This window comes from Niastella yeongjuensis, from assembly GCF_900110245.1.
GTDB lineage: Bacteria > Bacteroidota > Bacteroidia > Chitinophagales > Chitinophagaceae > Niastella > Niastella yeongjuensis.
In genome coordinates this window covers 57,196-518,568 of the sequence record NZ_FOCZ01000001.1, presented here as the reverse complement: position 1 = coordinate 518,568, position 461,373 = coordinate 57,196, and the positions used below count along the sequence as shown (strand labels likewise).

At 43.8% G+C, this 461,373-nt stretch carries 404 protein-coding genes, 10 tRNA genes, 1 pseudogene and 1 riboswitch (1 of these 416 only partly in view); of the genes and pseudogenes, 230 read left to right on the top strand and 185 right to left on the bottom strand.

All coding sequences use genetic code 11. The features are described 5' to 3' along the window. Together BMX95_RS02360 and BMX95_RS35800 are read left to right on the top strand one after the other, a co-directional pair. Positions 1 to 3,491: the 3' portion of a SusC/RagA family TonB-linked outer membrane protein gene (locus tag BMX95_RS02360; RefSeq protein ID WP_242673085.1), read on the top strand. It extends 7 nt beyond the left edge of the window; 3,491 of the gene's 3,498 nt are visible here — the last part of the coding sequence; its start codon lies beyond the left edge, outside the window; the stop codon is at positions 3,489 to 3,491. Further along, a pseudogene (locus tag BMX95_RS35800) lies at positions 3,478 to 4,975 on the top strand (SusD/RagB family nutrient-binding outer membrane lipoprotein). Before BMX95_RS02360 ends, BMX95_RS35800 begins: the two are co-directional and overlap by 14 nt. Before the next feature lie 95 nt (positions 4,976 to 5,070). Here the strand turns inward: BMX95_RS35800 and BMX95_RS02350 are convergent. After that, entirely contained in the window at positions 5,071 to 5,508 is a 438-nt protein-coding gene (locus BMX95_RS02350; RefSeq protein ID WP_081199024.1) for a nucleoside deaminase, read from the bottom strand. Between the two features lie 86 nt (positions 5,509 to 5,594). Here BMX95_RS02350 and BMX95_RS02345 point away from each other — a divergent pair, with 86 nt between their 5' ends. The 5 genes from BMX95_RS02345 (at position 5,595) to BMX95_RS02320 (ending at position 10,527) form a co-directional block, all read left to right on the top strand. Continuing rightward, on the top strand, positions 5,595 to 6,929 hold the full coding sequence (locus BMX95_RS02345; protein WP_081199025.1) for a GntP family permease: 1,335 nt from the start codon (positions 5,595 to 5,597) through the stop codon (positions 6,927 to 6,929). A gap of 616 nt (positions 6,930 to 7,545) precedes the next feature. Further along, complete coding sequence (locus BMX95_RS02335; protein ID WP_081199027.1) at positions 7,546 to 7,863, top strand: hypothetical protein; 318 nt, start codon at positions 7,546 to 7,548, stop codon at positions 7,861 to 7,863. 135 nt (positions 7,864 to 7,998) lie between these two features. Further along, entirely contained in the window at positions 7,999 to 9,381 is a 1,383-nt protein-coding gene (locus tag BMX95_RS02330; protein ID WP_090519289.1) for an aldehyde dehydrogenase, read from the top strand. Positions 9,382 to 9,388: 7 nt separating this feature from the next. Continuing rightward, entirely contained in the window at positions 9,389 to 10,021 is a 633-nt protein-coding gene (locus tag BMX95_RS02325) for a glutathione peroxidase (RefSeq protein WP_242673087.1), read from the top strand. Positions 10,022 to 10,170: 149 nt separating this feature from the next. Then, complete coding sequence (locus tag BMX95_RS02320; RefSeq protein ID WP_165758875.1) at positions 10,171 to 10,527, top strand: four helix bundle protein; 357 nt, start codon at positions 10,171 to 10,173, stop codon at positions 10,525 to 10,527. 39 nt (positions 10,528 to 10,566) lie between these two features. Here BMX95_RS02320 and BMX95_RS02315 read toward each other — a convergent pair whose 3' ends face one another. Further along, positions 10,567 to 11,550 (bottom strand): M28 family peptidase, encoded by a 984-nt coding sequence (locus BMX95_RS02315; RefSeq protein WP_081199030.1) that lies wholly within the window; start codon positions 11,548 to 11,550, stop codon positions 10,567 to 10,569. 26 nt (positions 11,551 to 11,576) lie between these two features. Continuing rightward, the gene (gene dusB, locus BMX95_RS02310; RefSeq protein WP_081199031.1) at positions 11,577 to 12,617 is read right to left on the bottom strand and encodes a tRNA dihydrouridine synthase DusB; all 1,041 of its coding nucleotides are present in this window, start codon (positions 12,615 to 12,617) and stop codon (positions 11,577 to 11,579) included. Between the two features lie 460 nt (positions 12,618 to 13,077). Here dusB and BMX95_RS02305 point away from each other — a divergent pair, with 460 nt between their 5' ends. From BMX95_RS02305 to BMX95_RS02290, 4 genes are read left to right on the top strand one after another with little or no spacing between them, the layout of a single operon-like run. Next, on the top strand, positions 13,078 to 13,695 hold the full coding sequence (locus tag BMX95_RS02305; RefSeq protein ID WP_165758876.1) for a CPBP family intramembrane glutamic endopeptidase: 618 nt from the start codon (positions 13,078 to 13,080) through the stop codon (positions 13,693 to 13,695). Positions 13,696 to 13,712: 17 nt separating this feature from the next. Continuing rightward, positions 13,713 to 14,609 carry a phosphatidate cytidylyltransferase gene (locus BMX95_RS02300; protein WP_081199033.1) on the top strand — a complete coding sequence of 299 codons (897 nt, stop codon included), beginning with the start codon at positions 13,713 to 13,715 and terminating at the stop codon, positions 14,607 to 14,609. Continuing rightward, positions 14,606 to 15,244 carry a M949_RS01915 family surface polysaccharide biosynthesis protein gene (locus BMX95_RS02295; RefSeq protein ID WP_081199034.1) on the top strand — a complete coding sequence of 213 codons (639 nt, stop codon included), beginning with the start codon at positions 14,606 to 14,608 and terminating at the stop codon, positions 15,242 to 15,244. Before BMX95_RS02300 ends, BMX95_RS02295 begins: the two co-directional genes overlap by 4 nt. A gap of 52 nt (positions 15,245 to 15,296) precedes the next feature. Beyond that, entirely contained in the window at positions 15,297 to 15,953 is a 657-nt protein-coding gene (locus tag BMX95_RS02290) for a phosphatidylserine decarboxylase family protein (RefSeq protein ID WP_081199035.1), read from the top strand. Positions 15,954 to 16,019: 66 nt separating this feature from the next. Here the strand turns inward: BMX95_RS02290 and BMX95_RS02285 are convergent, their stop codons facing one another. Further along, entirely contained in the window at positions 16,020 to 16,715 is a 696-nt protein-coding gene (locus tag BMX95_RS02285) for a YjjG family noncanonical pyrimidine nucleotidase (RefSeq protein WP_081199036.1), read from the bottom strand. Positions 16,716 to 16,759: 44 nt separating this feature from the next. Here BMX95_RS02285 and BMX95_RS02280 point away from each other — a divergent pair, with 44 nt between their 5' ends. Continuing rightward, the gene (locus BMX95_RS02280; protein WP_081199037.1) at positions 16,760 to 17,461 is read left to right on the top strand and encodes an SDR family oxidoreductase; all 702 of its coding nucleotides are present in this window, start codon (positions 16,760 to 16,762) and stop codon (positions 17,459 to 17,461) included. Positions 17,462 to 17,725: 264 nt separating this feature from the next. Continuing rightward, positions 17,726 to 19,453, top strand: a complete 1,728-nt coding sequence (locus tag BMX95_RS02275) for a BatD family protein (RefSeq protein ID WP_165758877.1) — start codon at positions 17,726 to 17,728, stop codon at positions 19,451 to 19,453. 18 nt (positions 19,454 to 19,471) lie between these two features. On the opposite strand, the gene BMX95_RS02270 is transcribed toward BMX95_RS02275, so the two are convergent. From BMX95_RS02270 to BMX95_RS02250, 5 genes are all read right to left on the bottom strand, one after another. Beyond that, positions 19,472 to 20,173: a response regulator transcription factor gene (locus tag BMX95_RS02270; RefSeq protein WP_081199039.1), complete on the bottom strand. Its 702-nt coding sequence runs from the start codon at positions 20,171 to 20,173 to the stop codon at positions 19,472 to 19,474. Continuing rightward, complete coding sequence (locus BMX95_RS02265) at positions 20,166 to 21,155, bottom strand: sensor histidine kinase (RefSeq protein WP_081199040.1); 990 nt, start codon at positions 21,153 to 21,155, stop codon at positions 20,166 to 20,168. Before BMX95_RS02265 ends, BMX95_RS02270 begins: the two co-directional genes overlap by 8 nt. A gap of 19 nt (positions 21,156 to 21,174) precedes the next feature. Beyond that, the gene (locus BMX95_RS02260; RefSeq protein ID WP_165758879.1) at positions 21,175 to 21,669 is read right to left on the bottom strand and encodes a gliding motility lipoprotein GldH; all 495 of its coding nucleotides are present in this window, start codon (positions 21,667 to 21,669) and stop codon (positions 21,175 to 21,177) included. A gap of 85 nt (positions 21,670 to 21,754) precedes the next feature. Beyond that, positions 21,755 to 22,630, bottom strand: a complete 876-nt coding sequence (locus BMX95_RS02255) for a YicC/YloC family endoribonuclease (RefSeq protein WP_081199042.1) — start codon at positions 22,628 to 22,630, stop codon at positions 21,755 to 21,757. Positions 22,631 to 22,735: 105 nt separating this feature from the next. After that, entirely contained in the window at positions 22,736 to 23,320 is a 585-nt protein-coding gene (locus BMX95_RS02250; protein WP_081199043.1) for a pseudouridine synthase, read from the bottom strand. A 529-nt stretch (positions 23,321 to 23,849) separates the two neighbouring features. Here BMX95_RS02250 and BMX95_RS02245 point away from each other — a divergent pair. Then, the gene (locus BMX95_RS02245; protein WP_081199044.1) at positions 23,850 to 24,797 is read left to right on the top strand and encodes a UDP-3-O-(3-hydroxymyristoyl)glucosamine N-acyltransferase; all 948 of its coding nucleotides are present in this window, start codon (positions 23,850 to 23,852) and stop codon (positions 24,795 to 24,797) included. Between the two features lie 138 nt (positions 24,798 to 24,935). On the opposite strand, the gene BMX95_RS02240 is transcribed toward BMX95_RS02245, so the two are convergent. The 6 genes from BMX95_RS02240 to BMX95_RS02215 form a co-directional block, all read right to left on the bottom strand. Continuing rightward, entirely contained in the window at positions 24,936 to 25,679 is a 744-nt protein-coding gene (locus BMX95_RS02240) for a LytR/AlgR family response regulator transcription factor (protein WP_081199045.1), read from the bottom strand. Beyond that, entirely contained in the window at positions 25,676 to 28,573 is a 2,898-nt protein-coding gene (locus BMX95_RS02235) for a sensor histidine kinase (protein WP_081199046.1), read from the bottom strand. The genes BMX95_RS02240 and BMX95_RS02235 overlap by 4 nt, the downstream gene beginning before the upstream one ends. A gap of 135 nt (positions 28,574 to 28,708) precedes the next feature. Beyond that, positions 28,709 to 29,791, bottom strand: a complete 1,083-nt coding sequence (locus BMX95_RS02230; protein WP_081199047.1) for a carboxypeptidase-like regulatory domain-containing protein — start codon at positions 29,789 to 29,791, stop codon at positions 28,709 to 28,711. A gap of 178 nt (positions 29,792 to 29,969) precedes the next feature. Continuing rightward, the gene (locus tag BMX95_RS02225) at positions 29,970 to 30,968 is read right to left on the bottom strand and encodes an NAD-dependent epimerase/dehydratase family protein (protein ID WP_081199048.1); all 999 of its coding nucleotides are present in this window, start codon (positions 30,966 to 30,968) and stop codon (positions 29,970 to 29,972) included. Between the two features lie 60 nt (positions 30,969 to 31,028). Further along, the gene (locus BMX95_RS02220; RefSeq protein WP_081199049.1) at positions 31,029 to 31,871 is read right to left on the bottom strand and encodes a 3-hydroxyacyl-CoA dehydrogenase family protein; all 843 of its coding nucleotides are present in this window, start codon (positions 31,869 to 31,871) and stop codon (positions 31,029 to 31,031) included. 19 nt (positions 31,872 to 31,890) lie between these two features. Then, a complete protein-coding gene (locus BMX95_RS02215) occupies positions 31,891 to 32,922 on the bottom strand; it encodes a phenylalanine--tRNA ligase subunit alpha (protein WP_081199050.1) in 1,032 nt (343 codons plus the stop codon). Positions 32,923 to 33,000: 78 nt separating this feature from the next. Between BMX95_RS02215 and BMX95_RS02210 the strand changes: the two genes are divergently transcribed. The 4 genes from BMX95_RS02210 to BMX95_RS02195 all read left to right on the top strand — a co-directional run bounded on the left by BMX95_RS02210 (position 33,001) and on the right by BMX95_RS02195 (position 38,088). Further along, positions 33,001 to 34,140, top strand: coding sequence for an arginase family protein (locus BMX95_RS02210; RefSeq protein ID WP_081199051.1), 1,140 nt, complete (start codon positions 33,001 to 33,003; stop codon positions 34,138 to 34,140). A gap of 85 nt (positions 34,141 to 34,225) precedes the next feature. Beyond that, positions 34,226 to 35,608 (top strand): D-alanyl-D-alanine carboxypeptidase/D-alanyl-D-alanine endopeptidase, encoded by a 1,383-nt coding sequence (gene dacB, locus BMX95_RS02205; protein WP_165758880.1) that lies wholly within the window; start codon positions 34,226 to 34,228, stop codon positions 35,606 to 35,608. Between the two features lie 156 nt (positions 35,609 to 35,764). Continuing rightward, positions 35,765 to 36,307, top strand: coding sequence for an RNA polymerase sigma factor (locus BMX95_RS02200; protein WP_081199053.1), 543 nt, complete (start codon positions 35,765 to 35,767; stop codon positions 36,305 to 36,307). A gap of 2 nt (positions 36,308 to 36,309) precedes the next feature. Continuing rightward, positions 36,310 to 38,088 (top strand): porin family protein, encoded by a 1,779-nt coding sequence (locus BMX95_RS02195; protein ID WP_133053890.1) that lies wholly within the window; start codon positions 36,310 to 36,312, stop codon positions 38,086 to 38,088. On the opposite strand, the gene mutL is transcribed toward BMX95_RS02195, so the two are convergent. Continuing rightward, entirely contained in the window at positions 38,074 to 39,999 is a 1,926-nt protein-coding gene (gene mutL, locus BMX95_RS02190) for a DNA mismatch repair endonuclease MutL (protein ID WP_081199055.1), read from the bottom strand. The two genes, BMX95_RS02195 and mutL, sit on opposite strands and share 15 nt — an antisense overlap. Before the next feature lie 271 nt (positions 40,000 to 40,270). On the opposite strand from mutL, the gene BMX95_RS02185 reads away from it, so the two are divergent. Both BMX95_RS02185 and BMX95_RS02180 read left to right on the top strand, forming a co-directional pair. Then, positions 40,271 to 43,198 (top strand): serine hydrolase domain-containing protein, encoded by a 2,928-nt coding sequence (locus tag BMX95_RS02185; protein ID WP_081199056.1) that lies wholly within the window; start codon positions 40,271 to 40,273, stop codon positions 43,196 to 43,198. Positions 43,199 to 43,378: 180 nt separating this feature from the next. Beyond that, the gene (locus BMX95_RS02180; protein ID WP_081199058.1) at positions 43,379 to 43,906 is read left to right on the top strand and encodes a DinB family protein; all 528 of its coding nucleotides are present in this window, start codon (positions 43,379 to 43,381) and stop codon (positions 43,904 to 43,906) included. On the opposite strand, the gene BMX95_RS02175 is transcribed toward BMX95_RS02180, so the two are convergent. After that, positions 43,890 to 44,747, bottom strand: coding sequence for a polysaccharide deacetylase family protein (locus BMX95_RS02175; RefSeq protein ID WP_081199060.1), 858 nt, complete (start codon positions 44,745 to 44,747; stop codon positions 43,890 to 43,892). The genes BMX95_RS02180 and BMX95_RS02175 overlap by 17 nt on opposite strands. A 360-nt stretch (positions 44,748 to 45,107) precedes the next feature. Between BMX95_RS02175 and BMX95_RS02170 the strand changes: the two genes are divergently transcribed. Further along, a complete protein-coding gene (locus BMX95_RS02170) occupies positions 45,108 to 46,964 on the top strand; it encodes a 2-oxoacid:acceptor oxidoreductase subunit alpha (protein WP_081199061.1) in 1,857 nt (618 codons plus the stop codon). A gap of 61 nt (positions 46,965 to 47,025) precedes the next feature. On the opposite strand, the gene BMX95_RS02165 is transcribed toward BMX95_RS02170, so the two are convergent. The 15 genes from BMX95_RS02165 to BMX95_RS02095 form a co-directional block, all read right to left on the bottom strand. Then, on the bottom strand, positions 47,026 to 48,135 hold the full coding sequence (locus BMX95_RS02165; protein ID WP_081199063.1) for an adenylate/guanylate cyclase domain-containing protein: 1,110 nt from the start codon (positions 48,133 to 48,135) through the stop codon (positions 47,026 to 47,028). Between the two features lies 1 nt (position 48,136). Further along, positions 48,137 to 49,390 carry a Pycsar system effector family protein gene (locus BMX95_RS02160; RefSeq protein ID WP_081199064.1) on the bottom strand — a complete coding sequence of 418 codons (1,254 nt, stop codon included), beginning with the start codon at positions 49,388 to 49,390 and terminating at the stop codon, positions 48,137 to 48,139. Positions 49,391 to 49,400: 10 nt separating this feature from the next. Then, entirely contained in the window at positions 49,401 to 53,051 is a 3,651-nt protein-coding gene (locus tag BMX95_RS02155; protein WP_081199066.1) for a BamA/TamA family outer membrane protein, read from the bottom strand. Beyond that, positions 53,048 to 53,905: an SdiA-regulated domain-containing protein gene (locus tag BMX95_RS02150; RefSeq protein WP_081199068.1), complete on the bottom strand. Its 858-nt coding sequence runs from the start codon at positions 53,903 to 53,905 to the stop codon at positions 53,048 to 53,050. The genes BMX95_RS02155 and BMX95_RS02150 overlap by 4 nt, the downstream gene beginning before the upstream one ends. A gap of 219 nt (positions 53,906 to 54,124) precedes the next feature. Continuing rightward, on the bottom strand, positions 54,125 to 54,778 hold the full coding sequence (gene nth / locus BMX95_RS02145) for an endonuclease III (protein ID WP_081199070.1): 654 nt from the start codon (positions 54,776 to 54,778) through the stop codon (positions 54,125 to 54,127). A 95-nt stretch (positions 54,779 to 54,873) separates the two neighbouring features. Further along, positions 54,874 to 55,107: a hypothetical protein gene (locus BMX95_RS02140; protein ID WP_081199072.1), complete on the bottom strand. Its 234-nt coding sequence runs from the start codon at positions 55,105 to 55,107 to the stop codon at positions 54,874 to 54,876. A gap of 174 nt (positions 55,108 to 55,281) precedes the next feature. Continuing rightward, entirely contained in the window at positions 55,282 to 55,584 is a 303-nt protein-coding gene (locus tag BMX95_RS02135) for an FtsB family cell division protein (RefSeq protein WP_081199074.1), read from the bottom strand. Positions 55,585 to 55,708: 124 nt separating this feature from the next. After that, positions 55,709 to 56,998 (bottom strand): phosphopyruvate hydratase, encoded by a 1,290-nt coding sequence (eno, locus tag BMX95_RS02130; protein WP_081199076.1) that lies wholly within the window; start codon positions 56,996 to 56,998, stop codon positions 55,709 to 55,711. Between the two features lie 38 nt (positions 56,999 to 57,036). Continuing rightward, on the bottom strand, positions 57,037 to 57,444 hold the full coding sequence (locus BMX95_RS02125; protein ID WP_081199078.1) for a DUF4259 domain-containing protein: 408 nt from the start codon (positions 57,442 to 57,444) through the stop codon (positions 57,037 to 57,039). 113 nt (positions 57,445 to 57,557) lie between these two features. Continuing rightward, complete coding sequence (gldA, locus tag BMX95_RS02120) at positions 57,558 to 58,484, bottom strand: gliding motility-associated ABC transporter ATP-binding subunit GldA (RefSeq protein ID WP_081199079.1); 927 nt, start codon at positions 58,482 to 58,484, stop codon at positions 57,558 to 57,560. 92 nt (positions 58,485 to 58,576) lie between these two features. Next, positions 58,577 to 59,212 (bottom strand): carbonic anhydrase, encoded by a 636-nt coding sequence (locus BMX95_RS02115; RefSeq protein ID WP_081199082.1) that lies wholly within the window; start codon positions 59,210 to 59,212, stop codon positions 58,577 to 58,579. Positions 59,213 to 59,308: 96 nt separating this feature from the next. Further along, positions 59,309 to 60,925 (bottom strand): SulP family inorganic anion transporter, encoded by a 1,617-nt coding sequence (locus BMX95_RS02110; protein ID WP_081199084.1) that lies wholly within the window; start codon positions 60,923 to 60,925, stop codon positions 59,309 to 59,311. A 185-nt stretch (positions 60,926 to 61,110) separates the two neighbouring features. Beyond that, a complete protein-coding gene (locus tag BMX95_RS02105) occupies positions 61,111 to 61,482 on the bottom strand; it encodes a hypothetical protein (RefSeq protein WP_081199086.1) in 372 nt (123 codons plus the stop codon). Between the two features lie 209 nt (positions 61,483 to 61,691). Continuing rightward, positions 61,692 to 61,931, bottom strand: a complete 240-nt coding sequence (locus tag BMX95_RS02100) for a DUF6814 family protein (protein ID WP_081199088.1) — start codon at positions 61,929 to 61,931, stop codon at positions 61,692 to 61,694. Between the two features lie 20 nt (positions 61,932 to 61,951). After that, positions 61,952 to 63,502, bottom strand: coding sequence for an MFS transporter (locus tag BMX95_RS02095; protein ID WP_081199089.1), 1,551 nt, complete (start codon positions 63,500 to 63,502; stop codon positions 61,952 to 61,954). Between the two features lie 254 nt (positions 63,503 to 63,756). Between BMX95_RS02095 and acs the strand changes: the two genes are divergently transcribed. Together acs and BMX95_RS02085 are read left to right on the top strand one after the other, a co-directional pair. Further along, entirely contained in the window at positions 63,757 to 65,673 is a 1,917-nt protein-coding gene (acs, locus tag BMX95_RS02090) for an acetate--CoA ligase (protein ID WP_081199091.1), read from the top strand. A 207-nt stretch (positions 65,674 to 65,880) separates the two neighbouring features. Continuing rightward, positions 65,881 to 67,911, top strand: coding sequence for a RagB/SusD family nutrient uptake outer membrane protein (locus BMX95_RS02085; protein ID WP_081199093.1), 2,031 nt, complete (start codon positions 65,881 to 65,883; stop codon positions 67,909 to 67,911). 447 nt (positions 67,912 to 68,358) lie between these two features. On the opposite strand, the gene BMX95_RS02080 is transcribed toward BMX95_RS02085, so the two are convergent. From BMX95_RS02080 to BMX95_RS02060, 5 genes are all read right to left on the bottom strand, one after another. Continuing rightward, on the bottom strand, positions 68,359 to 68,916 hold the full coding sequence (locus BMX95_RS02080) for a L,D-transpeptidase family protein (RefSeq protein ID WP_081199095.1): 558 nt from the start codon (positions 68,914 to 68,916) through the stop codon (positions 68,359 to 68,361). A gap of 240 nt (positions 68,917 to 69,156) precedes the next feature. Beyond that, a complete protein-coding gene (locus BMX95_RS02075) occupies positions 69,157 to 69,993 on the bottom strand; it encodes an outer membrane beta-barrel protein (RefSeq protein ID WP_081199096.1) in 837 nt (278 codons plus the stop codon). A 28-nt stretch (positions 69,994 to 70,021) separates the two neighbouring features. After that, the gene (locus tag BMX95_RS02070) at positions 70,022 to 71,149 is read right to left on the bottom strand and encodes an anti-sigma factor (protein ID WP_081199098.1); all 1,128 of its coding nucleotides are present in this window, start codon (positions 71,147 to 71,149) and stop codon (positions 70,022 to 70,024) included. Further along, positions 71,139 to 71,624, bottom strand: coding sequence for an RNA polymerase sigma factor (locus BMX95_RS02065; protein ID WP_081199100.1), 486 nt, complete (start codon positions 71,622 to 71,624; stop codon positions 71,139 to 71,141). The genes BMX95_RS02070 and BMX95_RS02065 overlap by 11 nt, the downstream gene beginning before the upstream one ends. 148 nt (positions 71,625 to 71,772) lie before the next feature. Then, positions 71,773 to 71,997 (bottom strand): hypothetical protein, encoded by a 225-nt coding sequence (locus tag BMX95_RS02060; RefSeq protein ID WP_081199102.1) that lies wholly within the window; start codon positions 71,995 to 71,997, stop codon positions 71,773 to 71,775. A gap of 253 nt (positions 71,998 to 72,250) precedes the next feature. Between BMX95_RS02060 and kbl the strand changes: the two genes are divergently transcribed. Further along, positions 72,251 to 73,456, top strand: coding sequence for a glycine C-acetyltransferase (gene kbl / locus BMX95_RS02055; RefSeq protein WP_081199104.1), 1,206 nt, complete (start codon positions 72,251 to 72,253; stop codon positions 73,454 to 73,456). A gap of 80 nt (positions 73,457 to 73,536) precedes the next feature. On the opposite strand, the gene BMX95_RS02050 is transcribed toward kbl, so the two are convergent. Continuing rightward, a complete protein-coding gene (locus BMX95_RS02050; protein ID WP_081199106.1) occupies positions 73,537 to 73,917 on the bottom strand; it encodes a RidA family protein in 381 nt (126 codons plus the stop codon). A gap of 76 nt (positions 73,918 to 73,993) precedes the next feature. Here BMX95_RS02050 and BMX95_RS02045 point away from each other — a divergent pair, with 76 nt between their 5' ends. The 4 genes from BMX95_RS02045 to BMX95_RS02030 all read left to right on the top strand — a co-directional run bounded on the left by BMX95_RS02045 (position 73,994) and on the right by BMX95_RS02030 (position 77,426). Further along, positions 73,994 to 74,629, top strand: a complete 636-nt coding sequence (locus BMX95_RS02045) for a 3-hydroxyacyl-CoA dehydrogenase family protein (RefSeq protein ID WP_081199108.1) — start codon at positions 73,994 to 73,996, stop codon at positions 74,627 to 74,629. Between the two features lie 149 nt (positions 74,630 to 74,778). Further along, on the top strand, positions 74,779 to 75,468 hold the full coding sequence (gene tsaB / locus BMX95_RS02040) for a tRNA (adenosine(37)-N6)-threonylcarbamoyltransferase complex dimerization subunit type 1 TsaB (RefSeq protein ID WP_081199110.1): 690 nt from the start codon (positions 74,779 to 74,781) through the stop codon (positions 75,466 to 75,468). A 105-nt stretch (positions 75,469 to 75,573) separates the two neighbouring features. After that, complete coding sequence (locus tag BMX95_RS02035) at positions 75,574 to 75,921, top strand: ArsR/SmtB family transcription factor (RefSeq protein ID WP_014222809.1); 348 nt, start codon at positions 75,574 to 75,576, stop codon at positions 75,919 to 75,921. 98 nt (positions 75,922 to 76,019) lie between these two features. Further along, positions 76,020 to 77,426, top strand: coding sequence for an MBL fold metallo-hydrolase (locus BMX95_RS02030; RefSeq protein ID WP_081199112.1), 1,407 nt, complete (start codon positions 76,020 to 76,022; stop codon positions 77,424 to 77,426). 93 nt (positions 77,427 to 77,519) lie between these two features. On the opposite strand, the gene BMX95_RS02025 is transcribed toward BMX95_RS02030, so the two are convergent. From BMX95_RS02025 to BMX95_RS01990, 8 genes are all read right to left on the bottom strand, one after another. After that, complete coding sequence (locus BMX95_RS02025) at positions 77,520 to 78,182, bottom strand: response regulator transcription factor (RefSeq protein ID WP_081199114.1); 663 nt, start codon at positions 78,180 to 78,182, stop codon at positions 77,520 to 77,522. A gap of 333 nt (positions 78,183 to 78,515) precedes the next feature. Beyond that, positions 78,516 to 79,400, bottom strand: a complete 885-nt coding sequence (locus tag BMX95_RS02020) for a lysophospholipid acyltransferase family protein (protein WP_081199116.1) — start codon at positions 79,398 to 79,400, stop codon at positions 78,516 to 78,518. Positions 79,401 to 79,499: 99 nt separating this feature from the next. Then, positions 79,500 to 80,963 (bottom strand): RapZ C-terminal domain-containing protein, encoded by a 1,464-nt coding sequence (locus BMX95_RS02015; RefSeq protein WP_081199118.1) that lies wholly within the window; start codon positions 80,961 to 80,963, stop codon positions 79,500 to 79,502. A gap of 137 nt (positions 80,964 to 81,100) precedes the next feature. Beyond that, positions 81,101 to 83,548, bottom strand: a complete 2,448-nt coding sequence (locus BMX95_RS02010) for a bifunctional YncE family protein/alkaline phosphatase family protein (RefSeq protein WP_081199120.1) — start codon at positions 83,546 to 83,548, stop codon at positions 81,101 to 81,103. Between the two features lie 143 nt (positions 83,549 to 83,691). Then, the gene (locus BMX95_RS02005) at positions 83,692 to 84,417 is read right to left on the bottom strand and encodes a nucleotidyltransferase family protein (protein WP_081199122.1); all 726 of its coding nucleotides are present in this window, start codon (positions 84,415 to 84,417) and stop codon (positions 83,692 to 83,694) included. A gap of 11 nt (positions 84,418 to 84,428) precedes the next feature. Then, positions 84,429 to 86,036, bottom strand: coding sequence for an L-aspartate oxidase (gene nadB / locus BMX95_RS02000; RefSeq protein WP_081199124.1), 1,608 nt, complete (start codon positions 86,034 to 86,036; stop codon positions 84,429 to 84,431). A gap of 62 nt (positions 86,037 to 86,098) precedes the next feature. Continuing rightward, entirely contained in the window at positions 86,099 to 86,881 is a 783-nt protein-coding gene (locus BMX95_RS01995) for a hypothetical protein (protein WP_081199126.1), read from the bottom strand. A 22-nt stretch (positions 86,882 to 86,903) separates the two neighbouring features. Continuing rightward, positions 86,904 to 87,866 carry an aldose 1-epimerase gene (locus BMX95_RS01990; protein WP_081199128.1) on the bottom strand — a complete coding sequence of 321 codons (963 nt, stop codon included), beginning with the start codon at positions 87,864 to 87,866 and terminating at the stop codon, positions 86,904 to 86,906. 62 nt (positions 87,867 to 87,928) lie between these two features. Between BMX95_RS01990 and galK the strand changes: the two genes are divergently transcribed. Beyond that, the gene (gene galK, locus BMX95_RS01985; RefSeq protein WP_081199130.1) at positions 87,929 to 89,074 is read left to right on the top strand and encodes a galactokinase; all 1,146 of its coding nucleotides are present in this window, start codon (positions 87,929 to 87,931) and stop codon (positions 89,072 to 89,074) included. A gap of 43 nt (positions 89,075 to 89,117) precedes the next feature. Here galK and BMX95_RS01980 read toward each other — a convergent pair whose 3' ends face one another. The 20 genes from BMX95_RS01980 to BMX95_RS01885 form a co-directional block, all read right to left on the bottom strand. After that, positions 89,118 to 89,618, bottom strand: coding sequence for a GyrI-like domain-containing protein (locus BMX95_RS01980; RefSeq protein ID WP_081199132.1), 501 nt, complete (start codon positions 89,616 to 89,618; stop codon positions 89,118 to 89,120). Positions 89,619 to 89,756: 138 nt separating this feature from the next. Continuing rightward, the gene (locus BMX95_RS01975) at positions 89,757 to 90,245 is read right to left on the bottom strand and encodes a DinB family protein (protein ID WP_081199133.1); all 489 of its coding nucleotides are present in this window, start codon (positions 90,243 to 90,245) and stop codon (positions 89,757 to 89,759) included. Positions 90,246 to 90,365: 120 nt separating this feature from the next. Further along, positions 90,366 to 91,319 (bottom strand): helix-turn-helix transcriptional regulator, encoded by a 954-nt coding sequence (locus tag BMX95_RS01970; protein WP_133053891.1) that lies wholly within the window; start codon positions 91,317 to 91,319, stop codon positions 90,366 to 90,368. A gap of 111 nt (positions 91,320 to 91,430) precedes the next feature. After that, on the bottom strand, positions 91,431 to 93,428 hold the full coding sequence (gene ispG / locus BMX95_RS01965) for a (E)-4-hydroxy-3-methylbut-2-enyl-diphosphate synthase (RefSeq protein WP_081199136.1): 1,998 nt from the start codon (positions 93,426 to 93,428) through the stop codon (positions 91,431 to 91,433). Positions 93,429 to 93,709: 281 nt separating this feature from the next. Continuing rightward, positions 93,710 to 94,327 (bottom strand): tetratricopeptide repeat protein, encoded by a 618-nt coding sequence (locus BMX95_RS01960; RefSeq protein WP_081199138.1) that lies wholly within the window; start codon positions 94,325 to 94,327, stop codon positions 93,710 to 93,712. After that, positions 94,324 to 95,322: a VWA domain-containing protein gene (locus tag BMX95_RS01955; RefSeq protein ID WP_081199140.1), complete on the bottom strand. Its 999-nt coding sequence runs from the start codon at positions 95,320 to 95,322 to the stop codon at positions 94,324 to 94,326. The genes BMX95_RS01960 and BMX95_RS01955 overlap by 4 nt, the downstream gene beginning before the upstream one ends. A 201-nt stretch (positions 95,323 to 95,523) precedes the next feature. Beyond that, positions 95,524 to 96,348 (bottom strand): penicillin-binding transpeptidase domain-containing protein, encoded by an 825-nt coding sequence (locus tag BMX95_RS01950; protein WP_081199142.1) that lies wholly within the window; start codon positions 96,346 to 96,348, stop codon positions 95,524 to 95,526. A gap of 125 nt (positions 96,349 to 96,473) precedes the next feature. Next, entirely contained in the window at positions 96,474 to 98,048 is a 1,575-nt protein-coding gene (gene treF, locus BMX95_RS01945) for an alpha,alpha-trehalase TreF (protein ID WP_081199144.1), read from the bottom strand. A gap of 117 nt (positions 98,049 to 98,165) precedes the next feature. Continuing rightward, a complete protein-coding gene (locus tag BMX95_RS01940; RefSeq protein WP_081199147.1) occupies positions 98,166 to 100,355 on the bottom strand; it encodes a TonB-dependent receptor family protein in 2,190 nt (729 codons plus the stop codon). Positions 100,356 to 100,380: 25 nt separating this feature from the next. After that, positions 100,381 to 101,937, bottom strand: coding sequence for a vanadium-dependent haloperoxidase (locus BMX95_RS01935; protein ID WP_081199149.1), 1,557 nt, complete (start codon positions 101,935 to 101,937; stop codon positions 100,381 to 100,383). Then, positions 101,934 to 102,902: a hypothetical protein gene (locus tag BMX95_RS01930; RefSeq protein WP_081199151.1), complete on the bottom strand. Its 969-nt coding sequence runs from the start codon at positions 102,900 to 102,902 to the stop codon at positions 101,934 to 101,936. Before BMX95_RS01930 ends, BMX95_RS01935 begins: the two co-directional genes overlap by 4 nt. A gap of 16 nt (positions 102,903 to 102,918) precedes the next feature. Further along, positions 102,919 to 104,007 carry a transporter family protein gene (locus BMX95_RS01925; RefSeq protein ID WP_081199152.1) on the bottom strand — a complete coding sequence of 363 codons (1,089 nt, stop codon included), beginning with the start codon at positions 104,005 to 104,007 and terminating at the stop codon, positions 102,919 to 102,921. A gap of 30 nt (positions 104,008 to 104,037) precedes the next feature. Further along, positions 104,038 to 105,375, bottom strand: a complete 1,338-nt coding sequence (locus BMX95_RS01920) for a vanadium-dependent haloperoxidase (protein ID WP_081199154.1) — start codon at positions 105,373 to 105,375, stop codon at positions 104,038 to 104,040. Between the two features lie 103 nt (positions 105,376 to 105,478). Next, positions 105,479 to 106,027 carry a hypothetical protein gene (locus BMX95_RS01915; RefSeq protein WP_081199156.1) on the bottom strand — a complete coding sequence of 183 codons (549 nt, stop codon included), beginning with the start codon at positions 106,025 to 106,027 and terminating at the stop codon, positions 105,479 to 105,481. 376 nt (positions 106,028 to 106,403) lie between these two features. Next, entirely contained in the window at positions 106,404 to 107,174 is a 771-nt protein-coding gene (locus BMX95_RS01910; RefSeq protein WP_081199158.1) for an SDR family NAD(P)-dependent oxidoreductase, read from the bottom strand. Between the two features lie 62 nt (positions 107,175 to 107,236). Beyond that, a complete protein-coding gene (gene fucP, locus BMX95_RS01905) occupies positions 107,237 to 108,517 on the bottom strand; it encodes an L-fucose:H+ symporter permease (RefSeq protein ID WP_081199160.1) in 1,281 nt (426 codons plus the stop codon). Positions 108,518 to 108,584: 67 nt separating this feature from the next. After that, complete coding sequence (locus BMX95_RS01900; protein WP_081199162.1) at positions 108,585 to 109,367, bottom strand: SDR family oxidoreductase; 783 nt, start codon at positions 109,365 to 109,367, stop codon at positions 108,585 to 108,587. Between the two features lie 5 nt (positions 109,368 to 109,372). After that, positions 109,373 to 110,263, bottom strand: a complete 891-nt coding sequence (locus tag BMX95_RS01895) for an amidohydrolase family protein (protein ID WP_081199164.1) — start codon at positions 110,261 to 110,263, stop codon at positions 109,373 to 109,375. A gap of 56 nt (positions 110,264 to 110,319) precedes the next feature. Beyond that, the gene (locus tag BMX95_RS01890) at positions 110,320 to 110,688 is read right to left on the bottom strand and encodes an L-rhamnose mutarotase (RefSeq protein WP_081199881.1); all 369 of its coding nucleotides are present in this window, start codon (positions 110,686 to 110,688) and stop codon (positions 110,320 to 110,322) included. Positions 110,689 to 110,695: 7 nt separating this feature from the next. After that, entirely contained in the window at positions 110,696 to 111,553 is an 858-nt protein-coding gene (locus BMX95_RS01885) for a fumarylacetoacetate hydrolase family protein (protein ID WP_081199883.1), read from the bottom strand. Positions 111,554 to 111,755: 202 nt separating this feature from the next. On the opposite strand from BMX95_RS01885, the gene BMX95_RS01880 reads away from it, so the two are divergent. The 5 genes from BMX95_RS01880 (at position 111,756) to BMX95_RS01860 (ending at position 120,726) form a co-directional block, all read left to right on the top strand. After that, positions 111,756 to 115,604, top strand: coding sequence for a methylmalonyl-CoA mutase family protein (locus tag BMX95_RS01880; RefSeq protein WP_242673089.1), 3,849 nt, complete (start codon positions 111,756 to 111,758; stop codon positions 115,602 to 115,604). 342 nt (positions 115,605 to 115,946) lie between these two features. After that, positions 115,947 to 117,278 (top strand): TolC family protein, encoded by a 1,332-nt coding sequence (locus BMX95_RS01875; protein WP_081199168.1) that lies wholly within the window; start codon positions 115,947 to 115,949, stop codon positions 117,276 to 117,278. 26 nt (positions 117,279 to 117,304) lie between these two features. Beyond that, the gene (locus tag BMX95_RS01870; RefSeq protein WP_081199170.1) at positions 117,305 to 118,618 is read left to right on the top strand and encodes an efflux RND transporter periplasmic adaptor subunit; all 1,314 of its coding nucleotides are present in this window, start codon (positions 117,305 to 117,307) and stop codon (positions 118,616 to 118,618) included. A gap of 119 nt (positions 118,619 to 118,737) precedes the next feature. Continuing rightward, positions 118,738 to 119,487 (top strand): ABC transporter ATP-binding protein, encoded by a 750-nt coding sequence (locus tag BMX95_RS01865; RefSeq protein WP_081199171.1) that lies wholly within the window; start codon positions 118,738 to 118,740, stop codon positions 119,485 to 119,487. A 15-nt stretch (positions 119,488 to 119,502) separates the two neighbouring features. Beyond that, positions 119,503 to 120,726, top strand: a complete 1,224-nt coding sequence (locus tag BMX95_RS01860; protein WP_081199173.1) for an ABC transporter permease — start codon at positions 119,503 to 119,505, stop codon at positions 120,724 to 120,726. A gap of 401 nt (positions 120,727 to 121,127) precedes the next feature. Here BMX95_RS01860 and BMX95_RS01850 read toward each other — a convergent pair whose 3' ends face one another. Beyond that, positions 121,128 to 121,322 carry a hypothetical protein gene (locus tag BMX95_RS01850; protein ID WP_081199175.1) on the bottom strand — a complete coding sequence of 65 codons (195 nt, stop codon included), beginning with the start codon at positions 121,320 to 121,322 and terminating at the stop codon, positions 121,128 to 121,130. A 145-nt stretch (positions 121,323 to 121,467) separates the two neighbouring features. On the opposite strand from BMX95_RS01850, the gene BMX95_RS01845 reads away from it, so the two are divergent. Then, positions 121,468 to 122,685, top strand: coding sequence for a DEAD/DEAH box helicase (locus tag BMX95_RS01845; protein WP_081199177.1), 1,218 nt, complete (start codon positions 121,468 to 121,470; stop codon positions 122,683 to 122,685). Positions 122,686 to 122,750: 65 nt separating this feature from the next. Here BMX95_RS01845 and BMX95_RS01840 read toward each other — a convergent pair whose 3' ends face one another. Beyond that, positions 122,751 to 123,968 (bottom strand): DUF763 domain-containing protein, encoded by a 1,218-nt coding sequence (locus tag BMX95_RS01840; RefSeq protein ID WP_081199179.1) that lies wholly within the window; start codon positions 123,966 to 123,968, stop codon positions 122,751 to 122,753. 773 nt (positions 123,969 to 124,741) lie between these two features. Here BMX95_RS01840 and BMX95_RS01835 point away from each other — a divergent pair. Together BMX95_RS01835 and BMX95_RS01830 are read left to right on the top strand one after the other, a co-directional pair. After that, positions 124,742 to 127,228 (top strand): TonB-dependent receptor, encoded by a 2,487-nt coding sequence (locus tag BMX95_RS01835; protein WP_242673092.1) that lies wholly within the window; start codon positions 124,742 to 124,744, stop codon positions 127,226 to 127,228. A 109-nt stretch (positions 127,229 to 127,337) separates the two neighbouring features. Beyond that, on the top strand, positions 127,338 to 128,168 hold the full coding sequence (locus BMX95_RS01830) for an N-acetylmuramoyl-L-alanine amidase (RefSeq protein ID WP_081199181.1): 831 nt from the start codon (positions 127,338 to 127,340) through the stop codon (positions 128,166 to 128,168). A 1-nt stretch (position 128,169) separates the two neighbouring features. Here BMX95_RS01830 and BMX95_RS01825 read toward each other — a convergent pair whose 3' ends face one another. The 3 genes from BMX95_RS01825 to BMX95_RS01815 are packed head-to-tail and all read right to left on the bottom strand — an operon-like array spanning position 128,170 to position 129,391. Continuing rightward, positions 128,170 to 128,382: a hypothetical protein gene (locus tag BMX95_RS01825; protein ID WP_081199887.1), complete on the bottom strand. Its 213-nt coding sequence runs from the start codon at positions 128,380 to 128,382 to the stop codon at positions 128,170 to 128,172. A gap of 28 nt (positions 128,383 to 128,410) precedes the next feature. Next, on the bottom strand, positions 128,411 to 128,797 hold the full coding sequence (locus BMX95_RS01820; RefSeq protein WP_081199183.1) for a hypothetical protein: 387 nt from the start codon (positions 128,795 to 128,797) through the stop codon (positions 128,411 to 128,413). 12 nt (positions 128,798 to 128,809) lie between these two features. After that, entirely contained in the window at positions 128,810 to 129,391 is a 582-nt protein-coding gene (locus tag BMX95_RS01815; protein ID WP_081199185.1) for an RNA polymerase sigma factor, read from the bottom strand. 83 nt (positions 129,392 to 129,474) lie between these two features. On the opposite strand from BMX95_RS01815, the gene BMX95_RS01810 reads away from it, so the two are divergent. After that, positions 129,475 to 130,410, top strand: coding sequence for a DUF72 domain-containing protein (locus BMX95_RS01810; RefSeq protein ID WP_081199188.1), 936 nt, complete (start codon positions 129,475 to 129,477; stop codon positions 130,408 to 130,410). Positions 130,411 to 130,727: 317 nt separating this feature from the next. On the opposite strand, the gene BMX95_RS01805 is transcribed toward BMX95_RS01810, so the two are convergent. Next, positions 130,728 to 131,162 (bottom strand): LexA family protein, encoded by a 435-nt coding sequence (locus tag BMX95_RS01805; RefSeq protein ID WP_081199190.1) that lies wholly within the window; start codon positions 131,160 to 131,162, stop codon positions 130,728 to 130,730. A gap of 73 nt (positions 131,163 to 131,235) precedes the next feature. Between BMX95_RS01805 and BMX95_RS01800 the strand changes: the two genes are divergently transcribed. The 3 genes from BMX95_RS01800 to BMX95_RS01790 all read left to right on the top strand — a co-directional run bounded on the left by BMX95_RS01800 (position 131,236) and on the right by BMX95_RS01790 (position 133,757). Next, the gene (locus tag BMX95_RS01800; RefSeq protein WP_081199192.1) at positions 131,236 to 131,850 is read left to right on the top strand and encodes a 2'-5' RNA ligase family protein; all 615 of its coding nucleotides are present in this window, start codon (positions 131,236 to 131,238) and stop codon (positions 131,848 to 131,850) included. 29 nt (positions 131,851 to 131,879) lie between these two features. After that, positions 131,880 to 132,491, top strand: coding sequence for a 2'-5' RNA ligase family protein (locus tag BMX95_RS01795; protein WP_081199194.1), 612 nt, complete (start codon positions 131,880 to 131,882; stop codon positions 132,489 to 132,491). 156 nt (positions 132,492 to 132,647) lie between these two features. Then, the gene (locus tag BMX95_RS01790) at positions 132,648 to 133,757 is read left to right on the top strand and encodes a PA0069 family radical SAM protein (protein ID WP_081199196.1); all 1,110 of its coding nucleotides are present in this window, start codon (positions 132,648 to 132,650) and stop codon (positions 133,755 to 133,757) included. Here the strand turns inward: BMX95_RS01790 and BMX95_RS01785 are convergent. Beyond that, positions 133,746 to 134,030, bottom strand: a complete 285-nt coding sequence (locus BMX95_RS01785) for a hypothetical protein (protein ID WP_090519264.1) — start codon at positions 134,028 to 134,030, stop codon at positions 133,746 to 133,748. The two genes, BMX95_RS01790 and BMX95_RS01785, sit on opposite strands and share 12 nt — an antisense overlap. A gap of 228 nt (positions 134,031 to 134,258) precedes the next feature. On the opposite strand from BMX95_RS01785, the gene BMX95_RS01780 reads away from it, so the two are divergent. The 19 genes from BMX95_RS01780 to BMX95_RS01690 all read left to right on the top strand — a co-directional run bounded on the left by BMX95_RS01780 (position 134,259) and on the right by BMX95_RS01690 (position 145,479). Continuing rightward, positions 134,259 to 134,771 carry a hypothetical protein gene (locus BMX95_RS01780; RefSeq protein ID WP_133053892.1) on the top strand — a complete coding sequence of 171 codons (513 nt, stop codon included), beginning with the start codon at positions 134,259 to 134,261 and terminating at the stop codon, positions 134,769 to 134,771. A 671-nt stretch (positions 134,772 to 135,442) separates the two neighbouring features. Further along, positions 135,443 to 136,189 (top strand): sensor histidine kinase, encoded by a 747-nt coding sequence (locus BMX95_RS01770; RefSeq protein ID WP_081199204.1) that lies wholly within the window; start codon positions 135,443 to 135,445, stop codon positions 136,187 to 136,189. Between the two features lie 15 nt (positions 136,190 to 136,204). Then, positions 136,205 to 136,876, top strand: a complete 672-nt coding sequence (locus BMX95_RS01765) for a response regulator transcription factor (RefSeq protein ID WP_081199206.1) — start codon at positions 136,205 to 136,207, stop codon at positions 136,874 to 136,876. A 759-nt stretch (positions 136,877 to 137,635) separates the two neighbouring features. Continuing rightward, positions 137,636 to 137,779 (top strand): hypothetical protein, encoded by a 144-nt coding sequence (locus BMX95_RS34805; RefSeq protein ID WP_165758881.1) that lies wholly within the window; start codon positions 137,636 to 137,638, stop codon positions 137,777 to 137,779. A 150-nt stretch (positions 137,780 to 137,929) separates the two neighbouring features. Continuing rightward, positions 137,930 to 138,002, top strand: a tRNA-Pro gene (locus tag BMX95_RS01760). Between the two features lie 5 nt (positions 138,003 to 138,007). After that, a tRNA-Gly gene (locus tag BMX95_RS34800) sits at positions 138,008 to 138,079 on the top strand. Between the two features lie 4 nt (positions 138,080 to 138,083). After that, a tRNA-Asp gene (locus BMX95_RS01755) sits at positions 138,084 to 138,155 on the top strand. 7 nt (positions 138,156 to 138,162) lie between these two features. After that, positions 138,163 to 138,236: transfer RNA gene (locus BMX95_RS01750), tRNA-Gln, on the top strand. A gap of 84 nt (positions 138,237 to 138,320) precedes the next feature. Beyond that, positions 138,321 to 138,391, top strand: a tRNA-Arg gene (locus BMX95_RS01740). Positions 138,392 to 138,536: 145 nt separating this feature from the next. Continuing rightward, a tRNA-Ile gene (locus tag BMX95_RS01735) sits at positions 138,537 to 138,609 on the top strand. Positions 138,610 to 138,629: 20 nt separating this feature from the next. Continuing rightward, positions 138,630 to 138,703, top strand: a tRNA-Lys gene (locus BMX95_RS01730). Positions 138,704 to 138,712: 9 nt separating this feature from the next. Next, positions 138,713 to 138,784, top strand: a tRNA-Asn gene (locus BMX95_RS01725). A 6-nt stretch (positions 138,785 to 138,790) separates the two neighbouring features. Then, positions 138,791 to 138,866 (top strand) — tRNA-Glu (locus BMX95_RS01720). A 251-nt stretch (positions 138,867 to 139,117) separates the two neighbouring features. Beyond that, positions 139,118 to 140,191, top strand: a complete 1,074-nt coding sequence (locus tag BMX95_RS01715; protein ID WP_081199210.1) for an AAA family ATPase — start codon at positions 139,118 to 139,120, stop codon at positions 140,189 to 140,191. 22 nt (positions 140,192 to 140,213) lie between these two features. Further along, on the top strand, positions 140,214 to 140,699 hold the full coding sequence (locus tag BMX95_RS01710; RefSeq protein ID WP_081199212.1) for a ribonuclease H-like YkuK family protein: 486 nt from the start codon (positions 140,214 to 140,216) through the stop codon (positions 140,697 to 140,699). 148 nt (positions 140,700 to 140,847) lie between these two features. Next, positions 140,848 to 141,594: a hypothetical protein gene (locus BMX95_RS01705; RefSeq protein WP_081199214.1), complete on the top strand. Its 747-nt coding sequence runs from the start codon at positions 140,848 to 140,850 to the stop codon at positions 141,592 to 141,594. Positions 141,595 to 142,197: 603 nt separating this feature from the next. After that, positions 142,198 to 143,298 (top strand): slipin family protein, encoded by a 1,101-nt coding sequence (locus BMX95_RS01700; protein WP_081199889.1) that lies wholly within the window; start codon positions 142,198 to 142,200, stop codon positions 143,296 to 143,298. Positions 143,299 to 143,441: 143 nt separating this feature from the next. Further along, entirely contained in the window at positions 143,442 to 144,005 is a 564-nt protein-coding gene (locus tag BMX95_RS01695) for a DinB family protein (RefSeq protein WP_081199216.1), read from the top strand. A gap of 10 nt (positions 144,006 to 144,015) precedes the next feature. Further along, positions 144,016 to 145,479, top strand: coding sequence for an RtcB family protein (locus BMX95_RS01690; RefSeq protein ID WP_081199218.1), 1,464 nt, complete (start codon positions 144,016 to 144,018; stop codon positions 145,477 to 145,479). Positions 145,480 to 145,522: 43 nt separating this feature from the next. Here the strand turns inward: BMX95_RS01690 and BMX95_RS01685 are convergent, their stop codons facing one another. Beyond that, on the bottom strand, positions 145,523 to 146,641 hold the full coding sequence (locus BMX95_RS01685) for a metallophosphoesterase (RefSeq protein ID WP_081199220.1): 1,119 nt from the start codon (positions 146,639 to 146,641) through the stop codon (positions 145,523 to 145,525). A gap of 213 nt (positions 146,642 to 146,854) precedes the next feature. On the opposite strand from BMX95_RS01685, the gene BMX95_RS01680 reads away from it, so the two are divergent. Then, entirely contained in the window at positions 146,855 to 147,388 is a 534-nt protein-coding gene (locus BMX95_RS01680) for a hypothetical protein (RefSeq protein ID WP_081199222.1), read from the top strand. Positions 147,389 to 147,396: 8 nt separating this feature from the next. Here the strand turns inward: BMX95_RS01680 and BMX95_RS01675 are convergent, their stop codons facing one another. Continuing rightward, the gene (locus BMX95_RS01675) at positions 147,397 to 148,575 is read right to left on the bottom strand and encodes an acyltransferase family protein (RefSeq protein WP_081199891.1); all 1,179 of its coding nucleotides are present in this window, start codon (positions 148,573 to 148,575) and stop codon (positions 147,397 to 147,399) included. 865 nt (positions 148,576 to 149,440) lie between these two features. Here BMX95_RS01675 and BMX95_RS01670 point away from each other — a divergent pair. The 41 genes from BMX95_RS01670 (at position 149,441) to idi (ending at position 189,745) form a co-directional block, all read left to right on the top strand. Next, positions 149,441 to 149,950 (top strand): UpxY family transcription antiterminator, encoded by a 510-nt coding sequence (locus BMX95_RS01670; RefSeq protein ID WP_081199224.1) that lies wholly within the window; start codon positions 149,441 to 149,443, stop codon positions 149,948 to 149,950. Continuing rightward, positions 149,947 to 150,957 carry a Gfo/Idh/MocA family protein gene (locus tag BMX95_RS01665; protein ID WP_081199226.1) on the top strand — a complete coding sequence of 337 codons (1,011 nt, stop codon included), beginning with the start codon at positions 149,947 to 149,949 and terminating at the stop codon, positions 150,955 to 150,957. Before BMX95_RS01670 ends, BMX95_RS01665 begins: the two co-directional genes overlap by 4 nt. Beyond that, complete coding sequence (locus tag BMX95_RS01660) at positions 150,954 to 151,415, top strand: acyltransferase (protein ID WP_081199228.1); 462 nt, start codon at positions 150,954 to 150,956, stop codon at positions 151,413 to 151,415. Before BMX95_RS01665 ends, BMX95_RS01660 begins: the two co-directional genes overlap by 4 nt. 33 nt (positions 151,416 to 151,448) lie before the next feature. Beyond that, positions 151,449 to 152,234, top strand: coding sequence for a polysaccharide biosynthesis/export family protein (locus BMX95_RS01655; RefSeq protein ID WP_081199230.1), 786 nt, complete (start codon positions 151,449 to 151,451; stop codon positions 152,232 to 152,234). Positions 152,235 to 152,305: 71 nt separating this feature from the next. Next, positions 152,306 to 154,690, top strand: a complete 2,385-nt coding sequence (locus tag BMX95_RS01650; protein ID WP_081199232.1) for a GumC family protein — start codon at positions 152,306 to 152,308, stop codon at positions 154,688 to 154,690. Positions 154,691 to 154,724: 34 nt separating this feature from the next. Next, positions 154,725 to 155,594: an ABC transporter permease gene (locus BMX95_RS01645; protein ID WP_081199234.1), complete on the top strand. Its 870-nt coding sequence runs from the start codon at positions 154,725 to 154,727 to the stop codon at positions 155,592 to 155,594. Between the two features lie 34 nt (positions 155,595 to 155,628). Beyond that, positions 155,629 to 156,912, top strand: coding sequence for an ABC transporter ATP-binding protein (locus BMX95_RS01640; protein WP_081199237.1), 1,284 nt, complete (start codon positions 155,629 to 155,631; stop codon positions 156,910 to 156,912). A gap of 1 nt (position 156,913) precedes the next feature. Next, complete coding sequence (gene rfbF, locus BMX95_RS01635) at positions 156,914 to 157,690, top strand: glucose-1-phosphate cytidylyltransferase (protein WP_081199239.1); 777 nt, start codon at positions 156,914 to 156,916, stop codon at positions 157,688 to 157,690. Between the two features lie 10 nt (positions 157,691 to 157,700). After that, positions 157,701 to 158,792, top strand: coding sequence for a CDP-glucose 4,6-dehydratase (rfbG, locus tag BMX95_RS01630; protein WP_081199241.1), 1,092 nt, complete (start codon positions 157,701 to 157,703; stop codon positions 158,790 to 158,792). Continuing rightward, positions 158,789 to 159,340 (top strand): dTDP-4-dehydrorhamnose 3,5-epimerase, encoded by a 552-nt coding sequence (rfbC, locus tag BMX95_RS01625; RefSeq protein WP_081199243.1) that lies wholly within the window; start codon positions 158,789 to 158,791, stop codon positions 159,338 to 159,340. Before rfbG ends, rfbC begins: the two co-directional genes overlap by 4 nt. A 2-nt stretch (positions 159,341 to 159,342) precedes the next feature. Beyond that, positions 159,343 to 160,569 carry a class I SAM-dependent methyltransferase gene (locus BMX95_RS01620; RefSeq protein ID WP_081199245.1) on the top strand — a complete coding sequence of 409 codons (1,227 nt, stop codon included), beginning with the start codon at positions 159,343 to 159,345 and terminating at the stop codon, positions 160,567 to 160,569. After that, entirely contained in the window at positions 160,570 to 161,058 is a 489-nt protein-coding gene (locus BMX95_RS01615; protein WP_081199247.1) for an acyltransferase, read from the top strand. It abuts the gene before it with no gap. Next, positions 161,058 to 161,885 (top strand): NAD-dependent epimerase/dehydratase family protein, encoded by an 828-nt coding sequence (locus BMX95_RS01610; protein ID WP_081199249.1) that lies wholly within the window; start codon positions 161,058 to 161,060, stop codon positions 161,883 to 161,885. The genes BMX95_RS01615 and BMX95_RS01610 overlap by 1 nt, the downstream gene beginning before the upstream one ends. Before the next feature lie 4 nt (positions 161,886 to 161,889). Continuing rightward, positions 161,890 to 162,570 carry an LbetaH domain-containing protein gene (locus tag BMX95_RS01605; protein ID WP_081199251.1) on the top strand — a complete coding sequence of 227 codons (681 nt, stop codon included), beginning with the start codon at positions 161,890 to 161,892 and terminating at the stop codon, positions 162,568 to 162,570. 34 nt (positions 162,571 to 162,604) lie between these two features. Next, a complete protein-coding gene (locus BMX95_RS01600) occupies positions 162,605 to 163,549 on the top strand; it encodes a glycosyltransferase family 2 protein (protein ID WP_081199253.1) in 945 nt (314 codons plus the stop codon). Next, positions 163,533 to 164,498, top strand: a complete 966-nt coding sequence (locus BMX95_RS01595) for a class I SAM-dependent methyltransferase (protein WP_081199257.1) — start codon at positions 163,533 to 163,535, stop codon at positions 164,496 to 164,498. The genes BMX95_RS01600 and BMX95_RS01595 overlap by 17 nt, the downstream gene beginning before the upstream one ends. Before the next feature lie 25 nt (positions 164,499 to 164,523). Beyond that, positions 164,524 to 165,591, top strand: a complete 1,068-nt coding sequence (locus BMX95_RS01590; RefSeq protein ID WP_081199258.1) for a glycosyltransferase family 4 protein — start codon at positions 164,524 to 164,526, stop codon at positions 165,589 to 165,591. 30 nt (positions 165,592 to 165,621) lie between these two features. Beyond that, the gene (locus tag BMX95_RS01585; protein WP_081199259.1) at positions 165,622 to 166,824 is read left to right on the top strand and encodes a glycosyltransferase family 4 protein; all 1,203 of its coding nucleotides are present in this window, start codon (positions 165,622 to 165,624) and stop codon (positions 166,822 to 166,824) included. Further along, positions 166,821 to 167,828, top strand: a complete 1,008-nt coding sequence (locus BMX95_RS01580) for a glycosyltransferase (protein WP_081199260.1) — start codon at positions 166,821 to 166,823, stop codon at positions 167,826 to 167,828. Before BMX95_RS01585 ends, BMX95_RS01580 begins: the two co-directional genes overlap by 4 nt. 61 nt (positions 167,829 to 167,889) lie before the next feature. Then, positions 167,890 to 168,852, top strand: coding sequence for a glycosyltransferase family 61 protein (locus tag BMX95_RS01575; RefSeq protein WP_165758882.1), 963 nt, complete (start codon positions 167,890 to 167,892; stop codon positions 168,850 to 168,852). A gap of 75 nt (positions 168,853 to 168,927) precedes the next feature. Then, on the top strand, positions 168,928 to 169,527 hold the full coding sequence (locus tag BMX95_RS01570) for a DapH/DapD/GlmU-related protein (protein WP_081199263.1): 600 nt from the start codon (positions 168,928 to 168,930) through the stop codon (positions 169,525 to 169,527). Positions 169,528 to 169,548: 21 nt separating this feature from the next. Beyond that, positions 169,549 to 170,433: a glycosyltransferase family 2 protein gene (locus BMX95_RS01565; protein WP_081199264.1), complete on the top strand. Its 885-nt coding sequence runs from the start codon at positions 169,549 to 169,551 to the stop codon at positions 170,431 to 170,433. Positions 170,434 to 170,443: 10 nt separating this feature from the next. Beyond that, entirely contained in the window at positions 170,444 to 171,385 is a 942-nt protein-coding gene (locus tag BMX95_RS01560) for a glycosyltransferase family 2 protein (protein WP_081199265.1), read from the top strand. An 11-nt stretch (positions 171,386 to 171,396) separates the two neighbouring features. Next, positions 171,397 to 172,662 carry a protoporphyrinogen/coproporphyrinogen oxidase gene (locus tag BMX95_RS01555; RefSeq protein ID WP_081199266.1) on the top strand — a complete coding sequence of 422 codons (1,266 nt, stop codon included), beginning with the start codon at positions 171,397 to 171,399 and terminating at the stop codon, positions 172,660 to 172,662. A 21-nt stretch (positions 172,663 to 172,683) separates the two neighbouring features. After that, positions 172,684 to 173,724: a glycosyltransferase gene (locus BMX95_RS01550; RefSeq protein ID WP_218149823.1), complete on the top strand. Its 1,041-nt coding sequence runs from the start codon at positions 172,684 to 172,686 to the stop codon at positions 173,722 to 173,724. Between the two features lie 20 nt (positions 173,725 to 173,744). After that, positions 173,745 to 174,890 carry a glycosyltransferase gene (locus BMX95_RS01545; RefSeq protein WP_081199267.1) on the top strand — a complete coding sequence of 382 codons (1,146 nt, stop codon included), beginning with the start codon at positions 173,745 to 173,747 and terminating at the stop codon, positions 174,888 to 174,890. Continuing rightward, positions 174,887 to 175,420: an acyltransferase gene (locus BMX95_RS01540; protein ID WP_081199269.1), complete on the top strand. Its 534-nt coding sequence runs from the start codon at positions 174,887 to 174,889 to the stop codon at positions 175,418 to 175,420. The genes BMX95_RS01545 and BMX95_RS01540 overlap by 4 nt, the downstream gene beginning before the upstream one ends. A 19-nt stretch (positions 175,421 to 175,439) precedes the next feature. Further along, positions 175,440 to 176,669 carry a glycosyltransferase family 4 protein gene (locus tag BMX95_RS01535; RefSeq protein ID WP_081199270.1) on the top strand — a complete coding sequence of 410 codons (1,230 nt, stop codon included), beginning with the start codon at positions 175,440 to 175,442 and terminating at the stop codon, positions 176,667 to 176,669. Positions 176,670 to 176,678: 9 nt separating this feature from the next. Then, complete coding sequence (locus BMX95_RS01530; protein WP_081199271.1) at positions 176,679 to 178,304, top strand: hypothetical protein; 1,626 nt, start codon at positions 176,679 to 176,681, stop codon at positions 178,302 to 178,304. A 9-nt stretch (positions 178,305 to 178,313) separates the two neighbouring features. Beyond that, positions 178,314 to 179,453 carry a glycosyltransferase family 4 protein gene (locus tag BMX95_RS01525; protein WP_133053893.1) on the top strand — a complete coding sequence of 380 codons (1,140 nt, stop codon included), beginning with the start codon at positions 178,314 to 178,316 and terminating at the stop codon, positions 179,451 to 179,453. Further along, positions 179,428 to 180,795, top strand: a complete 1,368-nt coding sequence (locus BMX95_RS01520) for an O-antigen polymerase (RefSeq protein WP_133053894.1) — start codon at positions 179,428 to 179,430, stop codon at positions 180,793 to 180,795. The genes BMX95_RS01525 and BMX95_RS01520 overlap by 26 nt, the downstream gene beginning before the upstream one ends. A gap of 21 nt (positions 180,796 to 180,816) precedes the next feature. Further along, the gene (locus BMX95_RS01515; protein WP_081199274.1) at positions 180,817 to 181,917 is read left to right on the top strand and encodes a glycosyltransferase; all 1,101 of its coding nucleotides are present in this window, start codon (positions 180,817 to 180,819) and stop codon (positions 181,915 to 181,917) included. Position 181,918: 1 nt separating this feature from the next. Then, entirely contained in the window at positions 181,919 to 182,479 is a 561-nt protein-coding gene (locus tag BMX95_RS01510; RefSeq protein ID WP_081199275.1) for a WcaF family extracellular polysaccharide biosynthesis acetyltransferase, read from the top strand. A gap of 1 nt (position 182,480) precedes the next feature. After that, positions 182,481 to 183,242 carry a glycosyltransferase family 2 protein gene (locus BMX95_RS01505; protein WP_081199279.1) on the top strand — a complete coding sequence of 254 codons (762 nt, stop codon included), beginning with the start codon at positions 182,481 to 182,483 and terminating at the stop codon, positions 183,240 to 183,242. Further along, positions 183,230 to 184,345 carry a GDP-mannose 4,6-dehydratase gene (gene gmd / locus BMX95_RS01500; RefSeq protein WP_081199280.1) on the top strand — a complete coding sequence of 372 codons (1,116 nt, stop codon included), beginning with the start codon at positions 183,230 to 183,232 and terminating at the stop codon, positions 184,343 to 184,345. The genes BMX95_RS01505 and gmd overlap by 13 nt, the downstream gene beginning before the upstream one ends. Before the next feature lie 54 nt (positions 184,346 to 184,399). Continuing rightward, positions 184,400 to 185,500: an acyltransferase family protein gene (locus BMX95_RS01495; RefSeq protein WP_081199282.1), complete on the top strand. Its 1,101-nt coding sequence runs from the start codon at positions 184,400 to 184,402 to the stop codon at positions 185,498 to 185,500. A gap of 64 nt (positions 185,501 to 185,564) precedes the next feature. Next, on the top strand, positions 185,565 to 186,503 hold the full coding sequence (fcl, locus tag BMX95_RS01490) for a GDP-L-fucose synthase (protein WP_081199284.1): 939 nt from the start codon (positions 185,565 to 185,567) through the stop codon (positions 186,501 to 186,503). 29 nt (positions 186,504 to 186,532) lie between these two features. After that, entirely contained in the window at positions 186,533 to 187,273 is a 741-nt protein-coding gene (locus tag BMX95_RS01485; protein ID WP_081199286.1) for a tyrosine-protein phosphatase, read from the top strand. 119 nt (positions 187,274 to 187,392) lie between these two features. After that, a complete protein-coding gene (locus tag BMX95_RS01480) occupies positions 187,393 to 188,271 on the top strand; it encodes a MerR family transcriptional regulator (RefSeq protein ID WP_081199288.1) in 879 nt (292 codons plus the stop codon). 209 nt (positions 188,272 to 188,480) lie between these two features. After that, on the top strand, positions 188,481 to 188,981 hold the full coding sequence (locus tag BMX95_RS01475) for an RNA polymerase sigma factor (RefSeq protein ID WP_081199290.1): 501 nt from the start codon (positions 188,481 to 188,483) through the stop codon (positions 188,979 to 188,981). A gap of 221 nt (positions 188,982 to 189,202) precedes the next feature. Beyond that, positions 189,203 to 189,745: an isopentenyl-diphosphate Delta-isomerase gene (gene idi, locus BMX95_RS01470; protein ID WP_081199292.1), complete on the top strand. Its 543-nt coding sequence runs from the start codon at positions 189,203 to 189,205 to the stop codon at positions 189,743 to 189,745. Positions 189,746 to 189,842: 97 nt separating this feature from the next. On the opposite strand, the gene BMX95_RS01465 is transcribed toward idi, so the two are convergent. The 5 genes from BMX95_RS01465 to BMX95_RS01445 form a co-directional block, all read right to left on the bottom strand. Further along, on the bottom strand, positions 189,843 to 190,040 hold the full coding sequence (locus BMX95_RS01465; protein WP_207631546.1) for a helix-turn-helix domain-containing protein: 198 nt from the start codon (positions 190,038 to 190,040) through the stop codon (positions 189,843 to 189,845). A gap of 167 nt (positions 190,041 to 190,207) precedes the next feature. Then, the gene (locus tag BMX95_RS01460) at positions 190,208 to 192,610 is read right to left on the bottom strand and encodes a hypothetical protein (RefSeq protein WP_081199294.1); all 2,403 of its coding nucleotides are present in this window, start codon (positions 192,608 to 192,610) and stop codon (positions 190,208 to 190,210) included. Positions 192,611 to 192,620: 10 nt separating this feature from the next. Continuing rightward, complete coding sequence (locus BMX95_RS01455) at positions 192,621 to 193,769, bottom strand: DUF4249 domain-containing protein (RefSeq protein ID WP_081199296.1); 1,149 nt, start codon at positions 193,767 to 193,769, stop codon at positions 192,621 to 192,623. A 10-nt stretch (positions 193,770 to 193,779) separates the two neighbouring features. Beyond that, the gene (locus tag BMX95_RS01450; protein ID WP_081199298.1) at positions 193,780 to 196,548 is read right to left on the bottom strand and encodes a TonB-dependent receptor; all 2,769 of its coding nucleotides are present in this window, start codon (positions 196,546 to 196,548) and stop codon (positions 193,780 to 193,782) included. 1 nt (position 196,549) lies between these two features. Continuing rightward, complete coding sequence (locus BMX95_RS01445) at positions 196,550 to 197,269, bottom strand: hypothetical protein (RefSeq protein WP_081199299.1); 720 nt, start codon at positions 197,267 to 197,269, stop codon at positions 196,550 to 196,552. Positions 197,270 to 197,790: 521 nt separating this feature from the next. Between BMX95_RS01445 and BMX95_RS01435 the strand changes: the two genes are divergently transcribed. From BMX95_RS01435 to BMX95_RS01425, 3 genes are all read left to right on the top strand, one after another. Next, positions 197,791 to 200,718, top strand: coding sequence for an FAD-binding and (Fe-S)-binding domain-containing protein (locus BMX95_RS01435; protein WP_081199302.1), 2,928 nt, complete (start codon positions 197,791 to 197,793; stop codon positions 200,716 to 200,718). Between the two features lie 624 nt (positions 200,719 to 201,342). Beyond that, positions 201,343 to 202,377 (top strand): sensor histidine kinase, encoded by a 1,035-nt coding sequence (locus tag BMX95_RS01430; RefSeq protein WP_081199895.1) that lies wholly within the window; start codon positions 201,343 to 201,345, stop codon positions 202,375 to 202,377. Between the two features lies 1 nt (position 202,378). Continuing rightward, a complete protein-coding gene (locus BMX95_RS01425) occupies positions 202,379 to 203,095 on the top strand; it encodes a LytR/AlgR family response regulator transcription factor (protein ID WP_081199304.1) in 717 nt (238 codons plus the stop codon). A gap of 87 nt (positions 203,096 to 203,182) precedes the next feature. Here BMX95_RS01425 and BMX95_RS01420 read toward each other — a convergent pair whose 3' ends face one another. Further along, positions 203,183 to 203,671, bottom strand: coding sequence for a hypothetical protein (locus BMX95_RS01420; RefSeq protein WP_081199308.1), 489 nt, complete (start codon positions 203,669 to 203,671; stop codon positions 203,183 to 203,185). Positions 203,672 to 204,016: 345 nt separating this feature from the next. On the opposite strand from BMX95_RS01420, the gene BMX95_RS01415 reads away from it, so the two are divergent. Then, entirely contained in the window at positions 204,017 to 207,238 is a 3,222-nt protein-coding gene (locus BMX95_RS01415; protein WP_081199311.1) for a TonB-dependent receptor, read from the top strand. Between the two features lie 150 nt (positions 207,239 to 207,388). Here BMX95_RS01415 and BMX95_RS01410 read toward each other — a convergent pair whose 3' ends face one another. Further along, positions 207,389 to 208,744: an MFS transporter gene (locus tag BMX95_RS01410; RefSeq protein WP_081199312.1), complete on the bottom strand. Its 1,356-nt coding sequence runs from the start codon at positions 208,742 to 208,744 to the stop codon at positions 207,389 to 207,391. 120 nt (positions 208,745 to 208,864) lie between these two features. On the opposite strand from BMX95_RS01410, the gene BMX95_RS01405 reads away from it, so the two are divergent. Both BMX95_RS01405 and BMX95_RS01400 read left to right on the top strand, forming a co-directional pair. Next, the gene (locus tag BMX95_RS01405; protein ID WP_081199314.1) at positions 208,865 to 209,362 is read left to right on the top strand and encodes an Lrp/AsnC family transcriptional regulator; all 498 of its coding nucleotides are present in this window, start codon (positions 208,865 to 208,867) and stop codon (positions 209,360 to 209,362) included. A gap of 238 nt (positions 209,363 to 209,600) precedes the next feature. Beyond that, a complete protein-coding gene (locus BMX95_RS01400) occupies positions 209,601 to 210,815 on the top strand; it encodes an IPT/TIG domain-containing protein (protein WP_081199316.1) in 1,215 nt (404 codons plus the stop codon). Positions 210,816 to 210,886: 71 nt separating this feature from the next. Here BMX95_RS01400 and BMX95_RS01395 read toward each other — a convergent pair whose 3' ends face one another. From BMX95_RS01395 to BMX95_RS01385, 3 genes are all read right to left on the bottom strand, one after another. Beyond that, positions 210,887 to 211,726, bottom strand: coding sequence for an oxidoreductase (locus BMX95_RS01395; RefSeq protein WP_081199319.1), 840 nt, complete (start codon positions 211,724 to 211,726; stop codon positions 210,887 to 210,889). 257 nt (positions 211,727 to 211,983) lie between these two features. After that, entirely contained in the window at positions 211,984 to 212,883 is a 900-nt protein-coding gene (locus tag BMX95_RS01390) for a helix-turn-helix domain-containing protein (RefSeq protein ID WP_081199321.1), read from the bottom strand. A gap of 152 nt (positions 212,884 to 213,035) precedes the next feature. Next, positions 213,036 to 214,415, bottom strand: a complete 1,380-nt coding sequence (locus BMX95_RS01385) for a serine hydrolase domain-containing protein (protein ID WP_081199323.1) — start codon at positions 214,413 to 214,415, stop codon at positions 213,036 to 213,038. 148 nt (positions 214,416 to 214,563) lie between these two features. On the opposite strand from BMX95_RS01385, the gene BMX95_RS01380 reads away from it, so the two are divergent. Both BMX95_RS01380 and BMX95_RS01370 read left to right on the top strand, forming a co-directional pair. Then, complete coding sequence (locus BMX95_RS01380; protein ID WP_081199325.1) at positions 214,564 to 217,461, top strand: triple tyrosine motif-containing protein; 2,898 nt, start codon at positions 214,564 to 214,566, stop codon at positions 217,459 to 217,461. A 497-nt stretch (positions 217,462 to 217,958) separates the two neighbouring features. Beyond that, entirely contained in the window at positions 217,959 to 219,710 is a 1,752-nt protein-coding gene (locus BMX95_RS01370; RefSeq protein ID WP_081199327.1) for a cellulase family glycosylhydrolase, read from the top strand. Positions 219,711 to 219,824: 114 nt separating this feature from the next. Here BMX95_RS01370 and BMX95_RS01365 read toward each other — a convergent pair whose 3' ends face one another. Next, positions 219,825 to 221,012 (bottom strand): M56 family metallopeptidase, encoded by a 1,188-nt coding sequence (locus tag BMX95_RS01365; RefSeq protein ID WP_081199329.1) that lies wholly within the window; start codon positions 221,010 to 221,012, stop codon positions 219,825 to 219,827. After that, positions 221,009 to 221,374: a BlaI/MecI/CopY family transcriptional regulator gene (locus tag BMX95_RS01360; RefSeq protein ID WP_081199897.1), complete on the bottom strand. Its 366-nt coding sequence runs from the start codon at positions 221,372 to 221,374 to the stop codon at positions 221,009 to 221,011. The genes BMX95_RS01365 and BMX95_RS01360 overlap by 4 nt, the downstream gene beginning before the upstream one ends. Before the next feature lie 228 nt (positions 221,375 to 221,602). Between BMX95_RS01360 and BMX95_RS01355 the strand changes: the two genes are divergently transcribed. Further along, positions 221,603 to 224,230, top strand: a complete 2,628-nt coding sequence (locus tag BMX95_RS01355) for a glycoside hydrolase family 3 C-terminal domain-containing protein (protein ID WP_081199331.1) — start codon at positions 221,603 to 221,605, stop codon at positions 224,228 to 224,230. An 85-nt stretch (positions 224,231 to 224,315) separates the two neighbouring features. On the opposite strand, the gene BMX95_RS01350 is transcribed toward BMX95_RS01355, so the two are convergent. Then, on the bottom strand, positions 224,316 to 225,068 hold the full coding sequence (locus BMX95_RS01350) for an SDR family oxidoreductase (protein WP_081199333.1): 753 nt from the start codon (positions 225,066 to 225,068) through the stop codon (positions 224,316 to 224,318). A gap of 156 nt (positions 225,069 to 225,224) precedes the next feature. Between BMX95_RS01350 and BMX95_RS01345 the strand changes: the two genes are divergently transcribed. The 8 genes from BMX95_RS01345 to BMX95_RS01310 all read left to right on the top strand — a co-directional run bounded on the left by BMX95_RS01345 (position 225,225) and on the right by BMX95_RS01310 (position 230,271). Further along, the gene (locus BMX95_RS01345; RefSeq protein ID WP_081199335.1) at positions 225,225 to 225,794 is read left to right on the top strand and encodes a Crp/Fnr family transcriptional regulator; all 570 of its coding nucleotides are present in this window, start codon (positions 225,225 to 225,227) and stop codon (positions 225,792 to 225,794) included. Positions 225,795 to 225,908: 114 nt separating this feature from the next. After that, positions 225,909 to 226,427 carry a YceI family protein gene (locus tag BMX95_RS01340; protein WP_081199337.1) on the top strand — a complete coding sequence of 173 codons (519 nt, stop codon included), beginning with the start codon at positions 225,909 to 225,911 and terminating at the stop codon, positions 226,425 to 226,427. Between the two features lie 28 nt (positions 226,428 to 226,455). Beyond that, positions 226,456 to 226,674, top strand: a complete 219-nt coding sequence (locus BMX95_RS01335; protein ID WP_081199339.1) for a tautomerase family protein — start codon at positions 226,456 to 226,458, stop codon at positions 226,672 to 226,674. 4 nt (positions 226,675 to 226,678) lie between these two features. After that, the gene (locus tag BMX95_RS01330) at positions 226,679 to 227,413 is read left to right on the top strand and encodes an SDR family NAD(P)-dependent oxidoreductase (protein WP_081199341.1); all 735 of its coding nucleotides are present in this window, start codon (positions 226,679 to 226,681) and stop codon (positions 227,411 to 227,413) included. Positions 227,414 to 227,486: 73 nt separating this feature from the next. Continuing rightward, on the top strand, positions 227,487 to 227,867 hold the full coding sequence (locus BMX95_RS01325; RefSeq protein WP_242673094.1) for a nuclear transport factor 2 family protein: 381 nt from the start codon (positions 227,487 to 227,489) through the stop codon (positions 227,865 to 227,867). Positions 227,868 to 227,877: 10 nt separating this feature from the next. Further along, entirely contained in the window at positions 227,878 to 228,966 is a 1,089-nt protein-coding gene (locus BMX95_RS01320; RefSeq protein ID WP_081199345.1) for an NAD(P)H-dependent flavin oxidoreductase, read from the top strand. A 10-nt stretch (positions 228,967 to 228,976) separates the two neighbouring features. Beyond that, the gene (locus BMX95_RS01315) at positions 228,977 to 229,819 is read left to right on the top strand and encodes an SDR family NAD(P)-dependent oxidoreductase (RefSeq protein ID WP_081199347.1); all 843 of its coding nucleotides are present in this window, start codon (positions 228,977 to 228,979) and stop codon (positions 229,817 to 229,819) included. Positions 229,820 to 230,037: 218 nt separating this feature from the next. After that, entirely contained in the window at positions 230,038 to 230,271 is a 234-nt protein-coding gene (locus tag BMX95_RS01310) for a hypothetical protein (protein WP_081199349.1), read from the top strand. 136 nt (positions 230,272 to 230,407) lie between these two features. Here the strand turns inward: BMX95_RS01310 and BMX95_RS01305 are convergent, their stop codons facing one another. Both BMX95_RS01305 and BMX95_RS01300 read right to left on the bottom strand, forming a co-directional pair. Then, positions 230,408 to 231,268, bottom strand: a complete 861-nt coding sequence (locus BMX95_RS01305; protein WP_081199351.1) for a glycoside hydrolase family protein — start codon at positions 231,266 to 231,268, stop codon at positions 230,408 to 230,410. A 119-nt stretch (positions 231,269 to 231,387) separates the two neighbouring features. Continuing rightward, entirely contained in the window at positions 231,388 to 232,092 is a 705-nt protein-coding gene (locus BMX95_RS01300; RefSeq protein ID WP_165758883.1) for a DUF481 domain-containing protein, read from the bottom strand. Positions 232,093 to 232,421: 329 nt separating this feature from the next. Here BMX95_RS01300 and BMX95_RS01295 point away from each other — a divergent pair, with 329 nt between their 5' ends. Both BMX95_RS01295 and BMX95_RS01290 read left to right on the top strand, forming a co-directional pair. Continuing rightward, positions 232,422 to 233,039, top strand: a complete 618-nt coding sequence (locus BMX95_RS01295; protein WP_081199355.1) for a DUF4231 domain-containing protein — start codon at positions 232,422 to 232,424, stop codon at positions 233,037 to 233,039. Positions 233,040 to 233,097: 58 nt separating this feature from the next. Next, entirely contained in the window at positions 233,098 to 233,643 is a 546-nt protein-coding gene (locus tag BMX95_RS01290; RefSeq protein WP_081199357.1) for a hypothetical protein, read from the top strand. A 57-nt stretch (positions 233,644 to 233,700) separates the two neighbouring features. On the opposite strand, the gene BMX95_RS01285 is transcribed toward BMX95_RS01290, so the two are convergent. Continuing rightward, positions 233,701 to 234,621 (bottom strand): hypothetical protein, encoded by a 921-nt coding sequence (locus BMX95_RS01285; RefSeq protein ID WP_081199359.1) that lies wholly within the window; start codon positions 234,619 to 234,621, stop codon positions 233,701 to 233,703. A gap of 151 nt (positions 234,622 to 234,772) precedes the next feature. Next, a complete protein-coding gene (locus BMX95_RS01280) occupies positions 234,773 to 235,069 on the bottom strand; it encodes a hypothetical protein (RefSeq protein ID WP_207631551.1) in 297 nt (98 codons plus the stop codon). Positions 235,070 to 235,526: 457 nt separating this feature from the next. Between BMX95_RS01280 and BMX95_RS01275 the strand changes: the two genes are divergently transcribed. Further along, positions 235,527 to 235,949, top strand: coding sequence for a DUF3592 domain-containing protein (locus tag BMX95_RS01275; protein ID WP_081199361.1), 423 nt, complete (start codon positions 235,527 to 235,529; stop codon positions 235,947 to 235,949). Positions 235,950 to 236,068: 119 nt separating this feature from the next. Here the strand turns inward: BMX95_RS01275 and BMX95_RS01270 are convergent, their stop codons facing one another. The 17 genes from BMX95_RS01270 to BMX95_RS01195 form a co-directional block, all read right to left on the bottom strand. Further along, on the bottom strand, positions 236,069 to 236,554 hold the full coding sequence (locus BMX95_RS01270; RefSeq protein WP_081199363.1) for a hypothetical protein: 486 nt from the start codon (positions 236,552 to 236,554) through the stop codon (positions 236,069 to 236,071). 379 nt (positions 236,555 to 236,933) lie between these two features. Then, a complete protein-coding gene (locus BMX95_RS01265) occupies positions 236,934 to 237,659 on the bottom strand; it encodes a hypothetical protein (protein WP_081199365.1) in 726 nt (241 codons plus the stop codon). A 201-nt stretch (positions 237,660 to 237,860) separates the two neighbouring features. Beyond that, a complete protein-coding gene (locus BMX95_RS01260) occupies positions 237,861 to 238,133 on the bottom strand; it encodes a hypothetical protein (RefSeq protein WP_081199367.1) in 273 nt (90 codons plus the stop codon). Positions 238,134 to 238,804: 671 nt separating this feature from the next. Beyond that, complete coding sequence (locus BMX95_RS35795) at positions 238,805 to 239,008, bottom strand: tyrosine-type recombinase/integrase (RefSeq protein WP_081199369.1); 204 nt, start codon at positions 239,006 to 239,008, stop codon at positions 238,805 to 238,807. 19 nt (positions 239,009 to 239,027) lie between these two features. Then, positions 239,028 to 239,798 (bottom strand): site-specific integrase, encoded by a 771-nt coding sequence (locus BMX95_RS01250; protein WP_165758884.1) that lies wholly within the window; start codon positions 239,796 to 239,798, stop codon positions 239,028 to 239,030. 58 nt (positions 239,799 to 239,856) lie between these two features. After that, positions 239,857 to 240,060 carry an Arm DNA-binding domain-containing protein gene (locus BMX95_RS01245; RefSeq protein WP_081199373.1) on the bottom strand — a complete coding sequence of 68 codons (204 nt, stop codon included), beginning with the start codon at positions 240,058 to 240,060 and terminating at the stop codon, positions 239,857 to 239,859. 273 nt (positions 240,061 to 240,333) lie between these two features. Further along, positions 240,334 to 240,405, bottom strand: a tRNA-Arg gene (locus BMX95_RS34795). Beyond that, positions 240,396 to 240,641, bottom strand: a complete 246-nt coding sequence (locus BMX95_RS35790) for a GIY-YIG nuclease family protein (RefSeq protein ID WP_081199375.1) — start codon at positions 240,639 to 240,641, stop codon at positions 240,396 to 240,398. Before BMX95_RS35790 ends, BMX95_RS34795 begins: the two co-directional genes overlap by 10 nt. A gap of 194 nt (positions 240,642 to 240,835) precedes the next feature. After that, on the bottom strand, positions 240,836 to 241,447 hold the full coding sequence (gene cobC, locus BMX95_RS01235; protein ID WP_081199377.1) for an alpha-ribazole phosphatase family protein: 612 nt from the start codon (positions 241,445 to 241,447) through the stop codon (positions 240,836 to 240,838). Further along, positions 241,444 to 242,256: an adenosylcobinamide-GDP ribazoletransferase gene (locus BMX95_RS01230; protein WP_081199379.1), complete on the bottom strand. Its 813-nt coding sequence runs from the start codon at positions 242,254 to 242,256 to the stop codon at positions 241,444 to 241,446. The genes cobC and BMX95_RS01230 overlap by 4 nt, the downstream gene beginning before the upstream one ends. Positions 242,257 to 242,307: 51 nt before the next feature. Beyond that, positions 242,308 to 243,384 (bottom strand): nicotinate-nucleotide--dimethylbenzimidazole phosphoribosyltransferase, encoded by a 1,077-nt coding sequence (cobT, locus tag BMX95_RS01225; protein ID WP_081199381.1) that lies wholly within the window; start codon positions 243,382 to 243,384, stop codon positions 242,308 to 242,310. A 23-nt stretch (positions 243,385 to 243,407) separates the two neighbouring features. Next, positions 243,408 to 244,136: a Dph6-related ATP pyrophosphatase gene (locus BMX95_RS01220; protein ID WP_242673096.1), complete on the bottom strand. Its 729-nt coding sequence runs from the start codon at positions 244,134 to 244,136 to the stop codon at positions 243,408 to 243,410. A gap of 61 nt (positions 244,137 to 244,197) precedes the next feature. Further along, positions 244,198 to 244,755 (bottom strand): bifunctional adenosylcobinamide kinase/adenosylcobinamide-phosphate guanylyltransferase, encoded by a 558-nt coding sequence (locus BMX95_RS01215; RefSeq protein ID WP_081199382.1) that lies wholly within the window; start codon positions 244,753 to 244,755, stop codon positions 244,198 to 244,200. Further along, complete coding sequence (locus BMX95_RS01210) at positions 244,739 to 244,966, bottom strand: cysteine-rich CWC family protein (RefSeq protein WP_081199385.1); 228 nt, start codon at positions 244,964 to 244,966, stop codon at positions 244,739 to 244,741. The genes BMX95_RS01215 and BMX95_RS01210 overlap by 17 nt, the downstream gene beginning before the upstream one ends. Beyond that, positions 244,959 to 245,897: an ABC transporter substrate-binding protein gene (locus BMX95_RS01205; protein WP_090519258.1), complete on the bottom strand. Its 939-nt coding sequence runs from the start codon at positions 245,895 to 245,897 to the stop codon at positions 244,959 to 244,961. The genes BMX95_RS01210 and BMX95_RS01205 overlap by 8 nt, the downstream gene beginning before the upstream one ends. A 118-nt stretch (positions 245,898 to 246,015) precedes the next feature. Next, complete coding sequence (locus tag BMX95_RS01200; RefSeq protein WP_081199388.1) at positions 246,016 to 246,585, bottom strand: DUF6580 family putative transport protein; 570 nt, start codon at positions 246,583 to 246,585, stop codon at positions 246,016 to 246,018. A gap of 129 nt (positions 246,586 to 246,714) precedes the next feature. Then, positions 246,715 to 246,914: riboswitch (cobalamin riboswitch) on the bottom strand. A gap of 63 nt (positions 246,915 to 246,977) precedes the next feature. Next, positions 246,978 to 249,044, bottom strand: coding sequence for a TonB-dependent receptor family protein (locus BMX95_RS01195; protein WP_242673097.1), 2,067 nt, complete (start codon positions 249,042 to 249,044; stop codon positions 246,978 to 246,980). An 89-nt stretch (positions 249,045 to 249,133) separates the two neighbouring features. Between BMX95_RS01195 and BMX95_RS01190 the strand changes: the two genes are divergently transcribed. The 5 genes from BMX95_RS01190 to BMX95_RS01170 all read left to right on the top strand — a co-directional run bounded on the left by BMX95_RS01190 (position 249,134) and on the right by BMX95_RS01170 (position 255,879). Continuing rightward, entirely contained in the window at positions 249,134 to 250,468 is a 1,335-nt protein-coding gene (locus BMX95_RS01190) for an APC family permease (RefSeq protein WP_081199390.1), read from the top strand. A 6-nt stretch (positions 250,469 to 250,474) separates the two neighbouring features. Next, positions 250,475 to 251,641: a trans-sulfuration enzyme family protein gene (locus BMX95_RS01185; protein WP_081199392.1), complete on the top strand. Its 1,167-nt coding sequence runs from the start codon at positions 250,475 to 250,477 to the stop codon at positions 251,639 to 251,641. 173 nt (positions 251,642 to 251,814) lie between these two features. Then, positions 251,815 to 253,269 (top strand): TolC family protein, encoded by a 1,455-nt coding sequence (locus BMX95_RS01180; RefSeq protein WP_081199394.1) that lies wholly within the window; start codon positions 251,815 to 251,817, stop codon positions 253,267 to 253,269. Between the two features lie 38 nt (positions 253,270 to 253,307). Further along, positions 253,308 to 254,678 carry an efflux RND transporter periplasmic adaptor subunit gene (locus tag BMX95_RS01175; RefSeq protein WP_081199396.1) on the top strand — a complete coding sequence of 457 codons (1,371 nt, stop codon included), beginning with the start codon at positions 253,308 to 253,310 and terminating at the stop codon, positions 254,676 to 254,678. Between the two features lie 163 nt (positions 254,679 to 254,841). Next, positions 254,842 to 255,879, top strand: coding sequence for an NAD(P)H-dependent glycerol-3-phosphate dehydrogenase (locus BMX95_RS01170; RefSeq protein WP_081199398.1), 1,038 nt, complete (start codon positions 254,842 to 254,844; stop codon positions 255,877 to 255,879). 381 nt (positions 255,880 to 256,260) lie between these two features. On the opposite strand, the gene hemW is transcribed toward BMX95_RS01170, so the two are convergent. Continuing rightward, positions 256,261 to 257,385 carry a radical SAM family heme chaperone HemW gene (hemW, locus tag BMX95_RS01165; RefSeq protein WP_081199400.1) on the bottom strand — a complete coding sequence of 375 codons (1,125 nt, stop codon included), beginning with the start codon at positions 257,383 to 257,385 and terminating at the stop codon, positions 256,261 to 256,263. 46 nt (positions 257,386 to 257,431) lie between these two features. Here hemW and BMX95_RS01160 point away from each other — a divergent pair, with 46 nt between their 5' ends. The 8 genes from BMX95_RS01160 to porN all read left to right on the top strand — a co-directional run bounded on the left by BMX95_RS01160 (position 257,432) and on the right by porN (position 268,645). Next, entirely contained in the window at positions 257,432 to 259,240 is a 1,809-nt protein-coding gene (locus BMX95_RS01160; RefSeq protein WP_081199402.1) for a BamA/TamA family outer membrane protein, read from the top strand. 61 nt (positions 259,241 to 259,301) lie between these two features. Further along, a complete protein-coding gene (locus tag BMX95_RS01155) occupies positions 259,302 to 260,375 on the top strand; it encodes a DUF4271 domain-containing protein (RefSeq protein WP_133053895.1) in 1,074 nt (357 codons plus the stop codon). A gap of 25 nt (positions 260,376 to 260,400) precedes the next feature. Continuing rightward, positions 260,401 to 261,198: a uroporphyrinogen-III synthase gene (locus tag BMX95_RS01150; RefSeq protein ID WP_081199905.1), complete on the top strand. Its 798-nt coding sequence runs from the start codon at positions 260,401 to 260,403 to the stop codon at positions 261,196 to 261,198. 335 nt (positions 261,199 to 261,533) lie between these two features. Beyond that, positions 261,534 to 263,621 carry a thioredoxin domain-containing protein gene (locus BMX95_RS01145; RefSeq protein WP_081199406.1) on the top strand — a complete coding sequence of 696 codons (2,088 nt, stop codon included), beginning with the start codon at positions 261,534 to 261,536 and terminating at the stop codon, positions 263,619 to 263,621. A gap of 154 nt (positions 263,622 to 263,775) precedes the next feature. Then, positions 263,776 to 265,050, top strand: a complete 1,275-nt coding sequence (gene porK, locus BMX95_RS01140; protein ID WP_177193671.1) for a T9SS ring complex lipoprotein PorK/GldK — start codon at positions 263,776 to 263,778, stop codon at positions 265,048 to 265,050. A gap of 132 nt (positions 265,051 to 265,182) precedes the next feature. Beyond that, positions 265,183 to 265,959: a type IX secretion system motor protein PorL/GldL gene (gene porL, locus BMX95_RS01135; RefSeq protein ID WP_081199409.1), complete on the top strand. Its 777-nt coding sequence runs from the start codon at positions 265,183 to 265,185 to the stop codon at positions 265,957 to 265,959. A gap of 77 nt (positions 265,960 to 266,036) precedes the next feature. Beyond that, positions 266,037 to 267,587 carry a type IX secretion system motor protein PorM/GldM gene (porM, locus tag BMX95_RS01130; RefSeq protein ID WP_081199411.1) on the top strand — a complete coding sequence of 517 codons (1,551 nt, stop codon included), beginning with the start codon at positions 266,037 to 266,039 and terminating at the stop codon, positions 267,585 to 267,587. Positions 267,588 to 267,613: 26 nt separating this feature from the next. Next, positions 267,614 to 268,645: a type IX secretion system ring subunit PorN/GldN gene (porN, locus tag BMX95_RS01125; RefSeq protein WP_081199413.1), complete on the top strand. Its 1,032-nt coding sequence runs from the start codon at positions 267,614 to 267,616 to the stop codon at positions 268,643 to 268,645. A 341-nt stretch (positions 268,646 to 268,986) separates the two neighbouring features. On the opposite strand, the gene uvrC is transcribed toward porN, so the two are convergent. From uvrC to BMX95_RS01105, 4 genes are all read right to left on the bottom strand, one after another. Continuing rightward, positions 268,987 to 270,807, bottom strand: a complete 1,821-nt coding sequence (gene uvrC, locus BMX95_RS01120; protein WP_081199415.1) for an excinuclease ABC subunit UvrC — start codon at positions 270,805 to 270,807, stop codon at positions 268,987 to 268,989. Positions 270,808 to 270,819: 12 nt separating this feature from the next. Beyond that, complete coding sequence (locus tag BMX95_RS01115) at positions 270,820 to 271,428, bottom strand: hypothetical protein (RefSeq protein ID WP_081199417.1); 609 nt, start codon at positions 271,426 to 271,428, stop codon at positions 270,820 to 270,822. Positions 271,429 to 271,578: 150 nt separating this feature from the next. Beyond that, positions 271,579 to 273,039 carry an outer membrane beta-barrel protein gene (locus tag BMX95_RS01110; protein WP_081199419.1) on the bottom strand — a complete coding sequence of 487 codons (1,461 nt, stop codon included), beginning with the start codon at positions 273,037 to 273,039 and terminating at the stop codon, positions 271,579 to 271,581. A 70-nt stretch (positions 273,040 to 273,109) separates the two neighbouring features. Further along, positions 273,110 to 273,724 carry an RNA polymerase sigma factor gene (locus BMX95_RS01105; RefSeq protein ID WP_242673099.1) on the bottom strand — a complete coding sequence of 205 codons (615 nt, stop codon included), beginning with the start codon at positions 273,722 to 273,724 and terminating at the stop codon, positions 273,110 to 273,112. 268 nt (positions 273,725 to 273,992) lie between these two features. Between BMX95_RS01105 and BMX95_RS01100 the strand changes: the two genes are divergently transcribed. Continuing rightward, positions 273,993 to 275,837: a cytochrome c oxidase subunit I gene (locus BMX95_RS01100; protein ID WP_081199421.1), complete on the top strand. Its 1,845-nt coding sequence runs from the start codon at positions 273,993 to 273,995 to the stop codon at positions 275,835 to 275,837. Between the two features lie 104 nt (positions 275,838 to 275,941). Here the strand turns inward: BMX95_RS01100 and gpmI are convergent, their stop codons facing one another. Further along, complete coding sequence (gene gpmI / locus BMX95_RS01095; protein WP_081199423.1) at positions 275,942 to 277,465, bottom strand: 2,3-bisphosphoglycerate-independent phosphoglycerate mutase; 1,524 nt, start codon at positions 277,463 to 277,465, stop codon at positions 275,942 to 275,944. Positions 277,466 to 277,479: 14 nt separating this feature from the next. Here gpmI and BMX95_RS01090 point away from each other — a divergent pair, with 14 nt between their 5' ends. The 4 genes from BMX95_RS01090 (at position 277,480) to BMX95_RS01075 (ending at position 279,498) form a co-directional block, all read left to right on the top strand. Further along, positions 277,480 to 277,995 carry a DUF4783 domain-containing protein gene (locus BMX95_RS01090; protein WP_081199425.1) on the top strand — a complete coding sequence of 172 codons (516 nt, stop codon included), beginning with the start codon at positions 277,480 to 277,482 and terminating at the stop codon, positions 277,993 to 277,995. An 85-nt stretch (positions 277,996 to 278,080) separates the two neighbouring features. Continuing rightward, on the top strand, positions 278,081 to 278,935 hold the full coding sequence (gene nadC, locus BMX95_RS01085; protein WP_081199427.1) for a carboxylating nicotinate-nucleotide diphosphorylase: 855 nt from the start codon (positions 278,081 to 278,083) through the stop codon (positions 278,933 to 278,935). 11 nt (positions 278,936 to 278,946) lie between these two features. Then, the gene (locus BMX95_RS01080) at positions 278,947 to 279,294 is read left to right on the top strand and encodes a translation initiation factor (protein ID WP_081199429.1); all 348 of its coding nucleotides are present in this window, start codon (positions 278,947 to 278,949) and stop codon (positions 279,292 to 279,294) included. Positions 279,295 to 279,312: 18 nt separating this feature from the next. Further along, entirely contained in the window at positions 279,313 to 279,498 is a 186-nt protein-coding gene (locus BMX95_RS01075) for a hypothetical protein (RefSeq protein WP_081199431.1), read from the top strand. A 68-nt stretch (positions 279,499 to 279,566) separates the two neighbouring features. Here the strand turns inward: BMX95_RS01075 and BMX95_RS01070 are convergent, their stop codons facing one another. Beyond that, complete coding sequence (locus BMX95_RS01070) at positions 279,567 to 281,018, bottom strand: isocitrate/isopropylmalate family dehydrogenase (RefSeq protein WP_081199433.1); 1,452 nt, start codon at positions 281,016 to 281,018, stop codon at positions 279,567 to 279,569. 243 nt (positions 281,019 to 281,261) lie between these two features. Here BMX95_RS01070 and apaG point away from each other — a divergent pair, with 243 nt between their 5' ends. After that, positions 281,262 to 281,648 (top strand): Co2+/Mg2+ efflux protein ApaG, encoded by a 387-nt coding sequence (apaG, locus tag BMX95_RS01065; RefSeq protein WP_081199435.1) that lies wholly within the window; start codon positions 281,262 to 281,264, stop codon positions 281,646 to 281,648. Positions 281,649 to 281,827: 179 nt separating this feature from the next. On the opposite strand, the gene BMX95_RS01060 is transcribed toward apaG, so the two are convergent. After that, positions 281,828 to 283,378 carry a peptide MFS transporter gene (locus BMX95_RS01060; RefSeq protein WP_081199437.1) on the bottom strand — a complete coding sequence of 517 codons (1,551 nt, stop codon included), beginning with the start codon at positions 283,376 to 283,378 and terminating at the stop codon, positions 281,828 to 281,830. 286 nt (positions 283,379 to 283,664) lie between these two features. Here BMX95_RS01060 and purD point away from each other — a divergent pair, with 286 nt between their 5' ends. The 8 genes from purD (at position 283,665) to BMX95_RS01020 (ending at position 293,357) form a co-directional block, all read left to right on the top strand. Then, entirely contained in the window at positions 283,665 to 284,945 is a 1,281-nt protein-coding gene (gene purD, locus BMX95_RS01055) for a phosphoribosylamine--glycine ligase (protein ID WP_081199438.1), read from the top strand. 25 nt (positions 284,946 to 284,970) lie between these two features. After that, positions 284,971 to 286,047 carry a tryptophan 2,3-dioxygenase gene (locus BMX95_RS01050; protein ID WP_081199440.1) on the top strand — a complete coding sequence of 359 codons (1,077 nt, stop codon included), beginning with the start codon at positions 284,971 to 284,973 and terminating at the stop codon, positions 286,045 to 286,047. A 462-nt stretch (positions 286,048 to 286,509) separates the two neighbouring features. Continuing rightward, a complete protein-coding gene (locus BMX95_RS01045) occupies positions 286,510 to 287,535 on the top strand; it encodes a rod shape-determining protein (protein WP_014223005.1) in 1,026 nt (341 codons plus the stop codon). Positions 287,536 to 287,618: 83 nt separating this feature from the next. Continuing rightward, the gene (gene mreC, locus BMX95_RS01040; protein ID WP_081199442.1) at positions 287,619 to 288,473 is read left to right on the top strand and encodes a rod shape-determining protein MreC; all 855 of its coding nucleotides are present in this window, start codon (positions 287,619 to 287,621) and stop codon (positions 288,471 to 288,473) included. Next, positions 288,470 to 289,003, top strand: a complete 534-nt coding sequence (locus BMX95_RS01035) for a rod shape-determining protein MreD (protein ID WP_081199444.1) — start codon at positions 288,470 to 288,472, stop codon at positions 289,001 to 289,003. Before mreC ends, BMX95_RS01035 begins: the two co-directional genes overlap by 4 nt. A gap of 154 nt (positions 289,004 to 289,157) precedes the next feature. Beyond that, positions 289,158 to 291,257 carry a penicillin-binding protein 2 gene (gene mrdA, locus BMX95_RS01030; RefSeq protein ID WP_081199446.1) on the top strand — a complete coding sequence of 700 codons (2,100 nt, stop codon included), beginning with the start codon at positions 289,158 to 289,160 and terminating at the stop codon, positions 291,255 to 291,257. After that, on the top strand, positions 291,254 to 292,591 hold the full coding sequence (gene rodA / locus BMX95_RS01025) for a rod shape-determining protein RodA (RefSeq protein ID WP_081199448.1): 1,338 nt from the start codon (positions 291,254 to 291,256) through the stop codon (positions 292,589 to 292,591). The genes mrdA and rodA overlap by 4 nt, the downstream gene beginning before the upstream one ends. 28 nt (positions 292,592 to 292,619) lie before the next feature. Next, the gene (locus BMX95_RS01020; protein WP_081199450.1) at positions 292,620 to 293,357 is read left to right on the top strand and encodes an MBL fold metallo-hydrolase; all 738 of its coding nucleotides are present in this window, start codon (positions 292,620 to 292,622) and stop codon (positions 293,355 to 293,357) included. A gap of 62 nt (positions 293,358 to 293,419) precedes the next feature. Here BMX95_RS01020 and BMX95_RS01015 read toward each other — a convergent pair whose 3' ends face one another. The 3 genes from BMX95_RS01015 to BMX95_RS01005 are packed head-to-tail and all read right to left on the bottom strand — an operon-like array spanning position 293,420 to position 295,545. After that, positions 293,420 to 293,854: a hypothetical protein gene (locus tag BMX95_RS01015; protein WP_081199452.1), complete on the bottom strand. Its 435-nt coding sequence runs from the start codon at positions 293,852 to 293,854 to the stop codon at positions 293,420 to 293,422. A 4-nt stretch (positions 293,855 to 293,858) separates the two neighbouring features. Next, the gene (locus BMX95_RS01010; RefSeq protein ID WP_081199454.1) at positions 293,859 to 294,959 is read right to left on the bottom strand and encodes a hypothetical protein; all 1,101 of its coding nucleotides are present in this window, start codon (positions 294,957 to 294,959) and stop codon (positions 293,859 to 293,861) included. A gap of 34 nt (positions 294,960 to 294,993) precedes the next feature. Continuing rightward, the gene (locus BMX95_RS01005; RefSeq protein ID WP_177193670.1) at positions 294,994 to 295,545 is read right to left on the bottom strand and encodes an RNA polymerase sigma factor; all 552 of its coding nucleotides are present in this window, start codon (positions 295,543 to 295,545) and stop codon (positions 294,994 to 294,996) included. Positions 295,546 to 295,767: 222 nt separating this feature from the next. Here BMX95_RS01005 and BMX95_RS01000 point away from each other — a divergent pair, with 222 nt between their 5' ends. Both BMX95_RS01000 and BMX95_RS00995 read left to right on the top strand, forming a co-directional pair. After that, positions 295,768 to 295,998, top strand: a complete 231-nt coding sequence (locus BMX95_RS01000; RefSeq protein WP_081199456.1) for a hypothetical protein — start codon at positions 295,768 to 295,770, stop codon at positions 295,996 to 295,998. A gap of 28 nt (positions 295,999 to 296,026) precedes the next feature. Next, entirely contained in the window at positions 296,027 to 296,596 is a 570-nt protein-coding gene (locus BMX95_RS00995) for a hypothetical protein (protein ID WP_081199458.1), read from the top strand. 72 nt (positions 296,597 to 296,668) lie between these two features. Here BMX95_RS00995 and BMX95_RS00990 read toward each other — a convergent pair whose 3' ends face one another. From BMX95_RS00990 to BMX95_RS00970, 5 genes are all read right to left on the bottom strand, one after another. Next, a complete protein-coding gene (locus BMX95_RS00990; protein ID WP_014223016.1) occupies positions 296,669 to 297,628 on the bottom strand; it encodes a transketolase family protein in 960 nt (319 codons plus the stop codon). Positions 297,629 to 297,727: 99 nt separating this feature from the next. Beyond that, the gene (galE, locus tag BMX95_RS00985; protein WP_081199460.1) at positions 297,728 to 298,783 is read right to left on the bottom strand and encodes a UDP-glucose 4-epimerase GalE; all 1,056 of its coding nucleotides are present in this window, start codon (positions 298,781 to 298,783) and stop codon (positions 297,728 to 297,730) included. A 20-nt stretch (positions 298,784 to 298,803) separates the two neighbouring features. Continuing rightward, positions 298,804 to 299,670: a glucose-1-phosphate thymidylyltransferase RfbA gene (gene rfbA / locus BMX95_RS00980; protein WP_081199462.1), complete on the bottom strand. Its 867-nt coding sequence runs from the start codon at positions 299,668 to 299,670 to the stop codon at positions 298,804 to 298,806. 266 nt (positions 299,671 to 299,936) lie between these two features. Then, positions 299,937 to 301,007 (bottom strand): inorganic phosphate transporter, encoded by a 1,071-nt coding sequence (locus BMX95_RS00975; protein WP_081199474.1) that lies wholly within the window; start codon positions 301,005 to 301,007, stop codon positions 299,937 to 299,939. A 35-nt stretch (positions 301,008 to 301,042) separates the two neighbouring features. Then, positions 301,043 to 301,672: a DUF47 domain-containing protein gene (locus BMX95_RS00970; RefSeq protein ID WP_014223020.1), complete on the bottom strand. Its 630-nt coding sequence runs from the start codon at positions 301,670 to 301,672 to the stop codon at positions 301,043 to 301,045. A gap of 371 nt (positions 301,673 to 302,043) precedes the next feature. Between BMX95_RS00970 and BMX95_RS00965 the strand changes: the two genes are divergently transcribed. The 3 genes from BMX95_RS00965 to BMX95_RS00955 all read left to right on the top strand — a co-directional run bounded on the left by BMX95_RS00965 (position 302,044) and on the right by BMX95_RS00955 (position 307,956). Continuing rightward, positions 302,044 to 303,369 (top strand): porin family protein, encoded by a 1,326-nt coding sequence (locus tag BMX95_RS00965; RefSeq protein WP_081199476.1) that lies wholly within the window; start codon positions 302,044 to 302,046, stop codon positions 303,367 to 303,369. 241 nt (positions 303,370 to 303,610) lie between these two features. Further along, entirely contained in the window at positions 303,611 to 306,415 is a 2,805-nt protein-coding gene (locus BMX95_RS00960) for a TonB-dependent receptor (RefSeq protein ID WP_133053896.1), read from the top strand. Positions 306,416 to 306,549: 134 nt separating this feature from the next. After that, positions 306,550 to 307,956, top strand: coding sequence for a hypothetical protein (locus tag BMX95_RS00955; RefSeq protein ID WP_081199480.1), 1,407 nt, complete (start codon positions 306,550 to 306,552; stop codon positions 307,954 to 307,956). A gap of 239 nt (positions 307,957 to 308,195) precedes the next feature. Here BMX95_RS00955 and BMX95_RS00950 read toward each other — a convergent pair whose 3' ends face one another. The 3 genes from BMX95_RS00950 to BMX95_RS00940 all read right to left on the bottom strand — a co-directional run bounded on the left by BMX95_RS00950 (position 308,196) and on the right by BMX95_RS00940 (position 312,271). Beyond that, positions 308,196 to 309,395, bottom strand: a complete 1,200-nt coding sequence (locus BMX95_RS00950) for a hypothetical protein (protein WP_081199482.1) — start codon at positions 309,393 to 309,395, stop codon at positions 308,196 to 308,198. 986 nt (positions 309,396 to 310,381) lie between these two features. Continuing rightward, positions 310,382 to 311,416 carry a glycosyltransferase family protein gene (locus BMX95_RS00945; RefSeq protein ID WP_081199484.1) on the bottom strand — a complete coding sequence of 345 codons (1,035 nt, stop codon included), beginning with the start codon at positions 311,414 to 311,416 and terminating at the stop codon, positions 310,382 to 310,384. 24 nt (positions 311,417 to 311,440) lie between these two features. After that, positions 311,441 to 312,271, bottom strand: coding sequence for a UDP-2,3-diacylglucosamine diphosphatase (locus BMX95_RS00940; protein WP_081199486.1), 831 nt, complete (start codon positions 312,269 to 312,271; stop codon positions 311,441 to 311,443). 388 nt (positions 312,272 to 312,659) lie between these two features. On the opposite strand from BMX95_RS00940, the gene BMX95_RS00935 reads away from it, so the two are divergent. Further along, the gene (locus tag BMX95_RS00935) at positions 312,660 to 313,940 is read left to right on the top strand and encodes a DUF5690 family protein (RefSeq protein ID WP_081199489.1); all 1,281 of its coding nucleotides are present in this window, start codon (positions 312,660 to 312,662) and stop codon (positions 313,938 to 313,940) included. Here BMX95_RS00935 and BMX95_RS00930 read toward each other — a convergent pair. From BMX95_RS00930 to BMX95_RS00920, 3 genes are all read right to left on the bottom strand, one after another. Then, positions 313,930 to 315,102 (bottom strand): choice-of-anchor E domain-containing protein, encoded by a 1,173-nt coding sequence (locus tag BMX95_RS00930; protein ID WP_081199491.1) that lies wholly within the window; start codon positions 315,100 to 315,102, stop codon positions 313,930 to 313,932. The genes BMX95_RS00935 and BMX95_RS00930 overlap by 11 nt on opposite strands. A 101-nt stretch (positions 315,103 to 315,203) precedes the next feature. Continuing rightward, a complete protein-coding gene (locus BMX95_RS00925; RefSeq protein ID WP_081199492.1) occupies positions 315,204 to 316,253 on the bottom strand; it encodes a sensor histidine kinase in 1,050 nt (349 codons plus the stop codon). A gap of 48 nt (positions 316,254 to 316,301) precedes the next feature. Further along, positions 316,302 to 316,979, bottom strand: coding sequence for a response regulator (locus BMX95_RS00920; RefSeq protein WP_081199493.1), 678 nt, complete (start codon positions 316,977 to 316,979; stop codon positions 316,302 to 316,304). A 481-nt stretch (positions 316,980 to 317,460) separates the two neighbouring features. Between BMX95_RS00920 and BMX95_RS00915 the strand changes: the two genes are divergently transcribed. The 8 genes from BMX95_RS00915 (at position 317,461) to BMX95_RS00880 (ending at position 328,743) form a co-directional block, all read left to right on the top strand. Beyond that, positions 317,461 to 319,578 carry a hypothetical protein gene (locus tag BMX95_RS00915; RefSeq protein WP_081199495.1) on the top strand — a complete coding sequence of 706 codons (2,118 nt, stop codon included), beginning with the start codon at positions 317,461 to 317,463 and terminating at the stop codon, positions 319,576 to 319,578. Between the two features lie 125 nt (positions 319,579 to 319,703). After that, entirely contained in the window at positions 319,704 to 321,524 is a 1,821-nt protein-coding gene (locus tag BMX95_RS00910) for an ABC transporter ATP-binding protein (protein WP_081199498.1), read from the top strand. Positions 321,525 to 321,745: 221 nt separating this feature from the next. Beyond that, a complete protein-coding gene (atpB, locus tag BMX95_RS00905; protein ID WP_081199504.1) occupies positions 321,746 to 322,915 on the top strand; it encodes a F0F1 ATP synthase subunit A in 1,170 nt (389 codons plus the stop codon). A 36-nt stretch (positions 322,916 to 322,951) separates the two neighbouring features. Beyond that, a complete protein-coding gene (gene atpE, locus BMX95_RS00900) occupies positions 322,952 to 323,191 on the top strand; it encodes an ATP synthase F0 subunit C (RefSeq protein ID WP_081199506.1) in 240 nt (79 codons plus the stop codon). Positions 323,192 to 323,297: 106 nt separating this feature from the next. Continuing rightward, positions 323,298 to 323,792, top strand: coding sequence for a F0F1 ATP synthase subunit B (atpF, locus tag BMX95_RS00895; protein ID WP_081199508.1), 495 nt, complete (start codon positions 323,298 to 323,300; stop codon positions 323,790 to 323,792). A gap of 117 nt (positions 323,793 to 323,909) precedes the next feature. Beyond that, on the top strand, positions 323,910 to 324,473 hold the full coding sequence (gene atpH, locus BMX95_RS00890) for an ATP synthase F1 subunit delta (protein ID WP_081199510.1): 564 nt from the start codon (positions 323,910 to 323,912) through the stop codon (positions 324,471 to 324,473). A gap of 33 nt (positions 324,474 to 324,506) precedes the next feature. Continuing rightward, a complete protein-coding gene (gene atpA / locus BMX95_RS00885) occupies positions 324,507 to 326,087 on the top strand; it encodes a F0F1 ATP synthase subunit alpha (protein ID WP_081199512.1) in 1,581 nt (526 codons plus the stop codon). A gap of 1,336 nt (positions 326,088 to 327,423) precedes the next feature. Further along, positions 327,424 to 328,743, top strand: coding sequence for a T9SS type A sorting domain-containing protein (locus BMX95_RS00880; RefSeq protein WP_165758886.1), 1,320 nt, complete (start codon positions 327,424 to 327,426; stop codon positions 328,741 to 328,743). Between the two features lie 78 nt (positions 328,744 to 328,821). Here BMX95_RS00880 and BMX95_RS00875 read toward each other — a convergent pair whose 3' ends face one another. Further along, a complete protein-coding gene (locus tag BMX95_RS00875) occupies positions 328,822 to 331,209 on the bottom strand; it encodes a T9SS type A sorting domain-containing protein (protein ID WP_081199516.1) in 2,388 nt (795 codons plus the stop codon). A gap of 218 nt (positions 331,210 to 331,427) precedes the next feature. Beyond that, entirely contained in the window at positions 331,428 to 331,682 is a 255-nt protein-coding gene (locus BMX95_RS00870; RefSeq protein ID WP_081199518.1) for a hypothetical protein, read from the bottom strand. A gap of 336 nt (positions 331,683 to 332,018) precedes the next feature. Here BMX95_RS00870 and BMX95_RS00865 point away from each other — a divergent pair, with 336 nt between their 5' ends. The 5 genes from BMX95_RS00865 (at position 332,019) to BMX95_RS00845 (ending at position 336,269) form a co-directional block, all read left to right on the top strand. Next, positions 332,019 to 334,289 (top strand): TonB-dependent receptor, encoded by a 2,271-nt coding sequence (locus BMX95_RS00865; RefSeq protein ID WP_081199520.1) that lies wholly within the window; start codon positions 332,019 to 332,021, stop codon positions 334,287 to 334,289. 45 nt (positions 334,290 to 334,334) lie between these two features. Next, the gene (locus tag BMX95_RS00860; protein ID WP_081199523.1) at positions 334,335 to 334,616 is read left to right on the top strand and encodes a 2TM domain-containing protein; all 282 of its coding nucleotides are present in this window, start codon (positions 334,335 to 334,337) and stop codon (positions 334,614 to 334,616) included. A gap of 33 nt (positions 334,617 to 334,649) precedes the next feature. Further along, complete coding sequence (locus BMX95_RS00855) at positions 334,650 to 335,288, top strand: hypothetical protein (RefSeq protein WP_081199526.1); 639 nt, start codon at positions 334,650 to 334,652, stop codon at positions 335,286 to 335,288. A 70-nt stretch (positions 335,289 to 335,358) separates the two neighbouring features. Beyond that, the gene (locus BMX95_RS00850; protein WP_081199528.1) at positions 335,359 to 335,955 is read left to right on the top strand and encodes a hypothetical protein; all 597 of its coding nucleotides are present in this window, start codon (positions 335,359 to 335,361) and stop codon (positions 335,953 to 335,955) included. A 20-nt stretch (positions 335,956 to 335,975) separates the two neighbouring features. Continuing rightward, positions 335,976 to 336,269: a winged helix-turn-helix domain-containing protein gene (locus tag BMX95_RS00845; protein ID WP_081199530.1), complete on the top strand. Its 294-nt coding sequence runs from the start codon at positions 335,976 to 335,978 to the stop codon at positions 336,267 to 336,269. A gap of 51 nt (positions 336,270 to 336,320) precedes the next feature. On the opposite strand, the gene BMX95_RS00840 is transcribed toward BMX95_RS00845, so the two are convergent. Beyond that, complete coding sequence (locus tag BMX95_RS00840; protein ID WP_081199532.1) at positions 336,321 to 337,733, bottom strand: Ig-like domain-containing protein; 1,413 nt, start codon at positions 337,731 to 337,733, stop codon at positions 336,321 to 336,323. Positions 337,734 to 338,203: 470 nt separating this feature from the next. On the opposite strand from BMX95_RS00840, the gene BMX95_RS00835 reads away from it, so the two are divergent. Continuing rightward, a complete protein-coding gene (locus tag BMX95_RS00835) occupies positions 338,204 to 339,139 on the top strand; it encodes an ABC transporter ATP-binding protein (RefSeq protein WP_081199534.1) in 936 nt (311 codons plus the stop codon). Further along, positions 339,117 to 339,989: an ABC transporter permease gene (locus BMX95_RS00830; protein WP_081199536.1), complete on the top strand. Its 873-nt coding sequence runs from the start codon at positions 339,117 to 339,119 to the stop codon at positions 339,987 to 339,989. The genes BMX95_RS00835 and BMX95_RS00830 overlap by 23 nt, the downstream gene beginning before the upstream one ends. Before the next feature lie 87 nt (positions 339,990 to 340,076). Here BMX95_RS00830 and BMX95_RS00825 read toward each other — a convergent pair whose 3' ends face one another. From BMX95_RS00825 to BMX95_RS00815, 3 genes are all read right to left on the bottom strand, one after another. Continuing rightward, positions 340,077 to 342,065, bottom strand: a complete 1,989-nt coding sequence (locus BMX95_RS00825; RefSeq protein WP_090519256.1) for a PAS domain S-box protein — start codon at positions 342,063 to 342,065, stop codon at positions 340,077 to 340,079. A gap of 216 nt (positions 342,066 to 342,281) precedes the next feature. Beyond that, positions 342,282 to 343,631, bottom strand: coding sequence for a Gfo/Idh/MocA family protein (locus BMX95_RS00820; RefSeq protein ID WP_081199538.1), 1,350 nt, complete (start codon positions 343,629 to 343,631; stop codon positions 342,282 to 342,284). 64 nt (positions 343,632 to 343,695) lie between these two features. Next, positions 343,696 to 344,658: a formylglycine-generating enzyme family protein gene (locus BMX95_RS00815; protein WP_081199913.1), complete on the bottom strand. Its 963-nt coding sequence runs from the start codon at positions 344,656 to 344,658 to the stop codon at positions 343,696 to 343,698. A 303-nt stretch (positions 344,659 to 344,961) separates the two neighbouring features. On the opposite strand from BMX95_RS00815, the gene BMX95_RS00810 reads away from it, so the two are divergent. From BMX95_RS00810 to BMX95_RS34790, 3 genes are all read left to right on the top strand, one after another. Then, on the top strand, positions 344,962 to 345,894 hold the full coding sequence (locus tag BMX95_RS00810; RefSeq protein WP_081199540.1) for a hydroxypyruvate isomerase family protein: 933 nt from the start codon (positions 344,962 to 344,964) through the stop codon (positions 345,892 to 345,894). A gap of 60 nt (positions 345,895 to 345,954) precedes the next feature. Continuing rightward, a complete protein-coding gene (locus BMX95_RS00805) occupies positions 345,955 to 346,668 on the top strand; it encodes a hypothetical protein (protein WP_081199542.1) in 714 nt (237 codons plus the stop codon). Positions 346,669 to 346,864: 196 nt separating this feature from the next. Beyond that, positions 346,865 to 347,011, top strand: coding sequence for a hypothetical protein (locus tag BMX95_RS34790; RefSeq protein WP_165758887.1), 147 nt, complete (start codon positions 346,865 to 346,867; stop codon positions 347,009 to 347,011). 342 nt (positions 347,012 to 347,353) lie between these two features. Here BMX95_RS34790 and pdxA read toward each other — a convergent pair whose 3' ends face one another. Beyond that, positions 347,354 to 348,454 carry a 4-hydroxythreonine-4-phosphate dehydrogenase PdxA gene (pdxA, locus tag BMX95_RS00800; protein ID WP_081199544.1) on the bottom strand — a complete coding sequence of 367 codons (1,101 nt, stop codon included), beginning with the start codon at positions 348,452 to 348,454 and terminating at the stop codon, positions 347,354 to 347,356. Between the two features lie 391 nt (positions 348,455 to 348,845). On the opposite strand from pdxA, the gene BMX95_RS00795 reads away from it, so the two are divergent. The 5 genes from BMX95_RS00795 to BMX95_RS00775 all read left to right on the top strand — a co-directional run bounded on the left by BMX95_RS00795 (position 348,846) and on the right by BMX95_RS00775 (position 352,285). After that, the gene (locus BMX95_RS00795; protein WP_081199546.1) at positions 348,846 to 349,277 is read left to right on the top strand and encodes a hypothetical protein; all 432 of its coding nucleotides are present in this window, start codon (positions 348,846 to 348,848) and stop codon (positions 349,275 to 349,277) included. A 172-nt stretch (positions 349,278 to 349,449) separates the two neighbouring features. Beyond that, the gene (rsmA, locus tag BMX95_RS00790) at positions 349,450 to 350,307 is read left to right on the top strand and encodes a 16S rRNA (adenine(1518)-N(6)/adenine(1519)-N(6))-dimethyltransferase RsmA (RefSeq protein ID WP_242673100.1); all 858 of its coding nucleotides are present in this window, start codon (positions 349,450 to 349,452) and stop codon (positions 350,305 to 350,307) included. A 21-nt stretch (positions 350,308 to 350,328) separates the two neighbouring features. Further along, on the top strand, positions 350,329 to 351,252 hold the full coding sequence (locus BMX95_RS00785) for an NAD(P)-dependent oxidoreductase (RefSeq protein ID WP_081199550.1): 924 nt from the start codon (positions 350,329 to 350,331) through the stop codon (positions 351,250 to 351,252). A 153-nt stretch (positions 351,253 to 351,405) separates the two neighbouring features. Beyond that, a complete protein-coding gene (gene greA / locus BMX95_RS00780; RefSeq protein ID WP_081199552.1) occupies positions 351,406 to 351,879 on the top strand; it encodes a transcription elongation factor GreA in 474 nt (157 codons plus the stop codon). A 16-nt stretch (positions 351,880 to 351,895) separates the two neighbouring features. After that, positions 351,896 to 352,285, top strand: a complete 390-nt coding sequence (locus tag BMX95_RS00775) for an HIT family protein (protein WP_081199554.1) — start codon at positions 351,896 to 351,898, stop codon at positions 352,283 to 352,285. A 24-nt stretch (positions 352,286 to 352,309) separates the two neighbouring features. On the opposite strand, the gene ruvC is transcribed toward BMX95_RS00775, so the two are convergent. After that, positions 352,310 to 352,882, bottom strand: a complete 573-nt coding sequence (ruvC, locus tag BMX95_RS00770; RefSeq protein ID WP_081199556.1) for a crossover junction endodeoxyribonuclease RuvC — start codon at positions 352,880 to 352,882, stop codon at positions 352,310 to 352,312. Positions 352,883 to 352,926: 44 nt separating this feature from the next. On the opposite strand from ruvC, the gene BMX95_RS00765 reads away from it, so the two are divergent. After that, the gene (locus BMX95_RS00765) at positions 352,927 to 353,916 is read left to right on the top strand and encodes a lysylphosphatidylglycerol synthase transmembrane domain-containing protein (RefSeq protein ID WP_165758888.1); all 990 of its coding nucleotides are present in this window, start codon (positions 352,927 to 352,929) and stop codon (positions 353,914 to 353,916) included. A 53-nt stretch (positions 353,917 to 353,969) separates the two neighbouring features. Then, entirely contained in the window at positions 353,970 to 354,764 is a 795-nt protein-coding gene (locus BMX95_RS00760; protein ID WP_081199559.1) for a DUF3108 domain-containing protein, read from the top strand. Between the two features lie 750 nt (positions 354,765 to 355,514). On the opposite strand, the gene BMX95_RS00755 is transcribed toward BMX95_RS00760, so the two are convergent. The 5 genes from BMX95_RS00755 to BMX95_RS00735 all read right to left on the bottom strand — a co-directional run bounded on the left by BMX95_RS00755 (position 355,515) and on the right by BMX95_RS00735 (position 359,894). Then, on the bottom strand, positions 355,515 to 356,354 hold the full coding sequence (locus BMX95_RS00755; protein WP_081199561.1) for an MBL fold metallo-hydrolase: 840 nt from the start codon (positions 356,352 to 356,354) through the stop codon (positions 355,515 to 355,517). Positions 356,355 to 356,397: 43 nt separating this feature from the next. Then, positions 356,398 to 357,756, bottom strand: coding sequence for an MFS transporter (locus BMX95_RS00750; protein WP_081199563.1), 1,359 nt, complete (start codon positions 357,754 to 357,756; stop codon positions 356,398 to 356,400). A gap of 45 nt (positions 357,757 to 357,801) precedes the next feature. Continuing rightward, complete coding sequence (locus BMX95_RS00745) at positions 357,802 to 358,602, bottom strand: undecaprenyl-diphosphate phosphatase (protein WP_081199565.1); 801 nt, start codon at positions 358,600 to 358,602, stop codon at positions 357,802 to 357,804. Positions 358,603 to 358,711: 109 nt separating this feature from the next. Next, positions 358,712 to 358,966 (bottom strand): DUF3098 domain-containing protein, encoded by a 255-nt coding sequence (locus BMX95_RS00740; protein WP_081199915.1) that lies wholly within the window; start codon positions 358,964 to 358,966, stop codon positions 358,712 to 358,714. A gap of 52 nt (positions 358,967 to 359,018) precedes the next feature. Beyond that, a complete protein-coding gene (locus BMX95_RS00735; protein WP_081199567.1) occupies positions 359,019 to 359,894 on the bottom strand; it encodes a cell division protein FtsX in 876 nt (291 codons plus the stop codon). Positions 359,895 to 360,130: 236 nt separating this feature from the next. Here BMX95_RS00735 and leuS point away from each other — a divergent pair, with 236 nt between their 5' ends. Continuing rightward, positions 360,131 to 362,902 carry a leucine--tRNA ligase gene (gene leuS / locus BMX95_RS00730; RefSeq protein ID WP_081199569.1) on the top strand — a complete coding sequence of 924 codons (2,772 nt, stop codon included), beginning with the start codon at positions 360,131 to 360,133 and terminating at the stop codon, positions 362,900 to 362,902. Here the strand turns inward: leuS and BMX95_RS00725 are convergent. Then, positions 362,899 to 363,969 (bottom strand): hypothetical protein, encoded by a 1,071-nt coding sequence (locus BMX95_RS00725; protein WP_081199571.1) that lies wholly within the window; start codon positions 363,967 to 363,969, stop codon positions 362,899 to 362,901. The genes leuS and BMX95_RS00725 overlap by 4 nt on opposite strands. A gap of 193 nt (positions 363,970 to 364,162) precedes the next feature. On the opposite strand from BMX95_RS00725, the gene BMX95_RS00720 reads away from it, so the two are divergent. Further along, a complete protein-coding gene (locus BMX95_RS00720; protein ID WP_081199574.1) occupies positions 364,163 to 364,645 on the top strand; it encodes a hypothetical protein in 483 nt (160 codons plus the stop codon). Between the two features lie 14 nt (positions 364,646 to 364,659). Here BMX95_RS00720 and BMX95_RS34785 read toward each other — a convergent pair whose 3' ends face one another. Then, a complete protein-coding gene (locus tag BMX95_RS34785; RefSeq protein ID WP_165758889.1) occupies positions 364,660 to 364,797 on the bottom strand; it encodes a hypothetical protein in 138 nt (45 codons plus the stop codon). A gap of 217 nt (positions 364,798 to 365,014) precedes the next feature. Between BMX95_RS34785 and BMX95_RS00715 the strand changes: the two genes are divergently transcribed. Together BMX95_RS00715 and BMX95_RS00710 are read left to right on the top strand one after the other, a co-directional pair. Beyond that, positions 365,015 to 365,725, top strand: coding sequence for a peptidoglycan DD-metalloendopeptidase family protein (locus BMX95_RS00715; protein ID WP_081199576.1), 711 nt, complete (start codon positions 365,015 to 365,017; stop codon positions 365,723 to 365,725). Positions 365,726 to 365,801: 76 nt separating this feature from the next. After that, positions 365,802 to 366,296: a DUF1203 domain-containing protein gene (locus tag BMX95_RS00710; RefSeq protein ID WP_081199579.1), complete on the top strand. Its 495-nt coding sequence runs from the start codon at positions 365,802 to 365,804 to the stop codon at positions 366,294 to 366,296. Here BMX95_RS00710 and BMX95_RS00705 read toward each other — a convergent pair. Beyond that, positions 366,291 to 366,575, bottom strand: coding sequence for a hypothetical protein (locus tag BMX95_RS00705; protein ID WP_081199917.1), 285 nt, complete (start codon positions 366,573 to 366,575; stop codon positions 366,291 to 366,293). The genes BMX95_RS00710 and BMX95_RS00705 overlap by 6 nt on opposite strands. A 14-nt stretch (positions 366,576 to 366,589) precedes the next feature. Further along, positions 366,590 to 367,237, bottom strand: coding sequence for an NADPH-dependent F420 reductase (locus BMX95_RS00700; RefSeq protein ID WP_081199582.1), 648 nt, complete (start codon positions 367,235 to 367,237; stop codon positions 366,590 to 366,592). A 111-nt stretch (positions 367,238 to 367,348) separates the two neighbouring features. Here BMX95_RS00700 and ruvB point away from each other — a divergent pair, with 111 nt between their 5' ends. Continuing rightward, positions 367,349 to 368,383, top strand: coding sequence for a Holliday junction branch migration DNA helicase RuvB (ruvB, locus tag BMX95_RS00695; protein WP_081199584.1), 1,035 nt, complete (start codon positions 367,349 to 367,351; stop codon positions 368,381 to 368,383). An 88-nt stretch (positions 368,384 to 368,471) separates the two neighbouring features. Here ruvB and BMX95_RS00690 read toward each other — a convergent pair whose 3' ends face one another. Beyond that, positions 368,472 to 369,173, bottom strand: a complete 702-nt coding sequence (locus BMX95_RS00690; protein WP_081199586.1) for a response regulator transcription factor — start codon at positions 369,171 to 369,173, stop codon at positions 368,472 to 368,474. A gap of 195 nt (positions 369,174 to 369,368) precedes the next feature. Here BMX95_RS00690 and BMX95_RS00685 point away from each other — a divergent pair, with 195 nt between their 5' ends. From BMX95_RS00685 to BMX95_RS00675, 3 genes are all read left to right on the top strand, one after another. Further along, entirely contained in the window at positions 369,369 to 369,740 is a 372-nt protein-coding gene (locus BMX95_RS00685) for a co-chaperone GroES (RefSeq protein ID WP_081199587.1), read from the top strand. Between the two features lie 60 nt (positions 369,741 to 369,800). Further along, entirely contained in the window at positions 369,801 to 371,363 is a 1,563-nt protein-coding gene (locus BMX95_RS00680; protein ID WP_081199589.1) for a helicase HerA-like domain-containing protein, read from the top strand. A gap of 134 nt (positions 371,364 to 371,497) precedes the next feature. Beyond that, a complete protein-coding gene (locus tag BMX95_RS00675; protein ID WP_081199591.1) occupies positions 371,498 to 372,058 on the top strand; it encodes an ester cyclase in 561 nt (186 codons plus the stop codon). Between the two features lie 53 nt (positions 372,059 to 372,111). Here the strand turns inward: BMX95_RS00675 and BMX95_RS00670 are convergent, their stop codons facing one another. Beyond that, the gene (locus BMX95_RS00670) at positions 372,112 to 374,013 is read right to left on the bottom strand and encodes a RecQ family ATP-dependent DNA helicase (RefSeq protein WP_081199593.1); all 1,902 of its coding nucleotides are present in this window, start codon (positions 374,011 to 374,013) and stop codon (positions 372,112 to 372,114) included. A 3-nt stretch (positions 374,014 to 374,016) separates the two neighbouring features. Continuing rightward, a complete protein-coding gene (locus BMX95_RS00665) occupies positions 374,017 to 376,137 on the bottom strand; it encodes a heavy metal translocating P-type ATPase (protein WP_081199919.1) in 2,121 nt (706 codons plus the stop codon). 144 nt (positions 376,138 to 376,281) lie between these two features. Here BMX95_RS00665 and tsaE point away from each other — a divergent pair, with 144 nt between their 5' ends. The 4 genes from tsaE (at position 376,282) to BMX95_RS00645 (ending at position 381,088) form a co-directional block, all read left to right on the top strand. Then, a complete protein-coding gene (gene tsaE / locus BMX95_RS00660; RefSeq protein ID WP_081199595.1) occupies positions 376,282 to 376,695 on the top strand; it encodes a tRNA (adenosine(37)-N6)-threonylcarbamoyltransferase complex ATPase subunit type 1 TsaE in 414 nt (137 codons plus the stop codon). Between the two features lie 189 nt (positions 376,696 to 376,884). Continuing rightward, complete coding sequence (locus BMX95_RS00655; RefSeq protein WP_081199597.1) at positions 376,885 to 378,099, top strand: alanine dehydrogenase; 1,215 nt, start codon at positions 376,885 to 376,887, stop codon at positions 378,097 to 378,099. Positions 378,100 to 378,434: 335 nt separating this feature from the next. Continuing rightward, on the top strand, positions 378,435 to 379,643 hold the full coding sequence (locus BMX95_RS00650) for a hypothetical protein (protein ID WP_081199599.1): 1,209 nt from the start codon (positions 378,435 to 378,437) through the stop codon (positions 379,641 to 379,643). Positions 379,644 to 379,825: 182 nt separating this feature from the next. Then, positions 379,826 to 381,088, top strand: coding sequence for a hypothetical protein (locus tag BMX95_RS00645; protein ID WP_081199601.1), 1,263 nt, complete (start codon positions 379,826 to 379,828; stop codon positions 381,086 to 381,088). 33 nt (positions 381,089 to 381,121) lie between these two features. On the opposite strand, the gene BMX95_RS00640 is transcribed toward BMX95_RS00645, so the two are convergent. The 3 genes from BMX95_RS00640 to BMX95_RS00630 form a co-directional block, all read right to left on the bottom strand. Beyond that, positions 381,122 to 381,787 (bottom strand): ABC transporter ATP-binding protein, encoded by a 666-nt coding sequence (locus BMX95_RS00640; protein WP_081199603.1) that lies wholly within the window; start codon positions 381,785 to 381,787, stop codon positions 381,122 to 381,124. Next, positions 381,768 to 382,631 carry an acyl-ACP--UDP-N-acetylglucosamine O-acyltransferase gene (lpxA, locus tag BMX95_RS00635; RefSeq protein ID WP_209138406.1) on the bottom strand — a complete coding sequence of 288 codons (864 nt, stop codon included), beginning with the start codon at positions 382,629 to 382,631 and terminating at the stop codon, positions 381,768 to 381,770. Before lpxA ends, BMX95_RS00640 begins: the two co-directional genes overlap by 20 nt. Before the next feature lie 171 nt (positions 382,632 to 382,802). Continuing rightward, on the bottom strand, positions 382,803 to 384,206 hold the full coding sequence (locus BMX95_RS00630) for a bifunctional UDP-3-O-[3-hydroxymyristoyl] N-acetylglucosamine deacetylase/3-hydroxyacyl-ACP dehydratase (RefSeq protein WP_081199605.1): 1,404 nt from the start codon (positions 384,204 to 384,206) through the stop codon (positions 382,803 to 382,805). Between the two features lie 179 nt (positions 384,207 to 384,385). Between BMX95_RS00630 and BMX95_RS00625 the strand changes: the two genes are divergently transcribed. Further along, the gene (locus tag BMX95_RS00625; protein ID WP_081199607.1) at positions 384,386 to 385,330 is read left to right on the top strand and encodes a c-type cytochrome; all 945 of its coding nucleotides are present in this window, start codon (positions 384,386 to 384,388) and stop codon (positions 385,328 to 385,330) included. Positions 385,331 to 385,481: 151 nt separating this feature from the next. On the opposite strand, the gene lpxD is transcribed toward BMX95_RS00625, so the two are convergent. Together lpxD and BMX95_RS00615 are read right to left on the bottom strand one after the other, a co-directional pair. After that, a complete protein-coding gene (lpxD, locus tag BMX95_RS00620; protein ID WP_081199609.1) occupies positions 385,482 to 386,531 on the bottom strand; it encodes a UDP-3-O-(3-hydroxymyristoyl)glucosamine N-acyltransferase in 1,050 nt (349 codons plus the stop codon). Between the two features lie 153 nt (positions 386,532 to 386,684). Next, a complete protein-coding gene (locus BMX95_RS00615) occupies positions 386,685 to 387,905 on the bottom strand; it encodes an HD domain-containing protein (RefSeq protein WP_081199611.1) in 1,221 nt (406 codons plus the stop codon). Between the two features lie 134 nt (positions 387,906 to 388,039). Between BMX95_RS00615 and porX the strand changes: the two genes are divergently transcribed. The 3 genes from porX to BMX95_RS00600 all read left to right on the top strand — a co-directional run bounded on the left by porX (position 388,040) and on the right by BMX95_RS00600 (position 390,922). Continuing rightward, on the top strand, positions 388,040 to 389,596 hold the full coding sequence (gene porX, locus BMX95_RS00610) for a T9SS response regulator signal transducer PorX (protein WP_081199613.1): 1,557 nt from the start codon (positions 388,040 to 388,042) through the stop codon (positions 389,594 to 389,596). Between the two features lie 197 nt (positions 389,597 to 389,793). Continuing rightward, entirely contained in the window at positions 389,794 to 390,126 is a 333-nt protein-coding gene (locus tag BMX95_RS00605; protein WP_081199615.1) for a hypothetical protein, read from the top strand. 19 nt (positions 390,127 to 390,145) lie between these two features. Then, positions 390,146 to 390,922 carry an MBL fold metallo-hydrolase gene (locus BMX95_RS00600; RefSeq protein ID WP_081199617.1) on the top strand — a complete coding sequence of 259 codons (777 nt, stop codon included), beginning with the start codon at positions 390,146 to 390,148 and terminating at the stop codon, positions 390,920 to 390,922. Positions 390,923 to 390,991: 69 nt separating this feature from the next. On the opposite strand, the gene BMX95_RS00595 is transcribed toward BMX95_RS00600, so the two are convergent. Both BMX95_RS00595 and BMX95_RS00590 read right to left on the bottom strand, forming a co-directional pair. Then, on the bottom strand, positions 390,992 to 391,222 hold the full coding sequence (locus tag BMX95_RS00595; protein WP_081199619.1) for a hypothetical protein: 231 nt from the start codon (positions 391,220 to 391,222) through the stop codon (positions 390,992 to 390,994). A 21-nt stretch (positions 391,223 to 391,243) separates the two neighbouring features. Further along, positions 391,244 to 391,876 (bottom strand): FIST N-terminal domain-containing protein, encoded by a 633-nt coding sequence (locus BMX95_RS00590; RefSeq protein ID WP_081199621.1) that lies wholly within the window; start codon positions 391,874 to 391,876, stop codon positions 391,244 to 391,246. Positions 391,877 to 392,038: 162 nt separating this feature from the next. Between BMX95_RS00590 and BMX95_RS00585 the strand changes: the two genes are divergently transcribed. The 3 genes from BMX95_RS00585 to BMX95_RS00575 all read left to right on the top strand — a co-directional run bounded on the left by BMX95_RS00585 (position 392,039) and on the right by BMX95_RS00575 (position 394,862). Beyond that, complete coding sequence (locus tag BMX95_RS00585) at positions 392,039 to 392,962, top strand: ComEA family DNA-binding protein (protein WP_081199623.1); 924 nt, start codon at positions 392,039 to 392,041, stop codon at positions 392,960 to 392,962. Between the two features lie 118 nt (positions 392,963 to 393,080). Then, positions 393,081 to 394,223 (top strand): acyl-CoA dehydrogenase, encoded by a 1,143-nt coding sequence (locus BMX95_RS00580; protein WP_081199625.1) that lies wholly within the window; start codon positions 393,081 to 393,083, stop codon positions 394,221 to 394,223. A 171-nt stretch (positions 394,224 to 394,394) separates the two neighbouring features. After that, the gene (locus BMX95_RS00575) at positions 394,395 to 394,862 is read left to right on the top strand and encodes a c-type cytochrome (RefSeq protein ID WP_081199627.1); all 468 of its coding nucleotides are present in this window, start codon (positions 394,395 to 394,397) and stop codon (positions 394,860 to 394,862) included. Between the two features lie 20 nt (positions 394,863 to 394,882). Here the strand turns inward: BMX95_RS00575 and BMX95_RS34780 are convergent, their stop codons facing one another. The 4 genes from BMX95_RS34780 to BMX95_RS00560 form a co-directional block, all read right to left on the bottom strand. Beyond that, positions 394,883 to 395,059 carry a hypothetical protein gene (locus tag BMX95_RS34780; RefSeq protein WP_165758890.1) on the bottom strand — a complete coding sequence of 59 codons (177 nt, stop codon included), beginning with the start codon at positions 395,057 to 395,059 and terminating at the stop codon, positions 394,883 to 394,885. Between the two features lie 89 nt (positions 395,060 to 395,148). Then, the gene (gene clpX, locus BMX95_RS00570; RefSeq protein WP_081199629.1) at positions 395,149 to 396,387 is read right to left on the bottom strand and encodes an ATP-dependent Clp protease ATP-binding subunit ClpX; all 1,239 of its coding nucleotides are present in this window, start codon (positions 396,385 to 396,387) and stop codon (positions 395,149 to 395,151) included. A 122-nt stretch (positions 396,388 to 396,509) separates the two neighbouring features. Next, positions 396,510 to 397,151, bottom strand: coding sequence for a ClpP family protease (locus BMX95_RS00565; RefSeq protein WP_081199631.1), 642 nt, complete (start codon positions 397,149 to 397,151; stop codon positions 396,510 to 396,512). Between the two features lie 70 nt (positions 397,152 to 397,221). Then, positions 397,222 to 397,917: a ClpP family protease gene (locus tag BMX95_RS00560; protein WP_081199633.1), complete on the bottom strand. Its 696-nt coding sequence runs from the start codon at positions 397,915 to 397,917 to the stop codon at positions 397,222 to 397,224. 610 nt (positions 397,918 to 398,527) lie between these two features. On the opposite strand from BMX95_RS00560, the gene BMX95_RS00555 reads away from it, so the two are divergent. The 11 genes from BMX95_RS00555 to BMX95_RS00505 all read left to right on the top strand — a co-directional run bounded on the left by BMX95_RS00555 (position 398,528) and on the right by BMX95_RS00505 (position 413,816). Then, a complete protein-coding gene (locus BMX95_RS00555) occupies positions 398,528 to 399,244 on the top strand; it encodes a phosphoadenylyl-sulfate reductase (RefSeq protein ID WP_081199635.1) in 717 nt (238 codons plus the stop codon). Positions 399,245 to 399,273: 29 nt separating this feature from the next. Next, a complete protein-coding gene (gene cysD / locus BMX95_RS00550; RefSeq protein WP_081199637.1) occupies positions 399,274 to 400,182 on the top strand; it encodes a sulfate adenylyltransferase subunit CysD in 909 nt (302 codons plus the stop codon). A gap of 32 nt (positions 400,183 to 400,214) precedes the next feature. Next, on the top strand, positions 400,215 to 401,453 hold the full coding sequence (locus BMX95_RS00545; protein ID WP_081199639.1) for a sulfate adenylyltransferase subunit 1: 1,239 nt from the start codon (positions 400,215 to 400,217) through the stop codon (positions 401,451 to 401,453). Positions 401,454 to 401,497: 44 nt separating this feature from the next. Beyond that, positions 401,498 to 402,325, top strand: a complete 828-nt coding sequence (gene epsC, locus BMX95_RS00540) for a serine O-acetyltransferase EpsC (protein WP_081199641.1) — start codon at positions 401,498 to 401,500, stop codon at positions 402,323 to 402,325. Between the two features lie 14 nt (positions 402,326 to 402,339). Further along, complete coding sequence (gene cysK / locus BMX95_RS00535; protein ID WP_242673102.1) at positions 402,340 to 403,317, top strand: cysteine synthase A; 978 nt, start codon at positions 402,340 to 402,342, stop codon at positions 403,315 to 403,317. 10 nt (positions 403,318 to 403,327) lie between these two features. Next, positions 403,328 to 404,191 (top strand): uroporphyrinogen-III C-methyltransferase, encoded by an 864-nt coding sequence (cobA, locus tag BMX95_RS00530; RefSeq protein ID WP_081199643.1) that lies wholly within the window; start codon positions 403,328 to 403,330, stop codon positions 404,189 to 404,191. Further along, positions 404,175 to 405,935, top strand: coding sequence for a diflavin oxidoreductase (locus BMX95_RS00525; protein WP_081199645.1), 1,761 nt, complete (start codon positions 404,175 to 404,177; stop codon positions 405,933 to 405,935). Before cobA ends, BMX95_RS00525 begins: the two co-directional genes overlap by 17 nt. A 43-nt stretch (positions 405,936 to 405,978) precedes the next feature. Then, complete coding sequence (locus BMX95_RS00520; RefSeq protein WP_081199647.1) at positions 405,979 to 407,667, top strand: NADPH-dependent assimilatory sulfite reductase hemoprotein subunit; 1,689 nt, start codon at positions 405,979 to 405,981, stop codon at positions 407,665 to 407,667. A gap of 15 nt (positions 407,668 to 407,682) precedes the next feature. Next, on the top strand, positions 407,683 to 409,200 hold the full coding sequence (locus tag BMX95_RS00515) for a TSUP family transporter (RefSeq protein ID WP_081199925.1): 1,518 nt from the start codon (positions 407,683 to 407,685) through the stop codon (positions 409,198 to 409,200). 255 nt (positions 409,201 to 409,455) lie between these two features. After that, positions 409,456 to 412,503, top strand: coding sequence for a TonB-dependent receptor (locus tag BMX95_RS00510; protein WP_242673103.1), 3,048 nt, complete (start codon positions 409,456 to 409,458; stop codon positions 412,501 to 412,503). Between the two features lie 104 nt (positions 412,504 to 412,607). Continuing rightward, entirely contained in the window at positions 412,608 to 413,816 is a 1,209-nt protein-coding gene (locus BMX95_RS00505; protein ID WP_081199649.1) for an MFS transporter, read from the top strand. Here the strand turns inward: BMX95_RS00505 and BMX95_RS34775 are convergent. Together BMX95_RS34775 and metX are read right to left on the bottom strand one after the other, a co-directional pair. Further along, the gene (locus BMX95_RS34775) at positions 413,813 to 413,980 is read right to left on the bottom strand and encodes a hypothetical protein (protein ID WP_165758891.1); all 168 of its coding nucleotides are present in this window, start codon (positions 413,978 to 413,980) and stop codon (positions 413,813 to 413,815) included. The two genes, BMX95_RS00505 and BMX95_RS34775, sit on opposite strands and share 4 nt — an antisense overlap. After that, a complete protein-coding gene (metX, locus tag BMX95_RS00500; protein WP_081199929.1) occupies positions 413,968 to 414,978 on the bottom strand; it encodes a homoserine O-acetyltransferase MetX in 1,011 nt (336 codons plus the stop codon). The genes BMX95_RS34775 and metX overlap by 13 nt, the downstream gene beginning before the upstream one ends. A gap of 70 nt (positions 414,979 to 415,048) precedes the next feature. On the opposite strand from metX, the gene BMX95_RS00495 reads away from it, so the two are divergent. From BMX95_RS00495 to BMX95_RS00485, 3 genes are all read left to right on the top strand, one after another. After that, positions 415,049 to 415,483, top strand: a complete 435-nt coding sequence (locus BMX95_RS00495; RefSeq protein ID WP_081199651.1) for an OsmC family protein — start codon at positions 415,049 to 415,051, stop codon at positions 415,481 to 415,483. A 136-nt stretch (positions 415,484 to 415,619) separates the two neighbouring features. Further along, positions 415,620 to 416,783, top strand: a complete 1,164-nt coding sequence (locus BMX95_RS00490) for an O-succinylhomoserine sulfhydrylase (protein WP_177193669.1) — start codon at positions 415,620 to 415,622, stop codon at positions 416,781 to 416,783. Between the two features lie 194 nt (positions 416,784 to 416,977). After that, a complete protein-coding gene (locus BMX95_RS00485) occupies positions 416,978 to 417,784 on the top strand; it encodes a CHAD domain-containing protein (protein WP_081199656.1) in 807 nt (268 codons plus the stop codon). Positions 417,785 to 417,832: 48 nt separating this feature from the next. On the opposite strand, the gene BMX95_RS00480 is transcribed toward BMX95_RS00485, so the two are convergent. After that, positions 417,833 to 419,119 carry a UDP-N-acetylmuramoyl-tripeptide--D-alanyl-D-alanine ligase gene (locus BMX95_RS00480; protein ID WP_081199658.1) on the bottom strand — a complete coding sequence of 429 codons (1,287 nt, stop codon included), beginning with the start codon at positions 419,117 to 419,119 and terminating at the stop codon, positions 417,833 to 417,835. A 100-nt stretch (positions 419,120 to 419,219) separates the two neighbouring features. Further along, entirely contained in the window at positions 419,220 to 420,803 is a 1,584-nt protein-coding gene (locus tag BMX95_RS00475; protein WP_081199660.1) for an SUMF1/EgtB/PvdO family nonheme iron enzyme, read from the bottom strand. A gap of 358 nt (positions 420,804 to 421,161) precedes the next feature. Between BMX95_RS00475 and porU the strand changes: the two genes are divergently transcribed. The 7 genes from porU (at position 421,162) to BMX95_RS00440 (ending at position 430,678) form a co-directional block, all read left to right on the top strand. Beyond that, entirely contained in the window at positions 421,162 to 424,533 is a 3,372-nt protein-coding gene (gene porU, locus BMX95_RS00470; protein ID WP_165758892.1) for a type IX secretion system sortase PorU, read from the top strand. 177 nt (positions 424,534 to 424,710) lie between these two features. Beyond that, positions 424,711 to 425,886: a type IX secretion system outer membrane channel protein PorV gene (gene porV, locus BMX95_RS00465; RefSeq protein ID WP_081199664.1), complete on the top strand. Its 1,176-nt coding sequence runs from the start codon at positions 424,711 to 424,713 to the stop codon at positions 425,884 to 425,886. A gap of 136 nt (positions 425,887 to 426,022) precedes the next feature. Continuing rightward, positions 426,023 to 426,499 carry a 2-C-methyl-D-erythritol 2,4-cyclodiphosphate synthase gene (ispF, locus tag BMX95_RS00460; RefSeq protein WP_090519251.1) on the top strand — a complete coding sequence of 159 codons (477 nt, stop codon included), beginning with the start codon at positions 426,023 to 426,025 and terminating at the stop codon, positions 426,497 to 426,499. 60 nt (positions 426,500 to 426,559) lie between these two features. Beyond that, complete coding sequence (dut, locus tag BMX95_RS00455; RefSeq protein WP_081199668.1) at positions 426,560 to 427,003, top strand: dUTP diphosphatase; 444 nt, start codon at positions 426,560 to 426,562, stop codon at positions 427,001 to 427,003. Between the two features lie 3 nt (positions 427,004 to 427,006). Continuing rightward, positions 427,007 to 427,825, top strand: coding sequence for a lipoprotein insertase outer membrane protein LolB1 (gene lolB1, locus BMX95_RS00450; protein WP_081199670.1), 819 nt, complete (start codon positions 427,007 to 427,009; stop codon positions 427,823 to 427,825). Between the two features lie 89 nt (positions 427,826 to 427,914). Next, complete coding sequence (locus BMX95_RS00445; protein ID WP_081199672.1) at positions 427,915 to 429,330, top strand: murein hydrolase activator EnvC family protein; 1,416 nt, start codon at positions 427,915 to 427,917, stop codon at positions 429,328 to 429,330. A 91-nt stretch (positions 429,331 to 429,421) separates the two neighbouring features. Then, positions 429,422 to 430,678, top strand: a complete 1,257-nt coding sequence (locus BMX95_RS00440) for a murein hydrolase activator EnvC family protein (RefSeq protein WP_081199674.1) — start codon at positions 429,422 to 429,424, stop codon at positions 430,676 to 430,678. 54 nt (positions 430,679 to 430,732) lie between these two features. Here the strand turns inward: BMX95_RS00440 and bshA are convergent, their stop codons facing one another. Beyond that, a complete protein-coding gene (gene bshA / locus BMX95_RS00435; RefSeq protein ID WP_081199676.1) occupies positions 430,733 to 431,872 on the bottom strand; it encodes an N-acetyl-alpha-D-glucosaminyl L-malate synthase BshA in 1,140 nt (379 codons plus the stop codon). A gap of 95 nt (positions 431,873 to 431,967) precedes the next feature. Between bshA and BMX95_RS00430 the strand changes: the two genes are divergently transcribed. Next, on the top strand, positions 431,968 to 433,335 hold the full coding sequence (locus tag BMX95_RS00430; protein WP_081199678.1) for a M20/M25/M40 family metallo-hydrolase: 1,368 nt from the start codon (positions 431,968 to 431,970) through the stop codon (positions 433,333 to 433,335). 58 nt (positions 433,336 to 433,393) lie between these two features. Further along, positions 433,394 to 433,768: a hypothetical protein gene (locus tag BMX95_RS00425; protein ID WP_081199680.1), complete on the top strand. Its 375-nt coding sequence runs from the start codon at positions 433,394 to 433,396 to the stop codon at positions 433,766 to 433,768. Between the two features lie 65 nt (positions 433,769 to 433,833). Here BMX95_RS00425 and BMX95_RS00420 read toward each other — a convergent pair whose 3' ends face one another. Both BMX95_RS00420 and BMX95_RS00415 read right to left on the bottom strand, forming a co-directional pair. After that, positions 433,834 to 434,508 carry an SAM-dependent methyltransferase gene (locus tag BMX95_RS00420; protein ID WP_242673104.1) on the bottom strand — a complete coding sequence of 225 codons (675 nt, stop codon included), beginning with the start codon at positions 434,506 to 434,508 and terminating at the stop codon, positions 433,834 to 433,836. Between the two features lie 146 nt (positions 434,509 to 434,654). Continuing rightward, a complete protein-coding gene (locus tag BMX95_RS00415) occupies positions 434,655 to 435,425 on the bottom strand; it encodes an EI24 domain-containing protein (protein ID WP_081199684.1) in 771 nt (256 codons plus the stop codon). Between the two features lie 151 nt (positions 435,426 to 435,576). Here BMX95_RS00415 and BMX95_RS00410 point away from each other — a divergent pair, with 151 nt between their 5' ends. Then, entirely contained in the window at positions 435,577 to 436,191 is a 615-nt protein-coding gene (locus BMX95_RS00410; RefSeq protein WP_081199931.1) for a DNA-3-methyladenine glycosylase, read from the top strand. 72 nt (positions 436,192 to 436,263) lie between these two features. Here BMX95_RS00410 and BMX95_RS00405 read toward each other — a convergent pair whose 3' ends face one another. Both BMX95_RS00405 and upp read right to left on the bottom strand, forming a co-directional pair. Continuing rightward, on the bottom strand, positions 436,264 to 437,286 hold the full coding sequence (locus BMX95_RS00405) for a PorP/SprF family type IX secretion system membrane protein (protein WP_242673105.1): 1,023 nt from the start codon (positions 437,284 to 437,286) through the stop codon (positions 436,264 to 436,266). A gap of 199 nt (positions 437,287 to 437,485) precedes the next feature. Continuing rightward, positions 437,486 to 438,136: a uracil phosphoribosyltransferase gene (upp, locus tag BMX95_RS00400; RefSeq protein ID WP_081199688.1), complete on the bottom strand. Its 651-nt coding sequence runs from the start codon at positions 438,134 to 438,136 to the stop codon at positions 437,486 to 437,488. On the opposite strand from upp, the gene BMX95_RS00395 reads away from it, so the two are divergent. Both BMX95_RS00395 and BMX95_RS00390 read left to right on the top strand, forming a co-directional pair. Continuing rightward, positions 438,135 to 439,337 (top strand): anhydro-N-acetylmuramic acid kinase, encoded by a 1,203-nt coding sequence (locus BMX95_RS00395; protein WP_342342279.1) that lies wholly within the window; start codon positions 438,135 to 438,137, stop codon positions 439,335 to 439,337. The two genes, upp and BMX95_RS00395, sit on opposite strands and share 2 nt — an antisense overlap. 195 nt (positions 439,338 to 439,532) lie before the next feature. Continuing rightward, positions 439,533 to 441,251, top strand: coding sequence for a M28 family peptidase (locus tag BMX95_RS00390; RefSeq protein WP_081199690.1), 1,719 nt, complete (start codon positions 439,533 to 439,535; stop codon positions 441,249 to 441,251). A 106-nt stretch (positions 441,252 to 441,357) separates the two neighbouring features. Here the strand turns inward: BMX95_RS00390 and BMX95_RS00385 are convergent, their stop codons facing one another. The 8 genes from BMX95_RS00385 to ade all read right to left on the bottom strand — a co-directional run bounded on the left by BMX95_RS00385 (position 441,358) and on the right by ade (position 448,346). After that, the gene (locus BMX95_RS00385) at positions 441,358 to 441,759 is read right to left on the bottom strand and encodes a hypothetical protein (protein WP_081199692.1); all 402 of its coding nucleotides are present in this window, start codon (positions 441,757 to 441,759) and stop codon (positions 441,358 to 441,360) included. 330 nt (positions 441,760 to 442,089) lie between these two features. After that, entirely contained in the window at positions 442,090 to 442,317 is a 228-nt protein-coding gene (locus BMX95_RS35785; protein ID WP_425311888.1) for a T9SS type A sorting domain-containing protein, read from the bottom strand. Further along, positions 442,299 to 443,039 (bottom strand): LytR/AlgR family response regulator transcription factor, encoded by a 741-nt coding sequence (locus tag BMX95_RS00380; RefSeq protein WP_081199694.1) that lies wholly within the window; start codon positions 443,037 to 443,039, stop codon positions 442,299 to 442,301. The genes BMX95_RS35785 and BMX95_RS00380 overlap by 19 nt, the downstream gene beginning before the upstream one ends. A gap of 44 nt (positions 443,040 to 443,083) precedes the next feature. Continuing rightward, entirely contained in the window at positions 443,084 to 444,121 is a 1,038-nt protein-coding gene (locus BMX95_RS00375) for a sensor histidine kinase (protein ID WP_081199696.1), read from the bottom strand. Between the two features lie 26 nt (positions 444,122 to 444,147). Beyond that, a complete protein-coding gene (locus BMX95_RS00370) occupies positions 444,148 to 444,507 on the bottom strand; it encodes a DUF4288 domain-containing protein (protein WP_081199698.1) in 360 nt (119 codons plus the stop codon). Between the two features lie 36 nt (positions 444,508 to 444,543). Next, positions 444,544 to 445,503 carry a LiaF transmembrane domain-containing protein gene (locus BMX95_RS00365; protein WP_081199704.1) on the bottom strand — a complete coding sequence of 320 codons (960 nt, stop codon included), beginning with the start codon at positions 445,501 to 445,503 and terminating at the stop codon, positions 444,544 to 444,546. A gap of 344 nt (positions 445,504 to 445,847) precedes the next feature. Further along, complete coding sequence (locus BMX95_RS00360; protein ID WP_081199706.1) at positions 445,848 to 446,543, bottom strand: Crp/Fnr family transcriptional regulator; 696 nt, start codon at positions 446,541 to 446,543, stop codon at positions 445,848 to 445,850. Positions 446,544 to 446,699: 156 nt separating this feature from the next. Continuing rightward, positions 446,700 to 448,346 carry an adenine deaminase gene (gene ade / locus BMX95_RS00355; RefSeq protein WP_081199708.1) on the bottom strand — a complete coding sequence of 549 codons (1,647 nt, stop codon included), beginning with the start codon at positions 448,344 to 448,346 and terminating at the stop codon, positions 446,700 to 446,702. A gap of 221 nt (positions 448,347 to 448,567) precedes the next feature. On the opposite strand from ade, the gene BMX95_RS00350 reads away from it, so the two are divergent. Both BMX95_RS00350 and BMX95_RS00345 read left to right on the top strand, forming a co-directional pair. Further along, on the top strand, positions 448,568 to 449,290 hold the full coding sequence (locus tag BMX95_RS00350; RefSeq protein ID WP_133053897.1) for a LolA-like protein: 723 nt from the start codon (positions 448,568 to 448,570) through the stop codon (positions 449,288 to 449,290). Positions 449,291 to 449,410: 120 nt separating this feature from the next. Next, positions 449,411 to 451,831 (top strand): TIM-barrel domain-containing protein, encoded by a 2,421-nt coding sequence (locus BMX95_RS00345; protein WP_081199712.1) that lies wholly within the window; start codon positions 449,411 to 449,413, stop codon positions 451,829 to 451,831. A gap of 271 nt (positions 451,832 to 452,102) precedes the next feature. On the opposite strand, the gene trmD is transcribed toward BMX95_RS00345, so the two are convergent. The 5 genes from trmD to BMX95_RS00320 all read right to left on the bottom strand — a co-directional run bounded on the left by trmD (position 452,103) and on the right by BMX95_RS00320 (position 457,601). Beyond that, complete coding sequence (trmD, locus tag BMX95_RS00340; protein WP_081199714.1) at positions 452,103 to 452,783, bottom strand: tRNA (guanosine(37)-N1)-methyltransferase TrmD; 681 nt, start codon at positions 452,781 to 452,783, stop codon at positions 452,103 to 452,105. Positions 452,784 to 452,966: 183 nt separating this feature from the next. After that, entirely contained in the window at positions 452,967 to 453,362 is a 396-nt protein-coding gene (locus tag BMX95_RS00335; RefSeq protein ID WP_081199717.1) for an RNA-binding S4 domain-containing protein, read from the bottom strand. 178 nt (positions 453,363 to 453,540) lie between these two features. Next, a complete protein-coding gene (locus tag BMX95_RS00330) occupies positions 453,541 to 454,902 on the bottom strand; it encodes a dipeptidase (RefSeq protein ID WP_081199935.1) in 1,362 nt (453 codons plus the stop codon). Between the two features lie 113 nt (positions 454,903 to 455,015). Beyond that, complete coding sequence (locus BMX95_RS00325; RefSeq protein ID WP_081199719.1) at positions 455,016 to 455,999, bottom strand: cation diffusion facilitator family transporter; 984 nt, start codon at positions 455,997 to 455,999, stop codon at positions 455,016 to 455,018. Positions 456,000 to 456,104: 105 nt separating this feature from the next. After that, positions 456,105 to 457,601, bottom strand: a complete 1,497-nt coding sequence (locus tag BMX95_RS00320; protein WP_242673107.1) for an LptF/LptG family permease — start codon at positions 457,599 to 457,601, stop codon at positions 456,105 to 456,107. Between the two features lie 45 nt (positions 457,602 to 457,646). Between BMX95_RS00320 and BMX95_RS00315 the strand changes: the two genes are divergently transcribed. Next, positions 457,647 to 458,279: a hypothetical protein gene (locus BMX95_RS00315; RefSeq protein ID WP_081199723.1), complete on the top strand. Its 633-nt coding sequence runs from the start codon at positions 457,647 to 457,649 to the stop codon at positions 458,277 to 458,279. Here the strand turns inward: BMX95_RS00315 and BMX95_RS00310 are convergent. Then, positions 458,276 to 458,656 (bottom strand): START-like domain-containing protein, encoded by a 381-nt coding sequence (locus tag BMX95_RS00310; RefSeq protein WP_081199725.1) that lies wholly within the window; start codon positions 458,654 to 458,656, stop codon positions 458,276 to 458,278. The genes BMX95_RS00315 and BMX95_RS00310 overlap by 4 nt on opposite strands. Before the next feature lie 313 nt (positions 458,657 to 458,969). Here BMX95_RS00310 and BMX95_RS00305 point away from each other — a divergent pair, with 313 nt between their 5' ends. Then, complete coding sequence (locus tag BMX95_RS00305; RefSeq protein ID WP_207631563.1) at positions 458,970 to 459,845, top strand: sigma-70 family RNA polymerase sigma factor; 876 nt, start codon at positions 458,970 to 458,972, stop codon at positions 459,843 to 459,845. 149 nt (positions 459,846 to 459,994) lie between these two features. Then, positions 459,995 to 461,311, top strand: coding sequence for a signal recognition particle protein (gene ffh / locus BMX95_RS00300; protein WP_081199727.1), 1,317 nt, complete (start codon positions 459,995 to 459,997; stop codon positions 461,309 to 461,311). Positions 461,312 to 461,373: the final 62 nt, after the last annotated feature.

Below are 461,373 nucleotides of genomic sequence, written 5' to 3'. Positions count from 1 at the left end.
TATCTATCCTGGCTATATTACTCACTTTTAGCGGACTGCTAATGGCCCGTTCGGGCAATGGTCAGGACCTTAACAAGATCATCATCTCCATCGATCTTAAAAACGCATCGCTGAAAGAGGCGATTAAAAAAATTGAATCCCTTACCCAACTGGCCTTTACCTATCGCACTGCCGATGTAGCTGAAGTTGATCATATCAATTACCAGGCGTCAAAAGCTTCTGTAAACAATGTGCTGGCAGATCTGCTGCAACATACCGGGCTACAGTACGACCAGGTGAATGGGAATATTGTTATTAAGAAAATAAATAAGCAGGAGCAATTAACCAACATAACTATTATAGAGGAGGCCACTTTTGAAGGTGGTATACGCGGCCGCGTAATCGATGAAACAGGTGCACCGCTGGCCAATGCTTCTATAGTGGTATTGGGCACCGATAGAGGCACGGCGGCCAATAAAGAAGGCGTATTTAATATAACCGGATTAAAAGCCGGTAAATACAAATTACAGGTATCGGCAGTGAACTTTACCTCCCAGATAACAGAGATCACCATTAAAGACAATGAAACGCTCGATGTATTGGTAGCGCTTAAAGAAGGGACTGGTAAACTGGAAGAAGTGATCGTTACGGCATTGGGTATTTCGCGGAAGGAAAGATCGGTAGGCTATTCAACCCAGGAAATAAAGGGCGATAACCTCACTGTAGCCAAAGAACAAAATGTATTAGGCAGCCTGGGTGGAAAGATAGCCGGGGTGCAGTTGAGCGGCTCCTCAGGTGCCAGCATGGGCGGTACGCAGAAAATACAAATAAGGGGTACGAATTTTTTAACCGGTGGCGGTGAGCCGTTGATCGTGGTAGATAATACGCCTATTTCCAATAGCAACTTTGCCATACGCAATGGACGTGATTATGGCAACCTGGCGCAGGACATAAATCCGGATGACATCGAGTCGATCAACGTACTGAAAGGACCTGCCGCTTCTGCTTTATATGGTTTGCGTGGGCAGTTTGGCGTTATTATGATCACCACCCGTAAAGGTAAAAATGCGCAAAAGCCTGCTGTGAATTTCAGCTCTGCCTATTCAGTGGAAAAGGCAGGCAACTTTTTGCCATTGCAGAATACCTATGGCGCCGGTTCCAGCTTATCGTTTCCGACAGTAGATATAAATGGCGTACCTACCAAGTTTGTAGATGGCACCTGGGATGAAAGCTGGGGACCGGTTATGGATGGTACACCCGTTCGGCATGAATACTCATTCTATCCGGGTGATCCTGATTTCGGGAAAGAAACGCCCTTTGTTCCGCACCCCAACAACATAAAAGATTATTTTGAAACCGGCCATACCTGGAACAACAGTATCTCTTTTTCAGGCGGTGGACAAAACACGTTATTCCGGTTATCGTATAATAATACCGATATGAAAGGTATTGAACCCAATACCTGGTTAAAAAGAAACAATCTTTCATTCAGTGGATCGCTAAATGTTACTCCCAACCTGGTAGTAAGTACCAGTTTGAATTATGCCAATAACAAGGCGCGGCGGCCATCGCAGGGGTATCAAAGTTTAGGTTCGCGCAACATGTATCAATGGTTCCAGCGTAACCTCGACATGAATAAATTAAAACAATACAAGTATGCCGATGGTACATTTTATCAATGGAATGTCGCCGCCCCTAAGAACGGAGTGTATACAAGCCGAACAAGTCCTATAGACTGGAACAATCCCTATTTTGATGCGTATGAAAATCCATCAAACGATTCGCGCGACCGGTTCTTTGGGAATATAGGAGTATCATATACCGTAATGCCAGGGTTGAAAGTAAACGGTTTTGTACGCCAGGATGGTTTTATTCAAAACATAGATGGCCGGAATGCAGAAGGCGGCCGCGGTGTTCCTTCCTTTTGGATAGGCAAGTATGAATCGAAGGAAATGAACTATGAATTTCTTGCTACCTACAATAAGGAGGTTGGGAATTTTTCATTTGGCGCCAACCTCGGTGGAAATTTAATGACCCAGCGGTATACTTATTTGCGCCAGGAAACACAAGGCGGATTTGTATCCCCCGGCTTTTATGATATCACCAATTCATTGAACCGGCCACTGGTGAAAAATATTTTAAGAAGAAAAGAAGTGCGAAGCGCCTATGGATCGGTAAACCTGGGTTATAAGAATACATATTTTATTGATGCCAGCTTGCGAAGAGATATTTCATCGGCATTACCTCCCGATAACAATGCCTATCTGTATCCATCGGTTTCAACAAGTATGGTATTCAGTGAACTGTTAAAAGTAGCACCCATTTCTTATGGCAAAATAAGGGCAAGCTTTGCCCAGGCTGGTTCAGATATAGATATCTATCAAACCACCAACTCGTACGCCATGCGTGAGCCATATGGTACCAATTTTCCCATGTATGTGCCTGATACTTTAAAGAACCCGGAACTTAAACCATCATTAGGCACAGCCTATGAAGCCGGTTTGGATATGCGGTTTCTGCAGGACCGGGTTGGGTTTAGCTTTACCTGGTATTATCAACAAAGTGAAAATGCGGTCATGAACCTCGATGTATCGGGTGTAAGCGGCTATTCGAAATATGTGATCAATGCAGGCAATATTCAGAATAAAGGCATTGAATTGACGGTCAGCGGTACGCCCATAAGAATGAAGAACCTGAGCTGGACCAGCAGCTTTAACATTGCACGCAATAAAAACGTAATAAAGGAATTATATCCCGGTATTAATTCGCTGATCCTCGATCAGAACCGGTATTCCAGTGTAGACATGTTCTTACTGGCGAATGTGAATGAATCGTTCGGTTCAATAGTTGGTAACGCTTATATGCGCGACACGGCAACCGGCAAGATCTTACTCGATGCCACCAATATGCCCATGTATGTAACCAATCACAATTTTGGCACCGTACTGCCCAAGTTCACAGGTGGTTGGCAGAATACCGTTACCTGGAAGAACTTTGATTTGAGCGCGGTAATAGATTTTCAAAAAGGCGGACAATTCTTCAGCTGGACAAAAATGCTGGCTGTTAAGAGCGGACAGGCGGCAGAAACGGCTGTTATAAATGAGAATGGTAAAAACATTCGCGATCCATTGACAGATGGCGGCGGTATAAAGATCAACGGGATCTCCAGTAGTTCAAAACAGGAAGTGACTGCATTTGTAAATGCAAGAACCTGGTACCGCAATAATCTGGGCACCCGGATCTATGAAGAATGGCTGTTTGATGCTTCGTATATCAGGATGCGTGAGATAAGGGTAGGATACACTTTTTCAAAGGCCAATATTGCCAAACTGCCGGTCAAAAGCCTCAACCTGGCATTTATTACCAGGAACCCATTTATGATTTGGCAAAAGGCGCCTAAAGGGTTGAACCCGGCCGAACTGGCAACCGGTGCTACCTCTTTTAACTGGTTAGAGACCGGTCAGCTGGCCACTACCCGTTCGTTTGGCGTTAACCTGAATGTTTCCTTCTAAAAAAACGATCATGAAAAAACTACTCTCTATACAATTGGTGGTTGCATTGTTGATAACAGGGACCGGGTGTACCAAGTTTAGTGATGACATCAATGTTGATCCCAATGCACCCAGCAAAGCATCCAATGCACAGTTGCTGACCTATTCCATTTCCCAGATGGCAAATGTAATTGAATCGGTTTCCGGTCTTTTATATGTACAGCACTGGTCAGAGAAACCTTATACAGATAACTCGCGGTATACGGTAGTGAATTTTGATTTTTATGATATCTACACGCAGCCGCTGCAGAATTTACAAACTATTTTGAATGCCCGGAACTTCGATATAAATGAAGGTTCGGTCAATAATCAAAAAGCGGTGGCCCGCATTTTAAAAGCCTGGTTCTTCTGGCATATGACCGACCGCTGGGGCGATATTCCTTACTTCAATGCGTTGAAAGGAAAGGATAATTTTTCAGCCGGCTATGATAAACAAAAAGATATTTATTATGATCTGATGAAAGAGCTGAAAGAAGCCGCAGCGCAAATAGATAATGGCAACAAAGTGGTTGGAGACCTGTTATACACTGATATGGCCAGCTGGAAACGTTTTGCTAATTCCATGCGGTTGTTGATGGCGTTGCGTTTATCAAAGGCAGATCCCGCCAAAGGCAAGGCTGAATTCCTGGATGCATTGAATAGCGGCGTGTTTACCGATAACAGTCAGAATGCTGTATATATTCACCTGGCTGATGCGGCCAACCAGAGTTACTGGTATTATGTGGCCAATGTGCAAAACGATCGTTGATTATATGAAGCCACTCAATGACCCACGGCTACCGATTTTTGCCGATAAAAACGGCAGTGGCGATTATAACGGTGTTCCTTATGGTTTGGATGGAAATGCAGTAGGGCTTATTCCCGATGCCAGCGTATCATTGACAGGTGTGCACGTACGTGCGCAGAATGCCCCCACCTATATAGTTACCTATGCCCAGGTGTTGTTTGCATTGGCCGAAGCCAATAAGTTGACCTGGTTGCCCGGTGGCGATGCAGAAGCAAAGGATAAATATGAGGCAGCTATAGAGGCTTCCATTCGCCAGTGGAACAGGAACAGTTTCAAGAGCTATGATCCTACTATCGATAAACAGGTGGAACGGGTTGCGTATACAGCCAGTGATAAAGGTGATACCACCGGACTGGCGGCATACAAGGTGCAGCCGGAGGTAGCATATAATAGTGCCGATGCCTTGAAAAAGATCGGTTATCAGCGATGGTTACACCTGTATATGAATGGGTACGAGGCCTGGGCAGAATGGCGGCGTACCGGCTTCCCTGTATTAACATCTGCGCCTAATAATGGCAATATACCTATCCCCAGAAGACAGGCTTACCCGGTTAAAGAACAAAATATTAATGGAGAAAACTACCGTTTAGCTATATCCTCACAGCCCTTGTTGGGTGGAAAAGACGACCTGAATGGCCGTGTTTGGTGGGACCAATAGAGGTGCCAGGTGTACCCTTTGCCCGGAAGTTCTAATGAGTAGTATATCTACTTATTGGAACTTCCTTTTTTATTGGGGGTGTTGAGATGGCCGGATCACCGCTTGCTACGGAAGAAAGCTTTCATCAACTCTGCGCACTCCTCTTTCAAAATGCCTTTAGTGACTTCCGTTTTGGGGTGGAATGGCCAGTTGGGTTCGGTGATGCGTTTATGCCCGTTCTTTTCATCATCGGCGCCCCAAACGATCTTGCTGATCTTGCTCCAGTAAAGCGCCCCGGCGCACATAAGGCAGGGTTCTACTGTAATGTATATAGTGCCTTCCGGTAAATATTTACTGCCCAGGAAATTGAAAGCCGAAGTAAGCGCAATGATCTCTGCATGGGCCGTTGGGTCGTTCAACCGCTCTACCTGGTTATGGCCACGGGCAATAATGCGGTTGTTCATAACCACTACTGCGCCCACCGGCACTTCACCATCGTCAAAAGCCCGCTGTGCCTCCTTCAGCGCCTGCTGCATGTAGTATTCGTCGTTCATAGATTTAATCAAAAATTACGATCAGGTACCTGTTTTGCAAAGGCAAGGTACGTATCTTAGATAATAATCACGCTAACGATTGGCATATGACAGCTTCCTTTGCACAGGTTATGATCTTTCTGGTAATGGGTATTGGCATTATTATTTTGCTGACCGCCGTATTTCGCATCCATGCTTTTTTTGCTTTACTGATTGCCTGCTTTGTGGTAGGGCTGGGGGTGCAAATGCCTGTGGCAAACATTATTACGGTAACCAAACAGGGGTTCGGCAACATCATGAATTCGCTGGGGTTCATCATTGTGTTAGGCACCACCCTGGGTGTTGTGTTAGAGCATACGGGCAGTACCAAGGTGATGGCTACCTATATCTTAAAAAGGATAGGCGAAAAGCAGGCGCCGCTGGCCATGAGCATCACCGGTTTTATTGTGGGGCTGCCCATCTTCTGCGATTCAGGGTACATTGTATTAAGCGGATTGAACAAATCATTGTGCAGGCGAACGGGTATTTCGGTTATCATTATGTCGGTATCGCTGGCAACGGGTTTATATTCCGTACACTGTTTGATACCACCACATCCCGGCGCCGCAGCAGCGGCGAGTACAATCGGCGTTGATTATGGAAAGCTCATCTTAGTGGGGATCGCTGTAGCTATTCCTGCCATGCTGGTAGGTCATTTCTGGGCCCGTTATGCAGGTAGAAAAATAGTAAATGAAGCGCCTTCAGAAGCACCCGTTATTGACCTGACCACCAATACGCCTTCGGTTTTGCTTTCTTTTTTACCAGTGCTGGTGCCCATTGTACTGATTGGAATAAAATCATTTCTGTCTATTGAAACCGGTAAATCGATCCCCGCCTGGATGCAGATTTTTATGGTGGCCAGTGACCCGGTGATAGCGCTGGCAATTGGAATTATACTGGCATTTTGTGCTATACATACCTGGAATAAAAATGTAGTTGGGAAACTGTTGCAGGAAGCTGCCGAAAAAGCCGGCGGCATACTGGTGATCATTGGCGCCGGCGGTGCTTTTGGGGCCATTCTGGCGGCAACGCAGGTAGGGCAGCACGTGAGTAATGCAGTCAATTTACAGGCGCTGGGAATATTGTTCCCGTTTATGTTAACGGCAATACTTAAAACCGCACAAGGTTCATCAACAGTGGCTATAATTACAGCCTCCTCCATTATACAACCTTTATTACCCGCCCTGGGGCTCGATTCAGAAACGGGTAGGTTGCTGGCCGTTTTGTCGATGGGTGCCGGCTCCATGACCTTATCACATGCCAATGACGCCTACTTCTGGGTGATTGCAAAATTCTCCGGCCTCGATATGCGCTCCATGTTACAGGTTTATAGCATGGCCAGTTTGTTTATGGGCTTAACTACCTTGGGAGTAGTATATATTTTATCGCTTGTAATGATGTAGTAAACGAAACTGAATTTTAAACTATGTCAAAGAGCTGTAACCGCGAATACAATACAAAGCTACATGGGTTTATTGGTTTGTACATCACAGGGATGTCTATCCTGGTCTACAATGGTCTATGTTTCCAATTTAAGTCTACAATGGTCTAAGACACAGTTAGGTAAAACCTGGCTGGCTCCGGTCTTCTGCCGGTCTTGATGCTGACTTTGTTCGGACTTTGTTCGAATTTTACCTCGGTACAGCCGAACATTTCCGAATGAAGTCCGAACAAACTGCGAACAACATGCGCAGTAATACCGGTACCATCCCGGCGCGTTCCCAAACAAAGCGAGCGCATTCGCTAAGATGTTATAGCTGTCTGGAATTAAGTAATTGCTTCTATTTTCGAATAGGAAATTGGAAAACTAGTGAAAGAAATTGCTAAAATATTTGGGAAGTCGAAAAAGTTGATCTACCTTAGAAGTGTTAAATGAAAAAGACAAATAGAGAATAGTGGTAATCGTTATACTACGATAGCATATTACAGCGAACGCTTACTCCATTTAGCATCTTGCACCGGTTACCGCACAAATAGTATATACTATTCTCAGAAATTAACCACACTTAAACTTTTTGTATGCGAAGCTGTAACAACCACCCGCTGTGGCACAATCAACCATTGCGCTTAACTGATGAAGAAAGAAACAATCCGTTCCTGGTTTTCCAGGATTTTTTTGAAAGCTTTCATTTAAATGATGTTCGTGAGCAATTGTGGAACTGGCTCATAGAAGTAGTGTCCAGTCCAAACAGTATTTCAAGCGAGCCGCTGGAGCGCAGTAATCACTTTTATTTATACGAAAAAATAGAAGCGGTCATTGAAGCATGTTATATAATTAGAAATCAGGAGCCTCCGCAATTGCAAAACGAAGAGGAAATATCAGTAGTGCCTGTGTGATTCCCGCTGAAGGGGCAGGGCCGGGCTACTGCTCCTTTCTTTTTTATTGGGGTATTAGGGTTAATAATATACATGCTGCTTCACCCGAAATGTGTAACTTACCTGTACCCCATTTATTGGGCAAACAGTATGCATATGAACCCTGATCTGCTGAAACAGCAATTGCAAGCCATGCGAACTTTTTACGAAAGCGGCGCTACCCGCACGCTGGCGTTTCGTAAACAACAATTGCAACAATTAAAAACGGCCATTCATCAATTCGAACAACCGTTGTATGATGCTTTACGTAAAGACCTTAAAAGAAGCGCTGAAGAAAGCTGGGTTACTGAACTGGGCGTAGTGATGGCAGATCTTAACCTGGCATTACGAAACCTGCGCCATTGGATGCGGCCCCAACGGGTGCCCACCAACCTGGTTAACCTGCCTTCTGCCAGTTATATTATGCGCGAGCCGTTGGGTGTGGTACTTATCATCAGCCCCTGGAATTATCCCTTTCAGTTATTATTTGCACCTTTGATAGGGGCCATTGCGGCAGGCAATTGTGTGGTACTAAAACCATCAGAGTTGGCGCCTGCCACAGTCAAAGTAATGAGCGATATTATCAGCAAAATATTCCCACAGGAATACGCTTTGTATGTGGAAGGCGATGGCGCCCAGGTAGTACCCGCCTTAATGAATTCATTCCGGTTTAACCATGTGTTTTATACCGGCAGTACAGCCGTTGGAAAAAGCATTTATCAATTAGCTGCCTCACAATTGGTGCCGGTAACGCTGGAATTAGGGGGTAAAAGTCCGTGTGTAGTGGAAAGCGATGCCAATATACAAGTGGCAGCGCGCCGCATTACCGTCACAAAATTTGCCAATGCAGGCCAAATGTGTATTGCTCCGGATTATATTCTGGTACATACTTCCAAAAAAAATGAACTGATCGCTGCACTGAAAAAAGCGATTGTATCCTTCTATTCTGAAAACCCCGCCACAAGTTATAATTACTGCAAAATCATCAATGAAAAGCAGTTTCAACGCATTATTGGTTATTTAGATCAGGGTACCATTGTACACGGCGGTAATCATGATATCAGCCAGTTGTACATTGAACCAACTATTCTTGAAAACGTATCACCAGATGCGCCCCTGATGAAGGAAGAAATTTTCGGTCCGTTTTTACCCGTACTTACTTTTAATACCCAGGAAGAAGCAAAAGCAATTATTCAAAACAATCCTGATCCTTTATCGTTTTATATTTACACCGCCGATACAAAAAAAGAGCAGCAATGGCTGCAATCGGTGCCATTTGGCGGGGGCTGTGTTAATAATTCAGGCTGGCATTTTACCAATCATCATTTGCCATTTGGCGGCCGCGGAAACAGCGGTTTTGGCAAGTACCATGGCAAATACAGTTTTGACGTATTCAGCAATGCCAAGTCCATAATGAAAACCCCAACCTGGTTTGATCCGGCAATCAAGTATCCGCCGTTTAATGGCCGGTTGAGATTGTTTAAATGGGTGGTAAAATAATTTAACTATGATGACCCTCAAACAAAGATTCTTAAAAACAGTGTATCCATTGTGGATCGCCTTTACAAAACTTATGGATAAGAATACCAACGTACTCATCAATTCAGATAACGCTCAACCTGCCGAATCTATTTACGCCCTGCAGATACCCCTTAATAATGGCAATACGATTTCCCTGGAAGCTTATAAAGGAAAAAAGATAATGCTGGTGAATACGGCCAGTAATTGCGGCTATACCAATCAGTATGATGACCTGCAAAAACTATATCAGCAATTCAACAATCAGCTGGAGATCATTGCCTTCCCGGCCAATGATTTTAAAGAACAGGAAAAAGGCAGTGACAGCGATATTGCTCAGTTCTGTAAAATTAACTTCGGCGTTACCTTTCCCCTTGCCCAAAAAAGTGTGGTAGTTAAATCAAACGAACAGAACCCGATTTTTAAATGGCTGACCAATAAAGCAAAGAACGGCTGGAATGAAAAAGCCCCTTCCTGGAATTTTTCAAAATACCTTATTGATGAGCAGGGAACACTTACACATTATTTTGATCCTTCGGTTTCGCCAATGGGAGAGGAGGTGGTAAAGGCAGTAGGTAGTGGTATGAAGGGCAGAGGGCAGAAGGCAGAGGGCAGAGAATGAAAGGCAGTGGGACAGTGATGAGAAGGGCAGAGGGCAGAAGGCAGAGGGCAGAGAATGAAAGGCAGTGGGACAGTGATGAGAAGGGCAGAGAATAGAAAACCGGTAGAGGCGATGGTTATAGCATAATTCAATCACAAAAAAACATGATTATGCTAAATATTGGACACAAGAATATGCAGGTTTATCCAATTGCCTTGGATATGGCAAAAGAAGTGTATAAACTAACGAACGATTTTCCTGCAGAGGAACGTTTTGGTCTTGTTTCGCAGTTACGAAGAGCATCTATATCTGTATGTAGCAATATAGCAGAAGGGGCCTCCAGAAAATCTACGGCAGATAGAAAAAGGTTTTATGAAATAAGCCGTAGTTCCTGCGTTGAAATTGACACCCAGTTTGAGCTTGCCTTACAACTTGGTTTTGTAAAACTCGATGAGATAAATGATCTTAAAGATTTTCTTAATTCTACTTTCGCGCTGCTTTCAACAATGATAAATAACACTAAATAGTGAAGCTATCTCTGCCCTCTGCCCACTGCCTTCTGCCCTTCAAGGAGCCACATACCCCTGATCCAACAGCGCAGTAACAGCCGTGATCATCGTACATACCTGATAGTAAAAACTTTTATTCACTTTGTCGAAGGTGTCGCTGGGGCGGTGGTAGTCGGCATGGTCTTCTACTCCAAAATACAGATACGGAATACTATTTTGATAAAAAGGATAATGATCTGATTGATTGGTCCAGTCGTCGGCGCCGGTTTTTTGGCCATCATGACCATAACGAATAAAAACCGGTGTGAGTGGCTGAATGCTGTCGACGTATTTTTTTAGAGAGGGATTGTGAAAAATACCGGTTGCATAGATCTCATTACTGTCGTTACGACTTACCATATCCATATTCACATTCAATAAAATATCTGATAACGGTACGGGTGAATGCGCAACAAAATATTTTGATCCCAACAATCCTTTTTCTTCCCCATCGAAAGCCACAAAGATCAGGGAGCGATAGGGTGGGTGTTGTTTAAAATAGGCCATCATGGTAAGCATTGCGGATGTACCGGAGGCGTTGTCGTCGGTTCCGTAAAAGATATTTCCATTACGCACGCCCAGGTGATCGTAATGGGCCGTAATGGCGAGGTAATGATTTTCATCATGACTGCCTTTTATAACGCCCACTACATTGGTGCCTTGCTGGTTCTCGTGCCCAAAAGGAAAGGGTTGTAAATAAGAATCACCCAACTTGCTTATTTGCAGGGAATCAAAAACATTTACAATATGTTCCCGCGCCAGCTGGTTACCAGGCGTGGCTATTTCCCTGCCAGCCATGGCGGCGGATGATAAATAAGCAAGGTGATTAATAAGGGTGGTGCTGTCGATATTGTACAACACATTGCGTTTGCCCGCTTTGTTCTTTTGGATTTCACTCCGTGGTGGACAACCAGTAAGTACAATCGCAGCTGCAACAATGGTCAAAGCAGCCATTGCCGCTCTGGGTAATTTTTTTCCAGCGGAAATAGTAAGGTTTAACATATATGGACAATATTATAAAATGCTGCTTAAACGGCGCAGGCAGGAAACTGGTCTTCCGATAAAGGAATAACCTGACGTTCCAGTACCACGTCGCTGAATTTTTCCCTGATCTCGTTCAGGATGCTGTCTACTTCAGCCAGCGTTTTTACTGTTACCAGCCTGGTACGGAATTCTTTAACGTGGGATAACCCTTTCAGGTAATTGGCATAATGGCGGCGCATTTCAAGAATACCCACTATTTCACCTTTCCACTCAACCGATTTATGGGCATGGGTACGGCAGATCTCTACCCGTTCTTCGATAGTGGGCAGTGGCAACATTTCGCCGGTTTGCATAAAATGTTTTATTTCCCGGAAGATCCAGGGATAACCGATGGCGGCGCGGCCTATCATGATGCCATCAACCCCAAAACGGTTTTTGTATTCAAGAGCTTTTTGCGGGGTGTCGATGTCGCCATTACCAAAAATAGGGATTTGAATACGGGGATTGTTTTTTACGGCGGCGATCAGGGTCCAGTCGGCTTCGCCTTTGTACAATTGTGCGCGGGTGCGGCCGTGTATGGTGAGGGCTTTTATGCCTGCATCCTGCAGGCGTTCGGCCACTTCTTCAATGTTTTTGCTATTATCGTCCCAGCCAAGGCGGGTTTTTACCGTAACGGGTAAGGAGGTTGATTTTACCACGGCCGATGTTAAGCGTACCATGGCATCGATGTCCTTTAAAACGGCCGCACCGGCGCCTTTGCTTACTACTTTTTTTACCGGGCAGCCGAAGTTGATATCTACCAGGTCGGGTTGAACCGTATCTACGATCCTGGCGCTCATGGCCATAGCTTCTTCATCGCCGCCAAAGATCTGAATACCAAAAGGGCGTTCAAATTCGTTAAAATCAAGCTTTGCCCGGCTTTTGATGGCATCGCGGATCAGTCCTTCACTGGAAATGAATTCGCTGTACATCAAATCGGCGCCATTTTGTTTGCAAACAAACCGGAATGGCGGGTCGCTAACATCCTCCATGGGAGCCAGCAGTAAAGGAAAATCAGGAAGCGGGATATCAGCGATTCGTACCATGAGTTTTTTGTTAATCGGTGCCGGGGTACGCCCAACCTAATGTGTAAGCAATTGATTGTAAATCACAATTGTACATAATCGGCTGAAAGCGAACCACAATCCTTATCTTGCACCTTTTGTAAGGATTTGCAAAGCTGCAAATTTACATACTAATCTTTGTTTACACCAGCCTATGAGCCGTCATTTACGTATAAAATCACCCGGGTCGCAATTAGGAGTTTTGTTAGGCGTTTTTTGCATGATGTTCATTTTAACGGCGATCGTTTCGGTCAGTATTTACAAGATCGGTGATGTTACAACTGCTGACTTCACTAATCCCTATTTTGTTAATTTATCAAAAGTTGTTCAGGCCATATCTTCGATTTTATTATTCATAGTTCCGCCTATCTTTTTCGCCCGTTTCACTTTCACCGGAAATTATGCTTGCTTTTTAGGCTTAAGGAAAGCTGGAAACGCAAATATGTACATTTTGGCCATACTGGGTATGTTAATGGCCATGCCTTTTGTGCTATGGCTGGGTCAATTGAATGAATTGATACCCCTGCCGGAATATTTAACGAAGATGGAAGGAGAAACTACCAAACAGGTGACTGCCATTCTTAAAGTAAGAAGTGTGTGGGATATTGTGGTGAATGTTTTCATTATTGCTTTATTGCCGGCTGTTGGGGAAGAACTGTTTTTCCGGGGCGCATTACAAAGAGTGGTGATCCATTTAACCCGTAATCCCTGGGTTGGCATTATTTTAACGGCTGTGTTGTTTTCTGCATTACACTTACAATTTTCGGGTTTTCTGCCACGTATGTTCTTAGGTATTGTGCTGGGTGCTTTTTACTGGTTCAGCGGTAGTATTTATACAAGCATGATAGCGCATTTTGCCAACAATGCCGTGCAGGTGATTGCCGCGTCTTATGCACCGGAGTATATAAATAAGAACCCGCAAACCCCGGTATTGGCTGCCGTTGCCAGTGGTATAGTGGTATGGGCCATACTGTGGTATTTTCAAAAGCAATCTACGGTTACCTATTCCAAAGTGTACGAAACAGAAGAGCTTACTTCTACCAATCAATTCATAGCATAAAAATAAGTGCTTCGTTTATGGCGCTCAATGTAAAAACATTAAAGACCAGATCGCTTACCGCAGCGGTGTTTGTAGTAGTGATGCTTACCGGACTGCTATGGAACCACTGGAGCTTTTTTGTATTATTCTCTATTGTTCATTTTGGTTGCTGGGCCGAATACCAGAAACTGATTGGCTTAATTGATCCTGATTATACAACAATTACTCCATTTCATAAATATGGCGTGAAATTAGCAGGGTGGTGCGTCATGTTGTATTTTACCAACGACCAGTTCAGCATTTTCGGCTTGCCGTTGCATGAGATCGGCTGGTTCCTTGGTTTGTTATTCATATTTATTTTACCCATTGTTGAGTTGTTGTTTGCGAAGGAAATAAAACCAAAGAACATCGGTTATTCCGCATTAGGATTGGTATACATTTCTTTATCGTGGGGTTTGATGATGGACCTGCGTTGTTCTTTTATTCCTCAAAGCAGGGAAGGGGTATTAATAAATCCGGATAGCTGGCAAAAGCTGATGCCTATTGCGCTGATCGTTTCTATCTGGATCAACGATACCATGGCATACATTGTTGGATCATTGATTGGGAAAACGCCTTTTTCAAAGATCTCTCCCAAAAAAACCTGGGAGGGCACCATTGGTGGCGCTATTCTGTGTGTGGTGGTGATTGCCCTGTTGGGGAACTTTACGGCCCCTGCATATGGCCATAGTGTAATTCACTGGATTTTCATTGCTGCCATTGCAGCGGTAGTAGGTACTGGGGGTGATTTGCTGGAAAGCAAATTGAAAAGGGTAGCCAATGTAAAAGACAGTGGGCATATTATGCCTGGCCATGGTGGTTTTTTAGACCGGTTTGATTCATTACTGTTAGCAATTCCATTTGTTTGGTTATATATTCAACTGGCACTAAAATGAAATTTTACCTATTTATCATTACCCTGGTTTACATTTTATTAAGCTGTACTCCTGCACCCAAAGAACTCCCGGTACCCTTGCTTGAATTCAAGCCTGGTATGATAGATAAGAAATTGTACAAAGGCAAAATAAAAGATGGCAAGCACTGGAAAGATAAACGGGGTGAAAACGTTGTAATTCTTACCCAAACCGGTGTATACTGGTCGAACGTATACGATGCTACCCGCGGCGCAAAAATATTTGCCTATCACTTCATAAAAACGGCCGATAATTCGTTTAAGGAAATATGGAAAATAAGTGAAGTAGTGGAAGCGTGCGCTTTTGAGGTGAAGCTCGATTTCTTTTACAATTCCCTTTCCATTACCGATCTTGACGGTGATGGCATGGCCGAAGTGGGTTTTATTCTTTCCAAAGGATGCAAATCTGAACCCGGTCCCGAGGAAAAGAAACTGGTGTTTTATGAAGGGCAAAACCTGTACACGATAAAAGGAACTACTTCAGTTATAAAAGGATCTCAAAAGATGGGTGGCGAAAAAGTGGTGGAAAAAAGGTTTGAAGAAGAGGCGCCCGGTGAGTTTCTGGATTTTGCCAACAAACAATGGAATAAATTCGGCGTTTCGCAGGCCATTAAATAATTGTTAACCGTAGTGCATACTATTTTGTAATTTAGACCCCTAAAATTTTTAAATGACCATCCATAAAGAAGGCTATAAGAGTATATTGATCAGCGCGATATTATTTGCTGTTATTAACCTGGCATCGTTTTATTTCATCAGTTTCTCCATGGCCTGGTTAAGCTGGTTAATATTTGTACTTACTCTTGGCTTAGTGTTATTCATTATTTCTTTCTTCCGGGTGCCCAACCGCAAACTGACCCAGGGCAGCAACCTGGTTATTGCACCTGCCGATGGTAAAGTGGTGGTTATTGAAGAAGTGTATGATGAAGAGTATTTTAAAGACAAAAGATTACAGGTTTCTATATTTATGAGCCCGGCTAATGTGCACCAGAACAGAACACCCGTGGCTGGTGAGGTAGTATATAACCAATATCACAAAGGTAAATACCTGGTAGCCTGGCACCCCAAATCATCAACAGAGAATGAGCGTCATTCCGTGGTGATCCGTTATGCAAAAGGCGAAGTACTGGTAAAACAAATTGCCGGCGCCCTGGCCAAAAGAATTGTAAACTACCTGAGCGTTGGTCAAAAAGTTGATCAGGCCGCTGAAATGGGCTTTATTAAATTCGGTAGCCGCGTAGATATGTTATTACCACTCGGTACTAAAGTGAATGTGAAATTGCAGGAAGTGGTGAAGAACGGTGTTACTGTTATTGCTACTGTGTAAAGGGCAGAAGGCAGAGATGAAAACTTATATAAGGGAGTCCCGACTGTAGAGTCGGGACTTTTTTATTTAAAAGATATTTTCCAGTTCTTTTAATGAATACACGGTATACGTTGGTTTTATGGCCGGTTCAATATGGAGGTGGTTTACATACACCTGGTCTATTCCGGCATTGATGGCGCCCTGGATATCGGCTTCTATATTATCGCCAATCATAATACTTTCTCCCGGTAAAGCTTTTGCTTTTTGAAAAGCGTAATCAAAGATCTCTTTGTTGGGTTTTACCAAACTGCTTCCTTCCGAAGTGATCACTTCAATAAAAAAGCTATCGATCCCTGAGTATTTCAATTTGCTGTGTTGTATTTGTTCAAAACCGTTAGTGATCAAATGCAGCTTGTAGCCTTTATTGGTGAGGTAGGTAAGTATTTCAACCGTATAAGGAAATAATAACTTGCGGGTAGGCAACAGGTCCAGAAAACGCGCAGCCATATCTCTGGCCAGTTTTTCTTCTCCTATTTTAAATTCGAGCAGGGTCAGCCACATCCGTTTCCAGCGCAGGTCGTCCATTTTTATAAACCCTTTTCTGAAGCGGTCCCACAATTTTTCATTGTGTGCAGTATAATGCTCAAAAAAGCTATCGAAACTGTGAACGCCTCTTGTTTGTAATTCGAAGGAAAGATAGAGGTCTTCGAGGGTTTGGCGGCTATTGGCATCAAAATCCCAGAGCGTGTGGTCGAGGTCGAAAAAGATATGCCGGTACTTCATCCGGCAAGTTACAAAATATGTGTTTTGTAATTAATTTAGCAATTATGAATGTTGTAATTACCGGAGCCTCAAGAGGATTTGGCAAAGCCATCGCCCATGTATTTGCACAAAACGGGCACAATCTTATTTTAACTTCCCGCAATGAAGTGGCATTGTACAATGCCGTGCAGGAATTCATGACTGTTTATCCAGCCATAACCGTAAAAGCCAAAGCATTTGATATTTCCATAAAAGAGCAGGCGCAGGCCTTTGGCCAATGGGTGCTGGGTTTGCAGCTTTCCATCGATGTGCTGGTGAATAATGCCGGTTTGTTTGATCCCGGCAGTGTATACAATGAGCCCGATGGCACGCTGGAGCACATGATGGCAGTGAATTTGTTCAGCGCGTACCATGTAACCCGCTCGGTGATCGATCACATGATTGCCCAAAAAAGCGGTCACATCTTTAACATGTGTTCCATTGCGTCGCTTAAAGCATATGCGAATGGCGGCGCCTATAGCATCAGCAAATATGCGCTGGCCGGTTTCTCTACCAACCTGCGCGAAGAAATGAAGCCCTTTGGAATAAAAGTTACCGCTGTTTATCCGGGTGCGGCCATGACCGATTCCTGGGCAGGCAGCGGCGTTGATCCCAAACGTATTATGGAAGCCAATGATATTGCGCAAATGATCTATACAGCGGCTCAGTTGTCGCCCCAGGCTTGTGTGGAAGAGATTATACTGAGACCACAATTAGGTGATCTTTAAGGCAGAACGCAGAGGGCAAAAGGCAGAGAAAAGAACCCGCTGGCGCATCTTTGCCTTCTGCCCTCTGCCTTTTGCCCCTCATCAATTAACGCACCTTTAACGCTACAATGTTTACCGGCCTAAACCGGCAAAATTTATATTTGTTACGGTTGTTAAGCAGATAATAAAAACATAAGTATCAGGAAATATCTACATATCATTTTTGCGGGGCTATTTTGCTGCCTGTTGAGCGGGTCTTTGATGGCGCAGGTGAAATTCTATACCATGGTTAGTGAATCTACCATTGCCATGCGTCAAACTTTTCAGGTACAATACATTATTGAAGGAGCCAACAACATCCGGCAATTTGAGGTGCCGCGGTTTAAGGACTTTGAAATAGCTGAGATGTTCGATTACAGCACAAGCAGTTTTGCACAGGGCCGGGCGCTCGATACCTATTCAAAAATCATTGTGCTGATGCCTTCCAAAAAAGGAAAGTTCGTTGTTCCTGGTGCTACGGCAGTGATCAATGGAAAACTAATGCGTTCCAATGCAGTACCTGTGGCCGTAAAGGCTGGTGTGCCAGGTATGAACAACATTAACCCCGACGATATCGACACGGAAGAAGAATCCATGTTGCATCCGGGTGATAATATCCAGGACAAAATAGAAAAGAACCTGTTTTTGCGGGTTGAAACCAGCAAGAACACCTGCTATGTTGGTGAACCATTGATGGTGACTTATAAAGCCTATTCCCGCCTGAATGCCAATTCGCAGGTTATGAAACGGCCTTCCCTAACCGGTTTTAGTGTTATGGAAATGGTTGACGCCTATGATGGCAAACCTGAGATCGAAAAACTGGACGGCCGGTGGTATTATACCAACCTGGTGCGCAAAGTTCAATTATTCCCCTTACAGGAAGGATCCTATACACTTGACCCCGCCGAAATTGAAAGTGTTGTTCACTTTGTAAAAACCGATGAGCCGGCTAACAAAAAGCGTTCGCCCTCCATGAATAACCTGAATGCCACGCCAATGTATCCCATGGCGGTAGACCATCGCACTATTTTACGAACCGGCCCGGTAACCATTACAGTAAAACCATTGCCTGCCGCCAACCAACCGGCTGATTATTCAGGCGCTGTTGGTCAGTTTACGCTGGCTGTTAAAGCGCCCACGGCTCCCATACACGAGGGTGATCTGGTAAAAATTCAGGTAACTGTAAGCGGTAGTGGAAACCTGTCGTTGCTCACGCCGCCCGTTGTAAAATGGCCCAAAGGCGTTGATACAGCTGAACCTTCGGTAAAAGAAAACCTCAATAAGTATGTTTTCCCCTTAAGCGGTTCCAAAACATTTGAATATTCTTTTGCCGCTCCCGATACGGGTAACTATGTAATTCCGGTGGTACACCTGCCTTATTACGATCCCAAAGAAAAGAAATACAAAACGGCCACCAGCGATTCCGTTACCATGCATGTATTGCCGGGTGTTAAGAAGACAGACCCCGCTGTTGGTACACTTGTTAGCCAGGACTCAGGTATTGAACCAAAGTATTACTGGTTTGGCGTTATAGTGCTGGCCATAATTGCTGCTATTGGCTATCAGGTTGTTTCCTTACGCAATGCGAAAAAGAAGGAAAAAGTAAAAGCTGTTGCACCCGCACCGGTGAAAGAAATACCTACGCCGCAACAAATAGTGGCCGGTCTGTTGAAAAATGCAAAGCTGGCACTGGAAGGGAATCAACAACAGGTGTTTTACCGGGAAGTACAACAGGCGCTTTGGCAAACCGTAAGGGATAACTGGCAGGTATTGCCATCAAAACTGAACAGGTATCATACTACTCAGTTACTAACTGAAAAAGGAGTGCCCGCCGATACCATTCACAACTTCTCGGCTGTGCTCGATGAATGCGAATGGGCATTATATACCCCCGATCAATCCACTAAAAGTATGGAAGCCCTGATAAGTAAGGCGGAAGGTTTGTTGACGCAATTGGCGGAAATGAAGGTGTAAGGCCATCAACTTGTCAAACTACTCCGTATACTTATAACCAACTCCACGAACCGAGTGAAAGTAGCGGGGATTACGGCTGTCAGATTCAAAATATTTGCGAAAGTTCAATATGAAGTTATCGATGGTGCGGGTAGTGGGGTACACGTTGTAGCCCCAAACCGTTTGCAGGATCTTCTCTCTTGGCACCACATCGTTCTTGTTTTCAAATAACAGCTTTAACAGCATGGCTTCTTTTTTACTAAGCTGAATGCGTTGTCCTTCTTTTGTAAGTGCTTCCTGGGCGTTAAAATCAATAGTATGGCCACCAAATTGATAAGTATCACCTACGGTGTCCTTATCCTGCATCTTTTTGTTCTTGTCAATGAGTTTCTGTACCCGTAATAACAGCTCTTCGAGGTTGAAGGGTTTGGTAAGATAATCATCGGCGCCTTTTTTTAAACCCAATACCCGGTCTGAGCTCGTGTTTTTGGCGCTGAGGATAAGAATGGGCACGTGGTTATTTTGCACGCGAACGGTTTCGGTTATGCTGATGCCGTCTACATCGGGCAGCATAACATCGAGTATAATGAGGTCGAAGTATTCACTTTGTATTTTTTGCAGGGCTTCGCTGCCTGTATAGGCAGAGGTGATCTCATACTGTTCCAGTTCAAGGTTCAGCTTCAATGCTTCGTGCAGATTTTCTTCGTCTTCAACCAGTAATATGGATGGTTTATTACTCATGGGCATGTTTTACAGTAAAACTTACCATAAAATTACTGCCTCTGGGTAAATTATCAGCGACCTTGATGTGTCCGTGATGATCTTCTACAATCTTTTTACAAAGGTAGAGCCCTAAACCGGTGCCTTTGGTGGTGCGGGTGGTTTCATTGCCTATGCGGTAAAACTTTTCAAACACCCGTTTCTTCTCATCATCGGGTATACCGGCCCCTTCATCCTGTACCTGAAACAGGATGGTTTTGTTCTTTTGGCTCAGTTTGCAGTTGATAATGCCTTCTTTGGGGGAATATTTGATGGCATTTTCAATGAGGTTGTTCACCAGGATCTGTAACAGTAAGGGATCACCGTCAATATCTATTTCCGGTTCTATTTCGCTGTGAAATGTTCTGTCGGGGAACCGGTTGAGGAAGTCGTTATAGGTAGTTTTTACCAGGTCTGAAAGGTCCAGTTCTTCTTTTGAAATGCGGTAGCGGCCTCCTTCGAGTTGCGAACTTACCAAAATGTTACTGGCCAGGGTATTCAGCCGGTTGGTTTCCTGCAGGGTGGCCTGCAGCATTTTTTGTTTCTTTTCTTCGGGCAGGGAATATTTAAGCAGGGTTTCGAGGTTCAGCTTGGCAATAGCGATGGGTGTTTTTAACTCATGCGTTATGGCCATCATAAAGTTTTCCTGCTGGTTTTGTAAGCGGATCTGGCGGCGTACGGCCTGGTAAACAAAAATGGAGGCGATTAATATAACAGCCAGAAAAATTGATCCTTCGCCAATGTTGCGTATTTCTTTGATGTGTTTTTCCTGAACCAGTAACTGGTATTTGGCCTGAAAGGTGGGATCATCCATTTTCAGTTCACTCATCTTATAACTGATCATCTGGTGATTTTGCCGTTGCAGGGCAATAAACCACCATACCAGTGCTACTACTATGTAACCCAGCAGCAACCAGTATACAATACTGGCAGCAGCCAATCGCTTTTTGGTAAATACGTCCATGGGGCCAACTTATGAATACCTATTTTGCTTTTTCGAGCCGGATACCAACATTCATTACGTTCTTCAAGGGGTCTTCCCGCATAATGTTTTCGAGTTTAAAGCGATAAGTACCTGCGCTTAACCGTTCGGGATTTTGCGGCGATGTAATTTGAATACGGTGTTCAAAGATATCATCCATACCACTGCCCAGCCAGCCTTTGTTATCGGTAGCCAGCTGCAGGTTAAGGGGCTGGTTATTTACAACACCACCGGGTGATTCGGTATGTACGTTGATCCAGATGTTTTTATAGCGGTAAGCATCTGTATGCCGGATAACAATAAAAATATTATAGCGGTTTAATGTGTCTTCGGGGTTTATTTTGAAGGCAATTTCAGGCTTAAAATTACTGCTCCAGGACTGCTGGGGTATGGTGGCATTCCTTTCAAAAACATCTACTTTGCCACAAGCGGGGAGCAGGAAGCAGGAAGTAAGAAGCAGGAGGTACGAACTATAGGTAACGATCCTTTTTTTCAAGCGAAAAATTTTTGTAAAGATAAGCAGATACAGGTTTCCAGTTGCCGGTTACCCGTTTTGCGGGATAACCGGTAACCGGTAACTTTTACAATACGTTCAACACCTGTTCTTTTGCTTTTTCCAACTCGTCTTTCATCAGTACTACACATTTCTGAATGGAAGAATCGTAGGCTTTGGCGCCGGTGGTGTTTATTTCACGGCCTATTTCCTGCAGTACAAACGACAGTTTTTTACCTTTTCCTTCTTCTGGTTCATTCAGAATGGCTTTAAAATATTCGCAATGGGTGGTAAGGCGAACCTGTTCTTCACTAACATCTATTTTTTCAATATAATAGATCAACTCCTGTTCCAGGCGGTTGGGATCGTAGTTTTCTTTCCCCACATTTTCTTCCAACACCTTGGTTAACCCTTCCCTGATCTTTGTTTTACGTAAAGGTTCCAGGGTAGCGATGATCTCCTGTTGTTTTTGAATATTGGTTATGCGTAATAACAGGTCAGCTTCCATTATTTTACCTTCTTCCAGGCGGTGCGTGGTAAGATTGGCCATAGCGGCTTCAATTACTTTTTCAAATTGCGCCCATTCATCATCGGTTAGGGTATCACCGGTAGGAGTGATCACCTCGGGCAGTTTAATAAGGGTGCTTAAGATATGGGAGGGATCGAGGTTCAATGCCTTTGATAATTCGGCAATGGGTTGATAATAGGCTTTAGCCAGGTCGGTATTTATGCTTACGGGTTTGGCGGCGCCGCTTTCTTTAAGGCTGATGGTACAATCAATGGTACCTCTTCCGAGTTTTTTAGATAACAACGTTCGGATATCAAACTCAAAGGGCTTCAGGAAAGCCGGGATCTTTAGCGACAGTTCAAATTGTTTTCCATTCAGTGATTTAATATCTACCAGGAAGGTTTTATCTCCCACGGTTTGTTCACTTCTTCCAAAGCCGGTCATTGATTTCAACATAACGTACCTTTTTTTAGCAAGGTAATGAAATAAAGGCAGAAGGCACCCGCCTTCGCTAAAGCTATGGCGGGCAAGGTCAAGGTTCCGCTGTTATAAATTGGCAACTCACCCAAAAAGACGGGTATAGATGTCATTTTTATTCATTTCACGCATTTCACCGGGTAATAAACCATCTAAAGTGATGCCACCAATACGATAACGGATCAACCGAAGGGTAGGGAAGCCGGTTTGGGCAGTCATTTTTCGAACCTGGCGGTTCTTTCCTTCTGTTAAAATCAATTTAACCCAACTGGTTGGGATCTCTTTTCGATAACGAATGGGTGGATTGCGTTCGGGTACTGGCGGTGTGTGGGCAAAACGCGTTGCTTTACATGGCAGGGTGCGGTATTTTGACCCGTTGATGGTTATTGTAACGCCCGATTGTAATTGTTGTATTGCTTTATCATGAATATCGCCATCGACCTGCACCCAATATTCCCGTTCGTGTGCGAAGGAAGGATTTAACAGGCGATTATTTAATGAGGTATCGTTGGTAAGTATCAATATTCCTTCACTGTCATAATCCAACCGGCCTACTGCATATACATCTGCAGGCACTGTAAAGAATGTTTTCAATGTGTGTTTACCTTCTTCGGAAGTAAACTGTGATAATACCTGGTATGGTTTGTAAATGATAAAGTAGCGATGCATACAAATGAAAATCTCCCGGTGAACCGGGAGATTTATTATATGGATGGGTTAGTAAGTACCGGGAAATAAATTTCCCTCCACAATATTAAAAATAATTTTTTCTATCTAAAAAAATATTCGAATAAATTTTATTCACATTTTTTTTATGTTATGGGGAAAAGCGATGGCTTATTTCATCGTTAAGTGCAATGTTGAACATGATTTTATACTTCGTCGATGATATACGCATGCATGATTTGATTTTTTACATCAGCTGAAACATGCATTGGCAGCGGGTTGTATAAGATGCGGTATGTTGAGTGATAACAACACATGTTGTTTATCGCACGTTTGCTTCACCATCAGATTATACATACATCACAGTAAGAAAATCCATTGATGAAGCCGGTAACTGTAATTTCTTTTTTGGCAAAAAGATCATTGAAATGGTTAAAAGGCGGGGATAATATATCATAAAACATGAAACTGAAAGGAATAATACCCCATCGGTGTGGTGATCGTGCGTTACTTTTGCGAAAATTAATCGGTTATGAAATTTCCTGCTCCTGTTTCGGTTAAATGGATAGCCAATTTGATTGGTGCTGAACTCTCAGGCAATACAGAAGGAATAGCTACTGGTATAAATGAGATCCATAAAGTAGAACCAGGCGACCTGGTTTTCGTTGATCATCCCAAATATTACAACAAGTGTCTGCATTCCGATGCCACTTTTATCATCATAAATCAAAAAACCGAGTGTCCGGAAGGCAAAGCACTACTGATAGTTGATAATCCATTCGAAGCTTATCAAACCATAGTACGTCACTTTCGCCCTTTTAAACCCGCTGCTAAGCCAATCAGTGATTCGGCAACCATCGGCGAAGGCACATATATAGCGCCTAACGTTTATATCGGACATGAAGTAAGCATTGGAAAGGATTGTTTTATTGGTCCCAATGTTACCATCATGGAACACTGCGTTATTGGTGATAATGTGATCATACAGGCGGGCACCGTAATAGGATCGGATGCTTTTTATTACAATACCAAAAAGGACCGGGCGGTTTGGTACAAGAAAATGGAAAGTGGTGGAAGGGTTGTTATTGAAAGCGATGTAGAGATCGGCGCCGGTTGCACCATCGACAGAGGTGTATCGCACGATACCCGTATTGGCCGGGGCAGCAAGCTCGATAATATGGTTCACATTGGCCACGATACGGTTTTAGGTGCAAACTGTTTGCTGGCTGCGCAGGTTGGCATAGCAGGCGCTACAACGCTTGGCAACGGGGTTATTCTTTGGGGTCAGGTGGGCGTTTCCAAAACACTGACCATTGGTGATAACGCGGTAGTACTGGCACAAAGTGGTGTGGGTACTACCCTGGAAGGTGGTAAAGTTTACTTTGGTACACCGGTTGAAGAGGCGAACAATAAAAAACGCGAGCTGGTTTGGGTGAAAAGAATACCGGAGATCTGGGAAAAGATAAAAGGAATTAAATAATCAGGTGAATAGGGTCGTTTTTTAAGCGGCCGGAGTAAGCGTTGACAGGTTGGAAAGTTGACAGGTTAAGAAGTCTATTAATAGCATTTTACCTTATCAACATATCAACCTGTTAACTTTTCAACCCATTCCTCCCCTCTATTTAAACTTCGACAGAAATTCATCCTTCTTGCGCATAGATACTTCAATGGTAGTTCCGTCTTCCATTTCAATAGTGCCGCCCCGGCCCCTGTTGTATTTTTTTATAAAGAAATGATTGATAATGTACGATTGATGCACCCGGGAAAAGTTTTCAAACGGTAATATGTCTTCAAACTCCTTCAACGTTCGCGAAACCATTATTTTTTGCTGGTCCTGCATATACACAAACGTATAACTGCCTCTGGCTTCCAGCCAAACCAGTTCATTGATGTTTACAAACACCAATCCATCGAGGGTAGGAAGGGCCACTTTTTGTAAAACCGGTTTGTTTACCGACAGGTTATACATCAGAGTATCTATTTTGCTGGTAATATTTTTTGTTTTAATACGATCAGCTGCTTTGTGTACGGCCGCCTGTAGTTCTTTTATATTCACCGGCTTTAACAAATAGTCCAGCGCAGAATATTTTATGGCATTGATGGCATAGTTATCGAAGGCGGTAACAAAGATGATCTCGAAATTCACGGGCGACAGGCTGTTCAACAGTTCAAACGCATTACCGAAAGGCATTTCAATATCCAGAAAAACCAGGTCGGGTTGGGTATGGATGATAAGAGCCTGCCCGGTACGGATGTTTTCGGCCACACCGATCAGTTCTACAAGCGGACAATACTTCAGCAGCAGCTGTTTGAGCGCTTCAATGTTATTGGGTTCGTCGTCGATTACAATGGTTCGTATCATTTTTTCACCGGTTTAAAAGTAAGGGTATAAGGAAAATACAAGGTGATCCTGGTGCCAGTGGCCTGATTATGCGCATCGGTGAGGTCAATTATTTCAATCGTTATAGGGTCTGATAATTGACGATTTAAAATATTTATTCTTTCTGCCGTCAATGACATTCCTTTTGACTGGTATTCAACATGCAGTTGTGATTTATATTCATTGGCTTTTTTTCGTCCGATGCCGTTATCCTGAATAATGCATATAAATCCTTCGGTGCTGTTAAGAAATTTTATGTCGATATAGCCACCGCCGTTCTCTTTATACCTGATGCCATGCCTGATGCTGTTCTCGATATAGGGTTGCAATATCATGGTAGGGATATGCTCCATATCAGGATCGAGTTCGGGATCTATTTCAATATTATAATCGAAAGAATGGCCAAAACGCATCATCTCCATTTCAAGGTATCGCTTCAGGTATCTTATTTCGTTAGTAATGGAAATGGTGCTTTTTTCTGAATTGTCGAGGGTTTGCCTGATGAGGTAGGCAAATTCACTCAGGTACAGATTAGTTGACTCCAGGTCGTTTGTTATTATAAAATTTTGTATACTATTAAGGCAATTAAAAATAAAATGAGGGTTCATTTGCGCCCGCAGGGCCATTTGTTCCAGCTCATTCAGCTTTTGCTGCATGGTTGTTCTTTCCAGTTCTTTTTTACGCAGCATACTAAACCGCCATGCTACCACCAGCCACGTGAGTAAAATAACCGTGGCTATGATCAGGATCTGAAAAGGCAATGTTTGCCAGAAGGGGGCATCAACAATAAATGCAATAGTTACCGGATCACTTACAATGCCCTTTTTGTTTACTGCAATCAGTTCAAATTCGTAATTACCCGGTGGCAGGGATGGGTACTCCAGCACATTTTGTGCGGTTGAATCCCAGCTATCGGTAAGGCCCTTTAACCGGTAACGATACCAAATGTTACCACCCGATTTAAAGGAGATGCCTGCGTAGGATATTTTCAAACTGTTGTCCTGGTAACCCAGCCGGTAGCTGTTTTTCATTGGCTGCGATTGGTTACCTACCGAAATATCGAGTATGCGCAAATTACATTGCGAGTAATGGCCTGTTTGGGTTTCGTTGAACCAGGTAACGCCGGCAGGTGAACCTACGTAAATGGTATTCCCATCAACATATACTGCATTAATAATATCTGTGGGCAAACCATCTGAGGTGCTATAGGTGGTGACGGGATAAGGTGTTTGACTGATATTGATCTTATTAAGTCCCTTATCGGTACCGGCCCACAGAAAATCATTATTTATAAAGATGGTTCTGCAGATATTACTTGATAAACCTTCCCGTGTGGTAATGCTGTGTACCACCTGGTCGTTTTTCAGGCAAAGGATGCCTCCGCCGTAAGTGGCAATGTACAACCCGCCATCGGGCGATTTACAGAATGAGCTGATGCGTTGTTTTAACGAAGGAATGACATCGCCCATATAACGGATCTGTTTATGAGTGTTCACCACATACAATCCATTTACCGTTCCTATGTAATAGTTGTTGTTGTAAAAACACACACAGGTGGTGCGGCTGGGAAAAATTGTATCTTTTACAGACAGATCGTTTGGTTGTATCACCATAGCCCGTCGGGCTGTACCTACCAGTACCAATCCGTTCGATAATTCTTCGATTGACTTTACTGCAAAAATACCGGTGTTGAAGGTATTGCCTTTACTGGTCTTTTTTACCAACAGGCCGTCGGAGCCCATCAACAGGGAACCATCTTTTAATTGCTGCAGGCAGGTTATGCGGTTGGTGCTTCCGTAGCCCAATGAAGTATTGAACTCTTTATTTGCATTGATGGTATCGATGATGTTTGCTTCGTGTAACTGGTATATTCTTCCGAATGCAGCGCCTGCATAAATTTTATCGTTGATCTTTGACAGGGAAAAGATCTCCTGCGACTGGCTCTTATAGAAATAATGGGTTTTAAATGCCCTTGATGCCAGTTTATAAACGCCTTCCCCCAGCGTGGTGAACCAGATGTTCTTTTCACTGTCAACCAGGGCATGGCTGATCTGTTTTCCCATCAGAAATGATTCTTCATAATGATCGAAGGTAACGGTATCGACCATGTAGCTTCCCGACCAGGTATTGGAAAACAATACATGATTAATAGCCGGATCACAATCCTCGGCAGTTACTTTTAAGGTGGCCCTTACTTTATTCAGCCTGGGATCGAGATCCATTACACCAAGGCTCCCGCAGGGAACTGATGTCATTTTCCCATTGGTAATTACATAGCAGGAGTCATCTACGTTTAACTGAAACCCTTTACCACGCGGGTTGCGCCGCAGAAAAATGCGGGTAACCTCATTGCATTTGAATTGGTAAATAGCGTTGTTGGCGCTGACTATGGTAACGGAATTGTTGGTATAAAAAGCCATGTCCTGATCAATGCTTTCCCGGAATAAGGCAATTACAGATGGAAGATTGATCTTTTTAAGTACAGCGTCATTTTCCTGGTTGTGAATTTTACCCTTGTAATAATAGCAGACATTGTTTTTGAAAGGGGCCATCCATATCCGGCCTTTTGAATCGGCAAATAATTTTAATATTTCCGTTTCGGGCAACCCGTCGCTGGTGGTGAAGTTTTTGAAATGAGTGCCATCGAACCGACTGATACCGGCTTCGGTAGCAAACCAAATGAATCCGTCTTTATCCTGGCAGAGGTCGTATACGGTAGAACCGGCCAGTCCGTCTTTTACATCGTAATGAATATAGTTATACTCCTGTGCACAGGAAGTATAAACAGTTATTAAACCGGCGAAAAGCAGTAGTGTCTGAATGATGCGTTTGGTGATCATAGAAAGTTCAGTTGCTATGAGGGCAGGAGTCCTCATAGACTAACAGTTTGCTATCATAACCGGTCGCGCCTCCAGTTTTGAAATTCCGTTTGAAGGTATAAAAAAAGGTTTTAGGCGGGTATTTTAAAATGCAAAGGTTTTATTAATACGCGTACGCCTTACAGGTATTGTTTATTGGTATATGTAATCGTAAGGCAACCCTTCAGATATTTTTTTCCAGGCCCAGTAACCTGAATTGATCACGTCGTACTGTTCGTAGAAGTAGCCATTCTTTTCAATAACGAACCCATTGGAAATGTCCAGCACTGTGATCTGGAAGCGGGTTGTTGGTGGCAGTTTGTATTCTTCAAGGAATTGTTTGTCGGGATATACCTTATCGTAACTGATGCGGTAGCGGCCATTCCAGCTTACTTCCACATCTCCGCTATCGACCATATAATCCTGCTCGTTATAAGGGTTGGTAATGAATGTGCCCTTTACGCTCTCCGGATCGTCGTTCAGTTTTTCAATTATAAACCCATCCTGTTTTAAGGTGCTATCGTAAAATGAACGCATAAAATGCAGGCGGGAACCCAGGTAGGTGCGCGCCCGGTTCTTTTTCCATTGCGCTTTTACTTCCTCGGTACTATCCATTTCCTGAAACAGGGGAGAACCGGTGTATTGCGAAATATTGCTGGTATAATCGTAGCTGAAGGAGTCGAGCTGGTACCTGATCTTATACCCCAGGGAGTAGTTCACTATGATGAGGTCTTCCTTGGCCATAATTTTCAGGCGGTTCCTTTTTTTAGAATAGAAGAAGTGCAACACCTCAGGGTTTTGTATGGTGCACTGGCCTGCATTATTGGAATTGCCGATAAAGTTCTGGTTAAAGAATTTGCCGTATTTGTTCAGGCCATCCGGGTCTTCGGTACTGGCTACTACTGCTACTTCTGATAATGATTTATCTTCTTTTGCGAGTTCTATCAGCATGGTATCGGTGGCCGGCTGACTGGCGCTGATGCGCATTATCTTTTTTTCGAAACCGGTATAGGTTACCACCATGTCGTAACCGCCGTTGGGCAGGCGCATAAAAAACAAACCCTCGCTATTGGTAATAGTTCCCTGTGTAGTGTTTTGACAGTAGGCTGAGGCTCCTACCATTGGTTGTTTTGTTTCTGCATCGATCACCTTTCCCAATACAACAAATGTTTTTTCCTGCGCCAGGGCAGCGGAATAACAGGTAACGGATAACAGCAGGATCATTAAATTTTTCATCTTGAACTATTATTTTTCAGATGGATATGAATAATTTCCAATATACAACCAGTCTGTAATTAATAAAACGTTTGGCTGGCTGTGAAAGTATTGAGATAGCCGGCTTCTGCAAACGGTCCCAGGTTAAATTTCTTTAACATATTAGCGGGGGCGGGCATGTATAACTGTTTTTTGCCAGTTATAGCGGTTGCAGATGGGCCAGGTATTGTTGGCAATCTTTTTTTATAGCTTTTTCCAAGGGTGTAAATGAAAATCCGGGGAGGGATTTTAATAATTTACTGTTGTCGAAGTAGGTAATGCTTTGCGCAATGCGGGCACTTTCACGGGTAAGGAGTGGTTTTTTTCCCGACATCATGGCTTTCAACTTTTCCATGCGCCAGGCTACGTTGCCCAGGAAGGGCGTCGCTTCTTTGTTCGGGTGTTTTTTACCCAGGCCATCGGCGATGGTATTGAATAATTGTTGAAAGGTCCAGTTATCACCATTTACAATAAACCGCTCGCTGCTTGCTTCGCTTTCCATAAGCAATACGGCAGCCCGCGCTACATCTGTTACTGCAACAAATCCATTTATCCCTTTTGTAAACCAGGGAAATTCCCGGTACACATTTTTGAAGATGGCACAGCTGGAAGTGTTCCAGTCGCCATAGCCCAGTACAGTGCTGGGATTTACGATCACCATGTTAAGGCCTTCAGCAGCGCCGCGCCATACTTCGAGTTCTGCGTGGTATTTGCTGATGGCGTAGGTGGTGTGTAATTTACCCGGGAGCCACTTTTTTTCTTCTGTTACGGTTTCTCCACTTGCGGTGCGGCCGATAGCGCCAACGGAACTGATGTGAACAAATCGTTTCACCTCTTTCTCCAGCGCAATGTTCACCACATTTGCGGTCCCTTCCACATTGATCTTGTTAATTGTTCTTCTGTCGGCACCGTGAAAGGATACTTTGGCGGCGGCATGAACAACAGCGTCTATCCCCTCCATGGCTTCATCGAGTGATACCACATCGAGCACATCGCCGGGCACCCATTCAACTTTGTTGTTGATGTGCGCCGGTATAAAAAAAGGGGTTTCCCTGCTGTGGCGGATGGCCCGCACAGCATATCCCTTTTCTACCAGTTCTTTAATGATGTAGGCGCCAATAAAGCCGGTACCGCCTGTAACGAGTATTTTGGTTAACAAGTGCAAAAATTAACAGGGCACGAAGATAACCTTTCTACAATGAAGAAGGGAGATTATTAGCTAGTATTCGTAATATCCAATACCGCTTTTGCGGCCCAGTTCTCCCTTTTCAACTTTTTCTTTTTGAATGCGGGATGGTTGCAGCCTGTCGGGTTTGCCCAGGGCATCGTATACCTGGCAGCTTACGGCGTAATTGATATCATTGCCAATGAGGTCCATAAGGCGGAAGGGGCCCATTTTAAATCCGGAGGCTTCCATCAGGGTATCGATGGTATTAAAATCGGTTACTCCCTGTTCTATCAGTTTCAGCGCTTCCAGATAATAAGGGCGGGCAACATGGTTTACAATAAACCCCGGTGCATCCTGGCACAGAACGGGGGTTTTATCCATCTGCCGGGCCGTTTCAGTTATAAGATCGATGGTTTCCTGATTGCTGAAGGGGGTGGCCACCACTTCAACCAGTTTCATGATGGTGGCGGGGTTAAAGAAGTGCATGCCGGCTACCCGGTGAGGGTTCACCACTTTTTTAGCTATTTCCGTAACCGATAAGGAGGAGGTATTGGTGGCAAAAACCACATCGCCGTGGTTTACTTCTGACAGCTGGTTGAACAAACTCACTTTTATTTCCGGTTTTTCAACGATGGCTTCAATGACCAGGTCGGCCAGGCAGTCGTTGGTATCGGAAGCAAACTGAATGCGGCTCATGATGCCGTTGCCGGCTTCAGCGGTGAGCTTGTTTTTTTGCACAAGGGTTTGCAGGTTGCTTTCCATAGCCGATCGGGCTTTGTTGAGCATTCCTTCATTTACATCGTACAATATAACATGAAAGTTGTGCTGGGCGGCTGCCTGGGCAATACCGCTGCCCATGGTGCCTGCGCCGCAGACGCAAATTGTTCGAACCATTTTAGTGAGTTGTGGGTGGTTAAGTTGCGCTCGTAAACTGTCGCAGGAACCGCACGTCGTTTTCGCTGAACAAACGAATATCGTTGATGCCGTATTTAAGCAGGGCTGGCCGTTCAATACCCATCCCAAATGCAAAGCCGGTGTACTTTTCCGGGTCGATATTACAATTCTCCAGCACTTTCGGGTGTACCATACCGCAACCTAAGATCTCCAGCCAGCCGGTGCGTTTGCACACGGGGCAGCCTTCGCCACCGCACAACAGACAGGTGATATCCATTTCTGCACTGGGCTCGGTGAAGGGGAAATAGGAGGGGCGGAACCGTACTTTTACATCTTTGCCGTACATTTCCTGCACAAAGAAATACAGGGTTTGTTTCAGGTCGGCAAAGGAAACATTTTCATCGATGTACAATCCTTCGATCTGGTGAAAGAAGCAGTGGCTGCGGGCGCTGATGGTTTCGTTGCGGTATACACGACCGGGGCATATAATGCGGATCGGTAACTGCCCTTTTTCCATAGCCCGGATCTGCGTATTGCTGGTATGGGTACGCAACAGCCAGTCGGGATTTTGCTGAATATAGAATGTATCCTGCATGTCGCGCGCCGGATGGTGCTCGGGCAGGTTCAATGCGGTGAAGTTGTGCCAGTCGTCTTCAATTTCAGGGCCTTCCGCTACAGAGAAACCCAGGCGGTTGAAGATGCTGATCACGTGGTTGAGGAACAGGTTGATGGGGTGGCGGGTGCCCAATGGCAGGGGATCGCCGGGAAGGGTTACATCAACGGCAGCTGCACCTGTATCCCCGGAGCCATCCAGTTGCTGTTTCCAGGTTTCGTATTTAGCCTCGGCCAGTTGTTTGAAATCGTTCAGGATCAACCCGAATTCTTTCTTTTTATCGGTCGGAACATTCCTCATTTCGGTAAAAAGGTTCTTTACAATACCCTTAGTACCCAGGAATTTAATACGGTAAGCCTCCAGGGAATCAGCTCCATTGGCGGGTGTGCTCTCAATTTCCTGTTTATACGCTGCTATTTGTTGTAACAATTCATCCATGCTCGTTGATTAACTTTACATTGCAAAGTTAAGCATTGTAAACTTAATATATCGTACCGTTGCTTATCTTGCGCTCAAATGTCGGATACATTAAATATTGGCGACTTTCTTCAACCTGTGAACCGGTACATGTTATCGGAAGATGAAGGTTATAAAGACGGGCAGATCGGTAAAAAAATAGTGGTATATGAAGACGAGGAGATCCCTGACCTGCGGTCTGCCGACATAGTACTGCTGGGTTGCAACGAGGTTAGAGGTAACCATTTACAACCCGGGATTTCGGGCCCCGACGCCATTCGCCGTCAGTTTTACGCATTATATCAATGGCATTCCGATGTAAACCTGGTTGATATAGGCAATATCATCCTGGGCTCTGGCTTGCAGGATACATATGCCGCCCTTAAAACCGTACTGGCCGAACTCACCGGTGCCGGCAAAACGGTAGTGATCCTGGGCGGTTCTCACGATCTTACCCTGGCGCAATACCATTCCTATACCAGCAAAAATCAGATCATAGAGGCCACCTGTGTAGATTCACTGATAGACCTGAGTATGGAATCGCGCAACCGGTCGGAGAATTTTTTAATGGAAATGCTCACCGGCGAACCCAATTTTATAAAGCATTACAATCATATAGGTTTCCAAAGTTATTATGTGCACCCGCACATACTTGAAACCATGGACAAACTGCGTTTTGATTGTTTCCGCGTGGGACATGTTAAAGAGCATATCGAGGAAATGGAACCGGTGATCCGCAGCTCGCAGTTGTTTAGTTTTGATATTGCGGCTATTGCCAACGCCTACGCCCCGGCCAATCATATTACACCCAACGGCTTAACAGGTGAAGAAGCCTGCGTGCTGATGCAATATGCAGGGTTAAGCGCCAATGTAAGCACCATTGGTATTTATGGCTATGCACCCAACCTGGATAAAAACCAGCTTACTGCCAAACAGATCAGCCATATGTTGTGGTATGTGGTAGATGGTTATTACCGCGGCCAGCGTGAAGCCAAAATGGAAGAAAAGGATTCGTTCAACGAATTCAATATTGTTTTTTCTGAAATAGAAACGGTTTTTTTACAAAGCAAAAAAACCGGTCGCTGGTGGATGCAAATGCCCGATAAAAAATTCATTGCCTGCTCGTACAAAGATTACCTGCTGGCCAGCAATAATGAAATTCCTGAACGCTGGTTTCGCGCACAGGAAAGGGGCATGTAGCCTGCTAATTGAATGTTGAACCCGCCAGGCGGGGTATGTATGGAATTTTGAAGTTTAGAAATCTTAATGGTATAATCTAATGGCTATGTGGCAAACTGATACCCTATTTAATAGAATTGGTAGTTTACTTCAACGTTCAACATTCATCATTCAATATTCCATATTGTTTGTCCTGGCTTCCTGTTCAACCCAACGCCAGATCTCCAAAACAGCCAATAAAGACCTGTTCACCGATAGCAGCGTGGCGCATGCGCATGTGGGCATTAGTGTTTTTGATGCATCAGCCAATAAATACCTGTATAATCACAATGGTGAAAAATATTTTGTTCCGGCTTCCAATACCAAATTGTTCAGCTGTTATGCAGCGCTGAAATACCTGGGCGACAGCCTGCCCGGTATCCGATATTGGGAGAATGACACCGCTGTATACCTGACAGGTACGGGTGACCCCAGTTTGTTACACAGCGATTACAGGAAACAACCGGTTATTGAGTTTCTGCAAAGAACAAAAAAACACCTGTATATCACCGACACCAACTGGAAAGAAGAAGCCCTGGGCGCCGGCTGGTCGTGGAATGATTACAACGATACCTATATGGCCGAGCGCAGTGCGCTGCCGGTATATGGCAATATGATCCACTGGGTACAGGAAATTGCAGAGGGCGTTAGTAATGAAAACCAGGAAGGACAGACCCCTTCTATTTATTCAATACCTGAAATAAACTGGAAAGTGCGGTTTGCCGGTATTACGCGTAAAGCGTTTTTTGTACAACGTGACCGGGCCGAAAACCTGTTTATGATCACCGAGGGAACCGAAAAGAAGAAAGAACAGGATGTGCCGTTTGTGACCCATGGCATTCAGTCGGCTATTGAACTGCTGCCCGATACAATAGGAAAACAAATTGGATATAAGGAGGTTTTTAGAAAGCAGCCGCCTGTACTCAATACCATTTATTCGCAGCCCCTCGATTCTTTGTTACAGCCGATGATGTACCGCAGCGATAACTTTTTTGCGGAACAAACGCTGTTGATGGTGAGCCAGGCTAAGCTGGGCGAAATGAATGACGGCAGGATCATAGACACCCTGTTAAAAACTGATCTGCGTGAGCTGCCACAAAAGCCCCGTTGGGTAGATGGTAGTGGCCTAAGCCGTTATAACTTGTTTACACCCAACGACTTTGTGATGCTGTTACAGAAAATGAAACAGGAAATAGGTATGAAGAGGCTGCAAGGGATACTGCCTACCGGCGGCAGGGGCACATTGAGTAATTTGTACAAACAGGATAGTAATTATATATTTGCCAAGACCGGTACCCTGTCGGGCGTTGTAGCGCTTAGCGGGTATTTGTATACTAAAAAGAACAAGCTGCTGATTTTCTCTGTTCTGGTGAATAACCACACTGGCAGCGCAGGCACCATCCGCAAGCGGGTTGAGGCTTTTTTGAATGGGATCCGGGACCGGTATTAACAAAGTTTTTCAATTTTCTCTTTTTCTCCCCAACCGTATTGTAACCCTACTCCGTATTATTATCAGCAACTGGCAACTGGCCGTTAAACTAAAGAGAAATTTAGCATTCAAAGAACAAGTCAGGTTTATTAGATCAACACCATACAACAGGCTTGATTGTCCACCAATGCTACTGATATAGAACTGATCAATGGTTGTATCAATAACAACCGCAAGGCCCAGGAACGCTTGTATAAGAAGTTTTATGGGCCCATGGCATCTATTTGCCTGCGATATACCCGCAACCAGGAAGATGCAATAGAGGTATTGCATAATGGTTTTTTGAAGGTATTCAAGAACATTCATACATATGATATGAGCCGTGCTTCTTTGTATACCTGGGTGAGGACCATTATCATCAATTCTGCTATTGACTTTGTACGGCAACGCAGCAAATTCCATACGCACATTGAACTGGAGAAAGTAGATGAACCAGCCATTGATGCAGACGCCATACAACGCATGTCTTCCCATGAAGTTTTATTGCTCGTACAAAAGTTATCACCGGCTACCCAAACGGTGTTTAACCTGTATGTAGTAGAAGGATACAATCACCGGGAAATTGCTAACCTATTGGGTATTAGTGAAGGTACCAGTAAATGGCACCTGAGCGAGGCCCGCAAACAACTGCAAAAACTATTACAAACCTTGCAAGTGTAAATGTGATGAACCTGAAACATCCATACGAAAAACACTTAGCGGAGAAACTGGTGCAACTACCGCCACCTGGCGACCCTGACCAAAACTGGCAGCAAATGAAGACGCTGCTTGATAACGATATGCCGCGTGGTGGAGGCGCTCCTGGTGGTTCATACCGCTGGTGGGTTGCCGGCACTGTTATAGTGGCCATGCTAGTGGGAACCTGGTTTGGCGGCAAACAGCTTATTACTAAAGAACAACGTAATCAATCTGTTGCCGGCACTATTAAAACCGTTAACAACAAAAACGCATCAGCCGTTGCTTCAACAGAAAAAAATGTTGAACAACCCGCTACAAAAAATAAAAAACTGCCAGGGGCAGCATATGCGGCTACTACTACCAGTACCCCTGCCGATGCTGCGGTTTCCAATAACCAGCAGCCGGATATTGTTGTTACTAACAATGGTAATAACGAATTGGCACCTGGTGACAATGCTGCCAAGGCGCGAAGTAGTGGAAACAATATCCTTGTGCCCCATTCGGAAACAACCAGTAAAGTCCCAAACAACCCGACCGATAACAATAAAATATCTCCTGATAGAAAAAATATTTACGCTGTTGATTCAAAAAATGATAATAAACGAACTGTAAAAAACCATCCATCAAACAGCAATCGCAAGCCCCGGTCAAACACCCACAGTGGCAAAAAGGCCGCAGCTGATGCGGGCGTAGTTGTAATGAGCGGTGCTGCTGTAAGCAAGTTTAAAAAACAAAAGGGTCAGCACCCCGTAAACCACCCTACGGCCGGGGCAAATAAAAACCGGTCACGGAAAGGCGCCGGGGAACAGGATCCCTTTAGGTATAAACCAACGATTCTGCCACCCCTTCGGTCGTTGCCATCGCTGCCGTCGGCCGGGTTAAAGGAATCGCCGGTTACTTATAAGATCAATTATACCGGCGGTGCTGTGATTTCGCCCTCGGGTATGGTACAACGGGATTTTAGTTACTATATGTTCCCTGATAAGGCCGTGGCCACGAAGAAATCGGGCCGTCGCAAATCTCCCTTTAGTACAAATGAGGATAAAACCTTTGCCTTTGGTTTATCGTTGCCCATGGGATTCCCTATTGGAGATCAGGAGCCTTTGGCCTACAACAGCAAGGCAGGCGTTAATACGATCTCTGATTATATTCCATCGCCGCATTTTCAGTATCATTTCAATAACAAAACCTATTTACAGGCAGGGTTGCAGTTTAAGGCACCCCAGTTTATACATCCCCTGTTGTTATACCAAAACCAGGTAAGGTACCAGCAAGGCCCCACTATTATGGAGCAGGTAACTAATATTACTGCCCGTAAATTGTATTACTTTAATATTCCGCTTACTATTTATCACAGTCCGCTCAAGAACTTTTATATGGGTACGGGGCTACAATATTCCAACCTGTTAAGTGGGGTGGCGCAATACGAACAAATTGAAAAGCGGTATAGTCCGCTGGGGCCGCCGCAGGAATACCTGGTGCAGAATTATTTTACCCAGTTTAAGAACGACTCGTTATCGAACCGGTTGAATGGGAGTGAAGTACGGTTACTGGTTGATATGAGCTATTACTGGAGCCGGTTTACTGTAGGGCTTCAATACAGCCAGGCTTTCAATAATTATGTCAGCATACAGGTAAACCCGCCGCTGTCGCCATATGTGTTCGATAAAAATAAAAGCCTTCAGTTTTACCTGCGGTATAATATCTGGGAAGATAAAAAAAGGAGGCAGCCTAAGGGACAGTCGTTGTTAACGCTTAAATAATTGCTCCAGGTAGTCTTTTTTAAATTCAATATAAGTGGGGTTGCCGCTGGCCGTTACATTGGGCTGTGCGCACTTAAACAGGTCGGTGGTAAGGCCACGCATTTCATCGAGAGAGAGTGAGGTGCCCGGTTTTATAGCCTGCTGCCAGGCCAGCGAACGGATCAGTTTTTCCCGGCGGGAGAACTTAAGATCGCTGCTGAAATGTTTATATTGTTCCAACAGATTCTCTATGGCCAGTTTTTCATTGCCTGTCGATACATCGGCTGGTGTGCCCTGTACCACAAAGGCATTGGTGCCAAAGGGTTCAATCAAATAACCCAGTTGGTTCAGGTCGCCGGCCAATTCCATTAACAATACTGCATCAGCGGCTGACAGCTGCAGCGTAACGGGGAACAGGCTGCGCTGGGCGGGGATGCTTTTGCCTACTGTAGCGGCGGCAAAGCGCTCGTATAAGATGCGTTCGTGCGCCAGTTGCTGGTGAATGAGCATAAAACCCCGGGCAGTTGGCGCTACAATATAGCTGCTGTGCAACTGGAACAACAGGGCGTTGTCATCAACCAGTTGTTTGGCAAAGGTTGTATAATTTTGGGCGGGGGGCACATAGTCACCAACGCCTTCCTGTTTCTTCAGTTTATCCAGTAATGATTCGAACTTCTCTTCTTTTTGACCGTAACCAGTGGCAGGCCTTTCTCCGCCCCCCTCCATTGGAGGAGGAGTACCATCTTTATCAAAGAAGTCTTTCCAGTGTTTCAGTTCTGCTTTATCGCTGGGATTGATAAAGTGGGCCTGGCCTCTTTGCGAGAAATTTTTAGCCAGATCGGAAGACCGGGCAGCCTGCTGTTGATCTTCCGTAAATGGTTTGTTTAGGGCATCCAGTTGTTGAATGGTAGGGTCGAGGTCAAACTCGAGGGTGGGGGTAATGCTGAACTGGGCCAGCGCATGTTTTACGGCCGCCTGCACAAATGCATATACGATCTTCTCATCTTCAAACTTGATCTCCTGTTTGGTAGGATGTACATTGATATCTACCTGGGCCGGGTCAAGGTCAATAAACAGGGCATATAAGGGAAAGCTGTCTGCCGGGATCATTTCCTTGAACGCGCTCATCACCGCATGGTTTAAATACGCACTGCGGATGAACCGGTTATTAACAAAGAAGTATTGATCACCACGGGTTTTTTTGGCAGTATCGGGTTTACCAACAAAGCCATAGATGTTCAGGTAATCGGTTTTTTCCTGAACGGTAACCAGCCGGGCATTGTAATGCTGGCCCATCACCTGAACAATGCGTTGTTTAAGACTGCCTTTTTCGAGGTGGAATATTTGTGTACCGTTATTGGTTAGAGAGAAAAATATATTGGGGAACGACAGCGCCACCCGCATAAACTCATCGATAATGTGCCGCATTTCGGCTGCATTGCTTTTGAGGAAATTGCGGCGGGCAGGCACGTTGAAAAACAGGTTCTTCATGGCAATGCTGGTACCATTGGTGGCGGCCACCGGCTCCTGCAGTTTTACCACGCTGTTCTCGATTTCCAAATAGGTGCCTGTTTCGTCGTCCGCGCGTTTGGTTTTCAGTTCTACCTGGGCAACGGCGGCAATGGAGGCCAGGGCCTCGCCCCGAAAACCCATGGTGCGAATGTGAAACAGGTCGTCGATATTACGGATCTTGGAGGTAGCATGGCGTTCAAAGCTCATACGGGCGTCGGTTTCACTCATGCCCTTGCCATTATCAATTACCTGTATCAGCTGTTTGCCAGCATCCTGGATAATTAATTTCACTTCAGTGGCACCGGCGTCGACAGCATTTTCCAGCAGCTCCTTTACGGCACTGGCTGGGCGCTGAATTACTTCTCCGGCCGCTATCTGATTGGCAATGTTGTCGGGCAATAAATGAATAATATCCGCCAAGGCTACTCTTTTGATTTTGGGTTCGCAAATGTAAGATTATTTGATTGCATATTTCAGCATACAAAAGCAGGCAATAAAACAAGTCTTATAAGCGGGGTTCTTTACCGCCAATTAGTAAAAACCTTTATCTTAAAGTGCCGTAAACACTGAGGTTGAAGGCTTTCGTCCGCACAAAAACGCACCCAATATTAGAAGAATTTTAATGGTTTAAACCCCCTATTAACAGTAAATTTGATACTCATTTCCGGCTTATAAAAATCAGTTCAAGTACATGAGGAACTCGTTAAAAACTATTGGTTTTATTCTTTTGATCGGTTTGGTTGGTAGCAAAGTTCAGGCGCAGCGCACAGTTAATCCCGCTGCTGATCATTGGGTGGACAGCGTTTTCAAAACATTATCAAAAAGTCAAAAAATAGCCCAGTTAATGGTGGTCAGGGTGTCGTCAATTGGCGCCGACAAAAAGGTGGTGTTTTATGATAAACAGGTGGAGGAAGCCATTAATAAATATAATATTGGCGGCCTTTGTCTTTTTCAGGGTGGGCCCATAAAACAGGCTACCGTGCTTAACCACCTGCAGGTCATTGCCAAAACGCCCTTACTGGTCACCATTGATGCCGAGAACGGTGTGGGCATGCGTGTAGACAGTGTATTGGGGCTTCCCCATCAAATGATGATGGGCGCCGTGCAGGACCGTTCCCTGATCTACGATTATGGCCGGGTTGTAGGCGAGCAGTGCAAACGGATAGGCATTCAGGTGAACTATGCACCCGTAGTTGATATCAATAATAATCCTAATAACCCGGTCATCAACGACCGGTCGTTTGGGGAAGATAAATACAAGGTAGCCGATTATGGCATTGCGTATATGAAGGGCATGCAGGATGTGGGTGTGATGGGTTGCGCCAAACACTTTCCCGGTCATGGTGATGTAGCCGTGGACTCCCACCTCGATCTGCCGGTGATCAATAAAACAAGGGCCCAGCTCGATTCGCTGGAGCTGTATCCTTTCAACCAGATTTTCAGAGCGGGTGTGGGCAGTGTAATGATAGCGCATTTGTCGATCCCCGTTATTGACAGTGCCGAGCATAAGCCCACTTCTATCTCGTATAACAATGTTACCAACCTGCTGCGCAAGGAGCTTAATTATAATGGCCTCACCTTTACCGACGCGTTGGAAATGAAGGGCGTTGCCAAGTATTACCCCGATGGGGAAGCATCGCGCGAAGCATTGATTGCCGGTAACGATATGTTGTGTTTGCCCGGCGATATCCCTGGCAGTATCAAGAAAGTACGTAAGGCTATCCGCAAGGGGAAACTGCATTGGGCCGATATCAATGAGCACGTAAAAAAAGTGTTATACGCCAAATATGAATACGGACTGGCTGACTTCCGTCCGATAGATACCACTAATTTGTTGAACGATCTTAACAGCAAGGTGGCTGCTACCCGGCGTACCATTGCTGAAAATGCGCTTACCCTGTTGCGCAACGACGATCCGGCCATCTTCCCGCTTACCAAGGGCCGCCGCATTGCTTATGTGGGTATGGGTTTAACGCAGGACAATGCCCTGGCCACCCAGGTTCGCAGGGGATTTGATGCGGAGGTATATTATTTCGATTATAAAAAAGACAGCAGCGCCGTAGCACCTTTATTGCAAAAGCTGAAAGATAGTTTCGATGTAGTGATTATCGGCGTGCACAAATTTGCCCGCTATCCTGCCAATAACTTCGGCATTAGCAATGCGGCGCTGCAATTGATACAGGGTATCCAGCAACAGCAAAAATCAATCACCGTGGTATTTGGTAATCCGTACGCCATCAAAAACATGTGCAATGCACCCGTGTTGATTGCCGCGTATGAAGATGATGAGGTTACCCAGGCCACCGCCAACGACCTGTTACATGGCCGTTTTCTTCCAAAAGGAAAATTACCGGTAACCGTGTGTCCGGAGTTCAAATATGGTGATGGTATTATTGTGCGCCGGTTGTTGCCTACAGTGCCAGCCAGTCAGCTGGGGTTCAATGCCGTTAAAATGAATGAAGCCATCGATTCTATAGTGAATGATGCCATTAAACAAAGGGCCATACCAGGTGCTGTAGTGGTGGTAGCCAAAGATGGCAAGATCGCTTATGAAAAAGCGTTTGGGTATTTAACTTATGACAGCACCGAAGCGGTTTATCCTGAAACCATCTATGACCTGGCTTCTGTAACGAAGATCATGGCTACTACTTTATCGGTGATGAAATTATACGATGAAGGCAAACTGGATATTCAAAAAACACTGGGCGATTACCTGCCGGTGGTTCGCGGCTCCAACAAAGCGCCGTTAAAGCTGTGGGATATTTTATTACACCAGGCCGGTCTGAAAGCATTTATTCCTTTTTATCGCGAAACGATGGATGCTTCCAACAATCCGCTGCCTGCTATTTATCGTACCAATCCCGATACCTTGTACAGCATACGGGTGGCTGCCAATTTATACATTCGTAAAGATTGGGAAGACACCATCATGAAGCGCATTTTGACCAGCCCGCTGGAGCCAAAGGGTAAATATATTTATAGTGATAACGATTATATTTTCCTGGGCAAGATCGTGGAAGCGATCACTAAAATGCCGCTCGATGTATACGTAAAGAAAACTTTTTACGATAAGCTGAACCTGTTGGAAACAGGTTTTAAACCTGCCGAGCGTTTCCCGCTTGATTATATTGCACCTACTGAAAAAGAAAAAGGTTTCCGCAATCAATTGCTGCATGGCGATGTGCACGACCCGGGGGCTGCCATGTTTGGCGGAGTGGCCGGTCATGCCGGTTTGTTCAGCAATGGTTATGAAGTGGCTGTGCTGGCGCAAATGTTATTGAATGGCGGCGTGCTGAATGGACAGAATTTTTTTAGCCGTAAAACGGTGGATTATTTTAATCAATATCATAGTGAGATCAGCCGTCGCGGGCTTGGGTTTGATAAACCTGAAAAGGACAACGCCACGCGTGCAGAACCTTATCCCTGCGCTTCTGCTTCACCCCAAACGTTTGGGCATACCGGTTTTACCGGTACCTGTTTCTGGGTTGATCCAAAGAATAACCTGATCTTTGTTTTCCTCAGCAACCGGGTGAACAGTCCTGAAGCAAACAAGTTCCTTCGGATGAGTATCAGGCCTAAGGTGCAGGAAGCCATTTACCAGTCATTGAAGCCTTATTAAGATTATATTGAACTAATTGAGGGCCTGATTGTAATTTAGAGCATGAAGTAAGAGATAAGAGGCAGGAAGTAAGAAATTAATGAAATTCTTACTTCCTGCCTCTTACTTCTTTTACCTATATCCTCAAAGGATTCATTTTATCATACATTCACTTTGAAAATAAGATAACTTCTTTCAGTTATGGCACAAACCAAACAACCCGAAGTATGGCTGCGTGGCGCATTGCCCGGCTTCCCGGCCCTGGTACAACCGGTAGCGCATGCTTTATTGCAGGCAAAGGATGAGATCCATAGCAAGATGGATAATTTTCCCGATGCCCTGCTTTGGGAACGCCTGGCGGGGGTAGCATCACCCGGCTTTCACTTAAAACATCTGGCTGGTGTGCTTGACCGGCTATTTACTTACGCTGCGGGCCAGCCTCTTTCACCAACACAACTGGAATATTTGAAAGCAGAGGAAGTACACGAGGAACAGGATACCGTAACCTCTCTGCTTGTTAAACTGGATACTCAAATAACCGCTTCACTGGATGCACTGAAAGCCATCGATGAAAATACGCTTACCCAATTCAGAGGCGTTGGCCGTCAGCAATTGCCTTCTACCGTATTGGGATTGCTTTTTCATGCCGCTGAACACACCATGCGGCATACCGGGCAATTGCTGGTAACGGTTCAGGTGCTGCGCAACAACTTTAGGGCAGGGCTTTAACGCCCGGATATTTACTTGCCACTACCAGTTCATATTCTTCCCGTTTTTTCAGGCATTTGATGAGCTCATGTAATTCGCAGCTGTCATCACTATCATCATACACCTGATCGTGGGCCAATAACACCAGGTTCTCGGGTGTCATTGTTTTGTTGTGCGCAAACAGGCTGTCTATCTCCTGCAACAGAAATTCTGATCTGTTTTTAAGGGTGAACGTTTTGTGATCATAATGCCATTCCAGGTCCCAACCCATAATGGTAAAACCTGCCTGTTGCAACGAGTCGGCAGCCGCCGCGCTTTTCTTCAGATCGGTAAAGGTGAGTGTATCGATCCGCCAGATGTTCCTGCCCGGCGTTCGTACAATGGTGTTAGTCAACTGCAGGCTGTCGTTGCAACGCCTGAAGTCCTGTACTACGGTATCGGGTTTTTGATAAAACTTTGCGTAATGATTGTGCGCATGCGTATAGCTGTGATTACAAATTTCAATAGAGTCGGTAATTTGCAGGCTGTCCCAGGTAGCATGTTGTGAGGTGCTGGCGAATACGTGTTCGCCAATAATAAAAAATGTAACGGGCACCTGTTCCTGTTGTACAATTCGTAAAACTTTGCGCGTGCCTTTGTTAGGGCCATCATCAAAGGTGAGGTAGATCTTCTTCTTTTTCTTTTTTGGGGGCGATGCCCTGACCGTTTCTTTTGGCGGGTCATTGGGCACATTGTTGAAAGTGGGTTTGATTTTACCCTCGCGGGTGGTTTTGGTGGTTGTTATTAATACCAGTAAGAGCATAAGGAGCCGATAAAAGAAGGCGGCGGTATTAGGATCGCCTTCCTCAGCATTTGTTTCCATAAATGTTGTGGGGATTTTTGTTGTATGAAATTATTAAGCGGGCGCTGGATTGTAAAATAGGCTTTGGTTAAAAATTGTCTAAATCGGGCATGGGGCAGAAGGCAGAGGGCAGAGACGGGAGAACCATAGATAGGTAAAAGCACCAAGGTGACAATAGCGGGAAAATACTAATATCATCCGAAATAGCGGATAATCAAATAGCTGCATCATTTTCCGCTTATCGTAAATGGGGGTAAATCCTTGCTGCACGGGCATCCGGGGGTGGGGAATGTACGTATATGCTTAAACCAATAGCAATTAAGTCAACAATCTGTCTTAACTTATAGTAATTTTGCAAATTAACTAGAACAACAGACTACAATGATTCGTAAAGAACAGGTCCTGCAGGATGTAGTGATCAAATTTGCCGGTGATTCCGGAGACGGGATGCAGTTAACAGGCACACAGTTCACTAACAACACTGCTTTGCTTGGCATTGACCTTGCCACTTTTCCTGATTTTCCGGCCGAAATACGTGCCCCCCAGGGAACCCTGCCTGGCGTAAGTGGATACCAGCTGCGATTTTCGAGCGACCGGGTTTTTACCCCCGGCGATGAGTGTGATGTACTGGTAGCTATGAATGCTGCCGCGTTGAAGGCGAACCTGAAAGCCCTTAAAAAAGGCGGTAGAATAATAGCCAATACCGATGGTTTTGATATCAAGAATTTGCGCCTGGCCAACTATCCCGACGGCATAAACCCGCTGGAAGATGGCAGCCTCGAGAACTATGAGGTCATTAAAATGGATGTGACCAAAATGACCCGCGAGGCGCTGAAAGAAATTACCATGGGCACGAAAGAAAAAGACCGTGCCAAGAACATGTTTGTGCTGGGTTTCCTGTACTGGATGTATAACCGGGATATGGAAAACACCATTCAGTTCCTGAAAGACAAATTCAATAAAAAGCCTGAGATCCTGGAAAGCAACGTGAAAGTATTACAGGCTGGTTATAATTTTGGCGATACTACTGAAACGTTTACTACCCGCTATAAAGTAGATAAGGCCCGGATGGACAGCGGTGAATACCGGTCCATTATGGGTAACCAGGCAGTGGCCTACGGCCTTATTGCCGCTTCGCAAAAAAGCGGTCTGCCTTTGTTCCTGGGTACTTACCCTATCACCCCTGCGTCGGATATTTTACATGAACTGAGCCGTCACAAAGGCTTTGGGATAAAAACCTTCCAGGCAGAGGATGAAATTGCCGGTATTTCTGCGGCTATCGGAGCGGCTTATGGCGGCAACCTGGGTGTTACAACTACTTCAGGTCCGGGTATGGCATTGAAAGGTGAAGCGATGGGTTTGGCAGTGATGCTGGAAATTCCATTGTTGATCTGCGATATTCAACGTGGCGGCCCTTCAACCGGCTTACCTACCAAAACGGAGCAAAGCGATCTGTTACAGGCATATTATGGCCGTAATGGTGAATGCCCTATGCCGATCGTATCTGCCAGCACCCCCAGTGATTGTTTTGATGCAGTGTATGAAGCGGTACGCATTGCCGTACAACATATGACGCCGGTGATCTTCCTGAGCGATGGCTATATTGCCAATGGCGCTGAACCCTGGCGTTTTCCTAAAGCAGATGACCTGCAGCCGATACCTGTTAAATTCAAAACCGAGCTGGGTCATGGGGAAGATAAATTCCAACCCTATTTGCGTGATGAAAAACTGGTGCGTCCCTGGGCTATCCCGGGTGTGCCCGGATTGGAACACCGGATTGGCGGCCTGGAAAAACAAAACAACACCGGTAACGTAAGTTATGATCCTGAGAACCACCAATTGATGGTGAAGATCAGACAGGAAAAAGTAGATAAAATTGCTGATTATATTCCCGAACAGACTTTAGACAGCGGTCCTGAAACCGGTAAGATCCTAGTGCTGGGCTGGGGTAGTACTTATGGTGCTATTAAAAGCGCAGTTGCTGAATTGCAAATACAAGGGTATGCCGTAAGCCATGCGCATTTACGTTATGTGCGTCCGTTCCCCAAAAACCTGGGCGCCATACTTAAAAATTTTGAGCAGGTGTTGATCCCTGAGATCAATAACGGCCAGTTGATCAAGATCATCCGTGATCAGTATTTTGTTGATGCAAAAGGATACAACAAGATCATGGGTGTGCCCATTACCAAAACCGAACTGGTAATGAAACTGCAGGAAATGCTGGGCCGCGTGAATTAAGATTGTAACTACTTCAAATAGATCTATAATCCCTCCTGATCCTTTCGGGAGGGATTTTTTATTAAAACTTCAAGGCATACAGTTCCATAGCCGATTCCTTCCCTTTCAGATCAACCAGGCCCAGGTTGGCCAGTTGCCAGTTCTTTAAATTGGTTTGGGAAACGAAGTCTTTCGATGTGATCACCTGCTGATTTAATTCGCTGGTAGCGGAACGAAGCCGGGCTGCGGTGTTCATGGTATCACCACTCATGGCCAGGTCTTTTTTAATAACGCCTATTTCGCCAATGGTTACCTCTCCGGTATGAATGCCTGCTCTGAATTCAGGAACAATCCCATATTGCCTTTTAAAATAGTTTCTGTTACGTTGTAATAGTCTTTTACAATCCAGCAAAGCCCGCAGGCATTTGCGGTTGGCATTGCGTTTTTTTACTGTCCATGATGCCACTACTTCATCGCCTACATACTGATAGATCTGACCGTCGTTTTCCAGCAAGGCTATTGAAATAAAGTAAATGAAATCACGAATAAAACGGAAATATTTTACATGACCCAATTGCTCTGCAATGGAAGTTGAATCAACCAGGTCGATGAAGATAATGGTACGCCTTTCGTTTTTGGGCGTTAAATACCGCCCGATCAGAATGTCGAAGAAAACGCCGGGGGAATATTTTTCATTTACTTCTATGATAAGGATGGTTATCAGGAACGTGATGAGCCACCGTACCCATTGGCTGAAGAACAGCGATGATTGGAATGTTTTATAGTAATTATGTCCCAGCTCGGTAGTGAGCGGCTCCTTTTCTATTAACCAGATATATGTGAAGTGCAAAATATAGTTCAATAAAAAAGCGGCGGCTACCAGTAAAATGCTTTTTATTAGCAGGCTTAACAATAAGGGAAGATTTCTGACCAAATGTTTTAATTGAAAGATAAGCAGGTAGGCCATAGTGAGGCAGATAATAAAGACGAGTCCGGTTCGCAACAACAGAACCGCCGAGGTATGCATATCGAATGGCCGCTCTGCCTGGTCAATACGGTCGCGGAAGAATTTATACAAATAAACACCCATGTCGATGATGGTCCAGAACAGACCGGTCATCAGCATCAGTTTTATCCGGTATCTGTTGATGGCGCCTAATCTGATCATTATGGGACGACCGAATGCTTTCATATTAAGAACTATAAGGTGAAATGGATGACGAATTTATCACGGGTTGTTGTGGTGTATGTACGGTAATAGCAACTATAAAGGCAATTACCGAAAGAAACAACCCGATCATAAACACGGTATAAGCCAGCCTGATGAGTTTATATTTCCGTGCCAGTACAACCCCTAACTGGTGAATATCCATTATCAGGGAGCTGTATAAATAATCCGGATCGCGCATCATGGTGTTCATGGCCCACTTGTACTCGCTTATTTTTGTTCTATAAAAGTTCCCAAAGAACAACAGATTGGTATTTTTATGAAGGATGTCCTCCCGGCTGAAATCCCCGGTTGATATTTTGGGCCGGGTGGCCATAATGGCGATGATGATGGTTGTAAGGGAAGATGCCAGGAACAGAAACGTAGGGATGGTTAAATGCCTTTCTACCTCTATCCGGCGAATGAGGACCGATAAGATCACGGAGATAATAATGGCATTCACACTGATCAGAATGCTTGCTTTTCCATCGGCCATTCTACTTAGTTCCACATGGTTTTCAGAGGTTAATCGTAACATGGTTTGTATGCCTCTTGCCACCAGTGAATTCTTTCGCTTGCTGATGGGGTCCTTTTCCACTTCCGGCATCAATAAGGTTTCACTGACGTTGATGCCTTCCGCATCTTTATTTATTTTTTTATTGAGCTTGCGCATATTCTTTTCCTTCCCTTTTTGCAATAGTCCGATGCAATAGGAGGTATAGAACTGGTGTTTCTCCAACAGGTTAAGGCTGTTCCTTTCCCAGTCCATAACCATGGTATTCATATTGCGCAGGATCAATTCTTTCTTCATCGCCTTATTCGTTTCCTTGAAATCCGGCAGGCCAAAATGATACGTGTCTGCATCGCAAATGATCATGTCCTGTAATGACTCCGGTCTGGGCGGAAATTTGGTTATGCGAATGAGTGCGGAGATCTTATTGATCAGCTCCGCATCATCTGTTTTTGTTGTAAGGAATTCCGTCATCAAAGCCACGCCTTTTTCTTCGTGATTGCTCGGGTCGCTGATGAGATGGCCAGTGTCGTGAAACCAGGCTGCTATGGCTAATTCAAGCAGCTCTTTATCGGGCAATTTATAATGCGCCGAAATTTCATACACCCGCTCTACAACGTTTAATGTATGTTGCAGGTTGTGAAACACCAGGTTGGCGTGGTTATGTTGTTTAAACAACCCTCTAACATAACTCTCTGTATCCAGTATTAGCGCATTATAAGTTGACATACGAACAGAATTAAAAGGTTAAATTCAATTTTGTGCCCAGTGTAAAATTCACAATGTGCTCTTCTTTTGAGAATCCAACGGTAGCAGACACCAGCACCATATTGTAGGGTACGTAATAAAATCCACCGCCATAAGCATAATGCCATCTGTGGCTATCTTCTCCTTTCAGCCATACACGGCCCACATCGTTAAAGGCAACCAGTCCTACCTGGCCGGGCAGTACATATGATTTGCTGTCGAACAGCTTTATCCGAAATTCCAGGCTGCCATAGGCCAGTGAGTTGCCTGAAAAACGGTTCTTTCTAAAGCCGCGTAAATAGTTATTGGCGCCCAGTGTGAGGGCCTGAAAGTATTCGAGGCTGTTACTAAAAATGTGGCCGCCACCCAGGCGTAAAACAGTTACCCATTTGGCAGGAAAGCTCATGCTCGCGTACACGGTCATATCCGATTCCAGCTTGGTAAGGGGCGAGCTGGCTTTGTTCAGTCCCTGTAATTGCGTAAAGGTTGTTAACCAGCTGATGCCCCGGGTTGGGAACAACTCGTTGTTGAGGTTGTAAATGAGGAACCCGGCTTTACCGCCTGCATAGGCTTTTACGGAATACACATCATTGGAGTCGAGGCCTATGTGCGAAGGTTTGCCCAGGATATAATCCTTGTTGTTCTCCTGATCATTCCAGTATCGGTAAATAGACGGGCCGGCAAATACACTGAACACAGAGGCTACTTTATACCTAAATAAAAAATCGCCTGCTATGTCTTTATAACGCGCCCGGTAATATTTTATAGTTGAATCGTTATTGATTGTTGTGTTGTTACCAAAACCAAAGAAATTACCTAATGCCGGATTCATTAATTCGGCATTGATCACGGCATCTGTTTTGGGCAGTACATCAACAAACAATGCCTTATATTTTGCCTGTATAGCTTTTTGACCTGCTGCAAACAATACGGAAAGCCGTTGCTCTGACGAGAAAGGTGTTTTTCGAAAAGCATATTTTCGATACCATAAGCCAAACCCGAACATGAAGCCATCATCGACATTATAGCCAAGGTTTATGCGGGGGAAGTGGAATATGTTATACTGGTATTGATCGGTAAAATCGTAATCATTGACATCGGTCTTACTGCTGAAGCGGTTCCGGGAGAACTTCCCTTTATCGACATAATTCTTTTCTGTGTTGAGATCGTACAGATAATTTTTTATGTTGCCGTTTATATGAAAAGTGTCATCACCTTTGCCACCAATAATTCGTACAAATGTTTTCTTAGGCGCATTGGCTGTGATATCAAACTTGTCGTTCCCGCGCAAACCGTATAAACGTATTTCTTTTGTTTTATTGGGATCAAACAGGCGGTCGTACATCACAAAGCCTGAATCTTTTCCTTCGTGGGCCAGCACTTGTACACGCACATTTTTTCCTTCATTGTATACTTTGAATAATTCAGTTTTGTTGCTACCCAGCACGGTTACCTGTTTGGCCAGAAAATCATAATACTTCATTGATTTTTTTCCCAGGTCGTTACGTCGGCCGATGAGTTTCTCAACGGTTTCTTTTCCATCAAGGGCATAGATCTCAGGCGGCATTTGTTTTACCGCCTTTTGAATGGCTGTGTCGGTCAACTCGCTCCTGAAAACGGTGGTTACTGAATCCCACTCTTTGCTATCGAGCTCATTCAGGAACAATCGGTCAAAATCTTTTGACACTACCGCCAGGTGTTTGATATCGGGGATCTTATATTTCAATCCCTTTAAAAAGGGCAGCCGTTTGCGTGATAAATAAGCGATCAATAAACCATCTGAATGAAAGAATGCCTGGTCACGGTCTTTGGGAATGGGATAATATAATTTACCACGACCGGTATCGCGAACACCCCATTTAAACTGGTCCATGTGACGGTCCCAGTCGGCAATCAAAAAATCAAGTAGCCGGGCTTTCAATACTTCCGTTTGTATAACGCGTTTATTATTGTCCTCCGTCATATCATTGAAGACCGTTATGGAACCTTTGGTATCGGTTCCATCCCAGCTGGCATCTTTGGGTTCAAGCATACAAACCTTGTTGGCAAACATGGGCCGGTAAACGCCAAAGGCCAGGTCCTCGGGCACCAGGAAAAACTTTGGTGTAGGATGGGCTATCTGGGCACTTGCAGCCAGGGAAGCTATTGGCAAGGGGGCATAAGGCTGGGCCGCAGAGATCATATCCTGCACAATTTCCGAGGCCATGGTGTTGCGCAGGTTTTCGGGCAGTGCCTGTTCGGGGTCTTTATCAATGGTGCGTAAAGCCCATTCCTTACCATTTTTATCTTCGAGGGTGAGCGACTTGGTTTGTTTACCACCGCCTATACTCTTGATCTTAAAGCCGCCTTGTTCTTCTTTAAGGCGGAATACTTTGAGTTTTACCGGTTGGCCCCAAACGTCCCGGTAATTGTTTCCCAATACCAACCGTTTTAAACCAGAAGCTTTTTGTTTATAACGCAGACCGGCTGCGGCTTCATAATAATCGGTGTAGGGTGGTATTTGTAATTTAGCGGTGTCTTCCTTTAAGGTAGGTGGCTTTGAAAAGTCGATGATGTTTTTTGAATAAGCTTCTTTGGGTGTTTCAGAGTCAATATCTACCGTATAGAATTTGCAGGTTACCGTTTTATTTTTTGAGATCTCCAGTACAGCGAAGCCAAGTGAATCGCTATTTATAAACAGGGAGTTCTTACTTTTTTCAGCGCGGCTGGTATGACAGCCGGACCCACTCACAATATAATAATGGCTGGTATCTTTGAGTAATTGTAAACTATGGTCGTGGCCGGTTGCATAGATAATGTTGGGATGTAATCTTGTTTCGGCCCGGATGGTATTCACCATATTGGTGTAAGCGGGATAGCTGATGTCCTGCGGACTGCCAAACACACCACGACTGATGGGATATATGGAACCTATTACCGGCAGTGGGATCCATAAATTCTTTTTCATGTCGGTAAAGGGGAACACGTGTTGTTTTAAGCCATAGTAACCGCCATGGATGCCATTGCTCATAAAAGGGTGGTGGCAGGCCATGATCACCAGTTTGTTGTAGTTCTTGCGCAGCATTTCTGAAAGCTGGATCATGAATTCATTTTGTGTTTTACAGGGGCAATCCCATTCAACACCGGGTTTATCGTTCTGATGCAGGAACCACTGGCTGTCGAAAACGATCATAACAACATCTTTTCCGATGGGCACTTCTACCGGTCCGGGACAACCTTCTTTTGGAATGAACTCAACGTTTTTTTCTTTCATCAGGTTTACATAGGCTTCCTGGCGTAACAGGGTTTCCCAGCCATAACTGCGGCCATTGGCCCAGTCGTGGTTACCGGGTATCATATACACGTGGGCAGGGGTATTGGCGGCTACCGCCATTTGCGAATCGAGCACTGTTCTCGATACATTATAATTCCTGTTACCTTCATCGGGCAGGCCAAACTGGTACAGGTTATCACCAAGGTAAACGATGGTTGTTTTTTTATCGGGATGCAGGTGGTTTTTGACTGCTGAAGCAACCGGATGTTTGCCATTGACCAATGCACCGGCGTCGCCAATTAAAATGATCCGTTCGGTTATCGAATCATTTGTTTGGGCTGATAGTACATGGACAATTAGTAGTAATAAAAGAGCAAACAAGTACTTCATGGTTTCGCTTTCTTGTTATATTTAAAAAATAGGATGTTAGCAACTCCGCTTTTTGCCGATTCGTTTGAAATGAGCATATGCCCCTCCGGGGTAAATGTAATTCCTTCCGGTTGTTTAAAAAGCCCTTCATCTATCGGATAAGCCTGTTTCGGGTTGCCATTACGGTCAGCTACCACTAACAATTTGTTGACCGACGATAGTATGTACAGTTCATCTGTAATGGGGTTAATGGCTGCGGCTGAGGGTTTGAATTTGATCTTTTTTTCTCCTATCATGTTGGCGATAGCCGTTACATCGATAGAAGCGGAATCATCGAAATGCTTATTAAGCAGGTTAAAATGGAAAGCGGTTAACGCTTTCTTTTTGTCGCTTTCACAATCCTTACAGATCATCGTCAGTTTATGCAGGTGCGGATCGTAATACAGGATCTCGAATTCATTGCCGGATGATGGAAATTCTTCCTGCTGGGACAGGATCTGATTATGTTCGTTGAACGTGAAGGCGGTTATATCGCCGTCGCTTTGCAATACATAAAATACCTTGTCAACCATTACCAGGTCTTCATAATCACCATCACCCGAAAACTTCCATTTGCGAATAGGTTTTCCTGCGGTTAAAGGTATTTTATACAGCCAGCCGAATTCATCCCCCACGGCAAATACGCTTGTATCCTTTGCATAAAAGGCTAAACCGGAGATTTCGTCCAGTTCTACTGGTAATTTTAGTAAGAAAGGCTTGTTGAGGTCGTAACCATCGGGACTTTTATATGCAGGGTTGCCATTGGCTGATGATGTGCAATGGCTGTTTATGATAGCAATGATCAAGCATAATAAACAAGTGGATCTGTAAAGCATAAAAAATCGGATGGCTCACTTATCATATGTCAAAATCTGATGCCATGGGAGGCGGGGGATTGTATATCAATGGAGTTATATATGTGGTGTGGAAATTAGTCTACAACGTTGCAGTGGAGTATAGAGCCCCGCCAGTTGACAGGTTAACGAGTTGACGGGTTGACAAGGAGGTAACTGGCTACCTCAGAGGTCCTATTAACCTGTCAACTTGTTAACTGATCAACCCTTCTTCGGCTTGACTTCTTTTTGATAATACTTACAGACCTCCGTAATGCCGCATTTTTCGCATTTGGGATTGCGGGCAACACAAGTGTACCGGCCATGTAAAATAAGCCAGTGGTGGGCTATATGCACCAGTTCTTTGGGAATGTTTTGGATGAGTTGTTTCTCGGCAGCGAAGGGTGTTTTGGCGTTCAGGGTGAGGCCAATACGAGCTGCCACGCGAAAGACGTGGGTATCTACCGCCATATTAGGCTGCTGGTCAACTACCGAGGTAATGACATTAGCTGTTTTTCTGCCAACGCCGGGGAGCGTAATCAGTTCATCGACCGTGAGCGGAACCTGCCCATTAAACTCCGTTTGAAGTTTTTGGGCCATCCCAATCAGGTGTTTGGTTTTGTTGTTTGGGTATGAGATACTTCTTATTAACGGGAACAGTTCATCAAAAGTGGCTTTTGATAAACTGGCCGCGTCCGGGTATTTTTCAAAAATAGCCGGTGTAGTCATGTTAACCCGTTTGTCGGTACATTGTGCCGACAGGATTACCGCCACCAATAACTGGTAGGGATTATCATACAGCAACTCCGTTTCCGCATCGGGTGCATGATGCAAAAAATAGTCGATTACGAACTGGTAACGTTGTTTTCTTGTCATTCTTTCTCTTAGAATGACTGCGAAATTAAGGGAGTGGATTAATGTAGCCCAATGATTGTTACATTATTGGGGGTACTTGTTTTCTGCCTGAAGCTTTAAGCAGTTGCAGTCACCGTTTCACGGGCGTATTGCAAGATGTTCATAATAACTTCTGTTCTGGGAGATTCAACGATCTTATCCAGGTTTCGGGCAGAGGCTTTCAAAACCTCTAATTTTTCGCGAAGCGTCCAGTCTTCCTCTAATGCGGCTTCAATAGCGGCATTCATTGCCGGTGAGGTTTCTTTGTACAAATAGCGTAAAAGGTCCTCCGGTGTAAAGAGAATAGTCATAGGCAAACCATTTATGTCCTTATAAAATTCCGAAAGAGTCAATTTCGGAGTCCGTCCGTGTTATAAAACGATATTAGGTTTCTCTTATTGTGCAGGAGATTGGATAGGAATGAGAGAATTCGATGACAATATATAAAAAGGCGGTGAATGATGCAATAGGAGGACCGAAACTACTTATTCAGGTGATATGAACAAATCTTCGTTATCCTTTTTCATGTGGTATTTCTCGCGGGCGTATTTTTCCAGCTTATCAGGACTTTGTTTCAGTCCTTCCAGCTCTTTTTTTGTAGTATCTATCTGTTGCAGGTAGTAGTCCCGGCTTTGTTCCAGCCCTTTGAGCTCGTTGCGGTATTTGAAGTGGGTGGTAATAATGTCGCGGTCGTCAAAGAACAACAACCATACTGTAAACACCAGGGCGGTGAGAAAGTATTTGTTCTTCAACCAGGTTGGAACGGGTATGTTTTTGAGGAGCTTCAAATTTTACATTTCAATATTACAGGTTGCCCCGGCTTGTCGGGGTTACAGGTCGCAGGTTACAGGTTGCAGGGAATGCTGAACTGTGATTCCCTGTAACTTGTAACCTGAAACTTGCAACTATTGGTTATTTGCCAAATTTAATTCTTCCTTTTGGATAAATAGCGTTTTCGCCCAGCGCTTCTTCAATGCGAAGGAGCTGGTTGTATTTTGCCAAACGGTCGCTACGGCTGGCTGAACCGGTTTTGATCTGTCCGCAATTTAAGGCTACGGCCAGGTCAGCGATGGTAGTATCTTCTGTTTCACCGCTGCGGTGGCTCATAATAGACGTATAACCATTTGTTTGTGCCAGTTGCACGGCATTGATGGTTTCGGTGATGGTACCGATCTGGTTTACTTTAACCAGGATGCTGTTGGCAATGCCTTTGTCAATACCTTCCTGCAGGCGTTTTACGTTGGTTACGAACAAGTCGTCACCTACCAGCTGGCATTTGGTACCGATGGCTTCAGTCAGTTTTTTCCAGCCATTCCAATCGTCTTCGGCCATACCGTCTTCAATAGAAACGATGGGGTATTTTTTAACCCAGTCAGCCCAATAAGCAACCATTTCATCGCTGCTGATGGTTTTGTTTGAGCTTTTATAGAACTTGTAAGTGTTGCTTTTTTCGTCGTACATCTCAGTGCTGGCTGCGTCCATAGCAATACCAATTTGCTCACCAGCTTTGTAACCGGCTGATTCAATAGCTGCCAGAACAGTCTCAATAGCCTCTTCGGGGCTTTGGATATCCGGAGCATAACCACCTTCATCGCCTACGTTGGTGCCGTAGCCTTTCTTTTTCAGAATAGATTTCAGGTGATGGAATATTTCAACGCCCCAGCGCAGGCCTTCGCTGAAAGAAGGAGCACCGATGGGAACGATCATAAATTCCTGGAAATCAATTTTATTATCTGCGTGTACACCGCCGTTCAGGATGTTCATCAGGGGCATGGGCAACACGGTAGCGTTAACACCGCCCAGGTAACGGTACAAAGGCAGGTTGGTTTCTTCTGCAGCGGCTTTGGCTACTGCCATAGAAACGGCCAGGGTTGCGTTGGCACCCAGTTTTGCCTTGTTTTCTGTACCATCGATCTTGATCAGCAGGTCGTCGATGTAGGCTTGTTTTACTACTTCAATACCAATCAGTTGATCTGCAATAATTTCGTTTACATTTTTTACTGCCTGTAAAACGCCCTTACCCATGTAGGTTTTTTTGTCGCCGTCGCGCAGCTCAACAGCTTCGTGTTTACCGGTAGAAGCGCCGCTTGGTACAGCTGCTCTTCCTACAAAACCACTATCGGTGACTACGTCTACTTCCACAGTGGGATTGCCGCGGCTGTCTAAGATCTGGCGGGCATGAATGTCTGCAATGTAACTCATGAGTTGGTATAGTTTAAATTATTGTCTATTGTATTATTTTAAGAGCTGATCCGGGTATTAAGGTCGTCCAGTACATTGTTCCACTTTTCGAAATCTTCGGTTTCTTCCCAAAGTTCTTTCAGTTCTGAATTGTGTTTGATACGGTCGATGGCCTTCTGACTTTTGGCAACAATGCCACGGAGGGTCAGCAGCTGGGCTTTGTGTGCCGTTACCCAATCTTCTGCATCTTCAGGAAAATCTTCTGCCATGCGGTCTTTTGCGGTAGCGATGTACTCGATGGCGGCCAATGCTTCTGTGGCCAGGTCTGCATCAACGTAAGCCTCTTCTTCTATAGAGTTGATTACGTCGATGGCCGAAACGATTCGGTCTATGCCCCCTTCCTCTACATCCCCTACAAAATCTTGGGCGGTATCATTATCGAAGTTTGTATGTCCCCAGGCTCCCATAATAAGGTATTTAATATTAGATTTAAAAGAAGGCAACGGGTGTTTGCCGAGGTGCAAAGAAACAAAGTTTGCAGTACAATCTACTTTTCAGGGCCTTATTTTTACGTAACCTGTCAGGCGTTAGTATTTGTGTTCGTCAAACTTCTGAAGACGTCTTCCAGGCTTTGTCCACCGGCCTGAAGGGAAATAATATTGAGATTTTCCTGCAAAGCGAGTTCCATAACCTGCCGTTGGGCATCTTTGGCATTGGTGCATACCAGTTCCCACTCGTGGGTGCTGATCTTGTTGACCGTTTGCACGCTGCTCAACCTGGTAAGCCAGGCCGCTTCCAGGGGTTCTTTAAAGGTAACGCGCAGCAGGTTGTTGTTATCTGCCTGCTGACGAAGATTACTTAATTTGTCGTTGGCAACCAGTTTACCCCGGTTTATGATGATCACCCGGTCGCAAATGGCTTCCACTTCCTGTAATATGTGTGAGGAGAATAATACGGTTTTGTTTTGCCCCAGGTTTTTTATCACTTCCCTGATCTCTACGATCTGGTTAGGGTCAAGACCGGTAGTAGGTTCATCCAGGATCAATACTTCGGGATCATGGATAAGGGCAGCGGCCAGTCCCACCCGCTGTTTATATCCTTTCGACAGCTGGCCGATCTTTTTATTGCTTTCCAGGCTTAACCCAACGGTTTGGATCACGCTTTCAATACGTTCTTTTTTTGATTTGGCCGGAACCCCATGCACATCTGCGATAAAATCAAGGTATTCGCGTACATACTGGTCGTAGTATAATGGGTTGGCCTCGGGCAGGTATCCGATGGTGGCTTTAGCCTGCAGGGGTTGCTCTTTTACGGCAATACCCGATACTATGGCTTCACCTCCATCTGGTTGCAGGTAACCGGTGATGATTTTCATAGTGGTGGATTTGCCGGCGCCATTGGGCCCCAAAAAGCCAACAATCTCTCCCTTATTCACTGTAAAGGTTACGTTATCGATAGCTTTTTGCTCACCGTATATTTTGGTGAGATTTTTTACTTCAATTGACATAATTACTGCGCAAATTAGGGAATTTAGTGGCATAAAAAAGCCCCAACATCAGGGTCGGGGCTTAGCGTTATCGTACTAAAGTGTGCCAAATCTTACAAATTGTCATACTCGTATAACGGATCTATATGGGTGCCGGCCCGCATTTCAAATACTGGTTTAATAATCCCATCTTTTAACCCGTATACCCAGCCGTGGAGGTCAGGTTTACTACCTTCCTTCCAGGCCCGTTGAATGATAGATGTTTTGGCCAGGTTATTAACCTGTTCGCGCACATTCAGCTCAACCAGTCTGTCGGCCTTTTTTTCCTCATCTTTTATCACATTCAGTTCTTCGCGGTGCAGGCGGTAAACATCTTTGATATTACGCAGCCACATGTTCAATACCGGCTTAAAGTCGTGTTGTGTAGCAGCTGCTTTAACGCCACCGCAACCGTAGTGACCACAAACAATAACGTGTTTTACTTTCAGGTGGTTCACTGCATAATCCAGTACACTCAGCAAATTCACATCGGTATTCACCACCATATTGGCAATATTCCGGTGCACAAAAATTTCACCTGGTTGTGTACCCGTAATTTCATTGGCCGGTACGCGGCTATCACTGCACCCGATCCATAAAAAATCTGGTGTTTGAATATGCGCCAGCCGGTTAAAATACTCGGGATCGTCATTTACTTTCTCTGAAGCCCAGGCTTTGTTTTCCAATAATAATTTTTCGTATGATTCCATGATCAGTCTTCTTTTAGGTCTTTATAAAATTAATTGTCCTTGCTATAATAGCCTCAGGTGTGGTGTTAACAAAAAAGCACAGGCCTTACTTTCTTTTTATGCTTCAGCCATTTCATTTTCAATTACTATGGGTTTTGCCTTTGCTACCACTTTACTGCCGTTGCCTGAAAAGCCCTGGTCTTTAAAGTGGCTTTTTTTCAATTCAACAGTAATGCCTTTCAGTGGTGCGTGTTTTAAGAAGTCTTCGATCACTTCCACTATATCCTTGTCAATAAAATCGGCACGGGTGGCATCGATCAGCACAGATGAATTGGCAGGCACTTTTTCAAGTCTGTTTTTAATGATTGGTTTATTCAGGAATGATACGTCTTTACGCAACCGGAATAAATATTTATTGGCGTCGCTTACTACTAACACAGCCGATTTAAAATTACTGCGGATAACAAAGAACAAACCAACTACGCAGCCTATCAGAATACCTTTTAACAGGTCTGTAAGCAAAATAGCAACAACGGTTAATACAAAAGGTAAGAACTGGTCCCAGCCTTTTTTATAGAACTTTAAAAACAGCGATGGTTTTGCCAGTTTGTAACCGGTAAAGATCAGTATGGCGGCCAATGCCGACAACGGAATAAGATTAAGCACTACAGGGATAAATGCTACTGACAGCAACAACAGCATACCATGGAAAATGGTAGACATTTTTGTTTTGGCGCCGCCGTTGATATTAGCGGAAGTACGAACCACCACGGAAGTGATGGGCAACCCGCCAATTAAACCGGAAAGCATGTTACCAGCTCCCTGTGCCATTAACTCACGGTTGGTGGGGGTTACCCGTTGGTACGGGTCAAGGTCATCGGCTGCTTCTATATTCAATAAAGTTTCCAGACTGGCCACAATGGCTATGGTTATAGCGGTTGTCCAAACAACCGGATTCAGAATATGGCTGAAATCGGGAAATGTAAAGAATGAAATGAACCCATTGAATGAATCGGCCACCGGTATTTTTACCAGGTGCGATTCTTTAATAACCATCTCCGGAGCTACTGATCTGAATGACTCATTGATGAGCACCGCGATCACTACCACCACCAATGGACCGGGAACCAGTTTCAGGAACCTGGATTTGGGGGCAACGTATTTTTCCCAAACGATCATAAGCAGCAGGGAAACAATACCAACCAGCAGCGCTCCGGGTAACAGGTGTCTTAATGAACCAAACAGGGCGCTGAAGGTATTATCGCCGGCAGCCTGCGAAAAGGTTTCATCGCCGGGATAATCTTTATCGTAGCCCACCATATGTGGGAATTGTTTCAGGATCAATATAAGACCGATGGCTGCCAGCATACCTTTGATAACACTCGAAGGAATGTAGTCGCCCAGGATACCTGCTTTTAAAGCACCCAGAATGATCTGAAAAATACCACCCAGCACTACGGCCAGTAAAAAGGCTTCGAACACCTGTAATTTACCAATGGCCACTACTACAATGGCCGTTAAACCGGCTGCGGGTCCGCTAACACTTAACTGGGAACCGCTTAATGAGCCAATAACAATACCGCCTATAATACCGGCAATAATACCAGAGAACAGGGGAGCTCCCGAACCCAATGCAATACCTAAACAGAGGGGCAGCGCTACCAGGAAAACTACTACAGAAGACGGGAAGTCGTATCGCAATGCGCTTGCGTACTGTTTAACTTTCTGAACCATATAAATTGTATTTATGAGAAGCACATGGCTTTCCCGGTTTGACAATAAGATACCAGGTTGAATACAAGGTTGGCATCTGGAAATGCGATCTTCAGCCAGATGTACAATTCATGTCACAAGCAATCAACCCCGATTTATCGGGGATAAAAAATTAAGCGATCAAATCAATTAAAAATGGGAAAATGTTAAGCTTCCGGAGGGGGTGAAAAGGATTCCGGGTGAAAGATGCAGAGTTTTTCAGCCTCATGAACTTTGTGCTGAAACAACATATTGACCCAATCCGGGTTTACCGGATTGTGATATTCGTGTATGAATTCTTCAGAAAGTGTAATGGGAGCGTCGGGCGATTTTTCATCGGGGCCGGCGGGGTTGTTGTTGCAATCACCGGAGTCTTCGTCACCATTTGTATCCACACAGGTAACCAGTGCCGAACCGGTGCTTTTTGATAAATACAAAAAATTGATACCGGTGATCCAGACCAACAGCAGCATCATGGCAATCGCCACAATCCTTTTGGTGGATGACACTGTATATTCTTTTTGTATTGTTTTTTTCATGATTACCGGTAACGATGCAAAAATAAGGTATCAAACCTCAGGTGACAAACGTTAAATTCCTTAACAATTGTAAGGTTAGTCCACAAAAATTATGCAATAAATACCATTTCGACAAACCGCCTGTAAATCTGTGTTCAAACTATATAAAAACCCCGCCTGTATACTATGGTTTACAAGCGGGGTTGAATATTGTTTGCAAATGCGAACCTTTAAATTTCTCCGGACCTTTCAGGCAGATGGTCGTATTCACCTTTAAACGCGTAATAGCCGAATATAATCAGGCCAATGGCAATTGGTATAAATATGATCACAAATACCGCCCATTGGATTATAGTATTGGCTACCGGGCTTTTTGCAATTTCACCGGCGGCAGTTTTAATAAGATAATATATAGCAACCGGCCCCAGCAGCATCCATACAATACCCAGCCATTTTTTTAATTGATTCATATGCTTGCTTTTAATATTATTTAATCGTTAACATCGGCATCTATGCGGTTAGAGATGTACACCGCGCCTATGAAAAAACATACCGCGCCAATGATAATAGTATACCACAAGCCCGATAATTTATCTGTTACATAAATAGTGGTGAGCAGGGTAGCGATAAAAGGTGTTAACCCGCCGAACACGCCATTGCCGATATGATAAGGCAGCGACATGGAAGTATACCTGATGCGGGTTGGGAACAGCTCTACCAGGAAGGCGGCAATAGGCCCATACACCATGGTCACATACAGGATGAGTACAAACATCCAGCCTACTATTTTTCGATAAGCCCAGGTATCGAGTTTTTTCTCATCGTACACGGTGGCTGTTTTTGTAACCGCAGCCCGCGTGGGGTCGGTCCACAAGGTGTCCTGTTTTATTTCATGAAACACGGCGCCATCGGTGTAATGCACTTCCCAGGTGCGCAACTGGATCGAATCGGTTTTACTCTTCGGCAGTAATACGGTCTTCTCACCCAAAAACTTCCGGTGTTCAGCCAGTTCGGTTTTGCCGGTTGGCTGTGTTATGTTGAGGAACTGTTTAAAGATGTATTGATAGGTGCATACAGCCAGCAGCATACCAATCAGCATGATCCATTTACGGCCAATTTTATCGCTCCAGCCACCAAATACCACAAAGAAGGGCGTAGCAAAAAGAATAGCCCAAATGATGATGGTACGTGACTGATCGAAATCTATACGACAAACAGTTTCCAAAAAACTTTGTGCATAAAACTGGCCGGTGTACCATACCACACCCTGGCCCATGGTGGCGCCAAACAAAGCCAGTAATACCATTTTGAGATTGGCCTTATGACCAAAGCTTTCTTTTAATGGATTAACAGATACTTTTCCTTCTGATTTTAGTTTGGCGAACAGGGGTGATTCGTTCATCCGCATCCGAATATAGATCGATACCACCACCAGCAGAATGGATGCCCAGAAGGGAATACGCCAGCCCCAATCGTTAAAGCGCTGAATGGAGGTAGTAAGATCGGCGGCCAGGTAGTGCCGGGTGATCAATATAACACCCAGTGAAAGAAATAAACCGAGGGTGGCGGTAGTTTGGATCCAGCTGGTATAATAGCCACGCCGGTGCGGGGGCGCGTGTTCCGCTACATAGGTAGCTGCGCCGCCATATTCACCGCCCAGTGCAAGGCCCTGTAACAAGCGTAACAGCAATACCAGCAGCGGGGCGGCAAAACCAATAGTGGCATAACCAGGAATTAAGCCAATGGCAAAAGTGGAACCACCCATTAGGATCAGGGTCAGCAGGAAAGTATATTTCCTACCGATCAGGTCGCCTAAGCGGCCAAATACCAGTGCGCCAAAAGGGCGAACTATAAAACCGGCTGCAAAGGTGGCCAGTGTTGAAAGAAGCGCAGCGGTTGGATTTGTTTTTGGGAAAAATTGTTCAGCAATAACGGTAGCCAGGCTACCAAAGATGTAAAAATCGTACCATTCAATTAAGGTGCCTACTGACGAGGCAGCAATCACCTGCCAGATTTTTTTTGATTCTGATGGTTGCGTCATATGGGAAGCGGGTTCTTTAAGCATAAATATAAGGCACAAGGTTCAAGATACAAGGCACAAGTTGAAAACAACAAACGATTGCCTGTAATTACTAACAGGTGTAAGGTAAAAAACATAAACTTTACGCTGTAAGCCGCAAGCTATGAGTCAATATAAAAGTGGAATAATTAAAAAATAGAACTAAGAACTCGGAATTAAGAACTGGTATTTTATTCGTAATTTGAAACCCTAAAATTAAAAGGGAACAGATTGTTATGTCATATCCTTATCAGATCAAAACAGCGGACCAATACAAAACGGCGTACGAAAAAAGTGTTAACGATCCCGAAGGCTTCTGGGCTGAAATAGCTGCCAGTTTTTACTGGCGTAAAAAATGGGATAAAGTGCTGGAGTGGGATTTTAAAACACCAACCATAAAATGGTTTGCCGGTGGTAAACTCAATATTACCGAAAACTGCATCGATCGTCACCTCGGCACCTTAGGTAATACGCCTGCTATTATTTGGGAACCCAACGATCCTGAAGAACATCACCGGGTGTTAACGTATCGCGACCTGCATGCCAAGGTTTGCCAGTTTGCCAATGTGCTTAAGAACAACGGCGTTAAAAAAGGCGACCGCGTTTGTATTTATATGGGCATGGTGCCTGAGCTGGCCATTGCAGTACTGGCCTGTGCACGCATTGGCGCTATACATTCTGTCGTATTTGGCGGATTCAGCGCGCAAAGCATTGCCGATCGTCTGCAGGATGCCAAAGCTGAATTTGTAGTTACCTGCGATGGAGCGTTCCGCGGTAATAAAGAAATTCCATTAAAAGGTGTAATTGACGATGCCCTGGTACAATGCCCCTTTGTAAAAAGGGTGATTGTTTTAACCAGAACACGCACACCGGTATCTATGATAAAAGGCCGCGACGTATGGTGGGAAGATGAGATCAAGATCGTGGAAACACAGGGCAACCCTGACTGTGTAGCCGAGGAAATGGATGCGGAAGACATGCTGTTTATTTTATACACCTCCGGTTCAACCGGTAAACCTAAAGGAGTAGTACATACTGTTGGCGGTTATATGGTGTATAGCAATTATAGTTTTGTAAATGTGTTTCAATACCAGCCGGGCGAGGTGCATTTCTGTACGGCAGACATCGGCTGGATAACCGGGCATAGTTATATTGTATATGGCCCATTAAGCGCCGGTGCTACTTCGCTGATGTTTGAAGGCGTGCCTACCTGGCCCGATGCCGGCAGGTTTTGGGAAATAGTAGATAAGTTCAAAGTAAATGTATTGTATACCGCGCCTACGGCTATTCGCTCTTTGATGGGCTTTGGGCTCGATCCATTGAAAGGCCGCAGCCTTACCTCCCTGAAAGTACTGGGGTCAGTAGGGGAACCCATCAATGAAGAAGCATGGCATTGGTTCGATGATAATATTGGAAAGAATAAATGTCCCATTGTTGATACCTGGTGGCAAACAGAAACCGGCGGCATTCTTATTTCCAACCTGGCTGGGGTAACACCGGCCAAACCCGCCCATGCCACCCTGCCTTTACCGGGCGTTCAGCCTGTGCTGGTAGATGAGAACGGGAAAGAGATCACCGGCAATTCAGTAAGCGGAAATCTTTGTATTAAATTCCCCTGGCCGGGCATCCTGCGTACCACGTATGGCGATCATGAACGTTGCCGCCTGAACTATTTTGCTACCTACGAAAACCTGTATTTCACCGGTGATGGTTGCCTGCGCGATGAAGCCGGCAATTATCGGATAACCGGCCGGGTAGATGATGTGCTGAACGTAAGCGGTCACCGCATTGGGACTGCCGAAGTGGAGAATGCCATTAACATGCACGCCGGCGTTGTAGAAAGCGCTGTAGTGGGTTATCCGCATGATATTAAAGGGCAGGGTATTTATGCCTTTGTAATTTACCAGGGAGCCCATGGCGGCGATGAAGCGCTTGGACGGAAAGATATTACCCAAACCGTTGCTCGCATTATAGGTGCCATTGCCAAACCCGATAAAATTCAATTTGTAAGCGGGTTGCCAAAAACAAGAAGCGGTAAGATCATGCGTCGCATCCTGCGCAAGATCGCCGAAGGCGAAGTTGATAAACTGGGTGATACCACTACTTTGCTGGATCCGGCAGTGGTGGAGGAAATTGCCAAAGGAAGATTGTAAGCAATAAATAGGAATTAATTAATATTCGTAAAGCCCCCCGATACATCGGGGGGCTTCGTGTTGCTATATACGATACTATATAGGTACTTATCCTGATGTGACAAAATACCATTTTACGGCTATTGCAAGTGCTGGGGCCTTACTATACATTTGCCCGTTTTACGACAAATGATCTTTACCTAAAATCTGATATAATAATTTAAACCTATGCTGAAGAAACAGATCCTTACTCTATGTACTCTTTTCACATTGGTGTTGGCTTGCTCTAAAAAGGACAAGGACGATTCACCTCCTGCAAATGCTGCTGTTAAAGCAATACAGGATTATCTTTCACAAACAGACAGTGTAAAAACCTTTGGCGCTTCGTTTCAGTCAGTAAAATTTGCTGACGCTGATGTGAGCGGGGGGCTTACCGTTTTTGCTCCTGTAGACTATGCTATTACCAGTTACAATCCCAATGGCCGGATAGAAGCTGCTTCCCTTACAGCAGATGAAGTAAAGGACCATGTGGTAAAAGGCATTATTAAAAAAAGCGACCTTACCAATGGTAAAAAACTGACTACCATAAGTGGAAAAGAGCTGTTGGTTACTGTTGACGGAGGTAACATCATGGTGAACGGAGCGCTTATTCTGAAAAGTAAAGAAGATGCATCGTTTGCGGTTTATAACCTGGACAACGTGCTTTGTAAAAAGCCAGGTAATGCCGAAATAACCGTGTTTGATGCCACGCAATGGTCAACTACCGATACCTTGGGTAAAGTAGCTGCGAATGCTGATGTTGCCCTGTACACCAGCCGTAAAGATTTTATAAACAACCCTACACAGCCTGCCTATACCGGTAAAACCGATGCCAATGGTAAAATAACTTTTACCAACCTGCCAGCTGGTACTTACTACCTGGTTACAAAAAAAGATGACAAGCTCAATTTTTTTGAACCGGCATTGATCAATGGTGAGCTGTTTGCTTATAAACCAATTGGCATTTTTCAAAATCAAAATCAGTTAAGTACATTACCACGTTTGGGGAGTCAGGGAGTTGGTGACTTTATTTTCCTGGATGCTAATTTCGATGGGATCGTTAATACAAACGATAAAACATGGGTACCTTTTGAAGTGGTAGTGGCCAGCAACAAAACGGTACAGGTAAAATCAATGGTCGGGTATCTGAAGAATCAGATCGCATTGCCATTTACCAGTAAAACGGATGCCCAACAATACCTTACCTCTGTATATCAGTCATTACTTGGCTGGCACCAGTTGCAGACAGTATTGGATGGTATGATGAGTGATGATGCCGATTGTAATACTTTACCTGATTTCTGTGCATTTGATAATTTTAGTTTTAATCCGGCAACCAGTAGCCAGATACTTCTCTTTTATCAAAATGGTTATAACTACATTGCTATGCTGAACAGGCTGATCAATAATGTTCCTGCCCTGAATCTGTCATCAGCAGAGACGAATGAGCTTGTTGGACAAGCCAAAGGTTTGCGTGGCTTTATATACTACGAACTGGCTACTTATTTTGGCGGGTTGCCTTTACAAACCGGTGGAACCGATTATAACCTGAGCCGTGCTCCTGTAGAAGCTACCTATGCCTTTATCAAGAATGATATTGGCGATGGCATCTCTCTTTTACCGGCCCGCTATGTTAATGCCGATCGTAACAAAATAAACGCCGATGCATGCCGCCTGTTGATGGCCCGTGTAGCCATGGCGCAAGGTGATTATACAAGAGCCAAACAATTCACCAACGATCTGATAGCAGGCGGTAACTATAATCTGATGCCGGCTGGCAGTATTTTTATCAGCGATGACAATATGGAGATCATCTGGAATATAGGATCTGGATTTATGACGGGTTATATTCCGTTTTTTAATGCAGGCAGCTCAAAAACTTTCTGTCCTGTTGGCCGCTTTACCGAAGTGTTGCTGATCAATACAGAAGCGCGGGTAAATCTAGGTGAACTCGATGCAACCTATGTAAATCTATTACAGGCTCGCAGCGGCGGGCAATCTGTTTCATTTAGTGATCCTGCCGGGGCAAGAGACGCTGTTCAGATGGTATGGAAAAGCGAAATGCCGCGCGAGGGACAACGATTTGCCAAACTGGTGAAATGGGGTAAAGCCGCTGCAATATTGGGTGCTAAAGGATACAAAGACTATAATGCTTTGTTGCCCATTCCAACTTCGGCGCTTGTAAGAAACCCAATGCTTACTCAAAATCCAGGATTCTAATGTTGTTTTAATAAACAGAATTCTGTCCACCAAAGGAGCAATTCTTTGGTGGATTTTTTTTGCTGAAAAATTGATGAAGAAGGGAAAAAGAAAACCCCACTGGCTGGAGTATGTGGGGTCTTCATAGAGACGGAAACATTGACCGTTTTCTAAAGCCAACGTCCTTTATGGATTGTTTTGTCTCACATATTAATGGTCCCGAAAAACGGAACTAGTTGCATATGCAATATACGGTCCAAATAGCAAACTAGGTTGGGCTAAACCCGCTAATAAATATCAACATGACAATAAAGTAACCCGGAATGTTGCTGCTGTCCCAAAAATAGAAGATAAACCAGTAATAGTACTATGCTGGTCTGCGTAAAAAGCCTTGCATATGCGTAGTGATAGACACCCGCCCACTGGGTGTTTACGAAACACATCAATGTTGTATATAATGAAATAGTTTTAACGCTGAATGATCACTTTGGTACCAATGGGCGTTACCTCATCCAGTTCATCGAGGTCTTCATTTTTTAATGCTACACAGCCATTGGTCCAGTTGGTAAAATCATCTACCACAAGGTCGTCATGTGGCCAGGTACCGTGTATGGCTATACCACCGCCAATTTTTGCGCTTTGCGGAATTATTCCTTTCGCTTTGCGGTCTTTGAATTTCGCATAGCTTTCTGCTGTAGGGTAATCCAGCATAAGCATCTTATGCCATTTCTGGTGAGGTCTTTTAGATAGTATTTTGAAGGTGCCTTCGGGTGTACGACGGTCGCCCTCGGTGAGTTTGTCGGAAAGATCTTTGTTGCCGAATACAACGGGATAAGTTGCATACCAGCCTTCTGCATCATACACCTTCAATTCATAATCAGATTTGTCAACGATCAAATACACGTCGCCCACAGGCTTCGATCTGAAAATATTCCTTTTAATAACCCTTCTTTCAATGGTTTTAAAAGCTGCTAATCCGGATACAACAATAACAATAAGGCCAGCTATAAGCCATTTAGATTTCATAAGTAAACCTGGTTTTAAGCGTAAAGACCAAGCAATGATTAATGGGTTTAAACCTGAATGAAAGATATTTCACCAATCACAACGGCATTGGTACCCATTTATTTTTTTTGCAGGGTCTTTTAACACAATTTTTTTCTGATTTTCGGATCGCAAAAATAGGGCCATTGAAAATCAAATAAAAAAAACGTCCTGATAAAAGTCAGGACGTTTTGCAGATCATGGCTATGTTACTTACTGTTATCAGTTGCTTAAACGCAATCCAAAGTTGTAGGGGCGCTGGTCGAGGCCTTTCGCAAACATGCTTTCTGTCGCATACGAACCGTATAATTTTACCGGGCCCAAAGCTAATTCAGCTATATAAGACAGTTTCCATTGCCTTAAATCAAAATCGTCGTGTTCTTTTTCTTTGCCATCGGTGTTGGTGATGGTTTTTTGCCGGCTCGAATACAGGTAGCCGGCGCTGGCACCTACGCTTAACCCAAATCCATGTTTACGATGTGGGGTAAAATTGAAGTTGAGCATAAGCGGAATGGTTACATAATCGGCGGCCAGTTTATTTTTTGAGTAGTTCCGCGTATTATCCAGCACCACCACGGTAGGGTTGGTTTGATACAGGATCGGGTCATCGTAGCGGTAATTGTTTAATTCTATCCCCAGGCCGTATTTAAGGTTTACAATGCCTTTAACGATATTCAGCTTTTGCATAAAGGCCCAGATGCTTACGTTCACTGATTTGCCGCTGCGTAATTTGAATTGGTCTTTGCCAAGACCGGGAGCGAACCCGTCGGGCCCCTGTATGGCGCTGCTTTTATAATCGGTTTGGTCGTTGTAGTTGGCAAAACCCAGGTCTATGATACACCAGTTGGTGCTTATGCGCGAAGGTTTGTGATCGCGGTGGTATGTTCTGACGTTACTGCTGTCGTTATTGTTGTTGCCTTTGTGTTTTTTAATAATGATCATCCCGCCTACACGAATGGTATCATTTTCATTATCGTTCCCTTTTGCGGTGGAATCGGTTTGGGCCAGGCCGGTTAAGCACATACTAATCCCTATCAGGAGTATAATTACCTGTTTCATCTTTGCTGATTTAACTATTTTAATTGTATTATTTTATGGCAAACTCAAGGTTGGCTATGCGGATGCCTGCCTTGCCATTATCATCGGGGCTGGTTACTTTATCAACAACCCGTGATACTTTTCTAAAAAAACCTCTTAATGGTGTTTTATTCACCGATGCTGTCAATACAGCTGTTTGTGAATGCACTGGTTCTTCATCTGGTTCTACGGTTGCTGTTTGGAGAGCTATTGATTGGCGTACCGTGTTAGTAATGACAGTGCCTTCCACTTCAGGCCGCTCATACAATTTGCCAACAGCTACATCAACCGTACTGGCGGATAAGGATTTTTCATTGTTGCCTGCAGGAACTTCTTCCGGTTGTTGTTCTACTTGTTGTACGTATAACGCTGACTGAATGTTACCTGGTTTTGAAATATTTTTCCTGCTCTCCTTTACAATATCATTGTTTTCCCGCTGGGGAGCTACAGCCACATCGGCTTGTGGGGACTTGCTGTCGATAACTACTGATGGCTGCGGTTGCGCTGTTGGTTTTGTTGTTGGCGCTGTCACCACGTCGTTTTTATCAGCCACAAAGTGCGTGGAAGCATAAAAGAGCACACTGCCCATAGTGAGTAGTACAACGGCTGCAGCCGTAAAGCGGTACCAGGAGAATACGATCACCCTGGCATCATCTTCTTCTGAACGATACAGGTAAGATTTATCAGGGAAGGTGAGCGCGTTATCGGGCACCAGTTTCACCTGCTGTATCAATTCAAAGTCTGCCTGGTATTGTGGATGTTTATATACAAACTGTTCAACTTTATCTTTTTCCTCATTGGTTAATTCATCATCACCGTATAAAACAAAATACTCCTCACAGTTGCGCTCATTGATGTCATTGGTAACCGTATGTTTAAACAGGCTTTCTTTTTGGTCAAAAACAATGCCTTCATCGGGCCGCAGTACCGACTGCTGCAACATCACCAGCTCTTCTTCAAGGTCGGGATTTTGTTGTATGAACTGTTCCACTGCCATGCGTTCATTTGCATGCAGCTCCTCATCTATATACATTACGAAATACGCTTCGTAGTTGTCACGGGTAATTTCAACTTCCTGGCCGCCTCCGGTGGGGAAGTTGAAATCAGCTGTTCTTATATGGTAACAGTTAAATGACATTTTCTGGTTTTACCAAATAGTTCTTTAATTGAATCCGGGCGCGGTGAAGATACACTTTTACCTGGCTTTCGTTCAATCCGGTAATTTGTCCGATCTCTTCATACGAATACCCCTCATAGTCTTTCAGTAATACGAGTGAACGTTGTGTTTCGTTCAGCCGGCTTAAGGCTTCTTCCAGAATTTTACGGGTATTGTACATGGGTTTGTCCAGCACCTGTGTTTCTTCTTTGAACTCATCGCGTAACTGCACCCGTTTGGCTTTACGCAAATGATCGATCATTTGGTTATAAGCAACCGTAAACAGAAAACTTTTGCATTTGGCATTGTCCACATCAGCCCGGTTCCGCCACATTTTTTCGAACGCAGCCTGCACAACATCCCGGGCATCCTCTTCATGACGAAGATTTTTAAGGATGAACCGGTATACGTTGTCCGCATACTCAGCTACGCATTGATTATACTCTTTCTCGGTCATAAGCAGAACCTGTCTGTTATTCTGTTAGTGTAAAGGTGGTACGAACCGGGGCGTTAAAAAGTTACAGGGAATTTAAAAGAAAATGGAAAAAAAGATCCCCCCGGCTCAGCCGGAGGGATCTCCCTATAGAAATGTTGATTGTCATAAGTTAAAATTGAGCATTTGCTGCTATAGCCCGGCTCAGCGATTCCCAGATCAAAAAATCGGTCTGGCTGCTGCTTTTATTGGTATTGCTGTTACAGCAATCCTTGACTGATTTCAGGCATTCCCGGCTAACGGGTTTTTTAGAGGTATGCGTTGTGGCAAAAACAAATATTCCAGCCAAAGCCACCAATAGTATGAGGGTTGAACGGATAAAGGTTTTCTTCCACATAATGCATCGTTTTGTATTATAAGACGAAGTTATGGGGGTTTTGTTACAGTTTTTTTAATAAAAAGTTAGAATTACCACAAAGTGGTATGTTGTTTTTCCCAGTTGAAAAAATTAAGTTATACGATTTGAATGAATTAGGCCGTTGCTGTTGAAACAGTGATGTGGGGAAAAATTTCCGGGCACCGGTGCCATTTTGCTGCGCCTCACATTGACTATTATTACATTTGTGGCATTACAAAAAACTACATGCTCCATGAATGAAAAATTAGTAAAACGCCTGGCCGATGAGCTGACCGAGATAAAGGCAGCCGGTTTGTTTAAGACAGAGCGTATAATTGAGTCGCCACAGGGCGCTGAGATCACAGTGAATGGTAAAACGGTGCTTAATTTCTGCGCTAACAACTATCTGGGCTTATCATCGCACCCCAAAGTAACTGAAGCCGCCAAGAAGTATGTTGATCTCCGGGGATACGGGATGAGCAGCGTGCGGTTTATTTGCGGAACCCAGGACATTCATAAAGAACTGGAACAAAAGATATCAGCCTTTTTGGGTACTGAGGACACAATTCTGTATGTAGCAGCCTTCGATGCTAACGGGGGTGTGTTTGAACCGCTTTATAATGAGCAGGATGCTATTATCTCCGATGAGCTGAACCACGCCTCCATCATCGACGGGGTGCGTTTGTGTAAGGCCCAGCGGCTCCGTTATAAACATAATAACATGGCCGACCTGGAGGAGAAACTGAAAGAGTCACAATCGTGCCGTAACCGCGTTATTGTTACCGACGGTTCGTTTAGCATGGATGGCACCATCGCCCAACTGGATGCTATTGTTGCACTGGCGGAAAAATATGATGCGGCCGTTATGATCGATGAAAGCCATTCAAGCGGCTTTTTGGGAAAAACGGGCCGTGGTACACATGAATACCGGGGGGTAATGGGAAAAATTGATATCATCACCGGCACCCTGGGTAAAGCCCTGGGCGGCGCATCGGGTGGTTTTACCAGCGGACGTAAAGAAGTGATTGAGATGCTGCGGCAGCGTTCGCGCCCTTATTTGTTCTCCAATACACTGGCGCCGGGCATTGTAGGGGCCTCTATTGCGGTGCTGGACCTGTTGAGCGAAACCACTGAATTGCGCGATAAATTAGAATACAATACCAAATACTTCCGCAGTAAAATGACGGAGGCCGGCTTCGACATAAAACCCGGCGACCATCCTATAGTGCCTATTATGCTGTATGATGCCGTTATAGCCCAGAACTTTGCAGCCCGCCTGCTCGATGAAGGGATTTATGTGATTGGCTTCTTTTATCCCGTGGTGGCCAAAGGACAGGCGCGTATTCGCGTGCAATTGAGCGCAGCCCACGAACAGCAGCACCTGGATAAAGCTATTGCAGCCTTTGCAAAGATCGGTAAGGAGCTGGGTGTGCTGAAGACAACCGAGAAGGTTAATTAGTTAACAAGTTAACAGGATAATACAAGTCCGGGAGGAGCTTATACATACAGCACCTTCCGGACTTTACATTTGTGTTCACCCTATTTAGCTGCGATCATACTTATTTCCACATTCACATTCCGGGGCAGGCCTTTAACGGCTACGGTTTCCCGGGCCGGGTAATTACCGGTAAAATATTTACCATACACTTCGTTCACGGCAGTAAAATGCGACATATCACTCAGGAAAATGGTTGTCTTTACAATGTGACTGAAGTCGTAACCCGCTTCGGTTAAAACGGCCTGGAGGTTCTTCATTACCTGATCGGTTTCACCGGCTACATCGGTAGCTTCCACTGTGCCGGTGGCAGGATTGATAGGCACCTGGCCTGAAATGAATAACAGATTTCCGGCCTGTACAGCCTGGCTATATGGGCCAATGGGAGCTGGCGCCTGGGTGGTGGTAATTATTGTTTTTTGCATGTTTCAAAGATAAGGGCCGTCTGCCTTCTGCCGTCTGCCTTTTCTTCCTTTCTTTGCGGATAAATTCAGAAAGCCCATGACAGTGGCCATTTTAGCCGACGCTATACTAAAACAGGAATTATTGACCAAAAAGCTGCCGGATGCCATAACGGTGGTTTGGGTTGACTCGGTTCGTTCATTGACCATTGCAGATGCCGATGTATACATAGACCTGTTATTTGAACAGGACGTGGAAAGAACGCAACAGTTGAAACGGTTGTTGCCAAAACCAGTAATGATCAATGCCGTGCCCTGGACAACCAAAAAAACTGGCGCCGATTTTATTCGCATAAATGCCTGGCCGGGTTTATTACAGCGGCCAGTAACCGAAGTGGCGTTGCCTGCCAGGATAAATGAGGCTTCCATAAAAGCCATCTTTGAACAGCTGCAATGGCAATATGTGCTGACGCCCGATATTCCGGGTATGATCACTGCCAGGATATTGGCCGCCATCATCAATGAAGCGTATTATACTTTGGGCGCAGCAGTAAGCACAAGAGAAGAAATTGATATTGCCATGAGGCTGGGCACCAGCTACCCGTATGGTCCGTTTGAATGGAGCGAAAAAATAGGGTTGAAGCGGGTGTATGAACTATTGGTTGAATTAAGCAGTGAGGATAAACGTTATATGCCTGCGGCTGAATTAACAAAGGCAGTAGGCAGTGGGCAGTAGGCAGTGGAGGAAGGCGGAGGGCAGAAGGCAGAGGGCAGAAAGACAATACAGCTCACGATTTTGCTTTAACCCTGTATTTGCTTACGGCTTAAAGCTTATAGCTTACAGCTTGTATTTAAAACCAGGAAGTAATTTTTTATAAACAGATCATGATATTAAGCATAGATACAGCTACAGATCAGGCAAGTGTAACCATAGCAGAAAACGGAGTTGTAATAGGGACGCTCACTAACGATAATCAGAAGGACCATGCAGCCTGGATACAAATGGCCATTAACGACTTATTACAGCAAAAAGGGATTGCCATGCAGCAGCTTCAGGCCATAGCCATAACTGCCGGACCTGGCTCCTATACTGGCTTACGTGTAGGTATGGCAACAGCCAAAGGATTGTGTTTTGCACTACAAATACCGCTCATAACAATTAATACGTTGCAGGCAATGGCTTATGCAGTCATCGATCAACTGGGTAGTAAAGTGGCGCATATGGAGCCACCGCTGTGTTATTGCCCAATGATAGATGCCCGTCGTATGGAAGTGTTTACTGCAGTGTATGATGAGCAGTTACAGGAAATCATAAGCCCTAAAGCGATGATACTTGATGAATTAAGTTTTAAAGAAGAGTTAAATGATCGATCGCTCATATGCTTTGGAAATGGCAGTTTTAAGTGGGAAAATGTGAACAGGTATCCTAACGTTCTATTTATAAGTGAAAAAATAGATATTGCTAAATCGCTTGCTAAACTAGCCGCCAGCTTGCATTTGATGCAGAATTTTGCCAACTTGGCGTACACTGAACCCGTTTATCTAAAAGAATTTTACACTTATATCAAAAAATGACCAAATGAAACTTTTATCCTCCTTTCATCCCTAGCATATCAAAATTCTTGTAAATTTGATCTTTAGCGTTATCCTATTAAATATCTTAAAAGCTCTGATGTGCACATGAACGTAACAACCAATTACTCCATGGTCTTAAATGCAGATGGTGGGGATGGTGAATCGGTAAAAGTTGACTTCCTGAACCTGAAAAAGGCTGCGATGATACTTCGCGCCTTGAACCACAAGCTGCGTCAACAGATCGTCAAACTAATCGATGAGAACAAGCGTCTTACCGTGACGGAGATCTATGTACGTCTACGGTTGGAACAGTCCGTTGCTTCCCAGCACCTCGCTATTTTACGTAGAGCAGGTATCGTGAAAACTGACCGGGATGGTAAATTCATTTACTATTCTGTTAACAGCTCACGGGTTGCTCATATCATGAAATGCGTGGACGACCTCAACATCTGATAAGACGGAGACATCAAATTTGTAAAACAGGTAACCTGTAGCTCAAAAGGCTACGGGTTAACTTGTTATGGTATACCTTTGCACCAAAATAAGACTACATGTTTATAAAGCAACTGTATACCGGCTGTTTAAGTGAAGCAGCCTATTACATTGAAAGTGATGGTGTTGCGGCTATAGTTGACCCCCTTAGGGACATTGACAGTTATGTTCAGCTTGCCCGGGAACGGAATGCTGAGATCAAATACATCTTTGAAACCCATTTTCACGCCGATTTTGTAAGCGGCCACCTCGATCTGCAAAAAGCTACCGGTGCGCCCATTGTTTACGGTCCTAAAACAGAAACCAATTTCCCCATACACCTGGCAAAAGACGGAGAAAGCTTTCCATTAGGCAAGGCGTCTATCGAAGTATTGCATACGCCCGGCCATACCATTGAAAGCACCTGTTACCTGCTGCACGATGAAACCGGTAAAGCCCAGGCGGTATTTACCGGCGATACCCTTTTTGTAGGTGAAGTTGGCCGACCCGACCTTAGCAGCGGCAATTTAGACAAGTACGACCTGGCTTCTATGCTGTTTGATTCCTTAAGCCAAAAGATCGCCACGTTGCCCGATGATGTAATTGTATACCCGGCCCATGGCCCTGGGAGCAATTGTGGTAAGAACCTGGGACCCGGCACTTCAAGCACCATAGGGGAGGAAAAGCAAAATAACTATGCCCTGCAGCCCCAAACGAAAGACGAGTTCATAAAGGCCGTATTAGCCGATTTACCGGCCGCTCCCTCGTACTTCCCCATCAATGCAAAAATCAATAAAGAGGGCTACGATAGCCTTGAGAAGATCTTAGAGACGGCGCTAACTCCTTTGAGCGTGGCCGATCTTAAGAAGTGGCTGACCAATGAAGACAATATCCTGCTCGATACCAGAAGCGCCGGTGAATTTACCAAAGGCTTTGTACCCGGTTCTATCAGCATCGGTTTAGAAGGCCGCTTTGCCGAATGGGCCGGAAGTTTATTGCCATTCGATAAACCCATTGTGCTGGTAACTGATGAAGGACAGGAAAAAGAAAGCGTGGTGCGGTTAGCACGTGTTGGTTTTTCGCAAATACATGGTTACCTGGCCGGTGGAGTAGAAGCCTGGCGCAATGCCGGTGAAGAAGTAGACCTCATCATAGATGTAGAAGCAGATGAATTGGCTATGGACCTGCCTTACGATGATCACCTGGTCCCGGTAGACGTACGGCGCGAAACCGAATTTGCAGATGGTCATATCCGCGGTGCCGTGAACATTCCTTTAAATGAACTGACCGATCCCGGTTCTATGGCCAATATTGAAGAGAACCAGAATTTATACGTCTATTGCGGCAGTGGTTACCGTAGTGTAATTGCAGCGTCGTTGATGAAGCGGCAGGGCATTCACAACCTGCGAAATGTATTGGGCGGTTTCAATGCCATTCGTTTACAGCAAGGCATTGAAATAGTGAAAGATAGTAGTGTATTAAACTAGTTGAACCATAGTATGTCAGTCAAAAAAGCGAAATGAGTCAGCCCTACTACTGACTCATTTCACTACTGACTAACATAACTGATTTGTCTGAAGCTATACGTGTACAATATTATTCTTGATGGCAAATAATACCAGGCCTACCCTGCTTTTAACATTCAACTTTTCAAATAAAGCGTCGCGATAGCCGTCGATAGTGCGGGCGCTAAGGAACATTTTTTCTGCTATTTCCTTATAGGTCATTTCCGAGCAAACGAATTTCAGAAAATCAATTTCACGTGCGTTCAGTGAAACAATGCTTTTTAGTGCTTCATCAGATTCATCTAATTGACTAACAGCATGAATGAGTTTACCGGTGATCAACTCTGAGTAAAAAAAACCTTTTCGCAAAAGCGAATCGAGCACCCGTCGAAACTGCAGGGGGTCAATATCTTTCAATATATAACCTTTACTGCCGTTTCTCATCATCCTGATGATCGAATGCTCGTTATCGTACTGCGATAAGGCAAGGATCTTGATACCGGGATAATTACGTTTTAGCCAAAGGGCTGTTTCGTAACCATCTCTTTCCGGCATGGTGATGTCTTGTACAACAACTTCCTGTAAGTACCTGGGTTGTAATTGTTTGATAAAATCTTTTCCATTGTTGGCCTCAAAAAGAATAGCGTAGGTTTCGAGGCCCCGGATTAGATTGGCAAGTCCGTTGCGTAGCAGAATGTGGTCATTTACAACAGCCACGCTTGCATTAGTCTTAAGCATAATGGTTAAGGGTTTAATGTGAGGAAAAGGGTAGGGCAAGAATTCCTGTAGTTGCTATTGATGGGATACTGGTAAGATTCAATTGTGCACTGACTAATCAGGCCCAGCTCTGCTTTTCCGGGACCTTAACCAAAATTAATATATTCATTTTTATCCTGCAATGTTAAATCTGCTCATTTACCCTATTCGTTATTGTTACTGTTATAACCCTAAACAGAAATTGATCAGGATTAAGAGTTATGCTGTTTCTTCCTGATGAACGTTAGTACTTAAAACTTTGCAACGTGAATTTTTTATTAATTCAGCAACGAATTGTAGTTGAAAAAACTGATCTTAATCATGAACTACCAATTTGTTGTATTCTTCTTTCCATTCGCGTTTCCAGCGGCGGTGGCTCCACAGCCACATATCGGGTTGTTGCCTGATAACATTTTCAAGGTACCGGGCATACCGTAAAGTAAGTTGTCCCTTGGGCAGGGAGGCGGGTTGGTCTTCAGCCAGCGTTAATACAACTTTGTAATAACCACGGCGTGGCTTTTCTATATTGGCGAATACAACCGGAATATTACCGGCATGTGCGCCGGTTTCGGGGCCATTGACAAATGGCGTGATCTTTCCGAAAAAGCTCAGCCAAAAACATTTATCCGGATTTGATGGCGCCTGATCGGCCACCAGTCCAATGCAGTATTGCTCGTGGCGCCAGTGCATCATAGACTTGCGCATTTCTGTAGCAGGTATTAAAACGGAACCGGATTTTGAGCGGATCTTTTTGAACAGGCGATCAAACGCCTGATTTTTAATGGGCATATACACTCCCAGGAAAGTATAATTAACTTCTTTAGCGCAGGCGAGGTTAGCCCATTCCCAATTAAAAGTGTGGCCCAGGTGCACCTGACAACTGCGCCCGGTTTTATGCAGGTCGTTCAACACTTCCCAATTTCCACTTACCCGTTTTTTTATATAGCTGTCACTGGCCGACACCATTTTAATGGTCTCGATGAAAGTATCGATAAAATTATGGTAGAATTTGCTGGCGATCTTTTTGCGTTCAGCCAACGTTTTTTCAGGAAACACCAATTGCAGGTTCTCCATAACCACCTGGCGGCGATAACCAAAAATGCGGTATACAAACAAATAAAGGCCATCTGACAAGAGATATAATACACGCAGGGGTAACAACGACACCAGGTACAATAAACCGTAAACTAGATAATACATGGGCTGCAAAGATACAATTACAGGTGTAAGCCTAAAGCTAAAAGCTTAAGACAAATACAGTTAACGTCTGTAATGGGCATTTTGTTTGAGCGTGAATCTTTATGCTTTCTTTTCCCCGTTTACCCAGTTCTTTGCTTCCTGCTCCACATGTTTCAACTCAACTTTAACCTTGAACTTGTTGCGCAGGTGACGGGCCAGGGCATCGGCTGCATACACGCTGCGGTGCTGGCCACCCGTACAGCCAAAACTTACACTAAGGCTGTCAAAACCACGACGAATATAATCTTCCACCGAGATGTCGACAATGTCGAACACGCTGTTCAGGAACTCCGTCATGCGGGTTTGTTGTTCCAGGTAATCCTTAACCCCTTTATCGCGACCAGTTTGTGATTTGAATTGGTCTATGCGGCCCGGATTTAAAATACCGCGGCAGTCAAATACATAGCCGCCACCGTTGCCGGATGGATCTCCGGGAATGCCTTTTTTGAAGGAAAAACTGTGCACCTTCACTACCAGCGGCGTTTCATCATCTGCAATTAATGGGGTGAACCGGTCGATGATCTCATCACTTACACACAGCTGTAACACTTTGCTGAATTCCGGTACGGCAATACCCAGACTTTGGTCGTTGATGAACGAGCGCAAATTTTTGAGGGCTTGTGGAATACTGGTCAGGAATTGTGCTTTGCGTTCAAACAACCCCCGGAAGCCATAAGCCCCCAGCACCTGTAACAGTCTGATGAGCACATACCCATTGTACTGGCTTTTGAACAGGTCGCGGTTAACCTGCTCATTTACTATGTGTTCAAAAGAGTTGATGTAATCGTTCAGCAGGCGGTCCTTCCAGTCATCGGGGAGGTTGGCGCGTGCCTGCCAGATGATACTGGCTACATCGTACTGCGGAGCACCCTGCATACCACCCTGGTAATCGATAAAGTGTACCGTATCATCAGACGATACCAGAATGTTGCGGCTTTGAAAGTCGCGGAACATAAAGTATTTATATTCTGTATGCGTGAGGTAAGTGCTCAACGCTTCAAAATCATCGATCAGTTTTTGCTTGTCGTATGGTTTACGCAACGCATCCAGGAAATAATATTTGAAGTACAGCAGGTCGGCCATAATAGCCTGTTTGCCAAATTCCTGGTTGGTAAGGCAGCGGGTATAATCGAGCCCCTCGTGGCCTTTTATCTGTAACAGGGCCAGTTGGTGCAGGCTCTTTTTAAAAAGATCATATATGTTATCGGTAAAGCCTTCTGCTTCGAGGCGGTTCAACAAAGAAACATCGCCAAAGTCCTGCTGCAGGTAAATGGTCTTATCATCTCCCAGCGCATAGATCTCCGGAACCGGAAGCTGTTGGTTATAAAAATGTTGGGAGAAATACAGGAAGGTTTCATTTTCTGGAATGTTATGGCCATGGGTGGCTATGGCAGTCCCTTTTGGGGCATGGATACGAAAATAACGCCTGTCTGAGCCGGATTGAGGTAGAATTTCTATACGTTCACAGGCAGCGCCGCTCCACTCGCTGTAGAGCTTATTGATTCCGTCGATTATTGATTGCATAGTGTTATTAGGTCGGTAAAAGTAAACTAATAACTGCTGGCCGGGTGCATAATACCGCATAAATTTTCCCCAAAGACAATACAGAAAGGGCCCGGGAATACACCCGGGCCCTTTCTACTTCATATCTGAATAAATGCTTAATCGTCGTCGCCGTCAGCTTCCTTGTTCAGCTTTACAAAAGCTGCCCGTTTGGGACCAGGGAAGGGAATGTTATCGCCTTTGAGGCCGTGCCATAATACAATGTTGAATTCCAGATCGGGCACGGCATCTTCTTTTTTCAGGTTGAACGCTTCAGACCGTTGCTGCCATTTATTCTGGGCCACGTTTTTCTCGTTCAGGTCAATGTTGGAAGACAGTGATTTGAACAGAGTTAAATCAGCAGTGGGGGTAAAACAACGGAACATAGGCGTAGCTGCCGCATCGTACTGGCTCATTGGCGGAATGCCCAGGATCAGTTCCATAGTGCGAAGCATAGAGGTAGTGGAATACATGGTATGATCAACATAGCGGCGTTTTACCAGGCCACCGGCAACATAAGCTGTGCTGCGGTGCGCATCCACATGGTCGGCACCATTTTGAGCATCGTCTTCAATTACAAACACGGCGCATTCTTTCCAAATGGGGCTTTGGCTCAGGTATTCTATAAACATACCTACGGCCAGGTCGTTATCGGCCACGTGCGCATAAGGCGTTGGCCGGCCTTTACGTAAACCTTCGGTATGGTCGTTCCCAAAACGAACTGAGTTGAAATGCGGCAGTTGATTATTGGCCAACAGGGAATCGAAATCTCTTTTCCACTGGTAAAAGCGAACGGTATCGCGGGTAGCCAGGTCCCAGCCGGTATAAGAAGCACAGAAGTGATCTTTTAAAACCGGGATGTTGGGTTTATAGTTATCGGCAAACTCGCCATAAGTACGATAGCTTACACCGGCCCGGTTGCAATGGTCCCAGAAAAAGCCTTTTTTATTGTTGGCAATCTCCCGGTTGCCTTCAGCCGAGTAAGTACCACCGCGGCCGCCATAGCTGGTGGGCCATGTTTTTTCGAGGTAGTCGGTAGCATAGCCGCCCATGGTCCAGTTATGACCATCGGCGCTTACTTCGCCATCAACATAAAAATTATCCAGCAGTACAAACTCTTTGGCGATGGCATGCAGGTTCGGCGTGATCTTTTCGCCAAACAAAACCAGTTTGGGATCGCCATTGCCGGTAGTGATATCGCCCAGCACCTGGTCGTACGTGCGGTTTTCCTTGATCACATAAAACACGTATTTAATAGGGGAGGCATCGCCTATTTTCATGGGAATGGGATTGCCTGGTTCACCCTGTGTTTGCAGTTCTTTTTCTTTGTTGTAAGGCGTATTGTCGTACACCATTTTTGAATAGCTGCTCATTTGTTGTTCAGACGGCTCGTCGATAATGCTCAACGTGCCTTTGAACAAACCGGCAATGTATTGTACGGCAGTGGGCTTTTTGCTATCGCCCTGTTGATAATTTACTTCTTCCTGGGTTTTAACCGGCTTGGGCCCATCGGGGTTGGCCAGGGAAGAAAAACCTTTGCCGTTGGCTACATATATTTTTTTGCCGATCACCTTTACACTTGTAGGGTACCAGCCGGTAGGAATAAATCCTTTTGATGAACTGGCTACCGGTTTGCTTACATCGAATACGGCCAGGCAGTTATTATCGGCATTGGCGATGTACAATGTTTTTTCATTGGCGCTTAATGCCAGTCCATTGGTGGTAGAACCATTGGGCGCATTGGGGTATAAAGCTGTATTGAACGTTTCAATTACTTTACGTTGTGCCACATCTATCACTGAAACCGAGTTGTCGTTGGCATTGGCAACATACAGTCTTTTGCCATTTTTGGTAAGACAGATCTCATTGGGATTGTCGCCTACTGCAATGGAATCGGTGATTGTTTTGCTGGCGGTATTGAACACCATTACTTTGTCGCCGCCCCACAGGGAGACGTACAGTTCGTTTTTATTGGGCGATAACTGGCAGGTATAGGCTTCAGCGGATAATTGTATCCGTTGTACTACTTTTTTTGCGGCCAGGTCAACAATGTACAGGCTGTTATTTTCCCGCGTTACTACGTACATCAATTTCTTTGCATCATCCAGTTCAATGCCGGCAGGCGCGATTTTAACGGGCCATTTGTCGCCCAGCCTGATGCTGTCGGCAGCCACCAGCTTTTTATCGGTGATGGCATATTGCAGGATCCAGTTGTCGTTTCCGCCGGAAGCATACAGGAATTTTTCATCGGCAGAAAACTTCAACCCATACCAGCTTTTGGGAATTATTTCGCTGTGCAATACCTGATCGGTCTTGGCATCGATGAGTTGTATGGATTGCACGCTTTGACCGTTGTTGGTAACTGCCAGGTATTTTTTGGAAGGTGATACAACCAGGTTCAATGGCAGATCGCCCAGTGGTAATGACCGGCCAACCGGTGTTAAATGCCATCCATTGGAAAGGGTAACCCGTTCATGCGTATTGGCATTATAGGGAGTTGGTTGTGCAATTGCTACAGAGGCACTAACTAATGAAATTAAAAAGGCTGCGAATGGGATTTTACTCATGTTCAATATCTAAAGAATAAAGATACTGTATTGAACCGGTGGCGGAGCGGGGTAATGATTTTTTAATATAATATGATGCTACCCGCCTACGCTAAAGCTTCGGCAGCACGAAGTCGGCGGGCGCAGCGCAAACGATTGCTTTGCTATTTACTGAATAACAATTCCGCTTCTGCCACCGAATCGGGTTTGCCTACATCAATAAATCGCGATCCGCTGTGATCGAACCCTTTTATAGTTTGGGTTCTGGCCAGATCGAGGTATACATCTACCATAGAGAATTTTCCTTCCTGCGATATCAATGAAAACAATTGTTTACTGATCACATGTATGCCACTGAATGCTTTGGGTAGGCAGGTGGCGTTTGTACGGGCTATTTTTTCCTCACCGGTTTTTATATTGCGCCAACCGCACAGGGTGCTGGCTTCATCGAATAAAAAATACCGGGAGGTGGTTCTGTTGGTTACTGCCAGTGTTGAAACCGGGTTTGTTTGCCGGTGAAAGGCAATGAGTTTACCCAGGTCCAGATTCGTTAATATATCTACATTGATCACAACAATAGTATCGGCAGTGAACAGGGGCGCTGCCTTTTTGAGGCCACCACCTGTTTCCAGTACTTCATCAGTTTCGTCGCTGATGGTGATGTGGCTGCCCCAGCCATTGTTTTTTTCAATAGCATCGACAATCTGGTCGGCAAAATGATGCACATTCACTACCACATTGGTAATGCCGTATTGTTGCAGGTACTCAACATTGTGCTGCAACAAACTTTTACCATGTACTACTGCCAATGCCTTGGGGTGTTTGTCGGTCCAGGGTTTGAACCGGGTACCCAGGCCGGCCGCGAAGATCATGCCTTGCAGATTGTTCATTGTTGACATCATTATAAAACAATATTCTGTACCAGCGTACTCTTGTACGGATAGTCGGTATTGAAATGCAATCCACGGCTTTCTTTGCGGAAGGCGGCGCATTTCACGATCAGGTACCCTACGGTGATCATATTACGCAGTTCGCAAAGCTGGGGCGATAAGGCGGTGGTTTGATACAGGGCTTCTGTTTCTTCCCACAACAGATCGAGGCGTTTGGCCGCCCGTTCCAACCTGATGTTGGTGCGCACTATCCCTACATAATCACTCATTACCTGTTGCAGCTCTTTTAAACTTTGGGTAATAAGGATCATTTCTTTTGGCTGGGTAGTGCCGGTGGCTTTCCAGTCAGGAATTAACTCCGCTTCTGTTGATCTTTCGATCGTTTTAATTTTTTCTGCCGCATCTACAAAACAACGATGGGCAAATACCATTGCTTCCAGCAACGAGTTACTGGCAAGCCGGTTGGCACCGTGTAAACCGGTACTGGCGCATTCGCCGGCTGCGTATAAGTTTTTTATAGAGGTGCGTCCCCATTCATCGGTTTTGATGCCACCACAGCTATAGTGTGCTGCAGGTGACACGGGTATATACTGGGTAGCTACATCGATGCCAATTGACTGGCATTTCTCATAAATGTTAGGGAAATGCTCAATGAATTTATCGGTGGGGATATGAGTAACGTCGAGGTACACATGTTCGGTACCGGTGATCTTCATTTCACTATCTATGGCGCGGGCTACAATATCGCGGGGAGCCAGGTCTTTACGCGGATCATAGCGTTCCATAAAGGCTTCGCCGTTCTTATTGCGTAAAATACCACCATCGCCCCGTACCGCTTCGGAGATCAAAAATGATTGTCCGCGTGCACCCGGTTCATACAGGGCAGTAGGGTGAAACTGGATGAACTCCATATTCTCGATACGACCCTTGGCGCGATACACCATGGCAATGCCATCGCCGGTTGCAATGCCTGGGTTGGTGGTTGAGCGATAAACCTGTCCGTTACCGCCACTGGCCAAAACAGTTATATTGGCCAGGATCTTTTCCATCTGGTTTGTTTTCAGGTTCAACACATACACCCCATAACATTCAATATGAGGGGTAGATTTAGTAACCAGGTAACCCAGGTGGTGTTGGGTAAGCAGGTCCACTACATAGCAGTGTTTTACGATCTCTATGTTGGACTGGTTTTGGGCTGCTTCCAACATGGCCCGTTCCATTTCGCGGCCCGTTACATCTTTATGGTGAAGGATGCGAAATTCGCTGTGACCGCCTTCTTTACCGAGTTTATAATCGCCATCAGACTCTTTATCGAATTGAGCGCCCCAGTCAATCAATTCCTGAATGCGGTCAACCCCTTCCTTTACCACAATTTCAACCACCTGTTTATTGCACAGGCCATCGCCGGCAATAAGGGTGTCTTCAATATGTTTATCGAAGCTGTCTTTTTCAAAATCCCATACACCGGCAATACCCCCCTGGGCGTATTTGGTATTGGTCTCATCTGCCTGTGTTTTGGTAATGACCAATACTTTTTTATCAGGGAAACGTTGTGCTGCCTTTAGTGCAAAAGTCAATCCGGCAATACCGGAGCCTATAACAAGAAAATCAGTTTGCATATTATTTCCTAAACCTCAAACCTAGTTAAAAATGCTTATTAATACAATGTTATACCGTTTGCTTAGTAGGTAATGGTATAAGCAAATTTCGATGGGTTCTCCAACAACTCAAGCAAATTGTATTTCATGGTCACTGTTTTTTTGTCGTCAGATAACTTAATGAGATCCTGGTTGCTGGATAACTTTACAGGACGGGGTAATTTAATGGTAGTGGTATACAGGATCTCCATGCCGGTACTGGTCAACTGTTTCAATTGTGCCATTTCGGGACGTTCAGTGAGCGCTTTGTATTTTGCCTCGTTTACCTTTTTTTCAATGGAACCGTTTTTAATGGTAACATCGTAAATGGCGGCAAAGTCGCCCATATCTGGTCCGTTAGGGGTGGGTGGTGCTGCCTGATCATCACCTTTGCCAAACATGCTTTTGAAAGCATTGGTTAACCCCTGGCTGCTGGTAGCTTTTCCACTCATCAACTGCTGCAGGCTGTTCAGGTTTTTATATGGAAAATTCAGATCCATTTTGAATACCTTTTCCTTGATATTCATCTGGAGTTTCATTTTACCATCTTTCAGCAACTCTTTTTGATCGGCGGGCATATCTTTAGCGGTGTCTACCATGCTTTTCCAGTAAATGGTTGTGTCAACCACTCTGTCGAGCCCTTCTTTTTTTAATTCTTCTTCACCAGCAAAGGTTTGCATCATATCTATCAGTTGACCCATATCCATTTTTTGAACATAAGTACCGGTGCCATCGGATTTGATCTCGATCTCCTCATTCACTTCATAGCAACTAACAAAAAAAACACAGATCGCTACGGTCAGGAAATATTTGAAAAACTTCTTCATTTACAGCTTATTTAAAGGCAAGTTAATCGTTTTCAGCCACTCCCGCCTGGTACCAAACCGTAAAAGTTTGTGAGCGGCTGGGTGTTAGCAGCTGCAGGCCCATGCCATTATTATAACAATCGGGTGCTGCACTTAGGTTTTCAACAGCTATGCTTTGGCGGTGTGGTGGGGTATAGATCTGGATATACGGATACAGGCTATTGGGAAAAATGGTAACATACACCGCATTAGCAGGATTGTATAGCACGGCTGCAGGTCTTTGGGCAACCGGTTTCACAACAAAACAATTGTCGAACTGGCGATCGCCGATAAGTATTCCTTCCATCAGCGTTTTTTCGGGAACGAGGGTTCCCGTAGGTATTAATTTTTCGTCGAACTCAACCATGGTCTCCGTGCTTACCTGCAGCTCATAATTATCGACAGGGCCGCCCAATGAAAAATAAGGATGCCAGCCGTCTGCCAGGGGTATCGACAGGCTATCGAGGTTTAGCACAATGGTTTCCAGCTGCAAAATGCTGCGGGGTAACAAGGTGTACCGTACTTCACAATTGTATTCGTAGGGATAACCGGGGTCTTCCCGTTTAAATTGATACCGGAGCGTTACACTGGCCTTGCTATCGTCGGCAAATTCATTTATTACCTTAAATGGTTTGTTGTAGAGCAGGCCATGGATGGCATTGCCATCGGTAAATTTGTTGGCAAACTCGAAATCTTCTTCTTCAAGCGTGTATTTTCCATCGCGCACCCGGCAAACAAAAGGTGATAGCTTGCTGCTTTTAAAGGAAACGGCCAATTCCTGCTGCACTTGTTCGTGGCTGGAGTAGTTGTCGATAATATTAAGGTGTTGGCCATTTACAGGAATTTGAAAGCTGTGCAACAGCGCGCCATATTCAGGTAGAACAGTAATGATTGTATTTGTTGCCTTATCTTGCAGCTTAACCAATGATAACCCGTTTTCAGTAACACGGGAAACGCTAAAACTCATAGGAATCAATTTAGGTACTACGGAAAATTTTTTAAAATTAATTCATCTAACGATATAGTAGCATGATTCAAAAAATACAACAGGCTTTTCGCGGGCGATTTAATAAAGAACCACTGGTCATTGGCGCCCCGGGCAGAGTAAACCTCATTGGTGAACACACCGACTACAACTATGGGTTTGTATTACCCGGCGCAGTGGATAAAAGGATCTACGTTGCCATTGCTCCCAATGAAACCAATACGGTAAATGTTTTTGCCAGTCAATTCAACGAGTCATATTCATTTTCTTTAGATATAACAGGCCCGCAAAAAGGTTGGATGAATTATTTGCTGGGCGTAAGCTATCATATTCAGCAGCAGGGAAAAAAGATCGGCGGGGTTGACCTGGTGATCGATGGCGATATTCCCGTAGGCGCCGGCATGAGCTCTTCTGCTGCCTTATGTTCTGCTTATGGTTTTGCACTAAATGAATTATTTAAGCTGGGACTGAGCCGGATGGACCTCGCTTTCATTGGTCAAAAAACCGAACACACGTTTGTTGGGGTGAAGTGTGGTATTATGGACCAGTTTGCCAGTTTACATGGAAAAAAAGGGCATGTGATGAAGCTTGATTGCCGCAGCCTGGAGTATGAATACATTCCTTTTGATTTTCCTGAGTACAAGATCGTACTGGTAAATAGTATGGTGAGCCATTCACTAGCCGGCAGTGAATACAATGTGCGCCGCCAGCAATGTGAAGAGGGGGTTGCTATTTTACAAAAGCATTATCCGGAAATTAAATCATTACGGGACGTAGAACCTGCGCAATTACTGCAACACCAGGACGAGTTACCACCCGTAGTGTTCGATCGTTGCTCATTTATAGTATATGAGAAAGAAAGATTGCTTAGAGGTTGTGATGCGTTAAAACAAAACGACCTGACCACTTTTGGTAAACTGATGTATGCCACGCATGAAGGACTGAGTAAAAAATATGCAGTGAGCTGTACCGAGTTGGATTTTCTCGCTGAATGTGCCCAGCATATTTCCGGTGTGGCCGGTGCCCGTATGATGGGTGGTGGTTTTGGTGGCTGTACTATTAATATTGTGCAGACTGATGCGGTAGATACCTTTACGCAAAAGATCCAGGCTGCATTTAACGGGCTGTTCAAAATAACGCCCGATGTATATGTGACGCAGATTGAAGGGGGAACGAATATATTGGCATAAAGTAACCGTGTCACGGTTCCAAATCGTGACACGGTTATAACGATCAGATATAAACCGGCAGGAGCCGCTTTTGGGCGCCTGGCCGGTTTTGTGTTTTTCCTGGCGATACCCCAATCTGGATCTCGGTCATATTCTTTTCAGGTTCTGCGAAATTTATGTTTAAGAACACTTCCCGGCACTCGTTGGTAATCGGTATATCGTGTTCGGCCAGCCGTTCCATAATTTGTGCATGACTGCCGGGCAATTGTTCCCAGGGGCCTTCATGCGGGAAAGTGATGGCCTTGAAAAAATCAAGCTCCTTTACCTGGAATCTGGATGAATGAAATGCTTTCCTGATCGGGACAGCTATTTCAAGCGTAAACCTGGTGTTGGCATTTCCATCCATTCCATAATAGATCCAATGCAGCGGACCATTGATAATACTTTTACGGCCTGCTTCTGCATAGAGTTCGGCCATAACCGGACCAAACTCATGTAATTGAGAAATGGTAGTTTGATGTATAGTGCTTAATACCGTTAAAGGCGGATAAGTTTTTATATGCATACAAATTACTTTTAAAGTGAATGAATAACCACGCTGCACTGTATTATAACGATTGGGAATGGTTCAATTGGACATGTTTTGCCCGAAACAGGAAAAAAGAGATATGAAGTAAGAAGTATGAGGTATGAAGAAAGAAGGCTACGCCAACGCTTCCTTTCCCCAGGCTACCCATTCTTCCCTGCTTGGGCCATACACCCCTGGAACTTTTAACCCGGCCATGCGCATCAGCACCGTCATTTGGCCACGGTGGTGAGCCTGGTGGGTGATCAATACCCAGAGCGAGAAACCATTTTTCCACGTAGCGCCATACATGTTTTGTTCTTCATCCAGTGTTTCATCGGTCCAATAGCTGATAAGAGCAGCTACCAGTTGGTCAGCGTATTTTTTATAATGTGTTACCAGTTCCTGAACAGTATTATAAGAAACGCTTTCTTCTCTTATCGGCAATCCCAGGTTGTGCGGCATTTCAGTTACTGTTTCAACAATATGATTGGCAAGTCGTCCCAGGGTGCGCCCACCGGGAATAGCAACGTGCAGCGATTCATCGGTTAAATTGCGGAAGATGTTTAAAGTGGCTTCGGTTTCTTCTTTCCAGCGGTCGAGAAAGTCATGAATAGTGCGTATCATCTGAATAATATTTATGTGTGAAGGTTGTTACCTCAAAGTAACACGCACTATGTGACAACAGTATGTCAGTAGGACCTACAAAAAAGTTGACATTATTTTAGCTTGATAAGAATGGACGGACTATTGCTCAACCGGCAGGTAGTGCAGGCGGATCTCCTCGGTAAGATCTTTCATCACATTATTCAGGGCCTCGGGCGATTCAATGGATACGTGATGGGTATACATCAGCAGCCAGCGACCGAAATACTCCAGCGAAGAGGTGACATAATACATAAGCACATGATCGTCTTTCACTTCTTCCCGCACATAGCCATAATAATATTTTTGATTACCGATGTGGCGGGCCGCCGTGCGGTTGAACCGGACACATACTTCCTGCAGTTCGGAATGATTGATCATGGTTTGCAGGTATTCCCGTAGGGAAGGGTGTGATTCCGGGTCAAAAGTATGATCGAGTATTTGCAATTGTTGTATGCGGCTCACCCTGAAATCGCGGTAGCCATTGCGCAGTTTGCACCAGCCGATGAGGTGCCAGGCCTGGCCATAATGACACAGACCGATGGGTTCCAGGCTTCGCTCCGTTACGGCATCTTCGCCCGACTGGTAACGGATGCGGATCTCTTTTTTATCGCCCAGCGCTTTTTGCAGTTCGGTGAGGTGGCGGCCTGCTGAATCATCGGCCGGCAAACGCGACAAAACCGCAATGTTGTCATTCAGCTGGTCCATGTGCTCTTTGTCGGAAGTACGGAGCACTGCTTTTATTTTGTATAGGGCCGCGTTGAAATGCTTTTTTATCGATTCGTCGGTCAGGTGCTCGGTGAGTTTAGAGCCTAACAACAGGGCAGAGGCTTCTTCCTGCGTGAACATAACCGGTGGAAGGCGATACCCTTCCATAATGGTATAGCCACTTCCTGCTTCGCCGATCACCGGCACGCCGCTTTCTTCCAATGCTTTAACATCGCGGTACACGGTACGTAAACTGATGTTAAAGCGATCGGCCACCTCCTGCGCCGTAACTCTTTTTTTACTTTGCAGGTGGGTTAGAATGGCATGTAGTCTATCGATCCTATTCAACTCCGTTGAAAGTTTTGTATTTGGGTCATTAAGTACCAGGTGAAAGGTAAAAGCCAAAAGGTGAAAGCCAATTACTATGTTGGCTTTGCTTTTAGCTTTAGCCTTTAGGCTTTAAGCTGTCTTCTCCACCCACGCGTTGTTTTCCTTCAACAAATTAATCAATTCTTCCACAGCAATGGCGCTGTCAACATTGCGTTTTACAACTTCTTTTCCTTTGTACAAAGTGATCTTGCCTACCCCACTGCCTACATAACCAAAATCGGCATCGGCCATTTCGCCTGGACCATTTACAATGCAACCCATAATGGCGATCTTAACGCCTTTCAGGTGATGGGTTACCGAACGGATCTTTGCAGTGGTTTCCTGCAGGTCGAAGAGGGTACGTCCGCAGGAAGGGCAGGAAATATATTCGGTTTTAGAAATGCGGGTACGGGTGGCCTGTAAAATGGAGAATGAGGTGTTGTTGATGAACTGGGGATTGTTCTTTGTTTCCAGGTAAGTACGGCCACTCACTTTCTGGTTCCGGATCCTTTCCGGTTCATTCATCAGCCAAATGCCGTCGCCCATTCCATCCAGCAGCAAAGCGCCGCTATCGGTTGAAAAATGGATCAGCTGTTCATCGATAGTAGTTTCATTACTTTCAACCGATAAAATAACAGGACACGTAATGCCCTGGTTCATCAGATCAATAACGTAACGCCTTACCGATGGCATGGCGTGTGGGTTGGATGAATATAAACACAACACTACGGTGTAATCCTCGCGAATTTCCTGTAACAGTTCCTGTGAAGCAGGTTCGTTCACATCTACTGCTACAAAGTTCAGCGTACCTGAATAATCGGTGCTTTTCAGGTATTCGGTCGATTGAAATAACGGATAATATTTCTCTTTGTCCGGTGCCTTTAACCAGGTAGAATGATCGCAAATTACCTTCAGCGTACCGGGTAATGCAAAATCCAGCACTTTTTTACCGGTATACAGGTAATCTGCTGCTGCATCGGCAATGGTGAATTTATCCGTTTCGGTGTTATAGGTATAGCCAATGGCCTGTAAGTCTTCATGGCGAATGGTAGCGGCTTTCATAAAGTCGGCCACCACTACGGGTACGTGTTTACCGCCGATATTCGATACGGTGTTGGTGTGTCGTCTTGTATATTCGAAAGGAGAATAAGGTATTTTGGGGATTGCTGAAATTCCTGATTCTTTATTGCCAATTGCTTCCTGTCGGGACGTGTAGCGTTTAACCAGGTCGCGGCAAACGGGAATTTCAAATTCGGGGTCTTCTGTTAAGGATACACGAATGGTATCGCCCAATCCATCTTCGAGCAGGGTGCCAATTCCAATGGCTGATTTTATTCTTCCGTCTTCCCCGTCACCGGCTTCTGTTACACCCAGGTGTAAAGGATAACATTCGCCAAACTCATCCATCATTACGTTTACCAGCAACCGGTACGCCTGAACCATTACCTGGGGATTGCTGGATTTCATACTGAGAATAATGTTATGATAACTTTCATTGCGGGCAATACGCAGGAACTCCATCGCGCTTTCTACCATGCCCATGGGGGTATCGCCATACCGGCTCATGATACGATCGCTGAGTGAACCGTGGTTGGTACCGATGCGCATGGCAGTACCATATTCTTTACAGATCTTCACCAGGGGCGTAAAGCGGTCGCGAATACGATCGATCTCCTCGGCGTATTCCAGATCGGTATAATCTATTTGTTCGAATTTCTTTTTGTCAACGTAGTTGCCCGGGTTCACCCTAACTTTTTCAATGATGCGGGCTGCTATTTCAGCGGCATTGGGGGTGAAGTGAATATCGGCTATCAGTGGGGTATTATACCCTCTTTTATGCAGCTCGTTCTTTATATTGAGTAAGTTTTCCGCTTCTTTTTTGCTGGGGGCTGTAATGCGCACCATTTCGGCACCGGCCTCTATACAACGGATACTTTGCTCTACCGTAGCGATGGTATCCATAGTATCAGTGGTGGTCATGGTTTGCACACGGATAGCGTTGAAGTTGCCCAACAGCAGGTCGCCAATTCGTACTTCACGGGTTGCCAGGCGTTTATATTCCGTCAATGAGTCGCAGTAAAGCTGCATTGTATAAATTCAGATTTAAGGTGATTGCCAGTTAATTACGGGCAAATGGACTGCAAAATTACGAAATCGTGAGCCGGCAAACGTGAAACGGGAAAGAATTAACCAAATGGAAAGGAAGGGGAGGCAATGGCAGAGGGCAGAGGGCAGAGGGCAGAGGGCAGAGGGCAGAGGCAGAGGGCAGAGGGCAGAGGGCAGAGGGCAGAAAAATTTGGGAGATCTAAGATAGCAAAGCAATTCCAAATGTCGCGCGCCCACTCACTACTCACTACTCACCACTCACTCTACCAGTCTTTTTCAGGTTGTGTTACCGAGCGGGCGCGGTTTTGCTGCATTTTTCGCTGAACATCCTGTTCTTTTTGTTCAAGCGATTTGAGGTATTGCTCGATCTTCTTTTTATCGAGCTTATTGTTCTCGGGCTTTTGTTTTTGTTGTTTTTGCTGCTGTTGTTTTTGCTGCTGCTGCTGCGATTGGTTTTGCTTTTTCTGCTCTGTCAGGGCTTTTTGCAGGTTGAAGCGGGCGTCTTCATCTGTGGGATCGAGTTTCAACGCATTCTTGTAGGCATCGATGCTTTCCTGCAGCTTTTGTTGTTTTGTTAAGGATACGCCCTTATTGTAAAAGCCTTTTTCCCGGTATTTATTTTCAGTGGTATTATCAATCAGTTCATCGTACGATTTTTCTGCATCGGGCATATTGCCGGTGCGGAAACGGGCATTAGCCAGGTTGTAGCGGGCGGTTACATTCTTCGGGTTCTGTTCTACCGCTTTTTGATAAGCAGGCATTGCCTTTTCAAACTGCCGTTTGTGATACAATTTATTCCCTTCCCGGATGGCAGCATTTTCATCCTGCGCTTTTACCAGTACGGGCAGCAATATCAACGATATATAGAGTAATTTTTTCAAGCGGCTTTTAATTTCCGTTCAGGTAAAAAGAATTCCAACAACAATAATAAAAGGGCAATGGCCAGGAACCATTGAAAATAACTTTTATAATCCCTGAATGAATTATCGTCCAGGATATTTGATTCAATAGTGCCTAATTGTCTGGTGATGGTGTTTACTGCGGCATCCACATCGTCCAGTTTCACATAAACGCCTTTGGTAACACCGGCCAGTTGTTGTAATTCGGTTTCATTTAATTTAGAAACAACGGTATTGCCGGCTGCATCTTTTTTATATTCATTGGTGGCAGGGTCCATAATGGGAGCACCTTCTGCTGAACCAATACCAATAGTATTGATCATTACACCATCCTGAGCCAGTTGTTGTGCCAGGGGAACAGCCTGGGGGTCGTGGTCTTCCCCATCGGTGATCAATACTATTGATTTAAACTTTCTTTCCTTGCTATTAAAAGCCGAATTACTGGCGCGTAGTGCTTCTGAGATCACAGTACCCTGGGTAGGCACTACTTCGGGACCAGCCTGTTGAATGTACATCCGGGCTGCACCATGATCGGTGGTTAAAGGCATTTGCAAATAGGCCCTGCCGGCAAACAGTACCAGGCCTACCCGGTCGTTGGGTAACTGGTCCATCAGTTTATACACGAGTTGACGGGCCCTTTCGAGGCGATTGGGTTTTATATCTTCGGCCAGCATGCTTTTACTGACATCGATGGCTACTACTACATCTACCCCTTTGCGTTGTACATTATCCAGAGCACCTGGCTTTTGCAAATTGGCTGCTGCTGCAATTACAGCGGCCAGCGCCACGGCGAAGAACAGGAATTTCAGTAAAAAATTAGTGGGCGAGTAATTGGCAATAAGCGCCTGTACCAGGTTGAGATCTCCTATTTTTTTGATAGTATTCTTTTTCCAGCGCATCAACTGAAAATACAATGCTACCAATAAGGGGATGGTGGCCAGGGCTATCAGGTATTCGGTATGTTGAAAACGAAACACAGGTAATGTGAAATTTGAAAATGTTAAATCAGGAATGCAACAATTAAACCAAATTACTAATTATTACAAATTAAGTACTTACGCGCTATTTATTTAGTTAAAATACATCGTATAATCAACAAATGTAACGTGTTGGCTAAAAAGAAAGCCCTCCCGATGCATCAGGAGGGCTTATACCTAATAATTTATTGTGTAGGGGTGCTACTTTTTGCCTTCAAAGAAACCGTATTCTTTCAGGATCTGTTTCAACAGGTTTACCCTGATAGATTTGAAATCTACATTGGGGTCGGGTGATTCTACCTGCAGGGCAAAAAAGTAGGGGTGTTTGTTTTCTTCTATCCAGCCAACGATCCAGCCGATCTGGTTGCCCTGGGGTGTAGTGTTCCAACCGGTTTTATAACTCAGTTTGTAATTGGAGTTGCTTTCCCACAGCATCATGCTGCGTACAATGCGTTGCGATCTCTTTTGAAAAGGCAGCTGGTCGAAATATAATTTCTTTACCAGTCCTAATTCTTCATCGGCGGTTACTTTGGCCGAGTTGTCGAGCCAGAAGGTATCGAGGTTGTTTTTTAATTTGAATGTATCATAGCGGCGTGCATACCCCAGGGTATCTAACCAGTGTTGCATTTTGGGTTGGCCAATGCGGCGGGCCAGTTGCTGGTACCATGGTGGACAGGAAATGCGGAAGGCATCCCACATGGTCATATCGCGGTTGCACTCGGTACGTCGGCGGTTAACGCTGTCCCATTTTATAATGGTGTTGGTATCTCCCACAATTCCTTCTTCCAAACCAATAAGGGAGTTCACGATCTTGAAGGTAGAAGCGGGGGTATATACACTGTCGCTGAACCGGGGCAGGTTGTAAATGGTAAAATGTCCCTGTCCATTATCGAAAAGGCCAAAGCAGCCGGTAACTTTATTTTGGTCGAAATATTTTTTCAGGCTGTTATCAACGGTAACATTATTGGGTGAGCAGGCAGCTAGGGCTACGGTAAACATGACGCCGGCTGTAATCCATTTAAGCATAGTGGAAATTTGCGCAAAAGTAATGGAAAAAAAGCCGTAAGCAGTAAGCTTTAAGCCGTAAGCCGAAAACCTTGCGCGGCCATCAGCATTGTATTTGCTTAAAGCTTGGGGCTTATAGCTTACCGCTATTTCGGGAGCCCATATTTATTGATCAAAGCCAGTAGCACCCCGTTTGTCCAGCCGAAGCCGTCCTGGGAGGGATATTCGCCGCCGCCGGCTTCGAGGTTCAGGTCAATCACATTGTATTTTTCCATCATCCTGCCGGTTCTTTTAAACACATCTACATTCAGTTTGATCCAGCGTTCGGCAATGTCACGGGCCAGTTCACGCTGGCCGCAACGATCGAGGCCCCAGATGGTCATCCATTCCAACGGCGCCCAGCCATTGGGGGCATCCCACTGCTGACCGGTATTGAATGGCGAAGCCGTTATGCCACCGGGTTGTAATAATTTTGATTTCACCTGTTCGGCAGCCTGTTTGGCCAGCAGGCTCATATAATCCAGGTTTTTGGTGTACAGGCAAAAGGGATACATGCCTGCGGGGGTAACCACATCAGAGATCTTATGTGTTTTGAAATTATAGTCGGTATAATATTTCAGGGTTTTGTTCCAGCAATATTTATCGATGGCCACTCTTCTTCTTTCGGCTCTGCGCGCATAATCGGCGGATGCCTGGGCATCATGTGCCATGAATTTGCATTTGGCCAGCACAATTTCCAACTCGTATAATAAACTGTTCAGGTCAACCGGTACCATATCGGTAACCATGATGGTCGTAAGGTTCTTTTTATCTTTAAACCAGCGGCTGCTGAAGTCGATGCCACTTTCGGCACCGGCGCGCAGGTGAGTATACATTTCTTTTTTATCACGGCCCGATCTCGCGGCAATTTCCACATCTTCTTTATATCCTTCCTGGCGGGGGAAAGGGTAGTCGTCCCAATAGCGGTTCAAAACAAGGGTGTCATTTAATTTAACCACCCTTCTGTATGCCTGTCCGGTTTTTAATTTGACGGCGCCATCCATCCAGAACTCGTATTCTTTTTCCAGCGCAGGCATAAACGTTAGGTAAGTGCTGTCGCTTTTGATATTGGCCAGCAGATCGACCATCAACGCAAAAAAGGGTGGTTGTGAGCGACTGAGGTAATAGGTTCTGTTGCCATTGGGAATGTGGCCGTAGATATCTATCATCCAGGCAAAGTTCTTTACCATGTTTTCGATCATTTCTCCTTCGCCGCTGGCCATAAGGCCTAACATGGTGAAATAGCTGTCCCAGTAATATACTTCCCTGAAGCGGCCACCGGGCACAATATATGGGTTGGGTAAGGCCAGTAGGGAACTACCGATGACAACCGTATCGGGGTCACGGCGCAGTACCCCCCAGAGGTTTTTGATGTGCATGACCACATCTTTTTCCTGGGTAATATAATTTAGCTGTGGGCTGTGCGGCAATTCAAAATTGTTCTGCACAAATTGTTTCAGATCGAATTTAGGCGTGCCTTTTTGCTGATTATAATCAGCAACTATGTTTTTGGGATTTTTCTTTGGCACACAGTCAACAAAAGTTTTCCCATCGGGAAATACTTTACTCATTTGTACATCGCGGAACAGATCGCCATATATTTTATCGGGTGTGGCCGGCTGTTGTGCAATTGTATTTACAAACTGCCAGCTGATCAGCAGGCACAGAAACAGTTTTTTCATCCTGAGCGCGTTTAATTACCAAATCCTATATCAAATGTAATAAATAAAAAACCGTTCCGAAGAATCGGAACGGTGACGTTTGACTTCTATTATGCTCGAGAAAAAGATTGGTCTGTTTTAAAACCGGCATCCCACGGTTATGTACAGTGAGCGGCCATCAGATGGCCAAATGCCGGGGTCGGGATAAAAGGTGGGCCTTTTGGTGAAATATTGTTTATCTGCAATATTATTAATGCCGCCTTTTAGCTGGTAATTGCTCAGGAAATGCACCGTTATACTCATATCCCACAAGCTATAACCCGGAACTGGTCCTTTTGATCCATTGGCTGCCGGGATGGGCGTGTTCAATGCGTCAGAATAAGTTTTGCTCACATAGCTGTATTGCAGCGAGGCACTCACGGTTTTATAACCGGCGCTGATGCCGTTACGGGTGATCCATTCAGGCACCACCTCCAGTTTATTGCCTTTAATATCGGTATTGCTGTTTCCCGTTGCCACCGTGCCTTTTGTATACCGGCCATTCATCCAGGAGGTAGAAGTAAATACCGAATACCGGAAGTTGGTACCAGTTACCGGCATCCATTCTGCGTATAGCTCCACGCCATCGGTAGCACTGTTACCGATGTTGGTTTTATAGTTATAATAATTGCCGGCATTGTCCTGCAAGATCAAACCGCCGATGCGATTGTTGTACGTAATATGGAAAACGGAGAGGTCGTAATTTATAATGCCCTTCCATTTACCGCTGAACCCTGCTTCGGCCGTATAACCTTTCGCATCCTTCAGGGCAGGATCAATTACCTCTAATGCAGAAGCCGGGATAACATCTTTAAAGATCATGGGCCGGTAAGCCTGGGTTATACCTGCGTACAGGCGGCTGTTCGCAAACCGGTATTGGGTACTTATGCCCCATAACGGAAAATGGTGATCGATGGATAGCGGTGTTTTATCGGCATTGTAATAAGCGATGTTGCCCGACATGCGGGTGGTGCCGCTTTCGTACCGGAAGCCGGGTGAAACAGAAAGGGCCGGTGTCAGGTACAACGTATTTTCTGCAAACACCGCAATGTTGTTGGTTTTATAATGGAGATCGCGGCCCCAGCCTGGTGTTATTAAGGTAAGGTCGTAATCGCTGGCGGTAGTGCCCTTACCTAATTGGGAACGGCGCATATGATTTGTCATCAGTTGTATGCCCCCGGCAAATGTGGATGACAGATTACCTATTCGAAAACGGTGGTTGATGCGTGCTTCATTGGTATAGCTGTGAAAGCGGTCAATATCAACCTGCCGCGGTTTATAATCATTGGTAACGTGGTCAATGGTGTCGAACGCATCGGCAAAGCCAATAAACTGTACGCTGTTGCGGGTACCGATAGCGGCAGAAGAGGTAAGTATCACCGTTGTTTGATTGTTTACATTCCAGTTAAGGGTAAGCGAGGGAATGTACATATCCGGACTGTACCAGTTTCGGTCGCGGTTCGACTGCCGGGGGTCCTGTGCAAACATGTCATCTGATAATGGTCCGGGCAGATGGTATTTGTATTTTGAATGGCCCAGTTCTGCCTTCAGGTATAAGTTTGCATTGAAATGGTATTGCAGGGAAGCAAACTGCGCGTCGGCGTTTGATTCGGAATTTTTTCGATAGCCATCGGCCACCCGTTTACTGAAGTAGGCATAATACGACCATTTACCAATGTGACCGCCAACTGCGTTATAGGTGCTGAACAACCCAAATGAACCTGCTGTGCTTAGGTTCTCAAAACTGAATGCTTTGCCACTGTCAGCGCTTTTGGTAACGTAGTTGATGAGCCCGCCGAACTGGGCGCCGTATTGTAAGGCCGCTGTGCCGCTGATCATCTCCACTTTTTCAATGGATTCCATGGGCGCACTGTAATGGCTGGCGGGATAACCATACATATCGGAATTTAAAAGCACACCGTTTTGCCGCACATTGTATTCCCAGCTGCGATGCGGATCGAGGCCACGGGTGGAGATATTTACCTGGTTGCCTGAGCCATCCATATCATACACAAAAACGCCGGGTATTTTGGCAAATAGTTCGCGGCCTATTTTGGTAGAAAGGTTTGAATTGGCATTGCTGATGTTGATAACCCCATTCTTTTTACCGGCCAGCAGCCGGCCTGCTTCCTCATCTGCCATTTGTTCAACCGGGTTCAACACATTCCGGTTAGAGTAAACCGTAACGCTGTGTAGGACCGTGATGCGTTTCGATGTGTCGGTAGTTTGCGTTTGCCCCATACAGTTGGCAAATAAGATAAAGGTCAATATGGTGAAAAAATACTTCATTCCATTTTTGTTAGGGTAGGTTTATTTAATTACCTGCACCGTCGGCTTTGCCCCGGTCCACTGCATAATCGCCCACTTTCTTACCAGTTTCCAACCCCACTTCGCAATCGGCCCGGTAGTGTATACCTGCATACATTCTCGACAAAGAAGCTTCCCGCGCCAGGGCATCGTAGGTTGCTGACTGGTCCGGAATTATATATGAAAGAATGGTAGCAGCAGCTCCACTGAATGTGGAGTGGCCTGAGATGTATGCCGGGAAATTGGGCACCCCGGTGAGGGTTTTGATTTTGGGATTCAACTGACAGGGCCTTGGGTTGAAATAAAAATACTTGGCATCCCAGCAAACAATAGCGGCATCCATCAGCGACATATTCAGTAAGGCCATGTTGCGTGCCCAACGCACTTCGCTGTAATTCTTTTTAATGAAGTCCTCCGCGGCAATGGCATCCCAGTGACCGGATGGGGTAGAGGTTCCCGCACCATCGGCCCAGTAATGCACAATGCGATAATGATCGCGGGTATCGTTTTGGGTCAGGCTGTATATTTCATCGGTTTCATCCTGCATTTTTTTACTGGCAGTGAGTGGAGGTGGACCTGGCCGTAAGGAAATAGCCGTAAGGGAATCGAACAGGAATGCTTTTACTTTACCAAATAGGGGTAACATGGGCGGGCGCTTCGGTACTTCCAAACTATACCAGGGCGTTTCGCCACGGGCAATACAATCGGTTTCCAGTTTGGCCCAATCGGTGGGCGTACCACCGGCTGTGCCTGCCCTGTCCCCGCGGGCACGGGTTACAAATTTCTGCGCAACGGCTTTGCCTAAAGCTTCACCGGCCTCTATATCGCTGCGTACATTGGCGCCTGCAATAATGCGGGCCCGTTTATGTTCTTCGGCTTTTTGTTGAATATATTCCTGGTCGCCGGGGAATAACAACTTCATCATTTCAACCGCAGCGCCTGCTACCACTGCATCTTCAGATGGATAAGCAGGCAGGTCTGTTTGTGGTACCAGTACGTTGATGGTAGCATCTACTTTGTAGGGCGCCGGGCGGTTGTATAATTTTTTATAATAGTAGGCAGCTACCAGGGCATCGTATTGAGCGGCGCTTACATACGCATAAGCCCTTGCTGCGTAGGGTGGATTGGCAAATGGGAATTGCGGATACGCCAATGGGTTATTGGCGTTGGGTACCGGGTAGGTGCCATCCTCATTCTGGTAAGGCGGCAGGTTGTGTTTGGCTACCAGTTCCCGTAAGATCTCATTCCAGCGAAGCACGGCGCCTGCGCTCCAGTATTTTACAAGGTTCTTTTCCTCATCGGTCAACGAAGCCTGCCAGCTTTTGATCTCATTCATTTGCGCTATGTACTCGGGTGTGTTGGTAGCAATGGGCGCTGAAATAGAGAACTCATTGGCTGAGGTCAGCAGAATGGGTTTCCAGCTGCCGGCCTCCAGATCAGATTTATCTGGCTGCAGTGCCGGCAGGTCATCTGTGCGGCCTTTCTCTGTTTTTGAACAGGCGAATGGAACCAGAACGGTTGCAATAACCAACAGCGGCAATGTATAATATAATAGCTTTTTCATTGTTGAACTTTTTTAGGGGATGAATCAGGCACCTGCTTTTTGGCAACGCTGAATACGATGAACAGGCCTGCGTTAATGCTGGTTGACTGCCCCACATTGCGTCCAGCTATAACATGACTGCCATTTACCACCAGTTGAAGCCATTCCAGGTTTGGTGTATGGTATTTTACATTGGCGCCGAGCCGGGTAGCATTCATTTTGTTACTGGGGAATGGCATGTTGTTGCGTGTTATATCAAAACCACCCAGGGTGGTCCAGTTGTCGAGAAAGGCTTCTGCAATAATATCGTTGTGCCGGTAGCCTGCCCGGAAGTTGAACGACAGGGCATCGGGCATTTCTACCTTATTGGTGTTATGCATTTCGGTTGTGTAGTAGGCATCGCGGTCAATTTTTATATTGTCGCGGAACACGTAGGTGCCAGACAGGGTAGCAAACAATTTTCCTACCTGGTAGTCGGCCATGGCCCGTAAGGAAAGTGTTTTGCTTCGCAACCCTATTGACAGCGGCAGATAATCCGCTACATAATTACTAAGCGGGGCTGATACGCCTGCCAGGCCGATTATGGAAAGATCACCTTTACCAATCTTTTTTTCAAGCGGCACGTATTTTGCCCAAAGCGAAGCGTCCTGAAAACCTTTCATGCCATGCAAGGTGCCGGCAGAAGCTTTGGTTCTTACATAGGCCGCTGAAAACAAAATGTTCAGTTTATCGGTCACACCATAAGCGCCCATCACACTGTACATTTGGGATGAAACGGTGCCCAGGTTCAGGTTCTCTCTTTTTAGTGTTCCTTCCCAATAGTTTTTCCAGCTGCTATAACCATACATGGGGCCAATGCAAAGATTTTTTTTGCTCATCATAATCCCATCGATGTCTGTTTGAGCCAACGCGGAGTGTGTGCCGACTATAAGAAACAGATAGAGCAAGGGGCAATACCGCAGGCTGGTCTTCCTGGATTGTTTCATAAACAGTTAGTTGAGGTTAAAATTTAAAGGAGGCGCCAATGTTTACCAGGTAATCGGCAAAGGCGGCATCGCCCTGTGCGTACACCCCGGTAGCTTCGGTCTTTAATTTGTCGGCAACGCTTTGGGTACGATTGCGTTTAACCGCAAATGGTACATAAGCATACACCGTAGCTTTTTTAAACTGATAATTCAATCCAGGTTCAATGGAAATAATATAACCGGGGCGGCGGAAACCCATACTGCCACCGATCAGGTCTTTCGAAGGCTGACATTCATCGCGAACCCCTGCTGAGAAGGTGAATTTATTAAAGGTAACGCTGGCACCTGCGCGCACCATCATTTGATCGGGCACGCTCATTACACTGGTACCATAATTAACAGCATCTGCGGAAAGGGCGCCGCCGCGAGCGGTTGATACGCCATTTTGCTCCCGGGGGTTGAACAGGTAATAAAAGTTACCATACACCCCAACATGATCGTTGAAGTTATAAAAAGCATTTACTTCAGTAGTGAACCCGGTTCCACCATCACCTAACTGTATGGACTGATCAACCGGTCCCAATACTTTGGTAGAATCGTTTTTTATGAAGAAATCCTGGTAGCGATAATCGCCGGTTGGGAGTTTGAGGCCCAGCCCCACCTGGATATTTCCTTTTGGCATTTTGGTTTGGTCAATCAGCCATCTATATACCGCAATGCGAATATCACCTACACCGAATGAATGTGTGGAGTGGCGTGCGTTTTTGGCGCCATTGCCGCCATGTTCGTACATAGAGGAACGGGCGTTTGATATAACAGGTACATCGAGCCCGATAGACCAGCCATTTTTTAAATTGCGGAACAGTGCCAGGTCAAGGGTGTAAGCATGGTTGATCACTTCGGTTCCCTGTTCCAGGCGTTGTTTTTGTTCTTCGGTACCTACAAAATGTCGGAACGATTTAAAGTAGCGGTTACTTACCGACAGCATCCATTTGGTAGAATCGTGGCCAAGTGCCTGATCGCGGGTGCAAAAGCCACCGGTGCTGCGTATGGCCACGCAGCCCTGGGATTGGGCCTGATAAGTTAGCAATAAGTACAGAACCGAAAATATGGCAAGCTTCGTCATAACAGTTAGTTTGGTTATTGTTAGGTTTAATTATTTACTGGCCAGTTGTTCTTTTCTCATGGATAGTTTTGAGAGTACATAATTGCCTACTTTTTCACCCTGGTCGCGCGCTACTATTATGGAAGGGCGATAGTGAATGCCGCCATAAAAGCGGCTTATGCCTGCTTCGTCGGCAGCCTGGCGGGGCGATTGAAAGTTTCTGTCGGGAAAACCCCAGGGGCGTTCGGTGCTGTCGCGGAAAGGCGTTTGTGCGCCATAGATATGTTCCAGTACAGTAGAGGCCGCGGTTGAAATGATGGAATGCCCGCTGGTATATTCGGGAAAAGGCGGTGTTTGCAGGAAGGGTTTCCAGTTGGCATCCATGTATTTGTTGATCACGGTTTCAGGGCGTATGAGGTTAAAGGTGTATTTGGCATCCCAGCAGGCAATAAAGGCATCCATTACCGCGAATGATACCGTTGTATAGGTGTATACTGTTTTTGCAAAATCTGCTTTCTTGCTCTCGCAAATAATACCGGTAATACCCATCCAGTGGCCGCCCGGCGTCATGGCCTTGGTGGCGTACATCGTGTGACCCACTACGTTTAGTTTGAAACCATTACAATCCCAGAAACTGGCAATGGCCTTTTGTTCTTCGGTCAATAGAACGCCGGTGTCCTGTACCTGTTTGGCCATTTTATAAAATGGACAGGTGCTGTCTTTTCCAAATTTGCAGGGAGTGGGTGGCGCAAACTGGTTGCTGCTGTCCATGGCAATGGTGCGAATGGTTCGCCAATGCGGTTCTACTGCCTGAAAATAACCGGGTGGGGTGGGGATCCACTTGCCTTCATCGCTAGGCACGGTGTATTTGGCAGCAGAACGGGTTTGTGCATAATTGTCTTTCTTGCTCCAGGCCAATACGGCCTTTGCTACGTTTATGCCATATTCTTCAGAATTCTTTTTTACGGCTGCAGGCATGCCATGTGTTTCGGCCAGCATTTTTAGGCTGTCGACAATTTTATCAGTCTGGTCTTTTGAAAAGGTGAGCGTTTTGCCTACTTCCATAAACGCCATTAGTGCGGCATAGGGATAATCGACCACTTTACCGGAATCAGGGGGAAGCACATAGTTGAACCCCTTTAACTGGCCTTTCAGCGAGGTATAGCTACTGTCGCCATGCACCATGGCTTCAAAGGCAGCCAGGTGGGCATAGGAATAAATACGACTGGCAACAGGTGGGGTAAAGATGTCGTAGGTAATGACATCTGTTAAAAGACCGGTTACTTTACTGTACAAAACAGGGTTGTGCAATACTTGCTGATAATCTGCAGCACGTTGTTTGCAGGAGGTAACTCCTGCCAAAAGAATGGCAAACAATAATAAACGCATGATATAGCTTCAATTAGTAATAAATCAGACTTGTAGCTGGCTATAACTTTCCCAATCCTCCTACGCTAAAGCTTCGTCGGACGAATAAGGCGATGAAAAACTATCAGCACTCGGGAGGCTGGGCAGGAATGGTAAGCAATGGGGAGGGAGGAATTACATTGGCATAGCCCGTGTATTGATGCAAAAGCCTTGCAAGGGCTTCTACCTGCCAGTTGTTTTGTTGTTCCCAGTATTCAGTGATGGGGCTTTTGATGGAACCGGCAGGGGCATTTTTGTTTTGAGAATTATGTTGCAGGTCATTCACCAGTTTAAAGAACTCATCGCGGGCGTTTTGTAACCGCATCCGGTTCTCGTTGGGTAAACATAACAGAACGAGTTCGCCGTTCTCTACTTTACGTTTTACATATTTATAGTGAATACCGTTGAATTCAATTTCGCCATCGTAGCGTTCGAAGCTGGAGGATATGCTTTGGTAAGGCATGTTAAGGGGAACGCGAATTTCTATGAGGCTGGCTTCATTGTATTGTTGCTGATCGAGCCGGGCTTCCAATTGCGTATCTGACCGGTGTTGCAGATAATCGGACAATAACCGATATCCAAACCAGTTAAACAGGAAGATGATAAGCAGCAATATGGCAGCAGCTCGTTTCATCCGAGGTACAATAGCTTTGAGTTAATACAAAATAAGACAATTTGGATTATGAAAACGCTGTTAGCCAAAATATTTTAAGGAGTGTAGCTGCCCGATATTACATAAAAGCTTCATTTCGTGAGCCATTGTAGTGTGTACCATGTGTCATCCATGTGTGAACCATGTGTCAGATTGAACCTCTCACTAATGGTTGACACATGCTTCACACATGGTTCACACATGGTTGATGCTATCCGTCCCAGGTTTTCCCGAAGCCCGTCCCAAATTGTAAAAAGAAGTGGTTACGTTAGTTATCTTTGTATAGGCATAAAAAAAACAGGAAGTACGAACCAGGTGTCCATACTTCCTTCTTCTATATCAGTATCTTATATATTTCTTAGTTGTTCAATTTCGTGAACCCGCCATCGATTGGGTAGTCGCAGCCAGTGATGAAAGAGGCTTCGTTTGAGCAAAGGTATAATGCGAGGTAACCGATCTCTTCGGGTTTGCCCATACGGCCGATAGGCTGGGTCTTTGACAATTTCTCAAACATCTCGGCTTCTTTGCCGGGGTAGTTCTTTGACAGGAACCCGTCTACAAACGGGGTATGTACACGGGCTGGTGAAATACAGTTGCAACGGATGTTGTATTTGAGGTAATCCTTGGCAACAGATAACGTCATACCAACCACCGCGCCTTTTGTCATGGAATAGGCAAAACGATCGGGTATACCCACCAGCGAGGCAATGGAAGCCATGTTAAGAATAGAGCCGCCATTTTGTTTCATGTGCGGAATAACTGTGTGTAAACAGTTGTACACCCCTTTTACATTCACGCCCACCAGGCGGTCGAAGTCGGCTTCGGGGGTGGTGTCGGCAGTGCCAATGTGTGCAATACCGGCATTATTGATGAGGATATCGATTGATCCATTAGCAGCAATGCCATCCACGATCTGTTTTACATCGGCTTGTTTTGATACATCGCATTTGTAGAACTGGCCTTTGCCGCCGGCTGCTGTAATTTCTTTCACTACGTTGGTTGCGCCCTGCTCATCCATATCCAGGATGTGTACGCTGGCGCCCTGTTGGGCAAATACAGTAGCAATAGCTTTTCCTATACCGCTTCCGCCACCTGTAATGATGGCCGTTTTATTATCGAGTCGAAACATGGGTGCGAAATTAGTTGATATGTTGATACGTTGAAAAGTTGACGGATTTACTTTCTGGTTTTTTATGCTGATTTAGGCTTATAACCTTTCCAGCCAAAAAATAAGATCACAATAAAACAGATCAATGGGATGATGTATCCGTTTTGAATGTTTTTTGTAAGATCGGAAATGCGGCCCATCGCCAATGGAATTAATGCGCCGCCTACAATAGACATAATGATGAGGCTTGAACCTATTTTGGTATCGGTACCCAAACCTTTTATGCCCAATGCAAAAATGGTTGGGAACATGATCGACATAAAGAATCCAACGCCAATCAATGCATACACAGTTATCATGCCAGTGCTTACAATGGCTAGGGCAGATAATACAATATTAATAGCCGAGTAAATAACCAGTAATTTATTAGGGCTGATGTATCTCATAAAAAAGGTGCCTGCGAACCGGCCTACCATGAATGCCAGGCCGTATCCTAATCCCAGATAAACAGACGCCGTTTGTTTGTCGATATTGGCTGCTTTCACGGCAATGTTGATAAAGAAGCTGGTAACACAAACCTGGGCACCTACATAAAAGAATTGCGCAACTATTGCCCAGATGAGGTGATTGTGCTTAAATGCATTGGCAAAACTGGATTGTTTACCGTCATTTTCTTCTTTTATTTCAGGCAGTTTGGTGAAAGCAAAGATGATTGCTACTACCAATATTATGCTTCCCAGAATTAAATACGGGCCTTTTACCGCCGATGCGCTGTTGGCCAGATAGAGGTCAAGGGCTTGTGGCGTCATAGCAGCTTTTTGGGCTTCCGTTAATTCGTTGCCAGATAAAATGAATTTACCACCAATCAGCGGTGCCAGTACAGTAGCGAGTCCATTAAATGACTGTGACAGGTTTAACCGTTGGGTAGCGGTTTCCTTTGGTCCTAATAATGAGGCATACGGGTTGGCCGCTGTTTCTAAAAAGGTAAGTCCGCTGGCTATTACAAAAAGCGCTCCCAGGAATAAGAAATATTGCCTGGTATCAGCAGCCGGTATAAATAATAAGGAGCCAAGACCAAAAAGTAACAAGCCTAAAATAATCCCTGACTTATAACCGTACTTTCTCATTATAAATCCTGCCGGCAATGCCATTACAAAATAAGCGATGAATACGGAGAAGTCGACCAGTGATGCCTGCAAATAGTTCAGGGTAAATGCTTCCCGCAAGTGTGGGATCAATACAGGGTCGAGGTTATGAACAAAGCCCCAAAAGAAAAACAGACTGGTTACTAAAATGAAAGGGAAAAGGTATCCCTTACGCTGTTCTTGATTCAGGGAGGCACTGGAAGATGATGGTAGGGCCATGCAATCGGGAATTTTAGTTTGGATTATAAATTGAGCCCCCAAACTTTCGTTCAGGGGCTATAATATATTAGGTCAATGAACGGTCGAGGTGCGTGTAACCACCATCTACATAAATGATCTGTCCGGTGGTGTGGCTTGAACGGTCGCTGATCAGGAATACCGTCATATCGGCAATTTCTTCTGATGTAGTGAAGCGTTTTTCCAATGGAATTTTAGAAACGATCTGCTCCAGTTTCTCTTTCGGGTTGGGCAGGGTTTTGATCCATTTATCATACAGGGGTGTCCATACTTCAGCAGGGATCACGGTGTTTACCCGGATGGAATAAGGCAACAATTCAACGGCCCACTCGCGTGTGAGGGCGTTGATACCACCTTTGGAAGCTGCATAACCTGAGGTATTACCCTGGCCTGTGTCTGCCACTTTTGACCCGATATTGGTGATGGTACCTTTTGTTTCTTTCAGGTGTGGCAATGCATAATGCGCCAGGTTATAAATATGGCTGAGGTTTATCTGCAGCGATTGCATGAACTTTTCGGGAGAACCGCTTTCGAGCCCGCAGCCATCGTTCATTCCGGCATTATTGATAAGGCCATCGATGCGGCCAAATTCTTTTACGGTAAAATCTATTACTGCTTTGCAGGCAGCGGGGTCGGCCAGTTCGGCTTCAATGCTGGTAGCTTTCCCTTTTGCCTTTATAATTTCATCAACTTTAGCCTGGTTATCAGTTTTATTTCTTCCTGCAATTACTACAATACCACCTTCAGCAGCAATTGAACTGCTAATAGCAGCACCAATCCCTTTGGCACCTCCGGTAACAATAAATACTTTGTTGGTGAGATGTAAATCCATGTTAGTTATAAATTATAAAATTGAATGGCATTGCTGCCAAATACTTTTTCCCTGTCTTCTGCCGAAAAGCTCTCCATGTATTTCTCCAGCAAACTTTTCCATTGTACATAAATGCCACTGAGCAACATTACAGGCCAGTCGCTTCCAAACATCAATCTGTCGGTACCGAATGCTTCAAACACCACATCGAGGTAGGGGAAGAAATCGGCCGCGCTCCATTCTTTCCAGTTTGTTTCGGTAAACAAACCAGACAGTTTGCAGCTTACGTTCGGGAATTTGGCTATTTCCTGTATGCCTGCTTTCCAGTCATCGATCTTTTTATGACGGATGTCGGGTTTGGCGCAATGATCTACCACGAATGGCTGATCGGGAAAAGCCCTTACAAAATCAATCGCCGGTTGCAATTGATTATGGAAGATGAGAATATCGTACGTATAGTTGTATGCTTTTAAAGCTGCTATTCCGCGACGGAAATTTGGTCTGGCCAAAAAATCCAGGGGTTCTCCCTGTACTACGTGCCGGTATCCTTTTATAATGGGATACTGTGAAAAGTATTGCAGGCGTTCTGCAATGTTATCGGCTTGTAAGTCGATCCAGCCTACTGCGCCTTTGATAATGGAATGGGTTTTGGCCAGTTCAACCAGGAAATGGGTTTCCATTTCAGACTGGGTTGCCTGTACGGCCACCACGCCATCGACATTATTTCTTCTTGAAACCAATGCCAGGTGTTCGGGAAGATAATCCTGCTGAAGAGTTTTCATGGAATTATCTATCCATTCGTAGGTCTTTTTATCGTATTTCCAGAAGTGAACGTGTGAATCGATAACAGCCCCCTCCCGGCCTCCCCCGGTGGGGGAGGGGTTGGCAGCATCGTAATATTTTTTTAGCTGTCTCATTGTCTAAATTCATTTGGCGTTAGCAATGTATTATCTGAGCAATTAATCGGAGTGTTTCAGGCTCCTCCCCCACCGGGGGAGGTCGGGAGGGGGCCCGGGAGGCCAAAGATCTTTTCCATGAGCACCCATTTCTCACCGGGTTTTGCCCAGGGAAGTGCCTGTTGGAATTTCCACATCAGGGTTTCCCATTCCTGTACCCTTGGGTTGGCGGCATCGGCCTTTGCTTTTTCAGCAAAAGAGAACTGGTCACTGGCTTCGATGATCATAAAAAGCCGGTTACCCGTGCGATATATGTCCAGCACGTCGATGCCGGCCGATTGAATGCTTTGCACTATCTCGGGCCATATTTCACGGTGATGGCGCTCGTAGTCGGCAATCAATGCCGCATCATCTACCAGGTCCAGGGCAAGACAATATCGTTTCATGTACATACTATTTATAAGCTACCGCAACCTGTTTACTGGTGCCCAGTCCATCGATACCCAACTCGATAATATCGCCGGGTTTTACATAGAATGGTTCTGGTTTCTGACCTAAACCTACACCTGCAGGGGTACCGGTACTGATGATATCACCTGGGAGCAGGGTCATGAACTGGCTCAGGTAGGAGATCAGGAACGGTATTTTGAAAATGAGGTTCGAGGTATTTCCATCCTGTAACACTTTACCATTTAAAGAAAGCCACAGGCGTACGTTGTGAATGTCTTTGATCTCATCGGGGGTTGCCAATACCGGGCCCAACGGAGCAAACGTATCGCAGCTTTTACCTTTTACCCATTGGCCATTGCGCTCCAACTGAAAGGCACGTTCGCTGTAATCATTGTGCAGCATATAACCGGCGATGTAATCGTTGGCGTCTTTCTCCTCTACATAGGTAGCTTTTTTACCTATTACTACGGCCAGTTCCACTTCCCAGTCGGTTTTTACACTGTTCTTAGGGATCACTACTGAATCAAAGGGACCGCACATGGCTGTGGTTGCTTTAAAGAACACAATAGGCTCAGTTGGTATGGCCGCATTGGTTTCTTTGGCATGATCAACATAATTCAAACCGATGCAAATAATTTTAGAAGGGCGGGCCAGAGGGGCGCCTAAACGCTCGCTGGCATCAACAGCCGGACAGGTAGACTGGTTTGATTTTAACCACTCCGCCAAACGGGCAATACCATTGTTCGTGAAAAATTGCTCGTTATAATCTTCACCAAAAGCGCTGGTGTCAATTCTTTTTCCATCGGGTAATTCAACCCCAGGCTTTTCCTGCCCTGTTTTTCCAAAACGTATAAGCTTCATTTTACCAGTAAATTTTTTGTTGGCCGAAACTATTTCATTTTCACTGCAAACCAAACGAAAATTTCCGGTATCGTTCCCGGAACTTTTGCAATTCCTTATCTCTTATATGCAAGAAGTATAAAAGAAAGGAACTATATTTTAATACTAACGATCATTAGCTTTTTTAAACTAACTTTAGTCCGATTTTGTAATGCATGCTATTATGAGTTATATACCTGTCAACAAAGTTAGAATAGTTACTGCTGCCTCCCTTTTTGATGGCCACGATGCTGCCATAAATATTATGCGGCGCATTTTACAGTCAAAAGGCGCTGAGATCATACACCTGGGTCATAACCGGTCTGTTGCGGAGATCGTTGAATGTGCCATAGAAGAAGATGCCCAGGGTATTGCCATAACCAGCTACCAGGGCGGCCATGTGGAGTTCTTTAAATATATGAAAGACCTGCTGGAGGAGAATGGCTGTGGCCATATAAAGATCTTTGGCGGTGGGGGTGGTACCATTCTACCCCAGGAAATTACCGAGCTCCATAATTATGGGATCACCAGGATCTACAGTCCCGATGACGGGCGCAGGCTTGGGCTGGAAGGGATGATTGAGGAAGTGATACAACAATGCAGCCTCCCCCCGTCCCCCTCCGGTGGAGGGGGAGAAGGGCAGCAGTCTGACTATTGGTTGGCACCCCGCAAGTGGAACGGAAAGCTGCCGTTGGGAGAAAAAAGGGATATTAGAAGAATAGCTCGTGCTATTACTCTGGCGGAAAATAAAATGGAACGTGAGAATGTGTATGATGGCTCATCTATTACGATTAATCAGTTTAAAGCGGATCCTTTAATTTATCAAAAGCTTAAGGAGTTTGCTTTATTACATCGAAAAGATGCCACAATGGCTGAGGAGATTCTTTGGGATAAGCTTAAAAGTAAAAAGGAAGGGTACAAATTCAGAAGGCAACATATAATTGGAAGCTTTATTGCTGATTTTGCTTGTTTAAAAAAGGGATTGGTTATTGAAGTGGATGGAAATTACCACCAGCTGCCTGAAATGAAGATCAGTGATGAAGAGAGAACAAAAGCCTTAAATAATTTGGGGTTTGATGTTCTAAGGTTTACCAATGATGAAATAACCTATGAGCTTGAAAAAGTTCTAAATAAAATTCAAAAGGCTCTCTCCGAGTTGCCGAATAAGGGGATTGACGAAAATAGTAGCGAGGAACCCAATTCCTCCCCCACCGGGGGAGGTCGGGAGGGGGCCGCTCCTGTCTTAGGCATCACCGGCACCGGTGGGGCTGGGAAATCATCCGTTACCGATGAGATCGTGCGGCGGTACCTGAATGCCTTTGACAATAAAACAATTGCCGTTATTTCTGTTGACCCCTCGAAAAAGAAAACCGGTGGCGCCCTGCTGGGTGACCGCATCCGGATGAACAGCATCCATTCCCCCCGCGCTTATATGCGTTCCCTGGCTACCCGCGACAGCGATGTAGCCCTGAGTGAACACGTACAGGAAGCCATCGATGTGTGTAAAGAAGCTGCTTTTGATCTTATTATTCTGGAATCGGCCGGGGTTGGACAAAGCGATGTGAGCATCCTGGATTATTGCGATGTAGCATTGTATGTAATGACGCCTGAATATGGTGCCGCTTCGCAACTGGAAAAGATCAATATGCTCGATTATGCCGATGTGATCGCCATCAATAAATTCGATAAAAGCGGTGCCCTGGATGCCCTGCACGATGTACGCAAACAGTTCAAACGCAACCATGGTTTATGGACTGCCAAAGATGAGGAACTACCCGTTATAGGCACCATTGCCGCCCAGTTTAACGATACCGGCATCAACGAACTGTTTGAAAAACTGATGGTAACCATCAACACAAAAACAGGCACCACATTCGGACCAATCGATGTACATGCACACTTAAAAGATACTACGACCAAATCGCAGATCATTCCACCCAAACGGGTACGCTATCTGTCAGAAATTGCAGATACCAATCGCGGGTATGATGTATGGGTGAAAGAACAGGCGGTGCTGGCAACACAGTTGTACCAGGTAAACGGTACACTGAATACTGTTAACAGCTTATCTGCTGCCGTAAAAGAGGAGCTGACCACTATTAAAAAGAAACTGGAAGAGCAACTGCATCCCGAATGCAAAAAGCTGGTAGCGCAATGGCCCGCTCTGGTTACAAAATATAAAGCCGATTTTTTTGAATACCAGGTGCGTGATAAAGTGATCAAACAATCAATGACCACCAAATCACTCAGTGGTACTCGTATACCGAAGGTGGTATTACCAAAATACAACGACTGGGGCGACATCTTAAAGTGGCAGCTGCAGGAAAACATACCGGGTGAATATCCATTTACCGCCGGCGTGTTCCCGCTGAAACGTGAAGGGGAAGACCCTACCCGCATGTTTGCCGGAGAAGGTGGCCCGGAACGTACCAATAAACGTTTTCACTATGTGTCGTTCGATCAGCCCGCGCGGCGCCTGTCTACTGCATTTGACAGCGTAACCCTGTATGGCGAAGACCCTGCCCATCGTCCGGATATCTATGGTAAAGTTGGTAACAGCGGCGTGAGCATTGCCACAGTAGATGATGCCAAAAAATTATACAGCGGTTTTGATTTGTGTGATCCCAAAACATCGGTGAGCATGACCATTAACGGTCCGGCCCCGATTATACTCGCGTTTTTTATGAATGCGGCTATTGATCAGTTGTGTGAAAAATGGATCGAAGCCAATGGTAAATGGGATACAGTGAATGCTAAAATGGCGGAGAAATTCAAACAATTACCCAAACCAGCTTATTACAATCCATCGGCACCTGAACGATTGCCCGAAGGAAACAATGGACTGGGTTTAGGCATATTGGGAATGTCGGGCGAGGAAGTGTTGCCTGCCGAAGTGTATGCAAAACTAAAAGCAGAAGCGCTGGCCCAGGTACGTGGTACTGTTCAGGCAGACATTCTGAAAGAAGACCAGGCACAAAACACCTGTATTTTCAGTACTGAATTTGCCCTAAAACTGATGGGCGATGTGCAGGAATATTTCATTGAACAAAAAGTGCGCAACTTTTATAGTGTAAGTATCAGCGGTTATCATATTGCCGAAGCGGGTGCCAATCCCATTACGCAACTGGCCTTTACCCTGGCCAATGGATTTACTTACGTAGAATACTACCTGAGCCGCGGCATGCATATCGATGAGTTTGCGCCTAACCTCTCCTTCTTCTTCAGCAATGGCATGGACCCTGAATACAGCGTAATTGGCCGGGTGGCGCGGCGCATTTGGGCCAAAGCCATGAAGTATAAATACAAAGGCAATGACCGCAGTCAAAAACTGAAATACCATATTCAAACTTCTGGCCGCAGCCTGCACGCACAGGAGATCGATTTCAACGATATACGAACCACACTGCAGGCACTGTACGCCATTTACGACAACTGTAACAGCCTGCATACAAATGCGTATGATGAAGCTATTACAACGCCTACAGAAGAAAGCGTACGCCGGGCAATGGCCATTCAATTAATTATTAACCGGGAACTGGGCAGCGCCAAAACAGAGAATTTTATACAGGGTTCCTTCCTGATTGAAGAAATGACCGACCTGGTTGAAGAAGCGGTGCTGACTGAGTTCGATCGCATTACCGAACGGGGTGGTGTATTGGGCGCTATGGAACGGATGTACCAGCGCAATAAGATCCAGGAAGAAAGTTTGTATTATGAAAGTTTGAAACACAGTGGTGAACTACCCATCATTGGTGTGAATACTTTTTTGAATAAGAAGGGAAGTCCTACGGTTTTACCAGGTGAAGTTATTCGCAGTACTACCGAAGAAAAAGAGCAACAGATCCAGAACCTGCAAGCCTTCTGTAAACGGAATGAAAACCAGTCGGCCGACAGGCTGGCCCGCCTGAAGCAGGTGGCCATCAATAACGGTAACCTCTTTGAAGAGTTGATGGAAACTGTGAAGTACTGTTCATTGGGTCAAATAACGCATGCGTTGTTTGAAGTAGGGGGGCAGTATAGACGTAATATGTAAGTTTGGGGGTAAGGAGTTGAGATATGAGATTTATGGAGCTGAAGTAAGAAATAGGAATTAGGAAGATCCGAAAATTCTTACCTCGTAATTCCTACTTCTGCCTCTTGTGTAGAATATTTTCCTCATTAAAATAAGATTAATTAATGCCACGGTAGCTCAATATAGTTGAGCTGGCGTGGCATTTTTATTTCCCATCTATCAGAGGGCCAAACCGTTTATCAGTTGAAATGAAGGAGGGGATAAATGAATTGTTAAGCTGTTGATAAACCGTTTAACTAACCACTGGAAATGTTATCAAAACACTTCAAATAACAGTGACAACTGTAATTAAATATATAAGGTATGCTGAAATATTTTTTACTAATAGCCGGACTTTTACCGGGCCTCTTTACCCCACTTCATGCACAGGATACCACAGCAGGGCCATTAAAATGGGACCTGCAAACCTGTTTGGAGTATGCCAAAAAGAATAATATAACCATCAGGGACCTGCGATGGAGCGCACGTTCCAGTGAGCAGGACCTTTTGCAGGCAAGAGCAGCCAAATTACCCAGCCTATCGGCGACCCTCACCCAGTCGGTTGTAAATAGTAACAATGCCAACCCGGTAGTAGGTGGTTTTCAAACCCAGGCCAATGCATCAGGTAACTATGGTGTCAGTTCGAACCTGATCGTTTATAATGGCGGTTTCCTGAACAATGATGTAAAGCAAAAAAATATGCTGCTGGAGAGTGCCCAGTTGAACGTGCAGGCTGCCGAAAATGATATTACCCTGCAGATCACCCAGGCTTATCTGAATATTTTGTTGCAAAAGGAGAATATTACTTACCTGCAGGAATTGGTGGGTTCTTCCGAATCACAATTAAAACTGGGCAAGCAAAGGTTTGATGCGGGTAGTTTATCGCGCAAGGATTATTTGCAGCTGGAAGCCACACTGGCCAATGATAAATACAATCTTACTACGGCTATCAATGCGCATCGTACCAACCTGATAACGCTGAAGCAAATTTTACAGCTGCCATCCTCTACCGGTTTTGACGTTATACAACCCGATACACTGGTCACTAACCAGGCGGTGGTATCGTTGCCGGAAGCTGAAAATGCTGCGGTCAGTTCAAGACCTGAAGTAAAGGTCGGTGAGCTGGGTGTGAAGTCGGCAGAAGTAGGGCTGGATAAATCGCGTGCCGGCGCTCTGCCCGTTATAAGTGTAGGCGCAGGTTTATCGAGTGGTTATTCGGATAACAACGACCTGAAGTATTTTAATCAGATAAATAATAACTTCTATCAGCGATTGGGTGTAACTGTTGCGATCCCCATATTTGCCAATCGCGTAAATAAAAGCAATATTGAACGATCGAAAATACAGATAGAGCAGGCAAAGTTGTCGTTACAGGGAACAAAAACAACGCTCGATCAGGCGGTTGAACAAGCCTATATCAGTGTATTGAATTCGCAGGCGCAATTAGAAGCAGCAGAATCACAATGGAAAACCAACCAGGAAAGTTTTCACATCACCAATGAACAGATGCGTCTGGGAGCGTTCAATACCATTGACCTGCTTACACAAAAGAATCTCTATGTGCAGGCCTTGCAGGCATATGTTCAGGCCAAATACAATACCATTCTAAATAAGAAGATCTACGAATTCTATACAGGCATGCCTGTATCCCTATAAAATCTATAACTACAAACGGATATAACATGAAAAAGAAAAAATATAAATGGGTTATATGGATGCTGATCATCGTTGCTGCCGGTGTTGGCATCTGGTTCTGGAAATTTAAGGAAGAAGAAAAACCTGTTGTGCTGGAAACCGAACAACCGCACATGGGTACCATCGCTACCAGTGTAACAGCCACCGGTACGGTTCAGCCCGTTGATACGGTTTCAGTAGGTACACAGGTATCGGGCACCATCAGCAAGGTATATGTAGATTTTAACGATAAAGTGAAGAAAGGGCAATTGATCGCTGAGATAGATAAGACCATTTTATCGGCCCAACGCGATCAGATTGCCGCCAATCTGCGCCAGGCAAGGGCTAACCAGGATTATCAAAAAGGCAACTACGAACGGCAAAAGCAATTGCTCGATGTGGGGGCTATCAGCAAAGCAGATTATGAGATCGCATTAAATCAATATAATGCCGGTAATGACAATGTAAACGGCATCGCTGCCCAATTAAAAGCAGCACAACAAAATTTATACTATGCAAATATTTACTCGCCCATAGATGGAACTGTGTTGACAAGAAATGTGAGTGTGGGCCAAACAGTAGCCGCCAGTTTGAATACGCCTACCTTGTTTGTGATTGCCAAAGACCTTACCAAAATGCAGGTGCAGGCAGCTGTCGATGAAGCCGATATAGGCAATGTGAAAAACGGACAAAGAGTAACTTTTACAGTAGATGCCTTTCCCGATAACGTGTTTGAGGGCCACGTAAATGAAGTAAGGTTACGGCCAAGTGTGTCATCGAATGTGGTTACTTATTCCACCATCATCGATGCACCGAACAGTGATCTGAAACTGAAGCCGGGTATGACGGCCAATATTACCGTTTTCACCCAGGAAATTCAGAATGCCTTGCTCGTTTCTGCAAAGGCCACGCGTTTTCGTCCTGATTCAAGCCTGTATAAAAAATATACCATTGAAGGTGGTAACTTTAAAGATGGGCAACAGAAAGGTGGCATGCGTATAGGCAGTAGCAGTGCCCAGAAAGACAGCACCGGTATGAATAAGAATGGAAAACGGGATGCTGCGGAAACCGTTGAAACAGGAAAGTCGGCTATTGTTTGGGTGAAAAAAGATAGTACGCTTACCCGTCGTAAAATAAAGATCGGTTTAACCGATGATACCAACGTACAGGTACTGTCGGGATTAAGTACAGATGAGGTGGTGGTATCAGGCTCACACCAGGAAACAACCGGTGACAAGGGATCAGGCACGCCAAGAAGTCCGTTTATGCCGCAACGTAGAGGTGGTGGCGGAGGTGGTAACCGTGGTGGTGGCCCGAGGTAGGAAGTGGGAAGTAAGACGTAGGAAGTAAGAGGTAGGAAATGCAAGCTCTTCACGCTTCTTACCTCATACTTCTTACTTCAGTCTCATAAAATGTAAATGATCTAAATTAAATCAAGAACATGTCTAACAAGATAGTTTCTATACATGACCTGAAGCGCGAATTTAAGATGGGAGTAGAAATTGTACGGGCATTGAAAGGCGTTTCATTTGATGTGGAGCCGGGTGAGTTTGTAACGATCATGGGCAGCAGTGGTTCCGGTAAAACCACCATGCTGAATATATTGGGTTGTTTGGATAAACCCAGCGACGGCACTTATTTACTCGATGGTGTTGATGTAGGAAAATTATCGCGCAATGAGCTGGCCGTATTGCGCAACCATAAAATAGGATTTGTGTTTCAGGCCTATAACCTGCTGGCGCGCACCTCGGCATTGGAGAATGTTGAGTTGCCTCTGTTATATAACTCGAGCATTTCATCCAGAACGCGGCATGAGCGGGCGGTGAAAGCGCTCGAAGCTGTTAAACTGGGCGACAGGCTCGATCACTTACCCAATCAGTTATCGGGCGGGCAGCAACAACGTGTGGCCATTGCCCGCGCCCTGGTAAATGAGCCGGTAATGATCCTGGCCGACGAAGCAACCGGTAACCTGGATACCCGCACTTCTTATGAAATTATGGCCCTGTTCCAGGAGTTGAACCAGCAACAGGGTAAAACAATTGTGTTTGTTACGCATGAACCTGATATTGCCGCCTTCAGCAGCAGAACAATCACCTTAAAAGATGGTAAAGTGGTAAAGGATACGAAGAACACCCAGGTGCGTTCTGCCAAAGAAATGCTGGCAGCATTACCAGTAGCAGCAGATTACTAACTGATACTTATTACAATGAAACTTTTTAACCTCATACGAATCGCATTGAAAGCGCTGCAGCGGAATAAACTGCGTGCATTCTTAACCATGCTGGGGATCATCATAGGGGTGGCGTCAGTGATCGCTATGGTGGCCATAGGGCAGGGGTCAAAACAAAGCATTCAGGACCAGCTGAGCAGCATGGGATCAAATATGATCACCATAAGACCCAATAGCAATCAAACAGTAGGTGGCGGGGCCCGGCTCGATGCAACGGGTTTGCAATCGCTGACACTGGATGATATAAAAGCCATCCAAAAACAGGCAACCTACATAACGGCCGTATCGCCTGCTGTACAGGCGAAGGGGCAGGCCATCAATGGCGCCCTCAACTGGCCTACTACCATTCAGGGAGTAAGTCCTGATTATTTAACCATTCGTAACTGGCCATTGAAAGATGGGATCACCTTTACGCAGGAGCATGTGAATAAAGCCGATAAAGTTTGTTTAATAGGACAAACCGTGGTAGAGAACATCTTTGGTTCTGAAGACCCGGTTGGCAAGATCATTCGCTTTAATAAAATACCCTTTAAAGTGATTGGGGTGCTGGGTGAAAAAGGCGAGAATGCATTTGGGCAAGACCAGGATGACATCATAATAGCGCCATATACGACCGTACAGAAAAGAATACTGGCCATTCCTTATATTCAAAACATATACGCCTCTGCAATTGATGAAAAAAGCAGTGCGCAGGCAACGGCGGAAATAACCGATATTCTGCGTACCTCGCATAAGTTAAAAGCAATCGATGATGACGACTTTTTGGTGCGTACCCAGGCAGAGCTGATAAATACTTTCAGTTCAACCAGCCAGCTGTTGACGGTATTACTGGCAGCCATAGCCGGTATTTCGCTGGTTGTGGGCGGAATAGGTATCATGAACATTATGTATGTGTCGGTAACAGAACGTACAAAGGAGATCGGTTTACGAATGAGTATTGGGGCGCAGGGCACCGACATCCTGTTCCAGTTTTTAATAGAAGCAATTCTGATCAGTATTACCGGTGGTATTATTGGAGTGATCCTTGGTATTACGGCCTCGCGGCTGGTAACCCTGTTTTTATCGTGGCCAACCCTGGTGTCGCAATCATCCATTATGTTATCGTTTATGGTATGCGCCATCACGGGCGTATTCTTTGGGTATTACCCAGCGCAAAAAGCATCGCGGTTAGATCCTATTGAGGCGTTAAGGTATGAGTAAGTAAATTAATTTGAGTTGCAGACCTGTCAGGTAGACCGCGTAAGTATGAATGTTCAGCATGTTAAAGTCTACCTGGCAGTACTCGCAATAGAAGGTACGGCGGTCAGTTTTACCGAGGTGTTTTTTAATGAGTAGGATTACACACCTTGGGCAGATCTGTTTCGTATGTACCAGCCAGTGTTTTCTAAGTACGAATGCTATCAATTGCATGTGTATTGCCGGTTGCCGACAAGATCTTTTTGCCTTTGAACTTGTGAACGGCTTCCTTCAGAATGATGATCCTGGGCCCGTCTGGCATAGGCTGATCGGCTATTAAAGGTTGATGAAATACCGCTGGAAAGAGAAGTGCTAGCCGATTTATGAAAAAAATAACAGCACTGAGTACCTTATTCCACAAACTGCTAGGTAGCCCTGTCGCGCGTGTTGCGAATAAGGCCAACCCCGGCAAAGAAAAAGATGGCGCCCAGCACTCCATACATAATGATTTGCTTAATGTTATGCGTATTAGCACCCCCATTCATGAAGTTTACACCGGCCAGTATAAGTCCTGCTACACCAACCAGTGCCAGTATAATGCCTAAGACTCTTTTTTCCATAATACCACTTTCAGGTAGTATGGCAAAGGATGTGCCCGGGGTAATTGGTTCTACTTTGTTGATTTACATGACCAAATTCCATTATATTTGCTTGTATATTATATCGCTGGACCATGCTCCACAAACACCTAAATAAATTGACATCTTGCGCTTTACAGAATTCGGCTTTCACCCTGACTTATTAGAAGGCATTGAAGCCTCCAATTACGAAAATGCTACTCCTGTTCAGGAACAGGTTATACCACCCATATTAGCTGGTAAAGATATTATCGCTTCCGCCCAAACCGGTACCGGTAAAACAGCTGCCTTTTTGCTGCCGCTTATCAATCGCTTACTTACCCATCGTATTGATGGACAGGTAGGTGCGTTGGTAATTGTGCCTACCCGTGAGTTGGCTATCCAGATAGCACAGCACCTGGAAGGACTGTCCTACTTTACCAATCTCAGCTCCATTGCTGTATATGGCGGAAATGACGGTAGCAACTTTGTTGCTGAAAAGAAGGCCCTGCAAACCGGGACTGATATCGTCATTTGCACACCTGGCCGCATGATTGCCCACCTGAACATGGGTTATGTGCAGTTTAAACAATTGCAGTACCTGGTGCTCGATGAGGCTGACCGCATGTTAGATATGGGTTTCCAGGATGATATTAACAAGATCATTGGCGCCCTGCCTGCTAAACGGCAAACCTTATTGTTTTCGGCTACCATGCCCGAAAAGATCAGACAGCTGGCAAGAAAGATCCTGGCCAACCCGGTTGAGATCAACATCGCTATATCAAAGCCACCGGAAAAAATAGTACAGAAAGCTTTTGTGGTGTATGAACCACAAAAACTGCCATTACTAAAACATATCTTAACAAACGTTCCATTTAAAAGCGCGCTCATCTTTTGCAGCCGTAAGCAAAGTGTAAAATTGTTAGTGCGGGATATGGAACGCGCGAAGTTCAAGATCGCAGAGATCCACAGTGATCTGGAACAGGCGCAACGCGAAGATGTATTGAATGGTTTTACCAGCGGACGGATACCTATACTCGCTGCTACGGATATCTTAAGCCGTGGTATCGATATAGATACCATTGACCTGGTGATCAACTATGATGTACCCCGCGATGCAGAAGATTATGTACATCGCATTGGTAGAACGGCCCGTGCAGAAGCGGATGGAATGGCCTTTACCCTGGTGAGCGAAGTTGAGCAAAACAAATTTGCCGTTATTGAAAAGCTGATTGGTAAAGAAGTGGAGAAAGCAACTGTACCTGAGGAATTGGGTAAAACACCGGAATACCAACCCAGATTCCGTTCAAAGAGCAAGGGTGGTAATAGAAGGTATCATCATCAGGGGAAGCCGAGAAGAAAATAGTTGATAGCGTTGATAGGGTTGACATGTTAACAGGTTGACATGTTGACCAGACCGGCAACTTTTTCTCAAAAGAGCCTCAATTGTACTCCTTTTGATCGTTTAGACGGTGGTTTTTCCTTGCCCATAACGGTTCTGCCACCGTAACGCCAGGATTCGTTGCGTTCCTTTTCTATAAGTTGCTCAAAGTTATCATTGGGTATGAAATTGTCTTCGGCTTTTTGAGCCAGTTCAGTAAGCTTCTTTATAGCCTGCAGTTTATCGCTTTGACCAATCTTTGCTTTTTCAACCGCTTTGTGCAATACGTCGATGGTTTCATCGTATACTTTGGTTGGAACCGGGAATGGATGCCCGTCCTTTCCGCCATGGGCAAACGCAAAGCGGGCCGGATCCTTAAACCGGGTGCTGGTACCATGGATGACTTCACTTACCAATGCCAGTGATTGCAAGGTGCGTGGTCCCATGCCTTCCAGCAATAACAATTCTTCAAAATCGGCAGGCTGCTTTTCATGCGTTAACCACAACATGGCACCGAGTCTTTTAAGATCAACATCTTTTGCCTGCACCTCGTGATGGGCAGGCATGGTAAGATGGTTTATTTCGGCTAATAACTCGTTAGGCGATTCGTTATTTGATAAGGTGAGAATACCTGTGCGGCTGGGCGCAGCTTCTTTATCGACCAGGTTCAGGATATTACCGGCCTGAAAACCGCAAATGGCAGTGTGTGGTTCATTTACGAATGATTCTATTTGTTGCGAATGCCAGTGATACCGCCTTGCTGTACCGGTGGCATCGTTCAACCCTTGTTGAATTACCGTCCACTCTCCTTCATTGCTGACAATAAAACTATGCAGGTATAATTGAAAACCATCCTGAATAGCGGTGTTATCAACTTTGGCGCTCAGCTTGCTGCAACGGACCAGTTGTTGTGCATTCAAACCGGTTTGTTCGCCTATGGCCAATAGCTCATTGGGTACCTGGCGGGAATGGCTTCCTTTGCCCCCGCAGATATAAATGCCCAGTTCTTTTGAGAGTGGGTTAATGGCTTTTTTTAATGCCCCTAGCACAGAGGTGGTAATACCTGAAGAGTGCCAGTCCATACCCATCACTGCACCCAGGCTTTGAAACCAGCAAGGCTCACTAAGCCGGCGGATGTAGTCGGCTTTTCCATATTCCATCAGGATCACCTCGGTTATGGCCCGGCCCAGTTTGGCCATGCGTTCAGCCAGCCAGGGCGGAACAGCACCATAATGTAAAGGAAGATCGGCGGTACCGGAGCGTTTCATATGCTAACAAAGTTAGTAAAGAAAAGGCAATGGGCTCACAACTCACAACTCACAAAAAAAAATCCTGCCGAAGCAGGACTTACTGGAACCCCGTTTTATGATGAACTTACTCTAATTAAGAAGGGAAGTGCTTAATGAAATGTAAAAGGGAACGCAGGGGAATGACCAGCCCAGCCACTCCATGCTGAAATAATTTTCCAAATGCTTGTGGGTTCAGGAAGGGGCCTCATTATATTCCGGTTTGGGTTTTTCAACAGCATACAAGTATGTTCGCAAATGATGCACGGCGAACAACTGTATCCAACTAAGGATATTTACTCCGGGGGCTCCCGTATCAAGACGGATCCATTACCAGCAATGCTCCTGCGTCCTATTTGAAGGTGAATGGAAAAACAATTTCATTAAGTAAAGAACTGCGTACGATCAACCAGCAACCAAAAATACCGGTAAGCTTTTTATTGAGTTTACCAATGTGTGTGAACTGCTGATTTATGCGTGTGAAAGTAAATATCAGCGTGGTGAAATGCTAAAGTTATCTACTGAACATAGTGCGTAGTACTACGTAATGAAGCAAACGAACAATTGTAAGTAGTGCCGGTTTTACTTGATGATTAAACATTTATTATGCTTAGTAAAGAATACTTCAACAAATTATGTTGTATAACGTTATTAAAACACCGTTAAAAGTTATTATTTACCGTTGGTGTATACGAAGTTATAAGACTGTAACGCGCAGATACTTTTGCCGACTAAAACTGCAAATATTTTAATTCATGAAAAAGCTGATATTGATAATGTTGCCCTTGTTGTTTTGTATTGCCGCCACGCGGGCGCAACAAATAACGGGCAATGTTAAGGACGATCAGGGAAAAGCTTTATCCGGAGCAACTGTAACACTTAAAAAGGTGAAAGACTCCACCCTGGTTAAGCTGGCAGCTACCAATGCAACCGGTCAGTACTCATTTACCGGTATCAATGCAGGTAGCTATTTTGTAGCAGTTTCCTTTACGGGTTATGCCCCTAAAACATCTGCCGCAATTGACGTAAATGGCGCCGGTGACGTAACAGTGCCTGAAGTGGCATTGATCAAAACTACAGGGAACTTAAAAGAGGTAGCGGTAATAGCCCGTAAACCTATGGTGGAAGTGAAGGCCGATAAAACTATTTTGAATGTAGAAGGAACCATTAATTCTGTTGGTCAGGATGCGCTTGACCTGTTACGTAAATCGCCCGGTGTAATGGTCGATAAAGACGATAACCTGACTGTAAGTGGTAAAAACGGTGTGCAGGTGTTTGTTGATGGCCGCCCAACCCCATTCACAGGAAAAGATCTGTCGGATTATCTGAAAACCATTCAGTCATCTTCCATTGAAGCTATCGAGATCATTACCAACCCTTCTGCCAAATATGAAGCGGCCGGTAATGCCGGTATCATCAACATCAGGCTGAAGAAAAACAAAAGCTATGGTACAAATGGAACAGTAAATGCTGGTTATAATATAGGTATTACGCCAAAATACAATGGTGGTTTCTCACTCAACAACCGCAATAAGTATGTAAACGTATTTGGCAACTATAATTATAACGATAATCCCAACGAAAACAATATTAACCTGCACCGTGAGGTAGCTGATACCCTGTTTGATGGCAAAACGAAAGTTAATGTAGGGAACAAGAGCCATAACTTTAAAGCGGGCATGGATTATTTCATCAATAAGAGAAGTACGATCGGTGTTATGGCAAATGGTTCTTTTTCCAATCAGGAAATCAACAACTACGCGCGTACGCTTATTTCTTATATACCTACTCAGGAGGTTGACCGCATACTGATTGCCAATAACACCAGTACGAATAAGAAGAATAACATCAATGGCAACCTGAACTACCGGTATGCCGATTCTTCAGGCCATGAGTTGAATATCGATGCAGATTATGGCGCTTATCGCAACAAGAGCGATCAGTATCAACCCAATGATTATTACAAACCACTCGACGAAACCAAACCGACCTATAGCCGCATATACTTTATGAATGCGCCAACCGATATTGATCTGTACAGCATTAAGGTCGATTATGAACAAGGTTTTAAAAAGGGTAAATTAGGATTAGGCGGCAAGATCTCATTTGTAGAAAGTAACAATGATTTCAGAAGGTATGATGTGGATGCGGGCGACCGGCAAACAAGATATTATGATTCTTCCCGGAGTAACAACTTTGTATACAAAGAGAATATCAACGCCGGTTATATCAACTACAACAGGCAGTTCAAAGGCTTTATGATACAGGCTGGTGTACGGGTTGAAAATACCCACGCTACCGGCCGCTCTCAGGGTTTCACCTGGGATGCCAGCCAGGGTAAATATGTTCCATACGATTCCTCGTTTACCCGTGATTATACCAACCTGTTCCCCAGCGCAGCTATCACGTTGAACAAAAAACCCATGAGCCAGTATAGTTTAACCTTTAGCCGTCGGATAGACAGACCCAATTACCAGAACCTGAATCCATTTGAATTTAAGATCGATGAGTATACCTACCAAAAAGGTAATACCGGATTAAGACCACAGTATACAAACAGTGTGGGCATTACGCATACTTATAAATACCGGCTGAACACCACCCTGAACTATAGCCATGTAAAAGACATCTTTTCGCAACTGGTTGATGTAACAGAAAAGTCGAAGGCATTCATTACCCAAAAGAACCTGGCCACACAGGATATTGTGAGCCTGAACATCAGCTATCCATTCCAGTACAAATGGTACAGCATCTTTGGTAACCTGAATACCTATTATTCAAAGTACAAAGCTGATAATGGTCCAGACCGGAAAATTGACCTGGATGTATTTGCATTTAATTTCTTTGCACAACAAACTTTCCGTTTGGGCAAAGGCTGGACCGGTGAAATGAGCGGCTTTTATACTTCACCCACCATTTGGCAGGGTACTATTAAAAGCAGTTACCTCTGGAGTGTAGATGGTGGTTTTCAGAAAACAGTCTTAAAAGGCGCTGGCAATATTAAAGCTTCGGTAAGTGATATCTTCCATACATTAAAATGGAAAGGTACTACCGATTATGCCGGACAGCATTCTGTAGCCAGTGGTAATTTTGAAAGCCGTCAGTTTAAACTGAACTTTACTTATCGCTTCGGTAACAGTCAGGTGAAAGCAGCCCGCCAACGTAAAACCGGTGCTGAAGAAGAGAACAAACGTGCAAATGATAGTGGTGGTGGTGGAATCGGTGGCGGTTCTTCCAAATAATAAACAGGGATACCTATATAAAAATCCTCCCCGGCCAGCCGGGGAGGATTTTTTTTACTTAACATATAACTTCCCTACTTTGCATAGGTTGTAAAAAAAACTAATCACTATGCGTGTATTTGCGGGAAGTTTGTTTTTTGCTGTAATAATTTCGGCCCTGGTTTACAGTTGTGCGCATAATCCGTATGCCCAAACCAACAGGTTTTACAAAAAGCAGGCAAAACAGTTGGCTAAAGATTTAAGACCTGTTCCCAATAAACTCCTGCTCGATTCAGCCATTATGCCGGTTTATGCAGTTGGTACCACCAACTTCGACTTGCGTAAACCCAATTTTGTGATCATACATCATACTGCACAAAACTCCTGCGAGCAAACGTTAAAAACGTTTACCCTGGAACGTACGAAGGTGAGCGCCCACTATGTTATTTGTAAAGATGGCACCATCCACCACATGTTGAACGATTACCTGCGTGCCTGGCAGGCCGGTGTAAGCAAGTGGGGAAATTTTACCGATATCAATTCAAGCAGCATTGGCATTGAGCTGGACAATAACGGAAGCGAACCATTTCCCGAAGCGCAGATCACCAGTTTGGTAAAATTACTGGATACACTGAAGAGACATTATGCGATACCTGCTGCTAATTTTATTGGTCATGCCGATGTGGCGCCGGGCCGGAAAAATGATCCCAGCCACTACTTTCCCTGGCAGGCTTTGTCGCAACGGGGTTTTGGATTGTGGTATGATACTACGGCCGTAGTGGTGCCTGAATATTTCAATACTACCCAGGCATTGCGCATTATCGGGTACAATGTAAAAGATACCCTGGCCGCCATCCGGTCGTTCAAGATCCATTTTGTACCGCAGGATACTGTTATGATAAAGACATTAACAGAGGATGATAAAAAGATCCTGCTCGATCTCTCGCGCCGGTATCAATAGTTTAGTGCAGTTCTTCGCAGAAGTAACCAGCGCGTTGCAGGGTGTCTTCCACTGAGCGGGGACAAAGGTCAACGGATTCAATACGAAGGATCTTGTCGGAGTCATCGAGGTCGACATTCCAGCGGGAAATACCCTGCAGATTATTGATATGGGGTGTTACCGCATTGATCTGTGCTTTAAAGCGCAGGTTCGTTTTAAATACAAGCACTTCCATAAACATAGGCTTTAATGAAAAAGCAGGTTTATTTATTTTCGGCTTCCGGTTCATGAGTAGGGAAATCACGATCATTAAAAGGACCGCCCCGCCAGCCTCTGCAACGGGTCTTCCATTCATCTTTGAATCGCTGTTTTTCTTCGGGCGTCATCTTTTCCCATTTATCAAGCATTTTTTGCCGGAAGCGGTTCCTGAATTGTTCTTTTTTATGAGCAAAGCCACCAAAGCCACTGAATAATATTTTTGATAATACCAGTATGCCCAGCGCCTGCCAGAAAGTGATTTGTTTTACGCCCAGTACATCAGGCAATATGCCATTCCACAAGGTCATTACTATAAAGCTAAACACCGTGACAAAGACTGCACAGAATACCAGGATCATAACAGCTTTGCCAAACCAGAATCTTCGTTTCATGTTACACGTTGTTTAATAATTTAATAATTCATCTTTCAACACACTTAACCGGTTACGCAGGTGTAACACTGCATAGCGTTTGCGGCTAAGCAGGGTGTTCACGGTTTCGCCGGTTCGTTCGGCAATTTCCTTAAATGGTACTCCTTCCAGTTCATTCAATATAAATACCTGCCTTTGTTCTTCGGGTAATTCACTGAGCGCAGTATTCAATTCTTCCCAAAAAAGGGTGCGCAGGTAGTCTTTCTCGGGGTTATCGCTGGCATCAAATAAAAACTCCGTCCAGTTAAGCCCGCCTTCTTCACTTTCTTCTTCCCCAAACAGATCCTCCAGGGCCTCCGGTTTCTTTTTTCGTTGCCGGTCTATTATTTTATTACGGGCAACCGTAAACAGCCACGCAGTCATTTGTTCAATAGGCTGCGTGTTACCAACAAACTGGTAAAACACATCCTGCAATATATCTTCAGCATCGGCTTCATTGTTTACCCGTTTGCGGATAAAGCCCATGAGGCGTTTGCTATAGTCGGTAATGACCTGCGTTATATTGCGTTTCCTGTCTGCCGTCATGCCAGGTGCTATCGTAAGCGTGTCCTTCATGTATTATACAGGAATAGACGGCTTGCAGATAGCAATATTTTAAAGGTGGTGAAAAAAGTTGAAAGGTTGGTGTAAATTGTAATATGAAATTCGGAAAACTGCCTGTGTCTGAACTAGATACAGTGGATTTTACACTTCCACCTGAACCTGCCGGAAATAAAAAGATCCTGGGCGGGGCGAAAAAGCCCGCCGTAAACATACGAGTTGGCTGCCCGCAATGGGGAGTACCGGGCTGGCTTGGGAAAATATACCCGGCCAAAGCAAAGGAGAAGGATTTTTTGAACAACTACGTACAGCACTATAATTGCATTGAACTGAATGCCACACATTATAAAATCTACGACCCGGCCGCCATTACCAAATGGGCCGATAAAGCCCATGGCCGGGATTTTACTTTTTGCCCCAAGCTGTTCCAGGGCGTAACACATCAGGGCGGTTTAAGGGGCCGGGAAGGTATGATCAATGAATTTTTGCAGGGTGTAAAGGCATTTAAAGAACACCTGGGCCCATTGTTTATACAGCTAAGCGATTCGTTTGGCCCCAACCGCAAAGAAGAGTTGTTTGCATTTTTAAAAGCACTGCCTAACGATATGACCTTCTTTTTGGAAGTGCGGCATCCCGACTGGTTTACACAGGAAGCCATCAGAAAGGAATTCTTCAATACGTTGTATTTGTTGAAAAAAGGTGCAGTTATAACTGACACCCCAGGCCGAAGGGATTGCGCACATATGCACCTGACCATGCCCAAAGCCTTTGTTCGGTTTGTGGCCAATAACCTGCACCCGACTGATTATACCCGTCTGGATTCGTGGATTGAACGGATCATCAACTGGATTGAACAGGGATTGGAAGAACTGTATTTCTTCGTACATATGGATGGTGGTGAATTGTATTCCCCTGAACTGATCATATATCTCACCAATAAACTCAATGCCGCTTGTGGTTTACAGTTAATGCAACCGCATTTTATAGAACCGGATGGACAGGCTGCCGGTACACAAATAAAGTTTTTTGATTAAGACCGTGATACCTTATTGGTGCCTTTTGAAGCCTCTTTGCTTTCTCGCGCCCCGAGGAAACATAGAGAAGACATAGAGGATCTATATCACTGTTAGGTCGCTGCATTTTCCAGTCACGGGATTGCTTTCATAACAAACTATTTGCTGCTGAGTTGGGAGCCGCCCCGCAAACCGGAGCGGCCCGGGAAACACATAGGATGGCTTAACGGAATGGTTTAATTATGTTGTTACCTGTTCAATAGCGGTGAAGGTGTACATGTGTCCGCCAGCTGGCGGAACGGCGGTCAAATAGTGGTACTGCCCGTTACAAAAAAGATCTAAACCTGATGGATATTGTACGTTACAACGCCCCAGATACCCAGTGAATCGCAGGATGCATCAACTTCAATGGTTGCGTGCTTTTTGCTTTCGGGCAACAGCCGCACTTTGTTGAATGTTTTTTCGAGCCGCCTGATGAACATTTCTCCATTGAGTATGGCTACCACTACTTTGCCGCTTTCGGCTTTTATACTGCGATCAACAATAATTGTATCTCCATCATAAATGCCGGCGCCAGTCATAGCGTCGCCGCGTACACGCATAAAAAAAGTAGCTGGTTTATTACGGATCAATTGTTCATTCAGGTCAATACCGCGTTCCATGAAATCATCTGCGGCAGCGCCAAAGCCAGTGGCATCGGCTGTTTTAACATCCTCTTGCGGGAACTTGTTTGTTCCCCGGTGCGATGTTCCATGAAAATTTTCCCCCTCCATATAATTTAATTTTTGGTGTACTAAATTATTTAGTAAATTTATGCTAAATTGTTGATCCAATAAAAAATGATTTATGAATACCGGGTTAGTAAAAAACACGCCATTCGACTGGAATGGCAGCGGTCATCGGGAATATAAACTGGTCATATATCCTGATGCCGTTGTGTATGAAAAGATTATGGCGGAGAAACAACGCTTCTTTATGAATTATGGCTTAGAGAATGTGACCAAAACATTTCCCTATATAATGGTGGCGGGTTTTTATGCGGGGGAAGGTATGGAGGAAACCCTGATCCGGTGGATACAGCGCATATGCAGCCAACACAACAGTTTTGATGTAATACTTAATAATTATAGTGGCTTTCCACAACACAGCATTTACCTGCGGATGCAAAATCCACAACCGGTACAACAACTCGCCGGTCAGTTAAAAATGCTTGACAACCATGTGAATGCCATGGCCGGCAATACGATCGACCGCATACCACATATTGCCCTGGCCAGTGAATTACCAGAACCGGTTTATCATAAAGCATTGCCTTTTTATTCCCGTAAAACATTCCGGGCACATTTTATGGCAACAGAACTGGTTTTGCTGGGCCGCGATCATCCCTTTGCTGCACCTAAAACCATAAACGTATTTCGTTTTTTACCAGCTAATCATAAATCATATAGTGAAGTGGCCTGAGATATTATTTCATCCCTAAAAATTCAATTATGAAAATCAATATTCAGTCTATACCCGGTTGCAGAATTAATGAATACATGTTGGTGTTGGCTCCGCATGAAGAATTGCGTAATAAAATTGCAAAGGTCAGGAATGAGTTCAGCGAAAAATATAAAAATTCCGCGGCCCTCATTGGCAAGCCGCATCTGGCACTGGTGCGGTTTACCCAATTGGAGATGATGGAAGAACGGCTGGTGAATCGCCTGAAAGTGGTGGGCATGGGTTTTCAGCCATTTAGAATATCATTGAAAGATTATGGAAGTTTTCCATCGCATACCATATTTATAAATGTTACAACAAAAATCCCGATTCAAAACCTGGTGCGTGAAATACGTGATGCACAGCGCCTGATGAAACTGGATAATGAACATAAACCACATTTTATAGATGAACCGTTTATTGCTATTGGTCGCAGACTGGTGCCCTGGCAATATGAAAAGGGCTGGCTTGAATATTCACACCGACAATTCACCGGTTCCTTTATAGCCAGTCATATGTTGTTTCTAAAACGCCGGCTGGGCGATAAATCCTGGCAGATAGCACAACGTTTTGAATTTATGAATTTACCCGTTACGACAAAACAAGGGGAATTATTTGTATAGTCATGCTTGTAGTGGTATTGTTTTAAGCTTTCAAATTTTAAAAAATGGGGACCACCTCCTATCCCGATTTATCGGGATGGGAGCGTCGTACGGGGATAGCAGTGTGAACCTTATCTATGAAGCAGATTGGTAGTGTGATAAATAAAAAGGTACAATATGAAAGAGATAAAGCGTGATAGTTACCGGGTTACCCCAAAGAAAATGGAAGAGCCTGAAAATTATAAAAAGGGCCGTGGCGCCCAGATAAATACAAAGAACCGGTTCCTTAAAAACCAGCATGTACAGGAACACGTAGAGGGCATTGACGACTGGACCGAAAGACAGGAGCCCACCCAATACCTGGAGCAGGAAGCTAAAAGCCTGGTGAATAAAGTAACCAGTCCCGATGTAGGCATGTGGTATAGCATGAATCCTTATATGGGTTGCGAACACGGTTGTATATATTGTTATGCCCGCAATGCCCATGAATACTGGGGTTATAGTGCCGGGCTTGATTTTGAAAGAAAGATCATTGTAAAGACGAATGCTCCGCAGCTGCTGCGTAAGTTTTTAATGGACCCCAAATGGGAAGGCATGCCCATTAGTTTAAGTGGCAACACCGATTGTTACCAGCCGGCCGAACAAAAATACCGGTTAACCAGGTCCTTACTGGAAGTATGCAATTCCTTTAATCAGCCGGTAGGCCTCATTAGTAAAAACGGCGGCATGGTTCGCGATAAAGACATTCTGAAAGAACTGGCCAATAAGAAACTGGTATCTGTAATGGTTACCATCACCTCACTTAATGAAGACCTGCGGCGGGTAATGGAGCCGCGTACCACCACCAGTATGCAACGTTTGCGATTGGTGCAGGAGTTAAGCCAGGAAGGTATTCCGGTAGGCGTAATGATGGGCCCCATGATACCGGGGTTGAATGATCACGAGATGCAACGCATTATGCTTGCAGCGAAAGAGCATGGGGCCACCTCTACCGGGTATACGTTTGTAAGGTTGAACGGATCGGTTAAACTACTGTTTCACGACTGGCTGTATAAAAACTTTCCCGACCGGGCCGATAAAGTATGGCATATGATAGAGCAAGGCCATGGCGGTCAGGTAAATGATACCAGGTTTGGGGTGCGTATGCATGGAGAAGGCGATATTGCCGGGATCATTGCCCAGCAATATCGAAAATACGGTAAACTGTATGGCATGAACGCTGAAGAACGTGATCTGGATACCACCAGCTTCAGACGACCGGGTGCCCAGGGAAGGTTATTTGATTGAGAAATTAATGGAGCTCCCGCCTTCTTTTTTTGTCAGGATCATTTGTAGTACTTCTTTGATGCGTACAATCTCTTTACATAAACCGGCAATTTCCCGTGCATTGTCCAGGATGTTAAGTTGGGCAAGGGATAGTTCCACTTCCCAGATCTTTCCCCTGTAATAATATTCCATTACTTCCAGTGAGTCGGCCATGATAGGTTGAAAGGAGATGCGGGTAGTTTCATTTGACGAAACATTGTCTGATTTACTAATAGAGGAGTGTTGCTGTCTCATGGAATTAAAATTAAAAGTTATAAAAGTTCAATTGGGCCTAAACTTTCACCTGTGACTCGGGAATGGTTTATCTGGTTTACACGAAGTTCTTTGATATAGCCTTGAGGAGCAAGCGCTAAAGTACCAAAAGTAGCAAGTAGTAGCTGTAGATAAATTAAGTAGTTCTACGGATTTTATGGGAGGTATTAACAAATATCTTTAGCACCCGTTTAACTCTAAAATTTATTTATGGCAACTAACATGAAGTCTTATCTGACTTACCCTTTAGTACTTATTTTCTCTTTAGGAGCTTTGTTGATCAGCTCTTGCGGAGGAGGAACTCAACCAGGTAAAGATGAAATTTGCATCAAGAACCCGAAAGACACAACGGACCTTGGTAAAAGAAATCACTTCATTCCTGTGATGAGTATCGATATTTATAAGAAGGATTTTGAAACAGCGCGCGATACCATTAAACAAAGAATTCCGGATATTATGATCCCGGACTATGAGATCTTCAACAGAGCTTCAATAGTTGAATACTTACAGGACAGTACTGTGGTGGGCCTTAAGTTTTACCATGGTATTAAACCAGGTAATGAAAAACAAAGAGCATTGCGTCTTATGATCGTAGGCGTAGATAAGAATGGCAAAAACGTTTACCTGAAAAATAAAAAGGATGCATTAGGCGCCCAGTCAGGCAGTGATGATGGTGGTTTGGAATATGGCCAATGTAACCCGCCTTGCGAGATTCAGCCTTAATAGCATTTATTACCCTAATTCAATGACCGAGATTTCAACCGTACAATGGATAGTACCGTACGTTTTATTTTAAGTTTGAGCATCGGTATTGCTGTAATAATCGGGATAGTAAGATTTCGAAGGATAGATCAGTCTTACTATCCCTTCATTTTTAATTGTATTGCAGCTTTATCAGTGGAAATATTGAACCGGATCTGGGATGTAACAGACAACCGGGATGCATTCACCTTTGTATTAAATGTTTTTTCTTACGTTGACTTCTTTTTTTTCCTTTGGCTTTTTCACAACTGGGGCCTGTTTAACAGGAAAAAATCAACGTTTATCGCCATTGCGAGCGTTTTTTTTGTAATATGGTTAGTCACCAATATTATCTTCTCGAACTTTATCAATAATAATAACTATTTTTTCATACTGTATGCGTTTGCGCTGATCTTCTTCAGTGTAAATACTTTTAACAAGATGGTGGTGCATGAACGGAGCAGCATTTTCAGGAACCCCAAGTTCTGGATTTGTTTGGGAGTGATAATTTTTTATTCGTTCTTTATAGTTGTTTTCACAACAGGCTTATCATTATTTGAGCATAGTATGAGTAAGCCATTCAGGGCAGAACTGTGGGCGATAAGTGTGTATTCTAACTTATTGGTTAATATTTTGTATGCAGTAGCAGTAATATGGATACCCAGGAAAAAGAGCTTTACCAGTCTATTTTGATAGTGGTGGCGGTAGTGGGGATAATTTTACTATATTTCATTATCACCATCATCCGCTATCAGCGTCGCAGCCTGAAACTGCATAAGGAGAAAATACAGGCTGAAATAGATACATTGGAAAAAGAACGCCGGCGTATTGCCTCTGATCTTCACGATGAACTGGGGCCTCTGCTGTCTGCTGTAAAACTTCAAATAAACAGCCTCAATACTACCGACACCGAAGATGAGGCAGTGATCGGAAAATCGAGTACCCACCTGGATAGTATTATCCGGAAACTACGGGAGATCTCCAATAACCTGATGCCTAATACCCTTATACGAAAGGGGCTTCAAAAGGCCATTACCGAGTTTATTGACAATAACCGGAATGTATATGGATTAGAAATAAGATTTATATGTGAGCAGGATGTTCACCTGAATCAATATAAAGAGGTCAATCTTTACCGCATTATCCAGGAAATTCTTCACAATACCATAAAACACGCCCAGGCTAGCCTGCTGATCATAAAAATTGTAACCGAGGGTAACCGCCTTTTGCTCATGACTGCAGATAATGGAAAAGGTTTTGATTATTTTACAAAGGTAAAAGACAATCCCGGCCTTGGACTTCGTAACTTGCAGAGTAGGACCGAGGTGATGGGCGGTGAACTTACCTGTCATTCAGAGCCTGGTAAGGGCACCACGTATACAATTGAAATTCCACTTTGACCAGAACCAGGTATTATGAAAACATATGGCAATATAAAAGTTGCTATTGCTGACGATCATGAGATTTTCCGGGACGGCTTGCGGGCAATGTTGCAAAAGCAGCAGGACATACTATTGGTAGCCGAAGCTGCCAATGGTAAAGAATTGATTGAACAGGTGAAATCACAGGAACCTGATATTGTGATCAGTGATGTGAAAATGCCGGTAATGGATGGGGCTGCCGCTACCCGCCACCTTTCTGAACATTACCCGCAAGTGGGTATAATTGCACTAACCATGTTCGATGAGGAAGACCTCATTATCGATATGCTGGAAGCCGGCGCCCGCGGCTATCTTTTAAAAAATGCCGATAAGAATGAAATCATAGAAGCCATTAAATCGGTTTATCAGCAGCAACCCTACTATTGCCGACATACCTCCAACAAACTGGCCCAAATGGTGGCCAAAAGCAAGTTCAACCCATACAAACAAAAACAGAAACCCGAGTTCAATGAACGGGAGGTGGATATTGTTGCGGATATCTGTAATGGCCTCACCAGCAAACAAATTGCTGAAAAAATATTCCTGAGTGTACGTACCGTGGAAGGGTTACGGTTAAAGATCATGGAGAAAATGGAAGTAAAGAACACCGCCGGCATTATCATTTATGCCATCAAGAACAACCTGTACAAACCAAATAATGTATAACGCTCCCGTATAAGCTTTTTCACTGAATACCATCTTGTTGCCTTTATTTAATGGGTACGTATAGCCGAAGAGAATAACGGTGCTGTATGTTATCAAAAAAATATTTTCAAAAAAACTTCACAAAATATTTGGTGTAATTGAAAAATTATTGACACCTTTGCATAAACAAATCAACAAACATGTTACGCAAACAATCACATATGGTGCTGAACGGCTGGAGTCCGATAGAGGACTTTACTGTTTGCGGGGCGTGTTACGCTGATGAATAAGTTGAAACAACTAATTCAATATAACACAGGCCCCGCAAGGAATTGCGGGGTTTTTTATTTTTTGGCTGTTTAATAAAATAACGACGAAAAGGGAGTGCTATGCCCGCGAACGGGTAAGCTATATTCATATGTGTGTAGGAGTTAGGTGAAGCGGGGGTAAAACAAATAAATCATAATTGCTTATGAAATTTAAAAATAACAACATCTAAATAATCAGAAGAAATTGATGATACAATCACTACAACACATACAAAGTAGGACGATGGATAATACGAAACGATTTATCCAATGGAACCCGTGTGCAATTGCAGTAGTGGTGATTTATTTCAATGGTGGCAATAGTGAGGTTTATGATGTGCCAATACGACCAGGTTGTGTTTAAACGAAACTGTTAATGCAGGAATCGAATAACAAAAAGCCCGGTCGACAAAACGACCGGGCTTTTTTATTTAACCAAAACAACTTCATGAAAGAAGAAAAAGGAGTGTAGATGATGCAATTAGTAGTAGCAGTTTTTATGATCCGGGTGATCATTGCTTTAATCAGCGACAAAACTAAAGACAGAAAAAACATCGAGCAGGTTAATGATAAACCAGTAGATGCAAGACATCCTGCCGGATTCCAGATTCGATAGAAAGTAATTCAAGATACGTATTCAAAAGGAGGAAAAATAAGCGTCCGTCGAAAGGCGGATGCTTTTCCAAAAAACATTCATTGATCATTAAGCCTAACTAAAATAAGCCCTTATGAAAACAAGTAGCGGCGGCCATGACCGCTACTAAACATAGAAGTATTCCGGTTGGTCGGATACCCCGTTTGGATCGGGGAGGCTGTGGGTTCGAGTCCCACCTTCTATACACAAGCAGTACAAGCGTTGATGGTTGCGCTCCTGACTTCCAATCAGGTGGATAGAGTTCGAATCTCTAGTGCTGCTCACTGGTCCGTTAGTGTAAAGGCTAACACGCCTGATTGTCTATCTGGCACTACGAGTTCGAGTCTCGTACGGACCGCGTAAATTATTGAGTGGTGTAATTGGTTAAGCATATCAGTCTTTGACACTGATGGTGTTGGTTCAAGCCCAACCTCAATAACAAATGGTGCCTGTAGCTTATCCGGTAAAGTGTCCTGCTGTGAACGGGAAGAACAGGGTTCGAACCCCGCAGCGCACCCGAAACCGGCTTATAGTTCAATGGAAGAATGCTGTGCTACGAACGCAGAGATAGGAGTTCGAATCTTCTTAAGCCGACAAAAATATATTTTAGTACGCAAATGTGCTGCGCAGACAGGTATGCATATTTGCTGTATCAAAGAAAGAGGCAAATATTTTAAAATTAGTTCCTGATACGCAGGTGTGTTGCGCAGTATAGCTGGCAAATTTGTTGAATCAAAAATGGCCTGTAGCTCAATGATTGGAGCAAGTGCCTTATACGCACAAGGTTACCGGTTCGAGCCCGGTCAGGCCAACAAAAAAAGATTGCTTATAACGGCCCGTAGCTTAGTTGGCTAAAGTACCCGGCTTTTAACCGGGGGAGCATGAGTTCGAATCTCATCGGGTCGACAAAAAAATGGATGAATAGCTCAATGGCAGAGCGTTCCCTTGTTAAGGGAAGGGTTGTAGGTTCGAGTCCTGCTTCATCCGCAAAATGGTCTGTTCACCTAGTTGGTTAGGGTACCGGTCTTTCGAACCGGGTGGATGAGTTCGATCCTCATACAGACTACCAGGTGCTTTGGCAGAGATGGTTCTATTGCGCTCCGTTGAAGGCGGAAATATTGTGGTTCGAATCCACGAGGCACCACACATACGGTTCTAATGTAATGGCAGCATGATAGTCTCCAAAACTGTCAGTCTTCGTTCGAGTCGAAGGAGCCGTGCTAAAAATTCAGGTTATGCGTACTCGTGTAATGAAATAGTTAATGAGCTATTCTTTGTAAGCAAAGGAGCAAACATCTATTAACTATTTTAAAATAAAATATGGACAACTTAATTACGCAGAAGGTGATCAATGCAAATAGTTTATTTGATCATCGCTTTCTGGATGCGAATGTATTATACATGTACCATTTTAACCGGCTGCCCAGTGTGAATTTTATTAGTCGTGTTGATGGCGAAAAGTTATTCAATGTAATAAAGGAAAAATACGGCAGTCAAATAAAACACATACACCAACGTCATTGGTACAAGAAGTCGTGTAAAAGATATGAATTTGACAGAACAGTGCTTGTGTTTGAAGGGAATCGGATGGTTGAAGTGGCTAATGACTATTGCGAAATAATGCATGATGGTTCATGCCCTGAATGGGTAATAACCATAACTGAATTAGCCGGTCAGTGCAAAGAACGGCAAAGGCGACAACCGTTTGAGATCAATTTGATTGTACAGGGTAGTGATGGACTGGAGCTAAAGGCAATGGAGACGAAGCGTACAAAGCTGGATATAGATCTTTTTTACGAAGATGATTTCAGAGAAACAGATGAGGTTATCAGGCAGCGATTGAATAAGAAGAATGACAAAGGGATTGTTTTATTGCATGGATTACCGGGAACTGGAAAAACGACCTATCTGCGCTATTTAATAGGAAAAGTAAAAAAGCGCGTATTGTTTTTGTCACCAGGAATAGCATGCAACCTGATGGATCCTAATTTCATTGATTTGCTGGTCAATAATCCAAACACGGTTGTGGTTATTGAAGATGCAGAGAATATCATCATGGATAGAAGATACAATTCAAGCTCATCTGTTTCGAATCTGTTGAATATTTCTGATGGGTTACTGGCAGATTTTCTAAATGTACAACTCATATGCACCTTCAACAATTCGCTTACGATGGTAGACAGCGCCCTGATGCGGAAAGGAAGGCTGATAGCGAAATATGAATTTGGCAAACTGAGTGCAGCAAAAGCGCAGCGGTTAAGCAAACATCTTGGGTTAGATACAACTATTAATCAGCCCATGACCATTGCAGAAATAGCCAACCCGCATGAAAAAGAACAACCGGCAAACAGGGTAGAAGTGATCGGATTCAGGCAGCATGTAATTCAAAATTAAATACACAGAATGGAGGTATGTCATGGAACAACAACAGCATTGGAGAAAACTGGATGGTACAAGAATAACCAGACCCATTGAAGATGAAGTACGGGCCGTTTTGGTTCGTGAAAAAGAAATGGGACATACATTGAAAGTATGTATTGGTACCGACAGTCAGGTTAAGGGTAAAGAAACAGAATTCGGAACGGTGATTGTATTCGTTCGAAAAGGGAAAGGCGGTTTTATGTATATACACAATGAGACCACCCTGCAGAAAATGAATATCAAACAGCGGATGTTGACAGAAGTTTCAAAAAGTATTGAGATCGCTTACGCATTGTGTCGCCTGTTTACTATTTACAATGTAGATATGGAGGTACATGCCGACATCAATACCAACCCTAACTTTAAAAGTAACGATGCGTTGAAGGAAGCCATGGGGTACATAATGGGGATGGGGTTTGTATTTAAAGCCAAACCGCATGCCTTCGCCAGCTCAACCTGTGCCAATAAGGTAGTACAATAACTAACACATAAGCTTTTCCGGAGTTTAATTACTCTGGAAAAGCTTCTAAAAAATAATATATGAAGAAGAGTTCACTGTTCATAATGACGCAAAGAGTAGGAATGGTGCAATGGCACCGCAGTGTCCGATTGAAACAAATACAATCATTATGGACAGCAAGTTGGTTAAGCAATACGGTACGGAAATTCTTTCGTATCGACTGCGTACTGTAAGGCAGAAAAAACGCATGCAGTATGAAGATTTTGATAAAAAGTTATTGCGTTTAAAAAAAGAAAGAAACAGGTTATATCGACAGGAAAAAGACCTGGGTTATGAGCCGCTGATACCACCCGTACAAAAGGGCTGGAAACGTTTTTTTGTGTTGCGCGAGGATGTAGCCCGCAGTAAACACGCTGAGTTCTTTGAGAATATTCTGAAAAAGATAAACACGTATGACTGGAGCTATAGAAAAGACTTCAGGGTGAGAAAGAGGCGCTATGGCAGAAATAAGTACGGAGTAAAAACACAAGCCCTACTGCGTCCTTATGAAGATCACTTTCAACGGTTAAATTTTACCGATGTTGAAAAGAGTTTCTTTTATCCGGCATTGAAAATGGACCATAAAGGACGATTCGAAAGGTACTTTGTTTTTAGCGAGCTCTGGCGGTTTGTGTTGCGGGTACGGCCCAATATGATAGACAAAGTGAAAAGAAGAGATGAGGTAATTGAGAAACGGTTGGCGGAAATAGAGGATTACCTGGAATGGAATAATTATAAGTGCCGATTGGAAAAATTGACGCAGGGGGATTGCTGGCGTAGAAAATGGCGGGATGACTTTAGATTTTCTGGCAAAAACCCCTGTAAGAACAGACCCATTCACCTGATCTTACAGGATATTGATGAAGGATTATTGTAAAATATTATGTTCATCCGAAAGGATGTATAAAGAGCTTCCTTAACGGGAAGACTGGTATTTGCCCGACGTAAACAACCAGGTTCGTGTTTCAAAGAAGCACAACAGTGCAGACGTAGTAACTATCTGTATGCTGTGTTGAAATCGGGATGTGCCAGCGATTAAAGGGATCTATGGGTCAAGGGTTCGAGTCCCTTTCCTGCCACGGCGGGGTAGCTCAGTTGGTAGAGCAATGGATAATCACTGTAGGTTCGAGTCCTACATCCTTCAAAGAAGGATTGGCGAAACTGGTAAACGCAAAGCATTCTTAATGCTTAAATCAGGAAGTACACCGCTTCTTAAAAAATGGTGATCTGATTTAAAAGCCGGGCTTATTTATCGGCGGCCCCGCCAACAGGCGGGCTCGCAATCTGGTAACTGCCTGCAGGCAGATGGCTCATGATGGGGTTTATATTACTTTATCGGGGACCTGTTTATTATGATGCTTTAATAAACAGCTTGTTGAGGAACTGGTATAGCGATCATCAAAGAAAGTTTGCTTCCGCAATTACGGGATGGTAAGTATTACCCGGCTTTTATTTAACTAACATGAAAAAAGAAAGTACAATGAAAACTATTCGTGTAAATGCATATGAAGTGGCCCTGGTATTTAAAAAAGGTGCTTACCAACGTATACTGAAAGAAGGTAAATACTGGTTCTGGGGAAATGAAACCGTTAAAATATACAATGTAACGCAGCCATTCAATGCGCCTGTTGAACTGAACATCCTGTTGCAGGATACTGACCTGGCCGATGCACTGCATGTGGTTGACGTAAAAGATAATGAAATTGTACTGCATTATGAAAATGGTTTGCTGAAACAGGTATTGACTGCCGGTCGTTACACCTTTTGGAAAAGTGTTATCCAGTATGATTTTGTTCGCGCTGATATAAGCAAAGTGGAGATCACCGAAAACATTGATCGTGCCACCCTGCAACACAGGCTGCTAACGTCATATGTACGTAGCTACTCAATAGATAGCTTTGAGCAGGGCGTACTGTTTATAGATGGAAAGTTTGTGCAAACCCTTACGTCGGGCGTGTATTTCTGGTGGAAGAATGGAATATCCATCATAGTAGGCAAGCAGGATATGCGTAAGCAACAGGTAGAGGTCAACGGACAGGAAATTCTGACTAAAGATAAAGCTGCTTTGCGTATAAATGCCTGGGCACAATATAAGGTGAATGATATTGAAAAGTCGCTGGTACAAAACAAAGATTTTAGTAATCAGTTGTATGCCATCTTTCAATTAGCGCTGCGTGAGTACATAGGCGCAATGCCTTTCGATGAGTTGTTGGAGAAAAAAGAAAGTATTACTCCTTATATTTTGGAAACAGTAAAAGCCAAAACTGAAGCACTGGGCGTTGAGGTTGTTGGTTTCGGCATCCGTGATATCATTCTGCCAGGTGATGTAAAAGAGATCATGAACCAGGTGTTGATTGCTGAAAAGAAAGCACAGGCCAACACCATTATGCGTCGTGAAGAAACAGCCAGCACCCGTAGTCTGTTGAATACTGCCAAACTGATGGATGAAAATGCTATGCTGTGGAAACTGAAGGAGATGGAATATGTAGAAAAAATAGCAGAGAAGATCAGTAGCATCAGTGTAAACGGTAATGGGGTATTGATAGATCAGTTGAAACAAATTTTAGTATCGCAGAAATAACCTGAAGCCACAGAGGTGGTTAGGTAACTTGTAAGTTGTATAGCCTTGAGAAGTAAAGCAGGTCCCGCTGGTCGGCGGCGGGACTGCTTTTTCAATCAGCTGGTTTATGTCTGCGATAATTAACTGTAAGAAAAAAGCAGTGTATGAAAACCGAAGTAATTAACATTATTGAAGCAGAGCTGATGCAAACCTTTGAGGAATTGTTCAAATGGTTTTATATTGATAAGGAATTATTGAATTATGCGCCCAATAATAAAGGTTGGAGCATTCGTAAGATCCTGGAGCATATTTCATTGACGAACCAGTATTTACTGATGTTAATTAGTAAGGGCACCAGGAAGGCGCTGGAAAGGTCAAAGAAAGAAGATTATGCAGAAAGGGTAGTTGATTATGACCTGGATTGGCAAAGAATGAAAATAATTGGCGAGCATAATTCGTTTGTATGGAACCGCCCCGGCCATATGGAGCCGCGTGGCAAAATGCGGCTTGCAGCTATTCAGCAGGAGCTGGAATCACAATTGCAGCAATGCCGTATACTGTTGCGCAAAATGCCCCATGGCGAAGGCGCTTTGTATAAAATAATGATGAGCGTAAATAACCTGGGAAAAATTGATGTGTACCATCACATTTATTTCCTGGTGCAACATGCAAAAAGACATCTTACCCAAATAGAACAGGTTGAAACTGAATTTAACCTGGGGGTTTAAAAAATAATTTATGGCGAAATTGAAAATTTCAGGTAAGGAATTAAGAGCTATAGGATATCCGGAAGGTCCTGTGATAAGTATAGCGATGAACGTGATGGAGAAGAATTACAAGCATGAGAAAAAGGAGGAAGTGATGGAGTTATTGAGAAAAATATTGAGTGCACCCGTGGAATACGAAAATGACGCGGTGCTTGGGTTGATAGCAGAGCAATTGATACCAAAAAAGGAAACCGAACCCGGAGAAACCATTGAATTGAATGCTACCGGTATTCATTTTAATGTATTTGGTGGAGAGAATATTGAAGAAGGCGCTACGCATCAGATGGAACTGGCCAGCCGCCTGCCAATTAGCGTAGCTGGCGCCTTAATGCCCGATGCGCATGCCGGCTATGGTTTGCCTATTGGTGGTGTACTGGCAACAGAGAATGCCGTAATCCCCTATGGAGTAGGTGTTGATATCGGTTGCCGGATGTGTTTAAGTGTTTTCCCGATCAATCCAAAGGAATTGATACAACGGGAACATTTCTTTTCACGCGAATTAAATGAAGCCACTTTGTTTGGTAGTCCGGGTTTGTTTGATACGGCTACTGACCATGAAGTGATAGAAAGAAAGGAGTTTAATGAACTGCCTTTATTGAAAGGGTTGCAGGCAAAGGCCTGGCGACAGCTTGGGTCGAGCGGTTCGGGTAACCATTTTGCAGAATTTGGTATTATAGAAGTAGGTGAGAAAGATGCAATACTGGGTGTTGATGCCGGAACGTATATCGGGTTATTGACCCATTCCGGTTCAAGGGCACTGGGTGCCAATATCGCCAACCATTATACAAAAATTGCCAGAGAAAAAAGACGATTACCTGGCGAAGCGGCCAATTTAGCCTGGTTGAATTTAGACGAGCAGGAAGGGATAGAATATTGGATGGCGATGAACCTGGCCGGTGATTATGCTTCTGCCTGTCACCACGTTATTCATGCCAAGATTGCGAAAGCAATTGGAGAACAGCCATTGACAATGGTTGAGAACCACCACAATTTTGCCTGGAAGGAAATGATGATTGGTCCCGATGGAAAAATGAAGGAATTGATCGTTCATCGTAAAGGTGCAACGCCTGCGGGTAAAGATGTATTAGGGATCATTCCCGGTTCAATGACCGCGCCCGGTTTTATTGTGAAAGGAAAAGGAGAAACCGCTTCCGTTTCGTCTGCATCACATGGAGCCGGAAGAAAAATGAGCCGTAGCAAAGCATTGAACTCCATTACGCAAAAAGAGCTGAAAGAGCAATTGCAACGGCATGGTGTGAAATTGCTGGGCGGTGGACTGGATGAAGCACCGAATGCCTATAAAGACATTGAGGTAGTAATGAAAAGCCAGTCGGCTTTAGTGGATGTTGTAGGTAAGTTCTCGCCCAAAATTGTTAGAATGGATGGAACGGCGCCAAAGAAATGGCAAAAAACGAATTCCATGGACGGTGAGTAATATGATCTATGTCGTCCTGGTTCAACGGTGCCGGCATAATCATTTACAATGCTGGTTCCTGAGGCATTGAGATCATATCAAAAAGATAAGAAAGCGGACATTGCTCCAGTATAACCCGGTGCGATTGTCCGCTTTCTTCTTTCCATTTTATTAACCTGATCGAATCACCCTCGATTTCGATGCCGGTTATATCGCCATCAGAAAAGCAACAACAGCCACTATTAAAATAAGAAGGGATTACCATGGTTTTATGAAACTGTTTGCCGGCATATTCCGCTTTTCTTTTTTCCAATTCTACTTCCAGGCTTTGTATAACAGCGGCATCCTGACTGGCTTTGGCTTTTTCCAGGGCTTTATTAAGCCGTTCAATATGATCGAGCGAAGCGAACACGGGTTTATGTGTGTGACCTGAAATGAACACCAGGTCTTTTTGCGTGGCACTCCATTCGTACATAATGATGTTGTGTTTATCGACCAGCTCAAATGAATCGGAGGTGGAATTGATACTGATCTCCAGAAAGCGTTGCAACGGCGTCCAGATAGCAGCTACAAACCAGGTGCTGAAGGCATTGCCATCACTTTTTTTATCACCCTGGTGGCCATGTGTACAAAATATAGAATAGGGCCGGTTGTTATAGGTTGTAGTGAGTAAGATGCCCTCATATATTTTTAGCTTGTCGCCAAAGAAAGGTTTTAAAAACCGGTTGCGGGGAAAATCGTATTTCCATTGCAGATCGTGGTTACCAAAGGTGCGATAATAGCGGTCCTGTTGCAGAAAGCGTAATTCAGCCTGAAAATCTGTCTGGTTCTTCTCCATTACAATATCCGGTTTGTTTTCCCATAACTCCTCACAATCGCCCAGATTGATAAACTGATAGCCATTGTCATAATAGTAGTTCAGGGCGTTCAGGTAATTCTTTTCAGCCAGCCGAAAGTCATCAGCCGCATCCCTGGCACCTTTGTGTTCATCTGAAAAAATAACAAACCTGCCGGTTGGTAACTCGAATGGAACTATAAGGCCACTGCTTTCTTTTTTGTTTTGAATGTTTTTGAGTAACGCTGATAATGACGCAAATACCTGATCTTTTTTAGGTGAGGAAGAAAGCCGCTCTGCCAGCCAGGTAACCGGTTTTTTAAATAAGCGTTGCAACAATTTTTTCATAGTGTAAAAATCAGGGTTTTTTGAATTGCCTGAAATTTATTACTTTAGTAAGATAGCAATTCACAGTCGTTTAAAATTCAGTACGGTTGACTGTTAACATGGCATTAAAACGGTAAAGCCTGGTTCTCTCCCGAATCCCTGCCCAACTATTTCAAACAGGCAGATCGATCGATAAAACAACCAGAACTGTCTGCGAACAAAATACAAGTTCAGATGAAACAACTATCGTTTGTTCCCCCTGCTAATTTACAACGTTGGTTTTGGGTATTGCTGGCTATTAATTGCGTGTTTATTATTGCCTCAAAATTGTATATGCAGCCACTGGCCACAGCTGAAATTGTTCGTTTTGAGCTGGCCAAAGACCTGAGAGTAGCTGAAAAAATAATACAGTATTGGGAAACATATGGCAAACTACATCATGCCATCATTGGAATTTATATAGATTTTTTATTTATCCTTCTATACACCTCGGGATTGTCTGTGGCCTGTATTTATTTTGGCCGGTTAAGCGGTCATGAAATACTGATGCGTATGGGTAAGTTTATTACCTATTTGTTAATTGTAGCCGGTATCTGCGATGTTATTGAAAACATTGCCATGCTGAAAAGCCTGCAGGATGCGCCCACCCATTGGTCAGTTTTGCTGGCTTACGATATGGCCACTACCAAGTTCTCCATGGTAATTCTGTCGGCGCTGTATATAGCCATCTGCCTGGTATTTCGCCTGTTGCGAAAGATTGTGTTATAGAGAGCGGTTTATACTTTGATATAGATTTTCTTTTTGTCCATATAATACACGATCAGCCAATAGAAGGCGATCATGCAAATGGCATAAAGCAACGAACCGTTTTTGAGGTTTGATGAAACAGGTTTGCAAATATGCTCATAGAACCAGGGAAAGGCGCTTGTATACACTTTCTTACCCTCGTTGTCTGTATAATCGACCCAACGGAAGAGGGCAATTACGCGCGGCAGGAAGCCACTCAGGAAAAATATGAAGAGGGCATTTTTCCCAAATACGTCAAAAAAGCGGCTCCATGCTCCTTTAGCTTCTTTGAATTCAATCAGGAATATACATAGGGAAAGCGCCAGAATGGTCAGTCCCGTGGTATACAACACATAGGAGCTCGTCCAAATTTTCTTATTAATAGGAAACACCATATCCCAGGCGTAGCCGGTAAAGATGAGGATACAACCAGCAACAAACAGGTGTGACAGCATCTCAAAATTCTTTCCTTTTTGCTGAATGTAAAATCCTATAAAATAGCCAAAGATCACCTGTACAATGGAAGTAAGCGTACTGGTGATGCCTTCGGGATCAAAAGCTACACCTTCGCCATGGTACATGTGTGATTCGCCCAGAATGGCTTTATCGACGTTCAACCCAAAATAGCCGTTTATGCTGTATGGGTCACCTGCATTTCCGAAAAACAAACACAAAACCCAGTAGCCCAGCAATAGCACAATGGCGCTTACAAAAGCGCCGCGTATTTTAAAGAAGTAAATGATCAGCGATGCAAAAAAGTAGCTGAGGGCAATACGTTGCAGAACACCCAGAATTCGTATGCCTGTCAGGCTGCCATTGGCGCCAGCATATTCCCAGGCTTTAAAGGTGAGGTGGTCATTGTCCCAACGAATAAAAGGCGACCAGTTCAAAAAGAAACCTATCAGAAATATAAGGACTGAGCGGGTGATCACTTTCTTAAGAAAGGCTGAAGTGCCTGCTTCCTGAAGCCGTGGCATAACAAATGCAAGCGCATTCCCTACGGCAAACAAAAAGAATGGAAAAACGAGATCGGTAGGGGTGCAACCATGCCAGGGCGCATGTTCAAGCGGAGCATACAGGTTAGACCAGCTTCCCGGGTTATTCACCAAAATCATAAAAGCAACCGTGGCTCCCCGGAAAACATCAAGGGAATAGAAGCGTTTTTGCAAGATATTACATTTAATAGGAAAGATAAGGAACCTGTAAACAGGAAACAAGCTATTGGCGGCATACCAGACATTTCTCTATCTGTAAAAGCCATGCGTTTTTCTGCGAACAACTGGTAGCTTATGCCGTGTAACAATATTTATTAAATCAGGTACGTTTTTGGCGTGGCGTATAGAACCGGCTGTTATACAAGTGTTCAACGATCAAAAGGATAGATATTATTTTTCTTTCATTAGTAAAATAATGGGGGTATTAGGCTTTCTACTGTTTATAATCGGGTTTTTGAGTGACGAAATTATACCTGTGGTTTATAAATGATGAAAGATTGATTGTTGAAATGATTATTTACCTTGCGCCAATCGGTAAAAGGGGCTAAGTGGGTGTATTAATTCCTTTTAATGTGTTTTTTAATTTATTGGTAATAGATTGGGACTGAGAAAACGGTATTTTTAGTTGAAAAATAATAGTTTAAGATTTTTTACACATGTTTATACACATTAAAAAACACCTATATTTGCACCCGTTCCGGTAGCATTTGCAGGCTTTTGCCAATGGAAGTACCGAATGGTTAAAACTTCCATGCTTTTAAATAAAAACATGGAAAGAATTCCTGTGTCAACGCTAATTGTTACACTAAATAAATTTAATGATGGAAGGGTATAAGGAGTACTTCATTGAAGCTGCTCACTTATACCCTTTTATTATTGTGTCTGTTGAATAGTAAGTGTGCGTTTAATCTACTGAAATTCAATTAGTTGCAGATAAAATCTGTGACTGAGCAGGCGAAGCTCTGCTCCATCATTGCCGGGATTCAGTCAGATAAGTACAAATCTGGCTGATTAATTGTTTACGCTTTTGGCATCTTTTATGGCTGCAACAACATCGAAAAAATGGTTTGCTGTTTATACCCGGCCCCGCTGGGAAAAGAAGGTGCATAAGCTTTTGGAAGAAAAGGGCATTGAGAATTATTGTCCGCTGAATAAAGTTCATCGCAAATGGAGCGACAGGATAAAAATTGTTGATGAACCGCTGTTTAAATCGTATGTGTTTGTTAAAGTAAATGAGGACGAAAAAACGCAGGTACGAATGACAGAAGGGGTGGTGAATTTTATATATTGGTTAGGAAAGCCGGCCATCATCAAAGAAAAGGAAATAGAGACCATTAAACGGTTTTTAAACGACCATCACGATGTGGAAGTTCGTCCTGTTGAGATAGAGGAGGGAAAGAAAGTAATGGTGAAAGGCGGCATTCTGATGGGTAAGGAGGGAACGATAAAGAAGGTATTACATAAAAAAGTAGAAGTGGTTATCGAAAGTATAGGGTTTATTCTTACGGCATATGTCGACAAGTCAAAAATTGCACTGCTTAATAAATGAATAAGCTCCGGTTTGCTATTATAGGGTGTGGACGAATTGCCCAACGGCATGCGGCGCATATCAGGAACAGAGGAATATTAGCAGCAGTTTGTGATGAAGTAAAAGAGAAAGCAGATCAGCTGGCAAAGGAATACGATGCCATTGCTTATTATAACGTAGATGAACTGCTTAAAGCAGAGACTGGTTTAGACGTAGTATCAGTTTGTACGCCTAATGGACTGCATGCTGAACACAGCATAAAAGCATTACAGGCAGGATTTCATGTGTTGTGCGAAAAACCGATGGCATTGACAATTGAAGATTGCGGAAAGATGATAGCCGCTTCCGATAAAGCGGAAAAGCGATTATTTATCATAAAACAGAACCGGTACAACCCACCAGTAGTGGCTGTAAAAAAAGCCCTTGATGAAGAACGGCTTGGGAAGATCTATAGCATTCAGCTTAATTGTTTTTGGAACCGGGGAGCAGATTATTATGCAAACTCCTGGAAGGGAACTAAAAAGCTGGACGGAGGCACCTTGTTTACACAGTTCAGTCATTTTATAGATCTTTTATTGTGGATGATTGGTGATGTAAAGCACGTGCAATCAATGATGGCTAATTATGCGCACCAGGGCATTATTGAATTTGAAGATACAGGTGTGGTAACGCTGCAATTTGTAAATGGTGCTATCGGTACCATCAATTATACAGTGAACAGTTATTCAAAAAATATGGAAGGTTCGCTGACCATCTTTGGCGAAAAAGGAACGGTGAAGATAGGTGGCCAATATTTGAATGAGCTGGAATACCAGCATATTGAAGATTATAGGATAGCCGATTTACCCGCAGGCAACATTGCCAATGAATATGGTAATTACGTGGGGTCAATGAGCAATCATGATAAGGTATACGATAATCTTATAGATGTATTGCTGCACAATGGGGTAATGACAACCAGTGCCTGGGAGGGGTTGAAAACGGTTTCTGCTATTGAGAAAATTTATAGTTCCGCAACGCATATATGAACCAACCTGTTTTATTATCCGCTCAAATACGTGACGTTTCTTTTGGAAAAGATGTAAAGGTGGTTCAGCCGGTTAATTTGTATGATTGTAAGATCGGTGATGATTGTTTTATAGGTCCTTTTGTTGAAATACAAAGTAATGTGGTGGTGGGGAATCGTACGCGGGTACAGTCGCATAGCTTTATTTGTGATGGAGTTACTATTGGGGAGGATTGTTTTATTGGACATGGTGTGATGTTTGTTAATGATCTGTTCTCAAAAGGTGGCCCCGCCGGAGATAGAAATGCCTGGAAAACAACCGCCATCGGAAACAAAGTATCAATAGGATCAAATGTTACTTTATTGCCAGTATCAATATGTGATGACGTGGTGATTGGGGCAGGAGCGGTGGTTACAAAGGATATAAAAGAAAAAGGAATTTACGCTGGTAATCCGGCGAAGATGATACGTACACTGTAGCAAAGTTTAATTAGTCATTAATACTCTATCAATATGTTGCAAACGCCCGTATCCGGTTTTATACAGGCTTGTATTTTTGTAGTAGTTGTAATGTTCATGGGTTCTTGTACCAGTCCTAAAAAGGCAAGGCAGGAATTGAAATACCTTGATGGTAATCTAAATATTCCGGAAAATTTACAGGTGGCGACAAAAGAAGCCGTTATTCAAAAAGGCGATCTTCTTAGCATTTATGTATATAGTGATAATCCGGAAGCAACTGACATGTTCAACCAACAAATTACCAAAACAGTAAGCAGTGTTCCCGGCTATTTAGTAAATGCGCAGGGTAACATTCGTTTTCAAACTTTGGGAGAATTGCATGTGGAAGGGTTAACCAAGAATCAGCTAATGGATACAATGGACCTGAGGTTAAAAACTTATCTTACCAATCCATATACTGATATCCGCTTTCTGAATTTTAAAGTAAATGCGTTGGGTGAAGTGGCCAGGCCCGGGCCATATTCAATTCCGGAAGAAAAGGTCACGATTCTTGAACTACTCGGTTTGGCTGGTGACCTTACAATATATGGAAGAAGGGATAGCGTTTTAGTAATAAGAGAAAAAGACGGTAAGCGGGAGTTTGGTTATCTTAATTTAAAAGACCCCAAAGTATTTCAGTCACCGTATTTTAACCTGCAGCAAAACGACGTGGTTTTAGTTAAAGCAAATAAAAGAAGGCCAACAGGAAGCGAACAGGAGTTGTCCCGCAATCTTACGATATTGTCTGCAATAGCTAGCATTGTATCAATTGGTGCCCTGCTGTATAGCATCTTTAAGTAAAAACGGCTACGGGGGGCCAGCAGCAGTACACCTTTAACAATGCAATTTTATACTCTTATCAAACAGTTGAAATGAACACTCAGGAAAGCAAAAGCGTAAAAATATCGATGAAGGATTTTATGATGCGTTATGTGCGATACCTTCCACTGTTTGCTTTTTCAGTAAGCTTGGCACTGATAATTGCATATGCCTATTTACGCTATACTACTCCTTTATATAGTGCCCGCGCTACTATGCTTATTAAAACCAACCAATCATCTGGGGGCTTAGGAAAGGAGTTTGACGAGGTTTACTTTACTGGAGGACGTGGTAATGTAACTAATGAAATAGAGATATTAAAGTCTTTGACACTTGCGAAAAGAGTAGCCGCTTCATTAGGACTGCAAAAAAAATACTACGTAAAGGGTAATATCAAAACCACATTAAACTATCCGGTTGGACCAGTTTCATTGGGTATTGTGAAATTGACTGATAGTTCGAAACCAATAGGTTTTGAGATTAACATTGTTAATGATAACGAGTTTGCTTTTGTAAATGCTCCAGCTGTAAAGTACCAGTTTGGACAGCCGTTTGAATATCCAGGAGGTAAATTTATAATTTCAAAGAATACTGCACTGATCAATAGCTTAAAGTACAAAGAACATATTCTTACCTGGGAGCCGCTGGAAAGTGCGGCCTTTAATGTATTGGGCGGGTTAGGTGTCGCAGCAGTTAAAGATCAATCGAACATTTTAACAATAACTTATTTAGGTACACATCCACAGCTAAGTAGAGACATTTTAAACCAGTTGATGGAAGAATACAGTAAGCAGAATATTGAGGATAAGAATCAAACGGCAGCTCGTACTGTTTCTTTTGTAAATGAACGTTTGAATTTAATTACCAGGGAATTAGGCGATGTTGAAAAAGATCTGCAAAAATTCAAACAACAACATGAGGTAATAAACCTTCAATCCCAGTCACAACTGTATTTAAGCAATCAATCAGATCTTGATAAACAAATATCCCAGTTGGAAGTTCAAAAGCATGTTATTGGCTACCTCCAGGAATACATGGGAAATGAACAAAATAACTATCAGGTAGTGCCAACCAGTTTGGGAATTGCAGATCTTACCCTGCAGGGGTTAATAGGTCAATACAATGAAATACAGTTAAAGCGGGAAGCACAATTAAGAACTACAACGGCAAATAACCTTACCGTAAAGGGTATGGAAGGACAACTGGAAAAATTACGTAATAATATCCTGGAGAACCTGAATAATGTGAAACGCACTTTTGATTTACAGATTAACTCATTAAATCAAAAGAATCAGCAATATAATTCAAGGATAAGCTCTGTACCGATCAAAGAAAAAGAATTGCTTGAGATTACAAGGCAGCAGGGAATTAAACAAAGTCTTTATTTATTTCTATTACAAAAGCGGGAGGAAACGGCCATTTCGCTGGCGGCCACTGTATCGAACTCACAGATTGTTGATGCCGCTATTGGCAGCGACATGCCTGTTTTGCCAAGTCCCAAAAATGTGAAAATGCTTGCAGTATTTTTGGGGTTAATAGTTCCGATAGGATTTATATACATAAGAGAATTATTAAACGATAAGATCGTTGGCCGGCCCGATATTACAAAAATCACAGATGCTCCTATTTATGGAGAAATCGGTCACTCGCATGATAAAGAGACCTTGCTGGTACGAAAGAACAATCGGGATGTAATTACTGAACAGTTTCGCATGATCCGCTCCAATATTCAATACATGGTAAATAATACCAGTAACCCTGTAATCCTGGTAACCAGTACGTTCAGTGGAGAGGGAAAGTCGTTTATAAGTGTAAATACAGGTGCTGTTATAGCGCTGGCGGGTAAAAAAACAGTGGTTCTTGAAATGGATATCCGGAAACCTAAAATTTCTAAGAACCTCGATCTTTCACGGTCAAAGGGCATTAGTAATTTCCTTGTTGGCAATGTTCCTGTTGAGTCACTGCCTCAACCGGTACCGGATGTAGAAAACCTATATGTAATTTCCTGCGGGCCAATACCACCCAATCCATCAGAGTTGCTTTTGAGTGAAAAATTGGCTGATCTGTTTAATTACTTAAAAAAAGCATTTGATGTAGTGATCATTGATACGGCTCCTGTAGGATTGGTAAGCGATGCATTTACAATAGGTAAGTATGCCGATAGTACCTTGTATATTGTTCGAATGGGTTATACTTTGAAAAAGCAAATGAACTTTATAGAGGAAATATATAGCACCAATAAATTACCGCGTGTTGGATTGTTGGTTAATGATATAAAAGCTTCGTCTCATTATTATAGCTACGGAAATTATGGAAGTTACGGATATAGCTATGGCTATGGTTATAACAATTCAAATGGCTATTACGATGAAAGCTCAAATGGTACTGGCAAAATGAAAAGGTTATTTAGGAAAATGCTTAAGCCCTTAAAGAAATAGTATTGATAAAGAAAAATTTAGCTAAGTAATTACCATGAGTGAAACACTTTCACATAAACAGGAGCAATGGGATGTAGTTATTGAGCCCAAAACACATTTACTACAGCTTAATTTAAAGGAAATTTGGCGCTACCGCGATCTACTACAATTATTTGTAAGGCGCGATTTCGTTGCTCAGTATAAACAAACAATTCTCGGCCCTATATGGCATATCATTCAGCCGATATTTACAACATTGATATATCTGCTTATTTTTGGTCAAATAGCAAATATACCTACTGACGGAATTGAGCCTCCTATTGTATTTTATATGAGCGGAATTACAATTTGGAACTATTTCGCTGCCTGCCTTACCAGTACCTCCGCTACTTTCACTGCCAATGCATCAATATTTGGTAAAGTTTATTTCCCAAGGATGGTTTTACCCCTTTCCGTTGTTATCTCAAACATTGTACGATTTGGTATACAGTTTCTTTTGTTGCTGGCATTTATGTTTTTTTACTATTTTAAGGGATATCCTATTCATGTGAGTTTTGCCTGGTTATTCATTCCTGTGCTGATAATAATGATGGCAGGCATAGGGCTTGGCCTCGGTATCATTATTTCATCCCTTACTACCAAGTACCGCGATTTTGCCGTATTACTCACATTTGCCATTCAATTGGGAATGTATGCAACACCGATTGTATATCCATCGTCGTTTTTGCGAAACACTTCCTACAAATGGATAATTGAAATTAACCCCCTGAGTTCTATTGTCGAATGCTTTAGGTATTCACTTTTCGGTAAGGGAACATTTACCGCCGGAGACCTTGCCTATAGCGGGATATTTATGTTGGTGGTACTATTTATTGGTACTGTTATTTTTAATAAAGTCGAAAAATCCTTTATGGATACTGTGTAATTCATTTATCGCAGTTCGTTATTATATTCACATCATGAGCAGAACAGTAATAAGCGTTGAACATTTATCCAAAGAATATAAATTGGGTCAAATTGGTACCGGTTCAATAGCCCATGACATCAATCGCTGGTGGTATCGGATGCGGGGAAAAGAAGATCCTTATTTGAAAATAGGAGAGGAAAATGATCGTACCAAAAAAGGTAATAGCGAATATGTATGGGCTTTGAACGATATAAATTTTCAGGTACAGGAAGGGGAGCTATTGGGTATTATCGGTAGAAATGGTGCCGGTAAAAGCACCCTTTTAAAGATATTAAGCAAAACAACAAGCCCTACTAAGGGATGTGTTAAGATACGAGGACGCGTAGCCAGTTTACTTGAAGTTGGTACCGGATTTCATCCGGAATTGTCGGGCAGGGAAAATATTTTTCTGAATGGCGCTATACTGGGTATGACGAAGGGTGAAATTAGGAGAAAGTTTGATGAGATCGTTGATTTTGCGGGGGTGGAACGTTATATCGATACCCCTGTAAAACGATATAGTAGTGGAATGTATGTACGGCTGGCTTTTGCTGTAGCTGCCCATCTCGAACCTGAAATTTTAATCGTGGATGAGGTGCTTGCCGTAGGCGATGCAGAGTTTCAGAAAAAATGCCTTGGCAAAATGCAGGATGTAAGCTCCAAGGAAGGTAGAACTGTTCTTTTTGTAAGCCATAATCTTACAGCGGTTAATACACTTTGTGAAACCGCCGTATACATGAAGAATGGCCGTATCGCAAAGCAGGGGAATGCCCTTGATGTAATAGAGTTGTACTCAAAGACCGAAAGTGAAGTTATAAACCATAAAAAATGGCCAGAGGGTGAAAGACTGGGTGATGATGTATCAGAAATTGTAGAGGCAAGATTGGTAGATAAAGACAGAAATACGATTACAGTGGCGCATACTGATCAGCAAATAGGAATAGAATTTACATATCGTGTTAAAAAGCAGGGGTCGCAGCCTGTTCCCAATATGCATGTATTCAATATGCAGGGAGATAATGTTTTTGTAAGCGCCGAAAAATCGAATCCTGTATTGGGAGTGCCGGGAACATATACAACTGTTATGTGGATTCCTGACCATTTGTTAAATGACGGCCGGTACCTCGTCGGTCTTGCTACATCCACGTTTGTGCCCGAGAAAGTACACTTTTATGCAAAAGAGGCACTTATATTCGATGTGGTGGAGGATATGGAAAAACGCGATATGGATTACCGGGGAAAAATGCCGGGTGTTATTCGTCCAAAATTGAACTGGGAAACTATAAAACTGGATTAGTATGAAAGTGGTAATTTTCGCAGGTGGCCTGGGCACCCGTTTAGCAGAAGAAACTGATATCCGGCCCAAACCCATGGTTGAAGTAGGAGGTAAGCCAATATTGTGGCATATCATGAAGATCTACAGCCATTATGGATTTAATGAATTTATCATTTGCCTGGGCTATAAGGGCTTTTTTATAAAGGAATATTTCATGGATTATTATATGCATAACTCTGATATGACTGTGGAGTTAAACAGTAATAAAGTGGATATCCATTATACGCAAACCGAATCATTTAAAGTAACCCTTGTTGATACGGGGTTAAACACCAAAACGGCCGGCCGCTTGAAGCGGATACAAAAATATGTAGGCAACGAAAAGTTTATGCTTACTTATGGCGATGGTGTTTGCGACGTAAATATCCATGACCTGGTAAAATTTCATGAGGCGCATGGTAAAATAGCTACTGTCACTGCTGTTCAACCCGAAGCCCGTTTTGGAGGAATGGATCTTGGAGAGAATGGAAATGTCAACATCTTTAAAGAGAAACCTTCGGGCGATGGGAAATGGATCAATGGCGGCTTTTTTGTGTTATCACCTGAGGTCTTTACTTATCTCGATGAACATTCCGATGTAACAATGTGGGAAGATGGTCCCCTCGAAAAACTCAGTAAGAATAGTGAATTGATGGCGTATCGGCATAAAGGTTTTTGGAAGTGCATGGATGCGCTGCGTGATAAAATTGAATTGGAGCAGATCTGGAATACCGGAAAAGCAAATTGGAAAGTTTGGTAAACTAATAAGAATGTTATTAAGTAACAGTTATAAAGGGAAAAAGGTTTTCTTAACCGGGCACACCGGCTTTAAAGGAAGCTGGTTGCTTACATGGCTGCACCTGCTCGGGGCACAGATAAAAGGCTATTCATTAGCGCCGCTTCTCAGTCAACAACTATATTCATCGATTAAAGGGGATGAGCTTTGTGATTCAGTGATCGCCAATATACTTGATGCTGAAAAACTTGAAAAAGAGATCATAGATTTTGAGCCTGATATTATCTTTCACCTGGCTGCACAACCGCTGGTTCGTTATTCATATGAAGAACCACTGGACACATTTAATGTAAATGCCATTGGTACGGCCAATGTACTAAACGCGGTACGAAAGCTGGAAAAGCCTTGTCAGGTAGTAGCTATAACAACCGACAAAGTTTATTACAATACAGAATCAGATTATGCCTATAAGGAAACCGACCGCCTTGGAGGATATGACCCTTATAGTGCCAGTAAGGCTGCCGCTGAAATTATTATCGATAGTTATCGAAATTCTTTTTTCAATTCCAAAGATGTGGCACAGCATAGTAAATCAATTGCTGTTGCACGTGCGGGTAATGTAATTGGCGGCGGCGATTGGGCTAAAGACCGGATTATTCCAGATATTATACGGGCCCTGCAAAATCAGGAACCTGTTCAGGTTCGTAATCCAAAAGCAATAAGACCCTGGCAGCATGTAATAGAACCCTTGTTTGGTTATTTACTGTTGGCATCAAAAATGGCTAATGATCCGGTTCAATATGCAGGCGCTTATAATTTTGGCCCCGTTAGCGATGATTGCTGGGAAGTACAGAAAGTCGTAAATAAAGCTATCGAAGTATGGGGTGGGGGAAAGTTTCAAACCCCATTAGGAGACTATAAGGCCGTACACGAAGCCGGCATATTAAAACTCGACATTGACAAAGCCAGACAACAATTGAATTGGCAACCTGTATTTAATGCAGGGGAAGCGATTGAAAAGGCTGTCTTATGGTATAAAAATTTTACCGGTCCCAATGCACTTGACCTCATGCAAAAGGATATTACTCATTACGAACAACAATTACTGACCACTCAACCTGCATGAAATTTACAGCACTTCCTTTACAGGGCGCATACCTGATTAAGCCAGAGGTATACAGTGATGGGCGTGGCCATTTTTTCCGGTATTTCTGTAAGGATGAGTTTACACAAATTGGCCATACGAAGGAATGGTTACAGTGTAATCATTCTTTTACAAAAACAAAAGGCTCAATAAGAGGAATGCACTTCCAGTTACCGCCGCATAGCGAAATAAAAATGGTAAGGTGTATAGCAGGACAGGTACTGGATGTAATTGTTGATCTGCGAAAAGATTCTCCGACTTTTTTACAATGGAATAGTGTTGAGCTGAGTGCTGAAAATCGCAACATGCTTTACATTCCGGAAGGATTTGCTCATGGGTTTCAGACACTAACCGATAATTGCGAACTTCTCTATCATCATACAGCGTTATATAAGCCAGGAGCAGAAGGTGGGTTACGGTTTAATGATCCACGCTTGGGAATAAACTGGCCGATCACGCCAACTGTAATATCAGAGCGGGATCATAACCATACTCTGGTGGACAACTTTTTTGAAGGAATTAAAATCTGATTATGCATTGTAGATTTTGTAAAACAAAGCTGGAACATGAATTTATAGACTTAATTAATGCTCCTGCTTCTAATTCTTTTTTAAGAAAAGAACAATTGAACGAACCAGAAACATATTACCCGTTAAAGGTAATGGTATGTCATAGCTGTTTTTTAGTGCAGGTAGATGAATTTAAATCATCTGAAAGCATATTTAATAATGAGTATGTATATTTTTCATCTTACTCAACCACCTGGCTGGCCCACGCAAAGAAATATGTAGAAATGGTTACGGAACGATTTGGTCTTGGGACACAGTCATCAGTGATGGAAATAGCCTCGAACGATGGTTACTTATTGCAATATTTTCTCGAAAAAAAAATACCGGTACTGGGTATTGAACCCACTGGCAACACTGCCGAAGTAGCAATTAAAAAAGGCATTCCTACTATTACTGAATTTTTTGGAACCGAACTGGCTAACAAGCTGGTTAAAGAAGGTAAACAGGCTGACCTTTTCCTGGGTAATAATGTATTGGCCCATGTTCCGGATATTGTTGACCTGGTAAAGGGGATGAAGATTGTGTTAAAACCAGAGGGCGTGATCACTATGGAATTTCCTCATCTGCTGCAGCTGGTTATTCATAATCAGTTTGACACTATCTATCATGAACATTTTTCTTATCTGTCATTATACACCATTCAAAAAATATTTGCCGCACAAGGGCTTACTATTTTCGATGTGGAGGAATTGCCAACCCATGGAGGTTCCTTGCGTATTTTTGCCAAACATGAAGAAAATTCACGCCAGCCTGTTACTGACCAGGTAGAAAAAATTCTTCAGAAAGAATTGAAAGAAGGCATCAATAACCTGGAGTATTACAAAAATTTTCAACAACGCGCATTACATGTAAAGCTCGATCTGCTTAATTTTTTAATTGAGCAAAAAAAGAATGGCAAACGTGTTGCTGCATACGGTGCTGCTGCAAAAGGTAATACCCTGTTGAATTATTGTGGTGTGAAGTCTGATCTTATTGAATTTGTTGTAGATGCCAACCCTAATAAACAGAATAAATTTTTACCTGCCAGCCACATTCCCGTGGTAAACGAAGCTTTTTTAAAGCAACAACAGCCTGACTTTGTATTGATACTTCCCTGGAATATCAAAGAAGAAATTGTTAAGCAGTTAGATTATATACGTACATGGGAAGGAAAATTCGTAACCTGCATTCCGGCCTTAACTGTAATTTAAATGGCAAATCATTTTCACTCTTCAGTTTTTATTGGGCCCTGGGTCGAAATTGAAGTATCGAGCAGGGGGTCACATACCTATATTGATGAAAATAGCAGGATCGATAATTTTGTGAAGATTAAACATGTTGGGGGCAGTGGTGATATTAGAATTGGTAAACATGTTTATTTAAATTCAGGAACGGTATTATACTCGGGTAATGGTATTACTATAGGTAATGATGTTTTAATAGGTCCAAACTGCTCCATAGTTCCGACTAATCATAATTTTTCTGAAATAGATAAGCCGATACGATTACAAGGTTTCATGCCATCAAGAGGTGGAGTAGTTATTAATGACAATGTATGGATCGGCGCAGGTGTTACCATTCTTGATGGAAGTGTTATAGGAGAAGGATGTATTATTGGCGCCAATTCACTTGTAAGAGGAGTTTTAGAGCCATATACAATTTATGCTGGTAACCCGGTTCAAAGAATAAAGAAGCGATAATGAAATTTACTATTTTAGGAAGCTCTGGGTTTGTTGGATCCCACATAGTAAAAGAATTAAAACAAAGCCAGGCAGAATATTATGCACCCGCCCGAGATGAAAATCTTCTTGACAAAGACCTTGGAAATGTAATTTATTGTATAGGACTTACTGCTGATTTTAGAAAACGGCCATACGATACCATTGAAGCGCATGTTTGTAAACTTAGGGAAGTATTAAAGGAATGTAATTTTAATTCCCTTACATACCTTTCATCTACGAGGCTTTATATTCATAATAAGGATCTTGAAATGGTAGATGAACAGACGCCGATTCCTGTTAATGTTACGGACCCATTCGATCTTTTTAATGTTTCAAAGCTAACTGGCGAGTTATTAACATTGAATTGTGGAAGGGAGAATGTTCGGGTTGCAAGACTTTCCAATGTGTATGGTTTTGATTTTAGTTCTGAAAACTTTATCACATCTATTATCAAGGATGCTGTAGCTGAGAATAAAGTAACGCTTAGAACAACCCCAGACTCGTCAAAAGATTACATTAGCATACATGATGTAGTTCAGTTGTTAATTAAAATATCACTGCATGGTAGAAACTCGATTTACAATGTAGCCAGCGGTAATAATACAAGCAATCTTGATGTGTTAAATGTGTTGAAACAGGAAACCGGATGTGATATTGACTTTAGCCCTTCTGCAGAAAAAATAACTTTCCCAGGCATTAATATAGATAAAATAAAAACTGAGTTCGGTTTTCATTCACCTCACAGGCTTACTGATGATTTAAAAGAAATCATATTTCGATATAAGTTAAGCGTAACTAAGAGTTAATTTTATGCAGTTAAGCATATCCAAAGCTGAATTACAATTATATGTATGTAACCAGCTCAATAATTTTTTCCCGGATAATAATCCTGTAAAGCCTGCTGAATTTGAAGGGGTGATAGATATAACACTCGACCGTGTTGATTTTTGCTTCAAGAAAGTTGCTTATGAACGGTATAATAAGGGTGGTGAAACTATATTGAGTCACCTGTATGCCGACCAATATCTTGTATTTCTTTGGTTTTTATCAAATACTTTTTGGAAAGAAAAAGGCCATTCAGCTATTGGATCCAAATTATATTATTTAAACAAAACCCTGCATGCATTTGATTGCATGTATGATACAGCACTTCCTGATATTTTTTTGATTTTTCATGGTGCAGGAACAATGTTGGGGAAAGCGGCATATAGTGATTATTTTGTTGCGCTGCAAGGATGTACCGTTGGTTCACAAAAGGGAAAGTATCCGGTTATTGGAAAGGGCGTAAGTCTTACAGCACATAGTAGTATTATAGGCGATTGTGAAATAGGGGACAGGGTATCCGTTTCAATGTATACTTCTATATTTGAAAAGAATATTCCTAATGATACAACGGCGTTTACAGATGCAAGTTCTGGGGCAGTATGCTTAAAGCCCACAAAAAGGCCTTATGCTCAACAATTTTTTAATACAGATTTGAATTTACTTTAATCTTTTTGAAGGTGTTCCTTTCAAATGAACGAGTATGAATACACCCTTAGTAAGTGTTTGTGTTCCCACCTATAATAGGCCAAAAACGCTCGAGAGAACTATAAAATGTTTGATAAATCAAACTTATAAGAATCTTGAAATTATAATTTCCGATAACTGCTCACCTAATGAAGAAGTAGAGCAGGTAATACAAAAATATATAGCAGACCACCGCATTAACTATATACGGCAACCGGTTAATAAAGGTGCAATATATAATTTCAATTGTGTTATAGAAAAGGCGAAAGGGGAGTATGTTATGCGATTGGCAGACGATGATTGGCTGGATGAAAATTATATTGAAACCTGCCTGAACTTTCTTTTGCACAATCCGGAGTATGCTTCGGCATATGGAAGGGCAAAAATTTATTCTACTGAAGAAAAGTTTGTACGCATTGATGTGGATATAGATATGACTGAGGATATGCCACAAGCGAGAATCTTGAAATTCTATTCTAAAATTCAAAGCAATGGTACATTTTATGGGTTGGTAAAATCGAAATATGTTAATGAGTTAATTATAAAGAATGAATTGGCCATTGATTGGCTGATTGTAGCAAGAATAATATTTCTTGGTAAATACAAGATGGTCGAAGGCACACATTGCTATATATCAGAAGGCGGAGCGTCACAGTCAACTGATCATCTTACGGCAAGCTTTAATATGCCCCCATTCACAAGAGCATTTCCTTTTTTGAAAGTGGGATTAAATATTATTGCAGATATTATGCGGGGCTCGAAAGTATATAAAACCATGAATATCCTTAACAGGGGTAAGCTGGGACTAAAAGGGGCCTTAATAATTTACAAGCGCTTCAATTTGAAATCTGAATTAAGAACTGGTGTAAAAAAATATATCAAACTAAAGCTTCAAAAAAAGCAAGGGCCGGGTAATGGAACTGTGAACAATTATGTTACGAACTATGAACCAAAAAATTAAAAGACTGCTTAATAAGTTTGGACTGCATACGCAATCTGAATTAAGGGATATTGAAAAAGAACTATCTGCCTGGAGATCAGGCTTTGTTCCGCCAGGGCATTATTATAGCCCATTAAATGATCTTACATATTTAAAAAAGAATGAAACATCGATCTTTTCGATTGATTCATCAATTAAAGACATCGATTTAAGAAAGAAGCAGCAGTTTGAATTATTGCAACAACTGCTGCCTTATTATAAAAAGTCTTTTTTCCCTGAAGAAAGATCAACAGATTACCGGTATTATTTCAATAACATATTTTATAGTTTTTCCGACGGTATATTTTTATTTTGTTTGTTGAATCACTGGCAGCCCAAACGCATTATTGAAATCGGGTCGGGCTTTTCTTCTGCGTTAATGCTTGATACCAATCAGCACTGTTTCAATAATAGCATGCAGTTGACATTCATAGAGCCTTTTCCTGAAGAACGGCTCAACAACCTGATACGGCCTGATGATGCCGCTTACACCATCAAAGATTTTATTCAGCAGGTAGATCTGTCATTATTTGCAAAGCTGGAAGCGGGTGATATTTTGTTTGTAGATTCATCACATGTTTCCAAATTTAACAGCGATCTTAATCATATCATTTTCCAGATTTTACCAAAATTAAAAGCCGGTGTTTACATCCATTTTCACGACATATTTTATCCATTTGAATATCCCAAAGAGTGGATTTTAAGTGGACGGGCATGGAATGAAGCTTATATGCTCAGGGCTTTTTTGATGAATAATGCCGATTACGAAATTGTATTATTCCCATCTATGCTGGAGCAATTTCATGAAGAATGGCTGCAACAGAACATGCCGTTAACCCTTAAGCTGCATGAAAAATGGCCGAACGAAGAAAATTTTTCTTACTACCTGCCAAATAAAGGTCAAAGTCTTTGGATTAAAAAAGTAAGGTAATTAATCAACTTCACACCGTGATCGCATGAAGGTTTTATTATTGAATAGTTCAATACAGCATTTCGGCAGGTATAGCGGCTATGACAGGATGTTTGATTTTTTAAAAAAGGACATCGAGTTAATTTATAATGATAAGCAGCCTGGGTGGGTTAGACGGAAATTGATAAACCGCAAGTTGTGGCCTACCTATAACCAGAGCAAATACGGACCTTACCATTTTTACAATAAATATGTTGAAGAATATCTGGCATTTAATAAAGCACTTAGAAGAAATCCAGATGTTATTCATTTTTCTTTTGCTGAAGATTCACTGGGATATTTTTCTGATGTAAGGTCAAAACTACCAGGTACAATTAAACTGGTAGGCAGTATACATCAACCACCCTCATGGTGGAAAATGACCAATAAAAATATTCAAACATTAAAGTGCCTCGATGCTTTGATTGTTTTATCCCGGGAGGCGAAAAAATATTTTGATTCTTATTTGCCTGATAAGGTACATTTTTTGCCACATGGAGTGAACACAGAATTTTTTGTTCCGGCTAGCAGCAAGGAAAGTAGTTCCACATTTAATTGCCTGTTTGTAGGTAATTGGCTTCGGGACTTTGCTTTTTTTGTTGAAACGGTGCACCGGTTAAATGCGACCTATTCGAATATTGTATTTAATATTGTATATCCGCATCAACCTGAACCAACCCATCCACTTTTTCAATTGATTCGCTACGATAATATTAACTGGCACCGCAATATCAGTGATGAACAGCTGCTGCATTTATATCAACAGGCAGATGTGTTGTTTTTGCCTTTACTAAACAGTACAGGCAACAATGCGCTGCTGGAGGCCGCGTCCTGTTGCTTGCCAGTTATTACAACCCAATGCGGTGGTGTAAACGATTATTTTCCGGACGAGCTGATCTATGCCATTAAAAAAAATGATGTGCAGGAGGCAATGGATATATTCGGGTATTTACTTCGGCCTGAAAACAAAGGGCATATTGCTGCAAAAAGTGAACAACTGGGCAAATTGTTAAGAGAGAAATTAGATTTCAAAGTAGTCGCAGATAAGTTGCACTCTTTGTATACATCATTATAAACCAGGTTTTGTTTTTATAAAGTTGGTAATTTGAAAATAGCTTACGTAAGTTTTGAATATCCACCGGATACTGCTTTGGGCGGCATTGCTACCTATATTAGGCAGGTAGCCGCCATGATGCAACGCAGGGGACATCATGTGGAAGTGTTCTGTGCATCTCCCAACCGTACGGTTACCGAAATTATTGAAGGCGTAACTGTACAACGGATAAACTGTACCAAAAGAGATGTATTTCCTGAAGCGATCGTTCCGCTATTTAGTGAAAGGCATGCAGCCATTAATTTTGATGTGATTGAATCGCCGGAATATTCGGGCGATGGGTATTACATTAAAAAACAATTCCCTTCATTGCCACTGGTTGTAAAACTGCATACACCTTCTTTCTTTATACATGAAATGTCCAACTTTTATGTACCAGCCTTATCGAAGGTTCGGTATATGATGGGCGGGTTAATAAGAGGGAAGATGAATAAACCTTTCTGGAAATGGGTAAAAAAAGAAGAAGATCGGGAGTATCTGATTACCAAACTGGCCGATCAAATACATACACCCTCGATTTCATTGGGCGATATTGTTTCGGAAAGGTGGAATATTCAAAGGCAAAACATTTCGAATGTTCCATATCCTTTCCTTCCTAACCCAAAGTTCCTCGCTATTCCTTCCGTTAACAGAGGAACTGTTTTTGGTTTTATCGGCAGGCTGGAAGTGAGAAAAGGGATGATTGTATTGACGGAGGCCGCAAAAACGATACTGAAAGAAGTACCTCACTCGCGATTTTTGATAGTTGGCAAATCACTTCCATCGCATTTACCTGGCATCAGCATGAAAGATTATGTGATGCAACAATTGCAGCAGTTTGCTACCCGGGTTGAATTTAAGGAAGCCACACCCGACGAAATTCCGGGAATATTATCAACAATTGACGTTTGCGTGTATCCCAGTATCTGGGAAAACTTTCCTAATGTTTGCCTGGAAGCTATGAGCGCTGCAAGAGCTATTGTAGGAAGTTTGAAAGGTGGAATGAAAGATATGTTGGAAGAACCTGAAGCTGGATTATTGATTGATCCATTAAAGCCAGGTGAAATAGCCGACGCGGTTATAAGATTATTGAACAATAAAGAGCTGGCAGTTCAGCTGGGTGAAGCAGCCCGTAATAAAATACTATCTGCGTATAATTCTGAAACCATTGGTTCGCTAATGGAAAACAAATACAAGGAAATAGCTACTAAATGATGAAAGGTGTTTCTGTAATAATATGTTGTTATAATAGTTCTAAACGGCTTGGCGAAACTTTAGAGCACCTGAGTGTACAACAGATCAACAATAATATAGCTGCCGAAATTATTGTCGTTGATAATGCAAGTACCGACAATACGGCCATTATAGCCCGCCAAACCTGGGATGCATTTGGTGTTAACATTCCGTTGCATATTATTAATGAAAGTAAGCCAGGCCTGAGTCATGCCAGAGAAGCAGGCATAAATGCATCTTCATATTCCTATGTTATTTTTTGCGATGACGATAACTGGTTGGAAGAAAATTATATTGCCACTGCCTTTTCTATAATGGAAAGTGATTCCCAAATAGGAGCATCTGGCGGCATGGGCATTGCGAAAACTGAGATCGAGGCACCTGCCTGGTTTGAAGAATGTAAACGTGGCTATGCCTGTGGTAGTGCATTGAATTATACGGGAGAACTTACTGAAAATAATAATTGGCTGGTAGGCGCAGGGCTTGTAATAAGAAAGTCAGCCTGGATTACTTTGAAAAAAGCAGGTTTTGAAACTTTGTTAACCGATCGTACGGGCACCAGCCTTAGTTCGGGCGGCGATCTCGAGTTATGTATGGTGTTGAAACTGGGCGGGTATAAACTATGGAACGATAACCGCCTGATCTATCAGCATTTCATACCGAAAGAAAGATTAACGGAAGAGTATTTTTTGAGGCTGACCAAAGGTTGTTCAATTGCAAACGTTACCCTGGATGCCTATTTGTACGTTTTAAATGGGTGGAATTACAATAAATCCTTTTTATGGTTAAGGATCTATTTGCTGAATCTTAGGAACTACTATTATACCAATAAGAAGCCTGTACAGGAAATATGGATAAAATCGAGGCCGATATCAGAAAAAGCATACAGGAAGGAATTGTTTAAACAAGGCAAAAGTTTCAAAAAGAAAGTTGTTTCAATAGATAAATTGAAACAGACTTTGCGAATAATCAACAATATAAAATAATTATAAAAGGTGTTGTGAAAGGGTGATGAGTTACGAGATTTACAGTTATAACCGGCGGCATTTGCAAATAACAGAATTAACCGAGGTATTACCTTCTGTTGTGCCTTCAATTACGTTCGCTGACTATAAAAATGCGTTTCTGACACCAACCAACCACTTGTTTGTAAACAGGCAGTATAAACCTGCAGGCCTCAGTAACCATTTTAATACTAAAGGGCTTTCCAAAAAGCAACAATGGTATCTGTTTCTAAAGTCAAGGCTTTTTATAAAAGTCAATTATTTAAAGGGGAGTTTTTTTTGGGTTCATGATCTGTTCTCTGGCAACTACTATCACTGGATGTGTGAAGTACTCCCACGGATCTATTTATTGCAAAACGAATATAATGTAGGTAAGGTAGTGTTGCCTTCCGAATTACAGCACGCCTCGTTTGTTACTGAATCTTTGAATCTTTTAAATATAGTACCTGTTTGGATCAACCAACATGAAAGTCATTGCGCCGATAATCTGATCACAACGGTTACCACTCCTAATGCTGGGGATATTATTCCTGAATTACAACGCTCTTTAGTTGCAGCTCTATTAAAGGGTATTGGAATAAACATGAACAAAGTAGGAACAAGGAAAATATATCTTTCTCGTAAAAAGGCAAAGACAAGAAAAATACTAAATGAAGATGAAATATTACCACTGGTAAAAGAAATGGGTTATGAAATAGTATTTGCGGAAGATCTTACTTTTAGCGAACAGCTAATGACTTTCTCCAGTTGTAAATCATTAATTGCATTGCACGGAGCTGGTCATACTAACCTCATGTTTATGCCGGCTGATAGTAAAGTACTGGAAATAAAAAATCCTGACTGGAAATCGCAGCCACTTTGCTTTTTTCAATTGGCTAACATTTTTAAGATAAAGTGGGACTATTTAAATGGGATGCCACCGGATGAAAAACTTAAAAATAACAATGACCTTACGATAAACGAAAAAACATTTCGAAATAAGATTCTTGATTTTGAATTGTTATAGCAAGTGAGCTTATGCCTAAATGAGGTAGCGTGTATTGCATGATAATGGAATTATTATTTAAATCGTATAATTATAATGGGCATTAAATCCTTCGCTATTAAGCAGCTTGCTAAATTGGTTTATAAGGTAGTTCATCATCCTGCGTATCGGAATATCGAAAACGAAAAATTTGGTTTTAAAGCAATAAGCGGCTCCTATTTTATTATGGATCCCTGTTATATTAAAAACCCGCATTATATTTCCATAGGCAGAAATTTTAGTTGCCTGAATAATCTGAGGCTTGAGGCAATTGATGAATATGAAGGTGTAAAATATACACCTGAATTAATTATTGGTAACGACGTGAGCATTACTGCAGATTGCCATATGGGCTGTATAAACAAAGTTGTGATTGGAAATAATGTTCTTATTGCAAGCAAGGTATTTATATCCGATCATTCTCATGGAGAAATTGACGAGCATATTATAAATGTACCTCCGGCAAAAAGGAAATTGCATTCAAAGGGGCCTGTCATAATTGAAGACAATGTTTGGATAGGTGAAGGTGTCAGTATATTATCGGGAGTTACAATTGGAAAGAACAGTATAATTGGGGCTAATGCAGTTGTTACAAAAAGTCTTCCGGCAAACAGCATTGCAGGGGGAATACCTGCAAAAGTTCTGAAATCGTTGTAAAAATGAATTTGATAAATTAAGATGCCGGAAATTTCAGTAATAATTGTTAACTATAATACATTCGAACTCACCTGCAATTGCATACGTTCGGTTATAGACAATACCAAATGCAATTATGAAATTGTTTTAGTTGATAATGCATCCTCAGAATGCGATGCAAGGCTTTTCCTCAAACACTTTCCGGATATAAATCTTATTCAAAGTAAAACAAACCTGGGATTCGCAAAAGGTAATAATCTGGGAATTCAACATACACGCAGTAAGTATATATTACTTTTAAACAGTGATACGGTATTGCTAAACAATGCCATCGATCTTTCACTTGAAAGAATTAATAGCGATCCTAATATCGGTGCACTCTCTTGTCAGTTAGTAAGTGAGGATGGTAGTTTACAGGGAACCAGTAATGAATTTGTCACTATCTGGAAGAATATAATCAGGACCTTCCGTTTGCAAAAAGTTTTACCCGCTTATCAATTTAAAAAGCTGGATTTGGAAGTGGAGCATGAAACAGACTGGATTTGGGGAACTTTTTTTCTTTTTCCTTCACACATTTTAAAATACCTGCCTGAAAATAAATTGCCCGATGATTTTTTTATGTATGGCGAGGATAAGCAATGGTGCTATCGGTTTAAAAAATTGGGGTACTCAATTATTTACTATCCTACAGCGAAAATTCAGCACCTGATTGGCGCCAGCTCGTCAGATAAGGAAAGCGAGCGGTTTGTTAAATACTTTTTACCCAACGAATACCAGATGTATAAATTGGAAAGAGGGCGACTGTATGCAGCAGGATTGCTTTTCTCTTCTGGAATTTTATTAATTGCTTCATTCAGACCAACCGTTATAGCTAAAGGTTTTCAGTATTTTAAAATTAGCATCAAGGGGTTGTTAGGGTTTATTTAAACTAGATTTTGTGAAAATATCAGTCGTTATACCGGTAAAAAACCGGGCAAATTTGATTGGCCAAACACTTCATTCTGTTTTCGCACAAACACTACAGCCATTCGAAGTTATAGTCGTGGATGACCATTCAACTGATGACCTTAAAGGTGCCCTTAGTGAGTTCGGAAATAAGGTAACATTGTTGACAAGTGATGGCACAGGCCCAGGTGCCGCCAGAAATAAGGGGTTGAAATATGCTTCAGGAGAAGCCATACAGTTTTTAGATTCTGACGATTTATTATCACGCAATAAATTTCAGGTACAGGCAAAACTATTAAAGGAAGATTCGGTTAATTTCGTATATGGGCCATACGTAAAGGCTATGGAAGAAAGATGTAAGTGGCAGCAGGCAGATGTAGTTATGCAGTATCATCCATTACCTGGCAGATCGTTGAAAAATCTGGTGTTAGAGGGCTGGTGCTTAACACAAACGATACTTTTTAATAAGCATTTTTTAAACAAGGTAGGCTGGTGGCGTGAAGACTTAATGACGCACGAAGACTATGAGTATGGTTTAAGGATAGCTCTTCATGCCAACAACTATGTTCATGAAAATGAAACATGTGTATTGTACCGGCAACACCAGGCACAACTGACCGATCAAACTGTAATGGAGATAAAGCGTGCAAAAAATCTTGAAACCTGTTTAAAGATCATGCAAGCGAACATAAATTTTAAACCTGTTTTGCATTCCTTACTAATGTTTTATGGTAATGCAGCCTCGAACAAACAGTTCCTTTCAAAAATGGACACAGAGGCGACCAGGCATATTTACCTTAAGGATTATTTCTGCATGATGTATAGAAGATTAATTACAAAATACGAGCTTACCAAAACAAAAACAGGTTGGAGTAGTATCTATGGAGCTTCTAACTCAAAAGAACTTTTTGCAGCGTATTTAAACTTGTTTTGAAAATTAGAATTATGAAGATTGCAATAATTGGAACAGGTATATCGGGATTGAGTTCGGCGCGGATGCTGAAGAATATGGGCCATTCAGTAACATTATTTGAAAAGCAACCAGCGGTGGGGGGATTGATTAAATGCGAAAGAGTAAACGATTGTTTGTTTCATAAGGTGGGGGGACATGTTTTTAATTCCCGTAACCCCAAAGTGTTAGAATGGTTCTGGTCGCACTTTGATAAAGAAAACGAATTTGTTGCTGCCCGTCGTAAAGCCAGGATATTTTTTAAAAACCATATTATTGGATATCCCATTGAAAACTACCTGTATTTGCTGGATAAGGAATTGGTAGAGCAGGTTATCAATGAATTGCTGGAACTGGCGAAGCTGCCCAAGAAGCCCGCATTGGAGTATGATAATTTCGAAAGCTTTTTGCGTAGCAACTTCGGTAATTCCTTATATGAAATATACTTTGCTCCCTATAATAATAAAATATGGAGGACAGACCTGAGTAAAGTATCTATGGAATGGCTGGATGGCAAATTACCTATGCCGGATTTGAAGTCTGTTATACTGAGTAACATGATGAGGGAGGAAGAAGCCGGCATGGTGCATGCTACCTTCTTTTACGCTAAAGAAAACGGGTCACAGTTTATTGTTGACAGGCTTGCGCAAGGATTGACCATACAAGCCAATACTCCTGTTGAAGAGGTATATAAAGAAAATGGTCATTTTACAATAGCCCGTCAGGCCGGATTTGATAAGGTAATATTCTGTGGCGATGTTCGACAATTGCCTGCGTCATGGGAAAAGCTGTTGCAGCAAAATAATGTAAATACAACTGCATTGCAGCAACTTCAATCAAACGGTACCTCTAATTTGTTTTGTGAAACAGACGAAACAGATATAAGCTGGTTGTATATACCTGAACCGTTTACCAGGGCACACCGGATCATTTACACAGGTAATTTCAGTGATTCAAATAACAGGGGAGGAAGCAGAAAAACCTGTGTGGTTGAATTTTCGGGTGAAGTACCGTATGAAAAGATGGTAGCAGAAATTGCCAAGCTGCCGGGAAACCTTAAACCCATTTCCTTTAATTACGAACCTAACTCATATGTTATTCAGGACAAGCATACACGCCCGTTAATTGCTTCCACTAAAAAAGTATTGGAGGCAGAAGGGGTTTATTTGTTGGGCAGGTTTGCTGAATGGGAATATTACAATATGGATAAATGTATTGAAGCCGCCTTTGATGTCACTTCACGAATAAATGCGTTGTCGTAAGTCTATAATATTATTTAATTAATGATGCGTAAGCAGTTTACACTTGTATCAACAGTTTTTAACGAAAGGAAAAGGATCGATAAGACAATAGAAGATCTTAGGAACCAAACCCTGCAACCTGCCGAAATAATAATTACAGATGCAGGATCTACTGATGGAACTTATGAGGCTTTAATAGAGTGGCAGCGTCATTCAGCTGTGCCTATTGTTGTATTGCAGCAAAAAGGCTGTAATGTTGCAGAAGGCCGGAATATCGCTATAAGGAAAGCATCGCATGATCTTATTGCAAGTACAGATTTTGGCTGTCGCTTTCACCCGGATTGGCTAAAAAGCCTGATGAGCCCCTTTGCTGATATTAGCGTTAAAGCAACGGGCGGTGCTTTTTCTGTGATAGAACAGGATATCGATACATTACCCGCAAAAGCTGCTTATATTTTAAGTAACGGATACCAGGTAGATATTGCGCATGACAGTTTTATACCCTCTTCACGGTCGGTGGCTTACTATAAAGATATTTTTGAAAGGGCTGGTGGCTATCCGGAATGGCTGACCCTGGCTGGCGACGATACTACATTTGGAAAAGTGGTGAAGTCAGCGGGTGTGGTGTTTCACCAGGTAACGGAGCCATATGTATATTGGGGACGCCATAAAGCCGCAAAAGCATATGTAAAAGAAGCTTTTCGGTATGGATTGGGAGATGGCGAAGCTCACGTAAACCAACGAAATGTAATCTCAAATTCTATTGAAACCCTATTAAGATATCTTTTGTTTATTAGCTTTTTAATATTAGCGATTGCGGTTATTTCAAAACAACTAACCTTGCCATGGTTGCTTATTTGCATTATATTTCTTCCTGGACTTAGATCGTATATCAATTATTTAAGGAATTGGCTTAAGCTAAAATCGGCCAAATACAATTTTTCAGTGTTTCTGTATGGAATTTCGTTGCTGGAAAGAACAAGGCTTAGTTACATAAAAGGATATACAAAGGGTTACTTCAAATCGAGCGATAAGAAAAAAGAAGAGGCAAGACAATTACAAAAGAGACTTAGTCTTAAGTAAATCCGGAGTATATCCATTACATGAAGATTGTTATATACAACATTAATAGTTTTGGTGGCAATTATGAATATGCAAAAGCACTTTTTGATACCACTCAAAAATGGGGAAAAATTGAACGGTGTTCGTTATTAGTACCAACAATCAGTCCTCTGGCTGATGGACCTAACTTATGTAAGATTTTAATGTCAGATAAGCCTGGCATGTCAAACAGGGTGCTTCGCCAGTTTCATTTTGTATATAGAAGCTTTGTGAATCCCTGGCGATTTTACAAATTCTTAAAAAAGCAACAACCCTCTATCGTTGTTTTCAACGACTTTGATCAGCTGTCTTCTATCGTTTGGAGCTTTTTTTTTAACAAATTGAGAAAGCGTCATTTGTTTGGTGTGATATTGCACGACCCCGATAGAGATCATTATTTCGCCCAAAAAGGAATCTCTGCATATACCATGAAAAAAGTAATGTCTATCATGGATGTAGCTTTTCACCATGGATATATCCCCACTAAAAGTTATTATAGTGAAACTTTACGAAAAGTTGAAATTCCTCACGGCATATATACTCCCGCCCCTGTAGATGCCGGTTTTCAATCATTCCTGCGGGAGCAAAAAGGCAGGGATAATTTAATTGGCATACTGGGGAATATTCGTGACGAAAAAAATTATGAGATTATTATTGAATCACTAAAGAACTTACCAAATACAAAGCTACTCATCGCCGGCTCCCCAGCAAGTAGCTCGGTAAATACCCAACTATATCGGGAAAAAATTAGGCAGGATGGGCTGGAGGAGCGGGTTATATGGGTAGAAAAATTTTTATCCGATAATGAATTGATAGCTGCTATAACTGTATGTGATGTTATTTCCTTGTATTATAAAGAAACGTTTACCTCACAGAGTGGTATTTTGAACCTGATTGCGCCGTTTAAAAAAAGGGTGATAGTCTCTAATGGGGAGAGCTCCTTAAAGCAGGTGGTTCTAAAATATCAAATAGGGGTATTGGTTGAGCCAGGAAATAAGCATGCGTTTGTTGAAACTGCACAGAAGTTGTTAACAGAAGAACAACAACTATTTGATGAAAAGTGGACCAAATATTTAAATGACCATAGCTGGGAAAATAATATCAAAACAATCGTCAAAACATTTGAAACCCTAAAACCTGGGTCATGAATCTGTTCTTAGGATCATTACTTACTTATCTGTATAATAATATTATCGGGCATATTCCGTTCCATTTTTTACGAAAAGGGTTTCTTCGGCTGTTTAATAAGAACATACATCCGTCGGCTGTTATTATGATGCACGTTCGATTCCTGAATTTCTGGAAGATCACGATAGGAGAGCGTGTTGTAATCAATCAATATTGTTTGTTCGATTGTCGTCACTTCAGCATATCTATTGATCACGATACAGATATCGGCCCCTATACAAGGATATGGACTTTAGGACACGATCCAGATGCTAATGATCACCGATTATATGGAAATTCCATACAACTAGGCCATCATGTATGGATTGCTTCAGGTGTAACAATTTTACCAGGTGTTACTATAGCCCCCGGTACAGTTATAGGAGCTGGTTCCGTGGTGCATAAAAGCACGGCAGAGCTTGATATAGTTGCCGGTAATCCTGCCAGGTTTATCAGGAAAAGAAATAATAAATTGGAATACAAGCTGAAGTATACGGTTATACTTGAGTAATAAAACCGTCGGGACTGAAATGCAGCAGAAAAAGAAAATTTTATTATCACATTCAGGTAAGCAGCATTCCTATTATGTTGCAAGAGCGTTGAATGATCTGGGATATCTTAGAACTTTTTATACCAGTAGCTACATTGGCAATATATCTGCACAGAAGTTGATACAAAAGCTTGATCTAACCTTTTTTTCAAGGAGATTCCTGGATGGATTAGGTGGAAATAAAGTTCATTCGAGCTGGAAGTACGAGATTAAAGAGTTGGTGTATCGCAGGTTAAAGGGAAATACCCAGGCGGTAAGTCAGTTAGTGTATGATCGTGATGTAAAGTTCGACAAAGATCTTGCAGGCAAATTGCATCGCCTGCACTTCGATGCTTTTTGGGGGTTTCAGGGAAGCTCGCGTGAGTGTATTGACAAAGCAAATGAGTTAGGAAAAGAAAGCATTTGCGAAATGACAATTGCCCATGTGCCTTTCGCGAAAAGGTTGCTTTTGGAAGAAGCAAAACTGCATCCTGAATGGGCAGAGAGTATTGACTTCGTTTCTTTTCCTGCACATTATGAAATGCGGTTAATAGAAGAGCCGTTACTGGCAAAGAAGGTAATAGCTATCTCGTCTTTTTTGAAAAAAACACTGGTGGAAGAAGGCGTGACTTCGGAAAAAATTTCTGTTATTCCACTAGGTTTTGATGCTAACTCGGTATCATTCGAAAAGGAAAATGAATCCATCAACAACAGACCGTTAAGGGTATTATATGCCGGGCGGATCACTCAGCGGAAAGGGATAAAATATTTATTAGACGCAATTAAATGTTTTAATAAGAAAGACGTTGAGTTGCATATCATTGGAAATGTATATGGTAAGGGACAAGAATTTGAAAAGTATAAGGACCTCTACCAGTATACACCGGGCATCTCCCAATTGCAATTGTATAAGCAGTATAAAGATTACGATGTGCTTGTGTTTCCCAGTTTACTGGAAGGCTTTGGCCTGGTTACCATAGAAGCGATGGGAGCGGGATTACCTGTAATTACTACCGCGAATACCAATGCTTCAGAAGTATTGCGGCACGGGCTTAATGGATACCTCGTTCCAATTAGAGACAGCCAGGCAATTGTGGATGCGATCACCAGGATAAGAAATATGGATAACCCAGAGTTTCAGCGAATGAGGCAGCTCGCAAGGCTAACCGCTTTGCAATATACCTGGGACGTACATAAGGAGAAAGTTTTAACATTTTTAAACTCTATATAATTCTATTGAATGGTAGTGTTGTTTAAGACGTTATTGTTAAGTGTAAGTATATTCTTTTGTTTCTCTGTTAACGCCCAACATTTAAAAGTAGCTTATCGCGCTCCCTGGGGAATTACCCAGTTAAAATACGATGACCAGGAGCTCATTAATATCGATAAAGGAGTAGGGTTAGGTATAATAGTGGAGTCCTTTAAATTTCTCGAAAACAATAAGGTGGAAAAAGATGCCTGGTCTTATCCCATAAGCACTAGCTGGAATGATGCCACAAAGGAATTTACAGCAACCGTTTACTGGGGAACGGTAGTGTGTCGTTACCAGCAGGTGGGAGATACCTTGTTTATGAAAGTAACCCTTACTAATAATATATACGACATGTTCCGTGGCGTGAGCCTTTCGTTATTAATGTTGAATATTGGTAAACGTCCTTCTAATTTTCAGCCGTCCATGCCTTACTACAATAACAATATAGCTGGGCCGGCAGTAGTAGCCGCTAATACCGATAAATATAAATTAGTAGTAGAAAATATCGATGTTAGTAAAAAGGTGTATGCGGGATTGCTTGAAGGAAGCGGATCTAATGGCACTATATATAGAATATGGACAGGAACAGCCCCATTTAATGGAATGGGCGATTTTGACCCAAGAGTGGAATTGAGGCTTGGCCCAAAAGAATCTTTCAGTTACACCATCGCTGCCAGATTTTGTAAAGTAAATACGCCCGTTAATGTAGCAGCCGCCAGATCATATGAAGCATTTAGAGAGAATACTCCCTTTCGTGTGGCCTGGAAAGACAAGCGTCCTATCGGAGGTTTATTTCTTGCATCCTATACCGGGAAAGTTAACACCTCAAACCTAAGGAACTGGATACTATTATCCGGTGCTAATAATGCGACGAGTGAAGCAGGAAAAAATGAATTAAGAAAAGCTGCGCTCGATTACGCAGACAAAAGCATCGGGTACCTTAAAAAAATGAACGCGCAGGGAATGATAACGTGGGACATAGAGGGGCAGCAATTCCCACATCCTTTTTCATACATTGGTTCGCCGGAGTTAACAGCCAAACTGGCGCCTGAAATGGAAGGTATTGCTGATGAATACTTTGATAAATTCCGAAAGGCTGGATTTAAAACTGGTATTTGCATAAGACCGGATTCTGTGACTTTTTCCGGCAATTGGATAAACCACGTACCTGTTAAGGACCCGGCAGCAACGCTAATAAGAAAAATTGCCTATGCGCGTAAACGATGGGGATGTACTATATTTTATATAGACTCCAATGTCGATCCGAATGGCAACCCAATGGCATATGATTACTTTAAAGAAGTAAGAGATAAATTTCCAGATGTGTTACTTATTCCTGAACATGAGACTGGTTCATATTATCGCTATACAGCACCCTACGAGGAAACGCGACAAGGCGCTATGTTGGTAAGTGAGGAAGTAAAAGCATTATATCCTGAAGCTTTTATGACTTTGTATGTTCCCGATGGTATAAGTAATGACGATGAGTCAGTAAAAAAGCTGGCGGCGTCAATAAAGCAGGGAAATATACTAATTTTCAGGGCGTGGTTTAATGACGACCCCACAAACAGCATTATACAAAAGGCCATGAAGATGAGTGGCACCATTAAATAACGAGATTAGTTGAAAACAAAGCCTATACTTTCCTTTTATACAAACATGCCCACGCCTTATCAATTAGATTTTTTTGAGGCGTTAAAGGAGCTGTTCGAATTACGGGTCATATACTTTACGGCGCGTGAGTCGGACCGCCAGTGGGATCTTTCCCTCTCGGGCAATGGTTATTCAGTACAGGTGCTGAGAAATAATTTATTGGCGAAACTGGTACAGAAGAAAATCACTTCTTTTCACTTCAGCAACCAAATTTTCAGGATCTTAAAAAATGATAAAGCCGATTTTGTGATTGTAAACGGTACCTATTGGTCACCCAATGTGGTGTTCGCATTGCGTTACAGCTATAAAAGGAAAAAGAAAGTAGCATTCTGGTCCGAACCTGTATTTCCTGTGGCAAACCGGCTTTTTTTCAAGGTTAAAAAAGTGATGCTGGGCCCGGTATTTCGCTATTCTCATTTGTTACTGGCCATTGGAAAACAGGCTGCGGAGAGTTATCGGCGATACGGATATCCAAAGCAGGTATTTAATATTCCTTACAATATTAACAGCAGTTTATTTGAAAGTAAAAATCTTGATCCAGCCTTATTTCAGGAGTTGGTAACCAGGTTTAAGCCGGGGCGAGAGGTTGTTTTGTTAAGTTCAGGGTCCCTGATCCATAGAAAAGGAATGGATATACTAGTGAAGGCATTTCTGCAGTTACCTGATCACCTGAATGCTCATTTACTGTTAATGGGCGATGGGGAAAGCAAAGAAGAGCTTCAGCAATTGTCGGCCAATAGTAACAGGGTACATTTTATTGGTTTCCAGGAAAAAAAGAAGGTCCCTTATTGGTTTAATCTGGCCGATATTTTTGTATTCGCGAGCCGGTACGATGGGTGGGGACTTGTGATTAATGAAGCATTGGCTGCTCAAAAGCCGGTGATATGCAGCAGTACTGTAGGTGCAGCTAAAGACAAACTGGTTAATTTGCAGAATGCTATAATTGTTGATGACGAGGATGTTAAAAAGTGGTCTCAGGCAATGGAGAAGTTAATTACCAATGAAGCATATAGAAATAAGATCATTGAAAATAGCCAGGTTGTAAAACAAGAACTATCGTCGGATTTTAACGCTAAAAAAATATATGACATTTTCAGGGCTATTGAATGATTACGTGTTCCAATTAGCATTTACACTTGCTATTCTGATTTTTGTCGGGATCAGGATGGGATACGTACGTGGCGGCTGGGGACGGCATCTTCCCTATATATGGACACTGATTATTTACTTTGTTTACGTATTGGCAAGCCCGCTATACTTCTATAACGATGGGACAAAGATTATCATTGGAACTGATATTTCGGGTTATTACGGGCTTGGCTTTTTTTTTAACAATCTTGCAGTACTGTGTTTTGTAATTGGCTATTGGATAAAAGGCAGTAACAGTGATAAGGTATGGTTACAACCTGAAGAACGCGAAATAAAAAAGCCTCAATATTTTATAAGTATTCTTTTTTATGTAACCTATACCATTGTATTATTAAACCTGGCGGTAGGTGGCGCCAACCTGCAGAATGTGTTCCTCGGTAATGAAGTGCTGGGATTGGGGGCATCGGGAGCATCTTATTATTTACAAAACTTTACAGATTCTCTAATCTGTATCCTGATCCTTGCTTATTTATACGATGTTCCCTGGAAGAAATTGATCCTTTGGATGGCCGCCTCTTTTTTCCTTTTCTCTCTGCTGGGTTTTAGGTACCGGATCATGTTGACCCTCTTCGGGATTCTGTTTGTGTATCTGTACAAGTCAAAGATCAATGCAAAAAAAATTGTTATAGGGTTAGGGTTGGGATTGATCTTTTTTTATGGCGTAATGTTTTCGACCGTAAATCGCAGGGCACTTATTTTGAGGCGTTACGACAAAATGGTTTACAGTCCGTTTGAGTTCAAATTCGAAGAGGTTTTCTTACAAACGAGAGGAGCGTTGGCCGATATGGCTGTGTTTAGATTATATGATAATCAATATCGTGATGCCAAACATGATTATGGCCTTACCACCTTTGGTTATGTTTTTATTCGATTGATTCCACGCGCTATCATGCCTGATAAAGATAAATTTTATCCTCCCCCCCAGCTTCAAACGACAATAGACGCATATGACGCATGGTATGCAGCTAGAAGTGGGGAAGCTACGCTGTGCGTAGCTGCGCTTTATATTGCATTTGGCTGGTGGGGAATTGCTTTTGGTCATTTTTTCTGGGGCTTATTGTTGCGACACTTTGGCGACAGAATTCGCTTAGCCAGTAAACTTAAGATCGCCAACTACATTGTAATTGCGCTTGCTACCTTTCAATGGATATCAAGAGGATATATGCCACAGATCATTGACCAGACTATCTACATGCTGGTACCTATCTGGGTGCTTCGGTTTTTGTCGAACAGGGTGAGGCAGAATGAACCTGCCAATAAAAAACCTACTCAATCAGTACTGCCCGCTACCAGCAATAATTAAACCGGGTGTTAAAAGTGACGCATGCGAATCATTAATATTGTAGACTCCGTTGATAAAATAAACTATGGCATCTGGCACGCTGTAACAGCTAATGCCGGCTTGCTCGCTGAAAAGAATATAAATACAGACTTATGGTATCCGGCAAAGCCTTTTAATTCCATACCTGAAGTAACCAACCTACCCCTGCCTGACTTATCTTTAAGCGGGTTAAAAGAGGCAATGGTCAAACGAAATTTGAATGTATCGGAAGATATTATTGTAACCCATGGCGCCTGGAGTTATGCCACCCGGTGGGGTGCCAGCCTGAAAAAACAGGGTTTCAGTTGGATATATGTACCTCATGGAATGCTTGAGCCATGGCCGCTACAACAAAAAAGAATAAAGAAGGCATTATACCTGCATTTGGTAGAAAAAAGACTGGCCAAAAATGCAGATTGCATCAAAGCAGTGTCGATTCCTGAATGTATTAATTTGCGACAGTTTTTTAAGCCTTCAATAATTCAGTTTATTCCCAACGGGGTAGCATATGAGCATGCGCGTCCCGATTTCGAGGGAAGAAGGGAGCCACTGCGATACCTGTTTTTATCACGCTTGCATCATAAAAAAAACCTTGTTGCCCTTGCTACCGCATGGTTGCAATCGAAGTTGAATAACAATTCTAAAGTTGAATTTATAATAGCAGGTCCGGACGAGGGTGAGCTGGAAAAACTTACACCATTGTTACAGCAGTCATCGAATATGAAATACATAGGCAGCATATACGATGAAAACAAAAGGCAGTTATTTAAACAATGCACTTTTTATGTGCTTCCTTCTTTCAGTGAAGGTTTGCCTACTTCGTTACTGGAAGCCATGAGTTATGGTCTTGTGCCTGTTATTACAGAAGGTTGTAATTTGCCCGAAGTTTTTATTGAAAATCTGGGTGTAAAGATCGATACCGATGTGAATAGTATTATGGGAGCGCTGGACGCAACCAGCAGGTGGGATGTTCAAAAAGTGACTGAAACCGGTTTAAAGGGAAAACAGTTTATAAAGGAAAAATTTTCATTGGAGGCGGTTACAAACCTGCAAATAGGCTTTTATTCAAAATTGATAAAAGAGCAAATGATTATTTCAAATTAATATGTCTGTAGTAGATCATTCAATTTATAATAACGACTGGTACAAACGGGAGATAGGCGCAGGTAAAATAAAGCAGGTGCTGTGGTATATGGTAAATGCGCTTTTTTTTATCAATCCGTTAAATACAAGTTCAGGAATAAAGAATTTCTGGTTAAAATTATTCGGAGCAAAAATGGGCAAAGGCGTAGTGTTGAAACCGGCTATCAATATCAAATATCCCTGGAAACTGTACATAGATGATTACTCATGGGTAGGAGAAGGAGTATGGATCGATAACCTGGCTGATGTACACATTGGAAAAAGTGTTTGTATTTCGCAGGGAGCCATGTTACTTACAGGTAATCATGACTATACCAAAACCACTTTTGATCTGACGGTAAAATCCATCATATTAAATGATGGAGTTTGGATAGGTGCCAGGGCGTTGGTTTGCCCGGGCGTAATCTGTGAAACACATGCCGTACTGGCCGCTATGTCGGTGGCAACACGTAATCTTGAAGCATATTCCATTTACCAGGGAAACCCGGCAACTTTAGTAAAGCAACGAGTGGTTAAGGCATAACATGACTATTTCTATCATTACAGCTACCTATAACAGTGCAGCAACGGTACGTGATACTTTATCCTGTGTTGCCAGCCAGCAATACCCGTTTATTGAGCATATTGTTATAGACGGGGTTTCGAACGATAATACACTTGACATTGTGAAGGAGTTTCCACACGTAGCCAGGGTGATCTCTGAAAGAGATAAAGGTATCTATGATGCCATGAATAAGGGCGTGCAACTGGCAAGCGGTGATATTATTGGCATTTTGAATTCGGATGATTTCTATAATGATCCCCGTGTATTGGAAAGGGTGGCGGCCGCGTTTAAAGACCCAGCTGTGGAAGCCGTGTATGGTGATCTGCAGTATGTTAAGCAGGACAATATTCAGGTGGTTACCCGTACCTGGAAATCAGGTAAATATCAAAAGCGATTTCTCTATTATGGTTGGATGCCGCCGCACCCGACTTTTTTTGTACGCCGGCATATATATGATAAATGCGGGCTGTTTAATACTTCATTGCGCTCTGCGGCAGATTATGAGTTAATGTTGCGGGTGTTGTTGAAATTCGAGGCTAATGCTCAATACATTCCTGAAGTATTGGTTAAAATGCGTGCCGGTGGAATGAGCAATGCTTCCTTAAAAAACAGGTTAAAGGCCAATAAGGAAGACAAGATGGCCTGGAAATTGAACGATTTAAAACCCTATTTTTTTACTACGTGGTTAAAACCACTCCGAAAAATATTTCAATTTAACCCGATTAATATATGGCAAAAATAGCATTGGTAACAGGTGTAACTGGTCAGGATGGTGCTTATTTAACCGACCTGTTACTGAAAAAAGGATACATAGTTCATGGTATCAAACGCAGAAGCTCTTTATTTAACACAGAGAGAATAGATCATTTATATCAGGACCCGCATGAGAACAACGTTCAATTCAAATTACATTATGGCGATCTCACCGATTCCACCAACCTGATCAGGATCATTCAGGAAACGCAACCTGATGAGATCTATAACCTCGCGGCCATGAGCCATGTGCATGTGAGTTTTGAAACACCGGAATATACTGCAAATGCAGACGGTATTGGTACTCTGCGTATTCTGGAAGCTGTTCGTTTATTGGGGCTGACTAAAAAAACCAAGGTTTATCAGGCTTCTACCTCAGAATTATATGGTTTGGTACAGGAAGTACCTCAATCGGAAAGAACACCATTCTATCCGCGGTCTCCCTATGCAGTGGCAAAATTGTACGGTTATTGGATCACGGTGAATTACCGGGAAGCTTATAACATGTTCGCTGTAAATGGAATTCTGTTCAATCACGAATCCCCCTTGCGTGGAGAAACTTTTGTAACAAGAAAGATTACCCGCGGCGTAGCAAAAATCGCACTGGGATTACAGGATAAAATTTACCTCGGCAACCTGGATGCCCGACGCGATTGGGGCCATGCGAAGGATTATGTAGAGGCTATGTGGTTGATCCTCCAACAGGAAAAACCTGAGGATTATGTAATTGCAACCGGAATTACTACTCCGGTACGGGAATTTGTAAGAATGGCTTTTAATGAAGTTGGTATTGAATTGGAATTTAAAGGCAATGCCGAAAATGAGGTAGGGATAGTGAAAGCCTGCAATAATGCAGAATTCCAACTTGAAATAGGAAAAGAAGTAATTGCAGTGGATAAAAGATATTACCGTCCTACGGAGGTTGATCTGCTGATTGGCGACCCCACCAAGGCGCAAACGCAATTGGGTTGGAAGCCCAAATACGATCTGCCCGCCCTGGTTGAGGAAATGGTAGCCAATGATGTGGAATTATTTAAAAAGGAACAATTATTGAAAGAGAGCGGTTACTATGTACGTAATCAGTTCGAATAAGATTGTCATTAGGGAGGAATCATTCAACAGAATTATTGAAGGATATATAATATTATGGAATTGAAATATCACAAAGAACTGGATGGAGTTAGGGCCATTGCCGCTCTAATGGTAATTGCGTTTCACTATTTGCAGGCTTTTAAGGCAACTGGTCAGTTTGAATTTCTCAATAAAATTGCAGTATTTGGCCAAACAGGAGTTTCATTGTTTTTTGTTTTATCGGGATTTTTAATAACCCGCATTCTTATGAGTACGAAAGATACTCCTGGTTATTTTGTTAATTTTTTTGCCCGAAGATCACTGCGAATATTTCCCTTATATTACTTATTCCTATGCCTATATTATATAGTTCTTCCGTTAATAACTCATTCACCTATAAAAGACCTAAGCGTACAAAAGTATCATTGGTTTTATCTTCAAAACTTTGCAATTACCTTTGGCTGGAACTATAATGGCCCGTTTCATTTTTGGTCTTTGGCAGTAGAAGAGCATTTTTATCTTTTCTGGCCTTTTTTAGTTTATTTTTTAAATAGCAAAAGACTAATAGGGTCAATCCTGTTTATTATAATGTTGGCCTTTTTCATGAGGTTTATATTGCTTAAACAAAATCATGAGGTTTTCTATTTTACATTCTGCCGGATAGATGAACTGGTTGTAGGGGCATTCCTGGCCATCCTGGAAGCGAAACAAAAACTAAATGAAAAAAACGCCAAAAAGTTTCTTTATTTTGGTGCGGCCATATTAATTCCATCCCTCAGTCTTTGGACTGTTTTTACTGGTGCAGCTAATCAAACAGTACAGTTATCTAAATTTCTACTCCTTTCGCTTACTTATTTTGCATTTATCGGTTATGTTGTTTCGGTTAAAGAAACTCACCTGGTCAAAAGAATGCTTAAAGCCAAACCTCTTTTATATTCTGGTAAAATCAGTTATGGATTATATGTTTATCATCCAATGTGTATCGGTTTATTACTTCTGGTTTTTAAGGGAAATGCCAGTATGTTAAGTTTTGGTTTGACTATTATATCTTCTTACCTGATCGCTACTTTAAGCTATTACTTGTTTGAAGTGAAATTTTTAAAGCTTAAAAAATTCTTTGAAAGCAGAGAGAAAATAGTGAAACCAGAAGTCGAGTATCAAATGGAACAGGTCTAGTATGTTTTTTGCTTTATAAAGGCGACTCGAATTTTATTTTTTAAAAGTTTATCTGGGCATACAAATGGATCAAAATAGCAAAATTTACGTAGCCGGTCACCGGGGAATGGTAGGCTCTGCGCTTGTACGGAAATTAGAAAAAGAAGGGTTTAATAATTTATTGCTGCGTACATCTGGTGAGCTCGATCTTCGCAACCAACAGGCGGTTCAGGATTTTATGAAGCAGGAGAAACCAGATTATGTTTTTGTTGCCGCCGCCAAAGTGGGTGGTATCCTCGCCAATAATACCTATCGCGCTGAGTTTATATACGATAATATGATGATGCAGTCGAACCTCATTCATAACTCATATGTGAATGGCGTTAAAAAGCTCATGTTCCTGGGCTCATCCTGTATTTATCCCAAAATGGCGCCACAGCCCTTGAAAGAGGAATACCTGTTGACCGGGTTGCTGGAAGAAACCAATGAGCCGTATGCCATTGCAAAAATTGCGGGTATAAAAATGTGCGACGCATACCGGGCTCAGTATGGTTGTAATTTTATTTCGGCCATGCCTACGAATTTATACGGCCCCAATGACAATTACAGCCTGGAAACATCGCATGTATTACCGGCGCTGATCAGAAAGATCCACGAGGCTAAATTGAATAATCAGCCTTCGGTGGTAATGTGGGGAACCGGTACGCCTAAACGCGAGTTCTTACATGCCGATGACCTGGCCGATGCCTGTTTCTTTTTGATGCAACAATACAATGAGCCTGGATTGGTGAACATTGGCGTCGGAGATGATATAGCCATAAAAGACCTTGCATTATTAATTAAGGATGTGGTAGGCTATACCGGTAATATTGAACATGACCTGAGCAAACCCGATGGCACCCCCCGAAAGCTTATGGATGTTCAAAAACTAAATAACCTGGGCTGGAAAGCAAAAATAGGCCTGCAGGAAGGAATTGAAAGCGTATACAAAGAATTTTCACAACAATACGCTGTTGGGGTGTAGATTTGTTTGCAGTATCAATCTAATCTTGCATGTTTTCTATTTTTAATAAGAAGAAAAAAATTCAGCTCGATCTTAGCGGTGTAGGCACTGACATGCATTCGCATTTACTGCCCGGCATCGACGATGGATCGCCTGATATAGAAACATCCCTGCAACTAATTGCCGGTTTGCAAGACCTGGGGTACCGGAACTTTATTACCACTCCCCATATTTTATGGGATATGTACAAGAATGATGCAGTGTCTATTGGCGCCGCACACCGCGAGCTACAACAGGCACTGCAACAAAATAATTCAAATGTTCCAGTAAGAGCGGCTGCTGAATACTTTCTCGATGAACATTTTGACGAATTACTGGAAACCAATACCCCGTTATTGACCATTCACGAAAACTGGGTGTTGGTTGAATTCTCTTTTGTCACCACGCCGCTAAATTTCAAAGAGAAGCTGTTCAACATGCAAATGAAAGGATACCAGCCGATCCTTGCACACCCTGAACGATATTTGTATTTCATGAGCGACAAAAAATGGTATGATGAACTGAAAGATGCCGGTTGTTACTTTCAGTTGAATATTTTGTCGCTCGCTGGGTATTATGGTAAAGCATCCCTGCAACTGGCCCAATACCTGCTGAATAAACGATATATAAACCTGCTGGGCACAGATTGTCATCATTTTCGCCATCTCAATACGCTTCGTTCGGCCGACAATATCATGGAGCCGGTTCAATCCCTACTCGACAGTGGTTTACTGTTGAATCCTTCCCTGTAAATTTTCTTTCTTTTCCCGTTTCTCAATTAAGTAGTGATTATCAATTGTATAAGTTTTGGTTTAAAGTATCTTTGCCATAACTTAAACAATTTGACAATACACTTTGTAGTTACTTGTATATGAATGCGTTTACCATAAAGGACCTGGAAAATCTTTCTGGTATTAAAGCCCATACAATTCGTATTTGGGAACAACGGTATTCCTTTTTGCGGCCACAGCGCACTACCACCAACATCCGCTATTATACCAATGAGGAATTGAAGATAGTCCTCAATATTGCCCTGCTGAATAAATACGGGTATAAAATTTCCCATATTGACAAGATGAGCGCTGAAGAAGTGCGGGAAAAAATTGTATCACTTTCCCATGCGGAGGCTTTGCAGGAGCGCCTCGTGAATGACCTGTTGCAGTATATGATCGACCTTGACCTGGAAAAGTTCGAAGACCTGCTGGATAATTACATTCAGGCAAAGGGGATCGACAGGGTCATCAGCTTCCTTATTTTTCCATTTCTCGATAAAATAGGCATTTTATGGCAGGCCAGCCATATACATCCTGCCCAGGAACATGTGGTAACCAATATCATCCGACAAAAGCTGATCGTTGGTATTGAATGCGTAGTATCACATATTACAGTTAATAAAAAAGTGATCCTGTTTTTGCCTGAAGGTGAGTACCACGAACTGGGTTTACTGTATACCTATTACCTGCTTAAAAGCCGGGGGGTGCAGGTTATTTACCTGGGCGCCAACGTACCATTTCACGACCTTGAGTTCATAACTTCCTATAAACAACCCGATTATCTATATACCCATCTTACCTGTATTGCCGGCAATTTCAATTTTGAGAAGTTCCTCACCAAGATCCATCAACACGCCCCTAAAGTGCAGATCATTGTTTCGGGTCAGCTTACCAATTGCAATATGAAAAAATTACCTGCCGATGTTCTTCTAAAACGCTCATTATCAGAAGTTTTGGAGTTTATTGCTGCGCTTTAAGCAGTTTTTAATCAGCCCTTTTTCATTTTATTAACAAATATTTTAGCCCGTTAACCGTCAATCAGAATAGGGGTGGGAATTTTCTGTATTGTCATACCCGTGCAATACCTGGCTGGTTTGATTATTTATAGAATTATTAAGCCCCTTGGATTTTTTCAGTAAGCGAATTCTGTTTAAATTTGTGATGTAATTATTTAAACAACTTTTTTATGTCGACGGTTGAATTTAATCAAATGCTGGTGAACAATGCGGAGTTTTTGAAGCCGTTTGCAATAACGTTGACGAGAGACTCTGAGGCTGCAAAAGACCTGTTTCAAGAAACACTGTTTCGTGCACTGGCTAACAAGGACAAGTATAGTGTAGGCACAAATATCAAAGCTTGGCTTTATACTATCATGCGCAATATCTTTATTAACAATTACCGGAGAAAAGTTAAACAGAATACTATTTTTGATAGTACTCCCAACGATTTTCTGATTAACCAGACTCAAAGTGTTGTTGCTAATAATGCTGAATCCAATTTGCGGTTAAAGGATATCCAGGAAGCTATCCATAACCTGCCACAGATATTCAGAAACCCATTTCTGTTATATTTCGATGGTTTTAAATACCATGAAATTGCAGATATGTTGAGTGAACCTTTGGGTACCATAAAAAGCCGAATTCACTTTGCCCGTAAACTGTTGAAAACGCAGATAGAAAGGCATTAAACGGGCCGAGTTAAGTGTAAACAAGGTAGTGAGGATCCTGTATCGATCTATCGGGTATTCGGTGCCTTAAGTTGTGTTTGCTTTACCTCCCTTATTTAAGTATTGAATTTCTTTTATTCAATAAGCAGGCAAACTCTGTGTTTTACAGGCTAAGCTGTATAAAAACATGTTTTTGTACTGACAGGCATGGTAACACCATGATTATTTAGCAACTTTGTGGAATGAGTAAAGTAACCGACGTAATATTGGTAAATGAAAAGGATGAACCCATTGGCGTAATGGAAAAAATGGAGGCTCATCGCAAAGCTGTATTGCATCGGGCTTTCAGTATCTTTATTTTTAATAATAAAGGCGAAATGTTACTACAGCAGCGCGCAGTTGGTAAATACCACAGCGGTGGTTTATGGACCAATACCTGCTGCAGCCACCCGGCTCCCGGTGAAGACACCTTACAGGCTGCCACCCGCCGTTTAAATGAAGAGATGGGTTTTACCACCCTGTTGGAAAAGATCTTGGATTTTACCTATCTGGCCGAGTTTGAACATGGCTTAACAGAACATGAATTCGATCATGTATTTATTGGTACCTACGACGGCAAAATAGCACCTGACCCAATGGAGGTAAAGGATTATTGTTATAAAAGCCTTGAAGAAATAGAAGCAACTTTGTTATCACATCCACAGAAATACACAGCCTGGTTCAATATTGCATTTCCTAAAGTGCAACAATGGGCCACTGAAAATCTGGTGAAGAAGGTGGTATAGATCTCCCTTCCCCATTAGCGTTACAATACTTGTATATATATATTATTTGAATCCCTCGTTTACCGGGGGGTTTTTTATTTCCTGCCTAAACGAAGTATTACTGCTTTAAAAGCATATAAGCAGGAATATCCAATGCTTCGGCTAGTTGAGCCAGTGTATTGAGTGTAACATTAACCTCGCCATTTTCCATTCTGCTTATTTCGGCATTGTCAATATTACAAAGCGCGTATAAATCGCGCTGACTCAATCCTTTTTCATTTCTGAAATGGCGCAGGTTTGCGCCGAACGCTTTCAATATCTGATGGTTGGCAGCCAATGGTTATAGTATTAAGAAGTTAAGATGATAATTTTTTTTAATTTTTCGGCTGGTGTATAATACATCATATTAAAAAATTCCTTATCATCAATAACTAAATATAGCGATGGCTTTGGGATGTGTGTTTTAGGAAGGAAGTTTTGCGCCTATTTATTCGTTACATCAAAAGTAAAGTAGTAGCTGCCGGCATACCCGGCATCATCCATGCCTTGGAGCACAGCCACATATTTCCCTTTTATGTCGCCGGTGAAAAATTCAACAGTTGCTTTTCCGGTGGCATCAGTTTGCACATCGGGTTCCCAATACAGCAAATTCCTGAAGTCAGGTAAGCGGCTGCTTGCCTGTTGTTCGGTTTTATATACGGGCGAGTAGAAATTTCGTTTTAGTTGCAGTCCTTCATAATCAAGGATCACCGCCCTGGAATCGAGTTTAAGACTTTCCATATCGCCATGATAGGTGGTGAAGTTTACAATACCCGGGTAAATAAATTCTCCCTTGATGTAATTATTGGTAACCACTTCCAGCTTATTCACCTTTAATGGATCAAAACCCAACAGGATATTATTATCAACCTTAACACCATCTAATAAAATAAGTGGGTCGTTGGGGTAAAAATCATGGGCATCGTAATCAAATACCTTTAAATGCAATTGACCGCCATAACGGCGGATGGCCACCTCCGGCACATATTCACGTAGAACCTCTTCCATGGTGGTAAAGCGAACATAATCATCCAGCTTGTAAACATTGGTTGGCTTTCCATAAAATGGAGTAGTGTCAATGACCGGCACGGCAAACTGACTTAATTTATCTGCTTTATAGGTATTGAGCACCTGCATTCCAACGCTTTGCTCATTTAAGGAATTTTGTGCAACAACCGGCAAAGAAAAAGGAGGCAACAGCGCATCGCTGTATTTTTCAGAGAAAGGGTTCATTACGTCCACATGTGCATTACTGTCGGTATTATCGGTTTGAATAATGATCTCATTCTGCCCATAATAATCCCTTACATCAAAAAATATTTTCCCTTTATCGCTTGCCCTGGAATTATAAAACTGCAGGGGAATGCCAGGTATCGATAACCAGGCATCGGTTGTAGAGCCCGCAGCTACTGTGTGGTCGTTGTTCTTTACCTGACAACTGATAATATGCCCATCAAACTCTGGCACATATTCGAAGACCGGACGCTTATCAGTAAGTATGCTGTCCCAGTCAAATTTTCGCCAGCCATGCACCAGTAATAAATTATCTGTTGCTTCTTTTAGTTCGTCATTGTCTGTTGAAAAGTAATAAGCCGGTGATTCAATATTGCCTGCCAGTTCACTGGTTAGCCATAAGTAACTCAATACAGAATTGGGATCGATAGTTTGCAAGGTATCTATCCGGTACACCGCTACTGATAAATTGGCCGGAGAACCGGCTGGTACATTGGCATGTTGTGTATTTACTGATAACGCTACCCGTTTACGGTTTCCATATTGAACCGAATTGCTGTTAGCTGCCACCGATAAAATTTGTTGTGGCTTTTTAAAATATAAACGTTCGCAAACCGGTTGTTGCCGGTCATTAAAAACAGTAAAGGTTGATACTCCTTCCGCCAGTTTATTTTTATCAATCAAAAAAGTAGCAACGCCGTTGGTGATGGTTTGCTTTTCGGTAACCTGCATTACCTGGTGAGAATGTACAAACAGGTATACGGGTTGTGAGGAAGCGGGTTTGCTGGTAATGTTAACCTTTATAGATCCGGCTGTTTCTTCACTCAGTTGCATCACATACCCCTGTTCATAAGCAGCCGGTAAGTTTTGTATAATGGTACGGCCATTGGCCAGACTAATCACCGCTTTAGCGGGTTGCGCGCTGTTGGGGGTGAACATAAAATGTCCCATGCCAAACCTGAACGATTGAAACGAAAGCAGTGTATCGTTGTGTTGAGACAGTACCCAGCCTTTACAATCCATTCCCTTACCAAAACGATCAGTGACCTTAAAGGCAACTTTAGTGGTAATTCCATTTACCAGGTTGCCCCCTTCGGGAAGGAAGACCACCTGATAATGAGTGATTGTATCTACAGGCGAGGACGTTAAAGCCTTTTGGGTATTTACAATGGTCACTGGTTTCTCAAAATAAAAAGCAGCGCTGAAATTTTTCATCCAGTTAGTATAGGCGCGTAATTTGTAATTACCTGAATTGACAGAAACCGGTAAAAAAAACGAACCATTCCCTTTCCCTTTTGTGAGCGGGATCTTGGTTTGCATAACCGGTTTGTTATCCTTATCAAGAATTTCTACATAGGCAATTTTACTTAAGTCGGCCGGTTGATATAGAGCGCCATCAACATTATAGATCTTAAACCACAACAACTCGCCCGCCAGATAAAAATTTTTATCGGTATGCACATACATCTTTTCAGGGTGCATATTGTTGCAGTATTGCTTATACTGTGCTGGTACTACAGCCAATGGTCCCTGTGCATAGGTTAGTTTTTTAAACAAAAGCAATACGATCAGAAGCAATAAAGAGATGAGAATTTTATGGTTGAATGGTTTCATGTATGCAGACTTATGGCCAGAAAGATGGTTTTTTAGTTTTGCCGCCACGTAACGTACAATCTACGCAGTTAGGAGTTACTCCTACATAGCTTATAATATCACCGGTGGGGCTGATGTCGCGGGGTGTGGTAGGCATGAAGTTGGAGTATTCATTTATGTCAGACACAGGTATTCCCATTATATCACACGGTAAATAATACTGCCAGTCCGGTACATCCCGCCATCGGTCTATCCAAAATCTTTTTTCCATTCGGTTGGCAATGCCAATATAACCGATCACCGGTTCATTGGCATTGGAGAGACAGTGAATATTACCTTTAAGCTCAGATGGCTGGCGGCCAAAGATGTTGCCTGTTTCCTCTGAATTCTTTTTCATTTTATCCAGGTATTCATATTCTTCTTTACCGAGCGCGTATTGCTTTACAAGCAGGCTGTACAATACACTTAATTTGAATGATGCCGGCTCTATATACGTCAGTGGTTTGTGTATACTGTCAAGGCTTAATTTGGCTGAAGAACCCAGTATCAGGTTGGTTGAATTTTGATCGCTCCAGCAGGTAAAAAGTGAATCCACGTACTTCTGATCGGGTCGGCGCCATTTAACCCCTATGGGGTAGCCTTTGACGGAGTCATACAAAAATTCGAGGGCGGTATAATAAGATGAATGATATTCCCAGGTTTCTTCGGTTGTCCAGCGATAATACCAGGTATTATTATAAGGATCATGTGTATTTACATACAATTGCACGCCGCCGTTCTCTCTTACAAACCCAACACTGTCAATGGACGGCGCATTCTTTACACTCACGTAGTCGGAAGCATATTCTTTTCCATCACCTGACTTAATGTACAACCGGTATTGCTGGCTATGGTTCAGGTTTACCCGGGTGTTGATATAATTACCGCCGGGCGTTTCCGTCAGGTTGAACATTGAATTATCACGCCCCTGCAATTGAACTTTGGCCAGTGTTTCATTAATAAGTTTGGTTGTATCGCTCAATGGAATGGAGCGGGATAAATGTATTTCAACAGGCCCTTCAGCGCTTATGTAGCCTTCTACAACCAGGTAACCGGTAATAGGCACTTTTACCGGGGCATCATATTTGTCCTTGCAACAAAGCAACAGGATCGTCAGGCAGCAGTATGCGATCTTTCTCATGTTATGTGGTTTAAAACCTGATATTAAAGTTTACGAACGGAATGGCATTCCCGAAAATGGATAACTTGTAGCCATTGATAACACCTCCTTCAGATACATAATACACAGAGTAGGGATTTCTTCTGGCGGTGAGGTTGTAGATACCTACCGTCCAGGAGTTGTGCGTTTTTTGATGCACTTTATGGTTGCCTTCAATGTTCATCGAAAGGTCGGTACGGAAGTAGTCGGGAATGCGGTAGGCATTGCGTTCGGCATATAACGCCCGCCAGCCATTGGCGTAATAAAAGCGGCCAATCGGTAAGGTAATGGGGCGGCCTGTACTGTAAGTAATGTTCATGGAAACACTGAACCGGTGACTGAACCGGTAATTGCCTACCATGGTTATATCATTGGGTTTATCATAGCTGGCCGGATAATATTGCCCGTTGTTGATCAACTCACCTTTGGTGCTGTCGTCCATTTTTAACAATATGCGCGACCAGGTGTAGCTGATCCAGCCATTCAATTTGCCATTCTGTTTTTTGACCATTAATTCAACTCCGTAAGCTTTTCCTTTGGTGCCTATCACATCCGTTTCAATATGGTGATTCAACACAAGCTGCGCCCCGCTTTTGTAATCCAGGTAATTCTTTATATTCTTATAATATACCTCTGCAGAAGTTTCAATGGTGTTTGATTTAAAATTCTTGTACACCCCAAAAGAAACCTGATCTCCCAGCTGAGGTTTTATATTGGGGTCACTTAACTTCCAGATATCGGTAGGTGAAACGGCCGTAGTGTTGGATAATACATGGATATATTGCCGCAATGAATTATAGCCGGCTTTTACCGACAGGTTAGGGGTGAGGCTATAGCGAAGCGCCAGCCGGTATTCGGGCCCATGGTACGTATGAATGATTTTATTTTTTGCATACTCTTTTTGCTGCAGCAGGTTCTCATCGGTTATAGGTAAACCGGGAGCATATTCGTTTACTGTTTTGGGCCCCAGAAAATTAAAGACCGAATACCGCAATCCCGCCTGTAGCGACAACGCATCGGTTATATTCCATTTTTCGCTGAGGTAGGCAGCGCTTTCCAGGGCATATTCTGGTTCCATGTTATCAGGTGCTATCCCCGATGTTTTACTGTTGGGTTCATAGCTGCCGGGATGTAACAGGTAGCGGATGGAACTGATGCCAAAATCAATAGTATGGTTGGGATGAACATACCAGTTGAAGTCAGTTTTAAAATTATACTGGTTAATGTCGAATTTCATTTTGTAAGCAAACAAGCTGTCTTTATCGCTGCCAATATGGTAATCGTAGTGATCGTACCCGCCGGTGATCATCATGGTGAGTTTGTTGCTAAAGATGTGCTTCCACTTTAAGGATGCGTTGCTATTGCTATAACCATAAGTGGTGTCGCTGTTCAAATTAAACCTGTCTTTACTCATATAACCTGTTATGTACAGGTTGTTGTTTTTATTGAACTGGTGACTGATGTTCAGGTTCAGGTCATAAAACGAAGCTTTGCTGTGTTTATATTCACTGGGTAAAAATTGCAGCAACCAGTTGGCGTAAGTTGTTCTGGCGCCCACTATAAAGGAGGTTTTATCTTTTTTTATCGGCCCTTCCAGGGTAATACGGCTGGTAAGCAAACCAATGCCGGCTACACCGGCAAATTCTTTTTTATTGCCTTCGCGACTGCTGATATCAAGCACCGACGAAAGACGGCCACCATATTTAGCGGGTATGCTGCTTTTATACAATTCCACCTCTTTAACCACTTCAGGGTTGAACGCGGAGAAGAAACCAAAAAAGTGAGAAGGATTGTAGATCGTAGCATCGTTAAACAGGATCAGGTTCTGATCGGCAGAACCGCCCCTTACGTTAAAACCGGTACTGGCTTCACCTACGGTTTTAACACCAGGCAGCATGAGTACTGCTTTTAAAATATCGGCTTCTCCAAATGCTGTTGGCACCTGTTTGATGGCTTTAATGGAAAGACGGTCTACCCCCATTTGCACATTACGAACATTGGCCAGTTTTTGCGCAGAAACGATTACCTCTTTCAATGAAGTAACACGTTCATCCATATCGATATTGAAATTACCGGTTGAATATACTATCACCTGCCGCCGCGTATCCTTCATCCCAATTCCCTGAATGTTAAGCAGGTTGCGCCCTTTGGGAATAGTGACGGAATAGTAGCCATATTGGTCGGTGGCTACTGATAATGCGGGATTTGTCAGGGTAACAATAGCGCCGGCAACCGGTTCACCCGTTTTTATGTTTCGCACATAACCGGCCATGGCTACTGAACCGCCACTGGGATTGTTATTGCGGATGCCAATTTCAAATAACTTATTTTCTATAGAGGCATCTATACGCACTTTCTTTTTATCGCCATAAGAAGTGAGTATACCAGGCAGGCTATCGATAGTGGGGGCAGAAAAGAAACCCGGCGGCAACCCGGTTTTTATTACAACGCCCCTGGTGAGTAATACATAAGCCTGTTTTTCAGGAATGGCAAAATGATATTCTGAATTGGCAAATACCAGTTCCAACACTTTTTGTAGCGATACATTGTTAACGGACACACTAATACGCAGACTATCGAACTGGGCTGGATCGTAATAGAAATGATAGCCGGTTTGCACTTCCAGTTCTGTGATGAGACTATCGATGGGTGCTCCCTGTAGTTCAATGCTCACCCGTCTGGGTCCGGGTTGTGCATGGGTTGACAGGCCCATCCCTAATAAGAGAAGGTTACAAACTATAAGCAGTGGCAGTTTTCTCATGTTACTTGTTTATCGAATCGTAAAAGACAGCAGCTTTCAGCAGCGTGTTTTCGGGGTCATTTCGAAATTTCAGCTTGTTTTTTCGGAGATATTGTTTTACCTGCGGCGCTTTATCCTGCAAAACAGTTAACAGCGTTTTATACGTTTTGATGGCGTAATACCTGCCATCTTTCTGAATAAAAACGGCGTTTGTTTCCTTGAATTCCCGCTCCACTTCATCTTTTATCGTTTCTTCAATAATCTTTCCTCTTTTTATCAGCACTTTTATGTTTCCGTTATATAATTCATCGTAGAAACCGGTGATGATGGGAGAACTGGATGCACTGTCGCCGTGCAAACGAACGAAGTGATGATTAAGCAGGTAGAATGATTGCACCTTGGTAGAAATCAGGCCAACTTTTGAAAACCCATCGAGGTGTTGAATGATCACCTGGTCTTTCAACAGATCGTATAACATAAGCACGTTGGCAAAGCCGAGCTCATCATATACAACAGTGCCTATTGACAATTCTTTTTGCAGAAAGTAAGCATGCCCTTTTATCTGGTAAGCATAACCCAGATGTTCGACCCCGTTGTATAAGCGGGATTGCTTTTCAATAAAAGGATTGTAAACATCACCAGCTTTAACGATGACAGGTAAAGTAGCAGGGGTGTTGTTTTGCGCCTCTCCTGATAGGCAGGCGGATGCAAAACCTAATACAAATGCAGTGAGTTTAAGCATTATGCAGTTAGTTTTCTCATGTGTTTTGGAACTACAATATAATTAATGTCATGTAGTAAAAATGAAGTGTTAATGAAATTTAATTTTAAAAAAGATTTATCATTGGTCATATTAATCTTTTTTTGCTTGAACCGGATAAACATTGCACAACTTCGGTTGTAATAACTAGTTACATGGTTAAAATGCCGGGAAATGTGACGGCAGGTGTGTCACATTTATAATGATGAAAATATAAGGAGGGAGTGATGACAGCACAGGTTTACCGGTTATCTGATTGCAGGAACCGGCACCGGGTGCCTGGAACCTGTGACCTGGGACCCGGTAACCAGCCACTTATAACCCGGGAAGCGTTTTTTAATCAAAATCCTGATACTGCCTGCAAGGGCATTTTTCTTAATCAATTGAGTATTAGACAAATATTTTTTGAAAATTATCTAATATTTTGCCTGTTTGTGCCAAACCAATCGTAATGAAGTAAATTTGCGCGCCGCTGGTGCGGTCCCAATCAAAGGAGAAGATTCATGAACAATTTGTTACAACAGTTGGCTAAGGACCTGGAAGGTGAATTGTATTTTGATAAAACAATGCGGGTTCTGTATGCCACTGATGCTTCGGCATATCGCGAAATGCCCCTGGCAGTAGCCATACCCCGAAATGTAGAGGACATCAAAAAGCTGATCAGTTTTGCCCATACCCATAAAACATCGCTGATACCGCGCACCGCGGGCACCTCCCTGGCCGGACAGGTAGTGGGAAACGGCATTATTGTAGATGTATCCAAAAACTTCACACAGATCCTGGAACTGAACTCCACCGAAAAATGGGTGCGTGTTCAACCCGGGGTTATCAGGGATGAGTTGAATCTGTTCCTGAAGTCGCATGGCCTGTACTTTGGGCCCGAAACATCCACTGCCAATCGTGCTATGATCGGCGGGATGGTGGGTAACAACTCCTGTGGTTCCAATTCTGTAATTTACCGCAGCACCCGCGAACATTTGCTGGAAGTAAAAGCGTTACTGAGCGATGGTTCCGAAGCGGTATTTACTGCCATGAACATCGATGATTTTCATAAGAAATGTGAAGGCACCACGTTGGAGGCCAATATTTATAAAACCATTCGCAGCCTGTTAAGTAATTACGACAACCAGGTTGAGATCAGAAAAGAATTTCCGAAGGCCAGCATCGAGCGCCGGAACACGGGTTATGCAATGGATGTGATGCTGGAGATGGCGCCATTTACGGCAGGCGGCCCCGAATTTAATTTTTGCAGCCTCATCGCCGGTTCTGAAGGTACCCTGGCTTTCCTCACCGAAATAAAATTGAATGTAGTGCCGCTGCCTCCCAAGGAAACCGGGTTGCTGTGCATACACTTCAATTCAATTGATGAATCGTTACGCGCAAATTTGATTGCACTGAAGTACAATCCCCGCGCCAGCGAACTGATAGACCATTACATTCTTGAATGTACCAAGGATAACATCGAGCAACGCAAGAACCGCTTCTTTGTGCAGGGTGACCCCGGTGCTATATTGGTGGTTGAATATGCCGGAGCTACCCGTGAAGAGATTACAGCGACTGCGCAAAAAGTAGAAGCTGAAATGCGTGCGGCTAATTTAGGTTATCACTTCCCGCTGTTGTTTGGCGACGATACTAAAAAGATCTGGACCTTGCGCAAAGCAGGGCTGGGCTTGTTGAGTAACTTGCCGGGCGATGAAAAAGCCGTACCGGTAATTGAAGATACTGCCGTGGATGTAAATGATCTGCCAGCCTATATCCGCGACTTTAACGAGATCCTGAAAAAACACAACCTGTACTCGGTGCATTATGCGCATGCCGGTTCAGGCGAAATACATTTGCGCCCCATCATTAATTTAAAAACGGAAGAAGGGAATGCGTTGTTCCGCATCATTGCGGAAGAGATTGCTACCCTGGTAAAAAAATATTCAGGTTCATTAAGCGGTGAACATGGTGATGGTCGTTTACGCGGTGAGTTCATCCCGCAAATGGTGGGCGAAAAGAACTATCAATTACTGAAACAGGTAAAATATACCTGGGACCCGGATAATATCTTCAATCCCAACAAGATTGTGGATACGCCATCCATGAACAGCATGTTACGGTACACACCGGGTCAAAAAACACCGGCGTTTAAAACGGTGTTCCGGTATCATAACCAGGATGTGTTGCAGCACGCTGAACAATGTAACGGGTCCGGCGACTGCCGCAAAACGCATTTGTCGGGTGGAACCATGTGTCCTTCCTTTATGGCTACCCGAAATGAAAAAGACACTACCCGCGCCAGGGCCAACATCCTGCGCGAAATGCTTACGCATTCCGACAAAGTCAACCGCTTTGACCATAAGGAGATCTATGAAGTAATGGATCTTTGCTTAAGCTGTAAAGGTTGTAAGTCGGAATGTCCTTCAAACGTGGATGTGGCCAAGCTGAAAGCAGAGTTCCTGCAGCATTATTACGATGCCAATGGTGTGCCGATGCGTTCAAAGCTGATTGCCAATTTCTCAGCTTCGGCAAAACTGGGCGCTATTGCACCTGGATTATACAATTATGCTGTTACCAATAAGGTAATAGGCAAATGGATAAAACAGTTCTCAGGTTTTGCGGTGGAACGTAGTATGCCTACTTTATATAAAACCACTTTACAAAGCTGGTATAAGAAAAACAAGGCAGAAGGCAAAGGGCAGAAGGCAGAAAGAACACAGAAGAAGGTATACCTGTTTTGTGATGAGTTCACGAATTATAACGATACTGAGATTGGTATAAAAGCCATTCAGCTGTTAGAGAAACTGGGTTATGAAGTAGAGATTCCACAACATTTGGAAAGTGGCAGAACCTGGTTATCGAAAGGATTGTTACGCAAAGCAAAAGAGATCGTCAATAAAAACATTGCACTTTTACATCCCATAGTTACAGAAGAAATTCCGCTCATTGGTATTGAACCATCGGCTATCCTCACCTTCCGAGATGAATATATTGACCTGGCCACCGATGAACAGCTGGAAGCAGCAAGGCAACTGTCGAAGAATGTGTTCACGTTCGAAGAGTTTATTGCCCGTGAAATGGAGAAAGGCGCTATTCGAAAGGAACAATTCACTTCTGAAAAAAGGATGATCCAATTGCACGGGCATTGCCAGCAAAAGGCTTTGTCGTCAACGGCGCCATCGGTTAAAATGATGTCATTACCGGAAAATTATACGGTGCAAACCATTCCTTCAGGTTGTTGCGGAATGGCCGGTTCATTTGGCTTTGAAAAAGAACACTATGACCTGTCCATGAAAATAGGGGAGATGGTATTGTTCCCAACGGTTCGCAAGCAGCCCGAAGACGTGATCATTGCAGCGCCTGGCACCAGCTGCCGACACCAGGTTTTGGATGGAACCGGTAAACATGCCCAGCATCCGGTTGAAGTGTTGTTTGATGCGCTTAAGTAAATAGCAAACTTTTTATAATATCTCAGCCCTTCCGACTCAATCGGAAGGGTTTTTTTATGCAAATGGGTATCGCTCCGGTCTTGTGCCGGTATTACCGTTGACTTTGTTCGGACTTTGTTCGGGTTTTCCCAGCGTACGCCCGAACATTCCCGGGGAGAGTCCGAACAACACCCGAACAAAGTGCGCAGCAAACCCGGCGCAAACCCGGCGACATCCCAGCCATCGCACAGTTTTCCCGTAACAATGTAGAAACCCATAGACCATTATAGACCCGAATGGGCAACATAGATCATTATAGGTCATCTTAGCCGTACAGATGATTGTTGCCGTATAAACCGGCTTACCTTTGTATTCGTATACGAAAGATCTTTGACTTATTGATACCGAATGCAGGGTAAAGCAAGAAAATAAACACCTTCGCAGAAACAAGAACTAAGAACCCAAAAACATATGGACCCAATAACTCCAGCTTAGGAGTAGGCACCTCCAACCTAAAGCTTTCAACTTTAAACTTGGAACCCGGAACTCCAAACTAAATTGCCGTTCGTGGTACAGATTCGTCGTTTGTCTAAGAGTTCCTCGCATTTTGTTGATTATAAGGTAAATTAGGTAAGAATTATGGGTATGAATTACAACAGAAGCAATGTAAGGTTAGGTGTTTTGTTTTGGCTGCTTTACTTTTTGTACGAGTGGCTGGGCCAGGCATCCCTGTCGAGCGAATACCGCCGTTACTTCATCAATGCCTGCGCCATTGTGCCCATTACCGGTATGGCTACCTGGTTTACCATTCAGGTGTTGATAAAAAAATTCCTGCTTAAAAAAAGGATCCTTGCTTTTCGCATTGGTTTTGTAGTAGGTGTGGTGGCATTCACGCTTGCGCGCAGGGCCTTTAATTACTTCTATACCTATCCGCATTACTGGCCAGAGGGATTAAAGACCACCTCTTACTGGTGGTTTCCCAAGCTGCTGATCGAAGGCGTGAATATTTACCTGATTGTTGCTTTGTATACGATGTTCTATTTTTTGCGGGCCTGGTACGAACAACAGCGGCTTGCCCAGGAATTGCAACGAGATAAAGCCGTAGCGCAACTGGAATTATTAAAGAACCAGGTGCAGCCGCACTTTATCTTCAATACACTCAACAATATCTATTCACTGTCGCTAAAAAACAGTCCCAGGACATCTGATCTTATATACCGGTTATCATCTCTGTTGAGTTATATGCTGTATGATAGCCGCCAGGAGTTTATTCCTGTAAGCAAGGAAATGGAATACATTCACAATTATATTGAGCTGGAGAAAATACGCTATGGCGAGCGGCTCGATGTAGCGGTGAATTGTTTTGATTCGGTTGATCAGTTCACGATTCCGCCCTTATTGATCCTGCCATTGGTGGAGAACAGTTTTAAACACGGCGTTAGTAATGATGTGGGCAATAGCTGGATCAGGGTTGATCTTTCAGTAAAGGATGACTGGCTTACTGTAAAGATCGAGAACAGTCGCATAGCAGACGCCTGTAACGGTCATGCGGTATACAATGGGATAGGCATTGAAAATGTAAAAAAGCGTTTGGAGATTATATACCCCGAACGCCACGAGTTTAAATGCATGAGCGAGGGCCAGTCGTTTTTAACGATCCTGAAAATTAAAAAAAGCTGAAGTGAAAATACAATGTCTCATAGTCGATGACGAACCGCCTGCCCGGGAGTTGCTGGCTTCGTATATTGAAAAAATGGATGATCTTGAAATAAGCGGCCAGTGTGGTAACGCCCTGGAGGCATTTGCATTTATTCAAAAGTACCCTGTTCATATTTTATTCCTCGATATTCAAATGCCGCGCATGAATGGGCTGGAACTGATAAAATCATTACAGGAAAGGCCCCGGATTATTTTAACCACTGCATATCGCGAGTTTGCAGTAGAAGGGTTTGAACTGGATGTACTCGATTACCTGGTAAAACCCGTAACGTTTGAACGGTTCCTGAAGTCTATTTCAAAATACCATCAGTATAATATCCTGAAACAGCCCACTGCCATCGAGAACCGGGAAGAAGCATTTGGGAAAGCGTACATGTATTTTAAGGTGAATAAAGAGCTGGTGAAAATATATTTGAAGGAGATCATTTATATTGAAAGCATCAAGGACTATGTAAAAATAGTTATGCCGGGCAAAAGCGTGATCACGTATCAGCGCATTGGGTATATGGAGGAGAAATTACCGGAAAATAAGTTTGTACGCATTCATAAATCGTACATCATTTCAGTTGATAAAATCGTAAGCTATAATAATGAGGAAGTGAATGTGCAGTCAATATCTTTACCTATTGGCAGGAATTTTAAGCAGCAATTCTTACGAAGTTTGAAATCTGAGGTCTGAGAAATGAGGTAAGAAGCAGGAGGTAAGCGAAAAGAAAATACAAGCTCTTCGTACTTCCTGCCTCTTACTTCCTACTTCTGAATTAACCTATTGACACAACTTGATTGAGTTGGTATTTTCAGTGCTGAATTGAATCATCCGGCATTTATTGGCCTTATTGAAATACAGGATCATGCATCCGTAATTGGTTTGATAGGCATCCCAGGAGCCATCTTTCATGGCAGGATTACCCAATGTTTTAAACAGGCTGCCACGGGGGGCGCCCAGTAAAGGCACGCTGAGTTTTCCCTTGAAACCTTCCGTAATTTCCACATAATCTCTGCCGGTATAAAAGGTAATGCCTTTGTCTTTGTAATAAACCGCCTCACCGCATTTGGAGCTGTCGGTAACATAGCTGGTAAAGCAGGGCCATTTGGCTTTGATCTGACCAGCGATCATATTGGGTTTAAAACCACCCACTTTCCCATCTAAAATATCAACTTCAAAAGGGGGGCAGGTAACAGTAGAGGATTTTAATTGAGCCATGGAAACAGTTGCCAGGCAGATAAAGGCAACCAAAAAGGTGATCTTTTTCATATTAGTACTTTTTAAAGGGGCGCCAGCTGGGTTTTTACAGGGCGGCGGTAGGTATATGCAAAATCCTTGCTAGAAAATCAAAATGGGCCATTCACCTGAAGGAAAATAACATATACAATCAATTTATTTTACTTAAATTAGGAGACTGTTAATTCTAACTATCCGGATCGTGTTCTACGAAACAGCGCATGAGGATCTTCTTTCCATTTGTAAAATCCGGAAACTCCCTTCTGTAAAATGCACATGCATTTGATTAATCTGTATCTCTTTTTCCGTGCATAGATCCCTTCCCTTCAACACTAGGAGAACAGCAAGACTGGTATTCATAAACAAAACAAAACTGCTATGAAAAGAGACGCACGCTACTTTTTTACGCTGCTACTATTATTCTGCTCACCCGCTTTATTTTCCCAGGTTACTACCGCCACACTGAGTGGCATTGTAAAAGATCCCAAGGGGGCTCCCCTGCCATCGGCAACGGTGGTTATTGAATACCCCGATGCGGGTTTTAAACAGACCCTGGCAACAAAGGGCGATGGCCGTTTTACCGTACCCAACCTGCGCGTTGGCGGCCCCTATACCGTTACGGTTAGTTTTATCAATTATCAGTCATCAGTGACCGATAATGTTTTTCTGGAACTGGGGCAAAACAATTCTGTGGAAGTTCAGATGCATGAAAAAGCCGCTGAACTGGAAAAAGTAACAGTTACCGGACGGGGAACTATTTTCGACAATAAAAAAACCGGCGCCTCTACCAATATCAATAGCCGGTTAATAAAAACATTGCCTACCATCAGCCGCTCGGCCGACGATTACATCCGGTTAACGCCTTCCGCTTCATTCACGTATAATGGACTTTCTTTTGCCGGTCGTAACGGTCAATATAATAATTTTTCGCTCGATGGGGCCGTGTTCAATAACCCGTTTGGATTGGATGCTCCCACGCCGGGCGGACAAACCGGCGCGCAACCCATATCACTCGATGCCATTGATCAAATACAGGTAAACATTGCGCCTTACGACGTGACCCAGGCCGGCTTTACCGGGGCAGGGGTGAACACCGTAACCAAATCGGGCAACAATAATTTTACCGGAACCGTATATGGGTTTTACCGGAATGAATCACTAACCGGGTCAAAGATTGAAAAGAATAAACTGGTACTGCCCGATCTGAAACAATTACAGGCCGGCTTTGCCCTGGGCGGACCAGTTATAAAAAATAAACTGTATTATTTTGTAAGTTTTGAAACGGAGCAACGAAAAGACCAGGCCTCTTCTTATATAGCCCAAACACCGGGTAATGTGGGAAAAACAAATACCAGCCGGGTGCTGGAAACGGACCTGCAACAGGTGAGTAGCATTTTAAAAAGCAGGTACAATTATGATACCGGTCCTTACCAGGATTTTACTTTAGACCAGACAAACTACAAATGGCTGGTTAAACTCGATTGGAATATTACCGATAAACATCGCTTGTCTTTTACTTATAATGGGTTGGATGCGAGCAAAGACAAACCCGCGCACCCCAGCGCCATTGGTCGCCGCGGTCCGGATTATACTACTCTCCAGTTCCGGAATTCGGGGTATGAGATCGTGAACAAGCTGCAATCATTTGGCGCCGAGTTGAAATCAACCTTTGGCAGCGATTATGCCAATAAATTAAGAGTGGTGTATACCACATTCCGGGATAATCGCAATCCGTTCTCAACTCCTTTCCCAGTGATCAATATTACCAAGAATGGAGTCAATTATATAATTGCAGGGCATGAGCCTTTTTCAATCAATAATATCCTGAACCAGGATGCCTTCCAGGTCACCGACAATTTCAATATGTTCTTTAAGAACCACACAGTCACAGCGGGTGCTTCATTTGAATCGTTCAAATTTGCCAACTCGTTTAATTTAACCGGTTACGGCGGAACGATATTTTCGGGCATCTCTATAAAAAACTTTATTGATAGTGTACCGGTTGGCGGTAAATATGATGCTGACAATTCATTAGATACTTATGTAAATTATGCCCGCAACAGGGGCATTGCCGACCAGTGGACCTGGTATTATTTGACGGTGGGCCAGGCATCTGCTTATGTGCAGGATGAATGGCAGCTGGCCGATCATTTCCGCTTAACGCTTGGTTTACGTATGGATATACCTTTTTACTTCAATGCCAGATTCCGCAATCCCATCATGAACGGAGATGGTACGTTTGGCGGCAAATACGATGAGGGGGAACCCACTCTGCCCAATAAGGATAACCTGACTTTATTTAATGAAGATGGGAAGCCTGTCACCAATGGTCCGGGTAAAGATGTGGACAACACCAAACTGCCGGATAAGAAGCCGTTGTTTTCGCCCCGTTTAGGATTTAACTGGGATGTAAAAGGTGATAAAACCATTCAGGTGCGCGGCGGTACCGGATTATTCACCGGCCGGTTCCCATTTGTATGGCTCGGTAATCACATAGGTAATCCCTACAGCTTTTTCTACAACGTTACTGCCCGTGATTTTAAATGGCCACAGGTTTGGCGGTCGAATATAGGAACTGATTGGAAAATACCTTTCGGAACAATATTTACTGTTGATTTTGCCTATACCAAAGACGTGAATGGAATGATGGTGCGTAACTATAAGTTGGGGACCCCCACCGGCACCCTGAATTCAGGAACGGGCGATAAGCGGAAAGTATACCTGCCAGCCGATCAGGGTACTGCTAACGCTTATGTATTTACCAATACCAGTGTGGGTTATCAGTTCAATGGTACCTTCCAGGCGCAACAGTTCTTTAAAAATGGCCTTTATGCCATGGTTGGTTACAACTACCTGATCGCAAAAGACGCCAGCTCTATCTCTGCAGAGATCTCAAGTGATGCCTTTGATCGCAATCCTATTTTGAACAATGCCAATACGGCGGTATTGTCGCGTTCACTATATGGCAATACACATCGCATTGTGGCGGCTTTCTCAAAGAAGTTTAGCTATGCAAAAGTTTGGGCGACCACTGTTTCCTTATTTGGCTCCTGGAATTCAGGCAATCGGTTTGCGTATGTATATGGCGGCGATATCAACAACGATGCAACATCGACAAACGACCTGTTGTATGTGCCCACCGATGCAGAGATCAATAACATGCAATTTGCAGATTTGACCGATGTGAATGGCGTTGTTCAAAATGCCGCTGCACAACGTCAGGCCCTTAAGAATTTTATTAATAATGATAAATACCTCAGCGGGCGCCGCGGTGGATACACCGAGAAATATGCCGGAGAGAATCCCTGGGTAAGCCAGGTTGATCTGCGTATTCTGCAGGACCTTATCATCCCGGTAAAGAAAAGGCAATCAACGCTGCAATTGAGTATCGACTTTGTAAACATTGGAAATTTATTGAACAGTAATTGGGGTGTGGTAAAATATGCTACCACATCAGGGTATTTTCAACCCTTGTCGGTTTCCTATAATGGCAATGCCCCCGTTTACCAGTTCGATCCATCTTTGACTAAAACCTTCACAGCCAGTCCCGATCTTCCTTCGCGCTGGCAAATGCAGTTGGGGCTTCGTTATACATTCTAAGGTTATTATGGGAATAGTAGTGAATACGTGATTCAGGAAATTGTTACAGGTTTCAGGTTGCAAGTTTCAGGGAATGCCAAACAAAAGAATTCCCTGAAACCTGTACCTTGTAACCTGCAACGGATTGTTCGTGTTGAAAGAGTACCCGTGTCAGCTGACTTTCCTTCTAACAAGCAATAACCAAACTACTCCCGGTAAAGCAAAACAACCAACGAGTAAAACGGAAACATGGTTTACGGTAGTGGCAGTTGTTAATAATTGCATACCCAGCGCCAGTAAAGAAAGGCCCAGGCCTGCGCCAATAAAATAGGAGGTAGTACAAATGCCGGCTGCAACGCCTTGTTGGTTGTCGGGAATGTCGCGTATGGCCAGCGCTGTTAAGCTCGGATAACAAACAGACATACCGCTGCCGGTAACACAGGCAATAGATAATAAGATCAGCGGCATACTGTGACCAAACAGCAAGGCAGTCATTAACAACAGCGCACCGGTAAGCATGAGGCACATGCCCAGGATGCTGGTTTGTAAAACGGTTAGTTTCTTAAATAAAGCGGGAACTAAGTACCGCGACACTAAAAATGAACACACGCTGAAAGGGAAGAGAAGCAACCCGGCATGTGCGGCGCTGAAATGCATGTTTTGTTGCAATACGAGCGAGAGCAGGAACAGGTAACTTAAAAAGAAAGCGCCTAATAATACGGTTATTCCATTTCCTGTAATGGTACCGGTACTGCGGAATAAAGAAAAATCTATCAGCGGTTGTTCGCGGGTGCGTTCGCGGCGTCTGAAAATATACAGCGCTACTACGATCACTGCCAGAAACGACAGCAGCTGCTGATAGTTTTTTGAAAAGTTCGGCAGGTTGTGCACAACATAAGAGAGTAGTACAATGATCAGCACTAATAACAGGCTGGAAATTATATCGGGAAATTGTTGTTGGTTGTTGATAATGTCTTTGTCGAAATAACGGGATGCCAGGATCAATGCTATGGAAATCACAGGCACATTGATAAAAAAGATCCATTGCCAGCCCAAATAAGTAGCTACAATGCCACCCAGGGCCAAACCGCAACCCGAACCAATGGCCGCGAACGAACTAAGAATGCTGATCGACCGGTTTCGTTCTGCAGGATCGGTAAATGTGTTGGTGATAATTGAAATACATGACGGCATTACCATGGCGGCGGCCAGTCCCTGCAGGGCCCTGAAAGCCGTGAGCATAATAAAACTGTTAGCCAGGCCGGCCCCCAGCGATGTACATAAGAAAAGGCCTGCCCCGGCCAGAAAGATGTTTTTACGGCCCAGGGTGTCGCAAAGCTTACCGCCAATTACCAGAAAGCCGCCATAAAAAAGCACATAAACGGTTTGTACCCATTGAACGGTTTCAGCATCGAGCCGAAACTGCTGTTGCATTAAGGGAATAGCCAGGTTGAGAATGGCAATATCCAACGCTTCAAAAAAAATAGCAGTGGAAGCGACAAGCAATATGATCTGTTTTCTTCGCATCAGTACCTCAGTTGTTCTGTACAAAACTATTTATATATTATTTTGTACGCTTAATAAATCAAAACTTGGAACAAATGGGTAATTTAGGGGTAGTAAATAGAACAAGTAAATATTTTTACCATGCGCGTAAGATCAAAAACAGAACAAGCGGATACAACGGCTATTACGCTCGATGAAAAAGACTTTGCGATCCTTCGCCTGTTACAACAAGATGCAAAACTGACAGTGCGGGAAATTGCCGCCGCCATTCATTTAAGCGCTACCCCGGTTCATGAACGCATAAAACGCATGGAGGCCAATGGCGTTATTAAACAATACGCCACCCTGCTCGATCATCGAAAAGTACAGAAAGGCATTATGGTCATTTGTTATATTTCATTGAAAGAACACAATCGCAAAATTGCAAAAGTGTTTATCGATGCGGTGACCGGCTTTCCTGAAGTGCTGGAATGTTATAACATCTCAGGACAGTTTGATTTTATGCTGAAGATCGTTTCTGAGAATATGGAAACGTACCACGACTTCTATCTGCATAAATTAAGTATGGTTAAAGGAATTAGTCACACCCAGAGTACTTTTGTAATGGGAATACTGAAAGATACCCACCAGTTGTTGTAAGCAGGCTCCAATTAGTTAGTAACGGTTATGGTAAAATTAATTGTTTGTTGCCTCGAAATTATTTCTTCTCAAATCCCTAACTTGCTCAACAGTTAAAACACTTCTATTTAGGTCTCCGGCGACTTGTTACATTTTAATACCAGATAGCAATAGGGAATGTAATTTCTAAAAAGGTAATTCTATGCCATTGCATAGAGCTGCTGTTCCATTGTCATTTCTTAACCGTTAAATAATATCTATGCGAAATGTTTACCTCATCCTGAAAAGGAGTGTAGTAGCAGTGTTACTATTGATTTGTCAAATGGCCATGGCGCATCCCATTGATCGTGGGTTTTCTCCCGTGGCTGCGGACACCCTTCTTCCAGACTCGCCAAGGGTTATTTCATTTTCACCAACCAGTGGTAAAAAAGGAACAGCAATCACCATCTTTGGCGCCAATTTTACCGGTACTACCGTAGTGCGCTTTGGTGGTGTACGGGCCAGTAGCATCATTATTTTTTCCGATACCGTTATTAAAGCTATTGTAGATACTGGTGGTACGGGTGCTGTATCAGTGACCACACCAGGCGGTACTGCCTTAAAACCGGGTTTTACCTTTATCCGTGATACCATTCCCGTTTGTGATACACCCAGGATTGTTTTATTCACACCAACAATTGGGATGAAGGGATCAAAAGTTATGATCTTTGGTTCACATCTTACCGGAGCTACTGCAGTACGTTTTGGCGGTATATTGGCCGATAGCATTACCCTTTCCTCTGATACGCTTATTATAGCTATTGTTGATGGCGGTGCATCAGGCGCTGTATCAGTGACTACACCATGCGGTACTGCTTCAAAACCTGGCTTCACCTTTATACCTGATTCAACGAGTGTGCCCGATACTACCGTGCACGATAGCATACCACCGCACATCTTTACATTTTTCCCAACCAGTGCAAAACGTGGTGACTCGGTATTCATCCATGGTCATTATTTCCTGTATGCAACTGCAGTGAAATTTGGTGGTGTTTCTGCTAGTCAGTTTAAAGTTTTGTCTGACACCCTGATCAGAGCGGTTGTAGGCAGTGGCGCCAGCGGAGCTGTATCGGTGATCTCATCAGTTGGTTTGTCAGCTAAAAATGGATTTACATTTATACAAGACACAACAGGTACGCCAGATTCATTGGCAAGAAAAGTCGCTGCCAATACGGCTACAACAATCAATTCAAAATCGTTTGCCTTGTATCCCAATCCGGCATCAGGTTATGTTATCTGGCAACAGCCGGCAACTGACCATATTACCCGTTTGCAATTTTTTGACCTCAGCGGCAGAATAGTGAAGACTATGTCCATAGGAAAAAGCGCTGTACAAACAACTATTCCCGTGAGCGGACTGCCTACCGGAATGTACAAAGTGGTTTGGAGTGATGGAAAGAACAAGCTCACAAAAAGCTTACTGATCAAAGAATAAGAGAATAGGTTATAAATACAAATGCCCCGATGGTATCGTCGGGGCATTTTGTTTTGCGGATTGTTACTCAACTATTGATCAATATCGGTTGACGTAGCCAGCTCTTTTACAGCAGCCATATCCTGTTCTACGGCTTTTATTTTGGCATCGGCAAACTGGTATGCGTCTTTGCCAAGGAATAAATGCAGCGGTGGTTCCTTTTGTTCAGCAATTTCGATCATAACCTTTGCTGCTTTGGCAGGATCACCGGCCTGGTTATGGTTGATGCTTTGCTGATGCGCCTGTTGCGATTCACGAACCAGTTTATAATCCTCGATCTCATTTTTAGGAACGCTTAATGACCCAGCCAGAAATTGCGTTCTGAAATAACCGGGTGAAACAATAGTGACTTTAATTCCGAATGGTTTTATTTCAGCAGCCAGCGATTCAGAGAAACCATGCATGGCAAATTTGGTTGCAGCATAACTTCCGAAGCCAGGGAAATTGCCTGTAAAACCACCAATGGAGGAGATGTTAAAGATGTGTCCTGACTTTTGTTTCCGCAGATAAGGCAATACTTTGCGGATCACATTCAAAACAGCAAATACATTGACTTCGAAATTCTGCCGTACTTCAGCATCCGATAATTCTTCCAGGCCGCCTAACAGGCCATAACCTGCATTGTTTACCACCATATCGATAACACCAAAATGAGCAATGGTATCTTTAATGCTTTTATCAACGCTTTGTTCATTTGTCAGGTCAACTGCTAAGGGTAGAAATGCATCGCTGTTAACACCTACTGCCTGTTGCAGTTCGTTGATGTTGCGCGAAGTAGCTGCCACGCGATAGCCTGCATTCAATAATGTTTTTACCAGAATAAGGCCAAGGCCTTTTGATGCACCGGTAACAAACCATGTTTTCTTATTCATACTGTAATGTTTTCTTTTGTAAGATTTTTAATTGACGTTGGTCGTTTATGAACTGATGACACAAAGTTAGATAGAGAGGGCGCCTGCGTTATTATCGCTTTCAAACAGATAGTTGTATTATTCAAACATGCAGTAGTGAAAGTTGGTTTGTTTGGATTTTGTAAGAAGAGAAGCAAAGAAAAAGGCCAAAGCTGTTTGAACAACTTTGGCCCCTTACATTTTGTATTCCTTGTTAACGTGTTAACTAATTAACCAACCTAATTCCTAAACGCGCTCGGCGTCATACTCGTCTGCTTCTTAAAGAAATGATTAAAGTGTGCGGGTTCTTCAAAACCTAAACTATAGCCGATCTCTGAAATATTCCAGTTGGTGTGTTTTAGTAAAACCTTTGCTTCACTTACCAGCCGGTCAAAGATGTGATCGGTGGTTGTTTTACCGGTAGTGAGTCGAATGGCGCGGTTCAAATGATTCACATGCACAGACAATTGTTCTGCAAAATCCCGGGCCGACCGCAAGGCGAAGCGCTGGTTGGGTGATTCAATCGGGAACTGCCTTTCCAGCAACTCCGTAAAAACGGCCGTGATGCGTGCATTGGCATCTGTATGCTGATACAAAGTTTCGGTGGGCTGCATCTTCAACGCATAATGGATCATCTCCATAATATAGTTGCGAATGAGATCATATTTATAAACATAGTCAGATTTCAGTTCATTGATCATTTTTTCAAATACCTGACTTACATATTTATCCTGCGATTTATCCAATGCGTAGCTGGGTTTATTGCCCGTAATAAACATGGGCAGGTCTTTTATACCACCACGAATGCGTTCCGTAAAAAACTCCTCTTTGAAAATGCAAAAGGCCCCTTTGGGATCATCCGTCAAAGGTTGAAAGGTATAAGGAACATTGGGACTGAAAAATATGAGTGTGGAACCGGATACTTCAAGACTCTTATCTGCATAGTGATACACATACGGTCCCTGCATCAGGGAGATCTTGTAATAATCCCTGCGTGTATATTCAACTGGTGTTTTACCCTGACCAACGCAATCTTCTACCTTGAACACATTGAAGTGCCCGATGTCTTTTTTCAGGTTGTCTGGCAACCAGTTCATTTTCTGGCGATAAAAATCTTCCAGTGTTTCTGTTTTGGCCATATCGTAAATTTAGGCAATTTGTAATTTTAAAAGGCTGATTGGTATCAGGCCCTTCCTTGTAAAATTACGATGCTTCCCGGGCCGGGGCTTTATGGGATTCAAACATAATATTGCAAAATTCAAACAATTGGAAGTGGCTGGTCGGCCAGGTTTCAGTTCTTTATAGCTGCGATCACCTCCTTAAGGTATTTGTTTTCATCAACGGTGCGAACACCTAACCGTACCACTATCAGTTTTTTAGAAGGAATTATGAAAATATTCTGCCCGCCATAACCGTCGGCAAAAAACATGTCTGCCGGCGCATCGGGAAACCAGCGTATGGTGGGATCTTTATCATCCTGCCCATTCAGCCAGAATTGATAACCGTAGCGTTGCTGTTTGTTGGCTGCCGCGGGTTGAACGGTTTCTTTAACCCAGTTTACCGGCAACAGTTGCTCTCCGTTCCATACGCCATTATTATAATACAATAATCCAAAGCGGGCAAAATCGCGGGCAGTGGCATAGCTGTATGAAGAGCTAACATAAGTACCGGAGGCATCGGGTTCCAGAACCAGCGAATACATATTGATCTTATGAAACAAAGCCTTATAGGGGAATGCTGGATAAATAGAGTCGCCCACAGTTTGCCTGATGATCCGGCCCAACAGGTTGGCATTGCCGCTGGAGTAAGAGAATACAGTGCCCGGCTCATACTTCAACGGCAGTTCAGCCATAAAGGCACCCATGTTGCCCCGTTTAAACAGCATATTGGTAGCCTCGCTGGGACCACCAAAATTTTCAGTATAATCCAGACCCGAAGATTGTTGTAAGAGATCTTTAAGCCTGATCTTTTCTTTATCGGTATGCTGCCATTCCGGAACGGGTGCAGGCGCATTGGGGTTCAGCCTGCCTGCTTTTACCAACACGCCTATAACGGCGGAGGTCAAACTTTTGGTCATTGACCAGCCGATCTGTACCGTGTTTTTATTGAAGCCGGGCGCATATCGTTCGCCAACGATCTTTCCATCATACACTACCAGGAAGGCGCGGGTATAAGCTGGGCCTCCTTTTTTTGAAGGCATTTGCATGGCACTGTCAATTGCCAGTTGTAATGCTTTAGTATCCATATTGGGAGGTAGGCTATCAGAAAGTTTATCACCATACGGCCAGGCGGTATCTCTGTTTTGCGCGGGAATGGCGGGTAAATTAAAATGCTGATTTCGTATTTCGGCTTCAGAAAGATCATTTACCAGGGTGCAGCCAAGACCGGTTCTGTAAATAGCCTTGCGTTTCGCAAAACCCCAAACCGAACCAGTTACCGATGAGTCTTCAGGATGAATAGTATAAGTACCTTTTGTAATGGGAAAAAAGTTCAACTCTTCTTTTAATACATCCTCCGGATTTCTATGTTGCAGGAAAACTGCCGAAGCCATACTCTTGGCGCCATACCCGCTGATGATGGGGAAGGCGCGCCATGCATACCAGATGCCGTAGGCAAGGGCCACTGCCAGCAGGAACAGAATAACACGAAGGATATTTTTGTACAATTTCATGGGAAGGTTTTATAAAGCGGTAAAATTCGCATATTAAAGACTTTAAATTGTATAAAATTGCCATTATGTTTATGGGTAGCGGGCCTCATTGTCCTATCCGGTAAAGTCATTAATTTTGCAATATCTAAAGAAACGAGTAGCTGCATATATGAGATCATTGTTCCTGTTAATAGCCGTACTGTACTTCGGGTCGATTGCATATGCGCAAAACACCATTGGTATACCCAATATTACCAACTTCTATAAACAGGATTATAAGGCCGGCCGCCAGAACTGGGACGTTGCTCAGGACAGTCGTGGTATTATGTACTTTGCCAATAACAACGGACTGCTCACTTTCGATGGCAGTTTCTGGCGTACATACCCAATTCCCAATGCCACCATTGTACGGTCCCTCGCCATTGACAAAAACGACAGGATATATGTAGGCGGGCAACAGGAAATTGGCTACTTCACCCCCAATGACCGCGGCGAACTGGTATATACTTCCCTGCGACAATTAATAAAAGACAGCGACTATGCCGATGTATGGACCATTCAAATTGTGAAGGACCATATCTTCTTTCATGCCCATCGGAAAATATTCGATTACCACAATGGAACAGTAAAGGCATTCCCCAGTACTTTCTGGAGTTTTTTAGGAAATGCCCATAATGAAGTGCTGGCATATAATTCCGAAAATGGATTGGTTTACTATAAAGATGGCCAATGGTTACCCCGTGTTAAAGCCGGCAGTTTCCCCAATGGTACCCTGTTGAAATCGATAATCGATCTGGGGCACGACAGCCTGCTGCTGACTTCAGTAGCAAAAGGATTGTTTATTCTGAAAGGCGATGTAGTGACGCGTTTTGAAACGCCCGATATAAAAGAGATGGCTGCCAGGAACATTTTTGGCGCCCGCTTACTGTCACCTTCAACCATTGCCTTCAATACCAACCTGGGTGGATGTATCATTATGGATAAAAATGGAAAATTCATTCAACAACTCACCAAGAATGAAGGCATTCAGACCAACAATGTACAAAACCTGTTTATAGATAAAGACCAGAACCTTTGGCTGGCACTCGACAATGGTATTGACCTGGTTTCCTACAATAATGCAATTAAAAACATTTTCCCGGAACCAACTGACCGTAACAGTGGCTATACTTCCCTTGTACATAACAACACTTTATACCTGGGCGTAGCAACCGGTTTGTATAAAACCATGCTTCCTTCCAATGATGGGGACATCAGTTTTGCAAAAGGTTCATTCTCCCTGGTTGAAAATACAAAAGGGCAGGTATGGAATGTTTCGGAAGTGAATGGAGAAATACTAATGGGCCATAGTCTGGGCGCCTATATAATAAAAGACAACAAAGCTGTTCTGCTCGATAACAAGAACGGTTTCTGGGGCTTTCTTCCGCTGCACGACAGTTTTCCTTCATCGGTAATGATTGCCGGCACTTATAACGGGATCAATTTTTATAATTATGCCAAAGGCCGTTTCTCCCCTATGCAGGAAACCCGGTTTGAATCGGCCCGCTTAATAGTAAAACATAAAGCGCTCATTTGGGCCATTCACCCATATAAAGGTATTTACATTGTTTCTTTTGATGACAAGAACAATGCGGTGGTTAAAAATTACAGCGATAAAAAGAAATTGCTTTCCCAAAATCATAACCACCTGTACAACGTGGCTGGTCGCATGGTGCTGGCCACCGACAATGGCATTTTTGAATTTGATGATGCCATCAACGATTTTAAACCATCTGACTTTTTTAGAAAACTGTTTAATAATATACAGATTGATTATTTAAAGGAAGACAAAACCGGCAACATCTGGTTTGTAAGTAATAAACGGGTAGGGGTGGCAGAACGTTCCGGTGAAAATTATCACCTGGTATATATTCCTGAACTGGACAACAAGATCACGGTCAATGGTTTTGAGAACATCAATATCATCGACAGTAATAATGTTTTGATAGCTGCCGAAAAAGGCTTCTTCCATATTAATTACGCCCGGTATAAAAAAAGTAAATTCCCATTAACCACGCTCATCAGGAATGTACAGGTATCAACCCGAAAAGAAGACCTGATTTTTGGAGGTTATGCATTGTCTACCGGAAATGTTGCCAAAGAATCTATTGAATACACTTCCAATTCCCTTCATTTTGAATGTAGTTCCATTATATACGGTCAGCAACATACCATTGCTTATAGTTATTTCTTAAAAGGATTTGACAATGATTGGAGTGACTGGGGCGAGAAAACGGAAAAAGATTATACGAACCTGCCACCCGGCAAATATGTGTTTCAGGTAAAAAGCCGTACCAATGTTGATAACGAATCACCGGTAGCCAGTTTTACCTTCACCATTTTGCCACCCTGGTACCGCAGCTGGTGGGCTTATACCTTATATGCCCTGGCGCTTTTTGCGTTATTGTACTGGTTCTATAAAAGGCAACAACACAAATACCGCAAACGCGAAGCGCTGAAATTATTGCAACAGGAACAGCGCTATGCCGAGGAGCAAAAGCAATTGCAAATGCTGCATGAGCTGCAAATGGGAAAACGGGAAAAGGAAATCATTGAGCTGAAAAATGAAAAGCTACAGGCCGACATTGAAAATAAAAATTCCCAGCTGGCTTCCGCAGCCATGAACCTGGTGCGAAAAATGGAGATCTTTTCGAAAATAAAAGACGATCTCAACGCCTTTAAAAGTAATGAGGAAACCAAAGCCGCATCCAAGGAGTTCCAAAAGATCATCCGCCTCATCGACAGCGAGCTGGATGTTACCCAGGAATGGGAACAATTCACCGAGCACTTTGACCAGGTACATTCCAATTTTCTGAAAAAGCTGAAAGAACAATGGCCCGATCTTACTGCCACTGAATTGAAAATGGCGGCCTACCTGCGATTGAATTTAACCAGTAAAGAAATCGCCCACCTGATGAGCATCTCCATCCGTGGAGTGGAAACCGGTCGTTACCGCCTGCGCAAAAAACTGGGTTTAACCAGCAATGAAGCCAGTTTGTACGATTTTTTGATCTCCATAACCGGGTAAACGGCGTACAATATTTAACTACATGATAGTCAATGGAAGGTTTTCCATTGTAGAGGTTTTGACGTAGCCCAAAATTGGTAAGGTCAGCTGTTTATTTGCAACTTTATAAGCAATAAAACGAAACTGCTGCCATATATGCGACAAAAGCGATTATTCCTGACAAATTTTCCCTGTCCGTTCATGCACTTGCTTTTGTCTGCGCCCAATGGCGGCAAACCCCAAACTGTAACCTCCGTACCCTTTAGTTATAAGTGTAACAAAATAAGTATAACGAGTTACTCCTATGAAGTAGTCCCGATTATGTTTAATGCAGCGCATCGGTTCGCAGGTGCCTGGTTTATGTTTTTTCCAATCATGCAATCAAAACTGGCCCAAAACCCGGAATTAAATCAATACCCCGGGTTGTAGGCCGGTACGGTGAGCCGTTTCGACGCATCGGAACGGCTTGCTTTTTTAGAATGGACCCTATTCAACAGTAAAAATTTTTAACCCCAAGTATGGCTATTAGTTTTCGTTACAGCATTTTTTTAGCAGCACTCATTGTTATAACAACGCACAGTTTTGGACAGGGATTTTTAAAAGTACAGGGAAAACAAATTGTCAACGAAAAAGGACAGCCTGTAATATGGCGGAGTATGGGCCTGGGCGGCTGGTTATTACAGGAAGGATATATGTTTCGGGTGAGTAATCTCGGCACCCAGCATCGCATAAAAGAAAGTATTACCGGTTTGGTTGGAGAAGAAAAAACAAAACAGTTTTACGACGCCTGGTTAACACAGCATACTACCAAAGCCGATTTTGATTCAATGGCAGCCTGGGGTTTTAATTCGGTTCGGTTACCCCTGCACTATAACCTGTTTACATTACCGGTTGAACAGGAACCAACTGCCGGTCAACAAACATGGCTCACAAAAGGATTTGCTATCACCGACAGCGTGCTCAGTTGGTGTCGCAGCAATAAAATGTACCTGATACTGGATATGCATGCTACACCCGGTGGGCAGGGAAACGACTTGAATATTAGCGATCGCAATGCCGGGAAACCATCGTTGTGGGAAAGCGATGCAAACCGGCAGAAGCTGATCGCCTTATGGAAACAGCTGGCAAAACGCTATGTCAATGAACCGTATATTGGTGGCTACGATATTATCAATGAACCCAACTGGGGTTTTGAAGACAGCACGGATAAACGCGGAACGGCTGAAAAAAAGAACGTACCGTTAAAGCAATTACTGATCGATATGACCAATGCCATTCGGGAAGTAGATACAAAACACATTATCATTATCGAAGGCAATGGTTTTGGCAATAATTATAACGGCGTTTTACCGCCATGGGATAATAACCTGGTATTGAGTTTTCACAAGTATGGCAATTTCAATACACAGCCCGCCATTCAAAAATTTCTCGATCTCCGGGATAAATTTAATATCCCCCTGTGGCTGGGTGAATCAGGCGAAAATTCGAATACGTGGTTTACTGAATGTATCCGACTGGTAGAAGAAAACGGTATTGGCTGGGCATGGTGGCCATTGAAAAAAATGGGCATTAGTAACCCGCTGGAAATAAAAATCCCGGAAGGATATGAACAAATCCTGAATTACTGGCGCGGTAATGGTCCACGTCCTGATTCAGCAACTGCCTGGAAAGTATTGCAGCAATTGCTGAATAATGTAAAGGTTCAGAATAATATTGTTCATCGCGATGTGGTGGATGCCATGTTCCGCCAGGTACAAACAAACAAAACCCTGCCTTTTAAGCAACATCTGATTGCGGCAGGTACTACAGTAATACCGGCTGTTGAATTTGATCTGGGTAAACAGGGGCAGGCCTATTATGATAAAGATACCGCCAGCTATCAATATACACCGGGTGTTCATACCCAGGGAAACAGAGGGCATAGTTATCGAAACGATGGGGTGGATATAAATAGTAGTGAATCAGAGCCCGGGATCTTCAGTATTGAAGATGGTGAATGGTTACAATATACCATTCAGGTTAAAAAAGCAGGAAGCTACCAGATAGGATTTAACACAACCGTTGAAAGCGAAGGTGCGCAATTGTCGTTGCTGGCAAATGAAAAAACTGTGGTCGATAAACTAACATTACCGGTTGCTGATAGTAAGCAGAACAATAAAACAACCTGGGTTAAAAATGTTTATTTACCCGCAGGTGTTACCCGATTAAAATTAATAGCCAATAAAGGTGGGTTCAACCTGCAAAGTATTTCATTTATTAAGGACAAATAAGATAGCAACACGTATCCCTGCCGGGCACAGGATCAGCAGTTAGTTCAGCAGTAGTATACAACAAAAAGGGGTCCGGTTGCCGCCGGCCCCTTTTATTCTATAGAGATAATTATCTTACTTCAGGGCAAGTTCCTTCAGCAAAATCTCAATTGCTCCATTGGCGGCAATCGCACCATATTTTTTAGTGGCTGACTGGCCTTTTAATACATTTATAGATTTAATCTGCTCGGGTTTAAGTTGGCTTACTTCTTCTACGCTTGACGGAATTCCATTGAGAATATACAGGATATTATCTGGCAGCTTTTTAATTTCTTTAGTGGCTGTAAGATTTGAATCCGCTGTTAAAGTAAAGCCGATTGGTTTGCTGTTTGCCCGCGGGGAAGGCGTCGTGTCGTTCTTTACCTCAGAAGTTTTTGCAGGGAATGCTTTTGTTTCAGTAGCAGAAACAGATAAAGTAACCACGGCTGCAATGGTAACAGGGAGCACTAACGCCTTACGCAGGAACTTAAATCGTGCGTTGTTTGTTGTTGTTAACATGATCAATCTTCGTTTAATAGATGAATAATAGAATGCGTGTGTAGGGTTAAGGAAGTGTTTTCCGTAATGCGCCCGTAATAACAACTGCACAAACTCTTCCACATTGTTGTTGCCAACAGCTTCCTTATCGGCTATAAATTCATGAATGGCCTTCAGCTCTTTTTGAATAAGCCAGTTAAACGGGTTCATCCAGCAAATAGAGTTGATGACCTGGCAGAAAAGCACATCCAGTGTATGTTTCTGGTGAATATGCGTGAGCTCATGTTTAAAGATCTTCTGGCCAAAATCGTCATCCAGTGAGATCGATTCTTTCCAGAACAGGTTATTTAAAAAAGAGAACGGCGCCTGATCGAGGTTGGTATAAATAAAATGAACCCCTTCCATTTCCACTACGGCTGATCTTCTTTTTAATTGGTAAACCTTAAAAACATTGAAGGCAAGCACCAGCAGCAGGAACAGGCTGATGGCAGTAATGGAATACAAAACAACGGTCTGCCAGGAAATGAAGTGTGCATTGGCAGGCGTAATAGGTTGGATAAGATATTGGAACGTATCCGGCGACACCGGAATGTTCTGTTTATCGATAGTAAACCAGTTGAAATTAAAAAGCGGGATAATGAAACTGGCTGCCGTGCTGAGCAACAGGTAAAACCGATTGTAGGAATGAAAGCTTTTATTGCGCAATGCAATCCGGTAATAACCCAGAAACAATCCGGAAATAAAGATCGATTTCAGTACATAAAGCAACATCGCTTGACTATTCATTTGCCTTTCTTTTTAAGCTGAGCTAATAAAAATTCCAGGTCTTCGATCGACATTTCCTTTTTATCAACCAGGAACGAAACCACATTGGTATACGAACCCTGGAAGTAATTTTCAGTAAGTGCTTTTATGCCGCTGGCAGAATATGCTTCTTTAGAGACCAGTGGATAATAGAAGTTATTGCGATTGGGATTTTTTACACCTACGAAATGTTTCTCCACCAGGATCTTCAGCAAAGTACCCACGGTATTATAATGCGGTTTGGTATCGGCGAGGTGTTCGAGAATATCTTTCATAAAACCACCCTCGCCCAAACTCCAAAGTGTTTGCATGATCTGCTCTTCAGCAGCAGTGAGTTTCTTCATGATAGTTGTTTTGCCTAAATTCTTAGGCAATATTATGCCTAAACTTTTAGGCAAACAAGTATTCCAAAAAGAATTTTCAGATCTGCTGAAAAACAGGTTGTTATATGGGTGATTAAATCTGTATGAGGGATAGATCAGCAACATATACAGAACATTTTTATACCTTTTCTACTGATTAGTTAACTGCATAATGCCGTATTTTGAGGAGGCCAAAAAGGCAACTTGCATATGAAAATTACACGCGCTCTTCTTTATCCATTACTGGGCTGCTTGCTGCTGGTTATACATGGGCAGGCGCAAAACAGTAAACCTACTTATCAGGATTATCACCTTACTTTCGAAGAACGGGTCAACGACCTCGTAAGCCGCATGACGCTGGAAGAAAAAGTGGCACAAATGCTCAACGCCGCGCCAGCTATACCCAGGCTCGGCATTCCGGCGTACGACTGGTGGAATGAAACATTGCACGGCGTGGCAAGAACGCCGTACAACGTCACTGTTTATCCGCAGGCTATTGCCATGGCCGCCACCTGGGATACAGCGGCGCTTTATAAAATGGCCGATTACTCAGCCGTGGAAGGCCGCGTGATTCATAACAAAGCCATAGCGGCGGGCAAAACAAAAGACCGTTACCTGGGACTTACCTACTGGACGCCCAACATAAATATTTTCCGTGACCCCCGCTGGGGCCGCGGACAGGAAACCTATGGGGAAGATCCTTACCTCACTGCCACCCTGGCCGATGCATTTGTGCGAGGCTTGCAGGGCAATGACCCCAAATACCTGAAAGCTGCAGCCTGCGCCAAACACTATGCTGTGCACAGCGGGCCTGAGCCATCACGACATGTATTTGATGTGGACGTAAGCCCGTACGATATGTGGGATACTTATCTGCCGGCATTTAAAAAACTGGTGACCGTCTCAAAAGTAGCCGGCGTTATGTGCGCCTATAACGCTTTTAGAAAACAGCCCTGTTGTGCCAGCGATGTTTTAATGACAGACATCTTACGTAACCAGTGGAGTTTTAAAGGCTATGTAACGTCAGACTGTGGCGCTATCGATGATTTTTATAGAAATCATAAAACACATCCGGATGCGGCAGCCGCATCGGCCGATGCCGTATTTCATGGAACAGATATCGATTGCGGAAATGAAGCATACAAGGCATTGGTGCAGGCAGTGAAAGAAAATAAGATCACCGAAAAACAAATTGATGTATCGGTAAAGCGGTTATTTATGATCCGCTTCCGCCTGGGTATGTTCGATCCGCCATCGATGGTGAAATATGCCCAAACACCTGCTACTGAACTGGAGTCCGTAGCACATGGAAACCACGCCTTATTAATGGCGCACGAATCCATTGTATTACTGAAAAATGCAAACAATACATTGCCCTTGAAGAAAGGGTTGAAGAAAATTGTAGTGTTAGGGCCTAATGCCATCAATGTAATTGCACCATTGGGTAATTACAGTGGCACGCCTTCTAAATTAACCACCTTATTTCAGGGAATAAAAGAGAAAACCGGTGCAACTACGCAGGTGGTTTATGAAAAGGCAGTTAACTATACCAATAATAATGTGCTGGAATACGATGACATCAGCGGCACCTGTTCTATAGATGGCAAGCCTGGTATAAAGGCCATATATTACAACAACCGGGAGTTGAATGGAGAACCAGTGGCCACTGTTTTTGAACAACACGTGGAGCATGACTGGCAGGAAGGAGAAAATGCCGTAGGGAATCTTCGGGCCAATGATTTTTCTGCCCGTTATATAACCAACTACAAAGCAACCACAGATGGTGCTATTACTTTTGAAGTGGAAGCCGATGACGGATACCGTTTCACTGTAAATGGAAAAACGGTCCTCAATAGCTGGAACAGAAAACCAAGAGACATTGCGTCTTACACGCTGACAACGCAAAAGGATTCAGTATATAACCTGGTATTGGAATACTGGCAGGGCGAAGGCAAGGCTACTATAAAAATGCATACAGGTCATCCGGCTGTAACGGATTTTAATGCGCTGGTAAAAAAATACGGTGATGCCGATGCTTTCATTTTCGCTGGTGGCATTTCTCCACAATTGGAAGGGGAGGAAATGAAAGTAAGCGATCCCGGATTTAAAGGGGGCGACCGCACTTCTATTTTACTTCCTGCCATTCAGACCGAATTAATGAAAGCCTTGCAGGCAAGCGGTAAACCGGTTGTTTTTGTAATGATGACAGGCAGCGCGCTTGCTACGCCCTGGGAGTCTGAAAATATACCAGCCATTGTAAATGGCTGGTATGGCGGACAAGCCGCAGGCACAGCACTGGCCGATGTATTGTTTGGCAATTATAATCCATCGGGCCGTTTACCGGTAACTTTTTACAACAGCGACAATGACCTGCCTTCATTTGAAGACTACACTATGAAGAACCGCACCTACCGGTATTTTACCGGTAAGCCGTTGTTCGGTTTTGGATATGGTCTTAGTTATACAACATTCCGCTACGATCAATTAACCATACCTGCTGCCGTTCAAAAAGGAAAAACCGTTAAGGTTACGGTACGGGTTACCAACACCGGTAAACTGGCAGGGGATGAAGTAGCGCAGTTATACGTAGTAAATCAGAATACTACTATTCAAACCTCCCTCAAAACATTAAAAGGATATCAACGGATAACCCTGCGCCCTGCGGAGAGTAAAGTAATTAGTTTTGTTTTACAACCCGATGATCTTTCCTATGTAGACGCCAGCGGCCAGCGAAATCCCCTGGTTGGTAAGGTGCAAATAAGTGTGGGCAGTAGCCAGCCCGATGAACCGAATACAACAAGCGGGAATGTGATAAAAAAAGAACTTACCATAAAATAGGCACAACGCCCGAAATGCTCACTCCGCAAAAGGCGGGGTGAGCATTTCTATTTATAGTTATTAAGCCCCTTTTAAGGGCCGGGGGTTATTGAGTAGCACCACCATTAACCAGCAGGTGTTGACCGTTTACAAAAGAAGACAAATCACTGGCGAAGAACTCGGCAATATTGGCCACGTCTTCCACTTCAGCCAGGCGATGCATGGGACAGCTGTCGATTAATGATTTTCTCAGTTCAGGATAGCTGTTAGGATCAGCAAAGATCCCGGAGTGGTCTACGGCAAAAGGAATGATGGTATTAACCGTTACACCCCTATGGCCAATTTCCTTTGACAATACATCAACCAGGTAGCGGGGAACGGTTTTGCTGCCACCATAAATGGCCATACCAGGAATAGGAAAGGCGGTGGTACTGGATGCGATGTATATGATGCGGCCGTTGTTTTCTACAGTCAGCGCTGCCTGTTGCATAGTGAAATAAGCACCTTTAGAATTGATAGAGAACAGGCGGTCGAATTGTTCTTCGGTAAATTCAGTAACCGGTGTTTCAACCATTTCAATACCGGCATTGGCCACTACGATGTCGATCTTGCCAAATGCTTTTTTAGCTTCCTCGAAAAGACGTTTGATATCGGCTACTTTGCTTACATCGGCCTGAACGGCGATAACGCGGGCGCCCATGGCTGTGATATTGTTCACTACCTCTTCAGCAGAAGCTTTATCGCGGGAATAGTTGATTACGATGTCGGCGCCCAGGGCAGCATAACGTTCTGCAATGGCTTTACCCAATCCTCTTGCTGATCCGGTAATTAACGCTACTTTGTTTTTTAAGGAGTTCATAAGTTGTTGTTTTAAATGTTTTTGATTTATTTTCTTTGTTTTGTTACACAAAGATGGCTTATGAACGATCCCTGGAACGTACAAGGATTACAGCAAGAGTTACAAATTTCTAAGATTAACTACATTTGCTGTCCAGGCCGCTCTAATTAATACGCTATGCAACCAAAACAGATCCTGAAAGAACATGTAGCCAAGATTGCCACGCTTACCGAGGAAGAATTTGAGAATTTCTTCAACCGGTTTGAGTTAAGGTCCTTTAAAAAAGGGCAAACCATTATTGCCGCAGGTGACAGGGTCGACCGCGAATATTTCGTACTCAGCGGCTGTCTTAAATCCTTCTATATAAATGATGACCTGAAAATGTTCATTCTCCAGTTTGCAATGCCTACCTGGTGGACCTCGGATTTTAATGCCCTCTATACGGGCGCCAAGGCGACCATCAGCGTGGATTGTATTACCGATGCAGAAGTGCTTAGCCTGTCAAACGAAAATCGGGAAGCGTTGTGCAAAGAGATCCACCAGGCGGAGCATTTCTTTCGCTGGCGAACGAATAAGGGCTATGTGGCTTCGCAGAAAAGATTATTGAGCATGATGAACAACGACGTGAAACACCGCTATGAAGAGCTGATGGCACAATATCCTGAACTTTACCAGATCGTTCCCAAACAATTGATAGCGGCCTACCTTGGTGTTTCAAGGGAAACGCTCAGCCGCCTGCATCATTGATGAAAATGTGATCTACATCACAAATCACTGGTTCTCATTCAAATGTGATCTACCTCACGCAATCCCGCCGTTAATCTGTTGCACCTTTGTGTGGTAATTAAAAACACACAAAGAATGAAAAATCAAAATTTCGAGATCGCAATTGCACAAAGCAACATTGACTGGACAGGTAGAAAAGTAACCGGCGCACATTGGGGAACAATCGGCGTTAAAAATGGTAACCTTTCAGTAAGTGAAGGTAAATTAACAGGTGGTAAATTTGTAATCGACACCGCATCCATCAAGATCCTGGATGTAACCGACCCCGCTACCAACGCTCAATTTTATGGTCACCTGGCTTCAGATGATTTCTTCTCTATCGATCAGTACCCCGAAGCAAACTTCGAGATCACAACGGTAAATAACAACCAGGTTAGCGGAAACCTGACCATTAAAGGCATCACCCATCCGATTAGCTTCGATGCAAACGTGAGCATCGCAGGCGATACCCTTACTGCTACTGGTAAAATAGTGGTTGACCGTACCAAATATGGTATCAAATTCCGTTCAGGAAACTTCTTTACCAACCTGGGCGACACCCTTATCTACAATGACTTCGATTTAAATGTAAACATCACTGCAAAAGCTGCTTAACAGCGGCTTTTGCCCTAAACTTACCTATATGCCATTCGTAAAGATATTAGTTACCCGTGAAGGCGTGACCCGTGAACAAAAGAGAGAACTGATAAAAGGTGTAACAAATGTGATCTCAGAAGTACTGAACAAAGATCCACAATTAACACACATCGCCATTGAAGAAGTAGATACAGACAACTGGGGATGGGCAGGCGAACAGATCTCCATATTACGTGAACAAGGCATAACAGCCGATAAAAAATAAAAGCATGAAAAAACAAACAGTCATAATAACCGGTGCCTCTTCTGGAATAGGCTTAACGACAGCAAAATACTTCCTAGACAGAGGTGATAACGTAGTAATTAATTCAACTACAAAGGAAAAGCTGGAAAAAGCTTACCAGGAGTTAGGTGCAGGACCCAACCTGGCTATGGTTGCCGGTGATGTAAGTAAAAAAGCAACCGGTGAAAAGCTGGTAGCCATAGCTGTAGAAAAGTTTGGTTCAGCAGACGTTTTGGTAAACAATGCTGGTATCTTTGAAACCAAACCTTTTCTGGAGGTAGATGAGGCATATCTCGATCGCTTTTTAACTACCAACCTGAAGGGGACCTTCTTTACCACCCAGGCAGTTGTTCCGCAAATGCTCAAACAACATGGTGGCGTAGTGATCAACATAGGAACACCACTGGTTTATCACGCATTGGGCGGAGTTCCTATTACCGCACCCATGGCGAGCAAAGGAGGCATTCATGCATTGACCTTGCAACTGGCAGCAGAATTTGGCAAACAGAACATCCGGGTTAATACCATTGCTCCCGGTACCATTCGTACCCCCATGCACGGTGACAACGCAGATCAAACAGCCGGTATACACCTGGTTAACAGGATCGGTGAATCAGAAGACGTAGCTGAAATGATCTATACCGTTGCCAAAAGCAACTTCGTCAGTGGTGCTATTATAAATGTTGATGGAGGTTTCGGCGCCGGTCATAATTTGAATTAATATGGTAATTATCTTATTTATAGCTTTGTTGTTCCCGCAAAGCGGGAGCAGCAAAGCACAAAACACTACAACAATGAAAACCATTCAAACAGATTCTGCAGCAATTGCATACGCATTGGAAGAATACTATTTCAAAGGTATCTATGAAGGTGATATCAACTTACTGAGCAAGATCTTTCATCCCGGTACCTTGCTTTTTGGCGATGTAAAAGGACAGCCCTATGCCAAAACACTGGATGTATACCTGGACGGAGTTAAGAATCGCCAAAGCCCAAAAGATTCAGGAAAGCCATTTAAGGGAACCGTCCTGAATATTAAAGCAGTTAACTCAATTGCTATTGCAGAGGTAACGGTTAAGATGTACGATTTTGATTATCATGAATTCCTTTCTTTCCACCGGATCGATGGTAAATGGTTCATCGTAAACAAAATGATCAGCGACACAAACAAATAAATTAACAGCCATGTGGTACAATACAAAAGCAACGGAAACATTGGGAATCGATTACCCGATCCTGCAAGGTCCCTTCGGCGGTAACCTGTCATCAGTTGAACTGGTAGCTACAGTATCCAATGCCGGTGGACTGGGAGGTTACGGTGCATATACAATGAGTCCACAGGAAATTTATGATATTGACAAGCAGATCAAAGCCGCCACTAACAAACCCTACAATATAAACTTGTGGGTATCCGATACCGATGCCATTAATGGCAGTATAACCGATGAACAGTACGCGCAGACAACAAAATTATTCAAACCTTATTTTGATGAAGCCGGTATTCCTTTGCCTGCAAAACCGGCGCCTTTTGCATCGCGATTCCAAAACCAGTTGCAGGTAATATTAGATATTCGTCCCAAAGTATTCAGCTTTATGTTTGGCACCCTGCCACCAGCTGTATTGGAACAGTTCCGTAAACTTGGTATTGTAACTGTTGGTGCCGCAACTACGCTCGATGAAGCGATCGCTCTGGAACAAACTGGTGTGGATATGATCATTGCTTCAGGTTTTGAAGCAGGCGGTCACCGCCCATCATTTATGGCTTCGGCAGAAGCATCAACCACCGGAACTTTTGTACTGGTGCAATTGCTGAAAGAAAAAATAAAAACACCTATCATTGCTGCAGGCGGTATCGCCAATGGCCGCGGTATTGCAGCCGCCTTAACATTAGGCGCCGATGCTGCACAGATAGGTACGGCATTTCTGGCAACTGAAGAATCGAATGCCCTGCCCATCCATAGGGAAATGTTGTTTTCCAATGCGGCCAAATACACCTCCTTGTCAAGGGCATTTACTGGCAGGCTGGGTCGTGGAATTACCAGCAGAATAGCGAAAGAACTATCCGGTAAAGAAAACCAATTCCTCCCGTTCCCCTTGCAAACCACATTCATGTCATCATTGAGAAAGGCAGCCCTCGATAGACAGAAATGGGATATGATCTTATTCTGGGGCGGACAAATAGCTCCGGTACTAAAACACAGAAAAGCAAAACAACTAATGGATTCGTTGATTGAAGAAACCAATGCCTGCTTCAATGATGTAAAAACACATTAAAACGAATTGTATGAACACCTCAAAAGTTTGGTATGTTACCGGTGCCTCACAGGGGCTCGGGCTAATACTGGTTAAAAAACTACTGGCCAGTGGTTACCGGGTAGCTGCTACTTCCCGCAACGTACAAAAGTTAAAAGAAGCAGTAGGCGTTATAGATGCAGATCGGTTCCTGCCCCTGGTAGTTGATCTGAATAACCTGGATTGTATTGATGAATCTGTTCAGCAAACACTGCAGGTATTCGGCCGTATCGATGTGGTAGTGAATAACGCCGGTTATGGTATGACGGGAACAGTAGAAGAAATTGCAGAGCAGGATATCAGGAAGATCTTTGATGTGAATGTTTTTGCAGCAGTCAATGTTGTTAAGAAAATTCTCCCCCTGTTGCGTGAACAACGCTCAGGGTACATTATAAATATTGGCTCGGTGGCCGGGTTTGTAGGCGCACCAGGCTGGGCTATCTACAGCGCAACCAAAGCAGCATTGGCCGCTTTTTCAGAGGTGCTTGCGCTGGACCTTAAAGAGTTTGGCATTCATGTAACGGTAGTAGAACCCTCAGGTTTCCGTACCGGTTTCCTCACCCACGATTCACTCGCTTATACGGAAAGCAAGATAGACGGTTATCAGGCCGTTAAAGACACGGCAAAACGCTATCTGGATGGCAATGGTATTCAGCCCGGTGATCCTGAAAAGGCATCAGAAATATTTATGGAACTGGCAGAAAGCAGCCAGCCGCCGCTGCACTTATATTTGGGACAGGATGCCTATAACCGGGTTGCAGGAAAATTAAAAACAATGACCGACTCACTGGAAGAATGGAAGACGGTCAGTATCTCCGCAGATTATACAAAGTGAATATGCGTATTTGACGGGTGCTGCTAAAACTTCGGGCAAAAAGGCAGGAATTAAATGAAATCTACCAGGAACCGGTTTAATTCCCTAATTAAGAATTTCACATAAGATATTAATTATCATTTGTCACGGAATGTGATAAAAAATACTTGCTATGGGAGGGGCTGGAGTATTTATCCTTTCCAATTAAGAATGTATTTTAGCGACCTTAAAAACAAACTATGGCCAAAGAAACCATTGTAAAAGAAAATCCCGTGGTAGACGCATTAAAAAAGTTGAAAGACGAAGAAATGGAGATAATGAGTAAATTAAAACCTCTCCAGGAAGCTATCGGCGCCCTTGAAAAAATTCTTGACAAATCAGCAAAGAAGGCTAAGCCTGCAAAAGAAGTTTCAAGTGAAACTGCAGCTGATGAAACTGCACCAGAAGCAATCGAAGAAGAAGCAGCACAGTAAGGCGGTTGGTACATTAGCAAAACGTATTAAATTAGTCCCGGCGATACCGCTGGGACTAATTTTTTTGTAGCAATAAACAAAAGCCCTCCCGATGCATCGGGAGGGCTTTTGCAATCATTTGTACAAACAGCTAAAGCTACTTTGCAATAGTATTATTAGGTTGATAGTTGGCGTACCACTTACCCAGCTCTGTTAAATTCCCATTTGCGTCTATTAAAGCAGAAGACCACATCTGTGGGCTGGTGGGATCGCCGGAGAACCAGGCATAACGTTTTATATAATCCAGTGCCTCCAGTTTGGGCAGAATGGCTTGCATAAAGGCGAGAACCTGCGCAGGTGTATAAGGATTGTCGGCCTTTGTTTGAGCGTTCCAGTCAGCTGGGGCAAACTCTGTGATCCAGATCGGAAGTTTGTATTTATTGTATACCTCCTTCAATGTGTTGAGGTAAACACTTGTGTCAAGGCTGTTATAGATATGTACACAAATAAAGTCAACGCGCTTGCCCTGTGCTTTACAGGAGTCGAGGAATTCATAGATCCATGGATTGGTAGGCCAGTCGGCAGCGGGGCTACCCAGAGGTAAGCCAAGGCTTTCCAGTTGCGGCCACAATTGCAATGCCTGTGATACAGTCATTTTGGATTGGCCGGCATTGTTGGGTTCATTAAAACCCAAAACATATTTTATTTTACCATCATCTTTCAGCTTTTTCACAGCTGCTATATTAGTGGCATTCACATCGTCCTTACCCCAGAACATGGGAACAAACTCACAATTTTGTGGAGAACCATTATTCAGCTCTTTTCCCCAGGTATAATACCAGAAAGGTTTCAGGGCCAGTACATCGCCATTCCAGGTGCCGTATTTCATGTTGGTGGAAAAGTCTGCTCCTTTTTTACCGGAACCTTGTGCAGGATTGTCTGATGAATCGGAGTCTTTTTTACAAGCGCCCAGGAATAAAACCATTGCCAGGGCAGGAATCAAATAATAGCGGGTCATTCTAGATTTAGATTTTTCAAAGACGGATTAAAAATAAATTATTGCTGCCCGTTAGCAGCAATATTGGTGCCACCTTTAATAGTATAGATATTTAATAAATATGTTATGTATGGCCGCGGTTAAAAGAACTTTTCCATACTCAATCCATAACTTAAAAATAAATTCTCTGTGTTTGTTATGTTCTGTCTGTTGTAGTTGAACGTAGTAGTGAAGTTGAGCCATTTATACAGCTTGATGGAGAAGTTGGCTTTTAATTTCAGGATATAATCATTGCCATCAGAAAAGGATGGCTGATAAAAGTTGATGCCATCGAAACGGAACATTTCTTTAATAATAAACCGGTATTTCACCCGCAAAGAATTGCGAAGAGTCTGGTAACTGGTTTGACCGTGCGCATCGGGAATACTTAAATCAGAAGTTTCAAATAGAACCCCGTCGCTTACTTCCAGGTTGGCTTTATCTATGTTTACAAAAGTATAGCCCACGCCGGCGCCGGCCTGAAACCGGTTATCAAGTTTTAAGGAAAAACTTTTCTCATAACTGGTAAGCGCCCAGTAATAAAACTTTTGTATACCCTTCAATATGTCCAGGTTAAGTATTCCCAGAAAATCATCATTTGTTTTTACGGTAGCGTTCTTGCCATAAACATGACTGGCCAGGCTGTTGATGGAGAACTTTTTTTTATTAACCTGGAATTGCAAGGTGTTATTAAGCAGGTAAGTTGAACCTGTAGTATTCGTTCTATTCAAATTGCCCGTTCCTGAAAAATTAACGTAATAGTGAACGGTATCACTGAACTGGGAGAACCCAGTCAGCTGCATCATACACAGGCATATTGTTATCAATAAGGCACACGTTACAAGCTTACTCATTGGTCAAATATACAGGTGATCAGGCTTCATATAAAAAATAGGGTCGTTCGTAGCCGGATTTTTTTAGCACGTGCCGGGCAACATTAAATACTTTTACTTTACCCGCAATATTTCCTTCAAGGGCGCCAAAATTGTTGCCTGCCCTTATCTTGGTTTCTTCCCCGGATTGGGGTGTATTAAAAAATAAGCTTATATCAATTGGCTAAAAAAAGGGTGTTTTAACGGTGGGTTAAGTAGGTAGGGAAGAAGTAATTTCATAATCACACTCAAATACATCGACAATGAGAAAATTTCGAAAGCTGATCAATGGATGGCTTGAAGAAACTAATGAAGTTATAAATGCACTTCCATTAGATGATGTAAAAAAGAAGCAGCTGGGAACTGATTGGATAAAGTCAATTGCAATGATGGAGCATTTGACAAAAACAAACTATCTCAGGTACAATTTACTAAACCTAACCGCTATCATTGCCGGCGCTATAATTCCGGTGGTATTAAGTTTGGACATCTTAAAAGAAAATGGATGGGCTACCACAATCGGCTCCATACTCGGAGTTTTGGTAAGTTTATCCATCTCAATCAACCATTCGTATAGGTTCAATGACCGTTGGCGACATTTTAGATTTATTGCCGAATCTTTAAAGATTGAGGGAAACAGGTTCCTTGCACTATCGGATGGTTATTCCGGGTTCGACAATCATAACGGAGGAGCGTTCAAGAAGTTTATGGGCAATATTGCAAAAATCAAGGAGGAGCAAATTCATACTTATATACAAAAGATTTTAAAAGAAGAGCAGAAGCCGGATGACAAGAAAGATCCAAAACATGATCATACTGGCGACGCGAGTAGTGTAAACCTGAGTGTTGCTTCAAAGACGGCTGATGGAGCACCGGCTTAAGCCTATTTGCGGTTTCCGGATAAATCACTAATTTGATTGCTGGTAACAAGTATCAGCTATGAAAATTTCCCAGCCATTCAACAAACTAACCTTAAAAGAATATCTCTTTTACATCGAGAACCATAAAAAGTATACGGACTTCAATACCCTTGGCCTTTACCGTTCTATTATCGAAAATAAAAAGCTCACCCTTGGTGAAAAAATTGAAGTCCGGGAATTTGCCCATACCTATTTTGTAAAATTCTTCGAGTTTCTACAACTCAAAGACCCCGGCACTTATTTCGATGTAATTACTTTGGGTCAGGAACTGACAAAAGCAGATGAAAGTCAGATCTGGGAAGATATTAAAACCAGTCAGCAAAAGATTCTCACCCAAAAAAGGATCAAACATCGGAGCTTCGGGATCTATTCAAAACATGACTGTGGCCGTGATGATTGCCCGCTTAATGGATTGATGATCAAAAAAGGATCATTCTTTTCTTATTCGAATATGTGGTTTCATTCTGATAAGAATGACTATTCCGCAAAATATAAATCCATACAACGAAAGGCTGATAGAAAGAATGCCAAACAGATAATTAGGAAAGAACTGGATGTTCAATAAAAACAAGACCCGTATAAATTCCTTATACAGGTCTTGAACAAAAATTAATGGCATCCGTTATTTTATGCTTTCAATGTCCTTGCTTTTCAGGTTATAACTAACAGCTACATAATTTCTGTAGATTGCCTTTTTTTGCTGTAAGTCGTATATGGTTATAAATTTATCGGTAGAGCTCTTCACATACTCAAATAGAAGTCTGCCTCTTTTACTGATTTCAAAAATGTCGAATAATTCTTCATCAGTACAGATCCTGTATTTATAACGGTAGCCGTTAAAAATGGTTTCGGGTTTTTCATTCTCTTTCCCTGATAGAGCATTGAAGCTCATAAGTAGTGTCTTGGGTATATACAAGGTATCTGAGGAAAGGATATTGGTAAGATTATCGTCCTTAATTTCATCATAATGGGCTGGTTTAATATTGTTTTGCAGGTTAGTTGCCACCACTTCCAGCTGCGCTTTTAAGAGTATAGGGCTCCAGTTGTAAAAACCACCCTTGGTGTATAAATTATCGATTACCTCATCTGCTTTTCCATAACCCATTCTTAGGGTTTGTGTGTTTGGGTACAGTTCAACCCGGCATAAACCCGTTGTAGAGATCTTTCCTTTTTTGCTCACATCTTTGAACAGGCGCAGATTTAAATAATAATGTGTTGCGCTCACTGAACCTGATTCTTTCGTAAAACCTTCAATAATAAAATAGGAGTATTTTGGATCGGAAGCATATTTCTCAAAACGGCTGATCTCATCAAAGACCAGCGGGGTTAAATTCCATCCGTCTGTGACTGCCTTTTTAATAGACTCGATTTCCGATTTCTGTTCTTTGGAATAGAAGAATACGGTGGTTGTTGCCTTTAACTGGTCGATGGTTTCTTTGTTAAACTGTTGTTTTTGGATAGCTGCTCTTATATCAGCGTACTGTGATATGGCTGTTAAAGAACATACAATTGCCAGGCAAAGGGTTAAAATTCTCTTTTGCATAAATAGTGTAGTGTAATTTAATTAAGGCGGTATTGAATAAATGAGTAGCCGAAGATACCCAAAAAATTGAGAAGGAGTCTTTAGGGAATTATGAAATTTATCCATCCGTTACGTTCAGGGCATATTAAAATGGTATATACGGACATGGCCCTCATTTTCGGGTAAATATCCAGTCGCTATGGGTGTTTGCAAACTCAAATTCTGCCTGATCGATAGCGTCTTCTATAGAATCGTGATAGGTGTCGGTAAATTCGTTCCAATCGGCACCGCAGTAAAACAGATAGTAACCAGGCGCATCTTCATATTTGCAAATGGCAAGTATGCGGATGTCTGTTAATAGTTGTCCGCCGACATAATGCTTTGTATTATTCGTTTTACTATGATTAGAAGTTAAAATCAAATAAGCAATAAGGTTAGCGTTGCCAATTTGTTTGGGAATTAGGTTCATTTTAAATAGAACAGTTGTGTTAACAAGGTAAAACTAATAAAAGACCTGTACAATATCTTTTTTTCAGAAGTCCTGACATTAAGTCCGATTCATTAGGTTATCAAATAGCAAAAACAGCTATTGATCAACTGCGAATACTATATAAGGACAGTATCATTACAGACTAATTAAATGATGTTGAAAGTTATATGGATGAATCTACACGCCGTACATATTGGAAGGATAATCGATCAATAAACCGATTGCGAAAAATTGAATACAGCCAGTGCCGAGATGAGTTATTGTACGGTGAGTATATTCCTGATTAAATTGTGTTTAAATAAAAAGCTATCGCTTATGATAGCTTTTTGTTTTTTATCTTGTATGCGGGTAATAAGAAAATAGAGGTGTTTTGTAAGGTCCGATTACCCATATCGTATAGTCAAATAATTTACCCTTGATCTAATATTCTTACATTATGATTCTTAAGATTGCGGGCATAACAACCCTTTTAACGCTTTTGGTTAAATATATGTTAGCTCCACTATTTAAGGAGTTGCTTTTATATTTCCATCTAAAAAAGCATGGAGTAAAAACGGTAGGATCTATAGTGGATGTTGAAGAATGCATAGATTTAGATAATTTCAAATCATATAAGGGAATAATAGAATTCACAACTAATGATAATACAATATGTAGATATGTGCTTACTGATTCAAAAATGGATCAACCAGACCTCGGGAAGAAAGTAAATTTAATATATGACCCCGAAAATATCAGTCGGGTTATTATTAATGAAACGGGAGCTTTTGCCTTTCTTGTAGTTAAGATCTTTTTTCTCTTATTTATTTTTCTAGGAATTTTTGCCGGAATATTTTTTTTACCTGATATTGGTGGCTAGAATCTGATTTCTTAATCGTGAATAAGCAAAGGGTACTATCGTTACCCGGGTAAATCCAGTGTAAGAATTGGATAGAAAATTTTACCATACCTTTCCTTCAGTAACCGTGTTTTATTTTGTCATTTTGTAATCTCAGTCAGATCAGAGAACTGACACAGGCCCAACGCAAGATGTGGCTTGGGTACAGTTGATGATCTGTTATTTTCAAGGTGTAAGGAGTTAAAAATATCCGGAACCTTGTCAACAAACTCCAAAACGACAAGATGTTTATGTCCATGGTCTATATTGCCAATTGGAAACCAACCTTCCCAGACTGATTGAGTCAATTGAAATTCTGTATTTATATAAATTTCCGGATTGCCTATTTGAAAAATGCAATCGAAACGTTTGGGAATAGGGAAATCGGCATAGGCGTACAAAGTGAATACGGCTATTTCATTTTCTCTACTTTTCCAGTTAATGAACTTGTCATAATAACTGTCTTTTTCCCTGGTCGCAAGCCTTTTAATGCATTCTTTTTGCCAGATTTCAATAGCCGCTTCTGACCATCGCGAATCGACATATAAGTAGCGTTCCAAAGGCTTACATTGTTCTTCTGATCTCATAGGTTAACGGCTTTATGAAGGCTTTTCAGTTCGGTAAATCGGGAGGCTTACTTCAATGGGAACCTTTTCAATATAGTAATTGAAAAGTTCAGGTAAACCTTCCTCCCCCAAAAACAAAAAACCCGTACAAAATCAACATTTTATACGGGTATAAAACTTTCGTTACTACAAATCTGGACTTAGAGAGTGGTCTCGTCCAGACTACTAAAAGTTTTAAAACCCGGTTAAAATCAATCATTTGTTAGGGTGATTCGGGCTGCTAACCTCGGAGGTCACCTTGAAAAATGTAGTAAATGGGAGAACTTGAGTGACTCGAAGGTAGAGAATTTTGGGATAGTAAAGCTGGGAGGAGATGTAATAAAATTAATTGAATTCTATATCATTTAACCCAAAGACATCCCTTTTGGTTTCCAGAAAGTTTAAGTATTAAATGAAAGGGATCCCTTAAAACATTCTGAGACCACCTATATACGTAATGAAATTTTGCAGGTCTGTTATACACCGAATCCCTGTTCTTGTAGCCTGTTACTGTCAGCGAACTGCCATCGACGCCGTGTACCCCATTATCTTTCTTAAGCCCCCAAAAATCACTAGTGCTTAATGATTCAGTTATGTCTTCCCAGTTTTTGGTAGTTAGCTTTTTGTCATATTCACTAATAATGTTGCAGTCAGCAGTGTCCCATTTGTATTGGTATAAAATGAAATGAAGGTTCGAACTATCGGCTTTTTTACTTACAGTAACGTTTATTTTATAAGGGCAAAAAGCAGCGCTATAAATAAATCTGTATGCTTCGTCTACATCCATGGACTGAATTTTAGATTGATGAATGCAACTATCCATGGATTGCCATTGTTTGTTATACCTTTCGTTGTCTACAATGTCTGATTCAAGGTTTTTAAAAAATAAGGTGTCATTATTCACATATGCTTTCAGTACTTTATAGTTAAGGTCTGTAGAATCGAAATCATCCGATGATTCAATGGCTTTAAAGTGTTTTTCCAGAATGGTGTCTTTTAATGAATAATTATCAGTTATATTCGGTTTGGTATTACAAGAGAATGCCAATACTATAAGTAGTATCGCTGATATAAGCTTGTTAGTCATAAAGTAACCAGGAGCTGCTTTTTTCTATATCGTTCGCTTTAGGGATTTATTGTGGGCAAGTTGTTAAGATATATGAAATGTACCTATAGTAAATGATTATAATGCATGGGTTGTAAAGTTGAAAACGGTTTAGAGGTCCAGCAATTCTGCTTCATTGAATTCGATAAATCGACTGCCCGCAGTTGTCACAATCTCAACTTTTTATTTCGAACTGACTGTTGTGCCGTCGGCAAACGTATAAGTATGTTTAGGTGATTGAAGCTGTTTAATTGATAAAATAGCGGGCGGTCCCAAGAACGGAATTTCTTTTTTAATGTATACAATGGCGTCTATAAATCGGAGTATTTTATTTTCAAATATATTGTTATCCCAGTCAGTTGGATAATCAAGCAAAAAATCTAGCGCTTGTGTTTTTGTATCTTCTTTAACTTCTAAAATGGTAGAGTCATGAAAAGATAGATGTTCGAAAAGCATATATATATTCCTGGTTGAAACGTTTATTGGTTAAGCAGATCTTCGTTACTGTTGAATCAAACTCTCGAATATAAGCCAAAAATTATTTTTATTTCAAGGGGTTTCTATAATTGCGATCTGCTTTTCTTTGATGACTTATTTACCTTCGAAGTCTTCTTTAGTCGTTGAACTTGTTGGTAAGCTTGTACAAAGGAGATTTCTGATTGCTGTGCAATGATCTTCGCTCCCTTTAATGCCAGTTCCTGTAGACGATATTTTTAATTGTTCTTCTGGTATCATAGCGTAACGTTTCATGTAATATTAGTAAAAAATTAAAGACAAACTTGAGAATAATTGGGTGCTTGGTATTAGAATCTGCCGGCTGGCGGATGAGAGGAAAAAGGTTTTGGTCCGACAAAACCATAGCTTGCTACTAAAAACTTAGAGCAGTCTTCTTTGTGATAAGCTTAATTGAATGGCCATCGACGTTTTCAGCTCAGTGCTTGCTTTTTTCTTTTGGTCAGCACTGTTGCAACTATCGGTGAAGGCAAGTGTTGCGGGCCAAAAGAAAGATTACTTTGTTTAATTAGCCACTAACTATTCATTAAGGCCAGAAGGTCTATTTAATATTACAGGCTCCTTTTCAACCAGGAAAGGAGCCTGTAGCAATGCGTACAAAGCAACATGCTGATTTAACTATTAGCTGTCTTTTCCTCACTTGTCACAACAGCCGGTTTCTCTTTCAATACCTTCATGTTTTGACTTACCTTCTTTTGACTAACCTTTGCATATATCTGAGTCGTCTTGATGCTCTTATGCCCTAACAACTGGCTCTCCGTCTCAATGGGAACATCATGTTCCAGGGTGATTGTGGTGGCAAACGTGTGCGGGGCCATATGGCTGGTCAGATGCTTTTTAATACCACATATAATCGCTATTTTCTTTCAGATAGCCATTGTAGCATTGATTGCTGTTTACAGGCAGTAAACGGTTCTTATTGGTGCACCAGGGATGGTTTTTGTATTTGTCCAATATGTCCAGCGCAATGGGTAGGAGAGGGACCCGTTCCGGTATACTGGTTTTGGCAGGGTTCTTAACGATCCACTTTTCACCAACGATACCAGTTATAATGTTGTCTGGTGTTAAGCTGAATACATCCTGGTAAGCAAAGCCGGTATAACAGGAAAAGATAAATACATCTCTTACCTCCGCTAACCGGTCCATGTCGATTTCTTTTGTGTAAATGGCGGCGACCTCTTCCATAGTCAACCTTTCACGTGCCGGTTCTTTGTAGGTGCATTTAAAACTAGCAAGCGGATGCGCAGATAGCCAGCCCTGATCAACAGCAAACTTTAAGATCCGCTTAAATATGCGGATATATCTCATAGCGGTATTGCTGCAGCCTTTTTCATGCGTCATCAGGAAATGCTCAAAGTCTCCGGCAAAAGATGGTCTTATTTCCCGCAGTAGCAGATCTGTACGTTTGAATTGATGCTTTAGAAACAGCTTCACTTTTTCGCGGGTGGTGTGTACACACTTTAAGGAGTTTTTCGATTTCTGACCGCTGCTGACCTTTTCTGTAAACCGGTCATAATAGCAATTCATTACTTCCTGTACATGTTTCTGGTTTTCATCAATGCCCAGGTACAGGTTCTTTAAGATCTCAGCGGTAATAGGTTTACCCAATGCTTCCAGTTGCAGGTACTTTTTGTGCAGGTCGGCTTTAATGAGTGTAAGCCGTCTGTTAATGGTTTGGATTTCTTCCGTTTTTGCCTTTTACAAATTGTCCTTCTGAATCCCAGGCTTTGGGATCAACGTAAAGATTGGTTGATAATTCAACCCTTTTCTGATTAATGGTAAAGCGTAAATAAATGGCTGATTTGCCATTCTTCCCACGGCCTTTGAATAGCTGGAACAGGATAAATAGGTTTTGATTTCCCGTCTTCATACAAACACATTTTTGTTAACCGAATATTGTTTCCATCGCTCAAGTCCTCTCTTCACTTACTTTTTTCGGTCAAACCCAATCGCAGCAAGGGTTTTAGAACTTGGAGGGAGCAAAATAAAAATAATGCTCTGCTCCCTTCATGCTCCCTTGAAGCGGTTGTATAAGCAGGTAAACCCATGTTAGTATTTGTCGCCCAAAAACAAAAAACCCGTACAAAATCAACATTTTATACGGGTATAAAACTTTCGTTACTACAAATCTGGACTTAGAGAGTGGTCTCGTCCAGAATCGAACTGGAATATCAAGTTCCGGAGACTTGCGTACTATCCATTGTACTACGAGACCGATAATTTAGTTTTTAAGAACTTTCTGCCTGCAGCAGTTTTGAAGTATTTTTCCCTTTTTATTGCTTTTTCTCTGGTTTCAAACTCTTCAAAATAAACTATCTCAAAAGGAAGATACGCTTTTATTGAATCAGTCATTCCTGAATTGTGCTGCTTTAATCTTAAGTGTAAGTCTTCACAATGACCCTTATAATAAAAGGTTGTTTTCAGACTTTTTATGACGTAAGCGTAGAACACAATTTTTTACATATTTGTTAGTACGACTTGCATACTATCCCCGCCCGAACGTACCGTTCGGTACGGGCGGGCATTGTACTACGAGTACCGAAATGGGCGGCAAATCTAACATAAAATTGCCAAATCTCCGAAAGGTTGATAATTAATACAATAATTATGGGAAAAATCCTCCGGATCGCTCAATTCCAGACCTTTTACCCCTGCTTTTTGAAGTTACTGGGCTTATGCTGTTCCTTTTCTGTAGTAATATGGTGCAGAGTCTCGTGAAGCAATCCTGTAGCACCAGCCTGTAGCTGCATTACACAGCCATAACTGATCTTGAAGGCGCCAAATGAATCAACCAGGGGCGTATTTGTAATGTGCGACAAAATGCTTCTGATAACGCCGCCATGCGTAACAATAGCTACGGGTTTGGGTCCTTCGGCAATGCGGGTAAAACATTGCGTTACCCGGCTATGCATTTGCGTATAACTTTCACCACCGGGAATGGCTACATTCACAAAATCCTTCATCCAGGGATCGATCACTTCAGAAGGAATAGCATCCCAATGCACGCCTTCCCATTCGCCGCAAGCCAGTTCCATCAGGGCAGGCTCCAGGTGAATGGTTTGGCCGGGAAATAAATAGCTGGCCAATTTATGGCAGCGCATGAGCGGACTGCTATACACCTGCCCAATGTCTGCCGGCAGCACTTGTTGAATCTGGCTGGCTTCTGCCTCAAAAGAATCTGTTACGTCGATATTTAACTGACCATAACAAATACCTTTTTCAATAAGTGGAGTAGTATGTCGTATAAGGTAAATCATAGAACGTAGCGCCAGATAATGATCATGCTTAAATAAAAACTCAACTCGCTTACCTGTTGAATAGCACCGAGGCAATCGCCGGTGTACCCTCCGATCCATTTCTTAAAATACTTTGCCAGGCTGAATGCAATATACACCACAGGTATAATAGTCAGCAAAAATTGCCAGGGCATAAATACAAAAGGGATCAAAGCCGTAATAATAGGCACCAGCAAGGCCGGGAATGTTGGCTTTTGGGCAGCGGTCGGCTTCGATTTACTGGTGTCGGGATCGGTTACATATTCGTAGTAGCGCATCACCAGTACGGGCATTAACCGGCTTAATGAATGGGCTGCAAATAACGTCAATAAAAAGTAACGATAGTTGTAGAAGATATTTATAGAAGGTGCCTGCAGATCTGGTGTGAATTTAGGCAGCTCTTTTAGTAATAAGAATTTGCAGAACAGGATGGCCATCATCCCTATTACACCATACGAACCCAGTCTGCTGTCTTTCATGATCAGCAGGATCTTTTCTTTTGTCCAGCCACCGCCAAAGGCGTCACACACATCGGCGAACCCGTCTTCATGAAAAGCGCCTGTGGTTAGTATCCCGGCAATGATAGAAGCTACTATCGCAATATCTTCACTGATGTATTTATTGAAAATAAGAAAAGGCAGTGCACTCAGGGCTGCCACCATCCAGCCGATCAAAGGAAAATAGCGGACTGATTTCTCCAGGTAATCGGGCGAATGATCGGTAAAACGCGGTACGGGCAACCGCGTAAGAAACATCATAGCCGTAAAAAATATGCGTAGTTCTTTTTTCATTCTTGAAATTAAGGCGTGCCACGGTTACGAACCGTGGCACGCTTCGTTAAATTATTCCTTGTTACTTACACCGGCACTTTCAAAGCTGGCCATTTCATTCAGAAAATTAACAGCGGCTTGTACCATCGGCATCGCTAATGCGGCACCTGTGCCTTCACCCAATCGCATAGCAAGATGCAGCAAGGGCGTAACACCTAAGTGCCGTAAGATCTTCTCATGACCCGCTTCCTGACTGGTATGCGCAAAAATACAATGGTCTATCAGGGTTGTCCAGCCTGGTATAGCCGATGGTTGTTTTGTTAACCTGAATATTTCGTTCGCAACCAACAGTGCAGACGTAGCAATAAACCCATCAACCAGCACAATCATTTTCAGATGAACGGCTTCCAGGTAAGCTCCGGCCATCATGGCGATCTCAAAACCACCTACCTTTGATAACAGCTCAATAGGTTGTTGGCCCAATGTATTCAATGCGTGTTTTTCATAAACCTGTTGCAGGGTATCGATCTTCTTTTGCAATTGATCGTCGTTTAATCCTGCACCCCTGCCGGTGAATTCAACAACTGGTAATCCGGTTATTGCGCTTAGGAGAAGGGTGGCTGATGACGTATTGCCAATGCCCATTTCTCCAAACCCAATGCAGTTGCAGCCATCAGCGGCCAACTGACGCACGATGGATCTGCCTTTTTCGATTGCTTGTTCCGCTTCGACAATCGTCATGGCAGGTTCATTCAGATAATTTTTTGTGCCGAACCCTATCTTGGCATTGATAACCTTCACAGGCATGGAGGTAAAATCAAAATTTACACCTGCATCCACCACCTTCAGGGTTAGTTTATTTTGCCGGCAGAATACATTGATCGCTGCGCCTCCTTGCGCAAAGTTCAATACCATTTGCGCCGTCACTTCCTGTGGATAGGCATTTACCAGGCCGGTTTTGGCAATGCCATGATCACCGGCAAATACAACAATATGCGGATGTTGAATCGCCGGGTTTGTTATTTGTTGTATTAAACCAATTTGCAGGGCTATTTCTTCCAGCCTGCCTAATGCACCAGGTGGTTTGGTTTTATTATCGATGATGTGTCGTAATTGTTCTTCGAATGTAAGTTTATAAGGCGCAGCCATATTAATAATGTTGATTTGAATGATCAGGATAACAGGTCACAAAAGTAGAATCCATATTCCGAAGGCTGATCCATAGGGTTACAGGTATCGGCTGACTGTGCCGGCGCCTGGTAAGTACGGTACACCATCTCCCCTTTGGTAAATGGAATAGGGTTTTTGAAAATGGGCCCGTCAAAAACAAATGAGTGATATTCACCATTCTCCCCGCATACATCTACGTTAGCGGGCAGGTCACGCACGAATGATTCATCTATTATACGACCGCAAAAACTTTTATCTAGAAATTTGGTATTCACACATACAATGATGGCCTTAAAACCCAGTTGCAGAAATTCCTGCATCAGCTGGGTGGTGGATATTTTCCATAAAGGGAACACACATTGAATATCTACGGTAGCCAGTTTTTCTTCCCGGTATCGTTTCAGGTCTTCCAGAAAGATATCGCCAAAGATGGCATTATTGTATCCATTATTCTTTAAGGCGGTTACCTTATTCATCATAGCCTGTTCATATTCCTGCATACCTGGTTGTTCGGGCAGCTCAATAGTTTGCAATGGCAAACCAATCGATGCTGCCTGCGCTTCCAGTAAGGAACGTCTGACTCCATGCATGGATATCCGGTCATGCGCTGCATTCACGCTGGTAAGCAAACAATCAACCTGGTACCGTTTATCCTGTTGTATATAATGCAAACAGAGCGATGAATCTTTTCCACCGCTCCAATTCATGTATGATAATGCCGAAGCTGCCATCACAAAATGTTACTATTAATTTTGAGCTAAAAACGAAGGGAACCCACTCACTACTGACAACTCACCCCTTTATTGTCATCGCAATCCCGCTCACCATAAACACCACTTTATTGGCCTTCTGAGCTATGTATTGATTCATCCAGCCCTGCAGATCGGTGAATTTTCTGCCGATCTCGGTCTCGGCATGCATGCCCATTCCCAGTTCATTGCTGATGATGATGTAAGTATTGTTGGTGGTATCCAGCTGATCTATTTCCAATTTACCTTGTTGCAAACTGGCGTCAACATCATACTTGGTATCGGTAAAGAAATTGGTGAGCCATAACGTAACACAATCCATCACCACTACTTTGTCTGAAAAAGGCAGTTGACTGATGTGTTTTTCTTCTTCGATGCTTGTCCAGCGTTCATCTCTTTCAGCCTGGTGGCGTTGAATACGTTTTTCAAAATCATCGTCCCAGTGGCGGGCAGTGGCTACATAAACAGGTGCATTGCTTAACTGAAGGGCCAGTTGCTGGGCATAGCGGCTTTTACCGCTACGCGCTCCTCCAGTTATAAAAATAATTCCTCCCTCCCGACTCGTCGGGAGGGCCGGGTGGAGGCTATCGGGTGTTACCATTAATAAAATATTTTTCCTTGAATAGCGTGTACTTCTGTTTTAATTCGAGCAGACAATTACGGCAAAGGCAATCGGTATACCGTTCTTCTATAAATGTTTTTTCATCGGTAGTGAAGATAATACCATAACACTGGCAATGCATTACATCACCCACTTTACATTCAAAGGGGGCCTGGCAACGCGGACAGGTTTTTTGTTCATGCTTACACATGTGCCGGTGTTAGTTGATGAAGCGGGCGGTATTTATGCTGCAGGTGTGCAGGTACTGTAAACAGGTTAGGGTTAAACAACGCGGCCATTAATTCGATACCATCTGTTAATGTGCTGGCGCTGGGTTGGGTGAACAGGTCGTAATCGGCCAGGAACACTGCATTGTTACGCACTGCTGTCAGCTGATCCCATTCCTTTTTCTCAGTGAGTAAATGAATTTCTTCTCCTGCTCGGGAAATGGTAAAACCACAGGGGGCTATCACCAATACTTCCGGATCGTATTTCACAATCTTTTCCCACATGGTAACAATGCTGTCACCACCGGGGTTCGACAGCATATCGATACCGCCGGCATAAGCTATCTGGTATGGGATCCAGTGACCGCAATTGTATATAGGGGCCAGCCATTCCATTACCATTACCCGTTTGGGCGGTGCTTTATGTAAACGCAAGCCATCTATGATGGCATCAATTCTATTTTGTAAGGCAGCCAGGTAAGTGTAAGCTGCTTCTTCGCTGCCCATGGCGGTGGCTATGGTAACAGCGGTATTGAATACATCGTGCAGGGTGTTGGGCGTAAGGGGTATCAGCTGCGGTTGTTTTTCCAGCTTGGCTACTGCGGCAGCGGTACAGGCCGTATCTATCTGGCACACTTCACAAACATCCTGCGTAAAAATTACATCGGGCGAAATAGCCTGCAGCACTTCCTCATCAACATAATACAAACTTTTGCCCTGTGCCTTGGAGGCGGAGAATATTTTATCAATCTCAGTACTGCTATAGTTATTACCTTCCAGTACACAGCGTACTACTTTTTGTTTTTCTTCCAACGCCTCGTGCGGGCATTCGAACGTAATACCCTGCAACAGGTGTTGCAAACCCATATCATAGATCATTTTTGTAGCAGCGGGCAAGAAGGAAGATGCAGTCATAATAATGAGGAATTAGAAATAAAGAAAAGAAATGAGCAAGAGGAGATGCTGTTGAAAGTTTCAGGTTACAGGTTCCAGGGCATTTAATGTATTCCCTGAAACCTGTAACCTGTAACAATTAGTGTGCAGGTTGCAAGGAAGTATATCTTCTTTGTAACCACTCAAACGCACCAAACAGAATAGTGCTGTAAATAGCTGTTCCGGCCAGGAAACGCAATTCGTAAGGAATGGCAGTGATCAGTCGGGTGTAATAAACCGGAAAAGAGAATTTATTTTCAACCAGACAGCCGCCAATATCACTTACCAGCCAGTGAATAAGGGTTGATACAATTACAGCTATCACAATACTTTTGATGGTAATATCGCGAATGATCAGTTTACCGGCAATGGTCATCAGGGCAAAAGCGCCATACGTCCAGTACCAGCCTGAATACAACAAACCAACACGGTATTGCGAGTAAACGGTGAACGATAACACCAGGTCACTTATAAACAAGGTGAGTAAAGGAAAAGCAAACGGTTTTACATTCCCGGTAAAATAAGCACCCCCAAATAAAGCCATAGCGCCAATGGGCGTGAACACGGTAAGCGGGCCATAACCATTAATGGCAAACAAACGCATTGCTGCTGTTACCAATATCATGATAAGTAATATGGCGTTCCGTGGGTTGATCTTCAAAACTGACATAAGCGTGTTTTTTTGTATAATTATATTGTACGGTTCAGGTTGAACTTGCGGGAGTGTCCAAATAGGAAATGAAATGGTCTTATGTAGTAAAGACTGATTTCATCCCGGCCTTTCACCCGAAAGCTCGTTGATGCAACAATGTAACTGGCAGGTCTTCTGGCTTGCTCCCTGTTCAACACCTTCCCATCATATTACACTTAGATAGTGGTTTGAAGATTGAACAGAATTACAGGAGTTTACAGCTACGGGGATAGCGCCGGATTTACACCGGTTTCCCTTTTAATCCGCCCGGCTCGTCCGGGATCAGAACCAATTACGAGGCAAAAATAGGGGGTGTTGCCATTCCTTCAATATATTTTTTTGATATGGGAAATCAATACATTAAAGGGCTATTAAAACCGGTATTGGAATGATACGCCGCCAAAATAATTTCGGCCCGGTGCCGCATTGAAATACCGGCCACCGGTGGCATTAATGTCGTTCCCCAGGCTATAGGTCACATCAAATACATTGTCAACCCCGGCAAAAACGTCCATTATGAGTGTTTTACTCAAGGGGGTGCGCCAGCCTGTGCGGCCCCCGGCCAGGTTATAGGAGGTGGCCATATCGGTATTGGCATCGTTCAATGCCAGCGGATCATTGTAAAACCAGGTAAGGTTAATGTACCAGCCGGGACGGGTAGTAACATCCAAACCGGCGGCTATCGTATGCCTGGGTACACCGGGCAGTTTGTTGCCGGAGTAATCAGTGGTCACTACCTTAAAATCCTGGTAACGGAAATTGTTGTAGGTATGGCTTGCCCAAATGCGGGCGGTGCTCACAAACCGGTTTTTATGAGGCAATAGCTGATAGCTGATCTGTGATTCAATACCGCGTTGTTTGGTGCTGCCAGCGTTTTCAAAATAATCGGCCCCGCTGGCATCGCGCCGTTGTACAATGGCATTTTGCAACTGATAATAAAATGCATTCACTTCTACATACAGGCGTTGTTGAAACCAGCTGCTTTTAAAGCCAGCTTCATAGTTCAACCCATGTTCGGCCTGCAGATCGGTATTGATGATGCTGGTAGATGGCAATATTTCTGCAGTACCGGGGGGTGAAAAACCACGCGATAAACTAGCATACAGCAACAAACCAGGGATAACCTTTTTTGAAAGCGCGATCCGGGGTGCCCATTCACTGTTGAACGTGGCATTCAGTTTTCCGGTTTCGGGACCGGTAAGCCGGGTAATGGTAATGGATGATTTATTAACGCTCACGCCGGCGCTCAATGACCAGTCGCCCTTTAAATGAAGATCGGCTTGTGCAAAAAATGAATAGATGTAGTTGTCGATGTCGTCATCGGTTTGAACCGTATCGGGGTTACCGCCTATATTCCCGAATGTTTTGGTATTGAAAAAACCACGTTGGCCTTCGCCGCCAAATGATACCTGCAAATTGGTTTCCTGCCATTGCTTATTTAAAGTGAACATAGTGCGGCCGCCAAAATGCGGTTCGCTTCTTCTTTCATAATTGCGGAAGGTGGGGTTTTTTATATTTGAAAAAGCACCATATACCACCGAGGTATTTTGAAAGTTTTCGGTGAACCGGTATTGATGGGTAATGCCTGCTAAAAATGTTTTCTGATATATAGCAGCCTGGGCATCCTGGGCACTGGGAAAAGCGCCTGCTGCCGGCCGGGCCGAACGGGGATTGTCTTTGTATTGCGCGGCAGTTAAACCACCGGGTGTTTGGTAATAAAGATCGCCATACAGCACCGACGCCGACAGTTGTTGTTTCTCATTTGCTTTGAAAAGCGTTTCCCAGGTGGCCACATCACGCCGCATGCGGGTATTGTCACGGTAACCGTCACTGGTTTGATGGGTGTAGCCAAAAGTGTTGTTATGATCACTGTCACCCAGGGTAACCTGGGCATTTATGTTTTGTAAATTATAGCTGCCGGTTGCATAGTGCAGGTTTATGCCAGCCGGTCTGTCGTTGCTTTGGCTGTTGATCAGCACGGCGCCGCCTGTACCGGCGCCATATAAACTACTGGCGGGTCCTTTCAGAATTTCGATACTGCTGGCGTTATAAAAACTGAGTTGGTTCAGATAAGTATTACCACCGGGGTCTGTAAAAGGAATGCCATTCCAGTAAACTTTTACATTGCGCACACCAAAGGGCGAACGCAGGGTACTGCCGCGTATGTTTAACCGGTAACTGCCGGGCGAACGTTCTTCCATATGCACGCCGGGCGTGGCATTCAGGGCCGGTAACAAACCTGTATTGTTATAGCGTTTTAACTGGTCCGTATTGATAACATTGATGGCTGCCGACACTTCTTTCAATTGCCGGTTTTGTTCATATGCTTTCACCACCACCTCTTGTAAAGTTCGGGTGGAATCGGTCGTTTGATTTTTTTGTGCATGCAGCGGGCAGGCCACAATAATTGCCAATAAGATAAGGATACAGCTTTTCATTATCATTGCATGAATTAGCCCTAAAGGTAAATGCAAATATGATTAACTTGGGTTAATAAAGTCCACCGCAAACTTTAATACTTCCATTAATGAAGTCGACCCGATTAAACTTATTCGATCTCACCATGATCGTCGTCAGCCTGGTAATAGGCATGGGCATTTTTCGTACCCCGGTAAATGTAGCCCGGCAGGCAGGCTCGGCCAACATGTTTTTTCTTGCCTGGATCATCGGCGGCCTCATTGCGTTGTGTGGGGCATTGACCTATGCCGAAATTGGTTCAAGGTTACCGGTAACCGGCGGTTATTATAAGATCTTTTCATATTGTTATCATCCGTCTATCGCCTTTGCCATCAACTGCATCATCCTGGTGTCTAATGCCGCTTCCCTGGCCGGCGTGGCTCTTATTGGTTCAGAATACCTGGCGAACGTACTGTTTAAAGGAAGCAGCAATATCAATACCATTAAGCTGGTCATTTCAACCATTGCGGTGATCACCTTTTATGGGGTGAACCTGCTGGGGCTTAAAATGAGTGCCCGAACCCAGAATGTGCTAACGGTCATAAAAATAGGCGTGGTGGTTTTTCTGATAAGCGCTTTATTTACCGGCGACTATGCCACTACGTATACTCCAACCCCGGCTGCGCCGGCTGATTTCATGAGTGTTATAAAGGCCTTCGGGGCCTGCCTCGTAGCCGTAAGCTTTACGTATGGCGGCTATCAACAAACGATAAACTTTGGGGGTGAGGTAGCGAATCCGTCAAAAATTTTACCAAAAGGGATATTTTTTGGCATTGCTATCATAATGTTGCTGTATATTACAATTAATTACACCTACTACAAGGTAATAGGTTTCGGAACTTTAAAAGGAGCACAATCCATAGCTGCCATACTTGCCGGTAAATTGTTTGGGGAAAAAGGATTCACCATTTTATCGGTACTCTTATTCCTGTCTGTGCTGGCCTATGTAAATGTATTGTTGATGAGTAACCCTCGTGTTATGTATGCTATGAGTGATGAAGGGGTGTTACCGGCTGTATTTAAGAAAGTAAGCGCAAAAAGAAATGTAATAGTGGTTTCGCTCACGGCATTCGCAGCGCTGAGCCTTATTACATTATTCTATGGCAAATCGTTCGACGAGATCCTTAATCACACTATTTTTTTAGATTCTATTGGTATGGCCACCTCGGCAGCCACTATTTTCATTTTACGGAAAAGGGGAATGGGCGGGGATGAGAAAAATAGTTATCGCATGAGGCTGTATCCGCTGCTGCCCCTGATCTTTATTGCAGCGTACCTGTTTATCGGCACCAGCATAGCGATCAATACCCCCAAAGCGGCGTGGGTAAGCGCATTGACATTCGCAGTATTTTTCGCACTATATTTTGTGTTACGCATATTCAAGAAATCTCCTCAACCAAACTAAAGTCACATGAATGATCTATCGTACATTTTGAACGAATTAGGAGAAGATCGCGAGCAGTACTTCCGTGCCATTTCTCCCCCCATTATGCAAACCAGCAATTTTGCTTTTAAGAAGGTGGCTGATCTGCGTAAAGTGTTCGAAGATGAATTTAGCACCTACCTGTATAGCCGCGGTTTAAACCCAACAGTAGATATTTTACGGCAAAAACTGGCCGCGCTCGATGAGGCTGAAGACTGCCTGGTGTTTAACAGCGGCGCCTCCGCCATCTTCGCTTCGGTTTTTTCGAATGTACAATCAGGTGACCACATTGTTTCGGTTCGGGCCCCTTATACCTGGGCGCAAAGAATGTTCGATAACATCCTGCCCCGCTTTGGCATCAGCACCACCTATATCGATGGCACCCGCATAGAGAATTTTGAACAGGCCATTCGTCCCAATACAAAGATCATTTATCTGGAATCGCCCAACAGCTGGGATTTTCAGCTGCAGGACCTGCAGGCCGTTGCCAGCCTGGCAAAGTCGAAAAATATTATAACTATTTGTGATAACAGCTATTGCACGCCCCTGTTTCAGAAACCGGTGGCCATGGGCATTGACATGGTGTTGCAGTCGGCTACCAAATATATAGGCGGCCACAGCGATGTGGTAGCCGGGGTATTGACCGGCACCCGCCAAATGATGAAGAAGATCTTCGACAATGAATTGCTGAACATGGGTAATGGCATCACCCCGTTTAATGCCTGGCTGCTGATCCGCGGTCTGCGTACCCTGCCCGTTCGGTTAGAAAGAATTTCACAAAGTACCCGGAAAGTGGTCGACTACCTGAAAAACCACCCCCAGGTGGAAGAAGTGATCTTCCCCTTCGATCCCTCTTTTCCGCAGTATAAAATGGCCAAAAAGCAAATGAGTGGCGCCTGTGGATTATTTACCGTGGTAATGAAGGCAGAAAAAATGGACCAGATTGTAACCTTCTGCGAATCCTTGCGACACATTCTAATGGCTGTAAGCTGGGGCGGCCATGAAAGCCTGGCCATTCCCCGTTGTGCCTCCATTTTACCGGAAAACTTCGATGCCGGCAATCGCGCACATAAAATGATCCGGTTTTATGTGGGCCTCGAAGACCCGGATTACCTGATTGCAGACTATGAACAGGCTTTTGCTAAAAGCCGGTAGATTTTAGCAGGTAACAGGAAGGCAGCCGTGTAGGAAACATTGTAAATAAAATTTATTGATCATATCAGGGTGGGGGCAACCCCACCTAATGGCGTTATTTGCAACGCCATAATTTAACTGACCGTTTATCAAAAACACCATCATTCGCCTTTCATTACAATTACTTTTGGAATATGAAAAGAAGTAAGACCCTTTTACTGCTCCTTGTCTGTTACCTGCCGTACGGTATGCAGGCCCAGGAAAAGTGGGACCTGCGCCGTTGTGTTGAATATGCATTGGCCAACAACTTAACGGTGCAGCAAACCAGCCTGCAGGCCAATGTAGCCGAGGTGAACGAAAAGCAGGCCCGGTGGTCGCAATACCCCAATGCCGACTTCAGTACCAATACCGGTTTGCAATGGGGCCGGTCTATTGACCCCACCACCAACCTGTATACCAGTAACGAGTTATTATACCAGTCATATGGCGTCAGTGCAGGCATCACCGTTTTTAACTGGCACCGCATCCGCAATAATATCATTTCGGCCGATCTTACTACCGATGCCGCCAAAATGGATATTGAAAAAACAAAGAACGATGTGGCATTGAATGTGGCCACTTATTACCTGCAGGTATTGTTGTCGCGGCAACAGATCCAGATTACCAGTGTGCAAATGCAGCAAACAAAAGAACAGTGGGAAGTGGCAAAAAAAAGGGTGGCCGCTGGTGCAGCTCCCGAACTGGATGCGCTTACACTGGAAGGACAGTATGCTACCGATAGCTCCAATTATATTACTGCGAGGGCTACAGCCGATCAAAACCTGTTGCTGTTAAAACAGGTGTTGAATATCGATGCCGGTAAACTATTCGATATTGCCACGCCGCCTGTAGAAACAATCCCCGTTGAACCTATTCTGCAATTACAACCTGAAACCGTATACCAGATAGCATTGCAAAATCAGCCGGCACAAAAGGCAAATGCCTTGCGAATTCAGTCGTTGGAAGCGTCCATGAAAAGCAGCCGGGCAGCCTTATTCCCCACCATTTCAGTAGGCGGTTCGCTGGGAACCAACTTTTCAAGTACCCGCGACAAAGTAACCGGCTATACGGTAAAAGGAGTTACGCCTAGTGGCGACCTGGTAAGTATCAGCGGAACAGAGTATCCTGTATTGACCCCCGATTTACAGATAAACACGGGAAAGAAAACCTTTGGGGAGCGATGGGATGGCTGGGGCCTTCAAATGAATAACAACTTCCGGCAAAGCCTTGGATTGAGTATAGCCGTTCCCATAAACAGCGGTGGTAATGCCCGCTTTAATTATCAACGCTCAAAACTCGATCTTAAAAATGCAGAGTTGAACAAGGCCATTATCAATCAAACCTTACAGAACGATATTTACAAAGCCTATTACAATGCTTCTGCTGCTTTGGAAAAGTTCAACGCTACCAAACGTACCTTTGAAATAACTCAAAAATCATACGACGTGGCAAAGAAAAGATATGAAGTGGGTTTGTTAAATACCTTCGATCTGTTGATCAGTCAGAACAATATGAACAAGGCCCAGTCCGATATGACCACCGCCCAATTCGATTATGTTTTTAAATTAAAGGTGCTGGAGTTTTATAAAGGGCAGGGGATCAAATTATAAATTGTACATGAGATTCTAAACCGAACCAACCATTCATTATGAAGAAGAAAAAATTATTGTGGATCTTTATAGGCCTTGTGATACTGGTAATAGGGCTGGTAGGACTAAAAAGCGCCGGCGTTATTGGAAAAGACGAAGGGCTGAAAGTAGCCACGGAAAAAGTAGAGACCCGCAATATAACAGAAACCGTTAACGCCAGCGGAAAAGTATATCCCGAGGTTGAGGTAAAAGTAAGTCCTGATATTTCGGGTGAAATAGTAGAGCTGCAGGTAAAAGAAGGGGATAGTGTTCGTAAGGGCCAGGTGCTGGCAAAAATTTATGCCGATATCTATTCTACCCAGCGTAACCAGGCTGCTGCGGAAGTAAACCGCCAGCAGGCCATGGTAGATAACAGTAAGGCGCAGTTGGAAAGCCTGCAGTCGGCCCTTGACCTGGCAAAAAGTACGTACGAACGTCAAAAGAAACTGCTGGCCGATAAGATCATTTCCAATGCAGAATTTGAACAGGCGGAAAATTCATTCCGTACTGCACAGGCCAATTACAATGCAGCGGTGCAAAACATTCGCAGCGGCCAGGCCGGTATTGCCAGTTCAGTAGCCAGTCTTGAAAGAGCTAATAAAGACCTTAGCCGTACTGCCGTATTATCGCCCATGAGCGGTACGGTATCATTACTGAATGTAAAAGCCGGTGAAAGGGTAGTGGGTAACTCTATGATGGCCGGTACCGAAATGATGCGCATTGCCGATATGGGTATCTTTGAAGTGCAGGTAGATGTTGGGGAGAATGATATACCAAAAGTAAAGATGTACGATTCTGCGCTGGTTGAAATAGACGCCTACAACAATCGCAAATTCAAAGGTATTGTTACCCAGATTGCCAGCAGTAACACTACGGCCAGTGCAGCCGCAGCCACCTCTAACGATGTAACCAATTACAAAGTACACATTCGTTTGTTGCGTGAGTCGTACCAGGATCTGTTCGATCCTTCCAGACCAAGGTATTTCCCTTTCCGCCCCGGTATGAATGCCAGCGCTGATATTCAAACCAGAACAAAAGCGAATGTACTGTCTGCCAACATCAACGCCGTAAGCACCCGCGAAAAAGGCACTGATAAAATAGTAGGGGAAGATAAAGACAAGGATAAACCCAAAGACAATTCAAAGGAGGAAGAAAAAACAACAGCTACCGATCTCGATGAAGTGGTGTTTGTATTACAAAAAGATGGTACGGTGAAAAAGATAGTAGTGAAAACCGGTATTCAGGACATCAACAACATAGAAGTAACCGAAGGACTGAAAGCGGGTGACGAAATTATCGTAGCCCCTTATAACGTTATCAGCAAAACATTAAAAGACGGCATGAAAGTTAAAGTGGTAGCTAAGGATAAGTTATTTGAAGTGAAGAAATAGCTGTAAGCCGTAAGCAATAAGCCATAAGCGCCTTCGGTCTTTGATCAGGTGTTTATGGCTTTTGCATTTGCTTTATTGCCGCGTAGGGGTGTATTGGCTTACAGCTTAAGGCTAACAGCTTTAAGCTGTATTTCTTACTTTTGGGGACAAAACGAACAACTACATGCAACTGGGAATAATAGGAAGTGGGAGCTGGGCTACAGCATTGGCGAAAATTTGTACAGATAACAAACAATCGATAAACTGGTGTGTACGGTCAGAGGAGATAGTGGATCACATGCAACAACGGCATCATAATCCCGGCTATTTAAGCTCGGTATATTTCGATACCAACCTGGTGAACCTGGGTACCGATATAGCGGCAACCATTGCAGCCAGTGATTGCATTTTAATAGCTACTCCATCGGCTTATGTAACGGCCACGCTGAACAATTTACCAGCCAATGCTTTTGAAGGCAAGAAGGTGCTTTCGGCAGTAAAAGGCATTCTACCCGATAATAATTTATTGTTGAACGATCACCTGAAACAGGCATTCAAACTGCCGTTGTCAGATTATTTCACGGTAATGGGTCCCTGCCACGCAGAGGAAGTGGCTTCGGAGAAATTATCATACCTCACTTTTTCGGGCATCGATGTGCCGATGGCAAAAAAAATAGCCGCTTGTTTTACTACCCCCTACCTCAATACCATTGTTAATCCGGATGTATATGGCGTGCAATATGCCGCTGTACTGAAAAACATTTATGCCCTGGGCGCCGGTATTGCCCATGGCCTGGAATATGGCGATAATTTCTTAAGTGTACTTATAGCCAATTGCGCCGATGAAATGGCGGGCTTTTTGAAGAAGGTAGGCATACAACACATTGAAGTGGGTGTGCATGATGGCGAAGACCCGGTAACGCACCGCAAAACACCCAACTATGCCGCATCGGTTTACCTGGGCGATCTGCTGGTAACCTGTTATTCGTTGTACAGTCGTAACAGAACTTTTGGTAATATGATCGGCAAGGGCTATTCGGTACGGGCCACACAGCTCGAAATGAATATGGTGGCCGAAGGGTATAATGCCAGCAAATGTATTTACCTGGTAAATCAGCAAATAGGGGCCGAAATGCCCATAGCCGAAACCGTTTACCGTATTCTGTGGGAAAATGTTAAACCACGCAAAGGCTTTAATCTTGTAGAAAAAACACTGGTCTGAATAGCAAACATTTTCCTGGCCAGGTTGTAATATTTATGGCCTTTCAACGACTAATATTTGAATTATGCCTTTCTCTTTAGGACCATATGGAATTACTGCAATGCTGGTGCTGGCCTGCATTGTGATCATCAACGAGGTAATCAAACTCGTTAAAAAAGACCATCACTCGGCCTAAAACAGGCGTAACATATTGATTATCCATAGAGCCCCCCGATGCATCGGGGGGCTTTTTTTGTGTCTGCTTTACTCCATTCAAATTTGACATAACAAGGACATAACAGGGACCTAACAGGGACATAACCGGGACCTGGAAAGGAATTTATCCCTGTTAAGTCCTCGTTATAACCTTGTTTTGTCACAGATTTACCGGCAATATTTCCTTTAGGAGGCAAATAATTCAGCGGCTATACCATCGGCAAACAGTTTCCCGTCTTTGGTTAATTGGAGGTGGTTATTGTAGAACCGCATTTTACCGCTATCGATAAAAGGCTGGCCAGACCGTTGTATCTGGTTGGCTTCTCTTTCACCAAACTGGGCCACTACCCAGGCCAGATCCAGCCCCTCGATGGTGCGCAGCGAGGTCATAATGTATTCGTTTAACCGCTGGGTATGGGTAAGCGTTTCTACCTCAAAGGGAACTTTATCTTCGTTTAGCGACTTTATATACAACGCATTGTTGGCAATGTTCCATTGGCGGGATTTGCCATTAAAGGAATGGGCGGAAGGGCCTAAGCCCAGGTAAGGGACTCCCTGCCAGTAAGAGCTGTTATGGCGGCTACGCATGCCGGGCAGGGCAAAGTTCGAGATCTCGTAATGCTCATAACCGGCTTCTTTCAACCAATCCATCAGTAACAGGAACTGACGGGCCTGGTCATCGGTATTTACATCGGTTGTTTTGTGTTTATCTATCAGGGAGGCCAGGGCCGTGCCCGGTTCTACGGTCAACGCGTACGCTGAAATATGTGGAATGCCCAGTGCTATGGCTTGTTGCACATTTTGCTGCCAGTGGTCATCGGGCAGGGTAGGGCCGCCATAAATGAGGTCCATGGTCATATTATCAAAATACCGCCGGGCCAGTTTCAGGTTGTCGATGGCCTGTTGGGCCGTATGCGCCCGGTTCATCCAGCGTAGGTCTTCCTCAAAAAAAGACTGCACCCCAATGCTTAACCGGTTAACGTCCGCCTGTTTCCATTCCTGCAGTTTTTGTTCGGAGATGTCGTCGGGGTTTGCTTCCAGTGTGATCTCGGCATTGGGCGCCACTTCAAATTGCTGGCGTAACGCCTGCAGAATAGCCGACACTTCTTCCTGTGTTAAAAGGGAAGGGGTGCCGCCGCCAAAATAGATGGTGTTCACCGTTTCCGGAGGTAGATAATTCTTTTGCAGCCTTATTTCTTTCAATAAAGCCTGCACAAATTCGTTCTTTAGCTTCAATGAGGTGGAGAAGTGAAAGTTACAGTAGTGACAGGCCTGCCTGCAAAACGGGATATGTAAATAAATGCCTGCCATCGTATTCCTTATTTTTGTTCGAATATTATAGTTTAATAAATCCAGGATGTTCCGGACTGCAAAGGTAGTTGTATATAACCGTACACGCTTTGGGATAGTGCTTGCCTTTTGGCTGGTTCTTCCCTTTTTGCTACCTGCCCAATACCGGTTACAAATAAAAGCCGTGGATAAAGATTCGGTTTTCCTTTTTTCTACCCTGCGTTTGGATTCAAATTTCAAAAACCAGGAACTGGCCCGGGACTATGTAAACAAACTGCCCGATCTGCTGCAATCAAAAGGGTATCCTGCCGCTTCCCTCGATACTGTTTTTTATGAAACCAATAAGGCCGTGTGTTCCCTGTATGTAGGCCAAACATTTGAATGGGCCCATTTGCAGGTTGATTCAGCCAATAAAAAACTGCTTGATGCCATTAACCTGAATGCCAAAAATCAGGCCCTGAGTTTTGACCAGGTAGTAGGCGCCCAGCAAAAATTACTCGACTACCTGGAGAACAACGGCTACCCGTTTGCCAAGATCAAACTCGACAGCATCACCTTTATAAATCAGCGGTTTGAAGCGCACCTGAATATTAACAAAGGACCCCTCTATAAGATCGATAGCATTCGCAATTTTGGCAAGGCCAGCATTTCTTCTACCTTTTTACAACGCTACCTCGGCATTATGAATGGCAGTTATTACAAAAAGGAAAGGCTGATGGCAATAAGCAAAAAACTGAACGACCTGGGGTATGTGGAAGAAAAACAGCCCTGGAACATGACCATGCTGGGCACCGGTTCCATTCTGAATGTATACCTGGCGCCCAAACGCAGCAGTCAGATCAATGTGCTGGTGGGCTTTTTGCCTTCCAGTACCCAAACTGAAAATAACAAACTGCAGGTAACCGGCGAAGCCACTATTAACTTAAAGAACTCATTGGGCAATGGCGAAAGCATTGGGATAAACTGGCAGCAGTTGCAGGTTAAATCGCCCCGGCTTGACCTGCTGTTTCAGCAACCCTACCTGTTTGGTTCGCCCTTTGGCTTGAACGCCAGTTTTAATTTATTCAAGAAAGACTCGTCCTACGTAAATATCAATATGCAAATTGGGGCCCAATATTCATTGTCGGCAAGTCAGGGTGGAAGCGTATATATACAAAGTTTTCAAACCAATGTGCTTACAATTGATACCATTGGCATCATGACCAATCACATTCTGCCCGAGCAGGCGGACATCCGATCGGTAAACCTCGGTTTTAACTACGAATGGTACAATACCGATTACCGGTTCAACCCCAGAAAAGGAAATGAATGGCTGATCAATGTAACGGCGGGTTCAAAAAAGATCAAAAAGAACCCGGCAATATTGAATTTGAAAGATGAAAGCGACCCCAGCTTCGATTTCAACAGCCTGTACGATACGGTTCAGCTGAACAGTTACCAGTTCAAACTGAAAGGTTATATGGCGCATTATTTTAAATTGACCCGGTTCAGCACCCTTAAATCGGCCATTAATGGCGGGTGGTATCAAAGTCCGGCCATTTTCAGGAACGAATTATTTCAAATTGGTGGATATAAATTATTGCGTGGTTTTGATGAAGAAAGCATTTTTGCATCACAATTTGCCATTGGCACCCTGGAGTACCGGTACCTGGTTGGGCGAAATTCGTACCTGAGCTATTTTATAGATGGCGGCTGGTCGAAAAATGCGAGTGTATATGCCCGGGCGAGTAACTATTACTGGGGTACAGGATTCGGGATGGCCTTTGAAACAAAAGCAGGTATTTTTAATTTGTCGTATGCGGTGGGAAAGCGCGATGATACGAAGTTTAACTTACGGCAATCAAAGATCCATATAGGTTACCTTAATTATTTTTGAGCATAAATACATTTCGGGCAATGCCGGCACTACAATATTTTTGCAAACCCAAAAGTTCCCTGTGAAGAAACTGATACTACTTGCTTTTTGTTGTTGCTTAATGATAGTGTCGCTTGCACAAGGCGGAAAGGATACTATTCCTTCCCGGGAACAACGCGATACACCCGGTATTAAACGAGATACCGTGACACGGAAAAAAGACACCGCTGCACGGAAAAGGGATACCGCTGCCAAAGTATTGGCCGATTCAGCGCATACCGCTGCCCGGCGCGATACGGTTGACAGCGTAAAAGCTATACGCCCGCCGGTTACCGTCGCTACACGTCCTGATTCCGGGATCCCTGTAGCCAGTGTAGTAAAAGGCGGCATTCCCGAACCCCAGCCAACCCTGGAGGGTTTTCAAAATGCCTTACGCGACCATCCCTACTATAATTTTTACGGAAAAGGGGTATTGATCACCGAACAGCTGAAAAAGGAAAGCCGGGATGAAAGCATGTTTTACTTTCTGTGCCTGCTGCTGTTCTTTTACGGGTTCATCCGGATTGCGTTCCTGAAGTACCTCGATAACCTTAACACCCTGTTTTTCAGGGTTACCATGCGGCATCAGCAGATCAGGGACCAGGTGCTGCAATCGCCTTTACCATCCCTGTTCCTGAATATCCTTTTTGTGATCTCCACCGGGTTGTTCCTGAGTTTTGTGGCTGACTATTATAATATAGTACCGGGCATGAACCACTGGCTGTTGTTATTTTACTGTTGTGTACTACTGGCTACCATATATATAGGTAAGTTCATTCTGCTTAAAATGATAGGCTGGATGTTCAATATCAGATCGGCGACCGATACCTACATTTTCATTGTGTTCCTGGTTAACAAGATGTTGGGGATCTATTTATTGCCGGCTTTATTGTTTATGGCCTTTGCCAAAGGGCAGTTTTTGACTATTTTAATGACTTTGACTTATTTCTTTATTGTTATATTATTTATTTACCGGTTTATAATAGCATACAGGCCAGTTCGAAATGAGATTAAACTCTCAAGATTCCATTTTTTTGTTTACCTTTGCGCCTTCGAAATAGCACCCCTTTTATTGATTTACAAGGTGTTATTGATTTTTGTGGAAAGAAGTTATTAACTTTGCAAATCCATACGTAGCTAATATGGTTAAAAACGGGGCTAAAAATGTAGCAGCAGCTACAAACACCATTAAAAAAATCCTGATTACTCAACCCAGGCCGGAAACCGATAAATCACCGTACTTTGAATTGGCCAGAAAGTACAGTGTTGAATTGGAGTTCCAGCCATTTATACGTCTTGAAGGCATTCCCGCCAAAGAGTTTCGCAAGCAAAAGATAGAGATTCCTAATTATACAGCTGTAATATTTACCAGTCGCAACGCTATTGACCACTTCTTCCGCATTTGCGAGGAAATGAAGATCAGTATTTCGCAGGATACGAAGTATTTCTGCATTACTGAGGCGGTTGCCCTGTATCTGCAGAAATTTATTCTGTATCGCAAGCGCAAGGTATTTTACGGGGCCGACAGTACGAACAAGAGTATGTTTGATGTGATCAACAAACATAAGGAAAACGAGAAGTTCCTATACCCTTGTTCCGAAAACCAGCAGGATAATGAGATTGTGAGCTGGCTCAAAGCAAACAATTGTGAATTTGCCACCCCATACATGTACCGCACTATCAGCTGTGATGTAAAGGAGCTGTTGACAAAAACCGAATACGACATCATTTGCTTTTTTACGCCCAGCGGTGTAAAAAGTCTTTTCGATAACATTCCAGCTTATCAACAGAACGGTACCCGTATCGGCGCGTTCGGCAGCAATACTTCCCGCGCAGTGGAAGATGCCGGTTTAACGTTGGATATTAAGGCGCCAGCGCCACAGGCTCCCTCTATGGTAGCGGCGTTGGAGCAATATTTAGCGCTGCATAAGAAGAAGTAGGTTAATGTAGTTGACAGGTTAACAAGTTGCGAGTTAACAAGAAAAGACTAATAAACAATACAAATAATTTAAGGCATTCCGATAACCGGGGTGCCTTTGTTTTTTTAGCCCAAACCCACCCCTACCTCCCGCAAAGGGGGACAGGCTCTCCCAGGAGCGGATTTTTTAAAACAGGCATTGACTAAACGCAGGAGGGCCTTCTGCCTTTCTGCCGCGGAACACGTTTTGCAATAATTCCTATCTGTGTTGTATTTCCGTTAACATTGTAAATGGTGATTTTCCACCATTTTACGGTTTCCTTTTCCACTTATATTTGAAATCAGCTACATTTAAGCATGGCAAAACACACGAACAGGCTGGCTCAGGAAACAAGTCCCTACTTGTTACAGCACGCTCATAACCCCGTAGACTGGTACCCCTGGGGCGATGAGGCGCTTGGCAGGGCAAAACAGGAAGATAAACCGGTATTGGTAAGCATTGGATATGCTGCCTGTCACTGGTGCCATGTTATGGAAAAGGAGAGTTTTGAAAATGAGGAAACGGCCGCTCTCATGAATGAGCGTTTTATCAATATCAAGATAGACAGGGAAGAGCGGCCCGATCTTGACCATATTTATATGGACGCCGTACAGGCCATGACTGGCAGTGGCGGCTGGCCCCTGAACATCTTTCTTACTCCCGATGGACGCCCTTTTTATGGCGGCACTTATTTCCCACCAAAAGCGATTTATAACCGGCCTTCGTGGCACGATGTATTAACAGGAGTGGCCAATGCCTGGACCGAAAAACGGGACGATATAGATGCACAGGCTACCAATTTAACCGGACACATCATTCAATCCAACTCCTTTGGCCAGCAGGCTGTGGAAGGCGATATCGATATTGAAACACTTTTTTCGAGCGAGAAGGCCGATACCATGTTCAACAACATCATGGGTACAGCCGACAAACAGGAGGGCGGTTTTGGAAATGCCCCCAAATTTCCCCAAACCTTTACGATTGGGTATTTACTCCGCTATTACCACAAAACCGGCAACGAGCAGGCGTTGGAACAGGCCTGTCTTAGTCTGGATAAAATGATACAGGGTGGCTTATACGATCACCTGGGTGGAGGTTTTGCCCGGTATTCGACCGACAGCGAATGGCTGGTACCGCATTTTGAAAAAATGCTTTATGATAATGCGCTGCTGGTATCGGTGTTATGCGATGCCTGGCAGCTGACCCAAAAACCACTGTACAAACAGGCGGTGGCAGAAACGCTGTCGTTTGTGGAAAGGGAGCTGTTTTCACAAAACTCCCCCTCTATTGGAGGGGGCAGGGGAGAGGCTGGTTTTTACTCAGCCCTGGATGCCGATAGCGAAGGGGTAGAGGGGAAGTTTTATGTATGGAGCAAAGCCGAAATAGAAGCGGTTTTACAACAGGATGCAGCCCTGTTCAATACATTTTATGATGTTACCGAAGGCGGCAACTGGGAACATACAAATATTCTGAATATACGTAAACCGTTGAACCAGTTTGCGCTTGACAACAACCTGTCTACACAAACGCTGCAGGATCTGTTGCAACGGGGCAAAGAAAAGCTGTTGAAACACCGCGAAGGGCGAATAAGGCCCCAGCTTGATGATAAAATTCTGCTGGGCTGGAATGCGCTGATGAACACGGCCTACAGCAAGGCGTACAGTGTGTTTGGTGATCCACATTATGCAAGGGTGGCGCAGGAGAACATGGAATTTATCATGAACCGGTTCACCCAAAACGGCCAGGAATTTTTTCATACCTATAAAAAAGAAGTGGCCAAATACCCAGCCTTTTTGGACGATTATGCGTATTTAATACAGGCATTGATCTATTTACAGGAGATCACGGGTAAAACAGATTACCTGTATAAGGCAAAATCTTTGACACAATGGGTAATTGACCAGTTCAGCGAGGAGGGCACCGGATATTTTTATTATACCCACCAGGGGCAGCAGGATGTAATTGTGCGTAAAAAAGAAGTATATGATGGCGCGATTCCCTCAGGAAATGCAATAATGGCTTTTAATTTGCAGTACTTGGGCGTTGTTTTTGATATGTCTGATTGGAAGGAGCGGGCCATTAAAATGTGCGCAGGACTACAGCAGGCTGTGTATCGGTATCCGGGTTCTTTTGGCGTATGGGCAACCATGATACTGTCAATTGCAGGGGGAGTCGCAGAAATAGCTATTATTGGAAAAGACGTTGAATTGGTAAGGCGCGAGTTTTTACAGCATTTTATCCCATTCCGGGTACTCCAAACTGCCCCCCAGGCAAATAGTGATTTACCCTTGTTATCCAGTAAACCACCACATCCTGATACGCAGATTTACTTGTGTAAAAACTACCAGTGTAGCGCGCCTGTAGACAAAGTATCCGACTTGATCCGTCTTCTGAAAAATGTGTAAAAATTTAAAATTTTAGGGATACAATAATCCAATTTCCGGTATCGTTTACATGAAAGCTTATATCACGTAATTGCAGTTTTAAAAAATAAATTCTATTCTTGTGATGAAGTCGGTAAAACATTATTTTTGCCCAATACCCTTTAATATTATGAAAATGAAGAACCTATCCGCCTTAACAGCGCTGGTGGCCTTGATTGCTACCGGATGTGGCAAAGTAGGAAAATCCTCAAAAGGCGTGCCCGATGACGGTCAGTTGCATGGCGTATCTGCGGCTGCAAAGTACAATTTGACCAGACCTCCAGGAATGGTTTATGTACCACCAGGCACATTCCACATGGGACCTAGCGATGAGGATGTTAACTACGCTTATACTGCCCGTAACAAACAAATTTCTATTAATGGTTTCTGGATGGACGCAACCGAGATCACAAACAACGAGTATCGTCAGTTTGTGCAATGGGTTCGCGACTCAATTGGCGCCACCCTGCTTCAGTATGGTAAAGAAGTGGATGGCACTTTCCAGGTTGACTGGAAAAAAGCCAAAACCATTAAATGGGATGACAAAGCAACAATCGAGAAGATCGATCAGTTGATCCTGTCGCCTGAAAACCGCATTTTCGGCAAAAAGGAAATCGATCCTTCGAAGTTGATATACCATTCGGAGACATTTGAACTGAAAGAAGCTGCTCAACGTGGAAACGCAGGCGTGCCCCGCTCTAAGTTCATTGTAAAAAAGAATGTAGCTATCTATCCTGATACCCTGGTGTGGATTCGTGACTTCTCTTATTCGTACAACGAACCAATGACCAAAAGGTATTTCGTTCACCCGGCTTTCGGCAACTACCCTGTAGTAGGTGTGAACTGGAAACAGGCGAGTGCATTCTGCGAATGGAGAACACACTACCTCAATTCTTACCTCGAGTCTAAGAAAAAACCTACAGAATCAGATTTCCGTTTACCAACAGAAGCAGAGTGGGAATATGCTGCCCGTGGCGGTCGTTCTCAATCAATGTTCCCCTGGGGTAACTATTATCTGAGAAATAAGAAAGGTTGCTTACTGGCCAACTTCAAACCCGGCCGTGGTAACTATCCAGAAGATGGAGCTTTCTATACTGCCCGTGCAGATGCTTACTGGCCAAACGACTTTGGTTTGTATTGCATGGCCGGAAACGTATCAGAGTGGACTTCTTCTCTGTTCTACGAAGGCGCTTACAACTTCCAACACGATATGAACCCAGACATTCGTTTCGATGCCAACGACGATGCACCTCCACGTATGAAACGTAAGGTAATTCGCGGCGGTAGCTGGAAAGACGTAGGCTTCTTCCTTCAAACGAGCACCCGTAGTTATGAATACATGGATACAGCTAAGTCATACATTGGCTTCCGCTGTGTGATTGATTTACCTGCAATGCAGAAGAAACGTTAAAATCTAATTAGGAGTAAAATTTTTTAACGGCTAATCCGTTTTATTAGAGATTGATTTAACAAAAAATCAAACTGGTATTTTATTCTCTCAACCCTTTGAAAACCCGTTTTCTAAAAATTAAAATTTAAAGTTATGGCTGGAGTTTCTAAATCTACTGAAAGACTGGTAAACGTAATCGTATGTATGGGTGCTGCTGTCGTTATCTTCGGTGCCTGGCAAAAAATTACCCACCAGGCGCTTGCTGACTTTTTCTTAACTGCAGGTCTTATTACAGAGGCTGTGATCTTCGTAGTATATGCATTCTTACCCCCTCCCGGATCAGAAATGCATGCTATTGCTGAAGCATTACCAAAATTAGCCGGTGGTGTTGGTGGTGGCAATAATGGCAACCCCGCTATCGCTAAAATGGACGAAATGTTTCAGGAAGCTGACATCACTCCTGCTAACCTGGCCCGCTTAAGCGAAGGTTTCAAAAAATTAGGTTCTACTGTTACTAATATAGCTGATGTATCTGATGTAGTTAAAACTACTTCTGACTATACAGCAAAAACAAAAGAAGTAACTATCGCTCTCGATAAAATGAAAGATGTTTATCAAGGCGCTGCTTCTACAGTTTCTAGTTTCAACAATGCTGCTGACAGCACAAAACAGTTCCACGAACAAGTTCAGGTTCTGACCAAAAACTTAGGTTCACTGAATGCTATTTATGAACTGGAATTACAGGATACTAACAACCACCTGAAAGCTATGAACAGCTTCTACGGTAACCTGGTACAGGCTTCACAAACTATGCAAGGTAGCGTAGATGATGCTAAAAAAGCACATGAGCAGATCTCTAAACTGGCAGGTAACCTGAGCCACCTGAATACCATCTATGGTAACATGCTCACTGCTATGCAGGGTCGTTAATCACGGTGGGATCCATATCCGTATCTAAATGCAATCAGATTAGAGAACAAAATTGTAAAACTAGAAAAACCTAAACCATGGCTTTACCTAAAGAGCCGAGGCAGAAGATGATCAACATGATGTACCTGGTGCTGACAGCCCTGCTGGCACTCAACGTATCATCAGAAATCCTCAATGCCTTCGTAACTGTAAACGGTAGTATCACCAAGTCAAACGACTTGATTACTGATAAAAACAAACTGACTTACGAGTCGTTTGCTGAAAAATTAAAAGACCCTACCACACGTGCACAGGCTGAAGCCTGGGCGCCTAAAGCTGAAGAAGCTAAAAAACTGTCTGACGAAGTATTTGCATATATCGAGACACTGAAAGCTGATCTTGAAAAAGCTGCTGGTACACACGAAAACCACGTTACCGGTAAACAAGAGATCAATGCAGATAACCTCGACGCTCCTATCCGTTTAATGGATAAGGAAGGAAAAGGTAAAGTGTTGTATAGCAAATTGGGTGATTACAAAAAGAACATGTTAGCCCTGTTAACTGATCCTAAGGATGTTGCACATTTTGAAAAAGCACTGCCTATTGATTTAACAGTGCCTGCATCAAAATCAGGTAACAAGTATGGTAATGATGTTAATGGCTGGATCCAAAGCTATTACCACATGACCCCTGCTATTGCCGCTTTAACTATCCTGAGCAAGTTTCAGAACGATGTAAAAAATTCTGAAGCTCAGTTAGTAGACTTTTTCCACTCAAAAATCGGAGAGGTAAAAATCGTTTACAACCAGTTCCAGGCTATCGCTACATCAAATACAAATTACGCTATGCCTGGCGATCCGGTAGAGATCACTGCAGGTGTAGGTGCCTTCAGCGACGCAGCTAAACCAAAGATCTCTATCAATGGTCAGTCTATGCCAATCAGCGCAGAAGGAACAGCATTATATAAAACAACTGCCAGTGGAACAGGTGATCATACTGTGAATGTAACCATCGATTTCAACAAACCAGATGGTACAGTTGGACACGTTGTTAAAACCATCAAGTATACAGTAGGTGTTCCTTCAGGAGCTTCTATTTTCCTCGAGAAAATGAACGTACTGTACATTGGTGTTGAAAACCCGCTCACCGTTTCTGGTGGTAGCGTAGGTGCTGAAAAAACAAGAGTAAGCTTTGCCGATGGTTCAATCACAGGCGGTGCCAACGGCCACTATGTTGCAAAACCAAGCAAACCGGGTATGTCGAAGATCGTTGTAAATGCCAATGGCAAAAGCTTCGAATTCCCAATGCGTTTAAAATATCTGCCTCCGCCAGCTGCCTTCATCGGCGCTAAAAAAGGTGGAAACATTTCTTCTGCAGAGTTTAAAGCAATTGGTGCAGTTATCGCGAAACTGGAAGAAAGCGACTTCTTAGCCCCTTTCCAGGTAGTTAGCTACCGTATCGGTGCTGTAGGCGGCCCTATCCAGTTGTATCGTGAAGCTACCAACGAAGGAAATCGTTGGAGCGGTCAGGCAGCCAGCATCGTTTCAGCTGCTGGTCCTGGAACAAGGATCTTCATCGACGCTATCAATGTTGTTGGACCTGATGGCCGTAAACGTGAGATCCCAGGCATGCAATTCAGCCTTAAGTAAAAAAATATTATAAAAACAGGGAACAAATGAAGAACCGTATTATAAAATTGTGTTTGTTGCTGACTGTGATGGCTTTTACTGCCACAACAGTAGAAGCTCAGGCCAGAAAAAAACCTGTCCGGAAAGCCGCCAAGCGGACTACCGCGAAGTCTGCGAACCGCAGTAAGAACCAACCTACTGCTGCAGTAGCTCCTCCGCCGGTTGATACCGTAAAACCAGCACCGCCAGAAGCGAAGTTGGACATTCCGCCGATCAAAAAATCGCTGCGTAATGACAATGCTATCGAGCGCAACCTGGTGAAAGACCGGATTCCCTTAGCATACGAACACATCCGGGAAGATGATGCCGTGTATATGCAACGGGTTTGGCGTGAGATTGATGTTCACGAGAAAATGAACCTGCCTTTCGTATACAAAGCAGAAGGCGACCAGGGTAATCAACGGTTCATCTACATCCTGTTAAATGCTATCAAAAACGACAGTATCACTGCGTTTTCACCAGACGACGACCGGTTTACTACACCTTTGCCTTTCCAGGAAATCGTGAAAGGACTGGTTGGTACACCTAAGGTGATCCAGGTTCCTGACCTGAAAAATGACCCTGATGGTTCTAAAGGTCTGATGCGCGATACTACCATCGTAGATGAGTTCAATCCTGATAAAATAGAAAGATTCTGGATCAAAGAAGACTGGGTTTTCGATAAAGAATCTTCGCGTATGCAGGTGCGTATCCTCGGGATCGCCCCGCTGAAAACCATCACCAACGACGATGGCTCTTACCGCGATGTAACTCCTATCTTCTGGGTATATTATCCCGATCTGAGACCCATCTTTGCTAAACACGAGGTGTACAATGGTAAAAACTTTGGCGCCCGTATGAGTTGGGAAGAGTTGTTTGAAAGCCGCATGTTCGCAAGCCGCATTATCAAATCAACTGTTAACAACCCCAATGATGAATTCATCAGATCGTACATTAAAGATCCCATCCTCGCCCTGTTAGAAGGCGACGATATGAAAGAGCGGATCTTTAACTACGAACAGGACCTTTGGTCATACTAAGACAAGAGGAAACTCAATATAACTAAAAAGGGTACCGTAATTTTACGGTGCCCTTTTTGCTTTTATACGGTAAGACCCTGTAAGACATACGCCAATCCGGGGTCTTTGCACAAACATTATATCAGGAATTTTTTAAAAATACCCAGTATTAGGTATTGTTTTGTGCTGCCTATTCACTATTTTTACAATGGTTTTTCATAGGATATTGGATTTTAAAAACGGGGCTGGATGTCTATCCGGGCCCCTTTTTCTTTTTAGCCGGTTCCGGGCATAAAAAAAGGATCCCGGAAGATGGGGACCCTTTGTGGTTTATAAGTTTCGCGAAGTAAGAACTTCTTACCTCATACTTCAGCCTCATCGGGTTTGTCAAAGTAGTTCTTAATCAAATTCGCCTTGGCAGCCCCCACAGCAGCACTCAACTCCTCGAGGCTCAATTCCTTCACCCGTTTAACCGATTTGAACTCTTTCAGCAATTGTTCTGCGGTATTCTTACCAATGCCCTTTATTTGCTCCAGTTCGTTCTTAAAAGTTCCCTGGCTACGTTTCTTCCGGTGAAAAGTTATCCCAAAACGGTGCACCTCATCGCGAATGGAGCGGATCAGTTTCAGGCTGTCGCTGTTATAAGGCAGTTTTACCGATTCCTTATCGCCCGGGAAAAAGATCTCCTCTTCATTCTTTGCCAGTCCCACCAGCGTCATTTTGCCTTGTAAACCCAGCTCATTAATGCCTTCCAGTGCGGCGCCCAATTGTCCTTTACCACCATCGATGATCACCAGCTGCGGAAATGGCTGCTCTTCCAGCTGTAACCGTTTATACCGCCGGGTAACGGCTTCTTTCATGGTGGCAAAGTCGTTGATGCCCTGCACCGTTTTTACATTGAAATGCCGGTAATCTTTTTTGCTGGGCACGCCATCTTTAAAACAAACCATGGCCGATACGGGATAACTGCCCTGAAAGTTCGAGTTATCGAAACATTCAATATGTAAGGGAACGGCAGGTAATTGCAGATCGTTTTTTATTTGCTCCAGCACCCGGTTTTTGGTAGAAGCATCCTGGCCATCGAGCTTCAGCATTTTCCGTTGCCTGATCTCCTCCTTGAAATAGTTCACATTCAATGCGGCCATATCGAGCAGCTTCTTTTTATCACCGGCTTTGGGCACGGTAACCACTATTTCCGGCTCATTGTATTCAATTTCAAAAGGAACAATGATCTCGGGGCTCAGGCTGTTGAAGGTGGAACGCAATTGTGCAATGGCAAATTCCAGCACCTCTTCAATAGGTTCATCGAGGTGGGTTTCCCATTGCGAAGTATGGGTTTGTACAATGGTGCCGTTCTGCATCATCAGGTAGGTGACATAGGCAATGTCCCCGTCGCGTAAGATCGAAAACACATCTGCATTGCCCAGGTGCCGGCTCACGATCACGGAACGGGCGTCGTATTCTTCAAGGTGTTCAATTTTCTTGTGCAGGATCTGGGCTTTTTCAAACGCCAGGCTCTCTGCTGCTTCCCGCATTTCTTTTTTGAAATGATTGATCACGGGACCCAGGTTGCCTTTCAGCACGGCCCGTAACTGCTGCAGGCCTTCCCCATAATCTTCCTCGGTTTGGTGGCTTTCGCACGGGCCCTTGCAATTGCCCAGGTGGTATTCCAGACAAACTTTGAACTTTCCCTTTTTTATATTGGCGGGGGTAAGGTTTAATTTACAGGTGCGCAATTGAATGTTGGCCTTTACAAAATCCAGCAGCTCGCGCACTTTGGCTACCGAAGTAAAGGGGCCCAGGTATTCTGAACCGTCGTTTATTTTACGGCGGGTAAGAAAAACACGGGGGAAGTTCTCTTTTTTGATGACAATGTAGGGATAGGTCTTGTCGTCTTTCAGGTTGATGTTAAAACGCGGCTGAAACTGTTTTATAAGCGAGTTCTCCAGCAGGAAGGCATCTTGCTCACTGGGTACAATAGTGAACTCTATGCGTCTTATACGCTGAACCAGCTCATGGGTTTTATAAGAGGTGAACGTTTTGGAAAAATAAGAGCTCACCCGTTTGCGGAGGTTCTTTGCCTTACCTACGTAAAGCAGGGTATCCCCCGAATCGTAATATTTGTAAATACCGGGGTCAACCGGTAAAGTAGGCGCTATTTGTTGAAATTCCTGTGCTGTCATGTTGTTGTTTCCTTAATCGGCAAAATACTGGGGGTCCCAGATCACCTTTTCCATAGAAGTAACAGCCGGCCCGTTCTTTGGTTGACGAATGGTAATCACATAAAAGTACTCCATCATTTTCCAGGTAAGTTTCTGATCAATAGCGGTATCGCCGCTGTTGAAGGACCGTTCCATATAAACACGTTTCACCTGGTCGGTGGCCAGACTGGGCCGCAGGTATACCATTACGCTCCGCAGTGAACCGGCGGGTTCTTTGGCTGTATAAATGAAATTCAGCATTTCAGTGGTTTCATCCATCAGCGAATGTTCGGTAAAATGGTCGTGGAAGGTGGCAGAATCCAGTTCCGGAAAAATGAACTGACTGGCAAGCCGGTGAAACTCCGCTGGTTGAATATAGGCTGAGTCTTTCTTACCCCCGGTATCCTTTTTTTTCAGAATGCCGCCGGCAAACGAATCTACCTTGACAATATCGCTTTTTATAAAATCTGCTACGGGTAAATAAGTGGGGGATTCCAGTGAGTCCTGGGCCGATTGCGTATCACCTGCAGGTTGTTGGGGTTTGTGTTTACAGGCTACGGCCAGTAATAACAGGGCCGGTAGTAATAGATTTATCCGCTTCATCGGGTAAAAATATGAAAGGTCTTTCGAAAAAGATGATCACGATTTGATTGTAAAGCAGGGGAGCGTGAGGAAATGAAGTAAGATGTAAGAAATAGGATGTACGAAGCTCGCGAGGCTCTTACCTCTTACTTCCTATTTCCAGCCTCGTATTTAGCGGATAGTTTTGGTTACACCTATCTTGATACCATAGTCAAACAGGTTCTCGCGGATAGGATATTTTTTGACATAGCTGGAGAATAATTGATAACGGAATTGCGGTCCTACCTGCCATTTCAGGTCGCCGGTTTTATAAGAGATAAATGCTTCCGTGCTGGTATTTACATTCCATTTTCTAACCAGTGATGGTTCGGTAGCATATTTGTAATCGGCGGTAAGCAGGTAGCTGTTCCGGTTCAATAAATAGGTTGGTTGAACAGACCCGCCAATGCCCACGTGAATTTTATCGTTACCCAGCAGGTTTATTTCCAGCCCTAAAGGAACAGACAACTGGAAGTACTGGTTGTGCAGGTCTTCAGCAGCGTCGCCGCCAAAGTTGCGGTACCGGGTGTAAGTGGTGAGCTCGCCGGTAGAAATGCCCATGTTTGAATTAAAGGCAATGGTAGCGGGCACGCTTTCGGAAGAAGCGTATGCCTGAATATCGTACCGCACATAATTGAACAGTAACCCCGCTTTCAGTGTAAAGGTTTTGTTGAGTGTATACAGGATGTTTGATCCTACTTCAAAGCCAAGGGCTGGTTTGTGATTCACAAACTTTTCGGGATCGCCTTCAAAGTTTGGTGCAAAAGGCAACGTCTTCATATCTGAAGGATAGTTGCTTCCCCGCCAGGTGCGATAGTTCATTGTAGGAGCAAATGTCAACTGCCAGCCAAGCCGTTTTTGTTTGGGAACCGACAATTCATATACGGCATTATTAGCCAGCCAGCCAAGGCGTTTGTGGTCTTCTTCGGCATTATGCGTATTCTCTCCCAGTTTTGATTCGTCGATGGAGGTGGGGCTGGTTAAAGCAGTTTGTGCCGGCACCTGGAAAGCCTGTTTGTTAAGTTCAGGTTCTACAGCTTCGGCCGCCATGTGTTCTGCCTGCCACAGTTTTTTAACTGGTTTGGCATTCAGGTCATATACCGGGGTTTCATTATTAAACACCAGGTTGTGATCTTCCGGAATAGCTGTTGTTGCAGCTGCTGCTGCAGGTTGATCCATATTGACAACTACACTTGTTTTGGTTTCGTTGTTGTCAGGATTGAGTACAAATTCTCTTTGTCTGGGTGTGCTGCCGGCAGTGGTGGCATTTTGTTTGGGATTGCCAAAAGGAACTATTACTGCAGGTTTGTTATTATTTGATTCGGTAGTTGCTTCGGTTGATTTGGAAATGTTGGAGGCCGGGTTATTTTCACTTATAGCTTTGCTGTTTGCAGATGGGGTGATAAATTCAATGAAAGTATAATACCCAACAGCACCCAGAAAAAGAATCAAACTAAACCAATACCACTTTCTGTTTGAGTGTAATGAACGGTGAATACCTTTCCACACCTTATCAGAAGGATACATCTTATACTGGTCAGCTTTCTCTTTCAGCAGTTCTTCAATATCCTCATTGTAATAACCTCGCTCCATATCAATTAGTGTTTGTACGGGATGTTTTTCATAGGGTTTGGTATGTATCAGTAATGTGAGATGTCGTGGATTATCTTCCTGCTGCTACACCTAACCAATTGCTTTTTTCTTTAGGCCGCATGATGATTTTCTTTTTCACCAGTATGTCTTCAAGCATTTGTTTGGCCCGGGTATATTGCGAACGGCTGGTACTTTCTTCAATGTCCAGCATATCGGCAATTTCTTTGTGCGAATAACCTTCAATGGCATATAGGTTAAGAACCGTACGGTAACCTATGGGTAGCAGGCGGATGCATTCTACTACCTGTTTTGCCTGAACTATGGAAGGCACTGATTCTTCGCGTACCTGGATGCTGGTGGCATGAATGATATCGACGCTTTCGTTGAACTTTTTGTTCTTTTTGAGATGGTTGATACAGGTATGAACTATGATTCGCCGTATCCAACCCTCAAATGCTCCTTTGTTCTGAAAGGTGTGTATCTGTGAAAACACTTTGATAAATCCTTCCTGTAACATGTCTTCAGCATCTTCCCGGTGGTGGGCGAACCTGTAACAGACAGACAGCATTTTGGGACTATACCTGTTGTACAATTCCCGCTGGGCAGTAGTGTCGTTACGTAAACAGCCTTGTAAAATGGCGTCGTCGGTCATATAAACCGTTTGGTTGCCCTGTAATTTAGACAATTTTTCGATGTAATTGCTGCGCTATTCATAAAAAATTAACCAATCCGTACTTCCTTTTTAAGGTGTCAAAAACCGGTTTGGGCGGGCGTTTAAATCGCTTATTATTTAGATTGCCATGACTTTCATCTCTTTAGCCTAACCCGGTGGCGTAAGTTTTGCTGCATTTTTAAAATAACAACATAACCCTGCCTGTATCTTAAGACAACTTCATGAAACCGGCCTGCCAATCGAGTAATATATTCTACAAGACATCTTAAAACATGCGATCATGGCCAATTTAGAGGAAGTAACCCAGTCCGGATCCCCTGCTATTGAAATACACGATGGGGACGGGCATGGGGAACATGCCAAACAGTCGTTTTGGAGTCATTATGTTTTCAGCCAGGACCATAAAATGATTGCCCGCCAGTTCCTGATCACAGGAATGATCTGGGCCATCATTGGAGCTGGTTTCTCCGTTCTGTTCCGGATCCAATTGGGGTATCCCAACGAAAGGTTTCCTATTTTGGAAGACCTGCTGGGGCACTGGGGGCAGGGCGGACAAATAAACCACGAATTCTATTATTCGCTGGTTACCATGCACGGTACCATTATGATCTTTTTTGTGCTGACTGCTGGTCTTAGCGGCACCTTTGCCAACTTTTTAATACCCCTGCAATGCGGGGCCCGCGACATGGCTTCGCCCATGTTGAACATGCTTTCTTACTGGTTCTTTTTGGCCGCCAGCATTGTCATGTTCTCATCCCTGTTTTTGGAAAGCGGTCCGGCCAGTGGGGGATGGACGGCCTACCCGCCGTTAAGCGCGCTGGGGGACGCCATGCCCGGTTCGCGGGCGGGTGTTGATTACTGGCTAATATCGCTGGCTTTGTTTGTGGTAAGCACCCTGCTGGGCGGCATCAACTATATTTCAACCATATTAAACCTACGCACCAAAGGCATGACCATGACGCGATTGCCTTTAACCATCTGGGCCCTGTTCTTTACTGCCTGTCTGGGATTACTGTCTTTCCCGGTATTGCTTTCAGGTTTCATTCTGTTGCTGTTCGACCGCCATGCAGGTACCAGTTTTTACCTCAGCGATATATATATAAGCAGTATTGGCAAAGCCCTGCCCCATGAAGGCGGTAGCGCTATTCTATACCAGCACCTGTTCTGGTTCCTGGGCCACCCGGAAGTATACATTGTGATACTACCAGCCATGGGTATTGCATCGGAAGTGATCAGCGTCAATTCCCGCAAACCCATCTTTGGATACACGGCCATGGTTGGTTCGTTGTTTGCCATCGCCATCTTATCGTTCCTGGTATGGGCGCATCATATGTTTGTAACGGGCATGAATCCTTTTCTGGGTTCAGTGTTCGTATTATTGACGTTGTTGATAGCCATTCCCTCGGCTATTAAAGTATTTAACTGGCTTACCACGCTGTGGCGGGGTAATATTCGTTTTACGCCGGGCATGTTATTCGCCATCGGTTTTGTAAGCGTATTTATTTCGGGCGGACTTACCGGCATCTGGCTGGGCAATTCAACCATCGATATACAATTGCACGACACGTATTTCATCATTGCACACTTTCACCTGGTAATGGGCGTGGCGGCCATGTTTGGCATGTTTTCCGGCATTTATCACTGGTTCCCTAAAATGTATGGCCGGTATATGAATACCACACTTGGTAATATTCATTTTTGGGTAACCATGGTGGGCGCTTACTGCATTTTCTGGCCCATGCACTATGAAGGGCTGGCAGGTATGCCGCGCCGTTACCTGGATTATAGCGGCTGGGCATCGTTCAATCAGTTTGAAGACCTGAACCTGTTTATTTCGATTGCCTCCATCATTGTTTTTGCCGTGCAGCTGTTATTTGTATTTAACTTTTTCTATTCTATTTTTAAAGGAAGAACGGTAACCACTATAAACCCCTGGCAGGCTACCACCCTTGAGTGGACAACACCTATACATCCGCCACACGGTAACTGGGAGGGCGAAATACCCGAAGTACATCGCTGGGCTTATGATTATGACAGAGACGAAAGATCATTTATACCTCAAACCGAACCAGTGGGTGCGGGGGAACGACCATTTGTGGAGAGTGGAAGTGCGCTTAGAAGTTAACAGGTTGACATGTTGATAAAAGAAACCCAAAAAAGAAACAGGGTTGGTGGTTTAACACCGCCAACCCCGTTTTTTATATCGTAGGGCATTCTCTTTATCAACTATTAAATCAACACATCACCAGTCATTTCCTGAGGAATAGGTAAATGCATTGCAGTAAGGATCGTAGGCGCAATATCACCCAGTTTGCCTGGTTTAACGGTTCCTTTAAAATCAGTAGAGATAACGAATAAAGGCACCAGGTTCATGGTGTGGGCTGTATTGGGGGTGCCATCCTGGTTAATCAGGTAATCGGCATTACCATGGTCGGCAGTTAAGAAAACTGTGTAGCCATGCGCTAACGCGGCTGTTACCACGCGTTCAACACAATGGTCAACGGTTTCAACGGCTTTAATGGCGGCAGAGAAAACCCCGGTATGACCCACCATGTCGGCATTGGCAAAGTTCAAACAGATAAAATCAGCTGATTCTTTTTCAATTTCCGGAACAATGGCGTCGGTTACTTCATTAGCGCTCATTTCGGGTTTCAGATCGTAGGTAGCTACTTTGGGTGAAGGGATCATGATGCGGCGTTCCCCTTCAAAAGGCTGCTCACGGCCACCGCTGAAAAAGAAAGATACGTGGGGGTATTTTTCTGTTTCGGCTATGCGGATCTGTTTCTTGCCATTGTTGGCCAGAATTTCGCCCAACGTGTTATTCAGGTTATCGTTCTCAAATACCACGTTCACGTTTTTGAAAGTTTTATCATACTCCGTCATGGTGGTATAGTTCAGCGACAGTTTCTTCATGCCAAAATCGGGCATATCGGTTTGCGACAGTACCTCGGTGATCTCGCGGCAACGGTCGGTGCGGAAGTTAAAACAGATAACCCCATCGCCATCCTGTATAGTAGCTACCGGTTTTTGATCGGCGCCGACAATAACGGTTGGCTTAATGAATTCATCGGTAACATTGGCGGCATAGGATTGCTCGATGGCAGCCAACGCATCGGTTGCTTTTTCGCCAATACCATTAACCATGGCATCATAAGCGAGCTTTACACGTTCCCAGCGTTTGTCACGGTCCATTGCATAATAGCGGCCATCTATAGTGGCAATTTTACCTACATTTTCGCTCAGGTGGCGCTGTAAGTCGGTAACAAAACCCAGTCCGCTTTTGGGGTCGGTATCGCGGCCATCGGTGAAGGCATGTACAAATACATTGCTTACACCTTCCTGCTTACATAAAGTAATAATGGCTTTTAAATGATTGGTGTGTGAGTGTACACCACCATCACTCACCAAACCTATAAGGTGTAAAGGCTTATTATTCTCTTTGCTGTAGCGGATAGCTTTTAACAAATGCTCATTTTTAAAGAATGAACCATCACGTACAGCAACATTGATACGCTGTAATTCCTGGTACACAATACGTCCGGCCCCCAGGTTCAGGTGGCCCACTTCGCTATTTCCCATTTGTCCATCGGGTAACCCTACTAACTCACCACAGGTTGTTAAAGTGGTATTAGGATATTTTGCATACAATGAACTTACAAAAGGAGTTTTTGCATTTTGAATAGCATCTGAAGATTTAACCTTTCCAAGGCCCCAACCGTCCATTATGACTAATATAGCTTTATTATTTTGCATATAACTAGGTGATTATGTTTGGCTTGTTATTGAGAAATGCAAAGGTAAGGCAATGCTTCGGTAGTAGTAATTTTTGGCGGCATTCTTACTTTGGCATATTTTTAGCGAATTTAGCGGTGAAAAGTAAAATTTGTTCATTTATGAAAAAGTATCTGGGATTTGCGATGGTAACCATTTCGCTGGTCCTGGTGTCATTTACCCCCCTTTATTCTATCGACGACGTAGTTGCTGCTATGAAAACGGGTAATGCCAATCAACTGTCAAAGTACTTTGATAACCGGATTGATTTATCATTACCAGGTAAAAGCGATAATTACAGCAAAAGCCAGGCTGAAATGATCTTAAAAGACTTTTTTGCCACCAATACTGTAAAAAACTTCGTAGTAAAACATAAAGGGGAGCAAAATGGCTCCCAGTTCTGCATTGGACTACTGCAAACTAAAAATGGAAACTTCCGCACTAAATTCTTTATGAAGCAGAAAGGCGACCAGCAGGTTGTTCAGGAGCTTGGATTTGAAATGACGGAATAATCCTTCAACGCCGCTCGGGACCAACAGCCAACTGACAATAGCAAACGTTGCCGATTGCTTATTGCCAATTGATTACCTTTGAACTATGCTCACATTCAACGAACAGCTTCATCAATTAATTGAAGCGGCCCTGCAGGAAGATATAGGCGATGGAGATCACTCCACCTTATCGGTTATACCCGCAGATGCAAAAGGGAAAGCAGTATTAAAGGTAAAACAGGCCGGTACCATTGCCGGTATGCAGGTGGCCGAGGCCATTTTCAGGTATAAGGAACCTGGCGCCCGTTTTATTGCCTTTAAGAAAGACGGCGATTCTATGGTGCCGGGCGAAAACGCTTTTGAAGTAATTGCCGGCGTGCATACCATTCTGCAATGCGAACGCCTGGTGTTGAATTGTATGCAACGCATGAGCGGCATTGCCACCCTCACCCGTCAATATACCGACCAGTTAAAAGGATACGCCACCAAATTGCTGGATACCCGCAAAACCATCCCCGGTTTTCGACTGCTTGAAAAAGAGGCAGTACGTATTGGCGGTGGCCACAATCACCGCATGGGTTTGTATGATATGATCATGTTAAAGGATAATCACATCGATTATAGTGGTGGGTTGGAAAAAGCCATCGACCGCGCCTGGCAATATGTGCAACAGGTAAAACCCGGGTTAAAGATTGAAGTGGAAACGCGTAGCCTGGATGATGTGAAAAAGGTAGTAGCCTTTGGCAAAGTTGACCGTATTATGTTGGATAACTTTACACCCGGGCAGCTTAGCCAGGCCTTGAAAATAATAAACGGTCAATATGAAACCGAAGCCAGCGGTGGAATAACTTTGGAGAACATTACCGATTATGCAAAAACCGGCGTTGATTATGTGAGTGTGGGGGCGCTTATTCACCAGGCTGTAAGTCTTGACTTAAGTTTAAAGGCCGTGATCGTTTAAACTAACAACCCATGAGTAAAAAGAACAAACCCGATAACAAAGGATTCGTATACAGCACCGATCCCAACTTTAAGTTTGAAGAAGAGCAGCAGGGAGGGTCGAGCACCCTGCCACCCGAGCAACAAAAATTACGCATCTGGTTAAATACCCGATTACGGGCAGGTAAGGCCGTTACGCTGATCGTTGATTTTGTTGGTACAGAAGAAGACCTGGAAGACCTGGGTAAGAAACTGAAAAACTATTGCGGTACTGGCGGTTCTGCTAAAGATGGCGAGATCCTGATCCAGGGCGATCAACGCGATAAAGTGCTGCAATGGTTGTTGAAGAACGGATATAAACACAGTAAAAAGGCGGGATAAGCATATAAAATAACAAGCATGTCAGGTTGGACTATTCTTTTTGCTTTTTTAACGTTTGTAGCTTTCATTGCGCTATTGATTGGCGGAACATCCTGGGCAATGGGATTTATAAATAAAGACCGCGGTTGGACTGTGTTTGGACTGAAGGTAATGGTGGTTGCTTTATTGGCTGTTATCGTTGGCTGTGTGTTAATATGGCGATAGTAAAATATAGTAAAAAGGCGCCTTGTTTTGATGACAAGGCGCCTTTTTTATTTGGTGCTGAGGATTACTTATTGTCCTGCCGCAGAACTATACGATTTTTTATCTCCCCACATGTTCAATAATTCCAGTGAAGGTATTTTGAAATCACCACTTAAACTCACGTACAGGCCTATTACGTCCTGTTGGTTCAGTGGATAGTTATCGATGCTTTCAAAGCGAACGTTGTACTGGTTCACCAGGTTCGTATAAACCGAGCCGGTAGGCCATACCTGGGTACCCCGGTTGCTGATGTTGATGAGGTTGAATTTAACCCCGGCATGACGCTGACATTTTTTAGCGATCACATCAGGTTGCTCATTGCTTTCGATGAACATATCGACACCAATGATCTTTTCATTCTCTACTTCTTTTGTAACCAGCATGGTGTTTCTTTCCAGCTTTAAAGGAGTAGGCGTACCTGGTTTATTAGGGATCAATTGTTTGGCATTTAACTCAGGTGTTTTACCGAAGTTGCTGATGATGGCATCGGCAAACTCTGTGGTATTGAGGCTGGGTTTGCTTTTATCGCCGAAATCTCCTGTGTGTACACCTTGTTCAAGCGTATATAACAGTGCGTTTTCAATAACCGCTGCATTTTCTGTAAGACCCAGGTGACGCAGCATAGCGAAACCGCTTAACAACAGTGCTGTAGGGTTGGCAATGTTCTTACCGGCAATATCAGGTGCTGTACCATGCACGGCTTCGAAAATGCAAATGTGGTCACCAATGTTGGCGCTGGGTGCAAATCCCAAACCACCCACTAAACCAGCACACAGGTCAGATACGATATCTCCCTGCAGGTTGGTCAATACCACTACATCAAATGTATCGGGACGGGTAACCAGTTTCATACACAGGTCATCAACGATCACATCATCAGCTTTCAGATCAGGATATTCTTTGGCTACTTCATAAAAGCAGTCGAGGAACAAACCGTCGGTGATCTTCATGATGTTGGCCTTGTGGCTGCAAGTAATGCGGCGGGCCTTTTTCTGGCGGGCCATTTCAAATGCATACCGAATAACCTGTAAGCTACCGGGGCGCGTGATAAAACGGCGGCTCAATGCTACGTCCTGCGTAAGCATGTGCTCAACGCCACCATAAGTATCTTCAATATTTTCGCGAACAACTGTAATATCGATGGGAATGCCGGCTTTGGAGAAAACGGTATCAACGCCGTGCAGGGTTTGAAAAACGCGTTTGTTGGCGTAGGTGTTCCAGGTTTTACGGGCAGTAACGTTTACGCTTTTTACACCTTTGCCCTTGGGGGTTTCCATGGGCCCTTTGAACAATACGCCCAGGCGCTCGATGGTTTGCTGGGCTTCGGGCGTCATGCCGTTTGAAAAACCTTTGTCGAATACCCATTTACCCATGTCTACTATTTCGTATTCCAGGGGAACTTTATTGGCGTCGAAAATTTTTAAAACGGCACTCATAATCTCGGGTCCTATGCCGTCGCCTTTGGCCACTGCAATTTTCATATGTATATAGTTTTTGTTTTTAAAGCCACATACAACCGGTCACCAACCTGTTTTTAGAGTTATCTGTTTATCAATGAATAAGTTATGGTGAAGGAAGCATGTTAAGATGTTTAATGTTGGTCGATGTGAATAAATCCGGAGGCAAAATTAGCTATTCCCAACACAATTCATATTAAAACGTGAATAATTGCTATGGCGCGCTTTTATTTTTGACTATCTTTAAATTCCAAACTTGTTAGCGTAATGGTCTCAAAGATTTCCGAAGGAATTGAAATAAGTGTCGAAACGTTCTATCAACCCGATTATTCCAACCCTGTATCGGGTGAATATATGTTTGCCTATCGGATCACCATCGAGAATCACAATAACTATCCAGTTAAATTACATCGCCGCCACTGGTATATTATCGACAGCAATGGTACCAACCGGGAAGTAGAAGGCGAGGGAGTAGTAGGGGTTCAACCCACCCTGCAGCCTGGTGAGCGGTATCAATATGTGAGTGGTTGTAACCTGCGCAGTGAAATGGGAAAAATGCATGGCACCTATCTCATGGAGAATTTATTGAATAAAACATCATTCGATGTAAACATCCCGGTGTTTGAGATGATAGTGCCGTTTAAGATGAATTAGGGCGCAAGCGCAGTTGACCAGTTGACGAGTTAACCAGTTGACCAGGTCATTCAATTTCAAGATTAACGATTCAATTGTAAATAACTTATAAAAGGAAAGGCTCCCCGAAATTTCGGGGAGCCTTTCCTTTTATATTGTAGTCTTAACTTGTTAACTCGTCAACTGGTTAACTCGTCAACTTATTGAGCTTCCACGTGCATCATCTTCTTCAGTAGTTTGGTAAGGAAGAACAGGATCAGTGAGGCAACACCGGCCATGCCCACAAACAACATGAAGAAATCGTACAGGTTGGTCATGTGATAACCCATGAAGTTGGTGGTTTTACCTGCTTCAGGGTACAGGGCACTCAACACACCGGCTAATTTATTCGCAGCCGCATTGGCTAAAAACCACACGGCCATTAATAAAGACGCAAATTTGAAAGGCGCCAGTTTATTCACCAGCGATAAACCGATGGGTGATAAACACAGTTCACCCCAGGTATGCAGGGCATACATGCCGGTTAACCAGATCATGCTCACCTTTATACCGGGTTGTACATCCTTTACGCCAAAGGCTATCCATAAATAACCAATGGCCAGCAATCCAAGACCCATAGCCATTTTGAAGGGGGAAGTGGGCTCGCGTTTGCCCAGCTTCAACCATAACCAGGCGAAAACAGGAGCAAACAATACCACAAACACCGAGTTCAGCGATTGGAACCAACTGGCCGGAACGGTAAAAAAGCCCAAATCGCGTTGGGTTTGTTCTTCTGCAAAGAAAGTAAGCGAAGCGCCGGCCTGTTCAAATGCCGACCAGAAGAAGATCACAAAAAAGGCAACTATAAAAATAACGCCAATACGCTGGCGCTCCATATTGTTCAATGATTTGTCGGAGAAAATAAGGAATGCAATGAAGATCACACTGGCTATCAACAGGTAGGTAAGGTAGCTGACCACATTGGCATCGATGTACAACATGCCGATCAATAATGCAGAATAGAATATCAGTCCGGCAACAATATATACGGGGTTACTGAATTTTTTAGGCGAATCGGCTGGTACATTGCCCAATGGTACTCCTTCGGGCGATTTAACGTACTTGGCCTGGAAGGCTCTTTGAACCACTACGCTCAACAACATGCCGATACCTGCTACCAGGAATGCCCATTTAAAATCTGCAGGGTTGCCGGTATCGCCAACCAGTCCACAAATAAAGGGCCCGATGGCGCCGCCTACGTTAATACCCATATAAAAGATGGTATAGGCCGCATCGCTTCTCCGGTCGCCTTTGGGATACAGCTGGCCTACCATGGAAGAGATATTGGGTTTGAAAAAGCCATTACCGGCAATCATTAAACCCAGGCCGGTAAAGAAAAGAACAGCAGAAATATCGGGAGCAGACTTATATAAAGAAGCGCAGAAAAACAAAACGAATTCACCAAGGGCCATTACCAAACCGCCAAGAATAATGGAACGTTTATTGCCCCAATACCGGTCGGAAATATATCCGCCAACCAGGGGCGTTAAGTAAACAAGACTGGTATAGCTGCCATACAGGTTACTGGCAAAAGCCTTATCGAACAGCAGTGCTTTGGTCATGAACAATACCAGTATGGCCCGCATGCCATAGTAGTTATATCGTTCCCACATTTCGGTGGCAAATAAGACATACAACCCTTTCGGGTGGCCTTTAGCGGCTTTGGCAGCGGGTTGGGCTGCCTCGGGGTTAAGAGTGGCGGTTTGCGACATGTAGTTTTTGTTTTTAAAAAATCAAGCAATACGTTGGAGCAGTATTTAACGGCCCAAAATAGTGATTAATTAAATACCGCAAATACAGGCAGGGCATATTGTTAAGCCAATTATCAGCATTTTAATGCTTTTCCACTAGTTGAATGTGTCCGGAAGGCATATTTGGGGGTTTAAATCCTGCCAATCAATTCGTTACAGGGGGTAAGGAGCCCTCATTAATTAAAATTCATTAATCCCCCCCGAATGCCGAAATTCGCCGCGGCAAAAACTACTTCACTTATTTATCATGAATATTTTACTATTAGGCTCTGGTGGCCGGGAACATGCCCTGGCCTGGAAACTCGCACAAAGTAAACAATGTGATCAGTTATTTATTGCGCCCGGAAATGCCGGCACGTCGCAATATGGCACCAACGTTAATCTCTCGATTACCGATTTTGATGCCATAAAGCAATTTGTGCTGAGCAATAACATCACCCTGCTGGTGGTTGGTCCGGAAGAACCGCTGGTGAAAGGCGTTACCGATTTCTTTAGAAAAGACGAGCAACTGAAACAGGTGGTGGTTATCGGTCCCTCACAATATGGGGCACAACTGGAAGGCAGTAAGGCCTTTGCAAAGAAATTCATGATGCGCCATGGCATCCCCACCGCGGCTTACCGCGAGTTTGATGAAAGCAATTACGCGGAAGGCATTCCCTATTTACAGCAACATGCCCTGCCCATTGTTTTAAAAGCCGATGGCCTGGCAGCAGGTAAAGGTGTACTCATTTGCCAGTCGCACATGGAAGCTATTGCTGAATACGAGCTGATGTTGCAACACAGCAAGTTTGGCGAGGCCAGCAAAAAAGTGGTGGTGGAAGCCTTTTTAGACGGCATAGAACTGAGTGTTTTTGCTTTAACCGATGGCAAGGACTATGTGTTACTGCCTGAGGCCAAAGATTATAAAAGGATCGGCGTGGGAGATACCGGTTTGAACACCGGTGGAATGGGGGCCGTAAGCCCGGTGCCCTTTGCCGATGAAACCTTTATGAAAAAGGTGGTAGACCAGGTGATAAAACCAACCGTTCGCGGTCTTGAACAGGAAGCGATCGATTATAAAGGATTTGTGTTTTTCGGCCTCATTAAAGTAGGCGATGAACCCTATGTTATTGAGTACAACTGCCGTATGGGTGACCCCGAAACCGAAGTGGTGATGCCCCGCCTTAAAACCGATCTGGTTGAGTTGTTTATGGCAACCGATAAAGGTACCCTCAGCACTATAAAAATTGAACAGGACAGCCGGTATGCCTGCACAGTGATGGCAGTAAGCGGCGGTTACCCCGGTAATTACGAAAAAGGATTTGAGATCAGCGGATTAAATAAAGAAGTTCCGGCCGACAGCCTGGTTTTTCATGCAGGTACTTCGCTGAAAGATGGTAAGGTGGTAACCAGTGGCGGCAGGGTAATTACTGTTACCTCTTATGGCAATACAGTAAGTGCAGCTGTTGCCAGATCGAAGGAAACCCTGCAGCAGCTTTCGTTCGAGGGGATGTATTACCGCCAGGATATCGGTTTCGAATTCGAGTAAAAGCTTTTGAGAAAATACGCTCTACATGGAACAACAAAAACAAGTACACTACAGTGATTATCTGCAATTAGACAAGATCCTGAATGCGCAAACCCTGGAAAGTGACTTATTGAAACAACATGCCCATGATGAAATGTTGTTTATTGTCATTCACCAGGCTTATGAACTTTGGTTCAAACAATTGTTATTTGAGATAGATTCGGTAGCGGCCATTATGCAAAAGCCGGCTGTTAACGACAATTCTCCCGAACTGCAAACCGTGGTTCACCGGTTAAACCGGATGGTAACCATTTTGAAGGTGCTGGTGCATCAGATAGACATTATGGAAACCATGACGCCGATGGATTTTCTCGATTTCCGGGATATGCTTCGGCCGGCATCGGGTTTCCAAAGCTGGCAGTTCAAACTGGTAGAAGCCAAGCTGGGCCTGAAATACCAGCAACGCCATGGCCAGGAATATTACATTTCGCAATTGCGGCAGCAACAGATAGACCTCATAAAACAAACAGAAAAAGAAAGATCGGTTATAGAGCTGCTCAATGCCTGGCTGGAACGCATGCCCTTTTTTGATGAGGTTGATAACTGGACTAACTATAAAAGCGTAGCAAGCCCTCTTCCTGCTTCCCCAAATAGGGGAGGAGAAAACAGGTCCGTGCCTTTCTGGGTTGATTACCGCTACATTTATGCCAGTGGTTTGGCTGAAGCGGAGCAAAACAACATACAGTTTTTTGATGCCGTATTTTCGGATGAATCCGCTTCTGCCGAAAGACAGTTATCCCCAAAAGCTTGTAGGGCCGCGCTTTTCATCATGTTATACCGCGGGTATCCCATACTGCAACTGCCTTTCCAGTTGCTGAATGGCCTGCTGGAAATAGACGAGCAGTTGAGTACCTGGCGCTACCGGCATATGAGCATGGTGCAGCGGATGATTGGTACTCGTATTGGAACCGGCGGCAGCACCGGCCGCGACTATCTGAAAGGAGCATTGGACAAGCATTACATTTTCGCAGAAATAAGCCGGCTTACCAGCTTTTTGATAGAAAGAAGGAAGCTGCCGGTTTTAAGCCATGAGATGGAGCAACGACTTGGCTTTGTAGGGTAAAATATTACACCGGTTACCGGTTGCCGAAACAGGCGACCGGTAACAATTCCCTTCCCGTGCAGGTAATTCTACGCACAATCCGTGTATGTCATTTATACGGAAAACAATCCCCAAACAACAGGCGATTTTTATTCATGTGAAGCAGGTCACCGGGCGAAAAGCAGGTTATAAAACAATTTAAACAATAAGCAACAATTAACGTTTCAGTATAACGTTAGTTCAATGACTAAAACCTGCGATTTTTGTACCTCAAAAAGGCACTTTAAATGCAGGTTAAGATATAATCCAGAATAGCAATACACAGCCTTCCGCGCCGGAACTGTAGCGGAAAGCAGCAGAACGATATGCGAATTTTGTACCAGAAAAAAAATACTTGATCCAGCAAAGGTTGTGCTTTGTTAATTCGAATTATTTGCTTCAATTTTGCATGCATTACATTCAATCCAAAATCTGACCTTCTAAATGGGCTTATTCAACTTTTTCACCCAGGAGATTGCCATCGATCTGGGCACTGCCAATACCCTAATCATACACAATGACGAAGTAGTGGTGAATGAACCGAGTATAGTAGCGCTGGACCGTAATAATCCAAAAACGGTTCTTGCAGTAGGGAAACGGGCTTTGATGATGCATGAAAAGACCCATGAGAGCATCCGCACCGTTCGTCCCCTCAAGGACGGTGTAATTGCCGACTTTAACGCTGCAGAATTAATGATCCGGGAGATGATCAAAATGATCTATCCTAAAAAGCCATTATTCCCCCCAAGCTGGAGAATGATGATATGTATCCCTTCGAGCATTACCGAAGTGGAAAAAAGAGCGGTACGCGACAGTGCCGAGCAGGCAGGTGCCAAAGAGGTGTACCTGTTGCACGAGCCCATGGCAGCAGCCCTGGGTATTGGCATTGATGTAGAAGAGCCTGTTGGTAACATGATCATCGATATTGGTGGTGGTACCACTGGTATTACTGTAATAGCCCTGGCAGGTATCGTATGCGACCAGAGTATCCGTATTGCAGGTGATGAATTCACCGCCGACATTATGGAAGCCCTGCGCCGCTACCACAGCTTGCTGATTGGTGAGCGTACTGCCGAACAGATCAAGATCAACATTGGAGCGGCCATGAAAGATTTGGACAATCCACCAGATGATATTCCAGTAAACGGTCGTGACCTGGTAACCGGTATCCCTAAACAGATCATGGTTAGCTACCAGGAAATTGCCGAAGCACTCGATAAAAGCATCTTTAAAATTGAAGAGGCGATCCTCAAGGCGCTTGAAATGACCCCACCCGAATTGGCTGCCGATATTTACAGACGCGGTTTATACCTCACCGGCGGCGGAGCACTGCTGCGTGGTTTGGATAAACGCCTGAGCCAGAAAATTAAATTGCCTGTGCACGTGGCTGATGATCCATTAAAGAGCGTAGTACGTGGAACCGGCCTGGCACTGAAGAATTATGACCGCTATCCATTTGTGATGCGTTAAGGTTTTAAATATTAAATAAAGTTTGGCACTGTTTTTCAGGCAAATGGGCCGGTATTTGTAATTTTTCAAAATAAAAACCGCAGGTGCGTAATATATTTCTCTTCATCAGGAGGTACTTCAATTTTGTATTCTTCGTGGTGCTGCAGATTGCGGCCCTGTATATTCTATTTCATTACAACAAGTTCCATGAAGCGGTTTTTTCTGGCGTAGCCAATGAATTAACCGGTAACATAGGTGGCAAATACAGCAACATCACTTATTATTTCCACCTGAAATCAACCAACGACCAGTTGGCCAAAGAAAATGAAGAACTGCGTAATAAGCTGTTAACCAATTTCGAACGGCCCGATACGTCGCAAAAACTGGTTCAGGATACCGTTCCTTACGATACCCTGGGGCATTTTCGGAAATACTTTTACCGCAGCGCCCGGGTTGTAAACAACTCGGTTAGTTTGCCCAATAATACTTTTACTATCAACCGGGGCGAAAATGAGGGCGTCCATAAAAACATGGGTGTTATCAGCCCCAATGGCGTGGCCGGTGTGGTGATCAATACGAGCAACAACTATGCAGTGGTAATGAGTTTATTACACCGCCAAACCAAGATCAGCGCCAGCCTCAAGAAAACCGGTGAAACCGGTAAAGTACTTTGGGATGGCAACAGCCCTTTATATATTACCCTGAAGGACATTCCCAAGAGTGCCCAGGTAGTAAAAGGCGACTCTGTAGTAACCAGCCCTTACGCCTCCCATTTCCCTCCTGGTATTTTGATTGGCACAGTGATGGATATAGTAGACGACAAAACCAGCAGCTTTTATACATTACGGTTAAAACCTGGTACCAACTTTTTTAATGTGCAGTATGTGATGGTGGTAGAAAATATCCTGAAAGACGAACAGGCCAAACTGGAAGAAGAAACTAATAAAATAAACCAATGAGTGATCTGGTACGTAATACCGTCCGATTTGTATTGTTTATACTGGTGCAGTATTATGTATTGTTTCAAATACGGCCGCTACACCAGTTTGTAGTGCCATATGTATATTACCTGTATGTGCTGTGGCTGCCATTCAGTATGGGCCGCATGACTTTGATGTTCGTAAGTTTTGTATTTGGTTTAACCCTCGACTATTTTACCCAAACCCCCGGTTTACATGCCGCCGCCTGTACATTGCTGGCTTATGTGCGTGGTTTTGTAGTGAATATCCTGATTCCGCAGGAAGGCGCCGAGCAGAACTATAAATCACCTTCGCCTGTTAGTATGGGGTGGGCCCCGTATGCAGTATATGTACTGGTTTTAACACTGGTACATCACATATATCTGGTTTTTCTGGAATGGCTGCAGTTTGGTTCGTTCCTGTTTTTCCTGGGAAAAGTACTGGCAACAACTGGTATCAGTTTAATGTTGGTGCTCATAACCGAGCTGTTGTTCTTCAGAAAAGAAAAATTCAGAACCAATACTGCATAGGAAATTAGAAATGTGAAATGAAGTATAAGAAATGAAAAAGGTGATAATCAGCCTTTTCGTAATTATACTACAGCACACAAAAAGAATTAACTTCGCTTCTATAAATTATTCAATTTTTATTTGGTAACTAGTACTGTAATGTACTTTAAGTCCTATGTCTGTATTTAACCAGTCAAGAAGTAACATAATACGCCTGATATTTCTCGGACTCTTTCTCATTATCATAGCTCAGTTATTCAACCTTCAGGTAATTCAGGGCAAATACAAAGTATTGGCCATGGAGAACGCGGTATTTGCCAAAGTAAAATATCCCGACCGGGGTATCATTTACGACCGTAAGAACCGGCCTATTTTGAATAACACCATCATGTACGACCTGGTGGTAGTACCTAATGAGGCAAAGAAAACCGATACGTTCGGGCTTTGTGAAATTCTGGGTATCGATACCGCAGAATACAACAAACGTATTATAGAGGCACGTTTCAAAAACGGGCCTTACCGGCCTTCCATTTTTGAGGATCTGCTGGAACCGCAATTACAGGCGCGGCTGGATGAGAACATCTGGAAGTTTCCCGGTTTTGCATTGGTGGAACGTCCGGTGCGGGTATACCCGTTCAACGCGGCTGCGCATATAATGGGTTACATTGGCGAAGCCGATTCAAACATCATCAAACGCTCTGGCGGGTTTTACCACATGGGTGACTATGTGGGCCGAAACGGCCTCGAAGCCTATTATGAAAGAGTGCTGATGGGACAGCGTGGGGTAGAGTTCTTACTGAAGGATAATAAAAACCGGCTGGTAGGTAACTATGAAAAAGGCCGCTACGATACACCTGCTGTTCGTGGCCGTAACCTGCATACGTATATCGATATTGAACTGCAACAGTTGGCCGAAAAACTGATCAATGGTAAATTAGGAGCAGTAGTTGCCCTGGACCCCAAAACCGGCGGCATACTGGCCATGGCCTCTGGCCCCAACTATGACCCCAATACGTTAACAGGTCCCAATAAACAAAAGAACTACAGCCGCATGGTGCTGGATGTAAAGTCGCCGCTCCTGAATCGTGCTATTCAGGGTTTCTATCCGCCGGGCTCTACTTACAAACCATTGGGTGCATTGATAGGATTGGATGAAGGCGTAATTAATCAAAACAGCGGCATAAGTTGTACCGGGGCTTATTATGGCTGTAATAAAGTAGTTCACTGTCTGGAACATTGGGCTGGTCACTCGGCCAACCTGCGTTTATCCATCGCCCACTCCTGTAACTCGTTCTTTTCTGATGTGTTCAGAAAAACAATCGATAATCCTGAATACCGCAGTGCGCGTACGGGCATGGTTAAATGGACGGAGTACATGAATAAGTTTGGATTGGGGCACCGGATAGGTGTTGACCTGCCAAGTGAAATTGGCGGCAATGTGCCCGATACCACGCAATACGATAAAGAATACCGCCGCTCCTGGAACTCCTGTACCATGGTTACCATTGGTATTGGCCAGGATAAATTAACAGCCACTCCTTTACAAATGGCCAATGCCATGGCCATTGTTGCCAATAAAGGGTATTACTACATTCCGCATTTTGTAAAGAATTTCGAGAATGAGACTGAACAGGATACGGCAATGAAGAAATACCGGGTTAAGCATGAGGTGCTGACCCACATTCCCAATGATGTATACGACATTGTACAGGAAGGTATGCAGGATGTGGTTGAACACGGTACCGCACAGGTAGCCCGCATCCCCGGCATTAATATGTGTGCTAAAACCGGTACTGCCGAAAATAAAACGGTTCTGGATGGCAGAGTGATCCAGTTAAAAGATAACTCCATGTTCGTTTGTTTTGCACCACGCGAAGACCCCAAGATCTGTGTAGCGGTTGTAGTGCAGAACGCTGGTTATGGAGCCACCTGGGCGGCGCCTATTGCGTCATTGGTGGTTGAAAAATATTTAACCGATTCTATCAGGGCGGAAAGACTGCCTGAAATAAAACGCATTTCAGAAGCCAATATCATTCCTGATTATTTTGAGCGGTTACAATTTAAAACCGATTCATTACGGGCCCGCAAATGGTTCGATTTAACAAAGGACAGCAATTACATTAGAAAGTATGTGCCCCGGCAACGTATTACCACCAGCGCCAAAAAGCAAACACCGCCGCCTGCGGCGCCTGTGGTTATGAAGCCGGCAAAGGATGTGATGATCAATGAGAATTTATATGCTAAACGATCAACGACCGATAAAAGAAATCCATGAACAACCAGCGTAATCCTACCATATCGAAAGGGGTCGATTCAACCCTTATCTGGCTGTATTTACTCCTGGTTGCGATCGGGTTAATGAGTATTTTCTCAGTAACCTATCACGAAGGGGATGAAGTAGTGAAAAGCTTCCTGAATTTTAAAACGAATTACAGCAAGCAGCTCATCTTCTTTGCGGTGTCATTATTGATCGGGTTATTTATTCTGCTAACAGATAGTAAATTCTTTACCGCCACGGCCAATATCTGGTATGCATTCGGCATACTGTTATTGTTGCTGGTGTTTCCTTTCCACACCAATATTAAAGGAACAGAGTCTATCATTAAGCTGGGCGGGTTTAACTTACAACCGGCCGAGTTGTGTAAAGTGTTTGTGTGTTTGGCACTGGCCAAATACCTGTCGCGGGTAGAAACTGACTTTAGTAAAACCCGCTCACACCTGATGGCGGCGGGTATTGTTTGTTTACCGCTTTTAATAACCATTGCACAAAAGGAAACGGGTTTGGCGCTGGTGTTCCTGGCTTTCTTCCTGGTGATGTTCCGCGAAGGTTTGCCCGCCGGTTACCTGATCATTGGTTTTTCACTGGCTGTACTGGTGGTGGCCACCCTGCTTATAGATAAAGATATCCTGGCAATCATTTTAACGGTTGTAGCCGTTATTGCCATTTATTTTGGCTGGCGTTTTACGCGTCAGCGCCGCGAGCTCATCATTATCGTAAGTATAATATGGGTCACCTGCGTGGGCGTGCAGCGGTTTGCCGTACCTTTTATATTTACACACGTATTACAGAAACACCAGGTTGAACGTATCTTCTCCCTGATAGGCCGGGAAAACCCATACGCGGTATTGAATACCGTAGAAGGGGATGAACCGGTGGCTACTAAAAAGGATACCGACTACAACGTACGGCAAAGTAAAATTGCCATTGGTTCCGGAGGTTTTGTTGGCCGGGGTTTTTTGAAAGGCACCCAAACCCGGTTCGACTTTGTACCGGAACAAAGCACCGACTTTATTTTCTGTACCATTGGGGAAGGTTTTGGCTTTTTGGGTAGTTTGGCGGTACTGGGTATTTACATCTTTTTATTATTACGGATAGTAAATATTGCCGAACGACAACGAAGTGTGTTCAGCCGTTGTTATGCTTATGGAGTGGCCTCTGTATTCTTTTTTCATATTGCCATCAATATTTGTATGACCATTGGTCTGGCCCCGGTGATAGGTATTCCATTGCCTTTTGTAAGCTATGGAGGAACCTCGCTGATCTCATTCAGCACCATGCTGTTTATATTGGTGCGGCTTGATGCTGACAGACAAATGGTGTTGAGATAACGATATCTTGCCTTAACAATAAAAGATCATGAAAGTTATACCCCTGAGTGAAGGCACCTTTACGATAGATAAAACAAAACTGTTTGTTCCCTTCGATGCCGAGAAAGATGATCTGCAGGAACGGCCGGTTGGAAGTTTGCTGGTAGAAATTCAACCTTTTGTAGTGATTACTTCAGAAGATGTATTGCTGTTGGATACCGGTTTGGGTTTTACCAATGAAGATGGCCGGTTACAATTGCATCAAAACTTAATGGACAATGGCATCAACCCTGGTGAAATAACCAAAGTATTGATGTCGCATTTGCATAAGGACCATGCCGGTGGTATGGCCATTGGTACTGGTTCAGCCAGAACCCTCAGCTTTCCCCAGGCGAAATATTATATACAGAAACAGGAAATGGAATATGTATATGAGAAGGGATTTCCTTCTTATATGCCCGATGAGCTGGATTGTTTAAAAGAGGCGCCAAATGTAGAATGGCTCGATGGCAATGGCGTGATAGATGGGTACATCAAATACGAAATCACCGGCGCTCACAGTAAATACCACCAGGTATACTGGATCGTAGACGGCGGTGAAACTGTTTTCTTTGGCGGCGATGATGCCCCTCAGCTGCAGCAGATGCGCAGCCGCTTTGTGGCCAAGTATGATTTTGATGGTAAAAAAGCCATGGAATTACGCCAGCAATGGTGGCAGAAAGGCGAGCAGGAAAAATGGAAGTTCCTGTTCTATCATGATGTGAAGAACCCTACGTGGGAGTTTTAATAAAAAAGGCCTGCCCTTGAAAGGACCGGCCATTGCTAACCTATGAAAAACACCTAGTTTAATCAGTTTCCGCGGAAAGGTCTTCGGTTATCCATTTTCTGCATGCGGCGTTCGAGCAGCTCTTTTTGCAGTACGGTCCCGAATTCTTTCTCTGCTTTAAAAAATGTATTTACTTTTTCAGAAGAAAGGGCTTTACCAAATTCCCCATTGTACTTCTTACGAATATTCAATAACTTTTCTTCAGTAGGAATTTCTCCTTCTTTGTTTTGACGGGCGTCGATCCTGGTTTTTCTTATTTCCCCCATGTACTCGTTGTAGATGGGCCAGAACTTTTGCGCTTCATCTGTGCTCAGGTTTAATTTCTTAGTGAGGTAGGCGATCTTCAGTGCTTCAATCCGGCTGCCGTTGCCTCGTTGCCCGTTATCAGGATCTTCCTGGGCAAGGGAAACCGCCGAGATACCCAACGCCATCACTATTATGAGTATAATTTTTTTCATGAGTTTAATTCGTTTGAATGTCTTTTACAGTGCTGTACTTTTCAAGGTACTGTTGCAGGTCTTCATCCGATACATCAGCCAGCAGATCTTTCATATCACTGGCAGTTAAATCACCGGTATTGGCGGCCAATGCAGTTTCTGCCGGAGCGGGTGTCAGGTTCTCCAGGTAATTCTCCAGGTTATCATCACTGATGCTATCGAGGTCTGTTGAAGCAAGAACGACTTCATTACCACCTTCCACTACTTTAGGCCCTTTATTCAAATACAACACTCCTGCGGTAACAATAAGCCCTGCTACTACTGCGGCTGCCGCATAGCGTAATACGCGGCGGGTAAAGCTCATTGATACCACTTTGGCGGGTTGTTGCGCCCGTATTGCTTTTAAAACCTGGCCAGGCAGCTGGTCAAAATAACCTGCGGGTACATGATATACCTGCATTCTTTTTAATCCATTCGTTAATGGCGACCCGTTTTCGAGTGCGTCATTTACAAAGTCAATAGCCTGTGCACCGGCAATAGCATTTTCTTCCAACTCCTCAAAATAACCAGCCGGCATACTGAAAGGCATCTTTTTACCAATTTGACCTAACAAAGGAGAAACGATATCCAGTTCTTCCTTCGCATTTTCAGTGGCCGGTGATTGAACCCGGTCAAGGATAATGGCTGGTAAATTGTTAAAGTAATCGGCGGGAACCTGGTATGGATTATTATTTGCTTGTTGTAATGTTGGTGAAAGCGTTGTCTCTTCTTCCTGCTTTACCCGTTGTAAAACGGTATCGGCAAACCCTTCAAAGTAGCCTTGTGGTACCTGGTAAGGATTGTTGTTTGCCTGTTGTAAAGCGGATGAAAGTGTTACTTCCTCACCCTTTACCCGTTGTAGAATAGTATTGGCCAGGCCTTCAAAGTATCCTTGCGGAACCTGGTAAGGCTGGTTGGCGGGTGGCAAAACAGGGGTGGCTTCCATAGCTTTAACCAGTTGTAATAACTGGCTGGGCAGCCCTTCAAAATACCCGGCAGGCACTGTATATGGAGCCTGGTAGCTAATATCCGCTACAACCGGACTGATATCTCTCAATTCATTCAGTATATTGTTCCTGTTTTCCATTGCACCAACTGAGACTTGATTTGTTAATTAAAGTTTAATGATTGAGAATGTAATCCTCAATTTTTTTAACGGCATGGTGGTAAGAGGCTTTCAGGGCCCCTTCCGAAGTTTCCAGCACGTGGCTCATTTCTTCATAAGGCATTTCATCATAATACCGTAAGCTGAATACAACTCTTTGCTTTTCAGGTAATTGCTGAATTGCAAGCTGCAATTTCCACTCCAGCTTATTAGGGTCGAAATGTTTATCGGCCTTGATCTTGTTCTCCAGTCCGCTCTCCACATCGCTGAGTGACACTGAACTTCTTTTTTTCAGTTGCTCCAGGTAGGTGAGGCATTCATTCGTAGCAATCCGGTACAACCAGGTGTACAACTGGGAGTCTTCCCTGAAGTTTTCCAATCCATTCCACACCCTTATAAACACATTTTGTAATACATCATTCGCGTCTTCGTGTTCTACTACCATCCGGCGAATGTGCCAGTAAAGTCGTTCCTGGTATTTTCGGATTATAGCCGTATAGGCTTTTTCTTTAGTGGCCGGATCGCGGAATTGCATCAGCAATTCGCTGTCTTGCATGGTCACCGACATAGGTTAGCTGTTTTCTGTGATAAAATATTGGAACCTGCCAATTGAATTTAGTTTAAACGTTTCAACAAATATATTATGATAAGATATAAATCAGCCCTTTATAATTGATATTAAAAACGCCTTAATGTGTTGAAGGAGAAATAACAGTGAACAGCTGCACAAGTATTTGAAATACCGGTTGTAATTATTAGCATTGCAGTCAGTACCCCTAATCCAATTCTTATGAAAGAGAAAAGAAAATCAGGATTTACCCATCTGCGTAACCTGGTACTGGTACTTATCGGTATCTCCCTCTTCGTTTTTCTGGTTATTGCCACTTTATCATTATTGTTTGGCCATTCCATGTGGAGCTGGATAAATGTGCTGCGTTTTATAATTGGTGGTGCTATTGTATTCATCGTTTGCTGTTATGCTTTCCTGGTTAGATTGGTCTTTGCGAAACCTAAAAAATAATCGCTCCATACCCCTATAAAAATTTCTTATGGAAAATGCTCAACCAATTCAACCTGTTAAGCAGGATGAAAGAATAAAACGAGAAGCTGAAAAACTTTTTCAAAGTTTCTGGAACGGGATCATAAGCCGTAAACCAGTTGGCCTTTTAACTGAAATGGAAAGCGGACAGAAAATATTTTCCTTTGAATCTTATTTAAGAGAAACAGGGAAGGGGGAGTATGTTGAGGCGTATTGTTCGCATATAAAGTCCGCTGATATTGCATCTGACATGGTCACCTTCACCAATATGGGATGGGCGCGTTTCAAAGGCGGCCTATCGTTGCTGGGGGTGTTATTGCTGATCCTTTTACCTGGTATTTTACTTTACCTGTTGATAGTTGCATTTTTGGCCACCTTCAGTATTTCGTTCTGGGGCTGGTTACCTGCTGTACTTTTTGCATTAACTGGTCCGGTTATGGTTGCCATACTTTTTATTCCCACGGCAAAACAAACCCGGCAGGAATCCAGGGCATCACAGAAAAATTTACAGTATATCATAAAGAATTTCGATAACGACGAGCTTACTTTTCTGCGAACCAAAAGCAAGTTGTTTAAATAAGGATAAGCGCAGTAATAAAAAATGGTGAACGGTCACAGACCATTCACCATTTCTCTTTATATCAAAAGACAATTATCCTTTTCTGGCGATCACTTTTTGAGCTGCGTCAACGATGTTGGGGGTATCCAAACCGTATTTCTTCAGCAACTGCAGCGGTGTACCGCTTTCGCCAAACGTATCGTTGGTACCGATGTACTCGATAGGAATGGGGAAGTTTTTAGAAGCTGTTTGGGCAATGGCATCGCCTAAACCGCCAATGATATTATGTTCTTCCACAGTAACCGCGCAACGGGTTTTGCGGATAGATTTCAGGATGGCTTCGGTATCGAGCGGCTTAATGGTGTGAATGTTCACCACTTCAACACTGATGCCTTTTTCTTCAAGGATGCGACCGGCTTCAATGGCTTTCCATACCATGTGACCGCAGGCGAAAATAGAAACGTCGGTTCCTTCGCTGAAGAATTGGGCTTTACCAATTTCAAATTTTTGATCGGCTGCTGTGAAAATAGGCCAGCTGGGACGGCCAAAACGCAGGTAAACAGGGCCTACATATTCAGCAACGGCAATGGTTGCAGCTTTGGTTTGGTTGTAATCGCAGGGAACGATCACCGTCATACCGGGCAGCATTTTCATTAAACCGATATCTTCCAGGATCTGGTGGGTAGCGCCGTCTTCGCCCAGGGTTAAACCGGCGTGCGAAGCACAGACTTTTACGTTTTTACCAGAATATACTATTGACTGACGAATTTGATCGTATACACGGCCAGTAGAGAAGTTGGCAAAGGTAGTGGTAAAAGGAATTTTTCCTCCAATCGTTAAACCGGCTGCTATACCCATCATATTGGCTTCAGCGATCCCAACCTGAACATAGCGCTCGGGGAACTCTTTCATGAACTGGTTCAGTTTCATAGAACCAGCCAGATCGGCTGTAAGGGCTACTACATTCGAATTCTTACGGGCTGCTTCCACAATACCATCGCCAAAACCGCTGCGGGTATCTTTTTGTCCGGTTACCTGTATTTCTTTCAGCATGATTAAAATTTGGTGGTGCAAAGTAAGGTAAAAAAAAGCAAATGGCTCAGGGCTTTTATAATCATTGCCACTGAGCCATTTGACGTATTTAAACTAACATTAGTTCAGATCGGCTGGTTTGCTTTGATAAAAGCTGGCATCGGCTTTCAGGCGTTGCTCCCATTTCCAGGCAGTGGCCATCATGTCATCCAGTGAGTATTTTGTTTCCCATCCCAGTGCGGTGCGCGCATGGTCGTTATTGGCGTAAATGGCAATAACGTCACCAGAGCGGCGTGGACCAATTATGTAATTGAGTTTTACATTGCTCACTTTTTCAAAGGCTGTAATGGCTTCCAGTACGGTTACGCCATTGCCTGAACCCAGGTTGAATACTTCGCAGCGCTGGGTGCCTTTTTCATCCAGTAAGTATTGGATGGAAAGCGTATGCGCATGGGCAATATCGCTTACATGTATGTAATCTCGAATGCAGGAACCGTCGCGGGTTGGGTAATCGTCGCCATGCACCTGCATTACAGGAATTTTGCCGATAGCTGTTTGCGTAATAGCGGGAACCAGGTTAGCCGGGCGGCCAATGGGCAGCTCACCAATCAAAATAGAGGGGTGGGCGCCTACCGGGTTAAAATAACGCAACAGGATGCATTTGGTAGAATTTGCTTTTGAAAATTCATTGATGATCTGTTCTCCCATTTGTTTGGTATACCCATATGGCGATTCGGCCGGTTTGGGTGGTGTTGCTTCCGTTACAGGTATTTTATCGGGATTACCATATACTGTACAGGAGGAAGAAAATACAAAATGGGGAATATTGAACTCAGCAACACATTTCAGCAAATTGATCAATGAAAACATATTGTTTTCGAAATACAGCAATGGCTGCTCTACTGATTCGCCCACTGCTTTATAAGCAGCGAAATGAATAATGCCGCTTATGTCGGTATTTTCCTGAAAAATTGCATAAGTGTCGTCAAAGTCGCACAGGTCTACCTTATAATTTTTTACCTTTTTACCGGTAATTTTTTCAATGCCTTCTAAAATGCGGGGTGTTGACCGGGAGTTATCATCGACTGAAATTACTTCGAAGCCGTTTTCAATAAGGTCAACAATGGTGTGAGATCCAATATAACCACATCCGCCTGTAACCAGAATTTTGCTCATTATATCGTTTTATTTTAAGATTAGCTTTCTTTCAAAACATTCATAAGATATTGGCCGTATCCACTCTTAAGCAAGGGTTGAGCCACGGAAATCAGCTGTTCTTTTGTGATAAAACCTTTGCGGTAAGCAATTTCTTCAATACAAGCGATTTTTATGCCCTGTCTTTGTTCAATAACCTGAACAAATTGAGAAGCTTGCATCAGGGAGTCAAAAGTACCCGTATCTAACCAGGCAGTACCACGGTCAAGAATGGAAACTTTTAATTTCCCCCTGCGAAGATATTCTTTATTTACATCTGTGATTTCATATTCACCCCGGGGGCTTGGCTGCAGATCGCGGGCAATGGCTACTACTTCATTATCATAGAAATACAGACCGGGTACCGCATAACTGCTTTTAGGGGTTGCTGGTTTTTCTTCTATGGAAATAACTTTGTTGCTTTTATCAAATTCAACCACACCATACCGCTCGGGATCGCTAACGTGATAAGCATATACAATGCCACCATCGGGTTTATTATTCTTCGACAGTTGTTCGCCCAGGCCTGAACCGTAGAAAATATTATCGCCCAGTACCAGCGCTACATTGTCATTCCCAATAAAATCGGCGCCAATTACAAAGGCCTGTGCCAGTCCGTTGGGTACGGCCTGTTCGGCATAAGTGAAGTTTAAACCCAGCCTTGAGCCATCGCCCAAAAGTCTTTTAAACTGGGGAAGGTCGTGGGGGGTGGAAATGATCAGGATATCCCGGATGCCGGCAAGCATCAACGTTGATAATGGGTAATAGATCATTGGCTTGTCATATATAGGCATGATCTGCTTACTGATCGCATAGGTGATTGGGTGCAATCGTGTGCCTGATCCCCCGGCTAAAATAATTCCTTTCATTCCTGCAACTGATTTTTATTGAAATACTATACAACGTTAAGGTTGTAAGGCTGCGTAAATTATGCCAAAGTAGGAAGAAACGGTTGGAATACAAAAAGGAAGTGGGGAATTGGTTGACAAGTTGACTAGTAAACCAATAGACACGGAAGAACAGGAGGCAGTAAAGGCAGGAGGTAAGAAGTATGACGTAGGAGGTACGAAGTAGGAGGTATGATCGAATTTCAGGAATTTCTTACATCATACTTCCTACTTCTTACTTCAATATATTAAGCTGCGGGATCGATGAGCTTCAGGATATAATATACAAGGGCTGCCAACAGACCGCTAACCGGAATGGTGAGGATCCATGCCCAAAGCAGGTTGATGGATACACCCCAGCGTACAGCTGATAAACGTTTGGTCATACCCACACCCATAATGGAGCCTACGATGGTATGCGTGGTACTCACGGGTACACCCAATCCCTGTGAAACACCATAGAGTGTAATAGCGCCGGCTGTTTCGGCAGCTACTCCTTCAAGTGGAGTCACCTTAGTGATCTTTGTTCCCATGGTTTTAATAATACGCCAGCCGCCCATCATGGTACCAAAACCTATACACAGGTAACACGTAATGGGGATCCATTGGGGTACATGAGCATAACTTGATTTGCCATGCGCATCTACCACTTCCTGGATATGCGCCCAATGAGGTACAGGCATTCCATTTTTAACGCACCATGCGCCAAATACCACCATGGAGGCAGTAATGATACCGATAACCTTTTGGGAGTCGCTGCCGCCGTGTCCTAAACTGAAGGCGGCGGAAGAAAGTAACTGTAAACGGCGGAACCATTTATCTGCCTGGTAGGGATTGGCCTTTCGACAGAGGTTGACTATTATGACCGTTATTATAAATGCCACTATCATACCAATGAAAGGGGCCAATACAATGAACAGCATGATATTAAAGATAGTACCCTGGTTAATTACGCTGAAGCTGTGCGCATGCGCTACAGCAGCACCGGCAAAACCACCAATGAGGGTATGCGATGAACTGGAAGGAATACCAAACCACCAGGTAAGCAGGTTCCAGAAAATGGCGGCTATAAGGCCAGCCATAATTACATATAAGTTAATGGAATCGGCATGTACGGTTTTGGCAACGGTGTTGGCCACTTTCAGGTCAAAGATCCAGTAGGCTATGAAGTTGAACATGGCCGCCCAAACTACTGCCTGAAAAGGAGTGAGTACCTTGGTAGAAACAACTGTAGCTATGGAGTTGGCTGCGTCATGGAAACCATTGATCAAATCGAAGCCAAGCCCGAGTATAATGATAACAACTAATAATGTAAGCATGCGGCAACGGTTAGGTAAAAAACAGTTCCTGTCTGTTACGCGTATTTAATAATGATAGATTCAATAACGTTACCGGCATCTTCGCATTTATCGGTTACAATTTCCATAACCTGGTAAATTTCCCGTTTTTTGATTACCTCTTTGGCATCGGGTTCTGTTTCGAATAACCGGTCGATGCTTAAATCGAAAATATCATCCGCCTGATTTTCGATGCTGTTTACTTTAACCAGCGCATCGGTGATCTGGCGCATATCACGCATATCGCGCAATTGAAGTACCGCATTTTTTATTTGCTCGCAACCCTGATCAATCAGATCGGCCATTTTCTGAATGCCCTGATCGTTGGGGTTTACTTTGTAGAAGTTGATTTTTTTAGCCGAAGCGAAAATATAATCAGCAATATCATCCAGGGCGCTGGCCAGGTAGTGAATGTCTTCCCGGTCGAAGGGAGTGATGAAGTTTCTGCCGAGTTCAGTAAAGATCTTATGGGTATAATCGTCGTTCACATGCTCCAGGTCCTCGATCTGGGAAATCAACGCCGCCCTTTTGTCGAAATCAGGTTCTGTAACCACCTCTTTCATTACTTTACCCATTTTAGCCACAGTGTGGGCCACCTGTTCAAACAAGGAATAGAATATCCTATCCTTCGGCATGAAAATCTTCATTATAGAGTTTAAGCCCATTTACCTAAAAATTTGTCGCAAAAATAGAACTAATACAATAGGATAAAAAAAAGGGTGCCTCGGTAATAATTACTTAACACAAAGATAATATTAATCGGAGTAGCTCTAGTTGCGTGTTTAACTAATTGATTTGCAATTGATAAAAATAATCTTAATCATTGGCTGATAACTACTTAAGACGTACAGGCACTGCTTAACCTGTTATTTCTTAATAAAATATTATTCCAGCTTTGAACATTATTTATATAAATAAACGCGGTTAAACTTTTTGAATGATGAAGTGTATGCAGCTTAAAACATTCTTAACATTGAGGTAATAATTGCTTAATATTGGGCCCGCAAAAAACTGCTTAATGGGACCTGTACGTATTCCGGTAATGTTATTTTACCGCAAGCTTCTTGTTGTTTTATTCTTCCTGGCTGTTTCCCTGGTTTCACATGCCCAGTTTTTGACCGATATGATAGATACCACTACCAGTGTGGGAAAAGGCATTTTACAATTATATAAGAAGTTCGATCACATTTATATTACCGGGTATATTCAACCCCAGTTTCAGGTAGCGCAGGAAAAGGGGGCGCATAGCTTTAGCGGTGGTGATTTTGCGCCGAATTCAAACAGCCGGTTTACCATTCGACGGGGCCGCCTCCGGTTCGATTACGCCCACATGAATCCACGGGATCAGATCTCTTTGTATTTTGTTTTCCAATTTGATGGCAGTGAACGTGGCGTATTTATCCGTGATTTCTGGGGCCGTGTTTTTGAAAATAAATGGCAGTTGTTTCAGCTCACCACCGGTATGTTTGCCCGGCCATTCGGCTATGAGGTAAATCTGGGTTCTGCCGACCGGGAATCGCTGGAGCGGGGGCGAATGTCGCAAACCTTAATGAAGGTGGAACGCGACCTGGGTGCAATGGTTTCTTTTGAACCGCGCCGCCCCGATCATCCCTTACATTATCTAAAGGTAGACGCGGGTTTTTTTAATGGCCAGGGATTGAACGCCACCCAGGAATACGATTCCTTTAAAGATTTTATTGCCCGCGCTTCCTGGAAGCCATATCCGCTTTCTAAATTCTTATTTATCTCAGGAGGTCTTTCCTACTTCAATGGCGGGTTGTTCCAGAATACAAAGTATACTTACGAAATGACTACCGACGGGGCAGGTAAACTGTTTGTGGTAGATTCCGCTGATGGCAATTTTGGCCGTAAAGCCCCGCGCAAATATTATGGGGCCGATATGCAGTTAAAATGGAAACATCCCTACGGGGCTACCGAATTGCGGCTTGAATACTGGCGGGGTACACAAACTGCGTCGGCCAGTACCACCGAAACACCTCCCACCTTATTAACGGAACCTTACTACGTTCGCAAATTTGATGGCGCCTTTGCTTACCTGCTGCAAAATATTGTGAATAGCCAGCATCAGTTGGGTATTAAATTCGACTGGTATGATCCCAATACGGAAGTGAAAGGTGCCGAGATTGGCCAGAACGGAAATAATATTAATGCTACCAATATTAAATATACCACGGTAAGTGTAGGCTATAATTATTCCATCAATGAAAATGTTCGGCTGATGCTGTGGTATGATTTTGTACGAAATGAAAACACTTCTTTAGCCGGTTATACAGGTGATGTAAAGGACAATGTGTTTACCACACGACTTCAATTCAGGTTTTAATATTCGTAAAACCAGTCAATTAGAATTTTTTGCAATCATAATTGTGCCAGTTTTTTATAAATGCTGCTTCAATGGAGCGAATTAATATTACCGTAATACTGGCGTAGCGTTCGCGTAACCTTCCCTTAACATTGGGCCCTTAAGAGGCGATTGATCGGGGTCAGTTAATAATTCCTTAACACACGGGTAACATAGCGATAACACCCTACAGATACTTTTGCCGCAAATAAAACTGTTTTTCGTGAGCAAAAAGTTCTTATTTACCCTGTTGGCCCTGGTTGTTTCGCTGGCAACATTTGCACAAACTGCAACAACAACAACCGGTAAAATTTCAGGTAAAGTAGTCGATGCCGAAAATGGTACTCCATTGGTAGGCGCTTCCGTTGTTTTGGCTGGTGATAACAAGAAAGGTATTTATACCGATGTGGAAGGCCGTTTCTTTGTAACGGTTCAAAAAAACAAGAAATACACACTTATTATAAGTAGTATTGGATACAGCGATAAAGAAGTAAGTGATATTGAGGTAACTGGTTTAGATGCTACTGTAAGTATTACATTGGAAAGAAAAGGGAAGGCCCTGGCTGGTGTGGAAGTAAAGGCCAGCATCCGTAAAGAAAATCTTTCTTCTTTATACCTTACACAAAAGAACAGCTCTTCTATCTCTGATGGGATCTCCGCAGAGGTAATTAAAAAATCACCCGACAGAAATACCGGTGAAGTATTAAAACGTGTAAGCGGCGCCTCTGTACAGGATAATAAATTTGTGGTGATCCGTGGTTTAAGTGAGCGTTACAATGTGTCGATGTTGAACAATGCAGTGTTACCCAGCACAGAAGCCGATAAAAAGGCGTTCGCATTTGACATCATTCCTTCTTCAGTAGTAGATAACCTGGTGATATATAAATCACCTACGCCAGATCTGCCAGGCGATTTCGCCGGTGGCGCTGTTAAAGTGATCACTAAAGACTATCCTTCTCATAAACTGAGCGAGCTGTCTTTGAACATTGGCTATAACTCTTTAACTACCGGTAAGAATTTTTATAAAGGCTATCCCGATGGTAAATACGACCAGGTTGGTTTCTTTGATGATTCCCGGTTGATCCCCGCTCCTTATTACAGGCATAAATATAATTTTGTCAGCTACGACAATCAATTTAAAAGCGCCACTACCAAAATGTTCCCCAATACATTTGGTTATGAAGCTGCCTATAGAAGCATCCCTGCTATCAGCGTAAATTATACCGGTGGTAATACGGCTATTTTAAAAAATAACAATAAACTGGGTTATGTTTATTCAGTGGGTTATGGTAATGGCCGTGCTGTTTCTGAAAGAGATAGAAATGAATACGATATTCAAAGGAGCCATTATTATGATTATAATACCGATGTGTATGATGAGAAGAATAATCTGACAGCCCTTTTGAATGTTACCTACTCTTATGGCAAAAGTAAAATCTCAATAAAGAACCTGTTTAACAACAGCTTTATAAAAACCAGCGGTATTCGTGATGGAATAAACCTGATAAACGACCCTTCAAAGCCTTTCTATATTAAAAGTGATAACAGCGAAGCTGCAGGTAACGGGTTAGTTAACTCTGTGGTTGAAGGGTTACACAAACTGGGCGGCGACTGGACAATCGACTGGAATGGTTCCTATGGTTATACCTACAAAAACCAACCAGATCAACGTATCCTGGCTTTCCGCTCTGATGATGGTGATGCATCTAAATACTGGATAAAACTGAACAACGAAAATTCACCTGAGATCAGAAATGCCGGCCGGGTATATTCTTTCCTTGGTGAAAACATCTACGGCGCTTCTGCCAATGCCACCAAACAATTTAACTGGCTGGGCCAGGTGCAGAAGTTGAAGGTGGGTACTATGGATAATTACAGAAGCCGTACTGTTGAAGTAAATGCGTTGGGTTATGCTACACTGGATAATGTGGGCGTTACAATCAATGAATCGAAATCAACCAGCTATAGCACACTTTTCTCGCCTGAGAATATTGACCAATACAACCTGGTTGTTGCAAATATTGCTACCAACTCAACTGATTATACCGGTAAGGCCCTGTTGAATGCAGGTTATGCCATGCTGGATAATAAATTCACAGACAATATTAAATTAACCTGGGGTGTTCGGGTTGAAAAATACCGCCAGGAATTAGCGGCACGTAACAAGGAAACAAAGACTTATGATAATACAGATGTATTGCCGTCATTCCTGTTTACCTACGCTGTAAATAACAAATCAAACATCCGGGTAGCCGGTTCTCAGGCAGTAAACAGACCTGAGTTCAGAGAGCTGGCTGATTATAGCGTATATGATTATGATCTGAACGTAGCTATCCGTGGTTTACCTACATTGAAAAGGAGCAAGATCTCAAATGCTGACCTGAGATACGAGTGGTTCCCCGGCGCTGGTGAGATCCTGTCTGCCAGTGTGTTCTATAAGTATTTCAACAATCCCATTGAGCAGATCAATAATGGTAATGATGTGTTCTCTTATGCGAATGCCAAAAATGCTACTACCTATGGAGCAGAAATCGAGATCAGAAAGAAATTGGATTTCATTGGTGGTGCCTTTTTCCAACAGCTTACATTTTATACCAATGCAGCTTATATAAAAGGAAAGGTTAAGATCGACACCGTGGCACTGGATAATCCTTTACAGGGTCAATCACCTTACCTCATCAATGGTGGTCTGAACTATACTTCACCTGCCGATGACTTCTCAGTAAACGTATTATATAACCGCATTGGACCCCGTTTGCGCCTGAGAGCCCAGAATGGCGGCGCCATGAACATTTACGAGAAACCAAGAGATGTAGTTGATTTCCAGGTTAGCAAAAAGTTAATGAAGAACAAACTGGAGGCAAAGCTTGCCGTTAGTGACATTCTGGCCCAACCTTTTACCTGGTATTATAAATACGACAAAACCGCTTCTAATACCAATTATAAGGCTGCTGATGACAGAGTTATCAATACGATCAGGTATGGTACTACCGCTACTTTGTCGTTGAAATACACCTTCGGTAAATAATGATTTGGTAAACCGTGGTTAACTATTCGGTAACACTGCACGGATACTTTCGAGAAATATTTAATAAAGCTGAAGGAACTAGCATTTCACTCCTTCTACCCTAGTCACAAAAATTTTTTAAAAAAAAGTCTCAGATGAAAAAACTAGCAACAATTTGTTTGTTGGCGATTGTAGCACTCGGAGCTTGTAAAAAGAGCGACGACAATGACGATCCAAACGGCGGCGGTGGAAACACCAATGGCGGTACTGAAATCCGTGGAGTCATCAAATCTGACCTGCACTGGACAAAAGACAAAACTTACCGTCTGCGTGGTTACGTGTATGTGCAAAGCGGTGTAACACTGACCATCGACCCAGGTACGAAGATCGTTTCTAACAAAGACTCTGCGGGTGTACTGGTAATTTACCGCGGTGCTAAGATCATGGCTCAGGGTACTGCTTCTGAACCTATCGTTTTCACTTCTAACGAAGGAGCTCCTGCTCCTGGCGATTTAGGTGGTGTAATTTTAGTAGGTCAGGCTACAGGTAACAACAACCACTCTGTAATTGAAGGTGGTGTTGATGCTGCTTACAGCGCATTCGGTGGTAGCAACGACGCTGACAACTCTGGTGTAATGAAATACGTACGTATTGAATACGCTGGTAAAGCCGTTAACCCCGGTGATGAAGTAAATGGTTTATCTTTGTATGGCGTTGGTTCTGGAACTACGCTTGAATATATCCAGGTTATCCGCGGTTTGGATGATGCCTTCGAATTCTTCGGTGGTACAGTAAACGCTAAACACCTGATCGCTTACAACTGCGCTGATGATGATTTTGATATGGACGACGGATTCCGTGGTAAAATCCAGTTCGCTGTATCTGTAAAAGATCCTAAGTTCACTGATGCTAAAGGAACTACTGGTGACGTTTCTAACAACTTCGAAGTTGATAACGTAAACCCAACTAACGGTTTCCAGTTAACAAGATCTCCTATAACTTTCCCTGTACTGTCTAACTTTACAGCGATTGGACCCAACGGCGCCAGCGGTACTTCTGCTGACTACGGTTGGAACATGCGTTGGAGAAGAGGTTGCAAGTTCATCCTGGGTAACTCAATTGTTCTTGGTGGACAAAAAGGTGGCCTGAGAGTAGAAGACGATTCTACCATCTATTACTACCTGAGAAATACCAGCAACTTCTACAACAGCTTGCTGAACGCAACTCAAAAAAACATCGATGCTCAGTTGAGTGTTTCTCCTGACAAGATCGTTAACATTAAAGATTTCAGCTATCCTGGTAACGAAGTTACATTGATGAACAATGCCTTCACTACCAACAGCAAATCAACTCAGCTTTCAGCTGCTACAGATGCAAACCTGACTGATCCTTTCAACAACGCCACTCCAAACTTAAAACCAGCTACCGGTTCACCTGCGTTAACTGGTGCGCTGTTTGACTTTGGCGGTTTAAGCGATGGCTTCTTCGAAAAAGTATCTTACAGAGGTGCTTTCGACGGAACCAACGACTGGACTGCAGGTTGGGCTATCTGGAACAAGTAATTTTGATTACAATAGATATTTTAGAAAACTGCCTTGTTAACTCAGGGCAGTTTTTCTTTTTAAGTAACCTTTCCTTAATTGTGCCATAATAATTTTCTCATATATGGCCTTTATCTTGCGCCCGATTCCGTCCGTCACAAGTAATAAACCGTCCCTACCCTTTAACTGAAATGTCCTTATAACAAAGCCTTCCTGTTTAACCGGGAAGGCTTTCGTTGTTTATAAGGTGTATTGGCCCTCTACTTTTTTTGTGGTGTATATACGTACATGACCTCATAAGGCACCTTCTTTAACTCCGGCAGTAGCTGCCCTACCAGCAGGTCTTCTTTTTGAGGCGAAGGTTCGCAGATGGAGTACTTGTTGCCATTGTATACAATGGGTTTGCCGTATGGCTTATTAAATTGCACCGCGATGGTCACATGTTTGGGATAGGCCAAAACAATCATGGGAAGATTATAGATCTCTTTCACCAGGCAATAAAACAACGCTACGCGGTCTTCACAATCACTTTGATCATACAACAGCGTTTGCTCGGGCGATAGCCGTTTTTCCCCGCCATACAGGTCGGTATCGGGTTCAAACAAAAATGCATACCGGGTGAAGCGCATCAGGTAATCGACCCCGTTTTTAACACGCATTCTTTTTACACTTTTCTTAAGCAGCGGTATAAGCGAGGTATATGTATCGCGGCTGAGCGGAATGTTCAGGTACAATGCATAATCTACCACCGGATAGTTGATAAAAAGCGATTGGATCTGGTTATTCAGCTTTACCTTAAAATGATACTCGTTCTCATTATATTCAAATGACAGGTCTTTTACCTTGTAATCGGTGGTATTGAATTCGGGCAAATGGGTGATCTTATAGGAGAAATTTCCCGTTGCACCGGTAACCGGTAAATCGATCAGCGTGAATAGGTTCTTTTGAAAGTCGATGTGATTATCGTAGTCGTGGTAGTTCAGGCAAACGAATTGTTTCCCATTTACCATCCGGTAGGGAATATTGTAAATATTCTCCTGGCAATAGATGTAAAACAAAATGTAATTACCTGAGGTGGCCAGTCGGGCATCGTAACCAGAACGGCTTAGCAGATACCATTTGTACAGGGTATACCGGTGGTAATCGCTCGATTTGGGGCTTATTTGCTGGGCCGCTTTCCTGATCAACTGGTAATACAGCCAGTCGTCGGGTTTGAATTTGTCTTTGTAGGCCTGCAGGGCTTTTATTATGGGATCATAATCTGCCGGATTAACGCTTTGGTAAAAGGCGGTGATCGCCGTTTCATCCGTCAAAACCGGGGTTTCGGGAATAACAGACTGGTCAAAATCAAAGCTGATCAGTGCTCCACAAAAATCAAATTGAATAGTATTGGCCGCGGAAGCGGTTGGGCGGGTGGCAAACGTTACCAGAAGAAGTAATATGGTGACACACTTTCTCACTGCTTATTTCTACTATTAATATACGAAGAATTAATGAAATGGTAATATTAATTCGATGAAATTTTGAGTATGCGTGACGGGGTGGGGCAGTTGACAAGTTGGCAAATTGATAAGTTAACAAGTTGACGGGGTGAGTGGTCAGTAGTCAGTGGTGAGTAGTGAGTGGGCTCGCGACATTTGAGATTACTTTGCTGTTTTTACATCTCCCCAATTTTTCTGCCCTCTGCCCTCTGCCTTCTGCCCTTTCGATTCACGATTCCATAACACTGCTGTAACAGCGGGCTAATAGTGAGCAGTTATCTTGCAGTGATTCCATTTTTCAATACCGTTCATGTCATTTAACAGATGCTGTTATTAAAAAGCCGTTTCCCGATTCATCGGGAACGGCTTTTATGTAACGAATATACGTTAGCGAAAACGGTAATAGATATTTCCGAATGAAAGGAGGTGTTTGCTAGATAAATTCAAATAATGGGTAGTGGTAATTGGAAAAAAGTGAGAAAAAAGTAAAATTCTATAAATAATTATGAATTTGTACTTTCCCGGCGGTATCTTTAACCCCTTATTCCTCGCTGAATGAAGCTACTTAGGTCTCCAGCGTAAAAACATTTAATTATACTATTAAGATTCTCTATAAAGTGAGAGTTTTATTTTCTCTCATGTGACTGACGCCGTTCGATTTCTATCGTGACGGCTCTTTTATTTTATATATGTATTATTGATTGATTAACACTTTGTTGCGTGTGGGCTTTGTCCTTCATCATCTATAATTTATTGAATAGCAGTTGTTTCATGTGTGAACCTGGCTTCATCCATGTGTGAACCATGTGTCAAATATGTTGCCTCTCTAATGGAGCACACATGGTTGACACATGGTTCACACATGAAACACGCATTTTATACCCTGAAACCGGGGTTTGGTCCCAAAAAAAGGTGCCACCTCCTTTCGGACCGTAGCACCTGTTAAAACGGAAGAACCAGGTGTATTAGTTGAAAATAAGTTCGGGATATGGAATATCGAGCCGCGATTTAAGATCGGTGCAACGATACATGAGTATATTGATGATAGCTTCAGTTGAATACTGATACTCCACACTGGGTGTTTTGGGATCGTTTACCCAGTTATTGAAGGTATCCGTAAAATCATCATCGATTTTATTGAGCGTGGTAATGCCGATCTTCTTCAGGGCAGCAGCATTGCATTGTTGCTCGTATTGACCCTGAATAGGAATAGCGATCATTTTTTTCTTCAGGTGCAATGCTTCGGCTGGTGTTTCAAAACCAGCACCGCATACAATACCATGACAGCTGATAAGGCTGCGGTTGAAATCTTTTGAATCAACCGGGCGGAAGTTCATATGATCAACGGTATAGGGTTTTAAAGCCTGGCGGGAGAACACCTCGAACCGGTGGTCCCTGAAAGGCTTCAGCAATTCTATCAATTCCTTATCGCAGTAGGAGGGCAGGTATACGGTTATATGACCTGCATTGGTGGGTTCTGCCTGTAAGATCTCTTCTTTGATAACGGGTGAAAAAATAAAGTCATCATAGCTTTCGAAGTGCAGGCCAATATAATTGCTGGCTTTGGCGTAATTAGCCAGGATCCATTCACCCGCTTTGCTGGGTTTATCAGGGCGGGGCGTTTTATCAGATACAAAGCTCGCCTGGTGGCCAAAGTTTACGGAAGGAACTTTTTTGCGGGCGCAGGCCAGGGAAGTAATGCATTCAAAATCGTTAATTACCAGGTCGTATTTTTCAACGGGAAGGTCACGCACTTCCTTCATCACCCGGTAAGGCGAAATGCTTTTTACGATCTTCCAGTAGTCAAGGCTGCCATCACAGGTATAAAACAGGCTCAATCCTTTGCTGCGGTATTTAATAGGCGCGTTTAAAGGAAGCGTACTGTTGGCGCCGCTTAAAAAAATGTCTACCGTACCAAATTTCTGTAAATAGGGCAACAGCTCCATGGCACGACTTATATGTCCATTGCCGGTAGCCTGTATTGCGTAGAATATCTTCATAATGTTGAATGTCTTCCTCTGGGTTTAAATAGCCAGTGAGTTGATGTAAAAACTGATCTCATCAGTTAACACATTTACCTTGGCCGGTATATCTATAGCAGTTTGGGGGAAATCTTTTTCGTCGTATTCAAAAATGGTCCATTCGTTTTGCCGGTATTCAAGAGCGGTTAAATGCTCCACCCAGTCGCCCGAATTCAGATAAGTAACTTTACCCTTTTCATTTTCGATCACCCTTTTTTGCGGCTGGTGAATATGACCACAGATCACATACTCATATTTTTTCTCGATGGCCAGTTCGGCGGCAATTTGTTCAAAGGCGTCGATCTTGGCCATCTTGTTCACGCTGGCCATTACATTTTTTGAAATGGATACTTTTTCACGGCCAAAAGCTTTCATCACAAAATTTACCAGCCGGTTAAACAGGATCAGTGCGCCATAACCGCTGCTGCCCAATTTTGCCAATACCTTGGCGCCGCCTTTAGTGGTATTGTCGAACACGTCACCATGAAAGATCCAGGTCATTTTATTGTCGATCTCCAGCACCAGTTTATCGGTGAGGGTAAAATGGCTAAGTTGAAAATCTGCGTACCGGCGAAGTAACTCATCATGATTTCCGGTAATATAAAAAACGCGCGTACCTTTCGTGATCAGGTTCAACACCTCTTTTATAACCGCCATATGGGACGCCGGGAAATAACGCTTGGAGAATTGCCAACCGTCAATGATGTCCCCGTTAAGGATAAGAATATTAGGCAGGATACTTTTAAGGTAAGCAACCAGTTCCTTTGCACGACATCCATATGTACCTAAGTGTACATCAGATATAACTACCACATCTACTGCTCGTTTTTCCATGAGTTTGGGTTTATCAAAATTCCCTCATATATATGATCTCATTATTACTGCATTGTTAAGTCGCCGTTAGGATTGTGTAAACTAATTGTTATGCAACCGGTTGCGTAAAGGTGCTGTCCGGTTGGGGGTAAACGTAATCATTTGTTTACATGGGGTAAACAATACGTTAATATGGCAGGTGTACCTTAGGGTCCGTTTTATTGCTGTGTGTTATACATAAATAACAATCGTAGCAGTTTCTTAATGTTGACCGGCGGAGCTTTTTTAAGTTTCGCCCTTTTTTTTGTCCCTGCACAAACCCGCAATAAGCCTGCCTTTGCCTGTAATTGATTATTTTACCAGAGATTCATTGTTTACACCGCTTTAATCAAGACTTAAACTGCATCGATTGTCAACACAAACTACCGGTTCGCCTGCTTTTACCAACCGGCCCATACTGGTTGCGCTGTATACAGCTGCCGTTGCTTTCCTCACTTATGCCTGCATTTTTGCCTACCGAAAAGCCTTTACGGTCGCCACTTTCGACGGATTGACATTTTGGGGAATTAAATACCAAACCCTGCTGATCATCAGTCAGGGCCTGGGTTATATGGCCAGCAAATTCTATGGAATAAAATTTATTTCGGAGTTGAAAAGATTGGGCCGTTGGAAAACCAGCGCCCTGCTTGTGGGGGGTGCCTGGTTTTGTTTGTTGCTTTTTGCCCTGGTGCCTGCTCCCTGGGGAATGGCCTGCCTGTTTGCCAATGGCTTTATGCTGGGTTTTATGTGGGGAATTATTTTCAGTTATGCCGAAGGCCGCCGGGCAACCGATTTTATTGGTGCTGCCATGGCCGTAAGTTTTGTATTTGCGGGTGGGTTTAGCCGGTCGGTAGCCGTTTGGCTGCGCGATACCTGGCAGGTACCCGAACAATGGCTGGGTTTTGCTACCGGCCTGGTGTTTGCTTTGCCACTGATCGTGTTTATGTACCTGTTAGAAAAAATACCCGGGCCAGATGCCGCCGATATAAAAGAAAGAAGTATTCGGTTACCCATGACACAGCAGGACCGTCAGCTCTTTTTACGACAATTCGGAGGTGGGATAGTGGTGGTCGTGATCACCTATTTGTTCCTGAGCATCATGCGGGACGTACGCGATAATTTTATGGCGAATATGTGGAACGAACTGGGGTATGGACAAAAACCAGCCATTTTTACCACCACGGAAACCATAACCTCGGTAGTAGTGCTGTTAGTAATGAGCCTGCTGGTTGTGATCAGGAAAAACGTCAGGGCCTTTCGGTTAATTCACTGGGTAATAGTAGCCGGATTTTTAATAGCCGGCATATCCTCCGCTTTGTTTTTAACGAAGACAATGCCGGGTGCTTTGTGGATGCAACTGGCTGGTCTTGGTTTGTATATGGGCTATATCCCTTTTAACTGCATTTATTTTGAACGGATGATCGCCACTTTCAGGATAGCCGGCAACGTAGGTTTTTTGATCTACATCGCAGATGCCTGGGGCTACCTTGGCAGTATGTCGGTAATGCTGACAAAAGAAATGGTTGGGTTCCAACTTACCTGGACGCAGTTTTATCCAGTAAGTGTAGTAATCTTTTCAGTGATCGGTGTGGCCACCACCTTATATTCCCTGATCTATTTTAATAAAAAGTACGACCGTATTATTGAATGATCAGCTGTTGAACAGATTTCTCCTGGGTGGTTTTATTGATCAGCTGCACCATGTACATGCCTTTTTTCAGTTCACAGCCGGTGTTTATATTTCCGGTAAGCGCATTGGTAAAGGAATAATGCTTCAACGCTTGACCGGCTGCACTATACACGTTCACGTCCCAGTTACCGCGGGTGGTATTGCTGAAAATAAGGCAGGTAGCACCTTTGGCCGGGTTGGGATATAACTTCAGTGGCAGGCTGGCGGTAGCTTTTATTTTTACAGCCCTAACAGCTGAGTATTTTGTTGATCCGTCGGCTTCGCTTAGTTTAAGTCTGAACAACAGGGATTTATTATTGTCGGTTATTTGAACCGGGTACGAATAGCTATAGGAACCGGCCTGGGAGGTGCCGGTCTTTGCAACCAGCTCAGCAATTTTTCCATAAGATCTTCCATCCGTGCTTTTTTGTATTTCATATTGGCGGTTGTTTTTTTCGTTTTGAGTTGTCCATTTAATATCGATGGTGCCATCGTTTACTTTGTTGGTGATAAACGAGGTGATATCTGTAGCCAGCATTAACAGCGGGCAGTAATGATAGGTGATCTTAAAATTTACGGCATCCTGTGCCGATCCTTCCAGGTTGTTGTTAATACTGCCCTGCGCGGCTGAATAAGTGGAAGTGGTGTAATCGAATTGCACTACATCGGTGCCAAAAAAATCTGCCGTATTGTAAACCGTATAGGTGGTGCGTTTCTGATCCAATGCATATAAGGGGCCCTGTTGGGTAAAATCCGCCCCTGAATTGGGAATGCCATCAGAACCGGCGAGGGAATAATAGCCATATTGTTTCTGGAACGAACCGGTCAATGGGTCAAGGAGGGCGGTGCTGTTTATTTCATCGTCGCGGAACACCTTTACCCGGTAGTTGGCTACCGGATTGGTTTCTCCGTTTTCCAGTTTGAAGTTATAGATGAGGGTTACATTGGTAGTAATTGTTACTTCGGTTAAGGTACCCTGTGTTGGGTTGAACCGGGGAAAGGTAAATGCATATGCCCCATTTCCCAATGCGTGTATGGTAGTATCGTAAGAAAGCGAGTGGGTGTTGCTGCTGCACTGTGCTTTACAGTTGTAGGCCAATAGAAGAATAACTGGAAGTATAACCGTCCGTTTCAACATTTTCATGGTATTGGAAATTGCGCCAAAGAAACGGTTGTTGGTGGCGGGTATACATGTTGGGGGAGTGGTATGTGTGGGTTTTACGTGGTTCTATGTAGGGGAGGCGGTTAATCCCTTTTACTTTCCAAAGTAAACCCAATAGTAGTACCAACATCGGGGGTACTGCGCACGTGAATGCTTTGGCCGTGGGCTTCAATTATGTGTTTGCAAATGGCGAGGCCCAAACCGGTGCCGCCTTTATCGCGGCTGCGGGCTGTGTCGGTGCGGTAAAAGCGTTCAAAGATGCGGGGCAGGTGTTCTTCTTCAATACCAATGCCATCGTCGCTTATTTCAATCAGCACGTGCTGGTCGTCGGTATCATAGATGCTGGCTACAATATTGCCATTGTGTTTGCCATACTTGGTGGCATTTTCAACCAGGTTTATCAATACCTGTTTTACTTTTTCTTTATCGGCAAAAACAGTGATGGGGGCTTCACAGCCTCTCTTGATCACAGTATGGATATTTTTTGCCTGTGTTTTTATGGAAAGGGAGTCGTAGATCTCTTTGATGAGGTCCTGGATATGAAAGTTCTGTTTGGCCAGTAATTGTTCACCGCGCTCCAGTTTTGAGATCTCATCGAGGTCATTCATCAGGTTTACCAGGCGGTCAACGTTTTTGGAGGTGTTTTCGAGAAACCTTTTGCGAATGGCTTCTTCTTCCATGGCGCCACCGAGCAGGGTATCAACATAACCCTGTATAGCGAAGATGGGGGTTTTAAACTCGTGGGCCAGGTTTTGCAGGAATTCTTTACGGTAGGCTTCGTTCTGGCGTAACAGTTCAATTTCACGGATCCGGTGTTCGCCCCATGCTTCCACATCGGCCCGCACTTCGTCGATGCTTTTTTGGGGAAGAATGTATTTGAAATACATCTCTTCTTTTTTGGTAGCCTTGGTGTGGTAAATGAGCTTATAGATCAGCTTTATTTTGCGGTAAATAAAGCGTTCCATAGTAACCAGTATCAGCCAGTAACCGCCCGCGAATATAACCAACAGGGAACCCAGTCCCACCTGCCAGTTGCCGGTGAGAAAAAATATACCTATGGCTATAGGAAAAGCTAGTATAGCTGCTGTGAAAGCGGCTAATTGCCGCGGTGATAAGTTTTTTGCTGAAGACATACTATAAACCCAATGTGCAATTTAGCTAATTCTCATCTCATCACATCATCACATAGTGAATTTATAGCCTACCCCTTTAACGGTAGTGATACAATCGATGCCGAGTTTTTGACGAATTTTTCGAATATGAACGTCGATGGTACGGTCGCCAACGATCACATCGTTACCCCAGATCTGGTTAAGGATCTCGTTACGCAGAAATACACGGCCAGGCTTTGATGCCAGCAGGTACAGCAGTTCAAATTCTTTTTTCGCTAATACAACGGCTTTGCTGTCGACCTTGGCTTCAAATTTAACCGGATCAATTTCGAGGTTATCGATCTTGATCACTTTTTCTTCCGGTTCTTTATTGATGCGGCGAAAGATAGCGTGTATACGGCTTACGAGAATTTTAGGGCTGACTGGTTTGCTGATATAATCGTCTGCACCGGTTTCCAGGCCTTTAACGTGTGAACTTTCATCGCTGAGGGCGGTGAGGAATACGATAACAGTATCTTTAAATGCCGGTTGGGCACGTAAAATTTCACAAACTTCCACCCCGTTCTTGCGGGGCATCATTATATCCAGGATGATCAGGTCGGGTGAGCTTAACTTGGCTTTTTGAATGGCATCATCCCCATTATTAGCCGTAACTATCTCATAACCCTCTTTTGTAAGATTATACCGGATAATTTCCACTATATCAGGCTCATCATCTGCAATCAGGATCTTGCCTTTAGCATTCATTAAAGAAAATTTTTGCAAACCTACTCGAAAAGGTTCTACCCTGTAAATGATAATATTGAGTTCACAATTTCTTAATATGTGAAGATAAAGAAAAAGGCTGCATTGTCACTGGCGGGGAAGTGGACAGGGAGTTACAAAGCATTCGTTATTAATTAGAAAGACCATTCCTACCGCAAAAACGATACCGTGCTAATTAAATCGATGCTGGTTTTAGCGGGCGTGCTCCCCAACATGGGGTCGCCATTAGCCACCTTAACCGGACTTTTTGACTTTCTTTTATTAACTTTCGCCGGAAATTATTGTTTTCTTAATACAGAAAGGCGCTAACCAGACCAATTTCAGCCACATACAACCCTTTGGTCATATTTTTGCTCTACCCCTAGATGTGCAGCATATGAGGATACATATACGAATTATTACTATCTGTTTACTGATTTGGCAATCGAATCTTGCGCAAACTTCATTACCAATAAAGGTGCCCATGGAGCGTGAGTTGTGGCATGGGAATATCGATAAACAGCAAAAGAAGGCTATTCAGTTTGTTAACCAGGGTAAAATTTCACCTGATACTACGGTTAGCCTGCAAATAATGGATGCGCTCATCCGCAGCGTAGATGACCTGCAGACCCAGATAGAAATGGATTCTACCCTCAACGGTAATGGAAAGATCAAGTACCTGCGCAGCATCGATTACCTGTTACAAAGCTATTTCTCCAATCTTAACCGCCGCGATTTTCCGGCCTCCCTGGCGCCTGCGCTTGTAAGTGCATTTGCCCAGTGTATGGAGCTGGACAAACAACATAAAAGTTTTGGTTCCGTCATAGAAAGCAATGAGTACGGCGTTGATAAAATGCTGATTGAGTCACTCCGGTATTCTGAAGACAACCCGGGTATGGCAGGCGCACGCATTGTTTTAATGCGCAAATACCTGACCCTTCACCCCGACCAGATTATGCCCGAGCTGGCCAAGAACCCCAACGCCTATTTTGCGGATAGTTTAATAAAAGTAGCGCTGAGTACCGATATCGGAAAAGTATACGATTATGCACAGGCCCATAACACATTGGGCGACCGCATTCGGCATCACAGCGATTCAACCGTTCAACTGGTAGCACGTATTGCCACCAGCAAAAGCGGCCAGTTGTATTTTCCCTTTTTAGATAACCTGATGCGGGGAAGCATAACCCTGGGAGCCATTGACAGCGTTAAAGAAAATGACCTGGGTTATTTCAGGTTGCTCGTGAAAACCAGGATCGACTATATACAAAGGTCCTTACCACCTTATAATGATACCGCCAACCAGTTGCAGACCTTAACGGAAATGATGAAGCGGAAGGCGAATCAGTATTTTATTCGTGAAATAAATGCACTGCACACCAATCCCAATGACAATATTCGGTTTCGCCGGCTCGATGGGTTAACTGCACAGGAACTGTACTACCTGGCTGTGCTGGGTGAAGATGAAATTTATACTTCCAGTTATACCCGGGGTGTATATCCGCGTATCTGGACAAAAATGGCCAAACCCCACGCCGACAGTCTGATCATGAGCGTTCATGGCGACTATTTCAGAAAGTTCATTAAAATGGCGGCGGGTTATAACGAGCTGAATGACTTTTTGAGTAAAATGGATAAACAAAATGCCGAAACCATGATGAAGGCATTTGTGATAGGATTGGAAAAACCACGTAAAGTAAACGATCTGGAAGATGCGGTCGACGTGGCCGACTCTTACAGCAGTATCATGGATAAGAATAAAGAACTGGCTGAATTTATATTGAATGAAGTGAATGTGAGCTATACCAAAAATGTGCAGGAAAATAATAAACGCGGTATGGTTATATACAATCTGCTGCGCATTTTGTTTGAATCGGCCGATACTACTAAAAAAGTTGACCTGTCTACATTGTTAGGCATTCCTTCTATTTATGGTAAAGATTACAGCAACCTCACCGACGACAGCGGCCGGGTGATTCAACAGGTGTTCTTTTACGGTGATGAAGATAAAGACGGACAGACCTCGTACCAGAACTTTATGAATATGTTCCGCGGCCGTGCCGGCTGGAAGGTGGATGAAAGAAAGGCCGAGTGGACAACCATCATTTCTACCAAAGGCAAACCCGTATGGATCTTTGCCAACAAACCATTGTATGGCGAAGATGATCCGGACGATAAAGCGCAGGACAAACTGATTGAATATATGCAGGGACGTAATTTAACGCCAACGGTAGTAATACACCGTGGTCACAGTTATCACCTGTCAACCACTTTGCAAAAATTGCCGGCAAGCGCCCGTATTGTAGTGTTGGGTTCGTGCGGTGGATATAATAATCTGAATGAAGTACTAACGGCTTGTCCGGATGCGCACATTGTTTCTTCAAAACAAGTGGGTACCAAAAGAGTGAATGAGCCCATTTTACAGGCTATCAACGAGCGGTTACTGGTAGGTCATGATATTGACTGGATAAGTATGTGGCGTGAGTTGAGAAAGAAATTCACAACAGGCGATGCCAAGGAAATGTTCGACGATTATATTCCTCCATATAAAAACCTCGGCGCTATTTTCATCAAGGCTTACCGTAAATCAATGGGTGAATAGTTATTAAGTTGAAAGTTTAAAGTTCAAAGTTTAAAGTTGAAAGTTCTGGGTCTGCCAGCAGGCTCAGTCGTTCATTTTAGTTTAACAATCCATAAACGTACAAGCCGTATCTTTGCAAACTCGTTATGGCGGAAAAAAGCAAGGGGAAGATCATATTTGATTTAAGTTTACTGAAACGGGTATTTCAGTATGCGAAGCCCTATAAAAGAAAATTTATCCTGTCGGTAATAATGGCTGTCCTGTTGGCCATTGTATCTCCTATACGTCCCTGGCTCATCCAGGTCACTATCAACGACTATATTCACAAAGGGGTTACCGGCGATAAGGCGGTAAAATTATCCATGGAGCAGGTGATCATCTGGATCACTGTGATACAGATCGCGTTGCTGATACTGGAAACAGGCTTTCGTTTTTATTTTTCTTACCTGACAGCCTGGTTAGGTCAAACGGTAGTAAAAGACCTGCGGGTGAATGTATACCGAAAAATTCTGGGGTTGAACCTTTCCCAGTTCGATACCACGCCAATTGGGACTTTAACCACCCGTACTATTAATGATATAGAGGCCATCAACGATATTTTTTCGGATGGATTAATTCCCATCATTGCCGACCTGTTATCGATCATCGCTGTTTTGATCTTTATGTTTTGGGTCGACTGGCGGCTTACACTGATCAGCCTGGCCTCGTTTCCCATCTTAATAGCAGCCACTTATTTCTTTAAGGAAAGCGTGAACAAATCGTTCATCAGGGTGCGTAATGCGGTGGCCAACCTCAATGCTTTTGTTCAGGAGCATATTACCGGTATGGGCATTGTGCAGGCATTTGCTGCAGAAGACAAAGAGTTCAATAAGTTTAAAAACATCAATAAAGAACACCGCAACGCCAATATCAACGCCATTTTTGCTTACTCGGTATTTTTCCCCGTGGTTGAAATTGTGTTGGCGGTGGGTACCGGCTTAATGGTTTGGTGGGCAGCCACCCATGCCTTGAAGATCTATACGGTAGATGAAGAAGCCGGCCGTTTACTGATCGGGAAAATGTTCTCCTTTTTCCTGTGCTTGAACTTGTTGTTCCGCCCGCTGCGGGTAATTGCCGATAAGTTCAACGTATTGCAAATGGGGATGGTGGCCAGTGAGCGGGTGTTCAAGGTACTGGATAATGAAGATGTGATCACTACTGAAGGCAGCTTTGCACCGGATATGGTAAAAGGCAAGATCGCGTTTGAAAACGTATCCTTTGCTTACGTGGGCGACCGGTATGTACTGAAAAATATCTCTTTTGAGGTAAAGCCCGGCGATACCGTAGCCATAGTAGGGCATACCGGAAGCGGAAAAACGTCCATCATCAGCTTAATGAACCGGCTGTATCACATAAAGCATGGCGCCATTAAGATAGATGATGTAAAAATTGAAGATTTCAAGCTGGAAGCCCTGCGCAAACAGATAGGGGTGGTATTACAGGATGTGTTCCTGTTTTCGGGCTCGGTGCTGGATAACATTACCCTGCGCAACCCGGCCATTACCAGGGAACAAGTGATTGAAGCCGCCAAAATGATTGATATGCATGATTTTATAATGCAGCTGCCGGGCGGTTATGATTATAACGTAATGGAAAGAGGCGGCAGCCTGTCATTGGGTCAGCGCCAGTTGTTGTCATTTATCAGGGCACTATTATACAATCCTTCTATATTAATACTGGACGAAGCTACTTCTTCGGTAGATACTGAAAGTGAACGGCTTATTCAAAAAGCGATCGATAAGCTGATTGCCGGCCGCACGTCTATTGTCATTGCCCACCGGTTATCGACCATTCGCAAGGCAAGCAAGATCATTGTGCTTGACAAGGGTGAGGTAAAAGAAATGGGTACACACGACGAATTGATAGCCCATCAGGGATTTTACTATAAACTGCACCAGATGCAGTTTGACAAGCATATTCCGGCTTAATAAGCAGTTATTAGTTATTAAAATATTTAATATTATATTTAAGCATAGGAAAATTACGGTTTCTCTAAATTTCGTTCCCGTAAATAAATATATAAATTTAATTAATATGGTATGGGTAGGCCTTTACCCTTATTCAGTTGCCATCTGGTAATAAATACTTGCATTACGAGTTCGTTTTTGCCTTTTGCATACTTATCTTTGCGCAAAATTTATAAACAGGTATGCTGGTCAGAAGCGTCAAATCCTTATTGGTAGCGGTTTTCAGCCTGAGTGTTGTGCTTTCTCCTTTATTTGTGAAAGCTGAAGATGGCGAAGCTCCCAAGGAAGAAAAATTAAATCCTGCTAAACTTATTATCGAACACGTTTCTGATGGTCATGAATACCATTTTGTAACTGTTGGAAATCATCCGGTATCATTGGCATTACCGGTTATTTTATACTCTCCTGAAAAAGGGTTTACTGCATTTATGTCGTCTGCTTTCCATCATGGAACCGAAGCCCATGAAGGATATATTCTTTTAACCGAAGAGTACCTGAAGGAACACAAAGAGCTGGAAGAGGAAAAAGATGAAGCAGGAAAATCTGTTTACAAAATGAACAAGATCTATGCTTTGGATGCTGAAGGCAAACCCAGCCTTACCGCTAAAGTGTATGACTTCTCCCTCACACGTAATGCCACACAAATGCTGATATCAGTAATATTACTGATATGGTTAATGACCAGCATTGCTAAAAAATATAAAAAGGGTATTGGTGAAACCAGTGCGCCAAAAGGCTTTCAAAATGCCGTTGAGCCGGTTATCACTTTCGTAAGAGATGATGTTGCCAAAGCCAATTTGGGTCATAACTACGAAAAGTACATGCCTTTGCTGCTTTCCGTTTTCTTCTTTATTCTTATAAACAATCTTATTGGTTTAATTCCGGGAACAGCTAACGTAACCGGTAATATTTCCTTTACCGCTATGTTGGGGCTGGTTGCTTTTATTGTGATCCTGTTCAGCACCAATAAACATTTCTGGAGCCATATTTTTAACCCACCGGTTCCCCTGGGTGTAAAACCCATTCTGATACCAGTGGAGATAATGGGTATTTTCACTAAGCCCTTTGCCCTTATCATTCGTCTTTTCGCCAACATGATCTCTGGTCACGTAATTATACTGGCATTTATTTGTTTGATTTTCATTTTCGGCGCCATGAATACAGCATTGGGATGGGGAACTTCACCTTTCTTCATGTTGTTGGCGGTGTTTATATATGTGATAGAAATACTGGTGGCATTTTTACAGGCGTACATTTTCGCCAACTTAACAGCGGTATTTATCGGTCAGGCCTTTGAAGGCGGACATGATCACCTGGATCACAATGGACATGATGAACCAGCAGTAATTTAAACTAAAGTCTTTTTTAATTATAAACACACAAGTATCATGAATTTGATGACTATTTTGTTGGAAGTTCAGCCCGGTTACGGTGCAATTGGCGCTAGCCTTGCTGCGATTGGTGCTGGTATCGGTATCGGTCAAATCGGTAAAGGTGCCGTTGAATCAATTGCTCGTCAACCAGAAGCAACCAACGACATTCGTGCTACCATGATCCTGGCTGCAGCCCTCGTAGAAGGTGTTGCCCTGCTGGCTGCCGTTGCTGGTTTGCTGGCCGTGTTCAAATAGTCGGTTCGCACGTAAAAACAGTACTGCATTCAATGCAAAGGGCGGCGAATGCAGTATTTTTCTCTGAAAAAAGCAAAGCATATAATACCATAAATATTTATTTACAATGGAATTACTTACCCCGGATTTAGGCTTATTGGTGTGGAACTTTATTGCGTTTTTGATCCTGTTGATCATTTTGAGAAAATTTGCCTGGAAGCCAATTTTATCATCGCTGAAATCGCGTGAAACCGGTATCGCCGAATCATTGGCTACTGCCGAAAGGGTAAAAGCTGAAATGGCGCAGTTGAAAAGTGAGAACGAAGCATTGCTGGCCAAAGCCCGTGAAGAAAGAACCCAGTTGCTGAAAGAGGCACGTGATACAAAAGACCGTATCATCAATGAAGCCAAAGAACAGGCTAAAATAGAAGCCGGTAAAATCGTTGCCGATGCCAATGCTGCTATTCAACAGCAAAAAATGGCTGCTTTAACCGATGTTAAGAATCAGGTAGGTAACCTGGTAATTGAAGTGGCTGAGAAAGTGCTGCGTCGTGAACTGGCCGACAAATCACAACAGGAAAAGTACATTAAGCAACTGGCAGAAGAAGTGAAGCTTAATTAACCGATCTGTTAATTAGCCATTGTGCTAACGGAACACCGTATTCGAATTGGCACCCGCCTTCGCCCAGGCTACGGACGGGCAAGCATTTTCAAATTTTCACATTTTCAAAATCAATAAATGCCAAACCCTCGTTTAGCAGCGCGTTATGCAAAAAGTCTGATTGACCTGGCCAATGAAAAGAACCAGGTAGAACCGGTGTATAAGGATATGCTGTTTTTGCAAGCGCTTTGCAAGGATAGTCGCGATTTTTTAAACCTGCTGCGTAGCCCGGTTGTAAAGGCTGATAAAAAAGTAGCTATTGTTGAAGCTGTAACAAAAGGCAAAATAAGCGAACTCACTAATGTTTTCAACCGCTTGTTGATCAACAAAGGCCGTGAATCGAACCTGCCTGAAGTTATTACTTCTTTTATAGATCAATACAAACAGCAAAAAGGTATCCATACCGTGAAGCTTACTACTGCTGTACCTGTTACCGAAGAAATGAAAAAACAGATCATCGGCCAGGTGCAAAAGCAAACGAAGATGGATAACATTGACCTGAAAACCACCGTAAATGAGGAAATCATCGGCGGTTTTGTGCTGGAAATCGGCGATCAGCTGATCGATGCCAGCGTTGTGTACGATCTGAACAAGATCAAGGCACAATTCATGAATAATGACTTTATTTATAAAATAAGATAGTTCTAACACACAAAAAATCATAAACGGTTATATATGGTAGAGATAAAACCCGATGAGATATCTGCGATATTGCGTCAGCAATTGAGCAACTTTAACGCAGCTGCCGACCTGGAGGAAGTGGGTACTGTATTGCAGGTGGGTGATGGTATTGCCCGCGTATACGGTTTAAATAACGTACGTGCTGGTGAACTCGTTGAGTTTGAGAATGGCGTGCGTGCAATTGCCCTTAACCTGGAAGAGGACAACGTGGGGGTGGTATTGATGGGTGACAGCGGTGATATTAAAGAAGGCGCTAAAGTACGCCGTACCGGTAAGATCGCGTCTATTAACGTAGGCGAAGGTATGCTGGGTCGCGTGGTAAACACATTGGGCGAACCAATTGATGGTAAAGGTCCCATCGCTGGCGATAGATACGAAATGCCCCTGGAGCGTAAAGCACCTGGTGTAATTTTCCGTGAGCCGGTAAAAGAACCGCTGCAAACAGGTTTGAAAGCGATTGATGCGATGATCCCCATCGGCCGCGGACAACGTGAGCTGATCATCGGCGACCGTCAAACCGGTAAAACAGCGATCGCTATCGATACCATCATCAACCAGAAAGAATTCTACGCTGCTGGTAAACCAGTATTTTGTATATATGTAGCCATCGGTCAAAAAGCATCTACCATCGCTGGTGTGATGAAGACGCTGGAAGACAATGGCGCTATGGCTTATACAACTATCGTTGCGGCCTCAGCTTCTGACCCCGCTCCGTTACAGTTCTATGCGCCTTTCGCCGGTGCAGCCATTGGTGAGTTCTTCCGTGATACCGGACGTCCTGCCCTGATCATTTATGATGATCTGTCAAAACAGGCCGTAGCTTACCGTGAAGTGTCCCTGTTGCTTCGTCGTCCCCCAGGCCGTGAAGCTTATCCTGGTGACGTATTCTACCTGCACAGCCGTTTATTGGAGCGTGCTGCTAAAGTGATCAACGACGACGGCGTGGCAAAGAACATGAACGATTTGCCCGATTCAATAAAACACCTGGTAAAAGGTGGTGGTTCTTTAACCGCCTTACCAATCATTGAAACACAAGCGGGTGACGTATCTGCTTACATTCCTACAAACGTGATCTCGATCACCGATGGTCAGATCTTCCTGGAGTCGAACCTGTTCAACGCCGGTATTCGTCCTGCCATCAACGTAGGTATCTCTGTAAGCCGTGTGGGTGGTAACGCGCAGATCAAATCAATGAAAAAGGTAGCTGGTACGTTGAAGCTCGACCAGGCATTATACCGTGAAATGGAAGCCTTCTCTAAATTCGGTGGTGACCTCGACCCTGCTACCAAACTGGTAATTGATAAAGGTGCCCGTAACGTGGAGATCCTGAAACAGGCTCAATACACGCCATTCGCTGTAGAAAAACAGGTAGCTATCATTTACCTGGGTACACAAGGTTTGTTGCGTGAAGTACCTGTGAAGAAAATGAAAGAGTTTGAAGAACATTTCCTGATGGAAATGGAAAACAAACATGCCGATATTCTGGCTGAGTTCAAGAAAGGTAACTTACCTGATGACGGTATCAAGAAAATGGTGAATCTGGCCAACACCCTGATTCCTCAATACAAAGCATAACATTTACTGTTGTACGATATTTAAGAGCCATCCCGCTAACGGGGTGGCTTTTTCCTTTTTAAGGATGTTCGTAAAAAAAAATACAAAAAAGTAATATTACTATTGCATATTCAAAATACTGTTTAGATATTTGTATCAGATCAGAAACACTGATCAACAGTCTCACCCCAATCTCCTGTCAGAACCGTACCGTTACTTCAGATTTTATTATCCCCCAATTTTCCGTGAAAACTACCAGTTTTTAGTTTCCATTTCACCTGTGATCTACTTTATTCCGGTCCCTTAAAAACGTATCTGTACAAACATGTACCTTTTGAAACACATATGTATTGGAGTTAATTCAGTGATCGATCTCCTGATTGTTGCACTGGTTCCTACTACTTCTGCATGTTTGTCCTCATTTACTCCAGGGACCTCAATAACGGCCAATTACGGCCTTTTAAATGCTGGTTTAACTTATTTTAAGATAGATAACAACAAGCGCCATTTAGCATTATTGTACGGGTGCATACCCAACGGGGGTAGTGCCGGAAACGTATAATAAAAGCAGGGCCCGGTGGATTTTGTGCGCGTGATTAAAAGATGATTGTAAATCAACGAGGTAGAGAAATGTGAGGCAACGGTTTGTAATGAAATTGTGTAATAAGTGTTATGTATAAAAGTACCCCCACAAATGAATTCGGATCGTGCGAATAACAATCGAAAGAGATTTAAGAGTTTATTTTAAAGGGTACGATCAACAACACCGTCCCGTTTCTACGGGATGGTTTCTTTAAGTTTTCAATTCCTATCTGAATACCTCACCCGAAATTCAATCATCTGAAGCGCCGGTTACCGGTGCTGTAGTTTAACCTCTGTAGCTTTTACGGATTATTCCTGAACAGCGTCATATCACTGCCTTGTGTAATCGCATGGCAGCTTATATAAAGAGTTTATTTTAAAGGGTACGATCAACAACACCGTCCCGTGTCTACGGGAGGGAATTTTTTAAAAGATCGCGTTACCAAAAAGAGATTTATGTTTTTATTTTAAAGGGTACGATCAACAACACCGTCCCGTTTCTACGGGATGGTTTTTCTAAAACCCTTTCTGCACAAGTTCCCTGTATTACTATACAGAAATCCCATTTCCTTTCTTTAGCTCCGATATCATGTATGCCTGAGTAACTATAGGCTTCAATACTCAGCAGGAAAGCCTGTTTACTTACACTGTTTACCTTCTACGTGTTTAAAACGATAACACAACAGCTACCCCTGGTTGCTGATTGTATTGCCGCATAAATTTTATTGTGCGCCCGGGATGGCGCCCTATACCGTAACAATCTAAAATGTATGTGATGAACAAATTTTACCTCAAAACGCAATGGAAAGGTTTTTGGCTGCATAGGACGATTGCTGTCATTTTGCTGCTGGCCGTTTCAGCAGGTATACAGGCGCAGGGCCTCGAATTTAAAGACGGAAAAAAGGTGACAGGAAGAGAAGGCGAAGATGGCGCCGTATACAAGTTCCCCAATGTTACAAAGGATGTTGACGGTTATATCAGGATCAATGGCCGTTCTTCATCGGGGGTTAAATTGACCGACATAGACCTGGATAACACCGGTTGGGATAAAGCATTTCAACCCCAGATCGAATACAAGAACAGATCGGCATCGGGCAGTGAAAAAGACTGGTGGATGGAATTCGAGATCTCCTTTCTTTCTGCAAAGGACAATACCCCGGTTGCCATTTCAAGTATGGACCTTTCTGCCATCGATATCGATGGCGACGACAATCATGTGAATGAATGGGTATCGCTGTACAGCCTGGATTCCTATACCACTGAACGCCATACTTCATTACAGGTGCTTGATCTGCTGGAAAATATCTTAAGTGTATTGACGCTTACCGGTAAAAAATTCTCCGGTCCGCTTACCCAGTATGACAATATCGATACCAGCGCTACCAAAGTGATGACAACCGCCAAATACACGAATAAAAGCAAATTCAGGATCAGGGCCGGCGGTCACAGCACCGATAAAGACATTTCAACCGAGCGCATGTATTCATTCTGGTTCAAATCGTTCAACTATACGGCACCTGTACAAAGTACCTTGCCCATACTGTTAAATTCGTTTACGGCAAAGAAGTCTGGCAACCAGGTGATATTGAACTGGAGTACCGATATGGAAAAGGATTTCAGCCATTTTGTAGTGGAGAAAAGCGGGAACGGAATGGATTATACCGACGCCGGGGTGCTATTCACTGAAAGCAACAGCAGCAACATGCACAAGGAATACTCCTTTAAGGATGAGCTGAAAAACAGCACTGCCGGTCTTGCTTATTACCGCCTTAAAATGGTTGACCTGAATGGGAAATACCAGCAGTCTGAAGTGCGGATAATCAGGTTAACGGATAATAATGCGGCCACAAGCATTACGGTTTACCCCAATCCGGTTGTAAGCGACCTGCGGATAACAGTGGCCAGCAACTGGCAGGATAAGGCCATGCACATTCAGGTGTTAAATGCAAACGGGGAAAATGTGCTGCAATACTACAGCCCCAGGGCAAGCCAGACAGAAAGCATTAGCGTCAGAAATTTAAAGCCGGGCGTGTATATAGTGAGAGTACTGAATGGCGCGGAAACGGCCCAGCAGCGGTTTATAAAGACGAAATAAGCGTGGTTGGCGAAGTGTAAAAAAGAAGCCCTCCCGATGCATCGGGAGGGCTTCTTTTTTCTACCTGAAGAGTTTTTATTATTTCTTCAACAGTTTTTTCTGGAAGAGTACTTCTTTACCAGATCTGATATCCAGCATATACATACCTTTTGAAAGGCCGGCTGGGATACGGATGCTGATAGAATTGCTTCCGATTGCTAATTGTTCAGAAGTGGTATATACCTCTCTTCCTGAAAAATCGATCAAACGGATTCGAACCTGTTCAGCGGATTTTACCAGAATTTGAACGTTTACATCTCTGTCGAATGGATTAGGCATTGCTTCCACATCCAGTTTGTTGGTGTTCAGCATGATAACACCAGAATAGTTAACGCTGCCACCTTTTTGGTTAACCCGCAGGCGATACCAACGGGTAGTTGAGAAAGTATGTTCAGCATCAGTGAACTGGTAGCTGTTGGCAATATTGCTGTTTTCCTTGGCAGCTACAGTACCGGCTTTCGTGAATACAGTTCCGTTTTCAGAATATTCAACGTCGTAAGTAGCCACACCATCATCACCGTTCATAGTCCAGTTTAAAACAGACTTTTGTTCCTGCAGGGCACCTTTAAATTTAAGGTTAATTAAAGGCAGTACCCCGTCTGAATAGAAACAGGTAGGTGTTTGGCCAGTATTGGTAGGATCGCTTGAGTTTACGAACATGATGTTACCATCAGCATCGGTAAGGGTGATCTTCGACTGGTTACAAACCTGTTTATTAGGTTCGGTTCTAACGCGGAAGGTTACCACAGCTGAATTATCCTGGGTAGGAAGAACGATACCGGGATCTTCGCCTAATGTATTTACCATTTTACCGTTGGGGGTACCCGTTTTGGCAAAAGGCATCACACCGCCGCTTGCATCAGGTACCGCTATGCCGTTCATCTTGGTCGTATTCTTAATATACGTGGTGGATGGTGGAATGTAATCGTACATATATACCCCTGCCGCGTTGATGTTACCGATATTGGTAACGGTAATTTTGTATTCAACCGTATCACCACCATTAATATGCCCGTCACCATCTATATCGGTGTAGGTCTTTTTGGCAATGATTGAACTGTTCAGCACCGGGAACGCACAGGTGGTATAGTCACCAGACATATAAACACCGCTTGATCCGCTATTGACACTAACAGCGTTCATCGTTTGCAGGTCAAGCTTAAATACTTCATTATAAGCTCCGTTGATGAATACGTTGCCGTAAAGGTCAATTGCCAGTGATTGAGAGGTAAAAGGGTTGTTATCGTCTACAACCTGACCATTTACTTTCATGGTACCCATGTAGGTAGCTACCAATGTGGCCGGGTTGATCTTATACATGCTACTGTTGTTGGTAATCAGGTATAATTTACCTGAACCGTCAGCAAAAATGTCACCACCTGTCTCACCGTTTCTCGCGTCCCGTACATTGTGGCCTCCGTTAGTGTTGGCATTGGTCAGGGGGCCCAGGTGATTGATCACCGGAGTTCCCGATGAATTCATTTTAAACCTGATCAGATCTGACGCATCACTTGTGAGGGCATAACAATAACCATCTGAGCCCATACCCATACGGTTAACGCTAACGCCATTGGTTGACAGCGGTGTACCCGACCATCTATAAGCAGACAATGGCGGAGAAGTACTCATGTCTATATATGACAGGTTTGCACCTGCAACGTTATTGACAAAATAGATCCTTTGGCTGGCTTTGTCGTAGGCGATGGCCGCACAACCGTCCAGTAATGGACCGGAAACGTTGTTACCGGTAGTCGCGCTCTTTGTTGCTCCATTGGGACCATCATAAAGTACGGCGCTGCCCTTTCCGGTTATGGTATCTACTGTACGCACCCAGCTATATGCCTTTTGATCATCTGGCGTATTACGGCCAAAGGAAACAACCGCCGGGGTCGTTTGGTAAATGATGTTACAGCCGGCATCCTTCTGAATGTTTGTATACACCGTGTTGGTTGCCTGAATGGTTGAAACATTACCCTGGGTAGCATCGATGGTAGCGTTATTGAAAATACTACCGCCATTACCGGTTACTGTTACGCGGAACATGACAGTCGCTTTTTGACCGGGAGGTAAAACACCCGCCATATAATTCTCGGCATTCACCGCATTACCGTCTCCGGCATAAGGCATGATGCCGCCAGGTTTGTCAGTTAACGTGGTTGTGTTTAAAACGGTGGAACCGGTTTTATAAATCACACCGGGCGGTACGTTGTCGTACATTTTAGCCGCGATGTAATTTTGGGTTCCATTGTTTTTTACGGTGATGGTATACAACAGCTCATCACCCATATTTGCTAATGTACCATCTCCACCTGTGGTGGTGTTCTTCACCTCCTTAGTGAAGACCAATTGTGCCTGCGTGTTGGCCTTAATGCCCAATAGCACTAAGCCGAGGAGCAGGGCTTTCAAAGGGTAGAATTTAAAGCTCATAGGTTCCGGATTTACACATGAAAGTTTTCGAATAAAATTCACGTCATAACCAAGAAACAGGCCTCGTACTGCTTCATAAGTTATAACTTATTCAACGTTTTGTATTTATACTGTTTTGTTGTTACTCATTTAGTTTCATTTTGCCGCTGTTTTTTAAATTGTTATCTATAGTAAATGTATCAATCAATACGTGTTCAGTTCAGTCGATAGTTTTTCGTTTAGTCAATGTGTTTCAGTAAAGCACTGGTGCTTATTCCACTGGTCATTTTAATTAAGTGATTATATCCGGGAAAACTTTTGAAAACAGGAAGGAAAGAAGCAAACGGTGTCAGGGGCTTGGTTAAACAGGCATACATTACCCGCAACCATTGGGGTGATTGTACCTGCAGTTCATAATTACCGGTTAAGGTAACTGGGCTGTTAAATGCATCTAAAAGAATAGATGCTACTAAAGGAGTTTCGATCCTTTTCATAGTTTTCAATACGGATATAACATTTAAAGGCGATAGTTAGCCATTTTTCGCCAATCGTACAACGCAAAAGCCACATGGATATTTTACAGGAAAACCCGTAGCTGATTCCAGGCATTCATATAAGATTTATATCTATTGCGAAAAATGATATAAATCAATTCACAATGAATCGTGTGTAAAATACCTGTGTACGAAATTTGATGCAAGATACTAACAACCAACAAAATGATTAAAAAAACCTGTTATTCTCATTTTTGGACAATTGGGGATAACTTCTAGAAATTAATTTGGTTTATAACGTAAACCAGTTTACGTTTGAGTATAAATTAACCACCCATGCTACCGCTTCTGCCACTGCTTATTTTACTCTTATCCTTCCTGGCCGGATCGGCTCAAACCATTATTTCCGGAAAGGTAAAAGATGGAAAAGGTCATCCCATACAGGGAGCCAGTATCTCTTTAAAAGACACTTACGATGGCGCTACCACCGATACGTTGGGCGACTATCACTTTAAAACCACTGAAAAAGGCGAACAGGTACTACTGGCCACCTCCATCGGTTATAAACTACAGGAACAAAAAATAACCGTTTCAGGCGCTGCCCTACGTATTGATATAGTTTTAAAACCGGAACCCAATGAATTAACTGCGGTAACCATTACCGCCGGTTCATTTGAAGCCAGTGATACAAAACGAACCACTGTTTTAAATTCCATTGATATTGTTACAACCGCCAGTGCCAATGCCGACATTACCAGCGCCATCAAAACATTACCCGGCGCCCAGCAGGTAGGCGAGAGTGAAGGATTGTTTGTTCGGGGCGGTACAGCCCAGGAAACAAAGGTTTTTATAGATGGCACCCTGGTGAACAATTTCTTTTTCAGCAGCGTGCCCGACATTGCCCAGCGCGGCCGTTTTTCGCCTTTTATTTTTAAAGGCACCGTATTCAGCTCAGGCGGTTACTCTGCTTTATATGGCCAGGCGCTTTCGGCTGCATTGATCCTGGAGTCGGTTGACCTGCCCGATCAATCATCAGCCAGTGTAGGACTTTCTACCGTAGGTTTAAATGCCGGCTTTCAGCAGTTATCAAAGAAAAAGAATGCAAGCTGGGGTATCAACTACAGCTATACCAACCTGGCGGCTTATTTCGCAGTAGTTAAACAACGCCCCGATAACTTTAAAATACCGGAGTTTCATAACGGGGAAGCCAACTTCCGGATAAAAACCTCCAAAACCGGGATGCTGAAATTTTATGGCTATTTCAATTATAACCAGTTGGGTTTGCGCAGGGCCGATATTGATTCCATAGAATTGAAAAATGCATTCAGGCTCACCAACTTTAACGTGTATGGTAATTTATCGTGGAAGGAAAAGCTGGGCAAAAAATGGCATCTGTATATGGGCGCTTCCTACAGCAACAATACCGATAAGATCGGGAATGAATTACAGGACCAGCACAACACGCCGGTAACCATGAACTGGGAGCCATACGATACCAAGGGTTTTAATGTAAGGACCGATGGTGAACTGGCGCAGGTAAAAACTGTGCTGGAAAGACGTTTGTACGGATTAAGCGCCATTCGGTTTGGTGGGGAGTACATGTATTTTACCGATAAGAATAACTATACCAACCAATACGTAACCAACGGCATTACTACTGCCGAAGATCATTTCAAAGCTGCCTTTGCAGAAGCTGATATTTATATCACTAATGACCTGGCAGCCAAATTCGGCGGTCGTTTTGAGCAAAGCTCCCAGCTTGATAAAGCCAACGTGGTACCCCGTATTTCACTGGCTTATAAAGTAGGCAATAAGGCCCAGGCTTCGCTGGCTTATGGTATATTTTATCAAAAGCCCGAAAAGGATTATTACCTGCGGGGTTATGCCTACAATGATCTGTTATATACAAAAGCCACGCATTACATTGCCAACTACCAACGGGTAAGCAGGGATTATACCCTGCGTATTGAAGGCTATTATAAAAAGTACGAAAACCTGGTAAAAACCTATGGCACCAGCAATGTCGGTATTATAGACAGCGTAGCCACCAGTGGTTATGGAGATGCCAAAGGGATAGAACTCTTTTGGCGCGATAGAAAAACATTGAAGAATGTTGACTACTGGATCTCCTATTCATACCTCGATACCAAAAGAGATTACCTGAATTACCCGTATGCCATTCAACCCAATTTTGCAGCTAACCATACCGCCAGCCTGGTGGTAAAGAAATTTGTCACCAAAATAAAGACCCAGTTTAACGGCTCTTATACATTTGCAACAGGCCGTCCTTATTATAACATCCGATACAGCAACAATGCAGGTAAATACCAGATAGCCGACCAGGGAAAAACCATTTCCTACAATAACCTTAGTTTTAGTGTGAATTACCTGCCAACAATCGGGAATACCAAATCGAAGAATTTTATAGTATGGGTTTTTTCAGTGAACAATGTGCTGGGCAGCAACCAGGTGTTCGGTTATAATTATTCCTTCAACGGTTTGCGGAAAGATCCCATTTTGCCAACCGCCCGTCGGTTTTATTTTTTGGGTTGTTTCCTGAGTTTTGGAGTTGACAGAAGCGACGACGTCATAAACAGTAATTTGTAACAGCAACTATTAATCAATTATAATAAATCATAAAACACCAGTCACATGGAAAATACAAAAGACCCGCAATTGTGGGAAATTGCCCAACGCAGGGCGAAGTTTAAATATAACCTGATAGCTTATATTGGAATGAACTGTTTCTTTTGGGGTATATGGCTATTTGTTGGCCTTAATAGAGGCCATATGGGATATCCCTGGCCAGTATGGTCAACGGCAGGGTGGGGGATTGGCCTGCTATACCACTTTTTTAAAGCCTATGTTTTTACAGATAAGGACAGTAGTGTGGAACGGGAATATGCAAAACTGCAACAGCAGGAGAACCGGTAAAAAAGAACACCATAAATAATAAAATCAACCATCATGAAGCAATTATTTTTTATCCTTGTTTCGATTGTGATCGTATCCCAGGGGATAGCACAAAGCGAAAAGTTTACCAAAGCAATGACCACTTCCATTGCCACATTCGATTCAGCGAAAACTGCCGATGATATGCTGGCTGCTTCAGCCGCTTTTGAACGCATTGGCGATGCAGAAAAAACACAGTGGCTTCCGTATTACTATGCCTCTTTAAGCCAGATCATTTATGCTTTCATGAAGAATGATATGAGCCAGGCCGACGCCTACGCTAATAAAGCCGATGACTTATTGAAAAAGGCCGATGCCCTGCAACCCAAAAATTCTGAAGTAAGCTGTATTAAATCCATGATCGCTACCCTGCATATGCTGGTGAACCCGCAGAACCGCTGGCAGGAGTATGGCCCGGTTATTCAAACCGAACTGGATAATGCCAAAAAACAGGACCCCGCCAACCCAAGACCCTATTTCTTACAGGGACAAAATTTACGCAATACCCCTGAGCAGTTTGGCGGTGGTTGCACAACAGCCAAACCATTGCTGGAAGAAGCGTTGAAGAAATATGAGGCCTACAAACCTGAATCTTCCATTGCACCCAATTGGGGCAAAGGACAGGTAGAAAAAATACTGGCTACCTGCAAATAACACAAATTGTCCGCGCACGGCAGGCTATGGCCTTGCGCGGACAATTTTACTTTTAATACCTAACTGTTATATGGAAAAAGAAACCAGCTTTTCACACGACGATAGTTTAGCATTGATTGAATCTATGATCAACAGGGCAACGAATCGTTTTAATGAGGACGGATTCCTGTATTTATTATGGGGATGGGTAGTACTGATTTGCAGCGTTACGGAATTCTTTTTATTACGTATTAACTTTGAGAAACATTACCTGGTGTGGACACTTACCTGGGCTGCCGTGATCTTTCAGATATTTTTTTTACGCAGGAAACGGCAAAAACAACGGGTACGTACCTATACCGATGATATTGTTAAATATGTATGGATCACTTTTATCATCATCATGTTCCTGGCGGCGGTCCTTATTAGCGTCATTCAGGGCTGGGAGTATTATAAATTGATTGATCCTATATTTTTGGTCATATATGGCATGCCTACTTTTTTGTCAGGTATCATTCTCCGGTTTAAACCGTTAATCTGGGGTGGTATTGGTTGCTGGGCGCTGTCGTTACTGACCACCGTAATACCTGTGGAATATCATTTGTTGCTGGTATCGGCGGCAATGGTAATAGCCTGGATTTTGCCAGGTTATTTATTAAGGCGGAAATTTAAAAAGACAAATCCTTAGTAAGTTGAAAGCGATCGAAAATGGAGTTTAAAGATCTGGATCCGATATTACATTCCCAACTTCGGTTGGCAGTAGTTTCACTTCTCATCAGTGTGAAGGAGGCCGAGTTTACGTTCATTCGGGAAAAAACGAATGCCACTGCCGGCAACCTGAGTGTACAGGTAAATAAGTTAAAAGAAGTGGGCTATATAGAAGTGATAAAACAATTTAAAGACAATTACCCGCAAACCATATGTAAGATAACGCCCGTGGGGGTGGCTGCATTTGAGGAATATGTAAAGAACCTGCAGTCGTACCTGGGTGTAAAAAAATAACCCCGCCTTTGTGAAAGCAGGGGTTTTCTTACCTGTGGAACTCAAATTAGTTTACTCCTTGATCAGCTTAACCAGCATGCGCTCTTTGCTGTTAACGGAAACATCCAATGTATAAGCGCCGGGTTGCAGATTGCGGCTTCCTTCCATAATGAAATTGCTGGCGCCTGCATCGGCTTTGGAGGTTTTATTCATCACAATGGCACCGTCGGCGTTCAGGATTTTCAGTGCAACAAAACTGCTTTCATTCAATTGCGTGGTCACTGAAATATCTTTTTTGGCCGGATTGGGTGTAACGCTCATCATTTTTACCGTTGGGGTATTGTACACCCGCACAACGAGTAGCCGGCTGGTAGCTGTTTTACCAACCTCATCAACCTGTTTCAGTCGATAATAAAGGTCTTTTTTCAACGCTGTGTTTTTGCCCACCTCATCATTGAACGAGTACACTTTTCTGGTGGTAGAGTTGCCTGCTGCTTTTATGGTACCAGCCGTGTGCCATTTGCGGCCATCGATGCTTCGTTCAATCTCGAACCGGTTGTTATTGAATTCATAACCGGTTGCCCATTTTAACTGCACCTGCCCGCCATCGTTATAAATTCCCGCGAAATCGCTCAGGCTTACTTCTTCCTCAGGAAATTCCAGTTTAACGGTAGCATCCTGCGAGCATAAGCGGCCATAGCCATTATCACAAACTTTATACGTAAAGGAGGTAGAATGCCCTGAAAAACCAGGGTTAGGGATAAAAGTAAAACTGCCATCACCGCGCATGCTTACTTTACCATCCTGTGAATTGGTGATCAAATACGCATTGAGCCGGTCATTGTCGGCATCGCGGTCGTTTATAACCACCAGGCCGGTTGCCGTATGGTCAGGCAATCCGGCAATATTATCATTTACGGCCACAGGCGAGGTATTACAGCCATCTTTATAATGCAACGGTGCTGAAACGTTCAGCTGATCGATGGCAATACGGGTAGTACCACCGGTGCCCTGGTAGTTCAGGTACACTTTATAAATACCCGGTTGTAAATGCTGGAAGGTTTTGTTGTAGTTGCTGGTGATTTGTACGGTGGGTGCGCATTCAAAACTATCAAGCCTGGCTACCATTATATTGTTGGGATCGGTTAAAACTACTTTTAACCAGCGGCGGTTCCCTTTTTCAAAAGCCTGGTTGAACTGATAATTGAAAGAAATAGTGATATGGTCAGCTATATCAAGCGCCGGGGTGTAAATACCTGTGCGTTGGGTAGGGCTGATGTCGCTACCGGGAACCAGCCAGCCATCCGTTTCAGTATTGAAGCCGGTGATCTCAAAATCGGGCAACGTCCAGCAATGGTTTTGTAAATATCCTTTTAATTGGGTTAGGGCAACACCGTTACGGGTGTTGAAGTCTTCAGTAACCTGGGCGTTGAGGCAGGCCGCCAGCAGACAGGTCACTATCTGTAAGCAAATAATGCGCTTCATTTTGTACTGTTTCAGCGTTTAGTTAATAAATACGCCAGGGCAGGATGCAGGATGATCCGTCATGGGTATTCAAAGGCAAATGCATTCATAAAGGATACAAACGATCACGGGTGGGTAATACGAATTATACGGAGATTACGTAGGAATTGGAGATAGTTATACTAAAAATGCAGATATCCGTAAGTATGACAAGCGTTGACTTTTTAATCTGAACTCTGCTATCATTCAAATAGTCAGCGGCTTATGTAGATATTTGGAATTTCTTGCAGGAAAAAAATTGGGTGCCTGCGGGTTACGGAATTACAGAGGATGTAGGAGGAACGTTACAAATGTAACTAACGGTTTTGTCTTTTGCAATAGGGTTCCCATAAAAATATATTTTGGTTAAATCGGTCTTAATAATAGCAGCCGGAAGTTATATTTTTCGGGTTGAACCATTTCGGGTTGTAATTTGTACCATTTAATAACGTATGTCTGCAATTATAAAAGTTGACAATTTAAGTAAGCAATACCACGAGGTGAATGCGGTAAATGATATTTCATTTACAGTGAACACAGGTGATATCTATGGTTTTCTGGGGCAGAATGGCGCGGGGAAATCCACTACCATTCGCATGCTGCTTACCCTTATTGCACCAACAGCCGGGAGTATTGAATTGTTTGGTAGAAATTTACATACCAACCGTAAAGAAGTGTTGCAGCAGATAGGCGCCGTTATTGAAAAGCCCGATCTGTATAAATACCTTACGGCTTATGAAAATCTTTCCCTGTTTGCCAGAATGAGCGGGGTAAAGGTTACCCAAAATAAACTGCAGGCACAGTTGGAACAGGTAGGTCTCTCCGAAAGGGCGCACAGTAAGGTGCGCACTTTTTCACAGGGAATGAAACAGCGTTTGGGAATTGCCATTGCGCTCATTCATGATCCAAAGCTGATCATTCTGGATGAACCAACCAATGGATTAGATCCGCAAGGTATAGCCGATATTCGTAATTTGATCCTGCATTTAAGCCGGCACCAGGGCAAAACCATTCTGGTTTCCTCGCACCTGTTGCATGAAATAGAACTGATAGCCAACCGCATGCTCATCATTGATAAGGGCAAAAAAATAATGGAAGGAACTGTTGCCGAACTGGTTGATCCCGCACGCACCATGGTGCATTTGGAAGTGACCAATCCGCAGCAGGTAGTGGCCTGGTTGCAAAGCAGCCGCTGGAGTACTTGTTTACAGGAGCAGCATAACAATGTTATACTGTTGCAAATGAACAAACAACAAGTGCCAGAATTAACTGCCGACCTGGTACAGGCCGGGGCCAATATTATGGCCCTGCAACCGCAAAATTCACTGGAATCGTATTTTCTTTCATTAACAACCGAAAACCGGCATGTGGACACTTTTACAAATTGAGCTCTTCAAAATATTTAAACGTCCCCGTACTTATATCGCTTTTGTTGCCATCGCCGCCATCGTAGTTTTAATACAACTGGCATTGTACCTCGATGGTAAAACCTATGTGAACTTTATGCTGCAAAGCATCGAGCGGTTTAATGTGGAAGGCAAAATGCTGAATGGTTATTTTGTTTGTTACTTTATTCTGCAAACCCTGCTTATACACGTACCCTTATTAATTGCGCTGGTGGGTGGGGATATGATTGCGGGTGAAGCGAATATGGGCACCCTGCGTTTGCTCATCAGCAAACCCATCAACCGTTCTACCTTACTGATCAGTAAATTTCTGGCTTCTACTATTTATACCCTGCTGTTACTGGTGTGGATGGCAATTCTGTCGCTGCTGATCTCGCTGATAGTCTTTGGCCCGGGCGATCTGATGGTGTTTCAAAGCCAGGTGATCATTCAAATTCCACGCTCAGATGTATTTTGGCGTTATGTCGCCGCCTTTGGGTTTGCCGCAATTGCCATGACCACCGTGGCTGCCTTATCTTTCTTCCTGTCGCTGTTTGCAGAAAATTCTATCGGACCCATTGTGGCAGCAATGAGCATTGTAATTGTTTGTACCATTCTCACTACTATGGACCTGCCTTTGTTTTTGTCCATGAAACCTTATTTGTTTACCTCGCATATGCTGGGATGGAAGGGCTTTTTTGATATCAAGGCTTCGGCCAGTGGCAGTGCAGTGTTAGGAAGTATACAGAACCTGCCCGGGATATTGAAGTCTGCATTAATACTGGTGGGGCATATCATCTTTTTTGTGGGAGCAACTGTAGTCATCTTCCGGAAAAAAGACGTGTTGTCGTAATATAAGAAGTAGGAGGTAAGAAGTAAGAAGACGGACAAAAAGTTCGGGTTCTTCCCACGTCGTATCTCTTACTTCTTACTTCCTGGATCAATCAGCAATTGTAAAGTGAAAAGTGCTTCCCATACCGAGCTCCGACTCGACCCAGATCCTCCCCCCATGCAGTTCCACTATTTTTTTACAATGCGCCAGCCCTATGCCTGATCCTTCGTACACGGAGCGGTTGTGCAGTCGCTGAAAGATAATGAAAATGCGTTGCTGGTATTGTTTATCGATGCCAATGCCATTGTCACGAAATTGAAAATGCCAGTGGCCGCTTTGTTTCCTGGTAGAGATCTCGATATGCGGGGCAACACCTTGCTTTTGAAATTTTATTGAGTTGCTGATCAGGTTTTGGAACAACAGCTTCAACTCGGTAGGGAATGCATTTACAACAGGTAACGGACCGGCTACGATCTCCGCCTGGTTTTCCTTGATCACTTTGGCCAGATCGGCCAATACTTCTGTCAACGCGAGATTACAATTAACCGGTTCAAACTGTTTTTCCCGGCCAATACGCGAATAGTCGAGCAGGTCTTTGATCAGCGTTTTCATTCTGTCAGACGACTGGATCACATAGTCGATATAGCGATCAGCGTTTTCATCTAACCGGCCATAATATTGTTTACGCAGCAGCTGCACAAAACTAGAGGTGGTACGTAATGGTTCCTGCAGGTCATGAGAGGCAACGTAGGCAAACTGTTCCAGCTCCTTATTCTTGATCTCCAGCTCGGCCGTACGTTTGTGAACTTTTTTCTCCAGGGTAATATTGGCTTCCCGGATCTCTTTTTCCAACCGTTTCTTTTCAGAAATATCGCGAATGGCAGCTGTTACCAGTAAACCTTCCTCTGTTTCCAGCGGACTTAGACTCATTTCAATGGGAAATTCTTCACCATTCTTTCTTCGGCCTAATACTTCAAGCCCAATATCTGTAGAACGAACCCCGGGGTTATCATGGATCAATCTGGGTTGGTCCCGTTGCATGGAACGGAACCGTTCCGGCAACAATAACTCCATGTTGGCGCCGATCAGTTCCTCTTTTTGATACCCGAAAATGTTTTCGCATTGTTTGTTCACCAGTTGGATCTTGCCTTTTTCGCCAATGATCACAATGGCATCGGGCGCTGATTCCAGCAGCCCTTTGAACTTTTGTTGCGCCTTTTCTATATCGAGCATACTGCGCTGCAGTTCTTCGGCCATGGTATTGAAGTTATTCGCCAGTATGCCTATTTCATCTTTAGAAAATGCCTGCGCTTTGCGGCTGAAATCATTTTTAGCAACGGCTTTGGCCGACTGCAATATTTCGTTCAATCCTTTTTGAATGTTGCGGCTTACAATGATGGCCAGTGTTAAACCGGTTATTTCAACAGAAAGCGCAATCAGGAACAATAAGCGCAACACCAGGTTTTCGAGCCAGCGCGAACCCTCGCCCAGGGTATAAGAGAATTCATCTTCGAGTATTGTAAGGCGGGCATTCAATGGGTCTATGGTTTGAACAATTGCGTTGATCCTTTCGGGCGAAGGCCTGGGGGCGTTAATTTCTTTGTGTAATTGTTCGCCAATAGGGATAAACTCGGTTACCGAGGAGTCTGCCGTTTGCCATGCCTTGATGGCTTTGTTGATGTAATATATGCGATTAAAACGGGTAAATAGTTTGATCATGCCATCCACATCGTCTTTATGATTGCGGCCTTCAATAAAACCCTGCCGCGCAACCTCCATATCGGGATTGGCTTTATTCAGTTCAACCAGTGTTTTGTGATCGCCCCCGGACACCTTCATAAATTCCTTGAATTTCTGATAATCGGCCTCGTCGTGCGTACGGCTGTAACGCAACAATTGATACATGGCGTCTTTTTGGGCTTTTGACCACAGGCCTTCGCCGCTTACATAAGCCCGTACTGATGACAGGGTGTTTATGGAAAATATCAGCGCCCCTAATTCTATAGCAATCAGGGTAGCCATAATGCCAACGGTGAAGTATAATTTTTTGGCAATGGATACATTTCTAAACCATTTGAAAAGCGAAACACCCTTCATTATAATTCCTTGTTTTTATTACCCGTATTTTGATTGGTTGAACGATAGCCTGGGAATACTTTTCTGCTACTAAGCGGGGCCCGGGCAGCGAAGCTGGCTGCCACTGAAGGGAAGGTAAGTAAAATTTTTTTAGGATGGCCGTTTAGTGTGTTATAAAAATAAAGCCCTGAAGGAACGAAGGTGTTCTCCAGGGCCTACCTGCTTTACAGCTATATTTTAAAAACCATACTTGGTTACACCTGGTATGGGAACGGGATAGTATCCATCATCATTGGGTAATACCGGCGGCATGGCATTGAAGTCGTACGTTTTGGGATGCAGGTCTAAACCGGAGTTCAATGCTTTGTCCCATTCCACTACTTGTCCGGTATAAGTGGCCATGCGGCCAAGAATGGAAGTCATGGAGCTGTGGGCGCCATTTTCGGCATCGGCAAATTTGTATTCACCTCTGGCAATAGCCGCAAATAACTCATCGTGCTCGGTTTGGTAAGGATCGTTCTCTGAATTTTTATCAAACTGGAACAGAACCTTGCCTTTGTAGTCAACGATGTTGGCTTCGCCGCACTGGATCTTTCCTTTGGTGCCTATCAGCAGTTCATCAACCTTGCTCATGGTACCGGGAATGTGACGGCACTGGCTGTTCAGTACAGATCCGTCTGCATAAGTGAATTCAACAAAGTGATGATCGAATATTTCACCATGGTCTTTTCCTTTACGAACCTGGCGGCCACCCATGCCCTGGGCTTTTACGGGATGGCCTTCCTTGAACCAGTTTATTACATCGAGGTTATGAATGTGCTGTTCACAAATATGGTCGCCGCATAACCATACAAAGTAATACCAGTTGCGCATCTGGTATTCCATTTCTGTTTGTCCGTACTGGCGTTTACGTACCCAAACCCCGTCGTTGTTCCACCAGGCCTGTGCCGAGGTAATATCACCAATCAGGTTTTTGCGTTTGAATAACTCGCGGTAGGAGTATTGGTAATGGCGTTGCAGGCCTACCACTACGTTTAATTTCTTTTGTTTGGCTATTTCGGCAGCATCCAGTACGCGTTTAATACCAGCAGGGTCAGTAGCTACCGGTTTTTCCATAAACACGTGTTTACCTTGTTTGATGGCTTCTTCGAAATGGATGGGGCGAAAACCGGGCGGTGTTGCCAGTATTACCACATCAGCCAGCGCAATGGCTTTCTGATAAGCATCGAACCCATGGAATTTTCTTTCTTCGGGCACATCTATCCGTTCGGCTATATTTACGCCGCCGTTGTTTTTGGTGTTTTCGGGGGCTGTTAAGCGTTTATAGCTTCTCTCTAAATTGTCACGAAAAGCATCGGCCATGGCAACCAGCTTCACGTTTTGCTTGCTCAATAACGCCTGTTGGGCAGCGCCGGTTCCCCGGCCTCCGCAACCGATGAGCGCTACTTTTATCGTGTCAGCTGCGCCGGAAAAATAGTTGGCTTTGGAAAGGAATGGGGCAGCAAGTAATCCGCCGGCCAGCCAGGTAGATTGTTTTACAAACCGGCGGCGTGAGGTGGCAAGGTTGTTAGATTGTTCAGTGCTCATTGGCATCAGTTTTAGTTGTACAAAATCGGGATCCCTGTTTCAGCATGCCTGGTAATGCAGCGCATTACTCGTGGCAATATTTTTTATAAAAAGCGGCTGCTTCTTCAGCAGTAGGTGGTTTAGCAGGCCGAACGATCCTGAACCCAACGGCCATGGCATCGGTGAGCCACCATTTGCTTTTTGGCATTTGCGGATCACGTCTGTTCCAGGCCGCATCGGATGGCTGACGGCTGGCGCAACGCAGGGCATCGGATTTATCAAGATAGCCGCCGCCACGTACTGCGCGTGGGTAGGTTTCCGTTGGCGCTATCATGGGATTGTTGGGGGTTTCGCCAATGACGGTGAAATAATCATCCTGGTATTGGTCGAGCGTCCATTCACTAACATTGCCCAGCATATCATACAATCCCCAGGCGTTTGGTTTTTTCAGTCCGGTTTTCTGGTACTTCTTATTGCTGTTATCGGCGAACCAGGCATACTCTTTCAGCTGTTTGGCATCGTCGCCAAAAAAGTAAGTGCCGGTGCTGCCTGCGCGGCAGGCATATTCCCATTCAGCTTCGGTAGGCAGCCGGTAAAAAACGCCGGTTTTATTATACAGCCAGCGGCAATACATCATAGCCGTGTATTGCGACATGCTGTTTACCGGAAAGCCGCCCTGTTTGCCCATACCCCAGCTCAGGTCAATGTATTGTGGGGTGGGCCGGGTAACTGCATCTACCTCCGATTCTCGCGGCGTGTTTTCATCGTTGAAGAACAATAAAAACTCATCGTAGGTCACTTCTCTGGCACCCATCCAAAAAGCATCGAGCTGTACTTTTTTCACCGGGCCCTCAGTGGCTTTGTGACCTGTTTCCGAACCCGGACTACCCATATTGAAATTGCCGGCGGGAACAGGCACCATATTGAACGAGACGGTACTACCAGGTATATTTTGTTCATAGGGTACAAATTCGGTTGGAGGACTGAGTTGTGCTATTGCATTAGCACTCGCAAATAATACTGATATTACAATTTGTATTGATTTCACAGGCGCGCTTTTGATGAAGGAAATGGAAATTAAGAAATTAAAGCATTCCATCTGTACCAATAACCCGGATTAAGCAATGTAAACGTTTGCAGGGAATACAGCTGTAAACTATAAACCACAAGCATCATGCAAATACATGCTTTTCCCATTGCCCATTGCCTACTGCCTACTGCCTTTTCAATAAGTCGTACAACGATGAGGGACCCCTAAACCGTTAGTAGCTGTTTATTTTTTGTTTTTCTCTATGAAATGGTAGGGAGCTAAATGTTATTATCCATAAATTTAAATACTAAACGGCTCTATATGAAAAGACGAAACTTTCTGCAACAGCTGTCACTTACCGGCGCTTCTATACTAACAGCTTCTGCTGCCGGTGCTGCTGCTACCGCTTCCTTTCAGCAACCCATGCCCGCTGCAGATAAACCATTCAATTTAAATTATGCCACGCATGACGGGATGTTCAAAAACAGTGCTGGCGCCGATTTTATTGACCAGATAAAATTTGCGTATGACCATGGTTTTCGTTCCATTGAAGACAATGGTATGATGGCCCGCACTCCCGAACTACAAAAGAAAATTGGCGATACCCTGCAAAAGCTGGGCATGAACATGGGTGTGTTTGTAGTTACTTCAGACAACTGGCATTGGAAAACCTCGCTTACTACCGGTAAGCAGGAATGGATAGATAAAATGATGAATGATTGCAAAATTGCCGTGGAAGTGGCCAAACGCTGCGGCGCCAAATGGATGACGGTAGTACCGGGTAATTATGAAAGGTCCTTGTCGTTTGAATATCAAACGGCCAATGTAATTGCGGCCCTGCGCAAAGCAAGCGCCATACTGGAACCGCATGGCCTGGTGATGGTGCTGGAAATGCTGAGCGACAATCCCGACCTGTTCCTGCGTCATTCCGATCAGGCCTATATGATCTGTAAAGCGGTAAACAGCCCGGCCTGCAAAATGTTGTTCGATATGTACCACATGCAACGCAACGAAGGCGATATTATAAACAATATCGATAAGTCGTGGGAAGAGATCGGTTATCTGCAAATAGGCGATAACCCGGGAAGAAAGGAACCCGGTACCGGCGAAATGAATTACAGGAATATTTTCAAACACCTCCATGAAAAAGGGTATAAAGGAATACTGGGTATGGAACATGGAAATGCCCAAAAAGGGCAGGAGGGGGAAGTAGCGCTTATAAAAGCATACCGCGATGCTGACAGCTTTCTGTAAGGCTTCGTTAAATGTGTGTTAGCATGTACCCGGCAAATGGGTGAGTGTTAAATTTGCAGTATGAATACTTTGGGTATGAAATTATCGGTTCCCGCTTTATTGCTGTTGTTCTTATTGCCTGGTTTTACAAGCCGGGCGCAGGATGCCACTGAATTCATAAAAAAGGTGAAAGATAAACTGGCGCTTGTAAATGATTACGAGGCGGAAGGAATAATGAAAACCGATGTGGCATTTATGAAAGTGCCCGAATCGAAAGTGACCATCTTCTATAAGAAGCCCGATAAATTCAAGATCAAAAAACAGGATGGTATTTCTATTGTACCCAAGGGTGGCGGCAATATAAACCTGGCAGCTTTGTTTGAAGGAAATAATTATACTGCAGTACCAGCAGGGAAAGGTACGGTGAATAACGAACCGGTTACTATTGTAAAGCTATTGCCTCTTGATGAAAAAAGCGATGTAGTGGTGTCAACGCTGTACATCGATGAAAAGGAAGCCCTGGTTAAGAAGGCCATTATTACTACCCGTGAAAACGGTACCTATGAAATGGAAATGCAATATGGCAAATATGCCAGCCGTGGTTTGCCCGATACCATCTCTTTTTTATTTGCTACCAAAGATTATAAACTACCCAAAGGCCTTGCCTTCGATTACGATGCAGGTGGCCAACAACCGAAAACCACTACGGCAACCAGTAATCAAAAAGGTAAAATTCAGATCTCATATACCAGCTATACGATCAATAAAGGTTTAGCAAACGACCTCTTCAAATAACGCAGCAACATGGATAACTTACAGGCGCATTGATCTATATCAAATAGTTTTTATTTGTTAAAGTTCAGTTTGATGATAATCAGTCAGTTGATGAATAAGTATAATTCTTTATTAAAAGCAGGAGAAATAATTTAATCAGTAGATGCGTTATAAAGGTGTATTATAATTGTTGATAGTACATCTGAAAACTGAAAACATGTTGTCTTTATTCCTGTGTTTCTTCAAATTACGTTTTACTTACCGCACCATTTTATCTGTAGAGAACGAATGCTCGTTTGATAAGGGCCAGGACCTGGTGGTGGTTAAAGACAACGGATACCAGGTAGCACTTCAAAATATATAATTTAATAAGCCTTTCTTTTACTGCTCACGGCAACGTGGGGATATCCTGTATTTGGCATGATATAGCCGATATATATCGCTGTATGTAAAATTTTCCTTGAACCTTAACTTATGTCGGTTGCTCTGATGTGTAACCTTTTTTTGTAAACCTTAGCTTGTGCTTTTGCATGAAGTGGTTGCCCTTAGCGGGCATACCCCTTCTTAAACCTTAGCCTATATTTTTTTGAATGAAATAGCTGCAATGACTGGCATCTTATTTCATAGACCTTAGCCTACTTGTCCTATCAAAATAAAAAATCCTCCCGGCTGCCGGGAGGATTTTGCTTTTATACAATACCGTTGATTATTCGTTGTTGGGATCTTCTTCAATCTTTTCGTCCTCTACGTTGGCCAGTATCGCCGGTGTTACTTTCTTCACGGGGTTACGATGGTTTTCAACATAACTGTTTCGGCGTTCGATGATATCGATACATTCGAAAATAGCTGTGAGGAAAGAAGTATGATCGGCCTTGTTCTTACCGGCAATATCAAAAGCAGTGCCGTGGTCGGGTGAAGTACGAACTGCAGGCAGTCCTGCTGTATAATTCACGCCTTCGCCAATAGCCAGCGATTTAAAGGGGATCAAACCCTGATCGTGGTACATGGCCAGCACCGCATCGAACTTTTCATACTGGCGGCGGGCAAAGAATGCATCAGCGCTGTAAGGGCCCATAGCCAGCATAAAATGACGGGCATCTTTAATGGCAGGTTTTATAATTTCTTCTTCTTCCCGGCCAATCAGTCCTTCGTCGCCGGCATGGGGATTAAGGCCCAGTACCGCTACTTTAGGTTTATCGATCCCGAAATCTTTTATCAGCGAGTTATTGATGATGCTGAGTTTAGACAGAATGTTTTCGCGTGTTACATGTTTGGCGGCTTCACTTACAGGTACGTGCTCACTTAACAACCCTACTCTGAAATTACCGGCTACCATCAGCATGACCACATCATTTACTCCGAAAATATGTTTCAAATAAGGAGTATGGCCGGTATAATTGAATTCGTTGCTGTGGGTGTTCTTTTTATGAATGGGGGCGGTAACCAGTCCATGGATCTTGCCTTCTTTCAGGGCCTGTGCAGCCTGGGTCAGTGATTTAATGGCGTATTTGCCGCCTATGTCGCTTAATTGTCCGGGGGTAATGCCTACTTCTTCTTCCCAGCAGTTGAAAATGTTGATCTGTTTAAAATTAACGCGGTTCAGTTCCTTAATGCTTTGATAGCTGAAATTGATGTCGGGTACTGATTTGCGATAAAAGTTGATCACTTTATTGGAGGCGAAAATTACGGGGGTGCAAAGTTCGAGCAGGCGATGATCGTTGAGGGTTTTTATAACCAGTTCTGCCCCAATACCGTTCAAATCGCCGATCGAAATGCCTATTATAGGTTTTTGTTGTTGTGCGTTCATTGTGAGTTTACTATTGAAGCGGCTAATTTACGATATAATGTTCAAGGTGAAAGTTTTAAGGTAAAAGGGTATTTTTTAGGCTGGACCCCGGTTTTGGGTGTTGAAATAAGGGCTTTTCCGTAGGCCAAAGGGGTGGGAAAACAATTAGGGCGAAATTGTGCGAAGTATTTATCCTATTTTATTGTTATAGAATGTTTTATAACTTGGGTGCGCTGCTGAAGGATTTGTGTGGAAGGTACATTGTTCGTGTAGGTATGATCGTTCAGCGGATGGTATTAGAATTATTCAAAATAGCCTGACTATCTGTTATTGGTAAGTGTTTAATTTAGATTGACCGTACCAATAAATGTTTGAAAGGCTCGTTTATAGTTTGCCCTAGCAATCCGTATTTATGAAAAACACCCTATTGGCTGTGTTGGTTATCTCATTGTGTTATTATGATAGCCCGGCACAGAACGTTGCCCCACATTCACCCAGGTATGTAAAATACCAGGAAGCAATTTCCAATCGATCTATTGGTAAAGGAGCTAAGAAGGTCAATCCTTTTAGGGATGGTGTTGCTAGTACAGACAAACTCACTAAAGATATCGCAGCCTTGAATAAAATGGCTGATGGCACTGCCAGTTCTGATAAACTGGCCGATATACTATTGAATTCACTGGAAATTTTTGATAGCGTAGGTAAAACCGATAAGCCGGCGTTTCGTGTAGTGCCTGTTGGGCTGTATACGTATGCAGGGTTTATGCGGCAGGAAATAACAAGGAAACAGGAGTTATCAAAACCCAGACCCCTTACCACAAAAAAATCAGGATGGTTATTATAAGTTGACTAAGGTTTTAGTTTCATGCGGATCGAAAGAGGTACGGTTACATTCATTCTTGAATGATAGAACCCTACCTCTTTTATATTTTGGCAGAAGGCAGAGGGCAGAAGGCAGAAATAAAAGGCAGGAGGCAGAAAAATTGGGGAGATGTTAGATAGCAAAGCAATCCCAAATGTCGCGAGCCCACTCACCACTCACCACTCACCACTCACTACTCACTACTCACCCCATCAACTTGTTAACTTGTGAACCCGTCAACTCTTCTTACCTTCGCTCCGTGTATACACTAAAAAAATCGCTGGGACAGCATTTTCTGAAAGATGAAAATATTTGTCATAAAATAGTGCAGGCGCTGCAGGAGCATCCATTTCAACGACTGTTGGAGGTAGGACCAGGTGGAGGTGCCCTGACCAAATACCTGTTGCAGCTGCCGGATATAGAATTTAAATGTGTTGAGCTGGACGAAGAAAAAGTGACCTGGTTATTAAAGACATACCCGGCACTGCAATCAAAGATCATTCACCAGGATTTTCTCACCGTTGACCAACCCTATAGCGAACCTTTTACGGTGGTTGGTAATTTCCCCTACAATATTTCCTCCCAGATCTTATTCAAGGTGCTGGATTGGAAAGCAAGTGTGCAGGTAGTAGTGGGCATGTTCCAGAAAGAAGTGGCCCAACGGGTGGTTGCCGGCGAAGGCAGTAAAGTATATGGCATACTAAGTGTGCTGGTACAGGCTTTTTTTGATGTGGAGTATTTGTTTGAAGTGAGTGAAAATGCGTTCAACCCGCCGCCCAAAGTAAAGAGCGCGGTGATCAGGTTAACGCCCCGGCAAACAATTCCTGACATGAAAAGTGAAAGATCATTTTTTGTATTGGTGAAAACCGCTTTTAACCAGCGGCGTAAAATGTTACGTAATGCCGTTAAAAGCCTATATACACCCGAAGCATTACAAGATCCCATATTCGATAAAAGGGCCGAACAATTAACTGTAAATGATTTTGCGCGGCTTACTTTTACCATGAAATAAGACCCAACAACGAGGATAAGAATGAAGCATGTAATAATCACTGCCAAAGTGCACAACTGGCTTATTGAGCAGTTAGAGAAAAAAGGATATACCGTTCAGTTTGTTCCCGCAGTTACCTATGAAGAGCTGTTGGATACTGTTCATGAAGCAGAAGGTTTAATTGTTACTACCCGCCTGAAGATCGATAAACCCATGATTGACCGGGCCGGCAAATTAAAATGGATCGGCCGCCTGGGAAGTGGTATGGAATTGATTGATGTAACCTATGCAGAAAGCAAGGGTATAAAATGTGTAAGCAGTCCCGAAGGTAACCGCAATGCCGTTGCAGAACATGTGTTGGGAATGTTGCTGGGTCTCATGAACAAGATGAACAGCAGCATGCAGGAGATCAGGGAAGGCAAGTGGATCCGCGATGCCAACCGGGGTATAGAACTTACGGGTAAAACAGTTGGTATTATAGGGTTTGGAAATACCGGCGGCGCTTTTGCCAAATTGCTTTCTTCCTTCGACGTTACCGTACTGGCCTGCGATAAATACAAGTTCGATTTTGCTAAAACTTTTGTACGGGAAGCCAACCCGGAGCAGATTGCCCGTTATGCCGATGTGGTAAGCATGCACCTGCCACTGACAGATGAAACCTTTCATTATGCCAATGATGCATTTTTCAATGCCCTGGAACGCAAGCCGTTTTTTTTGAATGCGTCACGCGGTAAGGTTCAGGACACAGGCGCTATAATCAGGGCGCTTCAAAATGGCAAAATTGCCGGGGCCGGTCTCGATGTGCTGGAAAATGAAAAGCTGGAGACTTATTCAGCTGCCCAAAAAAGCGAGCTGGACTGGTTGTTGCAGCAGCCTAATGTGTTGATTACACCCCACACTGCGGGGTATAGTCATGAAGCCTTTCTTAAAATGGCAACCGTAGTAGTTGAGAAATTGGGGATTTAGTTAAAAAATAGAACCAGGTGCCTTAATCATTCTGAAAAAAAGTTTATTTTTGTTTTATACAGTAGTGCAACGCTTCAGCCCTGAGGCGTTGTTCTTTTTTTCTGTTTATAGTAGTAAAGCACCATTTAGATGGTTTAAAATTAGGAGGTTATTATGAGTAGTGTTTTATACATAACAAAGGAAACGCTCGAGCAAATGAAAGATGAGTTAGTGCGCATGCGTACAGTTGATCGTCCGGCTGCTGCCAGGGCTATTGCTGAAGCACGTGAGAAAGGGGATTTGAAAGAAAATGCTGAGTATGATGCTGCAAAAGAAGCCCAGGGTATACTGGAAGCCAAAATAAAAAAGCTGGAAAGTGACATTGCCAGTGTGCGTATACTTGATACCGAGAACGTAGATACCAGCAAAGTATCTATTCTTACCAAAGTGACCATCCTCAATCTTGCTACCAAGAAGAAGATCACCTATACCATAGTTTCTGAAAAAGAAGCTGACCTGAAACAAGGAAAGATCTCCGTTACCTCCCCCATTGGCCAGGGCCTCCTTGGCAAAGTTGTTGGCGATGTGGCCGAAGTAACCGTGCCCGCCGGCGTACTCAAATTCCAGATTGAAGATATTACCGTTTAAGTAATCCAACCGGGCTATGACTATTTTTTCAAAGATCATTGCCGGTGACATTCCGGCTTATAAGATTGCAGAAAATGATCAGTTTTTTGCATTCCTCGATATCTTTCCATTGGTAGAAGGGCATGTTCTGATTGTGCCCAAACTGGAAATAGATAAATTTTTTGACGTGCCGGATGTTTACCTGAGCTCTATGCTGGTATTTGCCAAACCCATAGCGAAAGCTATCGAGAAGGCATTTCCCTGTAACCGGGTCGGACTGGCAGTAGTGGGCCTTGAAGTGCCACATGCCCATTTGCACCTGGTGCCTATTAATGGAATTGATGACCTCAATTTTACCAGGGGGAAATTAAAGCTCACGTCTGAACAGTTGAAAGCGGCACAGGAGAAGATACTGGCTAATATGTAGAGAAGGCAGAAGGCTCACCACTCACTATTTCAACTGGATCCTATCGGGATTTTTCGCAATAAAGTCCTCCCATCCTTTCAATTTCTTTCCAGCTGTTTTAAGCAGCGCATTATCCTGGAAGTGATGGCAAACTGCCACGGCCAGGGCATCTGACGCATCCAGGTATTTGATATCGGTATTATGTTGAATGTTTAAAATGCGCTGCAGCATTTGCCATACCTGTTCTTTTCCCGCATTACCGTTACCGGTAATGGATTGTTTTATCTTTTTTGGTGAATATTCAACTACTTCTAAACCGGCATGCATGGCAGCGGCAATCGCAACACCCTGTGCGCGGCCTAACTTCAGCATACTCTGTACGTTCTTCCCAAAAAACGGCGCCTCAATGGCAAAACTTACCGGCTTATACTGTATTATCAATTCACTTACTTTTTGATGTATCAGTTGCAGGCGTTCATAATGGTCTTTACGGCCGTTTAATTTCAACGTACTCATCTCCAGCAATTTTATCTTTTGCTGGGAAATAACAATAAGGCTGTAACCCATGAACAAGGTGCCGGGGTCTATGCCAAGAATTATTTTAGAAGGTGTTTGCAAGGAGCCTTGGGATTGGATTACTTTGTGAACTTATTTTGGTGACGTTGAACAAAAATATTAAAATTCTTCTCAACTATGTGGTAGGGCCGCTGGTGTTTTGCGTGCTTTGCTGGTCAATTTACCAGCAATTGGTAAAACAGCAAAACTGGCAGGGATCATTACAGCAAACCTGGAAGGCAGTTTCAGGTCCCAACGCATGGATGCTGGTATTAACGGTAATACTGATCTTCGCCAATTATGGGTTGGAAGCGTGTAAATGGCAGTTGGTAGTAAAACAGGTACAACCTGCATCGTTTGTACAGGCGTGCAAAGCTGTGTTTACAGGAACAACTTTAGCATTTTTTACACCCAACCGTATAGGGGAATACATGGGTCGCATATTATATATGGGTGAAGGCAAACGAATACAGGCGATTTCGCTTACTATTGTATGCAGTATGAGCCAGTTGCTGGTTACCTTGCTGGCAGGAATTGGCGGAATTTTATATTTGATGACCTATGCCAATACCGAATTGCTTCATACGTTTGCAGGGCCCTGGATGAAGATGGTGTTATGTTTTACCATTGGCGCTGCAATAGTTTTAACATTATTTTATTTTCGTTTAGCAGGTCTGGTGAGATGGATGGAGAAGATCCGCTGGTTACAAAAGCCGGTTGTTTATGTCAGGGTTTTACAAAGTCTTAACGCAACTATTTTAATACAGGTTTTGTCTTTATCTGTACTTAGGTACAGCGTTTTTTTAGGACAATATTACCTGCTGTTCAATGTGTTTGATGTGCATATAACTGCTGCACAGGTGGCAGGTGGGGTGAGTGTAATGTTCCTGATTCTTTCAATTATACCGTCTATAGCTGTTATTACCGATTTGGGGGTGCGATGGAAAGTCGGCATTGAAGTGGTACAACTTTTTGATAGTAATATTTCCGGAATTCTGGCAACATCCCTGGCTGTGTGGATCATAAACCTGGTAGTACCGGCGTTGATAGGGAGTTTGCTAATTTTAAGCATGAAAGTGTTTAATAATAGAAAATAATACACCGGCCCGGACGTCAACCTTATTAATTGGATTTAATTGAATAGCGTTACATGAAAGCAAACCGACCACTCGTATTCCTGCTGCTTATAATTGTTAGTTTTCCGCTGAGAGCCGGGGATGGCTTTTGCGAGATCCGTAATTCTGCCTTTTCTGCCGGCGAGCAAATCACCCTGAAGGTGTTTTACACAGTAGTAGGCGCCTATTTCGGTGCTGGTGAAGCCAATTTCAATACCACCGTTGAACATATGAATGGCAAAGCGGTTTACCACATCGTGGGCGATGGCAAAAGCTACAGCTTTTATGATAATTTCTTCAAGGTGCGCGATAAATATGAAACGTATATAGATACGGCCACCCTGCAGCCTTACCGGTTTATTCGTAATGTGTATGAAGGTGGATACAAAAAGTATGAGAATGTAACCTTCAATAAAGCTGCCAACTCGGCCGTAACCAATAAAGGCGTTTATAAAGTGCCTGAATGCGTACAGGATGTGTTGAGTGCTGTCTATTATTCCCGCAACATCGATTTTAATAAACTGAAAGTCAACGATAAGATCAACTTCTCCATGTTCCTTGATAATGAGGTCTATGAAATGTACATCCGGTATCTCGGCAAGGAAACCATAAAAACCAAATACGGTAAGTTCAAAGCTATCAAATTCAAACCGCTCCTGATCAAAGGGACCATCTTTGAAGGCGGCGAAAAAATGACGGTTTGGGTAAGCGACGACAAAAACCATATTCCGGTACGTATAGAAAGCCCCATCTCGGTTGGCAGCGTAAAGATCGATATGATCAGCTACCGCAATTTGCGCTACCCGTTAACTTCATTGATTAGCTTGTAAATCAATAATGTATAATTATTTGCTGCCCGTCAGATGATGGAATTGCCTCCATTTGACCGGGGAAGGTGCTGTGAAATAGCCTAGGTATTGCCTACGAATTGCCTGGGAATGGCCTGAGCATTGCCTGGCGCCAATGGGGATTCCCAGGCAATGTCCATGCAATGCCCAGGCAATGTATGGCCTACCGGATGCAATACCCAGGCCAGTAGACTACCATAATCTTACAGTTAAGATACCAGTACGCTGACAGTAAAATACTGGACGCCTGCATTTCGGGGTACAACGAAAAACGAATCGATCGGATTTTGGAGTTTCGAATCATTCAAAACTACGGGGAGGCAGAAATTTAAAAATGCTCATTTTGCAGGATTGGAATATTCAACCACCTCAAAAACTGTAAAAAGCAGAAAATAGGAGATTTTGGAGAAAATAGCTGATAACTGGTCGTATTAACAAAATAACTAATTCATGCATCATGATAACTAAATATTTACCTAAACGACAAATGCGACTAAAACGACATTTACGACAGATGCAATTTAAATGAAATTTAACAATTTGAAGTAACGGTAACCAGGATGGACAACCTAATAATTAAGAGTGATTTGTGCGAGGAAGTTAGATTATGTAAGTTACAAAAAAAAGGCCAGGAATACCCTGACCTTTTAATAATTATATAGATGCTTATAGCTTTATTAATCCTATCAACCTTATCAACTCCATCAACCTGTTAACTTGTCAACTCCTCAACTACAACTCCTCCAATTTAAACAGGTCTTTGTGACGTACTCCTTTCTCTGTTTGTTGTAAAGAACAACATTCATTTACGGGGTCGTGTTCAAAAAATAAAATGTAATTGTTCTCCACGGCTTCGGTAAGGAATTGCTTTTTTTCCAGCAGCGTGGTAAGTGGAAACATATCGTACGCCATTACATAGGGAATGGGCAGGTGCGCAACTGCAGGTAACAGATCGGCTGCATACACAACGGTATGTCCTTTATAACTGATCTGTGGCAACATCATGGCCTCGGTATGGCCATAGGCAAACCGCACTTTCATGGTGTCGGAAAAATCAATGCCATCCGTTGGTTCAATAAATTTTAATTGACCGCTTTCCTGTATAGGCAGAATATTTTCTTTTAAGAAAGAAGCTTTCTCGCGATCGTTAGGTAGGGTGGCAGCTTCCCAATGCCGTAAGTTGCTCCAGTAATTGGCGTTCTTAAAAGCAGGAAGCAGTTTATCGCCCGAACGAATGATGCTGCCGCCACAATGATCAAAATGCAGGTGGGTAAGAAATACGTCGGTGATATCGTCGGGTGTGAAACCATATTTATTCAGTGACTTGTTCAGGGTGTCATCGCCATTCAAATAATAATGGCTCATGAATTTGGCATCCTGTTTATCACCAATACCGTTATCAATTAATATCAGCCGGTCTGCTTCCTGTATCAACAGGCTGCGCATGGCCCAGTTGCACAGGTTATTGTCATCGGCCGGGTTCAGTTTATTCCAGATCGATTTGGGAACAACGCCAAACATGGCACCGCCATCTAATCTAAAGTATCCGGTATTAATGGAATAAAGTTTCATGATGTTGATTTACAGAGTTTGAATACAATTTGTGTTCCGCTTTTTATGCTTGCTGCGTTAAACGATTAGCCTTGCGCATGGTGAGTCCCAGCCAAACAAAACCCAGCATAAAAAATACCATCAGGGCCAGTACAGAGTTGCGCATGCCGCCAAACCTGATAGTCCGTTCTTCAATATAAGCAAATGTAAACATACCCATTACCAATGCTATCTTTTCTGTAACATCATAAAAGCTGAAGAACGAAGCCGTGTCTTTGGTATCGGGCATCAGGTTCGAATAGGTAGAGCGGCTCAGCGATTGAATACCACCCATTACCAGTCCAACAATGGCACCCAGGAAATAAAATTGAATATCGGTATACGTATAATAAGCGCCAATACAGGCGCCGATCCACACCAGCACACAGGCCATCAGGGTTTGAATATTGCCAAACCGCTCAGATGCCCGGGAAATGATAATAGCGCCGGGAATGGCCACCAGTTGAATGATCATGATGGTGATAATAAGCTTATCGGTAGGCAGGTGCAATTCCTTGGCGCCAAACTGGGTTGCTGCCAGGAATACGGTTTGTATACCGGCGCTGTACCAGAAAAAGGATACCAGGAACAGTTTGAGCACCGGCATATGTTTGAGCTGGCTCCATACTTTCTTTAATTCCAGGAACCCATTGGTGAATACGTTCTTGCGTTCGTGCCGTTCTTTAACGGTGCTGATGGGCAGGTAACGGAAAGAGATCTGTGCAAAACCAAACCACCACAAACCTACGAGTACAAACGAAACCCGGGGTGGCATAAAGTCTTTCGCATAAGTTGAGTGAAATCCAAACAGGTCGGGAAAGAATACAATGATAAAACACAGAACCTGCAGAATTACGCTGCCAATATAACCCCAGGTATACCCTCTGGCACTGATGCGATCGCGCAAACGGTGCGGTACCAGATCGGGCAGAAAGGAGTTGTAAAATACCAGACTTGCCCAAAAACCAATACACGCAAATACCATACAAAAGATTCCTACATCCAAACTGCGCTGCGAAAGCGTAGTTCCTCCGCCAGCCAGCGGTTGTGGTGCAAAGAAATACAACAAGCAGCAAAAGATGGAACCCATGGTGCAAAAGAAGCGCATGAAGTTCCGCTTATTACCCCGGTAATCAGATATGGAGGTAAGTATGGGCGACATAAAGGCAACAACAATAAATGCCGCGCCCAATGCATAATTGTACAAAGCCGTATTTACAAATTTCCGGCCCAGGAACTCCACTTCATTATCGGGTAACCTGTTCTTAGTGATGGCCTCATAATAGGCCGGGAAAATGGTAGAGGTTATAACAAGGTTATAGGCAGAATTTGCCCAGTCGTACATACACCAGGCATTGATCACTTTTCTAGGTGCTATTTGCATAACAATTAGCTTTGGTTTTTTAGGGATAGGGGAACGGAGACCGGACTATTTTCCGATAACGCCGGTATAAAACAGAATAATTAAAGCCAGTCCAACAATGATGCGGTACCAGCCAAACAGGCGGAAGCCATGTTTCTGCAAATAGGTAATAAAGAATTTGATAGCCAGGATGGCAACAATAAAGGCAATAACGCAACCTAACAACAGGGTGCCCATGTTGCCGCTATGGGTGAGTACTTCGGGTTGTTCTTTATACATCTTGTACAGGCTGTAAACTGTTGCGGCCAGCATTGTAGGCACTGCGAGAAAGAAAGAGAATTCAGCGGCCAGGCGGCGGCTTAACTTCTGCTGCATACCACCAATAATAGTAGCGGCACTTCTGCTTAAACCGGGAAACAGGATAGACAATACCTGGTAACAACCAATGATAAAACCTTTTTTAACCGTGATGTTATCTTCCCTGTCGATAGTTGGTTTTTGAAACCATTTATCAACAAACAACAAAACAAAGCCACCCAATAACATGATCACTGCAATGATCATGGGTTTTTCCAGCATGGCGTCGATATGCTTTTTAAACAGGGCGCCAAAAACGAGGGCCGGTATAATAGCAATGATGAGTTTTATATAGAAAGAGATCTTTTTGAAATCGAAGAATTTACGCCAGTACAAAACAACCACTGATAAGATGGCGCCAAACTGAATGACGATCTCAAACAGTTCTACAAAGGGGCCATGATCGCCCATGATGGCCGATGCGATGGCCATGTGTCCGGTTGATGAAATGGGTAAGAATTCGGTAATTCCTTCGATGATGGCGATGATAATGGCGTGTAACGTGCTCATTTCTGGTAATTATTTAAAAAATAGCAAGGATATAAATAAAAGAAGCGATACCTGTACGGCATCGCTCTTATAACGTAGTGTTAACTTAGCTTATCAACATATTAACGTGTCAGCTGTTCTTCGGCTTTTTAAAGATGGCATACACTTCAACGCCCAAACCCAGTAAAATGAGAATGGGAGCGATGGTGATACGACGGAAGCTGTACACTTCATTCTCCTTAAAAACGTTGGGATCGTCGCTTTTACCGCCGGCCATTAAAAGAATGCCAAGTGCTACCAGGATAATACCTGCGATCATCCAGGTGTAATTTTCTTTGGTAAACAGGCTGGTGGCAGGTGCTGATGGTTTTTTTGTTTCCTTCATTGTGGCCATTTATTAGGTGCGCAATATAGGTAATCTAATGAATTTGTCAATGTTAATAGAGCTCGTCGAGTTTCATTTTCAGGTATTTTACCACGCTGCGATAAGTACTGAAGAGGGTAATGCTGATCCCCAGTATGATCAGGAAGGCAAACAGAATGACTACCTTGCCGTTATCGCGCAGGTCGCTCAGGTAGGGCAGGAAATATTCCGATAACATCATGAGCCCGTAAATGAGGAAAATAGCTATCAGGGCGGCAATGAGGCCATTCAATACAGCCCGCATAGTCAGCGGCCGGGCTATGAAACCCCGGGTGGCGCCTACCATTTGCATGGTTTTTATCAAAAAGCGGTTGCTGAACATCGCCAGCCGGATGGTATTATCAATAAGTACTATAGACAGGATGCAGAACAGGGCAGCCAGGGCGGCAAATACGATCAGTCCGACGCGAACTGAGGACCCCATTTTTTCCACCACAAAAGCGGGATATTTTACACTTTCCACCACCAGCTGCCGTTGTTCCAGGTCGGTTTTAATGGCGGCGATGGTATCCTTTTGAACGTACATGCTTTTGAGGTTGAAATCGATGGAGGCGGGCAGTGGGTTCTCATCCAGCAGTTCCTGGAAGTCGGTTTCGCCTTTGGCCATCCACTGCTTTTTGGCAGCTTCCTTATCAATGAATTCTACGGTGTTGGTGTAGGGGCGCGATTTAATGTATTGCATCAGGGTATCCACATCTGCCTGGGTTGCGCTTCTGCGCAGGTACACCTGCAGTTTGATGTCTTCTTTCAGCTCTTCGGTATAGCGGCTGGCATTAAGTAACAGCCACCCGAAAACGCCTACAAAAAAAAGAACTATGGTAACCCCTAAAATGGCCATCGAGTAAGATGGTTTGGAACGCTTGGCCGATGCTTTTCCGAATTGCGCCATGAATTAATTGTTTTTGAAGGGATAATAATGCCTGAAAAGAGCGGCAAAAATAACGGTTTTATCCCGGTAAAACGGTTATTATCCGTATTTTTGACCTCCTTCTTAACGATTGAAATAATATAAAAATTTCAAGCCAGGCTGACTTTTTAACGTTTCCTCAACGTTTGATTGTCAACGAGAAAGGCAAAAAGGCGAGGGAAAAATCAACACTTAAATCTAAGAACTAACTGACTAATATGGAATACAACTTCAGGGATATTGAAAAAAAATGGCAGGCACAATGGAAAGCGTCAGGCGCCTACAAAGTGAGCAATGATTCCCCGAAACCAAAGTTTTATGTACTGGATATGTTCCCTTACCCCAGTGGGGTAGGGCTGCATGTGGGCCATCCGCTGGGCTATATTGCCAGTGATATTTACAGCCGTTTTAAACGGTTAAAAGGGTTCAACGTACTGCATCCGATGGGGTACGATGCGTTTGGTCTTCCGGCTGAGCAATATGCCATTGACCATGGCATCCATCCGGCCATAAGTACCGAAACGAATATCAACACATTTCGCCGTCAGCTCGATAATATTGGTTTTTGTTTCGACTGGGACCGGGAGTTCCGTACCAGCGATCCTAAATACTACAAATGGACACAATGGATCTTCCTGCAGTTGTTTAACGGGTTTTATAACCGCCAAACAAAAAAAGCCGAGCCAATCGCCAACCTGGTGAAAGCTTTTGAAAAAGAGGGCAATACCGGGCACGGAATTCCCCACGATAAATTCGTGATTGCCAAAACCGGCAAAAGGGTATTTACCGCAGCCGAATGGAAAGGCTTTACCGAAAGGGAACAACAGGATATTTTGATGGAATACCGCCTGGCATTTTGCGGTTATGGCGAAGTGAACTGGTGCGAAGCATTAGGTACCGTGTTAGCCAACGATGAAGTAGTGAATGGCGTGAGCGAAAGGGGCGGCTACCCGGTAGTAAAGAAAAAATTACGGCAATGGTACCTGCGCATTACTGAATACGCCGATCGTTTATTGGAAGGCCTCGATCGCATCGAATTCAGCGAATCGATGAAGGAAATGCAAACCAACTGGATCGGTAAAAGCTATGGTGCAGAGATTGCCTTCGATATCAGTGGTAACAGCGACAAACTCACTGTGTATACCACCCGCCCCGATACAATTTTCGGTGTTGATTTTATGGTGATAGCCCCCGAGCACGCACTGATAAAAGATATTACTTCAAGCGAGCAGCAGCAGGCCGTAGAGGAATATGTTGAGTATGTACAAAGCCGCAGCGAACGTGAGCGCATGGCCGAGAAAAAGATCAGCGGGGTGTTTACCGGCGCCTATGCCATCAACCCGTTCAACGGTGCACAGATCCCCATCTGGATCAGTGAATATGTACTGGCTGGTTATGGAACCGGCGCTATCATGGCCGTGCCTTGTGGCGATGAACGAGATCATAAGTTTGCCAACCATTTCAATATACCCATTACCAATATAATTGGCAGTGCCTACGACGGCAAAGAAGCCAATGCTACCAAGGATGCCAGACTGGAAAACTCAGATTTCCTGAATGGGATGGTAATGCGGGAAGCCATGGAAGTGGTGATCCAAAAAATTGAAGAAATGCGTATTGGTGTACGCAAGGTGAACTTTAGAATGCGTGATGCTGCCTTCAGCCGTCAACGGTACTGGGGCGAACCATTCCCCATTAAATGGCAGCATGGCATTGCCTACCCAATGTCGGAAAATGAATTGCCACTGGAATTACCCCATGTGGAAAGTTATAAACCTGGTCCGGAAGGCGAGGGGCCGCTGGCCAATATTCCTGCCTGGACATCACGCGAACTGGAAACCAACACCATGCCCGGTTATGCCGGCAGCAGCTGGTATTTCCTGCGCTATATGGACCCACACAACGATACTGAGTTTTGCAGCCGCAAAACCAGCGATTACTGGGGTCAGGTAGATATCTACATCGGTGGTACCGAACATGCCGTAGGGCATTTATTGTACAGCCGTATGTGGACGAAAGCCCTGTTCGATTTAGGTTTTATCAGTCATGATGAACCCTATAAAAAGCTCGTGAATCAAGGGATGATCCAGGGCAGCAGCCGTTTTGTGTACCGGGTTCATGGCACCAACAAATACGTATCACTGGGGTTGAAAGACCAATATGAAACAGATGCCATCCATGTGGATGTAAACATGGTGGATGGTGTAGAGCTTGATGTGGAGCAGTTTAAAAAGTGGCGCGCAGAATATGAAACGGCAGAGTTCATCCTGGAAGACGGAAAATACATCTGTGGAACTGAGGTGGAGAAAATGAGTAAGCGCCTTTATAATACGGTGAACCCCGATGATGTGGTGAATAAATATGGCGCCGATACCTTCCGCATGTATGAAATGTTCCTGGGCCCTGTTGAGCAAAGCAAACCCTGGGAAACAAAAGGCATTGAAGGAACGCACCGCTTCCTGAAAAAGCTGTGGCGTTTGTTCTATGACGACGTGAAAGGAAAGGTTTGGAATGAAGAAAAAGCCACGCCAGCCGAATTAAAAGTATTACACAAGACCATCAAGAAGATTGAAGAAGATACCGAACGTTTCTCTTTCAATACAGCAGTCAGTGCCTTCATGGTGTGTGTGAATGAATTGATAGAGTTAAAGTGTAATAAAAAAGAGATCCTGGAATCATTGTTGATCCTGTTAACGCCGTATGCGCCGCATGTGAGTGAAGAATTATGGCGTTCATTAGGCAATAACAGCAGCATACTGGATGCAGCCTTCCCAACGCTGAATGAAAGTTATCTGGTAGAAAGCAGCAAAGAGTATCCTATTTCAGTAAACGGAAAATTGCGCACTACCCTCACTATCTCACTCGATACAACACAGGAAGATGTGGAGAAGATTGTATTGGGTAATGAGGTTGTACAAAAATGGTTGGAAGGCAAGCCCCACAAAAGGATCATTTATGTGAAGGGCAAGATGGTGAATGTAGTTGTTTAAAATATTAAGGTGGGTCGTTCCCGACCCACCTTCTTTTTCTGTCTTATAAATCTGATCAACGCACTGCTGTTCTCGGTGCTTTCCAGTCGTGCTTCATATCGTTTGCCATCCACAATAGCTACCATTAAGGACGTATTGGGTGGAATGGTACCCAGGTTCTCAGCCACCATCACCATTTCATTATCCTCACCCAGGTCATTCACTGAAATAGTCATTGAGTAAGGTTTGTTGTTTAACCGTACGTGCTCAAACAGCATTTTATCGTTGAGAAAAACGGCAATGGAGTCACCATCCACCACCGCGTTATCATAAAAACGTAGTTCGATACTATCACCGGTAATGGGAATAACGGTAGCCAGTTTCTTTTCACGGCTTGTATATTTTTGTTGTGCAGTAGTAGCTGGCGTTGGCGTTTTCTTTTCTACAATGGGTGGTGCCGTAACAACAATAGCTGGCTTTTCTTTCTCCACCGGTTTAACGGCAGAGCTTTGATAAGTGCTTTCTGTAATTTCTTTTTCTTCCGGCACTTCAGTCTTTGCCAGGTGCAAACGGGCGATGCTATCGATAATCTCCGGATCATTGGCGCCGTAGATATAGTTCTCAATTACAAAGTCCCATTCATCGTGAAAACCGGAATTGGTTATTTTCTGCAACGCTACTGTGCCTTTGGGTTTGTTCTTGTTATCACGTTCAGTGCTTGCACCGTCGAGGAGCATGGTCATTTCTCCCGGACAATTAAAATCAGCGACAGAGAGCATAGCGCCTTTATCGCCCCCACCAAACAAATTACCTGAGAGCCGGTCTTCAAGCACGGCATCGTCCCACCAAACAACGCTGTTGTTGTTGGGATCGAAGTAGCCTTTCACTGCATAACGAATGTAATTGCTGCGGGAAGTATAGTAGTACGAAGTGCCCAGCAGGCTATCGCCTTTTTTTATGAGTTTTAATTCAGTGTGGGCTGAACCGATCCTGCCTTTCCAGGCGCCGGTAATGGTTTGGCCCTGGGTTGCAATAGAAAGGAAACTACAGAACAACAGGCCCAATAGCAGATCAATACGTGTTTTCAAGGCAATTAATTTTGCTGATGAATGTTAAAAACGCCCCCGGATACGGTAATATTTTGGCCAGGATTTCATTTAACGATTTTACTGGAAATTCCTTTTTCGCTGATTTTGAATCCTTTTGAAGACGTTCAGGAATTCCGGTGTATCTGGTTAAACTAATCTTTTTTTCCGCTGTTTTATTTAGGAAATTAGCAATATGGCACATGCAACTATAGCGTTGATCGAGGGCCTGCGAAAAGCGGCCGCCGGACTGGTAAATGGCAATTATTATGCCTGGGGACACCATGGCGCCTGTAATTGCGGACATTTATTACAGGCTACAACTACGCTTACAAAAGAAGAGATTGTTACTTATGCCCATACGGGTATAGGTGAGTGGACTGAGCTGGCCCAGGAGACCTGCCCGGTCAGTGATGCACCAATTAATTTGCTGTTAAAAAAATTGCAAGACCTCGGTCTCACGCCTACGGATATTCATAATCTGGAATACCTCGAAGATCGGGCAGTATTGAACCGGTTACCCGGCGGCTTTAGATGGCTCAGGCGAAACGTTCGTGAGCATGTGGTGCTGTATTTTGAAACGATGGCAAATATACTGGAAGAGAAATTGCTCAATACAATTGAAGTCAATTACAATGCATTATTGCCTCAGGAGGAATTGGTTATTTACAAAGAGTAGGAGTAAAGTAAAGATCAATTGCCTTTTTTTGCATCCTCCTGGTCGCCTGTTTCCATAAACTCATTCCTGTCTTTCTTATAGTTCATCAGAATAGTATAGGAAATTATCGAAACTGCCAGTATCAAATAAAATATAATCGTCCACGTGTTCATACCCTTCATTGTTTTAATAATATAGTAGGTAGTCAGAAATTATGCCATTTTATAATTTGTGTTGAAAAGTTGGCGAAACTAAATAGTTGTTTGTATTGCTGTAGTTATTACTTATTGATTATTAAGGAGATGTTGTATATTAGCCATCGGGCTTTTGTCTGAATTTTAATTGTTTTAACAGCAACCTGATTATTAGCGTATTATAATTACTCAATCATTGAACACAGCTGCCTTTCAAAATATCATCCGTAAATATCAATATACATTTCACCGGGTTGTAGATTTTGTACCCGGAAAAGATCAGTTACTTCCCATGGATTTTACGCAACAGAATAAAAGTCTCAACTCTGAGATCCTTGGTGATGAACATATTTTCAGTGATTATGTTTTGCAAAAATTGCAAACCACTAACTCCCGGTATGGCATAGGTGGTTATGGTGAAAATCGCACCATCTATAGTATAAGTCCGGTGTTTGATGGGGCCCAGCCTGGCGAGGAGCCACGCCGCCTGCATTTAGGCGTTGATATCTGGGGGCCGGCCGGTACCAAGGTGTATGCCTTTATGGGTGGCATGATACACAGCCTGGCATTCAATGATCAATTCGGCGATTATGGGGCCACGTTAATATTATTACATCAGCTGGATGGCTTTCCTTTTTACACACTCTATGGACATTTAAGCCTGCGCGATATTGAAACACTTTCAGCCGGCCAGTATGTTTCTATTGGTCAAGCCATTGGGCATTTTGGAGAACTGCATGAAAATGGCCACTGGCCACCGCACCTGCATTTTCAGATCATTCTCGATATGGAATTGAAAGAAGGCGACTACCCCGGGGTTTGCAAATATTCCGAACGGGATAAATACCTGGCCAATTGTCCCGACCCTGATCTTATTTTACAGTTGAACAGGTATATAAAAGCATAACCTTTTTTATAGCAATAAACGGGTTGAAACAGGTTGTAAACGATCGCAATTTTGTGTAACAATAAAATGATTCACGATGCGAAAGTTTAAAATTGTTCCGTTATCAAAGGAGTATGCAGCCCAGGTTAGAGATACCGGCAAAGATGCATATGGTCATGCTGTTATTGAACAAATAGCAACCGGCTTAGGGCCATGCAGGGTATCTTTAAAGCCATTCAAAAAAGGAATTGATACCAGGCTATTGATCAGTCACAGCCCCTTTGCTGTTGACAATCCTTATAATCAACCCGGGCCTGTTTTTATCAATAAAGAAGAGGTAGAGGAATATCAAGACGTGTATCGCTTTCCGCCGGAAATAAAAGCCAATAAGAAAAGTTTTCCTTTGTCATTGATTGGTTACAGCAAAGAACAACTGATGGTATTTACCCAATTGGTAGGGGATGATGATGTGGATGAACTGATCCCCAATATATTTGAACTGCATTCCGAAATTGAGTATCTCCATGCCCGCAATGCACAGGCTTGTTGTTACATCTGTAAAATTGAACGGGTTGATGAAACCTCGTTATAACATAGCTTTTACCAGTTCTTCCCATTCCTGTTCCAGGCCATAACCGGGCATGCGCTGGCCGGCCTTGGTATACCAGTAATTGGCGTTCCAGATATCGCCTTCCTTGCGATGCAGGTATGCATGGATCCAGGCAGCAGATTTATCAGACAGATCCTGGATCAAAGTATGTGCATGGTCCCAGTCACCTTTGGCATCGTGCCATAACGATTGAAGATACACGTTGGTATTGGCTGGTGGTGTATTGGTTGTCAGACTTTGTTGAAAGGCTTCGAAGTTCATGTGATAAAGATACATTAAACTTTAAGCAGTTTGAAGGCATGGGTCCACTGGTTATGTAAAAAGCCGGGAATACACCAAAGTATACACAAAGGCTCGATGGCCCGGGCGGCGGTAACAGCTCCCATATCTGCGGTTTCCCAGCCAAAGGCAGTTAAAATATCGGTAACGGTTTTTTTGGCATTTACGTCGTTGCCACAAATGAACATGGTTGGCGGACCGCCCTTTACCGTGGGTTTATACATTTGCGGGTTACCTGCACTACTAAACGCTTTTACTATTCTGGCCTGGGGAATTAATTTTTGTAATCGTTCCATTAACGATTCGTTGAGGTCGGTAAAGAACGATAACACGCCGTCTTTCGGTCCGCCGGCTGCAATGGGATTGGTTGTATCTATCAGGATCTTATTGTTGAAATGTGAAGTGCCTGATAGTTTGATAGCCGATTCCGCTGCAGAACCGGCAACGGATAGTACTACTATGTCGCCAAACTGGGCGGTTACACCGAAGGTGCCGCATTGTCCTTTGGGGTTTGCATCCTTCCATTTTTTTACTTCTTCCTTGCCGGGGTTACGGGTACCCAGCATTACTTCATAACCTTCGGCTAAAAAAGCAGTGCCCAATGTTTGGCCAACTATGCCTGAGCCAATGATGCCAACTTTCATAATTCTGTTTTTTTTGTAAAAAATGTAGGGCAGGATGATCGCTCCCTATTAAGTTAGTGAATTTTACGATTACCTCGTTTACTGGCTTACATTTGCGTAGTTTTACAAAGCATGTCTAATCCGAACTTAAATAACAATAAAGAAACGCTCACTGCGGCGGATAAAGAGTTTGAAAATAACATCCGTCCCCGGGAAATAAATGATTTTTCGGGGCAGGGGCAGATCATCGAAAACCTTACGGTGTTTATTAAGGCGGCAAAAATGCGCGGCGAAGCCCTGGACCATATCCTGTTCCATGGCCCGCCCGGTTTGGGTAAAACCACACTGAGCCGTATTGTGGCCAATGAGCTGGGGGTGAACATTAAAGAAACGAGCGGACCGGTAATTGAAAAACCCGGTGACCTGGCAGGGTTGCTTACCAACCTGGAGCCGCGGGATGTGTTGTTTATTGATGAAATTCACCGGCTGAGCACGGTGGTGGAAGAATACCTGTACGCGGCCATGGAAGACTACCGCATCGATATTATGATCGACAGTGGCCCCAATGCCCGCAGCATACAGTTAACCCTGAACCCGTTTACACTGGTGGGCGCAACCACCCGCAGTGGTTTGCTGACGGCTCCTTTATTGTCGCGCTTTGCCATTAAACAACGTCTGGAATACTACAATGCCGATACTTTGCAGAAGATCGTTTCGCGTTCTGCCAGTATCCTCGGCACCAAAATAACTTCTGATGCAGCAGGTGAAATTGCCCGGCGCAGCCGCGGTACACCGCGTATTGCCAATGGCCTGTTGCGCCGGATGCGCGATTTTGCGCAAGTACTCGGTAATGGCGTTATTGACCTGGGCATAACCCAACATGGGTTGAAGGCCCTGAATGTAGATGAACACGGGCTTGATGAAATGGACAACCGCATTCTGCTGACTATTATCGATAAATTCAAGGGTGGCCCTGTGGGTATTACTACCATTGCAACAGCAGTAGGGGAAGAAACCGGAACGCTGGAAGAGGTGTATGAACCCTTCCTGATTCAGGAAGGATTTATAAAACGAACACCCCGCGGCCGCGAGGCAACCCATAAGGCCTATGCCCATTTGGGCAGAATGGCGCCGGGAGCTGGCGGAATGAATACCTTGTTTGATTAAAATACAGCTACACGCTGTAAGCCAATAAAAAAAACGCTGAGTAATCATTGAAATTACCCGGCGTTTCTTTTTTATATAGCGTAATGAATTAGGCTACTGGTACAACCAGGCGGAATCCATTACCGTGAATGTTCACGATCTCGATGCTGTCGTCGTCTTTCAGGTACTTGCGCAATTTGGCAATATACACATCCATGCTGCGGCCATTGAAATAGGTATCGCTGCCCCAGATCTTTTTGAGGGCCTGCTCACGAGGCAACAGGTCATTCATGTGCTCACACAGCATTTTCAACAACTCATTCTCTTTTGGAGATAATGTTTGTGTTTTACCGCTGTGGCTCAACTCACGTAATTTGGGGTTGAAATGATAATCGCTCAGGTCGTATTCTTTATTCTCCTGTTCTTTATTCACTTCTTCATTCCTTTTCAGAATGGCCTTAATTTTCAATAACAACACCTCGCTATCGAACGGTTTCGTAATGTAATCGTCGGCGCCGAGTTTGTAACCCTGAATGATATCTTCCTTCATGGTTTTGGCGCTTAAGAAAAATAATGGAATGTCAGGGTCCACATCGCGGATCTCTTCCGCCAGGGTGAATCCATCCATATGAGGCATCATTATATCAAGTAAGCACAGATCAAATCTTTCGCGTTGAAATGCGGCAAGTCCAAGGCGACCGTCACGTTCCAGCGTCACATCAAAATCATTTAATTCCAGATAGTTCTTCAGCACCATTCCTAAGTTCTGGTCGTCCTCGCATAATAAAATTTTGGGTTTCTTTCCTTCCATTGTGATGTAGATTTAGTTCGATAGTGTAAATAAAGTTAAATCATTTGCCATAACCGGCAATATCCGCGTAATTTTTTGTTAATAATCCCTGCTTTGCCCGGCGAAGCCCTGGCAAAGTCGGACCGCCGCGGATGAATGGTAAATAGCCAGTATGAACAGTTAATTGGTTAATTTTACGCTTTTAATTAAGGTCGTATGCGTTTGACAACAGATAACAAATTCAAAAAACTTATTGTCATTGGTGACAGAGTATTGATCCGTCCCGCTAAACCCAATGAACGTACAGAAACCGGTTTATACCTGCCGCCCGGGGTAGGGGAACGCGAAAAAGTACAGCAGGGTTATGTGATCAAGACCGGTCCGGGATACGCCATTCCCATGCCAATAGAGGAAGAAAGCTGGAAAGGCAGCGAAGAACAGGTTAAGTATGTTCCCTTACAGGCAAAGGAAGGCGATCTGGCCATCTTCCTGCTGAGTGGTGCCACCGAAGTGTTGTACGAAAATGACAAGTATTATATCGTTCCGCAAAGTGCCATCCTGATGCTGGAACGGGAAGAAGATATGTAAGAGCCGCACCATTTGTTTTCATATTCAATAAGTTGTATCTTACTGCCATAAAATTTGAATATGGCAAATAAGGATACATTTGTTCAGTCGGTAAAGGATAACTATACATTTAAAGGAGAATCATTTCGCATAGGGACGGCTGTATTGGGTGAAGAAGTGCTTGCAGGAACAGATGTATTTCTGCCATTAAAGACCATGAACCGGCATGGCCTGATCGCCGGCGCCACCGGTACCGGAAAAACAAAGACCCTGCAGCTGATTGCCGAAGCTTTGAGCGATGCCAGTGTACCCGTATTGTTGATGGATATAAAAGGCGACCTGAGTGGTATTGCTGCTGCCGGTACAGTAAATAAAAACATCGAAGAACGCCTGTCAAAGATCGGCGGTGAATATAAACCTGCCGCTTTCCCTGTTGAACTGATGACCCTGAGCAACGAAAAAGGTGTTCGCCTGCGTGCTACAGTAAGTGAGTTTGGTCCCATTTTATTATCGAAGATCCTTGACCTGAACGATACCCAGGAAGGCATTGTATCGCTCATCTTTAAATATTGCGACGATAACAAAATGCCTTTGCTGGATCTGAAAGATTTTATAAAGGTGATCCAATATGTAAGCAATGAAGGCAAAAAAGAAATAGAGGCGGCATATGGAAAGATAGCAACCACCAGCACCGGTACCATCTTACGTAAAGTAATAGAACTGCAGCAGCAGGGGGCAGATCATTTCTTTGGCGAACCTTCTTTTGAAATTGATGACCTCATGCGCATTGCCGATGATGGCCGTGGTATTATAAATGTGCTGCGGGTAACCGATATGCAAAACCGGCACAAGTTGTTCTCCACCTTTATGCTGCAAATGCTGGCTGAATTATATGCCACGCTACCCGAAGCCGGTGACATGGACAAGCCCAAACTGGTGATGTTTATCGATGAGGCACACCTGGTATTTCAGGAAGCTACCGATGCTTTATTGCAACAAATTGAAACCATCATAAAACTCATTCGTTCAAAAGGAGTTGGTATCTTCTTTTGTACGCAGAACCCGCAGGATGTTCCCGCCGCTATCTTAAGTCAGCTGGGGTTAAAGGTGCAGCATGCCTTGCGTGCTTTCACTGCTGCCGACAGAAAGACCATTAAACAGGCTGCTGAAAACTATCCCGAAACGGAATATTATAAAACCGATGACCTGCTTACTCAACTGGGTATAGGTGAGGCACTGGTCACCGCCCTGAACGAAAAGGGTATTCCCACCCCATTGGTACATACGATGCTGGTACCGCCCCGTTCACGCATGGATGTATTGACTGATACAGAAATCGACAACCTGGTCAATCAATCGAAGCTGGTGAAGAAATACGCCAATGACGAAGACCGGGAAAGCGCCTGTGAAATATTAGCTGCAAAACTCGAAGAAGCCGCGCAAAAATCGGAACAACAGGCAGCAGATAAGCCGGCCAAAGCATCGAAGAAAGAAGAAAAATCAACGCTGGAAAAGGTACTGGAAAGCTCCGTAACCAAACAAATAGGACGTACTGCCGCCAGTGTTATTACCCGCAGTTTATTGGGTGCTCTGGGGTTAGGTGGCAAAAGTTCATCACGCAAAAAAACGAGCAGCTGGTTTTAGAATACCGGATTGCGAAGGACATAACAAGGCTTATTTGCAGCAATCATACCCGTATCTTCTATTGTTACGTAAGTCCCAACCATACGTCATTACACATGACAGGGATGTTTATTCTTTAACCTAAAATAACAATTATGAAGAAATCGCTTGTATTGGTTGCCGCAACAACCATCCTTTTTGCGGCCTGTGAATCAAACGTCAACAAAACGGCGGAAGGAGGAACAGAAGCCAAAATGAACGACACTACCGCAGGAACAGCTACTTCGGAAAGCAAATCTGAACGTAACAAAAAGGCGGTCATGGCCAGCTATGATGCCATGAATTCGCACAACGTAAATGACGCGTTGAAGTATTGTACTGCCGATGTAGTTGATTATGGCGATGGCAGCATGCCGCCAGTTAAAGGAAGAGATAGTATTGCAAAGATGATCAACGGTTGGATGACCGCTTTTCCTGATAACAAAGCCGAAAATGTGAAGTATATAGCTGATGGCGACTGGGTAGCGGTTTGGGCCGATCAGACGGGCACCTGGAAAGGTGATTTCATGGGTATGAAGGCGACCAATAAATCGTATAAGGTAAAGGACGTTGATATTTTCAAACTAAACGATGAGGGATTGATAACAGAACACCACAACGTGCAATCGCCCAACACCATGATGTCGCAGGTAGGTATGCATATGCCAAAAAAATAAAAAGGGAAGAATTGTATACAGGTCCGGTTGTGGTAACACACCGGACTTTTTATTTACGCCAGTTTCACATACCCATCTTTATCTATAAAGATCTTGTTTTCGCTTTGTAAGAAGTCGAGCACTTTATAGAGTTTGTCTTTTTTTATACCGGATAATTGTTGTGGTAATACTTCACTCAATACAGGTTGCTGGCGAATAATGGTAAATATGGAATGGGTTATGGCATTAAACTCATCGGCTGTAAGACCATGGTCTTTTTGTTTCAGACAGTTGTCGCATATGCCGCAGGCTTTTGTTTTTTCATCGCCAAAATAAGCAGCGATAAATTGACTGCGGCATTGTTTACCTGCATGAATGTATTCCATCATTTTATGGATGCGTTCAATAAACTGTTGCTTTCTTTTTTCATAAGCAGCCATGTTGATCCGTAAGGCTTCTGGCCTTACCCGGTTCAACAACAGGTACATTTGCGGACTATCCTTTTTAGGAATGTATTCTATGATAGCATTGGCATGTAGTCTTTTCAGGTCGGGTATAATATCTGCTTCTTCCCGGCGCAACAAATACGCAATGCTTTTTTCATGGATACTAACCGGCAAGTCAAAAATGCCTTCGTACGTACGCAGCAGCGTTTTTATAACGGGTTCCAGTTTGGGGTTATCGGTTTCAAACTGATACAACCAGCTTTTATTGGTTACAAATTGAATGCGTGATGGTAAAAAGATCTGTTCACTATACGAAACCCAGCCTTCCTGCTCCAATGCTTTTATGGCATAAATGGCGAGGTTAATATCTATCCTGAATTTTTTTACAAAATCCGTGAAGTCGAAGTTGTAGTAATTACCTTCTCCCGAACCGGCCGGGATCTGCAGGTAGTTCATCAGGGCTTCATATACCTGTCGAATACTTTCGATGGTTGGGAAGCGGATGTCGGGTAACTGTTGCAATTCCTCCAGGTCCTTATTGTTGTATAATAAAACGGCGTATGATTTCTTTTCATCCCGTCCGGCGCGGCCTGCTTCCTGGTAATAATTTTCCAGGCAATCGGGCACATCTGCATGCACTACTACCCGCACATCAGGTTTGTCTATGCCCATACCGAAGGCGTTGGTGCAAACGATGGTACGAATGGAGTTATTGATCCAGGCCGTTTGTTTGCGCATCCGTTCTTCCTGTTGTAAACCGGCATGATAGAAATCGGCTGTAATGCCATGCGTGTTCAGCAGATCGCTGATCTCTTTGGTTCGTTTACGGCTTTTACAATAAACAATGCTGCTGCCGTTTACTTTCTGCAAGATCTCAGTGATCTTGTTGATCTTTGAATCAACGGTAAATACACTGTATGATAAATTCGGCCGTTCAAACGAGCGGCTGAAGATCGATGGATTTTTAAACTGCAGTTTTTCGCAAATATCTTTTTGCACTGCCGGCGTTGCAGAGGCGGTCAATGCCAAAACAGGAATGCCGGGCAGTTCTTCGCGTAAGGCCGCAATACGTAAGTAAGGTGGTCTGAAATCGTATCCCCATTGAGAAATACAATGGGCTTCATCTACAGCGATTAGGTTAATGTCGAGGGCTGGAAGATACTCCTGGAATAGAGTGGTTTCTAACCGCTCCGGTGAAACGTATAAGAATTTGCAGTTGCTGCTGGTTGCCAGTTTCAGGATGTTGATCACTTCCTTGCGGCTCATGCCTGAATAGATGGCAAAAGCCGTTATGCCTTTTCGCTTCAGGTTATCTACCTGGTCTTTCATCAAAGCGATCAATGGACTTATTACCAAACACAATCCTTCCTTTGCCATTGCCGGCACCTGAAAGCAAAGGGATTTACCTCCACCTGTTGGCATCAGGGCGAGGGCGTCTTTTCCACTCAATACGGCGTTTATTATTTCCTCCTGAAGCGGCCGGAAATTTGAGTGCCCCCAATATGCTTTTAGTATCTGATGAATGTTCATTGGTTATGCTACCTTCTTAACGAAAAGCTTCACCGAGTTAGCAGCCAGCACCACATCGCTCAACCCCATTACCAATGCGCCAAAGGTGGGGGTGAGCAGGCCAAACCCGGCCACAGGGATGGCAATAATATTGTAAATAAATGCCCAGAAAAGATTTTGTTTGATGGTAAGAAAAGTATGGCGGCCAAGTCCCAATGCAAGAGGCAGGTTTTTAATACCGCTGTTCATCAGTACCACATCGGCGGTTTGCATGGCTATCTGTGATGCTTCGCTCAATGAGATGCCAATGGTGGCTTTTGCCAGCGCAGGCGCATCATTGATACCATCGCCCACCATGGCAGTGGGGCCCTGTAGCGTGAGGTCTTCGATGACAGCCATTTTCTCCTCGGGTTTTTTCTCTGCTATCACTTCATCGATGCCCAGCAAATTCGCCAGCTGACGGCATTTGGGCAGCCGGTCACCACTCAGTAACACAGTACGGATGTTGCGGTGGCGAAGATATTGTACAATAGAAATGGCTTCGGGGCGTACTTCATCCCTCACGTCTATCCAACCCAGTAACTGCCCATTTCTGATGATATATACATTGTGTGAGTCGTCGGTGGTCAATGCCATCGCGGTTTCGAACGAACCGGCTATGTATTGGTCGCCGTTTGCGGTAGTGCCCATCATACCGATCCCTTTCTTCTCTGTTATTTTAGTCCAGCGGATCGCATCTTTTCGTTTCCAGCTGAGTGTTATACACTGGGCTATAGGGTGGTTGGAGTATTTCTCCAGGGAGAAAGCAATGTGCTTGAATTCTTCAACGGTAATGGCGTCTGTCTCCAACCGGTAATCAGACAGTTCGAACCGGCCAGTGGTAAGCGTACCGGTTTTATCAAAAACCACTTGTTTGATGGTCCTGAACAATTCAAGGCTTTTGGCATTGCGGAAGAGCATCCCGTTTTTGGCGGCTCTGCCCAATCCAACCGCAATAGCGGCAGGTGTGGCCAGTCCCATGGCGCATGGGCAGGCAATTACCAGAATGGCTATGCTGCGCATCAGGGCGATGGTAAAGTCATGAAGGATCAGGTAGTTTGCTGCAAAGGCAACAACCGCAATAGCCAGTACCAGCGGAACAAATATGGCGCTGATCTTATCGGCCAGTTGTTGAACCGGCGGTTTTTCGCTTTGCGCCTGTTTTACCAGGTTGATGATATTCGAAAGCACCGAATCTTTTGCTTCGGCCGTAACCTGGGCCCTTAGAATGCCATCAACGACAATACTGCCGCCGATCAGTTTATCTTTTCCTTTTTTATGAATGGGCGAACTTTCGCCGGTGATAATGGATTCGTTTACGGTAGCGTCGCCTGATAATATTTTACAATCAACCGGAACCTGTTCCCCGCTTTTGATCAGGATCAGATCACCGGCACGGAGTTGCGTATTCTCCATTGGGAAGATGATCTCCTGGTGATTTTCATCAAAGGCGATCATGTTGGCCATCATTTTTTGTGATTTGGCCAGGCTGTTCAGTGCCCGTTGGGTAGATTGTATGGAAGCATCTTCCAAAAAATTACCCAGGAAGACCAGGGTAATGATGGAGGCGGTGGTTTCAAAGAACATATACTGCGGCCCTAGGTTCATGAGGGCGCCGGTTAAGCTGTATACAAACGCTGCAGTGGCGCCAATAGCCACCAATACATTCATATTGGGCATGCGGTTGCGAATGCTTTTTATGGCGCTGCGGCCAAAAAAGCCCATGCCCACTACGTAAACAGGTAAACAAAGCCCCAGTTGCAGCCAGGGGTCCATCAGCCAGTGGAGGTGCAGCCACTTATTGAACATGTGCAGCATCAATGGCAGGGTAAAGATCAGGCAGAATAAAAAGCGTTGTTTGTGGGAGGTAAATAATCGTTTACGTTTTTGGGAACCGGGCAGTGTTTCGTTTTGAACGGTATAGCCCAGTGATTCTATGCCTTTGATGATCTGTTGTTCATTTTTGCCGTTTGGATCAAAGCTCACTTCACCCCCCATCAGGTTTACCTTCACATTTTCGAGGCCTTCGCCGGTGAGGTATTGCTGAACGGTCAGTGCACAATTTGAACAGGTCATGCCATCTACTTTCCAATTCACTTTATTCATGTTCATCCAATGGGGTTGAGTGTATTTGCAAATTTACCGCTCAATAACCTTAATTCCCGGCATAATATGAATATTATGTACACCCGGTTGCAATTTTAACTTAAATCTGTCGTTCCGCCCCATGGCCATTATCTTTGCGTCTTTATGCAGCTGCACTCTACATTAGACAACATCAGACAAACGGCCCATCGGTTTTGGGAACTTATTGATGGGCGTAAGGTGATTGCCTTTTATGGCGATATGGGCGCCGGCAAAACAACCCTTATTCACGCCCTTTGCGATGAAAAAGGGGTAACAAGTACGGTAGGAAGCCCTACTTTTTCCATCATAAATGAATATAAATATCCCGGTGGCCGGGTTTTTCATATCGACCTGTACCGGTTGAAGGATGAGGAAGAGGCTGTACGGGCCGGGGTAGAGGATTGCCTGTATTCCGGGGATATTTGTCTGGTTGAATGGCCAGCCCGGGCCGAAGGCATTTTTCCCGAGGATACCGCAAGGGTAGAGATCCAGGTGGTGGACCCCAATACAAGGATCATTAATATTTCTGGTGTATAACGTCTAAAGTAAGGCCCGAATGATAGTAAATAGCTGAATTATGAAGTAAGAAGTACGAAATATGAGGTAAGAAGGTCTGCGCGAGGTTCAAATTAAAGGTTCTTCTTACTTCCTGCCTCCTAATTCCTACTTCGATTTTAATTTGTAACTTGTGGCCCCGATAATGGGGGTAAAATCATTTACTGCTACATGTCCCAGCAAAAGCCGATCATCAGCACTTCTTTTAGTTACGAAACGCTTCAGGAAACTCTGGATATAAAACCCAAAGGGTCTGAGTTGCACATTGGAATACCAAAAGAAACTGCGTTCCAGGAAAACCGCATTGCGCTGACCCCCGACGCAGTAGGGGTGTTGGTTAGCAACGGGCACAATGTAGTAATTGAGCACAACGCCGGGGAGGCCGCCCATTTTCGCGACCGCGATTATAGCGAGGCCGGCGCCAAGATCGTATACGAGAAGGCGCAGGTGTATAAAGCGCCAATTCTGGTAAAAAGCGCCCCGGTGGTAGAAGAAGACCTGCCCCATCTGCAAATGAACCAGGTGATCATTTCCCCCATCCACCTGTCGGCCATGAAGGCTGAGTTTCTGCAAAAGATGATGGAAAAACGCATTACTGCCATCTCCTTCGAAAATTTAAAGGACGACAGCGACAGTTTACCCATTGTGCGCAGCATGAGTGAAATTGCCGGAAGCGCGGTGATGCTCATTGCAGCCCAATACCTCAGTTCGGCCAACCATGGCAAGGGCGTATTGCTGGGTGGCATTTCGGGTATTCCGCCTACCAAGGTAATTATCCTGGGTGCAGGGATCGTGGGTGAGTTTGCTGCCCGGGCCGCATTGGCTTTGGGAGCCTCGGTAAAAGTATTCGACAATAGTGTATACCGGTTAAAACGGTTGCAGAATAATATCGGTCAGCGTATGTGGACTTCTGTAATAGAGCCCCGCATTCTGGCCAAGCAATTAAAGACCTGTGAGGTTGCCGTAGGGGCCCTCGGTTCGCAAAGCGGCCGCACACCGGTTGTGGTGAGCGAAGAAATGGTGAGCAATATGCGACCAGGTAGTGTGATCATTGATGTTAGTATCGACCGCGGTGGTTGTTTTGAAACATCAGAGATAACCGGTCATGAACAACCGATATTTATGAAGTACGGTGTTATTCACTATTGTGTGCCCAACATACCATCAGGCTTTGCACGTACCGCTTCACAGGCCATCAGTAATGTATTGATGCCTTTGCTGCTTGAAGCAGGCGAGGAGGGCGGTTTTGAAAACCTCGTATGGCATAAAGTCCACCTGCGCAGTGGTATATATCTATTCAAAGGCGCACTCACTAATTTCCACTTAAGTCAACGCTTCGATTTAAAGTATACCGATCTTAACCTGTTAATTGCAAGCCAGCGCTAGAAAAGTTGCATGGGATATGAAAAATATTTTTTATCCTGTTGTAACAATAATTTTACACATATATGCGATAATGTATACCAGCATTTAAAGTGTTGGTCTGACGTTAATTGATATTTTATTTCTTTTAATAATGCGCGAGGCATTTGACTTTACCGAGTTTCAGATTATTTTTGTGCATTCCCCAATTAACAATTGCAGGCCTTCCTAATAAGAAAACGTTGCTAATCGTAATAAAAGGACGTTTTACGCGTTTTCTATGGCCTAAAAGTTGCTAATTGGATTCAATCATACCTGTTATGAACACAAGGCCCTATTTGTTGATAGTACTTAGTATCTTGGCTAGTAAAACTACTACCTTTTCCCAGGTAACTGTACCACCTATTTCCGGTTGGGATCTGGATGAAAAAAGCGGAAACTACACACTGAAACCTGGCAAAGCTGCCAGTGTGGAAGGCAAGGAATTTCTGTATGAAATTATGCCTATTGCAAAAAGCGACGGGCAGCCAATTGAACAATGGTTTAGTACTGCCATTGATAAAGATGTAACTACCTCTGGTTTTACTATCCCTGCCACCGGCAAAAAGAACATTACCACCAATCAAACGCTCATTTCTCTTTCTACAGAGTTGACCGATAAAAAAGGCAAAGCATGGTATGTAACTTATGTTGCCTACCAGGTAGGAGAGGGCGATACCCGCATGGCTCGTGTAATGTGTTCACCCGATGTGAGATATTATGCAAACAACATGCGTCCTGTTGCTGAACATTTTGGTAACCTGAACAGACTGGATGCAACTGCTTCAGCCAACGGAAGGTTTGCCAAAGTGAATAACAACAACACACACGGCAAACAAGACAACAGAACACCTATCAGCACTTCACAAAGTGAAGCCATACCTGAAAAAGGGTTGAAAACACAGGAAATCAACGGGATCCTGATCCACCTTGAATATAACACCAACGCCGATGGTAAAATGGTTCGTATTTACAAACCTTACCTGGTATTGAATGATGGGTCTATTTACAACGATCCTATTATCAGCCCATACAGCCTGGATGTTGCTGCTTCAAAGACAAAGGACCCCAAGAAATGGGGAACCTGGAAGTTGAAGAACGGATCTTTCCTGGTTGACTGGACGACTACCGGCGAAACAGAAAAATGGTTCAAGAACTGGTTCTGGGCTACTCCTTCTCAAAAAGACGAAAAACTGGAAGGTTCATTCATGACCGTTAACGGCGCAGAGAATGGCAACGTAAAAAGCAGTGAGAAAGCTTATACTTCCAAGTTTATTTACTTCAATAAAGATGGCCAGTTTACATTAACCGGCGGCGATGGCACCTCAGTACCTGCTTCTGAATACAAAAAATATAACGAAGCCGGAACCTATACTCTCAATGATTATTCAATGGAACTGCACTTCAATAACGGTACCGTTATTCGCCGCATGTTCTATTTCTACCTGCAGGGCAGCACCCATTTTGGTATAGGCAATGCCGTATATGCGCCTAAACAGGCAGCAGTTGAAGGCTTAACCGGCAACTAAGAACGATATTTCCTTATATGGAACCTAAGAAAAGGGTCACGACTTAAGTCGGGGCCCTTTTCTGTTTTACCGGTACTGGGTTGGAAAAGTTTTGAACATGTGAGAAAAATTTAGGCCTGGTAAACCGTCTTTTTTTTCTGTGGCCCGAAAATTGACTTTCAAAGGCTGTAAATAGCCTACTTATGAAAAATATGCTCCTGGTTGTCCTGATCATGGGGTTGGGTATTCCCTCAGTGCTTGCTCAAACAGTTCAGCCTATGTTAGGCTGGAAGATGGAAGAAAATAAAGGACATTATTTCTTTAGCCCTACCGCTGTTTTCAGCGATGAAAATAAAGAGTTCTCCTATGAAATAATGCCACTCGAAAAGGCCGACGGAAAGAACTTTGATGAATGGTTTACCGGTTCTATCGACCGAAATATGCGCTTTTCTGGTTTTACAGAGCCAAAAAATAAAAACAAAGACAAAAAGAATATCAGTTACAGCACCCTCTCTTCTTATTCAGGCAAAATCACCGATAAAAATGGCAAAGTATGGTATGTGGCGTATATGGCTTACCGTACCAGCAACCAGCAGTACCGCCTGGCAAAGCTGTTTAGCTCACCCGATATTACCTATTATACCAATTGTATGAAATCGGCCGCCATGCATTTTGGCAAACTGGCCAAACAGGAAGGCGCCTTTGAAACCGGCGGACAAAACGAAGTGGCAAAAACCAATGCGTTGCCCCAGCCGTTAGTTCCTGCCGTTACAGAGAAAGCACCTACTCCCCGCAATGTTATAGCCAATGCCGATAATACAAACCGTGCAGTACGGGGTTTAAAAGCAACCGAAATAAAAGGGATTGTTCTTAACCTGGAATATAGTTATGGGGTAGGGGGCGCTGTTATGAGCGAATACACGCCTTATCTTTTATTGAACGATGGCAGTCTGTACAGCAATCCTGTAGTAAGTCCGTATGAGTTTGATGTAGCTGTGTCGAAACAACGGGAACCTAAGAAATGGGGCACCTGGCGAATAAGCGGCGGCGCTATTGTGGTTTCCTGGCCAACAAGAAATAAAACAGAACGGTGGGAAAAGAACTGGTTCTGGGGCCGACCCGCAGCCGGCAATGAAAAAATTGAAGGTGCCTTCAGTAACATGGCAGGGGCAGGCGGCTCACCCATGGGGGGGAACGTAGTTACGGTTTCTTCTAAAAACATTCTGTTTAATACCGTAGGCCGGTTTGCATTAACCGGGGTATCGGTTGGCACCAATTATACTGATTATAGTATTCCCACAGCGGCTTATTCCAAAAAAGACGAAGCCGGTTCTTATATATTAAAAGGCTATTCCATTGAGCTGCGCTTTAACAATGGTTCTTCCATGCGCCGGGCATTTTATTTCTACCCGAAAGACAAAGCGCATTTAGGTATTGGCAGTCATGTATATGTGCAGAAGAGATGAGTTGATAAGTTAACAGGCTGACAGGGTTGCTGACTACCGTTTCACGGTCTTATAATCCATGATGCTTATCATTTCAGTACAGAAAGAATACTCCTGGGGATCGTTGGAGCTAACAATGATCAACCGGTTATTACCGTAGTCGCGGATCAACTGATGATATAATTCAATTCCCACCGCATCGAGGTTGGTGCAGGGCTCATCGAGCAACACACAGGGCACATCACTGAAGATAGCCTGTGCCAGCTTAACCCGCTGTTTCATCCCACTTGAATAAAACCGGATTTGTTTGTGGCTGGCTGCTTTTAAACCAATAATGGAGATTATATCGGGAATGGTAATCCTGGAAAGAAAGGGTTTGAATTGCGCATGAAACTCCAGCATTTCCACCACTGTCATTTCTTCAATCAACTCTAAATAAGGCGCGGCAATTGAGATATACTGAAACGCGTTATCGACCTCGATCTCTTTCTCCGGGGCATTTGTATTGTCTATTGCCCATTGCCCATTGCCTATTGTGTATTTGGCTTTCCCTTCACTCATCATAATGGCGCCGCCTATGACCTGTAATAATGTAGATTTACCGGACCCATTGGGACCGGTAATCGCATAGGCAGTGCCTGAAATAAATTCCTGATCTATGTTTCGGAAGATCCAGTCGCGGTTAAAACGTTTGCCCGCATTAGTCAGCGATATCTTCATCCACACTATTTTTTGAATAGCGTTTAATGATACCACGGCCACTTTCGCGAATAAAGGTTACAATTTCATCGCGTTCGTCGGATGCGGAAAACTCTTCTTCCAGGTATTCGAGGGCCTGGCTGGTATTAAAGCCTTTGTTGTATATAACGCGATAGATATCAAGGATATGATTGATCTTATCGATGGTAAAACCACGTCTTTTTAAACCAACTGAGTTTACACCGGCATAGCTCAATGGCTGGCGGCCGGCTTTAATATAAGGAGGAATATCTTTACCTACCAGTGAACCACCGCTTACAAAGGCGTGCTGACCAACCTTGGTAAATTGGTGAACGGCGCACATGCCACCTAAAATGGCCCAGTCGCCCAGTATTACGTGACCAGCTACCTGTGAGTTATTACTCAGGATAACGTTGTTGCCTATGATACAATCGTGGGCAACATGGCTATACGCCATGATCATACAATTTTTACCAACCTTGGTTTTCCACCTGTCTTTAGTACCCCGGTGAATAGTTACGAACTCACGAATGGTGGTATTATCACCAATTTCAGTAAGCGTTTCTTCACCTTCAAATTTAAGGTCCTGCGGCATGGCAGAAATAACGGCTCCGGGGAAAATACGGCAGTTTTTGCCGATGCGGGCGCCTTCCATGATGGTTACATTACTTCCTATCCAGGTGCCTTCGCCAATCTCCACGTTTTGGTGAATAACCGTAAAAGGATCAATCTTCACATTGGTGGCTAACTTGGCGTTAGGGTGTATATATGTGTGCGGATGAATCATTTTGTTAACATTCTTAAGGGTTGTACCAGGATATTCACTCATAGGCGTAACAGACATCCCATCCCCGGTGGGATTTTGCTGGTGATTGTCACCTAAATTCTGTTTATGGATGGATTGACGTTTGATATTAATTAATCTGCTAAAATAGACAAATCTAGATCATTAAACCCCTACGACCTGATATATTTTATTGCTCATTAACCTTTTTCAGGCATAATAACCAATTATTTACCGTTTTACCAGTTGCGCCATAAGGTCGGCTTCCGTGGCAATTTTGTTGCCAACATATACCGTACCCCGCATTTCGCAAATACCGCGCCGTATAGGAGCCATTAACTCCATTTTCAGGATCATAGTATCTCCGGGAACAACTTTTTGCTTGAATTTACAATTATCGATCTTCAAAAAGTAGGTGTCGTACTCACCGGGCGGCATAGCGTTGATACAAAGAATTCCACCGGTTTGGGCCAGTGCTTCTACCTGTAAAACGCCGGGCATTACGGGATTTCCGGGAAAATGACCTGCAAAGAAAGGCTCGTTGAAAGTCACATTCTTGATACCTACAATATGTTTATCGCTTAATTCTATGATCTTGTCAACCAACAGGAAAGGAAAGCGGTGCGGCAGTGTTTTTTCGATCTGCTGCGTGTTGTAAACCGGGGGCAGATTGGGATCATATACCGGTACATCCTTTACATGTTTGTTTTTTTTTATATACTGCTTGATCTTGCGGGCAAAATCAACATTGGTGCTGTGACCGGGGCGGTTGGCAATGATATGCGCCTTGATAGGATACCCGATAAGGGCCAGGTCACCTACCACATCCAGTGTTTTGTGGCGGGCAGGTTCATTGGGGAAACGCAACTCCAGGTTATTGAGGTACCCTTCATTCTTAACCTCAATGTTTTTCTTGTTGAAAACTTTTGCCAACCGTTCCATAACCTCAGGCGTAACAGGCTTGTCAACAATCACAATAGCGTTGTTGACATCACCGCCCTTGATAAGATTGTGTTGCAGCAGCATTTCCAACTCGTGCAGGAAACAGAAAGTACGGCAGGGCGCAATTTCATCCTTGAAATCACGCATGGTTTTTAAACCAGCATGCTGGGTGCCCAGTACCGGGCTATTAAAATCAATGAGGGTGGTTATTTTATAATCTGTGGCAGGCAGGGCTGTCATTTCAACCCTTTTCTTTTCATCGTAATGGGTAATATTGGTATCGATGCTGTACCATACTTTGGCCGCATCCTGTTCCAATACACCGGCTTCTTCAATAATTTCCACAAAAGGGGCTGAACTACCATCTGCGATGGGAATTTCAGGGCCATTCAGTTCAATCAGACAGTTATCAACACCCATGCCCACCAAGGCAGCCAGAATATGCTCTACCGTACAAACCTTGGTATCGCCTTCCTGCAGGGTAGTTCCCCGGGAAGTATCGGTAACCAGGTCACAATCAGCCTTAATTACAGGTTGTCCGGGCAGGTCAATGCGTTGAAACTGAAAACCAAAACCCGGATGGGCTGGTTTTAAGGTCATATCCACATTTACACCTGTATGTAAACCCGTACCGGAAATACTCACAGCAGACTGCAGGGTATGTTGCTTATCTGGATTAAAGTTATTGTTCATCCTTTGGTTTTATAAAAGAATGCGCAAAGATAGGGATTCCACTCAGACGAAAAGGTACAGAACATGGCCTTACTCATTTTTCTCAATTCATATAAGTGATTTCTCAATTCATTACAGCGAAGGGTTTAACACCCACCCCGGCCATTTAGTTTTGAGGATCCCAGAAAAATTATATCCACATGATACGCAAATTCTTAAAATGGACAGGCATAGTCATACTGTCTTTGGTACTGATAATAATAATAGTGATTGCCAGCCGCCAGAACCTCAAATTCGAGGCACCTTATCCCAATATAAAAGCCTCTACCGACAGTGCAGTGATAGCGCATGGGAAAGAAATAGCCTATGGCCCCGCCCATTGCGCCGATTGCCATTTTCCGGGTAACGCCGACTCGGTGTTTAAACTCGGACAGGAGCCGGCGCTGAAGGGTGGTCATATCTTTGAAACACCGGTGGGAAATTTTTATGTCAGGAATATTACCTCCGATTCAACAACGGGTATTGGAAGATATACCGATGGCGAAATTGCCCGCATCTTACGCCATGGCGTACGGCCCGATGGCACGGCGGTTATTGATTTTATGCCCTTTCATAATATGAGCGATGAAGACCTTACCGCGGTGATCTCTTTTTTGCGCAGCACCAAACCGGAAAAGAATGCGGTTCCTGAACATACTGTAACCATGATGGGCAGGGTGGTGAAAGCATTTCTATTAAAACCTGTTGGCCCCAGTGAAACCGTACCCAAATCAATTCCCAGAGATTCAACAGCCATATATGGTAAATACCTGGCCAACAGTGTGGCTAATTGTGTAGGGTGCCATACCAATCGCGATATGATGACAGGCGCTTTTATTGGTGAACCGTTTGCCGGCGGGATGAAGTTTGAAGAACCGGGCATTCCAACACTTGTTTCGCCTAATATAAATCTCAATACGCCAGGCAGGATCTTTGGCTGGTCGCAAAATGATTTCATCAACCGGTTTAGAATGGGAAAGTTGATCCCTTACAGCCATATGCCCTGGAATTCGTTTAAACGAATGAGTGATAATGACCTGAAGGCGATTTATAACTATTTGAAGACATTGCCCTCTACTACTGCCAAAGCAGATATGAAGAAGTAGTTGACCCGCCTACGCCAAGGCTACGGCGGGCGAGGTAGGTTGATAAAGGAGAAAAAATTAGGCAAGGGTGATTTGAAGTAAGAAAAAGGGTTGAGGTATAAAACCATCAACCCTTTTAATATATTACACGTTCAAATTTATAATTCCGATCCTAACCCACCTTTTCAGTAAGCAACTGCTTCACCAACTGTTCCAGTTCTGCAATTCTTTTCTCCAGATCGGGCAGTTTGCGGCTTACAGCCTGGCTGCGCAAGGCGCTGGTATATTCAAAAGCGGGGCTACCGGTAACGGCCGCATTAGGTGTTTTTATAGATTTGCTCACGCCGCTTTGGGCATTGATCTTACTGCCATCGGCAATATGAATGTGCCCAACAATACCGGCCTGTCCGCCAATCATCACATTGTTGCCGATTTTGGTACTGCCGCTTACGCCAGCCTGTGCGGCGATCACTGTATTGTTACCTACTTCCACGTTATGGGCTACCTGAATCAGGTTGTCGAGTTTGGCGCCTGATTTTATTACGGTTGAACCGATGGTGGCGCGGTCGATGGTGGCATTAGCGCCGATCTCTACAAAATCTTCCACTACTACATTCCCAATTTGTGGCACTTTTTTAAAGCTGCCATCTGCCTGCGGCGCAAAACCAAAGCCATCGCTGCCTACAACTGTGCCGGCATGAATGGTTACGTTTTTACCAATAACACAACCGTGGTAAATTTTTACGCCGGGATGAACTATGGTATTGTCACTGATCTTTACATTATCGCCCAGGAATACGTTCGGGAATATTTTTACATTATTCCCCAGCTCTACGTTCTCACCGAGGTAAGAAAAAGCACCAATAAATACCTGTTGACCATATTTGGCCGACTTACTGATATAAGCAGGTTCCTGGATACCCGATAACTTTTGGGTAGCCATTTCCTGGTATTTGGTAAGCAGGGTAGCAAAAGCAGAATAAGCATCGGCAACTCTGATCAACGTTGCGTTTACTGGTTCTTTCAATTCCTGTGCGTCATTGATGATAACCAGAGATGCCTGTGTGCGATACAGGTATTCTTCGTATTTAGGATTGGCCAAAAAAGAAAGCTGACCAGCTTGCGCTTCTTCAATCTTTCCAAACGAATGCACCAAAGTTTCAGGGTTTCCTTCCACTTTGCCATTGATGATCATAGCTATTTGGGCTGCGGTAAATTGCATAGAATAGTCGTTGTGTCAGTAAGTCGAGTATTTCAATCTTTTATATAAATCAAAAATAATAAAACGCGAAAAGTTACCGTATATTGAAAAAAGTATAATATGTTTTGATCTATGAGCTAATAAAAGGTCTTAACAGATCGACTACTAAACTGTTTAACAATTGTAGTAACAAATGTAATATTTTTTCACAGGGCTTGCTAATGCCTGATGAATCAATGCATTATCAACTTTTGATATATCAGTCACGGCACCGTTCTTAAATAAAATATTGATGCGCTCTTCAGTAGGGTTGTAGGTCGTATTTACTGCTTCACCCGTGAAAATGAAGTAATCGCAATCGCCTTCATTTATCTTTAATTGCTGGCAAATGTTATTCCGTTGTGTTTTAATCCAATCCTGATCAAACGGTTCTGCCTGCAATTTAACTTTTAGTAAACGGCGTTCTATTAAACAACGGCACAAGGTGCTTAATACGACATCGGGATGAAAGATCCAGTTTTTTATGGTGGTCAGCACGTCGTAGTCATCGATCAGACAGAATTTATCTAATTGCTGCTCGATAAATGCGGTGCCGGTGGTGTTCTTTAAAAAGAAGTCAAAGGTAACTGATGCAGCTTGTACTGATTGCCCTTGTTGAATCAATTCCTTGGCTCTTTGTATGATTTTTATCAGGGTTTTTTCTGCACCCAGCACGGTTTTGTGCAAATACACCTGCCAGTACATAAGCCGCCGGGCTACCAAAAATTTCTCGATGCTGTAAATGCCTTTTTCCTCTACCATCAGATCGCCATTGTTCACAGTCAGCATTTTTAAAATGCGGTCGTAACCTATTACACCCTCCGAAACACCGGTATAAAAACTATCCCGGGTGAGGTAGTCCATACGGTCAACATCGAGCTGGCCGCTGATGAGCTGGTGTAAAAAGGGCTTGGTATAATTATTGGTAAAAATGTCGATGGCTTTCTGCAGCTGTCCCTTCATTTGTACATTGAGCACATGCATGATCTGAATACTGATCGTTTCATGATGGGTATTGCTGATCAGCACATTTTCGAGGGCATGTGAAAACGGACCATGGCCTATATCGTGTAACAGGATAGCAACTCTTGCAGCCGATTCTTCATCCTGAGAAATTTCCACTCCCTTGCTCTTCAACTCGGATAATGCATTACACATAAGGTGATAAGCACCCAGGGAGTGATGCAGGCGGGTATGCACCGCACCCGGGTAAACCAGGTGCGCAAATGCCATTTGATGAATACGCCGCAACCGCTGGTACCAGGGATGCGAGATTACCTGAAAAACAAGCGGATCATCGATGGTAATAAACCCATATACCGGGTCATTTATGATCTTTCTGAGGCGGTTTGTCATTCGCTGCTTGCTTTTTTGTTAAAATTGCTGCCAAAAGCAGCGGGCAAAAGTACAAAGCCCCGCCGGATAAATTAAATTTGGTTAGCTTGAATCCGATTCAATATTTAAACTTAGAACCTAATAAAGAACTATACATGCCATTAGGAAAAATACTTTGGGTAGATGATGAAATAGAAAGTTTACAATCACAAATACTGTTTTTACAGAATAAAGGGTACGAAGTAACCGCACTTACCAATGGTTTTGATGCGGTGGATTTTGTAAAAGAGAACCCGCTCGATGTTGTACTATTGGATGAAACCATGCCGGGTATTACCGGTTTGGAAACCCTGTCGAAAATAAAAGAGATCAATTCGCAGATCCCGGTGGTGATGATCACCAAAAATGAAACGGAAAACCTGATGGACGATGCCATCGGCAGCCAGATCACCGATTACCTGATTAAACCAGTAAACCCCAATCAGGTACTGTTGAGCTTAAAAAAGATCATCGATAACAAACGGTTGGTAGCTGAAAAAACAACTACCGCCTACCAGCAGCAGTTCCGCAATTTGTTCATGGCGCTTAACAGCAGTCCCGATTACAATGAATGGATGGACATTTACAAAAAACTGGTGTACTGGGAGCTGGAAATGGATAAAAGCGACAGCCCCGAAATGCAGGAAGTATTTCAAACCCAAAAGAACGAAGCAAACACCGAATTCTTCAAATTCGTTTCAAAGAATTATGCCCGCTGGGTAAACCCCAAAAGTGATGAAGGGCCGGTGATGTCACACAACCTGATAAAATTTAAAGTGCTGCCGCATATTGAAAAAGGTACGCCTACCTTCTTTGTACTGATCGATAACCTGCGGTTCGATCAATGGCGGGCCATTGCCCCCATCTTTGCCGAAAGTTTTCGCATACTGGAAGAAGACAGCTTTTACAGCATTCTGCCTACGGCCACACAATACGCGCGCAATGCCATTTTCAGCGGATTGTTACCTGTTGAAATAGAAAAAACGTTTCCCCAGCAATGGAAAAATGATGATGAAGAGGGCGGGAAAAATTTATATGAAGAGGAGTTTGTTCGCGCGTTTTTGAAACGCCAGCGGCGCGAGGATATAAAATTCTCTTATACAAAGATCCTCAACAACCAGGCCGGTCAGGACCTGGTGAACAATATGCACAACCTCATGGGTAATGACCTGAACATTATTGTTTACAACTTTGTAGACATGCTCAGCCATGCCCGTACCGAAATGGAAGTACTGAAAGAACTGGCCGGCGATGAAACCAGCTACAGAAGCGTTACCAAAAGCTGGTTCGAGCATTCACCGTTGCACCAGGCCCTGAAGAAGGTGGCAGATAAAAAACTCAATCTTATCCTGGCTACCGATCATGGCAGTGTACGGGTAAAAACACCGGCCAAGGTAATTGGTGATAAACAAACCACTACCAACCTGCGGTATAAACACGGTCGCAACCTCAATTATGAACCCAAAGAGGTACTGGCTTTCCGCGATCCCAAAGAAGCAGGGCTGCCGGTGCCCACGGTAAACTCTTCCTACATTTTTGCCCGGGAAGATATGTACCTGTGTTACCCCAACAATTATAATTATTATGTGAACTATTATCGCAACACTTTTCAACACGGCGGCGTTAGTTTAGAAGAGATGATTGTGCCGGTAATTAAGATGACAAATAAATAAGTGAGGAAAAGCGGCAACGCAGGAAAACAGATAAAATCACCACTCTTTAGCCCCAAAAGGCGTTTTTAACGCTTTTTTGGCCACGAAACGGTCGTTCTCAACGTTTTGTGTGGAAAAGTTAGGGTTATCTATTTCCAGCACTAAAATTGTGAATATTAATTTTGTCAATCATTCATTAAGTCAATAACGTCCAGACTATGAAATTTACACAAACGACATTAGATAAGATAGAAGCGATTCTCGATGAGGCTGAATATGTGCTGCGTTACGAGCGGGGTAATTTTCAGAGCGGATATTGCATTTTAGAACAAAAGAAGGTAGTTGTTTTAAATAAATTCCTGCAGCTCGAGGGCCGCATAAGCACCTTGATCGATCTGGTACCTCAGCTCAACGTTAATCCCGATGAGTTTTCCCCTGAGGTACGCAGAACCTATAATGATGTGTTGGAAAAACATGCTTTGATACAGGCGGAAAATGAGAAGAAGGGGGGAACTGTTGATCAGTTGACTGTTGACGGGTTAACAAGTTGACATTTCGTACATTTACCGCGTGAGCTATCCTTCATTAACCATTACGTTTTTAGGGACCGGTACCAGTTCCGGTGTACCCATGATTGCCTGTGATTGTCCGGTTTGCACATCGACCGATAAAAAAGACAAACGGCTTCGCTCCAGCATAATGATCCAATCGGAAAAAACAACGCTGGTTGTAGATTCGGGTCCTGATTTTCGTTATCAGATGTTGCGGGCCAATGTAAAGCACCTGGATGCTATTGTTTTTACCCATTCCCATAAGGACCATGTGGCCGGCCTGGACGATGTACGGGCTTTTAACTTCTTTCAGCAACAACCCATGCAGGTGTTTGCCAGCGATGCCACCCAGGAGGTGATCATTCGCGAATTTCCTTATGCTTTTTATGAATCAAAATACCCTGGATTACCCGAGATAAAATTGAACACGATTGGGATAGAAACATTTGAGGTAGGGGATATTCAGGTAACACCCATTATGGTCTGGCATTTAAAAATGCCGGTATTGGGTTTTCGCTTTGGCCGCTTTACTTATATTACCGATGCCAGCCATATCGATGACGCTGAATTGGAAAAGATAAAGGGCAGCGATGTACTGGTGTTGAACGCCCTGCGAAAAGAAAAACACATCTCTCATTTTTCCCTGGGCGAAAGTATTGAAGTGGCTAAAAAGTTAAAGGTGCCACAATGCTACCTTACCCACATAAGTCACCAAATGGGTAAACATGCCGAGGTGGAGGCTGAGCTGCCAAATGGGATTAATTTTGCGTATGATGGGTTGGTGATCAAAGTGTGAGACAGACAATTTGTTAACCTGTTAACGTGTTAACTTTTCAACCGGTCAACACGTTAACAAGTCAGGTGATCAACTTGCTTTAGCTAATTCATTCTGTTGATGTAAACCAGTCAGTATTTCCTGATACTGCTTCTCACATTCCTTAAACGAATTTTCCATTCGCTGTTGCTCTGTTTCATAATTCCGGTAGGCCTGATCAACAAGCTTTAATAGCTTTTGAACGGCGGGGTCATACTTTTGTGCTCCGGACAATGCATTTTGAATTTGCTTCTCTAATAAATGATGATAGGGCTGTTGCATAGGGGTATAGTGTATGGGGTCTTAAATTTCTTTAAAGGCGGTAATGGTTTGAACAGGGCCATATTCATTCCACGCACCAAATGAATCCTGATTTAATTGCAATTGACGGCCATAAAAGCCGATCGCTATAATAACGCCATCGCCGGGCGCCTGGTTTAATCCTACAAAAGCTTTCGAGAACTGGCACCTGTTGCCGGTTAAGCCGCCGGAAACCAGAATGGCCTGGGAATTCAGTTTATTAAAACCTGCCAGCAGTTCGCAGCCGTTCACAACCGTGTTGTCGGCCATAAGGAAGGCGGTATACAGATCACTTTGTTGTAATTGTTGCATCAGGCAATGACCTGCCTCGTAGCTGTTAGCGTGTTTGCTGATATTTGTTTCGGCACAATGAACAATGGTATTGTCGAATTGAAAGGCGTTTACTACAACACTATTGAGAAAAAGCTGGGGAAGAATGACTTCACCGGCGGCTGCGGTTAAAATGATATGGGCTTCGGGATAGCTGCGTTCCAGGTAATTAAAAACGGCGGTGTCGGTAATGACACCAGATGGGCCAAAAGCCAATACCAGCTGGCATTGCATGCGGTCAAATTCTTCCGCGTGCATATATATTTTCCAGGCCTTATCGGTATACTGGAGCTGTTGCATTTTCATTAGGGCGTTATTTAGGGGCGAATAAGGCTATATGTGTAACGTTTATTGTTTCAAATACTTATATTTAGGGAGAAAAAAGTAAGTGTTTTTTGAATAATCACGTGAAAGGCAATAATTAGTAGCTCGAAATCAATAAAAATTGACACCGCTCAATCTTGATGTATGGAAAGCAACTGGAAAAATTATTTCTCTTTCACAAAGAAAGAACGCACCGGCATTTATGTACTTCTGGCCCTGATTGCCATTTGTATTACCCTCCCACAGTTTTTTAGAACCGCCACTTTTAGTGAAACAATTCGCGTAGAAGCCATGCAGGTGCAGCAAACGCCACTTGAGCAGGTAGGTAAGAATCGGAACCGGAAATCTTCCTACAAAGAATCTGCCTATAATGATGTGTATTATGAACCAGTAAGGGAAGAGCCGGCAAAAGCCACCCTTTTTCCCTTCGACCCCAATACGCTCGATGCGGCCGGCTGGAAAAAGCTGGGTATAAACGATCGTGCTGTTCGCACCATTCAACATTATCTGGCCAAAGGCGGACAGTTCCGAAGTGCCGCCGACCTGCAAAAGATGTACAGTCTTAAAAAGGAAGATGTCGACCGGTTGATGCCTTATGTTCGAATTACACCACTACCACCAATATACACACCTGGCAAACCACCGGTTAAATATGAAAAGGCTGCCCCTGCTATTATTGATATTAACCTGGCCGATACGTCGGCTTATATTTCATTACCGGGCGTTGGCAGTAAACTGGCCAATCGCATCGTGAATTTCCGCGAAAAGCTGGGTGGGTTTCATTCGGTGCAGCAGATAGCGGAAACGTTTGGACTGCCAGATTCAACGTTTCAACTAATTCAACCCCGGTTACAATGTGGTGCTGTTGTTTTACAAAAGATCAATATCAATACGGCTGACGTGAACACCCTGAAGCAGCATCCTTACATCCGCTGGAATATTGCCAATGCCATTGTGCAATACCGGCAGCAGCATGGATTGTTCCGGTTGCCCGAAGAGCTACAACAAATTGTGCTGATAACGCCTGAGCTGTATCAAAAACTGGTGGCTTATGTAACGGTAGAATAGGGAGTGAATGTTAAGTCTTTAAAAAAGAGTACTAACATTTGTTAGTTTGTGAAAAAATCCTCCTATATTGCAGTGGCCTTTAACGATTGAATGCGAGTTAATTCAGCTAAATTTAAGTATGAATTTTCAAACCTCTGAGCTTACGGATCAGGTTGCTCAAACAACCCGCGATTTCGCTCAACAACATATTAAGCCATACGTAATGGAGTGGGATGAAACCCAGGAGTTTCCCATGCATGTTTTTAAAGAAATGGGTAAACTGGGCTTAATGGGTGTACTGGTCCCTGAAAAATACGGTGGCGCCGGCTTATCCTATTACGAATACGTAGCCATCATACAGGAAATTGCCAAAGTATGTGGTTCCATAGGGTTAAGCCTGGCTGCGCACAATTCGCTTTGTACTGGTCATATGTTGAGTTTTGGTAACGAAGAGCAGAAACAAAAGTACCTGCCCAAACTCGCCACCGGTGAGTGGCTGGGTGCCTGGGGTTTAACGGAACCCAATACCGGCAGCGATGCGGCCAATATGAAAACAGTGGCCATCAAAGATGGCGATCACTGGGTGCTGAATGGCACCAAATGCTGGATCACCCACGGAAAGAGTGCCGATGTGGCCATTGTAATTTGCCGTACAGGTGAACCCAGAACAAAAGACAATGCCACCGCCTTTGTGGTAGAACGAACCACGCCGGGTTTTAGAGGTGGAAAAAAAGAAAACAAGCTGGGGATGCGTGCCAGTGAAACGGCTGAAATGATCTTCGATAATTGCCGCATTCCCGATAGTAACCGCCTGGGTAATTTTGGCGACGGGTTTAAACAATCATTGAAGGTGCTGGATGGAGGCCGTATTTCAATTGCTGCCCTGGCTTTGGGTATTGCCAAAGGCGCCTACGAAGCGTCTATACAATACTCCAAAGAACGTCACCAGTTCGATCAGGCCATTGCCAACTTTCAGGGGGTATCCTTTAAACTGGCAGATATGGCAACTGAGATAGCAGCTGCCGAGTTACTGACCCTGCAGGCCTGCGATCTGAAAATGCGTGGCCAGGTTATGAGTAAAGAGGCGGCCATGGCAAAATATTACGCCAGTGAAGTGGCCGTGAAAGTGGCTACAGATGCCGTGCAGATCTTTGGCGGATATGGTTACACGAAAGATTTCCCTGTAGAAAAATATTATCGCGATAGTAAATTATGCACTATAGGTGAAGGCACTTCTGAAATTCAGAAGATTGTTATAGCCCGTGAAGTATTAAGAGCTTAGTTTGAGAAATACTGCTCAAGGTTGCTTGTCATGACACAGTCCTTCCCTCCGCTCTGCCGAGGGGAGGATTTTTTATTTAGGGCCATGTAAGCGCCAATCAATTAAGTAATACAGAAAACGCTAATGACTGAATTATTATGCTGTACTACGTTCCTGTAGTAAATTTATAGTATGAATAAAGAAGTCAATTATGTGCTGCAGGGCTTCTTCCTAACGCTTGTGGTTGTAGGAGCCATTGCATTCTCCAATCTGTTATTGTCAATACCACCGCCTGAAGAACCGGCAACGGTTGAATCCCATTTTATACCTATAGATTCTTACAAACCGGGCAATGGGCATGATGGCAAGGCGATATTCCAAAACAATTGCGCTTCCTGTCATTCGGCATTTAAAGACCTGACAGGTCCTGCCTTAAGCGGGATATCGCAAAGACTGCCAGATAGAAAACTGCTATATCAGTGGGTGCAAAACCCTGCCGCTGTCTTAAAATCGGGGAATGTTTATTTCAATACGCTTAAAAAGCGGTTCAATGATGTGCAAATGACCGCGTTTCCTGATTTGTCAAATGCTGAAATTGATGCAGTGATTGATTACATAACAGTTACATACAAAGCAGGCATGCCTGCATCCCTGCCCTGAACAAAAGAATAGATGGAGTATTAAGGCATAAAATCATCTGCGTCATCCTTGGGACCATATTTGTCGAACAGCTTATCGATAGCGCCGCCGAAGATGGGGAATTTTTCTTTTGCAAAATTCTTGATGATCTCGATGGCTTTATAGGCTTGTTGTTCGGTTAAACCTTCGGCCATTAACTTGTTTACCAATTCCTGCATAACAAATATTTTGACAAGATTACGGAAATAAAAAACGCCAGCCTGAGTGACTGACGTTTTTAGTTTCTTTTATTGTTAGAACTGTTTGATTACGCAACTTTCAACATGCTCATCTTGCTCTTGTCGAAGTTCTTTTGCGCATACTCCAGGTTCAAATGGAAAACTGTTTGTTTGCTTGAAGGCAGTTCAAACATGGCGTCTGTTAAAATGCTTTCGCAAATGCTGCGTAAGCCACGGGCGCCCAGTTTGTATTCCATCGCTTTATCGACCATGAAATCCAGTACTTCATTATCTACGTTCAGTTGAATGTTCTCCAGTTCAAACAGTCTCTTATATTGTTTGATCAACGCATTCTTCGGTTCTGTTAAAATAGAACGAAGCGTTGCTTTATCTAATGGATTCAGGTGAGTAACTACCGGTAACCGTCCCAGTAACTCGGGGATCAAGCCAAACGATTTCAGATCGGTAGCATTGATGTATTGCAGCAGGTTCTTTTTCATGTGTTCCTGCAGCTCTTTGTTTACATTAAAACCGATGGCGTTGGTGTTTACCCGGCGGGCAATCACTTTGTCGATACCGTCAAAAGCGCCACCACAAATGAACAGGATGTTCTGGGTATTGATCTTGATCAGTTTTTGTTCGGGGTGTTTACGACCGCCTTGTGGAGGAACCAGTACATCGGTACCTTCCAGCAGTTTCAACAAACCCTGTTGTACACCTTCACCACTTACATCGCGGGTGATGGAAGGGTTGTCGCCTTTACGGGCAATTTTATCAATTTCATCTATGTAAACGATGCCTCTTTCGGCAGCGGCTACGTCGTAATTACAAACCTGCAACAGACGGGTCAAAATGCTTTCCACGTCTTCACCCACATAACCGGCTTCTGTAAATACCGTAGCATCAACGATGGCGAATGGTACATTCAGCAGGCGGGCAATGGTTTTAGCCAACAGGGTTTTACCTGTACCTGTTTCACCCACCATAACGATATTACTTTTTTCAATATCAACCTCGTTTTCAGCGGGTTTTTGTTGAAGACGTTTGTAGTGATTGTAAACAGCTACTGCTAATACTTTTTTAGCATCATCCTGACCGATCACGTATTCATCCAGAAAGCGTTTAACTTCAATAGGCTTCTTTACGTTCAGTTTGAAGGAAGTAGAGGGTGGGGTACTTTCATGGCGGATCATCAGTTCCTGTTCAATGATCTCGCGTGCATGCTCAACGCAATTCTCACAAATATGTCCTTCCTGCCCGGCAATAAGAATCTTTACTTCATCGCGGCTGCGTCCGCAAAAAGAACAGTGTAATGTTGTTTTAGCCATGTTTGTATAAAATCGCTTACAAAGGTATCTAAATGCTATTCCAAATCCCAATAAAAAATCCCAAACTCCTTTTCTAAGAAATTAGTATACGGAATTTGGGACCTTTACAGGTTTATATGTACTTATAACTTCTCAACTTGCTGATCTACAATGCCATATTCAATTGCTTCTTTGGCATCCATCCAGTAGTCGCGATCGAAATCCTTCATTACCTGTTCAAATTTCTTACCACAGTTTTCGGCCAGAATGCGGGCGCCGATCTCTTTGGTCTTTTTAATTTGTTTGGCCTGAATTTCCAGGTCAGCGCTTACGCCCTGCATGTATCCGCCCAGGCTTGGCTGGTGGATCATTACTTCGCCATGAGGGTAAATGAAACGTTTGCCTTTAGCGCCGGCGCTCAGCAGGATGGAGCCCATGGAGGCTGCCAGACCCATGCAAATGGTACTAACCGGGCTTTTCAGCATACGCATGGTATCGTAAATAACCATACCGCTGGTAACCACGCCTCCGGGGCTGTTGATAAAGAATTTAATGTCCTCGCCGGGTTTGTCAGCATCGAGCAGTAACAATTTGGTTACCACTTCTCTTGCTGTTTTATCTTCTACAACACCCCACAGGTATACTGCTCTTTGTTCAAAAAAGAACTTCTCCATTTTCTTGGCCAGCATACCAAAGTCTGCATTTTTTTCTTCTTTGCCGTTTTCTTTTGGTTCGTCTTCATCGTCCATGCGGAATGGCTGAAACAAATGATTTGAGTACTGCATACTAATATTTTGTTTGAATTCGATTTAAGTGAAAGTAAATCACAACCTGGTTCTCCTGTAAAAGCAAGGTTTAGTTGTCTTTTTTCTCTTTACGTGGGTTGATCAGCAATACTTCATCAACCAGGCCGTATTCCTTGGCTTCTTCAGAAGTTAACCAATAGTCGCGATCACAATCCTTTTCAACCTGTTTCACTGTTTTGCCAGTGTGAACAGAGATAGCATCGTACAGGTTCTTTTTGATCTTTTTGATCTCTTGTACGGTGATCTCGATATCGCTGCCCTGACCACCAATGGCGCCACTGGGTTGGTGCAGCATAACGCGGCTATGCTTTAAGGCAGTGCGTTTTCCCTGAGTACCGGCGCACAACAATACAGCAGCCATAGAAGCAGCCATACCTATGCAAATGGTGCTTACATCAGGGGTGATGTAGTTCATGGTATCATACATACCCAAACCGGAATACACGTTTCCCCCGGGGGAGTTGATGTACATCTGGATGTCGCGGGTGCGATCGGTGCTTTCCAGGAACAACATCTGAGCAGTTACGATATTTGCCACTTCGTCATTAATGGGGTAGCCCAGGAAAATGATGCGGTCCATCATCAACCGGCTGTAAACGTCCATGACAGCAATATTCATGGGACGTTCTTCAATAATATTGGGAGTGAGATTCGTAACTGAATGCTTTTGGTAACTGTCCAGGGTATTGCTTGAAATACCTCTGTGGTGTACCGCGTATTTTTCAAATTCTTTTCCAAGATTCATAGTACTTTTCTATTATTTGAGTTGGCAATTTAAGTTTTTTAGGAAACCAAATACCGTGCTATATAAAAAATCAGCCATTTTGGCCTAATATCCTCAAAAGCAGGCATTTTGAGTCTGCAATAGAGACAGTCCGCCTGGCATAAAGCACCCTTTTTGGGGTTCTTGAGAAGTATAACAGGCACTCGTATGTAAAAGGCTGACAAGTTGAACGGCGCCTGCCAGGCCTCCTGGTACTCAATCCGCTACAAAGCTAATCCGAACGGCCATTAGTCTTTATTTCTATACATAATAAGTGCTCATTTAACAGTTAAAAGCGCCACCGGTTACGACACTCACATACAAACAATTGTTTGTGGCGGGTTTGTTAAAAGCACTGTTTTAGTCCACTCATTTGGTAGAAAAAATTTTTGATATCCGTTTCGTTACATTATCTTTGATCTACAAATTGAGTAGACTTAATATGTTTCGTTCCCACATCATACACTTAATGTACATCTCCTGTTGCAACAAATACTGTTGTTGCTGTTAATACTCAGTTTTCCACTTACTTGTACGTTTCGCACGCAGTCTCCAGGTTCCAGATTTTCGAATGAATGAATGATAAAAGAATATGAGCTCAACGCTAAAGTCACACTTGACAGATTTAACCCACCAATCAGATAGACTATCTATTGCTGAGTTTATTAAATTACTTACAGAACAGTTCCCCGGTCAGGTTACATTCAGCAGCAGTTTCAGTTACGAAGACCAGGTAATTGCTCATGAGATCCTGAGCAATCAACTACCGGTAAGCATTTTTACTTTAGATACCGGAAGGTTATTCGCCGAGACTTATTCTGTTTGGAACAATACGAACGAAAAATACCACGCCAACATTACAGCTTACTACCCCGATTATAAGTTGCTCGAAACCTTTGTTACCGAAAAAGGTCCCAATGCATTTTACGAATCGGTTGAAAACCGTAAGCAGTGCTGCTTTATCCGTAAGGTAGAACCGCTGAAAAGAGCGTTGGCCGGAAATGCGATCTGGATCACCGGTTTACGGGCCGAACACTCACCCGATCGCAATGACCTTAGTGTAATTGAATGGGACGAAACCAACCAGATCATCAAGTACAATCCCATTCTGCACTGGACTACAGAACAGGTAAAAAAATACATCGATGATAATAACGTGCCTTATAATCCGCTGCACGACCGTGGGTTTGTAAGCATAGGATGCGCCCCTTGTACTCGCGCAGTAAGGCCTGGCGAAGATTTCAGGGCCGGCCGCTGGTGGTGGGAAGACGCAGCTAAAAAAGAATGCGGTCTGCATATTCATAAATAATTTATTAACGGAATTCTGAAAAGAGATATATGAGTAAGTATAGTTTAGATTATTTGGATCATCTGGAATCGGAAGCTATTCATATCTTCCGTGAAGTAGCAGGGCAATTTGAAAGACCAGCTTTATTATTTTCCGGTGGAAAGGATTCCATCACGCTGGTACAACTGGCGTTGAAAGCATTCCGCCCCGGTAAATTCCCTTTCCCCCTCGTACACATCGACACAGGACATAACTTCCCCGAAGCCCTTCAATACCGTGATGAACTCGCTAAAAGATTAGGCGAAAAGTTGATCGTTCGCAACGTAGGCGATACGATCAAAGCAAAAAACCTTACCGAACCAAAAGGAAAGTTTGCCAGCCGCAACGCATTACAAACTTTCACCCTGCTCGATACTATCGAAGAGTTCAAGTTTGATGCCTGTATTGGTGGCGCCCGCCGCGACGAAGAAAAAGCAAGAGCGAAAGAACGCATTTTCTCTGTTCGGGATGAATTCGGTCAATGGGACCCCAAACTGCAACGCCCCGAACTGTGGAATACCTATAATGGAAAAATAAGTAAAGGCGAGAATGTACGCGTATTCCCCATCAGTAACTGGACTGAATTAGATGTTTGGAATTATATCCGTCGCGAAAAGATTGAACTGCCTTCTATATATTTCTCACACGAACGTGATGTGATTGACCACGAAGGACAACTGGTAGCTGTAAGCGAGTTTATTAAACTCGATGAAGGTGACAAAGTGCTTCGGAAAAATGTACGTTACCGCACAGTAGGTGATATGACCTGTACCGCAGCTGTGGAATCACGTGCCGACAATATCGACGACATCATCAGCGAGATCACCGCTACCAAAACCAGCGAACGCGGCGAAACCCGTATCGATGATAAAGTGTCGGAAGCAGCTATGGAAGACAGAAAGAAAAACGGTTATTTCTAACCCCCTCTTCAAACTTCAAAATATTTATATAAATGGATTTATTACGGTTTATAACAGCAGGCAGTGTTGATGATGGAAAGAGTACCCTGATCGGCCGTTTATTATATGATAGCAAAAGCATCATGATCGATCAGCTGGCTGCCATCGAAAAACAAAGTAAGAATAAAGAACAGGGCGAGATCGACCTGGCTTTGTTGACCGATGGATTGCGTGCAGAAAGAGAGCAGGGCATTACGATCGACGTAGCTTATAAATATTTCTCTACGCCCAAACGCAAGTTCATCATTGCCGATGCACCGGGTCATATTCAATATACCCGCAACATGGTGACCGGCGCTTCTACTGCCGACCTGGCTATTATATTGATAGATGCTCGTAATGGCGTGGTTGAACAAACCCGCCGCCATTCAATCATAACGTCTTTGCTGAACATTCCGCACGTGGTAGTGGCCATCAACAAAATGGACCTGGTTGACTACTCACAGGATGTTTATAACAATATCGTGATCGATTATGCCGAAGTGGCAAAATCACTGGGGCTGAAAGATGTGACCTATATTCCGCTGAGCGCTGCATTTGGCGATAACATAGTGGAGAAATCACCGAAGCTGGCCTGGTACGAAGGTGCGCCTTTACTGGAGTTTCTGGAATCAGTAGAAGTAGACAAAGATATTAACCTCGCCGACCCACGTTTCCCTGTACAATATGTGATCCGTCCTCAAACAGACGATCTGCACGATTACCGGGGTTATGCCGGAAAGGTGATCAGTGGTATTTATAAAAAAGGGGATGCCATCACTGTATTGCCTTCGGGCCGTACCAGTACCATCTCTGCCATCGAGCACAATGGAAAACAAGTTGAAGAGGTGTTTGCACCTCAAAGCGCCATTCTTCACCTGGAAGATGACATCGACATCAGCCGTGGCGATATTATCGTAAAAAGCGATAACCTGCCCAAATTAACACAGGAGCTGGAAGTAGTGTTGTGCTGGATGGACAGCAAACCGCTGGTTGCCGGTAACAAGTATTTATTGCAGATCAACAGCAAAGTGGTGAAGAGTGTAATAAAAGAGATCGAGTACAAGCTGGATGTAAATACGCTGCAAAAAACAGAAGCTACCTCAGCAGCCCTGAATGACGTAATAAAAGTAAAAATAAAAACAGCTTCACCTGTTCCGTACGATTCCTATAGCGATCTGCGTGAGAACGGTGGCGCCATTTTGATAGATGAAACCAGCCATGTAACGGTTGGTGCCTGTATGATTCAATAGCCGGGAAGGAAACCATTGAGTTGAACTTTTGAATATTGAATAAAATGAGCACGCAAGAATTTATCCAGCATTTATATGCACAGCTTAAAAAGGTAGATACCACTTTTCCTGATAAGGAATTGGCGGAGCAGTTCATTGACCAGGTATTTAATTTTTTGTTTTTACCCAATAAGAAACACCATCTGGTCAGTGACCTGGAGAAGGAACTCAATATCTTAAGAGGTCATTTATCGAGCCTGGTATATGATGTAACGCACAAGGAAGAAAAGGCAGAGAAACATACAGAAACATTTTTTGCTGCACTGCCCGCACTGTATGAAACGCTGATCAAGGATGCACAGGCATTATTGCAGTTTGATCCTGCAGCGCGGTCGGTAGAAGAAGTGCTGGTGGCTTATCCGGGGTTTTATGCCACAGCAGTCTATCGCTTATCGCACCAGTTATGGGAGCAGGGCGTAGAAATTCTGCCAAGATTATTCACCGAGTATGCGCACAGCAAAACCGGTGTTGATATTCACCCCGGGGCACAAATTGGCGAAGGCTTTTGCATAGACCATGGCACAGGCATAGTGATAGGCGAAACAACCGTGATAGGCAATAATGTAAAAATTTACCAGGGTGTAACATTAGGCGCCCTGCACGTTTCAAAGGAAACGATCACAAAACGACATCCGACCATTGAAGACAATGTAACGATTTATGCAGGTGCTACCATTCTCGGGGGCGAAACGGTTATAGGAAAGGATAGTATCATCGGCGGCAACGTTTGGCTTACTTACAGTGTACCCTCTTTTTCTGTAGTGTACCACAAAAGCGAAGTAAAGGTTCGCGACAAAAATCCATTTCCTGAGCCATTAAATTTCGTCATCTAAAAAAAAGAGAATTTATGATCACCGAAGAAAAACAAAGCAAAACAAGTAATTCAATAGACAACCAAAACAACCAGCGCATGAGAGCCGGTAGCATTTTAGAAACAATAGGCCAAACACCACATGTTAGAATAAACAGGTTGTTTGGTAACAGCCATGAAGTTTGGATTAAACTGGAACGCAGCAATCCAGGCAACAGCATCAAAGATCGTATTGCATTATCGATGATCGAAGATGCAGAAAAGAAAGGCATTCTGAATAAGGACAGCGTGATCATTGAACCTACCTCTGGTAATACCGGTATCGGTTTGGCCATGGTAGCTGCCGTGAAAGGATACAAAATCATCCTGGTGATGCCCGAATCTATGAGTGTGGAAAGAAGACAGTTGATGGAATTGTATGGTGCCACTTTTGAATTAACGCCCCGTGAAAAAGGAATGAAAGGCGCTATCGAAAAGGCAAAGGAATTGATAGCTGCAACGCCCAATTCCTGGATGCCCCAGCAGTTCGATAACGAAGCGAATGTAAAAGTGCATCGCGAAACAACTGCCCAGGAAATTCTGGAAAGCTTCCCGGATGGCATCGATTATTTGATCACCGGTGTAGGTACCGGCGGTCACATCACCGGTGTGGCAGAAGTGCTGAAAGCCAAATTCCCTAACCTGAAAGTATACGCTGTAGAACCAGAGTTATCAGCAGTTATTGCTGGTGGCGCTCCTGGCCCACATCCTTTACAAGGGTTAGGCGCTGGTTTTATTCCTTCCATCCTCGACACAAAACTGCTCGATGGTACAGTGAGTGTAGGAAAAGAGGAATCATTCAGCTATGCACAACGCCTGGCAAAAGAAGAAGGCATTCTGGCTGGTATTTCAACTGGTGCTGCCCTGGCTGCAGTAGCAAAGAAATTAGCCGAAATTCCTCAGGGCTCCAGGGTACTGACATTCAACTATGATACCGGCGAACGGTATTTATCAATAGAAGGCTTGTATAAATAGTAAACGGTACATGCAAACAAACCCAACATATGGCAAAGTGATACTGGCAGCTGCCGGTCCGGGTGACCCGGACCTGGTAACTGTAAAAACAGTACGCTATCTGCAACAGGCTGAAGTGGTGTTGGCAGATCGCCTCGTAAGTGAGGAGATACTGCAGCAGTATGTGAACAGCCAGGCAGAAGTCGTATTCGTGGGTAAGCAATGCAGCCGTGGATCATCAACTCCCCAATACACCATTAATGAACTGCTGGTACACTATGCCGCACAGGGCAAACTGGTAGTACGGTTAAAAGGCGGCGATGCATCCATGTTCTCGAACATACTCGATGAACTGCAAACCCTGGTGCAAAACAACATACCTTATGAAATTGTTCCCGGTGTAACCGCAGCGTTGGGTGCTGCAGCATATGCAGGCATACCATTAACTGCCAGAGGATATACTACATCAGTCCGTTTTTTAACCAGTTACAAACTGGATGTTGTTACAGACAACTACTGGAAAGAACTGGCCGAAACCAACGACACCCTCGTGTTCTATATGTCGTCGGAAACCCTGGACCATGTAGTAAGCAACCTGGTAAAGCATAATATAGAAAGCGAAAAGTTGCTGGCGGTAATTGAGCAGGCTACCACGCCTTTGCAAAATGTGCACGTAACCAATTTATATAAATATGATGAACAGCTTCGGGGAAAAACATTTGTTTCTCCGTCGCTGGTCATCATAGGCAAAGTGGTGGCTTTGCATGAGCAGTTTAAGTGGCTCGAAAACAGCAACAGCGCAGAACATTATTTTAAACCACTGGCAAAACTGATTACTTCAACACCCGATTCTGAAAATGCGGAAAAAGTAAATAAACATGTTAGCAGAGCATAAATTGAAATTGTTACAGGATTTAGTAAGAACTTCTACAAAAGAAGAACTGGTTTGGATGAATGGATTCCTGGCCGGCGTACTGATGAATTGTCACGACCAATCGACACTGGCGTCATCGGCACCTTCGGCTTCGGCTCCTGCAACAGCAGCTGCACCCGTAGCGGCCCCTGTTGAAAGCAAACCAACCGTATCTAAAATAACTATAGCATACGGTACTGAAACCGGTAATTCAAAAAAGCTGGCTACTGAACTGGCTGCTAAAGCAAAGAAAAGTGGTATCCAGGCCAAAGTGGTAGGCCTCGATACCTATCGCCTGAATGACCTGGCTAAAGAAGAATATTTCTTTGCTATCATCAGCACACAAGGGGAAGGCGAACCTCCTACTACTGCCAAAAAATTTTACGACCACATACATCAGAATGGGTTCAAGTTGCCCCAAATGAAATTCGGTGTGCTCGCTCTGGGCGACACTTCATATCCCCTGTATTGCAAGGCCGGTGAAGATGTAGACCAGCAATTGCAAAAACTGGGCGGACAACGCGTTGTTAATTTAATAAAATGCGATGTCGATTACCAGGGTGATGCAGATGGCTGGTTCTCGCAGGTATTACATTCATTAACTACTACCACCAGCAGCAATGGTACTGCCAGCGTTGGTGCGGTAGTAACAGCCAAAAAGCCAGCTGGCAAAAAAGTTTATAATGGCAGCATCATCACCAATGTAAACCTGAACGACAGAGGTTCAAACAAAGCAACTCATCATATTGAAATAGTAGCCGATGAACTGGAATACCAGCCCGGTGATTCAATCGGTGTTATTCCTGAAAATGCGCCTGCTATTGTAGATGCAATTATTGCATTGACCCGCATCGACGCCAAAAAAACGGTATCGTTCCGTAACGAAACGCATACAGTGATCGAGTTGTTGAAAAAGAAAGTGAACATTGCTTATTTACCAGAACGCGTAGTAAAGCAATATGCTGCTATCGTAAAACAGGATATTCCCGAAACAAAGATCAGCTTGCTGGATCTGTTAAAGATCTATCCGGTAAACAATGCAGCGCAGTTTGAAGAAGTGATTGGTATTTTGGAACCGATCACACCAAGATTGTACTCTATCTCCTCTTCACCCAATGCACACAGCGGTGAAGTACATGTTACCGTTGCCCGCGACAATTTTAAAATGAACGGCGAGGTAAAACATGGTCTGGCCTCTAACTTTCTGGCCGATCTGCCAGTAGATGGTCCGTTGGAATTTTATGTGCATAAAAACAACCAGTTCCGCTTACCGGCTGAAGACAAAGATGTGATTATGATCGGGCCCGGAACAGGTATTGCACCATTCAGATCTTTTATTGCGGAACGTGATGCCGCCGGCGCCAGTGGCCGTAACTGGTTATTCTTTGGCGACCAGCATTTCACAACCGACTTCTTATATCAAACAGAAATTCAAAGCTGGATCCAGACAGGCGTACTCACTAAAGTGAATGTAGCCTTCTCAAGAGACCAGAAATCAAAAATATATGTACAACATAAAATGCTGGAGAATGCCAAAGCATTTTATGAGTGGTTGCAAAATGGCGCCTATGTATACATCTGCGGCGCTAAAGAACCAATGAGCGTAGATGTGGAATATACCATTCTGCAGATCATTGAAAGATTTGGAAGCAAATCAGGCGCCGAAGCGGTTGAGTACCTGAATCAGTTGAAAGAAGAGGGCCGCTTCCTGAAAGACGTATATTAGAATAAAGCGGTGAACTTAATTTGAAACTTGAAACAGCATTAAGATGAGTAATAACGATAATAAGAATCTGTCTTCTACCGAAAAGATAAAAATGGCCAGCGATGGTTTGCGTGGTACATTGAAAGAAAGCCTGCGCGATGAGTTAACCGGTGCTATCCGCGAAGATGATACCGCGTTGGTTAAGTTCCATGGCATGTATCAACAAGATGACCGCGATCGTCGTGAAGAGCGCAGTGCCAAAAAACTGGAGTGGCTGTATTCTTATATGTTGCGTTTGCGGTTGCCTGGTGGCTTCATGACCGCGGATCAATACATAGGCTTACATAACATTGCCGGTGATCATTCAACAGGGGTTATTAAGATCACCACCCGTCAAACCATTCAACTGCATGGTATTTTAAAATCTCACGTAAAGCCAACCATTCAGGCTTTCAACACCATACTACTTGATTCTATTTCGGCTTGTGGCGATGTGAACCGTAACGTTGTTTGCGCGGCTCACCCCAAATTTTCACCTATACATGAAGAGATTTTTTCTTACGCAGGGAAAATAAGCAAACTGGGTTTGCCCAAATCAAGAGGTTATTATGAAATATGGCTCGATGAAAAGCCATTGATCGATAAAAAGGAAAAAGAAGAAGTAGAAAAAGACCCATTATACCAGGATCGTTATCTGCCCCGTAAATTCAAAGTGGGTATAGCTATCCCGCCCAACAACGATGTGGATGTATTTACCAATGACCTGGGGCTGATCGCTATTATTGAAAATGACAAACTGATAGGCTTTAACATCGCTGCTGGTGGTGGTTTGGGTGCTACCCACGGTAATGCGGCTACATATCCACGCCTGGCATCCATGCTGGGTTTTGTACGTGGGGAAGAAAACACGCTGAAAGCCGTGCTGGAGGTTATTACCATTCAGCGCGACCATGGCAACCGCAGTGATCGTAAGCTGAGCCGCCTGAAATATACCATCGACAAAATGGGGGTGGAGGCATTCAAAGAAGAACTGGAAAAACGGTGTGGGTTCAAACTCGAAGAACCGAAGCCATATAGCTTTACCAGCAGAAAAGATGAATACGGCTGGCACAAGAACCACGAAGGCAAATGGTTTTATACCGTATTTATAGAAAGTGGCCGTATTGCCGATGAAAAGGTGGCGCTGAAAACCGCCTTACTGGAAGTAGCAAAAACCGGTAAAGCCAATTTTCGGTTCACCAGTAACCAGGGTTTGATCCTCAGTGACATTGCACAAAATGATAAGGAAGCAGTAGAAAAGATATTGACCGATTTCGGAGTTATTGAACATACCGACAATGCAGGGGCTATACGTAAAAATGCCATCGCCTGCGTAGCGTTCAACACCTGTTCGCTGGCGTTGGCTGAGGCACAACGCTATCTGCCATCGCTCATCACGAAAATTGAGCCTATTCTGGCCAAGTATGGTTTGGAGAACGATGAAATTTCTATGCGGATGACCGGTTGTCCAAATGGCTGCGGAAGGCCGTATGCTGCAGAGATCGGGTTTATAGGCACTGCCTATGGCCGTTATAATTTACATATAGGTGGCGACCGTGAAGGTTTCCGTTTAAATAAAAAGTATAAAGAAAATATCGACGAGTCTGCAATTTTGAAAGAGCTGGATGAACTTTTTGAGAAATATAGCAAGAACAGGAATTCCGGTGAAACTTTTGGCGATTTTGCAGTTCGGGAAAAGTTGGTAACGATTTAAAAAATGCTGGGAAGCATGACAACAGAACAAAAAATACCGGTAAAACAAACAACTGGCGCAACAACCGACCCGGGCAATCTTTTATTTCCTGTTTTTTTAAAGCTGGAAGAGTTAAAAGTATTGCTGGTAGGAGGGGGCAAAGTAGGTGCAGAAAAGCTGTCTGCACTGCTGGGTAATTCGCCGGCTGCCCCGGTTACTGTTGTAGCTCTTAGCATCTCTGATGAGGTACGTAAACTGGCCAAAAGCCATCCCAACGTAACCCTTCATGAACGCGGCTTTATACAAGCCGACCTGGAAAACAAGGACCTGGTTATTATTGCGGTGAATGAAAATGAGACGAGCCTGGCTATCAGGGCGGCTGCAAAGGAAAAGAAGATCCTGGTAAACGTGGCCGATACGCCTGAACAATGCGATTTTTATCTGAGTTCCATTGTACAAAAAGGTAATTTGAAAATTGCCATTTCTACCAACGGAAAATCGCCTACTGCCGCCAAACGCATAAAAGAAGTATTGAGCCATGCCCTGCCAAACGAGCTGGACGACATGATCAATAACCTGCATGCAGTAAGGAATAAGTTGAATGGCAATTTTGAATACAAAGTAAAACGGCTGAACGAGCTCACCCGCATTCTGGTTGAAAAGGATAATGTAGAAAGAGAACGGCGCGTTCGAAAAATCGCTACCTATTCTCTTATCGCATTTGCCCTGATGCTGGTAGGTCACTTTATATTCTCTTACTTACCCTTTCAACGTATAGCCGACGATACAGTAAAATGGTACCATCAGCTGGACCCGAACTTCCACTGGATGGTACTGGCTGGTTTTCTGGCGCAATTGGTTGATGGCGCATTAGGAATGGGCTATGGTGTTACCAGTGCTACTATCTTATTAACAGCCGGGGTTAGTCCGGCTGCAATGAGTGGCAGTATACACACCGCCGAAATGTTTGCCAGCGGCGCTTCAGGGTACAGCCACTACAAATTCGGCAACGTAAATAAAAAGCTGTTTAAAGCATTGGTGATCCCCGGGGTAATAGGAGCTGTATTAGGAGCCATACTGTTGTCAAAATATGGCGATTCACAAACGATCTACCTGAAACCCGTTATCGCCTGCTATACCATGATATTGGGTTTACGCATACTGTGGAATGCGTTCAAAAAAGAAAAGAAGAAAAAGAAATTCAAACACTACGGCTGGCTGGCCGGGTTTGGCGGTTTTCTCGATTCATTTGGTGGCGGTGGCTGGGGACCCATTGTAACCACTACCTTAATTACCAAAGGCCGCAGTCCCCGGTTTGTAATAGGGTCTGTAAGCCTGACCGAATTCTTTGTTACCCTGGCCAGTGCCTTTACATTTTTTACCCTGTTAGGGGTAACACACTGGCAGGTGATTGTAGCCCTGATCCTGGGCGGTTTACTGGCTGCGCCACTGGCGGCAAAACTGGCTGGTAAATTACCACGTAAAACTTCGTTGATCTTATTAGGGATATTGGTAATGTTCTGGAGCCTGAAAATTATCGTTAAGATCTTTTAATAGCAATCCCGGTAAAAAATCTTACCGGGATTAAAAATAAATTATAAGTCTAGTAAAATAATGGACTATATTTGTTGCCGTAAGCAATCCCGGCTATTGAAACCAGCCGGGATTTTTAAAGGCTCAGATAGTCTAGTAAATTAATGGACATGTTTATTTGGCCAGATGCACACCCCGAAAACAAACCGGGGTTTTATTATAACCTTATAGTCTATTAAAATAATAGGCTAATATGAATGAATAAACCAAAGAACAATGAAAACAGCAAAACCAACAGGCTGGTTGCTTGTGACCAAAACCTTGTACAACGGCCTCTTCACAAAATTGAACCGCTTTAATAAACTGAAATATGGCGTTTTGGCGTCAATGGCCCTGTTGGTGTGTTCTACAGCTATATCCCAAACCGTAGCGTTGATCGAGATTTCCGGTACTGTGATCAATCACGAAAAGAATGAACCCTTATCAGATGTAAGTGTACAGATAAAAGGCTCGGTAACGGGCACCATTACCGATAATTCAGGCAGCTTTATATTACGTACCAAGCAAAAGTTACCCTTTACCCTGGTTTTTACTTCAGTAGGGTTTAAACCACAGGAGCTGGAAGTAAAAAGTCTCGGTTCCAAATTACAGGTAGCCATGGTAACGCAAACCGTATTGGGGAATGAAGTAGTAGTTACTGCATCGCGTGTACCGGAAAGCATTCTGAAATCGCCGGTAGCCATTCAAAAGCTGGATATCCGGGCCATAAAAGAAACCCCGGCGCCTAACTTCTACGATGCCCTGGAAAATGTAAAGGGCGTACAAATGACCACTTCCAGTTTAACTTTTAAAGTGCCCAATACCCGTGGCTTTAATATTCCAAACAACTTTCGCTTTATGCAGCTGGTTGATGGGGTAGATATGCAGGCCGCCACTTTAGGCGTTCCGCTCGGTAATGCCATTGGTCCCACCGAATTGGATATTCAAAGCGTTGAAATTACACCCGGAGCCGCTTCGGCTTTGTATGGTATGAATGCGATCAACGGGATGGCTAACCTGCTCACGAAAAACCCTTTCAATAGCCAGGGATTGAGCCTCTATCATAAAACAGGTGTTAATCATGTTGATGGCATCGATCATTCACCTGCGTTATTAACCGAATCAGCTATCCGGTATGCGAAAGCATTGTTCCATAATAAATTTGCCTTCAAGGTAAACGTAGGCTATATGCAGGGGATCGACTGGCGCTCCAATACCCGTCTCGATCAAAACCCTAACAACCTGAAAAGCGCAAACCCTAACTTCCCCTCACTAAACGGAGAGAACAACGCAGCCTTCGACGGCTGGAATAAATATGGCGATGATGCGCTGGCAGGAAGTAATACATCTGCTATCAGCGGTTTAACGATTGATAACAAACCCAATCAAACTTTGCGTGTAGTACGTACTGGTTACTGGGAAACCGACCTGGTTAGTCCCAAGGTGAGCAACCTGAAAGTTGACCTGGCGGCACATTACCGACTAACCGAAAATGCAGAGTTGTCTTATTCTTACCGGTTTGGACAGATGGACGGCGTGTTTCAACGCGGTAACAAGATCCGGCTTGATAATGTGAAAGTGCAGAACCATCACCTCGAATTGAAAGGAAGCAATTACGTGATCCGTAGTTACGTATCATTAGAAAATACCGGCGACTCCTATAACGTAAAACCACTGGCCGATAACCTTGACCTGGCGAGTGGTGGTTCACAAACAGCCTGGGCAACTAAATATAAAAATGCCTTACAAGAATATGCGGCAAACAATGGCGGCAATTTAACTTCCGATAACCTGGCAGCGGCCAATGCATATGCCCGTGGTAAAGCAGATGCCGGTCGCGTTGAGCCTGGTACACCTGAATTTGATGCATTGAAGAACACCATTACCAAGATCAATAACTGGGACATAAAATCAAGCACCATTCCCGACGCACCCGCCACCGGTGGTGCGGCCCTGGTACAAAAAAGCCGCATGTACCACACCGAAGCACAGTGGGACCTGTCGAAGTACACTAAAGCATTTGACCTGCTGATTGGCGCCGATGCCCGTATTTACGAAGTGATCCCCGATGGAAATAATTTCGTTGATTTCTCACGCCCCATTTCAGACCGGAACAAACCGGTGATGGTAGATGGCAAAGTGCCTGATAGCAGCGATTTTGGTAGCAATGTATACTATAAAAAATTCGGCGGCTTTGCGCAGGTTACCAAAACCTTCTTCAATGATAAATTGAAATTGTTTGGATCATTACGCTATGATTACAATCCCGAGTTTGATCCCAAATTTACTCCTCGTTTGGCAGCCGTATATACTGCCAATCAACGACACAATTTCCGCTTCACTTACCAACAAGGATACCGCTTCCCGGCCCTGTTTGAAGCGTTGTCATATGTAAACAATGGCCGTGTAAAACGCGTGGGCAGCTTATCTTATATAAACGAAGGATTGGGCTACCTGGAAAACAGTTACACTCAGCAATCGGTAGTTAATTTTAACGCAGCCGTAGCATCACAAGGTAACAGCGATGCCGCCGCACTGGCCAACCGCGATCTGCTGCAATGGGCTAACCTACCAAAAGCGCGACCCGAGCAAATCACTTCATTTGAGGTAGGTTATAAAAGCGTTTTACTGGATAATACCCTCATCGTCGATGTGGATGCCTATACCAACAAATATGTAGGCTTTCTGGGACAGGTGCAGGTGTTTGTGCCTATTGGTGAAACGGTGGGGTCAGATGCAGCTGTTATCGCCATGCTCGATCGTAACCGCGATGTGTCTAAAGCTGACGCTACTACCGGTAATTCAGCCAGCAAAGGACAGGAACGTTATCGCGTATACACCAATGCCAAGAACGCTTATTACAACTATGGATCAGCATTAGGCGTAACCTGGAACTTCTTTAAGAAATATACCGTAGCCGGTAATTTGAGTTTCAACCAAATGAAATCAAACAAAACCGACGACATCTTTGTAACCGGGTTCAATACCCCAAAATGGTCAACCAACCTGTCGTTTGGAAACCGCGAAGTGTTCAAGAATGTAGGGTTTAATGTAGTATGGCGCTGGCAGGATTCATTCCTGTGGGAGAGCCCGCTGGTAACCGGCACCATTTCCGCTTACCAAACGATCGATGCACAGGTAACTTATCGCGTGCCAAAAGTAAATGCCAGCATCAAAGCCGGTGGCGCCAATCTGCTGAACCACCGTTATATCCAATACGCTGGCGGACCAACCATTGGTGGTTTGTATTATGTAGCGTTTACGATCGATGGTTTGTTGAAGTAAAAAGTATAGATCAGGCATGTTTTAATAGTAAACCCCCGACGAAAACGTCGGGGGTTCTTTTTTAAACCCATTTCTCTCCAAAATCGCTCTATAGCTTTATTCTCATGACCTCAAATACTACTATTCGCAAGTTGACTGAATTCCTTGGGTTAAAAAGAAGTGTTGTTTATCTCTTTGGCCTCACCCTCTTAATGCTCACCGGTGAAAAGTTGTGGGACCGGTTCCTGCCCAAATACCTCGAAGGTATTGGTGCTACTACGCTTATTATTGGGGCGCTGGGTTTTTTGCAGAATATCCTGAATGCGTTCTGGTCCCTGCCGGGTGGTTACATGGCCGATAGGTTAGGGCACCGGCGGTCGTTTCTGCTTTTTAATCTGACGGCTATAGCTGGATACCTGGTTGCGATTTTCTTTACCAACTGGATAGCTGTTTTTATTGGAATGATCTTCTTCTCAGCATGGAGCGCGATCTCATTACCGGCAAGCATGTCGCTTATAGCTAAGTCGTTGGGAAGTTCAAAGACAGCCATGGGCATTTCCATGCATGCTATTATCAGGCGAATACCAATGGCTGTGGGACCAATAGTTGGCGGTTTCCTGATCACATCGTATGGGTTGGTTGCTGGAATAAAAACCGCGTTTATTATCTCCCTGGTTTTTTGTTTGCTGGGAATGGTGTTGCAATTATTTATCAAAGACACTGCAGCCGCTCCATATCAACCCATTCATCCGGTTGCCTTGTGGCGGCAAATGGATGTGCGGTTAAAGAACCTGTTGGTGTCTGATATCCTGATCCGCTTTTGTGAACAAATCCCTTATGTGTTTGTGGTAATCTGGTGTTTGGATATTATAAAAGTATCACCGGAGCAGTTTGGATTGCTTACCGCAATTGAAATGATAACGGCAGCATTGATCTATATACCGGTAGCCAGCTTTTCAGATAGAGTAGAACGAAAACCTTTTGTGGTGATCACGTTTTTATTCTTTACTATTTTTCCGGTGGTGCTGTTCTTCAGTAAAAGTTTTGTGGCGCTTATTGTTGCCTTTGTCATACGTGGACTGAAAGAGTTTGGCGAACCAACCCGAAAGGCGATCATCCTTGACCTGTGCCCAAAAGAAGCAAAGGCAAGGGCTTATGGGTTATACTATTTTATACGTGATTTTATAGTTTCATTTGCTGCCTTCCTTGGTGGTTTTATCTGGAAGATGAGCCCCGCTTTTAATCTCTTTACAGCTGCCGTATTTGGAGTAGCCGGAACGTTGATCTTTGTGTTGTATGGTAAAGGGACTGATGTCAAAAAGCAATTACCTTAATTTTTTATGATCAGGGTATCATTAGGCATTTTTATCGTATCAGGTTTAACCCGAACGTTGTTGTTTTTAGGCGTCAATTGATTCGTCATTTTAGCAGAGCCCAAGGTGCCGCCTGCATTGGTTTGATCATCTGGATTAGCACTGTTCCACACTACCCCAGCCATCCCTGCAACACTTTCCCGATCTTTTCCACTTCCACCATAAACCCATCATGGCCATAAACGCTGTCAATTTCAACCAGTGTACAGTTGGGCAGGTGTTCCTGCATATGGCGTTGTTCTGTGAGCGGGCATAAGATGTCGCTGCTGATGCCTATAAGCAGTGTGCGTTGTTGAATGCTTTGCAGCACGGCTTCCACATTGCCGCCACGGCCGCGGGCTATTTGATGGGTGTCCAGGGCCTTGGTAAGCATCCAGTAGCTGTAGGCATTAAAACGCTTTACCAGTTTATCGCCCTGGTAATTGATGTAGGAGGCCGCTTTATAATCATTTAATTTCTCTGTATCGCTATCGGTTTGTTTTTGCACCATAATGCCATAGTTGCGGTAGGTGAGCATCCCAACGGCGCGGGCTGCCTTCAGGCCTTTTTGTCCGGCTTCAGGGGTATCCTGTTGCCAGGTGCAGTCGGCTTCAATGGCCAGGCGTTGGGTGGCGTGTATGGCAATACCCCAGGCGCTCTCGGCGGGGGAGGTGGCCAGTAAAAACAGGTTTTTGATCACGTCTTTTTCCAAAATAGTCCATTCCATGGCCTGGTAACCACCCATGCTTCCCCCCATAAGGAGGTGAATGGAATCGATTCCCAGGTGTTTCCGAAGTAAAATATGGGCATTCACCATATCGCGGATGGTGATCAGCGGAAACTCATGTAACCAGGGCTTTCCAGTTAAAGAATTGATACTCAATGGTCCGGTGGTTCCGTAACAACTACCCAGTATATTGGCGCAAACAATAAAGTGCGTTTCGGGGTTAATTACACAGCCGGATCCAACTACTCCCTGCCACCAGTCGGCTGCATCGGAGTTGGCGGTAAGTGCATGACATACCCATATTACGTTGTTTTTTTCGGCATTTAACGTCCCATAAGTATGATATGCAATGGTTAATGAAGGCAGTTCCTGCCCGTTTTCGAGTTTGAAAGGTCTGTTATATTCAAATTGCTTCATTGGCCCCTGGCTAATAATTAAGGGTGCAAAGTAAATGCCTGCATGAATTACATTTGCAAAAATCTTTACCATGATAAAAATTGAATTGGAAAGGGTCGACGGAGATTATGGATTTGAAGCGAAAGACGCTAATGGGCATACCGTGCGCATGGATACCAGTGTTGAGGGCGGCGGAACTAATTTTGGCGTTCGGCCAATGCAAATGCTGCTAATGGGCCTGGGCGGCTGTAGCGGCATCGATATTGTGAGCATTCTGAAAAAACAGCGGCAAACCATCGAAGGGTTCAGCATGAAAATAGAAGGGGAGCGCGAAGCCGGTAAAGAACCCTCCATCTGGAAAGACGTTACCATCGTATTCGAACTCACCGGAAATATCGATCCCGACAAAGCCAAACGCGCCTGCGAGCTGTCGATGGACAAATATTGCTCCGTGGCCGAAACCCTGCGTCGCGCTGGGGGAGACCTTAAATGGGAAGTACGGGTAAACCAAAGTCAGAAGGCTTAAGAAAGTGTAAATATTTTTTGGGGAGCCGGCGATAGCACTACTATCATCGCCTGTTGTGTCACTCACTTCAGGGTTCAGCGTGCTATTCAGCAAAGGATTGACAACTAACAAACTCAATAACTAACGAACTAAGATCATGCATCCAATAAGCAAAGCAATACGCATTCAAACCGACCGTACCAATGAAATGGAACATTCTTCCCCCATGTTCTTGACCAGCAGTTTCTGCTTCGATAATGCTGAAGATATGCGGGCTGCTTTTGCCGATGAAACCGACGATAACATCTACAGTCGTTTCAGTAATCCCTCGGTACAGGAGTTTATAGATCGAATGGTGGCCCTCGAAGGTGCTGAAGCCGGTTTTGCTACCTCATCGGGTATGGCCGCTATTTTTGGCTCTTTCATGGCCCTGTTGAAAAGTGGCGATCACCTGCTGAGCTGCAATGCCATTTTCGGCAGCACCCATACCGTTATCACCAAATACCTCCCGAAGTTCGGGATTGAGTATACCTATGTACCGGCCGATAAACCGGAAGAATGGGAAAAGGCAATTAAGCCCAATACCAAAATGTTCTATATAGAAACGCCTACCAATCCCGGGCTTGAGCTCGTTGACCTGGAAGCCGCTTCAGCCGTTGCCAAAAAATACAACCTGCTTTTAAATGTCGACAACTGTTTTGCCACCCCGGTAAATCAGCGTCCCATTGACTTTGGAGCCGACCTGGTAGTACATTCTGCCACCAAGTGGATCGATGGCCAGGGACGGGTGCTCGGCGGCGTTATAGTGGGCAAAAAAGCCCTCATTAAAGATATTTATTTGTTTTGCCGCAGTACCGGCCCCGCCTTGTCGCCTTTCAATGCCTGGGTATTGAGCAAAAGCCTCGAAACCCTCGATGTGCGTATGGAGCGCCATGGCAACAATGCCCTGCAACTGGCCAAAGCCCTGGAAGGACATCCAAAGATCAGGTATGTGAAGTATCCCTTTTTGCCCAGTCATCCCCAACATCGTATTGCCCTGAAGCAAATGAAAAATGGTGGTGGTATTGTTTGCTTTGAACTGGCTGGTGGTTTGGAAAGCGGCCGTAAGTTTTTGGATAGTTTGAAAATGTTATCGTTAACGGCCAACCTGGGCGATACAAAAAGTATTGCCTCGCACCCGGCCAGTACTACGCATGCAAAATTGACCGAAGCTGAAAGACAGGCGGTTAACATTACCCCGGGTCTGATCAGAATTTCTGTGGGCCTCGAGCATGTAGACGATATTATTGCTGACATTCGTCAGGCTCTCGAGAATTGTTAAAAATAGCAGTGACCATAATCATTCATTTGAATGCCTGCTATCATAGTAAAAGCCTAATTAGTAGATTAACTTTAATGCTGATTCTTTTTCATAATAAAAAGTTTTAAAAATTGAGCTGGTAACGGGTTGGTTCTCCAACCCGTTTGTTTTTTTACCAACCCCTCAGAAATTCGTAACTTATGTAAAATTGGTATATGAAAAGGGAGGCGTTGGAACAGGTGGTTGAAAAACACATCAATTACATTGAAAAACACAGCACCAAACTGCCGGGGGCTTTCGAAGAAGAAGATATTCATGACCTGCGGGTGAATTATAAAAAAGTACGGGCCTTTTTACGGTTGGTGCAATTGGAAAAAGAGGCGGGACAACTACACATTCCCGATAAGCTGAAATCGCTCTATCACCATTGTGGTACCGTTAGGGACTGGCAACTTTTTATGGCCAAAATATACGAAGAAGGTATTGCAGAAAAGCTGCCGGATTGTTTACACCGCTGGCACCGTCAGGTGCTAACTTATAAGGAGCAAACCGTACATGCCATTGAAACCATGCACTTCAAAAGAATGCTACAGGGCATCATAAAGGAATTACCACGCCAGTTACAGGAGGATACCGTTAAACAATTCATGCATCAGAAAATAGCTGCTATTCATATTTTACTGCTGGCAGCTGATAACGAAAAAGACCTGCATTCCATTCGCAAACAAATAAAGGACATCATCTACTGCATCCGCATCTTCGAAAAAGACAGGGACATGCCGCTCTCCTTCCAGGGCTTTATGAGCGAGAAGGACTTAAACGATATGGCTTCTTCCCTGGGCGATTTTAATGATCAATGCCTGGCCATTTCGTTGCTGCAACCCAGTTATATCAATAAGTGTAACGACGAAGAACAGCATATTTTACGAAACCTGCAAATGCACTGGCTGCATCAGAAAGAAGTGCGGCAACGGCAATTGCTGTACGAAGTGCAGGAACTGCATATGGAACATGCTTTTTAAATGGCAGATGGCAGAAGGCATAGAGCCGCGACGCGGCCAGCCTCTGAATTAAGAACTAAGAACCTTCTCCATCTGCATACTGCGCGATCCCTTGATCAGAAAATACGTATCGGTAAAGGATTGTTCTTTAAACCAGGCGGCTGCTTCTATGGAGTTGACCATTTTAATATAGGGATGGTCGAGCTTCAGGAAATCACCACCCACCAATACTACCGCTTTCCAGTGGTGTTGTTTTATGAGGTTGATAATACCCTCATGTTCCTGCAGGCTTTCGGCACCCAGTTCGGCCATACCACCCAGCATCAATACCTTGTTGTCAGATTGTATGTTGGCAAAGTTTTCTATTGCGGCCCGCATGCTGGTAGGATTGGCATTGTAGGCATCCAGAATAAATTTATTGCCATCTTTTTCAATCAACTGTGAGCGGCTATTTGAAGGGGTATAATGTTCAATAGAGGCCCGTATCTTTTCATCGGGAATATTAAAGTATTTACCGGCTGTTATAGCCACCAGTACATTAGGCAGGTTATAAGCGCCCACCAGCTGCGTTTTTACAATGGGTATATGAACGCCCTTTGAAATGGAAACAGTCAGGAAAGGCTCGCTTTGCTGTACAGCACCCTGTACATCAGCTGTATTGATAGTACCATATTTTACTATGGTGGCAATGCCTTTGCTCATGGTGTGCAGGTAGTCATAATCCCACATGGCAAACACGGTACCGCCATATTCGCGTAAATAATCGTACAACTCGCCTTTGCCTTTACGAACGCCTTCAATGCTGCCAAATCCTTCCAGGTGGGCTTTACCGCAATTGGTGATAATGCCATGGGTAGGCAGGGTATATTCGCAATAGCTGGCAATTTCCCCCAGGTGATTGGCACCCATTTCAATCACGGCCATCTCTGCATCGTCTTTTACCGACAAAATAGTGAGGGGAATACCGATATGGTTATTCAGGTTGCCCTGGGTAGTATAGGTTTTATAACCGGTGGAAAGAACAGCATGTACCAGTTCCTTGGTAGTTGTTTTACCGTTACTGCCGGTGATGGCAATAAAGGGGATATTAAACTGCTGGCGATGGTGTTTGGCCAGTTGCTGCAGGGTGGTGAGCACATCGTCAACAACAATAATACGGCTATCGGTACCTGCCAGGCCGGGATCGTCAACCACGGCGTAAGCTGAACCTGCCTCGAGCGCTACCGAAGCAAATTGATTACCGTTAAAATTGGGTCCTTTCAATGCAAAAAAAAGATCGCCTGATTTCAGTTTCCGGGTATCGGTTTGTACTGAAGGATATTGCCGGTATATGTTGTAAAGTTGATCAATGGTCATATGACAAATGTAATAAAGTTGGCGGGGTTCACAACCTCCCCAAAAACAAAAAGCCTCCCGACGAAGTCGAGAGGCTTTTTGTAAGAATTTGAAAAACCATTTATCGTTTTCTGGTGTTTTGGCGTCTTGTGGGGTAATTGATACCGGTTTTACGGCCATTACCTTCAGGGCTACCCAGGCGATCCATTGCGCAACGGAAACCTACAGTAGAGCTACCTTGATCTTCTTCAAGGAAACGACGTGTACCAGGACTTAACCAGTATGGACGATCGTTCCAGCTACCACCTTTAATTACACGTGATTTATCGCTGATCAAAGTAGTCATACCGTAACCACGGCCAACTGCTCTGTTTTTATCGATATCTGTTTCACCATAACCAATACCAGAGATCAGTGAGTCACCATCCATATAGTTGATAACATTACCTTTCTGATAGTTACGGCGGTTTTTGCTCTCTTCGTCAGTTACGTAGGTAGTTTTAACGTGACCTACGCTGTCTTTTTCAAACTCACCATCTTTATTCTTATAAACATTCTGATAACGGTTACCACGATAAGGAGATACGTCATCATTATCGGTGGGTGACAGCGGACGGTAAACGTCACCAGTCCACTCGCTCACGTTACCTGACATGTTATAGATACCAAATGAGTTGGGGAAGAACGAAGTAACCGGTGCAGTGTATACAGCGCGGTCGTTCAAACCACCGGCCACACCCATGTTATCACCATTACCGCGTTTGAAGTTAGCGAGGAAAGTACCTTGCCATTGACCACGGCGGCTATCACGCAGACCGTTTACGTTATTAGTCCAGGCAAATACCTGTTTGTTAGTGATCAACTCCTCACCACGTTTGCCTTCTTTCTGGCTGGGGTTCGGGTTTTGACCAACTAAGCCCATCGCAGCGTATTCCCACTCAGCTTCTGTTGGGAGACGGTAGTTCGGTAACAGGATACCGTCTTCGAAAGTTACCTGAGTTCTTGGAGTACCGTTCGGGTTCTTTAAAGGGTTCTTTTTAGAACGAACCTGGTTACCTGGGGTAGGAGTAGTTAAACCAAGCAAATATGCTTTGGTATTAAAATTCTCAGCACCCTGGCCTTGTAAGTTCTTAAGAGCTGTTTTATTGATAAAGCCTTTGTCGTATAAAGCTTTTTCGTTTACGCGATCGCTGCGCCATAAACAAAAGTCATGAGCCTGTCTCCAGGTTACACCTACTACCGGATAGTAGTTGTAAGAAGGGTGGCGGAAGTAGTATTCAACCAAAGGCTCGTTGTAAGCCAGCTCACTGCGCCATACCAGGGTATCGGGCAATGCAGCGGAACGTACATCTTTATATTCATCACCATCAAAAACCGTGTTTACCCAGTACAAATATTCACGGTAGTGAATGTTTGCCACCTCGGTACGGTCGATGTAAAATGAGTTTACTGTTTTACGGGTAGGAATGTTATTCCAGTCCCCCATAACATCTTCTTCTGTGGCGCCCATGGTAAAGGTACCGCCCTGAACAAATACCAGTCCGGGACCAGTACGTTGTTCCTTCTCGCGGGATACCTGGTATCCGCCCATGTTTTTGTCATTGTAGTTCCAACCAGTAACGTCAGATTTCTCTTTCTTGTTGGACTTACAGGCAGTTACCGCGGCTGCGCAGGATAATACGATAAATAGGTTTTTCAAATTCATTTTGATGACTTTTGCCTTTAGTTCAATTTGGTTAAACGCTATTACAATTCAAATATTGTATCTCTTTTTGATTTGCTTTTCCACAAAAACTATAGGGATGGCGAATATACCTGTTTTTAGTAAAACAACCTGTTGCACAGACGTTTTAGACTAGTTAAAATGCCAAAACCACTATGGGTTTTTATCCGTGTTTTCCACTATTCAATAATTGAGCCGGGTCCATTGGGGTGCAGGATTATTTTTTCCCCGGTACTTCGTTCCGCCGGGGTACATGGTGTAAAATGAACTATTTTTGACCACCATGCACTGTAGACCTTTTATCCACCTTATGATGGCGGGCATCCTTATCATGACCAGTATGCAGGTCCTGTCTCAACGTTCATATACGGCCAATTCTGTATTGGCGATGGGTAATTGGTATAAAATAAGTACAACTACTCCCGGTATCTACAAAATTGACCTCCCGTTCCTCGCTTCCCTTGGCATAAATACGTCTGGACTTACCACTTCGGGGGTAAAGCTATATGGAAATGGCGGACAAATGTTGCCCGAAAAACCATTGAACACTGTGCCCGACGACCTGGTTGAAAATGCCATCTGGGCGGAAGATGGCGGCGATGGCCAGCTGAATGGGGCAGATTACCTGCTCTTTTATGCAGCCGGGCCACATACCTGGACAAAAGATTCCATCAACAAAACCTTTTACCATCAAAAGAATATATATAGCGATACATCGTGGTACTACCTGTTTATTGGACAGAACGGTAAAAGAATAACAACCGCATCTGTTTCCTTTACGCCCAATACTACCGTAACGCAATGCACCCGCAACTGGTTTTATGAACTGGATACGGTCAACTTCCTCAGCAGTGGCCGCCAATGGTACGGGGACGAATATTCCACCAATGGCGGCAAGGCATTGAACCACACCTATTCGGTGAACATGCCCAATATCCTGCCAGATGCCGCCACCGTAAGGGCGGCCTGTGTGGCCCGATCCTTCAACACCGATAGCCGCTTTTCAATAAGCATTAACAGCCAGCCGGCTATGCAAATAAACCTGCCTGCTACCAATACCGGTTTATACGACGCATTTGCCACGGCAGCACAGTCATCGGCCACCTTCAGCACCACCCAAACTCCACTTTCCGTCCGGCTCGATTATACCCCCGGCAGCGCCGGCAGTCAGGGCTGGCTCGATTGGGTAGAGATCCTGGCCCGGGTAGACCTGTCAATGAATGGCATTAACCAGTTGTCCTTCCGTGACTGGAACAGCGTGGGCCCGGGCAAAGTAAGCAGTTTCATTATAAAAAATGCGACTGCCGGTTTACAGGTATGGGATGTAACCAATGGGTTGGAACCGGTAAAAATGGCCGGAAATTTAAACGGCAGCGAATGGCAGTTCGTAAATGAAAGCAGCCGCCTGCATGAATACATTGCCTTCACAACCAATGGCTTTTTAACACCGGGCTCGGCAGGCCGGGTACCCAATCAGAACCTGCATGGCAGCACAATTCCACAATATATTATTATTACTACGCCAATCCTGTTAGGTCAGGCCCAGCGGCTGGCGCAGTATCACCAGCAGCGCGATAACCTGAGTAGCCTGGTAGTAACCGTAGACCAGGTGTACAACGAATTTTCATCCGGTTCACCCGACCCATCCGCCCTGCGCGACTTTGTAAAAATGTATTACGACCGTGCCAATGGCGATTCAACCAAAACACCCAAATACCTGCTGCTTTTCGGCGATGCCTCATTCGATTACCATTCCCGCATCACCAACAATACCAACCTGGTGCCCTGTTGGGAAAGCCCCGTTTCCCTCGATCCATTATCAACCTATCCTTCAGACGACTTTTTCGGTTTCCTGGGCGATAATGAAGACATCAATGGAACGGCAACCAACCTGCTCGACATTGGCATTGGCCGCGTACCGGCAACAAATGAACGGGAAGCGCAGGCTATGGTCGACAAGATCATGGCGTACAACGACCCCAAAAGCCTGGGCCCCTGGCGCAATGAGTGCACTTTTATAGCCGATGACGAAGACAATAACCTGCACCTGAATGATGCCGAAACAATGACGCAGGCAGTATCAACAGCTGCGCCCCAGGAAAACATAGATAAAATTTACCTCGACGCCTTCCCGCAGGAAAGCAGTTCTGCTGGGAGCCGCTACCCTGCAGTGAACCAGGCCATCAACAATAAAATATACAGTGGTACCCTGGTATGGAACTATTCAGGCCATGGCAGTTACCGCCGGCTGGCAGAAGAAGTAGTGCTCGATCAGGATATTATCAATTCATTCAACAATCCCGGCAAACTGCCACTGTTTATAACTGCTACCTGCGATGTAGCACCTTACGACAACCCATTAATAAGTTCAATAGGGGAGAACCTGTTGCTGCGCGAAAAAACCGGCGCCATCGCCCTCATGGCCACCACCCGTGTGGTATTTGCCTTCAGCAACCGGATAATGAATACGAATTACCTTAACACAGCTTTTCAAAGAAGGGCCGACAGCAGCTACCGCAGCCTGGGTGAAGCCGTACGGGAAGCCAAAAACGTTACCTATAATTTTTCCAGCGATGTAGTGAATAACCGCAAATTCACCCTGCTGGGCGATCCGGCCCTTACCCTTGCTTTTCCTGTTTATCAGGTAAAAACTACTGCCATAAACGGTAATGCAGTAACCAACACGCCAGATACGTTAAAAGCTTTGTCGGAATACACCATCAGCGGTACCGTTCAGGATAACGCCGGCAACCCCCTCAATGATTTTAATGGTACCATATACCCCACCATCTTCGATAAGGCGCAAATTGTAAACACCCTGGGCAATGATGCAGCCAGCCTGCCGGTGCCGGTTCAAATGCAAAAAAATATCCTTTTCAAAGGAAAGGCCAGCGTGAGCAATGGCCGGTTCACCTTCAGTTTTATTGTACCCAAGGACATCAGTTACCAGTACGGCAACGGAAAGATCAGTTACTATGGCGATAATGGTTCAAAAGATGGTAATGGCGTTTTAACCAATATTATCGTTGGTGGTTCAGGAAATGGCGTGGCAGACCCCCTCGGTCCGTCGATAAAAGCGTATTTAAATGACGAGAAGTTTGTCAATGGAAGTATTACCAACGACCGGCCCGTATTACTACTAAAACTGGCCGATTCATCGGGTATAAATATTCTGGGAACGGGTATTGGGCACGACCTGGTAGCAGTTCTTGATAACGATCAAAAAAATGAATATGTGTTGAATGAGTTCTATGAGGCCGACCTGAATAATTTCCGGCAGGGCTCGGTGCGGTTTCAAATGCCGTTGTTGACGCCCGGATCCCATACTTTAACCATAAAAGCCTGGGATGCAGCGAATAACTCAGGGGAAGTTGTCTTGGATTTCAGGGTGGTTAACCAGCAGAACTTTGCGTTGGATCATGTATTGAATTATCCTAATCCGTTCACAACACACACCAGTTTCTGGTTCGAGCATAACAGACCCGGGGAGGAACTACTTATACAAATACAAGTGTATACTATTACCGGAAAGTTGGTAAAAACCATTCGCAAGACAATATTTTCGCCCGGAACCCGTTCGAGTGACTGTGAATGGAATGGGCGGGATGAATATGGTGATAAAATCGGCAGAGGAGTGTATATTTACCGCCTGAGAGTACAAACTGGAGACGGTAAAGCAGCAGAAAAGCTTGAAAAATTGTTTATATTGTAATCGTACCCAATTTTTTGAATAACTTATTTTAGCCAATCTATCGACAGGAATTTTTACCCTTAATTATTTATTGCTCCGCTACAACTGGCTTTATTGCAAAAGCAAGGGTAAACTTTATCCAATCTGCTAATGAGGAGAACGTTGAAAGCGGTCTGATACCTTAAAGACAATTCAAAAATGAAACGAAAATTCTTGAAACTAACTGTAGGTACGTTCCTGTCGTTGGGTGTAATGTCTGCTAACGCCCAAACCCCGGAACCTATAAATGTAGTTACAACTGCGGTACCTTTTTTACGCATATCCCCTGATGCGCGTGCCGGCGCAATGGGCGATTTAGGCGTAGCTACCAGTCCTGATGCGAATTCACCATTCTATAACCTGGCTAAAGTGCCATTTGCCCAAAAGAAGTTCAGTGTGGGATTGACATATACCCCCTGGTTAAAAGACCTGGGGTTAAATGATGTGTACCTGCTGGCCGCTTCTGGTTATTACAAACTCGATGACGAGGCTGCTATAGCCGGGTCTGTGCGTTATTTCAGCCTTGGTAATATTCAATTCACCGATGCGGGTGGTAATGAATTAGGCTCTGGCCGTCCCCGTGAATTCAGCATCGATGGAGGCTATACCCGGAAATTATCAGATAAGATCGGTTTGGGTATCGCCCTCCGCTATATCCATTCAAACCTGGCCAGTGGCGCAGCTTCAAGCGGTACCACCTACAAACCAGGTAGCACATTTGCCGGTGACCTTACGTTCTTCTATACTGGTCAGGATGAAGCTGGTCAGGGCTGGAACTTCGGCGCCACACTTACCAACCTGGGCGGAAAGATCGGTTATACAAATGATGCAACCCAGAAAGATTATATCCCTGCCAACTTAAGCTTCGGTACCACTTATACCAAAGCATTCGACGAGCAGAATAAACTGACTTTTGGTTTGGACGTACATAAGTTACTGGTGCCAACACCACCATCTTCATTTGATCAGACTGACTCTGCATCATATGCCCAGCAACTGGCTGATTATAGAAGCAAAAGTACCGTGAGCAGCTGGTTCAGCTCATTCAACGATGCTCCGGGCGGGTTCAAAGAAGAACTGAAAGAGTTTCAATTTTCACTGGGTGCAGAATATAATTACAGCGACCAGTTCTTTTTCCGCGCCGGTTATTTTTATGAAAATAAAGACAAGGGTAACCGTAAATATTTCACCGTTGGTTTAGGTGTTAAATACAATGTGTTTGGTTTGAACTTCTCTTACCTGGTGCCTTCCGGCTCAGGTGTTAACCGCAACCCATTGTCGAATACCCTGCGTTTTGGTCTCATCTTCGACCTCGATGATATCAATGGCGAATAATTTGCTTAAATCGCTATAATAGAATTGAATATATTTGAAGCGTTCCGATTTATCGGGACGCTTTTTTTTACCCGCTGAAGCCGCCGAACGGCGGTAGGAGGGTTGCACGTATTAGTACATTTTCAACATAATAATTATGCGTATTGGTTTTGGAATAGACTTTCATCAATTGGTAGAAGGCAGGGACCTTTGGATAGGTGGTGTAAAAATTCCCCATCATAAAGGCGCATTGGGGCATAGTGATGCCGATGTGTTGTTGCACGCAATTTGCGATGCGCTGCTGGGTGCACTGGCCCTGGGCGATATTGGTGTGCATTTCCCCAATACCGATAACACCTGGAAAGACATCGACAGCAAAATACTGTTACAGAAAAGTTATGAATTGATAAAGGCCCGTAACTACCGGGTAATAAATGTAGATTCGTCTATTTGCCTCGAAGCGCCCAAGATCAAAAAGTATTCAGATCAAATGCGCAGTGTGATTGCCGGTATCCTGGAAATAACCCAGGATGATGTATCGGTAAAAGCCACTACCACTGAGCAAATGGGTTTCGTTGGCCGTGAAGAAGGACTGGTAGCATACGCAACTATACTGTTAGCCCCAATTGGCTAATTATCACATTAGTATCAGCATATTAGCATATTGTCACAATAGCACATTATTTTTGCCCCCATGTCAAAAGTAAAAGTCAGGATAATTAATCAGTCGAATAATCCGTTGCCCGAATATGCTACGGAAGAAGCCGCCGGGATGGATATACGCGCTTTTCTGGAAGCGCCGATTGTACTGAAGCCATTGGAGCGGTTTTTAGTGCCCACCGGGTTGTTCATAGAATTGCCCTCAGGATACGAAGCGCAGATCCGCCCACGCAGTGGACTGGCCATAAAACAGGGACTTACCTGTTTAAACAGCCCTGGTACCATTGATGCAGATTATCGCGGCGAGGTAAAGATCATACTCATCAACCTGTCGCAGGAACCACAAACCATACACCCTGGCGATCGCATCGCCCAAATGGTAGTACACGAAGTAGAACGTGTAAAATGGAAACCCGTAAAAGAAATTTCGGTAACCAAACGCCATGATGGCGGATTTGGCCATACCGGTAAATCCTAAAGAATGAAGTATATTTCCGGCCTTGTTATTATCACCCTTATTATGGCTGCAGCTACCAGTTGCAGATCAACAAAAACGATTCAAACAGCCATCTCCAAAAAGGATACTGCAGTAACAGTGCCCGTGGTTGACCACCGCGCCGACTCCATGCTGTATATTAGAAAAATCTGGGATACTATTCACCAGAACAATATAAAATTCAACACCTTCAATGCAAAGATCAAAGTACATTTTGAGCGCAGTGATGGCAAGAATTACGATTTCACCGCTTATGTGAAAAATATAAAAGACAGTGTGCTCTGGATCTCCGTAAGAGCGGTACTCGACTTTGAAGTGTTCAGGGTAAAGATCACCCCCGACAGCCTCATCATTCTCGACAAAACCAAGAAAACAGCCCAGCTGCGGTCTGTGCAGTCTTTGCAGGAAGTGATCCAGATCCCCCTCACCTTTAACGATCTGCAGAACCTGTTGGTAGGCAATCCCATTTTCCTCGACAGCAATATCAACTCCTATAAAAAAGACGACCGGTACATTTCGCTCATCAGCATGGGGACCATTTTCAAGCACCTGTTAACAGTAAGCAAAGACGACTATACCTTACAGCATAGCAAACTCGACGATGTAGACCCCATCAGGGCCCGCACCGCCGATATCACCTATGGCGATTACCAGAATAAGAATGGCGTTCAGTTTTCTACTTACCGTAAAATCACAGTATCGGAAAAGCAGAAACTGGATGTAACGATGGAGTATAAACAATTTGATTTTAACGTTGATTTAAATACTTCATTCAGTATTCCAAAAAATTATAAACGGAATTAAGCGTTATACACTATCTTCCATCCAATCCCTGTAAATAACCAATGGTATGACCTAACCCGAACTGTTTAACACTTAAAAAATCATTCAGTATGCTGAAAATGATGTTTACCTGTTTTTTGACCGTTACGGTGTCGGTTACCCTGCTTGCCCAACAACAACCAGCGGGCAGCAGCGATGAGCTGAAAAGAAAACAGGCCGAAATTCAGCGTGAAATTGACGATTTGAAAACGACCCTGAAGGACACCAAGAAGAATACCAAGGCCGGCTTGTTACAACTGACAATGGTGCAGAAAAAACTGCGCCTGCGCGAACAGGCCATTGGCAACATCAATCAGCAGATAAATTATATAGAGGGTACCATTGGTAAATCAAAAAATGAGATCGAGCGGTTGAAAACGGAGCTCGATACCCTGAAGCAGCAATACGCTAAAAGCATTGTGTATGCCTACAAGAATCGCAGCAACTACGATTTTCTGAACTTCATATTCTCAGCTTCCAGCTTTAATGATGCGCTGCGCCGGGTGCAGTATTTACGGGCTTACCGCCTGTACCGCGAAGAACAGGCTGGTACCATAAAGAACACCCAGGTGTTGTTGCACGACAAGATCGCGGGATTGGAAACTTCCCGTAAGGAAAAAGATGTGGTGCTGCAAAAGCAGGAAAAGCAAAAAGTAGAACTGGAAGACGAGAAAAAGGAAAAGAATGATATTCTGAGCAAACTCAAAGCCCGGGAAAAGGAAATATCAAAAGAGCTGACCTCAAAACAAAGGGCAGACCAGAAACTGAAATCAGCCATCGGTTCTGCCATTGCCCGGGAAATAAAACTTGCCCGCGAAAAAGCACTGGCTGAGGCAAGGGCTAAAGAAGAAGCGGAAGCTGCAGAGAATGCGAAAAGAACGGCAGCGGCCGAGTCGGCAAGAAAAGCAAAAGAAGAAAAAGATGCGGCGGCCAGAAAAGCAGCAGCGGCAGAAGCCAAAGCCAATACACCAGCCGCCACTGCGCCGGTAGCCAAAGCCGAACCCAGGGTAGAGCCCAAAAAGGAACCGGTGAAAAAATCGGAAAGTGTGTTTGAAGCCACTCCCGAAGGCAGCCGTATAAGTGGTAGTTTTGAAAGTAACAGGGGGCGCTTACCCTGGCCGGTTGAAAAAGGGAATGTAAAGATTCACTTTGGAACCTATTCCATCGAAGGCACCAAACTTCGTGGTAATAACCCCGGTATCACCCTGGCTACAGAACCCGGTGCCGTGGTAAAAGCAGTGTTCGAAGGCGAGGTATCGCGTATATTCGATATCGATGGTAACTGGAGTGTACTGGTTCGACATGGTAAATACTTTACTGTTTATAGTAATCTGTCATCCGTAAGCGTATCGAAAGACCAAAAGGTGAGCAGTGGCCAGATGTTGGGTCGCGCTGCTGCCAATGATGATGGCAATGGCGAAATAGAATTTCTGCTGATGCAGGAAAATAGAAACCTTGATCCTGAAAGCTGGATACGCAGAAGGTAGGTTTTTGCGTTAATAAAAAGATAAGATTCATAAAAAGCCCTGACGGCATCGTCAGGGTTTTTATTCCTTGACCCTATTCAATGAAAGCCCTATGGTGAAATGGATGGCCACCGCCCTGGCAGCCCTAACTATTGCGACCTCACTGCCGGCTCAACAATCCGGCAGAAGCGAAGACTTAAAACAACAGCAAGTTGAATTGCAGCGTCAGATAGATCAGCTGAAGAGTTCGCTTACCGATTCAAAAAAGCGAACCCGGGCCAGCATACGCCAGTTGGAAATGGTGCAGGAAAAACTTCGCCTGCGCGAAAAGGCCATTAGGAATATTAATGAGCAAATAGATATGCTGGAAGGCAATATTGACCGGTCAAGAATGGAGATCGACAGCCTGAATACCCGGCTCAATACCATGAAGACAGAATACGCCCGCAATATTGTATCCGCCTATAAACTGCGCAGCAATTACGGCTTTCTCAACTTTATGTTATCGGCCCATTCCTTTACCGAAGCATTCAAAAGAATACAATACTTCCGTGCTTATCATGAATACTGTGAAGAACAGGTAGTGGCCATCAGGAAAACCCAAAAGATCCTGGCTGGAAAGATTAACGGATTGGAAAATGCCCGCCGGGAAAAAAATGCGGTGGTGAAAGAACAGGTGGTGCAAAAGCAGGAACTGGAAGAAGAAAAGAAAGAGAAAAATGAAACCGTAAAAACCCTTAAAACCCGGGAACAGGAAATCAGTAAAGAACTGACGGCTAAAAAGAAGGCCGACCGGCAACTGGGCCTGGCTATACAAAATGCCATCGCTGCCGATTTTTATACCGGTACCGGTGGCGGCCGCAAAACCACTTCAAAGAAGTCTAAAACAACTTCAAAAAAGATAACTAAGAAAAAGGTGCAGGTGAAAGAAGTGGAATTAGCACCCGAAGTGGCGCGCCTCAACGGTAGTTTTGAACACAACAAGGGTAAACTGCCCTGGCCTGTAGAGAACGCCACGGTGAAAATACATTTCGGATCTTATAAAATTCCAGGTATAGAGGTGTATGGCAACAATCCCGGGTTAACCCTGGCTACCGATACCAATGCGGAAGTAAAGGCTGTATACGAAGGCGAAGTATTGTGCGTATTCAATGTAGAAGGCAATCGCTCGGTAATGGTGCGTCATGGCCAGTATTTTACAGTATATGCCAACCTGGCTTCGGTGAACGTATCGAAAAACGATAAAATAACAGCAGGACAAATAGTAGGAGTTGCAGACAATGCCAGCGACGGCAAAGGAGAGATCGAGTTTATCTTAATGAAGGAAAGAACCAACATAGATCCGGCAAAATGGATCAAAAAGAAATAAACTCTTTAAAAGAAATCCGTGCCACGGTTCCAAACCGTGGCACGGATAGAATATTTATACCCGGCTCGCTATATTCTGCAAAAAGCGATTATACAATGCTTCGTACCGGGGAACAATAGTTTCTATATCGAACAAACGAGCATGAGCAGCTGCTCTTGCTTTAAATCTGTCTAATTTGTCTTCATCCGACAACAGTTCAATAGCGCGTATACCCATGGTTTCTACATCACCCACATCAGCCAGGTAACCGGTTTCACCCTCTATATTTACTTCAGGCAAACCACCCGCATTACTGCTGATCACCGGAACGCCGGCGGCCATTGCTTCCAGTGCAGCCAGTCCAAAGCTCTCATAGTCGGAAGGCAATATGAACAGATCACTGATGGCCAGTACTTCTTCAATTTGTTCCTGCCGGCCAACAAAACGGGTTTCATCATAGATGCCCAGTTCCCGCGCAAGGCTTTCCGCTGCAGGGCGTTCGGGTCCATCTCCCACAAACAATAATTTGCTGGGCACTTTTTTAATGATCTCGGCAAACACCTTTACCACATCAGTCACCCTTTTCAGTTTACGGAAGTTGGATGCATGCAGGATCACCTTTTCATTGTGCGGCGCAATTACGCGGCGGAAGGCATCGATGGGCTTTTTGCGAAAGCGCTTCACATCAACAAAGTTCTGAATGACCTTGATTTCTTTCTCTATTTTGAAGTTGTTGTAAGTTTCATCACGCAGGTTTTGCGATACGGCCGTAATGGCATCGCTTTCATTGATGGAAAAAGTAACCACCGGCGCAAAGGTCTTATCCTTACCAACAAGCGTAATATCGGTACCGTGCAGGGTAGTGATCACCGGGAGGATCTTGCCCTGTTTTTCCAGTATTTTCTTGGCCATATATGCGGCCGACGCATGAGGGATGGCATAATGCACATGTAACAGATCGATATTATTATTTACTATAACATCTACCATGGTGCTTGCCAAAGCGGTTTCATACGGCGGATAATCGAACAGCGGATAATTCGGCACCCGTACCTCATGATAAAAAATATTGGCATTAAACTCACTCAACCTCACTGGCGGCTGGTACGTGATAAAATGAACCTGGTGACCCTTATCGGCCAGTGCTTTGCCCAATTCTGTTGCCAAAACACCACTTCCTCCGAACGTAGGATAGCATACAATTGCAATGCGCATACTGCGATTTATAAATTAAGACGGTGAAGGTAATTTAAAACGGCCAATAATGGTCTGGGGGATCATTTTGACTATTTTAGCGTAAAATAACGCACATGAGATTGAAATTGTTTACGCTAGTGTTAACAATTCTGGCTTTTAATGTCCGTGCCCAAAACGACGACTCGTTAAAAATAAGGGCCATTGCCGATGAAATACTCCTCCACAGTACTGCTTACGAAAATTTACGGGTGCTTACCAAACAGGTAGGGGCCCGGTTAAGCGGCTCACCGCAAACCTACAAGGCCGAAACCTGGGGCCATAAAGCCCTGGATCAGGCCGGCGCCGACCGCGTAATTGAACAACCCTGCCTGGTTCCCCACTGGGTACGCGGTGGAAAAGACGAAGCCTGGATAATGGCTCCCGGTAAAAAAAATCAACCCCTCGATATACTGGCATTAGGAAATTCTGTTGGAACCGGACCCAAAGGCATTCAGGCCCCGGTAATGCTGGTGAACTCATTTGAAGAGCTGGAACAGAAAAAAGCCTCGGTAAAAGGTAAGATCGTTTTCTATAATGCCAGGTTCAACGATACCTATATTAAAACGTTCGAAGCCTACCGCGATGCAGTAGGTTACCGCGCTGCAGGACCCAGCCAGGCTGCTAAATATGGGGCCGTAGCCGTGTTGATCCGGTCTATGAGCCATTCCGCAGACAACAACCCGCATACCGGTTCAACCCGTTATAACGATTCTTTCCCCAAAATACCTGCAGCAGCCATGGGGCTTCAGGATGCTGACCGGCTGGCGGCATTGCTGGAAAAAGAATCGCTTATTGTGTTCCTGAAAACAAACGGAAAAATGCTGTCCGATACGGTTGCGCATAATATCATTGGTGAGATCACCGGCAGCGAATTTCCCGACCAGATCATAACCATCGGCGGTCACCTCGATAGCTGGGATCCCGCCGAAGGAGCGCATGATGATGGAAGTGGATGTGTGCAGTCAATTGAAATATTACGGGTGTTAAAAGCGATTGGGTATAAACCCAAACGCACCATCAGGGCGGTATTGTTTGCCAATGAAGAAAATGGCACCCGCGGCGGCAGCAAGTATGCCGAAGAAGCCCGTGATAAAAAAGAGAAACATATTTTTGCGCTCGAAAGCGATGAAGGTGGTTTTACCCCCCGTGGTTTTGGGGTAACCATGACACCCGAATTACTGAATAAATTACGCAGCTGGCTGCCTCTGCTGGCGCCCTATGGCATTAGCGAGATCAATAATGGCGGCGGCGGATCAGATATCGGTCCATTGTACCGGGAGCTGGGTACACCACTGGCCGGGTTGCAACCCGATTCTCAACGATATTTCGATATCCATCATGCCCGCAGCGATGTGTTTGAAGCAGTGAATAAACGGGAACTGGAACTGGGTGCTGTTTCTATTGCGGCATTGATCTATCTTGTGGATAAATACGGCTTATAATGCCTGATACTGAACGCTTAATTTGTGTTAAGCGTTCAGTATTCCCTAAAACAATACCATGAAAAAGATCATCCTTATTGTTGTTCTCCTGTTATTATTAGTAGCATCAGGTATCATTTACTGGAAATATTTCTTTGTGTTTGGTGAAGGGGTGAAATCAGGCCATTTGAATTATGTGGTGCTGAAAGGTGATGTCTTCAAAACCTATGAAGGCAAATTAATCCAGGAAGGCATTCGGTCACGAACAGCCGGCAGCATACAATCGTATGAATTTGAATTTTCCATTGTCAATAAGGGTATCGCGGAAAAGCTGATGGCCAACAGTGGTAAGTGGTTCGACCTGCATTACCGCGAATACCACCATATAGTGGCCTGGCGCGGCAATACCACTTATATCGTTGATAGCATTCTTGCCATGCGGGAAGACAGATAGTTTTCAGTTGAAAGTTTTAAGTTCAAAGTTTGTGGGGAGCCGATTTTAAACCTTAAACTTTGAACTTATACCGCCAGCATACAGAAAATAGTAGGCCGTTTATGTAAATCGGGCAGCTGTTTCTTCCACTCAGCCAAAGTTTTGGTATGAATGTATTCAGTAGGCGCCGTAATGTCTGCCGCAATACACAACTTGGTGTTGGGCCTGCCTGTTTTTATCAAAGTCTCCAACAGCTGGATATTTCTATAAGGCGTTTCAATAAACACCTGCGTACAATTTTTCTTCGCCGATTCTGCCTCCAGCTCTTTAATGGCTTCCCGGCGTTGGGTTGTATCGATGGGCAAATAACCTACAAACTGAAACTGCTGACCGTTCATGCCACTGGCCATTAATGCCAGTAAAATGCTGCTGGGACCTACCAGCGGTTTTACCGTGGCGCCTGCAGCATGGGCCGCATCGGTTAATAACTGACCAGGATCAGCAATTCCGGGGCAACCCGCTTCGCTGATGATGCCGATCGTTTTATTATCCCTCAAATGTCTGTTGAAGGCGGTAAGTGTGGCCACGTTATTGCTCTTATCTATCAGCACCCAGGTGTAATTATCGATCACCATTTCTTTCCAGATGCTTTTTAAATAACGACGCGCCGTGCGTTCATTCTCCACAAAAAATACCTGGCATTGGCCAACTGCATCCTTTACATATGCAGGAATGGTTTGTGTGGCAGATTCCTCCAACACAGAAGGAATTAAATATATGGTGCTTGTAGAAGTCAATTGATAAGTTCTTTGTTTTTAGTTCTAAGTTCTTAGTTGCTTTGCCCGCCGGATCCGCCAGCTGCCTGCATTCGCTTACAGCTTACGGCTTATAGCTTACAGCTGTATTTCTATTCCATTCCGATCTTATCATCACGGTGATACAAACTAATAGTGGCCGCTACAACCGCATACGCCGGTGCCAGTACCCAGCCAATAAAAGGCAACAGGTGCATCAGGTAAAACACCATGCCGTTGCCAATGGCCAGTCCTTTGTGTTTGCCAATAAAAGCAATGCTTTCACTGGGCGACAACCGGTGGCGTTCGCAGCTATAATCCAGCATGGAGAAGCCATAATAATAGCATTCTACCAGTACAGTAGTTACGGGCACCACCCAGCCTACAACCGGAATAAAAGAAAGTATCAGTAACGAAACGGTATACACCGATTGCCACAGCGTATTTCGCAGGGCCAGTTTAATACCACGGACGATATCGGCAAACAGCTGTTTGAAGCTGAAAGGGAAATCCTTTCCTTCCATAATGGATTCGGTTTTTTCGCTCAGGTAGGCGAAAATAGGGGAACCTATAATGAGGAACAGGTATTTGAACAGGGAGAAATAGAACAGCATCATAATGAGCCGTACCATAATTTCACCCATCAGGAATATGAAACTCAGTATTTGGCTGCGTTGTGAATGTACCCAGCGGTCAATGCCCAGCCAGTGATTAAAAGCAGAAACAACCTGGCTGCTGGAAGCCCAGAAGAAGATAAAACCCGCTATGAACAACAGGGTGTAAAAGATCCCCGGCACTATGATCCATTTCCAAAGCTTGTGCTCCCGAATAAAGCGATGTGCCCTGGCATATGACTGAATGGCGGTAACGATTTCTTTCAGCAAGTGTTATAAATTTGATTTTTCCGTATTCTATTGTTGGGCGGGCTCAAACTTAGTAAATATTTCAATTAGGACATGGAATGAATCCACAATCAGCAAATTTTGAGTATAATACATGCTTTTAGGTTATTTTAATAATGTCTCATTATCGCCAATGAAAAAATTAGACTCCGCATTCTATAATCGTGCCGATGTGGTGAAGATAGCGAAAGAATTGATCGGCAAAGTACTGATTACTCATTTTGGGGAAGTAATAACGTCGGGCCGTATCGTTGAAACCGAGGCCTATGCCGGTGCTATTGACCGGGCCTCGCATGCTTATAACAACAGAAGGACCAACAGAACAGAGGTGATATTCCAGGCTGGCGGCGTTGCCTACGTTTACCTGGTGTACGGTATTCATCAGTTGTTTAATGTGGTCACTAACCAGAAAGATACCCCTCATGCCATCCTGGTGCGTGCCCTTGACCCTATCCATGGCATAAACACCATGTTGGAGCGCACCGGCAAACACCGGGCCGACTATACCCTAACCAAGGGGCCCGGCAATGTGTCAAAAGCACTGGGAATTACCACCCGTCATACCGGCGTGAGTTTGCTGGGCGATGAAATCTATATTGCCGATGATGATTTTGTAGTCGCTAAAAAAGACATCATCGCCACCCCGCGTATTGGTATCGACTATGCTGGCGAAGATGCGAAACTCCCTTACCGCTTTATTTTAAAAGACAATCCAAATGTAAGCGGGAAGAAATCCCAAAATGCTTAGTGTCGTTGAATGTAACATATCCAGCGGCCTCTCTATTTATAATTTAATCATGAGCGAAACAGAAGGGTAGTGTTAAAAGTGCGGACAGGGGATGCCTTTATAACCTGGCGGGCGTTTGATAAAGATGAGTGAGATCTCGATACCGCCACGGCTTTGTGAAGCCGCTTTCAGGCTTGAGATATTCACATCGTACGAAGCACCCAATCGGAACCCGCCAAATTCCAATCCCAGGTAAGGGATCAGGGCATCGTTCACGTTATTGAAGCGCGTCCAAACACCTGCATAAAAGCTGGTGGGGTTGTCTTCATCCTCGTTCATGTTGAACCCAACAGCACCACCGGCTACAACATTGGTAGCACCGGCCTGCCGGCTGAACAGGGTACTGATGTAAATATTACGGGTATTGTCGGCCAGTGGAATGGACCCACCCGCATTCACGGTTACCCGCGGATTGAGCGTATAAAAAATATCGCCGGTGAAAGATTCTTTTGGTTTGTTGAGGTGGTAACCTGATATCCCGAGGTAGTAGTTGTTATAGCCATCAGTAGAACCATTGAACAGGGCACCTACCGATACATCGAAATAACTCAGGTTTATCTGACGGTCGTTAACGGTTTCACCGCTGGGGTTGGTCCAGCCGCCAAACTGATCCAGCTCATCTTCAAAGTTCAGTTTGGTACCATCGAGCCGTTTGGTATTGTAAGTTCCCTGGAAGCCTATACCAATTGAGTTCAACCCGTCTTCATCGATACCCTTGTGATACGAAGTAGATACGGAGAGCAAATTAGTTGATAGGATACCGTTAGCTGTTTTATCTGTCATTGCCAGCACTCCCACTCCCCACGTATCGAGGTCTGACAATTTGTTGCGTAAAATGGGCGCGTCGAATGAAACTGTTGAGGTAACGAATGCCTTACTGATTGCCGGCCATTGGTCCCGGTAATTACCGGCTATGCGGAAATCGCCGTTGAATTTACCAGTTAATGCAGGGTTCAGTGTAAGGGGAGAAACGAAAAATTGTGAAAAATTGGGGTCTTGTGCTACCGCAGTCTTCAGCAGGGTGCAAAGTAAAATCGCAATATAAAATTTCCTCATCCGCATATGTTTCGAGTCTAATAACAAAATACGAAAAAAAACGACAAGTCCGAGTATATAACGGTATAAACAGGTATTAAATTTTCGCTTCGGAAAACTTGCACGAAATTCAAAATATCTAATGTATACTTTATTTTTTAAGAAAGAGTTGGTACATGAAAAGATAGTGCTTTTGCACTAGGGAAAACGGATAGTATTTTTACATCTGCACCTTGGTTCCGAATGCCAGATCACCGGCATCTCCCAGTCCGGGAACAATGTATCCTTTGGCGGTCAGTTCTTCGTCAATGGCACCGCACCAGATCTTCACATTCGGTTCGCTTCGTTGCACATATTCGATGCCCACAGCGCAGGCAATGGCGGCCACTACGTGAATTTCGCGCGGGTGTCCTTCTTCGCGCAGGTATTGTATGGTTTTTACCAGGGAGGAACCGGTTGCCAGCATAGGGTCTGAAATGATCACCACCCGGTTTTCAAGTTCGGGGCAGGAAATATAATCCAGACTGATCTCAAAACTGCCATCCATATTGTGTTTACGGTAAGCTGAAATGAATGCGTTGTCGGCTTTGTCGAAGTAATTCAGCAGGCCCTGGTGCAGTGGCAGCCCTGCCCGTAAAATAGTGGCCAGTACCGGTTGTTCTTTCAACACCCTGGAAGGGGCAATGCCCAAAGGCGTTTGTACTTCCTTTTCTTCATATACCAGCTGTCGGCTGATCTCGTAGGCAGCTATTTCACCAATACGTTCCAGGTTACGCCGGAACCGCATACGGTCCGTCTGGATTTGAACATCCCGGATCTCGCTGATCCAGTCGCAAACCAGGGAGCATTCATTGCTGAGGTTAATAACCATGAGAACAGTTTTGGATTTTGTATGGCGATATATGAAATTTGACGGGCAAATCTATTCTAAAATATTCTTTTTTAATACCAGAAATCTACCAAACGCTATGATATATCGGGCAATTGGCATAATGAGCGGAAGTTCTCTCGACGGACTGGATATCGCTTTTATTGAATTTCACGAAAGTAAAGGCCAGTGGGAATATGAAATAAAAGCGGCTGATTGCCAACCCTACTCTGAAGAGTGGGCGAACAGGCTGCGGGGCGCCATCCAGCTTAACGGATTGGATTATCAACTGTTGCATACCGAATACGGACATTATATCGGGGAGCAGGTAAATGCGTTCATCGAGCGCCATAACCTGCAGTACCAGGTACAATTGATCGCTTCCCACGGCCACACTACGTTTCATGTACCCGCTAAAAAAATGACCGGCCAGCTGGGCGATGGCGCTGCCATAGCCGCCGTTACCGGTATTAACGTGGTGAGCGACCTGCGCGCCATGGACATAGCCCTGGGCGGACAAGGCGCCCCCATTGTGCCTATTGGTGAAAAAATGCTCCTGGGCAATTACACCTTTTTCCTGAACCTGGGCGGCATTGCCAATATTTCTTACAACCATCCCGATAAATACCTCGCATTTGATGTTTGTCCGGCTAACCGCGTGTTAAACATGCTGGCGCACGAAGCAGGAAAGCCATATGATGATGGCGGTCAGCTGGCGGCTTCCGGAACCGTGCATACCGGTTTGCTGAAACTGTTGAACGAACTGGAGTATTACCAGATGCCCTATCCCAAATCGCTGGCCAATGATTTTGGTACTGATGTGGTATACCCGTTGATTAAAAGCAGCAATATTTCTACTGCCGATGCCTTGCGCACCATGGTTGAACACATTGCCATCCAGATCGGCGAACAGGTAAATGCCATGCTGCAAAAACAACCACCCGCCAGTACCGACATGAAACTGCTGGCCACTGGCGGCGGTGCGCATAATACTTTTTTGTTAGAACGCCTGCAGGCTGCATTACAGCCCGTAGGAGTGGAATTAATAACAACCGAAAAGAATTTGATCGACTTTAAGGAAGCGCTTATAATGGCCCTGATAGGGGTACTGCGCTGGCGCGAAGAAAACAATGTCCTGGCTTCCGTTACCGGCGCTACCCGCAGCAGCATTGGCGGCGCTGTTTGGATTGGGCAGGAAGCGTAAGAAAGCAGCCCCAGGCTATAAGCCTTAAGCTGTAAGCCGTCGCGGTAACGCATAAAAAGCGAAAGACGGGAACTGTATTTGCTTACAGCTTACAGCTTAAGGCTTGCAGCCTGCCTGTTAGAAATTAACAGCGCTGAATTACAGGAATAAGTAAATTTAGGTCCGTAATGTTAACTCCATTGCGCAGACCTTATCATGAAAAAGCTCCTGACTTTATCCTTATCACTCCTGCTATTGCTGACGGCCACGGCCCAAACAACTTCCCGCGAAAAAAAGTACTTCCGGATATTAGAAAAAACTTTCATCGAACAAAAGGCATACAACACCGTATGGTTTGTTGAACAGCGCTGGCGCCTGGCCGGTAACAGCGGTTTCAATGAAAGCATTTACCAGGTAGAAAAAATACTGCAACAAGCCGGGTATAAAAAAGAAACCAATGGCGAAGCAACGGGAACGCTTACCTATCGCATTGAAAAACGTCCCATGAAACATGCCACCTGGGAGCCCGTAGATGCCAGTGTATATATTGTTGGCGACAAAGAACCATTGTTGCAATTCAAAACCAACCGGAATATGATCGCCATGTATTCGGCATCAACACCGGCTGCCGGGGTAACGGCCGAACTGGTATACATTGGTAAAGGCAGTTCCAAAGAGCTGGAAGGGAAAGACGTAAAAGGAAAAATTGTAATGGCCGAAGGCGGTATTGGCAGTGTATACCCCAACGCTGTTAAAAACGGTGCTATTGGAGCGCTGGCTTATTCCATGCCCCGGTATACGCAACCAACAAAATATACCAACTCCATCCAATTCCAGGGAATCGGTTATACTGATTCTGTAAATCAAAAATGGGGCTTGGTGTTATCCTATGCCGCCAAAGAAAAATTGAAGGCTGCACTGGAAAAAGGACCCGTATTGCTGAAAGTGATGGTGAACACAAAGATCTATGCGTCGGAAGAGTTGACGATAGTAGCCAATGTGCGGGGTAAAACAAAACCCGATGAACGGTTTGTCTTTAGCGCACATGTGCAGGAACCAGGGGCCAATGACAATGCATCGGGGGTGGGCACACTGGCTGAAATGGCACGTACTACGGCTGTGCTGGTACAACAAAAGAAACTAACGCCACAGCGCACCATTACTTTTTTATGGGGCGATGAAATAGTGGGTACCCGCCGGTATATCCAGGATGATTCAATAAGGGCCAAAGGCATTAAATGGGGATTGAGCCTGGATATGATAGGGGAGGACATTCAAAAAACCGGTGGTACTTTCCTGATAGAAAAAATGCCCGATCCTTCAGCTGTGTGGACACGTGGGAACGAGAAACATACCGAATGGGGTGGCAGTGAATTAAAAGAATCGGAGCTGTTCCCACATTACTTTAACGACCTGCTGTTAAACCGGTGTTTGTATGAAGCAGCCAAAACAGGCTGGGTGGTACGCACCAACCCGTTTGAGGGTGGCAGCGATCACACGCCATTTTTGAATGCAAAGATCCCCGGTTTGCTGATGTGGCATTTTACAGATGTGTTCTATCATACCGATGCCGACAGGCTCGACATGGTTTCACCCATTGAAATGAAACATGTAGGCAAAAGCGCACTGGCTACTGCCTTTCTGCTTACCACTGCCAATGATAAAACAGCCACAGCGCTGATCAAAGACATTACCCGCAATGCCTTGCAACGATTACAAATAGAATTTGAGCTAAGCAAAAAGGCGGTACAGGGCGGAAACGACAAAGCGAAAGAAACCCATATCCTGGAAGTGTGGCGCGACTGGTACCTGAAGGCATTAACAACTACTATCGACATTTCCACAGAAGAAGCCGGAAGATCAGTACAGCAGGCGATTACAACCGGGCAGCGATTGATTAAAGAGCAAGCTGGGAAGTATATTTCTCAACTATAAGGAGAAGTGGACGAGTTAACAAGTTGACACAAAAAAGCCCCTGACTATAACGTCAGGGGCCTTCATGAAATCTCTATTTAATAGCTGTATGACTGGATGAACCTGATTATTTCAGTTTGTTTACAACTGTTTCTTCAACATAAGTGTGGCTTCTGTTGATGGTATACACCTCAGTGGTGTTGTTCTTTTTTGACTTAACGGTTACATTAAGAGCAGTATCACCAAATTCTTCAGATTTCAACATGAACTTTTTGGAGATGTTAGCGCCTTTGAATGTATTAACATAAAGCACGTTACCAGCATCGTCACGGAAAGTTACCGTAACGTCATCCTCTTCTGCATTGATCAGGTCTAACTGGAAAACAGGTTGATTCTCCAGGTTTCCGATGAACTTCAAATCTGTTGTATGTTTGTTTTTACCGTCTTCGTCGTTAGCGAGTGTTACAGTTGCAAAACCTAAGGTTAAAGCGATTAAAGCTATACCAAAATTCCTCATTGCCTTTTTCATAATTGTAAAGTTTGTATATGTTATTGATCTGTTTACTACGTCGTGTAATGGAGATACAATCGCGTAATATGGAATTTTACAATCGTGGGAGGCAGAGACAATGCGTAGGCTAAGCGGAGGGAAGCAACGTATTTTTACGAGAAGTGCACGGTTGGTGCTGTTTGATGTGTTTCGTAATGCAAATATACAACGCGATAGCCGGCCTGGAAATCAACATAAGGCTGATTTTAGGATGGGTAAGCTGCCAGAGAAAAGTTAAAACCCGCTGTGGTAGCGGGTTTTGTTATAAAAAGGTCATGATGCCCAACCGTTATCCACGTGAATGATTACTTATTTCTTCTGAACCTTTATCTTTCTGTTCCCGGTGCTTATCACATACATACCTGGCTGTAAATGAGCCACATCAAGCTGAATAAGATTAGTTGTCGCCGGGGACGACAGCAATAAACTTTTTCCAAACATATCTGTCAGCATTACCCGTTCACCCGGTATAACACCCATCACCTGTATAATAGCTGAAACCGGATTGCCCGTGGCGTTTAGATGCCTAAAACTGATTTCAGCTTGGCATATCCTGTTTTACTTACGGGTACCTGGGCACCCGTTTTTAACTGGGCCAGGTAGCTTTCTTTTTCATAAGGATCGATACGGGTAACCAGCTGCACATTCACGAGGTAGGAACGGTGGGTGCGTACAAACTGTTGAGGGTTCAATACTTTTTCAAAGTGCCCCATGGTTTTGTTTTTCAGAAAAGCTCCTTCTTTGGTGTGGATCTTTACATAATCATCTGCCGCCTCGAGGTAATGCACATCATCGATAGGAATGATCTTTATCTTATTTCCGGTTTTAACCACAATACGCTGGTTTTGCTGTGGGCCTTGTGCGGCGGTATCCAGCAGGTCGCGGGTATTATTGGTAGCACCGGCAGTATCGCGATCAGTTAACCGCTCTATGGCCTTATCAAAGCGTTCCTGGCTAAAGGGTTTTAACAGGTAATCTACTGCGTGACTTTCAAAAGCTTTTATCGCATATTCATCAAAAGCAGTGGTGAAGATCACGGCCGGCTGCTGTTCAACCAGTTCCAGCATTTCAAACCCGTTGATCTTGGGCATTTGAATGTCCAGGAAAATTACATCGGGCTGGTGCTGCATTATTGCTTTGATGCCTTCAAAGCCATCATTACATTCCTGCATCACCGTAATGGAAGGATGGTTTTGCAGGTATTCTTTTACAACCATACGGGCCAGGGGTTCATCATCTACAATAATGGCTTTTTTCATCTTCTATATACTTTTTCTATTGTTAAAACAAAGTTCGTGATCAGCTACGATGGCTGTGGAATTTTTATAACAGTGGTAAACAGATTATCGGTGTGGCGGGTGTTCAGCAGATCGTTCCGCGCAAATAATAAATATAATCTTCGTTGTACCGAACTCAATCCAAAACCTGTTCCGTGTTTGGGCGAAGAGGTTTCCGGATCAAAGGGGTTTTGTATAGTGATCACCAGGTAATTGTTCTCCTGGGTAGCGGCAATGCTGATGGTTACGGTATCGGTAGTATCGTACAACCCAAATTTGATAGCGTTTTCAACCAGGGGTTGTAACAGCATACTGGGCAATTGCAGTTTGTCGCAGGTTTCACTGTGCAGGGTTGTGTTCAACCGGTGGCCAAACCGAACTTTTTCAATATCCAGGTACAGTTGTAAATGTTGTAATTCATCTTCCAGGCTTATCCACTGGTTATCTTCTTTTTTCAGGGTGCCTCTTAAAAAATCCGACAACTGTTGTATCATTTTGCGTGCCTGGGCCGGTTGTATGGTTATCAGGGCGCTGATTGAATTCAGGCTGTTGAATAGAAAATGGGGTTGTAACTGTTGACGCAGTTTATATAATTCCGCCTCACGGGCCAGTTTCTCGGCATCTGTTTTGCGATGCTCACTTTCTTTTTGTTCTTCCAGGGTATAAAACAGTTCACTGATAAGTGCTACGATCAAAGTGATCAGCAGCGCAATGTAAAAACGAATGGGCATAAACCGGTCAAGGAATTGCAGGTATTCCTTTTGATCGGGATAAATGTTTATCATGGCATATTTCACAATCGCGGTCAGTAACCAGGCTTTTACGCCACAAACGATGATGAGATAAATATACTTTCCCTTCTTTGGCCGGTAATACTTGAGGTTATTAATGATAAGGACGGTCATGGCGGCTAACAAAAGATTGCTCACCAGGCTGTCCATGGTTGCTATGCGCCCGGGCAGGCCCCAATCCTGCAATAACTTCACCTGCATCAGCGACCAGGCAAGCCAGGCTGCTGCAAATATGATCTTATTCTTGAATGTACCAAGTGGTGATATGGCCACGTTGACTAAAGTTGGTTGTTAAGATACTAGAATAACTGTAAATACTTGTGTGTATTGGCGGCTTTAATATGAGCGGCCTTTTTATTTACCAGCTCGATATACGAACCGGCATTATCGGTTTCCTGTATGCGTGAATACAATTCGGCACCATCTATAAGAGCCGATATTTTATACAACTCGCATACATTCACAAACTGCCAGGTTACCAGTTTTTGTTGTTGGTTCAGGAACATTTCCTGCTCCTGTTCACCTATGGCCTTTGCTTTATCAAACGCCTCGTTTTCGTCAGCAGCCTGTACCAGTCGCAACTGCTCATCAAATTGTGCGGTGTGATCGCCTTCTCCACATACGATTTGGTATACTATTTTTGCCAGAAACCAGTTCATATCATAGATTTTTAATGGTTGGTAGGAATAAGTTTATTAGTAACTTTTTATTTCAAGACCACCGAAGAAAGTAGTACCGTTTAAAATAAGTACTTTATTCTCGTCGTAGTGGGCCTGGGGTGGACGCTTGTCTTCAATGCCACCAAAAATGGCGATCATTTCAGAGCGTATTTGCCAGTGTGGCGGAATGATCAGTTTGGCGCCACTGAATATCTGGGTCATTTCGATAGTGATGGCACCATTGAAATCGGCCTGCGTTAAATTTATTTCTACACCGCCGAAGATGGATACTACATCGCCACCTTTAAAGTTTTTTGAATACACCCGCTTTTTTATGTTGCCAAAAACGGTTACTGCTTCTACCCAGTTATCGAAGCTGCCGCCTTGGGAATCGGGGTTATTAGGGGTGCTATTTTCAGTGTTTGGGTTTTCTGCGAGCGGATCGGCCTGAATATTTTCTGCCTGGGGGGTGTTTTGCCAGCCCTGGTTATGAGCCCAGTTTTTCCATTCATTCCGGCGCCAGTCCTTTTTTTCAGCCCAGTTCCGCCATTCATCTTTACCCCAGCCTTCAGCCTCCTTCATTTCCTTGAATTTTGCCCAGCGATCGTGCCACATGCGGTGACGGCGGGGCGCCACAAGGATGATAAAACCTAAAACTATGATGAGTATTGGCCAAAGGAACATATAGATGCTCATGTTGGGCCAGATCTTTTGCAGCAGAAATACGGTTCCTACGCCTGAAATAACAATCCAGCCCGGATCGCGGAAGGCATTACCGGCGCCGGCCAGTAAACCAAAAGCGATAATGATCATGGGCCAGGTAAACATCCATTCAGGGAAGGGGAAGCCAAAGGCTCTTGCCAGTAATAAGGAACCCACGCACATTAACAGCAGACCAGCCAGCACACTGCCGCTTCTTTTGCGTTTTCTCAGAAATGCCTTTCTGTTTTCTCTTCTAAAGGCTTTCCGCTGGTCTCTGAGTGATTTGTCGCGCATCGATTAATAATTTTACACAAAGCTATCCCGCGCAGGCTCACCAGGCAAGCGCAGGCCGACAGGGGGATGGCATAAGTCGGTAAAACCGGAGAAATTACCGGTAAAAGCGGAAGTAAGTTCTTAGTTCAAAATATTAAGTTCAAAGTTCCGGTAAATAGATGCTGAGCGGAGACGAAGCAGCTGTTAAGGCACTGAGCGTCAATTGAAGTGCGGTTTTTTTCAAAGACCACAGTTCTTAAGTTATTTAGTTATTGGGTTATTGAGTTATGAGTTTGGGGAAAGTGTGCACCGGCCCTTAGCGCAGCGAAGGCCGGAATTGCCGTGCCGAGGTGTATTCCCATTGCCTACTGCCCATTGCCCATTGCCTCTTTCCCATTGCCCACTGCCTTATTAAATTCCGTAATACTTCTCGACAACTTACTCCTGATCCGGCTAAGTGTCTCCAACGTCATTCCCAGGTAAGAAGCAATAAATTTCAGCGGAACCCGGTTCAGCAGATCGCTTTTGGTGGCTATAAAATGTTTGTATTTGGAAGTGGCTTCCATGAGGCGGGCAATAAAGGCCCTTTCCTCTGCATCCCGATAATATTTCTCCAGAATTTTTCTGCCTACGATATTGGCTTCCGGGAAATTATCATACAGATATTGCAGGTCATCGAAGCTCAGGGTAGATAACTCGCAGTCTTCCAGCGCCTGAATATTTTCGCGTGCGGGTTGCTGTAAGCCAAAACTGGTAATGCAGGTGGCCAGTTCCTGTTCACCCGAGATCCAGGTGGTGATCTCTTTTTTATCTTCTTTTATATAACTACGCAGAATGCCTTTTTTTATCAGGTATACATTCCCACAGATGGTGCCCGCAGACACCAGCATTTCGCCTTTGTTCAATTGGCTTGAATAGGCTTTTTGATTGATGAACGCCTGGGCTTCGCTACTAACAGGGTGTACGTTTTTTACAAATAGTGTGAAGGGAGATTCGGGAATTACAGTTTTAGATAACCATTGTTCCACTCCTTGCGTCGTATTTACTGTTGTTGTCGGCATCACATAAGGCTTTTTGGTTCCAAATTGGTTATACGGCTTAAACCTTTTAAGCTTCAGAGGAAAGGAGCAGGTAATAGTAAATGGTCGCTAATAAAGATATAAAGAAAACTTTAGTAAAAAAGCATTTATATGTGAAGTCACATAACCTACCTATTGTCAGGGTTCTAGCAGCTTAAAGGTATCTCCGTCGAACAGTCCCAGATCGCTTAATTTCAAATGCGGTATAACCAGCAATGCCATAAATGAAAGTGTCATAAACGGCGCGGAAAGGATAGATCCCAGCGATTTGGCCATGGTGTCAATGGCCGTGTAAGAACGGGCTACTTCATAACCGTCTTCAGCGCTCATTAAACCCGCTACAGGCAAAGGCAATACCTGCGTACGCTGCGGGCTCACACAACTTATACCGCCTTGCTGCGCTATTACCGCATTTACGGCCTGGCATAAGCTTTCATCATCAACACCTACTGCAACAATATTGTGACTGTCGTGCGCAACTGAGCTGGCAATAGCGCCTGTTTTTAAGCCGAAGTTTTTTATGAACGCCAGGGCTACAACAGCATCGGTATACCGGTTCACTACGGCTATTTTTAGGATATCCCTGTCCGTATCACTCACCAGGTATCCATGCTGTGTTTTGGGCGATACCATCAGTTTATTGGTGATCAGTTGTCCATCCAGTGCTTCAATAACCGGGATGCTGGTTGCGCCTGTCCAGGGCATTTGAAAATCGGCCACAGACTTTGGACTGCAATTGAAATTATTGAGAAGGGTGGAAGGTTGTGAGGCAATATGGGAGGTGCCATTTTCAGCTACCAGTTCGCCATTGATATAGGTTTGCAGCACCTGGAACTGTTGCAGATCGCTGGTGACAATAAAGTCGGCGGGGTCGCCAACACGCAATAATCCAACGGGGAGGTGATAATGTAAAACGGGGTTTACGCATGCAGCTTGCAATACTTTGAACACATCGATGCCTTTAGCCACTGCCCGGGCGCACAACTGGTTTATATGACCGGCCACCAAACTGTCGGGGTGTTTGTCGTCACTGCCAAACATTATTTCTTCGGGATAGTCGTTCAGCAAATCGATCAGCGCTTCAAAATTGCGGGCAGCGCTTCCTTCGCGGATGATGATCTGCATGCCATATTCGAGTTTATCCAATGCTTCTTTGCGGGTAAAACATTCATGATCGGTACTGATGATCACATTGCCCGGTTCACCGGCTTCAATATACTGGCGGGCCTGCTCACCGCGTAAACCGGGTGCATGCCCGTCGATGGGTTTACCGGCCCGGCGGGCCGCCCAGATCTTATCCATCACCACCGGGTCGTTGTACAACACGCCGGGGAAGTTCATCATTTCACTTAAATAATATATTTCATCTTTTTGTAACAGGGCCGCTACGGCTGCCGTGTCGAGGGTAGCACCGGCAGTTTCAAAAGTAGTGGCTGGTACGCAGCTGGGCGCCCCAAAGAAAAATTTAAAGGGAACCGTTTTGCCATTTTCGATCATGTATTCAACGCCCTTCATGCCACACACATTGGCAATTTCATGTGGATCACTGACAGTGCCTACCGTACCATGTACAACCGCCAGCCGTGCAAACTGTCGCGGCACTAACATGGAGCTTTCAATATGCACATGGCTGTCGATAAAACCGGGCAGAATATAGGGTAGGGCGGCGTTGTCGTCGTCAACGGGCGTTATGTTTTCTATTTTACCGTTAACTACGGTTATAGCAGCCGTATATATCTTTTTCTGCCAGAAGTCAACCAATTGCCCTGTTATTGCGAAATTCATATTTATGATTATAGTATGAGCTAAAATATAACAATCTGAAGTAAGATGTAAGAAGTAAGAAATCTCCGAATTTCAAGCTCTTCTTACCTCTTACGTCTTACCTCTTACCTCTTACCTCGGTTTTCTCCCCTTGCAATATTAAATTAAAAAGATGCAGGTGTTTTGTAATATTTTAGACGTCTCATTTACTAATTTTATTTACACCAAAAATTTCAAATTGAATGAGATCCTTTAGAATAGCATTGTTGGCAGTCGGTATGCTTTCTGTAGTTTCCCTGAAAGCACAAACCGTTGATGAAATAATAAATAAATATTTCGAAGCCCTGGGTGGTAAAGACAAGGTGGCATCCATGAACACCATGTATGTAGAATACGATGTGGATATGAATGGCGCTGCGGCAGATGGCACCAGCTGGATAGTAAATCAAAAAGCCTTCAAAAACGAAATGAATTTGATGGGCCAGCAGTTGGTCCAGTGTTATACCGATACAAGCGGTTGGATGATAAACCCGTTCGGAGGTTCAACCACACCTACCGCTATGACCCCCGATCAGGCAAAAGCAGGTCTGGCACAAATGGACCTGACCGGTCCCTTTTATAATTATGCAGCTAAAGGTAATACGGTAACGTTGTTAGGAAAGGAAACCCTGAATGGGAAAGATGCCTACAAACTCAAGGTAAAAACAAAGGCCGGACCGGAAATCACTGCCTGGATAGATGCTACTACGTGGTACCAGGTGAAAAACACCATAAAAGCCAATGTAAATGGAATGGAAATAGAAACGGGTATGCTTATTTCAAATTATAAGAAAACCGAAAACGGATATACGGTGCCTTTTAATGTAGAAATTACCGTGTCTGGGCTTACCGTATCTATGACCAATAAAAAGGTCGAGATCAATAAACCGGTCGACATGAAAATATTCGAAATGCCCAAACAATAGCGCTTTAACTTTTTATTAGCACCATACAGTTGCCCCGATGCGTCGGGGCAATTTTTTTTATGCCTGATCAGGTTTGTTTGTAACAGTTGTTTCTTTAATTTGATGTCTTAATCAGGTATTATGGAAATCATTAAAAGAAGGATCAGTCTGGCCATATTGGTATTGGTTACAGGATCGGTTCATGCCCAACAGGTGATCGTAAACACGGTTGGCAAAGACCCGTTTGTTGGAAAAACCTCCGAAGTGGTCTACAAAGCCAAAGAAGGCACCTGGACGTTCCAGGGGTATAACAATGCCGTTATTAAAACAACGTACAAACCAGCCGACTACAGCAAGAACGAACAAATATCAGATGCCGTTATTAACAAGCCACCAGTGGTTGGTACCAAGATAACGGTGGCTGCATCCCAAACGGTGGAGTGGGACAACCTCACCAGTGTAGTGGTGCAGCGTGAGAAGTTTTATTATAAAACAGGCAAAGAAGTTAAGGTAAAATCCGCTGCTTATTTTGCTCAGGGCGATACCCGCGGGTTCCGTTTTCAGTTATTCGATAACGAGCAGATATTCGGCGGCGGCGAACGTGCCGTAGCCATGAATCGCCGCGGTCATCGCTTCAATTTATACAACAGCACTTCACCCGACTACGGCCTGGGTGCCGAAAACCTTAGCTTCTCAGTGCCCTTCTTCATTTCTTCTGCCGGCTATGGATTGTTTTTTGATAATCCTTCCAAAGGTTATGTTGATATCGGGTTAACTGATAAGAATGTATTGGAAGCTGGTTTCCCCAGCGGTGAACTGACCTACTATGTGGTGTTTGGGAAGAATATCGATGAGATCATGGCTAATTATTCTTCTATCACCGGCCGCCAACCCTTACCCGCCCGCTGGGTGTTTGGCAATTTTGTTTCCCGCTCCGGTTATCGCAGTGAAGAACAGGTAAAGGAGGCCGTTGGTAAAATGAAGCAGGATAATTTCCCTATGGATGGACTGCTGTTCGATATGTTCTGGTTTGGCGATAATACCAAAGGTACACTGGGTAACATCGATTGGGTGAATATGCAAAAATGGCCCAACCCCAAACAAATGATCACCGATCTCAGAACAAAAGATAATTTGAAATCGGTACTCATTACCGAACCCTATATATTACAGAATACAAAAATCTATGCTGAGGCGGCACCTTTTCTGGCATCAGGCGCCGATGGCAGTCCGATGATGGTGAACGATCTTTCTTACGGCACAGGCGGACTGCTGGATATCTTCCGCAAACCGGCCCAGGATTTTATCTGGAAGTCGTACAAAAAGCAGGTTGGCAATGGCGTAAGCGGCTGGTGGCTCGATCTGACAGAACCAGAAAAACATCCGGCCGGTATGATGCACAACCTGAAAGATTATGGGGTTGCACGTCCTATGGCTGCCGATGAAGTGCATAACGTTTACGCACATTACTTCAGTAAAATGTTCTTCGAGAAATATTCCTCCGATGTAAGCGACCAGCGTTTGTTCCTGTTGAACTGCTCCGGTTTTGCCGGCAGCCAGCGGTATGGCGTATTACCCTGGTCGGGTGAGGTGGCACGAAGCTGGGGCGGTTTAAAATCACAGCCGGTGGTTTTGTTGGGAATGAGCCTGAGTGGATTGCCTTATATCCATTCCGATGCCGGTGGGTTTGCTGCAACCGAAGGCGCCGATCCTGAATTGTATACCCGCTGGTTACAGTTTGCCGCCTTTACACCTGTGTTCCGCCCATCAGGAACAACATTGGAAGAACCTTATAAAAGCATTGCGCGGAATTATATAAAACTGCGTTACCAGTTACTGCCATACAACTACTCATTAAGTTACGATCAGGCTGCCTGGGGAAAACCATTGATGCGGCCGTTATATTATTACAGTTTTGCCGATAGTGTTGCTTTAAAAGCAGAGGATGAATACATGTGGGGCGATAATTTACTGGTAGCACCCATCACCAGTCAGGGCGCTACTGCCCGCATGTTGTATTTGCCGGCGGGTAAATGGTACAGCCTGGCTAACAATTCGGTTACAGATGGAGGTAAATTCATCAATCAGCCGGCCGATATAAAACAACTGCCGGTGTTTGTACGCGAAGGTGGTTTTGTTCCTTTATGGTTCTCGAAAGATACCATCAAATCAACAGAATCATTTGATTCAAAGAATATCACTATCCGGTATTATCCATCTACTTACGCTTCCAGCTATGCTTGGTACGATGATGATGGCAGCAGCACCAGAACCCTGGAGCGGGCCGATTACGAACTGGTGACCTTTAAAGGTATTACGGCAGGTAATAAAGTAACGATCGATATTACTACCAACAATCCCAATCAATACGGAAAGAAGTTCAAACGTACTTTCAAATTCGAATTGCCGGTTGCACTGGCTAATCAGGCAACGGTTAATGGTAAACCTGTAGATGCCGGTAGTTTTGGTAAACAACTGGACCCGTTTCAGCAGCTCTCTAATGAGTTTCTAACGGTTGAGTTTAATGGGAAACCGGTGAAAGTGGAGATCACCTTGAAGTAATTTACCAATGTGAATAAATTTATATAATTAAACAAATTGATAATCAGTGGGAATGGTGATTGAGTTAACTACGGTGCGTAGAACTCCTATACAAATAAAATCACTTTGGCACGCAGCGTGCTTTTGTATAGACGTAAATCCATCCCTTATGAAAAAGACGATTGTCTTTACACTGGTTATGCAGTTGATAATTTATCTGCTTATTTTTTTGATAGCATAATTTACTATCCTGATGTGAAGCGGTTTGGTCTATTGGCGCCAGACCGCTTTTTTAATGCTTATCTAATAAATCAGGGCGGCGGATCTTGGTGCGCTGTATGGATTGCTCATAGCGCCAGTCTTCTACTTTTTTAGGATCGCCGCTTAACAGGATGTCAGGTACTTTCCAGCCTCTGAAATCGGCCGGGCGGGTATAAACAGGCGGAGCGAGTATATTGTCCTGGAAGGAATCCATGAGGGCGGAGGTTTCATCATTTAACACCCCGGGTAATAACCGGCCTATGGCATCTACTACAATAGCAGCAGCCAGTTCTCCACCACTTAATACGAAATCACCAATAGAGATCTCGCGTGTAACAAAGTGTTCACGAATGCGTTCATCGATGCCTTTGTAATGGCCGCAGATAATGATGAGATTTTCTTTTAGCGACAATTGATTGGCGATCGACTGGTTGAACCGTTCTCCATCGGGGGTCATAAAAATAACTTCATCGTACTGGCGGTCTTTCGACAGCGTTTCAATAGCATTGGCCAGCGGTTCACACATCATTACCATGCCGGCGCCGCCACCATACTGGTAGTCGTCCACCTGCCCGTATTCATTAACGGCCCATTGGCGCAGGTGATGCACATGCACCTCCAGCAAACCCTTGTCGCGGGCTCTTTTCATTATGGAATGCGAAAAAGGACTTTCGAGTAATTCGGGCACAACGGTAATAATGTCGATACGCATGGCACAAAGATAATAAATACAGGCTGTAAGCTATAAGCCGTACGCTGTAAGTGGAATACAGCCTAAAGGTAAAAAAGTGAAAGCCTGCGCGGTAACGCCGCAATAGAAATCAGGCCGCAGATTTTAGTCGCGAGGCTTACAACTCCCCTTCCGCCAGCTGGCGGAGGCGGGGGGAGGCCGGTATTATTCCATGAATTCATCCAGGTCCCGACGTTCTTTTTTCGTAGGACGGCCAATTTTACTAAGGCGTTTACCGGTATGAAAGCTCGAAGCCTGGAATTGTAACCGTTCCAGTTCTTCAGCCGGGGTAATATCGATGTAATATTTGATGGCCTCGCTGTGTGCAACGCGATTGTGCAGTAAGGCGGCCACCTTAACCCGCCAGCGGCGGGCTTCGGTTTTAACCTCGTATTCATCGCCCACATGTACCTGGCGCGATGCTTTTACCTGGTCGCCATTGCATTTTACTTTACCACTGTCGCATGCATTGGCAGCCATGGAACGCGTTTTAAATAAACGGATGGACCACAGGTATTTATCTATTCTAAGTTTTTCGGTTTTATCTGTATTGCCGCTCATATTTCCTCTATTTCTTCTACTCCAAAGATACAAAAAAGGCAATAGGCAATGCGCAATAGGCAATAGTGAAAAAGCTAAAAGCAGAAAGGTAAAAACCTAAGATTGAATTACCTTTCTGCTTTCACGTTCAGGCTTTGGGTTCGTGGCTGTTCCCCCACTGCCTTCTGCCCTTTGCCCTTTAAGAAGCAAAGAATTTATGGAAATAAGGGATCGTCTCGATACCCTTATAAAAGTTCACCAGGTCGAATTTTTCATTGGGAGAATGCAGGTTATCGCTATCCAGCCCAAAACCCATGAACACAATTTTTACACCCAGTTCTTTTTCCAGAATAGAACAGATGGGAATACTGCCACCGCCGCGAACAGGAACGGGCTTTTTGCCAAACGTTGTTTCAATGGCTTGTGCCGCCGCCTGGTAGGCTTTTGAATCGATGGGTGTCATGTAGGGTTCCCCACCATGCAGGTTATGCGCTTCCACGGTAACGCCGGCCGGTGCTATTTTGCGGAAGTACTGCAATAGCATATCCGTAATTTTTTCAGAAGACTGGTTAGGTACCAGGCGTGCGGAAATTTTTGCAAATGCTTTGGAAGGAAGCACGGTTTTGGCGCCTTCGCCGGTATAACCGCCCCAGATACCATTTACTTCAAGCGTTGGACGAATACCGGTACGCTCGTTGGTAGTATAACCTTTTTCGCCCCACAATTCTTGTACGCCCAGGTCGTTTTTATATTCATTTTCATCGTAGGGTGCTTCCGCCATCAGCTTTCTTTCTGCAGGCGTTGACTCCACTACATCATTATAAAAGCCGGGAATGGTAATGTGGTTATTTTCATCATGACAGCTGGCGATCATTTTGGCCAGCATGGTAATAGGATTGCCTACTGCGCCGCCGTATACACCACTGTGCAGGTCGCGGTTGGCGCCGGTTACTTCAACCTGAATGTAAGCCAGGCCACGCACACCAATATCGATGGATGGATTTTCCATGCTGATCATGGAACTGTCACTGATGAGGATCACATCGCATTTCAGCAGGTCTTTATGTGCAGCAACAAAATCGGCGAGGTTAGGGGAACCAACTTCTTCTTCACCCTCTATCAGGAACTTGATATTATTCTGCAGGGAGTTGGTTTTTGATAATATTTCCAGGGCTTTCACGTGCATATAGAACTGCCCTTTGTCATCGGCAGATCCGCGGGCATAAATACGGCCGTCTTTGATAACCGGTTCAAACGGACCGCTGTGCCAGAGGTTTAACGGATCAGGAGGTTGCACATCGTAGTGGCCATACACCAGTACAGTTGGCTTGGAAGGATCAATGATCTTTTCGGCATATACTACCGGGTGGCCGGCGGTTTCATACACTTTGGCTGAAGCAGCACCGGCTTCCAACAACCGTTGTTGTACTTTTTCCGCGCATTTTCTCATATCATCCTTGTGGTCGCTGTTCGCGCTCACAGAAGGGATGCGTAACAATTCCAGTAATTCATCCAGGAAGCGATCTTTGTTCTTTTCCTGGTAATCTTTCCAGGCTTGCATAATCATGAGTTTATTTGAGTAATATGTTTGATAGCAATAGGAAGCGAATATATGGTTTTTTATGGGCAGAAGGCAGAGGGCATAAGGCAGAGAATGAAAGGCAGTCTCACCACTCACAAACTATGCTTCTTATCCTGCAATACATTCTCCAGCGTCCACTCAATTTGCCTGGCGAAAGGACGTTGACGAACGGTACAGTCGTTTTGGGTACAGATGCTGCAGGAAAAATCAAGACAGGGATCAGTATGTACAAATAACTCAAACACGGTCCCGAATTCTCGTTTAATAAGGTTGCCCAGTTCTTCTACTTCTTTATGCGCTTCTATCACATTCAGGTACCAGGGCACCGTAAGGTGACAGTCGATATGAAACTGGCCGCCGTATTTTATTACCCGCAGGTTGTGCAGGTCGATCCAGTTGGTGCGGCGATTGGCATTTAGAACGGCCAGCATTTTTTGCAGCAGTTCTTTATCGGCTTCATCCATAATACCGGCCAGGGAATGGCGCAGTATCTGATAACCGGTAACGATAATGATAAAAGCAAAGATGATGGCGGTTACGCTATCCAGCCAGTTGAGGTGGGTAAACCGGATCAATACCAGACCCAGAATGATGCCCAGGGTAGAGTAGGTATCTGTTTGCAGGTGTTTGCCACTGGCGGTAAGTGCGAGGGAATTGTTTTTCTTTCCAATACGAATGCTGATATATCCTACTACAAAATTGATCAATGCAGTAAAGGCTACCAGTACAATACCCCGATCGAGCTGTTTTAATTCAGTGGGATATATAAAATGAAGTATCGATTCGTAAATGATCACCAGGCCGGCCACAATGATGAGTGTGCCTTCAACCGCGGCCGATAGAAACTCGGCTTTGCCATGGCCGTAAGGATGATTTTCATCGCGTGGTTTTGCGGCCACGTATAAACTGTACAATCCTATAAAACCGGCAATTACGTTTACCGTGCTTTCCAGTGCATCAGTCAGGATGGCCACTGACCGGGTTACCCAAAATGCCACTATTTTAACGATGAACAGCAGTACGGCTACTGTTACCACCCATTTCTGTATTCGAAGATTTTCCCTGCCCGAGTTCAATTACATGTAGTTTGCGCGAAGGTAACAATCAACCCCATACAATTTTTACAGTATACTTGAAGAAATTTGAATCTTTGCTCAGAATTGTTAAATTTTCTGTGATTCCTATTCCTCATTGCCGACTGCCTCGCCCACCGAAGTATTAGCGTAGGCGGGTTTTGTTGCAGCATTTTTCTTGCTAACCAGTCTGCGAATGGCCCTGAATGCGCGATAGTAAAATTCTTTATTGAACAATTGTGAATCGTGAAGCGCTTTGTAAATAAGGAACATGCCAATAGGCAGCAAAACGGCGGTTGCCAGCCACATACCGGCTACGGGTTGCAACACATCTTCCTTCACAAACTTTTTCCCGAAGTTGTTCAGCAGGAAAAAGATCACAAAGAACACTACGGCAAATACTACCGGGGTACCAATTCCGCCTTTACGTACAATAGAACCCAGCGGCGCACCTATCAGGAACAACACCAGTACCGCTATCGACATGGTGATCTTTTCGTGATAGGTCATCAGCGTCATACGCAGTTCTTTTCTTTTACTATCATAGTCGTAGGATGGCCCATCGATGCCGTTCTTTGCATAACCGGCATATGCATTGGTTTCATCCAGCACCTTTTGTTTTACGCCTGTGGGCGAAACATCTGAAGCATGTATTTTTGAACTATCTGGTAACAGGTCGAGAAATGTTTTGGCGCCTTTTTTAATGGGCGGCGCTTTTACATCGACCCAGCCGGTATCCATATATTTGGAGAAGAGAAGGTAACCTTGCAATTCACGTTGGTCTCGCGACTGGAATTTATCCAGGCTTTTATTCAATGAATCTACATTCTTGCTCAGCTGCCGGGTACTCAACATTTCATAGCGGTCTTTATAGGCGCTGTCGTTGGTACGGTTCAGTGTGAGCGCACTTAGGTCCAATACTTTTTTGTATTCTTTAAAGCCGAGGCGTATAAAATCAGTGTTATTGCCATAGCGATTGCCGCGTTCTTCATAGCGCCAGCCATTATACAGGGTAAATTCAAGAAAGCGTTTGTCGGCCGAAATCCGCATAATGCCTTTTTCAGCAGCCACGATATTATCCTGTGGGCCGGTGCTGGTTTCGTAAATGATCACATTGTGTAGAATGGAGTCTTTTTCTTTTTTCGAAACCTTGATGGCATAGTCAGGAATGGTAGTATAGAAAACGCCTTCTTTCAGGTCGAAGGCAGGTTTTTTATTTACGAGGTCATAATGCAGGGTTTTCATGCGCAGGTTAGCCACCGGAATAACGTAGTTGTTGAACAGGAAGGCCATGCCCGAAAGCAAAGCAGCCACTACGGTTAAGGGCAGCATAAAGCGCAGCAGGCCGATACCGGCCGATTTGATGGCCACCAGTTCAAAGGTTTCGCCCAGGTTGCCAAAAGTCATGATGGAGGAAAGGAGGATGGCCAGTGGTAAGGCCAGTGGAACCAGGGTAGCGCTCAGGTAAAGCACCAGGCGAAGCATGGTAATAGTATCAATACCCTTACCTACAAAGTCATCGATCCACAGCCAGAAAAATTGCAGGATCAGCACAAACAGGGTAAGGAAAAAGGTTGCGATAAAAGGTCCGATAAATGATCGCAAAACCAATATGTCGAGTTTTTTTATCACGGGTATTATCTTTATAAAATGGACGTCGCAAAAATACAGCTTTCAACAGAGGAATTATCGCTGGTGCAAAATGCTCACTGGCTTTTAACAAAGAATACAATTATTGAAAAAGTGTATGCTTTGTTTGGGGATATAGCCCACCATAACTTGTCCCGCTTCAGCGCGATGCGCGACAACCTTAATGCAAACCCGGCTATTTTATTGTCGGAAGTGCTGATTCCTTCTCCTAAAATTTCAAGAGGGGAGAATTATGGGGGATTGCCCTGGGTAATGCTGGATTATCCGCGATTATTCAACCGGCAGGACACATTTGCCATCCGCACCCTGTTCTGGTGGGGGCATTTTTTCAGCGTAACCCTGCACCTGAAAGGGCAATACAAACAGCAATTCAAGCAAAACCTGCTTACTAACTTGCCAATGCTGGCAAGCAGGGGATTTTACTTGTGTATTAGTGGAGACGAATGGCGCCATGAATTTGAAGAAGACAATTACAAGCCGCTTAGCCAGTTGAATTCGTCTGTAGTAGAAGAAATTCTGCTGGCTAATGATTTTTGCAAGCTTTCCGCCAAAATTTCACTTCCTCAATGGAATCGGTCAAAAGAATTAATAATTGATCTATACGAAACAATTGTTACCTCTATTGGTCATTAATTACCGAGCCGGTGAAACAGGTCTTTAACCTGGTAGCCCCACAACTGGCTTTGGTCTTTAACCTCCCCTTTATCTGCAAAATCTTTGATCACAAGGATGGTTTGGTTAGTAACTTCTGATTTCTCGATTCTGAATTCGAAATATTCATCTTTGGGTGCGTGCAACCAGTGAAACCTGATAAATTTCTCTTCTTCACTTTCCATCACTTCTGCCTTATCGGTAGTACCGTTCCAGGAAAAACTAAAAACATTGTCCCGTTCGTCTACTTTATCAGCAAACCATTCCTGCAGTCCCGCAGGCGTACTTAGGAATTCGTATAAAATGGAAGGAGAACATCTTACCGGATACTCTAACGTAAATATGTGTTTCTTACTCATCTAACCCTTGATTGATCTTTTTTGCAAGTTGCAATGGTGCAATTATAGAAAAATAATGCTACCCTCAAAATTTTTTTTTGGATAAATGGGGTAAAAAGTGCCTAAAAATGAATAAATAAGCAAAAAATCTTCATATATCTGACAACCAGTTGGTTACGAATTATTTTGATGAAAATGGGGAGAAATGGGTATATTAGGTGGATAGTTTTTTAACAACAAAATGCTTGTTCATATAACAAATTCGACAGGTATTTCGTTTTTTTTAAACCATTGACCGTTATTAACCTAAAAAACCCTTTAAAATGTCCTACCTATGAGTATGCGGCAACTCAAGATCACGAAATCAATTACGAATCGTGAATCGCAGAGCCTTGAAAAATACTTGCAGGAAATCGGAAAAGTTGAATTGATCAGTCCCGAAGAAGAAGTAAAACTAGCGGGTTTGATCAAGCAAGGTAATCAAGCAGCCCTTGACAAACTAACGAAAGCGAATTTAAGGTTCGTTGTATCCGTAGCCAAGCAGTATCAAAACCAAGGCCTCTCACTACCAGACCTCATCAATGAGGGTAATTTGGGTCTCATTAAAGCAGCGCAGCGTTTTGATGAAACCCGTGGTTTTAAATTCATTTCTTACGCCGTATGGTGGATTCGCCAAAGTATTCTTCAGGCATTAGCTGAACAATCGCGCATTGTAAGGCTTCCATTGAACAAAGTAGGGTTAACCAACAAGATCCAGAAAGCGTATTCGCAGCTGGAACAGGAGTTTGAACGGGAACCCTCGCCCGAAGAACTGGCCGAACTACTCGAACTCGAAACCGAAGAGGTTTCTGCAACCCTGGGCATCGCTGCCCGGCACGTAAGCATGGACACGCCACTGTCTGAAGGGGAAGACAATACCCTCGTAGACGTATTGGTAAATCCCAATGCTGAATACGCAAACACAAACATCGAGCACAAAGAGTCGCTTAAACAGGAAATCGAGCGCTCTATGAAAATGCTCACCGAGCGGCAAAAAGAAGTAATCTGTTATTTCTTTGGTATTGGTGTCGATCACCCCATGAGCCTGGAAGATATCGGAGATAAATTCAATCTCACCCGGGAAAGGGTTCGCCAGATCAAAGACAAAGCAATTACCAAACTGCGCACCAATTCGCGTTCAAAGGCCCTGAGGGGATATTTGGGCGTTTAACCTTAAAAACTTGCGCCTGGCAAAAGAAACTTTACACAACAAAATTTACTTCCTGTAAATTTGCAGTCCATAAAGTGAATATAACTTGAGGGTATATTCACTTTTTTGCTTTTAGCCCTTAGGCTTAACGAACGCGAAAACAGGAAGTTATGTTTGAAAATCTTACCGACCGGTTGGAGTCGGCCTTAAAACAGATAAAAGGAGAAGGCCGGATCACCGAACTGAATATTGCTGCTACCGTAAAAGACATCCGCCGCGCCCTGGTGGATGCGGACGTGAACTATAAAATTGCCAAGGATTTTACCGACCGGGTAAAAGATAAGGCCTTGGGTGAGAAAGTGTTAACTGCCGTAAGTCCCGGCCAGTTGATGGTGAAGATCGTAAAAGACGAGCTGGTTGACCTCATGGGTGGCAGCGAAAGCGAATTCAATTCAAAAGGCAATCCCGCCGTTATTCTGATTGCCGGTCTGCAAGGTTCCGGTAAAACCACTTTCAGTGCCAAACTGGCTAATTTTCTCAAAACCAGGGGCAGACTTTCACCCATGCTCGTGGCAGCGGATATTTACCGCCCGGCGGCCATCGACCAGTTAAAAGTACTGGGCGAACAAATTCAGGTCGACGTATACAGCGAACCAGAGAATAAAAATGCGGTGCAAATAGCTACCAACGCCATTAAGGAAGCCCGCAGTAAGAATAAAAACGTAGTCATCATAGATACTGCCGGCCGCCTGGCCATCGATGAGGCGATGATGAGCGAAGTAGCCAACGTAAAATCGGCTGTTAATCCCAACGAGATCCTGTTCGTGGTTGACTCCATGACCGGTCAGGACGCCGTGAACACCGCAAAAGCGTTTAATGATCGCCTTGACTTCACCGGTGTGGTGCTTACCAAGCTCGATGGTGATACCCGCGGTGGTGCCGCCCTTTCCATCAAATACACGGTACAAAAACCCATCAAGTTCGTGAGCAGCGGCGAAAAGCTCGATACGCTCGATGTGTTCTACCCCGAACGTATGGCCCAGCGTATATTGGGTATGGGTGATATTACCACCCTGGTTGAAAAGGCGCAACAACAGTTCGACGAAGAACAGGCCCGCAAACTGGAAAAGAAGATCCGCAAGAACCAGTTCAACTTCGAAGACTTTAAACAACAACTGGAACAGATAAAAAAGATGGGTAATATCAAAGACCTGTTAGGGATGATCCCGGGTGTTGGTAAAGCCATCAAAGACATCGATATCAGCGACGATGCCTTCAAGGGCATTGAAGCCATGATCAACTCCATGACCAGGCAGGAACGGGAAGACCCCGATCTGATAAACATGGGCCGTAAGCAGCGTATTGCCAAAGGATCAGGTAAAGGTCTCGATGAGGTAAATGCCTTTTTGAAACAGTTCGAGCAAATGAAGCAGATGATGAAAATGATGAATAAGATGCCGATGGGGCGGATGGGAATGAAGCGCTAGAAATTTTTTTTTAGGGTTGAATTGTGGGTCTATCAGCTTGTTTACCAGCTAACTTATCAACA

What these genes read in the sequence shown, in the direction of transcription:
- BMX95_RS02350 (WP_081199024.1), bottom strand. Translation starts at nt 5,508, where the DNA reads ATGAACGACGAATACTACATGCAGCAGGCGCTGAAGGAGGCACAGCGG.
- BMX95_RS02345 (WP_081199025.1), top strand. Translation starts at nt 5,595, where the DNA reads ATGACAGCTTCCTTTGCACAGGTTATGATCTTTCTGGTAATGGGTATT.
- BMX95_RS02335 (WP_081199027.1), top strand. Translation starts at nt 7,546, where the DNA reads ATGCGAAGCTGTAACAACCACCCGCTGTGGCACAATCAACCATTGCGC.
- BMX95_RS02330 (WP_090519289.1), top strand. Translation starts at nt 7,999, where the DNA reads ATGAACCCTGATCTGCTGAAACAGCAATTGCAAGCCATGCGAACTTTT.
- BMX95_RS02325 (WP_242673087.1), top strand. Translation starts at nt 9,389, where the DNA reads ATGATGACCCTCAAACAAAGATTCTTAAAAACAGTGTATCCATTGTGG.
- BMX95_RS02320 (WP_165758875.1), top strand. Translation starts at nt 10,171, where the DNA reads ATGCTAAATATTGGACACAAGAATATGCAGGTTTATCCAATTGCCTTG.
- BMX95_RS02315 (WP_081199030.1), bottom strand. Translation starts at nt 11,550, where the DNA reads ATGTTAAACCTTACTATTTCCGCTGGAAAAAAATTACCCAGAGCGGCA.
- dusB (WP_081199031.1), bottom strand. Translation starts at nt 12,617, where the DNA reads ATGGTACGAATCGCTGATATCCCGCTTCCTGATTTTCCTTTACTGCTG.
- BMX95_RS02305 (WP_165758876.1), top strand. Translation starts at nt 13,078, where the DNA reads ATGTACATTTTGGCCATACTGGGTATGTTAATGGCCATGCCTTTTGTG.
- BMX95_RS02300 (WP_081199033.1), top strand. Translation starts at nt 13,713, where the DNA reads ATGGCGCTCAATGTAAAAACATTAAAGACCAGATCGCTTACCGCAGCG.
- BMX95_RS02295 (WP_081199034.1), top strand. Translation starts at nt 14,606, where the DNA reads ATGAAATTTTACCTATTTATCATTACCCTGGTTTACATTTTATTAAGC.
- BMX95_RS02290 (WP_081199035.1), top strand. Translation starts at nt 15,297, where the DNA reads ATGACCATCCATAAAGAAGGCTATAAGAGTATATTGATCAGCGCGATA.
- BMX95_RS02285 (WP_081199036.1), bottom strand. Translation starts at nt 16,715, where the DNA reads ATGAAGTACCGGCATATCTTTTTCGACCTCGACCACACGCTCTGGGAT.
- BMX95_RS02280 (WP_081199037.1), top strand. Translation starts at nt 16,760, where the DNA reads ATGAATGTTGTAATTACCGGAGCCTCAAGAGGATTTGGCAAAGCCATC.
- BMX95_RS02275 (WP_165758877.1), top strand. Translation starts at nt 17,726, where the DNA reads ATGGTTAGTGAATCTACCATTGCCATGCGTCAAACTTTTCAGGTACAA.
- BMX95_RS02270 (WP_081199039.1), bottom strand. Translation starts at nt 20,173, where the DNA reads ATGAGTAATAAACCATCCATATTACTGGTTGAAGACGAAGAAAATCTG.
- BMX95_RS02265 (WP_081199040.1), bottom strand. Translation starts at nt 21,155, where the DNA reads ATGGACGTATTTACCAAAAAGCGATTGGCTGCTGCCAGTATTGTATAC.
- BMX95_RS02255 (WP_081199042.1), bottom strand. Translation starts at nt 22,630, where the DNA reads ATGTTGAAATCAATGACCGGCTTTGGAAGAAGTGAACAAACCGTGGGA.
- BMX95_RS02250 (WP_081199043.1), bottom strand. Translation starts at nt 23,320, where the DNA reads ATGCATCGCTACTTTATCATTTACAAACCATACCAGGTATTATCACAG.
- BMX95_RS02245 (WP_081199044.1), top strand. Translation starts at nt 23,850, where the DNA reads ATGAAATTTCCTGCTCCTGTTTCGGTTAAATGGATAGCCAATTTGATT.
- BMX95_RS02240 (WP_081199045.1), bottom strand. Translation starts at nt 25,679, where the DNA reads ATGATACGAACCATTGTAATCGACGACGAACCCAATAACATTGAAGCG.
- BMX95_RS02235 (WP_081199046.1), bottom strand. Translation starts at nt 28,573, where the DNA reads ATGAGGACTCCTGCCCTCATAGCAACTGAACTTTCTATGATCACCAAA.
- BMX95_RS02230 (WP_081199047.1), bottom strand. Translation starts at nt 29,791, where the DNA reads ATGAAAAATTTAATGATCCTGCTGTTATCCGTTACCTGTTATTCCGCT.
- BMX95_RS02220 (WP_081199049.1), bottom strand. Translation starts at nt 31,871, where the DNA reads ATGGTTCGAACAATTTGCGTCTGCGGCGCAGGCACCATGGGCAGCGGT.
- BMX95_RS02215 (WP_081199050.1), bottom strand. Translation starts at nt 32,922, where the DNA reads ATGGATGAATTGTTACAACAAATAGCAGCGTATAAACAGGAAATTGAG.
- BMX95_RS02210 (WP_081199051.1), top strand. Translation starts at nt 33,001, where the DNA reads ATGTCGGATACATTAAATATTGGCGACTTTCTTCAACCTGTGAACCGG.
- dacB (WP_165758880.1), top strand. Translation starts at nt 34,226, where the DNA reads ATGTGGCAAACTGATACCCTATTTAATAGAATTGGTAGTTTACTTCAA.
- BMX95_RS02185 (WP_081199056.1), top strand. Translation starts at nt 40,271, where the DNA reads ATGAGGAACTCGTTAAAAACTATTGGTTTTATTCTTTTGATCGGTTTG.
- BMX95_RS02180 (WP_081199058.1), top strand. Translation starts at nt 43,379, where the DNA reads ATGGCACAAACCAAACAACCCGAAGTATGGCTGCGTGGCGCATTGCCC.
- BMX95_RS02175 (WP_081199060.1), bottom strand. Translation starts at nt 44,747, where the DNA reads ATGGAAACAAATGCTGAGGAAGGCGATCCTAATACCGCCGCCTTCTTT.
- BMX95_RS02170 (WP_081199061.1), top strand. Translation starts at nt 45,108, where the DNA reads ATGATTCGTAAAGAACAGGTCCTGCAGGATGTAGTGATCAAATTTGCC.
- BMX95_RS02165 (WP_081199063.1), bottom strand. Translation starts at nt 48,135, where the DNA reads ATGAAAGCATTCGGTCGTCCCATAATGATCAGATTAGGCGCCATCAAC.
- BMX95_RS02160 (WP_081199064.1), bottom strand. Translation starts at nt 49,390, where the DNA reads ATGTCAACTTATAATGCGCTAATACTGGATACAGAGAGTTATGTTAGA.
- BMX95_RS02155 (WP_081199066.1), bottom strand. Translation starts at nt 53,051, where the DNA reads ATGAAGTACTTGTTTGCTCTTTTATTACTACTAATTGTCCATGTACTA.
- BMX95_RS02150 (WP_081199068.1), bottom strand. Translation starts at nt 53,905, where the DNA reads ATGCTTTACAGATCCACTTGTTTATTATGCTTGATCATTGCTATCATA.
- nth (WP_081199070.1), bottom strand. Translation starts at nt 54,778, where the DNA reads ATGACAAGAAAACAACGTTACCAGTTCGTAATCGACTATTTTTTGCAT.
- BMX95_RS02140 (WP_081199072.1), bottom strand. Translation starts at nt 55,107, where the DNA reads ATGACTATTCTCTTTACACCGGAGGACCTTTTACGCTATTTGTACAAA.
- eno (WP_081199076.1), bottom strand. Translation starts at nt 56,998, where the DNA reads ATGAGTTACATTGCAGACATTCATGCCCGCCAGATCTTAGACAGCCGC.
- BMX95_RS02125 (WP_081199078.1), bottom strand. Translation starts at nt 57,444, where the DNA reads ATGGGAGCCTGGGGACATACAAACTTCGATAATGATACCGCCCAAGAT.
- gldA (WP_081199079.1), bottom strand. Translation starts at nt 58,484, where the DNA reads ATGTCAATTGAAGTAAAAAATCTCACCAAAATATACGGTGAGCAAAAA.
- BMX95_RS02115 (WP_081199082.1), bottom strand. Translation starts at nt 59,212, where the DNA reads ATGGAATCATACGAAAAATTATTATTGGAAAACAAAGCCTGGGCTTCA.
- BMX95_RS02110 (WP_081199084.1), bottom strand. Translation starts at nt 60,925, where the DNA reads ATGGTTCAGAAAGTTAAACAGTACGCAAGCGCATTGCGATACGACTTC.
- BMX95_RS02105 (WP_081199086.1), bottom strand. Translation starts at nt 61,482, where the DNA reads ATGAAAAAAACAATACAAAAAGAATATACAGTGTCATCCACCAAAAGG.
- BMX95_RS02100 (WP_081199088.1), bottom strand. Translation starts at nt 61,931, where the DNA reads ATGAATCAATTAAAAAAATGGCTGGGTATTGTATGGATGCTGCTGGGG.
- BMX95_RS02095 (WP_081199089.1), bottom strand. Translation starts at nt 63,502, where the DNA reads ATGACGCAACCATCAGAATCAAAAAAAATCTGGCAGGTGATTGCTGCC.
- acs (WP_081199091.1), top strand. Translation starts at nt 63,757, where the DNA reads ATGTCATATCCTTATCAGATCAAAACAGCGGACCAATACAAAACGGCG.
- BMX95_RS02085 (WP_081199093.1), top strand. Translation starts at nt 65,881, where the DNA reads ATGCTGAAGAAACAGATCCTTACTCTATGTACTCTTTTCACATTGGTG.
- BMX95_RS02080 (WP_081199095.1), bottom strand. Translation starts at nt 68,916, where the DNA reads ATGAAATCTAAATGGCTTATAGCTGGCCTTATTGTTATTGTTGTATCC.
- BMX95_RS02075 (WP_081199096.1), bottom strand. Translation starts at nt 69,993, where the DNA reads ATGAAACAGGTAATTATACTCCTGATAGGGATTAGTATGTGCTTAACC.
- BMX95_RS02070 (WP_081199098.1), bottom strand. Translation starts at nt 71,149, where the DNA reads ATGTCATTTAACTGTTACCATATAAGAACAGCTGATTTCAACTTCCCC.
- BMX95_RS02065 (WP_081199100.1), bottom strand. Translation starts at nt 71,624, where the DNA reads ATGACCGAGAAAGAGTATAATCAATGCGTAGCTGAGTATGCGGACAAC.
- BMX95_RS02060 (WP_081199102.1), bottom strand. Translation starts at nt 71,997, where the DNA reads ATGTGGAAGAAAACCTTTATCCGTTCAACCCTCATACTATTGGTGGCT.
- kbl (WP_081199104.1), top strand. Translation starts at nt 72,251, where the DNA reads ATGAATGAAAAATTAGTAAAACGCCTGGCCGATGAGCTGACCGAGATA.
- BMX95_RS02050 (WP_081199106.1), bottom strand. Translation starts at nt 73,917, where the DNA reads ATGCAAAAAACAATAATTACCACCACCCAGGCGCCAGCTCCCATTGGC.
- BMX95_RS02045 (WP_081199108.1), top strand. Translation starts at nt 73,994, where the DNA reads ATGACAGTGGCCATTTTAGCCGACGCTATACTAAAACAGGAATTATTG.
- tsaB (WP_081199110.1), top strand. Translation starts at nt 74,779, where the DNA reads ATGATATTAAGCATAGATACAGCTACAGATCAGGCAAGTGTAACCATA.
- BMX95_RS02035 (WP_014222809.1), top strand. Translation starts at nt 75,574, where the DNA reads ATGAACGTAACAACCAATTACTCCATGGTCTTAAATGCAGATGGTGGG.
- BMX95_RS02030 (WP_081199112.1), top strand. Translation starts at nt 76,020, where the DNA reads ATGTTTATAAAGCAACTGTATACCGGCTGTTTAAGTGAAGCAGCCTAT.
- BMX95_RS02025 (WP_081199114.1), bottom strand. Translation starts at nt 78,182, where the DNA reads ATGCTTAAGACTAATGCAAGCGTGGCTGTTGTAAATGACCACATTCTG.
- BMX95_RS02020 (WP_081199116.1), bottom strand. Translation starts at nt 79,400, where the DNA reads ATGTATTATCTAGTTTACGGTTTATTGTACCTGGTGTCGTTGTTACCC.
- BMX95_RS02015 (WP_081199118.1), bottom strand. Translation starts at nt 80,963, where the DNA reads ATGCAATCAATAATCGACGGAATCAATAAGCTCTACAGCGAGTGGAGC.
- BMX95_RS02010 (WP_081199120.1), bottom strand. Translation starts at nt 83,548, where the DNA reads ATGAGTAAAATCCCATTCGCAGCCTTTTTAATTTCATTAGTTAGTGCC.
- BMX95_RS02005 (WP_081199122.1), bottom strand. Translation starts at nt 84,417, where the DNA reads ATGAACAATCTGCAAGGCATGATCTTCGCGGCCGGCCTGGGTACCCGG.
- nadB (WP_081199124.1), bottom strand. Translation starts at nt 86,036, where the DNA reads ATGCAAACTGATTTTCTTGTTATAGGCTCCGGTATTGCCGGATTGACT.
- BMX95_RS01995 (WP_081199126.1), bottom strand. Translation starts at nt 86,881, where the DNA reads ATGAAGAAGTTTTTCAAATATTTCCTGACCGTAGCGATCTGTGTTTTT.
- BMX95_RS01990 (WP_081199128.1), bottom strand. Translation starts at nt 87,866, where the DNA reads ATGAGTTTTAGCGTTTCCCGTGTTACTGAAAACGGGTTATCATTGGTT.
- galK (WP_081199130.1), top strand. Translation starts at nt 87,929, where the DNA reads ATGATTCAAAAAATACAACAGGCTTTTCGCGGGCGATTTAATAAAGAA.
- BMX95_RS01980 (WP_081199132.1), bottom strand. Translation starts at nt 89,618, where the DNA reads ATGCATATAAAAACTTATCCGCCTTTAACGGTATTAAGCACTATACAT.
- BMX95_RS01975 (WP_081199133.1), bottom strand. Translation starts at nt 90,245, where the DNA reads ATGATACGCACTATTCATGACTTTCTCGACCGCTGGAAAGAAGAAACC.
- ispG (WP_081199136.1), bottom strand. Translation starts at nt 93,428, where the DNA reads ATGCAGCTTTACTGCGACTCATTGACGGAATATAAACGCCTGGCAACC.
- BMX95_RS01950 (WP_081199142.1), bottom strand. Translation starts at nt 96,348, where the DNA reads ATGCTTAAATGGATTACAGCCGGCGTCATGTTTACCGTAGCCCTAGCT.
- treF (WP_081199144.1), bottom strand. Translation starts at nt 98,048, where the DNA reads ATGAAAAAACTGTTTCTGTGCCTGCTGATCAGCTGGCAGTTTGTAAAT.
- BMX95_RS01940 (WP_081199147.1), bottom strand. Translation starts at nt 100,355, where the DNA reads ATGAAGTATTTTTTCACCATATTGACCTTTATCTTATTTGCCAACTGT.
- BMX95_RS01935 (WP_081199149.1), bottom strand. Translation starts at nt 101,937, where the DNA reads ATGAAAAAGCTATTATATTATACATTGCCGCTGTTGGTTATTGCAACC.
- BMX95_RS01930 (WP_081199151.1), bottom strand. Translation starts at nt 102,902, where the DNA reads ATGAAACAATCCAGGAAGACCAGCCTGCGGTATTGCCCCTTGCTCTAT.
- BMX95_RS01925 (WP_081199152.1), bottom strand. Translation starts at nt 104,007, where the DNA reads ATGACGAAGCTTGCCATATTTTCGGTTCTGTACTTATTGCTAACTTAT.
- BMX95_RS01920 (WP_081199154.1), bottom strand. Translation starts at nt 105,375, where the DNA reads ATGCGTTTATTATTGTTTGCCATTCTTTTGGCAGGAGTTACCTCCTGC.
- BMX95_RS01915 (WP_081199156.1), bottom strand. Translation starts at nt 106,027, where the DNA reads ATGAAACGAGCTGCTGCCATATTGCTGCTTATCATCTTCCTGTTTAAC.
- BMX95_RS01910 (WP_081199158.1), bottom strand. Translation starts at nt 107,174, where the DNA reads ATGTTTCGACTCGATAATAAAACGGCCATCATTACAGGTGGCGGAAGC.
- fucP (WP_081199160.1), bottom strand. Translation starts at nt 108,517, where the DNA reads ATGGCCCTACCATCATCTTCCAGTGCCTCCCTGAATCAAGAACAGCGT.
- BMX95_RS01900 (WP_081199162.1), bottom strand. Translation starts at nt 109,367, where the DNA reads ATGGATTTACATCTCACCAACAAAGTATTTATTGTTACCGGAGGTGCC.
- BMX95_RS01895 (WP_081199164.1), bottom strand. Translation starts at nt 110,263, where the DNA reads ATGAGACAGCTAAAAAAATATTACGATGCTGCCAACCCCTCCCCCACC.
- BMX95_RS01890 (WP_081199881.1), bottom strand. Translation starts at nt 110,688, where the DNA reads ATGAAACGATATTGTCTTGCCCTGGACCTGGTAGATGATGCGGCATTG.
- BMX95_RS01885 (WP_081199883.1), bottom strand. Translation starts at nt 111,553, where the DNA reads ATGAAGCTTATACGTTTTGGAAAAACAGGGCAGGAAAAGCCTGGGGTT.
- BMX95_RS01880 (WP_242673089.1), top strand. Translation starts at nt 111,756, where the DNA reads ATGAGTTATATACCTGTCAACAAAGTTAGAATAGTTACTGCTGCCTCC.
- BMX95_RS01875 (WP_081199168.1), top strand. Translation starts at nt 115,947, where the DNA reads ATGCTGAAATATTTTTTACTAATAGCCGGACTTTTACCGGGCCTCTTT.
- BMX95_RS01870 (WP_081199170.1), top strand. Translation starts at nt 117,305, where the DNA reads ATGAAAAAGAAAAAATATAAATGGGTTATATGGATGCTGATCATCGTT.
- BMX95_RS01865 (WP_081199171.1), top strand. Translation starts at nt 118,738, where the DNA reads ATGTCTAACAAGATAGTTTCTATACATGACCTGAAGCGCGAATTTAAG.
- BMX95_RS01860 (WP_081199173.1), top strand. Translation starts at nt 119,503, where the DNA reads ATGAAACTTTTTAACCTCATACGAATCGCATTGAAAGCGCTGCAGCGG.
- BMX95_RS01850 (WP_081199175.1), bottom strand. Translation starts at nt 121,322, where the DNA reads ATGGAAAAAAGAGTCTTAGGCATTATACTGGCACTGGTTGGTGTAGCA.
- BMX95_RS01840 (WP_081199179.1), bottom strand. Translation starts at nt 123,968, where the DNA reads ATGAAACGCTCCGGTACCGCCGATCTTCCTTTACATTATGGTGCTGTT.
- BMX95_RS01835 (WP_242673092.1), top strand. Translation starts at nt 124,742, where the DNA reads ATGAAAAAGCTGATATTGATAATGTTGCCCTTGTTGTTTTGTATTGCC.
- BMX95_RS01830 (WP_081199181.1), top strand. Translation starts at nt 127,338, where the DNA reads ATGCGTGTATTTGCGGGAAGTTTGTTTTTTGCTGTAATAATTTCGGCC.
- BMX95_RS01825 (WP_081199887.1), bottom strand. Translation starts at nt 128,382, where the DNA reads ATGGAAGTGCTTGTATTTAAAACGAACCTGCGCTTTAAAGCACAGATC.
- BMX95_RS01820 (WP_081199183.1), bottom strand. Translation starts at nt 128,797, where the DNA reads ATGAAACGAAGATTCTGGTTTGGCAAAGCTGTTATGATCCTGGTATTC.
- BMX95_RS01815 (WP_081199185.1), bottom strand. Translation starts at nt 129,391, where the DNA reads ATGAAGGACACGCTTACGATAGCACCTGGCATGACGGCAGACAGGAAA.
- BMX95_RS01810 (WP_081199188.1), top strand. Translation starts at nt 129,475, where the DNA reads ATGAAATTCGGAAAACTGCCTGTGTCTGAACTAGATACAGTGGATTTT.
- BMX95_RS01805 (WP_081199190.1), bottom strand. Translation starts at nt 131,162, where the DNA reads ATGGAGGGGGAAAATTTTCATGGAACATCGCACCGGGGAACAAACAAG.
- BMX95_RS01800 (WP_081199192.1), top strand. Translation starts at nt 131,236, where the DNA reads ATGAATACCGGGTTAGTAAAAAACACGCCATTCGACTGGAATGGCAGC.
- BMX95_RS01795 (WP_081199194.1), top strand. Translation starts at nt 131,880, where the DNA reads ATGAAAATCAATATTCAGTCTATACCCGGTTGCAGAATTAATGAATAC.
- BMX95_RS01790 (WP_081199196.1), top strand. Translation starts at nt 132,648, where the DNA reads ATGAAAGAGATAAAGCGTGATAGTTACCGGGTTACCCCAAAGAAAATG.
- BMX95_RS01785 (WP_090519264.1), bottom strand. Translation starts at nt 134,030, where the DNA reads ATGAGACAGCAACACTCCTCTATTAGTAAATCAGACAATGTTTCGTCA.
- BMX95_RS01780 (WP_133053892.1), top strand. Translation starts at nt 134,259, where the DNA reads ATGGCAACTAACATGAAGTCTTATCTGACTTACCCTTTAGTACTTATT.
- BMX95_RS01770 (WP_081199204.1), top strand. Translation starts at nt 135,443, where the DNA reads ATGGATACCCAGGAAAAAGAGCTTTACCAGTCTATTTTGATAGTGGTG.
- BMX95_RS01765 (WP_081199206.1), top strand. Translation starts at nt 136,205, where the DNA reads ATGAAAACATATGGCAATATAAAAGTTGCTATTGCTGACGATCATGAG.
- BMX95_RS34805 (WP_165758881.1), top strand. Translation starts at nt 137,636, where the DNA reads ATGATGCAATTAGTAGTAGCAGTTTTTATGATCCGGGTGATCATTGCT.
- BMX95_RS01715 (WP_081199210.1), top strand. Translation starts at nt 139,118, where the DNA reads ATGGACAACTTAATTACGCAGAAGGTGATCAATGCAAATAGTTTATTT.
- BMX95_RS01710 (WP_081199212.1), top strand. Translation starts at nt 140,214, where the DNA reads ATGGAACAACAACAGCATTGGAGAAAACTGGATGGTACAAGAATAACC.
- BMX95_RS01705 (WP_081199214.1), top strand. Translation starts at nt 140,848, where the DNA reads ATGGACAGCAAGTTGGTTAAGCAATACGGTACGGAAATTCTTTCGTAT.
- BMX95_RS01700 (WP_081199889.1), top strand. Translation starts at nt 142,198, where the DNA reads ATGAAAACTATTCGTGTAAATGCATATGAAGTGGCCCTGGTATTTAAA.
- BMX95_RS01695 (WP_081199216.1), top strand. Translation starts at nt 143,442, where the DNA reads ATGAAAACCGAAGTAATTAACATTATTGAAGCAGAGCTGATGCAAACC.
- BMX95_RS01690 (WP_081199218.1), top strand. Translation starts at nt 144,016, where the DNA reads ATGGCGAAATTGAAAATTTCAGGTAAGGAATTAAGAGCTATAGGATAT.
- BMX95_RS01685 (WP_081199220.1), bottom strand. Translation starts at nt 146,641, where the DNA reads ATGAAAAAATTGTTGCAACGCTTATTTAAAAAACCGGTTACCTGGCTG.
- BMX95_RS01680 (WP_081199222.1), top strand. Translation starts at nt 146,855, where the DNA reads ATGAAACAACTATCGTTTGTTCCCCCTGCTAATTTACAACGTTGGTTT.
- BMX95_RS01670 (WP_081199224.1), top strand. Translation starts at nt 149,441, where the DNA reads ATGGCTGCAACAACATCGAAAAAATGGTTTGCTGTTTATACCCGGCCC.
- BMX95_RS01665 (WP_081199226.1), top strand. Translation starts at nt 149,947, where the DNA reads ATGAATAAGCTCCGGTTTGCTATTATAGGGTGTGGACGAATTGCCCAA.
- BMX95_RS01660 (WP_081199228.1), top strand. Translation starts at nt 150,954, where the DNA reads ATGAACCAACCTGTTTTATTATCCGCTCAAATACGTGACGTTTCTTTT.
- BMX95_RS01655 (WP_081199230.1), top strand. Translation starts at nt 151,449, where the DNA reads ATGTTGCAAACGCCCGTATCCGGTTTTATACAGGCTTGTATTTTTGTA.
- BMX95_RS01650 (WP_081199232.1), top strand. Translation starts at nt 152,306, where the DNA reads ATGAACACTCAGGAAAGCAAAAGCGTAAAAATATCGATGAAGGATTTT.
- BMX95_RS01645 (WP_081199234.1), top strand. Translation starts at nt 154,725, where the DNA reads ATGAGTGAAACACTTTCACATAAACAGGAGCAATGGGATGTAGTTATT.
- BMX95_RS01640 (WP_081199237.1), top strand. Translation starts at nt 155,629, where the DNA reads ATGAGCAGAACAGTAATAAGCGTTGAACATTTATCCAAAGAATATAAA.
- rfbF (WP_081199239.1), top strand. Translation starts at nt 156,914, where the DNA reads ATGAAAGTGGTAATTTTCGCAGGTGGCCTGGGCACCCGTTTAGCAGAA.
- rfbG (WP_081199241.1), top strand. Translation starts at nt 157,701, where the DNA reads ATGTTATTAAGTAACAGTTATAAAGGGAAAAAGGTTTTCTTAACCGGG.
- rfbC (WP_081199243.1), top strand. Translation starts at nt 158,789, where the DNA reads ATGAAATTTACAGCACTTCCTTTACAGGGCGCATACCTGATTAAGCCA.
- BMX95_RS01620 (WP_081199245.1), top strand. Translation starts at nt 159,343, where the DNA reads ATGCATTGTAGATTTTGTAAAACAAAGCTGGAACATGAATTTATAGAC.
- BMX95_RS01615 (WP_081199247.1), top strand. Translation starts at nt 160,570, where the DNA reads ATGGCAAATCATTTTCACTCTTCAGTTTTTATTGGGCCCTGGGTCGAA.
- BMX95_RS01610 (WP_081199249.1), top strand. Translation starts at nt 161,058, where the DNA reads ATGAAATTTACTATTTTAGGAAGCTCTGGGTTTGTTGGATCCCACATA.
- BMX95_RS01605 (WP_081199251.1), top strand. Translation starts at nt 161,890, where the DNA reads ATGCAGTTAAGCATATCCAAAGCTGAATTACAATTATATGTATGTAAC.
- BMX95_RS01600 (WP_081199253.1), top strand. Translation starts at nt 162,605, where the DNA reads ATGAATACACCCTTAGTAAGTGTTTGTGTTCCCACCTATAATAGGCCA.
- BMX95_RS01595 (WP_081199257.1), top strand. Translation starts at nt 163,533, where the DNA reads ATGAACCAAAAAATTAAAAGACTGCTTAATAAGTTTGGACTGCATACG.
- BMX95_RS01590 (WP_081199258.1), top strand. Translation starts at nt 164,524, where the DNA reads ATGAAGGTTTTATTATTGAATAGTTCAATACAGCATTTCGGCAGGTAT.
- BMX95_RS01580 (WP_081199260.1), top strand. Translation starts at nt 166,821, where the DNA reads ATGATGAAAGGTGTTTCTGTAATAATATGTTGTTATAATAGTTCTAAA.
- BMX95_RS01570 (WP_081199263.1), top strand. Translation starts at nt 168,928, where the DNA reads ATGGGCATTAAATCCTTCGCTATTAAGCAGCTTGCTAAATTGGTTTAT.
- BMX95_RS01565 (WP_081199264.1), top strand. Translation starts at nt 169,549, where the DNA reads ATGCCGGAAATTTCAGTAATAATTGTTAACTATAATACATTCGAACTC.
- BMX95_RS01555 (WP_081199266.1), top strand. Translation starts at nt 171,397, where the DNA reads ATGAAGATTGCAATAATTGGAACAGGTATATCGGGATTGAGTTCGGCG.
- BMX95_RS01550 (WP_218149823.1), top strand. Translation starts at nt 172,684, where the DNA reads ATGATGCGTAAGCAGTTTACACTTGTATCAACAGTTTTTAACGAAAGG.
- BMX95_RS01545 (WP_081199267.1), top strand. Translation starts at nt 173,745, where the DNA reads ATGAAGATTGTTATATACAACATTAATAGTTTTGGTGGCAATTATGAA.
- BMX95_RS01540 (WP_081199269.1), top strand. Translation starts at nt 174,887, where the DNA reads ATGAATCTGTTCTTAGGATCATTACTTACTTATCTGTATAATAATATT.
- BMX95_RS01535 (WP_081199270.1), top strand. Translation starts at nt 175,440, where the DNA reads ATGCAGCAGAAAAAGAAAATTTTATTATCACATTCAGGTAAGCAGCAT.
- BMX95_RS01530 (WP_081199271.1), top strand. Translation starts at nt 176,679, where the DNA reads ATGGTAGTGTTGTTTAAGACGTTATTGTTAAGTGTAAGTATATTCTTT.
- BMX95_RS01520 (WP_133053894.1), top strand. Translation starts at nt 179,428, where the DNA reads ATGACATTTTCAGGGCTATTGAATGATTACGTGTTCCAATTAGCATTT.
- BMX95_RS01515 (WP_081199274.1), top strand. Translation starts at nt 180,817, where the DNA reads ATGCGAATCATTAATATTGTAGACTCCGTTGATAAAATAAACTATGGC.
- BMX95_RS01510 (WP_081199275.1), top strand. Translation starts at nt 181,919, where the DNA reads ATGTCTGTAGTAGATCATTCAATTTATAATAACGACTGGTACAAACGG.
- BMX95_RS01505 (WP_081199279.1), top strand. Translation starts at nt 182,481, where the DNA reads ATGACTATTTCTATCATTACAGCTACCTATAACAGTGCAGCAACGGTA.
- gmd (WP_081199280.1), top strand. Translation starts at nt 183,230, where the DNA reads ATGGCAAAAATAGCATTGGTAACAGGTGTAACTGGTCAGGATGGTGCT.
- BMX95_RS01495 (WP_081199282.1), top strand. Translation starts at nt 184,400, where the DNA reads ATGGAATTGAAATATCACAAAGAACTGGATGGAGTTAGGGCCATTGCC.
- fcl (WP_081199284.1), top strand. Translation starts at nt 185,565, where the DNA reads ATGGATCAAAATAGCAAAATTTACGTAGCCGGTCACCGGGGAATGGTA.
- BMX95_RS01485 (WP_081199286.1), top strand. Translation starts at nt 186,533, where the DNA reads ATGTTTTCTATTTTTAATAAGAAGAAAAAAATTCAGCTCGATCTTAGC.
- BMX95_RS01480 (WP_081199288.1), top strand. Translation starts at nt 187,393, where the DNA reads ATGAATGCGTTTACCATAAAGGACCTGGAAAATCTTTCTGGTATTAAA.
- BMX95_RS01475 (WP_081199290.1), top strand. Translation starts at nt 188,481, where the DNA reads ATGTCGACGGTTGAATTTAATCAAATGCTGGTGAACAATGCGGAGTTT.
- idi (WP_081199292.1), top strand. Translation starts at nt 189,203, where the DNA reads ATGAGTAAAGTAACCGACGTAATATTGGTAAATGAAAAGGATGAACCC.
- BMX95_RS01460 (WP_081199294.1), bottom strand. Translation starts at nt 192,610, where the DNA reads ATGAAACCATTCAACCATAAAATTCTCATCTCTTTATTGCTTCTGATC.
- BMX95_RS01455 (WP_081199296.1), bottom strand. Translation starts at nt 193,769, where the DNA reads ATGAGAAAGATCGCATACTGCTGCCTGACGATCCTGTTGCTTTGTTGC.
- BMX95_RS01450 (WP_081199298.1), bottom strand. Translation starts at nt 196,548, where the DNA reads ATGAGAAAACTGCCACTGCTTATAGTTTGTAACCTTCTCTTATTAGGG.
- BMX95_RS01445 (WP_081199299.1), bottom strand. Translation starts at nt 197,269, where the DNA reads ATGCTTAAACTCACTGCATTTGTATTAGGTTTTGCATCCGCCTGCCTA.
- BMX95_RS01435 (WP_081199302.1), top strand. Translation starts at nt 197,791, where the DNA reads ATGAACAATTTGTTACAACAGTTGGCTAAGGACCTGGAAGGTGAATTG.
- BMX95_RS01430 (WP_081199895.1), top strand. Translation starts at nt 201,343, where the DNA reads ATGAATTACAACAGAAGCAATGTAAGGTTAGGTGTTTTGTTTTGGCTG.
- BMX95_RS01420 (WP_081199308.1), bottom strand. Translation starts at nt 203,671, where the DNA reads ATGAAAAAGATCACCTTTTTGGTTGCCTTTATCTGCCTGGCAACTGTT.
- BMX95_RS01415 (WP_081199311.1), top strand. Translation starts at nt 204,017, where the DNA reads ATGAAAAGAGACGCACGCTACTTTTTTACGCTGCTACTATTATTCTGC.
- BMX95_RS01410 (WP_081199312.1), bottom strand. Translation starts at nt 208,744, where the DNA reads ATGCGAAGAAAACAGATCATATTGCTTGTCGCTTCCACTGCTATTTTT.
- BMX95_RS01405 (WP_081199314.1), top strand. Translation starts at nt 208,865, where the DNA reads ATGCGCGTAAGATCAAAAACAGAACAAGCGGATACAACGGCTATTACG.
- BMX95_RS01400 (WP_081199316.1), top strand. Translation starts at nt 209,601, where the DNA reads ATGCGAAATGTTTACCTCATCCTGAAAAGGAGTGTAGTAGCAGTGTTA.
- BMX95_RS01395 (WP_081199319.1), bottom strand. Translation starts at nt 211,726, where the DNA reads ATGAATAAGAAAACATGGTTTGTTACCGGTGCATCAAAAGGCCTTGGC.
- BMX95_RS01390 (WP_081199321.1), bottom strand. Translation starts at nt 212,883, where the DNA reads ATGGCCAAAACAGAAACACTGGAAGATTTTTATCGCCAGAAAATGAAC.
- BMX95_RS01385 (WP_081199323.1), bottom strand. Translation starts at nt 214,415, where the DNA reads ATGAAATTGTACAAAAATATCCTTCGTGTTATTCTGTTCCTGCTGGCA.
- BMX95_RS01380 (WP_081199325.1), top strand. Translation starts at nt 214,564, where the DNA reads ATGAGATCATTGTTCCTGTTAATAGCCGTACTGTACTTCGGGTCGATT.
- BMX95_RS01370 (WP_081199327.1), top strand. Translation starts at nt 217,959, where the DNA reads ATGGCTATTAGTTTTCGTTACAGCATTTTTTTAGCAGCACTCATTGTT.
- BMX95_RS01365 (WP_081199329.1), bottom strand. Translation starts at nt 221,012, where the DNA reads ATGAATAGTCAAGCGATGTTGCTTTATGTACTGAAATCGATCTTTATT.
- BMX95_RS01360 (WP_081199897.1), bottom strand. Translation starts at nt 221,374, where the DNA reads ATGAAGAAACTCACTGCTGCTGAAGAGCAGATCATGCAAACACTTTGG.
- BMX95_RS01355 (WP_081199331.1), top strand. Translation starts at nt 221,603, where the DNA reads ATGAAAATTACACGCGCTCTTCTTTATCCATTACTGGGCTGCTTGCTG.
- BMX95_RS01350 (WP_081199333.1), bottom strand. Translation starts at nt 225,068, where the DNA reads ATGAACTCCTTAAAAAACAAAGTAGCGTTAATTACCGGATCAGCAAGA.
- BMX95_RS01345 (WP_081199335.1), top strand. Translation starts at nt 225,225, where the DNA reads ATGCAACCAAAACAGATCCTGAAAGAACATGTAGCCAAGATTGCCACG.
- BMX95_RS01340 (WP_081199337.1), top strand. Translation starts at nt 225,909, where the DNA reads ATGAAAAATCAAAATTTCGAGATCGCAATTGCACAAAGCAACATTGAC.
- BMX95_RS01335 (WP_081199339.1), top strand. Translation starts at nt 226,456, where the DNA reads ATGCCATTCGTAAAGATATTAGTTACCCGTGAAGGCGTGACCCGTGAA.
- BMX95_RS01330 (WP_081199341.1), top strand. Translation starts at nt 226,679, where the DNA reads ATGAAAAAACAAACAGTCATAATAACCGGTGCCTCTTCTGGAATAGGC.
- BMX95_RS01325 (WP_242673094.1), top strand. Translation starts at nt 227,487, where the DNA reads ATGAAAACCATTCAAACAGATTCTGCAGCAATTGCATACGCATTGGAA.
- BMX95_RS01320 (WP_081199345.1), top strand. Translation starts at nt 227,878, where the DNA reads ATGTGGTACAATACAAAAGCAACGGAAACATTGGGAATCGATTACCCG.
- BMX95_RS01315 (WP_081199347.1), top strand. Translation starts at nt 228,977, where the DNA reads ATGAACACCTCAAAAGTTTGGTATGTTACCGGTGCCTCACAGGGGCTC.
- BMX95_RS01310 (WP_081199349.1), top strand. Translation starts at nt 230,038, where the DNA reads ATGGCCAAAGAAACCATTGTAAAAGAAAATCCCGTGGTAGACGCATTA.
- BMX95_RS01305 (WP_081199351.1), bottom strand. Translation starts at nt 231,268, where the DNA reads ATGACCCGCTATTATTTGATTCCTGCCCTGGCAATGGTTTTATTCCTG.
- BMX95_RS01300 (WP_165758883.1), bottom strand. Translation starts at nt 232,092, where the DNA reads ATGATGCAGCTGACTGGGTTCTCCCAGTTCAGTGATACCGTTCACTAT.
- BMX95_RS01295 (WP_081199355.1), top strand. Translation starts at nt 232,422, where the DNA reads ATGAGAAAATTTCGAAAGCTGATCAATGGATGGCTTGAAGAAACTAAT.
- BMX95_RS01290 (WP_081199357.1), top strand. Translation starts at nt 233,098, where the DNA reads ATGAAAATTTCCCAGCCATTCAACAAACTAACCTTAAAAGAATATCTC.
- BMX95_RS01285 (WP_081199359.1), bottom strand. Translation starts at nt 234,621, where the DNA reads ATGCAAAAGAGAATTTTAACCCTTTGCCTGGCAATTGTATGTTCTTTA.
- BMX95_RS01280 (WP_207631551.1), bottom strand. Translation starts at nt 235,069, where the DNA reads ATGAACCTAATTCCCAAACAAATTGGCAACGCTAACCTTATTGCTTAT.
- BMX95_RS01275 (WP_081199361.1), top strand. Translation starts at nt 235,527, where the DNA reads ATGATTCTTAAGATTGCGGGCATAACAACCCTTTTAACGCTTTTGGTT.
- BMX95_RS01270 (WP_081199363.1), bottom strand. Translation starts at nt 236,554, where the DNA reads ATGAGATCAGAAGAACAATGTAAGCCTTTGGAACGCTACTTATATGTC.
- BMX95_RS01265 (WP_081199365.1), bottom strand. Translation starts at nt 237,659, where the DNA reads ATGACTAACAAGCTTATATCAGCGATACTACTTATAGTATTGGCATTC.
- BMX95_RS01260 (WP_081199367.1), bottom strand. Translation starts at nt 238,133, where the DNA reads ATGCTTTTCGAACATCTATCTTTTCATGACTCTACCATTTTAGAAGTT.
- BMX95_RS35795 (WP_081199369.1), bottom strand. Translation starts at nt 239,008, where the DNA reads ATGGCCCCGCACACGTTTGCCACCACAATCACCCTGGAACATGATGTT.
- BMX95_RS01245 (WP_081199373.1), bottom strand. Translation starts at nt 240,060, where the DNA reads ATGAAGACGGGAAATCAAAACCTATTTATCCTGTTCCAGCTATTCAAA.
- cobC (WP_081199377.1), bottom strand. Translation starts at nt 241,447, where the DNA reads ATGATTTACCTTATACGACATACTACTCCACTTATTGAAAAAGGTATT.
- BMX95_RS01230 (WP_081199379.1), bottom strand. Translation starts at nt 242,256, where the DNA reads ATGAAAAAAGAACTACGCATATTTTTTACGGCTATGATGTTTCTTACG.
- cobT (WP_081199381.1), bottom strand. Translation starts at nt 243,384, where the DNA reads ATGGCTGCGCCTTATAAACTTACATTCGAAGAACAATTACGACACATC.
- BMX95_RS01220 (WP_242673096.1), bottom strand. Translation starts at nt 244,136, where the DNA reads ATGGCAGCTTCGGCATTATCATACATGAATTGGAGCGGTGGAAAAGAT.
- BMX95_RS01215 (WP_081199382.1), bottom strand. Translation starts at nt 244,755, where the DNA reads ATGGTAACACCCGATAGCCTCCACCCGGCCCTCCCGACGAGTCGGGAG.
- BMX95_RS01210 (WP_081199385.1), bottom strand. Translation starts at nt 244,966, where the DNA reads ATGTGTAAGCATGAACAAAAAACCTGTCCGCGTTGCCAGGCCCCCTTT.
- BMX95_RS01205 (WP_090519258.1), bottom strand. Translation starts at nt 245,897, where the DNA reads ATGACTGCATCTTCCTTCTTGCCCGCTGCTACAAAAATGATCTATGAT.
- BMX95_RS01200 (WP_081199388.1), bottom strand. Translation starts at nt 246,585, where the DNA reads ATGTCAGTTTTGAAGATCAACCCACGGAACGCCATATTACTTATCATG.
- BMX95_RS01195 (WP_242673097.1), bottom strand. Translation starts at nt 249,044, where the DNA reads ATGAAAAGCTGTATCCTTATCTTATTGGCAATTATTGTGGCCTGCCCG.
- BMX95_RS01190 (WP_081199390.1), top strand. Translation starts at nt 249,134, where the DNA reads ATGAAGTCGACCCGATTAAACTTATTCGATCTCACCATGATCGTCGTC.
- BMX95_RS01185 (WP_081199392.1), top strand. Translation starts at nt 250,475, where the DNA reads ATGAATGATCTATCGTACATTTTGAACGAATTAGGAGAAGATCGCGAG.
- BMX95_RS01180 (WP_081199394.1), top strand. Translation starts at nt 251,815, where the DNA reads ATGAAAAGAAGTAAGACCCTTTTACTGCTCCTTGTCTGTTACCTGCCG.
- BMX95_RS01175 (WP_081199396.1), top strand. Translation starts at nt 253,308, where the DNA reads ATGAAGAAGAAAAAATTATTGTGGATCTTTATAGGCCTTGTGATACTG.
- BMX95_RS01170 (WP_081199398.1), top strand. Translation starts at nt 254,842, where the DNA reads ATGCAACTGGGAATAATAGGAAGTGGGAGCTGGGCTACAGCATTGGCG.
- hemW (WP_081199400.1), bottom strand. Translation starts at nt 257,385, where the DNA reads ATGGCAGGCATTTATTTACATATCCCGTTTTGCAGGCAGGCCTGTCAC.
- BMX95_RS01160 (WP_081199402.1), top strand. Translation starts at nt 257,432, where the DNA reads ATGTTCCGGACTGCAAAGGTAGTTGTATATAACCGTACACGCTTTGGG.
- BMX95_RS01150 (WP_081199905.1), top strand. Translation starts at nt 260,401, where the DNA reads ATGGTTAAAAACGGGGCTAAAAATGTAGCAGCAGCTACAAACACCATT.
- BMX95_RS01145 (WP_081199406.1), top strand. Translation starts at nt 261,534, where the DNA reads ATGGCAAAACACACGAACAGGCTGGCTCAGGAAACAAGTCCCTACTTG.
- porK (WP_177193671.1), top strand. Translation starts at nt 263,776, where the DNA reads ATGAAGAACCTATCCGCCTTAACAGCGCTGGTGGCCTTGATTGCTACC.
- porL (WP_081199409.1), top strand. Translation starts at nt 265,183, where the DNA reads ATGGCTGGAGTTTCTAAATCTACTGAAAGACTGGTAAACGTAATCGTA.
- porM (WP_081199411.1), top strand. Translation starts at nt 266,037, where the DNA reads ATGGCTTTACCTAAAGAGCCGAGGCAGAAGATGATCAACATGATGTAC.
- porN (WP_081199413.1), top strand. Translation starts at nt 267,614, where the DNA reads ATGAAGAACCGTATTATAAAATTGTGTTTGTTGCTGACTGTGATGGCT.
- uvrC (WP_081199415.1), bottom strand. Translation starts at nt 270,807, where the DNA reads ATGACAGCACAGGAATTTCAACAAATAGCGCCTACTTTACCGGTTGAC.
- BMX95_RS01115 (WP_081199417.1), bottom strand. Translation starts at nt 271,428, where the DNA reads ATGAAGCGGATAAATCTATTACTACCGGCCCTGTTATTACTGGCCGTA.
- BMX95_RS01110 (WP_081199419.1), bottom strand. Translation starts at nt 273,039, where the DNA reads ATGGAGCGAGGTTATTACAATGAGGATATTGAAGAACTGCTGAAAGAG.
- BMX95_RS01100 (WP_081199421.1), top strand. Translation starts at nt 273,993, where the DNA reads ATGGCCAATTTAGAGGAAGTAACCCAGTCCGGATCCCCTGCTATTGAA.
- gpmI (WP_081199423.1), bottom strand. Translation starts at nt 277,465, where the DNA reads ATGCAAAATAATAAAGCTATATTAGTCATAATGGACGGTTGGGGCCTT.
- BMX95_RS01090 (WP_081199425.1), top strand. Translation starts at nt 277,480, where the DNA reads ATGTTTGGCTTGTTATTGAGAAATGCAAAGGTAAGGCAATGCTTCGGT.
- nadC (WP_081199427.1), top strand. Translation starts at nt 278,081, where the DNA reads ATGCTCACATTCAACGAACAGCTTCATCAATTAATTGAAGCGGCCCTG.
- BMX95_RS01080 (WP_081199429.1), top strand. Translation starts at nt 278,947, where the DNA reads ATGAGTAAAAAGAACAAACCCGATAACAAAGGATTCGTATACAGCACC.
- BMX95_RS01075 (WP_081199431.1), top strand. Translation starts at nt 279,313, where the DNA reads ATGTCAGGTTGGACTATTCTTTTTGCTTTTTTAACGTTTGTAGCTTTC.
- BMX95_RS01070 (WP_081199433.1), bottom strand. Translation starts at nt 281,018, where the DNA reads ATGAAAATTGCAGTGGCCAAAGGCGACGGCATAGGACCCGAGATTATG.
- apaG (WP_081199435.1), top strand. Translation starts at nt 281,262, where the DNA reads ATGGTCTCAAAGATTTCCGAAGGAATTGAAATAAGTGTCGAAACGTTC.
- BMX95_RS01060 (WP_081199437.1), bottom strand. Translation starts at nt 283,378, where the DNA reads ATGTCGCAAACCGCCACTCTTAACCCCGAGGCAGCCCAACCCGCTGCC.
- purD (WP_081199438.1), top strand. Translation starts at nt 283,665, where the DNA reads ATGAATATTTTACTATTAGGCTCTGGTGGCCGGGAACATGCCCTGGCC.
- BMX95_RS01050 (WP_081199440.1), top strand. Translation starts at nt 284,971, where the DNA reads ATGGAACAACAAAAACAAGTACACTACAGTGATTATCTGCAATTAGAC.
- BMX95_RS01045 (WP_014223005.1), top strand. Translation starts at nt 286,510, where the DNA reads ATGGGCTTATTCAACTTTTTCACCCAGGAGATTGCCATCGATCTGGGC.
- BMX95_RS01035 (WP_081199444.1), top strand. Translation starts at nt 288,470, where the DNA reads ATGAGTGATCTGGTACGTAATACCGTCCGATTTGTATTGTTTATACTG.
- mrdA (WP_081199446.1), top strand. Translation starts at nt 289,158, where the DNA reads ATGTCTGTATTTAACCAGTCAAGAAGTAACATAATACGCCTGATATTT.
- rodA (WP_081199448.1), top strand. Translation starts at nt 291,254, where the DNA reads ATGAACAACCAGCGTAATCCTACCATATCGAAAGGGGTCGATTCAACC.
- BMX95_RS01020 (WP_081199450.1), top strand. Translation starts at nt 292,620, where the DNA reads ATGAAAGTTATACCCCTGAGTGAAGGCACCTTTACGATAGATAAAACA.
- BMX95_RS01015 (WP_081199452.1), bottom strand. Translation starts at nt 293,854, where the DNA reads ATGAAAAAAATTATACTCATAATAGTGATGGCGTTGGGTATCTCGGCG.
- BMX95_RS01010 (WP_081199454.1), bottom strand. Translation starts at nt 294,959, where the DNA reads ATGGAAAACAGGAACAATATACTGAATGAATTGAGAGATATCAGTCCG.
- BMX95_RS01005 (WP_177193670.1), bottom strand. Translation starts at nt 295,545, where the DNA reads ATGTCGGTGACCATGCAAGACAGCGAATTGCTGATGCAATTCCGCGAT.
- BMX95_RS01000 (WP_081199456.1), top strand. Translation starts at nt 295,768, where the DNA reads ATGAAAGAGAAAAGAAAATCAGGATTTACCCATCTGCGTAACCTGGTA.
- BMX95_RS00995 (WP_081199458.1), top strand. Translation starts at nt 296,027, where the DNA reads ATGGAAAATGCTCAACCAATTCAACCTGTTAAGCAGGATGAAAGAATA.
- BMX95_RS00990 (WP_014223016.1), bottom strand. Translation starts at nt 297,628, where the DNA reads ATGCTGAAAGAAATACAGGTAACCGGACAAAAAGATACCCGCAGCGGT.
- galE (WP_081199460.1), bottom strand. Translation starts at nt 298,783, where the DNA reads ATGAGCAAAATTCTGGTTACAGGCGGATGTGGTTATATTGGATCTCAC.
- rfbA (WP_081199462.1), bottom strand. Translation starts at nt 299,670, where the DNA reads ATGAAAGGAATTATTTTAGCCGGGGGATCAGGCACACGATTGCACCCA.
- BMX95_RS00975 (WP_081199474.1), bottom strand. Translation starts at nt 301,007, where the DNA reads ATGCTTACATTATTAGTTGTTATCATTATACTCGGGCTTGGCTTCGAT.
- BMX95_RS00970 (WP_014223020.1), bottom strand. Translation starts at nt 301,672, where the DNA reads ATGAAGATTTTCATGCCGAAGGATAGGATATTCTATTCCTTGTTTGAA.
- BMX95_RS00965 (WP_081199476.1), top strand. Translation starts at nt 302,044, where the DNA reads ATGGGACCTGTACGTATTCCGGTAATGTTATTTTACCGCAAGCTTCTT.
- BMX95_RS00955 (WP_081199480.1), top strand. Translation starts at nt 306,550, where the DNA reads ATGAAAAAACTAGCAACAATTTGTTTGTTGGCGATTGTAGCACTCGGA.
- BMX95_RS00945 (WP_081199484.1), bottom strand. Translation starts at nt 311,416, where the DNA reads ATGAAGATATTCTACGCAATACAGGCTACCGGCAATGGACATATAAGT.
- BMX95_RS00940 (WP_081199486.1), bottom strand. Translation starts at nt 312,271, where the DNA reads ATGGAAAAACGAGCAGTAGATGTGGTAGTTATATCTGATGTACACTTA.
- BMX95_RS00930 (WP_081199491.1), bottom strand. Translation starts at nt 315,102, where the DNA reads ATGAAAATGTTGAAACGGACGGTTATACTTCCAGTTATTCTTCTATTG.
- BMX95_RS00925 (WP_081199492.1), bottom strand. Translation starts at nt 316,253, where the DNA reads ATGTCTTCAGCAAAAAACTTATCACCGCGGCAATTAGCCGCTTTCACA.
- BMX95_RS00920 (WP_081199493.1), bottom strand. Translation starts at nt 316,979, where the DNA reads ATGAATGCTAAAGGCAAGATCCTGATTGCAGATGATGAGCCTGATATA.
- BMX95_RS00915 (WP_081199495.1), top strand. Translation starts at nt 317,461, where the DNA reads ATGGAGCGTGAGTTGTGGCATGGGAATATCGATAAACAGCAAAAGAAG.
- BMX95_RS00910 (WP_081199498.1), top strand. Translation starts at nt 319,704, where the DNA reads ATGGCGGAAAAAAGCAAGGGGAAGATCATATTTGATTTAAGTTTACTG.
- atpB (WP_081199504.1), top strand. Translation starts at nt 321,746, where the DNA reads ATGCTGGTCAGAAGCGTCAAATCCTTATTGGTAGCGGTTTTCAGCCTG.
- atpE (WP_081199506.1), top strand. Translation starts at nt 322,952, where the DNA reads ATGAATTTGATGACTATTTTGTTGGAAGTTCAGCCCGGTTACGGTGCA.
- atpF (WP_081199508.1), top strand. Translation starts at nt 323,298, where the DNA reads ATGGAATTACTTACCCCGGATTTAGGCTTATTGGTGTGGAACTTTATT.
- atpH (WP_081199510.1), top strand. Translation starts at nt 323,910, where the DNA reads ATGCCAAACCCTCGTTTAGCAGCGCGTTATGCAAAAAGTCTGATTGAC.
- atpA (WP_081199512.1), top strand. Translation starts at nt 324,507, where the DNA reads ATGGTAGAGATAAAACCCGATGAGATATCTGCGATATTGCGTCAGCAA.
- BMX95_RS00880 (WP_165758886.1), top strand. Translation starts at nt 327,424, where the DNA reads ATGAACAAATTTTACCTCAAAACGCAATGGAAAGGTTTTTGGCTGCAT.
- BMX95_RS00875 (WP_081199516.1), bottom strand. Translation starts at nt 331,209, where the DNA reads ATGAGCTTTAAATTCTACCCTTTGAAAGCCCTGCTCCTCGGCTTAGTG.
- BMX95_RS00870 (WP_081199518.1), bottom strand. Translation starts at nt 331,682, where the DNA reads ATGAAAAGGATCGAAACTCCTTTAGTAGCATCTATTCTTTTAGATGCA.
- BMX95_RS00865 (WP_081199520.1), top strand. Translation starts at nt 332,019, where the DNA reads ATGCTACCGCTTCTGCCACTGCTTATTTTACTCTTATCCTTCCTGGCC.
- BMX95_RS00860 (WP_081199523.1), top strand. Translation starts at nt 334,335, where the DNA reads ATGGAAAATACAAAAGACCCGCAATTGTGGGAAATTGCCCAACGCAGG.
- BMX95_RS00855 (WP_081199526.1), top strand. Translation starts at nt 334,650, where the DNA reads ATGAAGCAATTATTTTTTATCCTTGTTTCGATTGTGATCGTATCCCAG.
- BMX95_RS00850 (WP_081199528.1), top strand. Translation starts at nt 335,359, where the DNA reads ATGGAAAAAGAAACCAGCTTTTCACACGACGATAGTTTAGCATTGATT.
- BMX95_RS00845 (WP_081199530.1), top strand. Translation starts at nt 335,976, where the DNA reads ATGGAGTTTAAAGATCTGGATCCGATATTACATTCCCAACTTCGGTTG.
- BMX95_RS00840 (WP_081199532.1), bottom strand. Translation starts at nt 337,733, where the DNA reads ATGAAGCGCATTATTTGCTTACAGATAGTGACCTGTCTGCTGGCGGCC.
- BMX95_RS00835 (WP_081199534.1), top strand. Translation starts at nt 338,204, where the DNA reads ATGTCTGCAATTATAAAAGTTGACAATTTAAGTAAGCAATACCACGAG.
- BMX95_RS00830 (WP_081199536.1), top strand. Translation starts at nt 339,117, where the DNA reads ATGTGGACACTTTTACAAATTGAGCTCTTCAAAATATTTAAACGTCCC.
- BMX95_RS00825 (WP_090519256.1), bottom strand. Translation starts at nt 342,065, where the DNA reads ATGAAGGGTGTTTCGCTTTTCAAATGGTTTAGAAATGTATCCATTGCC.
- BMX95_RS00820 (WP_081199538.1), bottom strand. Translation starts at nt 343,631, where the DNA reads ATGAGCACTGAACAATCTAACAACCTTGCCACCTCACGCCGCCGGTTT.
- BMX95_RS00810 (WP_081199540.1), top strand. Translation starts at nt 344,962, where the DNA reads ATGAAAAGACGAAACTTTCTGCAACAGCTGTCACTTACCGGCGCTTCT.
- BMX95_RS00805 (WP_081199542.1), top strand. Translation starts at nt 345,955, where the DNA reads ATGAATACTTTGGGTATGAAATTATCGGTTCCCGCTTTATTGCTGTTG.
- BMX95_RS34790 (WP_165758887.1), top strand. Translation starts at nt 346,865, where the DNA reads ATGTTGTCTTTATTCCTGTGTTTCTTCAAATTACGTTTTACTTACCGC.
- pdxA (WP_081199544.1), bottom strand. Translation starts at nt 348,454, where the DNA reads ATGAACGCACAACAACAAAAACCTATAATAGGCATTTCGATCGGCGAT.
- BMX95_RS00795 (WP_081199546.1), top strand. Translation starts at nt 348,846, where the DNA reads ATGAAAAACACCCTATTGGCTGTGTTGGTTATCTCATTGTGTTATTAT.
- rsmA (WP_242673100.1), top strand. Translation starts at nt 349,450, where the DNA reads ATGTCGCGAGCCCACTCACCACTCACCACTCACCACTCACTACTCACT.
- BMX95_RS00785 (WP_081199550.1), top strand. Translation starts at nt 350,329, where the DNA reads ATGAAGCATGTAATAATCACTGCCAAAGTGCACAACTGGCTTATTGAG.
- greA (WP_081199552.1), top strand. Translation starts at nt 351,406, where the DNA reads ATGAGTAGTGTTTTATACATAACAAAGGAAACGCTCGAGCAAATGAAA.
- BMX95_RS00775 (WP_081199554.1), top strand. Translation starts at nt 351,896, where the DNA reads ATGACTATTTTTTCAAAGATCATTGCCGGTGACATTCCGGCTTATAAG.
- BMX95_RS00760 (WP_081199559.1), top strand. Translation starts at nt 353,970, where the DNA reads ATGAAAGCAAACCGACCACTCGTATTCCTGCTGCTTATAATTGTTAGT.
- BMX95_RS00755 (WP_081199561.1), bottom strand. Translation starts at nt 356,354, where the DNA reads ATGAAACTTTATTCCATTAATACCGGATACTTTAGATTAGATGGCGGT.
- BMX95_RS00750 (WP_081199563.1), bottom strand. Translation starts at nt 357,756, where the DNA reads ATGCAAATAGCACCTAGAAAAGTGATCAATGCCTGGTGTATGTACGAC.
- BMX95_RS00745 (WP_081199565.1), bottom strand. Translation starts at nt 358,602, where the DNA reads ATGAGCACGTTACACGCCATTATCATCGCCATCATCGAAGGAATTACC.
- BMX95_RS00740 (WP_081199915.1), bottom strand. Translation starts at nt 358,966, where the DNA reads ATGAAGGAAACAAAAAAACCATCAGCACCTGCCACCAGCCTGTTTACC.
- BMX95_RS00735 (WP_081199567.1), bottom strand. Translation starts at nt 359,894, where the DNA reads ATGGCGCAATTCGGAAAAGCATCGGCCAAGCGTTCCAAACCATCTTAC.
- leuS (WP_081199569.1), top strand. Translation starts at nt 360,131, where the DNA reads ATGGAATACAACTTCAGGGATATTGAAAAAAAATGGCAGGCACAATGG.
- BMX95_RS00720 (WP_081199574.1), top strand. Translation starts at nt 364,163, where the DNA reads ATGGCACATGCAACTATAGCGTTGATCGAGGGCCTGCGAAAAGCGGCC.
- BMX95_RS34785 (WP_165758889.1), bottom strand. Translation starts at nt 364,797, where the DNA reads ATGAACACGTGGACGATTATATTTTATTTGATACTGGCAGTTTCGATA.
- BMX95_RS00710 (WP_081199579.1), top strand. Translation starts at nt 365,802, where the DNA reads ATGCGAAAGTTTAAAATTGTTCCGTTATCAAAGGAGTATGCAGCCCAG.
- BMX95_RS00705 (WP_081199917.1), bottom strand. Translation starts at nt 366,575, where the DNA reads ATGAACTTCGAAGCCTTTCAACAAAGTCTGACAACCAATACACCACCA.
- BMX95_RS00700 (WP_081199582.1), bottom strand. Translation starts at nt 367,237, where the DNA reads ATGAAAGTTGGCATCATTGGCTCAGGCATAGTTGGCCAAACATTGGGC.
- ruvB (WP_081199584.1), top strand. Translation starts at nt 367,349, where the DNA reads ATGTCTAATCCGAACTTAAATAACAATAAAGAAACGCTCACTGCGGCG.
- BMX95_RS00690 (WP_081199586.1), bottom strand. Translation starts at nt 369,173, where the DNA reads ATGGAAGGAAAGAAACCCAAAATTTTATTATGCGAGGACGACCAGAAC.
- BMX95_RS00685 (WP_081199587.1), top strand. Translation starts at nt 369,369, where the DNA reads ATGCGTTTGACAACAGATAACAAATTCAAAAAACTTATTGTCATTGGT.
- BMX95_RS00680 (WP_081199589.1), top strand. Translation starts at nt 369,801, where the DNA reads ATGGCAAATAAGGATACATTTGTTCAGTCGGTAAAGGATAACTATACA.
- BMX95_RS00675 (WP_081199591.1), top strand. Translation starts at nt 371,498, where the DNA reads ATGAAGAAATCGCTTGTATTGGTTGCCGCAACAACCATCCTTTTTGCG.
- BMX95_RS00670 (WP_081199593.1), bottom strand. Translation starts at nt 374,013, where the DNA reads ATGAACATTCATCAGATACTAAAAGCATATTGGGGGCACTCAAATTTC.
- BMX95_RS00665 (WP_081199919.1), bottom strand. Translation starts at nt 376,137, where the DNA reads ATGAATAAAGTGAATTGGAAAGTAGATGGCATGACCTGTTCAAATTGT.
- tsaE (WP_081199595.1), top strand. Translation starts at nt 376,282, where the DNA reads ATGCAGCTGCACTCTACATTAGACAACATCAGACAAACGGCCCATCGG.
- BMX95_RS00655 (WP_081199597.1), top strand. Translation starts at nt 376,885, where the DNA reads ATGTCCCAGCAAAAGCCGATCATCAGCACTTCTTTTAGTTACGAAACG.
- BMX95_RS00645 (WP_081199601.1), top strand. Translation starts at nt 379,826, where the DNA reads ATGAAAAATATGCTCCTGGTTGTCCTGATCATGGGGTTGGGTATTCCC.
- BMX95_RS00640 (WP_081199603.1), bottom strand. Translation starts at nt 381,787, where the DNA reads ATGAAGATATCGCTGACTAATGCGGGCAAACGTTTTAACCGCGACTGG.
- lpxA (WP_209138406.1), bottom strand. Translation starts at nt 382,631, where the DNA reads ATGTCTGTTACGCCTATGAGTGAATATCCTGGTACAACCCTTAAGAAT.
- BMX95_RS00630 (WP_081199605.1), bottom strand. Translation starts at nt 384,206, where the DNA reads ATGAACAATAACTTTAATCCAGATAAGCAACATACCCTGCAGTCTGCT.
- BMX95_RS00625 (WP_081199607.1), top strand. Translation starts at nt 384,386, where the DNA reads ATGATACGCAAATTCTTAAAATGGACAGGCATAGTCATACTGTCTTTG.
- lpxD (WP_081199609.1), bottom strand. Translation starts at nt 386,531, where the DNA reads ATGCAATTTACCGCAGCCCAAATAGCTATGATCATCAATGGCAAAGTG.
- BMX95_RS00615 (WP_081199611.1), bottom strand. Translation starts at nt 387,905, where the DNA reads ATGACAAACCGCCTCAGAAAGATCATAAATGACCCGGTATATGGGTTT.
- porX (WP_081199613.1), top strand. Translation starts at nt 388,040, where the DNA reads ATGCCATTAGGAAAAATACTTTGGGTAGATGATGAAATAGAAAGTTTA.
- BMX95_RS00605 (WP_081199615.1), top strand. Translation starts at nt 389,794, where the DNA reads ATGAAATTTACACAAACGACATTAGATAAGATAGAAGCGATTCTCGAT.
- BMX95_RS00595 (WP_081199619.1), bottom strand. Translation starts at nt 391,222, where the DNA reads ATGCAACAGCCCTATCATCATTTATTAGAGAAGCAAATTCAAAATGCA.
- BMX95_RS00590 (WP_081199621.1), bottom strand. Translation starts at nt 391,876, where the DNA reads ATGAAAATGCAACAGCTCCAGTATACCGATAAGGCCTGGAAAATATAT.
- BMX95_RS00585 (WP_081199623.1), top strand. Translation starts at nt 392,039, where the DNA reads ATGGAAAGCAACTGGAAAAATTATTTCTCTTTCACAAAGAAAGAACGC.
- BMX95_RS00580 (WP_081199625.1), top strand. Translation starts at nt 393,081, where the DNA reads ATGAATTTTCAAACCTCTGAGCTTACGGATCAGGTTGCTCAAACAACC.
- BMX95_RS00575 (WP_081199627.1), top strand. Translation starts at nt 394,395, where the DNA reads ATGAATAAAGAAGTCAATTATGTGCTGCAGGGCTTCTTCCTAACGCTT.
- BMX95_RS34780 (WP_165758890.1), bottom strand. Translation starts at nt 395,059, where the DNA reads ATGCAGGAATTGGTAAACAAGTTAATGGCCGAAGGTTTAACCGAACAA.
- clpX (WP_081199629.1), bottom strand. Translation starts at nt 396,387, where the DNA reads ATGGCTAAAACAACATTACACTGTTCTTTTTGCGGACGCAGCCGCGAT.
- BMX95_RS00565 (WP_081199631.1), bottom strand. Translation starts at nt 397,151, where the DNA reads ATGCAGTACTCAAATCATTTGTTTCAGCCATTCCGCATGGACGATGAA.
- BMX95_RS00560 (WP_081199633.1), bottom strand. Translation starts at nt 397,917, where the DNA reads ATGAATCTTGGAAAAGAATTTGAAAAATACGCGGTACACCACAGAGGT.
- BMX95_RS00555 (WP_081199635.1), top strand. Translation starts at nt 398,528, where the DNA reads ATGAGCTCAACGCTAAAGTCACACTTGACAGATTTAACCCACCAATCA.
- cysD (WP_081199637.1), top strand. Translation starts at nt 399,274, where the DNA reads ATGAGTAAGTATAGTTTAGATTATTTGGATCATCTGGAATCGGAAGCT.
- BMX95_RS00545 (WP_081199639.1), top strand. Translation starts at nt 400,215, where the DNA reads ATGGATTTATTACGGTTTATAACAGCAGGCAGTGTTGATGATGGAAAG.
- epsC (WP_081199641.1), top strand. Translation starts at nt 401,498, where the DNA reads ATGAGCACGCAAGAATTTATCCAGCATTTATATGCACAGCTTAAAAAG.
- cysK (WP_242673102.1), top strand. Translation starts at nt 402,340, where the DNA reads ATGATCACCGAAGAAAAACAAAGCAAAACAAGTAATTCAATAGACAAC.
- cobA (WP_081199643.1), top strand. Translation starts at nt 403,328, where the DNA reads ATGCAAACAAACCCAACATATGGCAAAGTGATACTGGCAGCTGCCGGT.
- BMX95_RS00525 (WP_081199645.1), top strand. Translation starts at nt 404,175, where the DNA reads ATGTTAGCAGAGCATAAATTGAAATTGTTACAGGATTTAGTAAGAACT.
- BMX95_RS00520 (WP_081199647.1), top strand. Translation starts at nt 405,979, where the DNA reads ATGAGTAATAACGATAATAAGAATCTGTCTTCTACCGAAAAGATAAAA.
- BMX95_RS00515 (WP_081199925.1), top strand. Translation starts at nt 407,683, where the DNA reads ATGACAACAGAACAAAAAATACCGGTAAAACAAACAACTGGCGCAACA.
- BMX95_RS00510 (WP_242673103.1), top strand. Translation starts at nt 409,456, where the DNA reads ATGAAAACAGCAAAACCAACAGGCTGGTTGCTTGTGACCAAAACCTTG.
- BMX95_RS00505 (WP_081199649.1), top strand. Translation starts at nt 412,608, where the DNA reads ATGACCTCAAATACTACTATTCGCAAGTTGACTGAATTCCTTGGGTTA.
- BMX95_RS34775 (WP_165758891.1), bottom strand. Translation starts at nt 413,980, where the DNA reads ATGGCTGGGGTAGTGTGGAACAGTGCTAATCCAGATGATCAAACCAAT.
- metX (WP_081199929.1), bottom strand. Translation starts at nt 414,978, where the DNA reads ATGAAGCAATTTGAATATAACAGACCTTTCAAACTCGAAAACGGGCAG.
- BMX95_RS00495 (WP_081199651.1), top strand. Translation starts at nt 415,049, where the DNA reads ATGATAAAAATTGAATTGGAAAGGGTCGACGGAGATTATGGATTTGAA.
- BMX95_RS00490 (WP_177193669.1), top strand. Translation starts at nt 415,620, where the DNA reads ATGCATCCAATAAGCAAAGCAATACGCATTCAAACCGACCGTACCAAT.
- BMX95_RS00485 (WP_081199656.1), top strand. Translation starts at nt 416,978, where the DNA reads ATGAAAAGGGAGGCGTTGGAACAGGTGGTTGAAAAACACATCAATTAC.
- BMX95_RS00480 (WP_081199658.1), bottom strand. Translation starts at nt 419,119, where the DNA reads ATGACCATTGATCAACTTTACAACATATACCGGCAATATCCTTCAGTA.
- BMX95_RS00475 (WP_081199660.1), bottom strand. Translation starts at nt 420,803, where the DNA reads ATGAATTTGAAAAACCTATTTATCGTATTATCCTGCGCAGCCGCGGTA.
- porU (WP_165758892.1), top strand. Translation starts at nt 421,162, where the DNA reads ATGCAGGTCCTGTCTCAACGTTCATATACGGCCAATTCTGTATTGGCG.
- porV (WP_081199664.1), top strand. Translation starts at nt 424,711, where the DNA reads ATGAAACGAAAATTCTTGAAACTAACTGTAGGTACGTTCCTGTCGTTG.
- ispF (WP_090519251.1), top strand. Translation starts at nt 426,023, where the DNA reads ATGCGTATTGGTTTTGGAATAGACTTTCATCAATTGGTAGAAGGCAGG.
- dut (WP_081199668.1), top strand. Translation starts at nt 426,560, where the DNA reads ATGTCAAAAGTAAAAGTCAGGATAATTAATCAGTCGAATAATCCGTTG.
- lolB1 (WP_081199670.1), top strand. Translation starts at nt 427,007, where the DNA reads ATGAAGTATATTTCCGGCCTTGTTATTATCACCCTTATTATGGCTGCA.
- BMX95_RS00445 (WP_081199672.1), top strand. Translation starts at nt 427,915, where the DNA reads ATGCTGAAAATGATGTTTACCTGTTTTTTGACCGTTACGGTGTCGGTT.
- BMX95_RS00440 (WP_081199674.1), top strand. Translation starts at nt 429,422, where the DNA reads ATGGTGAAATGGATGGCCACCGCCCTGGCAGCCCTAACTATTGCGACC.
- bshA (WP_081199676.1), bottom strand. Translation starts at nt 431,872, where the DNA reads ATGCGCATTGCAATTGTATGCTATCCTACGTTCGGAGGAAGTGGTGTT.
- BMX95_RS00430 (WP_081199678.1), top strand. Translation starts at nt 431,968, where the DNA reads ATGAGATTGAAATTGTTTACGCTAGTGTTAACAATTCTGGCTTTTAAT.
- BMX95_RS00425 (WP_081199680.1), top strand. Translation starts at nt 433,394, where the DNA reads ATGAAAAAGATCATCCTTATTGTTGTTCTCCTGTTATTATTAGTAGCA.
- BMX95_RS00410 (WP_081199931.1), top strand. Translation starts at nt 435,577, where the DNA reads ATGAAAAAATTAGACTCCGCATTCTATAATCGTGCCGATGTGGTGAAG.
- BMX95_RS00405 (WP_242673105.1), bottom strand. Translation starts at nt 437,286, where the DNA reads ATGAGGAAATTTTATATTGCGATTTTACTTTGCACCCTGCTGAAGACT.
- BMX95_RS00395 (WP_342342279.1), top strand. Translation starts at nt 438,135, where the DNA reads ATGAGAACAGTTTTGGATTTTGTATGGCGATATATGAAATTTGACGGG.
- upp (WP_081199688.1), bottom strand. Translation starts at nt 438,136, where the DNA reads ATGGTTATTAACCTCAGCAATGAATGCTCCCTGGTTTGCGACTGGATC.
- BMX95_RS00390 (WP_081199690.1), top strand. Translation starts at nt 439,533, where the DNA reads ATGAAAAAGCTCCTGACTTTATCCTTATCACTCCTGCTATTGCTGACG.
- BMX95_RS00385 (WP_081199692.1), bottom strand. Translation starts at nt 441,759, where the DNA reads ATGAAAAAGGCAATGAGGAATTTTGGTATAGCTTTAATCGCTTTAACC.
- BMX95_RS00380 (WP_081199694.1), bottom strand. Translation starts at nt 443,039, where the DNA reads ATGAAAAAAGCCATTATTGTAGATGATGAACCCCTGGCCCGTATGGTT.
- BMX95_RS00370 (WP_081199698.1), bottom strand. Translation starts at nt 444,507, where the DNA reads ATGAACTGGTTTCTGGCAAAAATAGTATACCAAATCGTATGTGGAGAA.
- BMX95_RS00365 (WP_081199704.1), bottom strand. Translation starts at nt 445,503, where the DNA reads ATGCGCGACAAATCACTCAGAGACCAGCGGAAAGCCTTTAGAAGAGAA.
- BMX95_RS00360 (WP_081199706.1), bottom strand. Translation starts at nt 446,543, where the DNA reads ATGCCGACAACAACAGTAAATACGACGCAAGGAGTGGAACAATGGTTA.
- ade (WP_081199708.1), bottom strand. Translation starts at nt 448,346, where the DNA reads ATGAATTTCGCAATAACAGGGCAATTGGTTGACTTCTGGCAGAAAAAG.
- BMX95_RS00350 (WP_133053897.1), top strand. Translation starts at nt 448,568, where the DNA reads ATGAGATCCTTTAGAATAGCATTGTTGGCAGTCGGTATGCTTTCTGTA.
- BMX95_RS00345 (WP_081199712.1), top strand. Translation starts at nt 449,411, where the DNA reads ATGGAAATCATTAAAAGAAGGATCAGTCTGGCCATATTGGTATTGGTT.
- trmD (WP_081199714.1), bottom strand. Translation starts at nt 452,783, where the DNA reads ATGCGTATCGACATTATTACCGTTGTGCCCGAATTACTCGAAAGTCCT.
- BMX95_RS00335 (WP_081199717.1), bottom strand. Translation starts at nt 453,362, where the DNA reads ATGAGCGGCAATACAGATAAAACCGAAAAACTTAGAATAGATAAATAC.
- BMX95_RS00330 (WP_081199935.1), bottom strand. Translation starts at nt 454,902, where the DNA reads ATGCAAGCCTGGAAAGATTACCAGGAAAAGAACAAAGATCGCTTCCTG.
- BMX95_RS00315 (WP_081199723.1), top strand. Translation starts at nt 457,647, where the DNA reads ATGGACGTCGCAAAAATACAGCTTTCAACAGAGGAATTATCGCTGGTG.
- BMX95_RS00310 (WP_081199725.1), bottom strand. Translation starts at nt 458,656, where the DNA reads ATGAGTAAGAAACACATATTTACGTTAGAGTATCCGGTAAGATGTTCT.
- BMX95_RS00305 (WP_207631563.1), top strand. Translation starts at nt 458,970, where the DNA reads ATGAGTATGCGGCAACTCAAGATCACGAAATCAATTACGAATCGTGAA.
- ffh (WP_081199727.1), top strand. Translation starts at nt 459,995, where the DNA reads ATGTTTGAAAATCTTACCGACCGGTTGGAGTCGGCCTTAAAACAGATA.